The organism is Paenibacillus sp. 4624, assembly GCF_050435065.1.
Classification (GTDB): Bacteria; Bacillota; Bacilli; order Paenibacillales; family Paenibacillaceae; genus Paenibacillus; species Paenibacillus amylolyticus_D.
In genome coordinates this window covers 230,261-580,533 of sequence record NZ_JBNDJR010000003.1, presented here as the reverse complement: position 1 = coordinate 580,533, position 350,273 = coordinate 230,261, and the positions used below count along the sequence as shown (strand labels likewise).

General features: G+C 44.8%; 334 protein-coding genes, 3 pseudogenes, 3 riboswitches and 1 other annotated feature (1 of these 341 cut by a window edge). Of the genes and pseudogenes, 72 read left to right on the top strand and 265 right to left on the bottom strand.

Annotated elements, in window-relative coordinates; translation table 11 throughout:
• Together ABIE27_RS10405 and ABIE27_RS10400 are read left to right on the top strand one after the other, a co-directional pair.
• A pseudogene (locus tag ABIE27_RS10405) lies at window positions 1–234 on the top strand (arabinose transporter permease); the annotation flags it as partial.
• A gap of 28 nt (window positions 235–262) precedes the next feature.
• Entirely contained in the window at window positions 263–1,246 is a 984-nt protein-coding gene (locus ABIE27_RS10400; protein WP_123066409.1) for a glycoside hydrolase family 43 protein, read from the top strand.
• 760 nt (window positions 1,247–2,006) lie between these two features.
• Here the strand turns inward: ABIE27_RS10400 and ABIE27_RS10395 are convergent.
• Window positions 2,007–2,500: pseudogene (locus ABIE27_RS10395) on the bottom strand (arsinothricin resistance N-acetyltransferase ArsN1 family A).
• 167 nt (window positions 2,501–2,667) lie between these two features.
• Here ABIE27_RS10395 and ABIE27_RS10390 point away from each other — a divergent pair.
• The 9 genes from ABIE27_RS10390 (at window position 2,668) to ABIE27_RS10350 (ending at window position 9,712) form a co-directional block, all read left to right on the top strand.
• Window positions 2,668–3,084: a MarR family winged helix-turn-helix transcriptional regulator gene (locus ABIE27_RS10390; RefSeq protein ID WP_260871138.1), complete on the top strand. Its 417-nt coding sequence runs from the start codon at window positions 2,668–2,670 to the stop codon at window positions 3,082–3,084.
• Window positions 3,085–3,148: 64 nt separating this feature from the next.
• A complete protein-coding gene (locus ABIE27_RS10385) occupies window positions 3,149–4,561 on the top strand; it encodes an NAD(P)-binding domain-containing protein (RefSeq protein WP_240037137.1) in 1,413 nt (470 codons plus the stop codon).
• A 75-nt stretch (window positions 4,562–4,636) separates the two neighbouring features.
• On the top strand, window positions 4,637–5,665 hold the full coding sequence (locus ABIE27_RS10380) for a flavin-containing monooxygenase (protein WP_240037148.1): 1,029 nt from the start codon (window positions 4,637–4,639) through the stop codon (window positions 5,663–5,665).
• 59 nt (window positions 5,666–5,724) lie between these two features.
• Window positions 5,725–5,907, top strand: a complete 183-nt coding sequence (locus ABIE27_RS10375) for a hypothetical protein (protein ID WP_123066412.1) — start codon at window positions 5,725–5,727, stop codon at window positions 5,905–5,907.
• Window positions 5,908–6,041: 134 nt separating this feature from the next.
• The gene (locus tag ABIE27_RS10370) at window positions 6,042–6,371 is read left to right on the top strand and encodes an ArsR/SmtB family transcription factor (RefSeq protein ID WP_123066413.1); all 330 of its coding nucleotides are present in this window, start codon (window positions 6,042–6,044) and stop codon (window positions 6,369–6,371) included.
• On the top strand, window positions 6,368–7,804 hold the full coding sequence (locus ABIE27_RS10365; RefSeq protein ID WP_123066414.1) for an arsenic transporter: 1,437 nt from the start codon (window positions 6,368–6,370) through the stop codon (window positions 7,802–7,804). Before ABIE27_RS10370 ends, ABIE27_RS10365 begins: the two co-directional genes overlap by 4 nt.
• A gap of 2 nt (window positions 7,805–7,806) precedes the next feature.
• Complete coding sequence (gene arsC, locus ABIE27_RS10360; RefSeq protein WP_192895148.1) at window positions 7,807–8,232, top strand: arsenate reductase (thioredoxin); 426 nt, start codon at window positions 7,807–7,809, stop codon at window positions 8,230–8,232.
• A gap of 1 nt (window position 8,233) precedes the next feature.
• Entirely contained in the window at window positions 8,234–8,710 is a 477-nt protein-coding gene (locus ABIE27_RS10355; RefSeq protein WP_123066416.1) for a protein-tyrosine phosphatase family protein, read from the top strand.
• A 549-nt stretch (window positions 8,711–9,259) separates the two neighbouring features.
• The gene (locus tag ABIE27_RS10350) at window positions 9,260–9,712 is read left to right on the top strand and encodes a hypothetical protein (RefSeq protein WP_429350496.1); all 453 of its coding nucleotides are present in this window, start codon (window positions 9,260–9,262) and stop codon (window positions 9,710–9,712) included.
• Window positions 9,713–9,765: 53 nt separating this feature from the next.
• Here the strand turns inward: ABIE27_RS10350 and ABIE27_RS10345 are convergent, their stop codons facing one another.
• The 9 genes from ABIE27_RS10345 to ABIE27_RS10305 form a co-directional block, all read right to left on the bottom strand.
• A complete protein-coding gene (locus ABIE27_RS10345) occupies window positions 9,766–10,164 on the bottom strand; it encodes an RDD family protein (RefSeq protein WP_123066449.1) in 399 nt (132 codons plus the stop codon).
• Between the two features lie 274 nt (window positions 10,165–10,438).
• Complete coding sequence (locus tag ABIE27_RS10340; protein ID WP_429350495.1) at window positions 10,439–12,949, bottom strand: WG repeat-containing protein; 2,511 nt, start codon at window positions 12,947–12,949, stop codon at window positions 10,439–10,441.
• Window positions 12,950–13,287: 338 nt separating this feature from the next.
• On the bottom strand, window positions 13,288–13,566 hold the full coding sequence (locus ABIE27_RS10335; RefSeq protein ID WP_123066451.1) for a hypothetical protein: 279 nt from the start codon (window positions 13,564–13,566) through the stop codon (window positions 13,288–13,290).
• Window positions 13,553–15,442, bottom strand: a complete 1,890-nt coding sequence (locus tag ABIE27_RS10330; RefSeq protein ID WP_429350494.1) for a hypothetical protein — start codon at window positions 15,440–15,442, stop codon at window positions 13,553–13,555. The genes ABIE27_RS10335 and ABIE27_RS10330 overlap by 14 nt, the downstream gene beginning before the upstream one ends.
• A gap of 10 nt (window positions 15,443–15,452) precedes the next feature.
• Window positions 15,453–19,013 carry a DUF4132 domain-containing protein gene (locus ABIE27_RS10325; RefSeq protein WP_429350493.1) on the bottom strand — a complete coding sequence of 1,187 codons (3,561 nt, stop codon included), beginning with the start codon at window positions 19,011–19,013 and terminating at the stop codon, window positions 15,453–15,455.
• Window positions 19,014–19,038: 25 nt separating this feature from the next.
• Complete coding sequence (locus tag ABIE27_RS10320) at window positions 19,039–20,199, bottom strand: VWA domain-containing protein (protein WP_429350510.1); 1,161 nt, start codon at window positions 20,197–20,199, stop codon at window positions 19,039–19,041.
• 26 nt (window positions 20,200–20,225) lie between these two features.
• Complete coding sequence (locus ABIE27_RS10315; RefSeq protein WP_429350492.1) at window positions 20,226–22,670, bottom strand: DUF5682 family protein; 2,445 nt, start codon at window positions 22,668–22,670, stop codon at window positions 20,226–20,228.
• The gene (locus ABIE27_RS10310; protein ID WP_429350509.1) at window positions 22,658–23,758 is read right to left on the bottom strand and encodes an ATP-binding protein; all 1,101 of its coding nucleotides are present in this window, start codon (window positions 23,756–23,758) and stop codon (window positions 22,658–22,660) included. Before ABIE27_RS10310 ends, ABIE27_RS10315 begins: the two co-directional genes overlap by 13 nt.
• 494 nt (window positions 23,759–24,252) lie before the next feature.
• Window positions 24,253–25,230, bottom strand: coding sequence for an aldo/keto reductase (locus ABIE27_RS10305; RefSeq protein ID WP_123066456.1), 978 nt, complete (start codon window positions 25,228–25,230; stop codon window positions 24,253–24,255).
• A 183-nt stretch (window positions 25,231–25,413) separates the two neighbouring features.
• Between ABIE27_RS10305 and ABIE27_RS10300 the strand changes: the two genes are divergently transcribed.
• Window positions 25,414–26,631: a cytochrome P450 family protein gene (locus ABIE27_RS10300; RefSeq protein WP_240037139.1), complete on the top strand. Its 1,218-nt coding sequence runs from the start codon at window positions 25,414–25,416 to the stop codon at window positions 26,629–26,631.
• 26 nt (window positions 26,632–26,657) lie between these two features.
• Window positions 26,658–26,993 carry a ribosomal protein L7/L12 gene (locus ABIE27_RS10295; RefSeq protein WP_161557024.1) on the top strand — a complete coding sequence of 112 codons (336 nt, stop codon included), beginning with the start codon at window positions 26,658–26,660 and terminating at the stop codon, window positions 26,991–26,993.
• Window positions 26,994–27,189: 196 nt separating this feature from the next.
• Here the strand turns inward: ABIE27_RS10295 and ABIE27_RS10290 are convergent, their stop codons facing one another.
• The 9 genes from ABIE27_RS10290 to ABIE27_RS10250 form a co-directional block, all read right to left on the bottom strand.
• A complete protein-coding gene (locus ABIE27_RS10290) occupies window positions 27,190–27,945 on the bottom strand; it encodes an SDR family NAD(P)-dependent oxidoreductase (RefSeq protein ID WP_429350491.1) in 756 nt (251 codons plus the stop codon).
• 159 nt (window positions 27,946–28,104) lie between these two features.
• Complete coding sequence (gene poxB, locus ABIE27_RS10285; protein ID WP_429350490.1) at window positions 28,105–29,832, bottom strand: ubiquinone-dependent pyruvate dehydrogenase; 1,728 nt, start codon at window positions 29,830–29,832, stop codon at window positions 28,105–28,107.
• A 232-nt stretch (window positions 29,833–30,064) separates the two neighbouring features.
• Window positions 30,065–30,826 (bottom strand): SDR family NAD(P)-dependent oxidoreductase, encoded by a 762-nt coding sequence (locus ABIE27_RS10280; RefSeq protein WP_123066461.1) that lies wholly within the window; start codon window positions 30,824–30,826, stop codon window positions 30,065–30,067.
• A gap of 152 nt (window positions 30,827–30,978) precedes the next feature.
• A complete protein-coding gene (locus ABIE27_RS10275) occupies window positions 30,979–31,287 on the bottom strand; it encodes a Dabb family protein (protein WP_123066462.1) in 309 nt (102 codons plus the stop codon).
• Between the two features lie 177 nt (window positions 31,288–31,464).
• Entirely contained in the window at window positions 31,465–31,716 is a 252-nt protein-coding gene (locus ABIE27_RS10270; RefSeq protein ID WP_090916418.1) for a type B 50S ribosomal protein L31, read from the bottom strand.
• A 143-nt stretch (window positions 31,717–31,859) separates the two neighbouring features.
• Window positions 31,860–32,126 (bottom strand): HPr family phosphocarrier protein, encoded by a 267-nt coding sequence (locus tag ABIE27_RS10265; RefSeq protein ID WP_240037141.1) that lies wholly within the window; start codon window positions 32,124–32,126, stop codon window positions 31,860–31,862.
• Window positions 32,127–32,330: 204 nt separating this feature from the next.
• Window positions 32,331–33,404, bottom strand: coding sequence for an NAD(P)-dependent alcohol dehydrogenase (locus tag ABIE27_RS10260; protein WP_429350489.1), 1,074 nt, complete (start codon window positions 33,402–33,404; stop codon window positions 32,331–32,333).
• A 71-nt stretch (window positions 33,405–33,475) separates the two neighbouring features.
• The gene (locus ABIE27_RS10255) at window positions 33,476–35,623 is read right to left on the bottom strand and encodes an alpha-glucuronidase family glycosyl hydrolase (protein ID WP_429350488.1); all 2,148 of its coding nucleotides are present in this window, start codon (window positions 35,621–35,623) and stop codon (window positions 33,476–33,478) included.
• The gene (locus ABIE27_RS10250; RefSeq protein WP_123066466.1) at window positions 35,620–37,800 is read right to left on the bottom strand and encodes a glycoside hydrolase family 52 protein; all 2,181 of its coding nucleotides are present in this window, start codon (window positions 37,798–37,800) and stop codon (window positions 35,620–35,622) included. The genes ABIE27_RS10255 and ABIE27_RS10250 overlap by 4 nt, the downstream gene beginning before the upstream one ends.
• Before the next feature lie 221 nt (window positions 37,801–38,021).
• Between ABIE27_RS10250 and ABIE27_RS10245 the strand changes: the two genes are divergently transcribed.
• The gene (locus ABIE27_RS10245; RefSeq protein ID WP_123066467.1) at window positions 38,022–38,933 is read left to right on the top strand and encodes a helix-turn-helix domain-containing protein; all 912 of its coding nucleotides are present in this window, start codon (window positions 38,022–38,024) and stop codon (window positions 38,931–38,933) included.
• A gap of 47 nt (window positions 38,934–38,980) precedes the next feature.
• On the opposite strand, the gene ABIE27_RS10240 is transcribed toward ABIE27_RS10245, so the two are convergent.
• Entirely contained in the window at window positions 38,981–40,381 is a 1,401-nt protein-coding gene (locus tag ABIE27_RS10240; protein WP_123066468.1) for an aldehyde dehydrogenase, read from the bottom strand.
• Window positions 40,382–40,610: 229 nt separating this feature from the next.
• Complete coding sequence (locus ABIE27_RS10235; RefSeq protein WP_123066469.1) at window positions 40,611–40,913, bottom strand: ArsR/SmtB family transcription factor; 303 nt, start codon at window positions 40,911–40,913, stop codon at window positions 40,611–40,613.
• 272 nt (window positions 40,914–41,185) lie between these two features.
• Between ABIE27_RS10235 and ABIE27_RS10230 the strand changes: the two genes are divergently transcribed.
• From ABIE27_RS10230 to ABIE27_RS10205, 6 genes and pseudogenes are all read left to right on the top strand, one after another.
• Window positions 41,186–41,872 carry a GntR family transcriptional regulator gene (locus ABIE27_RS10230; RefSeq protein WP_429350508.1) on the top strand — a complete coding sequence of 229 codons (687 nt, stop codon included), beginning with the start codon at window positions 41,186–41,188 and terminating at the stop codon, window positions 41,870–41,872.
• Between the two features lie 69 nt (window positions 41,873–41,941).
• The gene (gene uxuA, locus ABIE27_RS10225; RefSeq protein ID WP_123066471.1) at window positions 41,942–43,009 is read left to right on the top strand and encodes a mannonate dehydratase; all 1,068 of its coding nucleotides are present in this window, start codon (window positions 41,942–41,944) and stop codon (window positions 43,007–43,009) included.
• Window positions 43,006–43,881 carry an SDR family oxidoreductase gene (locus ABIE27_RS10220; RefSeq protein WP_123066472.1) on the top strand — a complete coding sequence of 292 codons (876 nt, stop codon included), beginning with the start codon at window positions 43,006–43,008 and terminating at the stop codon, window positions 43,879–43,881. The genes uxuA and ABIE27_RS10220 overlap by 4 nt, the downstream gene beginning before the upstream one ends.
• A 169-nt stretch (window positions 43,882–44,050) precedes the next feature.
• Window positions 44,051–44,143 (top strand): annotated as a pseudogene (locus ABIE27_RS10215) (DUF421 domain-containing protein); the annotation flags it as partial.
• A 16-nt stretch (window positions 44,144–44,159) separates the two neighbouring features.
• On the top strand, window positions 44,160–44,780 hold the full coding sequence (locus tag ABIE27_RS10210) for a DUF421 domain-containing protein (RefSeq protein ID WP_429350487.1): 621 nt from the start codon (window positions 44,160–44,162) through the stop codon (window positions 44,778–44,780).
• A gap of 71 nt (window positions 44,781–44,851) precedes the next feature.
• Window positions 44,852–45,223, top strand: a complete 372-nt coding sequence (locus tag ABIE27_RS10205) for a DUF4363 family protein (protein WP_123066473.1) — start codon at window positions 44,852–44,854, stop codon at window positions 45,221–45,223.
• Window positions 45,224–45,357: 134 nt separating this feature from the next.
• Here the strand turns inward: ABIE27_RS10205 and ABIE27_RS10200 are convergent, their stop codons facing one another.
• The 7 genes from ABIE27_RS10200 to ABIE27_RS10170 form a co-directional block, all read right to left on the bottom strand.
• Window positions 45,358–46,065, bottom strand: coding sequence for a M50 family metallopeptidase (locus tag ABIE27_RS10200; protein ID WP_429350486.1), 708 nt, complete (start codon window positions 46,063–46,065; stop codon window positions 45,358–45,360).
• Between the two features lie 41 nt (window positions 46,066–46,106).
• Window positions 46,107–46,598: a hypothetical protein gene (locus ABIE27_RS10195; protein WP_123066475.1), complete on the bottom strand. Its 492-nt coding sequence runs from the start codon at window positions 46,596–46,598 to the stop codon at window positions 46,107–46,109.
• A 163-nt stretch (window positions 46,599–46,761) separates the two neighbouring features.
• Entirely contained in the window at window positions 46,762–47,835 is a 1,074-nt protein-coding gene (locus ABIE27_RS10190) for a metal ABC transporter substrate-binding protein (RefSeq protein ID WP_123066528.1), read from the bottom strand.
• Window positions 47,836–47,858: 23 nt separating this feature from the next.
• Window positions 47,859–48,734 carry a metal ABC transporter permease gene (locus tag ABIE27_RS10185; protein ID WP_123066476.1) on the bottom strand — a complete coding sequence of 292 codons (876 nt, stop codon included), beginning with the start codon at window positions 48,732–48,734 and terminating at the stop codon, window positions 47,859–47,861.
• Complete coding sequence (locus tag ABIE27_RS10180) at window positions 48,680–49,387, bottom strand: metal ABC transporter ATP-binding protein (protein WP_429350485.1); 708 nt, start codon at window positions 49,385–49,387, stop codon at window positions 48,680–48,682. Before ABIE27_RS10180 ends, ABIE27_RS10185 begins: the two co-directional genes overlap by 55 nt.
• A gap of 53 nt (window positions 49,388–49,440) precedes the next feature.
• Window positions 49,441–49,590, bottom strand: coding sequence for a 50S ribosomal protein L33 (rpmG, locus tag ABIE27_RS10175; protein WP_036613813.1), 150 nt, complete (start codon window positions 49,588–49,590; stop codon window positions 49,441–49,443).
• 82 nt (window positions 49,591–49,672) lie between these two features.
• Entirely contained in the window at window positions 49,673–50,884 is a 1,212-nt protein-coding gene (locus tag ABIE27_RS10170; RefSeq protein WP_123066478.1) for a GTP-binding protein, read from the bottom strand.
• Window positions 50,885–51,190: 306 nt separating this feature from the next.
• Here ABIE27_RS10170 and ABIE27_RS10165 point away from each other — a divergent pair, with 306 nt between their 5' ends.
• The gene (locus tag ABIE27_RS10165) at window positions 51,191–52,270 is read left to right on the top strand and encodes a permease (protein ID WP_429350484.1); all 1,080 of its coding nucleotides are present in this window, start codon (window positions 51,191–51,193) and stop codon (window positions 52,268–52,270) included.
• Window positions 52,271–52,417: 147 nt separating this feature from the next.
• Window positions 52,418–53,416 (top strand): TIGR03943 family putative permease subunit, encoded by a 999-nt coding sequence (locus tag ABIE27_RS10160; RefSeq protein WP_429350483.1) that lies wholly within the window; start codon window positions 52,418–52,420, stop codon window positions 53,414–53,416.
• A 686-nt stretch (window positions 53,417–54,102) separates the two neighbouring features.
• Here the strand turns inward: ABIE27_RS10160 and ABIE27_RS10155 are convergent.
• The 6 genes from ABIE27_RS10155 to ABIE27_RS10130 form a co-directional block, all read right to left on the bottom strand.
• The gene (locus tag ABIE27_RS10155) at window positions 54,103–55,404 is read right to left on the bottom strand and encodes a pyrimidine-nucleoside phosphorylase (protein ID WP_123066480.1); all 1,302 of its coding nucleotides are present in this window, start codon (window positions 55,402–55,404) and stop codon (window positions 54,103–54,105) included.
• 212 nt (window positions 55,405–55,616) lie between these two features.
• Window positions 55,617–56,324, bottom strand: coding sequence for a purine-nucleoside phosphorylase (gene deoD / locus ABIE27_RS10150; RefSeq protein WP_056691414.1), 708 nt, complete (start codon window positions 56,322–56,324; stop codon window positions 55,617–55,619).
• A gap of 284 nt (window positions 56,325–56,608) precedes the next feature.
• The gene (gene deoB, locus ABIE27_RS10145) at window positions 56,609–57,787 is read right to left on the bottom strand and encodes a phosphopentomutase (RefSeq protein WP_429350482.1); all 1,179 of its coding nucleotides are present in this window, start codon (window positions 57,785–57,787) and stop codon (window positions 56,609–56,611) included.
• 37 nt (window positions 57,788–57,824) lie between these two features.
• On the bottom strand, window positions 57,825–59,015 hold the full coding sequence (locus tag ABIE27_RS10140; RefSeq protein WP_123066482.1) for a NupC/NupG family nucleoside CNT transporter: 1,191 nt from the start codon (window positions 59,013–59,015) through the stop codon (window positions 57,825–57,827).
• A gap of 209 nt (window positions 59,016–59,224) precedes the next feature.
• Window positions 59,225–59,872, bottom strand: a complete 648-nt coding sequence (deoC, locus tag ABIE27_RS10135; RefSeq protein ID WP_429350507.1) for a deoxyribose-phosphate aldolase — start codon at window positions 59,870–59,872, stop codon at window positions 59,225–59,227.
• 306 nt (window positions 59,873–60,178) lie between these two features.
• On the bottom strand, window positions 60,179–61,117 hold the full coding sequence (locus tag ABIE27_RS10130; protein WP_123066531.1) for a sugar-binding transcriptional regulator: 939 nt from the start codon (window positions 61,115–61,117) through the stop codon (window positions 60,179–60,181).
• Window positions 61,118–61,462: 345 nt separating this feature from the next.
• Between ABIE27_RS10130 and ABIE27_RS10125 the strand changes: the two genes are divergently transcribed.
• A complete protein-coding gene (locus ABIE27_RS10125; protein WP_429350481.1) occupies window positions 61,463–62,089 on the top strand; it encodes an FMN-dependent NADH-azoreductase in 627 nt (208 codons plus the stop codon).
• Window positions 62,090–62,259: 170 nt separating this feature from the next.
• On the opposite strand, the gene ABIE27_RS10120 is transcribed toward ABIE27_RS10125, so the two are convergent.
• The 4 genes from ABIE27_RS10120 to ABIE27_RS10105 all read right to left on the bottom strand — a co-directional run bounded on the left by ABIE27_RS10120 (window position 62,260) and on the right by ABIE27_RS10105 (window position 66,824).
• Window positions 62,260–62,616: a hypothetical protein gene (locus ABIE27_RS10120; protein WP_123066484.1), complete on the bottom strand. Its 357-nt coding sequence runs from the start codon at window positions 62,614–62,616 to the stop codon at window positions 62,260–62,262.
• Window positions 62,617–62,805: 189 nt separating this feature from the next.
• Window positions 62,806–63,468: a class II aldolase/adducin family protein gene (locus ABIE27_RS10115; protein ID WP_429350480.1), complete on the bottom strand. Its 663-nt coding sequence runs from the start codon at window positions 63,466–63,468 to the stop codon at window positions 62,806–62,808.
• A 15-nt stretch (window positions 63,469–63,483) separates the two neighbouring features.
• The gene (locus tag ABIE27_RS10110) at window positions 63,484–65,004 is read right to left on the bottom strand and encodes a rhamnulokinase (RefSeq protein WP_429350479.1); all 1,521 of its coding nucleotides are present in this window, start codon (window positions 65,002–65,004) and stop codon (window positions 63,484–63,486) included.
• Window positions 65,005–65,033: 29 nt separating this feature from the next.
• Window positions 65,034–66,824: an L-fucose isomerase gene (locus ABIE27_RS10105; protein WP_429350478.1), complete on the bottom strand. Its 1,791-nt coding sequence runs from the start codon at window positions 66,822–66,824 to the stop codon at window positions 65,034–65,036.
• A 508-nt stretch (window positions 66,825–67,332) separates the two neighbouring features.
• Here ABIE27_RS10105 and ABIE27_RS10100 point away from each other — a divergent pair.
• Complete coding sequence (locus ABIE27_RS10100; protein ID WP_123066488.1) at window positions 67,333–68,346, top strand: LacI family DNA-binding transcriptional regulator; 1,014 nt, start codon at window positions 67,333–67,335, stop codon at window positions 68,344–68,346.
• Between the two features lie 198 nt (window positions 68,347–68,544).
• On the opposite strand, the gene ABIE27_RS10095 is transcribed toward ABIE27_RS10100, so the two are convergent.
• Genes ABIE27_RS10095 through ABIE27_RS10085 form a run of 3 tightly spaced genes read right to left on the bottom strand, consistent with a single transcriptional unit; the run spans window position 68,545 to window position 71,282 of the window.
• Window positions 68,545–69,438: an NAD-dependent epimerase/dehydratase family protein gene (locus ABIE27_RS10095; protein ID WP_429350477.1), complete on the bottom strand. Its 894-nt coding sequence runs from the start codon at window positions 69,436–69,438 to the stop codon at window positions 68,545–68,547.
• Between the two features lie 26 nt (window positions 69,439–69,464).
• A complete protein-coding gene (locus ABIE27_RS10090; RefSeq protein WP_429350476.1) occupies window positions 69,465–70,268 on the bottom strand; it encodes an SAM-dependent methyltransferase in 804 nt (267 codons plus the stop codon).
• Window positions 70,269–70,301: 33 nt separating this feature from the next.
• A complete protein-coding gene (locus ABIE27_RS10085) occupies window positions 70,302–71,282 on the bottom strand; it encodes a Gfo/Idh/MocA family protein (protein WP_429350475.1) in 981 nt (326 codons plus the stop codon).
• Between the two features lie 249 nt (window positions 71,283–71,531).
• Between ABIE27_RS10085 and ABIE27_RS10080 the strand changes: the two genes are divergently transcribed.
• Both ABIE27_RS10080 and ABIE27_RS10075 read left to right on the top strand, forming a co-directional pair.
• On the top strand, window positions 71,532–72,116 hold the full coding sequence (locus tag ABIE27_RS10080; protein ID WP_123066491.1) for a bifunctional transcriptional activator/DNA repair enzyme AdaA: 585 nt from the start codon (window positions 71,532–71,534) through the stop codon (window positions 72,114–72,116).
• On the top strand, window positions 72,113–72,931 hold the full coding sequence (locus ABIE27_RS10075) for an SPL family radical SAM protein (RefSeq protein ID WP_123066492.1): 819 nt from the start codon (window positions 72,113–72,115) through the stop codon (window positions 72,929–72,931). The genes ABIE27_RS10080 and ABIE27_RS10075 overlap by 4 nt, the downstream gene beginning before the upstream one ends.
• Window positions 72,932–73,067: 136 nt before the next feature.
• Here ABIE27_RS10075 and ABIE27_RS10070 read toward each other — a convergent pair whose 3' ends face one another.
• From ABIE27_RS10070 to ABIE27_RS09970, 21 genes are all read right to left on the bottom strand, one after another.
• The gene (locus ABIE27_RS10070; protein WP_429350474.1) at window positions 73,068–74,174 is read right to left on the bottom strand and encodes a Gfo/Idh/MocA family protein; all 1,107 of its coding nucleotides are present in this window, start codon (window positions 74,172–74,174) and stop codon (window positions 73,068–73,070) included.
• A 104-nt stretch (window positions 74,175–74,278) separates the two neighbouring features.
• The gene (locus tag ABIE27_RS10065; RefSeq protein WP_123066494.1) at window positions 74,279–75,007 is read right to left on the bottom strand and encodes a ThuA domain-containing protein; all 729 of its coding nucleotides are present in this window, start codon (window positions 75,005–75,007) and stop codon (window positions 74,279–74,281) included.
• Window positions 75,008–75,155: 148 nt separating this feature from the next.
• Window positions 75,156–76,328 (bottom strand): Gfo/Idh/MocA family protein, encoded by a 1,173-nt coding sequence (locus ABIE27_RS10060; protein WP_123066495.1) that lies wholly within the window; start codon window positions 76,326–76,328, stop codon window positions 75,156–75,158.
• 88 nt (window positions 76,329–76,416) lie between these two features.
• On the bottom strand, window positions 76,417–77,484 hold the full coding sequence (locus ABIE27_RS10055; RefSeq protein WP_429350473.1) for a LacI family DNA-binding transcriptional regulator: 1,068 nt from the start codon (window positions 77,482–77,484) through the stop codon (window positions 76,417–76,419).
• Between the two features lie 225 nt (window positions 77,485–77,709).
• Complete coding sequence (glpX, locus tag ABIE27_RS10050) at window positions 77,710–78,795, bottom strand: class II fructose-bisphosphatase (RefSeq protein WP_123066497.1); 1,086 nt, start codon at window positions 78,793–78,795, stop codon at window positions 77,710–77,712.
• Window positions 78,796–79,554: 759 nt separating this feature from the next.
• Complete coding sequence (locus tag ABIE27_RS10045) at window positions 79,555–81,879, bottom strand: glycosyl hydrolase (RefSeq protein WP_429350472.1); 2,325 nt, start codon at window positions 81,877–81,879, stop codon at window positions 79,555–79,557.
• Window positions 81,880–82,165: 286 nt separating this feature from the next.
• Entirely contained in the window at window positions 82,166–82,747 is a 582-nt protein-coding gene (locus tag ABIE27_RS10040) for a hypothetical protein (protein ID WP_429350471.1), read from the bottom strand.
• 17 nt (window positions 82,748–82,764) lie between these two features.
• Window positions 82,765–83,274 carry a (2Fe-2S)-binding protein gene (locus tag ABIE27_RS10035; protein WP_123066499.1) on the bottom strand — a complete coding sequence of 170 codons (510 nt, stop codon included), beginning with the start codon at window positions 83,272–83,274 and terminating at the stop codon, window positions 82,765–82,767.
• Window positions 83,271–85,586 (bottom strand): xanthine dehydrogenase subunit D, encoded by a 2,316-nt coding sequence (gene pucD / locus ABIE27_RS10030; protein WP_429350470.1) that lies wholly within the window; start codon window positions 85,584–85,586, stop codon window positions 83,271–83,273. The genes ABIE27_RS10035 and pucD overlap by 4 nt, the downstream gene beginning before the upstream one ends.
• Window positions 85,587–85,717: 131 nt before the next feature.
• Window positions 85,718–86,668, bottom strand: a complete 951-nt coding sequence (locus ABIE27_RS10025; RefSeq protein ID WP_123066501.1) for an FAD binding domain-containing protein — start codon at window positions 86,666–86,668, stop codon at window positions 85,718–85,720.
• A gap of 77 nt (window positions 86,669–86,745) precedes the next feature.
• Window positions 86,746–87,396: an NTP transferase domain-containing protein gene (locus ABIE27_RS10020; RefSeq protein WP_429350469.1), complete on the bottom strand. Its 651-nt coding sequence runs from the start codon at window positions 87,394–87,396 to the stop codon at window positions 86,746–86,748.
• Window positions 87,338–88,456 carry an XdhC family protein gene (locus ABIE27_RS10015; RefSeq protein ID WP_429350468.1) on the bottom strand — a complete coding sequence of 373 codons (1,119 nt, stop codon included), beginning with the start codon at window positions 88,454–88,456 and terminating at the stop codon, window positions 87,338–87,340. Before ABIE27_RS10015 ends, ABIE27_RS10020 begins: the two co-directional genes overlap by 59 nt.
• A gap of 118 nt (window positions 88,457–88,574) precedes the next feature.
• Complete coding sequence (locus tag ABIE27_RS10010; RefSeq protein WP_090924823.1) at window positions 88,575–89,900, bottom strand: 5'-deoxyadenosine deaminase; 1,326 nt, start codon at window positions 89,898–89,900, stop codon at window positions 88,575–88,577.
• Between the two features lie 32 nt (window positions 89,901–89,932).
• Window positions 89,933–90,310, bottom strand: coding sequence for a hydroxyisourate hydrolase (gene uraH / locus ABIE27_RS10005; RefSeq protein ID WP_123066504.1), 378 nt, complete (start codon window positions 90,308–90,310; stop codon window positions 89,933–89,935).
• 42 nt (window positions 90,311–90,352) lie between these two features.
• Window positions 90,353–90,862, bottom strand: a complete 510-nt coding sequence (uraD, locus tag ABIE27_RS10000) for a 2-oxo-4-hydroxy-4-carboxy-5-ureidoimidazoline decarboxylase (protein WP_429350467.1) — start codon at window positions 90,860–90,862, stop codon at window positions 90,353–90,355.
• Between the two features lie 281 nt (window positions 90,863–91,143).
• Window positions 91,144–92,760: a PucR family transcriptional regulator gene (locus ABIE27_RS09995; protein ID WP_123066506.1), complete on the bottom strand. Its 1,617-nt coding sequence runs from the start codon at window positions 92,758–92,760 to the stop codon at window positions 91,144–91,146.
• A 274-nt stretch (window positions 92,761–93,034) separates the two neighbouring features.
• On the bottom strand, window positions 93,035–95,803 hold the full coding sequence (locus ABIE27_RS09990; RefSeq protein ID WP_240037146.1) for a CHASE3 domain-containing protein: 2,769 nt from the start codon (window positions 95,801–95,803) through the stop codon (window positions 93,035–93,037).
• A gap of 196 nt (window positions 95,804–95,999) precedes the next feature.
• On the bottom strand, window positions 96,000–97,388 hold the full coding sequence (gene fumC, locus ABIE27_RS09985) for a class II fumarate hydratase (RefSeq protein ID WP_123066508.1): 1,389 nt from the start codon (window positions 97,386–97,388) through the stop codon (window positions 96,000–96,002).
• 158 nt (window positions 97,389–97,546) lie between these two features.
• The gene (locus tag ABIE27_RS09980; protein ID WP_429350466.1) at window positions 97,547–98,557 is read right to left on the bottom strand and encodes an aldose 1-epimerase; all 1,011 of its coding nucleotides are present in this window, start codon (window positions 98,555–98,557) and stop codon (window positions 97,547–97,549) included.
• Between the two features lie 205 nt (window positions 98,558–98,762).
• Entirely contained in the window at window positions 98,763–99,572 is an 810-nt protein-coding gene (locus ABIE27_RS09975) for an MBL fold metallo-hydrolase (protein ID WP_123066510.1), read from the bottom strand.
• A 189-nt stretch (window positions 99,573–99,761) separates the two neighbouring features.
• Window positions 99,762–100,028 (bottom strand): hypothetical protein, encoded by a 267-nt coding sequence (locus ABIE27_RS09970; RefSeq protein ID WP_192895150.1) that lies wholly within the window; start codon window positions 100,026–100,028, stop codon window positions 99,762–99,764.
• A 266-nt stretch (window positions 100,029–100,294) separates the two neighbouring features.
• Here ABIE27_RS09970 and ABIE27_RS09965 point away from each other — a divergent pair, with 266 nt between their 5' ends.
• The 4 genes from ABIE27_RS09965 to ABIE27_RS09950 all read left to right on the top strand — a co-directional run bounded on the left by ABIE27_RS09965 (window position 100,295) and on the right by ABIE27_RS09950 (window position 104,612).
• Window positions 100,295–101,527, top strand: a complete 1,233-nt coding sequence (locus ABIE27_RS09965) for an aminopeptidase (protein ID WP_123066511.1) — start codon at window positions 100,295–100,297, stop codon at window positions 101,525–101,527.
• A gap of 87 nt (window positions 101,528–101,614) precedes the next feature.
• Window positions 101,615–102,847 (top strand): aminopeptidase, encoded by a 1,233-nt coding sequence (locus tag ABIE27_RS09960; protein ID WP_429350465.1) that lies wholly within the window; start codon window positions 101,615–101,617, stop codon window positions 102,845–102,847.
• 255 nt (window positions 102,848–103,102) lie between these two features.
• On the top strand, window positions 103,103–103,693 hold the full coding sequence (locus tag ABIE27_RS09955; RefSeq protein WP_429350464.1) for an RNA polymerase sigma factor: 591 nt from the start codon (window positions 103,103–103,105) through the stop codon (window positions 103,691–103,693).
• Window positions 103,671–104,612, top strand: a complete 942-nt coding sequence (locus tag ABIE27_RS09950; protein ID WP_429350463.1) for a hypothetical protein — start codon at window positions 103,671–103,673, stop codon at window positions 104,610–104,612. The genes ABIE27_RS09955 and ABIE27_RS09950 overlap by 23 nt, the downstream gene beginning before the upstream one ends.
• 1 nt (window position 104,613) lies before the next feature.
• Here the strand turns inward: ABIE27_RS09950 and ABIE27_RS09945 are convergent, their stop codons facing one another.
• From ABIE27_RS09945 to ABIE27_RS09835, 23 genes are all read right to left on the bottom strand, one after another.
• Entirely contained in the window at window positions 104,614–105,132 is a 519-nt protein-coding gene (locus ABIE27_RS09945) for a hypothetical protein (RefSeq protein ID WP_123066515.1), read from the bottom strand.
• A 225-nt stretch (window positions 105,133–105,357) separates the two neighbouring features.
• Window positions 105,358–106,821, bottom strand: coding sequence for an Msr family ABC-F type ribosomal protection protein (locus ABIE27_RS09940; RefSeq protein ID WP_429350462.1), 1,464 nt, complete (start codon window positions 106,819–106,821; stop codon window positions 105,358–105,360).
• Window positions 106,822–107,362: 541 nt separating this feature from the next.
• A complete protein-coding gene (locus ABIE27_RS09935) occupies window positions 107,363–108,655 on the bottom strand; it encodes a hemolysin family protein (RefSeq protein ID WP_429350461.1) in 1,293 nt (430 codons plus the stop codon).
• Between the two features lie 355 nt (window positions 108,656–109,010).
• A complete protein-coding gene (locus tag ABIE27_RS09930) occupies window positions 109,011–110,558 on the bottom strand; it encodes a sigma-70 family RNA polymerase sigma factor (RefSeq protein ID WP_429350460.1) in 1,548 nt (515 codons plus the stop codon).
• A gap of 217 nt (window positions 110,559–110,775) precedes the next feature.
• On the bottom strand, window positions 110,776–111,192 hold the full coding sequence (gene gerQ / locus ABIE27_RS09925; RefSeq protein ID WP_429350506.1) for a spore coat protein GerQ: 417 nt from the start codon (window positions 111,190–111,192) through the stop codon (window positions 110,776–110,778).
• Between the two features lie 174 nt (window positions 111,193–111,366).
• Complete coding sequence (locus tag ABIE27_RS09920) at window positions 111,367–111,789, bottom strand: cell wall hydrolase (RefSeq protein ID WP_123066520.1); 423 nt, start codon at window positions 111,787–111,789, stop codon at window positions 111,367–111,369.
• A gap of 175 nt (window positions 111,790–111,964) precedes the next feature.
• Window positions 111,965–113,725, bottom strand: a complete 1,761-nt coding sequence (locus ABIE27_RS09915) for a hypothetical protein (protein ID WP_123066521.1) — start codon at window positions 113,723–113,725, stop codon at window positions 111,965–111,967.
• A gap of 146 nt (window positions 113,726–113,871) precedes the next feature.
• Window positions 113,872–114,621, bottom strand: a complete 750-nt coding sequence (locus ABIE27_RS09910) for an SDR family NAD(P)-dependent oxidoreductase (protein ID WP_123066522.1) — start codon at window positions 114,619–114,621, stop codon at window positions 113,872–113,874.
• A 251-nt stretch (window positions 114,622–114,872) separates the two neighbouring features.
• A complete protein-coding gene (locus ABIE27_RS09905; protein ID WP_429350459.1) occupies window positions 114,873–115,871 on the bottom strand; it encodes a collagen-like protein in 999 nt (332 codons plus the stop codon).
• A gap of 444 nt (window positions 115,872–116,315) precedes the next feature.
• A complete protein-coding gene (locus ABIE27_RS09900; protein ID WP_429350458.1) occupies window positions 116,316–116,594 on the bottom strand; it encodes a hypothetical protein in 279 nt (92 codons plus the stop codon).
• A gap of 586 nt (window positions 116,595–117,180) precedes the next feature.
• The gene (locus ABIE27_RS09895) at window positions 117,181–117,579 is read right to left on the bottom strand and encodes a DUF2500 domain-containing protein (protein WP_123065652.1); all 399 of its coding nucleotides are present in this window, start codon (window positions 117,577–117,579) and stop codon (window positions 117,181–117,183) included.
• Between the two features lie 182 nt (window positions 117,580–117,761).
• Window positions 117,762–118,373, bottom strand: a complete 612-nt coding sequence (locus ABIE27_RS09890; RefSeq protein ID WP_123065653.1) for a C39 family peptidase — start codon at window positions 118,371–118,373, stop codon at window positions 117,762–117,764.
• Window positions 118,370–118,924: a GNAT family N-acetyltransferase gene (locus tag ABIE27_RS09885; protein ID WP_123065654.1), complete on the bottom strand. Its 555-nt coding sequence runs from the start codon at window positions 118,922–118,924 to the stop codon at window positions 118,370–118,372. The genes ABIE27_RS09890 and ABIE27_RS09885 overlap by 4 nt, the downstream gene beginning before the upstream one ends.
• 67 nt (window positions 118,925–118,991) lie before the next feature.
• Window positions 118,992–119,477 carry an AAA family ATPase gene (locus tag ABIE27_RS09880; RefSeq protein WP_123065655.1) on the bottom strand — a complete coding sequence of 162 codons (486 nt, stop codon included), beginning with the start codon at window positions 119,475–119,477 and terminating at the stop codon, window positions 118,992–118,994.
• 32 nt (window positions 119,478–119,509) lie between these two features.
• Window positions 119,510–120,076, bottom strand: a complete 567-nt coding sequence (locus ABIE27_RS09875; protein WP_123065656.1) for a GNAT family N-acetyltransferase — start codon at window positions 120,074–120,076, stop codon at window positions 119,510–119,512.
• Between the two features lie 186 nt (window positions 120,077–120,262).
• On the bottom strand, window positions 120,263–120,739 hold the full coding sequence (locus ABIE27_RS09870) for a GNAT family N-acetyltransferase (RefSeq protein ID WP_123065657.1): 477 nt from the start codon (window positions 120,737–120,739) through the stop codon (window positions 120,263–120,265).
• A 31-nt stretch (window positions 120,740–120,770) separates the two neighbouring features.
• Entirely contained in the window at window positions 120,771–121,550 is a 780-nt protein-coding gene (locus tag ABIE27_RS09865) for an HAD family hydrolase (protein ID WP_123065658.1), read from the bottom strand.
• A 32-nt stretch (window positions 121,551–121,582) separates the two neighbouring features.
• On the bottom strand, window positions 121,583–122,362 hold the full coding sequence (locus tag ABIE27_RS09860) for a phosphotransferase (protein ID WP_123065659.1): 780 nt from the start codon (window positions 122,360–122,362) through the stop codon (window positions 121,583–121,585).
• 17 nt (window positions 122,363–122,379) lie between these two features.
• Window positions 122,380–122,952: a histidine phosphatase family protein gene (locus ABIE27_RS09855; RefSeq protein WP_123065660.1), complete on the bottom strand. Its 573-nt coding sequence runs from the start codon at window positions 122,950–122,952 to the stop codon at window positions 122,380–122,382.
• Between the two features lie 313 nt (window positions 122,953–123,265).
• Window positions 123,266–123,610, bottom strand: coding sequence for a hypothetical protein (locus tag ABIE27_RS09850; protein WP_123065661.1), 345 nt, complete (start codon window positions 123,608–123,610; stop codon window positions 123,266–123,268).
• 1,010 nt (window positions 123,611–124,620) lie between these two features.
• Complete coding sequence (locus ABIE27_RS09845) at window positions 124,621–124,956, bottom strand: YolD-like family protein (RefSeq protein ID WP_429350457.1); 336 nt, start codon at window positions 124,954–124,956, stop codon at window positions 124,621–124,623.
• A 15-nt stretch (window positions 124,957–124,971) separates the two neighbouring features.
• The gene (locus tag ABIE27_RS09840; protein ID WP_429350456.1) at window positions 124,972–125,265 is read right to left on the bottom strand and encodes a hypothetical protein; all 294 of its coding nucleotides are present in this window, start codon (window positions 125,263–125,265) and stop codon (window positions 124,972–124,974) included.
• 2 nt (window positions 125,266–125,267) lie between these two features.
• A complete protein-coding gene (locus tag ABIE27_RS09835; RefSeq protein ID WP_429350455.1) occupies window positions 125,268–125,474 on the bottom strand; it encodes a hypothetical protein in 207 nt (68 codons plus the stop codon).
• Between the two features lie 421 nt (window positions 125,475–125,895).
• Between ABIE27_RS09835 and ABIE27_RS09830 the strand changes: the two genes are divergently transcribed.
• The 3 genes from ABIE27_RS09830 (at window position 125,896) to ABIE27_RS09820 (ending at window position 127,697) form a co-directional block, all read left to right on the top strand.
• Entirely contained in the window at window positions 125,896–126,168 is a 273-nt protein-coding gene (locus ABIE27_RS09830) for a competence protein CoiA family protein (RefSeq protein ID WP_429350454.1), read from the top strand.
• A complete protein-coding gene (locus ABIE27_RS09825) occupies window positions 126,135–127,337 on the top strand; it encodes a competence protein CoiA family protein (RefSeq protein ID WP_429350453.1) in 1,203 nt (400 codons plus the stop codon). The genes ABIE27_RS09830 and ABIE27_RS09825 overlap by 34 nt, the downstream gene beginning before the upstream one ends.
• A gap of 153 nt (window positions 127,338–127,490) precedes the next feature.
• Entirely contained in the window at window positions 127,491–127,697 is a 207-nt protein-coding gene (locus ABIE27_RS09820; RefSeq protein ID WP_429350452.1) for a hypothetical protein, read from the top strand.
• Between the two features lie 167 nt (window positions 127,698–127,864).
• On the opposite strand, the gene ABIE27_RS09815 is transcribed toward ABIE27_RS09820, so the two are convergent.
• From ABIE27_RS09815 to ABIE27_RS09805, 3 genes are all read right to left on the bottom strand, one after another.
• Window positions 127,865–128,323 (bottom strand): VanZ family protein, encoded by a 459-nt coding sequence (locus tag ABIE27_RS09815; protein ID WP_429350505.1) that lies wholly within the window; start codon window positions 128,321–128,323, stop codon window positions 127,865–127,867.
• Window positions 128,324–128,448: 125 nt separating this feature from the next.
• Window positions 128,449–128,940 carry a hypothetical protein gene (locus ABIE27_RS09810; RefSeq protein WP_429350451.1) on the bottom strand — a complete coding sequence of 164 codons (492 nt, stop codon included), beginning with the start codon at window positions 128,938–128,940 and terminating at the stop codon, window positions 128,449–128,451.
• Window positions 128,941–129,249: 309 nt separating this feature from the next.
• The gene (locus ABIE27_RS09805; protein ID WP_429350450.1) at window positions 129,250–130,092 is read right to left on the bottom strand and encodes a hypothetical protein; all 843 of its coding nucleotides are present in this window, start codon (window positions 130,090–130,092) and stop codon (window positions 129,250–129,252) included.
• A 185-nt stretch (window positions 130,093–130,277) separates the two neighbouring features.
• On the opposite strand from ABIE27_RS09805, the gene ABIE27_RS09800 reads away from it, so the two are divergent.
• A complete protein-coding gene (locus tag ABIE27_RS09800; protein WP_429350449.1) occupies window positions 130,278–131,441 on the top strand; it encodes an AAA family ATPase in 1,164 nt (387 codons plus the stop codon).
• A gap of 4 nt (window positions 131,442–131,445) precedes the next feature.
• The gene (locus tag ABIE27_RS09795) at window positions 131,446–132,186 is read left to right on the top strand and encodes a hypothetical protein (RefSeq protein ID WP_429350448.1); all 741 of its coding nucleotides are present in this window, start codon (window positions 131,446–131,448) and stop codon (window positions 132,184–132,186) included.
• Window positions 132,187–132,199: 13 nt separating this feature from the next.
• On the opposite strand, the gene ABIE27_RS09790 is transcribed toward ABIE27_RS09795, so the two are convergent.
• The 42 genes from ABIE27_RS09790 to ABIE27_RS09585 form a co-directional block, all read right to left on the bottom strand.
• Window positions 132,200–132,379 (bottom strand): hypothetical protein, encoded by a 180-nt coding sequence (locus ABIE27_RS09790; protein ID WP_429350447.1) that lies wholly within the window; start codon window positions 132,377–132,379, stop codon window positions 132,200–132,202.
• A gap of 139 nt (window positions 132,380–132,518) precedes the next feature.
• Window positions 132,519–133,448 carry a glycoside hydrolase family 25 protein gene (locus ABIE27_RS09785; protein ID WP_429350446.1) on the bottom strand — a complete coding sequence of 310 codons (930 nt, stop codon included), beginning with the start codon at window positions 133,446–133,448 and terminating at the stop codon, window positions 132,519–132,521.
• A complete protein-coding gene (locus ABIE27_RS09780; protein WP_429350504.1) occupies window positions 133,435–133,821 on the bottom strand; it encodes a phage holin family protein in 387 nt (128 codons plus the stop codon). Before ABIE27_RS09780 ends, ABIE27_RS09785 begins: the two co-directional genes overlap by 14 nt.
• 126 nt (window positions 133,822–133,947) lie before the next feature.
• Window positions 133,948–134,133 (bottom strand): hypothetical protein, encoded by a 186-nt coding sequence (locus tag ABIE27_RS09775; RefSeq protein ID WP_429350445.1) that lies wholly within the window; start codon window positions 134,131–134,133, stop codon window positions 133,948–133,950.
• On the bottom strand, window positions 134,130–134,414 hold the full coding sequence (locus tag ABIE27_RS09770; RefSeq protein ID WP_429350444.1) for a hypothetical protein: 285 nt from the start codon (window positions 134,412–134,414) through the stop codon (window positions 134,130–134,132). Before ABIE27_RS09770 ends, ABIE27_RS09775 begins: the two co-directional genes overlap by 4 nt.
• A gap of 12 nt (window positions 134,415–134,426) precedes the next feature.
• Window positions 134,427–135,623 carry a phage tail protein gene (locus ABIE27_RS09765; protein WP_429350443.1) on the bottom strand — a complete coding sequence of 399 codons (1,197 nt, stop codon included), beginning with the start codon at window positions 135,621–135,623 and terminating at the stop codon, window positions 134,427–134,429.
• A gap of 15 nt (window positions 135,624–135,638) precedes the next feature.
• Window positions 135,639–136,028 carry a phage tail protein gene (locus ABIE27_RS09760; protein WP_429350442.1) on the bottom strand — a complete coding sequence of 130 codons (390 nt, stop codon included), beginning with the start codon at window positions 136,026–136,028 and terminating at the stop codon, window positions 135,639–135,641.
• A 9-nt stretch (window positions 136,029–136,037) separates the two neighbouring features.
• Complete coding sequence (locus tag ABIE27_RS09755; protein ID WP_429350441.1) at window positions 136,038–137,102, bottom strand: hypothetical protein; 1,065 nt, start codon at window positions 137,100–137,102, stop codon at window positions 136,038–136,040.
• Entirely contained in the window at window positions 137,099–138,253 is a 1,155-nt protein-coding gene (locus ABIE27_RS09750) for a baseplate J/gp47 family protein (RefSeq protein WP_429350440.1), read from the bottom strand. Before ABIE27_RS09750 ends, ABIE27_RS09755 begins: the two co-directional genes overlap by 4 nt.
• Before the next feature lie 15 nt (window positions 138,254–138,268).
• On the bottom strand, window positions 138,269–139,180 hold the full coding sequence (locus ABIE27_RS09745) for a hypothetical protein (RefSeq protein ID WP_429350439.1): 912 nt from the start codon (window positions 139,178–139,180) through the stop codon (window positions 138,269–138,271).
• Window positions 139,177–139,545, bottom strand: a complete 369-nt coding sequence (locus ABIE27_RS09740; protein ID WP_429350438.1) for a hypothetical protein — start codon at window positions 139,543–139,545, stop codon at window positions 139,177–139,179. The genes ABIE27_RS09745 and ABIE27_RS09740 overlap by 4 nt, the downstream gene beginning before the upstream one ends.
• Window positions 139,546–139,549: 4 nt before the next feature.
• Window positions 139,550–140,167, bottom strand: coding sequence for a hypothetical protein (locus ABIE27_RS09735; RefSeq protein ID WP_429350437.1), 618 nt, complete (start codon window positions 140,165–140,167; stop codon window positions 139,550–139,552).
• A gap of 5 nt (window positions 140,168–140,172) precedes the next feature.
• A complete protein-coding gene (locus ABIE27_RS09730) occupies window positions 140,173–140,712 on the bottom strand; it encodes a hypothetical protein (protein ID WP_429350436.1) in 540 nt (179 codons plus the stop codon).
• A 2-nt stretch (window positions 140,713–140,714) separates the two neighbouring features.
• A complete protein-coding gene (locus tag ABIE27_RS09725) occupies window positions 140,715–142,457 on the bottom strand; it encodes a LysM peptidoglycan-binding domain-containing protein (RefSeq protein ID WP_429350435.1) in 1,743 nt (580 codons plus the stop codon).
• 1 nt (window position 142,458) lies between these two features.
• On the bottom strand, window positions 142,459–145,998 hold the full coding sequence (locus tag ABIE27_RS09720; RefSeq protein WP_429350434.1) for a peptidoglycan DD-metalloendopeptidase family protein: 3,540 nt from the start codon (window positions 145,996–145,998) through the stop codon (window positions 142,459–142,461).
• An 18-nt stretch (window positions 145,999–146,016) separates the two neighbouring features.
• Window positions 146,017–146,316: a hypothetical protein gene (locus ABIE27_RS09715; RefSeq protein ID WP_308722505.1), complete on the bottom strand. Its 300-nt coding sequence runs from the start codon at window positions 146,314–146,316 to the stop codon at window positions 146,017–146,019.
• Complete coding sequence (locus ABIE27_RS09710) at window positions 146,264–146,731, bottom strand: hypothetical protein (RefSeq protein ID WP_429350433.1); 468 nt, start codon at window positions 146,729–146,731, stop codon at window positions 146,264–146,266. The genes ABIE27_RS09715 and ABIE27_RS09710 overlap by 53 nt, the downstream gene beginning before the upstream one ends.
• 59 nt (window positions 146,732–146,790) lie before the next feature.
• The gene (locus tag ABIE27_RS09705) at window positions 146,791–147,225 is read right to left on the bottom strand and encodes a hypothetical protein (RefSeq protein WP_429350432.1); all 435 of its coding nucleotides are present in this window, start codon (window positions 147,223–147,225) and stop codon (window positions 146,791–146,793) included.
• Between the two features lie 21 nt (window positions 147,226–147,246).
• Window positions 147,247–148,347, bottom strand: a complete 1,101-nt coding sequence (locus ABIE27_RS09700; RefSeq protein ID WP_429350431.1) for a hypothetical protein — start codon at window positions 148,345–148,347, stop codon at window positions 147,247–147,249.
• A 10-nt stretch (window positions 148,348–148,357) separates the two neighbouring features.
• Window positions 148,358–148,609, bottom strand: coding sequence for a hypothetical protein (locus ABIE27_RS09695; RefSeq protein WP_429350430.1), 252 nt, complete (start codon window positions 148,607–148,609; stop codon window positions 148,358–148,360).
• On the bottom strand, window positions 148,599–149,138 hold the full coding sequence (locus ABIE27_RS09690; protein ID WP_429350429.1) for a hypothetical protein: 540 nt from the start codon (window positions 149,136–149,138) through the stop codon (window positions 148,599–148,601). Before ABIE27_RS09690 ends, ABIE27_RS09695 begins: the two co-directional genes overlap by 11 nt.
• 4 nt (window positions 149,139–149,142) lie before the next feature.
• Window positions 149,143–149,961, bottom strand: coding sequence for a hypothetical protein (locus tag ABIE27_RS09685; protein ID WP_429350428.1), 819 nt, complete (start codon window positions 149,959–149,961; stop codon window positions 149,143–149,145).
• On the bottom strand, window positions 149,936–150,679 hold the full coding sequence (locus ABIE27_RS09680; RefSeq protein WP_429350427.1) for a hypothetical protein: 744 nt from the start codon (window positions 150,677–150,679) through the stop codon (window positions 149,936–149,938). Before ABIE27_RS09680 ends, ABIE27_RS09685 begins: the two co-directional genes overlap by 26 nt.
• Window positions 150,679–151,557, bottom strand: coding sequence for a hypothetical protein (locus tag ABIE27_RS09675; protein WP_429350426.1), 879 nt, complete (start codon window positions 151,555–151,557; stop codon window positions 150,679–150,681). The genes ABIE27_RS09680 and ABIE27_RS09675 overlap by 1 nt, the downstream gene beginning before the upstream one ends.
• A gap of 6 nt (window positions 151,558–151,563) precedes the next feature.
• The gene (locus ABIE27_RS09670; protein WP_429350425.1) at window positions 151,564–151,854 is read right to left on the bottom strand and encodes a hypothetical protein; all 291 of its coding nucleotides are present in this window, start codon (window positions 151,852–151,854) and stop codon (window positions 151,564–151,566) included.
• A gap of 60 nt (window positions 151,855–151,914) precedes the next feature.
• Window positions 151,915–153,393 carry a hypothetical protein gene (locus tag ABIE27_RS09665; protein WP_429350424.1) on the bottom strand — a complete coding sequence of 493 codons (1,479 nt, stop codon included), beginning with the start codon at window positions 153,391–153,393 and terminating at the stop codon, window positions 151,915–151,917.
• A gap of 17 nt (window positions 153,394–153,410) precedes the next feature.
• Window positions 153,411–154,352, bottom strand: a complete 942-nt coding sequence (locus ABIE27_RS09660; RefSeq protein ID WP_429350423.1) for a hypothetical protein — start codon at window positions 154,350–154,352, stop codon at window positions 153,411–153,413.
• 17 nt (window positions 154,353–154,369) lie between these two features.
• Complete coding sequence (locus ABIE27_RS09655) at window positions 154,370–155,464, bottom strand: hypothetical protein (RefSeq protein ID WP_429350422.1); 1,095 nt, start codon at window positions 155,462–155,464, stop codon at window positions 154,370–154,372.
• A complete protein-coding gene (locus tag ABIE27_RS09650; RefSeq protein ID WP_429350421.1) occupies window positions 155,464–156,948 on the bottom strand; it encodes a phage portal protein in 1,485 nt (494 codons plus the stop codon). Before ABIE27_RS09650 ends, ABIE27_RS09655 begins: the two co-directional genes overlap by 1 nt.
• Before the next feature lie 17 nt (window positions 156,949–156,965).
• On the bottom strand, window positions 156,966–158,243 hold the full coding sequence (locus tag ABIE27_RS09645) for a PBSX family phage terminase large subunit (RefSeq protein WP_429350420.1): 1,278 nt from the start codon (window positions 158,241–158,243) through the stop codon (window positions 156,966–156,968).
• Window positions 158,224–159,111, bottom strand: a complete 888-nt coding sequence (locus tag ABIE27_RS09640) for a phage terminase small subunit-related protein (protein ID WP_429350419.1) — start codon at window positions 159,109–159,111, stop codon at window positions 158,224–158,226. Before ABIE27_RS09640 ends, ABIE27_RS09645 begins: the two co-directional genes overlap by 20 nt.
• 57 nt (window positions 159,112–159,168) lie before the next feature.
• The gene (locus tag ABIE27_RS09635) at window positions 159,169–159,438 is read right to left on the bottom strand and encodes a hypothetical protein (protein ID WP_429350418.1); all 270 of its coding nucleotides are present in this window, start codon (window positions 159,436–159,438) and stop codon (window positions 159,169–159,171) included.
• A 311-nt stretch (window positions 159,439–159,749) separates the two neighbouring features.
• Entirely contained in the window at window positions 159,750–159,959 is a 210-nt protein-coding gene (locus tag ABIE27_RS09630; protein ID WP_429350417.1) for a hypothetical protein, read from the bottom strand.
• 132 nt (window positions 159,960–160,091) lie between these two features.
• Window positions 160,092–161,129 carry a DNA cytosine methyltransferase gene (locus ABIE27_RS09625; RefSeq protein WP_429350416.1) on the bottom strand — a complete coding sequence of 346 codons (1,038 nt, stop codon included), beginning with the start codon at window positions 161,127–161,129 and terminating at the stop codon, window positions 160,092–160,094.
• The gene (locus tag ABIE27_RS09620) at window positions 161,126–161,662 is read right to left on the bottom strand and encodes a ParB N-terminal domain-containing protein (RefSeq protein ID WP_429350415.1); all 537 of its coding nucleotides are present in this window, start codon (window positions 161,660–161,662) and stop codon (window positions 161,126–161,128) included. Before ABIE27_RS09620 ends, ABIE27_RS09625 begins: the two co-directional genes overlap by 4 nt.
• 117 nt (window positions 161,663–161,779) lie before the next feature.
• On the bottom strand, window positions 161,780–162,787 hold the full coding sequence (locus ABIE27_RS09615; RefSeq protein WP_429350414.1) for an HNH endonuclease: 1,008 nt from the start codon (window positions 162,785–162,787) through the stop codon (window positions 161,780–161,782).
• An 11-nt stretch (window positions 162,788–162,798) separates the two neighbouring features.
• Complete coding sequence (locus ABIE27_RS09610) at window positions 162,799–163,128, bottom strand: nucleotide pyrophosphohydrolase (protein ID WP_429350413.1); 330 nt, start codon at window positions 163,126–163,128, stop codon at window positions 162,799–162,801.
• A 79-nt stretch (window positions 163,129–163,207) separates the two neighbouring features.
• Entirely contained in the window at window positions 163,208–164,002 is a 795-nt protein-coding gene (locus ABIE27_RS09605; RefSeq protein ID WP_429350412.1) for a hypothetical protein, read from the bottom strand.
• A gap of 108 nt (window positions 164,003–164,110) precedes the next feature.
• Window positions 164,111–164,557 carry a hypothetical protein gene (locus tag ABIE27_RS09600; RefSeq protein ID WP_429350411.1) on the bottom strand — a complete coding sequence of 149 codons (447 nt, stop codon included), beginning with the start codon at window positions 164,555–164,557 and terminating at the stop codon, window positions 164,111–164,113.
• 166 nt (window positions 164,558–164,723) lie between these two features.
• Window positions 164,724–165,095: a hypothetical protein gene (locus ABIE27_RS09595; protein ID WP_429350410.1), complete on the bottom strand. Its 372-nt coding sequence runs from the start codon at window positions 165,093–165,095 to the stop codon at window positions 164,724–164,726.
• Window positions 165,096–165,378: 283 nt separating this feature from the next.
• Window positions 165,379–165,906 carry a hypothetical protein gene (locus tag ABIE27_RS09590; protein WP_429350409.1) on the bottom strand — a complete coding sequence of 176 codons (528 nt, stop codon included), beginning with the start codon at window positions 165,904–165,906 and terminating at the stop codon, window positions 165,379–165,381.
• Window positions 165,907–166,430: 524 nt separating this feature from the next.
• Window positions 166,431–167,042: a restriction endonuclease gene (locus ABIE27_RS09585; RefSeq protein ID WP_429350408.1), complete on the bottom strand. Its 612-nt coding sequence runs from the start codon at window positions 167,040–167,042 to the stop codon at window positions 166,431–166,433.
• Window positions 167,043–167,371: 329 nt separating this feature from the next.
• On the opposite strand from ABIE27_RS09585, the gene ABIE27_RS09580 reads away from it, so the two are divergent.
• Window positions 167,372–169,090 (top strand): ATP-dependent nuclease, encoded by a 1,719-nt coding sequence (locus ABIE27_RS09580; protein ID WP_429350407.1) that lies wholly within the window; start codon window positions 167,372–167,374, stop codon window positions 169,088–169,090.
• A gap of 43 nt (window positions 169,091–169,133) precedes the next feature.
• Here ABIE27_RS09580 and ABIE27_RS09575 read toward each other — a convergent pair whose 3' ends face one another.
• From ABIE27_RS09575 to ABIE27_RS09450, 26 genes are all read right to left on the bottom strand, one after another.
• On the bottom strand, window positions 169,134–169,625 hold the full coding sequence (locus ABIE27_RS09575) for a hypothetical protein (protein WP_429350406.1): 492 nt from the start codon (window positions 169,623–169,625) through the stop codon (window positions 169,134–169,136).
• A gap of 102 nt (window positions 169,626–169,727) precedes the next feature.
• Complete coding sequence (locus tag ABIE27_RS09570; RefSeq protein WP_429350405.1) at window positions 169,728–169,853, bottom strand: hypothetical protein; 126 nt, start codon at window positions 169,851–169,853, stop codon at window positions 169,728–169,730.
• Window positions 169,854–170,036: a hypothetical protein gene (locus ABIE27_RS09565; protein WP_429350404.1), complete on the bottom strand. Its 183-nt coding sequence runs from the start codon at window positions 170,034–170,036 to the stop codon at window positions 169,854–169,856.
• Window positions 170,036–170,410, bottom strand: a complete 375-nt coding sequence (locus ABIE27_RS09560; RefSeq protein WP_429350403.1) for a hypothetical protein — start codon at window positions 170,408–170,410, stop codon at window positions 170,036–170,038. Before ABIE27_RS09560 ends, ABIE27_RS09565 begins: the two co-directional genes overlap by 1 nt.
• Window positions 170,407–170,871, bottom strand: coding sequence for an ASCH domain-containing protein (locus ABIE27_RS09555; RefSeq protein ID WP_429350402.1), 465 nt, complete (start codon window positions 170,869–170,871; stop codon window positions 170,407–170,409). The genes ABIE27_RS09560 and ABIE27_RS09555 overlap by 4 nt, the downstream gene beginning before the upstream one ends.
• Window positions 170,872–171,414: 543 nt before the next feature.
• Window positions 171,415–172,251 carry a hypothetical protein gene (locus tag ABIE27_RS09550; RefSeq protein WP_429350401.1) on the bottom strand — a complete coding sequence of 279 codons (837 nt, stop codon included), beginning with the start codon at window positions 172,249–172,251 and terminating at the stop codon, window positions 171,415–171,417.
• 2 nt (window positions 172,252–172,253) lie between these two features.
• On the bottom strand, window positions 172,254–172,787 hold the full coding sequence (locus ABIE27_RS09545; protein ID WP_429350400.1) for a crossover junction endodeoxyribonuclease RuvC: 534 nt from the start codon (window positions 172,785–172,787) through the stop codon (window positions 172,254–172,256).
• Window positions 172,784–172,936: a hypothetical protein gene (locus ABIE27_RS09540; protein ID WP_429350399.1), complete on the bottom strand. Its 153-nt coding sequence runs from the start codon at window positions 172,934–172,936 to the stop codon at window positions 172,784–172,786. The genes ABIE27_RS09545 and ABIE27_RS09540 overlap by 4 nt, the downstream gene beginning before the upstream one ends.
• Window positions 172,924–173,058: a hypothetical protein gene (locus tag ABIE27_RS09535; protein WP_429350398.1), complete on the bottom strand. Its 135-nt coding sequence runs from the start codon at window positions 173,056–173,058 to the stop codon at window positions 172,924–172,926. The genes ABIE27_RS09540 and ABIE27_RS09535 overlap by 13 nt, the downstream gene beginning before the upstream one ends.
• 53 nt (window positions 173,059–173,111) lie before the next feature.
• Entirely contained in the window at window positions 173,112–173,306 is a 195-nt protein-coding gene (locus ABIE27_RS09530) for a DUF6906 family protein (protein ID WP_429350397.1), read from the bottom strand.
• A 12-nt stretch (window positions 173,307–173,318) separates the two neighbouring features.
• A complete protein-coding gene (gene dnaB, locus ABIE27_RS09525; RefSeq protein WP_429350396.1) occupies window positions 173,319–174,758 on the bottom strand; it encodes a replicative DNA helicase in 1,440 nt (479 codons plus the stop codon).
• Window positions 174,727–175,062, bottom strand: a complete 336-nt coding sequence (locus ABIE27_RS09520; protein ID WP_429350395.1) for a hypothetical protein — start codon at window positions 175,060–175,062, stop codon at window positions 174,727–174,729. The genes dnaB and ABIE27_RS09520 overlap by 32 nt, the downstream gene beginning before the upstream one ends.
• Entirely contained in the window at window positions 175,049–175,993 is a 945-nt protein-coding gene (locus ABIE27_RS09515) for a DnaD domain protein (RefSeq protein ID WP_429350394.1), read from the bottom strand. The genes ABIE27_RS09520 and ABIE27_RS09515 overlap by 14 nt, the downstream gene beginning before the upstream one ends.
• Window positions 175,994–176,042: 49 nt before the next feature.
• Window positions 176,043–176,324 (bottom strand): hypothetical protein, encoded by a 282-nt coding sequence (locus ABIE27_RS09510; RefSeq protein WP_429350393.1) that lies wholly within the window; start codon window positions 176,322–176,324, stop codon window positions 176,043–176,045.
• Window positions 176,321–176,515 (bottom strand): hypothetical protein, encoded by a 195-nt coding sequence (locus ABIE27_RS09505; protein ID WP_429350392.1) that lies wholly within the window; start codon window positions 176,513–176,515, stop codon window positions 176,321–176,323. Before ABIE27_RS09505 ends, ABIE27_RS09510 begins: the two co-directional genes overlap by 4 nt.
• Before the next feature lie 195 nt (window positions 176,516–176,710).
• Window positions 176,711–177,418 carry an MBL fold metallo-hydrolase gene (locus ABIE27_RS09500; protein WP_429350391.1) on the bottom strand — a complete coding sequence of 236 codons (708 nt, stop codon included), beginning with the start codon at window positions 177,416–177,418 and terminating at the stop codon, window positions 176,711–176,713.
• Window positions 177,418–178,452 carry a recombinational DNA repair protein (RecE pathway) gene (locus tag ABIE27_RS09495; RefSeq protein WP_429350390.1) on the bottom strand — a complete coding sequence of 345 codons (1,035 nt, stop codon included), beginning with the start codon at window positions 178,450–178,452 and terminating at the stop codon, window positions 177,418–177,420. The genes ABIE27_RS09500 and ABIE27_RS09495 overlap by 1 nt, the downstream gene beginning before the upstream one ends.
• Window positions 178,453–180,444, bottom strand: a complete 1,992-nt coding sequence (locus ABIE27_RS09490) for an AAA family ATPase (RefSeq protein WP_429350389.1) — start codon at window positions 180,442–180,444, stop codon at window positions 178,453–178,455. It abuts the gene before it with no gap.
• Complete coding sequence (locus ABIE27_RS09485; RefSeq protein ID WP_429350388.1) at window positions 180,441–180,647, bottom strand: hypothetical protein; 207 nt, start codon at window positions 180,645–180,647, stop codon at window positions 180,441–180,443. The genes ABIE27_RS09490 and ABIE27_RS09485 overlap by 4 nt, the downstream gene beginning before the upstream one ends.
• Before the next feature lie 92 nt (window positions 180,648–180,739).
• Window positions 180,740–180,985 (bottom strand): hypothetical protein, encoded by a 246-nt coding sequence (locus ABIE27_RS09480; protein ID WP_429350387.1) that lies wholly within the window; start codon window positions 180,983–180,985, stop codon window positions 180,740–180,742.
• Between the two features lie 89 nt (window positions 180,986–181,074).
• The gene (locus ABIE27_RS09475) at window positions 181,075–181,305 is read right to left on the bottom strand and encodes a hypothetical protein (RefSeq protein WP_429350386.1); all 231 of its coding nucleotides are present in this window, start codon (window positions 181,303–181,305) and stop codon (window positions 181,075–181,077) included.
• Window positions 181,302–181,574, bottom strand: a complete 273-nt coding sequence (locus ABIE27_RS09470; protein WP_429350385.1) for a hypothetical protein — start codon at window positions 181,572–181,574, stop codon at window positions 181,302–181,304. The genes ABIE27_RS09475 and ABIE27_RS09470 overlap by 4 nt, the downstream gene beginning before the upstream one ends.
• A gap of 4 nt (window positions 181,575–181,578) precedes the next feature.
• Window positions 181,579–181,818 (bottom strand): helix-turn-helix domain-containing protein, encoded by a 240-nt coding sequence (locus ABIE27_RS09465; RefSeq protein ID WP_429350503.1) that lies wholly within the window; start codon window positions 181,816–181,818, stop codon window positions 181,579–181,581.
• Window positions 181,819–181,921: 103 nt separating this feature from the next.
• A complete protein-coding gene (locus ABIE27_RS09460) occupies window positions 181,922–182,167 on the bottom strand; it encodes a hypothetical protein (protein ID WP_429350384.1) in 246 nt (81 codons plus the stop codon).
• The gene (locus ABIE27_RS09455; protein ID WP_429350383.1) at window positions 182,167–182,493 is read right to left on the bottom strand and encodes a DNA-binding protein; all 327 of its coding nucleotides are present in this window, start codon (window positions 182,491–182,493) and stop codon (window positions 182,167–182,169) included. Before ABIE27_RS09455 ends, ABIE27_RS09460 begins: the two co-directional genes overlap by 1 nt.
• A 204-nt stretch (window positions 182,494–182,697) precedes the next feature.
• Entirely contained in the window at window positions 182,698–182,943 is a 246-nt protein-coding gene (locus ABIE27_RS09450) for a helix-turn-helix domain-containing protein (protein ID WP_429350502.1), read from the bottom strand.
• Between the two features lie 128 nt (window positions 182,944–183,071).
• Between ABIE27_RS09450 and ABIE27_RS09445 the strand changes: the two genes are divergently transcribed.
• From ABIE27_RS09445 to ABIE27_RS09435, 3 genes are all read left to right on the top strand, one after another.
• The gene (locus ABIE27_RS09445; protein WP_429350382.1) at window positions 183,072–183,461 is read left to right on the top strand and encodes a helix-turn-helix domain-containing protein; all 390 of its coding nucleotides are present in this window, start codon (window positions 183,072–183,074) and stop codon (window positions 183,459–183,461) included.
• A gap of 205 nt (window positions 183,462–183,666) precedes the next feature.
• Window positions 183,667–183,888, top strand: a complete 222-nt coding sequence (locus ABIE27_RS09440) for a helix-turn-helix domain-containing protein (RefSeq protein WP_308722448.1) — start codon at window positions 183,667–183,669, stop codon at window positions 183,886–183,888.
• Window positions 183,889–184,601: 713 nt separating this feature from the next.
• Window positions 184,602–185,819: a tyrosine-type recombinase/integrase gene (locus ABIE27_RS09435; RefSeq protein ID WP_429350381.1), complete on the top strand. Its 1,218-nt coding sequence runs from the start codon at window positions 184,602–184,604 to the stop codon at window positions 185,817–185,819.
• Between the two features lie 86 nt (window positions 185,820–185,905).
• Here ABIE27_RS09435 and ABIE27_RS09430 read toward each other — a convergent pair whose 3' ends face one another.
• A complete protein-coding gene (locus ABIE27_RS09430; RefSeq protein WP_123065662.1) occupies window positions 185,906–186,115 on the bottom strand; it encodes a hypothetical protein in 210 nt (69 codons plus the stop codon).
• A 215-nt stretch (window positions 186,116–186,330) separates the two neighbouring features.
• Complete coding sequence (locus ABIE27_RS09425) at window positions 186,331–187,608, bottom strand: WD40/YVTN/BNR-like repeat-containing protein (RefSeq protein WP_161556983.1); 1,278 nt, start codon at window positions 187,606–187,608, stop codon at window positions 186,331–186,333.
• 346 nt (window positions 187,609–187,954) lie between these two features.
• Between ABIE27_RS09425 and ABIE27_RS09420 the strand changes: the two genes are divergently transcribed.
• Window positions 187,955–188,884, top strand: coding sequence for an L-lactate dehydrogenase (locus ABIE27_RS09420; RefSeq protein ID WP_123065664.1), 930 nt, complete (start codon window positions 187,955–187,957; stop codon window positions 188,882–188,884).
• A gap of 204 nt (window positions 188,885–189,088) precedes the next feature.
• Here ABIE27_RS09420 and ABIE27_RS09415 read toward each other — a convergent pair whose 3' ends face one another.
• The 9 genes from ABIE27_RS09415 to ABIE27_RS09375 all read right to left on the bottom strand — a co-directional run bounded on the left by ABIE27_RS09415 (window position 189,089) and on the right by ABIE27_RS09375 (window position 201,514).
• Window positions 189,089–190,306 carry a chromate transporter gene (locus ABIE27_RS09415; protein ID WP_123065665.1) on the bottom strand — a complete coding sequence of 406 codons (1,218 nt, stop codon included), beginning with the start codon at window positions 190,304–190,306 and terminating at the stop codon, window positions 189,089–189,091.
• Window positions 190,307–190,329: 23 nt separating this feature from the next.
• Window positions 190,330–191,262 carry a tyrosine-type recombinase/integrase gene (locus ABIE27_RS09410; RefSeq protein ID WP_123065666.1) on the bottom strand — a complete coding sequence of 311 codons (933 nt, stop codon included), beginning with the start codon at window positions 191,260–191,262 and terminating at the stop codon, window positions 190,330–190,332.
• A gap of 98 nt (window positions 191,263–191,360) precedes the next feature.
• A complete protein-coding gene (locus tag ABIE27_RS09405; protein ID WP_123065667.1) occupies window positions 191,361–192,449 on the bottom strand; it encodes a hypothetical protein in 1,089 nt (362 codons plus the stop codon).
• A gap of 276 nt (window positions 192,450–192,725) precedes the next feature.
• On the bottom strand, window positions 192,726–194,117 hold the full coding sequence (locus ABIE27_RS09400; protein ID WP_123065668.1) for an amino acid permease: 1,392 nt from the start codon (window positions 194,115–194,117) through the stop codon (window positions 192,726–192,728).
• Between the two features lie 605 nt (window positions 194,118–194,722).
• Window positions 194,723–196,177, bottom strand: coding sequence for a glycoside hydrolase family 1 protein (locus ABIE27_RS09395; RefSeq protein WP_429350380.1), 1,455 nt, complete (start codon window positions 196,175–196,177; stop codon window positions 194,723–194,725).
• A 24-nt stretch (window positions 196,178–196,201) separates the two neighbouring features.
• Window positions 196,202–198,067, bottom strand: a complete 1,866-nt coding sequence (locus tag ABIE27_RS09390; RefSeq protein WP_123065670.1) for a beta-glucoside-specific PTS transporter subunit IIABC — start codon at window positions 198,065–198,067, stop codon at window positions 196,202–196,204.
• Window positions 198,068–198,214: 147 nt separating this feature from the next.
• A complete protein-coding gene (gene licT, locus ABIE27_RS09385; RefSeq protein ID WP_123065671.1) occupies window positions 198,215–199,054 on the bottom strand; it encodes a BglG family transcription antiterminator LicT in 840 nt (279 codons plus the stop codon).
• Between the two features lie 310 nt (window positions 199,055–199,364).
• Window positions 199,365–200,738: an amidohydrolase family protein gene (locus ABIE27_RS09380; protein WP_123065672.1), complete on the bottom strand. Its 1,374-nt coding sequence runs from the start codon at window positions 200,736–200,738 to the stop codon at window positions 199,365–199,367.
• Between the two features lie 203 nt (window positions 200,739–200,941).
• Entirely contained in the window at window positions 200,942–201,514 is a 573-nt protein-coding gene (locus ABIE27_RS09375) for a CGNR zinc finger domain-containing protein (RefSeq protein ID WP_429350379.1), read from the bottom strand.
• Between the two features lie 163 nt (window positions 201,515–201,677).
• Here ABIE27_RS09375 and ABIE27_RS09370 point away from each other — a divergent pair, with 163 nt between their 5' ends.
• The 4 genes from ABIE27_RS09370 (at window position 201,678) to ABIE27_RS09355 (ending at window position 206,056) form a co-directional block, all read left to right on the top strand.
• Complete coding sequence (locus ABIE27_RS09370; RefSeq protein WP_123065674.1) at window positions 201,678–202,181, top strand: DinB family protein; 504 nt, start codon at window positions 201,678–201,680, stop codon at window positions 202,179–202,181.
• An 83-nt stretch (window positions 202,182–202,264) separates the two neighbouring features.
• Window positions 202,265–202,415: riboswitch (FMN riboswitch) on the top strand.
• Window positions 202,416–202,561: 146 nt separating this feature from the next.
• Window positions 202,562–203,542, top strand: a complete 981-nt coding sequence (locus tag ABIE27_RS09365) for a DMT family transporter (RefSeq protein WP_429350378.1) — start codon at window positions 202,562–202,564, stop codon at window positions 203,540–203,542.
• A 193-nt stretch (window positions 203,543–203,735) separates the two neighbouring features.
• On the top strand, window positions 203,736–205,244 hold the full coding sequence (locus ABIE27_RS09360) for an amidase (RefSeq protein WP_429350501.1): 1,509 nt from the start codon (window positions 203,736–203,738) through the stop codon (window positions 205,242–205,244).
• Window positions 205,245–205,543: 299 nt separating this feature from the next.
• A complete protein-coding gene (locus tag ABIE27_RS09355; RefSeq protein ID WP_123065676.1) occupies window positions 205,544–206,056 on the top strand; it encodes a DUF3231 family protein in 513 nt (170 codons plus the stop codon).
• A 440-nt stretch (window positions 206,057–206,496) separates the two neighbouring features.
• Here the strand turns inward: ABIE27_RS09355 and ABIE27_RS09350 are convergent, their stop codons facing one another.
• Window positions 206,497–207,939, bottom strand: a complete 1,443-nt coding sequence (locus ABIE27_RS09350) for an amino acid permease (protein ID WP_429350377.1) — start codon at window positions 207,937–207,939, stop codon at window positions 206,497–206,499.
• A gap of 137 nt (window positions 207,940–208,076) precedes the next feature.
• Here ABIE27_RS09350 and ABIE27_RS09345 point away from each other — a divergent pair, with 137 nt between their 5' ends.
• The 3 genes from ABIE27_RS09345 to ABIE27_RS09335 all read left to right on the top strand — a co-directional run bounded on the left by ABIE27_RS09345 (window position 208,077) and on the right by ABIE27_RS09335 (window position 210,236).
• The gene (locus ABIE27_RS09345; RefSeq protein ID WP_429350376.1) at window positions 208,077–208,433 is read left to right on the top strand and encodes an AMP-dependent synthetase and ligase; all 357 of its coding nucleotides are present in this window, start codon (window positions 208,077–208,079) and stop codon (window positions 208,431–208,433) included.
• 215 nt (window positions 208,434–208,648) lie between these two features.
• Window positions 208,649–209,401 carry a YqcI/YcgG family protein gene (locus ABIE27_RS09340; protein WP_429350375.1) on the top strand — a complete coding sequence of 251 codons (753 nt, stop codon included), beginning with the start codon at window positions 208,649–208,651 and terminating at the stop codon, window positions 209,399–209,401.
• 184 nt (window positions 209,402–209,585) lie between these two features.
• Window positions 209,586–210,236, top strand: coding sequence for a LysE family transporter (locus ABIE27_RS09335; RefSeq protein ID WP_123065680.1), 651 nt, complete (start codon window positions 209,586–209,588; stop codon window positions 210,234–210,236).
• Between the two features lie 248 nt (window positions 210,237–210,484).
• Here ABIE27_RS09335 and ABIE27_RS09330 read toward each other — a convergent pair whose 3' ends face one another.
• The 5 genes from ABIE27_RS09330 to ABIE27_RS09310 form a co-directional block, all read right to left on the bottom strand.
• Window positions 210,485–210,763, bottom strand: a complete 279-nt coding sequence (locus tag ABIE27_RS09330; protein WP_429350374.1) for a barstar family protein — start codon at window positions 210,761–210,763, stop codon at window positions 210,485–210,487.
• Between the two features lie 27 nt (window positions 210,764–210,790).
• On the bottom strand, window positions 210,791–211,210 hold the full coding sequence (psiE, locus tag ABIE27_RS09325) for a phosphate-starvation-inducible protein PsiE (RefSeq protein ID WP_123065682.1): 420 nt from the start codon (window positions 211,208–211,210) through the stop codon (window positions 210,791–210,793).
• A gap of 17 nt (window positions 211,211–211,227) precedes the next feature.
• Window positions 211,228–211,815 (bottom strand): RNA polymerase sigma factor, encoded by a 588-nt coding sequence (locus ABIE27_RS09320; protein ID WP_429350373.1) that lies wholly within the window; start codon window positions 211,813–211,815, stop codon window positions 211,228–211,230.
• A 64-nt stretch (window positions 211,816–211,879) separates the two neighbouring features.
• Window positions 211,880–213,187, bottom strand: coding sequence for a HAMP domain-containing sensor histidine kinase (locus ABIE27_RS09315; protein WP_429350372.1), 1,308 nt, complete (start codon window positions 213,185–213,187; stop codon window positions 211,880–211,882).
• The gene (locus ABIE27_RS09310; protein WP_123065685.1) at window positions 213,174–213,869 is read right to left on the bottom strand and encodes a response regulator transcription factor; all 696 of its coding nucleotides are present in this window, start codon (window positions 213,867–213,869) and stop codon (window positions 213,174–213,176) included. The genes ABIE27_RS09315 and ABIE27_RS09310 overlap by 14 nt, the downstream gene beginning before the upstream one ends.
• A gap of 269 nt (window positions 213,870–214,138) precedes the next feature.
• Between ABIE27_RS09310 and ABIE27_RS09305 the strand changes: the two genes are divergently transcribed.
• Entirely contained in the window at window positions 214,139–215,371 is a 1,233-nt protein-coding gene (locus ABIE27_RS09305) for a DUF418 domain-containing protein (RefSeq protein ID WP_429350371.1), read from the top strand.
• A gap of 376 nt (window positions 215,372–215,747) precedes the next feature.
• Here the strand turns inward: ABIE27_RS09305 and ABIE27_RS09300 are convergent, their stop codons facing one another.
• From ABIE27_RS09300 to ABIE27_RS09290, 3 genes are all read right to left on the bottom strand, one after another.
• Window positions 215,748–216,638, bottom strand: coding sequence for an aldo/keto reductase (locus ABIE27_RS09300; protein ID WP_123065687.1), 891 nt, complete (start codon window positions 216,636–216,638; stop codon window positions 215,748–215,750).
• Window positions 216,639–216,853: 215 nt separating this feature from the next.
• Window positions 216,854–217,627: an SDR family NAD(P)-dependent oxidoreductase gene (locus ABIE27_RS09295; protein ID WP_429350370.1), complete on the bottom strand. Its 774-nt coding sequence runs from the start codon at window positions 217,625–217,627 to the stop codon at window positions 216,854–216,856.
• A 59-nt stretch (window positions 217,628–217,686) separates the two neighbouring features.
• Window positions 217,687–218,175, bottom strand: coding sequence for a GNAT family N-acetyltransferase (locus tag ABIE27_RS09290; protein ID WP_123065689.1), 489 nt, complete (start codon window positions 218,173–218,175; stop codon window positions 217,687–217,689).
• A 200-nt stretch (window positions 218,176–218,375) separates the two neighbouring features.
• Between ABIE27_RS09290 and xerS the strand changes: the two genes are divergently transcribed.
• Window positions 218,376–219,467 (top strand): tyrosine recombinase XerS, encoded by a 1,092-nt coding sequence (gene xerS / locus ABIE27_RS09285; protein WP_123065690.1) that lies wholly within the window; start codon window positions 218,376–218,378, stop codon window positions 219,465–219,467.
• Between the two features lie 963 nt (window positions 219,468–220,430).
• Here xerS and mobB read toward each other — a convergent pair.
• The gene (mobB, locus tag ABIE27_RS09280) at window positions 220,431–221,027 is read right to left on the bottom strand and encodes a molybdopterin-guanine dinucleotide biosynthesis protein B (RefSeq protein WP_429350369.1); all 597 of its coding nucleotides are present in this window, start codon (window positions 221,025–221,027) and stop codon (window positions 220,431–220,433) included.
• 5 nt (window positions 221,028–221,032) lie between these two features.
• On the bottom strand, window positions 221,033–222,301 hold the full coding sequence (locus tag ABIE27_RS09275) for a molybdopterin molybdotransferase MoeA (protein ID WP_429350500.1): 1,269 nt from the start codon (window positions 222,299–222,301) through the stop codon (window positions 221,033–221,035).
• Between the two features lie 209 nt (window positions 222,302–222,510).
• Here ABIE27_RS09275 and ABIE27_RS09270 point away from each other — a divergent pair, with 209 nt between their 5' ends.
• Window positions 222,511–222,801: an HNH endonuclease gene (locus ABIE27_RS09270; protein ID WP_123065692.1), complete on the top strand. Its 291-nt coding sequence runs from the start codon at window positions 222,511–222,513 to the stop codon at window positions 222,799–222,801.
• Window positions 222,802–222,915: 114 nt separating this feature from the next.
• Here ABIE27_RS09270 and ABIE27_RS09265 read toward each other — a convergent pair whose 3' ends face one another.
• The 5 genes from ABIE27_RS09265 to ABIE27_RS09245 form a co-directional block, all read right to left on the bottom strand.
• Window positions 222,916–223,665, bottom strand: coding sequence for a DUF4247 domain-containing protein (locus tag ABIE27_RS09265; protein WP_123065693.1), 750 nt, complete (start codon window positions 223,663–223,665; stop codon window positions 222,916–222,918).
• An 11-nt stretch (window positions 223,666–223,676) separates the two neighbouring features.
• Window positions 223,677–224,183 (bottom strand): DUF4178 domain-containing protein, encoded by a 507-nt coding sequence (locus tag ABIE27_RS09260; RefSeq protein ID WP_123065694.1) that lies wholly within the window; start codon window positions 224,181–224,183, stop codon window positions 223,677–223,679.
• A gap of 31 nt (window positions 224,184–224,214) precedes the next feature.
• A complete protein-coding gene (locus ABIE27_RS09255; protein ID WP_123065695.1) occupies window positions 224,215–224,616 on the bottom strand; it encodes a DUF350 domain-containing protein in 402 nt (133 codons plus the stop codon).
• Window positions 224,617–224,711: 95 nt separating this feature from the next.
• Window positions 224,712–225,383, bottom strand: a complete 672-nt coding sequence (locus ABIE27_RS09250; protein WP_090916647.1) for a PspA/IM30 family protein — start codon at window positions 225,381–225,383, stop codon at window positions 224,712–224,714.
• 182 nt (window positions 225,384–225,565) lie between these two features.
• Window positions 225,566–225,901, bottom strand: coding sequence for a hypothetical protein (locus tag ABIE27_RS09245; RefSeq protein WP_123065696.1), 336 nt, complete (start codon window positions 225,899–225,901; stop codon window positions 225,566–225,568).
• Between the two features lie 154 nt (window positions 225,902–226,055).
• Between ABIE27_RS09245 and ABIE27_RS09240 the strand changes: the two genes are divergently transcribed.
• Window positions 226,056–226,874 (top strand): polysaccharide deacetylase family protein, encoded by an 819-nt coding sequence (locus ABIE27_RS09240; RefSeq protein ID WP_123065697.1) that lies wholly within the window; start codon window positions 226,056–226,058, stop codon window positions 226,872–226,874.
• Between the two features lie 128 nt (window positions 226,875–227,002).
• On the opposite strand, the gene ABIE27_RS09235 is transcribed toward ABIE27_RS09240, so the two are convergent.
• The 3 genes from ABIE27_RS09235 to ABIE27_RS09225 form a co-directional block, all read right to left on the bottom strand.
• Entirely contained in the window at window positions 227,003–227,674 is a 672-nt protein-coding gene (locus ABIE27_RS09235) for a 3D domain-containing protein (protein WP_123065698.1), read from the bottom strand.
• Window positions 227,675–227,676: 2 nt separating this feature from the next.
• Window positions 227,677–227,873: riboswitch (cyclic di-AMP (ydaO/yuaA leader) on the bottom strand.
• A gap of 184 nt (window positions 227,874–228,057) precedes the next feature.
• The gene (locus tag ABIE27_RS09230) at window positions 228,058–228,780 is read right to left on the bottom strand and encodes an amino acid ABC transporter ATP-binding protein (protein WP_123065699.1); all 723 of its coding nucleotides are present in this window, start codon (window positions 228,778–228,780) and stop codon (window positions 228,058–228,060) included.
• Window positions 228,767–230,233, bottom strand: coding sequence for an ABC transporter substrate-binding protein/permease (locus tag ABIE27_RS09225; protein WP_123065700.1), 1,467 nt, complete (start codon window positions 230,231–230,233; stop codon window positions 228,767–228,769). Before ABIE27_RS09225 ends, ABIE27_RS09230 begins: the two co-directional genes overlap by 14 nt.
• A gap of 198 nt (window positions 230,234–230,431) precedes the next feature.
• Between ABIE27_RS09225 and ABIE27_RS09220 the strand changes: the two genes are divergently transcribed.
• Window positions 230,432–231,607: a M20 family metallopeptidase gene (locus ABIE27_RS09220; protein ID WP_123065701.1), complete on the top strand. Its 1,176-nt coding sequence runs from the start codon at window positions 230,432–230,434 to the stop codon at window positions 231,605–231,607.
• A gap of 198 nt (window positions 231,608–231,805) precedes the next feature.
• Here ABIE27_RS09220 and glgA read toward each other — a convergent pair whose 3' ends face one another.
• The gene (gene glgA / locus ABIE27_RS09215) at window positions 231,806–233,236 is read right to left on the bottom strand and encodes a glycogen synthase GlgA (protein WP_429350368.1); all 1,431 of its coding nucleotides are present in this window, start codon (window positions 233,234–233,236) and stop codon (window positions 231,806–231,808) included.
• Entirely contained in the window at window positions 233,233–235,254 is a 2,022-nt protein-coding gene (glgB, locus tag ABIE27_RS09210; RefSeq protein WP_429350367.1) for a 1,4-alpha-glucan branching protein GlgB, read from the bottom strand. The genes glgA and glgB overlap by 4 nt, the downstream gene beginning before the upstream one ends.
• Window positions 235,255–235,450: 196 nt before the next feature.
• On the opposite strand from glgB, the gene ABIE27_RS09205 reads away from it, so the two are divergent.
• Window positions 235,451–236,677, top strand: a complete 1,227-nt coding sequence (locus ABIE27_RS09205; protein ID WP_123065704.1) for a glucose-1-phosphate adenylyltransferase — start codon at window positions 235,451–235,453, stop codon at window positions 236,675–236,677.
• Window positions 236,678–236,791: 114 nt separating this feature from the next.
• On the opposite strand, the gene ABIE27_RS09200 is transcribed toward ABIE27_RS09205, so the two are convergent.
• From ABIE27_RS09200 to ABIE27_RS09180, 5 genes are all read right to left on the bottom strand, one after another.
• Window positions 236,792–238,345, bottom strand: a complete 1,554-nt coding sequence (locus tag ABIE27_RS09200; protein WP_123065705.1) for a sensor histidine kinase — start codon at window positions 238,343–238,345, stop codon at window positions 236,792–236,794.
• On the bottom strand, window positions 238,342–239,040 hold the full coding sequence (locus tag ABIE27_RS09195) for a response regulator transcription factor (protein ID WP_090916668.1): 699 nt from the start codon (window positions 239,038–239,040) through the stop codon (window positions 238,342–238,344). The genes ABIE27_RS09200 and ABIE27_RS09195 overlap by 4 nt, the downstream gene beginning before the upstream one ends.
• 14 nt (window positions 239,041–239,054) lie before the next feature.
• Window positions 239,055–240,371 (bottom strand): hypothetical protein, encoded by a 1,317-nt coding sequence (locus ABIE27_RS09190; RefSeq protein ID WP_205127939.1) that lies wholly within the window; start codon window positions 240,369–240,371, stop codon window positions 239,055–239,057.
• A gap of 12 nt (window positions 240,372–240,383) precedes the next feature.
• Window positions 240,384–241,109, bottom strand: a complete 726-nt coding sequence (locus ABIE27_RS09185; protein ID WP_123065707.1) for a phosphonate ABC transporter ATP-binding protein — start codon at window positions 241,107–241,109, stop codon at window positions 240,384–240,386.
• An 83-nt stretch (window positions 241,110–241,192) separates the two neighbouring features.
• Window positions 241,193–242,374: an MFS transporter gene (locus ABIE27_RS09180; protein WP_429350499.1), complete on the bottom strand. Its 1,182-nt coding sequence runs from the start codon at window positions 242,372–242,374 to the stop codon at window positions 241,193–241,195.
• A gap of 220 nt (window positions 242,375–242,594) precedes the next feature.
• Between ABIE27_RS09180 and ABIE27_RS09175 the strand changes: the two genes are divergently transcribed.
• Window positions 242,595–243,515, top strand: coding sequence for an ArsR/SmtB family transcription factor (locus tag ABIE27_RS09175; RefSeq protein ID WP_123065708.1), 921 nt, complete (start codon window positions 242,595–242,597; stop codon window positions 243,513–243,515).
• A 62-nt stretch (window positions 243,516–243,577) separates the two neighbouring features.
• Complete coding sequence (locus tag ABIE27_RS09170; protein WP_123065709.1) at window positions 243,578–244,342, top strand: HAD family hydrolase; 765 nt, start codon at window positions 243,578–243,580, stop codon at window positions 244,340–244,342.
• A 46-nt stretch (window positions 244,343–244,388) separates the two neighbouring features.
• Here ABIE27_RS09170 and ABIE27_RS09165 read toward each other — a convergent pair whose 3' ends face one another.
• The 9 genes from ABIE27_RS09165 to pdhA form a co-directional block, all read right to left on the bottom strand.
• Window positions 244,389–246,689, bottom strand: a complete 2,301-nt coding sequence (locus ABIE27_RS09165) for a DNA topoisomerase 3 (RefSeq protein WP_429350366.1) — start codon at window positions 246,687–246,689, stop codon at window positions 244,389–244,391.
• Window positions 246,690–246,812: 123 nt separating this feature from the next.
• Window positions 246,813–247,304 (bottom strand): Fur family transcriptional regulator, encoded by a 492-nt coding sequence (locus ABIE27_RS09160; RefSeq protein ID WP_275670045.1) that lies wholly within the window; start codon window positions 247,302–247,304, stop codon window positions 246,813–246,815.
• Between the two features lie 369 nt (window positions 247,305–247,673).
• Window positions 247,674–249,161, bottom strand: a complete 1,488-nt coding sequence (locus tag ABIE27_RS09155) for a glutamate synthase subunit beta (protein WP_429350365.1) — start codon at window positions 249,159–249,161, stop codon at window positions 247,674–247,676.
• Window positions 249,162–249,757: 596 nt separating this feature from the next.
• Window positions 249,758–250,246 carry a dihydrofolate reductase gene (locus ABIE27_RS09150; protein ID WP_429350364.1) on the bottom strand — a complete coding sequence of 163 codons (489 nt, stop codon included), beginning with the start codon at window positions 250,244–250,246 and terminating at the stop codon, window positions 249,758–249,760.
• Between the two features lie 90 nt (window positions 250,247–250,336).
• On the bottom strand, window positions 250,337–251,131 hold the full coding sequence (gene thyA / locus ABIE27_RS09145) for a thymidylate synthase (RefSeq protein ID WP_123065713.1): 795 nt from the start codon (window positions 251,129–251,131) through the stop codon (window positions 250,337–250,339).
• A 285-nt stretch (window positions 251,132–251,416) separates the two neighbouring features.
• Window positions 251,417–252,832 carry a dihydrolipoyl dehydrogenase gene (gene lpdA, locus ABIE27_RS09140; RefSeq protein ID WP_123065714.1) on the bottom strand — a complete coding sequence of 472 codons (1,416 nt, stop codon included), beginning with the start codon at window positions 252,830–252,832 and terminating at the stop codon, window positions 251,417–251,419.
• A 3-nt stretch (window positions 252,833–252,835) separates the two neighbouring features.
• Window positions 252,836–254,161 (bottom strand): dihydrolipoamide acetyltransferase family protein, encoded by a 1,326-nt coding sequence (locus ABIE27_RS09135; RefSeq protein WP_429350363.1) that lies wholly within the window; start codon window positions 254,159–254,161, stop codon window positions 252,836–252,838.
• 176 nt (window positions 254,162–254,337) lie between these two features.
• Window positions 254,338–255,315, bottom strand: coding sequence for an alpha-ketoacid dehydrogenase subunit beta (locus tag ABIE27_RS09130; RefSeq protein ID WP_111271698.1), 978 nt, complete (start codon window positions 255,313–255,315; stop codon window positions 254,338–254,340).
• Window positions 255,316–255,420: 105 nt separating this feature from the next.
• Window positions 255,421–256,488: a pyruvate dehydrogenase (acetyl-transferring) E1 component subunit alpha gene (pdhA, locus tag ABIE27_RS09125; RefSeq protein ID WP_090916691.1), complete on the bottom strand. Its 1,068-nt coding sequence runs from the start codon at window positions 256,486–256,488 to the stop codon at window positions 255,421–255,423.
• Between the two features lie 254 nt (window positions 256,489–256,742).
• Here pdhA and ABIE27_RS09120 point away from each other — a divergent pair, with 254 nt between their 5' ends.
• Window positions 256,743–257,477 carry an alpha/beta hydrolase gene (locus ABIE27_RS09120; RefSeq protein ID WP_123065716.1) on the top strand — a complete coding sequence of 245 codons (735 nt, stop codon included), beginning with the start codon at window positions 256,743–256,745 and terminating at the stop codon, window positions 257,475–257,477.
• Window positions 257,478–257,521: 44 nt separating this feature from the next.
• On the opposite strand, the gene ABIE27_RS09115 is transcribed toward ABIE27_RS09120, so the two are convergent.
• The 3 genes from ABIE27_RS09115 to ABIE27_RS09105 are packed head-to-tail and all read right to left on the bottom strand — an operon-like array spanning window position 257,522 to window position 258,899.
• Window positions 257,522–257,683 (bottom strand): hypothetical protein, encoded by a 162-nt coding sequence (locus tag ABIE27_RS09115; protein WP_429350362.1) that lies wholly within the window; start codon window positions 257,681–257,683, stop codon window positions 257,522–257,524.
• 42 nt (window positions 257,684–257,725) lie between these two features.
• Window positions 257,726–258,196 (bottom strand): low molecular weight protein-tyrosine-phosphatase, encoded by a 471-nt coding sequence (locus tag ABIE27_RS09110; protein WP_429350361.1) that lies wholly within the window; start codon window positions 258,194–258,196, stop codon window positions 257,726–257,728.
• A 7-nt stretch (window positions 258,197–258,203) separates the two neighbouring features.
• On the bottom strand, window positions 258,204–258,899 hold the full coding sequence (locus tag ABIE27_RS09105; protein ID WP_429350360.1) for a trimeric intracellular cation channel family protein: 696 nt from the start codon (window positions 258,897–258,899) through the stop codon (window positions 258,204–258,206).
• Window positions 258,900–259,089: 190 nt separating this feature from the next.
• Between ABIE27_RS09105 and ABIE27_RS09100 the strand changes: the two genes are divergently transcribed.
• Together ABIE27_RS09100 and ABIE27_RS09095 are read left to right on the top strand one after the other, a co-directional pair.
• Window positions 259,090–259,731 (top strand): thiamine diphosphokinase, encoded by a 642-nt coding sequence (locus ABIE27_RS09100; RefSeq protein WP_123065719.1) that lies wholly within the window; start codon window positions 259,090–259,092, stop codon window positions 259,729–259,731.
• A gap of 339 nt (window positions 259,732–260,070) precedes the next feature.
• On the top strand, window positions 260,071–260,571 hold the full coding sequence (locus tag ABIE27_RS09095; protein WP_123065720.1) for a C40 family peptidase: 501 nt from the start codon (window positions 260,071–260,073) through the stop codon (window positions 260,569–260,571).
• A gap of 123 nt (window positions 260,572–260,694) precedes the next feature.
• Here ABIE27_RS09095 and ABIE27_RS09090 read toward each other — a convergent pair whose 3' ends face one another.
• From ABIE27_RS09090 to metH, 26 genes are all read right to left on the bottom strand, one after another.
• The gene (locus ABIE27_RS09090) at window positions 260,695–261,396 is read right to left on the bottom strand and encodes a response regulator transcription factor (protein ID WP_205127940.1); all 702 of its coding nucleotides are present in this window, start codon (window positions 261,394–261,396) and stop codon (window positions 260,695–260,697) included.
• A 138-nt stretch (window positions 261,397–261,534) separates the two neighbouring features.
• On the bottom strand, window positions 261,535–262,584 hold the full coding sequence (locus tag ABIE27_RS09085; RefSeq protein WP_123065722.1) for a ThiF family adenylyltransferase: 1,050 nt from the start codon (window positions 262,582–262,584) through the stop codon (window positions 261,535–261,537).
• Window positions 262,581–263,348 carry a thiazole synthase gene (locus tag ABIE27_RS09080; protein ID WP_123065723.1) on the bottom strand — a complete coding sequence of 256 codons (768 nt, stop codon included), beginning with the start codon at window positions 263,346–263,348 and terminating at the stop codon, window positions 262,581–262,583. Before ABIE27_RS09080 ends, ABIE27_RS09085 begins: the two co-directional genes overlap by 4 nt.
• 83 nt (window positions 263,349–263,431) lie before the next feature.
• On the bottom strand, window positions 263,432–263,635 hold the full coding sequence (gene thiS / locus ABIE27_RS09075) for a sulfur carrier protein ThiS (protein WP_123065724.1): 204 nt from the start codon (window positions 263,633–263,635) through the stop codon (window positions 263,432–263,434).
• Window positions 263,632–264,900 (bottom strand): glycine oxidase ThiO, encoded by a 1,269-nt coding sequence (gene thiO, locus ABIE27_RS09070; protein WP_429350359.1) that lies wholly within the window; start codon window positions 264,898–264,900, stop codon window positions 263,632–263,634. The genes thiS and thiO overlap by 4 nt, the downstream gene beginning before the upstream one ends.
• A gap of 57 nt (window positions 264,901–264,957) precedes the next feature.
• Window positions 264,958–265,611, bottom strand: coding sequence for a thiamine phosphate synthase (locus ABIE27_RS09065; RefSeq protein ID WP_151458101.1), 654 nt, complete (start codon window positions 265,609–265,611; stop codon window positions 264,958–264,960).
• Between the two features lie 258 nt (window positions 265,612–265,869).
• A riboswitch (TPP riboswitch) is annotated at window positions 265,870–265,979 on the bottom strand.
• A 39-nt stretch (window positions 265,980–266,018) separates the two neighbouring features.
• Window positions 266,019–267,572, bottom strand: a complete 1,554-nt coding sequence (locus ABIE27_RS09060) for an ABC-F family ATP-binding cassette domain-containing protein (RefSeq protein WP_123065727.1) — start codon at window positions 267,570–267,572, stop codon at window positions 266,019–266,021.
• Window positions 267,573–267,626: 54 nt separating this feature from the next.
• Window positions 267,627–268,649 (bottom strand): hypothetical protein, encoded by a 1,023-nt coding sequence (locus ABIE27_RS09055; protein WP_123065728.1) that lies wholly within the window; start codon window positions 268,647–268,649, stop codon window positions 267,627–267,629.
• Window positions 268,636–269,187: a hypothetical protein gene (locus ABIE27_RS09050; protein ID WP_123065729.1), complete on the bottom strand. Its 552-nt coding sequence runs from the start codon at window positions 269,185–269,187 to the stop codon at window positions 268,636–268,638. The genes ABIE27_RS09055 and ABIE27_RS09050 overlap by 14 nt, the downstream gene beginning before the upstream one ends.
• Window positions 269,184–269,582, bottom strand: coding sequence for a hypothetical protein (locus ABIE27_RS09045; RefSeq protein WP_123065730.1), 399 nt, complete (start codon window positions 269,580–269,582; stop codon window positions 269,184–269,186). Before ABIE27_RS09045 ends, ABIE27_RS09050 begins: the two co-directional genes overlap by 4 nt.
• Before the next feature lie 16 nt (window positions 269,583–269,598).
• Window positions 269,599–270,084, bottom strand: a complete 486-nt coding sequence (locus ABIE27_RS09040; protein WP_123065731.1) for an ABC transporter permease — start codon at window positions 270,082–270,084, stop codon at window positions 269,599–269,601.
• 68 nt (window positions 270,085–270,152) lie between these two features.
• Window positions 270,153–272,219 (bottom strand): hypothetical protein, encoded by a 2,067-nt coding sequence (locus ABIE27_RS09035; protein WP_123065732.1) that lies wholly within the window; start codon window positions 272,217–272,219, stop codon window positions 270,153–270,155.
• The gene (locus tag ABIE27_RS09030) at window positions 272,209–274,035 is read right to left on the bottom strand and encodes an ATPase, T2SS/T4P/T4SS family (RefSeq protein WP_429350358.1); all 1,827 of its coding nucleotides are present in this window, start codon (window positions 274,033–274,035) and stop codon (window positions 272,209–272,211) included. The genes ABIE27_RS09035 and ABIE27_RS09030 overlap by 11 nt, the downstream gene beginning before the upstream one ends.
• Window positions 274,036–274,042: 7 nt before the next feature.
• Window positions 274,043–274,873 carry a hypothetical protein gene (locus ABIE27_RS09025; RefSeq protein ID WP_123065733.1) on the bottom strand — a complete coding sequence of 277 codons (831 nt, stop codon included), beginning with the start codon at window positions 274,871–274,873 and terminating at the stop codon, window positions 274,043–274,045.
• Window positions 274,870–275,583 carry a hypothetical protein gene (locus tag ABIE27_RS09020; protein ID WP_123065734.1) on the bottom strand — a complete coding sequence of 238 codons (714 nt, stop codon included), beginning with the start codon at window positions 275,581–275,583 and terminating at the stop codon, window positions 274,870–274,872. The genes ABIE27_RS09025 and ABIE27_RS09020 overlap by 4 nt, the downstream gene beginning before the upstream one ends.
• Window positions 275,584–275,642: 59 nt before the next feature.
• Complete coding sequence (locus tag ABIE27_RS09015) at window positions 275,643–276,665, bottom strand: SAF domain-containing protein (protein WP_123065735.1); 1,023 nt, start codon at window positions 276,663–276,665, stop codon at window positions 275,643–275,645.
• 16 nt (window positions 276,666–276,681) lie between these two features.
• Window positions 276,682–278,169, bottom strand: a complete 1,488-nt coding sequence (locus ABIE27_RS09010) for a serine/threonine protein kinase (RefSeq protein WP_123065736.1) — start codon at window positions 278,167–278,169, stop codon at window positions 276,682–276,684.
• Between the two features lie 186 nt (window positions 278,170–278,355).
• Window positions 278,356–279,405: an SAM-dependent methyltransferase gene (locus tag ABIE27_RS09005; RefSeq protein ID WP_123065737.1), complete on the bottom strand. Its 1,050-nt coding sequence runs from the start codon at window positions 279,403–279,405 to the stop codon at window positions 278,356–278,358.
• A 6-nt stretch (window positions 279,406–279,411) separates the two neighbouring features.
• Window positions 279,412–280,191, bottom strand: a complete 780-nt coding sequence (locus tag ABIE27_RS09000) for an ABC transporter ATP-binding protein (RefSeq protein ID WP_123065738.1) — start codon at window positions 280,189–280,191, stop codon at window positions 279,412–279,414.
• Window positions 280,188–280,505, bottom strand: coding sequence for a thioredoxin family protein (locus ABIE27_RS08995; RefSeq protein WP_429350498.1), 318 nt, complete (start codon window positions 280,503–280,505; stop codon window positions 280,188–280,190). Before ABIE27_RS08995 ends, ABIE27_RS09000 begins: the two co-directional genes overlap by 4 nt.
• Window positions 280,502–280,843: a cyclic-phosphate processing receiver domain-containing protein gene (locus tag ABIE27_RS08990; protein WP_429350357.1), complete on the bottom strand. Its 342-nt coding sequence runs from the start codon at window positions 280,841–280,843 to the stop codon at window positions 280,502–280,504. Before ABIE27_RS08990 ends, ABIE27_RS08995 begins: the two co-directional genes overlap by 4 nt.
• Window positions 280,844–280,861: 18 nt before the next feature.
• Window positions 280,862–281,710, bottom strand: a complete 849-nt coding sequence (locus tag ABIE27_RS08985) for a deoxyribonuclease IV (protein ID WP_123065741.1) — start codon at window positions 281,708–281,710, stop codon at window positions 280,862–280,864.
• Window positions 281,700–282,521, bottom strand: coding sequence for an Fpg/Nei family DNA glycosylase (locus tag ABIE27_RS08980; RefSeq protein WP_429350356.1), 822 nt, complete (start codon window positions 282,519–282,521; stop codon window positions 281,700–281,702). Before ABIE27_RS08980 ends, ABIE27_RS08985 begins: the two co-directional genes overlap by 11 nt.
• Before the next feature lie 7 nt (window positions 282,522–282,528).
• Complete coding sequence (locus ABIE27_RS08975; RefSeq protein WP_429350355.1) at window positions 282,529–283,338, bottom strand: TIGR01457 family HAD-type hydrolase; 810 nt, start codon at window positions 283,336–283,338, stop codon at window positions 282,529–282,531.
• Between the two features lie 359 nt (window positions 283,339–283,697).
• Window positions 283,698–284,642, bottom strand: a complete 945-nt coding sequence (gene rnz / locus ABIE27_RS08970) for a ribonuclease Z (protein WP_123065744.1) — start codon at window positions 284,640–284,642, stop codon at window positions 283,698–283,700.
• A gap of 76 nt (window positions 284,643–284,718) precedes the next feature.
• Window positions 284,719–288,099, bottom strand: a complete 3,381-nt coding sequence (gene metH / locus ABIE27_RS08965; protein ID WP_429350354.1) for a methionine synthase — start codon at window positions 288,097–288,099, stop codon at window positions 284,719–284,721.
• A 238-nt stretch (window positions 288,100–288,337) separates the two neighbouring features.
• Between metH and ABIE27_RS08960 the strand changes: the two genes are divergently transcribed.
• Window positions 288,338–288,883 (top strand): cupin domain-containing protein, encoded by a 546-nt coding sequence (locus ABIE27_RS08960; protein WP_123065746.1) that lies wholly within the window; start codon window positions 288,338–288,340, stop codon window positions 288,881–288,883.
• 504 nt (window positions 288,884–289,387) lie between these two features.
• On the opposite strand, the gene ABIE27_RS08955 is transcribed toward ABIE27_RS08960, so the two are convergent.
• The 5 genes from ABIE27_RS08955 to ABIE27_RS08935 form a co-directional block, all read right to left on the bottom strand.
• On the bottom strand, window positions 289,388–290,395 hold the full coding sequence (locus ABIE27_RS08955; RefSeq protein ID WP_429350353.1) for a hypothetical protein: 1,008 nt from the start codon (window positions 290,393–290,395) through the stop codon (window positions 289,388–289,390).
• 422 nt (window positions 290,396–290,817) lie between these two features.
• Window positions 290,818–291,609, bottom strand: coding sequence for an HAD family hydrolase (locus ABIE27_RS08950; protein ID WP_123065748.1), 792 nt, complete (start codon window positions 291,607–291,609; stop codon window positions 290,818–290,820).
• Between the two features lie 28 nt (window positions 291,610–291,637).
• Window positions 291,638–292,150, bottom strand: coding sequence for a hypothetical protein (locus tag ABIE27_RS08945; protein WP_090916770.1), 513 nt, complete (start codon window positions 292,148–292,150; stop codon window positions 291,638–291,640).
• 132 nt (window positions 292,151–292,282) lie between these two features.
• Complete coding sequence (locus tag ABIE27_RS08940; RefSeq protein WP_123065749.1) at window positions 292,283–292,492, bottom strand: DUF896 domain-containing protein; 210 nt, start codon at window positions 292,490–292,492, stop codon at window positions 292,283–292,285.
• A 95-nt stretch (window positions 292,493–292,587) separates the two neighbouring features.
• Window positions 292,588–292,965, bottom strand: a complete 378-nt coding sequence (locus ABIE27_RS08935; RefSeq protein WP_123065750.1) for a LysM peptidoglycan-binding domain-containing protein — start codon at window positions 292,963–292,965, stop codon at window positions 292,588–292,590.
• A 293-nt stretch (window positions 292,966–293,258) separates the two neighbouring features.
• On the opposite strand from ABIE27_RS08935, the gene lexA reads away from it, so the two are divergent.
• Window positions 293,259–293,885 carry a transcriptional repressor LexA gene (gene lexA, locus ABIE27_RS08930; RefSeq protein ID WP_123065751.1) on the top strand — a complete coding sequence of 209 codons (627 nt, stop codon included), beginning with the start codon at window positions 293,259–293,261 and terminating at the stop codon, window positions 293,883–293,885.
• Between the two features lie 152 nt (window positions 293,886–294,037).
• Here the strand turns inward: lexA and ABIE27_RS08925 are convergent, their stop codons facing one another.
• Window positions 294,038–295,342 carry an aldehyde dehydrogenase gene (locus ABIE27_RS08925; protein ID WP_429350352.1) on the bottom strand — a complete coding sequence of 435 codons (1,305 nt, stop codon included), beginning with the start codon at window positions 295,340–295,342 and terminating at the stop codon, window positions 294,038–294,040.
• 509 nt (window positions 295,343–295,851) lie between these two features.
• Here ABIE27_RS08925 and ABIE27_RS08920 point away from each other — a divergent pair.
• Together ABIE27_RS08920 and ABIE27_RS08915 are read left to right on the top strand one after the other, a co-directional pair.
• Window positions 295,852–296,163 carry a hypothetical protein gene (locus tag ABIE27_RS08920; protein ID WP_123065753.1) on the top strand — a complete coding sequence of 104 codons (312 nt, stop codon included), beginning with the start codon at window positions 295,852–295,854 and terminating at the stop codon, window positions 296,161–296,163.
• A gap of 52 nt (window positions 296,164–296,215) precedes the next feature.
• Complete coding sequence (locus ABIE27_RS08915; protein ID WP_123065754.1) at window positions 296,216–296,557, top strand: hypothetical protein; 342 nt, start codon at window positions 296,216–296,218, stop codon at window positions 296,555–296,557.
• Window positions 296,558–296,822: 265 nt separating this feature from the next.
• On the opposite strand, the gene glnA is transcribed toward ABIE27_RS08915, so the two are convergent.
• The 19 genes from glnA to ABIE27_RS08820 form a co-directional block, all read right to left on the bottom strand.
• Window positions 296,823–298,151 (bottom strand): type I glutamate--ammonia ligase, encoded by a 1,329-nt coding sequence (gene glnA / locus ABIE27_RS08910; protein ID WP_090916813.1) that lies wholly within the window; start codon window positions 298,149–298,151, stop codon window positions 296,823–296,825.
• Window positions 298,152–298,281: 130 nt separating this feature from the next.
• The gene (locus tag ABIE27_RS08905; protein ID WP_056689944.1) at window positions 298,282–298,695 is read right to left on the bottom strand and encodes a MerR family transcriptional regulator; all 414 of its coding nucleotides are present in this window, start codon (window positions 298,693–298,695) and stop codon (window positions 298,282–298,284) included.
• An 82-nt stretch (window positions 298,696–298,777) separates the two neighbouring features.
• A complete protein-coding gene (locus tag ABIE27_RS08900) occupies window positions 298,778–300,031 on the bottom strand; it encodes an aminotransferase class I/II-fold pyridoxal phosphate-dependent enzyme (protein WP_123065755.1) in 1,254 nt (417 codons plus the stop codon).
• A gap of 85 nt (window positions 300,032–300,116) precedes the next feature.
• On the bottom strand, window positions 300,117–301,403 hold the full coding sequence (gene hflX, locus ABIE27_RS08895; protein WP_429350351.1) for a GTPase HflX: 1,287 nt from the start codon (window positions 301,401–301,403) through the stop codon (window positions 300,117–300,119).
• Window positions 301,404–301,514: 111 nt separating this feature from the next.
• Window positions 301,515–302,486, bottom strand: a complete 972-nt coding sequence (locus ABIE27_RS08890) for an AAA family ATPase (protein ID WP_123065757.1) — start codon at window positions 302,484–302,486, stop codon at window positions 301,515–301,517.
• Window positions 302,487–302,599: 113 nt separating this feature from the next.
• On the bottom strand, window positions 302,600–303,163 hold the full coding sequence (locus ABIE27_RS08885; protein ID WP_111273673.1) for a DUF402 domain-containing protein: 564 nt from the start codon (window positions 303,161–303,163) through the stop codon (window positions 302,600–302,602).
• Window positions 303,164–303,467: 304 nt separating this feature from the next.
• Complete coding sequence (locus tag ABIE27_RS08880) at window positions 303,468–306,146, bottom strand: PBP1A family penicillin-binding protein (protein ID WP_429350350.1); 2,679 nt, start codon at window positions 306,144–306,146, stop codon at window positions 303,468–303,470.
• A 168-nt stretch (window positions 306,147–306,314) separates the two neighbouring features.
• On the bottom strand, window positions 306,315–306,557 hold the full coding sequence (hfq, locus tag ABIE27_RS08875; protein ID WP_090916826.1) for an RNA chaperone Hfq: 243 nt from the start codon (window positions 306,555–306,557) through the stop codon (window positions 306,315–306,317).
• Between the two features lie 543 nt (window positions 306,558–307,100).
• Complete coding sequence (gene miaA / locus ABIE27_RS08870; protein ID WP_123065759.1) at window positions 307,101–308,057, bottom strand: tRNA (adenosine(37)-N6)-dimethylallyltransferase MiaA; 957 nt, start codon at window positions 308,055–308,057, stop codon at window positions 307,101–307,103.
• Window positions 308,038–308,823, bottom strand: coding sequence for a class I SAM-dependent methyltransferase (locus tag ABIE27_RS08865; RefSeq protein ID WP_429350349.1), 786 nt, complete (start codon window positions 308,821–308,823; stop codon window positions 308,038–308,040). The genes miaA and ABIE27_RS08865 overlap by 20 nt, the downstream gene beginning before the upstream one ends.
• A gap of 17 nt (window positions 308,824–308,840) precedes the next feature.
• Window positions 308,841–311,222 (bottom strand): DNA mismatch repair endonuclease MutL, encoded by a 2,382-nt coding sequence (gene mutL / locus ABIE27_RS08860; RefSeq protein WP_429350348.1) that lies wholly within the window; start codon window positions 311,220–311,222, stop codon window positions 308,841–308,843.
• Window positions 311,223–311,244: 22 nt separating this feature from the next.
• Window positions 311,245–314,115, bottom strand: coding sequence for a DNA mismatch repair protein MutS (gene mutS / locus ABIE27_RS08855; protein ID WP_429350347.1), 2,871 nt, complete (start codon window positions 314,113–314,115; stop codon window positions 311,245–311,247).
• A 201-nt stretch (window positions 314,116–314,316) separates the two neighbouring features.
• Window positions 314,317–315,567, bottom strand: coding sequence for a putative amidoligase domain-containing protein (locus ABIE27_RS08850; RefSeq protein WP_429350346.1), 1,251 nt, complete (start codon window positions 315,565–315,567; stop codon window positions 314,317–314,319).
• 216 nt (window positions 315,568–315,783) lie between these two features.
• The gene (locus ABIE27_RS08845) at window positions 315,784–316,344 is read right to left on the bottom strand and encodes an outer spore coat protein CotE (RefSeq protein ID WP_123065763.1); all 561 of its coding nucleotides are present in this window, start codon (window positions 316,342–316,344) and stop codon (window positions 315,784–315,786) included.
• Window positions 316,345–316,416: 72 nt separating this feature from the next.
• Window positions 316,417–317,397: an aromatic acid exporter family protein gene (locus tag ABIE27_RS08840; protein WP_429350345.1), complete on the bottom strand. Its 981-nt coding sequence runs from the start codon at window positions 317,395–317,397 to the stop codon at window positions 316,417–316,419.
• Window positions 317,398–317,818: 421 nt separating this feature from the next.
• Window positions 317,819–318,583: an ABC transporter permease gene (locus ABIE27_RS08835; RefSeq protein WP_123065825.1), complete on the bottom strand. Its 765-nt coding sequence runs from the start codon at window positions 318,581–318,583 to the stop codon at window positions 317,819–317,821.
• Window positions 318,584–318,663: 80 nt separating this feature from the next.
• Window positions 318,664–319,458: an ABC transporter ATP-binding protein gene (locus ABIE27_RS08830; RefSeq protein WP_123065765.1), complete on the bottom strand. Its 795-nt coding sequence runs from the start codon at window positions 319,456–319,458 to the stop codon at window positions 318,664–318,666.
• Window positions 319,459–319,465: 7 nt separating this feature from the next.
• The gene (locus tag ABIE27_RS08825; protein WP_123065766.1) at window positions 319,466–320,473 is read right to left on the bottom strand and encodes an ABC transporter substrate-binding protein; all 1,008 of its coding nucleotides are present in this window, start codon (window positions 320,471–320,473) and stop codon (window positions 319,466–319,468) included.
• 131 nt (window positions 320,474–320,604) lie between these two features.
• Window positions 320,605–322,119, bottom strand: coding sequence for a carboxypeptidase M32 (locus tag ABIE27_RS08820; protein ID WP_123065767.1), 1,515 nt, complete (start codon window positions 322,117–322,119; stop codon window positions 320,605–320,607).
• 224 nt (window positions 322,120–322,343) lie between these two features.
• Here ABIE27_RS08820 and ABIE27_RS08815 point away from each other — a divergent pair, with 224 nt between their 5' ends.
• The 4 genes from ABIE27_RS08815 (at window position 322,344) to ABIE27_RS08800 (ending at window position 324,546) form a co-directional block, all read left to right on the top strand.
• Entirely contained in the window at window positions 322,344–322,919 is a 576-nt protein-coding gene (locus ABIE27_RS08815) for a beta-class carbonic anhydrase (protein ID WP_123065768.1), read from the top strand.
• Window positions 322,920–323,092: 173 nt separating this feature from the next.
• Window positions 323,093–323,659 carry a PadR family transcriptional regulator gene (locus ABIE27_RS08810; protein ID WP_123065769.1) on the top strand — a complete coding sequence of 189 codons (567 nt, stop codon included), beginning with the start codon at window positions 323,093–323,095 and terminating at the stop codon, window positions 323,657–323,659.
• 99 nt (window positions 323,660–323,758) lie between these two features.
• Window positions 323,759–324,259, top strand: a complete 501-nt coding sequence (locus tag ABIE27_RS08805; RefSeq protein WP_123065770.1) for a hypothetical protein — start codon at window positions 323,759–323,761, stop codon at window positions 324,257–324,259.
• 5 nt (window positions 324,260–324,264) lie between these two features.
• Window positions 324,265–324,546 (top strand): YxcD family protein, encoded by a 282-nt coding sequence (locus ABIE27_RS08800; protein WP_090916857.1) that lies wholly within the window; start codon window positions 324,265–324,267, stop codon window positions 324,544–324,546.
• A gap of 169 nt (window positions 324,547–324,715) precedes the next feature.
• Here the strand turns inward: ABIE27_RS08800 and tyrS are convergent, their stop codons facing one another.
• The 5 genes from tyrS to ABIE27_RS08775 all read right to left on the bottom strand — a co-directional run bounded on the left by tyrS (window position 324,716) and on the right by ABIE27_RS08775 (window position 329,454).
• Complete coding sequence (gene tyrS, locus ABIE27_RS08795; protein ID WP_429350344.1) at window positions 324,716–325,978, bottom strand: tyrosine--tRNA ligase; 1,263 nt, start codon at window positions 325,976–325,978, stop codon at window positions 324,716–324,718.
• Window positions 325,979–326,093: 115 nt separating this feature from the next.
• Window positions 326,094–326,335: a binding site (T-box leader), on the bottom strand.
• Window positions 326,336–326,474: 139 nt separating this feature from the next.
• Window positions 326,475–326,921: a DMP19 family protein gene (locus tag ABIE27_RS08790; RefSeq protein WP_123065772.1), complete on the bottom strand. Its 447-nt coding sequence runs from the start codon at window positions 326,919–326,921 to the stop codon at window positions 326,475–326,477.
• On the bottom strand, window positions 326,918–327,367 hold the full coding sequence (locus tag ABIE27_RS08785) for an Imm63 family immunity protein (RefSeq protein WP_429350343.1): 450 nt from the start codon (window positions 327,365–327,367) through the stop codon (window positions 326,918–326,920). Before ABIE27_RS08785 ends, ABIE27_RS08790 begins: the two co-directional genes overlap by 4 nt.
• A gap of 149 nt (window positions 327,368–327,516) precedes the next feature.
• Entirely contained in the window at window positions 327,517–328,986 is a 1,470-nt protein-coding gene (locus ABIE27_RS08780) for a protein adenylyltransferase SelO (RefSeq protein WP_429350342.1), read from the bottom strand.
• 159 nt (window positions 328,987–329,145) lie between these two features.
• Window positions 329,146–329,454 (bottom strand): Dabb family protein, encoded by a 309-nt coding sequence (locus tag ABIE27_RS08775; protein ID WP_123065775.1) that lies wholly within the window; start codon window positions 329,452–329,454, stop codon window positions 329,146–329,148.
• Window positions 329,455–329,666: 212 nt separating this feature from the next.
• Here ABIE27_RS08775 and ABIE27_RS08770 point away from each other — a divergent pair, with 212 nt between their 5' ends.
• The gene (locus tag ABIE27_RS08770; protein WP_123065776.1) at window positions 329,667–330,518 is read left to right on the top strand and encodes a helix-turn-helix domain-containing protein; all 852 of its coding nucleotides are present in this window, start codon (window positions 329,667–329,669) and stop codon (window positions 330,516–330,518) included.
• 5 nt (window positions 330,519–330,523) lie between these two features.
• The gene (locus ABIE27_RS08765; RefSeq protein ID WP_429350497.1) at window positions 330,524–331,453 is read left to right on the top strand and encodes a DMT family transporter; all 930 of its coding nucleotides are present in this window, start codon (window positions 330,524–330,526) and stop codon (window positions 331,451–331,453) included.
• 131 nt (window positions 331,454–331,584) lie between these two features.
• Here ABIE27_RS08765 and ABIE27_RS08760 read toward each other — a convergent pair whose 3' ends face one another.
• On the bottom strand, window positions 331,585–332,301 hold the full coding sequence (locus ABIE27_RS08760; RefSeq protein ID WP_123065778.1) for a pseudouridine synthase: 717 nt from the start codon (window positions 332,299–332,301) through the stop codon (window positions 331,585–331,587).
• Between the two features lie 311 nt (window positions 332,302–332,612).
• On the opposite strand from ABIE27_RS08760, the gene ABIE27_RS08755 reads away from it, so the two are divergent.
• The 4 genes from ABIE27_RS08755 (at window position 332,613) to ABIE27_RS08740 (ending at window position 337,123) form a co-directional block, all read left to right on the top strand.
• Window positions 332,613–333,821 carry an MFS transporter gene (locus ABIE27_RS08755; protein ID WP_123065779.1) on the top strand — a complete coding sequence of 403 codons (1,209 nt, stop codon included), beginning with the start codon at window positions 332,613–332,615 and terminating at the stop codon, window positions 333,819–333,821.
• A 108-nt stretch (window positions 333,822–333,929) separates the two neighbouring features.
• Window positions 333,930–335,168 (top strand): aspartate aminotransferase family protein, encoded by a 1,239-nt coding sequence (locus ABIE27_RS08750; RefSeq protein ID WP_123065780.1) that lies wholly within the window; start codon window positions 333,930–333,932, stop codon window positions 335,166–335,168.
• 76 nt (window positions 335,169–335,244) lie between these two features.
• Window positions 335,245–336,282: a zinc-dependent alcohol dehydrogenase gene (locus ABIE27_RS08745; protein ID WP_123065781.1), complete on the top strand. Its 1,038-nt coding sequence runs from the start codon at window positions 335,245–335,247 to the stop codon at window positions 336,280–336,282.
• Between the two features lie 85 nt (window positions 336,283–336,367).
• Window positions 336,368–337,123, top strand: coding sequence for an HAD family hydrolase (locus tag ABIE27_RS08740; RefSeq protein WP_123065782.1), 756 nt, complete (start codon window positions 336,368–336,370; stop codon window positions 337,121–337,123).
• A gap of 169 nt (window positions 337,124–337,292) precedes the next feature.
• On the opposite strand, the gene ABIE27_RS08735 is transcribed toward ABIE27_RS08740, so the two are convergent.
• From ABIE27_RS08735 to ABIE27_RS08725, 3 genes are all read right to left on the bottom strand, one after another.
• Window positions 337,293–337,475, bottom strand: coding sequence for a YjfB family protein (locus ABIE27_RS08735; protein ID WP_123065783.1), 183 nt, complete (start codon window positions 337,473–337,475; stop codon window positions 337,293–337,295).
• A gap of 155 nt (window positions 337,476–337,630) precedes the next feature.
• Window positions 337,631–347,455, bottom strand: coding sequence for an amino acid adenylation domain-containing protein (locus tag ABIE27_RS08730; RefSeq protein ID WP_429350341.1), 9,825 nt, complete (start codon window positions 347,453–347,455; stop codon window positions 337,631–337,633).
• Between the two features lie 36 nt (window positions 347,456–347,491).
• Window positions 347,492–350,273: the end of an amino acid adenylation domain-containing protein gene (locus ABIE27_RS08725; RefSeq protein ID WP_429350340.1), read on the bottom strand. The gene runs 9,182 nt beyond the window's last position; only the last 2,782 of its 11,964 coding nucleotides appear in the window; the start codon falls outside the window, past its right edge; the stop codon is at window positions 347,492–347,494.

Sequence of the window (350,273 nt, the reverse complement as noted above, 5' to 3'; positions counted from 1 at the left end):
ATTTTGAATGGGATGAATAGCTGGAATAATCTGTTGTGGCCATTCATGGTGCTCGGAGATCAGAGTAAATATACACTTCCAATCGGTTTGAAAACGTTGTTAACTCCTTATGGCAATAACTATGACCTATTGATCGTGGGTTCCTTCTTCTCCATCGTTCCAATTTTCATACTGTTTATTGCCTTCCAGAAATATTTCATAGACGGTATGACTGCAGGTGCTGTTAAAGGGTAGTAAAAATTAAGACGAAACGGGTGATAAGATGGAAATCCAACAACGAGCGTTACACGACATTCAACCATTAATTGAACAGAGGGCTGATCCTTTTATTTACCGACATTCGGATGGTTATTATTACTTCGTAGCATCCGTTCCGGAGTATGATCGGATTGAAATCCGTAGAGCTCAGAACCTTGAAGAGCTTGTTACGTCTACTCCTGTAGTGATCTGGAGAAAGCGCGAGACTGGTATCCTTAGTGCCAATATTTGGGCACCCGAACTGCATTTTATTGATAACAAATGGTACGTGTATTTCGCTGCAGCACATACGACAGAAACAAATGAAGGCTTGTTCGACCATCGGATGTACGTGCTAGAGAATGAAAATGTCAATCCGCTCCAAGGCAGTTGGATGGAAAGAGGGCAGGTTCGTACCGAATGGGAAAGCTTCGCCCTCGATGCCACTACCTTTGAGCATAACGGCAGCCGTTATTACGTATGGGCACAAAAGGATCCGAATATTGAAGGTAACTCTAATCTGTATATATCTAAAATGAGCAATCCATGGACGCTGACTGGGCCGCAAACGATGATTTCGCTGCCGGAATATGACTGGGAGATCATTGGTTATAAAGTGAACGAAGGCGCGGCATTTCTTCGCAAGGGTAATCGGGTATTCCTCTCTTACTCGGCTAGCGCCACCGATTACAATTATTGCATGGGTCTACTTGAAGCCGACGCGGATGCTGATTTGCTCGATGCCACCTCATGGCGCAAGTCGCAAACAGCGGTTCTCTCGACAGATGAGAGCATATCAATGTATGGTCCCGGTCATAATTCCTTTACTGTCTCAGAGGACGAAGAAGAGACGCTATTTGTGTTTCACGCAAGAACGTACAAGAACATTATAGGAGATCCGCTGTACGATCCGAATCGCCATACATTTGTGACAGAGCTTTTGTGGACGGCTGACGGCAGACCCGATTTCCGCAGCTCTGTTGAAGCACTTGCACGTTCTTTACAATGAACGAGTGTCCCAACAAGGTTGGTTGATGGATTTGAGTTCGTTTAACCAACTTGCCAAGAGAGACAATAAGAACATCGAAGGCACCCTCTGTGTGCCTTCAATTTCGCTCTAAAGATAATACGCCGAACCGTATCATAAGGGCAGGATAGTTTAACAAATAAGTCGAAGAGTTGAGTGGGACTAACCTTGCTTAAAGAGGAAAGAGATAACGTTAAATTATAAAAATGTTGTTACGAAATGCTTAGGCTATTGCTGTTATTAAATACTTTATACATAAAAGAGCTATATGGAAAGAAGAGGGCGAGGTTCCGCCACACGTTGCATTTGGCAATATACTGAATCCGTATTTAATCAACCTACTTAAATTAACCATGAATTAACCAAAAGTGAGGAAAAAATACTTGTGATAATTTTGAGATTTATCAAACATGGAAGAAGTCGCAATCTTAGGACGATAGCTCTATTGTGCAACTATGTTAGTTACCTACAAATTTGTCGAGGGACAAGAACATGGTCCCATTGAAGTTGCTATTTTAGCGGCTTTTTTATATTATCGGTACAAGTTCTTGTCCCAAGCTAAGGACAAGAACTTGTACCGATTACCGTATTGGACAAGAACATGTTCCTATTGCCGATTAGACGTATATCTAAGCGGCGTCTGGCCCTTCAATACATTAAACTAACGGGCAGGATAGTTTAATGTATTGTGTTCAAGTAATTCGAAAACCTAGTATTGTAAGATCAATACGGCTCGCGATGCTTATAAAATTTTCTCCATTGCCATCACATCTACAAATTTCCCTTCTAAAACGCCTTGGTTTTGAAATACACCTACTTCTCGGTATCCGGCTTTGTGATATAGGCTCTGACCAAGCATAATAATGGAAAGGTGAAAAGAACAAACTTATAGAAGTTATTCTGCTTACCGATTTCCTCTAATCTCTGAAGCAACTGTTTTCCGACCCCTTTGCCACGATGATCACGATGAATATAAATGGAGAGGTCACCGACACCGTCATACGCGCTTCTTGAGCTATACGAATTGATAGAAGCCCATCCGACCACTTGATCATTCTGTTCGGCTATGAGTACCGAGTAACGACCCTGGTGCTTGTTAAACCAATCAGATATGTAAGCTTCATCTTTAATATCTGTTTCTAACGTGGCAATGCGGTCTTCAATACCTTGGTTATAGATAGTTAGAATGTTTCCCAGATCCAATTCAGCAGCTTGACGCAGAATTACCATGTTGATCACTCCTACGATTTGTTTTTGTATAAGTTTATATATCACAATGTTATTTGAAATGGGAACGGGGATAGAAAAATAAAATAAACATTTGCATTTTGCAAGTAATAAAGGTATAACTATAACAAGAGGTGAGGTAATTGGAAAACAACGTAAGAGAGATGTTTCAGATCATGACACGACGTTTTGGATTATTGGATAAAAACTGTTGCACCGCAGGAGGGCTGGATATTTCGCTTGTTCAAAGTCATATCATTTATGAAATTGATCGTAAGCATAATCCATCCATTCAACAAGTGGCAGATGCACTATCCATTGACATCACGACGTTTAGCCGCCAGGTTCAAAGTCTCGTTAAGCTGGGTTTGGTTCAAAAAACGCCCTTACCTGAAGATCGACGGATTTACATATTGTCCTTGACTACACAAGGTAAGTTTGTTGCTACGGTCATTGATGAGCAGATGAATGATTATTTAAAAGAAGTCTTTTCGCATATGTCTGAGTTTGAACGGGATATGGTCATCAACGCCGTCAAACTACTAAACGAAAGTATGGCGAAATCCAGCGTATGCTGTACACCACTGGGATAATACTTATCCCATTTATTTAATATAATACTTGCAAAGTGCAACTAATTATATGGAGGAAACTAAGATGATTAAACATATCCCTGTGCACCAAGTGAGCTGCTGCGAAGCACTAGTACAAGAGAAGGGCAAAATACCTGTTGCAATCATTGGAGCTGGACCGGTTGGTCTTGCGGCAGCAGCACAACTCATTTTAAAAGGTGAGCCTTTTATGTTGTTTGAAGCTGGAGATGAAGTAGGGGCAAACATTCGAAAATGGGAACATGTACGACTGTTCTCGCCATGGCAGTATAACATCGATAAAGCTGCTAAAGAGTTGCTACTAAAGTCGAATTGGGTTGCTCCACAAAACGAAACGATCCCAACGGGTAAGGATATTATTGAGCATTATCTAAAACCTTTGGCTGCTCTACCTGAATTAAGTCAAAATGTGCATTTGAATACGAAAGTTACTGCGATCAGTCGAAAAGGGTTAAGTAAAGTGAAAACAAATGGGCGTGAGAAACTACCGTTTGTACTTCATGTTGAACAAAATGGATCTTCGTTTATTTATGAGGCGCGGGCTGTTATCGATGCTTCTGGGACATGGTCCAATCCTAACCCGCTTCGTTCAGACGGTATATTTTCAGAAGAGGAAAAAGCGCTTAAAAGTCACATTTCATACGGTATCCCTGCTGTATTAGGAAAAGAGAAAAATCGATTTAGCGGCAAGAATGTACTTGTTGTAGGAAGCGGACATTCTGCAATCAACACGTTACTCGAACTTGCCGAGCTACAAAAAGAAGAGTCGAGAACTGAAATCGTTTGGGCTATTCGCAAGGCAAATATTGAGGATGTTTATGGCGGACGCGAATTAGATGGGCTTCAGGCAAGGGGAGAACTGGGTACTCGTATTCAAAAAGTGGTTGAATCCGGTACCGTAAAGGTCCTGACAGCATTTCATATTGAGAAGCTTCAAAAACAAGGTGAACAAATCCAGGTTTCCGGAACTATTAAAGATGAACAAGTGGTTATTAATCACATCGATGAAATTGTAGGTAACACAGGTTCTCGCCCTGACTTATCGATGGTGCGAGAAATACGGGTATTAACGGACCCAAGCTTAGAATGTGTTTATGAACTTGCACCATTAATTGACCCCAATGTACACAGCTGCGGTACAGTTCGACCACATGGCGAAAAAGAACTACGCCAACCTGAAAAGGACTTTTATATCGTAGGTGCCAAAAGCTATGGAAGAGCGCCAACCTTCCTTATGGCAACGGGATATGAGCAAGTCAGATCCATTGTAGCAGCACTAGTGGGAGATATGGATTCAGCGCAAAAAGTAGAATTAGAACTATCGGAGACGGGGGTTTGTAGTCTTGGAGCTAGTGGTACGGACAACTGCTGTGAACCGGTTCAAGTGAAAGAAACATCTTCGGATTGTTGCTCACCTTCAAAAACGGAAAAGGCAGGTTCAAATTCTTGCTGCGGTTAAATCAAGAATCAGAGCTACTGCATCCGAATCGTGATGCAGTAGCTTTTTATAGAAGGAGGGAGAAAATTGAAAAACATGATTTATGATTGCATCGTTATTGGTGGTGGTCAATCTGGTTTGGCAGCAGCCTATTACTTACAGGAAGCTAATCGGAACTTTATCATCCTTGAAAAAAGTGAAGAGCATCTAGGATCATGGGCAAATTACTATGATAGCTTAACGTTGTTCTCGCCTGCACCGTATTCCTCATTGCCAGGACTCCGATTTCCAGGCGATACAAATGTTTATCCACACAGAAATGAGGTTGTTCAATACTTAAAGTCTTATGCAGCTACATACAATTTTCCAATACACTCAGGGCAAGATGTAATCAGAGTGGATAAGGAAAGTAATATCTATACAGTCCACACCTCAAGCGGAGAACAGTTTCGTACACGGTCCATCATTTGTGCAAGCGGGGCATTCGTAAATCCTCATATTCCAGACATTCCTGGCATGCATCAATTTAAGGGGGAAATGCTTCATGCTAAGGACTACCGAAATGAGAAAGAGTTTAAAAACAAACGGATCATTGTTGTGGGAGGTGGCAATTCGGCGGTACAAATAGCGGTTGAACTTGCTCGGACGGCGCATGTAACGATTGCATCCAGAAGCCCGATCAAATTCAAGCCGCAGGTCATTGCAGGGAAAGATATTCACTTTTGGCTAACTATACTTAGGCTTGATCAATCCAATTGGGGCAAACGATTATTGCAAAAAAGCAGTGACGGTGTCCTTGATACCGGTATATATAAAAATGCTATTGATCGAGGTAAGCCGGATGCCAAACTGATGTTTAAAGCTTTTACGGAAAATGGGGTAGTGTGGGTAGATGAGACTCGTGAGAATGTGGATACCGTTATTTTTGCCACAGGGTATATTCCGAATTTCGAATATCTTAGTGGATTGAACATTCTTGACTCATCAGGTGTACCTTTAAAACAAAGCGATGAAAGAATTCATTTTGTAGGTATACCGTGGCAGACCTCATTTGCTTCGGCGACGATTCGAGGCTCAGGGAAAGATGCGAAAAAAGTTGTACAATCGCTTGTGAAAAGAATGTGAGCTGTCGATTCTTAGAAGGATGTTATAATTAGTTTATAACTATTCTTGAGGTGACTATAATGAAGGGCACACTTTTGTATACCGCAGATGCAATCTTAGAGCAATGGCATGTAAAGGTGTATCAGCATAATGAATTATTAGATCAAGGTGGAGTCATTGCGTATCAAACGAAAGATATAGTTAAGATGAAAGCTGGTCATTATTTTATGAAGTCAAAATGTGAATTTTTAGTTCGAGAGTAAAGTCGGTAATCTTTATTGCCGACTTTTTTGGTGCACTAAATCTCCTTATATTCGTTATTTCTTATATAAGTGATTTATTATATACTTATATCATTAAATGAAGCTGACAAGAATAATCACAGGGGGGTGTACGTATGGAGCAAAGCATTCAGGAAATGGCTGAGGCGTATAAGTTATTAGCTGATAAAACTCGTTTGACCATCATTGCGCTACTTCAGGAACAGGAACTTTGTGTATGTGATATCACAGACATTATTGGCATGTCACAACCAAACGCCAGTCAGCATCTTCGAAAACTAAAGGCAGCCGGTCTCCTTAATGAGAAGAAAAAAGGACAGTGGGTGTACTACTCTCTGAATCCAGATGCAGAGGCATATGTTCAGTGTGTGTATCCGTATCTGCCATCCATGAAAGATAAAATAGCAGGATTGAAAAACTGCTGCGGTCCTCAGGAGGAAGCATGACCATTATCGCGATTTTAATCTTTTTGCTGACACTGACTTTTGTGATCTGGCAACCCAAGGGACTTAATATTGGATGGTCAGCGTCAGCTGGAGCTGTCCTTGCTCTTCTTTTTGGAGTTGTGAGTCTATCCGATGTAGGTACGGTCACAGGAATTGTATGGAACGCCACGCTTGCTTTCGTAGCTATTATCTTAATTTCGCTAATCTTAGATGAAATCGGATTTTTTGAATGGGCTGCACTGCACATGGCAAGGCTGGCAAGAGGTAATGGCAAGCTGATGTTCGTTTATGTGGTGCTGCTTGGAGCAGCAGTGGCAGCGTTCTTTGCAAATGACGGTGCCGCACTGATATTAACACCCATTGTGCTTGCCATGGTCCGAGCGCTCAAATTTGATCAAAAGATGATTTTACCTTTTATCATCGCAAGTGGTTTTATTGCAGATACAACTTCACTTCCGCTCGTCGTTAGTAACCTCGTCAATATCGTTTCTGCGGATTACTTCGGTATTGGTTTTGTGGAGTATGCAAGTCGTATGATTGTTCCGAATTTCTTTTCAATATTAGCGAGTCTTCTGGTCTTATTCTTGTTCTTTAGAAAGAGTATTCCAGGCAACTACGAAGTCAGTCAGCTCAAAAAACCAGCTGAAGCGATCAAGGACAAGAAACTGTTCAACGTATCTTGGGTGATTTTAGCCGTGCTACTGGTGGCGTACTTGATGAGCGAGTTCATTCAAGTTCCGGTGTCTGTTATCGCTGGGGTTATAGCCATCTTGTTTATTTTAGCTGCAAGGCGGAGTCACGCTATTCAAACCTGGAAGCTCATTAAAGGGGCTCCATGGGCAGTCGTGATTTTCTCTATTGGTATGTACGTCGTCGTTTATGGACTGCGAAATGTGGGATTGACGGATGAACTTGGTAAGGTAATTCAAGCTATTGCCGACCAGGGACTCTACATCTCCACACTTGGCATGGGCTTTCTAGCTGCCGTATTGTCATCGGTTATGAACAATATGCCGACGGTGATGATTGATGCGCTTGCTATTGACGGAACCAGCACGGAAGGTGTCATTCGGGAATCGCTGATTTACGCCAATATTATCGGCAGTGACTTGGGTCCCAAAATTACACCGATCGGATCGCTCGCCACACTTTTGTGGCTACATGTACTGTCCCGTAAGGATGTAAAAATCACATGGGGAAGTTATTTCAAAATTGGAATTGTGCTCACTATCCCAACGCTCTTTATCACGTTAACAGGACTGTATCTGTGGATATACCTGATCCATTCAACAAATATAAACGTTTGGTTAATAATTGCCGTAATGACAGTAGCATTGGTTGTTATTGCTATGGTCATAAAAACGTTGGCTAATTCAAAAATGAGGGAAGCCAAAATACAAGTAAACCATATCAAGGATAAAGGAGATCAATAATCATGAACAACAAACCACTTGTTTACTTTTTGTGTACAGGAAACTCTTGCAGAAGCCAAATCGCCGATGGATTTTTAAAGGCACTTGGTAGTGACAAATATGAGGTGAGAAGTGCTGGATTAGAGGCGCATGGCTTAAATCCTCGTGCTGTTCAAACGATGAAAGAAGCTGGAATCGATATTTCGAATCATACATCGGATGTGATTGATCCTGAGATTTTAAAACAAGCAGACTACATCATCACGCTTTGTGGTCATGCTAACGATAATTGTCCCGTTGTACGTAATGACAAAGCTGAAAGATGGCACTGGGGCTTCGATGATCCAGCCAAGGCGACAGGTACAGAGGAAGAAATCACAGCTACATTCGCTGAGGTTCGTGATTCAATTAAAGCTCGTATCGAGCAATTCTTGAAAGAAGATAAGTAAAATGGATTACGCCGAAAAGAAATACCATGCACTTATCGCTGAACGAGTTTTTATGGGCGGAGCTGCTGACGTAAAGGCAATGGTTCTTAACGAAGGTATAGAAGTCGTGGTGGATCTTCGAGAAGAAGCAACAGAGTGCGCGTATCCAACAGATCATGTGAAGTGGGTAAAGGTTCCGCTTGATGACGATACGAAAGAACATGAAGCCGAGCTTTTCAAACAAGCCATTCATGAGGTTGTTGGAGCATATAATGCTGGCAAGAAGGTCGCCTTTCATTGTGGTGGAGGCAAGGGTAGAACGGGAACTGTTGCAGCTGGCACTCTGTTAGAGCTAGGGTTAGCCAATACAATAGAGGATGCTGAACTGAAGGCAAAAGGCATTAGAAGTATCATTAATATTAAGCCAATTCAAAAGGAATTATTAAATGAAATATTCTTAAATAAGGCTTTTAATCGTTACGCTAACGGGAAGCAATAGCATAATAAAACTAAGAAAGCAGCTGATCAATGTGATCGGCTGCTTTTCTTCAACTAACGCCAGCGATTGTCAGGATTGAGTAGGCTGGCAACTGCAGGACCAATGTCGTCAGGTACAACCACACGATGACCAATGGTGTAAAGGTGAATAAACAAATATTACTAGTAAGATAGCGTTGTGCAACTGATTATATTATGATCATAGGAGGAAATAAATTACAACTTGGTATGTAGAACAAACACTGGCAATTAAACTAGTCCGTTCTTCAGAAAGGATTGAATATGAAACCATTTATTTACTTGATTACCAAAGAAAACCTTACATTGAGAGAATACGTAGTTATGTGAAAATATATAAAGAACGCTTGGCTACACATAGTTCAATAATATAGAAGAAGAGTCGGAGCAAGAAACTAAAAAATATTGTTCGGAAATAGGTTCCTATTTCAATCCAGATCGAGATGATCCTGCTGATTTTGCGGAGAGGGCTCGCGACTTCGGTTTTGATTACTGGCAAACCTTAAATCTGATGAAGTACAACACCTATATGATGACTTTAGCCACACTATATCAGGTATGGGAGCAGCAAGTTCGAGAATTATCTTTTGAGGAAATTACTCGACATCATCATTTTGTAGATAAAAAAGGTATGAAGCTGGAATTCAAAAATTTTTGTACCACATTTGGAGAAATAAAAAACCTTTTTTTGAACAGCGATTGGCAACCGACTTCTGTAACATCCTGGGATACAATTAACGAGCTCCAATTAGTTCAAAATGTGATTAAACATGGGGATGGGGCCGCGGCTGATCAGTTAAAAAGTATTCAACCTGGTTATTTTAAAGAAGTTAATGGGACGTTGATTATGGATCTATATAATAGCACGCTCAATGAATACGGCAATAGATCGGTACCGAGAAGCTTTAGTCAAGTTTTGGGAGGAAATACCGGAAAGACATATGTACAAAATACGAGTTTTGTGAAACAGTACTTAAGAAGTTAAAGAACCGCTAATGATTTTATAATATCCTCATTACGGTTCTGCTGTTTTTTAACTTAATCCCACACAACTTCTGTTCCTGCTATAAAATCATGTATTGCACGACGATCCTCTCGCATTCCAACCATAAACGCGCTCACAATAATTCCAATACCTAGCGTCAATACGTACACAAGTCCAGCAACTAAAACTCGCATTAACATTGTAGTTATTTTAGGCGATTCTTGAGTGTCATACATTTGAATTCGAATTCCACAAATCCGCTTACCAATCGTTCGTCCATACCAGTAAACAGGTAATAAAATTGAATATAACGCACTCAATATTTTAGCAACTGGCTCATCTGAATCATAATTTCCAGTAAGTGCACCGGCAATAATAACTAATGGAATTCCAATAATAAGTCCATCCAAGAAACTTGCGGCAAGCCTAATCCAAAAACCTGATTTATACAAAAATGATTCCTCCAAACTATTTTGTCATACCTTGATGCGCGATTATTTATATTATACAAGAAATATATACCATTTGGTTCATATTATTCATTTTTATCTCCTAAGTATCTCCCTTTCTACTTTGTGAAATTATTAACAATAATAATGGATGCGATTAATACGTTTAGACTCCACCTTTTCATATAAGCCCTTCCCTTCTACAACTTCCAAAATAAAGAAATAGCCATATTTTAAATATGGCCTAGTAGTATAATTATCCTGCTCTTACAATGGATCAATGAAAAGCTTTCCAGAATGAACCATCTGTATTAATAATAGTCATAATCTGACTAAATGGGATCGTAAATGTCGGGAATCCCGCAGCATATGGTGCAATATCATAAGGGTTGAAATACAGATGCAATGCATCTGCTGTAACAAAAAAAGGCTGGTCCGCACTTATTCCGGTGTACGTATCTGGAAAAACATACGAATACTGCGGATCATTTTTGATCTGATCCCCTACAATTTGGCTTAATACCTTCACATAGTCACTGCCCGGCTTAAACAGATCCTTCAATTCATAGAGCTGGCCGTCGGATAGATTAATAATGGCATACACCATCGTTGGCATCCCGTGTGCGGCTCCTGCTGGATAGTTATAACCCGTCAACTGCAGTTGAAGCAATTGCTTCTGATAGAAAGTTATATCAAAATCACCGGTATAGGTATAGTCCAGTTGCTGATCTGCAGGAACCGGTTTTACTTGGGAAAGTTCTTTCAGCTTAGCATTAAGCTTACCCTGCTCTGTCTGATTGGCTAATCCGTCAACCTGCGGATAATAAACGAGATAATCCCGGTTGGGTTTATACTTCTCCTCACGCACCTGATAAGGCGGATGTAACGGTACGATCGTATTCTGTTGCCAAATCATCTGTCCAGCCCGGTTCACATAGGATAAACGTTGATCCACAAACACTTTAATCAGATCCGGAGCCACAACTTCCATCGACCCTGCCCCTGTTACACGAGGATATCCTGGAGCCGGTCTGCCGCTCAAATCCAGAAGATACGTCTGATTTCCGTCTGATGCGGATGCGAGACCGTGTTTGTAGTTTTCCACATTACGATAGATGAACTCCGTTAGTATTCTGCCATTCAATTCAGCGAGTGCATACACCGAGCCGATATACGGCTGTTCTGGATTAATGGCCTTCCCGAGTGCGTACCTGTGCTCCCCAAGCTCCCGAATATCGTTATAGGCGGGTTGAATCACAAATGATCCCTGCATATTAATGACACCATAGTTCGATTTGTAATCCTCTGCCGTATTAACAATAGCCTGCCCATCGTTAAAAGCAAATGCGGAAGTAAACTTGGGCTGAATACGAATATTGCCCCTTTCATCAATGTATCCGTATTTGCCAGAGGATTCTTTTTGAAAAGCAAGCAAACCATCTCCTAACGGCCCTACATAGGCATAAGGGTACGTTGCAAGACGATTTCCGTGCCGATCAATAAGGGCGTATTCCTGATCTTTAATCTGCACAACGGCTTTGCCCTGCTGAAAATCATTTGCTGAAGTGAATTGCGCTCGGATTACTTCATTTCCCGAAGCATCCAGGTATCCATACAAGCTAGGTGAGCCATTCGTCTGATTTGGGTTTTCATCATAAAACATGGCTCTGCCTTCATGCATATCTGCGATAAACGGATAAGCTCGCTTAGTCAGCACGGTACCTTGCTCATTAATCATTTTAAACCCTTGAGAATCAATGGCCATGGCCCGTTCTTCGGAAAAAGAGTTAATCGAATCATACACTGGCTGAACTACATACTGCCCTTGAAGATTGATGACACCGGCACGACCCTTCTTTACGACAACTGCCAACCCGTTAGGTTGAAACGCCTGAGCCTCTTCCAGCACCGGCTCCAGGAGGATATGTCCCTGTGCATCCATATAACCCCAGCGCGTTCCACTTGTTGTTCGGACAGAGACGGGATATAACCATGTCGTCAGTCTGAGATCTGTACCTGCAGTTGCAGTCATCGCCTGCTTTATTTTTTTCTCCAGTTCAAGCAAGTTCTCTCTTGAAGGATACGCTTCCGGAAAGCTTAGTGCTTTCTGGACTGAAATGAGTGCCGCGGGATATGACCCAGCATGAAACTGAGCATCCGCAAGATAGTACCAATAAAACACATAGTCGGGATAATGTTGCGTTAACTGCTCATAATACTGCACGACTTTTGGAAAGTAGGCTCGGTATGCATCCGTTGCTGGGACCCACTGACTCTGCTGCCATCGAATAATCTCCACTCGATAAGCTTCACCAGTGTCATGAATCCACAATGCTATTTCAACCTTCCCATCTCGGCCATTCACGCCAGGTATATCTACAATCTCGGCATAGCTGTAATACAAATCGTCCGGGGCAATGTCCGTAAGGCCGGATTCGGTCCATTCATACACAGCAAGTTTTGACCAAATGGCTCCGATCTGCCAGCCTACAATCAGATTATTTCTTGCCGTTGAAGTTACAGGCGCTGCTGTCAGCAACTTAACGCCATAACCCAGCCCTTTTGTCAGAGCCATTTTAATCCAATGTCCTTGAATGAACTTTAATATAAGCAGATACAGCTCGCTATTCAATTGGTAAACAGCAGAAATTTCAGGCATGCCATCACCTGTAAGATCAGCCGCATACACTGCCGGATGTTGAATTGGCTTATCAATGGTAATGATCGTTGCCCCCGCTGGAATATGTTGATTTACGATTTGCAGTAATAGCGGTTCACTCATCGACATTTCCGCTTCCTCCCTTATGACCGCATTCGCCTAATGGTATGCAGCATAACTCGGGATATGACATGAAAGTGTATTGTGACACCTCTACTTCATCGTATCACTCTTCTAAATTCACCTTCTGTGCATTGATTAAAAGACTGCTTATCAAATCACTTTTACTCACATGAACAACAAAAAAATTGCAGAGGCTCAGCTGCCCTGCAATTTTTTCAGATTATTTCTATCTAATTAGGACTAAAACCAGCAAAAATTACTTCATACCTTACTTTCGTATAATAATTAATCCTGTTTCATCATTATTAAAATCAGGCATACGTTAAACAAGTTAACTAGAGAGATCAAGTTTGTGATTGTACACTAAGCTGAACATATTGACTCAGTCGACAATATTGATTCAAGAGCTGTTCTTCTTGTCCTTCGCCTAATGCCACTTTGCGCCCTGCTTCTAGAACACCGCTGACCAATTCATGCAGGAAGTGCATCTGCATTCGCTGCGCGTTGGTATCCAATTGCTCAAGCAGTTGCGTATCTCGAATCGAAAATTGAGATAACCCCCGAAGAAGTAATTCCTCACACCAATCAGATAACTGCTGGATCAATCCATTATCTTCTTCCAAAACGTCCCATCCTTCCACTACTGGAATCCAGCTTCAAGCTTAGCAACGTCTGGCCCTTTAGAAAACTGATTGGACTGATACGTTTGGTTTCTATTCGTACAAATGCATAAAAATGTTCAAGTTTTTGAGAACCAAATCCTGATTCCAGTCTGTTAATCATAGACTGCCAATCCGATGAGTAAGGAAGTGTGAGAGGCAATCGTGCCCCCTCTGTATCCTCAACTATAAGGATCAGATCCTGCGTTTGTTTGTTGAAGCTATGCTCTGTAATGCGAGCAACCTCAATTAATGCCAACCGTTCTTTTGGTTCAGTGAATAGATCGATAGAATCAGGCTCGCGTTGAAGTGCAGCAGGTATGTCTATCAGGTACTCTCCAAAATGAACCCCGGTCACGCCGGTTCGTGGTAAAATAGTTAACTTCGCCCCATCACCTGAAGAAATTCGTCGTTCTTCATTCACTTTAACCGACTGAAACTGAACTTCTTCTCCCGTAAATTGACTAAATGTCAAACTTGGCAACCAAGGGGTAAACGCTGCATAATGCTCGGCATACGAGAATTGTTGATCCTCATAATACACCGCACGTACATCACTGTACGTATAGATCTGCCCATCATCAAAGCAATAGAAATAATACGTAATTCCGCGAAATCCTGACCGTGTCTCCCAAGAGTCTGCGCCTAGCCCATAGAGATGCAGTGAAGGCACGGTAAAGTACTTACTTCGGAAGCTGCCAACCAGCTGACTTTGCTGCCTAACAGGAATCTCCCCTTGTTCAAGCACTTCTAGCGCGAGATACAACTTGCTTATACGATCCAGCATCGTCTGCATAGAGAAACGTACATGACGTTTGAAAAAAAGCTGGAGCTCTCCCTGAATGCCGCGTAAACTACGTTCAATCTCTGGAAGGTTACCACTATGTGCAGCAATGGCCAGCGTCTCCAGTTGCGCATTATATGACTGAGGAAGTCTGGCAAGCCCTGTCTTAAGCATACCTCCCAACATGTCGCGACACTCCTGAATCGTTTGAAGCGAGAATTTCGGCTCGTATGCGCGGACACTCAAAGCGTCCGTATCATCCACCCCATGATACAAACGGTATCTCAGCAAAGCTTCAAGCTTGGCCATTTTTCCCGCGGTCTGCTTTAACTTGCATAAAGCTTTGGTCAGCTGAGGTTCTTCTGTGAAGGATACCTCTATATTCTGACTTTTAAAATGTACGGTGAGCAGCGTGTCTTCCATGATTTGAATGTCTTCAGGATAACGTAAACGAAAAACCACCTCTTCAACCATCGTCGAAGTATATGATTTCAGGATGGGAGTAAGATCGGCTTCAAGCATCCAGCGAAAACGGACATTTGTCTCCGGCGAATGAGATTGCAAACCGTAATCTGGCTTGTCTGACTCGTTAACCTGATGAAACTTATCCTGCACCGCGAGCTTATACTCTTTGGCAGTGTCAGGATCTACAAAATCAGCTGAAGACAATTTTACATCCAAAAGTGACGGCGAAGAGGCAGGAACGTCTTCTAAAGGCTTCGCGACTTCCACAATATCTTCACCCGTAACACTGTTTTCAGTTATCTGCTGACGCTGGTCATACAGAATTGCAATCAACACATGCTTGCAGATATTCTCTGATGGACAAGAACACTGCCAATCATCCAGCGTAGCATGGAGGGTACACTCGATACCCTCACTTAGCTGACAGCTCACCGAAGCTGTATTCCAGGTGTACTGTACTTGTACACCTTGATCCAGCTCTTTAAGTGCCCTTTTGTATAGCCCCTTGTTCGCATAACGAATGAGATAATCCTCTGTGCACAATTTGGAAAAGTGCCTGAATTTCTGCTTGAATTCATTGAAATCGTTCATAACCACGAAATCAGCGCCCCGTTGCTCTCAAAATATCATAGAGAGTCTCACTGAATACTCGGCCTGAAATTTGGCCTAAAGGAATGGATTTGTTATCTGCATAATAATAGTGCTGTCTCTTGCCATTTGGTTTGAAGAAATGTAACGATTCCAGCGTCACGTCGTCCATCCCTTCATAATACGTAATACTTGTACCGCTGAACCGAAGTTCAGCAACAATCTCTCCGTACTCTTTGTAAAACTCGTTGAACCAGCCGCCATCTTGCGCAGGACCTTTAATCCATCCGTATTTCTCCAATGCTTTCGGGAGAGCTGTTGGTGAAAATTCCTCTTCTGGAAGACGATCATATTCTGTCTTGGCCCGATCTTCATCCTCAATCAAATGGATTTGACGTTTCAATTGTTCGAACGGTTGTTTGACCTCATAATCCTCAAGCTGAGTAGCCCAACCCTCTAACGTATCCTGGTCGAGTTCAAGCGGATGTACAAGACCCACCTGAGCTCCTGATGGCAAATCCGTTTCATCCTCATCTACTGTATTAAATGTACCGTCCTCCATGTAACGGAATGTACGGACTAACTCGCCCTGCTCATAAACGCCCCAGATTAATCCAACGGCAAATTTCTGCATGATGACATTGTCTACAAATAGGGAAGTCCATTCCTCAGCGGTCCATAAACGCTGTTTGGATAAAAACTCTTCCAAGCGTGCAGTCTGAATCGTAACCATCGTTTTCAGATCTTTCTTCAACTGGGTGAAACGTGCCTTGGATTCTGCGGCGAGCTCAGGGTCATCCTTCTGTGCCGGAGCAGGCAAACTTTTAACGGCTTTACCCGTTTCTTCGTTTACAACAACAACCTGTAGATCGGCATTAACTTTCACCTGGAAGGACCGCTCACCGTAACTAAGCTGTAACGTGCCTTTTTCATCAAAACCGAGGGAAGTGACTAAACGATCTTCAAGCTGCTCTGCAGTCAATCCCATATTCTCTGCTGCAAGCTGCAATGCTTCTTCGGCTGCGCCTTTCACTTGACGGTTCTTAACGCTGCGTTTAACCTTGTCAATCGCCATGAGTGCGGCAGGTTCTTTTAGAAATGCTAGTACTTTCACTGCTTCGGCCGCTATAGCCCCACGGCTATTCTCTGTCCATTCCTTAATCTGTGGGGTCAATATATGAACAATCTGAAGATCACCGAAAAGTGCGGAAACATACATAACCCACTTTTCCTTCGCAGGCGCACCATCCTGAATCCATAGCTGCAACAGTTCCTTTGAAAACCTGATAAGCGAAGCTTCGCTTACATATTCTCGCAGTTCATTTAACCGCTCATTCGGTCCAGACCCATGATCGATAGATTGCAGTAATACATATTGTTTGATCCGGTCATCCAAAGGCAAACCATCTGCTGATCGAATCAGAGCAGGCAGTTCCTTTAGAGGTAACCAGCTGATCCGGGACATCTTTTTCGCATCGGCCAGGTCAGCTAACGCTGCGTGCGAATATTCAGGGCTTAGATCAGCAGTGTCAAGCAGAATTTGAATCAGGTTTTTCCATTCGGTGGCTTTCTCACTTTGCAAGAGTTCAGTATATAATTCCTTACTGTTATCCAGACTGCGGATCGCCGTTAGCGCCATTTCTTTAATGGAAGCCTTTTTCTCCGCACGGTAGATCATCATATACAGTTCTTGATCCGGAACCCGATTGAACTCGGCCAAAGCCATACTGCTTGCCCGTTTAGAAGCATCCTGTAAACCTGCTTGAATAGCTGCTACCAATTGTTGCTTAGGCAGGGTAGATCTCTGCTCAAATGCAACTTCAAGCGTTAAAAGACGTGTATCCGTCGGCAGTTTTTTATACTGCTTTAATGCATACTCCAGGTTTTGCTGTAAAATACGGCGATACTCATCCTGCGGCATCGATTGATACGTATAATCTGTCATCCCATTCAGCGAAATCAGGCTAGTCAGCAGTTGTTCTCGTTTTACCTGAGGATCGTCACCATACGTATTCAAAATTTGCTCACCACTAAAAGCATAAGAATGATACATGTCCGAAACAATGTCCAGCGTCCATTCCGGATGAGTTAGCAAAATCGCAAAGCGGTGCATTGGCTCCGAATCAATGGGCAGGAAACTGATGCTAATGAGATTGTTAATCCGCTTCCGGTCCCGATTGACATGATTAAACAATCCACGGCTGTCCTTGTCTTCCCAATACTCTTCAAGGGTGTACTCACCACTTAAATATCTCGCAATGGCAAGACCTTGTCTCCCACCTTCGAGCGGTTGACGCAACACACGGAACACAGCCTCTTCAATTGTGTTTTCCGGTTGAATTCCATGGATGTCTTGATCCAACATCATTTTATGAAGACATAACTTCAGGAATGGTGCTCTGACAATCTCATATGCTCGTTTGGCGTGCTCAGGTTGGTTGGCAATTGCCGCCTTGATTATAATCCAAGACACGCGGTACGAATTCAATTCGAGTTGCGTCATTTCAATTAATTGATAGGGCTCGTTCAGCGGGATCAGCCCGGACAGCAGATCATCTTCGCTTCTTGAACGAGGATTCATACTAAGTAAATACTTGCGAACCTCCATCGGATAGAGCTCATGCAGGTGATGAATGACTTCGAGAAGAACCTTGCCAACGTCACTAACGTTATCCAGAAAGCGTTGCTTTCCTCCATTGATATTCGTCAGATACAAGACCGCACTGCTCAATAAAACCATCGTCTGATGGAATTCGGCATGCGAAACATGATGTTTCGCGGAGTAAGTGATTTCTGGATAATGCTTGGCAATCAATTCGCTGCGTTTCCGTTTCAGGAATTCCTCTTCCAGCAACTGTGACGAACTGTTTTGCTTGCCTTGAACGTTGCCTGCAACCAAAGGTTCAATCAAGCGGTACAGCTCTTGATGTAGCTTTGCCGCATCCTTAGCCATAACATGCTGGAACAGCTCGGGCAAGACGGAACTCATATCCTTGATCTCTTGCTTATTCGCAAATTCTACATCCGGTTGCACACACAAATGAACAAGCATCATGGCATCAATCACATCTCTGAAATTACCCTGACTGTCTGCTTTTTTGGAATCAAAAAGCCATTGTGCTCGCTTCACGCGCCTCTTAAGCTCGGAGAGGATTTCTTCTTCACCCGCATATTGCTTCATTTTCTTCAAACGAGATAACAAGGTTGCCATCCGATCCGAACTCTTGCTTTTCCCATTTAATCCGTAAGCCTCCGAATCATCACCGAGACATGCTGTGAATGCATTAACCCCCCAAGGGCTTCTACGGAAATAATTCGATTCCAAATGCATGGCAATAGCTCCGGCACGAAAAAAAATATCTCCATCTTCTTTTTTGCCAAGCTTGGACAGTGCTTCTACCGTTCGATAGACATAATGACTCGTTTTACCCATCATCTCAGGGAACTTTTCTGTTGCACCCATGACGTAATCAATAATTTCGGAGCTGCGATCCGTTGTAAGCGAGTAGTCATCTGAACAAATGGAAGCGAACTTTTCTACCAAACTCTCTACTGCACGGTCTGCGGTAAGCATGATTTTATTCCTCCTAAAAGTATGTTTAAGTGATAATTTCGCCGATCCATTCGGCAAGCTCGTTAGGTGTAATTGCTGCTACATGTGCCCCCATATTGGCTAGCGTCTGCGCAGCATGTTTGTTGTACACCGAATCTCCGTTGAAATCGAGAGCGGTGAGCACAAGCAGCTTGCATCCCGCATCGATAATATCCTTACAGGCTTGATACATCTGATTAATCGGATAACCTTCCTCCAGATCACTCACCAAAATGTAGATCGTTTTTCCAGGATTCTCAATCAGCGTTTCCCCATAACGCAGCGCTTTGGCGATATGGGTTCCTCCACCGAGCTGCACATTCATCAATACATCTACGGGGTCCTCAAGTCGGTCGCTTAGATCCACAACTTTGGTATCAAAGATGAACAGCTTTGTGCGTAGCGCATTCAATCGATAGAAAATACTCGCCATGACCGAACTGTAAATCACCGAATCCATCATGCTGCCGCTTTCATCCACACCGATAATGATGTTCCACTTATTGTGCTGCTCTATATTTCCGTCAAAATAAAGACGATCAATCACAAACCTTCGTTTGTGTTTATCATAATTTTTAAGATTACGAGTAATGGTTCGTTTAAAGTTCAGGTTGCGCAGGGATCGCACCGAACTGGATGCGTACCGACTGCGTTTCCCCATAATACTGGCCCGTGTATGAGACTCCAGCTTCCTGCGCAGATCTTCAACCACCGTGCGTACAATATCTTTTGCACTCCGAAGTACGTCACCTTTCATTCGCCCTTTGAACTGCAAGATGTTTTTGAGCAGGTTCATGTTAGGTTCAAGGGACTCCAGCAGTTTTTTATCCGTTAAGAGCTCCGTCAGTCCATAACGATCAAGCGCCTGCTTTTCCAAAATTTCGACCGTTGATTTGGGAAAAAGTTCTCTGACCTTGTGTAACCAATTGGGTACGGTAAGCTCAGATGAACCACGTCCGCCTTCTTTTCGGTAACCTTGCTCCTCACCGTATTCACGGTTATAGAGGTACCCCAGAATTTCGTCCAGTTCAACATACTGAAATTCACCCGTGTTATATTGATCCGATTCACACAGACCTTCCTCTGCAGATTCCCCCAAAATCAGGCGCCAACGGTTCAATGTTTCAACAGCACTTCGTTCTTCCGAGGAAGGCAACTCCGTCAACATTTCGTTCTGGCCGCGACGGGCATCATTCATATTAACTTCCATGCAGCAAACTCCTTTCGAAGCGCCTCATCCTGCGTCCTGTAACGAATGAGCAGCTGCTCATCCAGCGCAGGCATCAACATTTCATCCGACTTCACCTGGTGCAGATTCGCCACACGCTCGGCAATCAGATTCGTTTCCATTGGTGTAAAATAAGTGAAAGCCAGACGTAGTTCTGGAATCATAGCAATAAAATCATCATAGGATAACTGCTCAATTAACCCGTTTAGTTCATGTAACAGTTGGTCCTCATATAGGAAGGCATCTCGCGCTACGGTAAACACACCTTGTAAAAATAAAGCCGTTTGACGCGTCTGTTCCGGCGTTCCACGGATATACCCGCGGGCTCGCTCCACGATCTCTTCTCTAGATCGATCACCAAGTCCCGAAGCAATAGCGATACACACTCCTTCGAGCTGAGCAGGAAGCTTCGAATCCGACAAAAGCTCGTGCAAATGGTTTCGAAAAGCCGTATCCTGGAATTGCTCTTCGGCAGACTCGGCCAGCATCGCAAGTAGCTTTAATCCCTGAATAATACCTTCATGCTCGTCCGCATTCGTTCTCGAAAGCTGTTGCAGCTTGTCCACCGCGTTACGGTAAGCTTCAGACACTAACTCAGGAAGATGTGGGTCATCCGATAGTCCTAACAGCCGGCGATGCTGATGAATCCGATTCAGAATCGTTAAGCTGTTGCATAGTGACAGAAAATGTCCATCTGTCCGCAGAGCAGCACGAACCTGGGTGTACAACTGCATGGCTGTCTCCTGAAGTCCCATTAACAGTGCCTGGAGCATTTTTTGAGCAAGCTCACCGCTGTGATGGTCAGGAATATCTCGCATCTGCTCTTCCATCTTTCGAGTAGCAGCTGTAGCAAGCGTTCCACCGTATAAAGAATTTTCAATAAGCCGCGCTTCAATCCGTGAGGAATACATGTATTCCCACGTTTCACGAACCAGATTCATATCACGTTGTGCGATCCAATCCGGCCCTGCCTGCCGCTTCGCGAACTCGGGAACCAGATAAGAGATGCATTGAAACAACTGACTAATCAAGCGATGTTCCGGTTTAGCATACAGATCAAGCACCTTTTTATGCTGACCCGTTGTTCGAATCTGAAGCTTGAATTCCGTGCAACGCGCTTTAAAATCTTCAACGATAGGAATATGAAAAGCATTAGGTGCAACGCTCCCGATGACGTCTCCGGTCAACAGAAGCTGCAGTTCCTGAAGCGGTTTGTCGGTGGCAAGTGTAAGCTCTCCTTTGACAAATGAAGAGAGGGCCGCATCCATCAGCTCATACACTCCGCCTTCCTGCTTGCCGCGAAGTTCTGCCAGACCTTGAATCATACTATAAGCCTCAATCGCATCACTTGTGGAAACATGTTCCTCCCGGTCTCGCAGCTTGCGCATCAATCTGGATAACACGTTCAGTGTAGTTACACGGTAAGGAGAACGTGAAGTATGGACTAGTTGATCCCAGATTTGATCGTAAAAATAAACATAAGGCATACCGCTGGCATAGCCATTCAATCGATCAGCTTCCGCAAATGTATACACCATCGGATACACCTGTTCATGAACATTACCTGAATCTGATGTATCGTGCTGAGTCGAATTGCCGTTGGGTTCCTTTTTCTGGACAGTGGAAGAATTCACTAAACCAAAAGTATGAAAACCTCCCGTAATTACGAGCACACGCTGATACTGCTCTTCAGCTTCCTTGATTCGTTTCGCCATATGGGCTTCTCTGACCAAATCACCACTTGCGATCAGGCGCTCCGGGGTGTAACACATTCGAGATAATGTACAATACGTGAAAACATCCTGCACAAAGGCAGAGGTCGGTTTCTGTAGCCCCCCGATCTCAAACACCTTTTCCCATAGTTCATCAAAACTGCGGCAGTTTGTTTTCTCACATAAACGGTTAATAAAATCTGAACTGGCAAGCAGTGTTTCGTCCTGAACGGAGATTTCTTTTTGCTCTTTTTTCGAAGGACTCCCCGTGTTTCTGGATACTTGCCGATAATCCAAATCTATAAATTGTGCCGGAATGCCAAGCCGGTGTGCTTCCTTCAGCGCAACATATTCGGGTGAATACCGGAGCATCGGATAATAACAGGCTTCTCTTCCGTACTCATCTTCATAGGTATAATAGAGACTGACCGGAGGCAAGGTCGCTTCATCCGTTAGCACAGGTATCAGAGGATTACCGCTTTCTGGCCCCTCAATCAAAATGATATCGGGTTTGTACTCCCCGATGACATGCAGCAGATGATGAGAACAAGCTGGACTATGATGCCGTATTGGAAAATAAACCGTTCCGTTGTTTAAGTTATATACACTTGTATCGAATAAGGATTGAAGCTGATTCAAATCCGTAACATCCGATAAACCAGCAGCGTCAGTGGGCTCCACTTGGTCTAACCGATCCATTTTCTTTCCTCATAATAATTTTTCCAAATCTCCTCTTCGGCAGAGCGCGCTTTAACAATTTTGGAAAAATAGTTTTTGAGAATGCTTAGGTCCTTGTCGTTTTCCTTTGCAATGGTTCCCAGCATATTTTGTACCAACCGATCCAGCGCAATAGATTTCCCCTCGTAATAGTACGATGTCATTGCGCTCTGTACATATACGGACACGGCTTCTGCAGTACTCATAGACGCTTGAGGTGTATCGAGCTTGTACCCTTCGCGAGACATGCCTGTTCGCAGTTCCATAAATGTAGTTGCCAGCAACTCCACCACGTCGGTTTGAATTTCGGTATCAATTCCACTATGTAATAACAGGTTTCTCGCCTGAGATTCAATGATTTTGGCTTCCATCTTTACATTCTGGATCGGTCTGATCGTTTCAAAATTAAAACGTCGCTTGAGTGCGCCGCTCATCTCATTTACACCTTTATCCCGAATGTTGGCCGTAGCAATGACGTTAAATCCCGGTTTGGCAAAAAGCACACCCTCGTCAAGTTCTGGAATGCTCATCACTTTATCGCTCAAAATACTGATCAAGCTGTCTTGTGCTTCGGCCGGACAACGTGTAATTTCCTCAAAGCGCGTTAAAATACCTTTTTTCATGCCGTTGTATAAAGGGGAAGGCACGAGAGCTGCTTCAGAAGGCCCTTTGTCCAAAAGCATCGCATAATTCCAGGAATATTTGATCATATCCTCCGTTGTTCCAGCCGTACCTTGTATTGTATTCAAACTAGTTCCCGAGATCGCTGCCGTAAGCAACTCACTGAGCATTGTTTTGGCTGTACCGGGCTCACCCACAAGCATCAACCCGCGATTCCCTGCAAGGGTAACAACTGCACGCTCAATCAACACATCATTCCCGTAAAATTTACGTGTAATGGTGATCTTCTCTCCATCCAGCATCGCTGGCTTATCTCGACCAATAATAAAATCCCGCACATTAGCTGGAGATAATAACCAGTTGGGCGGACGATGACCCTGATCCTCCTGTTGTAACGCCCGTAACTCAGCCTCGTATAATGTCTCGGCAGGCGGTTTAAGCATCTCTATCATCAAGATGTCTCCTCTCATATATACAGATCGTATGTTCCTATTCTCATCATTCTATCATAGCCGTAAGCTATGAAGTCTGAAAACGGGCAAAAATGGTTGAAACGTCCTTCTTACCTGCACTTTTGACTAAGTCCAAGGACTTACATCACCGCACAAATGTGAATCCTCTCTCCTGATCTACATCTAGAATAGAGTAATTTCTCATTCTTTCCTTCGGAATATCGCTTAGGCATATAGTTCTACATATCAACACTAACGTCCAGACTTCATAGAGAAGGCACTACAATCTTATAAACAATCCAACATCTCTTCTAATCACTGCTTAAAAAGAAAAGAATAAAAAAACACAGGACTGTGCGTCCTGTGCTTCATCCGTCCGCATAATTGGTGGCAAATTGTCTCTCATTTCATACAATTAGCTGGCTAAAGCCATAAACAAAAAGCCGCTAGATTAGCGACTAATTAAAAGAATATGATCCTGTCTGTAGACGCTACATTCTCCGTCCGCACGAAGACGAGTACAGCTCGTACCATTCATACCGTGTCAGTTCAACCTGAGCCGCATCACGGCAAGCGAGAATCCGCTCCGGACGAATCGAACCGATCACCGGCTGAATTCCGGCTGGATGTTTCATTAACCAAGCCAGTACAATGGCTTCACTCGTGACACCACGCTCTTGAGCAATACGAGCCACCAGTTCGGCTGTAGCTTCAATCTCGGGACGCTGACCTTCGATCGCCCTGCCTGTAAATCTTCCCTGTGCGAGAGGACCCCAAGCTTGCAGCTGGATACGCTCTGCCTGACAGTACTCCATCGTACCGTATGGGAAAACATTTTCTTTCGCTTGCGCACGGTTCACGGTTACGCCAGCTTCTACAAAACCGATTTTATCAAGACTCATCTCCAGTTGATTCACGATGAATGGCATAGGACTGTACATCTGAAGCAAACGAATCTGTTCAGAACCCATATTGGATACCCCGAAGTGCCTTACTTTTCCAGCCTGATGAAGTTTAGCCAGTGCTTCTCCGATCTCCTGCGGGTGGGCAAGCGGGTCGGGACGATGAAGCAACAAAATATCCAGGTACTCTGTGCCGAGCCGGGATAAAATCCCGTCAACACTTTTTATAATATGTGCCCCTGAAGTATCATAACGCTGCGGCCCCTCATCATCCCCTACCAGCCGAATTCCGCATTTGGATTGGATAATGATCTGCTCCCGTAGTCCGTGCCTTTCGGATAAAATCCGCCCAAATACATGCTCCGCTTTCCCACGTGTATAGATGTCCGCCAGGTCAAAATGATTGATTCCAATCTCCAGTGCTGCTTCGACTGCTTGGCGGCCTTCAACCACCAAATCCTCAGTAATGGGGGCTCCATCCCAATCTCCTCCAAAGCGCATACACCCCAGAACAATAGGACTCGCGGAAATCTGATAATCATGTAAAGGCAACTGTCTATATGACATTTCCATGCTCCCTCGTTTTTTTTTTTTTGCAAACGTATTCTTGACTCTCTTGTCTTCTTGAGTCCAACACGATATTCCTGCATCGCTCGCATTTTTATCATGCAAAACAAGGTTTCGAACCTTTACATATGGAATAATTACAAAGTGACATATCTTATTGCTATAGGAGAGGAGATTACACACTTGAATCCGAATGCATCTAATGAGACGAATGAGAGCAACGAGACCTCTAGCCCAGATTTTTTCACAGCATCATTTACTCAAAATCCTTATCCGGTATATGAAAAATTAAGAAAAGATGACCCCGTCTTCAAAGTCATGTTTCCGAGTGGAGAGTTTGGCTGGATCATCTCTCGATATGAGGACGCTGTTCAGATTTTGAAAGATCCCCGCTTCAGCAAAGACATAGTCAAACGATACGGGACAGAGGGCAAGAGTATTTTTTCAAAAAATATGCTGTTCTCCGATCCACCTGATCACCGTCGTTTGCGGGGGTTGGTACAAAAAGCCTTCACTCCCAAACTTGTCGCAGATATGAGAAGTCATATCCAGAGCATTGCGGATGACCTGCTCGGCAAGTTGCCTTCGCAAGAAAAGATGAATCTCATCGATGACTTTGCTTTTCCGCTTCCTATTATTGTGATTAGTGAAATTCTCGGCGTGCCGCTAGAGGATCGTGATCAATTCCGCATGTGGTCCAACACGGTTATTGAGGCTTCCACCGGAAAAAATGAAGAACTATTTCAACAACATGAACGGGAGTTCATCGAATATTTGACCGATTGGTTCGCCAAAGTACGTAAAGACCCCGGTCAGGACCTGATTAGCCAGCTTGTTATTGCCGAAGAATCCGGGGAGCAGTTGACCGAAAAAGAATTGCTTGGTGTGATCTCACTGCTTATTATTGCTGGACATGAAACCACTGTAAATCTTATTGGAAACGGTATTCTGGCTCTGCTTGAGCATCCGGAACAACGAGATTTGTTAATTCGGGAGCCTGAACTGATCCATCAAGCCATCGAAGAGATGCTGAGATATAACGGCCCAGTTGAGTTCAGCACCTCACGCTGGGCTTCGGAGGATATGGAGTTCCGTGGGCAGCAGATTACCAAAGGTGAACTTGTGGTTGTGGCGCTGGATTCAGCGAATCGTGATGAAGAGCAATTCAAAGACCCGGATGTGTTCGATATCACACGTGAGAAAAGTGCGCACCTCGCTTTTGGCAAAGGTATTCATCTCTGTCTCGGTGCACCGCTGGCCCGACTTGAAGGCGAAATTGCCGTGAGTACGCTGATCAATCGCTTTCCTAACATGAAGTTACAAAAAGATGTGGATACACTGGAATGGAGACCGGGCATGGTCGTTCGCGGCATCAAGGAAATTCCGGTTCTACTGAAATGAGCAGTTTCTTATTCGTGGTATTCCTGTTGATTATTCCAATTCTCTGGTCCAAACTCGGCAATCTGCAACGTCAGGTAGATGAGCTGAAATCAGAGGTAGAGCGACTTCAAAACGGTTCGTCTGTCGATTCGAATCGTTTTGCGATGAACGCTTCTTCTGTCCAAAATGCTTCATCCTTCTCTTCATCTACAGACACAAACGCCTTCCCTCAGAGCGGATTCGATACAGATCGGGAGTTGGATCAGGAATTGCTTGCAATGGTACGTCGGGGAAACAAAATTCAGGCTATTAAAAAACTGCGTGAAGCCCGCAGCCTCTCTTTAAAAGAAGCGAAAGATTATGTTGAAGCATTAGATCGATAGGGGCACAATTGACCGAAGCGGTCTTTTAAAAGAGAGTAAGCTTAAACTAACATCGTGAACTAAAAACGCTGAATTGCATCGTCCATAAAACGAAAGAGGAACTGAGCGGATTAACGCTTACAGTTCCTCTTTTTCGTACTCTTTTTCATAAACTAGCGAATACATGAACAACAGAAATAAATGGTGCCCTGACTTCTTACTGTGCAGTTACCGCACCATCGATAGGATAGACAGCTCCGTTGATGTATGGTGCCTCGTCTCCGAGCAGGAAGGAAACCAGATTCGCGATTTCTTCCGGCTTACCGAGACGTCCGGATGGAATGCTATCTACCGTAGCTTGGAACACTTCCGGATTATCTTTACCGAATTGAACAACCATCGGTGTCTCGATCGTCCCTGGAGCAATCGCGTTCACGCGTATGTTCTCCTTGCCATATTCAATCGCTGCTGTACGCGTCAAACCAACAACACCGTGTTTGGTCGCCGCATACGGAGCAACTGCCGGAACACCCACAATTCCAGCGGTGGAAGCTGTATTCACAATGGAACCCCCACCTGTTTTGAGCATTTCGGTAATGACATATTTTAATCCGTAGAATACACTTCTCAGATTAATATCAATAATCTGGTCAAATTGCTCAATGGTATGTTCAATTAATTTGATCCCTGGGCCGGCAATGCCCGCATTGTTGAAGAACATATCAATTCGGCCGAACTCTTCGATCGTCTTTTTTACATAATTCTCTACCTCAGCGGCTTTACTCACATCAGCTTGAACAAAAATCGCTTTGCTTCCCAGCTGTTCTATCTGCTTCACCGTTTCAAGACCTGTCTTTTCCACCAAATCCACGACAACGATGGAAGCACCCTGCTCAGCTAGTTTCAGCGCTGCGGCTTGACCTAATCCACTTCCTGCTCCTGTAATGATGGCTACTTTTCCTGCGTGACTCATGATGATCTCCTCCAAATTATGTGTCATTTGCGATTGTACCTATTCATTCCTCGGCCCTATGGATGAGCTATGTAGGTCAGCAAGGACATGACTCCTTCCTGACTTCACCTATTTTAATCAACAACCGATTTAAAAACAAACTAAATTATATCAACTTGCTTACCGAAGCAAGTTCGTTTTCGCAAGTTCAATTAATTCATCGCCACGGCCATTCAGAACGGCTTTCATCATCCATAGCGTGAATCCTTCAGCTTGTTTAATATTGATTTTCGGTGGCAGAGAGAGCTCCTGGCGATTCACAACAGCGTCGATCAATACCGGGCCATTGTGTTGCAACGCACGTTCTATGGCTCCCTCAAGCTCGGCAGGATCTTCCACGCGTATGCCTTCAATGCCCATTGCTTGTGCCACCATCGCAAAGTTTGGATTCACAAGCTCAGTCCCCGATTCGAGGAAACCGGCAGCTTTCATCTCGAGCTCTACAAAGCTGAGTGCGCCATTGTTAAACACAACCACTTTGACTGGAAGGTTATGCTGCTTCAGCGTGAGCAGATCCCCCATAAGCATCGCTAATCCACCATCTCCAGATAACGAGATGACCTGTCTTCCAGGATCAGCAACCTGAGCACCAATGGCCTGAGGCAGTGCATTAGCCATCGTTCCGTGATTGAATGAACCTAGCAATCTGCGGTTACGGCTCATCTGAATATAACGTGCCGCCCATACCGTTGGTGTACCCACATCACAAGTGAAGATTGCATTTTCCGCAGCAGCATCACTGATCACTTTGGTCAAATATTGCGGATGAATAGGCTTTTTGCCTGGTTTGCCCACCGCAAGCTCGTCCAAATCCTCCCGTACTTTCGTATAATGCTTCACGCTTTTACGCAGATGTTTATCACTATGTTCAGCCGTGAGGTACGGAAGCACCGCTTCAATCGTGGCCTTAATGTCACCACACACCCCATAATCCAGTTTGGTTCGCCGCCCCAAATGCGAGGTTTGGATATCCACTTGTATCACTGTCGCATCTTCCGGGAAAAACTGACGGTACGGGAAATCCGTTCCGAGCATAAGTAGTACGTCACAGTCCATCATGGCATGGTATCCCGAAGAATATCCGATTAAGCCTGTCAGGCCCACTGAATAAGGATTGTCATATTCTAAGTACTCTTTCCCTCGAAGCGCAATAACCATAGGGGATTTCAATCGATCACAGAGCTCTAGCAGCGGTTCACGAGCCCCCGCACATCCTGCCCCGCATAGAAGTGTAATTTTCTTGTCCTGATTCAAGTACTCCGCCAGTTTGGCGAGTTCGGGTTCAGAAGGGTGTACAACCGGATGTGGTGCATGGTATACATGCTCGGGAACAGGCAGATCAGCCGCTTCAAGTCCAGCAACATCACCCGGAAGCACAATGACAGACACCCCGGAACGTGCTACGGCTGTCTGCATCGCCATCGTGACCGAACGAGGCATCTGCTTGGCTGTTGTAATCACTTCACAATAATGACTGCATTCCTGGAACAAATACTCCGGATGAGTCGCCTGAAAATATTCACTGCCAATCTCGTCACTTGGGATATGAGCAGCAATGGCCAGAACCGGTACGCGGTTTCGATGGCAATCATAGAGTCCGTTAATCAGATGCATATTCCCCGGGCCGCTGCTCCCTGCACATACGGCAATGCTCCCACTTACTTGGGCATCTGAACCGGCTGCAAAAGCCGCTACTTCTTCATGTCTTACATGAATCCATTCAATTTTGCCCGACTTGCGGATGGAGTCGAGGACCGCATTCAGCGAGTCTCCAACAATACCGTATATCCGATGAATCCCCGCATTTAATAAGGCTTCAACAAGAACGTCTGCTATCGTTTTTTTCATGATGCTGGGTCACTCCTTTATAACGTTATTTTGATTAGGTTTCCATCCCTTGAATATACCTATTCTTATACCCCAATATTTTGAAAAACGAATCAATAACATATGTCATTCCAAGTATATAAACACAATCTGCGTTAACATCTGGAGAAAACTCAAAAAATCCGTTTACCTGAAAAGGCAAACGGATCACTCTTGTTTTTCACACGATATATGCTCCTGAGAGCACAGTTAATCAAATGGCTGGCATAACATTGCCACCGCTTACAGGGATATACGCTCCAGTGATAAAAGAGGACAAATCGGATGCCAGGAAAGCAACTACGTTCGCAATCTCCTGATCTTCTCCTCTGCGTCTCAATGGTACAGTCCGAGTATAAACCTCATCATGTCCTGGTTCGCTTGTTCGATCGCGTTCACTAATTGTCCAACCCGGAGCTACTTGGTTAACCGTAATCTGATATTCGCCAACTTCCTTCGCTAACACACGATATACACCGTCCATCCCGCGTTTTCCTGCGGTATAGGCCGATTGATGCGCAAAATTTTGCATCGCACATTCGGTATTAATCCCAATGAAGCGACCGGACCTCATTTCCTGCATCTGCGGAATGAAAGCTTTAGCAAGATATACACTCTGCATAACACATGATTCGAACTGGCTCAAGTAATCCTCGGGTGCTTGCTCCAGAACGGAAGTCCATTCGTATTGAATGACTGCATTCGCAACGACAATATCTACATTACCCAGCTTGTTTTGGATCGCATCTCGTATCCGAAATGCGGTATCCTGTTTAGTCATGTCACCTTGTACGATAACGGCCTGACAACCCAGGGCTTCGATCTCGCCCTGCAGTTCTTTGGCCTTCATTTCGTTGTTTATGTAATGCAGCGCCAGATTCGCGCCGCAAGTTGCGAGTGTACGAGCAATCACTCTTCCCAATTGACCCGTTGCACCCGTAACTAATGCCGTTTTCCCCGTTAGATCCAATTTCACGACCCGAGATGACCTCCTTATACATTCTATTTCTAAAACGATTTCGAAAAGTGAATTTTTGAATATTCGTGCCGCCTGAATTTTCGGATACCAAGACTTCCTTTGGGGTTTTTCTTGATTCTCAGTCAATTTCCAACGTTACTTTTGGATCTTTATTCGCCACTGTGTTTCACGAGATCAATTTCCTGAAAACGGCTGACTTCTTTCTCCCAGCGCTCTGCAACATATTGACGGTGTACGGGGTGAACATTATAAGCGTCATAAGCAGCCTGATCTGCAAACTCCATGGAAAAACCGTAATCAAACTCATTCTTAGCACTCACCTGACGTAACACTTGAAAATGTTCAACACCTGGAATTTCCGCAAGCGCTTCCTTACTTTCGTTCAAAAAAACTTCGGACTCCGTTGTATCTTTACCTGCATAAAGTGTAAATGTCACCATATGTGTAATTCTGCTCATCTTTGTTTTCTCCTCCACTATGTTCAGACTCTGTACTCTAGTTTACAACTGAATGTGCTGAAAGCGCAATATTTGGTTGAGTTGAACTGATAAGCACACATACAAGGCATAAACAGACACTAATAGCAAAAACCCCCGGAATAACATTCCAGGGGTTTCTCCTCATCTATAAGAGAACTAGTTTTTGAGGTTGTATTTGCGGTTGAACTTGTCAACACGTCCACCGATATCCACGTTTCTTTGTTTACCAGTGAAGAACGGGTGGGATGCAGAGCTAGTATCTACACGGATAACAGGGTAAGTGTTACCGTCTTCCCATTCCATTGTTTCGTTCGAGAACTTCGTGGAAGAAGCCAGGAATTTGAAGTCAGCACTTGCATCGTAGAAAATAACGAGCTGTGTTTTAGGATGGATGTCAACTTTTGGCATAATCTATTTACACTCCTTTAATATGGGTACTCCCTAGAATCAAACTAAATTTTATTATACTCTTTTTTTGTACGAAGTACCAGCAAGAATTGACGAAAAAACAAAAAAATTATAATCCATGCGATTGGGTATCTGATCTATCATTACGCCGGGCCTTTTTCCAATACATGCAACATGTACTCGAGCGCCTCTAGTTCATCCCTTCCTCTGGTCTGTAATCGAACCATACTGCCGTTTCGAAGCGGAAGTAAAGCCATGCCTAGAAGGCTCTTCACATCTACATGATGTTCATGATCAGCCTCCGTATAAGACAATGATATGTCCGAAGCAAAACGTGACGCTTGAGAGGATACCGACAATAATTCATCCCGATGGAAATCCGCGTGAATCATAAATTCATGTGTTCTCACAACTTCAATTCCTTTCGCCAAAATATGAGTAACCTGCAATCGTGTGTTTTCATTTATATATTAAAATCAACATGAATTATACCATGTGCTGGCAGGTTGTCCATGCCTTTTATGCGGAGAAAACAAAAAAATCACGGTTACTCTGCTTACAATTAGAAAAAGGTCCCGTACACATATGTGTACAGAACCTCATGTCCATTCTTATTACATACCGTTCGGGTAAACCATCACTTTAAGACTACCGCTTTTATTATGCAGTGCCCGCTCCATTGCCTGTTGTGTCTCTTCAAGGGCATATCGATCCGTGATCAAAGACATCACATCATGCTGTCCTGAACTTAAAAAGGCGACGCCCGCAGGATACGTATTCGCATAACGGAATATGCCATAGATATCTACTTCATTATCGGCGATAAACGGTACATTGATTGCAATCTCATCCTGTGCAGGCAATCCAACAATGGCCAGTTTACCACCTCTGCGAAGAGAATAGAGCGCCGATTGTAGTGCTTTGGGATTACCTGCCGTCTCCCAGGCTGTATCCACCCCGATACCCTCGGTAATTTCCCGAATCACAGCAAGCGCATCCTCATGACGCACATTGATCGTGTGCGTTGCTCCCATCCGGCGTGCGGCCTCGAGCCGGACTTCCTCTAAATCCGTGACGATTATGGTCTGAACTCCGAAAGATTTCGCTGCCGCAACAGCCATCAGTCCGACGGGTCCCATGCCCATAATAGCCAGTGTCGTTCCTGGAGCCAGTTTGCTCCGGCGAGCCGCATGAATACCAACGGAAAACGGTTCATTCATGGCTGCTTCCTCAAAGGTTAGGTGATCCGGGATTGGAAATACCATATCTTCTCGCATGACCATGTACTGCACAAATGCTCCATCCACCGGAGGGGTTGCCAGGAATTGAACTTCAGGACACAGATTGTAACGTCCTTCCTTACAAGCTGAACAGCGGCCGCACGTCACTCCAGGTTCAATGGCAACTCGCTCCCCAACCTTCACCCGGGTAACGTCTGCACCAACCGCAACGATAACCCCTGCACATTCATGGCCAAGAATAATCGGTTTTTCCACAACAAATCTGCCAATACGACCATGCTCGAAATAGTGCACATCAGATCCACAAACGCCTACGGCCATTACCTTAATAAGCACTTCATGGGCTATGGGTCTGGGAACAGGCTGATCCTCAATGATAATATGTCCAGGCTTTGTCATGACGGCAGCCCTCATCGTTACGGGCAGTTCGTGTTGACTCATACGCATTCTCCTCCTTTATGCATGTCAGTGCTGTCTCTCGTTTCAAAGAAAACGTTGCGTACTTCGTACATGATCCATTAGTAGATTTTTCGTGCCTGCTCATCCTGAATTCCGCTCTTGCGATAAAAATAAGTGTTAATCATATCGCGCCATTCCTTCGCGTGATCTGCCTGTTCCTCTTGCAGCGCAGCTACCTTGTCAAAGATGACTGGATCCACTTTACCTTCCAGTTCTCTCCATGTTTCGAGTAAAGCTTCAGCCTGCGCAGCACCTTCGAAATGAGTATCGTAGATGTGCTGGATAACCGTTTTACCGGAATGTAACACATGCGTGTACGGTACGTGATGGAAAAAGAGAATTAACTCATCGGGACAAGTCTCCAGTGATTCATATCGAGTTGCATTTTCAGCATGATATTGGGAAGTATAACCTGTACCACTCTTCACCGTCCGATCGACCCCAATTCCATGACAGTCGGCAAAGTGATACGTTCCCCATTTGGAATACTCGTAACCATCCACATTAGGACCGTAATGATGATCTGGATTTACCATCCAGCCTACACCGAGAGGTGCAGTATAATTTTCATAGATGTCGAGTGAAGACAGCAACATGCCCGTAATCCGCTCCACCACTTGCTCATCATGTCCAAACGTTAATCTCACCCATTCATCTGCGATGGCTTCTGCCGAGAGCTCAGGATTCCACCCCAGTCTGCCATATCCGTACAAATTCGCTTGAGCCAGCGGATGTCCTGTCCAACTTGCATCCGCACCGATGTTGGATACAGCCGCAAATCCACTGTACTGGCGCTGATAGAGCGAACCGTCTGCAATGCGCTTGATCTCTGAGCCTTTGCCCTTAGCATACGTGTCAAAATCCAGAATTTCCTTCCACTGTGGCACAAGATAAGCCAGATGACGCTGTTGTCCTGTATATTCTTGCGTAATCTGGAACTCGATCACTTGATTCGTATTCTCCATCGCCCCGAATAAAGGGGATACTGCTTCTCTAACCTGAAAATCCATAGGTCCATTCTTAATCTGCAAAATGACATTGTCCGCAAACCGTCCGTCTAGCGGTTTAAAGTGATCATAAGCCGCGCGAGCCCGATCTGTAGTACGATCCCGCCAGTCCTGCTTGCAGTTGTATACGAAGCACCGCCAGATGACAAGTCCGCCAAACGGACGAAGTGCCTCGGCAAGCATGTTCGCACCGTCTGCATGGTCGCGATTGTATGTGAACGGCCCCGGACGATTTTCAGAATCCGCCTTGATCAGATATCCACCAAAATCCGGAATTGCAGCGTACACCTTCGCCGTTTGAATGTTCCACCACTCACGCACTTGTTGATCTAGTGGATCAGCGGTCTGTAAGCCACCAACTTCGATTGGACTGGCGTAATTGGCACAAAGAAACAAGCGAATACCATACGCTCTGAATTCAGCCGCTACCTTCGCAACATCACCAAGGTATCGCTCTGTCAGAAAAAGACTCTCTTGCTTATGCACATTCACGTTATTAATCGATATCGCATTGATTCCGGTTGAAGCCAGTAATCGGGCGTAGTCTCGAATCCGCCCTAAATCCTGCGTGAACTCACCGTTTTCGTAAAAAATAGAACGCCCGGCATATCCCCGCTCAATACTGCCGTCCACATTATCCCACTGATTAATCATGCGCAGTTGATTCACGGGTTGCTCTGTAATAAATAAAGGCTTCTCCCCGTCAAGAGCCGAACCGGCTTCTTCTGATTTACCTTGCTTTAATGTCAGTTCACGCAACAAATGAAAAACAGCGTATAAAACACCTTGCGGCGTCTCTGAACCAATAACCAGTTCTTGGAGAGAATCATCTTCACGAATGATAAAACCTTCACCCTGTACAGCAGCACGTTCCGTCTCCGTGAACGCACTAGCCACCTGATTGTTCCCTGCCCAGGTGCCCAATCGGATTGAAGGTTTACGTTGTTCGCCTGAGTCCGTGCTTTGAGACTGAGAATGATGAATTACAGGCTGTTCCCCATATAACTTACCAAGCCCTTGCTTGAGCTCGCTAAGAGCGGTGTCGATGACGAGATGCTGTTCCTGTACATCAATTAGCCGACTCCAGAAAGGAGCTGCCGTTCTCGCAGCTCCTTTCGCTCCTGGCAGTTCAGCATGATAACTTAGCCATGCTTCATATTGCGGGCCGGACAGTCCAGATTGAACAGTAGTTTGACTCATTGTACAGCCTCCTTGCTTGCATAGATCTGTGCAAGATGATTATTTTTGCCTTCAAGTAACCACAGAATAGAAGTTACGCCACGTGGGTAATATTTGCTGCCGACGGCAACACCGGATAAGATCTGGTCACTCCAGCACCAGTAGGATTCTTTCGGATGAAGCAACCATTTCACATGAGCTGCATCCGCTGCTTTCCCAGACTCATCCCACTCCACACCCAAAATTTCACGTGTGATAAATTGGGACAGGTAGATTTTGCTCAACCAGGAGTTGTTGCTTGTCGACGACAGCTTCCAGCCGCCATCTTCAAACAGGCATGTTCCGGGAACTAACACCGTTTTTAGATGTGTGTGCAGTGCCTTGATATAAGGTCCGAACCGGCCGTTAACATCCAGTGCCGCTTCACAACCTGTAAAGTACGGGAATACCAAGCCTTCAATAGCCGGAATGATACGCGAATCGTTATTTTCCGCAATAACCGCCGGGATGTAACCTCTATCAGTCAATTGAGCAGCGATGCTTGCCGCGCAGCGATCTGCTTGTTTTCCTGCCTGATGAGACAGCTCTGCCAGCTTCTCGCCTGCAAACAATTTTTCGAGTGCAACGTAGACAGCCCAGCATTTACCCGCAAGATAGATATTGTTCCGTGATTGTCCAAGGGATACGTCCAAACTATCGTACGTGGTAATCTCTGCCCCGCCTTGTGTACGGCTGCTATCCAGCCCCATTAAGCCATTACGTTGAGCTTCTTCAGGATGGTCACGGTTAAGCATGCTTTGGAAGCATTCCTGAATAACCGGCAACATCTCTGTCACAAACTCCCGATCTTGCGTCTGCTCAATATATACCGTTGCGCAACAAAGCCAGTTCACAAGCTCTTCATGGCTCATCTGAGAGAAACAGTCATCGATGCCGACGAGTTCATATGCCGAATGACCCGGACGGGAAAATACATTGGCAATACCAATATCATGTGTAAACGTAATTCCGCCTGGATGCAGTGTCTCTTCTCCAGGGAAGCGCACCTGATCCGTATAGCTATAACGCTTCACAAACCACTCCAGCTCATTACGAACAGTCCATGGATTAAGAGCAAGCTCGAAGTACAGTTGGTCTGCGGTCAGATCCAGCGTATTCATCATCCGATATTCCCCTTCATTCACAATCCAGAGCGGCTCTCCATCCGCATCAAGCAATTGCGTGCTGGCGTAATAGCTGTGGATGGAATGGGCAAGCATATAGGACTGATCTTCGCTCAGCGCTGCCGTTCCAAGACGCTGATCGACTTCAGCACAGGATGCAGTCAATGCATCAAAACGATTCAACGCATACTGACCCGCTTCCAAAATGTCAGCAAAGTAACGTGTGTACCAATATGTGGTGTCCATACCGGTAGTTACAATTCCGCCCCGATAGAAACATACCGCGAATTGGAACGTGCGTTTCTGACCTGCCGGAACTTCCATCAGCAATACAGATGTAGACCCTAAGCCAAATGCCAGATTGTCCCGATGTTTTTCCCCTAATATCTTCTCCAGCGTAAATCCGCGTGCAGGCCACAGACCTTCATTTTTGGATACAATAGCTGTCAGACGACCTTGTCCAACCCCTGTCAATGATCCTCCCTCTGGTCCACCAATCAAACGCATTGCAGAATACGGATCACTGCCTTGATAACCGAAGTAACCTTTACGGGTCTTCTCGCCTTGGCTGTTGTCAATTGTCATCTCGACCAACACTGCTGGTACGAGCGCATCCATTAGCGCTTCACGCTCTGCACTTTTCGGATGCGGAACGGGACGTACAGGCGAATAGATACGAAATTCCAGATCCCCTGCATTCCATGTATCCGTGCCTGAAGTGAACTCCCGAGTAATGTCTTCATCCCGAAACGCCGAGATCAGCGGCTTTGCCTCTGCACTGTCAGCTTGACTTCCGCTTTCCAGCTTCTCCACATCATAACGGCTGCTCTCATCTTCACTTGCTTCATAAAAAGGCAATGCCTGATAGTGCTCTCCATCACGAGCTTGTAATCCAATATATACGTTTTGGTCAGCCGGCTTCCCAAGTTCAAGCCCCAGCCCCCCTTTAGCCCCTTTGTAACCTAGCGTGAAACTGGCAAATGCACCAATTGGTGCGTGATGCGCATTGTAAAAAATGGAATTGGATGTACTCATTCTCTATAACCTCTCTCGGAATAAGATCTGCATACGTTTTCATTAGCCCATCCTATCACGCAGTACCCGTCCAGACCATGAACAAATCAATCGAATATTTACCCAAATCAAGCCGATGTATGATAAAATATAAAGCGGTTACAATTTTAAAATTTTAATGAATTCGTTTTAAATATGTTCATAGCATAGCATAACATGACCCAACATAAGGAGGAATTCAAATGTCTTCCACGTATTTACCTCCCGATCTGGGAGAATGTGTGCATGAAGTGTTTTACCCAGATGTACAAACCACTGTTAACTTGTTCGCCATTCATCTGCGCAATGTCGGACCCGATTGGGACTATCCGGCGCACGAGCATCCTCAATATGAGCTCAATTATGTAACAGAGGGTGTGCAGTATATGACCATAAACGGTACTTTATATGTACAAAACGCTGGCGAGCTGCTGCTGATCCCTCCAGGTAGCATCCATTCCAGTCAGAGCCGAAACGGAGAAGGCTTCACCTATTTCTGTATGCATTTTGATATCGATGATCAGCTGTTTCTCTCCCTTCTGGCTCGAATCAAGCAATTATTATTCAGTGCAGACAGCCCGGTTACCCAGCAGATTGAACCGGTGCTGCACAAACTGATGTCTTCTGCCCACGATCAATCCGCCAGCGCTATGGTACAGCGTATGCAACTGCAATCCGCCGTATTTGAGCTGTTTGGGCATCTCTGGGAGACCGTGTCTCAGGAAGCAGCCCAGACGTTTGCGGGTGGGTACGAGCGGATTGAACTGGCGCATCAGATCCGTACTCGGCTACAAGGACTAATGAGCCAGCAATTTAAACAAGGCGATGAACCCGACAGCCACTATGGCATCGATGATATCGCCGCAGAACTCGGCATCAGTACTTCGCATTGCAATCGTGTGTTCAAACAAGTATTTGGGCAGTCTCCTCGTACCGTTTTATCTCAAATGGTGCTGCATGAGGCCAAAGTTCTATTAGGTAATCCGCAGCTCTCTGTACAAAACATCGCAGTGATGCTTGGGTATAAGGATATCGCCCATTTTAGCCGTCAATTCAAACGGTGGTCGGGGAAGTCCCCTTCACAATATAGACAGGAACAGCCTGCTCTGGAGTAATGTCCAGCAACAGGCTGTTTTCATTGGCTGTATATGTTACAACTCGTTTATTTCAGCAAACGTTTGATCAAATTCAATTTGTTATTGTATGGCGGATACAGCATATGCGGATTGAGCTTGGTGCTCTTTTTCAAAATACTTTTCATGTGCGAAAAGGTCTCGAAGCTGTACCGTCCATGGTACGAGCCAATACCAGAATGACCTACTCCTCCAAACGGCAGACGTGGATTGGCCACATGTGTAATCGTATCGTTAATACATCCCCCGCCAAAAGAAACCTCAGTTAACACTTTATCCTGAACAGCTGGGTTGGATGTGAACAGGTACAAGGCTAACGGCTTTGGTCGTTTAACAATTTCGCTAATAGCTTCATCTAAATGACCATAACTGATAATCGGCAAAATCGGCCCAAAGATCTCGTCCTCCATCGTGGCTGCATTCCACGATTCCGCATCAATTAAGGTCGGTTCAATAAAGCGATCCTCTTCATCGGAAGTCCCTCCAAAGATGACCTGATCCCGATCTCGTTCAATCAGAGCAGTCAAACGTTTAAAGTGTGACTTGTTCACGATGCGCCCGTAGTCCTTATTGTGCTGAATGTCTGTCCCAAAGAAGGTTACAATCGCGGCTTTCATTGCATCAATTAAAGGCTGTTTTACACGCTCATGTACGAGCAGGTAATCCGGGGCGATACAGGTCTGTCCCGTGTTAAGCAATTTGCCCCAAATAATTCGCTCAGCCGCCACTTGAATGTCCGCCTGCTCATCCACGATAACAGGACTTTTTCCGCCTAGTTCGAGCGTGACCGGAACAAGGTTTTTCGCTGCGGCCTCCATCACGATCTTCCCAACAGGTACACTGCCTGTAAAAAAGATATAGTCGAACGAAGAATGGATAAGCGCTGTTGTTGTGTCTTTGGCCCCTTCAACCACTTGCACATATTCTGGCTCAAATACTTCACCAATCAATTTCTTCACAACAGCTGATACAGCCGGTGTGTTCTCGGAGGCTTTAAGCACCGCCGTATTGCCTGCGGCAATCGCGCCAACCAGAGGTTCAATAAGGAGCTGAAAAGGATAATTGAACGGCCCAATGATGAGTACCGCACCATACGGCTCAGGCAAGACATAACTTTTGGAGCCAAGAAGCGCCACTTGAGTTCTAACCTTAACAGGCTTCGCCCACTTTTTGATTTTACGCATCGTGTGTGTGATGCTGTCGAGCATAAATCCAATCTCTGTCGTATAGGATTCAAATTCGCTTTTGCCCAAATCTTGATACAATGCCTGTGTTAGCTCGGTTTCATATTTCTGAATAGCCTGTTTGAGTCGGCTCAGCCGTTCTATTCGCACACCAGCCTGGCGCGTAGCACCTGAACGAAAAAATGTACGTTGCTTCTCCAGGATCACGTGTACATCCTCATGGGTCAATTCCTGAAACGTAGTCATAACAGTCATCCTCCTTCGTTTTGAATGATTTATTGATCAAAGGTTTAAACTGACGAACATATAGGATACATGCCTTGGCATGCTAACTCTTTCCTTACTACTACTCATCATTGCAGCTGTAGATATTTTCAACAGAACCACCTTAAGCCGCTACTTTGCGTCTGCATTTCTTACATGCGCATTCTCATAATAAAGCTTTCTCGCATGGCATTAGCATCAGTCACTTATTTTAAAGGCATTCCTCTTCAAGCGCAGCGACAAGCTGTTTCAGCAGATCGACGGAAGCATGCAGCGAAGCTGAATAATAACGTTGTGTTCCCTTCTGTTCCACGGATATGAGCCCTTTTTCCAGGAGCAACTTCAAATGATGGGATATGGCTGGACGGGACAGGCTGGAATGTTCCGTAATTTCATTCACTGTCATATGGCCTTTCTCGCTCAGCATGAGCAAAATGGATTGACGATGGTTGTCACTCAGAACTTGAAACAGCGGGATACATGTTTGGAAAATGGAGATTGCTTTCTGGCTCATTATTGCACCTCTATTATCATTGGTTATACTCTGTTGTCATTCGACTGGTTTAGGCATTTAATCATTTTTATTATATTCGTTTAAACATTTAAACCTATATAAGGAATTGTACTTCCTTAGATCTCAAATCTCAAGCAAAATAGCTCAGAACATATAATTCTTTATAAATAAAACGCTTCCACTCCACCATGCTTGTATGGTAGTATGGCAATGAAGGAGTTGAAGTTGTGGAACATACCCCCAGATTATCATCCAGAAGCAGTTTGTCGCCCTTGTCAGGCCACCTCTCAGCGTTGAACAAGCAATCCTACTCGACGCGAGATTTGGTTTATGACACGCTGAAACAACAGATTTTGAGTCTGCAATTGCCTCCGGGTACGGCCATTTCGGAGAAAGAAATCGCCTTGGACTTTCAGGTTAGCCGGACACCTGTGCGCGAAAGTTTTGTCCGACTCGCTCAGGAAGGTCTGCTGGAAGTGTATCCCCAGCGTGGAACGTATGTCTCTCTGATTCAACTGAATCTCGTTGAAGAAGCCCGATTTATGCGCGAGCAGCTTGAGCGTGCTGTCATCCGTCTAGCTTGTGCACAATTTCCAGAAGAGCAGATGTTGGCCCTTGAACAAAATCTTACAGAGCAGCAGCAATGTCTGAGCGAACCGGATGATGAACGAATGTTTCAACTGGATGAGGAGTTCCATAGTACTCTTTTTGCTGGCTGTAACAAAAGCAACACCTGGACGGTGATTCAGCAGATGAATGTGCATTTGAATCGAAGCCGGATGCTCCGTCTGTCTTCCGATCATCATTGGGATCACTTAATAGAGCAGCACCGATCCATGGTTCAGGCGATTCAGCAGCACGATGCAGAGAAAGCAGAACGTCTGATGCAGGAACATCTACATTTGCCAGTGACGGATCTGGCTGTTCTGCGGAGTACATATCCTTCCTATTTTCAATAAGTAAAGAATTTCTGCTTTCCCATCGTAATGTATGCTGTTTCTTCCACTAATGAGGATGAGGTGAATGAGATGAAGATGGTTTTTCGCTGGTTTGGTGAAGGCAATGATACGGTATCGCTGGATCAGATCCGGCAAATTCCCGGCGTCGAAGGCATTGTATGGGCACTACATGATGTTCCTGCAGGCGAAGAATGGCCGATGGACAAAATACTCGCTGTCAAGACAGCTGCGGACCAAGCCGGGCTGCATCTGGATGTCGTAGAAAGTGTTAATATTCATGAAGATATCAAGCTTGGACTACCTTCACGGGATAAATATATTAGTAATTATATTAAAACTATGGAGAAACTTGCCCAAGTGGGTGTCAAAGTAATCTGTTATAATTTTATGCCGATCTTCGACTGGTTGCGTACGGATCTGTATAAAGAAATGGAAGACGGATCAACAGCCCTCTTCTATGAAGCTAGCAAAATTGAAAACATTGAACCAATGGAACTGGTTCGCAAAATCAATGAAAACTCCACCCTCACAATGCCGGGCTGGGAACCTGAACGACTGCAGTATTTGACAGGTTTGTTTGAAGCCTATAAAGATGTGACCGAGGAAGATATGTGGGAAAATGCACGTTACTTCCTGCAAGAGATCATTCCTGCCGCTGAGCGGCTTGGCATTCGAATGGCGATTCATCCCGATGATCCACCATGGCCCATCTTTGGTCTGCCTAAAATTATAATCAATCAGGACAATGTTCGCAGATACCTGAACCTATATGACAGTCCGGCGAATAGTGTAACGCTGTGCAGCGGATCTCTCGGTGCCAATCCAGACAATGATATTATTGGGATGATTCATGAGTTCAGTGATCGGATTCCGTTTGCTCACATCCGGAATGTGAAGGTCTATGAGAACGGTGACTTTATCGAAACCTCTCACCGCAGTCAGGACGGAAGCGTAGATATCGCGGGTGTTGTAGAAGCCTATCACGATATTGGTTTTGAAGGATATGCCAGACCGGACCACGGTCGACATCTGTGGGGTGAAAAATGCAGACCAGGCTACGGGCTGTATGATCGCGCACTCGGAATTATGTATCTCTGGGGTGTCTGGGATTCACTGCAAAGGAGGGCAAACGCATGAGCGAACACAATTCGAACCTGAAACTGGATCGAACTTCTCGCCTTGAAGGCAAAACAGCCGTGATTACCGGAGGAGCAGGTGTACTATGCCGCTCCATGGCTGAAGAACTTGCAAGACACGGCGCCAAGATTGCCATCCTCAACCGGACAGTAGCCAAAGGTGAGGAAGTCGCATCGGCAATTGAAAAAGCGGGCGGCCGTGCCATTGCCGTTGCATGTGATGTCACCCAGGCAGAAAGTGTACAGGCGGCAGCGGATATCGTACGAGAACAACTCGGCCCTTGTGACATCCTGATTAATGGTGCTGGTGGTAATAACGCCAGTGCCAATACAACAAATGAAATTTTCAAACCGGAGGATTTGGGCAATCCTGATGTGACCACTTTTTTTGACGTAAGTGTTGCAGGGTTTCGCCAGGTGATGGATCTCAATTTTGTGGGTTCTCTCATCCCTACTCAAATTTTTGCCAAACACATGATTGAGCGCGATGTACCGGCTACAGTCATCAATATATCGTCCATGAGTGCTCCATCTCCCATGACCAAAGTGCCTGCGTACAGTGCTGCCAAGGCGGCTATTAACAATTTTACACAATGGCTTGCTGTGCATCTGGCAGAGTCGGGGATTCGAGTCAATGCGATTGCACCAGGCTTCTTCCTGACCGAGCAGAACCGCAACTTGCTCTTGCAGCCCGACGGCTCACCTACGGAGCGTTCCAGCAAAATTATTGCGCATACCCCAATGCGTCGTTTTGGTAAACCGGAGGATCTGCTCGGTACGTTAATGTGGCTGGCAGATGAACAACAGTCCGGCTTTGTAACGGGTATTGTTGTCCCTGTAGACGGCGGATTCATGGCCTATTCGGGTGTGTAGCCTTCTTTTTGGACACATCGATTGTCTGAAACAGACACAATCAAACCGAACCTCGTGAAGTAATCACGGGCTTCGGTTTTTTTGACGTTTATTTTGCCCCTCAGGTGATAAGGAATAAATTGCATCGTTGTGGGCAAGGATTGTGGGTGTAAAGGGTGGTGATGCATATATGATGGAGGAAACTACGGTCGTTGCTGTGCGAGCGATTATTGCTTTTCTAACCTTAATTGTCTATACGAGGGTACTGGGAAAACAACAAATGGGCAACCTGACCTATTTTGATTATATTAACGGCATTACGATTGGCTCCATTGCCGGTACGTTTGCCACAGATTTTGTCGTCCAAAGCGTGGATTCATTTTGTAGCGTTAACCATCTTCACCTTGATCACCATCATCTTTCAATACATTACACTGAAAAGCCGAGCCTTCTCCCAAATTACGGACTCCGATCCCACGCTGGTCATTCAGAATGGTAAAATTCTGGAGCAAAATCTGAATCAAATGCGCGTGAAGTTCAACGAACTCACGATGATGCTGCGGCAAAAGGATGTATTCGACCTGACCACGGTTGATTATGGCATTTTAGAACCGGATGGTACTTTGTCCATTGCGTTGAAACCGGAGAATCAGCCCGTAACCGCAAAGGATATGCACATGCATCCACCACCTCAGAAACTCATGACCGAGCTTATTATCGACGGTGCATTAATGAAAGAAAAACTGGCGGAACGGAATAAGGACAGCCGCTGGTTAACCGAGCAATTGAAAAAGCAAAATCTGACGATTCAGGACATCGCATTTGCTGCCATTTTACCGAATGACAAGTTATATATCGATTTGTATAAAGATCGGTTATCAGACAAGACCAGCACAGATGAGGAAAAAAAACGTAACTGATTCTGAATGAATCCGAATTGATCTGAACTCGTAAAAACACAATCTGACCAAACTTGTCAGGAGGTTCGGAAATGAAAAAGCATAAATGGCTGCTCTATACCATACCTATTATCATGCTTTTGCTGTTCATCGCGATCATGATTAGCGGCCCTTGGCTCAAAAAACCTTTTGGCACGCAAGATCGCTTACTGGAATCTATCCAACTTCTGGAGAAGCAGGTTCAGCATCAGCAGTGGACACAAGCCAAAGCTCAAGTGGAGTACGCCATGCAAGCTTGGCATCGGATCGTCAACCGCATTCAATTCAGTGTGGAGCGTGAAAGTATCTATGATATTCTGGGCGCACTTGCACGCATCAAGGGTGGTATCGCGGCGAAGGATGATCAAGCGATTATGGAGGAAATTTATTATTTTTATGCGTTATGGGATAACCTCGGAGACTAACTGGAAAGAAGCTAAACGTAGCTCATTAGAGGTACAAATCATTGCAGACTAACAGAAAAAATTAAAAAGCACCTCCTCTACGCAAAAAGGAAGTGCTCTTTGTTGATCGTTCATGCCTTATTTAGGCCGCGTTCTTATGCTCTGTGTAATCCACGGGATTTCGACTTCGAGGGACTAGCCGTACCTTCTTTACGGAAAAAGAGTGCAAGTGCTCCCTTTGCACACCATAGTGCAAACAGTGCAAACAGCGTACCCCAGAATAGCGCTGGCATGAATGTCTGTTGCGCCAGATTGGCCGCATCTCCAGCCTGAGAAGGACGGGTCCAGGATGCCCAACCGATATACATCGCACTAACGACAGACTCTTCGAGCGTAATAAAGGCCAGCAACAGGTAGTAGTACTTGGCGATTTTTACACCAAAAATCATAATAACTACATTCAACGCGATAAAACCGGTTAACCACAACATACCGAATTCACCTCTGACATATAACAACAGCGACACAAGTGCCACAGCCGTCATCAACCCCAGCCCCCACATATGTCTACCTTTCCGGTACAAGTAAAAGAGCAGCCATGCAAAAAGCGATGCACCAATGTATCCTGCCAGCGAAACAAATATCGCTCTCCCCGATGTCAGCATAGACGAATACGTAACACCGCTATGATCCGCGTATAATTCAATGCGCAGCACTTTGCCGGACAAAACCAGTGTCATCAGCGCATGAGCGAATTCATGTATCATTGTATCCAGATTACGGAACAAGGACGAGAACGGGATAAATCGGGTCAGAAATACAGAGGCCATTAGAAAAAGGATCGTTTTGAGCCATTTGTTCAATCTGTTCAGACCTCCTTGCCTTCAACTAGCGAGCCTATTCATTATAGTACGTCAGGCTTCCCTGCTTCGTTTCGTCTTTTGAAATCAAGCGCGCACCGCTCCATCCACCAGCAGAAGCTGCGATTATGTCCAATGAAAAAAGAAGATAGATCATATCGCCCCCGCCCTTTCTCAAAAGTAACCAGAAGTCGATTTCGCATCCGCACAATGGCATCGTTCACAAACTGTTCGGCGGCTTTGCTGTGGATAAGCGTCACATACGCATATAGTGAATGATCGACAGGTTCATCCAGCGGACTAACCCCGGCACACGAAAACTCGGTCTGTACCCCCGCTTCCTGGAGCAGGCTCAATGTTCGAACCAGCTCTGTATCGACCTCTACCCCGTTCCACATCACCGTCCGTTTGGGTAACACGGTTCGTTTGTCCCGTTCGGTCCAGTGCAGCAGTTCCTGTTTCCGTCTTCTCCACAGATGGACAGGCTGTTCACTGAGCAGCACTTCCTGTTCCTCAAATTCTTCATGTACGTTCATCATGTTCCTCCCGGTCTGCATATCCGATCGTCTCAAACGAAAGAGAGCACATCACTGTGCTCTCTGCTTCGCAAAAGGCAAAGGAATAGGTCACGTTCATTCCTCAGCATGTTGTTATATTGTACCTTTTTCGGTGAAAAGCATCAAATGCTCATTAAACTTCCTATTCGTTCAATGCCAGCTTCAGCGCTTCCAGATTCTCTCTCATCACACTAATGTAGTCCTTGCCTGCCTTAACCTCATCCTCGGTTAGACCTTCGATGGGATTTAACACGGCTGTTTTGGCTCCAATTTCTTGTGCAATAGTCTCGGATACTTTGGATGAAACGAGTGTTTCGAAAAAGATCGTTTTTACCTTGTGTTCCTTGGCAAAATCAATGACAGATGCCATCTGAGCTGCGGATGGTTCCTGTTCAGGAGACAACCCGGCAATCGGAACCTGCTGCAAACCATACTCCTCTGCCATATATGCAAAAGCCGCGTGCTGTGTAATAAAGTCCTTACGTTTGCTGTCCTTTACAGCCGCTTTGAAGTCCTCATCCAGTGCTTCCAGCTTGGCAATATATGCATCGGCGTTTTGCTTGAACTGGTCTGCATGCTGAGGGGCCGCTTTGGCAAGTCCAGCTTCAATGTTACGTACTTCCTTTATAGCGAGCGCCGGTGACAACCACACGTGAGGATCAAGTCCACCGTGGTCATGGTCATGCCCTTCGCCTGTTGCAGCGTCATGGTCGTGACCTTCCTTCGCATTAGCATCATCCCCGTGATCATGCTCTTCAGTGGTTGTTGCTTTGTCCGCATGATCGTGGTCATGTGCTTCTTCTTCCACACCCTCGTGGAGCGTAATCCCTTGACTGGCTTCCACCTGTACAAGTTTGCTATTGCTTAGGCTATCTTTGACCTGATCCATCCAAGACTCCATGCCTGCCCCGTTGTAGACGAGAACATCTGCTTTTTCAATGCTCGCGATGTCCTGAGGCGTTGGTTCCCAATCATGGGGCTCCATGGCTGGCGGAATAAGCGTATGTACATCAGCCAGATCGCCCGCTACATTTTTCGTAAAATCATACATCGGATAAAAGCTGACCTCTACATTTAATTTTTGCTCCGAAGCCGCTGGAGTGCTCGCTGCCGCAGCTTGCTCCGGATTAGAGGTTGTTGTTTTTTGACCGCAGCCTGTTGCAACAAGTGCCAAACTGAAGATAAGTCCCAGTGCTGAAGTTTTACCCAATTTCATCGTCTGAATTCCCCATTTCATCTTTATGTGTTGCCTTTTGAATGAATATATAATGTTGCTGTCCGCTGCTTAATATCGCGATGACGTTTACGATTGTATAGTGAAACCAGCTTTTGGGCTGATATTCCAGTCAACAGGAAAAATAACAGGATGAGTGCAATCGTTCCTCCCGGCGGTGTATTCCACTCGTAGGAGGCGGTCAGACCGCTGAAAATACCCGTCAGACCTGTAATGACAGCAATAACAATAGCTGCGGCAAAACTGCGTGCAACCCTCAAAGCTAATGCTGCCGGCAATACGATAAGTGCAGATACAAGCAGTACACCGACAATCGGCATCGCAGCTGCTACGGTCATTCCGGTTAGTACCGCAAAGGCAAATGATAAACCTTTCACCTGTACGCCTCCAATGGAAGCCGTCTCTTCATCAAATGTCAAATTGTACAACGGTCTTCGCAAAACGAAAAAAAAGGTCAATCCAATCAAACATACCGCTGCCATCATCCACAGCTGAATGTTACTCACCGCGACAATGGAACCAAACAGATAAGAACTGAAGGTTTTGGAAAGATTCATTTTCAGACTCATTAATACAACAGCCAAAGCGAGACCAGATGTCATAATGATTGCAACCGGCACCTCACTGTAGGTCCGATAGCTTCGCCGTAGCTGTTCAACCAGCAGAGCACCAATGATTGCAACAGCGAAGCCGCTTAGAACCGGATTCAGGTTCATAACCGAACCCAGGGCAACCCCTGCCAGTGAAACGTGAGAAAGTGTATCAGCCATCAGTACCTGCCGTCTAAGCATCAGATATACACCCAGAATGGGTGCAATGATTCCGATTAGTCCCCCAGCCCAGAAAGCACGTTGCATGAATTCGTACTCAAACACTGCCATTCCTCACTTTCTTGTCGCTCCAAGGTGATCGTTCGATCGAGCCGGTTACCGACTTCTTCGAGACCGTGAGTTACCATGATGATGGTGAGACCATGAACATCTGCGTAGTGACGCGTCAAGTCATAGAACCCTTCTCTGCTTCGCCGATCCATACCGGTGGTGGGTTCATCCAGCACAAGCACTTGCGGCTGTCCAGCCAGAGCTCGTGCGATACAGATTCGCTGCTTCTGGCCGCCCGAAAGTTCTCCTACGCGTGCATGGCGGTATTCCCACATGCCGACCTCACGCAGGCTTCGTTCAACAATTGCTTCTTGGTCCGAAGTGAATCTCCGAAAAAGACCTAACTTGTGGTAACAACCGGATCGCACCAGTTCGAGTACCGTGCTCGGAAAACCACTATTAAATGAGGCGACTTGCTGAGGTACGTAACCGATCTCCAACTTTTTGCCTCGTAGCTGTTGTGTATTCATATGTACCGAACCGCTCCAGGGCTTCAAGAGCCCCAGCAGCAGTTTCAGCATCGTTGTCTTCGCAGAGCCATTTGGCCCCGTGATGCCTACAAATTCGCCCACATGAATATCCAGCGACAGCTGATCAATGACAGGTTCTTTACCATATCCAAATACGACATCACGCATGGAAGATAAGATCATGGGTAACCTCTTTCTATTTTCGTAAATATTACGATTTAAAAAATTCAAATTTTTTAGCGGGTTTCCCGGTGAATCGTCATCTTCTTCAAACGAGGTGAATACTTCTTCATTTCCAGACGTTCTGGATGGTTACGCTTGTTCTTGGTTGTTGTATAGTTGCGATCTCCGCACTCCGTGCAGGCTAAAGTTACAATGACTCTCATGATGTTGCCTCCCTTTATCTATTCGTAATAATTACTATTTAATAACACTAGCCTAAGCCTATTCTTTTGTCAACTTCTTCTCTTAGCTCCACTGTGGAAAAGGGTCTTTCAACTCGCGCCAGTTCATCTGCATCTCTTCATCTGTAAGTAATGTCTCATCCAATGTTCGTTCAATGGCTGCACGATCCATATCGATCCCGATAAACACCAGCTTGGTTACCCGGTCCTCCCACTCTTCATCCCAATCCGGAATAGCTGGAAGTGTGTCGCCAAAATGAAGATGCCGTTCTTCCTCACTCATCGCCCCTACCCATATTCCCGCGGGTGCAAGCTGTTTGGAAGTACCCGCATGGCTAAATGAAATGGCCATATGGTTGCGTGTAGCCATCCACATCAAACCTTTGGAACGAACGATACTGTCCGGCCACTTGGCAATCCAGCGCAGCAGGCGCTCGGGATGGAATGGACGTTTGCGGTGATACACAAACGAATGAATACCGTATTCTTCGGTCTCAGGCGTATGCTCCTCTTTCATTAATTCGCGGATCCAGCCCGCGGACTGGCTTGCTTTTTCAAAATCAAACCGTCCGGTATTTAAAATCTCTCTCGGATCAATCTGTCCATGCGTCGTGCGAACCAACTTGGCCTCAGGCTGCATCGCGTGCAGTGCTTTTTCAAGCTTGGATAGCTCTTCTTCGGATACCAGATCACATTTGTTCAGCACCAGTACGTCGCAAAATTCAACCTGGTCGGTCAGCAAATGTACAATGCCCCGCATGTCATCTTCTCCGGCTTCCTGTCCGCGATCCTTAAGCGTCTCTTTCGAATAGAAGTCACGCCAAAACTGAGCAGCATCCACAACGGTTACCATTGTGTCTAGACGAGTGAATTGGGTCAGATCAATGCCAAGTTCCTCATCAATGTACGTAAATGTCTGAGCCACAGGAACCGGTTCGCCAATGCCCGTGGATTCAATCAATATGTAGTCGAACGACCCATCCAGCGCAAGCCGCTCCACCTCTTTTAACAAATCTTCACGAAGTGTGCAGCAGATGCATCCGTTTGACATCTCCACGAGCTTCTCATCAATCCGCGATAAACCGCCTCCGTCCCGAATCAACCCCGCATCAATATTGACTTCACTCAGATCGTTTACAATGACAGCGACTCGCATACCCTCCCGATTATGAAGCACGTGGTTTAGCAATGTAGTCTTACCAGCTCCAAGATAACCGCTAAGAACCGTAACTGGCACTCGGTTGTGAGTTTGTTGTTGCTTTTCTGATACTGACATTATTGGTTCCTCCACTTCTTATCGTTAATTAAGTGATCCATCGAAGCTTTCGGGATGTTCAGAAGGAAAAAAGGGATAAGGGGTGATGTACTTATGATGGAGTAATTATATGAATTATATATTTAATCGTAATTATTACGATTAAATATATGGAGAACTATACCTTACCACACCTTAGCTTGTCAACTGCATGTCTGTGGACGAACTTTTTAATCGTAAAATAACTTATTAACTGAGTGTATCGATGTATGTTACGGCAAGTACAAGCATATATTCTAGCAAAGTTCTAGTAACGGAGGTCTTTTCATGAGAATCGCAGCTAGTTTGAAACTTCTCACCTTCCTTGTTCCCTGTGCCTTTCTGGTTCCGGTTATTATTGCGTTTGCCCCGGATCTCAATAAGGTCTGGAATAGTGAAGCGTTGCAAAATATAAAAACGGTATTTGTCAGCATTTTTCTGGAAGCCGCCCCTTTCCTGCTGATGGGTGTTTTCCTTTCCTCCCTGATGCAATGGTTCGTATCGGAAGAGATGGTGCGAAGACTCACCCCCAAACATCCCGTTGGTGGCGTGCTTGTGGCGGGTCTGCTCGGTATTATTTTTCCCATCTGCGAATGCGGAATGATTCCGGTTGTACGGCGGCTTATGCATAAAGGCATGCCTGCTTACATTGCGGTGACGTTTATTTTAAGTGGACCTGTCGTCAATCCAATTGTGTTTACAGCAACTCTACTGGCATTTCCTAATCATCCAGAGATCACCATCGCTCGTATGGGCCTGGCGTTTGCTGTAGCGGCTGTTGTTGGCGGGCTTGTATATGTGTTCGTAAAACGTAATCCTCTGCGCACACCCAAAGCAGTCGTAACCGAAGTAAAGACGCACCCTGGGTTCAAAATGGCTTCCTTACCTCATTCTCATACACATACACATTCTGATGATCATGCTCACTCGCACGGAGACTCCTATGATCATCATCACTCTCATAAGAAGGACTGGCGCAGCTTTTTCATCCACGCAGGTGAAGAGTTCGTCGATATGAGCAAATATTTGGTGATTGGTGCGTTGATTACAGCCTGCATTCAGACGTTCGTGACTCGCAGTGATCTGATAGCGCTAGGAAACGGCCCGATTGCGTCGTATGTATTTATGATGGGTTTTGCTTATGTTCTATCCTTATGTTCTACCTCAGATGCTTTTGTTGCGTCAGCCTTCTCACATACCTTTGCTTTGGGTCCGCTGATTTCCTTCCTTGTGCTCGGCCCGATGCTGGATTTCAAAAGCACGCTGATGTTACTCTCCACCTTCCGCACTCGCTTTGTCATTGGCTTAAGCCTGGCGATTATCATACTGGTTTTTGCCGGGTCATGGCTCGTGAACTTCTTTGGATGATTGAGGGGAAACTGGTTTGAGCTGAAAGAATACTTGATCTTTTCATTAACAGCATTAATCATTCATGCTATTAAGTATTTTCCCGGCTGGTACCTCATGATTTTGAAATGATCCAGAAAGGATTCATATAAGAAAGGAGTGCAGGTCATGGCTCAAGCAAATCATGCGATGAACAAGAACTTTTTTTCAAAAAGGATACTTATTCAATGGCATACGCTCATTCGTGCAGGCTGGATTGGCAGTCTGGCTGTGTATGTTATGCACCTCAAATCGAGCAACTCTCTACATTATTATTTGGCTCCTACGATGCAAAAGCTGCTTCTCGGTTGTGCCGTTCCCCTCCTATTTATTGCTGTTATTATGGCATGGCATGCTTTTGGGAGTCGAAATGAATTCGAATGCGATTGTGAGCATGCTCCTCCTTCCGGCGTGATTCGCAGCTCCATGGTCTACGGTTTGATTGCTTTGCCACTATTGCTGGGTTTTCTACTACCAGATCAAGCTTTAGGCAGTTCGATGGCTAGTCAGAAAGGAATGTCTTTGACGTATGCTCCACCTGAAATAAGGCGTAAAGACCCGCTGCCAGACGCGTCTGCAAAGTTGAGCGTGCAAGATTATACCGTTACGCAAGGCACAAAGCAGCAAAATGACAAGTTATCCGAATTACCTGCCAGTGTGCAGTTTGTACCGCCGGATGAATACAGCCGGGAATTCGCGGAGTTGGCAGAAAAGTTATACGTACAACCTGTCATCCAGGTGTATCCAGAGATATTCTCGGAAACCCTCGGCACCATCGATATGTTTCAGCGCCAATTCACAGGCAAAGAGATTATGCTGACCGGCTTTGTTTACAGGGACGATAACATGGAGCATACATCTCATTTTGCATTAGGACGTTTTCTCGTGATGTGTTGCCCGGCAGATGCGGCTCCTTTCGGCGTGATGATTCATATTCCGGATGCCAACAAGTTTGAGAAGGATAGTTGGGTACAGATCCGTGGTACCATTGGCTCGGCGCAAGTCGACGGTAAAGATACGATGGAAATTCAGGCAACGTCCGTAACACCGATTAATCAGCCAGCTTCTCCTTATATTTACACCAATGCCGATTCCGTTAAGGCATATGATAAGATCGTGAGTAAGTGAGTGAGAGAAAGTAGAGCATCATTGAGTTGAAGTGGAGCACTTTACGAAAAGATCGCCAGCACACTTCTATTTCTAACGATCTCAGACGAGCTTATTTAGGTGAAAATAGGCTTTTGAAATTCTAACGATCACCAGAGAGCTTATTTTGCTAAAAACACAAGAAAAAGCCCTTTTTCACATCAAAATTCTAAAATAAGGTTTCCTGTGATCGTTAGAATATTTAAACGCGGGAAATAGCTCAAATAGCGTTCCTTGTGATCGTTAGAAAATTAATCTCATTGGATCGTTTTAGACGCTCCATTTGCACACAAGTTAGTAGCCGAGCTGATGATAATCATGATGATCATGACAATTTAAACTAACGAAGAGCGCCAAAGTAGCACTTTCACGGTTTATAGAGAACCAGAACATTGGACTGAGGATTGTCGTATTATGTACTCAGCCGTGTTTCGAGTTTACGTGCACGTCGTCTCCTAACAAAAAAAGACGGGCAGATTAATACCTGCTCCGTCGTCTTTCATATATTATGTTCGCCTGTATGTTTACAAGTGTGTATCTACAACTGTGTGCCAGTAAGGGATCTCACGACAGTTTTGTGGTAGTCTAGCGGACTGCCATCAGCAGGTAAGTCATGAGTGCATCGTTACCCTGCTTATCTATCCCGCTTATCTACGCAGCATATCCTTTTACTCCGTTACGATATCATGAACCAATACAGGTGCATCGGCATGATCTGCAATGGTGATGTTTTCCTTGATTTTCGCAATCACGGCATCGACATCTTCACGATTCGCATGAATGGTTACCAGAGATTCACCGGCTTTCACTGAATCACCAACTTTTTTGTTCAGCATCAAACCAACCGCCAGATCGATCTCGGACTCTTTCGTTGCACGACCTGCACCAAGCAGCATGGCAGCCGTTCCGATCTCATCCGCAACGATCCCAGCTACATACCCGTCACGATCTGCTGGAACTTCGATTAGATATTGTGCTTGCGGCAAGCGCTCTGGGTGGTCCACCACGGAAGCATCGCCGCCTTGGTTCGCCAAGAAATGTTTAAATTTCTCCAGCGCTTTACCATTCCGGATCACTTCTTTGAGTTTTTCTTCCGCTTGCTCCAGTGAATCAGCTTTACCTGCGAGGAACACCATCTGACGTCCCAGTGCCAGGCACAGTTCTTCCAGATCTTTCGGACCTTTACCTTGCAGTGTAAGAATCGCTTCTTTGACTTCCAGAGCGTTACCGATGGCAAGACCCAATGGTTGGGACATGTCGGAGATAACCGCCATCGTTTTACGTCCTACATTGTTACCAATGCTAACCATAGCGTGTGCCAACTCTTTAGCATCTTCTGTTGTTTTCATAAATGCGCCCGCGCCTGTTTTTACGTCCAGGACGATCGCATCAGCACCTGCTGCGATTTTTTTGCTCATGATGGAGCTGGCGATCAATGGGATCGAGTTGACCGTTGCCGTTACGTCACGAAGTGCGTACAGCTTTTTGTCCGCAGGTGTCAGGTTGCCACTTTGACCGATAACCGCTACTTTGTGTTCGTTTACGAGACGAATAAACTCTTCTTTTTCCAGCTCAACGTGGAACCCAGCAACGGATTCCAGCTTGTCCGTAGTACCGCCTGTGTGTCCCAGACCACGACCAGACATCTTCGCAACAGGTACATCCAGTGCGGCAACAAGTGGCGCAAGTACCAGTGTCGTCGTGTCTCCCACTCCTCCAGTGGAGTGTTTGTCGACTTTAACACCTTCAATGGCAGAAAGATCGATCGTTTCGCCAGAGTTTACCATCGACATTGTCAGATCAGCACGTTCCTTATCCGTCATATCCTTGAAAAATACAGCCATCGCCCATGCGCTGACCTGATAATCCGGGATTTCTCCTTGTGTATATCCTTGAACGACGAAATCGATCTCTTCTGTAGTCAGTTCTTTTCCGTCACGTTTTTTAGCAATAATGTCTACCATTCTCATGATAATCTCTCCTTTTGTAAAATTGATTGTATAGAACACGTGTTGAGCGGGGCCGTTCCGGACCCGGATCGTTCTTTCGATCGCTGTTGTCTTCACATTTTTTTGAATCACCTTTACTAAGGTTAAAATGTGAAAACAAAGGCGAGCGCTTCGCTTCTCCAGAATCGATTCCGGTTCCTCCACTCCATGCTTCAACACCAGTTTCGATAGGCTTACAGTGTAATTGCTGTATCCAACGCCACAACCATCATGTCGTTAAATGTTTTTTGTCGCTCTTCAGCTGAAGTTTCTTCGCCCGTCAGCAAGTGATCACTTACGGTCAGGATTGTCAAAGCGTTCACGCCAAATTTCGCAGCAATGGTGTACAGTGCTGTTGTTTCCATCTCCACGCCAAGCACGCCGTGTTTCATCAATTTCTCAGTCACGGAACGGTCATCGCGATAGAAGGAATCGGAGCTAAATACGTTACCTACGTGGATTTTCATGCCTTTCGCAGTGGCACGGTCATAGGCTTCTTTCAACAACGAGAAAGTCGCAATGGGTGAAAAATCGTACCCACCGAAGACATGTTTGTTCATGCTGGAATCAGTACAAGCTGCTTGAGCAAGGATCACATCACGTACACGTACATGCTCCTGCATTCCTCCGCAAGTACCTACACGAATCAGGTTTTTTACACCATATTCGCTAATAAGCTCGTTCGCATAGATTGCGAAGGATGGAATCCCCATACCCGAACCTTGCACCGAAATCCGGTGACCTTGATATGTACCTGTGAAACCGAGCATGCCACGAACTTCGTTGTAACAAACAACGTCTTCCAGATACGTGTCAGCAATGTATTTCGCGCGCAGCGGATCTCCTGGCAAAAGGATCGTTTCTGCGATATCTCCTGGTTTTGCTCCGATATGTGTACTCATGTGTAATCTCCTCCGATATAGATGATCTGTAGTATGATATAGATGTCCTTGAATTCTGAAATTCGATTCTTTTTGATATCAAGTTTTGTTGATGTCAGTAATATTAGGGTAGCTTATGCCACTCAAGTGTCCCAGAAATCACTTCGAGTTCGGCATCATGACACAGTGCGTCGCATCCAGACAGAGCAGGCACGTACAGGATCAACCCAACCATCCTGAAATGCCTTCTCTGTCCAAGACACTATTTAAAATGCATGTTCATTAAATTCACACCTGAACGCAGTTTACTTCAACTCATTCAAGAAGCTTTTGCCGTACTCCGGTAATTTTACACCAAAGTTATCAGCCACGGTTGCACCAAGATCGGCAAACGTGCTACGCAGTTCAAGCTTTTTGCCCTCGCTGAAACGCGGGGAGTAAGCCAGCAGTGGTACATATTCACGCGTATGATCTGTGCCGCGATAGGTTGGATCATTACCATGGTCAGCTGTAATCAGCAGCAGATCATCGTTTGTCATTTTCGCAAAAATCTCAGGTAAACGTGCATCATAATCTTCAAGAGCTTGCGCATAACCTTGTGGATCACGGCGGTGACCGTATAATGCATCGAAATCAACCAGGTTCAGGAAACTGAGTCCAGTGAACTCTTCGTCCAGCGTCTCAGACAACTTGTCCATCCCATCCATATTGGACACCGTACGAACAGCTTTTGTTACGCCTTCACCGTCATAAATGTCAGAGATTTTACCCAGAGCAATCACATCCAGACCGCTATCTTTCAATTCGTTCATCACCGTGCGTCCAAATGGCTTGAGCGCATAATCATGACGGTTCGCTGTACGCTTCCAGTTCCCCGCTTCACCAACGAACGGACGGGCAATAATGCGACCAAGCATGTACGGATCTTCAAGCGTGATTTCACGACAGAATTCACAGATCTCATACAGTTCTTTCAAAGGTACGACGTCTTCATGCGCTGCAATTTGCAGGACAGAGTCAGCTGACGTGTAAACGATTAGCGCGCCTGTTTCCACATGTTCCGCACCCAGTTCATCCAAAATCTCCGTGCCGCTGGCTGGTTTGTTACCAATGACCTTACGACCCGTTTTCTCTTCGATGCGCTGAATTAACTCATCCGGAAAGCCATTCTCGAACACACGGAAAGGTGTATCAATGTATAACCCCATGATCTCCCAATGACCTGTCATCGTGTCTTTGCCTCGGGAAGCTTCCTGCATTTTGGTGTAATACGCTTTAGGTTTATCCGCCACAGGGATACCTTGGATTTCTTCAATGTTGGAGAGTCCGAGACTTCCCATATTCGGCATGTTCAGACCACCACGCTCACGTGCAATATGACCCAACGTATCGACGTCAAAGTCATCAAATTCTGCTGCATCCGGCGCTTCTCCGATTCCTACAGAATCCATTACAATCAGATGTACTCTTTTGAATGTTGACATAAATTAAGCACTCCTTCCAGCTTCCATATTATCCGACTTACAAAAACAGTCCAGTGATGATCGCAGACAGCACGCTAACCAGCGATGCACCGTAAAGCAGCTTCAGACCGAAGCGGGCCACCACATTGCCCTGTTTCTCATGAAGTCCCTTCACTGCACCGGCAATAATACCGATGGAGGAGAAGTTGGCGAAGGATACGAGGAAGACGGATACGATTCCTGTTGTTCTGGCAGACAATCCCGTTTGCTCGCTCAAATTCAGCATCGCCACAAATTCGTTGGACACCATTTTGGTAGCCATAATACTGCCTGCCTGAATCGCTTCTTTCCAAGGGACACCCATAACAAAGGCAAAAGGTGCAAACACATACCCAAGCAGTTCCTGGAACGAAATACCGATTACAGCGCTAAATATTCCGTTAATCAAGGCAATCAGGGCGACAAAACCGATCAGCATCGCCGCTACGACAATTGCTACTTTGAATCCGTCAAGAATGTATTCTCCCAGCATTTCGAAGAACGATTGTTTCTCTTCTTCCCGCACTTCCAATATATCTTCTTCCTCCGTAACCCGATACGGATTGACGATGGAAGCAATGATAAAACCGCCGAAAAGGTTAAGCACAAGCGCTGTCACTACATATTTCGGTTCAATCATTGTCATATAGGCGCCGACAATGGACATCGATACCGTGGACATTGCTGATGCACAGAGGGTATACAGCCGATGTTTCGGCAGTAGCCCGATTTGTTTTTTCACGGAGATGAACACTTCAGATTGCCCCAGAATGGCCGAAGCAACCGCATTATATGATTCCAGCTTGCCCATTCCGTTGATTTTGCTTAGTACCAGACCAATATATTTTATAACAAAAGGTAAGATTCGGATATACTGCAGGATACCAATTAAGGCAGAGATGACCACAATCGGCATTAGCACAGTCAGGAAAAACGGACCACTCCCGCCTTCTGCTCCAATGTTTATAAGACCGCCGAAAACAAAGGTGATCCCTTCGGCTGCATAATCAAGCAAGTTCTTGAATACGGTGGAAAATCCGCCAATCAGCCATGTTCCCACTCCCGTATTCAGCAAAGCATAGGCCAGTACGATCTGTAAAACAATCATTACCGCAAGCGGTCGGTATCGAATCTGTTTCTTACCGTTACTGGCGATATAAGCCAGTCCAAAAACAACGAGTAAGCCAAGGATGGCAATAAGGTATTTCATGTGATCTCTCCTTTGAAGGTCGTTAATCCCGTTGTATAAACTGCTCAAAGGGTTACTGAATCTTATTTTGTGTCATTTCATAACATATGATTTCAGAAATTTTATTAAGCGCTTACAAACAACAGGATATATTACGTTTCATTATCAAGTAAAAAATGGCCCTGAACCCTGCCATGCATCTCAGGCAGAGTTCAGGAGATTCACTCATTTTAGTAAGAAGAAGTGGACTGACCACCTTGCATGATTTTCACGCCTGAGCTTGCTCCGATTCGAGTAGCCCCTGCTTCGATCATTTTCTGCATATCTTCGAGACTGCGTACGCCGCCGGATGCTTTAACACCTACGTCCGGACCAACGGTACGACGCATCAGTGCGATATCTTCCGGAGTTGCCCCGCCTGTGGAGAAACCTGTTGATGTTTTCACAAAATCTGCCCCGGCTCTAACAGCCGCTTGACAAGCACGTACTTTTTCATCATCTGTCAACAGACAAGTTTCAATAATTACTTTCACCAAAGTACCTGCCGCAGCTTCAACAACAGCACGAATGTCCTGCTCTACCACATCATCTTTGCCATCTTTCAGCGCACCGATATTAATGACCATGTCTACTTCTGTTGCACCTTTAGCGATAGCATCTTTCGTTTCAAATGCCTTCGTTTCGGAAGTAGATGCCCCCAGAGGGAAGCCAATGACTGTGCAGATATCTACGCCAGTGCCTTTTAGCTGCTCTGCAGCGTAAGATACCCAGCCCGGATTCACACATACAGATGCAAATTGGTACTGCTTCGCTTCTTCCGTCAGCTTGGTAAGCTCGTTGCGAGTTGCGTCTGCACGAAGCAACGTGTGGTCGATCATTTTAGCTAATTGTGGTGTAGTCAATTGAAATCTCTCCCTTATCTGAACTGGTGAACTTTATATCCTTACACTACCATGAACATATGTAAAAATCAACTTGAACATTCGTTCATTCTTCATTTGTGGATCGAAAGGTGAACTTTGTGTTACACCAGAGGAAAATTCCTTCTTCCGTTTATTTTCTGCCTTACAAAGTAAAACATCCGCCCGGATATCATGGCAGATGTTGTCATTGTTAAACCAAATATGAAGTTAGGCCGGTAAGAAGAGTATTCAGCCACATGTGTACTCATCCTCTATGCTTTTCTATAAACGAAGCAATGCCTGCGCTGTGTATTGATCCGTAACCAAAATGTTGGCATACTGGCCTTTCAGAGCCGCGTGAATCGCTTCAATTTTGCGTCCGCCGCCAGCAACGAGAATGGATTTCTCCTTATTTCTTAATTCAGCCAAATCAATCCCGACCGTCCTGCTGTTAATCTCCTCACTGATCAGATGCCCTTCCGCATCAAAAAAACGTGAACAAATGTCACCCGCACCGGACTTCATCAAAAGCTCCTGCTCTTGTTCGTTAAAATATCCCAGCTTGAACAGAAGTGCATCCTCTTTCACCGTTCCTACCGTAAATATGGCGATGTTCGCCTGTCTTCCCAGCTCAACAATGCGTCCAATGTGACGGTCGGCCTCGACCATTTTTTTCACTTCAATATTATCGAAGATCACCGGAAGCGGCAGATACCTGGGAACCGTATGAAAAGCCTCCGCAAACAGATGTACAATATCTGCAGCATAGGTGTTTACATGGGAGTGGCTTACGCCGCCTTTGAGCTGTACCACTTCTACGCCTTTGACCTGCTTGGGTCTGAGTTGACGTGCGACCGCATGCATTGTTGTTCCCCATGTCACACCGATAATATCCGCATCCTGCACAGTGTCCTGTAAATAGTCCGCAGCTCTCTTGCTTATATGCTTCTGAATTTCCTCATCACTCTTCAACGGTGCGAAACATACCAGTGCCGTCTCCAGATTGTATTTGGCTTTCAGTTCGCCGCCGATAATATCAATATCCTCCAGCGGGTCCATAATTTCAATGCGCACGTACCCTCGGTCTTTGGCATATTGAAGAAGCCTCGATACGGTAGGACGTGATACCCCCAGTCTTGAGGCAATATCCTGCTGGCTGTAATCGGACTGATAATACAATTTTGCCGCTTCAATGCTTAATCGCTGTTTCTCCAAGTCCATTCCCATGTGCATTCATCTCACTCATCTTATTATCGTTGGAAAATAAAGAAAACGTATAGCCTCAATTTCTGGTATATAGCTGGCTGAACTTGTACGCACAAAGCTCATTCCGCTACAATACTTGTCCTTATATATTATACATATATTAAAGTTTCCATCACTATATTTTGCCAATAGTCAGAATACATGCCACTTTTATCGGCTCAATGATTCACTGTGCTGCCATCTTACCCGAAAAAACGAATAAAAAATAACACCGCACCCCATACTACTCCAGTCACTGGAGCTGTTTCGAGAAATATGAACTCAAAAACCAAACCAAATTCGAAAGTGAGGACACAAGTTATGTCTACTTTATTGTATATTACTGCCCATCCGCATGATCATCAAACCTCGTTCAGTATGGCTGCCGGCAAAGCGTTTATTGATGCTTACAAAGAAAGTCATGCCTCAGACGAAATCATTCATCTCGATCTGTACCGTTCCAATATTCCACACATCGATGCAGATGTATTCAGTGGATGGGGCAAACTGCAAGCTGGAGGCGACCTGAGCTCTGAGGAACAGTCCAAAGTGCAACGGCTAAACGAACTATCTGACCAGTTTGCGAATGCAGACAAATATGTATTCGTTTCACCACTGTGGAACTTCTCCTTCCCTCCTGTACTTAAAGCATATATTGATTCTATCTGTGTGGCAGGCAAAACGTTTCGTTATACGGAGCAAGGTCCGGTAGGACTTCTGACGGATAAAAAAGCATTGCATATTCAAGCCCGTGGCGGTATCTACTCCGAAGGACCTGCGGCTCAGATGGAATCGGGACATCGTTATTTGGGCATCATCATGTCGTTTTTGGGTGTACCGAAGCTGGATGGCATCTTTGTTGAAGGACACAACCAGTTCAAGGATCGTGCAGAGGAGATCAAACAGAAAGGAATTGAAGAAGCACAGCGTTTTGCCAAGCAGTTCTAAATAAGATAAACCGGGCCAAACGGCCCGTAACCAGAACCCAACTATCATCCGCCATGATAAGTAATAAAAAAAACCGCATCACAGCCCTTAGAGTACAATTTCAAGGGTTGGTGCGGTTTTTTTGTGTAGATCTGTACTATATAACAGCGTTGTAAAACTTATATTTATGCTCAGCCGTTGTGCGTCCCGGCACTGGCACGGCTCATCGTTTCAAGCTTACGAGTAATCGCATGGCGGTCTATTTTTAGTCCCCAGATCAACTCAATAATCTGTTCTTTCTCTTCTGGCTGGTCGGCTTGTTTCAATTGCAGCAACAGTTCATGCATCTGCTCGTTAATGTCTTCAAACTGATTCCAGAGATCTTGCCGCACTTCGGTTGAATCCACGTGATGGTTGGCATCGACTTCTTCCTTCAATGCTTGCAGGATAGCGTCTTTCCACTCCTCATCACCAAGTTGTTTTGCAATGTTTAGGAGATCCAGATAATCGTCAACAAGAAGAGAGTTCAATTCAGCATATGTTTTCATCGTTTATTGCATCCCCTTTTCGTTCTATTTACCCAGTATTATACTCGGTATTTCTGGTAATGCAATAGTTGTCGAGAAAAAGGGAATCATTTGCTTATCCTCATGTCATATTTTGACGAATCTCACATCCTTGAAATCCTTCCCTTACAACTGTAGAGACTATCTCTATTTTATACCATCAAACCCAGATCAAGATTTAAGCTGCTGCAGTAGCTGAACACGATAAGCTTCGCTCTCAAGGGATTGAATCTCTTTATATTCTGCATCAGTCAAAATTTTAGGTTCGCCTGTAGCCTTGGCAATCATATATACCTTGGCACTTTCCTCTACCACTTGTGTTCGGTAATAGGCTTCACGCAGGTTTTTACCTGTCGTAACCAGACCGTGATTGACGAGAATTAGGGCAGAATGTTCGGTCACCTTAGCAGCAACGGCATCGGCGAGAAGCTTGGTCGTTGGCAGTACATAAGGCACAAATCCGATATCTCCAACCAGGGCGGATTGATCGGGGAACAGGTGCGGAAGATGGTCAAAAATTAGACTGAGGGCTATCGTGTACGCCGGGTGCGTATGCACAATAGCCTGAATATCCGGGTTTGCGCGATAGCAAAACAGATGCATAAGCACTTCAGATGAAGGACGGCTGGCTCCTGCTTGCGTCTCACCTGTCTCTATATCAATTGCGATCCACTCATTGGGCTCTAGTTCCTCTAGCGCGAACCCGCTTGGAGATAAAAGCATCGTATTACCTGAGCGTGCACTAATGTTACCTCCAGGCCCGACAACAAGTCCTTGGGTTACCGCCTTACGGGCATATTTGGTTAGTTCTTCTCTAATCTGCTGTTCAGACAAGTTTCTCCCACTCCTTTATTGCTGGTGTTGTTCCAGTCGGTTGAATTTTCGGTACTTTCCATATGCTTCTTGCCAGCACTCCGCATCTTGAGGTGTATATATCTCCGTATCGAAGGAGGCCGATACAATGTCACGAATCTCCGACAAACCGCCTACTTCACCAAGAGCCACATATTGAAGCAGGCAATTGCCAGCCGAGGATGCCTCAACAGGTCCAGCAATTAACGGAACACCCGTAGCATTTGCAGTAAACTGACAGAGCATGCGATTGCGCACACCACCGCCAACCATATGAATCACAGGAGGTCTTATGCCTGTAATCTGTTCAAGCTCATCCAACGTCTGCCTGAACTCCAGTGCCAAACTTTCCAATATACAGCGAACGATGGCTCCTGCGGTTTCGGGAACCGTTTGGAACGTGCGCTCGCAATACTGTCTGATTCGTTTAGGCATGTCTCCTGGGACCATGAAAACATCATCTCCCGGCGATACCACAGATTGATGTGCCTCTGCTGATGCAGCAAGCTGGATTAGCTCTTCATGAGAGTGTACTCGATTTTCCCGTTCCCACTGGCGTTTACACTCCTGAAGCAACCACAGACCTGAACGATTTTTCAGCGTTCTCACCTTACCGTTCACGGTTCCTTCATTCGTAAATCCAAGCTCAAGAGCCTGCTCACTTAATACAGGTGAATCACGCTCAACCCCCATAAGGGACCATGTTCCACAGCTAATAAATGCATAGTTCGATTCAGTAGCCGGGATTGCCGCCAGTGCTGAAGCCGTATCATGTGATCCCACTGAAACAACTTTCATAGGGGCGATGTGCAGTTCTCTAACCAGATCGTCTGATAAATGACCAAGTACGGTTCCTGAGTGAACCAATCGTGGAAATAACGATGCAGGTAAGCCGAGTCGGCTCATTAATGGTTCATTCCATTTCACTTCCCCGCTATGCAACAAACCACTGGTGCTTGCTATCGTATACTCGCACGCTTGCTCGCCAGACAGATAATAGTTAAACAGATCCGGCAGGAATAATGCACGTGTATCAGCATCGGGGTCCATTGTACTGTCTTGTGCTTTGATCTTACTATCCTGAAGGTCACCGAATAATTGAAATATCGTATTGATCTGCTGAGGTAACACCCCCGACATCGCATAAAGTTCTTGTTCACTAACTATCTCAAGTACATCGTTCATGGATTTCGCATGACGTGCATCACGATAATGACGGGGATTGCCACGTAATCTTCCCGCATGATCAATCAGTCCGTAATCCACACCCCATGTATCCACCGCAATGGATTTTATTCGTCCTGACATTCCTTCAGTGCCTTTGCGTATCCCTTGCTTCAACTCGTAGAATAAACGAAGGAAATCCCAGTACAGTTCATTCCGAAGCTGAACCGGCTCATTAGGAAAGCGATGAACCTCATGCAGCGTCAGTCTGCGCCCATCTAAAGAGCCCCGTACAACTCGACCACTGCCAGCACCAAAATCTGCAGCAAGCACAGATGCAGCCTGATTGCTCATATGAAAGCCTCCTTAGCTCGCTCAGCAACTCAACGATACAACGGTCCAAATACATGACAAGCGCGATAATCTGCACTCTCCGGCTCACTTGTACCAAACAGTCCCCATGCACGCGGACGGAAAACTTCTGTCTCAGGTACATTGTGCATATTTACGGGTATACGCAGCATCGATGCTAAGGTAATCAGATCAGCACCAATGTGTCCATAAGAGATGGAACCATGATTCGCTCCCCATTGATTCATCACCTCATACACCGAAGTAAACGCTCCGGAGCCCGTAAGAATTGGAGCAAACCAGGTCGATGGCCAAGTTGGATCAGTGCGCTGATCCAGCGTGTCATGAACATGCTCTGGCAAGTCCACCGTGTAACCTTGGGCAATCTGAAGCACGGGTCCCAATCCCTTAACGAGATTCAGACGGGTCATGGTCACAGGCATACCGCCTTTGGTCAAAAAGTCAGCCGAGTATCCTCCACCGCGGAAATACTCAACCGAAGCCGGTCTCCATGAAGTCGCTTTCAGGCAACTCTGGACTTCTTCGTCCGTAATTTCCCAGTAAGGCTTGAGCACAGGCTTGCCATCTCTCGTTTGCTCCCCAGTCCCATCAAGGGCAGCAGAGCCGGAGTTAATCAGATGTAGAATTCCCGCTGCCCCGTGCCCTTCCAGTTGATGTCCAGTCACACGCTTGACCGAATCAGGGCTCCAATACGTGCGCACATCAGCAAAAATCTGAGCCGTGTGTGTCAGTAGTGAACCAAACAACATGGATACACCGTTTAAACTGTCATTCTCCGTTGCCACAAGATAGGGTGCGCGTTTACCATTCCAATCGAACGTGGAATTCAGTATGGATTCTAGGAAATCTCCATTAGGCGCATGATCCGTCCATTGCCTCTGGCCTTGGAAACCAGAAACAATGGCATGATGACCCATAGCTTCCTCATCATATCCAAGTGAAGCAAGCTTTGGATTGCCTGCCATCAGATCTCGTACAATTTGCGTCATTTTAACAACCGTTTCCCACTCGTCGTCTTTACGTTTTCGATCGGACTGAAGATGCTCCGGATTGTTATCCGGTCCTTCACCGCAATAATCCTTCACCCAGGCAAGTGCCCGCTCGTATTCCTCAGGATCATAGATTTCTTCTTCGATCCTCCGTGTCAATTCGCTCATATCCACATATTCGTTTCGCATGCCCAGATATTCCTGGAAAAAAGAATCATTCACGATGGAACCTGCAATCCCCATCGACACGGAGCCAATGGACAAATACGCCTGCCCCTTCATTGTGGCCGCCGCAAGTCCAGCACGGCTAAACCGAAGTAACTTGTCGCGCACATCATCTGGAATGGTAGTATCACCGCCGTCCTGAACATCTTCACCGTATATGCCGAACGCAGGAATCCCTTTCTGTGCATGTGCAGACAGCACAGCAGCCAAATATACGGCTCCTGGCCGCTCTGTGCCGTTAAAGCCCCAGATAGCCGTTGGTATCGACGGTGACATATCCATCGTTTCCGTACCATAACACCAGCAAGGCGTGACCGTAATCGTTACACCCACATTCGAACGGCTGAACAACGCCGCTGCGGACGCTGCTTCGGCGACACCGCCGATACAGGTCTCCGCGACCACGCATTCGACTGGAGAACCATCGGCATAACGAAGCTCGGATGAGATCAGCTCAGCTACTGACGTTGCCATGCGCATCGTTTGTTCTTCCAATGACTCACGCACACCCTTGCGTCTGCCATCTATTGTGGGACGAATACCAATCTTGGGAAAAGGCTGATGATAACGATAATCTGAATGAGTCATGCGAGAACGTCCTCCTTTTAGTGCATTTCAATAAATGCATGTGGAATTGAGAATATTCTGACTGAACGATGAGCGACAAAAGAAAAAGAAATCAGATCATACTACCGGGTGAACATTTGCCGATAACCACACACGTTGAATATTTGAATGCGTTTACATAACTCTCTAAAAAAATAAACCACTCTCATTAATCATCATCCAATGTCATTCACTGTACCTTGGTGGACAATGAAACCATCATGAAAAATAACGAGAACGGTCGCTGTGTTGAGTAAATAAATGAATTTATAGAGATCATTTTGCAGAAATAACCTATAGAACGATTTATCTTAACTATACTTAAATCAGACTAAAACAGAGCTTAATCCAGCAATTTAAAGACCAGTTAAGATCATAAAATGTCTCTGAGGGTTATCGGTAACCCAAACATACCACGCACCTATGTTGCTGTCAATTACCATTATCCATTAAAATGAAAGGACTATGCTGTGGAAAGGTTCGATTCCATTTGATTACAATCTATGATATTGCCAAAAAAGCAAATGTCTCTGCGATGACTGTCTCCAAAGTCATTAATCGCACAGGTCGCATCAGCACGGCTACACGTGAACGTGTGCAGCAGGTCATCGATGAACTGGGCTATATCCCAAACTCCAATGCACGAAGTCTGGTGCTGCAGCGAACTCATATGCTGTCTCTGCTAATTACGGACATTACCAACCCTTTCTATACAACGCTGGCCCGTGGAGCCGAGGATGCTGCGCATCTTCGGGGTTATCGTGTTTTATTTGGCAACAGTGACGAGGATTATCGAAAAGAAAAAGAGTATGTGGAGGCAATCCTGTCGACGCGGGTAGATGGCGTGCTCTTTGCACCCGCGGGAGATCGCTCTCTCCCCCATCTGCAACAGTTGCAGGCTCGAAACATTCCATTTGTGTTTTTGGATCGAACCGTGCCCGGAATCACTTCAGATGTGATTGCTGGAGACAGCCGTGAAGGCGCAATAGAGCTCATACGTTACCTTATTGAACTTGGACACGAGCACATTGCACTGGTCAACGGGTCTTCTGAAGTTTCGACTGCCAGACTGCGTGAAGATGGTTATATCGAAGGACTGAAGGAAGCAGGGATAACACCTGATCCTTCACTTATACTTCGTACAAGCTATCGTGATTTTAGTGATGATGAAGGGTTGGAACGTTTGCTTTCCAGATCACAGCAACCTACAGCTATTTTTGCGGCAAACAACATGCTGGCGATTGGAGTGATCCGTCTGCTTCGCAAACGAGGACTTAGAGTACCCGAGGATATCTCTGTCGTTTGTTTCGATGACCTTGATCTGGCTTCTGCCTTTGATCCTTTTCTGACCGTCATTGCACAACCTGCTTATGAATTCGGATACCAAGGGATGCAGATGCTGATTGACCGGATTGAAGGAAAACTGTCACCTGCCGCTGAAACGATGATTTTACCTTCCAAGCTGCGAATACGTACATCGGCTTCTGTTCCGCCTACTAATTGATGATATACAAGTTGAACTAGAGATTTTGCACAGTCCACTCCGATGACAGAGTTCAAGTAAGAATACAAAAAACAGGACGTACCCGAGATCGTATCTCTGGTCATCCTGTTTTTTATGATCAATTTAAGCTTTTAGTTGAGTACAAGCGTATCTCTATAGCTCACTTATAATAACGGACAGGTCCATCTCTTGGCATGATTATCGTTCTGACTGCAATGCAAGAGCGATCTCACGCACAAGACCCGGAAACCAATCCATAAGCGCTTCAAACGCATACCCTGCGTGTTCTGCTTTGGATGTGTCCATCGTCCATGATTGCTGCACTCCGAAAGGCGACATATCTTCGTCCACGGTTTGCTTCAGAATCTGAGCCTGCATGCCCGTCACCGTTTCAATTAACTGCATCACCGCCGAGAGGTTAATCGCCCCCTTGGACGCGGCATTCACAGGTCCAGTTAACGACACATTCCCAAGCCAGGCAAGGAATCTCGCAGCTTCCGTTGAATTAATAAATGCAATCTCGGCATCGGGATTCGGCATACCTATCGGTTTTCCCTGTTGTACATGTTTGATATGAAAATGAAGCCTTCTCGTATAATCATCCATACCAAGTACGATAGGAATGCGCATTGCCGCTACCGGGAAGGTCGCCGTTTGGAAAAAAACAGCTTCGGCAAGGCGTTTGCCTTCACCATAGGCAAAGTCCTCCTTGTTACCATACTGCAGCGGATACGTATATGGATCAAAATCCGTTTCCACAAATCCTTCTCTTGGTTCTCCATACACCGAAAGTGTAGAGGTTAACACATATCTTTTAGTATGTCCGGCAAATGCTTCACATGCAGCCTTGGCTTCATTCGGAGAGTAACAGATATTATCGTAAACGATATCCCACTCATCCGACTGTGCAACCTCTGCTACAGACTGCGGGTCTTCCCGATCCATCCGGATTCGCTTCACTTCCGCTCCGAAATCGACCTCTGTCTGTCCACGAGTCGCAACCGTGATCTCGGACTTCCCCTCCCAGATCAAATGATCCACAAGTCGTTTACCGAAGAAACGTGTACCTCCAAGAATAAGAACCTTTTTCATCTCGTTTCCCTCCAATCTTAATCTGTCTAAAGTGAAGGCTTTCTTATCCGAAGCATCGTATGAGCATTACGCTGAAATTCATATGACGTTCTAACTTCAGATAGGAGATAGCCCTTATTTTCCAAAAACATCTTCAGCTCATCCATATATTCATAACGCTTGCCTGACAGATCTACTGTGGGAAAAATACGTACTTCATGCTTTGTCACACGCAGCATCTCCAGCAACGTTCCAACATGAAAATCAAAATTCAACCGATTTGCATAGGTAAATAAGAAATGTGCGGATAAGGTCAAATCAAACTGCTCATCATTGAAAGGCAAATCAGGCAATACCGTTGCCACGTAACATTCAGGATAATGCCTCATATCTTCCATACAATCCGTAATCGCGCGCAATCGTTCTTCCCTCAACCCTTCAATCGTTCCGAATTGATCCCAGACATACTTCCCTTGAACAGCATGGATCTGTTTCATCGTATGTTCAATATCCTGAAAACCCTTCGTTCCAAGTTCATTCATGTCATACTGGTAAGCGATATCTGCCGCTACAGAATGAGCACCATGTTTCCGAGCCCGACTACTGAACGAACATGCGCCTCCAGGGCAATCCAGGATGTACTGGCCTGCAAGCTCATCCGTAGTCAGATCAAACATACTCATGTATTCCTCAAACGTTCTTCCTATAAAAACAATCTGGGACAGCTCCAGACCGCTCTCTTCATGCTGATGCATCTGTTTGCCGTGCTTCCTGTCTGTGCTGTCTTCTGAATGTTCCCGTTCTTCTCTGCTCTTCTGATCGTTCACGATCCTCTGCTCTTCTCGGCTCATCTCGTTCGCTTCCTCTCTTATACACTCTCTCGTTTAATCATTGGGGAAAACAAGACCAATCTGTTGCCTGATCTGATCCATCACCTTCATCGTTTGATGGGAGCGTTCGTACGTGTTCATAGTGGATTCTAATTTTCCTTGTTGCACCAGATTCACGAACTCCTCCACTTCATAATACATCGCGGGATGTTGCTGTTCCACCGTCAATACCTCAATCGTGCCATCATTATAACGAATTTCTGCATGTTCAGGCGATCCAATCTTGTCGATGATGATACTTCCGCGCTCGCCCATAATTTCGCTAGGTACATGCGAATTGGAGATTTTGGAGTAGGTCACGACGGCATCCATTCCGTCATAATTCAGCAACACACTTCCTTGCCCATCTACGCCGGATTCCAGCATCATGGCTTGAGATTGAACCTGGTTTGGTGCTCCAAATAACGTGATGAGTGGATATAAACAATACACACCCAGATCCATTAACGCCCCGTTAGCGAGCTCAGGCTTGAAGGCGTTTAACACGATACCTTCCTTATACTTGTCATAACGCGAAGAATACTGCGAATAACCCGCTATGTACTTGCGAACAGGGCCGATTTTGGGCAAATGCTTCTCTACACTTTTAAACACGGGAACGAGCGTTGACTTCATCGCTTCCATCAGCAGCACATCATGCTTGCGAGCTGTCTCGATCATACTGTGTACTTCTGACGCATTAGCCGCAAGAGGTTTCTCACACAGTACATGCTTGCCGTGTCTCAGAAAAAGCTCCGCCTGTTGTGCATGCAGTGTATTCGGCGTCGCAATATATACTGCGTCCAGCGTATCACTGGCTGCCATCTCTTCCAAATCCGTAAAACGATAAGCTGCATCATATCGGTCTGCAAATGCATTAGCCTTATCCTCTGTTCGCGAATATACCGCAGTAAGCTCAAACCCTTGCACTTGAACTGCAGATTCCAGCAACCTTTCCGTAATCCAGTTGGTACCTACTACACCGAATCGAACCATGTCTATCTACCTCTTTCTTCTATGACTGATGTTTGTTATTTGTTGTTATTTGTTCAATGGTTAGATAATAAGATGATCTCTGCTTCATAACCTATCCTATACATTGTAGCGTATATTTCAGCAGGAATGAAGAAAGAGCCCGTCTCATTCCTACATAAGGGTTCAAGAATATCGATATCTTGCGATTTCAATTCAAAACTTCGTCATTTCCCGATCATGCAGGGTATAATTAAAGCAGAGGTGAACCTTATGAAACCTACACAGCAAAATGATGAACTGCCCACATCGATTCCCCATGATTACTGGGAAGCGATAATCCAGAATGATCACACGTACGATGGTACGTTTTTCTATGCAGTACAAACAACCGGTATTTTCTGCCGCCCCTCGTGCAAATCAAGAGCGCCGAAATCAGGCAATGTCCTGATTTTTCGTCATGCAGAACAAGCGCTGGCTCACAAATTCAGACCTTGCAAACGCTGTAAACCTACAGGAGAACGCGTGCCAGACCAGGAGTGGATTCACGGGGTTACCGAATATATTGATAAACACTATGCCGAACCGTTAGCGCTCGATGTACTTGCTGCTGTAAGCCATGGGAGTCCGTACCACCTGCATCGGGTGTTTAAACGCATTACGGGTCAAACCCCGGTTCAATATATCCAAGCCAAACGGATCAGCGTAGCACAAACCCTTCTTATACGTACACATCTAACCGTCAACGAAATCGCACGTCAAGTAGGGATATCTAATCCGGCTTATTTTATTTCCGTTTTTCGTAAACATACCGGATATACTCCTGCATATTACAGGGAAAGACATGACCGCTTATGAAGACTCAATTCGCTTACAAGGTGCCCAAGACGTTATTAAACAAAGGCACTGGCTTCCTGAATGGTTACACCCACACCTTGAATCCTTATACGGGTTGCACTTTCGGATGTTCCTACTGTTACGTTAGACAGATGCCTGTCAACTTATTTCGTAAGGAAGACTGGGGTAGCTGGGTAGATGTGAAAAAAGAAGCCTCCGGTATTCTCGCCAAAGAATTGCAACGAGCCCGTAAGAAAGGAAAAGTAACGATTTTCATGTCGTCCAGCACCGACCCGTATCAATCCGTCGAAGCTCAGGAACAAATCACACGTTCATTGCTGGAAACGATGCTGATCGAACCGCCGGATTTTGTTTTGGTGCAGACCCGAAGTCCGCTGGTTACTCGTGATATTGATGTCCTGCAGAAGCTTGGTGAACGTGTGCGAGTGAGCATGACCGTGGAGACGGATCAAGACGATATTAGGAAGCACTTTACCCCCTCTGCGCCACCTATTGCAGGTCGCTTACGTGCGCTTAAACAACTACGAGATGCTGGTATCCCGACTCAAGCTGCTATTGCGCCTGTATTGCCGAGCAGTGAACAGTTTGCCTCTATGCTTAGACCGCTCGTTCAACGTGTGTGCATTGATGATTATTTTATGGGTGACGGCAGTGAGGGCAAGCGGACACGGAGACTTGGGATGGAGGCTCTTTATCAGGAGGTCGGAATGCAGCATTGGTATCAGCCGCAGGCTTACCAAACGGTTGTGGAACGAATGAAGATGCATTTTGCAGAACAGGAGATCTATATTAGTCAGGCCGGATTTGAGCCTTGATTTTAAATACATTTTGTTAAATGTCAGATCAAACAACGGTAATCTCTGCAGTGTACTCTTGGTACACAAAACAGCCTCTTTCCCAGTTTCTTGGAAAGAGGCTGTTTGTTTATCTCGGGAAGAAGTTATGCATTCCTTACTGATCCAGCGTATATAGTGGCAGGTTCACTGGTAACGCTGCTGGGCGCTGACATGTGCTCTGCATCTTGTAAAAGGTCTGCTCATCCGATGAGTCATGGAAAGCCCACATGGCTTCAAGCACATGGTAGGCCAGCTCGCCGCTCGCCCGGTGTGCTCGACCACGTTGAACAGCATACGCCATATCCGCGACGCCAATGCCACGCGTATTTTGCTGGTATCCTGGAAGAAGCGGGGCTTCTGTCCATTCATGCTCACCCATCAAACGATAACGCACTGGACCGCCGAAGGTATTCGGGTCAGGGACTTGTAACGTGCCATGCGTTCCGTAAATCTCAATCGGAGGCAATGCACTTCCGCCAAATACATCAAAGCTTGTAATCAGCGTACCGATGGCTCCCTGCTCAAATTGAAGCAGACCGGTGACATGGGTTGGAATGTCAACGGGGATGATCTGGCCTCTCTTTTTCTCACTCGTAATCGTTCGTTCTGTCATCGCTTTACCCGTCATTCCCGCAATGGACTTAATGGGTCCCAACAATTGAACAAGCGCCGTCAGATAATAAGGCCCCATATCGAACATCGGGCCCCCGCCGCTGGCATAATAGAATTCCGGATCGGGATGCCAGAACTCATGTCCACGGCTCATCATGAAGGCTGTTGCTGCTACCGGTTTACCGATGATACCATCCTCTACGAGCTGCAGTGCTGTCTGAATGCCTGAACCGAAGAAGGTTTCAGGTGCGCAGCCTACGAGGAGGCCTTTACGTTTGGCTGTTTCAAGTACAGCGTGCCCTTCTTCACGGGTAACCGCGAGCGGTTTTTCGACATAAACGTGTTTGCCCGATTCCAGCGCACGTATGCATACTTCGGCATGAACGGCAGGAATCGTCAGATTGATGATCAGCTCGATCTCGGGACTCGCGAACATTTCATCCACGGAAAATACATTTGGAACGTTATAAGCCGCGGCCTGCTCCTCTGCACGCTGCCGATCCAGGTCAGCGACCGCAACCAGCTCAAGCACCTCAAAACGGTGACAGTTCTCCATATAAATGCCGCTGATTTTACCACAGCCGATAATACCTACTTTCATTGTTTTCATGCTTTTACTCCCCTCGCCGTGGATCTGTTATGTGGTTATACGCTCTCTTATGCATTTCTTGTGAGTACGAACTCACAAAGTTACTAGGCTGCTGAACAAAAACATTAGGTTTGGTTGTCTGCCATGCCTGTGTATACCTCAGTCGTCGCATCGGTTTTGCAGCTCTTCGCCAGTTCCTTGCCTGCGGCTGTCCAGAGGAAACCACTGCGCATCATCTCGGTTACGGGTTTCATATCTACGATGTCTGCATGGTGTCCCAGTGAATTGTAAAATACACGGCCTGCACCCCAGCGCTTCGTCCACGCTACAGGCATATCGACAGGCCCATTGGCGGCGTGAGGCCCGGATACAATCGGGAAACGGGTGGTTGCCAGCACTTCTACAGCCGGGTCAACGTGCAAGTAATACTGCTCACTTTTCACCTGAAAATCTTCAATATGTTCGAAAAGCGGGCTGGAGCCTCGCTTCATATTCACCATATATTCCACTCCATCGTTACCTGGATGGGCTACCCACTGTCCACCCGTCATAAACTGCCAGTCTACGTTGTTACGGAATGCGTCACACATCCCGCCATGCAGACCTGCAAGGCCCACACCGCTCTGTACAGCCGCTGAAACGTTATTCACCAGTTCTTGCTCAATCTGCCCCATTGTCCATAGAGGCACAATCAGATCCAGACCGAGCAACTTCTCTGCGTCCGCATACGACTCCAAGGTGCCAGAGACTTCGACTTCGAACTGCTCTTCCTTTAAGATGCGCTCAAAAATGGCTGCTACTTGTTCCGGCTCATGTCCATCCCAGCCGCCCCATACAATCAGTGCTTTTTTCATCGCTAGATCCTCGCTTTCGATTCATTCAATTTGGGTCGTTCCTTGGATCTGAATATCTGATTCGGACTGCATCTCTACCAGTCTCTTCTGAATTTATTTTCTGTTTTTGTCTTCAAACCTTATCTCTTCGTATCTCGTTATTACATCGTTACATCTCTTCAAGAGTTACCCAGCGACGCTCCGTTACCGAACGTTCTACGGCTTCAAGTACCGCTTGACACGCAACCCCATCATGGAAGTTTGGCGACGGCTGGCGGCCCTCCGAAATAGCGGTTACAAGTTCCAACATTTCATGTGTAAACGTGTGTTCAAAACCAATCGTATGTCCCGCAGGCCACCAAGCCTCGGCATATTTATGCGCAGGATCGGTAGCGAGTACGCGGCGGAAGCCCTGTACATCCTCGTCATCCTTCGTAAAATAAACTTCCAGTTCGTTCATACGTTCAAAGTCAAACCGCACACTGCCCAAGCTGCCGTTAATCTCAAAAGAGTTCGTGCTACGATGGCCGGCAGCGAATCGAGTCGCTTCAAAACTGCCAAGCGCCCCGCCTGCGAATCTAGCCAGGAACAACGTGGCGTCATCCACTGTTACCTCACCTTTAGGTGCATCTGCACTTGAACTTCCCTTAGCACTAAGACCTGTCATCTCGGAAGCGAGCGGACGTTCTTTGATAAACGTTTCACTCATGCCAATAACCTCCTGGAACTCACCAACGAGGAAACGAGCGAGATCAATCAAATGAGCACCGAGATCACCATGTGAACCGGAACCTGCGACGTCTTTTTGCAGACGCCATACGAGCGGGAAGTTCGGGTCCAGAATCCAGTCCTGAAGGAAAAACGCACGGAAATGATAGATTTTGCCCAAACGTCCGCTTTCGATCAGATCCTTTGCCAGCTGAACGGCTGGGGAGAAACGATAGTTGAAGCCAACCATATGGGTTATACCAGCCTCTTCTGCTGCTTGAAGCATCTCACGTGAGTCAGCCAGCGAGAGTGCGAGTGGTTTCTCACAGAACAAATGCTTGCCTTGACGAGCTGCTTCCAGTGCAATTTCCTTATGAGCATCACTTGGAGCATTAATATCAATGAGATCGATGTCATCCCGCTTGACCAGTTCACGCCAATCCGTGACACTTTCAGCCCAGCCAAATTGGTTTGCCGCCGCCTGAACTCCCTGCTCATTTCGACCGCAAATGACAGACATTTCAGGCTGTAGCGGTGCAGATGGGAAAAACATGGGCAGACTGCGATATGCATTGCTATGAGCCTTTCCCATAAATTTGTATCCAACCATTCCTACACGAACACGTTTTGACATAATCATTTCCTCCCTTAATAGAATGCAAAAACATTGGTATAGAATGAAAATAACATTTAATAGAAGTAAATAACGGATCTGCTCGGCTCTACTCTTCAATACGACGGTTGGATGACGCACGAATAATCAATTCTGTGGGTAAAAGAGTTCGTAACGAGTCGAAAGTTACTGTGGAATGATACCCTTTCTGACCTCTTGCATCAGCTATCCCATTCGTACCTTGCATCAGTTTGGATACAGCAAGCTCCCCCATCTCGAAAAAGGGAACCCTGACGCTGCTCAGCGCCGGAACTGCCATCTCGCCGGCATCGGAGTCGTCATAGCCAACAAATGCCGGGAAATCCTGGGTACGTACTCCTCGTTCCCGCAAGCCATGCATCACACCAATGGCCATCCTGTCATTTGCTGCGAACACAGCATCTATCTCATACAAACGATTAGCTATAGAGGCTGCTGCCTCAATGCCGCTCCGCCTGCTGTAGTTGCCTTCAAGTAGCAGACTAGGATCCAGTTCCATGCCCGCCTCATGCAGTCCTAATCGCACGCCTTCCAACCGATCCTGACTGTTCGAATAGCTGTCTGGTCCATTCAAAAAAGCAATTTTGCGGTATCCCTGATCGGTAAGATGACGTATAGCAAGCTTGCTTCCCTCCACATGATCGGCATCCACTTCCATGAATGACTCACTGGCAAAATGCTGATTCATGACGCAGAACGGATGTCCTTCCCGATCTAACTGTTGCATGGCCGCAAGCTCATCCTGATCATGTCTCGCACCAAGAATGATACAGGCATCAATTTTCTGTCTGCGAAACAAATCGGTATAATTCATAACCTCACCTGCGGTTTGAAACATGACCAGCAGATCAAGGCCGTTGTCTCTCGCTTTGCTTCCGATACCACTTAACATTTCCGAGAAAAAATAGGCTGAAAACAGATGTGCCTTCGGAACATATGGCAACACAACGCCCAGATTGCCGCTCTTACTTCTGGCAAAACTGCGAGCAAGTGCACTGGGCACATAGCCTAGCCGCTCGGATGCTTCAAGTACTCTGCGGCGAGTCTCTTCCCTGATGGGTCCAACGCCATTTAAAACTCTGGACACCGTCGCTTCGGAAACCCCTGCAAGCTCAGCGACTTCTCTGCGAGAAGCCATGTCTTTCACCTCCTTCAGATGACATCTGCACGTTAAAATAAAAATCATCCAGAATAAATATTTATGTACGCGCGTACATTTTCTCATGCTATGTAACCGTTGTCAATGCTAAAACAACAAAAAGAATGAGGAATTCAGGATTCACCTTTTTCCTCATTCTTATTTTTCAATAATGTGGCGCACAGGTAAGTTCTATGAATTTAATATATAGATGAAGAAAAGAATTTAACCATTTGTAATTACGCTTGCTTCCTTGGCAGACTGACTGAATTCAGCCTGTTCCATCTCTTTAGTCAACTTCCGGATCATGCGATCTGTTGGCTCGGAGGAAGCCTGAAGCTTACGAACCTTATGCAATACCTCTTTGTTCGGCAGGAAATGCAGAGAACGAATAAAACGAATGGTTTTCGTTTTGGCACGCATGACAATCGAATCTGTCTCCGCCCGGTCATCTGCAAGATAACGCACGCCGCCAAGAATCTCACCAGGCGTTACTCCCGTTGCGGCAAAAATAACATCCTCTGTACCGATCATATCTTCCATCGTCAACACTTTGTAAGGATTATCAATTCCCATCTGCAAGCAGCGCTGGAATTCATCTGCATTGGCAGGCATCAAACGGCCTTGAATCTCACCTCCGAGGCAGGACAAGGCTGCTGCAGCCAGCACACCTTCAGGGGCACCACCTGATCCAACATACAGGTCAATACCCGCTTCAGGGAAAGCTGGAGCCATCGCTCCTGCAACGTCGCCGTCACTAAGGAATTTGATCCGCACGCCAACTTTGCGAAGTGTTTTGATCGTGCTCTCATGCCGTACACGATCAAGGATCATGACCGTGAGATCAGAGATATTTTTATTTAGCGCAACAGCCGCTTTTTCCAGAGTCACCTCAATCGGATCTTCGATGCTGACTTTGCCTACCAGTGCAGGACCAACGGCTAGCTTCTCCATATACATGTCCGGCGCGTGGAGCAGATTTCCTTTTCCCGCCACCGCAATGACGGATAGTGCATTGTTCAGACCTTTAGCAACAATCTCTGTACCTTCCAAAGGATCAACAGCGACGTCAACCTCCGGTCCCTCGGCATTCCCGACTTCTTCACCGATGTACAACATTGGGGCTTCATCCATTTCCCCTTCCCCAATTACGACCGTGCCTCGAATAGACACGGAATCGAACATGGCACGCATGGCTAAAGTAGCCGCTTCATCTGCACTATTCTTGTCGCCTCTTCCCATCCAAGGAGCTGAAGCTAAAGCCGCCAATTCTGTTACTCGGACAATTTCCAACGCCAGTTCGCGTTCCATGGTTGCCACTTCCCTTCTGGTTTTCCACAGCATAACGTGAAGGGCATCTGAAAATCTATCGCAAATCCATATCAAATTAATCTATAAATAGCGTAGCATCAGATTTTTTCTGGAATTTCCCTTATTTTTCTATTTATTAATCTGAACAATTTAACTTGTTTTAGGGGGAGGTTTACAGCCTGCACGACTTCCTTTCTTTGTATTAAAACATTAATAATTTTTCCAATTTTCATTATCGTTTTCTTCTCTCCAGTATCATCAGGAGATTCGTGTTACCAATCTACACTTGTGAAGTGCTGTAACCCTAGCGCTGACTGCGATTTGAACCAAAATTCAGATGGTTTACCTGCCCATTTCTCAGTAGAATCGAAAACGATTTTCGGGAAGCAATCTAGCGTATAAAAATTTTTAATAAAATGGAATTTGCACACTGCAATGAGGGTGTTTCTTCTCTGTCGGAATGAAGTTCACAAGAGAGTGTAGTTTAGTATTAATCAGGACTTTAGCATTCTCTAATACCATAGATGTCATCTATAAAGGATATCGAAAAATATAAGTTTACATAATATTTGTTATGATTACAATATTCACTTTTACACCTTAATTTATTACATATATTACCATTTGTCTAGCTTTCTAATAAAATGCGCCTCTGTTCGGCTTTAAATTTTCATCCATACGCACACTTCTCTAAACATAACAAAGCCAGACCGGATCAGTTAAATGAGATACTGACCCGGCCTGGCTTGTACTTATCGCTTAAGGTTCCACGCCCCATACCAACTGATCACTTACGTATCCAGTTATTTTGCTGTGATTAGCATATTGATTGCCCGTTGCCATGAAGGAATAATCATCGGACTGATTGTAATCAGACCAGTTATTTTTAGAAAAACGAGCTTGTACCTCTGCGCTTTCGCCCGGATTTAGTACTCCAGCGCTGCTAGTGAACCCCAGTTGAACGTAATAGTCAGCACCAGTTACGGGTGTGTCCAGCTTGACGAAGGTACTGGTAACGTTGGCACTTCCTACACTTGCCCAATCTGACCAGAAGGTCTGTGCTTGCTCACCATCAATCGTATAATAATACCGTACCTTCACATCACTGAGATGAATAGCCGTATTCCCGGAATTAATCAGCTTGAATTTGGGCGCGATTCCGTTCGTCGAAGCACTTGTATTGCCGTTATATGCCTGAATCGTTAGCTTGCTGTCAGGTGGGACAACAACAACGGAACTGTCGACTACGTTCAACTTAAGAACAGCATCTTTACCATTGTTGAAATGAAAAGTTAGACTCGTTTGTCCAAGAGGCAGTGTTGCTAGATAGGCTTGCTTCAGCACCGCTGTTGATTCAGACGCCGTATAATGCTGGCCGGAAACCAGATTCACCCCTCCCTTGGAAATGCCCGTAAGCTGATGTCCGTTCAAGGTGAGCGAAATCGTAATATCCTGCGCATGACTTGTTTCCTTATCAAAGGTTGCACTTCCGGGTGAGATGACCGCACTTGGATTGGGCTGGTTCGCTTTTAGATCCGGCAACTCATCCAGAGTAATGACATAATCGCTTTGATAGAGTGTCTTTAATGTGGAGGCATAGTTAAACGCTTCGCTCATCAGATGTTCGCCGTACCATGGAAGGAAATAAAGCCAGCCCGCTTTTTCCTCTGTCAGATTTTTCACGCTTGGAACGGTATCGTTCTCTGTCATTGCCACCATTTTTTTGCCATTGGTCAAGTTCACCAGCTGATAAAATGTGGACGTAATGGCATCCTCGTTAGGTACACCAGATAATCCATCATAACGATTGTAGATCGTATTGTATTTATCAAAGCCCACAAGATCTACCTGATCATCCCCTGGATACCAAGCCGGTGAAGTACTGTAGACATAGCTGTTGTAGGTCCAGATTAGGTTATGCAGGTCATACGTTTCGGTCAGCTCAGTATAGATCATGTCCCACAGCTTCTTATACACATCCGCTCCAGCAGAAGCCCACCAGAACCAGGCTCCCTCTCCATTCAATCCTCCGTTTCCTTCTGCTTCATGGTAAGGACGGAAAATGACCGGCACATCGTTATCCTGTAATATCTGGAGCTGCTCCGCCAGATCTTCAATGGTCATCATCACATACTGATATTCCTTCGTACCAGGAATGACGGCTTTTGCGGTATCAAAATTCGTTTCAGTTGGTTTGTAGGTCGCCTCTTTCCAATCGACAAAATCGCCAAGTTGATACGTAGTGAAGTTACGCGGCACATTGATATGCCAAGATGCGGTTGCTATACCTCCGCGGTTGTTCACCCAGTCGATCACACGATCAGTTGTACCATCTTCCCAGCCATAAAGCGGGTTGTAGTTCATAAAATCAAAACCTCTAATTGCCGGATATTTACCCGTCAGATCATGAATCCATTCAAACTCCAGCTCGGAATTTCCGTCATTCCCTCCTCCATAAATCTCCTGTTGCCCCGATATGATGTTGTGCCCGTATACCTCCGTTAGATAATTCATTAAAAGCTGTGTTTCCGGCGTAGCCTGAGAATCCGTGAGCACAGGCTGCACGTTTAGCGGATCAAGATCGGCATAATCCACTGTGAACGTATCAAAATATGCATAACCCCAGCCAGCCTTCAGTTGAATTGTGTTGCTTCCCTTGTTTAATTTGTGGAAACCAAAATCATAATCCGACCATGTTGTCGTATATGGAAGCATGTAAGAGCCCTTCGTTACCCCATTCACTGCCAAGTATTGAAGTCTGCCATCCATACTAAGCTCCTGCATAAAACGGGTGGAAATACTGTACATCCCCGTTTCGGGAACGGTCACATCTAATGTGATCGTTCCCGATCCCTGCATCCATACAAATCCGCTTCCCGAGTAACCTGGCTTCGGCTGTCCATAAATCTGGGTAACCACTTGCAAGTCCGAGGTTAATTGTGCATCTTCACCTTCAATTGTGAGCAACGGGGCATCCGCTCGCGCAGGTGCAGGCAATGCCAGCATTCCCAACAACAAGGTACTGACCAGCATGATTGCCAATGCTTTTTGAACCCTCTCCCTCCATCCATTCTTCGTTCCCATCTTCATTCCGAACTTCATTTCCATCTCCCTTTCCATCTGAAATGTGAGAGCGAAATGTGCATAACCCCAATCATGATGGCGCTTTCATATTTAAACATATCATGAGTGGATAAAATTGTAAATATATGGTTATATAGATCAGGTATCACTATGTTTATCAAGAGAAAATAATTATTCTATCCCAAGGAAACTTCACAAACTTACATTCCGAAAACGATTAAATTTATGTTTACAAACACTGTGTTTTTTCACAATCTAGTCATGCTTATGTAACTAACCTCTTCATTCATCTGGCACTTGAAGAAACATACCTTATTCTTTTTTTATCCCCTGATATCCAAGTAATCAGGAATTCGGGTGATTTGCCTTTACTTTTGTCCAAGGTGAACCCTTCCACGTTTTTCGTTATATTCAAAAGGTAGTGACCATCAGGTGACGACACATCATGATATTCGATCGTATCGTTAGGGTATACAACCATAACTTTTACGTTGCTTGCTTTTTTCGCTGGAAACATATCAAACGTTACGGTAGCTTTGTACATTCCGCGATCTCCCCCATAACTTTCGACCACCTGGCTCGTATTTACGGCGGCCTCATTATTTTCAATGTAATTTACCAACAACATGATCACAAGCAGACTTAACACGGTACCGAGAAACAAATGCTTTTTCTTCATAGTAATCACCTCCCACACAAAAAAATAAGAATTTTCTACGGGCAGCACTTGATCTCCACTCGCAGGAAATTCTCTATTATTCTTAATATTACCATAATTTTGTGTAGAACTTAAGCTTTCTCCCCGCTTCGGGTCATCAAATTTCAGTACCATCTGTTTGCACAAAGTTAACTGCTGATCTGCCTTCATCTTTTTTCACCGCTATTTCAACCGTCAACTGTTCCTTTGACTGCACAACGCTCACTTGCCTTGTTTACCGCGCGTATAATTCCGCCATAACCTGTACAGCGACAGAGATTACCACATAAACCTGTTTCAATCTGCTCCTGAGAAGGGTTTGGGTATGCGTCCAGCAAAGCTTTGGTTGAAATAATCATCCCTGGAGTACAGTATCCACACTGAAACCCGCCTTCTTCCACGAAAGCTTGTTGAATGGGGTGCAGCTCTCCCTTTTTCTCACCATGAAGTCCTTCAATTGTCGTAATGTCGCTTCCCTCACTTTGATACGCCATCACGAGACAGGCATTAATCGGCTCTCCATTCATGAGAATCATACATGCGCCGCATCGTCCAACCTCGCAGGAAACCTTTGTTCCCGTCAGCTCTAAGTGATTCCGAAGGATATCGACAAGTCGTGTTTCAGGAGAAACGGACAGTTCTCTTAGCCGTCCATTCACCCTAGCATTCCATGTCTGTTCAAGAGGCTGATTCTTCATGATGGCTTCACCCCTTCTGGTAAAAGAACATTTAGCGCCTGGCTGAGTTGCTCTCGCGGCACGGGGAGCTGAGTAACCCATACGCCTGTCGCCTGATGAATAGCCGCAGTAATCGCAGGGGCAAGTGCAACGGAACCAATCTCACCGATGCCTCTAGGTCCGAATGCATCTCCTTCAGGTAAATCTTCAATTGCCTCTACTTCTAAATTCGAGTGAATATCCTTGATTGTCGGAATTAAATACGTGTCTAGATTCGACGTAACGTAGCGGCTCTGCTCCATGACGGCATCCTCGGTTAACGTAAATCCAAGAGCCATCACACTGCCACCTTCAATCTGCCCTATATAGCCCATCGGATTGATTACCGGCCCTGCAGCCACAATATGCCGTGTATCCAAAAGTTTGGTTTCACCCGTCAGTGTATTGACCTCCACCTCTGCAGCTACGGCGGCATACGTGTAGAGGTAATGACCACCCATTACATTGTCAGGCGTCGTGGGGTAATGAAAAGTGGTGTCAAAAATCCATTCCTGCGCTTTACCCTGCTTTACAAGATCCGTATAAGAAATGACTAGACGGGTGGTTGAGTTTGTTGAGGAATCGTGTGATTTCATCCATACTCCCCCAGGTCCTGTCATTAGTTGCTCTGCCGGAATTCCGGAAAACTGTGATGCCACGTTAAGCATCTTTGCGCGGAATCCATGCTGCAAGCGCTGCAAAGCCATCCAGGCCATCGTGGTTGAACGGGATGCCGTACTGGAGCCACTATGGGGCACACGGTCTGTATCTCCAATGACAATACTCAGGTCCGATGGGGAGCACTGGAACAGATCACAGAGCATGATCTCCAGTGTGGCCACAAGACCTTGCCCGAATTCCTCGTAGCTGAAAGCCACCTCAATCTTGCCCTCCGCATTCAGAGACAAGCGTCCACCAGCCGGATCTGGAATGCCGTAACCAAGCCCGGCGCCATGCATCGCGATGGCCGCACCTACTCCTCGTTTGATCCATGGAGGAAGTGACAAATCCACCTGAGGATGAAGATGCTTCTGCCATAGCTCTGAACGGTCCAATGCCTCCCATACTTGATATAGTCCATCCGTGGGCAGAATGCGCTGGTTCAAGGGACCCGGATCATGTTTCTGGCGCAGATTGCGCCGCCTAAACTCCCAGGGGTCCATATCCATGATCTGTGCCAAACGATCCATCTGACCTTCCATTGCAAAGATTGCCTGATTGCCTCCGAATCCACGAAACTCTCCGGATAATCCATTGTTTGTATACACAGATACCCCTTCTACATCCACATGCGGAATCATATACGGCCCCATACAATGCTCGGTACAGAAGTTTAATACGGGTGCTCCAAGCGTTGCATATGCACCGGTATCTGCCGTAATACGAACCCGATGTGCCTGTAAAATCCCTTCACGGCTTATACCCGTTTGCATCTCAATCTTCATTGGATGACGCTTCAAACCAGCCCGAACGGATTCTTTACGCGAGTTGTGCATTTTAACAGGGCGGCCGCATTTTAACGCGAGCAGTGCGCCATAAGGTTGGACGTTCAATTCATCTTTTCCGCCAAACGAACCTCCAATAGGTGAAGATACCACTCGAATGTGTTCTTCCGGGCAGCCAATAATACGTGCGAGTTGCATGCGATCCTTATACCCATGCTGTGTTGCCGCATAGACATGAAGACGCCCCATCTCGTCAGGTACAAACAGGCCTCCCTCTGTCTCCATATAAGCATGCATTTGTCTTGGCGTATAGTAAGTCTCCGTTACAATATGAGCACACGAATCAAAAGCTTGCTGGGCATTTCCTCGCTTGATCTCTGTACGATGTAACACATTGCCTGGACCATGTGGATGCAGTTCGGGCGCCCCAGGAGCCATTGCGGCAGCCGTGCTGTCCAGCGGCTCAATCTCCTCATACTGCACACGAATAGCTTCTAAGGCAAGCAAGGCTCGTTCAGGTGAGTCAGCCGCAACCGCGGCAATGGCATCACCTACATAACGCACAACATCTTCACAAAAGACGGGCTGATCCGGGGTTGCAATACCAAAACGGTTAAGTCCAGGCACATCCTTGGCCGTTAACACCGCATATACACCCTCCATGGCTTCCGCTTCCGATGTATCAATGGACAGCAACCGTGCATATGGAAAAGCACTTCGCAGTACTTTCCCATAGACCATGTTAGGCAAGGACATATCCGTTAGATACTGCAACTGTCCCGTGACCTTTGGAGGTCCATCGGGCCGAAGGTGCCAGCGATTTCCACTCTGTTCCCGGTTAAGCAACATGGTGTCTCTCCCCTTCCGTAGCTCCTTTTTAAGTCCAGTCCTAAATTGTAGATACCTTAGTTGCCTTAAGTCCTTAATACTCTGGTTGGCGCAGATACCTTACATACTCTATGTGCTGTAGATCCTGCAGCCTATGAATGAAAAGCCTGCCAAAGCCCAGCCCCAAGCATATTTCCTGCCGACTGTTTCCTGTAGATTTCGGTGGCAAAAGCATCCGTATAGGATACAAATTCAGCAGTAACCTGGGCTGCAAGCCCGGCCGCTTGAGAAGCATCTGCTTTTTCGGATTGAAGCCAGTGCTCCGTCTCGGTTAGCCTCGCGGCTATACCAGAGCCACCGCCAGCAGCTATCGCAATCTGTGTCCATCGTCCGTCATCCGGGTTAATCTCCCCGTGAAAAGCTACAGTGACAAGCGAGGCAGTAAATGCCTCCCTTCGGCCTAATTTACGATAGAAGGAAATTTGATGAACTCTTTCAGGTATGGATTGCTTGGACTCACACGTGTATCGCTCTGGAACAGAGGATGTTAGATTTACTGCAAAGTTCCTGGACGGAATATGAATGGAGATTAATACGTCATCTGCATTCAGCTTACTATTACGCCCATTTTCAAGCCATAATGCCACATGTTGCGTCTCCATACCACGACAGGTCAGCCAGTGAAGCTCAGCATCATACACAAGTAGCGCCGGTAATGTATCCCCTATCCCTGATGCAATATTCCCCCCAATTGTCGCCAGGTTTCGAACAGAAGGGGCTGCTATAGCCAAAATAGCCTGATGCAAAATAGGAAACCGGCTTAGCAAAGGGTCTGTTGCACATTCCCTCAATCGGGTCATAGCTCCAATCACAATCTCATCCCCTTGAATCGAGATTCCACTCATCTCGGGAATGCAAGCCAGACTAACTAAATGTTCAGGTGAGCCCTTTAATGCAGCCTCCCATTGCGTCCGCAATAACGTGCCTCCAGCAACATAACACCGTGTTCCTTCAATCTGTTCCCTAATGTTTAGTAATTCTTGTAACGTACCTGGCTGCCATACAGAGGGCTGCGCACCTGAGCCGTATCCCGGCATGACCATGGCTCTCCCTCCTTTATTTCTCCGTTTCTTCAACCTTCTCGTTCATCTAGCAGTTTTCACACGGAGCCGCGTGAATTTTAAGCTTCTCTCCACATCCGCTCTTCTGCATATTTCAGAATTTGTTGCACTTGCAACTCTGTATCAGCGTCCCAGAAACTCTCTCGCCTTAAAGACACCTGTACCCCTTGGTATTTAGGGTTACGAAGCATTTTGCGTGCCCCTTCATCTCCGTGCAGGGACAGCAGCGGGCCGAACATATGCGAGCGAAAAGCAACCGGGGGTTTACTACCCTCATTGTCCGTACCCGCAACATAATCACACAGCGGATTAGAATCCAGTACCGCGGTGACATGATTAATATTCTCTGTCTTTATAAGGGGCTGGTCTGCCATCAGCATCAGAACCCCCCTCGGCCTGTATTCCATCGCCGTCAATATACCGCAATGAATGGAGTTCGCCATGCCACCAGCAAAATCGTTGCATAATACAATACGCAATCTGGTTTCGGGATTATATGTGTAAGAGCATACCCCGCGCCATTTGGAAGGTAACCATTCAAGAGTGTCTTCTGGTTTGACCACACAGATGATTTGATCCAACCGGGAATTTAGAGCGGCCTCCAGTGTCCATGCTGCCAGTGCTCTTCCATCCGGCATCATAACCGATAGTTTATCTCGCCCAAGTCTGCTGCTCTTGCCAGCCGCTAGAACGATACCTGTCGTTTGCATAAGCACCGCTCCTTTTTTCGATCCCTAACGCCGATTTTCCAGCCACTGTCTTACGCCTGATTGCAATCAACTCTGCAACAATACTGATCGCGATCTCTTCTGGCCCATCTGCACCAATAGACAAACCAATTGGACTATGCACGTGATCTAATGGTGGCAACCCGTCGAACAAACGAGCTGTTCGGGTACGTGAACCCATAATGCCGAGATATGCATAGTTGCTGTTCGCTAACAACGCTAACCATTCTCGTTCACGGGGGAATTGATGACTCATTAGCATGAGATAGTCATGCTCATTGATGTTCAGCTGCGGGAATACTTCCTGAGGAAAACCGTGTACCCGTTCCACATCTGGAAATCGTTCTGGCGTACACAAGGATGCTCGCCAATCTGTGATCACGACACGGAATCCAGCGGATTGAGACAGTCCGGCAACCGGTACAACATCGTTTCCAGCGCCAACGATAATCAAACGTGGTTTGGGCGTATACAGCGAAGTGAAGTGTTGAGGAAGATTCCAAGGATTAATCCCAACCTTCAGGTTAAGAGGATGTGATGACAAAACTTTTTTTGAACATTCAGCTTGCTCATTTGCAGTTAAATATTGCTCTTGCCCTGACGCGACTGACTCGATCTTCAAGTAACCATACGTAACTTTAGTGTAATCCTCGTCAAATGACCGCAGAAGAGAAACCGTTAAAGCCGCATCCAAACATCGCTGTATCTGCTTCATCATGTAACGTAACTCACCACTGATCGGCTCAAGCAGAACAACGACAAGGCCTCCGCAACCAATCGTTTCTCCCCAGGATAAGTCATCTTCAGGCCGCATATCGTAGCTAGCCAGTTCAAGTTGTTGCATCTCCAGCACGCGGCTCACCCTGGCTTGCAGGTCACTCTCCAGACAGCCCGGACTGATACTGCCGTACATCCTGCCGTCCTCCGTTATTAGCATGGAAACCCCTTGTTTGCGATAGGCATGCCCCTCCACTTTAATTGCAGTAGCAAGTACACTCCGGGTTTCCCGAAGGGCAATGGCACACAGATCATGCATCTCCATAAGGGCCGCCCCCTTTCTACTTTCTGCCTTTCAACGATTCCGGGATCGGTACATCCAATGTGGTAGTAGAGCTGGTACACCTGTGCTGTTTCGATTACAACTGTTTCTACGGTTCTGATTACAACCGTTTCATTAGCCGTGCGATGCATTTGTCCGACTCTCTTAAGACGATGCTGCGGTCAATCGTTTGTATTTTACGATTGTTCAGCACGATGCTGCCATCAATGATGACCGTTTCCACACAGCTACGGGTAGCCGAATAAACGATACGGGAGTAAATGTCGGTCTCATAGGACGGGTACGTGTGAAAATCATCAAGATCCAGCAGGATCATATCTGCTTTTTTGCCGACTTCAAGACTGCCAATCTCTCTGGATAGCCCCAACACTTCCGCCCCGCCCATCGTTGCCATGTGTAACACGGTTCTGGCATCCATCACCGTCGGCCCGTGCGGCACCTTCTGGATCAAAGCTGTCATACGCATCTCCTGGAACATATCCAGATTGTTATTGCATGGCGCACCGTCTGCACCGATCCCCACTGCGATCTGCCGGTTCAACAGGTCGGGGATGTCCGCAATTCCCGAAGAAAGTTTCATATTGGATCCGGGACAATGGGTTACTTTGACACCACGTTTACGAATAATCTCCTTCTCTTCTTCACTCAGCCACACACAATGTGCAAGAACCAATCTGGGGGTAGCTAGGCCGATGTGATCAAGATAGACGATGTTCCGCATACCTCTCTCGTGTTCGACCAGTTCTATCTCTCCACGATTTTCGGAAGCATGTGTGTGCACTTTGACGTGATATTTATTCGAGAGGTCGCGTACTTCCGTAAGCAGTTGTTCAGTGCAGGATACAACAAACCTTGGACAAAACGCATATTGAATGCGGCCTCCGCCGAATCCGTTCCATTTTTCTAACAAATCAACACTCTGCTGCAACGAATCCGCCGTATTCTCACGCAGAGGCTCAGGAACCTCATCCCCATGATCCATCATCACCTTGCCTGAGATGACCCGGATTCCACTCTGGGCCATCGCTTGAAAAGCCGATTCAGTATGATTCACGGTCTCCATATCCAGAATGGTCGTTGTGCCGCTAGAGATCAATTCGCCCAGTCCGAGCATTGCAGAGTAATACACCGATTCTTCGTCATGTGCCGCTTCTAACGGCCAGATGCGCTTGCGAAGCCAATCCATCAGTTCCATATCGTCTGCACGTCCACGAAACAACGTCTGGCATAGATGGATATGGGTCTGGATAAAACCCGGCAGTAACACCTTCCCTCGTGCATCAATGACTTGATCTGCCAAGTTCTCATCGATATGCACTGCCATGTCTTTGATTTTGTTATCTTCGATGAGAAGATCTCCCGTAAATACTTCCTCTTCTGTATTCATCGTGACCAATTGCGCGCCTTTGAGCAGAATCGTTCCCATCTCCATCTCCCCTATCCCGTCCTGTCTTCTCTTCAGCTTCCCCGGTATGTGCTGTATCCCCCTGGCGCTATCAACAAAGGGATATGATAATGGCTCCCGGTATCTCTTACGGCAAAACGAATAGGGACTTCGGTCCACAACACATGTGTCATATCCGTTTGAGTATCTTGTGCAAAATAGGGTTTCACATCAAAACGCAGTTCATATTCGCCTACTTCCAGCTTTCCTTCGTGAAGCAAAGGTGCATTCAAACGTCCATCGGAATTGGTCGACGATTCTGCCACCTTCAGGGCATTCCACTCGTTTCCCGACCATTTTATAAAATAGAGTTCAACTCTCACTCCCGCAGCAGGAGCACCTTTAGATGTGTCCAGTACATGTGTAGTAATCCGGCCAGCATTCGGCTGCATCAGGCATTCACCTTCGATCTATGTTTATCCTTTTTCTTCAGATTACTTCGCACGCTCGGTCATCCAGTGTTGCAACCGAATTGTAGCAATTTTAAACACTTCATTTAACGCCGTTACGAATTCTTCCTGCTCGCTCCTCTCTAGCCGTTGTCTTATGGAATCAAAAATTGATCCCTTCGTATGGCCCTTCACCGCTAAAATGAACGGAAAGCCAAATTGCTCTGTATACCTCTCATTCAACTGCTTAAGCTCGTTATATTGTTCTGGTGTTAATGAATCCAGGCCAGCGCCAGCCTGCTCCTGAACCGAGCTGGTACTCATGCTGATGCGAGCACCCAAATCTGGATGCTTACGGAGCAGTTCCAGCTTCTCTACATACTCCGAGTCAAGAACTTGTTTTGTCATGACCTGCATCATCTCTTCCCATGAACCGAAAGGCCGAAGACCGGCAGAACGCTCTGCAATCCATGCAGATTCTTCAAATAAAGGGCCAAATTCTTTCATAAACTGTTGATCAGACCAGCCGTTAACGAGATGTATAAGATCATCCATGTGATAACCCCCGGTCTCTATTTAATTATTGTTCCTCATTCTATTCACTGCTTCAGAATACAGCAACATTGTTTACTCATCTTTGTAATATAACATAACATCTAACAAGCAAATTGTTATCTGCGCACGGAATACCTCTTGTTACAATTGCTATCTACGTCAATAAACCGCACTTGCCAATGAAGGAAGTGCGGTTTATTAGATCTTAATGTAACTTATGGCAACTCTTTAAGCATAGCTCATATCACGAGCATCATGTGCATCCATACAAGCATTAGTGATTACGTACGAATTCTTACAGGTGCTTTATCTCGCACGAATTTACGGAAGGTAAACACCAACTTTAACTTGAGCAGATCATTCGTCTTTTTGAAATCCATTTGCAGCAGACTGCCGATCTTCTCCATCCGATAAGTTACCGTATTGCGATGCACGTACAGCTGTTTGGCAGCTTCATTAATTAATCCGTCATTTTCAATAAAAGACTCCAGGGTGTTCATCAGCACCTGATTGGGATCACCGTCTCTGGCAAGTAACGGTTCGAGCACTTTATGACAATAGTTCTCCATAATTTGTTCAGGCACATGCTGAAATACATACGCGAATTCCAACATCTCAAATTGCAGTGCCCGATCCTTCATACCAAGCCTTTGGGCTAACTGACGTGTATCCAGACACTCCTGGTATGCTTCACGTAGTGAAGTCGGCTCATGTTTCATTTTGCTTATCCAGAAACGAGGCCCTGGCGCACCCTTGGCTTCTTGAGCTGTGAGCACATCGCCAAATCGATTTAAGAGAAATGCGGACAACTCCTCACCATAATCACGCCCGGTCGGACAACTGTAGATGGATAGTATTCCTTCATTCATCTGAAAATGCTGGGAAGCTGTGAATTGCATTAGGGGATTGTACTGCAACTCACGATGAATCTGTTTGAGCAGTTTCCCCTCAGCAAAGACATTGGGTTCGAGCGTAGTTAACACACACTGATACGTCTCTTGAAAAAGGTGTACTCCTTTATTTTCGCTCAAAGTCATGAGCTCCTGCATCGTCAATTTCTGATCCATATATTGGGTCAGCAACGTCCGCATTTCATCCTGAACGGTTGGGTTAATATGCTCACGGTAGGTCATATCCATGTAAAAGGCGAGCACATCCGCAGCTTGCTGAAACAGTTCCTCCTCCGCTCGTAGAGACAAGGCAGAATCTGTGTACACCAGTAGGAAACCAAATTCTTCGTCTTTTTGTTGAATCGGGACACGGTGACAGCTTCCCTGATTCCATTTTACCCGGTGCATGACTGATTTCCAGGGCCAGCCTTGCGTGACTGCATTGTCCGACATGACGTCATCGTTCGCATAGAGCACATGTCCGCGCGAGCCGATGACGGCAATCGAATAGTTGAGAATCGTGGACATTTCGGCAAACACATTGCGATGTTGCTGCTGCTGTAAGGCAAACTGCATTAATTTCTTTTGTTTCTGCACGACTTCATGCAGTAGCCGATGACTGCGTTCATGTTCCGCTTTAAACAAGGCGTTCATCTGGTCAGAGAAAGTGAATTGGAACGGAAGCTCCAAAAGCGGTAACCGAAGTCGATTCGCTTCCTCTACGATACCTTGGGGAATCGACTCCCAGAATCGTCCAAGCTTGATGCCGATTCCCGCACATCCACGTTCATTCAGACGTTGCATTAATCGAAGCGTATCTGTTTCACTATCTTTGATCATAAAAGCAGTTGTAAACAACATTTCTCCAGATTTGATCCAATCTGCAATATCAGGAGCGTCCATGACGTTGACTGACTTCATCATCCGTGAAGTCCCTTCCCGGCCCGCAATCAATTTGGCTTCAGACAGCGGGTATACCTGCAAAGCTTCTTTAACGGTAAGTTGCATGGACATGACCTCCCATATATTTAACACAATTGTGTAAACAAATAGTTTACAAATCCCTTTTAGCTTCATTACTCCACCGATTTTGAAATAATAGATAGAGATTATCTAATTACTTGTTAAGTATTATAACATCAATTTCCGTAAAGAAACTTACATGAGAAAAAAATAAACCCATGTCCTCAAGGCAGCATGATCATGCTGGCATGGACATAGGTTTGAAACGTTTTGAATAAACATTTTCTACTTAACATTAAATCCAACAATGTGGATGTGTTCAAATCTCCATCTTTTCGTGATTCATCCATAATTTCATGCGAGATAATACATCCTTGACATTCAACGGTTTACTGAGGTAGTCCGTGGCTCCGGCAGCGATACATTTTTCCCGGTCTTCTTTCATTGCTTTTGCTGTGAGCACAATAATTGGAATTTCGGTCAGACCGAGATGCTCTCGAATCCTGCGGGTGGTTTCATACCCATCCAGTTCTGGCATCATGATGTCCATGAGAATAACATCCGGTTTAAGACCTCCCTGCTCTAACAGCTCCAGACATTCCGTTCCATTCTGAGCAGAGGTCACTTGCATACCGTATTGCTCCAGTGCATTTGCAAGCGCATATACATTACGGATATCATCATCTACAACAAGAATCTGCCGCCCGCTGAATAACGATTCCTCTAGAGGTGTTAGCAAAATCTCCATATTCTTCAGTTCCAGTTCCATCCGAGTTGCTGAAGGGATGATACGTTCTTCTGCTACAGTACCAGCTGTCTCATAAACAAACAGTCTAGAACTTTGCTCCTCCTGCGGAACCTCGTGACCTTTTTGATTCAATGGAAGAAACAGCGTGAATACACTGCCTTGGCCCAATCGGCTCGTTGCCGAAATTGAACCGCCAAGCAATGAAGCCAGGGATTGAGAAATGGACAGCCCTAGCCCTGTGCCGCCATATTTGCGCGCCGTTGCCCCATCAGCCTGTTTGAATGCCTCAAAGATCTGGAGCAGCTTATCCTCCGCAATCCCTATTCCCGTATCACTAACGGAAAAAGCAATGACTTCGGTTTCTTGATCGGCGTGTCCCGGGTCAGTCAGACGCATCTGAGAAATCGTCAGCGCCACTTCCCCTTCGCTCGTGAACTTAAACGCATTCGAGAGCAGATTTCTAAGAATCTGATGCATCCGCATCTCATCGGTTTTAATCGTAGCCGGAAGCGGACTTTGCAGCTGAATGCGGAAATCAATTTTTTTCTGTTCAGCCGTTTTCAAGAAATACTGATTCATCACTTCAGGCAACGTGTCGAGATACACATCATCAAATTCCACTTCCATCTGTCCGGCCTCAACCTTCGACAGATCGAGAATATCGTTAATCAGGTTAAGCAAGTCTTTACCCGATCTGTGAATGACAGCTGCATAGTTCTGCTCCTCACCGCTCAAATGATGATGTTTGTTTTCCGCCAATATCTCGGACAGAATCAACATGCTATTTAGAGGTGTGCGCAACTCATGCGACATATTGGCGAGAAATTCGGATTTGTATCCCGAACTGATTCGCAGCTGATGAGCAGTTGCTGCAAGTTCTTGGGCTGCATTCTCCGCCGTGCCCTTCTGGCTCTCCAAGCGTTCATTCAACATATATAACTCTTCCGTCTGCATCTGCAATTCTTCTGTCTGAGATTGCATCTCCTCGGTTTGAAGTTGCAACTTCTCGGATTGTGCCTGTAATTCTTCGTTTAGAACTTGTGATTCATCGTAAAGGTGCTGCAGTTCCATCCGCGTGACGGTAGAATGAAGCGAAACAGCGAAAATGACCGTTAATTCCTTGATCAATTCTATAGCCTTCTCGGTTAATGGCTTCATGGATGCGAGTTCTACGACAGCAACGGTCTTTCCTTCAAACAGAATGGGTACAACGGTAAGCGAGCTCGCTGAGGCATGGCCCAGACCGGATGAAATTCGAATGTAATTCTGCGGTAAATCATTCATCCGCAGCACCCGCTGCTCAATCGCACTTTGACCGACTAACCCTTCACCAGGGGCAAGTGATATTTTCCCGAGTGAGCGTTCCTTCTCCCCATCTCCTGCATAGGCAGCCACGCGAAACAACCGATTGTCTTTCCAGTGATACAACACGCTATATGGAATCTCTAGCATCGTTGCAAGCTCACTCAGGAACAAACGTGACAAACCTTCTAATGTGGTAGGGTTTTGCAAAAGAGTAGCAACGCCTGTAAGTTGATCCTTCACCCGGTTTTGCTCCTGTATTTCATCCAGTAGTTGATTGGCTTCATGAGCGAGATCAGCGACTTCATCTCTTGTTCGTACACGTATACGTTGCTTCAAGTTGCCGCCTTTGGAAATATCGCTGATCGTTTGCTTCACCTCTTGAAGTGTTCTCACGATGTTGCCAGAAACAATGAAAGCCGCGGCGATGGATAGTACTGCAATCAGACCCCACAGGGTATACATAATTGTCAGCAAAGTTGAGCTACGATTCGCCAAGTCCGTCACCCTTGCTTCTGTCAGCAAGATTTCGGTGTTACGGAAGGCAGCAAGCTGGGAGCGAAGCAGATCAATTTCTGTTTTCCCCGGATCGGACTGAAAAAAAGCGAGAACCTTATCCTGATCCCCTTCTTTTTTGAGCTGTACGGATTTTTCACCAGCAATTTCGATCCAACGGTTGATATGGGACTTAATATTTTGCAAACTTTGTTGCTGTGCCGGGTTATCGCTGATCAAGGAATATAACTGATCGTAATTGGAGTTCCACTCGGAAAGACCTTGATCATAAGGCTGAAGATAACTCTCTTTTCCGGTAAGCATGAAACCTCGCTGTCCCGTCTCCATATCCAGTACATTTTTCTCAATCGCGTTGGTCAGATTATGTACGTCCAGATCATGATGGCTGATAAAATCATTTTCCTTCTGCAACACATCGATTTGGGCCGAAAGGATTAGCAGTACTACACCAAATAAAAGCACAACCACAAGATAGCCCAATACAATTTTGGAGCGTATCGTAAATCTTCTCGTTTTAGACAACGTGAAACCCTCCAAATATAGACGAATGCTGAATCATTGCATGAAATCTGTTGCATTAGTATTTTATATGTATAGATATCAGCTGACAAGCAAAATATGCGATGACATAAGAAAAACGACCTGCTTTGCAGGCCGCTTTTCCGGGACTTTATTCATAAATATTTATAATTGTCACACGTAGGGGTTGAAAATCGGTTTAGGCCTTTGGCGCAATCATCTTAGCCGGGTCTACATATTGATCGAATTGTTCCTCTGTAAGAAGTCCGGTTTGTAACGCAGCTTCCTTCAGGGACAAACCTTCTTTATGTGCAAGCTTTGCAATTTTAGCCGCATTCTCATATCCAATATGAGGATTGAGTGCAGTGACCAGCATAAGCGAGTTATCCAGATTGTGTTTGATCTGATCCAGATTCGGCTCAATACCTACAGCACATTTGTCATTAAATGCAACGATGGAGTCAGCAAGCAACTGTACAGACTGCAGGAAGTTATAAATGATGACAGGCTTAAATACATTCAGTTCAAAATTACCTTGGCTCGCCGCGAATCCAATCGCCGCATCGTTACCCATCACTTGTGTCACAACCATCGTGATCGCTTCGCTCTGTGTCGGGTTCACTTTACCTGGCATTATCGAGCTGCCCGGCTCGTTCTCAGGGATACGAATCTCACCGAGACCGCTGCGTGGACCGCTTGCGAGCCAGCGTACGTCATTGGCAATTTTCATCATATCTGCTGCAAGCGCTTTTACTGCACCGTGGGCATATACGACTTCGTCATGGCTGGTCAGAGCATGGAATTTGTTCGGCGCAGATACGAAATCTTTGCCTGTATGTTTACCGATCTCTTTGGCTGTGAGGTCACCAAAGTCAGGGTGTGCGTTAATTCCGGTTCCTACAGCCGTACCACCAATTGCAAGCTCCTTCATGTACTCTACGCTCTCGCGGATCATGCGTTCACTCTTACCGAGCATGGCTTCCCAGCCGCTAATCTCTTGCCCGAGCGTAATTGGTGTTGCATCCTGAAGGTGAGTACGTCCAATTTTGATGATATCCTTAAACGCTTCCACTTTTTCCGCAAAAGTTGCTTTCAACACCGCAATCGCTGGCAACAACTGATCTTCCACCGCAAGAACGCCCGCTACATGCAGCGCTGTTGGGAAGGTGTCGTTAGAGCTTTGCGACATATTAACATCATCATTCGGATGCAGGCGCTCTTCTTTGCCTTTTTGCTCCAGCAACTGGTTACCCAGGTTGGCAATGACTTCATTCACGTTCATGTTGGATTGAGTACCACTACCCGTCTGCCATACCACGAGTGGGAAGTGATCATCAATACGTCCTGCAATAATTTCGTCGGCCGCATAAGCAATCGCATCTGCTTTCGCCGCTGATAATTTGCCTAATTTATGATTAGTAGCCGCAGCACTTTTCTTCAAAATGGCGAGAGCACGCACCAATTCCATCGGCATATGCTCGCGTCCAATCGGGAAATTCTCCTTACTGCGCTGCGTCTGAGCGCCCCAAAGCCTGTCGGCTGGTACTTTCATTTCGCCTAACGTATCTCTCTCAATGCGGTATTCCACTTGCTTGTCCTCCTCCAAAATGTTGGTCTGGGTCTCTACAAAGCTTGTGTATCTCGTCATATTATACATGATTTACGAGCAGGTTTTCACCTTTTCGACAAAATTGTAAGCGTAGCGCAAAACGAACGGGTAGGAAGTGAGTTCAATCTATCACCGTTTTATTTTTGAGCAGCAATCGGATACAAACGGCTGGTCTGTTCATACAGTTCACCTGGTTGTAATCCAACGAGACCACTCTCTTCTGCGGAAATACCTTCCACGTTCGGGGCATTAACCAGATTCATCTGTGGTTCCGGACAGAAAAATTCATTGCAGGCATTGTTGTTCCAGATCATCCAATGTTTATAGGACGTGCCTACATCGTACACCAGTTTGTCTCCTGTGCGATGATCCGTAAGTTCCATGTAATTGCGCCCATTTTGCGGCTCAGCGGTATAGTGGTTATCCATCGCTGCAAAAAACGGACTAACTCCGCCCTGTTTAAGTTGCTCTTCCTCGGGTGTAAGCGGTTGAAATTGTCCAGTCGGCAACAAACGCTCGTTTAATTCACGGCGCTGACCAATCGTCACTTTGGCTGTATAATCCGAAGACTGGCTGTCCGGTGCAAAAGGAACTTTGATCGCTGTATGGAAAGCAAACAGGTTCGGCATATATTCTGTGCCCGTATTGTTCACAATTAACTGTTGTTGCAGACCATGGCTGCTCAATGAATAACGAAGCGTTACACTGAAGCTGAACGGCAGATATTTGTAAAAAGCATGGCCTTCTCCGATGCTTTGGCTGAGCGTGACATAACTCTCCAGATTATTAGAGCCATATCCCTCTACCGTCCACGCCACATCATGCAAAAATCCGTGCAAATGGTTGCCTGTCGCAGGTTCATTAATCGGCAGTTGATAGACTTTGCCATTCCAAGGGAAACGACCGTCTTCATATCGATTAGGAGGAGACAAAATCGGAATGCCATAGACGGCAGGAGCCGCCATAAATTCATCCATCTGATCCTGATCCGGCTCGCGCAGGTAGCTGTATCCTTTTTCCGTATCCCGAAAAGCCACCAGGTTCGCGCCAACGCTTGGAATCACCGCTGCTTCAAATGAACCAAAGCGCAGCCATACCGCAGGAATGCCGCCAAATTGTTCTTCAAACGCTGTATTCTGTTGTGTCATCGTTATATGTACCTCCTGCATACTAAGGTTATATTATACGGCTCGACTATATCATGATTGCCCCCAAAAGAACAATCTGAGATCGAGAACAAATTAAACATGCGAGCGCAAAACAAAAAGACAGCTGCTCGATCAGCTGCCTTGATCACTCTTTGTCGGTCTTCATCGCTCTTCAACTCACTCACGAGTAACGGTCTATGTTGTCTCATTCTACATACTTACCCTGCTTGGGTACCGTATCTTCTTCAAAATGCATGTCGAGATGCCGGAGGGATTCATGTAACATCTCTCCGCTTAACACGTGTCCATGCCCTGTCACAACCATCCTCGGCTCCAGTTGTCTGATGCTCTGAACCGATTCATGTGCTGCCTCCCAGTCCGTTGTAAAGTACGCAGGAGGGCCGTGTAACTGTTTGTCCTGAAGCAGAACACTCCAGAGCGACTCCTGTTTGACCGAGACAATCGCATCACCTGCAATCAGTAATCGATCTGCCTCGCGGAACAAGGATATATGCCCCGGTGTATGACCTGGCGTATGAATCCAGTTCCAATCCTTTGCACCGGGCACCGTATGATTTTGGGGTAGACTAAATACCCGATCATCCAGATTAATCGCTTCGTTCGGATACGTAAATGACAACTGGGCCATCAGGCCTCCACCCACGGAAGGGTCTGCCGGAGGATAATTTTTCAAACCTGTGAGATAGGGTATTTCAAGTGGATGTGCGTACACCGGCACTCCCCAGAATTGCTCCAGTTCAATTACCGTTCCCACATGATCAAAATGACCATGCGTTAAAATAATGGCAGACGGCGGACCTTGAAAACGCTCGGTTGCCACATCAACAATGTGATTCGTGAATTTTGACATTCCTGTGTCCACAAGGACCCAGCTCCTGCTTCCCGGATTTCCAATGAACACGACATTCACAAAAAGGGTACGCAAGCTCAAAATATCAGGAGCAATTTCCTCAACGCTGGTCATTCCTGATGTAATCAGATTGTCAAATGCCATTCACGATTACCTCCCATCAGGCGAATTGTCTCTCTGGTTTAGTTCATCTCGTAGACTTCCCTTTTCTGGAACATCTATTCGGAATCTCAAAAATAAAAATAGACGGCGCACGCCCTCCTCAGGGCACACACCGTCTAGTATAGTCGGGTAACTTGGACAATAGAACAAGAACATTTACTTTACATTACATTAAGCGGGGTAAGCATCCAAGGCTGCATCCAGCAATTGATTGTATAAATCATCGTCATTTTCAAGCAACTCGTCCATTTTCAGCAGCTCTTCTTCGTCACCTGATTGTTCCGTGAAGTGCAGGCTGTAGTCCCAATCCTTGCCGTTCTTGCTCATAAACGTAATTTCATATACGGATTTATCACTATCTGTCTTAAACACCGTGCTTCCTACAAAACTTTTTTCATCCTCACGACGCATTGCTGCGCGAATAATTTCAATATTCACCTGTATACTCTCCTTTTAATCTTTCGTTTAAAGCCTCACTTCAATAAATCTTCGATTAAAACGTCCAAAAATCTCTCTTTTGGCGCTTTTCTCCAACTTTCTGGCAAAGCTGTTTGGTAATTATTATTGGTTAATTGTACAATATATATCGTAGCAACGTATACATTATTCAATGAAGGCCCTATGCTAAATCCTCATATAATTCAAAGAGGACTATAATAGACCGCCAGCTACGATATTCATATCACATTGGAGGAAAAAATAGCATGAACAATTTTGAATCAAATCTGCAACAATATGCTGAACTGGCTGTCAAAGTAGGTGTCAATGTCCACCCTGGCCAGACGTTAGTCGTAAATGCGCCAATCACGGCAGCTCATTTTGTACGATTGATCGTTAAGGCTGCGTACAACGCGGGTGCAAAACTGGTCAAAGTCAACTGGAGTGACGAGACGGTAACCCGCCTTCACTATGATCTAGCGCCGGATGAGGCATTCTCGATCGAACCCAAATGGTTTGCAGCTGAGATGACCGAACTTGTTGAAGAAGGTGCGGCTATCCTGCATGTCATCGCGGAAAATCCGGATCTGCTGAACGGAGTTGCACAGGAGCGCATCGTAACCAGCCAGAAAGTTCGCGGTAAAGCGCTGGAGAAATATCGTGCCTATCAAATGGCTGATAAGTTCAGCTGGTCCATCGTAGCTGTCCCTTCCCCTGAATGGGCTGCTAAAGTATTCCCGGATCTGCCTGAAGCGCAGCAAGTAGACCGTCTGTGGGATGTTATTTTCAAAACGGTACGAATTGGTGAAAAGGATGCTGTCGCTGAATGGAAAACTCACCTGCAAAATCTTGACTCCCGCGCAGATCTGCTGAACAGCAAAAAATATAAAAAACTTCACTACACCGCGCCAGGCACGGACTTGACGATCGAACTTCCCGAAGGTCACATCTGGGTATCCGGGGGCAGTGTAAACGAGCAAGGACATGTGTTTATTGCCAATATGCCTACAGAGGAAGTATTTACTGCACCGCTGAAAACCGGTGTGAACGGTACTGTTCGCAGCACAAAACCGCTTAGTTACGGTGGCAATCTGATTGACGGCTTCTCCCTCACATTTGAGAATGGACGCATTGTTGATTACACAGCTGAACAAGGGCTTGATGCACTAAAAAACCTTGTCGAAATGGATGAAGGCGCACATTATCTGGGTGAGGTTGCCCTTGTTCCACATCAATCTCCTATTTCGGACACAAACATATTGTTCTACAATACATTATTTGATGAGAATGCATCCAATCACTTGGCGATCGGAAATGCGTACGCTTTCTGTCTGGAAGGCGGCAAAACGATGTCCAAGGAAGAGTTGATCGAACATGGCATGAACTCCAGTCTGACGCATGTTGATTTCATGATCGGTTCCGGTGAGATGAACATCAACGGTGTAACTTCGGAAGGTGCGGAAGAACCGATCTTCGTAAATGGAAACTGGGCATTCTAATTAGCTCCATGCATAGAGAGGAGATTTCTCCTCTCTTTTCCTGTGTCTGAATTGTACTCACATTTAAGGGTTATGGAGGGACATTCGATGTTAAGTTTTGAACAAAAGCTGGATCGGTACGCTGAACTCGCTGTCAAAGTGGGGGCAAATGTGCAAACGGGGCAGATTTTTGTTATCAATGCCATGATTGACGCAGCACCACTTGTGCAACTACTGGTACGCAAAGGATATGAAGCCGGAGCCAAACAAGTTATCGTTAAATACTCCGATGAAACGGTCAACCGTCTTCGCTTTGAAATGGCTCCTGAGGAGTCCTTCGATGAACTTCCAAAGTGGCATGCGGCAGAGATGGAGGAACTCGCGGAGAATAATGCTGTTATTCTGACGATTCTATCTTCCAGCCCTGATCTGATGAAAGGCATTGATCCGTCTAGAATCTCGGCGAATCAGCGTTCCTTTGGTCAGGCGATGGCTAAATATCGTCAGTATCTGCAAGCTGATAAGATGAGCTGGACTGGCATTGCTTGCCCTTCAGCAGATTGGGCGGCCAAGGTATTCCCTGATCTCCCTCAAGCAGAACAGATGAATCAGCTCTGGGATGCGATATTTGCCGCGGTTCGCGCGGATGTTGAAGATCCGATTGCTGCGTGGGAACAACATATCGAACGACTGGAATCACGAGCCGTAGCGCTCAACAACAAAAAGTACCATGCACTGCATTACACCTCCCCGGGCACAGATCTCACGATAGAGCTTCCTGAAGGGCATATTTGGGCTCAGGCTGGCAGCGTAAACGAGCGAGGCACCCCTTTTGTAGCCAATATTCCTACGGAAGAAGTGTACACCGCTCCAGCAAAATACGGTGTGAACGGCACAGTGACGAGTACCAAACCGCTAAGTTACGGCGGTAGCATCATTGACCGGTTTACTCTCACATTTGAGAAGGGACGGATTGTGGACTTTCATGCAGAGGAAGGTCACGAAACGTTGGAACGTCTCATCTCCATGGATGAAGGTTCTCATTACCTTGGCGAAGTTGCGCTTGTACCGTTCCACTCTCCAATCTCGGAAAGCGGCATTCTGTATTATACAACGCTATATGATGAGAACGCTTCCTGTCATCTGGCAATCGGCAGCTCCTATGCTTCCAATATCGAAGGAGGCAAAACGATGTCTCCCGAGGAGCTTGCGGAACGCGGTATGAACTCCAGTATCACTCATGTTGATTTCATGATGGGTTCTCCCGAGACAGACATCTATGGCATTACAGCGAGTGGTGATCGTGAACCGATTTTCCTGAAAGGAAATTGGGCGTTTTAAAAAACTTGTGTGTAACGGCGATTTCAAAGTTTTAAATCAGCGTTACTTTAAATTAAACAGGCGATTTTGCTGTCATGGATTCCATGGTTTGCAAGATCGTCTGTTTTTTCTTTTTCAGCAAACGTCAAACAGGGTCAGAACTCCTTCTTTTCAGTACTTTAATCAGGTCTATCGGACATTGTAACGTTTCCATAATCTGTTGTAAAATGTAATGATACCAATGTTTGTGGACTGTTGACCAGAAAGGAGAACACCATGGCCAATCGGCTCCAGCTTTTACTCGCTTCAGATTTTCATCAATTAGGACCTGTACTTCAGGAAGAAGTCTATTATGAATACTATAATATGGTGTATGGATTAATCGTATATATCATCAAGGAACGTGCAGCGGCAGAAGATATTATTCAGGAAGCCTTTATTAAAATCATTAAAAATAAGCCCCTCTTCGAAGATGAGGTTAAACTTAAAGCCTGGCTCAAAGTAGTCACCCGGAATACCGCAATAAATTATTTGAGAAAAAATAAAAATAACCGTAACCAACTGGACTCGGACAATGTCTTTATAGATATAGAGACCATGAACCAGACGGCAGTCTCGGTGGAAAGCATGGTGGAGACACAGATGATGCAGGAGTCTATCGAGCATTATCTCTCCCAGTTGAAACCAGAATATCGCGTACTCGTTGAGTTACGGTGGAAAGAAGGCTTTTCTTATCGGGAAATCGCTGAGTTGTTGAACACGACTGAAGACATTGTTAAACAGCGTTTATTCCGGGCACGTGGCAGTATCAAGAAGAAATTACATAAGGAATGGGGTGGAAGCATTGAGCAAAGGCAAGCTAAATAAGCTTGAACAGCCATTGGATTCAGGTCTGGAAGACGAATATTTTGATGCGGCGTTTGAGCAGGCGTTTGATGAAGCTTTCCGGCATGCTGCCTCCGCCCCTTCTGCCTCCCGTACGGAATCCATGCATCATTCTTGGCAAAAGGTTCAAAAGGAGATCGAAAGAATTGGCGCACGTAAACGTAAAATGCGCACGTTTAAACTTTCAGGCATCGTAGCAGCGTCCGTAACCATTGGAGCGGTCCTATTCAGTCTGCCCTCGGGAACACAAGCCGTATCTCCTATTGTTCAATCGATCAAGAATTGGAGTAATGGCATGAAATCGATCATAGTTGAGGATAAGTCTGTCAATCTGAGTCCTGATCCCTCTACCGCCAAAACACCTCCTCCACCGGACCGTGAATCCAGCTTCGTTTCTCCGCATGAGGCTGCAAGCGCTCCTGCCTTCGAGCTCAGTAGTCACGTTTTCCGTTCAGTAGCTGTAACAGAAGAGATTGCTCGGGATGGATTTGTGGGAGAATTTATATTATCCAAGGCAATCCCTGCCCGGTTTAATAAGGTGAAATATGAACTCATGCTGGATACCGATAATCCGGTCAATCCTGATGACTATTACGAGTCCGAGGTGCTGAGGGTGAGATACTCCATCCAGGGCAAAAGTGATACGGACGAACTTATACAGTTTGATTATGAGTATATTAAGCCTGGACAGTCGATTGAGAGAACCCCGCTACAGAAAAGTGAAGCTGTGAAGCTCATCGATGGCAGCGAGGCGCTGGTATATGTAGGCCCACCATTTAATTCCATTCAGTGGATGACAGGTTCACTCAGCATGAGTCTGTTCGGATCAGTGACTGAAGAGGAAATGATCGCCATCGCCAATGATTTTCTGGAGCAGAACTCTCCTGCAAAATCAAATTAAATTAAAATAATACACTAGGTGAAGTGTATGTAGACTGATCGGATGTCGTTCCATCATTAGCTGTGTGAACACTAACGAGACGATAATAATAACCGGTAGTGATCTCCCAATCCGAATTGGATCGAAGTACATTTGTTTTGGTATCCGTTGAGGAGTTACCTGCAAAAGTTACCCAGGCCGTTCCAGTCCAGCGCTCCAAACGATAATTAACAGACAATGTCTTCATCTCTTTGTATGTCAATGTTACTGTCTTTGCGAGTGCATGAAGACCATCTCCACGTGTTAACGAATTTGTGGCCTCATAGATATGTACGGGTTTGGAAGCTCGTGATTGAACCGTGTATGCCTGATATTCGAGTGGCGGCGGAGCCGTTCGCGCTCCCGACGTCACGTTGATGATCGGACTTGCAACTGCGGACGATTCTGTAGGCAGAACAAGAATAACTGGCGCACTCAAAGCCAGAATCAGACTTACTTTCAAGATTGGCGTACAGCATATTTCTCTACATCGTTTAAGCATCTTCATTCCTCCCCAGCCTTGTTTTAATTTTTGGTGTAATCTATTAAACGGACGGAATGGATAACTGGTTTCAAAAAAATAAGGACGCCCGATTGTTCAATCGGCAGCGTCCTTTAATCATTTTCCAGATTAATAAAAACGGTGAAACCTAAATTAATCCATCTCGTATGATGAAGAATAGGCTTTTTCGGCGGAATCCATGCTCATTAAAACATCATCGTCTGATTACCTGATTCGAACGATTTGTTTATTCTCTATAGTATATACCTGATCAGCGACGTTCTCGACTAAACGGGTATCATGCGAGATGAAAACAATCGTGCCTGCATAACTTTTCATCAAATGCTCCAACGCTTCCATTGCAGGAAGATCAAGAAAATTACTCGGTTCGTCCATAAGCAAAATATTGTATCGGCCAAGAAGCACTTTCGCCAGCTGCAACTTCATGATCTCGCCGCCGCTTAATACCGCCAACGGCTTGCGCACATCATGCTGAGAAAATCCGAGAGATGCTAATACAGCTCGAATCTCCGACACCTGATAGTCACAGTTCTCCTGCATGAATTCCATGACGACCTGATGGCGGTCAAGTGTGTATGCATGTTGTGCAAGATAACCGATCTCTGCCCTAGGCGATATGATGATGCCCTGTTCACGGTTTAAGATCATGTTAAGCAACGTAGTTTTCCCTGCACCGTTCGCACCTGTCAGCGCGATCTTACCCCCAAGAGGAAATTGAAAAGATACGTCTTCCAAAATGACTGCATCACCAAATGTTTTATTCATCTCTTTTCCTATAATCGGAAATGGATTGTGAAGTCCTAACGCTTGACTCTGACGAAGGTGAATCGTACGATTCACCTCCGGTGCTTGGACATCACCCAACGCTTCAATGCGCTGTTCCATATTTTTGGCGGCTTGATGAAGTTTCTTCTGTTTACTCCCCACAGATTTCTGATGAGCAAGTCGCCCACCGTGATCAGAGTTATTTTTCCTTGCAGCCCCTTTCTCTTTCTGATCAATTTTCCGAGCCTGATTCCTTTTTTCAGACATCGCTTTTTCCAGTCGTTCTCGTTCATTCACATATTGCTGATACTGGATTTCCTGCTTTTTCTGAGTTTCATTCTTCTGCGCCAAGTAATCGGAATATCCACCCCAATACTCGGTAATCTTCCCATCCTTCAGTTCCCAAATTTTATCAACCACCTGATCAAGAAAATACCGATCATGACTGATAACCAGCAACGCTCCCGTATAAAAAGAGAGCTGATGAATCAAGAAATGGATTCCTTCTGAATCGAGATGGCTCGTGGGTTCATCTGCAAAAATACCGTGCACTGAACTGGACAAAGCCTTAGCAATTTTCAGTCTTGTTTCCTGTCCGCCGCTCATCTGATCAGCATCTATGCGGTTTATTCCTAGCTTACCCGCTAATGCATAATCCACTTCCCCCTGATCTCCGCCCTGCTCCATCTGCGGGATATAAGCAAAACTGCCGTTTCTCACCACTTTCCCATACGATTCGGGCATTTCACCTAGCAATACTCTTAACAACGTACTTTTACCTGCTCCATTGGCTCCAACCAGGCCAATTCGGTCGTATTCGTAAAGCTCCAAATGTTCAATATCTAATACTTCACGGCCTGAATATTCCACTACAATCTCTTTTGCTTTAATTAACAAACTCATTATAGGTTCCTCCTTCAAAAATCGCAGTTTTCACGCTCGCAGGATGACCTGCGATTTAAGAAGGGGATTATATAAAGAAATACCAATGCATATATCTCATGAGCCTTCTCTCCTTTTTTTGTTACGCATTTGGGATGTAATAAAAAATGCAGATCCAAGCCCACCGTGGACTTAAATCTGCATTACTCACGTGTAGAAGACACTTCGAATCAGCATAGCACAAATAAGCTACCTCATTCGAAACCTATGTCTCACCATACGTAAAATAAGCAAATCAAAAAAGCCCACGATTGTGGAAAAATCCGCTTTTTTGACCTGCTTATCGAAGACGCATGGAATGAGTCATAGGAACGAGCCTCCTCTTCTTTAATTGAATTGAATATTACCATGAGGTTCTTCATGCGTCAACCTGGAACAAAAACTTGTTCGAAAGCGATCAAAAAAGCCGCTAAATAGTAGCGGCTTACAAGTAAAGAACCTTTTGAACACTTTAAAGATACGTCGATATACTCAAAACATGGACTTCATGCTCACCGAGAAGCTACGCGCCCTCTTCTTCAACCAGCATTTCAAGCTTCATCACATGAACACGTGAGATTCGCTTGTGTTCTGTCTCCTCAATAATAAACAAATATCCATCATGTTCAACGGATTGCCCCACTTCAGGCGGAATCGCATCCACTCTGGAATATAACCAGCCGCCAATCGTATCATAATCCGTTCGATCCATCTCGATGCCGAATCGTTCACCAACTTCTTCAATCAGCATTAATCCGTCAATCGAGTATTCCATGTCATTCACTTGTTCAATGGTCGGACGCTCCTGATCGAATTCATCCTGAATCTCACCAACAATCTCTTCCATGATATCTTCAAGCGTGACCATACCGGAGGTTCCTCCGTATTCATCGATCAGAACAGCAATTTGTGTTTTGCTCCGCTGCATACGCTTGAGTAGATCACTAATTAACGTTGTGTCAGGCACAGCCAGAATCGGACGAATGACAGATATGGTGTCTGTTAACTGTGATCGCATCAGATCCTTAATGTGAATAAAGCCGATAATATGGTCCTTGTCTCCGTTATATACCGGATACCGGGTACGCATGCTTTCACTCGCAATCTCCATATTTTCCAGCATGGACTGATTGGCGTTGAGACAGATCATTTCCGTCCGCGGAATCATGATTTCACGGGCGGTTGTATCCGTAAAATCAAATATATTATCAACAAGTGCTAATTCAGTGTTATCAATTAAACCGCTCTTATTGCTTTCTTTCATGAGAATTCGTATTTCATCTTCACTATGCGCTTCGTCCAGTTCTGACGCAGGTGCCATCCGAAACAGTCTGAGCAAGGCATTCGCCATGCCGTTCAGCACCCAGATGAACGGATACATCAATTTGTAAAAGAACGTCAGCAGTGCCGCAGACCACAGTGTAATGGCCTCTGACTTGCGAATGGCCATCGTTTTGGGAGCCAGTTCACCCAGGACAATATGCAAAATCGTAATAATGACAAAGGCAATGACAATCGAAATGCCATGCACATATACCGGACCCAGTCCAAATGCCGTGAATACAGGCTCCAACAGTCGTGCAATGACGGGCTCTCCCAGCCATCCGAGTCCAAGTGAAGCCAAAGTAATGCCGAGCTGGCAAGCCGACAGATAAGCGTCCATATTACGTATAATGTTTGACGCGTATTTGGCATTTCGATTACCCGCTTCGACCAAAGCCTCAATTCGGCTGCTCCGCACCTTCACCATCGCAAATTCTGCCGAGACAAAGAAACCATTCATTAATACCAGTAAACCAATTAAAATCAAACTCATAATACTCGGTAAGGGGTCACTCAAATGTTCTTCCTATTTGCCGTGATTGTTCGGCAAATAGGTCCACCTCCTTCGAAAATGTAGGATATTAGCCATTCTGCCGTTCATATGCAATTTCAACTTCCCAATGCTTCCACCTCCTGCTGTTTGCGCCATAATAACATGGATATACTTCTTTTATTATATAATTCTACACTACACAGTCAATCCGTGTCCTATGACACCTAAAAGGCCAAATCGACACAATTCGTTTACAAAAGTAGCGATTTCACTGTTTTATTTACATTTACTAAACAAAAGAAAAAGGAAAACAGACTCTCATCGTCCAGTTCTCCCTCAACATGTTTGATATGACCTATCTCTTTGATTTCATACTTTCGATTTCACCTTGCCTCACATGCAACCCGCCCACCCAATATTCATCCTCTCTCAAACTACTCCAGTCGATTTCACCATTCAACGTCTGTACGCCCAGTTCCGTCAACGACATCACAGCATCATGAAATGCCTGATCATGCTGATTGAACATCGGAAAACTTGTCGCTCCTGTCATTCGAATGAGTGCATAGGGCCCTTCCGACATCCTTTTCAGATGAGCCCAGTATTCCAGATCACCCATACCGAGCACATGCAACTTGTCTCCTACCTTACGAAACAGGTCATGCGGACGATGAATACCCGATCTGATGGTTTCCAATGTTGTCTGTTCAATACTCCCCAAGCCATTGGTTACGGAAGGCAACCTGGACAGATGCGCCTCGAATGCAACTTTTGCAAATGGGAGTTCATTCATTCCGGACTTCAAGTATTCTTGATGCAACCGAATGTCAGATGAGCTGTACGCTTCCCAGAACTGTTTACCTGCCTGGAGTTCCTGTTTTTCAATGACATGCCAGTTGCCTGACAAACTTCCGATCTGCTTGGGAGTAAGCTGTCCCAGTCCTCTGAAATGCTCTACCTCGGGATACGAATCGATGCAAAGGAGATTCAGACGTATATTCTGTAGATCTTGTCCGCTAAAATAATGCAGCAAATAGGATAACATGGTTTGATCATAAAGGTCATACTCGAACCATAACACAATCTCTTGAAACTGCTGCAACGAACGAAGCTTCTCTTCTAATGCCTCAATATGCAGATACACCTTCTGAGGTATGCCCAGTTCTTCTTCCAATACAACAGCACGATGCTGACGTGCGCTTCTGTCTGCCATAGCTGTAGTTACAGGGCCATACGTGTACAATTCCCTCCAAACCAGAATCTCTCCTTGTATACCGCTCTCGCGCAAGCGATTGGCCGCATGATCCCCATTCATGATATGCAACATGCTTTTTCCTCCTTCATGAAGTTCATTGAACACGGATGCCAGATTTCGTATGGGCAGTGAACGCTTGAGTTTCGTTCGGGCATCAAACAGCCTTTTCTTTAATGCAGATACATTCACATCAAGAAAGTCCGATATTTCTTTGAGCGTGTAGCCTTGAAAGTAAAACAGATCAACTACAACTTGCATCGATGATGGCAGTTGGGCAATTGAACTGCGCAGCGTCTCCTGCAGCTCCTTCTGCATCGCCTGAGCTTCTGGATCACAGGTCTGATCTTCTTCACGGAATACAGTCTCTACTTCTTGTATGGGAACCACCGAATGCCGCTTGCGTCTGAGCCAGCGATAACATTGCCTTTCTACAATGATTTTGAACCATCCCGGAAAAGCTTCCGGCTTCTCCAATTTGGACAGATTGGCAAATGCTTCGGTAAACGCCTCCTGTACAACATCTTCTGCGCCATACGCATCCTGTAAGTGCTGATAGGCCACGGCAAGTGCCATTCCGCGAAAATGATTCACCAGTTGCTTATAAGCTTCCGGCTCTCCCTTTACTGCTCCTTCAATCCATGATTTCAATACCGCGGACTCCCTTCATCTGTCGTTCATTGCTGCCTGAATTTGTATATCTATTGCTTCACTTTTGTGTTCTCATATGTAAGTGCCTTGAACTATTGATTAGGTTACTTTATTTTCGACTACAAATGCAAAAGCTGCCCTGTCTGCAGATGTGCACTGCATTCAGGACAGCCCAAACTACCTTATGTGTTGTATAAAATGTTATATTGATGAAGGATTAACGTCTGCTTGGTGCTTGCGGATAGTTGCCAACAACGCCCGGATATTGATACAGCAGCGGCTCATCAAACGTTGCATAGTCGAAGTTAACCATCAGCAACATGATTCTTCTACCGGTTTTAGGATCACTGATAATGATGTGGTCACGTCCAGCTGCTTCGATAATCCCTTGGAAAATACGAGCATTCCATTCTTTGTTTCCTTCGTATGTCATATAGAATGTACCGAATTTACCCAGGTTCAAACGCAAAATATTTTCAATGTACGATTGCTCAAACTGCGGAGCTGTAGTCGAAACGACCGTTCCTGACGGTGTCATTGGGCTTCCGCTGGATACGAGTGGCGGTACGCTGGTGGAGCTAGGAGATACCATGCCAGGTGATACCATGCCAGGTGTTGGTGCCATCGACGGCATGCCATTACCGACTTTGTAAGATGTTCCCTGAACTTGAGAATTCGCTTGTGCCCCTAATACCGAATTTGCTTGTGCTCCCAATACGGAATTGGCTTGCTGACCCATAGTTTGAGTTGGTTGATAAGGTGTGTTAATCACGATAATTCCTCCCTGAATATGAAAATTGGTAATGGATTAATAGACGTCCGGACAGTCTTCACCTGTTGGACTAAAGAAACAATGCGCCTTGAAACGTCCCGTGTTGGGCTGGTTATACCACGTCGCCGGGCAATCTCCAACCGGCCTGAAAAACCATAATGAGTTACTTGCTGGCCAGAAACGTTCCCCGTTAATGACCCGTTGTGCCAGCCGAATCTCGGATTGTCTAGCACGCTGGTAGAAGTATCCCTTCTGCGTGGATTCAAAGCCCCCCGGATTCTGAAAGACCATGCGGTTCATATCACGAATGTCGCCAAAATCCAGACAGTCTGCCAGCACACGATTCACGCCAACATTGCCTACCAGCAACATGCCTTGATCCCCATCACCCTCGGCCTCTGCCCTCATCAGTCTCGCCAAGAGCTTGACGTCTTCCGAGTTGGTCTTAATTACTGCCATCGCCTGTTCCCTCCCTTGTAGCAGCTGTTCATCACCGTACATCGTATTGTGCAGGAGCCTATTCGGTGACACTATTCCAGATTTTTTCCATAAAAAAAGACCGGAACCTCACGCAAGGTGAAGTCCCAAAGCCTTTTTCTAACACAAATTAATTTTGCTATGCTTCTGAATACCGTTAAGGTTTGGCTTCAATCCAGTAATCATAGGCATGGACCAGATTGCCTTTGTAGGCCTTGTATTTAGAGAGCAGGTCTGGCAGTTTGCTCAGCTGACTCTCCATATCCTCGGCTCCTTTTTCGTGAAATGAAATATGTGTACCTTCAAAATTTTCTTTCATTTCGACGGAAATGAGCAGTGATTTACCGAGACGGTCTGCTATTTCCATTTCCTGACTCACAACTGCAGCGATCCCGTTGGAGCCTTCTGCGGTGTTACGGAATGCCATTAGAGACACATGATCAAGCGTATCAATCATGAACTCGGTCACAGAGATATCCTTGCCTGGCAGCGGGTAGGTATCCAGCCACACCGCAAGATCCGCACTGGTTTCAAGGTTACTGTCCTTCTTCGTTTCTTCTTGGAAATAGGCGATATTCGATGCCCACTCGGTCAGCAGTGTATTTCGGTTCGCCTCCCATTCGGGCAGCGTATACGGCTCGATATCCAGATGGATGCCCTCGAACCGCTCGTCCGGTTCCACTTCAGCATTATAGTTTTTCACATAATCGATCAGCCGTTTGATCCGAGGACGATTCTCCTTTTTGCCCCAGATCGGATGTCCACCCATCGCATGAACTTCGATTCCCTGGGCTTTCGCTCTTTTCACAAAACTGCGGTAACTGGAGTAGGGCTGATCCAGATCAAGCCGCACGTATAACCAGTTGATCTTTTGCTGCTTGGAAAAAGCCAGAATGTGATCGCCGCCATCGTCCGTCACTTGTGAAGCCTCCCAGATATAGGTGCCGCGAATTTCAGGTGCACTTGCAGGCGGGTTTACTGGTTTTTCTGGTAGTGGCGGTTCTTCTGGCTCCAGTTTCCCCCAATACGTCAAATCATGTACAGCTGAACCGGCATAGGACTTATGTTCCCGGAATGCAGTTGCAACCTCTTGGAGTGCGTTCTCCAGCTGTGCGGAGCCTTTGCCAGCAAAACTGGTAAACTCTTCACCAGGCATCGGCTTGGTGTTTACTCCCACGGTAACGCTAGTCCCGCTCTTGTCTGCCCACTGCATCTCCTGTTCAATTAAACGAATAATGCCGTTACTTCCTTGTGCATTATCCCGGTAAGCAAGCAGGGTCACATGGTCTACATTTTGAATAAACCAGTGTGACAATGCTTCGTTATCTGCATCATCAATTATACGATCGCCTTTGACCGTGTATGAATCGAGCCAGAAAGGCAGATCGACATGCACCGCTGTTCCGCCATCCTGTTTGGCCTGATTTAGAACCATTTTCATATTACTGATCCAGGATTGCACTAAGGGTTTGGCGTCTTCCTTCCATGCAGGCAGCACGTATGGTTTAACATCCAGATGGATTGCATCAAAGCGTTCGCCAGTTTCCACAGCCTGATTGTAATCCTGTACCCATGAAGTGAATCGAACCATAGGGCCCTCGCGTCCTTGAACACCCCAGGAGGGATCGCCGCCCAATGCCTCAATAGCAATACCTTCACGACCCGCTTTGGCAATAAATGCTCGATACACCTCTTTGGATATGGTCATGTCCACGTTTACATACAGTCGGTTAATCTTATGTTTAGCTGCATTCTCCAGCAGCTCATCTCCTGCACTCTTAACAGACTGTGCCTGCCATACCCAGGCTGCTCGTATATCCACATCTTCTGCTGTAGCAGGTGACTTGATCCCGATCATTATCATTCCTCCGATCAGTAATAACAGCCAAAACACTTTCCGGGACGTTTTCCCGAACATACACTCCCTCCATTCCTGTTCTGTTGTAAAATCACATTCATTATAGCAACCGACTTATCAAAAACAAATAAGCCCAAGTGCTTAACTTGGGCTTATTTCAGCTTCCACTAGCTTCGAAAGACCGGCTTCGGGTCGACGTCCCGGTTCTAGTCCTCATATATCATTTTTCGAGTCATGCCACCGTCAACTACGAGATTAGTCCCTGTGACAAAGGTATTAGCAGGGTCGGACAAATACAGACAGGCCCTTGAAATATCCGATGGCACGCCAACCCGGCCGGATGGATGTTGCTCATGGTCTTCTGCTTTAAGTTTGGACACGTCTCCAGTCTCAATCCAGCCGGGACTGATACAATTGACCCGAATTTGGTCTTTACCGAGTGAGACTGCCATCGCATGTGTCAGCGCTGTAATTGCACCTTTCGATGCGGCATATGCCTCGCTATTCGGCTCAGACATTCGTGCACGAGTCGAAGCCATATTTACGATGGCGCCGCCATGTTCATTTTTTTTCATATGCCGGGCCGCTTCCCGACTTGCCAGAAAACAGCTCCTCACATTTGTATTGAGCACATCGTCCCATTCGTCCACTGTTAGCTCATAGGGCGATTTCCACCTAGACACTCCAGCGTTATTCACCAGTACGTCAACCTGCTTGAACTCTTTCACTGTGGTATCGAATAACTGCTGAATATCTTGCTCCTTCCGCACATCACACTGCACAAAGATAGCTTCGCCGCCCTCATTGCGTATCGAAGCCGCCGCCGCCGCTCCCTCGGCTTCCTGAACATCGGCAAGCACGACTTTAGCCCCGGCAACCGCATAAGCTTCTGCCACACTTCGTCCAATTCCCTGAGCAGCTCCCGTGACAACAACAACCTGATCTGTAAGTGACATGACCATATTCCTCCTCTGATAAGACCTCTGTGTTTAATATAGTTGTTTGTTCAGTCTGGTTATGGCTATAGTTTATTACATTACTTATCGATTTCCATTAGCCCCATACCTATATACAAACACGATCTTCCTTTAAGAAACGCTTGTCCAGCAAACGATGGAAAAAAGCTCGCGTCATCAGGCGCAAGCGGTTCAATGTGAAGCACAGAGATTTGGAAACCTCGCTGGATTGGCAGCATCTATTCGTTTAATTATGCCAATTGGGTGATGACCAGATGCGCCGATACAGGTCTGGTTCCGCCTGCCAACGGAGTAATTGTCAATGCAGTAGCGTTACCTGCCGGATTTCGCACGGTGAGGATCGAATTAATGACGGTGGTCTGTACCAGAGCGATACCGACAATCTGAGAGGTTCCCGTTGCTCTCCCGACGACAGTAGCAGCCAAGTCTGCTCCATTGAGCGTTAGAATAAGCTGACCCGCTTCATCAATACTTACTTGGAATAAAATCTGGTACGTACCAATCGCTGCCAAATTGAATGAGCTGACACCTGTGCGTGCAATTGTAGTTCCACTTGTAGGGCCATCCTGTGGAAAGCTGACATCCGTACCCGGGGCAACTGTGGTCGCATTGTCAGGTGGCATCAGTGCAAAAAAGTCTGCGAAGCCCAGCACACCCCCGGTTGCTCCAGTGGCACCTGTCGCCCCAGTTGGACCTGCTGCTCCGGCGGCACCTGCCACACCTGTCGCCCCAGTTGGACCTGCTGCTCCGGCGGCCCCTGCCGCACCTGTCGCCCCAGTTGGACCTGCTGCTCCGGCTGCTCCCGCGGCACCTGTCGCTCCAGTTGGACCTGCTGCTCCGGCTGCTCCCGCGGCACCTGTCGCTCCAGTTGGACCTGCCGCTCCGGCGGCACCTGTCGCCCCAGTTGGACCTGGGACACCTTGGGGTCCGATTGCACCAGCGGGTCCTGGATTCCCTTGCGGGCCTTGAGGCCCCACACTGCCAGCTTCTCCTGGAATTCCTTGTGCCCCTGCGGGACCAGCAGGCCCTACAGGACCTTGGGCACCAACCGCGCCGGGAGGACCAGGCTGTCCTTGCGGACCTTGTGGTCCAGGTGGGCCACCCGCTGGTCCCGTTGGGCCGGTAGCTCCCTGAGTACCACGATTTCCCTGAATACCTTGAATTCCCGGTATACCCTGAAGGCCTTGCGCCCCTGTTGGCCCAATAACTGTAGGCGTCGAGATATTCACTTCAGGCGGAGGGCATTTTACCTGCACTATTTTTCTGATAATCTTCTTTCTGCGCCCATTTTTTTTGACTTTACATTTGACTTTACAAGGGTAGACAACTCCCTTTTTTTTCTTCCAACGTTTCTTCATTTCTGGATGACTCACCGTCTGGACACCTCCCTATAGACATAGTTTAACCTACGTATAAAGATGAACAGATGCGTGGACGATCAACCATTTCAATTAAAAATCTAGCGGATTTTTAGAAATGAAACAGACCATTGTACAGAGGAAGCCCATATGTTGGATATGATCTGGTCGTGACCAATAATGAAGGCGAGCCTGAGATATTCGATTATTTGCTAGAGTAAAAGGCTGGGCAAAACCCGGCCTCTCCTCATCAAACCGTACGTGAGGTTTTCCCTCATACGGCTTTCCGATGTTTGTCATTCATGGGCATGCAGATTACAATAGCGTTTTTAATTCATATTGACTGGCGATGTACTTCACCTCGGCTATTGAACCTATCCATTTTTTGCGTTGTCTCTTCTTCGCGTACCACCGGGTTAACCGTTGCAACATATACCAGTCCAGCTTCGCTAATCTCTTTTGGCTGTAGGAGCGGTAGACTTTGCCGTACAGAGCATGAAATTTACGCTTCTTGTTCTCCTTGGCCACATGACCTAGCTTTTCTTGGAGTTGTTGAACTTTTTCCTTTGGTGTTGTTAGCCGGTTGGCATTCACTCACTCGTACCTCCTCCAAAAGCATAAACAAAGCAGGGCTCCTTCCCTCCCCAAGGTTATGTTGTCCTTGGGTTCTTCGGTACTATGAGCCCCTCGGACTCCCTTCCCACAGACGTTTCACTTCGTCTTTTGGACTTATAGAGCGTCTCTTTACGGGGGTTAAAAAAAAATCCCGTGTGGGGGAGGGTCTCCCCAGTTCACTGCATCCTCTTTCAGACCATGCCGCTCCCTTTACGCCGGAGGATTCTTCGCTGTCGCTCCAAGTTCCAAACAGTTTCCTTGGCCTTCGTCGATATGAGCGCGACTCGGCTTCCTCTTGTCCCTCTTGCGAGGCCTTTTTGACGACGCGGCAGAATTCACTTGATGTTACAGCCTGGCATGTCGCTCGCCCTGTCTCTGACAGGTACTTTTGTCGATATGCTTTTACGCACAGATTTCGCCATACGCAAATATCCTAGCTACGCAGGGGCTTGGCCCCTCCTGCGACCGGACTTTCACCGGCTAGAAGATGCGTGCTTTGCTGGGCACGCCTCACAAAAAAAGCTCACGCCACTTGGGCGCAAGCTGCTCCATATTTCAACCTAATTTAACCTCGCAGACGTTCAGTGTACAGCCGATTCGTGCGTTCAAATCCAATATACCGGGTTCCCTTGAAGGAGAGCCGTCCTTCATCCCCCTCCGCACACATACCATATTCTTCGCCATTCACTTTGAATTCCAAGCGGTCACCGCTCTCTACTTCAAAAGTGACGTAATAGAACGTTCGTGCGGCAGTCGTGGTGCCGGATTCGGAAGGCGGCTGGCTCATCTTTACCCGTCTGCTGGTGATGCGAGAGTGTACAGTCAGCAGAGGCTCCGCATTGTTGCGCCCCCACCTCCATACTTCTTTGCCCATCGATAACAGCACGATACTCAGAATCAGGACAAATGCCAACGGAAAGACGGTTCCAAACAAATCAAACATCCAGGATGATTCAATGCCCATGTCTCTCCCCTCCGTTCATACTTCGGACAGCCAGAGTCTTGACCCGTCTTCTGTAATGTATATGCGGACGAACACAGAACTTGTTAACCTGATGAAATATTTAGATCGTATATCTTAGGCAGAAAACCGATTTTATTTTGAAAATACTTAGCAATCCTTTAACCTTTCTATAGGGTAATATATTACGCAGTTTTAGTTAGAGAATCAGGCTGCGGCTCAATCACAATATAGGAGTTACGGCTGAAAGGAAGCCATGTGTTCCATAACGACTCCAGTTCAGTTACACTCATCTTTCGATTGTACTGTGCTTCATCACAATTCCGCTTGAAATCCAGTGACTCTGCCAGATAAAAATGAGTTTCATCATACCCGACAACAGGCACAAAGTGCAAAAATCGCCGGTCCGAATGAACCCTGATGAACAAAATAACAGGTACGCCACGGCTAATCTGCCTCTTTAACGTAGTGACATTACCACGCAAATACGTTGCGGGGTACCCGAGTTTTTTGAAAAAAACAATTATCGCTTTTGGATAAAAGGTGCCATCCAGTAATTTGCGCGGATACCTCCGATACAGCTCATTTCCTTCTGACTCCATGCCGAAATGCCTTAACACATATGCACTGGAAAATGCCGCGCATTCGACGTTCTTCTGTACCTCTGTCTTATTCGGAGTCCGGATAAAGTATGTGGAGGGCACTTTGACACTGTATATATCATCCTTCTTCGGTAGGCTGTAATAGCGATAAATTAACCAGAAGACTATTAGCCATAAAAAAATATTGGATATCATGTCGAAACTTCCTCCTGCCAATCTCTGGAAAGTAAGCTGTAGGTCACAATGTTCTCATAATGATCATATAACCACTGAGCCTGTCTGGATGTGCCTTCGTTTATAAATCCGATCTTCTCAGGGATGGCTCTGCTTTTAAGGTTATTCTCTGCGCATTGAATCATAATTCGGTTTAACTTCAATTCATTAAATAAATATGTACTCAATTTTTGAATGGAGGTTGTAATGATGCCCTTCCCTTGAGACGATTCCGATAGGAAATATCCTATGCTCGTCGCTTTGTTTTTCCAATCGATATAGTGCAAACCCAGCATGCCCACCAACTCTTGGTTTAACCATATTCCTGCATCGAAACCATTTCTTTCTTCGTAGTTACGTGTCCACATTTCAATGACCGTATCCAAATCCTCAGGAGATTGTCGTTTATCAACCCACAACAGCCACTCTCTTAGAATCACCCGGTTCTCATCAATTAAGGAGTATAGTTCATCTCGATCTTGGTATTGTATCAGCTTTAACTGAATAGAATCATTGACTTGAAAAGGAAGCATGCAATCCCTCCAATCATCCATATATGTTACGTCCTGAATATTTTCGTAGTCCAGACATCCGAATTTTCTACCAGTTCGCTCTGACCCACTGCTCAATCTGTTTCGCAGCTTCCTCGGAAGACAGATCCGTAGTATCCACCGTCGGCATCGCCGGGTCAAAGGCCTTATCCGCATGCTGCAACAGCCAGTTCGCAAAATTACGATGATCTTCAATCGCATTTTCGTCCCAGCCCCGTGCTTGCAACCGTGTCTCACGCGTTGCATCATCACAGTGCAGGTTTATGTAAAGAATACGGTCAAATCGTTCGATATAGTTCGAGGATGCAATATTTTCGGGTACCATCGTGCCACATAAAATGGTGCCTCTTCCGCTTAACGAGATGCTATAAGCAACACGCAGCCAGTTCTCTTTGGCAATCTGCCAATCAACGTTGTCAATGATATCCATATCAAAGACATCAAATTCAGGCAATAGCTTGCGAACATGCGATGATACCGTTGTTTTTCCCGTACCGCTCGCACCTGTGATAACAAATAAAGGTAGTTTACTCATTAGAATAATCCTCCTGTTGTGTTTTATAAACTCTAATCTTGCTGAATATCTCTAGACTTCCATTCCGCCGCCCTTAATCCGTACATCACTCGGTGTAGAAATCTCCCATTCAAAAACTCATAATCTCGCAGCTCGCCTTCACGTTGAAAACCTAGCTTCTCAGGTATAGCACGACTTCTCCGATTTTCAGTTGCTGCACCAATCTCCACTTTATTCAAGCCAAGCTGCTCAAATGCATGCTCAATAAGTACGTTAACTGCTTTCGTGATAAGTCCATTTCCCTCGTATTCCTGGCCCAGCCAATAACCAATCTCAGCCTTCCTGTTTCCAAGGTCAATGTCACAATATCCAATCGAACCAGCCAGATCACCTTGAAACCAAATCCCTAACCAGTATCCTTCCTCCTGCGCATAGCGTAGACGGGTGCGTTTGATAAAACCTGCTGAATCTTCTTCAGTCAAAGTCATGTCTGGAATTCTGAGCCAGGCTCCGAGATGTTCCCGGTTTCGATCAATTAATCGAAATAACGCTGCTGCGTCATTGGATGTAAAAAGCGAAAGGTACGCTGTATCTGTTCTATCTAAGGCATGTTTAAACATAATCAATCCTCCCGGAGGTTTATTCTAAAGCCTCCTTAATCTGCTGCCAGCCAGCTTCAAATCTTAGATCGGTCTATATTCCCCTTGAAAATGGAATTGGTAGTCATTGCAGCCCTTCAACAATCTTGTGCGTCATTCGACTCGCAAAAGCAAAGTAACAACCACATGGAGCGAAGCAAACTAACCCTACAGAAGTTGCTTTTTTAAATCCATCCGTATGTACGTTTTGTCGTAACTTGAACCATCTTCATTATGGTAAACAGCATGCTTGGAGTAAGGTTCAGAGATGGCATGATAGCCGTGCTCCGAGATCAGCTTGATCATTTTGGGATTTTCAATAGGATCAACACTCACAAACATTTTGCTATAACCCAATTCTTTCGCACGTTCTTCTCTATACCGGATCAATGCTGACCCAGCACCTTGACCGCGATATATTTCCTTAACGTACAGATCACTTAATTTAGGAACCAGCTTTCCTTGTAATTTAAGAACAGCAAACCCCAGAATGGCGCGATCCTCATCATCGGTTTCAGCAACCGCTACGATGACTTCTTTTTTTTCCTGCTGTTCCATGTAGGACATGAATAACGGCTCGTTGTTACGAACAGAACAGAGTCCTGCGATGTCCCTAGCGACAGCTGTTCTTACAATATATTTCATGGCTTTGTACCTCCACATTCCGTTCACGACATTACTGACAAAGTCTCTCCAAAATAACAGCCACCCCGTCATTTTCATTCGTTTCTGTCATCTCTTTAGCTCTGCATTTCAAATCCTCAATGGCATTCCCCATCGCGACAGGCCAACCACATCGATCAAATAGACCGATATCATTTACATCGTCTCCAAACACCATCACCTCTTGCATTGCAACACCCTTGGCATCGCAGATCATAGAGACGGCATGTTCCTTGGAAGCATTTAGCGCCGAGACTTGCGTTAGTTCACCTTGATCGGTGACCAATATGTTCAACTTCCCTTCAAAGCGTTCTTGAAAAGCCAAACGGTCTAGATTTCCTGTGAAAAGGATCTTGGAAGCTTCTTGTTGTTTAAGTTCCATCAATGATCTGACAATCGGCTGTCCTTTTACTTTCATAATGGTCTCTGCATCATAGGGCTTCAAACTCATCCATACATCTCTCACTTCTAAACTAATGTCCAGATCCGGGTTACATGCCAAACAATAGTCTAGAACCTCAGCTGTTAACGCAGGTGTAATTCCAATATGATTGTGACTTCCAGTATGTCTGCAATTTGTATACGCGCCGTTGTAATACACAAATGAACCGATCTCCAGCAATTCTGCGGGCAAAAAAGCTTTCACTGCCCTCGGTGGACGCGCCGTCGCAAATATGAATTTCATCCCACGATGGGCACAATCCAGAATCGCCTTTACGTTTCGCTCGGAAACTTCTTTGTTTGCCTTCAATAGGGTTCCATCCAAATCTACAACGATAACTGGAAATTTCATAGGTTCTCCCCTGTCCCACTTCTGTACACTTTTCAAAAAAAGTTATATATTCCATCTTCGAAATATCGATATTCTTCTTCCGTTAATCTCCGTTTGCCATACGCATCATAAAAGATATGTTTGTCCCGCTCATCCTCGAATGCATTCGTTTTCGGTCGAATGGCTAAGGCCACGTCATAACGGGGATCACCATAAGCCGCTCCCGCCCAGTCGATCATTCCCACGACCTCACCATCACGGACGAGCACATTATCGATGGTAAAATCACCGTGAATTAAGGTAGGTTGCACCGTGCTTGGTCGGTTCTTTTTCAAATGTGTGAGCAAATGTTCATTCCCGTCTATTGAATAATGAGCCAGATTATACTCCGCCTTGGATAACATCGTATCGAGCCAAGCAGACTCTTTACGTTGCCATTCCATTGGACAAGGGCATTCATGCAATTTTCTCAGACAGCGTCCGAAGCTGGTAATTGCCCTTTCCTTATCCTCTTGAGACGGATGGCTGGCAAGAAATTGCCTCAACGATATTCCTTCTATATAATCCATCAACAGCCATCTTGATTGATGCTCTGCACAAAATGAATGCGTTTTCGGGATAGGTAACCCCTTTCCTTGAAGAAGCTGCATGGCGATATGTTCGTCAGATAACCATTCGTTGTAGAGTTCATGTTCTGTCTTTTTGATAACATATCTCTGATCTGCTGTCTCCAGAACGGCAACGGTAGACGTGTGACCTTGCCTTGGAAATGTAATTCGCTGTACGGTTCCAATCTGTCCCAATATCTCCGATGGAATATCTGCAAGTTGCACGGGATGTCCTCCTCCACCTAAGTGAGATGTTTAGTACAGTTATAGAGCGAGCAATCCCACCGAGGAGTTCCGCTATGCAAGTGTGTTACCGATGTGTTTGATAGATTTTCACGAATATCTATATGAGAAAGAAGTCTTTTCATGGTAAGGCTAAGAAATGCTCCGTGGCTTACAACTAATATATTCTCACCTGCGTGTCGGTTAGCTAAGTCGGCAAGGCACTGCCTTCCCCTTTTTACAATAGATTCATGAGATTCAATCCCCAAATCCAGCTTGGACCAGCCATAACCCCACCGATTTACACGTTCCTGCTCCGTCGTACCTTCAATCTGTCCGCAGTCCATCTCGCGTAACCGCTCATCCACACGTATTTCAATCGAACTCGCTTCGCCAAGGATCGAAGCCGTTTCCAATGCTCTGGACAAATCACTTGAATAGATATATTGCCATTGTTCCGATCGAATTCGGTCAGCAAGCAAATGTGCCTGTCTTCTCCCCTCTGCATTAAGCGGGATATCGGTGTGCCCTTGTGTCCGATATTGATCGTTCCAGTCCGTCACGCCGTGCCGAATAATTCCTAATGTAGCCATATGTATTCCTCTTTTCTAGTACCGTTCATCCATTCCTGCATCTTCCATGTAAAACGAAGCTAACACATACATCGACGGTTCGTCAATGATTGGTAGCGTGCACTTATTAATTCGCACAACATAGAGTCCTCGTATATGTATTTTCTCTATCAATCTCAACTTCAATTTGTTTAGTCACAACTGATGCATTATCATCAGCAAGATATTTCTGTAATTTGTCACTCATTTCGTTATTTCTTATATTTCATTTCTTCATAAAAAAATAGCCTGAAGAACTGCTCTCTGGAGCAGTCTTCAGGCTATTTCAGTCTATCTATTTTACGGTGATGAAATACATAATGGTATCTCCACCAGGAAGATCTGCCACAACTGCAACACTACCTGGCTTCAAGCCTATGACTAATCCTTGTCTATTTAGATAAATAGCGTCGTATGGTGGAGCACTGGAAATAAAAAATCCAGAACCTGTGAGATTAATCGACTCACCAACTTTAATAGTAATCTCAGCGTAATAATTGTCTTTGGCCGTTACATCTTGGTTAACCACGGTCATAGCTGGATTTTCATTAACTGCTGTACTACTGTTAGCAAAAGAAGTTGACCCTAAGGAGAAACAAGCAGTTAGTGATAACAAACCTAATAATAATTTCTTTTTCAAAATTATCACTCCTTATTATGGAATATATATCCATTATATAGTAATATAAGAATAAATAAATATATTCTAAATTTATATAATTATTTGAAATTTATATTATAATCAGCACCTCTATGCCATGCAATCAGGGAATTGCTCTATAATTCAGAGTCCGTAGCCGTTCCCTTCAACATCAATCCCTCTATTACTATCAATCTTAGTAACCAAGATATCCATGTTACCGTCTAGTTCCTCCAGTGACTTGAATTACTGACCAGTTACAAAGTGATTTCTTGGGATAAAGAAGAAAATTTTTCTCTATAAATAATGTGTTGTAGGATATTTGAGTTTTACAAAAAGAAAAACCCCCTTTCGGGGGTAAATCGTTGATACAGCGCTATTTTCAGCTCCATTTTCTTTCACTAGGCGTACATCATATCCATCTTACTGCTCTTTTCGCTAATGTACGTTTGTAATTGTTTAAGCTGATTTTTTGCTTTCCAACTGAGTTTTATCAAAGGAAAGTATCATATATTTCTGTCCTTATTCGCAGAGAATGTGATTTTTTATGTGATTTTTTTAATTTATATATCTGGAATTGTGAGGGGGAAAACTACAACTATTTTAAATATTAAAGCCTTTCTGAACAAAGTTTAATTTGGCAATCACGTTGCCTGTATAATTTGGTTGTGATAACATTATAATAGAAATAAGGAGAGGCGCTACCCTCTCCCTGAACAACAAAGTGCCTCACGGCGTGCATCTGTACATGTACAGCAAACCCACCGCAGGCGGTCAACCTTTAGCGGTGGGTTTTGCGTTTGTTACGTCTTTTCCTTATCCATCGGTATAGCTTACGCGAGCTAAACCAAAGGCTTAGAAGCATAGCAACTACTTTCAGAATCCAGTAAAACGCAGCAAAGGCAGTCATGGCGACACCCCCTTTCAGGCAGCTACGCCGTGACTCCCACCTGTTATTCATTAAAAATTATACCAAAGAGCGCCTCGGTCATAAAGGCCAAGGCGCTTTTTTACATGCTCGCATTTATAATCTCTTCGATTTGAATCCAGCTGTAGTCCTCATCACCACGTACAAGCTTGACTCTTCTGCTCTGCCTGTCGATCGTTGCGACCACTCCTTTTATCTCTTCATCGTCAAAGGGATTAAACACAGTAAGCGCAACGGAGTGGCGTTCCTGGAATGATTCGAAGATAGCTTCTTCAATGAGCTGCATTTCCTGTTCATCCAGGACCGGCTTGCCCCTTCTTTCCTGTACACTCATTTCCTGAAGATATGCCTCGCGATGTTCTGGGAGTATTATGCGAGAACCCTCGAACACTCCGTTCCCGGTCAATTTGCTTGCCACAGTTCATTCCCCCCTTCAATATTGTGTCCAGTAATCCGTGTTAGAAGGCTTAACCGTCAGTGGCGCCTTTGGGAGATGAGGCTTTTCCTCTTCTCGCTCCCATCCTTCCAGAATCACGATGTTGGCCGTGGCTGACTTGTCATCCCATTGTATGTAACTCTCAGAAACAAGGGCGTCCAATGCAGCCATGACATCGGCCTTATATTTACCTGTCTTGACCGTCAGCTCATGAATCGTTGGAAAGCGCCTACGACCGCTTTTGTAATTATACAAAATCCGAAGCACTTTGCGCTGGTAATCAGTCAGCATGTTTATGCCCCTTCCCCTGTTTTTATTGGAAGCCATGCCAGTAAACCCGACTTTTTAAATGTGCATGGCTGGCCAGACAACAAATCATCTGCTTTGATCATTCGGGACCGGATGATCTTGATCTGAATGCGGCGCTTCGTGATCTTTCCCGACTGATCCTGATAAATGATCTCAACTAACCAACCCAAATATTTCACTGGCATGTTCATCCCTCTATGAATAGAACATTTGTTTGCTTTTCGTTATTATATACGAATGTATGTTCGTTATCCAACAGAAAAAATAACCAGTCAAATGACTAGGTTTCCCCATGAATGTTTATATAGTTATGTTTAACCACCATTAAATAAACCCTTCCTAGAGATCCATCCAAACTTATATAAGGACTCTAATAGAACTGTTGTAAACGTCTGATCTGTGTGAAAAAGTAGTCGCCTTTTATGGAATAAGCAATCAAAGATTTGATCTTGACGCAAAAAAGTAAAGTGAGGGGAAGAAAACAAACTAGGGTAGAATAGAGAATAAATGTGCTAGAATTATTCTATTATAATATGTGCATACAAAACTTAAATAAGGCTTCGTTGATTGTAAGTATAAAATTATGCCTATTGAAATTGGGGGTGTGAACTCGTGCTAAGGTGCATAACTGATGATAATAAGACGCTAATAGCTACATCATGTGAAACAGAAACAACTAGAGCTCTATCTAGAGCACATAAACTGTTTTGTCCGAATTGTAAAAATTTAGTGCAGTACAATAAAGGTAGGGTAAAAAGTTCTTATTTCTCCCATATTAATTTAGAGTGCCAGTATATTGGTTCTGAACCGGAAACGCAGTCTCATATAAAGGGGAAAGAACTTTTATTTAATTGGTTGAAGAAAAATATTCTACTGCTAGCGTAGAATACGAAGTGCACATACCACAAACTGGACAAATTGTTGACGTTTATGTGAAACACAATGATGGGGAACTGTCTGATCAAATCTGGGCTTTTGAGTTTCAACACAGTGTTATCTCATCAACTTTATGGAAAGAGCGCCATGAGTTATATGTGTCTGCCGGTATTCAGGACTTTTGGTTTCTTGACAAGGCAAAGTTTATGAAGTTCTCGTCCGCCAAAGGTGTAACTGATGCTCGGTTAAGAAAAGATTTGGATAAGACAATATTTGATGAGATTGGTTTATGTTATTTCTTAGACTTAGAGACTTCTGAGTTAATAATTGACTTCGATTTCAAGACTGAAGTCTCCTATTTGGACATAGGTAGAAGTAAGAGAGTCAAGCAATCCCATGTTTATCATGACCCTAGAAAACATTCTGCTCCCTTAGACGATATGAGGGTACGTATGAATAAAGAAACTCGTTATTGTGTTTTGGTTTGCGATGACTTGGAGAAGTCAATGGAGACAAGGCTTGTACTTATTCTTCAAAAATTGAAAAAGGCAAAAGAAACCAGAATCAGACGTGAATTGAATAATCGGGCTCGGAATTTGATTGAGTTTGCCCAAGAGAATTATGGATATGATTTTGCCTATAGATTTGAGGAGATTATAAGAGAGAGTAAGTCGGAACTTCAAGAAGATATTCTGGCCTTTGATAATAATGACTTTTACATTAAATATAAGCCCATTATCGAAACTTACATTGCAAACATTAAAGAATATAATTCTCTAAAAGAGAATCCTGAACTTATCCCGAGATTTCTATGTACACTTACAAGCATGAGTGATTTAAGAAGGGTTAGATATTTACAGGAGCAAGAATCCTTATCTTTAGAGAATTATTTGAAAAGTAAATATAGAGAAAAGTTAGCATTAGTACAGTATGTTTATGACAAATACAAGACCACTCTCGATCATCTTACGACAAAAAGAAAAGACTGGATTAACGAGATGCTAGGTCTTATAGATTGGAAGTTACAAACTTATGCTAAGGAACCGGATGTGATAGATTACGCTATTGCTTACGGTGCTTTAGAATCGTCTGAGGTAGTTGATAATTATATCCAGCAGGTTAAGGATAGGATCGTCAATAAACCTATTCTCAATCTTGAAGATCTCAAATTCGACTGAAAAAGAAGTAGGCGATCGCCAATTGGTATTTTCGGAGTCCATAACAGTAAAAGAGCAGCAAGGTTACCCCTACTGCTCTTTTCAACTTCTTCTCTTAACCAAAATACAGCCAAATGCTATACTGTAAATAATTAAATATAATGGAGGTAAAGTATGATTAAGGATTTGCTTTTAGCTGAGAACAAGCAATACGAAGTTTGTTTAGTTTTTGAAGATAATTCTAAGTACATAGGAACGATCGAGATGTCATCAGACAAAAAAAGAGTGAAAATTAAGCATCAAAATGGAGTTGAGTGGATACCATTAGAGGAAATTCGAAATTGTTCTTTGTCTGTGCCATTTTTAAATGTAGAAAAATAGGATTATAAGTACTACCAAGCATGTAAGGATCGTTAAACGATTACTGAACCGTAAGGTTGGCAGTGATCTGTGAGCAAACAAGAACCTAACACGATGCGTGATTTAACTATATGTACCACATAAAAAGCTCCATCAGTTTAATCACTGTTGGAGCTTTTTATGTGGCTTTAATTATTATCAATTTTTTCTTTTATCGAAAAAAGTTTTTCCACTGTAAGAAAACACAAGTATCCTAAGAAACTGCCAAACATATTAAGAATCACATCATCTATATCTGCAATACCCAAATTTGTAACGAACTGAGTAAATTCAATAATAATGATGATAAATAAAGAAGTTAACATTATCTTAAAAAATGAATTTCTATTGAACAGTAGAGCTAACAAAAAACCTAATGGGACAAATATCAATATGTTACCGACGAAAAATTGAGTGACGATCCCAAAGCTTGGATCATTAATAAAAGTATTAATTGAAGCAGATATTGACTTAAATGGTATTATCGAAAAATTTGAAATCCCAAAATACTCTTTCTGCCGAAGAATTCCTTCGATTCTATTTTCAACTAATTGAATATTACCAAAAAATTTTATAATCACAAAGTTTATCAACCCGATAAGATATATAACAAACGCTATGATAACGGTTTTCTTAATAAGAACATCCTCTTTCCTATTTATTTGCTGTAGACTCTAGCATTTAAAACGAGAGTCGCGGATTGGACTCTCGTTTTAAATTATATAATTTATGATTATTGTGAAATAGTACCGTTAAAAGAAAACAGTCTACCACTCGTTGGAACAGTAAACTCAACATAATATTTTTTACTAGAATCTAAACCTGAAAATGAAACAGAACCTATTCTAGTTGGCTTACTAATATTTTTTATTGATACCAACTGATTCTTGTATACTGCCACGTTTACTCCACTCAATGCCCCTGGAGTTGACCCTACATTTTCGACATTCTCAACTGTCACTTTCATTGTAGAAGATCCCGTCAACCATTTTTCAGTGTATAATTTCGCTCCGATTCTAGTAACTTGGTAGTTATAACTACTTGTCGACAAATTGTGAGTGGAAGCATTGATGCCTGGCTCGTTAGCCCCGAATGGTACGATTACATTCGAGCTTGTAGGTGGCACCGTCGAAAGAGTATGTACGCTTGAATCAGCCGATGCTACCCCTGCTGTTAGTGAAAGTAACAAAGCCCCTGCTATTAAACCACTTGCTAGTTTTTTCATTTTATTTCCTCTTATTCACATTTTAGATACACAATATACCATTTAATTATTTTTATGTATATACTCACCCATATAATATGAGATATTTATAAAATAATACAAAAAAAGACACTGCCAGCGTAATTCCAGCAGTGCCTTTTTACCGATACAGATATGTAATATAAAGCTGTCTGGATCGACAAAAAGCTATGGGGAAGCATAGCTACCACTAAGTTTCCGACCAATAAGAGTCGATCTTATTGCTTGATAAGTAAATAAAAACATACTACTAACGTATTGCCAGTAGTGTCTTTTCTCCTCCAAACCTGATCATTCAATTAAATCTATTAAGTTATCCTCTAAAGTTTTAATTTGCGCGAAGAGTTTTTCTAGTCCTTCCTTTTTTTCATTGAAAAATTGCTCTATGTATTCTTCTTTAACAACATGAACTACGTAATTATTTTTTCTTTGATAATTAGGGGATATATAATTAAAAGATACTTGTACATATTTTGTTTCTTTAATTAACACTTCAGAGTCATTCTCCTTATCTACCTGAGCCTCAAACAGTTCTCCTCGGAAAATAATAACTGGCTCGAATAGTTCTAAATAGTGAGAAAAAAAGAATAGCTCTTCTGCCTCATCTCCCTTTTTCCTATAATGCATAAAACTGTCGTCATAAAGATGTTCAAGTGCTTTCACAACGCCTGTAAGAGCCTTAAATATGTCATCTCTACCACCATTAAATGCTTCATAAAAAGATCTGGCTAGCCGACCTTGATACTCGGTTACTTCTTGTATTAAATCAAAACGTCGGTGATGTTGACTATTGAACCCGCTCTCCAATTTTATAATAGGATACTCAAGTAACTTTTCAAAGCTGCTTTGCTCTGTCGTAAAAAAGACCCATGGATGTTTAGTACCTTGTTTTAATTCTACTGGCATTATCAAACTAAATTCCATGTAATCTTTATTATCTTCTGACCAAGGAGTGATTACATCATATCGAGCTATTAAGTCAATCTCTCGACCTTTATTTTCATCTTTATCAATGTAGAAATTATTATGAGAAACATTCCAATTACATGCCTTAATTATTTCTGCGGCTTTTAACTCAAATGGAAATCCTGTTTTTTTTATATCCTTAACTATTTTATATTTTATTTCCTCCAAAAATAACCCTCACCTTCGAAAAAATTAAAAAAACACCATGATTAGCAGAGCCCTTACTGATGCTATCGGATTCGATTTCATTATAGACTTTTTTGACATTAATGTAAATTATCCCAATAAAACATAGAAACATTCCCTTAGGTCTGATAGACTACTACTTAATTATAAATTAGGAGGTTAATCTATTGAAGCTCTCGACTTTACATATCGAAGGAATTGGTGGGTTAGAGAAACTGAATCTATCTTTCAACCCACATGTAAATATTATTTGCGGACCAAATGGAATAGGTAAATCTACTATTTTGGAATGCATTTCACAATTCTTCACAGCACGCCCAAATGAATTCCTGAAAAAAAAAGCTGATCATGATTCTGGATTCGCAGAATTAACCACAGATACATCCGAAGTCTTCAGACTGAAAAGAACAAATTTTCACCCTAATGAAACAGCAGGAATGCAATTGGGCTCCGGAGGTACTGAATACGCCCAATATGTTATTTATATAAAAACAAGCCGATCATTTGATTATATTCCGCTAAAAGCTGTTGGTAGTGATTCTATAACAGATCCTCGCAATGCTATTCTTTCTGGAATGTCTGCCACAGATGCCAAAAACTGGTTTGTCAATCGTTATCTTTGGTCGGCTCACCCAGATTCTATAACTGAAGCGCAAAGACATAACTTAGAGATCGCGAAAAATGTTTTTAGCGCAACAGATTCTAATATTACTTTTTCACGAGTAAAGGCCGGAACCTATGATATATTGTTAAATCAAAATGATGGCACGGAAATATACTATGAATACCTGTCTTCAGGATATAAATCTTTAATTTATATATTTCTAGGACTTATTAAAGAAATTGAACACCGATTTTCCAACGATAATTTAATCATTGAAGATTTTGATGGAGTCATACTTATTGATGAACTTGACCTACATTTACATCCCCAATGGCAGTCATCTGTATTGACTGTGCTAAGTGCATTGTTCCCCAAAGCCCAATTTATCACAACTACGCATAGTGCTCATGTGATTCAATCAGCAGAATCAAATCAAATAATTACTCTTGGACGGAAAAAAACTGGCGAAGTATACACAAGAGAGTTACCTACTAACTTATTTGGTTATAAGGGATGGACAGTGGAAGAAATCTTAACAGATGTGATGGGTCTAGAAGAAACAAGATCTCCTCTATTTGTAGAAGCAATGGAACGATTCGAATTAGCTTTAGACAAAGAAAACTTTAAGGATGCACAAAATGCATACAACACACTTAATGAGATGTTGCATCCAGGTAACACATTAAAAAAACTATTAAAAATTCAGCTGGCATCTTTGGGGGAATAATTCAATGATAAAAATCAATAAACTCCCCCGTCCAACTGAATTAACCGATCAATTAGTTATGGAGTTGACTAACGAATATAAAAAAACCGGCAAATCAGTTTGGAAAAAAACTTTCATTGAAAATGCTTTGTTAACAAGCTCACATTCAAAATGTGCTTATTGTGAGTGCAAGTTAAACGTTGAATCTAAGTATATGGAAGTTGAACATTATCAGGATAAAAATTCTTTTCCAGATCTAGTTGTAGAATGGAAGAACTTGTTGCCAAGTTGTAAAAGGTGTAATGGAAGAAAACACGGGCATAATACTATTGAAGATCCTATAATTAATCCAGCTACAATGGAGCCAAGGGAACATTTAACAATGAAATACTATAGACTACATGGAAAGACATCAGTTGGTAAGGAAACAATTGATGTGCTGGTACTTAATGATACAAGAAAAGTCGTTCAACCACGATTTGATATTTCTCAACTCGTTCACGAGAAAATTGAAGTGCTATGTGATAAATGTAAATCCTATGTATCTGGAGAAAGAACCACGAGACTCAGAAATAGAATTGTTCAAACAACAAAAAACATCTTAGAGGAAGCTTCACCCCAAGCTGAATATGCAGCATCAGTAGCAACTGATATTATGTGTGATAGTAATTTTACAGAGATTATTGATATTCTTAAATTAGAGGGACTTTGGGATCAGGAATTAGATGATTTATTCAGAGTTGCTAGTACTCTTTCACTCCTTTAACAGGAAAAGACCACTACTTGAGTGGTCTTTTGCTATATTCTACTCCTCCAATAGAAATATAATGATCCTCAAACTCCTTTTTTAAAATAACCTTATCTGTTTCTGGTTCAGCACTTGAACGTAACATAACATACTTATTATTCGGTGAAATCGATACTAACGTATATTTTATATCCTCTTCTTTTTCGTCCACTGTGACACCTCCAATTAATTATATTTATTACCAAAATCACTTGGTATAGAACTTATAGATCACTATACCGAATATAAACACATACGAAGGCGATCTTTCGGATGTAAAACGTCTGATTTTAGTCGAGTATACGACTGGATTAAAGCTGCTCAGATTCTATTTTACGGAGACGCTCATTTAACTCTTTCACATTACCATTAACCCCTGCAACCAGCTTCAGGATATTTTTCCTGAGCCGATTTATGACGATTGCAGATTCTTCGCGTGTGATTAGCGCCCCAGGACGTGTGCCATCGTAATATCCGTTCTTCGTCAATTCCCCCCACGTTTCTTTAGCCCAGCCACTAGGAACGTTGATATCACGTACCTTTGTCTCTGGCTTGTCTTCCTTCACAGCCCCGCTCTTATACTTTGCTTTAAGTTCCGCAACCGTCCCATAAAATTCGTTCAGATCCACCGGACCACTTATCCCATCAACCTTCCTGTTCCCCCGTGGCAGATTTCCGCCAGCCGCTCCATCGCTATACTGCCAAAAGTCCCAACGTGTCCACCCTGATGCATCCGCAGGTGTTTGTGTGCTGTAACGTGCAATCCATAGTGGATAAGAGGACAGACCACTGAAATTACTGATAAACGCCGGGTATGTATACACCAGCGGTTTAACACCTGTGAGTCTCTGGATCTCTTCTAGAAACGTCTTAGCCACGGCTGTAATCGTTGCTTTGCTGTACCCGTTTTTATTAGACTCATAATCCATCACTGGGGGCAAGTCAAATACGCCGATCCCGCCAGCATCCTGAATAGCTCGGTAAAAGTTCTGTGCCTCAGCCTTAGCCGCTTCCACGTTACCGGCAGAGTCATCCACGTAATGGTAAGCACCGATCAGCAGGCCAGCCGCCTTCGCATCCCTGACAAACTGCAGAAACTTATTTGATCGGAAGGACTTACCCTGTGTAGCCTTGATAAATACGAAAGAAATGCCGTCCGCTGCCACCTTTTTGAAATCGATATTGCCGTTATGATGTGATACGTCAATCCCTTGTGCGTTCCCTTGTTTACGCGCTTGCATCTGTACCAGCTCCTTTATCGTTATCGTTGCCACCCTTGCCCTTCAGGACTTCAATGGCTTGTTTGATCACGGCCGGGATAGGTGCCCCCAACTTGCCTCCGTTCTCCGTGATGGACAACAACTCATTCGCGATATAAAAAAAGGCGACAGTATCCCTGAACAAATGGCCATCACCAAGAATGCCATCCACCAAGTGCCCCACCGCCACCATGGCAAAAATAAAGACCTTACGGGCAATCCCGATAAGGCCAATTTTGCTTTTCAATCCCCCGGTAGATCCGGCAGCCACCACTCCAGTTAAATAATCCAAAATCACAAATACAAGCAATACTCCCAGCACTCCGGACCAACCTCCAAACAAATAGGACAGCATCCAGCTGCCCACGGCCAAAGCCCATTTCCCCACGTTCTCCACGTCATATCCCCCTGTTATCAATATAAAAAGCCCCCTGACCACTCCAGAGGGCATAAAAATAGCGCTCCGATTTCGGAACGCATGTTACTGCTCGATCATGAATTCAACACCGCTTTCAATCAGGATTTCGTTGACTTGCCCCCGTAATGATTCAGGAACAGCTTTATACTCTGTCTTGCCCAGAATGATACGTTGTGCAAAAAACATAGCTACCATGGTCTCACCTCCTTCCAGTCTTAGTAACAGCCAGAACAGAATGCGCCGAATCATTTGTAAATCTCCAGAGCCATCTCTGCGATGACTTCATCAGTGAACTCTGCTCGATCAGATAGGGCTTTACTCTGAGCTTTCAAAAGGGTGCTTTCTTGTTTCAATAGTTCAAAATCTTCTTCTGGTACGGTAATATACGTCTTTATAACAGGACGTTCCGTACCGAAAATCAAGAAGTTACCTTCTGTTATATTTTGTTCTTCAATCAGCAAGAGGCCACTATTTCCCTCTATAATCTGGCTCCGTTCCTCATCTGTCACATACTGAAATTTACGTATCAAACTAATCCCTCCTTATCTAAAGGTAGATGTCAAATCGCTTATAAAAATTCCCATGTTGCTGTAGTACAAAGCTCTGCGATTCACATTATCCGTCCAAATATATAATTGTAGTACCTCGCCAGCATTGATAGTAAGGTCTTCGGTGTAGTACACAACGTCACCAAGGGAGGTTTGCCTTTGAATCCCTCTAGGAACACCATCAGCGTATAGTTGACCGAAGGCGTAGTTTGTTCCTTGCGCTTCTGAGCGAATACCGTAGCTTACTCGGTAGGTTCCGCCGACATTCATCGTTACCTCCCTAACTTTGACTGGAGTTAGGCTATATGTTGAAGGGATAGCCGAGTTGGGGTCATACGCTATTCGCGTCGATCCGGGAGAAACGCCCGCAGCCAGAGTCCCAGCAACACCTAAGATACTCTTTCCTGCTCTAATATTAGCTGGAAGTAAGTCAGGAGTAAGAGCGTACACCCATGATTGACCATCAAAATAGCCATCAGGTGCTCGTAAAAAAGTACGATCTCCCTGCCATACTTCCGTACTAAGCGCTTGATTGTGAGCCCCACCGCCGCGGTTTGGCATCGTTCCCGTCTTGCCATTACCACTTCCATTACTAAACGTTGCTCCTGTCAGCACTTGCGCTGCTGTAGCATTACCCGTGGCGCGGATCACTCCGGCCATTTTGTTAATCAATTGTGTCCATGACTCACTCGTGGATGCCGAAATGCCTATGGAGTTGAGAGCGGCAACCACATTGTTTTTTTGCTCAACTCCAAGCTGCTTTGCCGCTGTCGCCTCATCATAGGCCTGCTTCACGGCATTTGCTGTAGCAGCTTCGTCTGTTGCTACGCTACTAACGGAGTTATTCAGCTTGGTAATCCCACGCGTTTGTGTTGTAGCACTGGGCAAGTCAGATGTGAGATGCGTATGTGCTTTGGGAGCAGCATAATTACGTGTATACAGCTCGGCATTCTCCTGAGCCTTATTCCAGACTGCTTGCTTTGCGGCCGTGACGTGCAGCTCCGTACTGGCAACATGAGTATCCAGCGCTTCCTTAGATGCTACCCCGTTAGCCCCTGGATCGCTCTTAATACTTTCAACTTGCGTAGCCAGTTCCTGGTCATTCTCATAAAGCGTCATGATTGGAGCATTGATTACATCCGCATGCCCCTTATCAGTCGGGACGAGTTTACGCGGCTCTTTGATGGCCATGAATGATATCCCCCCTTAATAGATGTCATCAATTTCAAAAATGAATTCCATATCTGCATCCTTGATCTTATTCGTCATCGTGCGGATCGCTGTAAATTTCCCTGTCGAATCGACAAGAGCCAACTCGTTTATCGTTGCGCCCGCCAGCTCCGTCTCCCCCAGTGAACAAGTGTAACGGATGGTCGCAGGAGCAATAAACTCATAACTAGAGATATCTTTAATGAGCAACTGCTGCTTCAAGGTTTGCTCCGTACCATCCAGCGGGATTGGCTTTCCTTCTGCGTCAGTCCCGCCACTACCAAAGGCCATCTTCAAAACTTGGGTCAATGAGCTCCCTTGTGCTCGAGCACGAGCCATCTGTTCCCGCGCATAAGTTGTGGTGACGGTTAAAGCTTGATCTGCCATGATTACCTCCTACACATGATTAATTTTTTCTTGAGAACTCAGCAACCGGTTACCATCGAGCTGTACGCTACCATCCAGCAACCAATAATTTTGCCGGATCTTAACAACGCCTTCCTGCTGTTGCTCAACTCGGTGCGGGGTACGGATCGTTAACTGATGTCTATTTCGCTGCCTCTCCTCAACCCATCCGGACAAACTAGGAATACCGTCGAGTTGGTACAAACCATCGAAATACCATGCGTGGCCGCCAAAAAAACGAACGCGAGAACGAAGGTGCATCCGATAATGTTGGAGATTATAATTCGTCAAAGTAGCAGGTACGCGAACTGAAGCAATAAACGAAATCCCCCCGCCTTTGTTCTCCGTCAAAATACTACGGACTGCAGCCAAGGTTTCGACGCTTCCAGTGTATTTGGCATCCAGCCGAACGCCTATGACTGCAGGGGCTTTGTCGTACACCTCCACCCCACCCGACTCACCCAACTGATATGCAAGTAATTCCTGCAAAGCTACGTTGTTCGTTTTGGGATTGAGCACCCACATGGTGAATCGCCGGCGGAAAGATTCGGCCAATTCGCCAGGGCGGCGTTGCATACCAAAGAAGCTGCCCCAGTAATCGAGCCAACGTCCAGTTGCCATATTACGGTCTAGTTGCAACAATGCAAGATCCGTGTCCGTCTCAGCCTGGCGTAATATACGGTATATCGGATACATACGCCGCCAGATGTTGCTTGTGAAAGCATTTAAGGTCGTGTCCACTTTAACGTTTGCTACTTCCATTATTGCTAAAGGGATGGCGTCTGCTCTAAGTATTTCTGGGGCCAATTCAGCGTTGTATCCCATACTCTTTATTGCAGTCAGAAGTCCCTGAGCGGTCATTCTTTGCAACTCAATGGATTGCTTGTTTGGCAAATGAGAGCGATAGGGATCGCTGTGGAAAATGAGCATGCCTTCGTCTACCGTCACCATGCTGTGTATGCCAGACCCGCGTTCAATCACGACATAAGGAACCTCTTTCGGCTGGATATTCCAGCCTTCCCCCAAGTTGTCCAACAATTTTTTTAATATTCTCATGGACCCGCCTCCCGATAAATTATCGGAAAATGCGTTACAAGCTTCTCTGTTTTGCCTGCAGTTTGATTGGCATCAGACCATGTTGTGCCGCCATCTACGGATAAATCCAATTTCACATCATATATGCCCGTCAGCATCTTTATGCGAGATTCCATTTCTGTTTGTACAATTTCCTGCCCCTGTTTAATTTCATTGAAATAGTCCCTAATCTCTCGCTCAATTTCACCCTGAACCGCTTCAAGAGCAACACCCTGATCAAACGTAATTGTCAAACGAATGCTGATAGGTTTGGTGGTAACGGAAAATAAATTAACTTGGATACCCGCGGACTTATAACCATAGATAGGCTTTCCGTTCTCATAATACCCGGTCAACGTCCGTTGAATAGCTGCAAACAACTCTGCCGATGCAGTACCAACCCCATTCCAAACATATAGATCGACTTCACCTTTTCGCGTAGGCAAATCCTCAAACGCTTGGGCATCTACCACACGCTCAGTTGCCAACCCTGTTGCATCTGTGAGCTGAACGGTAGTCGCGCCATATTCAATGCTCTGCAAAGTTCCCCGCGACAAAGAAGCTATGAATTTCCTGAAACGATTTTTTTGCTCATCCTGTGTCTCTTCCTCCTTCCCGTTGGAAAACGCAGCAGTATTAAATACCATGTCAATTCCCACCGGTTTGGATACAAAATCGGTAATAGTGTGATCTTCGGTGTTACCGTCCAAACCAGGTGTCAGACAAATTACAGGCACATCAATTCTTGTCGCTCCAACTGCTATTACCGCATCGGAGGTGGTGCGGTATGTGATCGGCGCTTTGGAAGCAGTGGACTGCGTTTTAAGTAAGGTCCCAACTGGAATAAGATAATTGGTATCAGCTGGAGTGATGCGGCTAAACGTAACTGTCCCAGTCGCATAAAGGGCTGGGAGCTTCGAGAATCCAAAGGCTGAATATACCCCTTGTCCTATCGCATAACGCATCGCACGCCATGTCTTATCATAGTATTCTTCCAATTCCTTTCCCACAGCTTCTAACATCGTTCTGGCACGGGAACCGACCGTAAAATCAGTTATTTTTTGCGATACTCCACGGGACCACTCGACCATATCCTGTATAATGCTCTCCATGGTTTTACGTTCAAAAGCCAAAATACTCCCTCCTTTCTAAAGGGTAATGGCTACGCCAGATTGATCCACTTGTACCCCTATATTTTCCTGCCTGCCCGCAACGCCTATCGTCAGCGAAATATACATGAGTGTCCGTTGCACAATCACACTATCTACTGTTACACCATCTATGCGGTCTTCATCGCCAAGTGTCTCATGTATATCCAGTTCAACCAGCTGGCGTATATACGGAGCCTCGGCCAGTCCAATCAATTCATGCAGGCGACTTCCATAGGCCGGGTGCTGTGTCAGGCTACCACGTCGGGTTACCAACCTATGGCTTACTGCTTGCTTTATATTGTCTATTCCCGTTAAAGCTCCCCAGTCCCCAGTTCCGTCATCCGACAAATCACCATCTGAAGTCATTTTAAGATCGGTACCCCCAAATGCTTCTAAGTTGGGCGCAGTCGCCAGTTCGGTACCGATGTTTATATAGACAATCTGTCCAGTGAGACGTACCTTCGCATCCTTCCCATTCGTAAATGGTTTAAGGTTCGTAATCGATAAGGAACCCGGCTCAGCACTGGAGCGAACAACACCGGACAAAACAATGCTACCTGCTATGGTATTTCCGAAGCTTCCCGGTAACTGACTGCGGACATACAAATAGCCCTCTGCTACACCAGCAGCAAGGGTTACGTCTTCCACCAACTCATAGATTTTTTGAATGCCCTGTGAATCTATATCTGTCATGAATAAGGAACCAGCATATAGCGTAAGTGGCTGTGCCGCAGACTGTCGCCTTATTAGCAAATACCCATCCGCATACAGCGTGTAATATGCCTCACGACTGGTCATCGTGTATGGATACTCAAGGTCGTTATAATCTGCAATTTGCTGCCATGGTACGTTGTAAAGGACGGACAGACCCTGTATCGTATCCGCATCATTAAGTACATGCTCGATCATAGACTATCGTCCTCTGTGTCTATTGCTGTCGATTCTCCAATTACATTTGCGCCACTATCAGCGGCCAAGATACGTAACTTGTACAGCATTGTCAGGATCGACCGTAGCTCCAACAACAAGTCAAAGGGGACACTTGTAGCAGAAGCTAATCGACCACATGTATTCTCACATAGCGAAATATATTGTTCCAATTCAGCTGTATTAACGTCCACACGATCATACACAGCTTCGTTATAATCAGATAGCGCCCCATATACCCTTAAAGCGTACTCAGAGATATTTCGAACGATCTGCTGTTCTTCTCGAAGCACCGGGTAATTAACATAACTAATCTCTTCTTCCGGCAAATAAATAGATTCCAGCATAAAATCAGCCCCCTTTCGTCAGATTATGCAGAAGTTCTCCGATATTGGATACACTGGACGACAAACGCTCGGCCATCTTCTTTGTGGAGGGGTTTCGTTTCAAATAGTCCGTAGCCGCTTCCCTTCTTGTCTTGATTAGCCTTCGAAGACACGTGAACCTTAATTCGTAACGATACAGCAACGGCTCCGACTTGTTACGCTGGAGCCGAAAGTTTTGGGGGTGAATCTCGTAATACTCGTTATCTTCCCAGTTGTACCAGTACAAGGCATGCTGGGGATCGTTAGCCTGTAAAAACTTACGATAAATGTCTGCACGAAACTTTATGAACTCTTCGTATCCGTCTAGCTCTTTATTTTCTGCCGATCGACGAAGACTGTACCCCGTTGTACCAGATAAGGTAACCGTCGGCAAGCCAGCTCCGAAGTCTGCGACATAGGCACCGCCTAATGTCTGAACAACATTCCCTCTTCCCGGTTCGTCCTGTGTGAAATCAGATGGATTAACCAAGAGCGTGTGCAGTTTAATTGCACCAGAATTCCCACTTGGTAGCGTCTTGCGTATTTCAAAAGTCATGCGATAAAACTTCTTGATATCCTTCGTTCTTTTGCTGACCAAAGACACAGAACTCACTCCTTTTCAACGGAAATATCTCCGTTGGGTAGCCTAAAGACAGCGCCTCCGGTTGGGTGAAATAATTCGAATCCTACTTTAGTGACTTTTATAGTTGCCGCTGTCCCTTCAACTGGAAAACTGATCATCGCATGATTAGGCGTCAGTTCAGCATATACCCGTTGGGACTGTTTACGATCATCAAGCAAATGTTCCTCGCTGTCATCATCGGACACAGGGAGCTGAATTTTGATCATCTCCCGTTTAATTGAGATGAAATTGCTACCGTATCCAGCGTTACGCAAGAAACCTGCAAGATAAGGGGCATCTTTGCGGTTGTCTAAATAACCAACGATAACCTGATCGCCCTCAATAGGTTCCCTGTCAATCTCGCCAGTAACCCAAACGGGAATAGGCTGACTATAATCCAAGAATACGACCTCAATTCTCCCAAATCGTTCATAATCTTTGGTGCTCACAACTTTTGCTAAACGAGTAGCATTGAACTCTGGCATTCGATTAGTCATCCTGCCTCCAAGTGCACTTTGGTCCTTCATCGTCAGCCTCCTGGTATTTTAAGAATCTGTCCCACATAAACATATTTGCCTTTTTGAGAAGCATTACGAGCATCACGATTAACAAGCATATCCTTGTTGGCCTCCCAAATTTTTGTCCAATCACTACCATTGCCGTAATGTTTGAAAGCAATGCTCCATAGGCTATCCCCACGTTGAACAGTGTAATATTTGCCTTTTACCTCAGCTGTTGTTTTGGTTGTCATTGGTTTTTTATCAGTATATTTGCTCCCTTTTGGCATGGAAGCAGCTTTGACTGCAGGTTTGTAATCACGGCCGCGGGTGAGCTGTAATGTTGTGGTCCACCCCTCAAAAACGTTGAATGTTTGAGTGACAGACTCAATGTAAAACTCTTTCATGATACCGCTGGCCTGCAAACGTTGACCGATCTTGTAACCGCCCTTGCCGCGAACCGTCATGGAGCCGTTCAGAAATTTATGATTGTTCTCGAACCATTCTTTCAGCTTGAGTGTATATGCCTTACTCATGAGCTCCAGCTTGATCGTGTCCTCTGGTTTGCTTGGGTCCATAGCCAGTCCTTCAATTTCTACTTCCAGAGGGGATAGGCCATAGCGCTCAATGGCACTCTTATTCATAACCGGAGGGGCAACACGTTTCAAGTCAATTCCGAATGGATTGATCGTGGTTCCAGCCCAAAACAGGTTGTAATGCTCATCGTCGCTATAGGATAAATCCTCGTCGATCACATCTTCAGCAGTAACCACATGTGTCTGTAGCTTGTTCCAAGCATCCTTTGAAAAAGGTGTATTCCGTAAGAAGACCGAAACCACGCTGTTATCCTTACCAAAAGGGAAACGAGGAAAAGGATAGTACCCCTCGCCCTTTGGAAACTTAGCTTTGCTTTGATCACTGGATTGCTCAATGGTCTCATTCACCACTCGTGGCTTATTGCCTGGATTCCACGCTTCCAAAGGCTCGCGAACATCAATAAATAGCTCCGTGAATGGTCTGCTGGATGTACGCTCCATCAAGTTCCAAAGCGAACCCTCATAGCGGTCCAGAGAAAAAAACTGCGGCAAAAAGATCGGTACCGCAGCGAAATTATATCGAACGATGTTGGTGACATCGACTTGCTTAGCAACTGGCTCCGTCTTCAGTTCGTCCCATACTGTCCATTTCACTCCATTAAGTTGCGGTAATATGAATCGCATTATGATATCCAGAATGACAGCTGGACTTCCCTTCGTGACACTGTCTGATTGGAAATACTTCGCGATAGCCAACCATCCATTTTCGGTTAAAAAAAACTTGTTTGTCCCTCCAGATATTTCAGGATAAAACTTGATGTTTGATTTGATGAAAATCTTTCCAAAATCACGAACCTGAACGGAAGTGGTCATTCCACCATCGACGCTACGGGTCCGACGTACCCGATCTATCAACCCGACCATGACCGTAGATAGTTCCTCGCCCTTCACGGTCTTATAACCCATCTGCACAACAACAAGATCATTGGTCTGGATGAGTTGGGATCGGAACCACTTGTCACCGGCGAGGACAATATTCATCGTTCCTGCTGGCGCATCAAGAGTCTTCTGAGTCGTAACCGACAGCACTTGGTCGGTCGGGTCTTGAGCCTTATCTTCTTGTAGACTACCCTTGAGCTGGTAACAAGCTTTCTCGCTATGGAAGCTGACTCGAACAATCGGGACATACCGCTTCCCCACGACGCCCCCAACCGGAGCCCAACTGTAACGTTCAATCATGTCAATACCCCGCCTTTACTGGAGACATACGCAACCGTTGTCGTTCCTGTTCTCCCACAATTCGTTTTACAAGCTTTTCAAGCTGCGATTGCGTAGAAGCATTTAGTGCTTTCGCTCCTTCACCTGATACATTCAGATTAACGGTGATCTCTGATTTATAGCGGGTTTCCTTTGGTTTGGCTGAAGGCATATTTCCCATGTCACTATCACCTGATCCAAGTGATTTCAATAAGTCCTCCGGATTCATCAGTTTTCCTGAGTTATCCATGTAGCCCAGATGTAAATGACTGCCTGTAGTGCTGTATCCACTGCCTGCAACTTCTGGTGCCCCACCTACATTTCCGATGTAAGACCCTGTTTCGACTTGTTGCCCTACACGGAGCGAAGGATTAACAGCTGAAAGGTGGCTGTAAAAATAGGTATTTCCATCAGACATACGGACACCAACTTCAGTACCACCTGCCCGTGTATTTTTCTTACCATCCTCATCGAGTTTCCCGCCGTCGTCCATTTTTATAAAAGCAATGGTCCCTCCAGTTAGCGCATGTAACTGGTCTCCCTGTTTCCCTTTTATGTCTAAACCACTGTGGGGTTTTTTCCTGAAAGATTCCTGTTGTCCGAACTTACTCGTGATGCGGCTACTCCAATCAGTGAAAAATCCGTCCCCTGAACTAGTGGACATACCGCCCGTCAAGTCATTCATGATCTTAACAACGCCTTTAGACCAATAGTTATTTAAATTGTCCGGATCGTTCCGCGCACCAATCGGAGCGTATTTCCTTTGGACATCGGTTATTGTATCTATTCCTTGATCGACATAATTTACTTTTAGGTTTCGCGCCATTGCCGTTATGCCATCATCAATAGAGGGGAAATCTAGCAGACCGCTTCCGCTTGGATTCATCATGCCGCCTACATTATTTTTCTGCTTAACTGCATTACTAGTGCCGTTCCCTGTTTCATGCATTGCGATTGCTGCCAATGCAGCCGGATCAATGCCGAACTGCAAGCCAGCTTGTACAAACTGCGCACCTTTGCCCGTCAGTGCACCGCCCAGGTTTTTGTTGAGTTGTTCGGCGCTGATCCCGCTCATTGACGTAATTTTTGATGATGTGCTGTATTCCCCCAAAAAACTCGGAGCACCTGGCGAACTTGCCGTCATATTTTGCTGCCAATTTTTAAACTCAGTCAATACATCCGCAGCCCAATTTTGTACCGTGTACAGCAAAGTACGGAAAATCCAGACAGATTTGTCTACCAAATCTTTGCTGTTGCGCGCCATTAAAGCATACTTTGTTCCGGCATTACTCGTCATTTCGTCAGTATTACGATCCATCTGTTTGAAATTGTATTTGCCTAGAACAGACATGTCTTCAATGTTGCGGTTCACTTGCTCTGGCATACGGCCTATATCACTATCACCGGAACCGTCAGAAAATTGACTTGTGAATATCTGTGCAGCTTGTTGAAAAAAACCACCTATCGCTTCCGCAACGATATCAACCTCAGGTTTTTCGACCACACCAATTTCTTTGGCATTTTTGAAATACCGGCTGTTGTATTCAATAACCTTCTGCAGTTCATCATCCGTTAATTTCCCACCATCAATGGCTTTTTGGCGTAGCCTAGCTCCCTCTAATTCTTTACTGCTATTCTCTTCTTTCTGATCTCTCTCTAATTCCCTCATGTACTGTGTTTTTTGCTGAGGGGTTCCTGGGAGATCATCTATCACGGACTTGTTGGTGGTAGTGTCCATTCCGAATAAATTCAAAAATTTATCCACCAGCCCACCATCGTTATTACTAAATAGACGAGTCAGTGCTGTTCCTAAATTCCCAATGGATAAAGTTGTGGCAAGTCCCTTGAGGTTATCGTTCATGAACTTTAAGATTGTGTCTAATGTTGTATTTCCGGTACTGCTTCCTTCCTGAATAGCTTCAATAACGGATGTTGCTCCCTCTTTCAGCCCCATAACAGCTTCCACTAACTTACCACCCGCTCGTTCCAAGGCGTGTTCAAATCGCGCATCGGTATCCATATATCCTTGACCCTGAGCACCTTGACGTTCAGCATCATACTTCGCACCAGAATTAATAGAACCATCTTGCAATGCTTGCATCTGATCAGCACTAAATGCAGACAATCCTTGCGTAGCATCGTAAAACTCTGATGCCTCACGTTTGGTTGCAGCGTATCCACCATCCGTAAGCCAGCGTTGCATGATACGTTTTGTTAACTGTTCATTACCACCTGTTTGGGATCTAACGTACTTAGCCATAGCCGGCACGTTATCGGCGTTCAGCAAACCATCCTCAAATGATTGTTCAAGCCCGAAGAGATCCATGCCTCCATATTTTTGAGGACTATATTCTCGCAATGCCTGAACACCCATCCACTTCCAGTCATCGTTCCCAGGTTGAAATATTCCTCCCAATCCTGATATAAGGTTACCGCCCTGTGCGCCAGTTAATTGCATCATGCCTTGCTCAGTCCCAATCCGGTCCAACGTTGTCTGGTAGGCCAAGAGTTGATTGGAACTACCGTCCTTCAGCGTCGTATTCATCGTCTGGAGCAATGCATTATTGGTCTCCATCACTTCGACGACACGGGCTGTCATTCCAGATCTCGCCACACTACTGGCAATGGCATCGGCGAAACCTTTCGGAGTCTGCATGCCACCTGCAGCGCGGTTATTCCCGACGGTGCTTGCGACCTCGGATGCATCCAATCCATATCCACGTCCGAATTTCAGCATCCCCTTCAGCTCGCCGTCACTGATACTGCCAGCAATGCGGCTGTATTGATCCAAGAACCCCCAGGTATCCGCGGCACTATATCCCATCCGATCAGCACGGCCAGCAGCAGAAGCACGATCCCACATATCCACAGCTTGGCCACTCCATCCAGCTTGACCGCGCATCCGCTGAGCGAGATCAAGCGAACTCGTTTGTCGAGCATAGGCCGAACTATACATTTGTGTTGCCAATCCCACAATGCTTCCAAGCCCCACGAGACCCAACGCGAATTTCCCTGCCCCAAGAACACCAGATAACGCTCCGCCTGTAAGCCTGCTGGAACCGCCATCACCAGAACTATCATCATCCTTACTTCTTCTGCTACCAGCAACGCGAACGGCGGCTGGACGATAACTACTAGCTTCGCGGGAACGAATATTATACATTCGTTCGGCTGCGACCAATTCTTTGCGAATGACATCCAACTGACGTTCCCGCTGCTGAATATTGCGCTTGATCTCTTCGCGTTCTCCCCGCTGGGCCGTTTGCAATTTACCATACAAGGACTCTATGACATCGTTTTGCTTGCGAAACTCTGCATCCAGTTCCCGCATGGTTCCTAAGAAACGTGAGCGGAATACATATAATGCCCTGAGTTGTTTTTCGTCAAAGAAGCCACCGTCTCGTGCCCCTCTGTTCACGACAGATGAAACACCCTTCAAATCTTCCTGTAATTGCTTTAAACCCCGCTGAAGTTGTCCAAATTCCCCTTTTGCTGAGACGCGAATCGTCTGTTCTTTTGCCAAGTTATTACCTCCTTTCTACTAGGCGTCTTCCCAATCATCATCTTCAATCGGTGATTTCCGGGTAGCGGAATAGTCATATGAAAGTTTCCCATCTTCTTCTTCCGTTTCATTTAACCAATCATCGAATTCCGGATCGTCGTATTCTTCCGACTTTCCTTCTTTGGCCTTACGATCAATCTCCATATGCTCAAATTCGAGATCAATCTGCTCAGGCGTCATCGCCAAGATGCGCGGATCAGTCGGAGGTAGCCCGCCATAAACGTATTTACGGAGTATCCACAGCTTGCGCTCCTGTGGCAGCTTCGCTATGGTTTTCATTTGCGTTTCGAAAGTCTTTGCGAAACTTAGCCTCCCACATCTGGTGCAAGCCAAACACATGGAACAACAGATCAGGCTCCGTGATCTCCTTAAGCTTCAGCAAACATTCTGGCCGTTTGTGCAACGCAACGTCAAGGACGGAAATGACATGTGCCATAAATAAGATGTCCGTATCAACAAGACGCACATCCTGCACTCCTGCCTCCCGAAGAATTTCCGATTTGATAGCACCGGACTTCATCAGATCTGCCATCGTCAATTTTTTGAACACCAACACACCTGTATAATGGTTACCCTCAGTAGATGTAAAATCCAAGAGTTCGCCTTCTTTCAGTTCTCCGCCAGCTCTCACCTTTTGTGCGGTTTCAATAGCAGCTTGAGCAGCCGCTTGTTGTTCAGCAGTAAATTCAGACATAATCAATTCTCCTTTGGAATAAAAATAGCCCTCTCCGAAAAAAGGGCGTAGTTAATCGCTTATTCAGTTTCTGGCGTACCGTAGTCAGCGGACAAGTATTTCCAAGTCGCATTTTCGCCTGACATAGAGTTGGCACTGAAATCTTCGGACGATTCGGACAGGGTGCAACTACGGTACACAATGACAATGTCGCCCGTGTATTTATCTGTTACCTCAATATCAATTACGTTCATGTTCAAAATACCAGCTCCATAACTGGACAAACCAAGTTCAGCTAAGGACTTCTTACGGATTCTGTACTTCTCCAAGGTGATACTTCCATCTACTTTCAGAGGCACGGACTCCTGCGGCATGATCGACCCAATTTCATACTGGTTCTCCGTGCCAAAGGAGCGATTACCGCTCAGCCGTTGCCCCCGCCCGACTTCGATACCACCAATTTTTAGACGTATCGTGTGTCCGGCGTGAGCTGGTTGATCTTTTACAATACTCACTGAATGTTCCCCCTTTCGTTATTACAAACTGAAGTGGTTTGTGATCAGGAAATTATTGATCGGCAAGGTCGGTTTACCTTCCCACTCCAGCCAGAACGCCGTACCATTGCGGGTGACTTTGGTAGACTCTGGCACGAACGTCCTAATCCATCCGTTCTTTTGGAACTCCATAAGCAGAGACACCAGATCGTTATAGATCGTGACTTCAATCCCTGCGACACCTGCCTTGCCGGTGTAATTATTCTCGAAGTACGTTTCGATGTTTTCACTCATATCGTCTGCAAGAGTTGAGACAGAAAGCTCGACCTTGGTCAGATCTTCGCTGGTTGACAGTGTCACTCCCTGGACAATGCGAAAGCCCACATTTTTAACCTGTTCAACAGGGCAAATGTGGGCTTCTAAAATTTCTTCAATTTCCAAACCGATGTATATCTTCTCTAACCCATCAAATTTAACAGACTTATAAGTGACAGGCTCTTGGGACGCTTGTCCAGCCCAAAGGCCTGCAATAGCAGCTGCCATATAATACCCCGGCTTAACGACCTTATTTCCGTCGCCATCGGCTACGAGAGGACAAGGAGTTACTAGCACCCCACGTTCAGTTGGCATGGCCGTTGCCATTTCCTTGATCTCTTCGATCGTTGCACCTGGCTTGTGTCCGTAAAATGCGCGACGACGCTTCCGGTTCTTGACACTCGACATGAATTCGATATGTGTGTCTACCTTGGCCCAGATGGCTGCCTGTGTCGTGAGTGGGATAATTCCAGCCGTATCTTCTGGCTGCAGTAGATCAATAGCATCTTGCCATTGTGTATCCGTTGGCGCTGTTGCTGGGGCCGTGACCTTAACAGGCACAACGCCGATCAAATCTGCTCCGTGCCTCCAAGATACCTTCATGACCTCCAGCAGTTCACCTTCACCTACAGCTGCAGTCGCCAGCTTCGGATCATTGAAATATGAAACTTTCCCTTCCGGCAAGGTACTCCCCACCGGGAGAACACCGATCACGGCCAACACTTTATTGGAGCCCAACGTTACAGGGGTCATTTCACTTGAATCCACCATTGAATAAGCCCCCGGACGCTTGATGCTAGCCCCGCCAAAAGAAATATTAATGCTCATGGTTTACCTCCTATTCATATTGTGCCTGAGACTGTTGTTCCAGCGCAGCTGCCCACTGCTCTTCAGTCTTGACCCTAAGCAATTCTGGATTGGCGCGAGCTTCATAGCGGAAGCTTGCCACCAATCCCATATGCACCTTAATGCGGGACAGGTAGTCTTCCAGCGATACCTCAGCTGTAGCGGCTTGCCTTTTCCGATGATCAGGTTTAGGATTCACTTTCTGAGCAGCATCGGCTTGATCCTTTTTGGATTCATCCGTCAATTCGCACACCTCCTCTCACTGTGAACCCACTGATCGCTTCTACACGCTCCGTTACTTGTACGTCAAGCGGATTAAGGTACGAAATGACAATACTGGCCCAGTAGACTGGAAAAGGTGCTACTTGCCCAGTGAAGTCACTCTCATCCTTCCCCGCTTCCATGCTGAAGCTCAGAAGGCCGTTACTTACTGCCACTGGACGGAACAGCATAAGTAATGCTTTCATTACCCTGTATGCCCGTTCTCGCTCATCAGCGTTGGTATGCCAAATACGCACTTCCATGGATTCCTGAAAGTGCGTACTGTGGATCTCGCTATATTGAAGAACATCACGGTCGAAATCGTCACCACCGAAGTTACCCAATATGTGAGCCGCTTCGCTGTCTGATACCCGATTGATGCCCACACAAGGCAACTCCGTTTCTGTCTGTGGATCAGACTTGAAGACGTTCATCCGAACAGCGTTTTCCTTGAAGCCTTTTTTTAGAAACTGGAGCAGTTCCTCTTTTACATCCACACTATTGAACTCCACTGAGTCAATCACCCCCTAAGCCCATAGCGGCCAAGTCTTGCTGGAACCCTTGTACGATCATCTCTTGCACTTGTTCACGTGTATTTTCAAGAACAGCATCACGGATCGGCTTCGGCTTGATCGTTGGACGCATCCAGCTTTTAGGGCTTGAATCTTCGGAAAGTCGACGGAAAGTAAGATATTGCTCTTGTCCAGGACGCCCCATCTTAACCAAGCCTTGATACTTCCCCGTCTTCCATGTGTATCCTGCTCCCGGATGCGCCCCCATATGGCTCCGTTTGCCTGTATCATCCTTCTGTATTCTCCCGCCCCACGAATAGGTGCGGGTCGGCAACGCAGTTGTGACACGACTGACTTGTAGTTTCTTCGCTTGCGCATGTACCGACTTGGGCATAGCGGCCATTGTACTAGTCCGGGGTGCTCCGTGGCGAAAAGGAACCGTGATGTACTTCTTCCCTTTCGCTCCAGTCTTTGCTTTTGAAGAACCCAGCAGTCCAGGCTTCATGTCCTTTGCCGCTTGGCCATCCTCAATAGCCGCGCCATGAGGTGAGGTTGTGAATACTTCCCCTGTCAGATCGTCAGGGAACCGCAATCCGGCCTGGATGCTGCGGACATAGTCACCCGTTTGAACACCGACACGGAAACTGCCGCCGCTAAAGCTTACCTGTGCACCTGATGCGTACTGAATCCATGTCTCCTGAATCAAATCCATCGTGGCTGCTTGAACAGCGGCTCGCGTATACGGTAAACGGCGGCCCTTTGAAAGATTAGCAAGGATATGATCAAGAGCTGGCAACTCAGCCTGTATCGACACCATGCTCATGTAGCACACCTCCAGGGTAGTAACGAAGTACCACCGTCCGCGGTAAATCCTGATTATTCTGGTGACGAGGTCGAGGCAAGACCGCGTAAACGGTGTAGACCGGACGATGCATGTACATCACGCTATATTGCGCTCCTTCCGGCGGCTGATTGCCTGCCCAGATAATTGTAGCCCCTGCCACTTCGTAGTCTTCCCCCGCCATGTACAGAGTCGTTGTGACGGTCTCGGGGTCGTGCATACGGATGGACAACACCTGCGTAACCTTGGGATTAAGCAGTGTATCTGCTGGACGTCCATGCAATTCTGTGCCCCTTATAAGCACTTCGGACGTTTTTACTGCATCGTCGATCAATGTCACTACATCGCCAGCCCCAATGTTAAACATCGGTACCGGCTCCCTGCCAGAACGATCAAAACCACCCTCTGGCGTTCGTCGGAACATATTAGACGGTACGCTCATTAAGGCGTCTCCGACCTCAAACATTCCCGCATAGGCCAAATAGTCCTTAGTCGTGGTTACACTTTGGACAAGCGCACGACAAGTTAAGGCAGGCTCATAGACAAAACCAGTGCCGCCGCAAAACAGACAACCATATTTCGGCTGTCCGCTGTCGAGGTTAATGCAGGAGCAACGGACTGATTCTTGCCAAAGCATGTCGCGACCATGACGAGCGATCAAATCCTCAAATTTTGGTCCGTTGATTTGAACATTGCTCATCAAATCCCTCCCATCGTGAAACCGCGTATCTTGGTCCTAGCTCCGCCATGCTTGGGGTCGAAGAAAGAATCAACCTCCTGTTGGAGCTGTTTGATATGCGCTGAATATGTGGTGCTTGTCGCTGATGCAGTTGTTTGGACTGACTCAACCACCCCATCCAATGATAAGGAATAGTTTGAGACACCCGCTAGTACAGCCGTACCTGCCACTCCAAGCGTTGTGATCGCCGCCTGCTTGCCCACCACGGTTCGAATATCTTCCGTGAGTTGCTCCTTGGTCAAACCAGCGGTGTAGTCTACATGAAATACTTGTGGCGTTCTTGACAACAATGGAGCTGCAAATGGAGCTGTGTTATATCCTGACGGGTAACCACCCAGCATAGGCACGCCTCCACTCTTACTAACCACATGCAATTGTCCCGATTTCTTGTATAGCTTGGTCCAATCTGGGTATTGCATAAAGTCAACGCTGACCTGTCCACCGTAAGCAACCAGCTTAAATGCCTCCATCTTGATTACATATCGTTGTCTCAATTGCAAAAATCCGAAGTTCTGCCAGCGCTGTGCGTCGTAGTCATAAGGCGACTCTTCCACCTCATAGTCCTCACCCTGATCCAATCCTCGTCCTTCTGCATTGCAGCGAATGACGGTGGGCTTGAGAAAGATACCAAGTTGTCGTTCAGTATCCTTAACGGCAGACATCAGGTATCCGAGTATGTCCTGGTCGTCCATCGGCTGGCCGTATTGATCTGTGAGGTGGAGTCCAAAGCACCACCGCCGTCTGATTTCGGCTGGCGTAGGAAGCCCCACGGGAGAACTATAGGTGATCTCCCCTGTGTTTGGATCTTCGGCCGATTCATAGTACGGGATAATAGTCATAGCCGACTATTCCGTAGCTGTAGGGGTATCAGCTGGAGTAGCTGTTTGTTTACCCTTGGCCGTATCCTTCTTCTCTTTATCAGGATCTGGGGTATTCTTATCCTTTCCTGGTTGCTGAGAGTTTGATGGATTAGTCTTCTCCTCATATATCTCATATCCTGGAATGCTCAGTAATACTTCCCCGGTGATTTCGTCCACCTCTGCAACACCGCGCTTGTCGAAATGTACTGTTTCATCCATCACGACAACGTCAAGAGGATATTCCCCCTGTGTCTTGCGAATCATCGTATCACTCAATGGTTTCAGCTCCTTTTTTCGGAAAAATGGAAAAACAAGAGAGGGGTAATCCCTCTCCTACTAATTTGCGTGTACTGGACGAATGGTACCGTAACTCTTGGCCCCATAACTTGGATCGTACAGTTCTCGGTTACTGTTCACGCCCAGTTTGCCCACGTTCTTAAATATCACAATCCGGCGCGGATTGTAGACCTGCAGCATGCCAAATAACAGGATCATAAACTTGCTGGTAGTATCGACTAATCCCAGCGGCACACGCATCAAATCGGCCAGTTTCTTGAAGGCCAGTACGTCGTCTGGATCGTTATCGATCAAGAAGCAATACTCTGTGCCTGGAATATCCTCTCCATTATCAACCAATATCTGATTCGTACCAGTTCCTGCGTCAGTGAATTCAGTCATGAATTCTGCCCGTTGCGGATCGGAGTAGTAGCCACGGTACACTTTATAACTTTTAGCTTCCAGTTTTGGATCGCCATGAAGGACACGCGGAATTGTGATCTCCACTTTCTGACCAGCAGCGACAGCGATGGCCCCCGTTGTGACCGTAGCCGATTCGCCAGCTACGCCCTTAGCACTAACGAAGTAGAAATAAGTTCCTGAATCAAGCTTGGATGCGGCGTCTTCTGTTGCTACCGCCACAGCTGTTGCAGGAACCGCCGGGGAATCCTTTTGGCTAACTTGTTTTGGCGCTCCCTCTGATTTAAGAAAGCGATCCGCTACGAAGTCGATATTAGCAGAATTTGCAGCGTAACCGCGTACAGGTTGACCCATTCGAACGTTACTGCCAATATCGACGATCCGTTGTCGCCCAGCCGGGCCAACAAACAGCTTGGAGAAATCTTTGTGAACCTGATTGGTCAGATACAGCTGCAACAAAGCACTACCGTAGTTATCACTGATGATGGTAGCGGCATCTTCCAAAATTTCCTCGCTGAGCGGCTTACCACGCATGTCGATAATGTGCTGAGACGCATATGGCTTTCCGTTTACAAATTTTTTGACTTGGGCAAGAACGCCGTCAATAGCAAGAGGATTCTTGCTACTGTCACCAAAATAAAGGTTTTTGTTAAGTTGCTGAAGCAGCCACATCGTACCATTGCGTGTCTCTGCGGCGACCGCATCGCCCACACCGACTGTATTAACTAATTGAGCTGGAAGAGTCGTACCGCGAGTCACGCCCATAAATTTGACCAAGCCAGCTTGACGAATGTAGTTGCTGTCGCGTTCGATTGGCCGACCGCCCTCAACGATGAATGGATCTCCGTCACTTCCGTAAGAATCAAGTACGTTGAATTCTTCGGTTGTGCCGCTCGCTCCCTTCTTACCGATGTTCTTCCAGAGACTAAGGTGTTCTTCCTTCGCTGTTACAACGCGAAGAGTCGTTTCGAGTGATTGTGGTTGAATGGCAGACATGTCTCCGAATGTTCCTGGGGCATACGCAGGGCCGGGTCCCCCAGTACCCATGGCTTTAACTAAAGCTTCCAAGTCTTGTTGTGTCATCTGGCCGAAGCCATCAGGCAAATTTGTGAAATCCATATGTTATATCCCCTCTCTTAAAGCCCCAATTGTGTCTTGACGGTTGCTGGCAGTGCAAGACGTTCCAGCGGTGTACCTGTTTCAAAGCGAATGACCTCACTGCCAGCCAACTCCCCTGCCTCAAAGGATTTTTCCAGCACGCCCAACACTTCTTGCTTGGTCATTTCCTTGCCGCCTTCTGGACGAGCGATCGTGTTCAGATCACGCTGACCCAGTACGCTCTGGCGTTGTTGTGGCTGATTCAGAGATTTGCGAAGTTCCACATTCTCTGCACTAAGAGAATCCAACTTCGTCTCCAGGGATTTAATGAGTACAGAATCTTCGCCCTGCTTCTTGATGAGTAGTGTAAGCGACTTCTCAAGTCCTCCCAATTGAGCACTGATGTCTTGCGTGTTTTGTACTTGTTGTTGATTGTCTGCCATAAGTAATCCATCTCCTTTAGTAAATGATTTGACCAGCTCAGCATAAGTCATGGTGTTTACTGGATTCATCGTTAGAACGACGTTTCGCAAAACTGATTTAATGATTTTCCCTGTCTGGCGATCCCGTTCGACAACGCCGCCCTCAATGCTCCAGCCTACCGTTCGACTGCTTTGTGATTTCTGTAAATCTTCAATCGCGACTACTGCTTGCATTGCCAGATCACGATTAGCAAAAAGACGTCCTTTTACAAAGACGCCATTGACCGATTTATTTAAGGTAGGGTGATTGTACTGTCCAATCTTAACTTCCACCGGTTCCCCGATAAATTGACTCGGGGCGTTGCCATGCTCCCACTTGATCCATCCTTTGGACAGAAAATAGGAAGTGTCCATCCCTTCAGGGGAAATACTGTCCTGTTGCTCGTCTGTATCGTCGCTTGAGATGACGCCCTGAACGATATAATCACCAGCGGCATCCATCTCAACGGCTTTCGAAAGCGGAACGAACAGGCGAAAAGTATCTTGAATTTCCTCCAAGATTATTCACTCCTTCCCTATTCAATTGTTTCTTTTTGCTCCACTCGCCTAGTGCGTACCCACCTATGACGACAGTGTGGATGTAACGGGCAACACGGCCACCAATCGGCCACCTTCCGACCAATATTGGACTTACCCGGCCAAATGTATTTGTATCCATCTGGCATAGGGCCATCAGATACAATGAAGGTTTTACCCTCAAGTAGCTTTTGACAGTGAGGGCAAGCGCCCGGAACTGTAGCCACCTGTATCTCATCACCTGGTTCCAACGCTACCAAATAAGCGTCATTTGCGGCCATAGCAAGCTCAGTAATGGCAACCCGACGCCAGTCCCTGTTTTGATCCCCGTAAGCGTCAAAAAGAGCCTGAGTCAGCTTATTCGCTCCCCAATGCTCTTTTTGTGCTTGAATGATTATTTCCTTTACCCCGGCACGGTGGTTATCCGCGATCTGGCTGACTTTTTCCGCCGCATGGACTACGGAATGTTCAATGCTCTGATATTCCAGTGGCGATATAGAGACAATTTCTGCTTGATCTTCTCCAGTCCACAAGCGTAGAGGAAAGGCTTCCTTTTTGGCAGCCTCCAAAGTCTCGGGCAGTTGATTCAACATAGCCGCTGTAAGTGTAAGTTTCACTTTATCCTCTTGACTCTGGTACACACCCAGAAGACCGACTCGGACAATGAATTTTTCGGCCAACTCGTCGATTTTACGAAACTGGTCACGGATATTCTGATCCACCCTTCGGATTAAAGCCTGTGTGGCGTCCCTTCCATATTTCAGACTTTTTGTCCCTTTGGCCCGCAGTTCTTTCACCAAGTCACTAATTCGTCGCTTGTCTCCCGGGCCTTTTTGCAGATCATCGACAGGCAACCCTAGCAAAGCAATGACTGATGCCAACATACGTTGTCCATTGTGGTCAAGATCATTGTAGAACCCATCCTCAAGGGTTGCGATTAATGGATCATCCGATGCATCCCACATGCTGCGCCCACCCTGCGGACGCTCTGGCTTTATATCCAAGGCCTTGCTTATCGTCTCGATGATCTGGCGGCGATTGGCCAACGGGAACGACTTAACCTCAGGTGGCAATCTGATTTGTATTTTTGACATCAGTATCCCTCCCAAGAAATATCAATCTCTAGCGATTTTTTTAAGGGTTCCTCCGATTCGTCCGAAGGATTTCCTTCGTCTTCCTTCTGATCATTGGGCTTAGGTTCTTCCCGTGCCTGCGGCTGTTGTTCGGCCATGTAAGCCTGAATTAGCACGGCATTGGCTGGCGCATTCATCCATGTTGCTTCTGGTGGCACTTCCTGCCCTCGTTGCTTACGTACCTCGGCAACTGTAGTCAGCCCCATCTCCATGTCATCCTTCAAACGCTGTGCCTTCCGTTCCTCTTCCTCTTCATCCAGCCCAGACCAGTAAAGAGCGAACTCCGGAGCGATGATGTCAAGAATGTTTGAGTTAAACCCATCTGACAAGAAATGCATCAATGGCACAAACCCCTTGTCCTTACTACCGTCCATCTTCTCGGCAGTGTTATCAGATTGGCTCATTCCATTGCCGCTAGTCCAACTCTTGAATCCGACTTCGTTCGGATCGATCTGATACACAGCACATGCTAGGTTAAAAAGAAACTCCAGAAATTCATTGAACTGCATATCCTGGTTGGATGATTTAAAAGGGGTGAACTTAAACCCGTTCCCTTCCTCCATAGCCATGAGGGGGACTGTCCATTTCCCTTGAGCCCCTTCGGTCAGAGTCTTCCAGTGCCGGCTGAATGCCTCGATATCCTCATCCTCATACCTACCGATTACCTCCAACACGCCTTGCGGCAACGAGTTAAACGAGAAATACGATGTGTTGTACTTCACACCGTTGACGATGCCCGTCACGATCTCGACAAGCGTCTCCAGTTCGCTGAATCCAAAATCGGCATATGCAATGTCTGTCCGTGGATTTCGGATCAGATACGCCAGTTCCTGTCGGGAATACTCCGCTGTAATTCGTCCATCCACACGCTGTATGTAGGCGATTTGCGCGGCAGCCCCGGTGGTGACAGACTGGTATGGCGTTGGCTGGTAAATCTCCGAAATTGGAGAGGTAGGCAGCAACTCGATAGTAGCCGCATCAACCGCAAACATATCTGTAATCTGCCCGCCGCGAGTAATTACATTTTCCCAAGCGATTGCATCCAGGGTCAGGCTGTCCCGCGTAATTTTCCGCAGGAACTGATTGAAATTGTCCTTTCGCTCCGGGTTTCCCCAGCTTCCAGTCTTAAGGAAGAACTCCTCCAACTCGAAAGCCCGCGCTTGTGCTGCTCGGCTCATGTATTGCTTCGGATTCTTGAATCCAATTCGAAAACCGAGGTCACCCTCGTAACGAGGTCGCCGCGCAAAGCGTGCAACTTGGTTAAGACGTGTATTGATGATTGCTGCAATAGCTGGTACACGCGCCATCTGTCGCAGCACAGAAAACGGTAGCAACGAAGGTTTGGTCCGTGTGCCACCATTGCCCGAATATTGATATGGCAGAATGACTGCCGATTTCGCTTTTGCCTGCGACTGCTGCGTTCCGACCATTTCTGTATTTGCCAAAATGTTCACCTCCCCGCTTACGTAATGAGCATGGAGCGGCGTGGTTTTCCAAAGATGGCATATACCACATAACGCAGCGCATCCATTGCATGGTCATGTTTCTTCACTGGCTTATCTTCGCCGCGCTGGGCGGCTTTGTCGTCCCATATATAGCTCTGGAACTCTTTTAACGTTTCCCTGCATTTTTGAGACACAAAAAGCCGCAGCTCTTTTAAAGCTACGGACACAGATTCAATACCAGGCAACACGCTATTATCAGCTTCTTCGATGCGACGCACACCCAACTTCTTCAGCTCGGTTATGAATCCTTTTGCCGATGGATCGATATAAATTTTCTTTACATCCACATCAGCAATAAAATCGACAAAATCCCGAGCGTAGTCGGACGGCGCACGGGGTTGCTCTGGATCGGAGTGATAGTATTCCTTTACGATGTACAGGTGGCCATCCTTTTCCCCCAGTAGCAGGAACACAGTCGCATTGGTGTGACCGTAATCGACGCCCACATAAAATTTGTTGAATTCTGTGGGCATGTCTGCCGTCTTCAATTCGTGCTTACTCCGGTCAAATAGATTGTAAATGACTCCTTCAGCCATGACCCACAGGCCCAGGATGTAACGTTGATAGAATATCCCGGAGTATCTACGACGATATCGGTCCCGGACACGTTCAGACAACGAAAGGTTATCCTCCATCGTGAAGTGAATGTGCACAGCACGTTTGGTATCCAGATCATCCAACCACTCCAGCTTGAACCAATGATATGGACCCGCTGGGTTGCAATTAAACCACGTCTTTGCATCTTCAACGGAACAACGGGCAGTTGCTTGGTCTACAAATGACTTGGGCATCAGGGCTACTTCATCGAAGAACATGCCTGCAAGAGTAATACCTTGGATTAGGTCTTGAGAGCGTTCGTCCTTACCACCAAATAAGAAAAACTGATTGCTTACGAGTCCGCGGGATATCGTCAGGACATTGTCCGTCTTGTTGTCATGTACCTGGTAACCACGACTAGCCAGCATCCGTTTAAGCGGCCCGACAACGTTACGGCGCAACGCACCGATCGTTTTCCCAGCCATGCCAAACTGCTCACTGCGGAACGTCTCTGTCGCCCAAACAATGAAGCTGAATGACATGGCCACCGTTTTGCCGGCACGAACCGATCCGTCACAAATGATGGCTTCCATATCATGATGAGGGCTTTCGGACATCCACCACGTAAGAACCTGCACCTGTTTATCAGAAAACGGCTGCCACTTGAACGGTGATGGTTTAAGCTTCAGTGTTGCCATCTTTAGCCCACACCTCCGCAGCTCTCCCTCTTAGAGCGGCAATAAAGCCATCGTCTTCAACCTCGTCAGGTTCAGCGCCACCGCGCTTGATCATCAGTTCATGTTTCAACATCTCGATCCGGACACGCTTCTCTTCATCCTGTAAACGCGCCTTTAGCTCAATGGCTTTCAGCTTCTTGTCCTGGACTCGGGTCAATGCTTCCTCAAGGGAAATGATGTCATCGATCTGGCGGAAAGTCTTTTCCTCGATTTCGGACTCGACCAGTTCAGTGCGGGTGATGGGGACGGTCTTTGTCTTTCCCGTCCTCTCATCATGAACCGTCATGGCTTCTTTGATTGATTTGAGCTCATAAAGAACTCGACGTTCCCGCTCTGTCAGGCCATCCGTCAATCTCTTGATTCGAAGCAACATCCTACGTTCACGGATTTCAAACTTCATAATAGCTTCGTCTGCCTGTTGAATCGGGTCCGTGTCAATGAGATCCACGAGATTCCGTTCATCATCTTCGAGGGCGTCAAGCCAAATGCTTTCATACTCACCTGTCGTGACAGCCTTCTTGTTTCCGAACGGACCACCTTTGCCGCCTTTATTACCCACAGCACGTTTATTCCCTGGCGTTGCTCCCCCGCGATTCCCGACAGCATTTTTGTTCCCTTTGGGCGCTCCGCGTTTGGTAACGTTACTAATGGTTTCAATGGTAACGTTACTATTCAATTCAGCCGCCCAACCGTCCTGAGACTTCCATTTTCGAATCTGCGTTTCCCCAATAGAAAGAGCGGCGGCGATGTCTTTTAACTTCATCGCCCCGCCGCTCTCCAGCCACATCAGTTTTGCCTTGTCCCGTTCAGGACTTCTCTCTCTGGCCATCTACATTCATCACCACCCCCAACAAAGAAGAGCCGCGACAGTCAACCGTCACAGCTACTATTCAACCAAAGTGTACTCAGCTTCAAATTCAGACTGCTTCATATGTTTCAATGTCCCGGATGCGTCCTTAACAATGTAATCCCCGACTAGCACTACTAAAGGTTTCAACGGGTCTACGATCACGCGAAGCTCTACAACACTCCCGGCCAGACTGATCGAAATGGGAAACTGAACAAAAGTAAAGATCTCGTCTGTATGCGTGGAACTGTTTCCTTCGAATTGAATTGCTTGGACCCGAATAATCTTCTGATAGCTTTTAACAGACACTTCCCTCACCTCCAAACAATAAATACAATTATTTGCGTTGACAACTCTTGGTATTAACTATATAAAACAGATATAGTTGTTCGTTTTACTCGATTCCCGATAACGGTTCTAAGAACCGACCTATGGTTAGGCTCCAAGCAACAATAAATAAAATTGGGGGAATCGGTATGAATATAATTAAAGCAATTAAGTTCAAAGGTTTTGATGTCAGAATCCCTTTCTTTTCTTTTAAGTTTGAAATCCAAAATCCTGTTGCTTGGAAGTCGGGTAAAGCGAATAACTAACCATCTTTAACGATACAGAACCTTTTTTTACAACTCGTCCTGTTGAAGCTTGATATCCAACTCAATCAACCGTTCCAGATCCTGAACAGTCTGCATCTTTATATGTCCAGCCTGCAAGTCACGAACCCACTGGGCAATGGCAGCCTTAACGATTTTGCGGTACTGTTCTTTGGATTCGAGGATGCCTTCCGCAACTTCGAGTTCATGCTGCATCAAAATTTCATCTGGTGTTCTCATGCGTATCCCTCGGCTTTCCGTTATGATGGAATGCGAGATAGCGGCGGTGTCGATAAATGCCGCGCGCGGCGGGCCGCTATCTCAGCCGGGGGATACCCTGGGTTGATGGGGGGACGTTACTGCGTCCTCCTTTTAATTTTGACTAAACCACTGCAGATGAATTTGCTCAGCGATCCGGTGCATCATGATCGGCGGGACACTCATGCCACATACATATTGGACATTAGCATCCATAAAATCATAATCTCTAGGGAATGTTTGCATCCTGATCGCATCCATATCACTTATGTGCTGCGGCACATCATCCCGCAAGAAAACGGATGAGCTGGCGAGAGTGTTGGCAACCTTCTGATTCTTCAATAGAATCGTGTTGAAGTTACTCATCTTCCCTTCTTCACGCTCCGTCACATCCCCCATATTCAAATCAGGAGGACGTTTCTTGTGCCACCGCTGGAATGTCTTACTGTCTGGATTAATTGGCGATCCTTCACCACTTCGGATATCTCCGTACAGTATTGGTGGTTCGCTGAAAACCAAGCGTAACGGCGGAAACGGCATGTCCTCACGAACAGCTATGAAGAATACCCGTTCACGCTTCTGTGGGACACCCATCGTGGCAGAGTTAAGAAGAAACAGTTGCACCCTGTACCCAATCTCACGGAAACCTGAAATAACCATGCTAACGAAACCACGGGCTTTGCCGACAAGCATTCCCCGAACATTCTCAGCTACAGCTACACGAGGTTGAAGCTTGTTCACAACATACAGATATTCAAAAAACAGGTCATCCAGTTGCTGGACAGCTTGCCCTTCTCGAAAAGCAAATTCCCCACCCCACTTATCTTCACGATCACCAGCAATTGAATACACGCTACATGGCGGCGACCCGTCCAAGATGTCCAGGGCAAACAACTCTGGCGGGAGATCTGCATCAGGAATATTTTTGAAATCCTGAATAGACATGAGGAATGGATGAGGCGGATTATGATTCTGCCGATATATCCTCATCATCTGCGGATCGATCTCTACATTACCCAGCATCGTATACCCTGCCAACTTATACCCCATCGTTGAACCGCCGCCGCAAGAGAAGCAAGAAAACACGGTATGGCCGTGTTGCGGTACATACTTCAGATCAGCAAGCTTCCAGTCCCATGATGGCCGTTTCATGATGTACCTCCCTGGTCGAAAAGAAATCCGCACCGCGGGCATTTGCAATCAAAGTTCGATTCGTCGAAGTCGGAAACGTCCAGCTCTTTATTTGTGAAATCACCCAACTGATCCTCAGACGGTTCTTTAAAATCAGCGAGCAGACTGTCAATCTCCGTATCATCAAACCCGGATAGTGTCAGCTCAGCCCCTGTCGCCTGCAGTTCATCCAGCAAGGCGGCCAAAGCTTCTTCATCCCAACGACCTGATATCTTATTCAAAGCGATATTCAACAACCGCTCCTGCTGATCGTCGAGATCCACCACGGATACCTTCAGCTCAGTGTGACCCAACTCGTTGACCATGATCTTATACCGTTGATGACCACCGACCATGTTCCCAGTGCGCTCATTCCAGACAATCGGCTCCACATACCCAAACTGTTCAATGCTCCGGCGAAGCTTCTCGTATTCCGGATCGCCTGGCTGAAGGTCAATCCGGGGGTTATATGCTGCTGCATTAATCTGATCGATTGGCACGATTTTGATGTTCATTTCTATTCCCTCCATCAATGTTATTACAACAAAAAAAGTCATCTCCTATTAAAGAGATGACTTACGTTTTTTTATTATCTTGCTCCTCATAATATATAAAACAGGCCACCAAAGTCACTATTGAATAGCATAAAATGAGTAAAGATTATCTAATGATATTTCAATTCCAACATTGTCTCTTAACAAGTCGCTTCTTCTATCATATAGCAACTTTAGTAATTCCTTTTTCTCTTTTTTACGAGCAAGATGAATTTTCCTATGACACAATGGACACAGTGCCACAATATTACTTTCTGTATCAATAGATGTTGTAAAATCATTTTGGAATTTCATTGGAATTAAGTGATGAGACTCAACATAAAACTCCTTGCTTGCATCAGAAACAAAGGTGATATGGGACTGATCTATCTCGCACTTAAAATGAGCTTTCTTTAAAGCGATTTTAGATATCTTTGGGTCCCTAGGCCAAGCTTTAAAACCATTCATCACTCTAGGTTGCTTCCTTGGCTTCTTAATTTCTGGCGAATCATCTGGAATTTTACTGAAGTCCGCTTCTAAAGAAGTTTGAAAATTATTCTCTTCAAGATCTTCTTCAGAAAGAATGAATTCATTATTTAACTCCTCAATCATTTGATCTGTGTTTGCATAACGTTTCATTCTAATATTTAGTTTCTCTTTGTCAATATTACTGAATCCCTGTGGTGTGAAATTTAATTTATACCCAAAAAATGAAGAGAAAACTTCTTTCGGGATACTAACCTCTTTTAGATCCTTTAAAAAGTAAATGTACTCCCATGTCTTACCCTCGTTATTCTTACCCCAGATATGTTCAGCCACTTTGCTGTTATGTGTCTTGCACAGAATTTTAGCGTAGTATGTAAATCCTTCTGTTGTGTAGACAAGCACAGCATCATTTTCCCTTAGTCTGCCCCACCTTTTTACATTTTGGCTTCCAGATACTGCTCCCCACATATGAACATACTCATTGAGGTTGTTAGCGATTAATGTTTCTTTGACTTCGGAATCCAAATTATCGAATAATTCTGAAATCTTATATGGACTAGCTACAGTTTCATCATAGTGCCTGCGTGCATTTTTGTCACAGGCAGTAAAGTAATAAAGCATCTTATTTCCCCCTATAGATCTGTGTATTTCTTATTTGAGCCATATGACTTCTCTACAGGGTACTTATCGGCGTTTTTCTTTAGCTTTTTAAGCAGCGCTTCCTTAGGATCTATATCAAGATCATTGCACATCAACAGCACGTAATAGAGTACATCTGCTAGTTCGTCCTGAAGCTTGTCTTTATTTTGCTCGATTGCTTCTTCACTGCTCTTCCACTGAAAGAGCTCCAGTAACTCACTCGCCTCCAGATTTAAAGAGATTGCAAGATCCTTTGGATTATGAAATTGTCCCCAGTTTCGTTCATCTCTAAATGCTGTAATTTTTCTAATTAGTTCATTCAAATTAACCACCTCAAGTTATTGATTCGACAAGCATTGTCATAAGCCTAAATATCTGAGCTGACTTAGTTTTATTGTATTTTCATATATTATACTTTGCAAAATCTTTAATAAATGCTCTTAGTTGTTGGTTACTGGTTGATATTGCGATACGTTCTAGTACATTGACTTCCTCCACTGATGTATTAGCCATTACGATTCTTTTGAGATCATTAACTTGTACATCACTAAAATTTGCTTTGGAAATAAACTCAATCAACAGTGTATAGGTTGAGAAATATCGTCTCAATACTATAAGTTGAGTATCAAAAGATCTATTAGGGTGATCCTCCATGAGTCCTGATAATGTTTCAATTGCTTCAAATCCCGTAGCATCACTGTTACCAAATGCAACCTTAAGTTTATCTAAGATGCTGTTTTTTAGTTTAATTAGATCATTAACTGTTGTAAGTGTAAGTTGATAATCCATTACTTGCTTCTGACGTTCAAGCTGATCTGCTGAACGGGCAGTCTCTTCTGTCTGCATTTCAATAGCTTTTCTTTGAAGAGCAAGTTCTTCTGTCTGCATCTGTATCGCTTCTCTCTGTAAAGCAAGTTCTTCCGTCTGCATTTTGCTAGCGTTGACTTGGAGCTTCATCTCATTGGTTTGCATATCAATAGATTTTCTTTGCTCCTGCAGTTCTTGCCTCTGAACAGCAATGGTATAAATAAGGCCAGCAAATGCAAAACCTGAGAATAACGCATTGATTGCTCCAAACATGTCTCCAAACGTTCCACCTCCATCTGGTTTTCCGAACCACAGCGAAATAAAGAATCCTGAGAGAGCCCATATCGTTAAAACTCCTGCTGAAATCCACAAAATGTGTTTCTTTTTCATACGTTCACTCCTATTTGTTCTGATGTAACATCTTCCAGTATCAGACAACAAGTGAGGTTGGTCAAGATCTAACCATGTTGGCATAAAAATAAAGCACCCTTGGGTGCTTTATCTGCCGTATTTTTCGATCAATTCTTTTAAATTGATTGGGGTAAACTCGCTAATTCCATTCGAACCATCCAAATATCCATCTGCCTTGGCTTTTGACAAATAGCTCCTAGCTTCTTCGTAATAATCTACATGAAGCCTGCGAACTACCTCAGTCCATTCCTTAACATCTTCAATTTTCCCTTCATCGAGCATCGACAACAATTCAACAAACCCTTCTGTACCCAAGTAAGCTTGAATATGCATATCACGAGTTGATTTCTCGTCTCTATAGAGTTTCATGGAATCATACTGACATTCTTCTTGATTGTGAACTATTCTAAAACCCTTTTCTTTACCTGTTTTGCGATCTTCATACCATTCAAACCAGCCATCATCGACCTCAAGAATGCCCCCGCATGAATCACATATCCATTGCTTTAATGGGGTAAGCTGTGGTTTTCCCATACATATTTCCCCCTCTATGATAATATAAATCCTTTTCCAGTATCAGACAGAAACGGACATGGGTCAAGTACTATAGTTTAAACTCTTTCAACTATATATAGTAATAACAAAAAAAGGACGAGTGCCTAAGACCTCGTACCTTTTCAGTAAATAATTCAATTCTTTTTTAATTGTGCCACCCATGGAGCCCATCAGCACAAATGTTAAAGCCACTTTGGTAGTTGTACTCATTATTACCATCAATCTCTTCAAGGGCATTATGCACCTTACGGAGTGTTTCTGATCCACACGCAATACCAATTATATCAATTTGTGATCGTACCACATCTGTCCAGTACTCCTGTGCATTGAGGTTGAGATCATATTGGCTATAAATCCCACCATGTCCGTCCAGATCTTCAATTAGTTCATCAAGTCCCTCAAGTAAATTGACTTCTTGTAATTCTCCATATTTTGGATCCCTTTTTTGTGCCAATTTAAGTTGCTTGAGTCCAACGGATAATTTCTTAGCCAGCTCTCTAATCAACTGTTCTTCCATACTTATCACCTCTTTTCTGATTTTAGGATACTACATCACCCTATATTGTCTAGTATTTCACTTCCAGTAATTGTGTTGAGTTGGTTTCAACGTTCGGGTGACCTGTGTATTCGTGCGTACGCTCACTCAGCGCCTGTTCTCCGCTCTCCAAAAGACTGATCCCTGCAAACGGACGTTCTCATGCTAATAAGCTCAAAACGGCTAATATTCCGTTATATGAGAGCAAAACAAAAAAAGCCGTACAACAAATCTACGGCTCTTTTGTTCACGTATGTTATTTCTATTAGTTTACTTCAGATTTAACATCTGTTGTATATCCACTGAATGTTACATCGACTGGTTTTTTTCCATTGCCATTTGGTCCACCTGTAAAGCTAATTGTATAACCACCCGCTCTTACGCCTTGGGGGTTCTTATCGGGACTTAGCCAAGCATCTGACCCATTGCCATCGATTACCTTATTATAATATTCTTTTTTAGTATCAGTATGGTATATCAATATCTTTACTGGCGAACTAGAATTGTTTACAAAGTCTACTTTAACATATCCATATCCACCGGCAACATTAAAATTAGTAGTAACATAACCTGAACCAAGCTTACTTTGTACCCTACTTCCAAATTCATCCTTGCGCTGTAGAGGTGTAATAATCAAATCATCAAAATTACCTGACCGAGCAATTTCAGCAAAATCACGTACTGAACTAGAAGTTGGAACCGCCTCTGTATGTAGCGAAGTTGATGGAGCGGCAGATGCTGATGTTGCTAGTGCTAGAAATAGTCCTGACAATAACAATGCTTTTGCTTTCATCGAAAATTCCTTCTTTCTAATTGTATTATTATTACAATATAACCATAACAGCATCTGTAAATATTTGCAACTTATGCCTAATATTTAGTCTATTTAAAAAATGTTAGTCTATTATTTATGTTTTTAGTACAAATAGGCCTGCTGCAAAACTGTTTAACACCATCCCATCTACCCCATACACATCCTTTGCATTTCTCTGGTTGCTTGTTGGGGCGAATGCGTATCTTCTTCCGTCTTCTGCTGATCACTTCAATTCCTCCAATAAAAAAAGCCGATCCAGTTAAGGAACGACTTTAATGTGTTATGTATGATGTTGGTATTACGTCCTAAAAGCATGCTCCCTAAACGGTCGCCGCAAAAACGCTGCGCTCTTTGCTTTAAAAGCATACGTGCTTAGTAACTATAGAGGAAGAACAAGACTATTTTACTGAAGCGCTAAAAATAGAGTCAACGTTTCTAGTAGCCCGTTTCTCTCAATATCTATTAGAAACAATTGCTTTGCTCTCAATTCCTCGCTAATTCACTTATGGGCTCGTCTTTACATTTCCCGTTTTCTTTGAAGCAGACAACTTCTCTTTCATTGTAAGCAACATCTCAACCAGTTCATCCCGAGCAATCAGCCTTACCCCATTTGATTTAGCGAGCTGATATGCCTGCTCAGTATAATTGCTGTTTGTGACAACCCATGCCCCATTTGCTCTATAATGCGCCTTAGCTCCTTGAACCTCTTGAACAGCTTTTAATCCAACATTTTTTTTATAGCGTTTAGCTTGAACAACGATTCTTTTTCCATCTTTGGATATAACCAGATCGGCGCCATAATCACCTGCAGCTTTTGTCACTTCCGCCTTAAACCCTTGTGAACGAAATAGATGTCCAAGATAGTGCTCAAACTGCACTCCATCCATTTTGTCGATCTCGGCAATTCCTGATCTCTTCAGCCGTTCAGCACGCTTTTGTTGAATGATTATCATTAAAACTATAATCCCAACAACACCAAGAAATCCAACGACAAGTGAAGCTTGCCAAGATTTTGTTATAGAATATGTTCCCAAAACACCTCCCAACATTGCCATGCCGGCTAATCCTTGGAATAATTCTTCTTCCTGTTTCGCCTTACTTTTCCTTTTCGCCATAACTCTTCCCCCAAGTGTGTAAATTGTACTAAAACACTTTTCGACACTTAGGACTAATTTCCTGCTATGAGTAAAAAAAGGCGAGAAGAGGAACGCCCCAGTCATATGCCGCATGTGCAGCTGTGCGTTTCATTCTCGCCTTTTTCTATGCTCCTAATGTATCACGGAAAAATGGTCATATGGGGTTCAACATAGTCTCAAGATGGGGTCATGTTTTGGTCATACAGGTGCCAAATTTTAAGAGGAAGTTTTAGCTTCTTTTAATAAAACATTTCTATAGTATAATATCCTTAAATTAGATATTAAATAAAATGGAAAAGGAGTCTTACATGAAACTACTAAATGTAAAAATTAAAGATTATAAAAGCATCAAAGATTCTGGAGAGATCAACTTACACAATGTATTTAATGCTTTAGCGGGGAAAAACAACACAGGTAAGTCAGCTTTTATTGAAGCAATATATAAAGTAGTTTCGGAGGGGCATATCGAATCCTCTGCTGTATTTAATGTTCGGAAGTCAACAGAGATTGTAATCGAAGTTAGCTTACTACTCGAAGAATTAAATAGCATAAATGCAGATGTGGATCCGAGATATACGGTAAATGATTCAGAAAAATTTAGAGTTAGCTTCAGATACTTCAGCAAGGAAAATGTAACAATTATCGACAAATTTGAGGCCTATTACGGAGATTCATTTAATACTGTATATGAAAATATAAATCACTTAAGAAATTTTGTGACGAGCCATTCATTCAGAGATTTAAAAGGTGGGAGTGTCTCTTTTGGAGGCATGCCAACTTTCTTACACAATCTAATGGTTTTTTTAAGAAGTAAAATTGTCTACATAGCTGGTTCTAGACATGTACCATCGACTGAACCCTCAAATTTAAACCAATCCTTAAACATCAATGGCACTAACCTCAATGGTTTTCTGTATACTTTACATAATAATGAGGAAAAAATCTTTGATATTATTGTTAAAACTTTCACTTTAATTTTCAATGATGTTACCTCTATCAACACTCCAATTGAGGGAGCTAACCAAACATATGTCAGTATTCTTTTCGAAGGCATGGATACCCCAATCCCATTGTCACAGTGTGGCAGCGGTTATACCCATGTTCTAATACTATTGTGTGTTCTATACACAAAAATAAATAGTGTAGTTCTATTTGATGAGCCACAAGTATTCTTACATCCCTCTGCTGAGAAGGCTATATATGATTTAGTAAATGAGAGCAGAGAACACCAGTATATATTCACTACACATTCACCTATTTTGATTAATTACCCTTCCGAAAAATACCTAGTCCATGTTAACAAGTCAATTGGCGTCAGTACTTTCACACAATTAGAACATATTCAAGAAGTATTGTCCGATATCGGCATAAGCAATAGCGACTATGCTCTATCTGATAAGGTGATATTTGTAGAAGGTGCAACTGAAGAATGTGTGCTTCCCATACTCCTCTCCCATTTCGGATTAAAACAGATAGGATACAACTACAGAATCTTGAATATGAAGGGAACGGGTAATTATTTTACTAAGAAAACTGCTATGCGTGAACAGAAAAGCAAACTTGACCTAGTTTTAAGTGGCGTATCACGGAGTCCAATCCCCTATAAGATAATTATTGATGCTGATAATAAACCTGATGAAAAACTTCTCGAATTAAGGGAAAGTTATGGAGAAAATATAATTATTTTAGAGCTTCGTGAATATGAAAATTACTTTTTAGATTGCTACGAAGAGTTGTCTGAGGTTATAAATCAGGAAATTTCAGAAGCTACAGATCCAGAACAAATTAAAGCAAAAATTGAACTTTTGCTAGCCGATATTACAGATATAAAGCTATTTCCTAGAGGAGCTTCAAACATAACAAAAGATGTTGTTGGAAGTGAGATTTTAGAACGCTTATTTAAAAAATATTCTCTTAATTACAATAAAATTGTTCATGGAATGGAACTGACTAAATTAGTATTAAACAACACTCCAGAAAAACTGGAATTCTTCAAAAACGAACTGCAAGATTTCATTAAAGGATAACAATGCAAAAAAAGAGAAGCTGACGATTACTCGTCAGCTTTTTTTAGAATTCGGTATCATCCTGCTCAAAAAAGCCGATAAGCTTCAAAGTATTACTGACACTCTCGATACCCTCATCGATTTTGCGCTTGATAGTGCTATCACTGAGGGTACGCCGGAAGAAGAGTATCGTTTCCTTGCGTGAATATCCTTGAATGTATCTGTAATCAACGGCTTTACGGGCTTCTTCGTCTTTGATTAATCGTTGAGCCCTTTCCAATTGGTGTGTATAGAAGTCATATCTTTTGTACACCCAGCGTTGTTTCTCTATAAGAATCGTGGCGTTAGCAGTCTTGTCCGCATGCAGATCTGTTTGATCGATGCGGCGGGCTGTTTCACCGTCAATTCCTACTTGTTGCAAATCCTGCTCGAATTGCTCAAAGTCTCTCATTAAAGAAACCATATCTGTATATTTGTCGAGCAGGAACTTTGTTCGCTGGATTTCTTGTTTACTTGCTTTTGCAAAGAGTTCCCCTTGTCCCCATGTCATCGCCATTCCCCTCATTCCCCTTCATCCTGTGATATACTAATAAGAGGAATGAGATAATATTTACTACCCTTTCCCCCACCTGGCCGCCAAGCTTGCGGGGGATATTTGTTATACTGGAATCACTTCGTTGCAAAACTCGTCCCACTCCGCTTCACACTCTTCTGCGGACCAGCCGTTTACTAGATCCTGCGGATATCCATACTCCAAAAGCAATGCCCTAAAATCTCGTTCCAATTACCACTCACCTCCACGCTTATAGTATTTGCGGTTGCTGCCATAACGTTGTTGTGGAGCCGTAACTGCCTTCTGCAACTTATCTGGCCGTTTAGGTGGATGCTCAGCCCCGATTGCTTTCAGGTGGCTTGCTATCTGCTCCGATGTCCATAACGTTTTATCAACCTTGCGATAATCTACCATCAGCAGATCCTCCCCGTTTGAATGCCCTCCTGCAGATCAGTGAGCAATACGTAGATCGTTGCATCCTTGGCATGTTGGTTACTCTGCTGCTCGATCCAGTTCATTACTCCCGCCTGACTCACCATTGCAATCTTCTTGCTCGATTTATCTGTCAAAGAAAGAGTGCGCACACCACCTGCTTTATGATTGAGATATCCCTTATTAATCAATGTCTCAACGTGCTTGAATGCAGTTGAAGTGACGAACATAAATGCATCAGCAATCTCCCTTATACTCGGCCCATAACCGTGTGAGTCAATAAAATCTGCTATGAAATCGTAAACCTCTTGCTGCCGGGGGCTGAGTGGCTTGTCCGCTATGGATTTCTTTGTCACGATTCTTCCTCCCAATTCCATAAGCTGAGCTGGCCTTTAGCTGGTACCGGCTCCTGCAGCTGAACCACATCGTCAAGTTGCCAAGCAAAGCGTCCGTCACTGTAGTCTCCAAAGTGGTACTCATCAGGCATGTAACCACCCCAACAAATCGTCCTGCGGGAATCTATACTTAATCTTTCCACTATTTGTTTGTCTCCAAATGGACGACTAATGCTCCACACGTCAGTAAGTACCGACTTTGCAATCACTGCTCCTGTCACCAGGTCACGCAAGTCATTAATGCCGTGTTTCAGCAACGCTTCGCGTATTTGAGAAACCAGACAAGCTTCTTTATCCACCTTTTGGCCAGCATGGATTGCCAAGTCTCCCCGATGTTTCGTCGCCCAGCTCCGTGTCTCCAATTTCTTGACGCCCAAAGCTACCAGTGTTGCCCAGGGTTGTATTATCGTTACGGCTTTCATCGTTCATCCTCCACTCATATAGCTTTCAAAGTTATTAAGTTCACGACTCCATCTATCAGCAGTGACATCCTTTAGTTGATTGACTAAGTTACCTCTAATAAATGGGCATATGCCTATAGCAGCTAGGCATATGCCTGAATAGACTAAATTATCCAATAAAGAAGGGAAATGATTAAAATGTATAGACAATTACAATTCGATTGGCCAACATGGTGCTCCTATATCTGTGGTTATGACGAGGCAGGGCGACCACATTACTGTTATGGACCTTGTTTGGTTCCTTCTGCATCGATTATGGCTCAACCCCCTTATGCCCCTCCGCAATTCACTGGTCAAATGAATACAAACGGACACTTAGCACCATTGAATCCTGGATTAGGGAATGTTAAGCCCCATAAATAAGGATATATTACTAACTCCATAAAATGAGCCACTTGAGTTCGTTGTTAACCTAGTTCCTTTGTGGCAAGAACTCCAAAGTTTCATAGATTCAACTGATCACCCCGGCCAACTTTCGACCGGGGATGCTACTATATGAATGTTTTAGACCGCTACGCCATCCTGCATCATTTTAGTGACACGCTTTTTATAAGCGCCGTATTTGGAACTAATTTGTGCACTTGGGATGTTGATCTCTTTCGAGATTTCCAGCCAAGTCTTGCCGTTAACTTTCCGTTGTTCCAACAGACTTGGGAAGTCAGCAGGAACGTCAGCGAATTTGATATCATCGAAAATGGGACGTTTGTTAAGGATGAACAGTTCGAGTGTTTCTTTATCAATCTCAGTAGCCACAACCTCTTTGTCATCTGCAGGTGGATTCTCGTCTGCAGGCGGCTGCTGATCACCTTCTGAATCATCAGAGTTAAATTCCATTACCTTCGATCCAGACTCATCCCCGCCTCCCTCATTCAACCAATCAGGTGTGTCATCGGTTGGCGGTTCTCCTGTGCCTTTTTCGCTGATGCGCTCCCCCTCGCCCTCTTGCGACACTTCGGAACCATTTTCAGCTTGCTCGGCACCTTCTCCGTCCCCCTGCTGATCAGGAGAACTTCCTTCACCTTTGAACAACTCCGCCTGGTTCTCGTCCTTCTCTTCATCCTGGCCTTCAATCTTGGTCACAACCCCGGACGAATCTGTTGTCACACGGCGCCCACCGTTCCAAGGGTTATACATTGGGTCGCGTTCCTCTTCATCGAAGTCAAAAGCCCCCTGCGGATCTCCGAGGTAAACCATGATTTCTTTCTCTTGCATCTTCGCTAAAGCAGACAATTTTGATTCAACTGCAGCCAGCGGGATGAGCAACTTGATTGTTACGTCCTTTGTACCAACACTGATTCCCTTAGCTACCTCTGCCGAAAATTTCACCATTCCGTTTGTCATGTTTATGCAACTCCTCTGATATGTTTTTGATCATATGCCCAGCACAGGGCTAAAGCATCTGATGGATCGTACAAGCGTTCTTTAAAGTCACCAGCTTTGTATTTCCCTTTACGGTCGTCTCGTTTGTAGTAAACAGGTATAGCTATTTCATCTAAATCAAGGTCAAACAGCATCTGCATTTCAACTGCAACCGTTTCTTTATCCGCGTTGCCTTTGCCTGTGAACATCTTTAGTTCCGAGGGACGTATCTCTGCAATTGTTACCCGATTATGGAGTGCAGCGAGTGTAACCATAGAATAAGCACCAACCAAAGCGATAACGCTATTGGCATTCTTGAAATGTACGGGGCGTTCCAGAACAACCACATCCGGCCTGTGATTCTGAATCATGTCGTAGTTGTCCTGGTAGATGGCGTTCAAAACTTTCGGCATTTTGATATCTGAATAATCCCTTAGCCCGAAAGCAATCGGCTTCCCCTTCGTCATAGTTGCCCATCCTGCATAATTGGTACCGTGATCGATGCCCATAATTTTCATCGTCTTACACGCTTCCTTTCCTTCCTCCGCTGGCGCGCCGGAAGCATGTCCCTCCGAATGACAAAAATCTCAGCCAGTTTCTGACCATCATCACCGCGAACAACGTAACTCAAATGTGTTTGGTGGTGCGGATCAATCAGCTTTCGCATGCCGCACCTCCGGTACCGACAATTGCATCAAACTCAGCGATCCCTTCACGGAGCTCAGTTTGATCAATTCCCGTAAATTCCGTCTGTAGTTCGTCCAGATCTGGAACCTGTCCTGTATTCATGAAACGATGCCGCATGTACTCTGACACCGACCATCTGGTGTAAGGACTGCCCATCAAGTGCGCACCTTGTATGGCCGCAACATGCCATCGACCTTATCCAATAACCAAAGCTTGCCTGAATGCTTGTTCAGCAGCACGACACCTTCAGCTGTCTCCCTTTCCGTCAACCAGTTTTCCAATGTTACGCCTGGTCTGGCCTTGCGCAGCTCAATCTTCTGTTTCTTGGTGAGTCGTTTCCCCTGTTTCATGTTCGTTCCTCCTTATGCCCACTGGCGTTTATTCAAGTTCTTTGGTTGTTGTGACTGTTGCGGTGGCGTTGGCCCGTATGAATCGTTATGAGTCCGCTCGTAATTCACAAATTTATTGAATTGCTTCAGGAACACCAGCTCCACTGTTCCAACTGGACCATTACGTTGCTTCCCGATGATGATCTCTATAAGGTTTTTCTTCTCCGACTCCTGGTTGTAGTAGTCGTCCCGGTACAGGAAGGCTACGATGTCGGCATCTTGCTCAATGGATCCGGATTCCCTTAGGTCGGACATCATCGGACGCTTGTCCTGCCGTTGTTCAACCGCTCGGCTGAGCTGGGATAACGCAATGACTGGAACGTCCAATTCGCGGGCCAAGTGTTTCAACGTCCGGCTAATCATAGACACTTCCTGTTGGCGATTCTCGCTAGCTTTACCACGTCCTCCAGCGACTTCGATAAGCTGTAGGTAATCGATTACGATCATAGCCAAGCCCTTTTCTTTCTTGAGCCTCCGACACTTGGAACATATGTCTTGAATGGTGATCCCTGCCGAATCATCTACGTAAATGTTCGTTTCAGCCAAGGCCCCGATAGCTGTGGTCATCTTGATCCAGTCTTCATCTTGTATGTCACCCATCCGGATCGAGCTGGCATCGACGTTCCCTTCTGAACTGACAAGTCGTTGGGCAAACTGCCCATCGGACATTTCCAAACTGAAAAGTGCCACTGCATCGTTCGTATTCTTAGCGACATTTTGCGTGATGTTCAGTGCAAAAGCCGTCTTACCTACGGATGGCCGCGCAGCCACAATGATAAGGTCACTTCGTTGTAATCCACCTGTGATGCTGTCCAAGTCCTTAAATCCAGTGTGTAGCCCGTTGACGATTCCGTTCTTGACGTTGTATACACGCGTCTCTACGTCATCCACGAACCGCATGAGCACATCTTTGATAGGCTTGAAATCCTGTTTTGGTACAGCTCGGTCGGCAATCTTGGTGTGTGCTTGTTGAGCGCTAGCCAGCAACTGCGGAACCTCCGTTCCTGCCATCGCCTGTTCAATTTGCAGCCTGCTCATCCGAATAAAATCACGTCGTATAGCTGCGTCTTGCAACTGACGAATATACATGTCGTAATGAGTAACGTTGGATTGCTTTGGGACAGAACCTGCAAGTTCAGAGAGATATACTACTCCACCAACATCCTCCAACTCGCCTTTATCTTTCAATCGCCCCATAAGCGTAACTACATCAACAGGGTCATGATTCTCTACCAGCTCAGCAATGGACTGGAATATCAGACGGTGTTTTGCACTAAAGAAAGTATCGAAATCGAGTCTTGTTACGATTTCTTCGGCCATTTCAACATCAATCAAGGCCGCCCCTAGTACTGTCTGTTCATGTTCAAGGCTATAAGGTAATTCAGGTGTTCCGAAGCTTTGCAAGTAAATCATCCTTCCATCCGGGCGGCGGCAGTGTAGCCTTTGTCCGGCTTACTTCTCGTTGATCAAGATATGCCCTGGTTTCTGCCAGCTCACGTTCTCGGGCAAACTGATCAGCGGCAAACCCTCGTATCTCAGAAATCTTGGGGTAAAAACTGTTTGTCTCGATGTGCCGTTGAACGTTTTGCACAGCCGTTTCGAAAGGGAAATCCTTCAACGCCTTGAGATGGCGGTCTACGTTCTCGTCACTGTCATCAAAATTGGGATATTCATCGGTGATGACCATGAACAAACGAATAACATCAGCCCTTTCCACGCGCTTCCTCCTCCCTTAGCCGTTGCTGTAAGCTGTCTCTCTTTTGTTGTTGCCTGGTTGGTTGTTGCCTGCGCCCATACTGCTGTGATGGACTGATCTTCGCTGGAACAACCTTATTTGCCTCAAAAGCAGCGTCTAAAGCTTTTGCCGCTTCAAGCGTATGAGCACCCGACCTCAGGTAATCATTCAAAATCTTTGTTATAAGGGTGAACCTGTACCCTGTTGATGCCAATGCTGCTCGCTCCATTGCTCGTATGACCACTGCCTCATCAATCTTGTCTTCGTCGATGTAAGAAATGAGTTGTTGTCCTTGGAATGGATTGCATTCAAATCCAAACACTCGCTTGTGAGCTGAGTAAAATGATTCGTACTCCGGATCAGGTGGACGATCAATTTGATTCTCGTTTGCAGTAGCAGATGATGAAGCAGAAGAAGAAAGAAGAAGATCTTTTAATACAGGGTCTAAAATTTGTTCCACTTTCTGTTCTACTTGCGGAAAGTGGTTTAATTTTTGTCCCACTTTCTCACCTACCCCGTCAAAGTGGTCTAAATTTTGTTCTACTTCCTGACCTACTTCTTCTGAGTAGCTATCAGAGTGGTTCAAATTTTGTTCCACTCCGACACCCAGCAGATCAAATTCAACGCTGTAATCTCCTTTGGATTGTCCTCTTGGCGGTTGAATGTACGCAATCAATCCGGCATCAACGAGCTTCTTTCGATGAGCATTTAGCGTACCTTTGTTCGTAATTCCCGTTTGAACCATGAGATCCGTATTGGTCATTTTCCATGCCTTACGCCAACCAAGCTTTGCACTGCGTCGCCACAAGGCAACCATTATGGCTATACCTTCAGGACCAAACTCTTCCGGCCCGCCAATGGCTTCAAATTGTTCCAGAAGCCCGGAAAGGGTCGGTCTGGCTGTCTCGGTCACTTGCGTCTCCCCCTCCCGTAGCAGCCGTGAATTTATTCATTTGCACAAATTAATATCTCTTTACTGCGTGAATCTCGGCATCGAGTTTGCATTTAATTCCATGCGTGGTGAGCATTCCGACTTCTACCCCACTACTCAACTCAGAGACGACAATGTTAATAAAATCCGGCATCTTATCACGTTCTCCTACTACGGCCATTTGAGCACCCAGCGCATATGCCACAGCTCTAAAATATTCAACTGTTGCACCTGGTCCTACAGTTGTTGCTTCATCAAGTAACTTTTCCATGCTTTCGAAGACATTCAAACTTAACTGTTGTTGACTGCTCACTTTGGTTGCCCCTTCCCTAAACCGATTCGGACTTGCTCTTGTACCCTTGCCCAAGCATCTTCATAAGCGGCGGTCGGATCGTCACCGTCATGCAGCTCCATAACAATGTTCGCTTCCACCTTCACACTTTGGAAATTGCCGAGATTCTTTGTGAAGGAAGCCCCGACAGAGATTTGCTTTACCTTAGGCATTTTCAGTGCCCCTTTCTATGTTGCAAGAATACGTGCGGATACTTGGCCCGCTTGACCTCCCAATCCGGGTACCCGCGTTCAAAGTAAGCCCGTGTTTCCCGTTGAAATGCCGCCTTATCAGTGTCGAACAGCTGCCAGATCCGCTTACCCATCATGCTCTTGAGTAGCGGTTTGCCTGTCAGATCGTCCATACCATCACCTACCCGCTACATATACCAATTTGCCTGTGAGGGCCGCTATTTCGCGATTGAACAGTTCTTCATCGCTGTTGTTGTCTGACAGGTGAAGCAAGTGAATTTCTTGTACCTTCCGCATGTCATTCGCCCGGATGAAGTCCTTCACGTTCTCCAGGCTAAAGTGAGAACGAAGCAATCTATGTTTCATCACCGCCGGCACACGGCCAGCGGCAATATTTTGATTAAGAATCTGAATGGAATAATTGCATTCCACCATGATGTGAGTAAGTCCAGAAAACCGATGCTTGATGTAATAGGTATCAGTTGCGAATAAAAGCTTGTCCCCTGCTGTATTTGCGAGAAGGAAGCCCAAAGGCTCCGCAGCGTCATGTTGCACATCAAACGGTAGAATCGACCAAGTACCAATCGTGTAAGGCTCAAGGGCAGATACACGATGTACACGGTGGCTATCCAACTTCAAAGCATCTGCGGTACCGGCACTGGTGTAAATGTTCACGCCTGCTTTGATCAAGTCTTTAACGGCTGCCGAATGGTCCCCATGTTCGTGACTTATGAGGCATCCGGCCAATGATGAAACCCGAAATGCAAGACCGCGCTGAATGTCCTTATAGCGTAGCCCTGCATCCAGCAGGAGCGGGGTTTTCCCGTCCGTAATCCGGTAGGCGTTACCCGCGCTGCTGGAGCCAAGCGATGTGATTTCAATCATCAGAAAGGCGCCTTGTCCGATTTCCCGTCATCCGGATCACCGAACTCCATCTCTGGCTGCCCATCTCCTGAAGGTTCATCGTTTGGAACATCGTTCAGGTGTGGCGGGGTAACATCGATGATGTTTTGATTCGCGTTAGCTCTGATTTCCTCTGAAACCTCAGCTTCTGCCTGGTCATTCTCAATTTGTTTAAGACGCAAGTAATCATCGTCGATCTTTTGCGAGTCAATCGTGATGTCGTTGTGCGCCGCACGATAAACGGTTTTCCAGACCATTTTGTCGTACCATCCTTCCACCGTTTCCGTACCTACCTTTTTACCTTTCTCCCATTTGTCTTTCTCGCCTCCCCAGAACTCCGCACTAGCTTTTTCTGGTTTTCTTTTCTCAATCTCTTTAATCGTCATCATGACCAACTTGTTTTTCTCAGGGGTTTTGATAAAAGAGTGAAAATAAAATCCACCAAGGATGGTTCCGCGGTCAAAAGGGTTTTTTATCTCAAATTCATAACTCTCATGTGGGTGGTTTGCATCTTTCTTAATAGGTGCAAAGTAATCATTTGAGTAAACCAGCTCAACAGTTACGTGGTCCGGAACTTCCAATCCGTATTTTACTGATTTGAGTTCAATGCCCCGGTACCCTTCGATAAAGCCGATATCGTACTTACCTGAATTGTTGTTTTTAAAAGGGATCAGATTGATGTGATTTGCCTGAGCTGGGTCAAATCCGATCCGTGCATAAGCAACTACATCGCGTGACAACTTATCCATGTTCACGTTCGCCCAGGTCATAGGAACAGGATCACGATACTGATCAGATTTCTTCAGACGCTTTTCTTCTGCAGTCTTTAGGACTCCATCCAAAGCAATAAAGTAATTCTGTGCAAGACGTTTCTGGAAGTTGGTAAGGGCAACTTCACCAACACTTGAACCAAATTCAGATATGACTTTCGCCATGAAACGTTCGGATTGTGTTGGCTCTGTTTTTGCAATAGCTTGCTCCCCTGTTTGGGGAGCCTGTTGGTTTTGTGTAGACAATTAAATCGCCTCCTGGATGTCGTTATATTCTAATCGAAGCTTTTTATCGTCCTCAGATACCACCAAACGAATCACTTGGGCATCTGTAGGAATCAGTTGTGTAACAGCTTCAGCATTGTCCACGAAGATCGGAGCACTGAATCCGTAATGCTGTCCCAACGTGTTGATGATGTCTAAGCCGACATTGATTCGAGCAGCGTTATTTAAACCACCCTCGTAAGGAACACCGTTATAGAGTGTCTTGCAAACGTCCTTAAGGCCGCCGTTGATTTGTTCCTCAAAGAGTCTGAACCGGGCATATTTGAATTTGCTGTTGATCTTGGATTCCAACATGCTGACCTTTGTACGAGTGAATTCCTCAGTCAAGAACAACTCATGTTCAAGGCGTTCGTATTCAGTAGCCAACTTCCGTTCAAACTCAGCCAGCTCAGTGATTCGCTTTTCAGTGGCAGCTACAGTCGCCAGCTTTGCTTTATCGGATTCCAAGTCGTCCACTTGTGAGCGGATCAACCTGATCTCCGATTGCACTTTACCAATTGCATCAGCAGCAGACGAACGAAGTTGCTCAATCTCTGCACGTACTGTCTCAGCTTCACGTCGTTTGGATTGATACTTGGTATTGTCAGCAGGATCAGCAATGTTGGTTTGTAAGCTTTGCAGGGTTGCTTCGGCAGCCATAATTTCCGCTGCTTTAGATGCGATTTCCTCCTGCAGCTTGCCCATCTCACTTTCAAGTTCTTTCAACGAATTTTCTAGTTCATTCTTCTCTGCTGCGGCCAGCTTACCGTCAGCACTAATCGCTTCAAGTCGTTTTGACTTGTCCAGATTAAATGCTTCAAGCGCTTTGTCCTTAGCAGACTGCACTTGATCGGCCGGAAGGGTTTGTCCGCACGTTGGGCAGTTGGTATCATGCTGATGCTCATGCACCGGATATTGAAGGCTATCAAGTGACGTCCATTCAGCCCTTAACCTGTTAACTTGGCTATCAGCACGAGTGATTAGCCCTTTATAGCGCTCCGCTCCCCGCTGTACCGTATTCAGCCTAGATTGCAATTCGGACGCTTCACCTTTCAGTTGCCCGATCCAACCGCGCTGACCAGCAACCGCCTGCAAGCCGTCTGCCTGAATCACTTGCTTAATTTCGACCAGCTCCGCATTGATCTCACGCAAGCAGATTTCCTTGGATGACAATTCACCGCCTGAGTGAATCCGTTGGAGTTCAGCAGTCTTTGCATCCACTCTGCCACGCATCGTATCGATGTCTTCCTGCAGGAGTTCAGCATCCAGGTCGGACACATCTGGCATACTTCGACGGGCTTCATCAATGCGAACCGGAATCTTATCCAGTTCCTTATTGATCTCAGCACGGCGGGCCACAATTACCTTGCGGTGATCCTCAAGGCTACGGTCGCCCAGGATGTCTGTCAGCGGCGCAAGTTGCTTATTGCCTGCAATAATCTCTTCATCTGTCATATCCCCACACACATCAAGCAACACCTTACGCCGTGCATCTGGTTTAAGAATCTCGTTAAAGTAAGCAGGATTGGTCAGCAACTTGAAGATATCTTCACTGATCAGTGCATCAATCTCAGATTTGTATTGACCTTGTTTGACTGGAACACCATCCACGTAATAATCCGTTGTATGCCCCCCAAATTCAGCCGCTGCTTGTCCCCGTTTACGTGTCCACTTCTCAGCGAACACCTTCTTGAAAGAACGGCGGCGACGATCAACCATCAGGATAGCTTCGACTTCATGTTGCAAGCCGTGTTCAACAACTTTCCCGTTCTCATCCAGGCCTTTAATTTCGAAATCCGTTCGGTTCTGACTGTCTTTTCCGAACAGCGTCCAGACGAATCCATCAAACAAAGTTGTCTTGCATGTGGCGTTATCTCCGTAAATGGAAATATTCTTACCTTCAGCATCTAGTACAAAATCCCGTAACCCTTTAAAATTACGGAGAATTAGGGATATCAAAGTGATTTGTTTCATGCACTCACAACCCCTTTTGATTGAAAGTGTAGGTTGATGGCTTGTGCCATTGCCGCAAGTTGATCATCACCGGCCATCAATTCAACCGATCCAAATGAACCGGAAACAGAAAGGATAGCAGGTGTGTAATGCATCGCTGGCTTAACAGCAGCGTCAATGGTTTGAGCGGATAAGTCGAGAGTGATAGCAGTCGTTTTACTCATAACGTCCTCCTTGTTTGACACGGCCACCCATGGTAAGATGGCCATGTATACTATTCAATTTTCAATGTTCTGAAATAGCCCGCTGCAACGGGCTATTTTTCATTTAATTCCTCTTGCACTTCAGCAAGCGCCTCTTGTACTTTTTCGTGTGCCTCTTCCAACTCTTCTGCCTGATCTCGGATCGTCTCCAGTTGGGTAATCACATCGTTGAGCTCGCCTTCAGTAAATTCCGCTAATCTGCGAAGAATGTAAGGTGTGTTATTTATGGCATCGTTTGTGTCATCTGCAAGACTGCTGAGCAGGTTCAGAACCTTACTCACTGATTCATGAATTTTCATCCGCTCGGTTCCTCCCTTCATATGTATTTGCGGTTACCCGCGACCATCGCCCCAAAGGGCTAGGTTTCGTCAGCTCCGCAGCGGACTCATCAGGCGGTAATTTGTTCTATTGCTATCACTGCACGGACCATATACTCCGTCGGCAACTCTCTCAGACTAGTAGCTGCATTCTGCCAGCTTGTGAACACATTCATTCGCTCACTACGGTATGCATCAATACCGGAAGCGGCTTCTCTTGCTGGAACTGAACTACTCGCCCTCAAAGCCAAGGTAGAAGCAACATAGTTGTCGATGATCATCTGTGCCAGTTGTTCGTTCATATTGATTCCCCCTTGCGCTTTTGCTCGGGAGACGATAAAATGAGCAACACAAGAGACTTTAACCGAGTTCTCAAACCAAGCGTTCGGCCCGCCAGCCGGACGTTTTTCATTTCTGCTTCCGCAAACCGGATCATCCGGTTAAGATATTCCTCTGCGTTCTCCATTCTTCCAGGCAACATTCTTTCAGGTTCCTTCCGTATCAACTTCAAATTATGTAAAGAATGTTTCCCAGCCTGTAGCGCTTCAGTTGCCAATTGTTCACGCGACATTCGTTTATCCCCCCATCAGTCTTTGAATCATTCCGATCCCGTCCATGCCGTACAAAAATGTGACTATGACTTCCCTGGCTCCTGTAACCTCAGCCCAGTTCAACATTGTGTTCATATCTGGTACCTTGTGGTCCTTTTCAAATTTTGAAACGCAAGCCTGCGTACGATTCAGCTTGTCCGCTAATTGTTCTTGGGTAAGACCAGCCTTTTCTCTGCAAGCCCGCATGATTGCCCCAAACTTCATTTCCAACCACGTTCACCTCCCCTCGAATTATTCCAAATCGGAATGGTAATGCTATTAACAACGGATTATGATTATTTCAAGAGCTACCCCGCTCATGATCCCTTCATCTCCCGCCAGCCGGTACAGCTCGGCGGGTTTCTTGTATCTTACGGATCTGATTCTCAGCTTCACGTTTTAAAGACTTCAACTCTCTTTGAGAGATAAGATGCGGATTCTTGCACTGGCGTTCAAGTGATAACGTATGATCGATTGCTTGATCCATTGTCATTTTGCCAACATGAACTCTGGTGACAACACCAGCGATAAAGCATGCTCGGGATGTTGGCTTGATCCAGTGGAACTTCAACATTAAGCTATCCCTTCTTTCTGTCGGTGGTAGGCGACTGCGTTATCCTTGATCCACTCGGTATGTTCATCAATCCAGATCATTAATGAATGAAGTGGTATCCTGGGATGTCCGAATTCACGTATTACAGGGAAATCAGCACGATTGAGAAGTTCGGAAGCCTTTGTAGGACCAACCCTAAGGAATTCCATTAATTCTTTTTTATCCATGAGTGCTGGATATTTTTTTAAGTCGTCCTTTATTGAAAGGTCAATCTTACTGAGAGCATCTTCGACTGCCTTTGAAATGTACTGTTGAAGTTCCGTAGGATCTAGTTCGATTTTGAACAATTCAATAACCTCCTCACTTTGTCGGGTATTTACTATTATAAAAATTTGAAATTTCCCAAATATTAAATGTGATTCATCTCAAACGGACGTAAGCGAACGTCTGCGAATGATAAATTTGAATATTTTTGAGCAAACGAACGTGTACAAATGTAAGTGAATGTGGTAATTGGAAAATTTGGAGCAGGTTCTTGTCAAGTGTTTTTTCTAACCCGTTCCTCTTTCCAAAGTACACGTTTCGTGTAGTTCATAATCAAAAAAAATTTCCTGTACAGTTTTCTTGAAATGATTAGCAATTCTTATTTTAATTTCATCCTTCGGAACACGTTGAGCATTCTCATACATTTGCAATGCGCTAACACTTATTCCAATAGCTTGAGCTGTTTCTTCTCTGCTATCGTCTCCTCGCAGTTCCAATAATCGTTTAGCTATTAAAGTTTTCAAAATGTGCACCGCCTTTCTAAACACGTTTCGTGTTGCTTTTATTATAAACAGCACGAAACGTGTACGTCAACACATTTTGTGTTGTTTAATTATTTTTAACACGTACTGTGTTATTATTGTGAATGGGTGATAAATCAATGGCCACTTTTGGGCAAAAGTTACGTGCAATCCGCACGGAAAACAATTTAACGCAAAAAGACCTCGCGAAAATATTCAAGGTCAGTGAAAGTGCGATTAGCATGTATGAAAGAGATGAAAGAGAGCCTTCCTTTAAATTTACAAACGAAGTAGCGAGTCGATTTAATGTAAGTACAGATTACTTGCTTGGAAGAACTGAGGTAGAAAATAACGGAGAAACAGCTAAAATTTCCAAAGGAGTAACAGAATTTCTCAATGCTGTAGAGCTATCTGATGATGAAGCTTTGTTGAAATTAAAAGGAATGTTACTTCACAAAGGGAAAGAACTTTCAGATGATGCTATAAGAGAAATTATTTCTTATGCTCGCTACAGAGCAACTCAGAAATAACATCTGGTATTTCATACCCTAATGCTTCAAATATCTCTATAACTTCGTATTTATCAGTTTTCTCTAAATCCATGATGTCACTTCCGTTCTAAAATTCTCTAAAATGCGAACAAGTGTTTCTGTTAAGTATAATACTAACATGTATTCGCATGTTTGGTAAATCTATTACATTATTTTCTCAGCATATTTTAAAAGGAGTAGCGCGATGCGGTATGAACCGGATCGTTGCCGTCTAAAAGAATTATATCGTACTACTGGGATAAACCAACGAATGGTCCACATCATCACTGGTATTGCTGAAAGCCAACTCAGTCAATATGCAAATAATAATCAGACAATGACTTTAGGGATCGCTTATACAATTTCTAAAGCCATGAAATTACCTGGACCTCATGTCCTATACACTTGGCGCGAAATCTCAGAATAATTCTTTAACGGCTTGGAGGGTGAATACCCTCCCGATTCGGCAAAAACTTTATTAGGTAGTAAAGTTTTTATTCTACTTCTCTGCTAACCTTTGATATAAATCACTCTTATCCGTAACAACTCAACCATTGTCTTGTTTGAAAACAGCTTCAGCTTCATCAAAGCCAACAATTATAAGTAAGCGTGGAAATTCCATCCCCTCGTATTCCAATAATGTACGAAGTGATGTTATACATACCCAGGTTATTAGCATATAAGAGGGTAATTTCGGACGAAGTCTCTGTGTAATCTGTTTATAGAAAAGGAGAGAAACGGATGTATGAATATCTAACTATTTTCATTCGGACTATGGCTCATTTAGGAGTATTACTATTCGGATTTAAAAGTATAGTGGCGCTTATAAAAAGAAACGGAGATATTAAACTCTATTCAACATTGACATTAATTTGTTTACTTGTCTCACTCCGAACAAACGGACATCTTCCATTGGGAATTAGTTTTCCGCTTTCTATTGCTGGGATCGCAGGGATTGTTTTTTTTGGAACAATGGGGGTTTATTTCTTTTATAAGAGAAACATTTTTTATAAAAAATGTCTTCTCTATGTCATAATCTCGATTTTCCTCATAGGTCTGTATTACAAATGATGTGCCCCTCAGGGGCTTTTCTTTAACAAATTTACCCGAACACATGTACTGGAAAGGGAGCTGACAACCATGGCATCTTACACGAAAATTAAAGCGAATAATAAGCAAGGCTATAAGTGGATTTGTACATTGGAGGGGCCTCCTGATCCTCTTACGGGCAAAAGAAAGCAAATACCTCGACGAGGAGACACTCAGAAAGAAGCGCTCGCTCGCGCTCAAGCAGTGTTTAATCAATTAGCAAAGGGGATTAATGCAAAAAAGAATAAGAGTTTAGTCTTTGCAGATGTGGCTGCAGAATGGTTTAGGGCATATTCTAAAGGAAAGGTTAAAAAACGAAGTATTGTAACCAGAGGAGTTGAAATCAAGACCTTAAATAAACATTTTGCTAAAAGAAAAATCTCCATCATTACTCATAGAGATTTCCAAGAGTTCTTGTATCAATTATTTGATCAAGGATATTCTTTTAATACTATGAGCGGTTTCAGAACCACTGCAAATATGATTTTTAAATACGCCATTAAAAACAAGTATATTCTTGATAATCCGACTACAGATTCCTTGATTCCTGTTAAAATGTTAACTGTGTCTGAAATAGAAAATAAAGATAAACTTATTGAAGAAAAATATTTAGATCGTGATGAATTAATAAATTTTTTCAATGTCATAAATACTTATGGAATCTACCTAGATAAAGAAATTTTTTATCTACTCGCATTCTCTGGATTTCGATCCGGTGAACTTTGTGCGCTTAAATGGCCTGACATTGATTTTGATGCAAATCAAATTAGAATAACCAAAACCTTACATGCCAAAAGTTTCATTGAGTACGAACTTACACCACCTAAAACAACTTCTTCTATAAGAGTTGTGCCTATAGACGAATCTATAATCAATATGTTAAAAGAATTTAAGAAAGATTGCAAAGGTACATATCTTCGCAATAAAACTTTATACAAGGATTATCATGATGAGAATTTCGTATTCTGTAAGCCGAATGGATATCCAGTTCACCAAAAATATATTCTAACAAGAATGAAGCAACTAATGAAAAAAACACTCATAAAGAAGCACGCTACTCCCCACATTTTCAGACATACTTACATTAGCATGCTTGCTGAAGCAGGTGTCGACCTAAAGACCATTATGCAAAGAGTAGGTCACCGAGATGAGAAAATAACACTTGGAATATACACACATGTTACTCAAAAGATGCAGAAGAATGCTGACCAAAAATTAAAAACACACTTTGCTGAAGTATTGAATATGAGTGTGTTGCAGGATATGTGATTTTTTCTGTGATTTTTTCAAAAAGAATACCCCCTTTCGGGGGTAAATCGTTGATACAACGCCATGTTCATCTCCACTTTCTTTCACTAGGCGTACATCATATCCATGAATCCACGGGTTACATCTACGCCTTCTGCTGGTTCCGGCTGGTCTTTCTCTGCATGTGCAGCCATGCAAGCTTTCACTGCTTCTTCAGTGGTACAACGGTTAGCATCGTCACATGTGTAGCATAAGTGAAGCATGTATCTTGTTAATTCATCCGCCTGCGTGAATTGAGTTTGACCGTTGGTTCTCATCTTCATCACTCCTTTTCTTCTTGAGTTAAATATAACATCATTTTCACGATTTATTTGTGATTTATTTCACAATGTATCAAAAAATTAAACTAAAAATAAAGGGAAAACCTCATCCGAGATTTCCCCCTACTCTTTCCACTTCTATGCTACTTCCATACCCGAGATTTAATTCTGATTAATGCTCGATCTCATTCGTTAAACGGAGTAGCGGCACATTAAAGAACTTTCCAATGTTCTCCGCCATCTACGGTTTGCAGTAGTAGCGATCGTTTGGCATCGGTGTTCTCCACTAAGATCCAGCCGAGCTTCGGCGATACCATCTGCATTTTCACAATTTCAGGATAGTCTTTGAAAATCTTTTCTAAAACACTGCTCGCAGGATAGGCTGTCCATGTTTTTCCTGTATCTTTCGTGTAATACATGATGCCCTTCTGCATTGCCCAGCCTTCGGACGGACTCAGAAACACAGGCGGCAGATTGCGGTTGATCCCTGTTTGTTTGTTCAAGTTAAACGAGTACTGCTTCCAGCTTACTCCACCATCTGCTGTGAAGAAACCGCTGAATGAGTTGCTCTCTCCACTGGCACAGGACAAGGACATCCAGGCCGACTTGGCTTCACGTCCAAAAAATTGAGGTGCACTAATCGTGAAATTACCACAAGCTTTGAATTTATCCCGGTCAAAAAAGGAAGAACCCGTTCTCCACTGTTCACCACCATCTGATGTCACATACAGCTTCGGTGTACCGAACTCTATGGCAGTCAGGAATCCATGCTTGGAGTCTGAAAATGTCATACCCGTGGTGTAGCCACGTTTTGAAATTTCACCCGTTTTGGATTTATCCTTGTCATCACTGGAAGTCATTCGCTCCCAAGTTGTACCTCCATCCTGAGTACGATACAGGTTCTTGTCCTGTTTACCAATTCCCGTATCTAGCGTCGTCAGAACCCAGCCTTTCTCGGGAGAGACAAAGGATATTGCTGTTACCTTATCCGTCTTCGACAAGGAAGACAAACTCCAGCTCACGCCTCCATTATTGGTACGCAGCACAATCGTATCTGTGCCTCCCATCCCCTCTCGCACAATCCAGCCATGCATACGATCTACAAAATAAATACTTTCTCCATATTTCGGATTAGCCGGGAATTGCACATTCTCTGAAGGTGAAATGTTGATCCACGTTTTTCCCTGATCCTGAGTGTAATAGAGCCGGAGCGCATTACGTGTAACTCCCCAGGCCAAGCCGCCGTTATCGTTAATGAGTTGAAAATCGGTCAAACGTGTCTGAATTTGATATTTGGCCATCTCCGCTGCTTCGGTGTTATTGTTTGTCGGGGGTACAACGGTAAGGGTCTGACCAACGTTACCGCCGTCATCCTGTTCCTGAGGTTCTGCAACTGGCGGCTGTTCCGTTTTGGTACATGCAGCCAGCAACATCATGATGCCTATAGACAGCAGGGCTGTCTGCGCGATTTTTTTCCATTGCAAACGCAAGTGGGTTCCACCTCTCTCATTCATCAGACAGACGCGCATGTCCTGTGACGAAGTTATATTTACGATTCATCAGAATCCACTGCTCCTATTCTACCACAAACTTCGACCTAAAGGCTCATACCGATGGGTAACTTGACGAATGTTGAATATGTTTGCCGATTTTTGTCCTCTAATAAAAAATGTTGGTTATTTTTTGATCGTGTGAAGTCCATTTAACTACGTTTTTAGCGGATTTTTTCTGGTAACTGGGATATGTTGTGAAAAAAGTTATAGACAAAACTCGCTTTATCTCCTCATATCCCTTAATATGGATGGTAGTATACCCAAAAAGGAGAGGATAAAGATTATGACAACAAGTTCAGCATTGAAGCCCAGTCGTGTCGTTATTATTGGCATGGGTGCGGTAGGAACAACAACGGGGTACACGCTTATGCTCAGACAGCGTTCGTCCGAGTTGGTATTTGTGGATGTGAATCATGACAAGGCAACCGGCGAAATGCTGGATATGAACCACGGTTTACCATTTACCGGTGGCGTTAAAGTGTGGGCAGGTGACTATTCCGACTGCAAAGATGCTGATATTATTATCATTACTGCGGGTGCTTCCCAAAAACCAGGCGAGACTCGTATTGATTTGCTGAAGAAAAATGCAAGCATTTTCAAAGACATCATTGATCGAATTACCGAAGTCAACTCGCACGGTATTTTGTTGATTGCTACGAACCCTGTCGATATCTTATCCTATACTTCCTGGAAACAAAGCGGCTGGCCGGCATCCCGGGTCATCGGCTCAGGTACATTGCTGGACAGCGCACGATTCCGTTATCTGATCGGTAAAAATAAAGGCATCGACCCCCGCAGCATTCACGCTCACATCATCGGTGAACATGGGGATTCAGAGGTGCCTGTCTGGAGTCTGGCAAACGTTGCGGGAACAGACCTTGAACTGGACGAAGAAACCCAACAAGAGATTTTCAACAGCACCAAAAATGCAGCTTACGAGATCATTAATGCCAAAGGAGCCACTTCCTATGCCATCGCCTTGGCGCTTGATCGTATTGTAGCTGCAATTCTTGGTAACGAAGGCTCCGTGCTAAACGTTTCCACACTGCTTGAAGATTATAACGGCGTTTCAGACGTATATCTGGGTGTTCCTTGTGTCGTCGATCGCCATGGCGTGCGTGAAATTCTGCCTCTTCCGTTGAATGAAACCGAGAAATTGGCTTTTCAGGCATCTGCGAACAAATTAAAAGAACAGATTGCCGGACTGGAATAACCTATACTTTTATACATTAGAATAAGACCATCCAACAACTCTGCATAGAGTTTGGGATGGTCTTTTGATATTATGTGACAGGACACTCCACTTCCTCACAAGATTATCGTTTAATTTCAGCCGTTCATGATTATCATTAATGATTTCAATCTTTGCCTTTTCTTTATTTTTAGTTTACATAATAATAATGACGGAAACTAAAATTCAGTTCACAATCATACCTCCAGCGAGACCTACTAAAACGATGATCCATGGTGGACACTTCCAGAAGGTCAGTAGTACAAAGAGGATACATACCAGCGCAAAATCAGCAGGCGACAACACAGCTGTTGTCCACAATGGTTGATAGAGTGCGGCTAGCAGAAGACCTACAACGCCTGCATTGATTCCAGCTAACGCACCTTGCATATGCGGATTACCGCGAAGCACATTCCAGAAGGGCAACGCACCGATAATGAGCAAAAATGCAGGTAAAAATATAGCCATTGTAGCAATAAACGCTCCTGCTCCGCCCATCGAAACGGCCCCAAGATACGCGGCAAAAGTAAACAAGGGGCCAGGAACCGCTTGTGTTGCCCCATATCCAGCTAGAAAGTCATCTCTGCTCACTAAACCGTGAGATACGAGCTCTTGTTCCAGCAAGGGTAACACGACATGCCCTCCACCAAATACCATGGAGCCTGCTCGGTACATCGAATCGAAAAGAGCGATCCACTCCATGTTTATGGCCTGCCGCAGGATTGGCAACAGGACAAGCAGACCTGCAAAAGCGATTAAACAAAGCACAGCCAAGCTGTGACGTATGGGAACATTCATTTTGACAGCAGGAGCGGCCGGTACATTGCGGTACACCCACCAACCAATGAAACCTGAGAATAGGATCAATACGACCTGACTATAAGGAACCGTCCATAGTAGAGCAGTCGCGGCCACGGACACAGCGATGGTAATCCTCACTTTATCCGGGGTAAGCTTCTGAGCCATGCCAAGTATAGCATGAGCAACAATCACCACAGCTACAATTTTTAAACCGCTAATCCAGCCCGCATGGCTCACATCGTAACCTTTTAAAATAAAAGCAAATGCCACTAATATGAGCACGGATGGAAGGGTAAATCCAATCCAAGCCATTAATCCACCAAGCAGACCTGCACGCATGACACCGATCCCAATCCCAACCTGACTACTGGCTGGTCCAGGGAGAAATTGACACAAGGCCACAAGATCAGCATAACTCTGCTCATCCATCCATTTTCGTTTGCGTATATACTCATTATGAAAATAGCCCAAATGCGCTGTCGGGCCTCCAAAAGAGGATAAACCCAGCTTGGCAGCAACCATAAGCACTTCCCATAGCGTCCGCCATCGGTTTCGTGTAACAGCTTGATCCTGGTCATTCGAAGCTGGATTGCCCGTCTTCATGCTCGCCCATCTCTCCTAGCAGGTCATGTGTTGTTGTGAACTGGAAGTTTGACATCCAGCAAAGCCATCGCCTCTTCTTTTTCCCTGCTGGTGACATGGGTGTATACCGTTGTCGTTTGAATGGAGGCATGTCCAAGCAGTTCCTGTACCGTGCGCAGATCTGCTCCACGCCGCAACATCATGGTCGCGAACGAGTGACGCAGCTTATGGCTGGAATAGCTTTGGCGCTGATGAACAGGAGCTTCCTGCTGGAAGCGTTCGAAGGTTTCAGTTGAGATGAGTTGAATGCTGCGAATGGACAGACGCTTTCCCTTTTGCGATACAAACAGGGCTTCTTCCTTCTCCCCTCTCCACGGATTCAGCCGCTCTTCAAGAGCCTGAGATAACACTTCTGCAACCGTCTCAGGAACTGGGATCGATCTCCATTTTCGTCCCTTCCCGAACACATCGAGTGTGCGTCGCTCGGGGTTGTAGTCTTTACAATTGAGGGCATGGACTTCTCCCACCCGAAGTCCCATATAACCCATTAGCAGGAACAACGCCAGGTTGCGGATGCGATATTTCCCTTCGACGGATGCCAAAAATCGCGTCAAACCGCCTTCATCTAGAAAGACCGGAGCACGATTTTTCTCGGTTTTGGACTTTTTGATGCCAGAAGCCGGATTGCTCGCCAGCACTTCGAGTTCAATGAGAGACTTGTAAAAGCAGTTGACTGCCGCGTGTTTACGGTTCCGGGTAGCATCACTCACGCCACGCTCCCGTGCACGAGACAGAAAAGCAAGCACATTCAACTTTTTCACCTGCTCCAGCGACTTTCCTTGGATAGAGGTAAGGAATTCTGTTACGTCCCCCGTGTAGGATTTGACCGTATATCCGGTGTATCCGGCATCCTTCATCCAGATATGAAAGGCTTGCAACTCATCCCCATACTGCTCCTGAACCTCTTCATTGATCATCTGCTCTTGTCACCTCCACTGACTTCAATTGTACTGACTGACGTGAATGCAATGTATTTCTACTTCAAAATCTGTTTACTATTGCAGAACGCAGATGCTTAACTTAGTGGAAAATCAAGCTCTTCGACGATCACGACATCAGCCATCAGCAAAATCATCTCCGGTTTCCCCTCACGACGTGTGAGCACAAACGACGGGATCGGATTTTCATGAAGCTCATTGACTGATTCCGCCACTTGAACATACAGATCCAGATGAAGTGTCTCGCCTTCACCTGAAATATCAATGACAGGCCAATCTTTTCGTATACAATCAGCCCACAAAGCCAGCTCATTCGCTGGAATGATACTTAACTGCTGCACATTTGTATCAATCGGATATATCGCTTGCCGCTCTGGTTCATCCCCAAGCTTGTCCCATGGTAATGCATAAGCAGCTTGATCGCTTGGTGGGGAATACAGGGAGTAACACCACGGGGTGATGCCCCATACAACCATCATCAGCCCTTCTTCGAGCAATACATCCAGGCGACCTTCCGTGAAATGTTCAATTAAATTATGATTACCTGGCCCAAAAAGTTCCTCGACTCGCTTCGCGAGACGATCCAGATCCGCCAGAATGAATCCTCTTCGGCCATAGGAGTCGAACACATGATGATTCCGAGTCCATGCTGCAGATGGTGAATCGAGTATTGAGGCAACTGCCGGGAACAACGTGATATGTACAGTATTCACTTGTGCGTATTTCACCATCGCTAGCTGTTCCGGTTCTAACGGACCTTCTGCGATTCGGGGTGTTTTTCGGTGCAAAGCAACGCGAACCTCATATTCCCCCTCTTTATAAGGTGCGAGATCAAGTTCAATCGGATAACTTATGCCTTGAATCGAAGCGATTGAAATCTTGCTGTTCTCAGTTAGACGAACCGCATATTGTACATATGATATTTCGGCTCCATACAGAACATTAGCATCCTCACGGTGCACAGGTGTCTGCAATAGCTGGGCGATGACGGATACTTTGCGACCATCCTCCAGATGTCGCTGCGGATCGATGTCCAACTGCAGATCTTCTGTTTCATTCACTTGTGATATGATCAGCTTCGCCTCGGCGAGAACGTTTGAATCCGCAAGTGCAAACCCAAAATTCGACGAGTGTTCATTAAAATGGTTATGTAATGGTTCTTTCATAAGTTAACCCCTCTCTTCGGTTCTGATTGCAGATCACACCCCCAAATATATTTCATATTTGGTTCAGCCGCAACCCCGACCTGCTGTTACATCCAACATGTTTCCTTTAACCTTTACCCATGTGAGTGACAAATTTAACTCTGCAAACTTCTTTTAATCTTTAGTTTTAAACATCTCATTTTAACCAGCTACCCCCATATTGCGGCACAGAAAAATCCCTGTTCCTTCGCTTGGCGAATGGGGAACAGGGAAAGATTCAAAGCTTATTTTTTTGATTCACTTCCGCCGAAGCGGATTCAGATGACTATGATGACGACCATAGGCAAAATAAATAATTAATCCGATAATTAGCCAGCCAAAAAAAGTAATCCATGTTAGCGCTGCGAGACGAGTCATTAAATAGAAACAGCCGAGAGCACTCAGAATCGGGATCAGCGGCACCAGCGGAACACGGAAACCTCGTTTGAGATCAGGGTTATTTTTACGCAATACGATAATCCCGATACTCACTACAGCAAATGCAAACAACGTACCGATGTTCGTAAGTTCGGCCAGATGGCCAAGAGAAATGAAGCCGGAGAACAGTGCAACAATGATACCTGCGAGCCAGCTACCCACGGCCGGAGTCTGACTTTTGCCACTTACCTTGGAGAAAACGGGAGATAATAGTCCATCACGCGACATGGAATAGAGCAGACGGGTCTGACCATACATCATGACGAGCAATACCGTTGTAATTCCCGTAATGGCTCCGAGGGATACAATCCATGACAAGCCGTTTAATTGAACAAATTCAAAAGCAAACGCAACCGGATCACTAACATTTAACATGTTGAATGGCACAATGCCCGTGAGAATCAGAGATACTACAATATATAGAACAGTACAAACGGCGAGGGATGCAATAATACCAATCGGCAGATCCCGCTGGGGGCGTTTTACCTCTTCCGCTGCAGTTGACACGGCATCAAATCCAATATAAGCAAAAAACACTGTAGCTGCACCCGCCGTTACACCCGAGAAGCCAAACGGTAAGAAAGGATGCCAGTTCGCTGGCTGCACGTAAAACACACCCACACCGATGAAAATAAGTACCACGATAATTTTAATCGCTACCATGATTCCATTCGCTCTGGCCGCTTCCTTCACTCCTCGGGTAAGCAGGAACGTAATGATTAATGTAATCAGAGCCGCTGTAATGTCAAAATACGTGCCTTTTTCCGGATTCAATGCACTCGTTAACGCATGAGGCAACTCTAATCCGAACCCGGATAATAAGGTCTGGAAGTACCCCGACCAACCGCTGGCTACAGCCGCACTCGCAAAGCCATATTCCAGAATGAGATCCCAACCCAGAATCCACGCGATCACTTCACCAAATGCGGTGTAGCTGTACGTATAAGCACTTCCCGATGCCGGGATGGTGGAAGCAAATTCAGAGTAACAAAGGGCAGCAAACGCACAGATGATGCCTGCCAGTAAAAAGGATAATACCAGACCCGGGCCTGCATACTTGGCAGCTGCGACACCTGTCAGTACAAATATGCCTGTACCAATGATCGCTCCTACGCCAAGCGTTGTTAAGTCGAAGGCACTGAGTGCTCTCTTTAACGCACCGCTTTCATTCGTTTGGCTGGCAATCGGTTTTTTGCGAAATAACACACTCATTCTTTCATTTCTGCTCATACGCATGTTCCTTTCATGGTGAATCTCGAATGTGTTGCCGCGTAACTACGAAGAAATAACATTTCTCATCTGTTCTACGAAAAACTCATTTGTTCTATCTTATCCATCACCTATAAAAACCTATCGAATTCTACACGTTATCGCGTTGAATGATTAAATTTATTTTTGAAGATGGCTTATTTTGACCTTTATGCACGAAAAATATCACGCTATGCTGCCTATGCTCCAATATGAAAATGGATTTAAATAAAAACTGCGTATAATTTATATTATACGCAGTTTTTTGAAGACTTTTTATAGATCTAAATCTAACTTTTATCGTTGTTAAATGAATTTATGTGAATGAACTTCTTTTTCGTCTTTTTTCGCTGTCATTTCTTCCCCTAATTCGTCTGATGATCTGCCTTCTGTCTTCCTTCCTACTGCTTCCTGCTCTTACTATCTAATTCGGATTGTGCCCGTATTGTTCGAAATGAAAGTAGCCGCTAAGAGTTTAGCGGCTACTTTCATTTCGAACAATACGGGATATATTCAATTCTCTAACCAATGATCATACTAACGGGTATTTCACTACGAAACTTTTAATCCTAACCCAGATCTTCCCCGTTGGATTCAATTACTTTTTTATACCAGTAGAAACTGTTCTTTTTACTTCTTTTCAGTGTTCCTTTGCCCTCGTTATCCTTATCTACGTAAATGAAACCATAGCGCTTGGCCATTTCACCCGTGGAAGCACTCACAATATCAATGCAACCCCAGGCTGTATAACCGATCAGGTTAACGCCGTCACGGACAGCTTCTCTCATTTGTTCAATGTGAGCACGCAAAAACTCAATTCGGTACGTATCGTTAATAGTGCCATCCTCTTCAACGACATCAACTGCACCCAAACCATTCTCTACAACCATCATCGGGATGCGATACCGATCATAGACGTGGTTCAAAACATACCGGAGTCCAACCGGATCAATCTGCCAGCCCCAGTCCGTCGCTTTCAGATATGGATTTTTGTATCCACCAAAGACATTACCTTGGGTTTCATCACCCTCTGGACGCGTACCGACCACGTGAGATTTATAGTAGCTAAAGCTATAGAAATCAACACAACCTTGTTTTAGCACTTCTTCATCGTCATCTGCCATTTGAATGTGAATATGTTTCTCTGTAAAATATCTCTTGGCAAAGTCAGGATATTCTCCTCTAACTTGTACATCACTGCTCATCATATTGTTGATTTGATCCATTCTTAGCGCTTGTAACATATCTTCCGGTTTACATGTACTTCCGTAGCCATGACTGTAATTGATCATACAACCGAGTTTGAAGTCTGGATTGATCTCATGCGCAAGTTTGACAGCTTTGGCACTCGCCACGAATTGATGGTGCAATGCTTGAAATCTCATCTGCGTGCTGTCTACTGATGTGTTGTTAAATACACCGCCATTTTTATCAACCAGAAGTCCTCCTGCCAAGTAGGCACCTGCTGGAACAATCAGGCTATTAATCTCGTTAAAGGTGATCCAATACTTTACCACATCTTTGTAACGATTAAAGATTGCGTCGCAATACCTCACGTAACAATCGATCATTTCCCTGGAAGCCCAAGCGTTGAATCTCTTAGTTAAAGCAAACGGTGCTTCATAATGGGAAATTGTAACGATCGGTTCAATGTTATACTTTTTCAATTCATTGAACACCTTGTCGTAAAATTGAAGCCCTGCTTCATTTGGGGTCACATCGTCTCCGTTAGGGAAAATTCTGGACCATGCAATGGACATTCTGTAACAACGGAAACCCATCTCTGCAAACAAACGGATATCTTCCTTGTAATGATGGTAAAAATCTATCGCTTCATGTGAAGGGTAATGAACCCCCTCTTCAGTCGTTATCGTAATGCGACGGGGAACCGTGTGGGTTCCGCCTGTCATCATATCGGCTGTGCTTGCCTTTTTACCATCAAGGTTCCAGGCACCTTCATATTGATTCGCCGCTGTCGCACCACCCCACATAAAAGATTCAGGGAAACCATTGTTGTTATTCATGAACCATTCCTCCTTAAATTACCTTTAAATAATTTTGATCAGTTTTTCTCCAATCGTAATCGATGTCTTGTCCGTGTTGATCACATCTACAAAATCATGGGAGTTCGTAACGATAATTGGGGTAGTCAGGTCAAAGCCTTTCGACGCAATCGCATCTGTATCAAACTCAATGAGCAAATCTCCAGCTTTTACAGTATCGCCTTCTTTGACGTGAACCTTGAAATGCTCACCTTTCAGCTTTACGGTATTCATTCCGATATGAATAAGAAGCTCCGCACCATCATTCGAACTAATACCGATGGCATGGGACGTAGGGAAAACCGCAGATACCACACCGCTCGCTGGCGCAACGAGTTTTCCAACCGTAGGTTCAATAGCGATCCCTTTTCCCATAGCACCAGTTGCAAAAGCTTCGTCCTTAATCATGGATAACTCTAGAACTTTACCAGTCAACGGAGCAGTGAGGACATGTTCAGAAACACCAGCAACAGCTGTACGATCGTTCGTAGACGTTTTTTCTTGTGTTACTTGATTCTTTCCATCCTCAGGTACATCTTCAAATCCCAAGATCAGAGTCATGATGAATGTAACTACAAATGCAATCACACAACCAATTGCGGCATGAACCAAATTCCATGGATGATCCGTGATAAACGCCGGCAGGGTAGCTATACCTGCAATACCTAGAGCCGATCGAGCTACACCGAACAATCCGACATATATACCCGCTACAGCGCCACCAACGATTACTGCGATCAGTGGTTTTTTCAAACGTAGATTTACACCAAACAAGGCAGGCTCGGTAATTCCGAGCAAGGCAGTGATGCTCGTAGAATATGCAACTTGTTTAAATGCTTTATTTTTAGTTCTGAGAGCAACTGCAAGTGCAGCGGCACCTTGAGAAATATTGTGTACAAGCATACCCGGACCAACAATGCTATCCGTTTTCGTCTGTGCATAAGCCGTAAGCACAACAGGCCCCAAACTATAATGCATACCCGTCATAATCAAGAACGGGAATGCCCCGCCGATAATACCCGATACTAACCATCCTGCATGCGTATTAACAAAAGAAACGGCTGACGCAAGGTAGTTACCCGCGATGGCACCGATTGGACCCAGTACAATCAGTGTTAGTGGAGCCATAATAAGAATAACAATCAACGGTTTAAGAATGGATTTAATAACCGATGGAGAATACTTCTCCGCAAAGCGTTCAACATACGATAAGATCCATACAGCTAAAATTATCGGAATAACCGACGAAGTGTACGTCGCCGGAGTGACAGGCAGTCCTAAAAACTTAACAGGCTTACCTGCAGACATCAACGCCCCTAATGCAGGATGCAACAGAACACCAGCAATGGTTAATGCAAAGCCCACGTTAGCTTTAAGCTTAACAGCCGCACTCCAGGCAAGCAGCATCGGCAAGAAGTAATACGCCGCATCACCGATAAAGGTCATAATTGTATTGAATTGTCCATCCAGATCAACGAGATCAAATGTTTTCAAAATAAGAAGAACGGCTTTGATCATCGCACAACCAATCATGGCTGGCAGGATTGGTGTAAAGATTCCGGAGATCGTGTCCAGAAGCGTAGTCAGTTTTCCTTTTTTCACAGTAGGAGCATCATTGTTCGTTGCAAAGTTCCCCAGCTTCGTCAAAGCTTTATACACATTGTTTACCTCGTTACCAATAATGACCTGATACTGCCCGCCACTGCTGGCAACACCCACAACACCTTGTACATTTTTTAATGCTTCATTGTTCGCAACCTTTTCATCTTTCAGATTGAATCTCAATCTTGTAGCACAGTGTGTTACACTATCTACGTTTTTTTCTCCACCGACCAGTTTTAAAATCTCGGCGGCTGTGCTTTCATGTTTCATGTACTGCTCCCCCTCAAACTTTTTTAGGTATAAAAAAAGACCTAGAATTCTATCGAATATAGATATGCTCTATACACGATGGAACTCTAGGTCTTGCCTGCCTCACCAGTAACAATCCTAGTATATTCATTATAGTGGACTGATGGATCAATCCTTCTCTTCATCAATGACCCTTTTGATATGAACCGTTAAATATACCAATTCATCTTCTGTTAATTCTTTTCCATAATCGACCCGAATCAGCTGTGCAATTCGGATACTGCATTGATATTCATTTGTATACTTTTCTTTAATGATATGGAGAAAATCACTATCACCGCTTTTCAAAACCGTATTATTAAACAAGCGATAGGCGAAAAATTTCAAATGAGTAACAAGTCTGGAATAATGGAGTGAGCTTTCATTAAAATGAATATTAAACTGATATCGAATAATATTCAAGACTTTATGAATGAACTGTGTAATCTTCATGGTTTCTTCCATTTCAGATCCCAGTTCTGCATTGACAATATGAAGCGCAATGAACCCCGCCTCATCTTCAGGCAGTGTAATGTTAAATTCCTCATTAATCATATCCCGGGCTTTCATAGCCACGCGAAATTCATTGGAATAAAACGCTTTAATCTCTGACAATAAAGCATTATTGAAATTCATACCTTGCTTATAACGTGCCACTGCAAAATTAATATGGTCCGTTAACGTTAGATATATATTTTCATTAAGTTCCTTGTTTAAGGACTGCTTGGCGTACTGAATGATACTATCGGATACACGAATATACTCCATCGGGATTTGTGCCAGCAGGGCATATAATTTACCTGTAACATTTTTGGATTTCAGAAAAAATTCTTTTTCAATCTTGACTGTGTCCACATCGTCTCCCTTTTTCTTCTGAAAACCAATGCCACTGCCTAAAAGCATCATCTCCTGGCGCCGTTCATTGACTGCACAGACGACATTATTGTTAATAATTCGTGTGATCTTCATCGGAATCTCCTTTTAAAATGAAACGTTAACAGAATTTAGCAACAAAAAAAGACCATTAATTATGCAGACATGAAAAAATACAATTCTTCATGTTTGCATTATCAATCGGTCTTGCCTGCTGATCAGTAACAATCCTGATTAAATTCATTATTAACTTATATGGCTATCTTAGTAGAAAGCGTTCTATTTGTCAACATAGCTTACTTCAACCCCAATATAATGTGAAAACAACCTACGAAAAACGGATTAGAAAAGAGCCGTATTGTGGATGAACGGCCCTTTTGCTTTATTTATTTTATAGACAGCTCTATTATGAGAAAACAACCCGATTCGCATCGGACATCCGATATTGCATCAGCAAATATTCCTTACTCTGCGTGGCTTTGCGCCGAATTTCATCCAGATCGACATGCAACAGCTTACCCTCTCGCTTCACAGGTTTTCCCGCAACAAAGACCGTATCGACATTAGACGGATTCGCAAACTGCACAACAGCACCAATCGGATCATGCACAGGGAAAAGGTTCAAGTCCGTCGTGCGAATCATGATCACATCCGCTTCTTTTCCCGGTGTAAGCGAACCTGTTTTATGCTCCAGTCCTAAAGCCCTTGCACCCGCGGAGGTTGCGAATCGCAGCACCTGGCTTGCCTGCAAACTGAGTTCACCCGGCATCTCACCCTGTTGCAAAAGGTACTCATTCGTTCTGGAACGCTCAGCTTGCAACGCAAATTTCATCTGTGAAAACATATCTCCACCCGTCGAAGTCACGACATCTACGCCAAGTGTTGGCGTACCCCCATGCTCCAAAAAGTATCCTGTAGCCGGGTAACCATGTCCCATCATCATCTCGACTTCAGGTGTGACCGACAACGAGGCTCCGCTGTCCGCGAGCATTTTGAATTCATCCATGCCCATCGTATTGCCATGAACAACATTAATGCGCGGGCTGAGTAGTCCTGCTTCATACATTCGACTGATTGAACGATCTACTGATCCCCAGCTGCCGAACCCGACATGCATCGAACAAATCGCGTCCAATTCTTCTGCAAGCTGGATGTCCTGCACCGTTGCATCCCAATGGCTAAACTCTGGTCCTCGAATAGCAAGTCCATAAGTGAGTAATTGATCATTCGAAGAGAAATATCGCTCTTTAACACCTCTAACATTTTCGGGATACGATAACTTGCTGTCTCGATTCCAATACGCCGTTTCCCCTGGTACACCATGGGCAAAAACAGCACGAATTCCTGCATCCCCGAGTCCTCGAATCAACTCATCCGTATGTTCAGCCGAATATGGCATACTCCAATCCAGTACCGTGGTGACGCCTGCATTAAGCGCTTCCAGAGATCCCAGCAGATTGGCGATATAGCTGTCCTGGGGACGAAGCTTGCTTCCCATAGCTCCATAGTACAAATTTTGCAGATAGACGGGGAGCGACCAGTTTGTTCCGGCTGTTTTGACAAGCGATTCCCACATATGCCGATGTGTGTCCACCAGCCCAGGCATAATAATCATACCTGAAGCATCGATGACCTCAATATCTGCATCGGATACCTCGATATTGGGCTGAATAGCTGCGATCAAAGAATCCTGAATAAGTACGTCTGCCCGGTTATACTGACCAATACGAGCATCCATCGATAATACACAACCGTTCTTCAAAAGATAACCTGTCCTCATGAGACACCTCTCCAATCGTAATGGTTTGTAAAATGATCTGATCCGCATTGCTTGTTCTTACATAAGATTTATGACTATATTTTTGCTAGTATATATACATTATATATCAATTGTCGATATTTATCAAATTCTGGAAGTGCTTCCTTCGACCATATGAAGATTCACGGATTATAAAGGTTGGACTTCGTTGGTGAACTTGATTATTATGTTTCACTCTTTTCCCCATTAGAGTTCAGTTTACGTTTAGCTCGAAAACGCCTAACCTTCATTAGATTGCCACACATCTTATCATCGCAATATTTCTGTGTTCTGCTCCGGGTATCATCATAGAAGATCCAGCGGCAGTCCGGATTGTCACAGGATCGAATTCTCTTTCCTTCGCCCTCTACGAGTGTCATGGCAAAATCAGCGGCAACCTCCGCCATCACCTGAACCCAATGTGCATGGATGGGAACCAGTGCAACTTCCAATCCTTGTTCCTGTAATACTAATCGTCTGATGACTTCCCCCGCCCGCATAAAATCGTTCAACCAAGCTTGATCCTTCTCAGTGAAGGGCGTTCCGATAGACAATCGAATAGCCAGAGACTGTAAATCATCTCTAAAACTTCTCATTGTGAATTCCTCTTCAATCGAAGCCGGTACTGGCGCTTCTAATTGCCACCGATTTAAAAAGTCTTGCTGCCAGCTTGCGTTTCCCAGCCTGTCTTCTGATCGATCCCCACCACGCCAATCATGATAATCACTGTTTACAAAATCAGTCCATAATCTATCCATAAGAACCCCCGTTTAATGTAACAATCTAAATTAGATAAAGATGGTTACATTCATTAAAATTGTGTTATATTAATTGTAACCATTTCAACCCATATTAGCTAGTTACCATCATGATGAAGCAAGAACGAGATGAGTCTGACAAGAGAGGAATGAAATTCAAAAAATGAAAACAGTCACCACAGCACTAGATGTATTGGTTATTCAGAATGAAGATACCTGGGATCAATGTAACTGGATCGTCCCATTGTCAAAAGCTCTTGAGGGACTGAACGCCGAACAGGCTGCCTGGGTTCCGACTTCAGGTGGACTGAGCATATGGCAACTGGCCAATCATATGTTTTATTACAACCAACGGATTTTGGAACGTCTTCAGGGAAAAGCACCGTCTGTACCCGCTGCTGATTCAAACGTAGCTACATTTGGTATTTCCGGTGATCCTTTGAATGAAGCTGGCTGGAGCAAGCTTATGGAACAAACCACTAAACTGGCTGAGCAGTTGCGCGATACCCTTGCTACATTACAGGAAGCGAAACTTGAGGAAGCTTATATGGATTCCGAACAAAACTGGGCTCAGACGCTTGCCCGCTGGGTTCTGCACGATGCTTATCATGCAGGTCAGATTGTGCAGTTGCGGAGGCAACAGGGATGCTGGAGTATTGTTTTCTAAAAAAACACTTGAACTGATAGCGTTTACAGGAATAAGATGAAATTCATAAGGTTACAACTTGTTCAATACACTAATTAATTGAATAGGATCTTCGGGGTAGGGTGCAATTCCCAACCGGCGGTGATGTTCTTATAGAACCAGCCCGCGACTCGCTGTCAATGATGACTACCTGGCAGCGACTGACTTGGTGAAATTCCAAGGCCGACGGTACAGTCCGGATGAGAGAAGATCAACACAACGGCAAGCCGTATTTGGGAAGTCTTTTTCCCTGACGTCTTGTCTTTGAATGATCCCCCGTTTATTTGGCGTACGCCAAGGACGGGGGATTTTGTCGATTTTGCCAACTGAAGATTCCGTGTTCTGACGAAGGAGTCCTGAATATGGAAAACACATCAACTGCATCAACAATGTATCGCAAGGAACGAAGCAACACCGGATTTTGGCTGGTTGTGCTAGGCGCAGCCCTCTGGGGCGTAGACCCCTTATTCCGCATCCTTTTGCTAAAAACGATGACTTCTACACAGATTGTTCTAATCGAACACATCATCGTCAGCCTTTTTGCCATACCCGTATTATGGAAATTTCGTGATGATCTGAAACAATTGCGTGCACGTCATTGGCTTGCTGTCATCTTTATCTCATGGGGCGGATCTGCGCTGGCAACGGTATTATTCACTTTGGCCCTTACCCATAACGATCCCAACACGGTATTGTTGTTGCAAAAAATGCAGCCACTTTTCGCGATTGTACTTGCGAAATTGTTATTAAAAGAAACACTCCCGCGTCACTTCGGCGGATTGTTCATCATTGCACTCGCTGGAACGTACCTGCTTACGTTTGGCTTCTCACTGCCGCTCGGCAGCTGGAATAACTGGATTCATGCAGGCAGCCTCCTGTCTCTTGGTGCCGCAGCTTTGTGGGGCGGTTCAACAGTCATGGGTCGGCTGATGCTGGGGCAGGCTCGATATGAAACGGTGACCTCCCTTCGTTTTGTCGTTGCCCTTCCACTCCTGATCTTCATGACCTGGAATGAAGGTGCACCTTGGACACTACCGGCTGGAACAGGGGCACAGGCTGCTGTTATTTTGAATATTCTTGGTCAGGCGCTTTTACCAGGTTTGCTGAGTTTACTCTTGTATTACAAAGGGTTGTCTTCCACCAAAGCTTCTGTTGCAACCCTCGCCGAACTCAGTTTCCCGATGGCCGGCGTGCTTGTAAACTGGATTGCATTCCGTACGCTGATAACCTGGGAGCAATTGCTCGGCTTTATCCTGATCTGGGTCGCCCTGTTTGCAATCTCCAAACAACAGGAACGTTCTATACCGATTGCTGAAGCTGCACCTAAACTTCGCACGGAGTAACTCATCTTCATGTGTGCAAGCAAATAAAGCACTGTTTCACCTTTCGAGGTGAGCAGTGCTTTTTCTTCTGTTGTTTTTCTTCTATCATGATGGCTTGTCGTTTTGTCTTTTGTCTGCCTAGGTGGTACGATGGCTTATGGAACTTGGAACAAGATATCAAGCAGGAACTATTTTCAGAGAGGAACGATTACTAATGTCTTCATTCTCATATACCTCCTATGACGCTATAGGACTCGCGGAACTGATTCGCTCCCGGGAAGTATCCCCGGTTGAATTGCTCGAAGCTGCTTTTGCACGTCTGGAAGAAGTGAACCCACAACTTAATGCCGTTATTCGTACATATGAAACTCGTGCCAGGCAGGAAGCCACCAATGTTCGTCCTGGAGAACAGCCATTTGCAGGTGTGCCGTTGCTGCTCAAAGATATTTCTCAATCCTTGGAAGGTGAATTTCTTACCTCTGGCTCACGACTATTTAGCGAGCATCGTGCTCTTCGCAACTCCAATTTCGTAACTCGTCTGCTCGAAGCAGGCTTTATTGTGATTGGACATACGAATACACCAGAATTCGGGCTAAAAAATATAACCGAGCCACGTCTACACGGGCCAACGCGCAATCCGTGGAATGTGAATCATTCACCAGGCGGCTCAAGCGGCGGTGCCGCTGCCGCTGTAGCATCAGGCATCGTACCGCTTGCCGGTGCAAGCGATGGCGGTGGTTCCATTCGAATTCCCGCTTCCTTCAGCGGTTTGTTCGGACTGAAACCAACACGCGGACGCACTCCCGTTGGTCCAGGTGTGGGAAGACAATGGCAAGGAGCCTCGATCGATTTTGCAGTATCTCGCTCCGTCAGAGACAGTGCTGCACTGCTGGATACTCTCCAGATTATCCAGCCGGAGGCCGCATTCCATACACCTTTATTCCCCGGAAGTTACTTGGCTGATATGAACTATCCTCACCAACGCAAGTGGCGTATCGCCTATACGACGGATTCACCTGTGGGCACACCTGTCAGTGAAGAGGCCGAAGAGGCGGTGATGAAACTAGTCCGCTTTCTGGAAGCTCAGGGTCATCATGTCGAGGAAAAGTTAAGTCCAGTCAATGGCGTACGCCTGATGGAAAACTATTATATGATGAACAGCGGCGAGATGGCTGCCATGATTTCATCCATGGAACACGGCTTGGGTCGTTCACTCACCGCAGATGATATGGAGATTGAGTCATGGGTACTGACTGAAGCCGGCAAAAAAGTATCCGCTGCTGAATTTGTGCACAGTTTGGCCGAATGGGACGTGGCGGCTGCGCAGATGTCTAGGTTGTTTGAAAGGTATGATTTTTACATCACACCTGTCAATGCTTTTCCCGCACCACGGGTCGGAGAGCTGACGCCACATGCGGAGCAGATTCAACATCTGATGACTATCAGTGATTTGGATAAAACAGCGCAACAAGAGCTGATTTATGAGATGTTCAAGCCGAGCCTAACGTACACCCCGTTCACACAACTTGCGAATCTGACAGGTCAGCCGGCCATTAGTCTTCCTCTGCATTTGACAGCAGACGGTTTACCAATGGGCGTCCAGGTTATGGCAACCAAAGGCCGTGAAGATTGGTTATTACATCTGGCCGGTCAGCTCGAATCAACGGAGTTGTGGGTTGGCATGGAAGCCAATCCCATGTTTCCAACCTCGACAAAAGCTTAAACATTTATAATTAGGGAAAGAAGCCAGCAGAACATAACTGTCTGGCTTTTTTTAATGGTGCAGAAATGACATCAAGAGTGTGAATTTGGATAAATTTGAATGATTCTCTAATAAGTTCATAACATCATTTTGGATGATAATTACAGTTGTCTATGTAACCATCTTTCCGACAACAATTTATTAGTTTACATAATAAAAGTGATGTAAATTTTAACTTAGCACTATTTTTCAACCGGATAAAATATTTCCTTCATGTGAACCCTAACGTAGTAAAAAAACTATTTTTGGAGGGATCATGGATGGGCATTTTAAGCGGTAATCCCAAAAACGAGCCGATGCATTATGGTGAAATTTATAGTGTATGGGAGTGCTCCATGGTAGCCAAAGGAGCTGTCTCTTGTTATCAGGCTTATATGAATCACGCAGGAGACAAGGATTTGAGGAAAATTCTAGAAGACTTGCTGGATCAGGCCAAACTGGAGATCAAAGAATGTGACGCCTTACTAACAGAGAACGGTATCTCGCCCGCTCCGACTCTTCCTGAGAGACCCATTGTGACATTAGAGGATATTCCTCCTGGTGCAAGGTTTACTGATCCAGAGATAGGTGCCAAAATTGCAGCTGATACTGCTCTTGGATTAATCGCCGCGAGTCAGACTATCGGTCAATCCATCCGTGAGGATATTGGTGCATTGTTTGCGAAATACCACGTTACCAAAACGGCACTTGGTGTACGAATTCTTCGTTTGAGCAAAGAAAAAGGATGGCTTATTCCCCCACCGCTGCAAGTGAAAAGACCGGATGGCGAATAAATTCTGACGTTTTAAACGAAGACATTTAAAGACAATCAAACACACAACTAAACACACAACACCAAAGAGGCCGAAATGAAGAATAACTTCTTCTTTTCGGCCTCTTTTTATTCGTACGACGTTATAAGGAACTCGGTACGCCCGTTGCGAAGGAATGTTCGAGATTTTAAAGAAATCATTTTTCTCGAAAGGCACACATGCATACAGACACCTTTGTTCTTCATTGTTTCCCTCCATAACTTTTCTGGGATGAAGTTGACCTGTCTTTCTGAAGATCCGAGACATTATTCTACGAATCTCGTAATGATTATACTACTTGAAATATAATAATAAGACAGCAAAACACGACCCCAATTCTCAGAGATCATGTTTTATGATGAAACCATAGACAACTTAGATTCAGAAGTAACCACCTGTTTAGCTTTAGAATTTCCTGTTCTTCACTTGATTCTGTTCCTTTGCTTACGAATACCTGTAATATGGAAGACGGCTCCCTTCAACGGATTGTTCTCGTCAGCCTGCTCCTTCTGCTCGCCTTGCTCCGTATTTGCAGCGGATGATGTTTTCTTGCGCTTACGCTGCACGATGATATCACTTAAAGCAATCAGAGAAATCAGCAACAAACTAATAAAGAAACCGGGCCGGCTTAGGCCATGAAAAAGAGTTCCTGTTATCGCCATGCTGATCAGCACCAATCCAGTCCAGCGTTTTATGACATCTATGGTGCGGGATTTCAGCAACCGACCCGAAGAGAGCAAGATAAACAACCAGTTATACATCAGCATTAACCCAGCGGCGGTGGTTACATATTCGTAGACTTTGCCGGGAAGCAGCAACGACATAATAATGGTACCCATCAAACCACATCCAATCAGGCACAAGGCTAACAGGGGATATTTCTTCTTCCATTTCTTTGAGAACAACTTTGGCGCATCCCCCTCCTGTGCCAGCGTAATCATCATGGACGTCACCGCATAGAGCGATGCGGTCATCGTAGAGAAACCGGCTACAATCAGGACACCGTTAAATAAATGCGGTACAAAAGCGAGGTGATCACTACTCAGCGCAAGTACAAACGGACTTTCCTTCGGATTAAAAGCAGACAGCGGCACCATCGTTAACGCCAGTCCAATGGACACAACATAGACCAAAGACAGCGATATAAGCATGACTTTACCTGCCTTCGGTGCATCCTCCGGTTTTTCCAATCGATACGACATAATGCCGAGCACTTCAATACCTCCATACGCATAGAACGCAAACAGAAATGCAGACCATAATCCCACTGCCCCTTTCGGGAAAATGGAAGCCATGTCCATCGGTACCTTATGTGTATATTTGGTGCCCCCAATCCAGCCGGCAAGCAAAGCGATCGCCAGAACAAGAAACATGATTATAGCAGCTATTTTAATGACTGCGAGTACATTTTCAACCCGGTCGAATCCCTTGTTTCCAAAAAACACAATACATAAACCGACGATTCCATACCCCGCGGCAAAGATCCAGAGTGGCACGCTGGGAAACCAGAAACGCGAAAAGATAGAAAGTGCGGTCAACTGGCTCCCCATAATGAGAAGCTCCGAAAACCAATAGACCCATCCACTCGCAAAACCTGCCCATGTGCCAAACGCCTTCTTCGCATAAGAACGAAATGATCCTTGTTCCGGATGGTCCGAAGTCATGCGTGCCAAAGCATCGAAAACAACGTATGTACCTAACGCAGCAAGTGCGTACGCTATTACTACAGCGGGTCCCCCGATTGTAATGGCTAGACTTGAGCCGAGAAAGTAACCCGTTCCGATCGTGCCGGCAACACCCAACAAACTGAGTTGCCACCATTTCAATTTCTTTTCATCCAATGATTTGCCTGAAGCCTGACTCATTTCGTCAATCCTTTCCCCTCTTAATAATCGTCGCAACAGGTAGCCTTCCCCAATTAGAGCAAAACATCTCCCTGAATATTTCTTCTAACCCCTCAGCATAATACACAGGTAAATTCAAACACTTAGGAGGCACCATCATGAACCAATTTTCACAATCACAACAGATTACGCAACTCGCTCAACAACTGACGCAACAAACACAACAAGCATCCATGCAATATCAACAATTACTTAGACAAGAACAAAACAATGCTCAACAACTGGAGCAATTGGCCGCGCGCGAGCAGCAAGCTGCGCATATTATTCAAACGGCATTGCAAGGACATCAGACAGCAATTCAACAATTGCAACAGATTTCGAACCTTGCTCAACAACTTGCGAACACCTCTTCACAGCATGTATCCTACATCGATCAACCCTACAATATGCCTAACACGACAATCCAAGGTCAGGGTCAGTCATTTGGCAATTTCTCCAACCAGCACCGCCAATAGGTTAAGATTTGGCAGGAAATTGCAAACAAGGAGCTCAATTATGAGCTCCTTGTTTTCGTTTCATCTAGTTGCTTTCCCTTTGGAGTTACTGCTTGGTACAAAACTGCATCATGATACGCATTTCACTGAACAGTCTACCCAATGTTTACTTTCATAAATGGACAGTCACCATTTTGCTTGCAGACGATATCCTATAAGTAAAAGGAGGCTTACTGATGTCGCTACTGTTTTCTTCTACTGATATGGAAAATGGTGAGCTCCCACTGGCTCTTTGGCAAAGGGATGCTTATCGTTTGTTCTCCGCCAAGATGAGTGACCGGGAGGCCAGGTTTCCCTGCATTCCTGCGACCCAGGCATACGCACTGGGCCATCTCCGATATGGATTTGTCTTCCAGTCCACACGTCTTTCTCTTGCGGAGCAATTATCAAAAATTGTAACGGAATATGGAGCTTCTTCACGTTCCTTCGGAGATTATTCATCACTGGTCATTTTTTTTGAAAAAGAAAAGGAATCCAAAGATGTGCTCACTTACGAACAATCCTTCTGGAACCTGTTAAGTGAGATGCGAGCTCTCGATACCGAATCATGGCCAGCAGATATCCCGGAAGACCCCGAGAATCCATTATGGGAGTACTGTTATAACGAGGAACGGTATTTCGTTTATTGCGGTACACCAGCTCACATCTCAAGACAAAGTCGCCATTTTCCTTATTTCATGCTGGCTATGACGCCTCGCTGGGTACTTGATTTATGGAATGAGCAGCCACAGCGGGCCGCAGCCATCGGGCCGAGAATTCGAGCCAGGCTTGCTGCCTATGACACGATTCCCGCACATCCTGAATTGAAGCAATACGGAGCAGAAGGAAACCTGGAGTATAAACAGTATTTTCTACGAGATGATGACACTGCCCCATCCAAATGCCCTTTTCTGCACTCTTTGTTGCAACAACCACAAGCAAAAGAATAACATCAATCGCATTCTAAACAAGCTCTCCTTCGAATAAGCTGTATACGAGCCGAGGTCCTGAGGAGAGCGTTTCTTTTTTTATTCCCATTCCATATGAAGAGATACATAGACTGCTAGAGCAAGCATCTTTTTTAAGTGGACAAGCTTTTTTCCAGCAGCCCATCTTCTCAGAAAGGAAATGATTATGGAGATTTATGTGAAGTTTATCCTGATTGGACTTGCTATTGCCATGCCCGTAGGCGCAATCACGGTAGAGATGACCAAGCAGGGACTGCGAAATGGATTCCTTCATGGCTGGGCGGTTGGTCTAGGTGGCATGACACTCGATATGGCTTTAATCATTTCTATGTATTTTGGATTTGCTACGCTGTTATCTGTTCCATTCGTTCAGATTCCGCTATGGTTGGCAGGTGCAGGATTTTTAGCTTATTTGGGATACGAATCCATCCGTAATTCAGATGTCAACCTCATGACTACAGATGGAAAGGTGTCTCCAACTAAACCCTCCTTTTGGCGGACTTATCGTAATGGTTTGCTGGTTGCGATCTCCCCGGGGAATCTGATGTTTTGGGTTTCTGTCTTTGGTGTTGTCTTATCAGACTCCTATCAATCGGCAGGCAAACTCAGTTTTATTATTGCGGCTATTGGAATATTATGCGGCATTATGCTACATGATCTTGGTCTGCTCACCATTGTATCCATCACACGCAAAATGATGAGTGCCAAGATGGTGCAGCTCGTTTCGAGCCTTGCTGGAGTTCTTCTGATTGGCTTTGCGTTCTACTTTTTATATAAGTTTGTCAGCGCACTGTGGCAAGTTATTTTTGAAGTATAAGCTCCTGTAAATTGTGTTGCCTACCATCCGCTCATCCGAATCGCTGCACACCTTGCGTACAGCATGATTGAAAAAGCTGCCCTTTGATTGAGAAAGGAGCAGCTTTTTCTATTGACATTCGCCTCAGAATGTGAAGGTCCGTTTATACATTGCTAGTAGTTGACTGGATTGCGATTGTTTGATAAATAGCGATGTAGCAGTAGAGCACATTGGGTCTCTCTATTGTGAATTTTTCATATATTGAAATTTTATAATTTAACTGTAAATCTAAACAATTCCTCCAGTTGCTCATCAACCTCGTACAGTAAATTCATCATTTGATCAGCGTAAGGCCCAATTGCAGCTCTGCTCTCACTAAAATGAATCCATTCCAATTCAACCGGTACAGGAACATGCCATACTAAGCCTTCCCAGAGGGTATCCATATTTTCGAAATGAGCTGGTTGCAGCGAAAATTCGGTCTGAAGTATAGCGTGCAGATCCTCTACACTTCTTATCGCTTTCCCATCAATTATTACTTTTTTCATCATCGTGATCTCCTGCATCCAATTTGTTTAGTGATCTTGATCGACTTTGCGTCGATTTGCGATAAACAGAGCAGCAACCATAACCAAGATGGCCATAGACCACCAGAACGTCGACATCGCTTGATCATGGTCAATGATAATTAATCGGATTACCGCTGTAATTCCGATATAAATAAAGTAACGAAGAGGGAAATGAAAATTAGACTTGAAGTACTTCACAATTAAAGCGATAAATTCAAAGTACAAGAAGAAAACGAGCAGCTCTGCTAACATTTCATAATAGCTATCCTGACGAGTTACAAAAGACTGATACACAATTTGTACGATATACCATGTCTCACTGATGAGAAGTGCGCTTAAAGCTAAGGCCAGAAAGAACAGGCAGATATTCAAAAGCGCTTGTAAAATGTGTGGTGTTTTTTTGAATTTAGTAATTAAATCTTTCATTTGTCATATCTCCTATTTCAATACGTGATGTCAACTAACTGTTGCTTCATATGTTTTCTTCCTCGAAAGAGATACGTTTTGGCCGTATTTTCAGGTATATCATTCAATACACTGATATCTTTGACGGTCATCTCCAAGTAGTACCGCTGATAAAAGTAATGCCTCCATTTGCCTGGAATCTGATAAAATGCATCATTGATCCGACGTTTGCGCTCGGAAGAAGTCTCGTTCTGAATCAGCCTTTCTTCAGGACCAGGTTCATGGGACATTAGCTCAGATGTGGCATCCGGAGATTTATTTGAATCCTCTACATATAAAGAAGTTGTGGCAAGACGCTGTCTCTTTTTCTTGCGCAGAACGTCCAAGCATACATTTCTCCCAATGGTATAAATCCAATTTACGACATTCTTTTGGCTGTTCATTTGTTCGATATGCGTGTATACCCGCAGGAATGTCTCTTGCACGACATCATCTCGATCCTGTGGGTCGCGGAAATAGCGCGAAGCCAATCTCCATACCATCGATTGATAAGCGGCCATAAGTGAGGTGAAAGTAGATTGGGTTGCCAATAAGGCACCTTTCATAGGTTTCTCTATCGGGTTCATTCTGATTCCTCCACAGATGTAGTTAAACCCCTTGTGTTTTATTAAATTCATTTTAATACTACGGTTAGATCTTGGATTTCCTAAACCTCGATACAACACTATAATGTGTCCCATCCTGGTTCCTGAGAAATTGCCCTTGCATGCGGCTCATCATCCGGCTTATGATTCTCTCTCCCAGCCCTGTACTTTCTGGAGAAACCTCGGCAATTTTGATCGTATTGGCCAGTTGAATCTCAAACTTCTCCAGGCTAGAGTTGAATCTAATGCAGATTTCATCTTTGGGTTCTGCATACTTCAACAGATTAGACAAAATATTATCAAAGACCCGCCCGAGTTCCTCCAAATTTACCGTGATATAGACTTGCGGCAGTTCACCAATAATGCGGACTTTGAATTGCTCCTGCCGCAGAATGGCAACCTGATCAGATATCAGATCATAAATAGCCTCCTGCACAGCTATGCTCTCAAGGTCAGCCTCTTGCTCTTTATCCAAAAGGAAATAATCAAACAAATTATCGGACAACTTTTTAAGTTGAATGGCTTTTCCGTAGGCATTCGTGATGTAATGGCTATGTTCCGTCGCTTGGTCTCCGCGTTCTTTCTTGGCAAACTCCAAATACATGATTAAGGAGGTCAGCGGGGTCCGCATATCGTGCGACATTTCAGTGACAAGACTGCGGCTCTCCGCTTGTAACGCTTCAATCGCATCCAATTTATCCAGAAAGGCTTTACGAAGTTCCTCGATACTCTCAGCGATCATCGCTATTTCATCGTGGCCCCGAATCGTCATCTCATACTCCAGTTCTCCACCTTCAAGAATGTGAATCTCTTCATGAATCTTTCTCAGATAAGCGAGGCTTCGACGAATGCCCAGCAGTACAATCAACAGAAAAATCATCGTGGCGCTGAGTAGTTCCAAGGTAAAGGCGATATCGTAATATCGGGATGAGAAAAACCCGTCTACCGTTACTCTTCCCTCTCCATCTCTGAACATGACCGAAAATGAGTGTTTCTGAGCATACAGCGTTTCCTGCTCTATCCCATATCCAGACTCATCTTCCGCGGAGTAATTCGAATCATATTGCAGTAACTGGTCTTTGTAGATGGTGAGCATGATATAATTCTCTTTTTTCACCCATTCCCCAAATGCCTTGCGATCCATTGAAGATAGATTATTCGCCTCAACATATTTGCTAAACTTTGCAATGGATTTGGACGATTCACTTTCATAGTACGCATCAGAGTTAAGATACCTGTCAATCAGCCCACTACTTACCTTCTGCATCGTCAAAAAAATCAGACCACTTACCGTAGCAGCCACCAAGATGATTAAGGCTAATTTTTTGGTCAGTGTAAATTTACGGTGTGCCAAAACGGTATCCTCTCCCCCATTCGGTAAGGATATAAACCGGGTGAGCCGGATCATCCTCGATCTTTGCTCGCAATTTGCGAATGTGTACCATCACCGTGTTGTTTGAACAATAAAAATACGGCTGTTCCCATACGCTTTCGTATATATTTTGTGCAGAAAATATTTTACTGCGTTTGCTCATCAAGAGCTTCAGAATCCGATACTCCAAATCAGACAGCTTCAGTTGCTGACCTTCTTTGGAGACATCATTAAAATGCTCATTGACTTTTAGTTTACCTCCAACAAGAAACGTATCTTCGCTCTCTTTTTTCTCCTTGTAAATCTTATATCTTCGCAGCTGAGCAATGACCCGGGCGTGCAGCTCCTCTTCTGAAAATGGCTTTGTCATGTAATCATCCCCGCCTGCAAGAAGACCTTCCGTTTTGTCCAGAGTGCTCGATTTAGCCGTTAGAAACAGAATGGGAACGTTGGAATACGTTCTGATCTGCTTACATGTTTCAATCCCCGAAATCCCCGGCATCATGATATCCAAAATGATCAAATCCAGCCCGTCATCCACAAGTTGTAACGCACGTTGCCCGTCTCTCGCTATTAATACTTCATAGTTTGCCCGATGAAGGGACTCTTCTAATAGATCACCAATATCCTGATCGTCCTCTACAACTAATATCCGATGGGTCATACCCTTCTCACCTCATGATTCCTGATGTTATTTACGGTGCCTCAATATATATCGTCCACAAGAAACACTTACGTAATAAGATAAATCACAAATCTTAACCATTTATGAAAGCAATCATGCGTCACAAAATCGTCACAACTCCCATGAAATATAGCTCCCTTTCAGAAACTGTTAAGAATCCATCTTTATCGTTATTCAAGGTAAGAGTAACGTTTGCACACACCATGATTCACTTGATGTTAAACATAACGATGAAAAGGAGCAATGTTATGAATGAAAAAAAAGAGAACCTTGCGCAACCACTTCGTCCGAAGGAACGTGTTCATTTTCTGGACATCGTCCGTGGATTCGCCATGCTTGGTATTATTATTGTGAATTACTTTCTGATTGTAGACTCGGTGAAGGGATTTGATATGGATTCAAGCGATCTAGTCCACAACCTCGTTTCCACATTCGCCGAAGGAAAATTCATCACGTTATTTTCTTTTCTCTTTGGTGTGGGCTTTATGATTTTTATGGATAGAGCCGTGCAACGCGTAGAACATCCTCGAAAGCTTTTTGCCCGCAGGTTATTGATTCTATTCTGTGTTGGCTTATTGCACATTACTTTTGTATGGGTTGGCGACATTTTGACTTTTTACGCCTTAGCCGGATTTTTACTACTCGCGTTTTATGCTCGCACGCCTAAAACGATATTGCGCTGGATTATCGCGCTTATATTGATCCAATTTCTAGCTCCCGTATTTATGATGCTCTATAATGCGGTGATGAAAACTGCATCTTCAGACATGCCCACTTATTTTGATTTCACATTATCCAGTCATACCAGCTTTACCTATTTGGAGTCTTTTGTAGCTCGCTGGGCAGACATGGGTGTGATGGCAGCTAGTTCATTTTCTACAGTTTATTCCATGTTCCTAATGTTCCTGATCGGTATGTATTTTGTAAAGATGGACTTCTTCACGACCATGGAAGCAAAGCAATCGATCTGGAAGCGAATCTGGTTCATCAGCTTGGCTGCATTCATCCTCACTCAGTTCAGCTCCATGATGAATACGCTTATTCCAGCTGAAAATACATTTTGGATGGAGCTTTTCATGGTTCTGGGTCAACAGGGAAACTTAACTGGAAGCATGTTTTATATGAGTAGCCTCGCGATGCTGTTATTGTATGTTCCTGCACTCCGAAAAGCATTAATGGTATTTACCAAAGTTGGACGTATGTCGCTGACTTGTTACCTCCTTCATTCCATCATTGGAACCGTGCTTCTGCTTCCATATGGATTTGATTTGGCTAGTTCTATAAAACCTATTGATACACTTATGCTCAGTATTGCTGTGTATGTTGTGCTCGTCATTATTGCCTCGTTGTGGCTAAAACGCTTCAACATCGGGCCAATGGAATCGTTCTGGCGTAAGCTTACGTATGGTAAGACTAACCGCGCTTCCGAAACAACTCCAGTCACGCTCGTTCAGCCATTGAACAGTGATTTGCGTCAATAAACGCTGTTGAATTTAAGAATTTCGGATAAATCTGCCCAATACCAAAAGCTCCTTCGGGGGCTTTTTTCTATCTTTTTCGTAAAAGCATTTTCTATGAATGTAAACGTCCATCACTATCATCTTCACTTGTCACTCGTTACTATCATTGTCACTTTTAGTACGTGATATATGCTTTTCATGATTTGCTATTGTGAATTTTTCATATGTTGAAAATATAAAATAATTGTATGAAATGGACAGGTCATTTTTTCTGCTCCTTCTCCATCCACTCTCCTTAAACACAAAAAAACTGCCCGAAAAGGCAGTTTTTCAGTAATTTAAATCGTTTACAACCTAGGATTACACAATTAAAGTGATCTGTTAATATTAACTCAGATTATATACGGCCTGTCCAGTCGGGTCTTGCTACTTCCTTCCAGCGTGCACGAATAGCATCATATAGCTCCTGCTCAAGCGCCCCCTTCGCTACCAAATCGGCGTTTTGCTGCCAGCGATCAGGTTTGGCGGTACCTACAATGGCGGTATGCACGCCTTCGGTGCTCAGCGTAAATCGCAATGCGATGTCCACCACTCGTTGTGCTTCCTCGGTTAAAAAATCATATTTCAGCTCATTTAACCGTTTCCAATAGTGATAAGCATAATCCTCTTCTGTCACCGTATCATACATCCATGCTACGTTGGCAATGGGCCTTTTGGCGATGATTCCCATATTTCTTTTTCGCGCCTCAGGCAAAGTCAGTTCAATCGCTTCCTGATCGGCAATGTTCAATGATGTCTCCAGACTGTCGAATACATCTGTCCGAATGGCGTATAGTGCATCGGTCGAATCACCGCTATATCCGATAAAGCGAGTTTTACCAGCCTCTTTCGCACGCTGCAATACCTCGATTACATCCCCCTGCCGAAGTACTTCTTCCGAACAGCTGTGCAGATGCACGACATCCACATAGTCTGTTTTCAAGCGCTTGAGACTACGGTCAATGGTCTGTGCCAGCACTTTGGCATCCCAGTCGGGTCCATCCACACCCGCTGCATGTCCACATTTGGTGAACAAAAAATACTCCTGCCGGCGGTGTCCCAGCACATCACCGATTTTCTCCTCACTGTCTCCATAGCATTCCGCCGTATCAATCATATTCAAGCCAGCATCCAAAGCACGATTCAGTAACACTTCTACGTCTGCTTTGGACGCATCCCGTATCTCAGAGCCGCCAAAACCAAGTGTACTGACTTTCATTCCGGTATTTCCGTAATTACGAAGTTCCATCATGATCCTCCTCCAAATCAGGTTTGTCGCTTAGACAAGGCAAAAAATAAGATAAAATAGGTTTTGGTACTGTTCTTACTAACGTATATACATGTCTACCTGTTTTCGCGTCAATACTTTTTCATATCGTACCTTATGTTATTACCCGTTTAGTCACATGGCGGCACAGTTTCTTAAACTTCTATCTAGAATCATAAATGAGGCCACGGCAACTTTTAGAAACCGTAGATAGACATGCCACCATCAACCAATAAAGTCTGACCTGTTATGTATCCGGCTGCCTCCGAAGCAAGAAAAACAACAGGCCCAACAACTTCTTGTAATTCTCCTACACGTCCAAGCGGTGTGCGGCTAATAATTTCTTGCAAATACTGCGGATCATCAAGTAACTTCTCGGTCAGTGGAGTGCGGAAATACCACGGTCCAACCGAGTTTACGCGAATGCCGTATTTACCCCACTCCAGTGCCAGCACCTTCGTCATATGGATTAAGGCTGCTTTGGTAGAACCATATACAACACCTGTTCGCAATGCGGTATGTCCGCCTACCGAGGAGATGTTAATTATTTTACCCTCCCCATACTGCTTCATATGCTGCCCTGCCAATTGTGAAGCGAAAAAAGCCGATTTAAGGTTTGTTTGCATGATCGTTTCCCACTGATCCTCCGTTACTTCCAGCGCTGGCGTCCGAATGTTCATACCTGCATTGTTTACGAGAACATGAATACGTCCCATCGCCGAAATCGCCTTCTGGAACGTCTCTGCCAGCTGTTCCTTAGAAGTGACGTCTGCGCAGAGCGCCAAAGCTTTACGTCCTGTCTGTTCATCAATAGTTGCGGCTGTTTCTTCAATCTCCTTCATGGTGCGCGATACAAGCACGACATTGCTTCCTGATTCCGCTAGACCGATAGCAAGCGCTTTTCCAATACCTCTGCCTGCCCCTGTGACTAGTGCTGTTTGTCCTTCGAGATGAAATGCTGGTGCGATCATGTTGTTAGACCTCCTTTGTTGTACTATAGGGTTCCAATTTACAGACTGTTTTTACGACTTCAGGTAACAAAATACTGACTGGGATTGCCCAGTTCAGGATGAAATTTTTCTCGAAAACGCCCTCCGGTATAATCCCCAATAATTTTACGCCAAAATGCCTGTGCGATCACATTGTTCCGAACCTGTGTCACTTTCCACCGCCCAGGGAAACGTCTAAATAATTCGTAAGCGGCATTGGTTCCAACCCCACTGCGTCGGTATTTTTGCATAACAAAAAATTCAGTTAGATAGTAGTCATTATCCTTGCTCCCGGGATCTAACTTCTCCACAAGTGCAAACCCCGCTGGTGCCCCATCACTCGTGATCAAAAAAGGAAACTTGCGGCCTTTCTCCGTCCAGAACGCATCCAGTCCCGGATATTCTGGGAAAATACCATTCTGATCTACATCAATATTCAGATATTTCGTAAAATCATAGAGATAAAATTGCATGAGATGCCGAATCACCTGACTGCGTTCGCGGGGAACCAGCTCAATCTGCATATTCATTTGGTTCGCCTCCTCTAGTCTGTATGTATACATACTGTAAACCTTTATAACATGAAGGGCAACAACGCGACAAATCGTAACCTGTGTAGCCCAATGCCTGACTCTTCCTCTCAACATAATCAAACAAGAAGATTGCATGTAAATTATGGTACACTTACTATACTTGTAGAAAAATAACCGTTCACATGGAGGTGCCGAACTTGACCAACGTGCAAAAAGAGATTGACCGACGCAAATTAGATGAAAAACTTCCATCCATGCCCTGGTTTGTTCAGCAATTCATTGACTATAAACTGCCTGATCTGTCTCCGTCCACACTGCTGGAGTATTTGAGAGATTATGATACATTTTTCAGCTGGCTGCGTGCAGAAGGGTTATCCCAAGCTGGTTCTAACCAAGGGGTAACATTGACCGAACTTGAAGTGCTGCGTATGGATTCGGTTACTGCGTACCGACTATTTCTGACTACAAAGCGTGAGGGAACCAATTCAAGAATTACGGTTTCACGCAAGCTTTCTTCCCTGCGGTCGCTATTTCATTATTTAAGCCAAATTGCTGAAGATGAAGACTTTTATCCCCTGCTTAAACGTAATATCATGGCCAAGATTGAGATCAAGCGCACTCATAAACCCAAAGACACTGCCGCGAAACTCAAAGGCAAGATATTGGAAGAGAATGAATTACTCGAATTTATCGGTTACATTCTTGAAGGCTATGCTACAGATATGCAAAAGAACAAACAAGCTCTTTACTCACATGAGCTGAACAAAGAACGGGATGCCTGCATAGCTAGCCTCATCCTCAACTCCGGTCTACGGGTATCGGAAGTGGTTAACCTGAATGTGGATGACCTCGATCTGGGTAACAAACTGCTCTATGTTTACCGCAAAGGTAACAACGATGAAACGTACAAAACGCCGGTATACTTCAGGGAACAGGCCAAAGATGAACTGGCAACCTATATGAATCTCCGGCAATCACGTTACCGCACACCCAAACGAGAAAAAGCGCTCTTTATTGCACTGCGTAACGGGGAATCCGAAGGCAGTCGAATGACTAAACGTGCGATTCAGGCGATGATCATGAAATACGCTAAATGTTTTGGCAAACCGTATCTTACCGTGCACAAATTACGCCATTCTTTTGCCACCGACTATTATTTGCAAAATGATATCTACAAAACGAAAGAGCAACTGGGTCATGCTTCTACTGAAACAACCGAAATTTATGCGCATCTGACCGACAAAACGATGTCCGAGGCCATCGAACGCCGCGTGGATGACAACGTCTAAAGCTAGCTAGACTCATCTTATAGCTCGAACTATACTACGGCTCAATAAATGTGTTATTACAAGAGTCTCGCGGACAATTGCGCATGTGGATGGCCACTCTTGTCATGAAACAGTGCGCCGCGTGTTATACGCGATGAGAAATAAGCTCCAAAATGAAGTAACAGGCCATTCGAAGAAACAAGGTTAATCCAGAAAGCCATTAGAAAGCTATTCAAAATTTGATGGTCATTAACCATTCGATCGATGGCCTGTTGTCTCATCTGTGCGTAATGTTTTTTAGAAGCATTGATCAAAAATCAGTTAAATTGGGCATTATAACAGTTATATATTAAAATTGTTTATATTCAATCGAAGTTTCGTTTTATTTTAGATAGTCAAAACCCGCTAATCTTGTAGATGTACATCTATAAATGAATTAACAGTTTACATAATAATAGTTACGTTTAATAACGAGAGCCCTTACAGACCTTGATCACTCTAACGATCTCAGATGAGCTTATTTGGCCCGTATAAGTCCCTCCGGAATTCTAACGATCACCACAGACCTTATTTGGCTAAATACGTAAGTAAAACGACCATTTTCATATAAAATTCTTGAAATAAGCTCTCCTGTGATCGTTAGAAAATACAGCGAACCCTACTTCCGCATTTGATTCCCAAGTATCTACTTTTATAGTCATTCTTTCACTCACTTTACTTCCACAGTACTTGCCTTTACACGACTTGCTTTCTTTTGTTTGTTTTTCTTTCTTTACACGATTCCACTTAACATTTATTGTTTGGAAACACATCACTTACTCACACTACTTACTTACTTACACGACTTACTATACATAGATAACATCCATTCTACTTTTCCATTCATTTTACTCTTCCTGTACCTTCCGCCTTATTTCCTTCCATTTTTCTGACTTTGACCGTGCTTTACTCTCTCCGCCCTCTCAAATTTTTGTGTTTCTTAATTCAATCAACGCACTCATTGTCAGATTTGGTATAGGTCGATTTTAGCTGAAGCAGCGCCTCTAAAACGGCTTCCCGTTCATGGAACAGGAAACTGGCCATAGCTCCTTTGCTTATCCCCTGTTTCTTATCAATCTGAGCACTTAATTTTTCCGTTCCTGCTGCCTTCATCAACTCCGATGTCCAAAAAACAATGCCAACTACCTGTTTAAGCTTGCCAACCAGGGTCAGGTCATCGGCTTCGCGCACCATCACCAATTTGGGATACGGAGCATCTTTGAAACCTTCAATCACAATCCAGTCATAGTCTGAGAACTGATTCAACATATCGTTAAGCCGGGTGTTATGCTGCTTAATGATCGCCGTTCTTTTCTGAGACATCACCGCAACAGCTGCTGCACCTGCCTTGCCAAACTGATACGAGTCCGTACCTTCCTGGTCCATCTCAAAATGGTCATGTCCATCATGTTTAATCGCAGCGACCTTCAATCCTTTTGAAGCAAGTCCGGCGATTAATGCAGCTGTCATTGTTGTTTTACCTGTATTTTTATATCCAACAACTTGAATGATCTTTGGCTCTGAATCAGTCTTTTTATCCATTCTCGTTACCTTGCCTGCCCGGTTGGAAGTTTAAGGATTTTGACCTGCTCCCCTGCAGCTATGCCCTTTTTCTCAGGCGGAATTACAATGAGGCAGTCACTGTCTTTAATGGTGATCATGACACTTGACTCATCCACACGCGATGCAGCTGGAGCCGCAAATACTCTTCCATCTCGAATGATCGTACGTCCACGTACAAAACGCGTGAAATTGTTCACCTTTGCATAGCCGTCCTCCAAAATTACATTCCATTCTTCCAAATAAGGATGGGCATCTGCTTGCATTGCACGAAGTGTGGGACGAACAAACAGATTAAATCCAACAAAACACGCGCCCGGATTGCCTGACAATGCAAATAAAAGCTTCTCCTTATATATGGCAGCCGTAGTTACACTGCCTGGACGCATCGTGACTTTGTTAAAGAGAAGTTGCATCTGTTCTTCCAGCACAAGTTCGCCCATAATATCGTAGTCCCCAACGGACACGCCACCTGTCGTCACAACGATATCATTGTCACGAATCGCTTCCTCCAGTTTTGCCCTGGCTGTATTCACATCATCTGCAATGGCTCCGTACATGACCGGCTCTCCCCCCGCTTCAACAACCAGAGATCGCAACATATAGCTGTTGCTGTTGCGGATTCGACCCGGTTGCAGCGGCTCATGAACTTCAAGCAACTCCGTTCCTGTAGCAAAAATAGCCACCTTAGGTCGTTCAAAGACCGGCACTTCTGCCACACCAAACGTTGCCAGCACAGATTGTTCGCCTGCTCCGATTACAGTACCGGCCTCAATCAGTTGTTGTCCCACCTGCACTTCAAGCCCAATGGGAGTAATATTAGCCCCAGTCTGGATCTGACGTTTTAGAGCAATCCAGTGCTCACCTTGTTCTTGCTTGCTTTCCGTCATCTCCATCATAACGACAGCATCCGCGCCATCGGGTACTTGAGCACCGGTCATGATTCTTGCGGCCGTTCCAGGTGTAATAGTGTGTTCTGGTGTATATCCGCACGGGATTTCATCAATAACGCGAAACCACACTTGATGATCACTTGTAGCTGCAGCCGTATCTGCACTTTGAATCGCGAAACCATCCATACCTGATCTGCGGAAAAAAGGATACGCGTGCGGGGCTTCAATCGACACTGCAAGTGTGCGGCCGTGTGAATCAGCAAGGGGCACATGTTCAATCCGACCTGCGGATACCTGAGCAGCGATTCTGCTCTGTGCTTCCGACACTTGTACAGCCGTACGATGGAATTTGGCGGTAGTCATATCATATGAATGGGAACTTTGTTTCACAGTAACATTCCTCCTGAAGTCTTTTCTCATTTAAGAAAGTGTAGCCCGAATATATGCCGATGACAAGTCGATTGCTCACTGAATCAGAACAAAAAGAATGTTTAGGATACTCAAGGCCAACAGGTAACATGAAATACGCTGCCTTTGCACATAATAGCATTCGATAACGGGAGGTGATCGCGATGAATCATCATTGTGAATTATGCGGGAGAGAACCCGTTGAGACTACAGTTCATCATTTAACGCCAAAGGAAATGGGCGGTAGCTTCTTGCCCACAGCCAATCTATGTATTCCTTGCCACAAACAAATTCACTCGTTATATACAAATCGAGACCTCGTCACGCTGGGACTGACGGATCTGCAATCTCTGCGGACAGATGAACGAATTATTCCTTACCTGCGCTGGATACGCAAACAACCTGCTTCTACGATCCCTCGCGTTCGCAAATCCCATCACGTCCGTAAATCATAAAAAATAACAGTAACAAGGTGCTGCTGACATATTCGCCAGTCTCACCATGCTACTGTTATTTCGTCTTACATCATAATTATCCTATAAATCATAAGTATGAGGCTCTTCGAAATGTTATCTTCGCCTCATAATCCTGCCGCCACCGACCCTGGTCTTTGGCTTTTTGTAAGATTTTTTCGGTGAATCAAACAAGCCACCCAAACCTCCGCTACTTTTGTTGCGATCGATGCTTCCTCTACTTTGATCCTTTTTGCGGTCAAACAAACCGCCGCCAGAACCAACACTTGTGTCCTTATCACTGCCGCGCCGTGTAATGGAGCCTTTTCGCTCAACGGTAATAGGCGGAGCCAACTTTTTATCATTGCTCGTTGGCGCCCGATAGGATCCCGCACTCGGTTTGTACGTATCCCGTTCCGTGTATCCCCGATAGTTGCCTGACCCGCGTCCACTAAAAGTATCAAACAAATTCCCAATCAGGGTTGCCGTCAGATATCCTTGTAAAAAGGAAGAGCTATAGTTCTGACGAACATATTCCTTGGAATCGACTTCGACGAGCGTATCTTCTGGTTTCTTAGGATCTTGTTGCAAATGATAATATTGGTCTTGATACACCAGGAACATACGCTCTGTATTTTCTGCCGAAATCTGGTCGGGTTTTCGTTGATCGGACAGCTCCTTTGCCACTTCAGGAACCGTGCGATCTACAGCCCGATACACATAAGACGTGGATTGACCGCTGCCACTTACCGATTCAAGAGGATATGTATCTTGTACGGAAGGAGCTGCGCCACACGCAGACAGCAGAGACATCACAAGGCTGAGGACCAGCATTAACTTTAATCCATGTGCCAAGCGTTTTTTCATTGGAACCTCTCCTAGTTCGAACGAATCACTTTGATATCCGCAGGAAGAATGGACTCACCCTCGTAGAGGTTAAACCTTCTGTCTTGCCATTCCACACGAAGAAGTTTGTTATCATCCGATTGATACTGCCACACAAGCTGCTCACCAGCCTGACCATAAGGTGTTCTCCCCACGGTCTGAACCATACCTCCATACTCTTCCTCCAAATGATACACATGATCATCCAGTTCAAGAATCGTTGGCACCTCGTCAGGGGCATCAAGTCTCCCATCAATAGGCGTATACAGGGCATAACGTGTTATTTCACGTTCTTCTACATGCAAATATCGAAATGCACTTCCGTCCTGCAACGTTAATACAACTGCATTACGAGCCCGATTTTGTACCCTGCCAACCACTTCATAGGTAACTAAAGACACTTCGCAGATATCCCCAGGAGCAAGCTGGAGCATCGTTTTTTCCACTTTGGGCGGCTCGGGCTTTGTTAGTATTCCTTTAATACGTTTCCATACACTCATGCCAATTACTCCTGTTCCTTATCTTATCGGCTTACAAGCACGCTGCAATAATCAATGCGCCTACGATATGCAAAGCGCCGGAGAACAATCCATACCCTGTCTTACCTTGTTGTATTCCCGTATCCAGATCCAATGTGGCCCATTTGCGAATCATAAAGTGAACGACACTTTCCAGAATCAATAAAATGATGAAAGATACGACTGAAACAAGCAACGCTTCTCCAAGATGTCCTGCTGTTGAGATGGATGTTGCAAGCACGTATCCTTGCGCAAATAACTTCATCACCATCCGGGTCGTGACTGCCATATTGCCAGCTTTAACTTCTGCAAAATCCTTGTATTTCGTAAAGAGTGAATCCACATACATCAGTACAAACAGCAAAACCGAACCTGAAAACGTCCAGACCAGCATCGCCAAAATGTTCAAATCCATTTACACAGCCTCCACTTATCAACATGATCCGCATTTAAAAGCGAAGGAGAAACGCTGTTCCCCTCCGCTGGTTAACCCTGCTGAACGCCAAGGTGTTAGTTTTTATTTTCGTACTGTTTCATGAGTGCAGCAAGTTCATCCTCAACAGCCGCATCTTTACCAAGTTTCTCAAATTCCTCGTCAAGTGATTTGCCTTTGGAAGACATTTCGTTGCTTGCTTCAGCCTGAGCTTCCATCTGCATCATTTTCTCTTCCATACGTTTCAGGCCAGCACTTGCCGTGTCTGAGCTAAATCCATTCAGTGCTTTGTTGATTTCGGTTTGTGCTTTGGCTGCGTTATAACGAGCGACCAGCGTTTCGCGTTTATTTTTCATCTGCGTTAATTGTTTGCGCATCTCATCGAGTTTACCACGAAGATTGTCTGCGGACGCTTTGTTTTGATCGTAGCTGGCTTTGTATTCCACCATTTTCTCTTCCGCTGCTTTTTTCTCTTCCAGAGCGCGGCGAGCAAGGTCCATGTTCTGTGCACGCGCTGCCGTGTGAGCCTGCTCTTCACGTTTTTTCACGAGTGCTTCCTGTTCCTCGAACAATTGCTTGAACTTCTTCTCGATCGCGATTTGTGCGGCTACTGCTTTCTCTGCATCTTCCAGATCTTCTTGCATGTCACGGATATATTGATCCGTCATCTTGATTGGATCTTCAGCTTTGTCGATAATCGCATTGATGTTAGACATTGTCAGGTCACGTAATCTTTTAAAAATGGACATTAGGTTATTCCTCCCAGTGGATTGTGCATTGTATATAAAGATACATACGTTACAATCTGCAACTCGTTTCAATTTTACAAAAAAAAATTAAAACTTGATGACCACATCTAATATTAGGAGGATTACCACTTCAGATTTCACTTATCCAGACATTTAACTTTTGACTTGTTACCCGGAGAGTTCTACACTATTTTTTTATTCAAATGTTCATCCATTAGTCTCTCAGCAGTCAGCACGATCTCATCGATCTGCACTCGTGTAATGCTGTCAAAATGAATGCCCATAATAACAGTTACCGTAACTTTCAGTTGCAGAGCCGCTTTGCGAGCAAGACGCTCACATAGTTCTTGTTCCTTATGTCCCGGAATATGTACCGTCGTTCCACTAACCCGATCATGGTCAACATAGAATGTAGCTACAGCCCCAATATGAGCTTTACCACCCGTAACCAGAAATACCTTGTCCTGCCCTGCCTCGAAAACCTCTAAACGAATCGACTTCAAATCATATGTACTCATCGTCTCTCCACCTATCCTTCTCTATATGTTATATATGGTGGAATTATGGCTTTCATGACCTGATGATGCAATGAAACTTCTCACACACGCATAAAAGAAGCATGCAGCGGGCATACCATAGAGAACGCAATTTTGAAAAAAGGAGGCCGTTAACATGCGAATACGCCTCGTCTTGCTCGCACTCGTTACCATTATATGTTCTGGGGTTTATACAGCTCCTTTAGCCCCTGCTCCTGTGTCTGCTGCTTCATCGGAGGAACCTTCTGCAAACCCCAGTGATACACCGGCTTCTGACTCAGGTGTTAGAGAAGAACAGTTGACTCTAGGCCAACTCCGGCAGAAGTACGCAGATACGTTCAAAACCAATGGCCCTTCCACCAAACAAGTTGCGCTGACTTTTGATGATGTGCCGGATCCGAGATTTACGCCGCAGGTACTTGATGTATTAAAAAAATATAAGGTTCGTGCCACCTTTTTTGTTGTCGGCAGTCGTGCAGAGAAACACCCGGACTTGGTGAAACGTATGGTGAAAGAAGGACATATCGTCGGTAATCACAGCTACAATCATCCTGAATTCAGCAAGTTATCGATGACTGCCTTTCGCAAACAAATAGTACATACCGGCGATATTATTCACCGCCTGACGGGATATACGCCCAAAATGATTCGTCCTCCATATGGGGACATTAACGAAGAACAGTTGCGATGGGCTGCAAAACAGCACTACAGCATCGTGAATTGGAATGTGGATTCTCTCGATTGGAAAGGACTAGACAAGGAAAAGGTAAAACATAATATTCTGACCGCGGTGAAACCTGGTTCCATCGTATTACAACATGCTGGTGGCGGTACAGGTTCGAACTTGAAAGGTACAGTAGAGGCTTTGCCCGAGGTTATTGAGGAATTGCGAAACCGTGGGTATGAATTAGTTACATTGGACGAGATGCTTAAACTTCCAAAAGAAAAACAATAAGTAATAAAACAGGGTGTCTCTCTACGTAATCATGAATCGTGCCTATCATGATTACGCAAGAACACCCTGTTTATGTTAATTCTCTATTCAACTCATCCCCCATATACAGACAGGGGAGGGTTTAAGCCTTATTTTAAAATGTACAACTCAATATCCTGAAAACCAAACGAACTAACAAACTGTTTGCTCCCAGGGATAAAGATGTCAATGCGATTTCCCTTTATTGCGCTACCTGCATCCAAAGCCGTTGCTACGAAAGCCTGTTTCGGCAATCCAGGGTGCGTATGACCTGTCACCAACACCTTGGTTCCAAAAGGAATAATCTTTGGATCCACTGCGATCGTGCCGAGTTCGAGCGGGTTGCCAAAATAATCAACGGGGCCCCATCCACCGTTCTCGGATGCATCCGCGGAATACGCTGTTGCTTTAACATTCAGCGTTTTGCTGTAGTCAAACGTTTTTCCCCAAGCCTGTACAACTTTATTATCTGTATTCACATCCAGGCTTGCAGCAGTAACCGTTTTTTCCTGCGACTTCGCTTGAACCGGTGCCGCTTCTACTTTGTTTTCGTTACCTGGGATTGTAATTTTCAAACCACCATAGATGTTATAAGGTGAGATGTCTTTATTCGTTTTAATCAATGTGTTCATGTCAACGCCGTATTGCTTAGATAAGGTGAAGAAGGTATCCCCTTCTTTGGCCACATGAACGGAATCCGCGTGAGCCGGGACGGCTTGAATGAATAGAATGGATGTCAGTAGTGCGATGGCAGTTTTGGCTAAACGTTTCTTGTTATACATGGTCTTCCTCCCTCATGATGCCTGCGAAGTTAGTTGTCGGATTCGGATGGAGGAGCCCACCCTATAGGCTGTACGTGACACGCTGAAGCATTATGTATTCCTAATTCACCCCAAGCAGCATATTTCTGATATGCCTTCATATGTCTGCATTGTTACATCCCCCGCACTTCCGCTTCGGAAGTTTCGGCAGTCTTGAATATATCACAATTTTGTAACCTAAAGATGTAGTAAATGTTTCCATTTGGCGTTTTAATTCAATATACAGGTAACAGAAAAGTTACTTTTTCGGCTCTACCTTTTCTGCAAACAACAAAAAAGCGTTACCGGATCTTTCAATCCGATAACGCTTTTATTCTTTGATTCTATATAAAGAATGGGATGAATTAAAGTACTTTTGCAAGAAAGTCTCGAGTACGCGGATGTTTTGGTGCTCCAAACACTTCATCCGGGGTACCTTCCTCAACGATGACACCGCCGTCCATAAATAGAATGCGGTCACCCACCTCACGCGCAAAACCCATCTCATGCGTTACAATGACCATCGTCATTCCGCCTTCAGCAAGACGTTTCATGACTTCCAATACCTCTCCAACCATCTCCGGATCAAGGGCCGATGTAGGCTCATCAAACAGCATCACATGCGGCTGCATCGCGAGCGCTCTTGCAATGGCAATCCGTTGCTTTTGTCCACCGGACAGCTGGTTCGGATATACATCTTTTTTGTCCGCCAAACCGACTGTCTTTAGTAGATCCTCGGCAATTTTGTTAGCCTCATCCGTGGATTGTTTTTTCACCTTGATCGGAGCAATCGTGATATTTTGCTGAACCGTTTTATGAGGGAACAGATTAAAGTGCTGGAACACCATGCCCATCTTCTCACGTGTAGCATTAATATTATGCTTGGGATCAGTAATCGATACACCTTCGAAATCAATCTGTCCCGATGATGGTTGCTCCAGCAGGTTCAGACAGCGCAAAAATGTACTTTTTCCCGAACCCGAAGGACCAATAACTACAACGACCTCACCTTTGCCAATCGTCACGTCAATGCCTTTCAGGACATCGTTTTTACCGTATGATTTGTGTAATTGTCTAACGTCTATCACTTGCACCCAACTTCCTTTCCAATCGTCCGAGCAGCTTGGACAGAATAAATGTCATGACAAAGTAAATCGCTGCCGCAATAATGAACGGGTTCAGACCCTGGAACGTAAGATTTTTGACTACACTTGCCTGATACATAATATCCACCATGCCAATGACGGAAATAATCGATGATTCTTTAATGATCGTTACGAACTCGTTACCAATGGCTGGCAAAACGGCCTTAAAAGCCTGCGGCAGAATAATATAACGCATCGCTGCGCCTCTGCCCATCCCCAGTGAACGAGCTGCTTCCAGTTGACCACGATCTACACCTTGAATACCGGCACGGAAAATCTCGGCGAGATACGCACCGCTGTTAATAGAAAGCGTCATAATCCCTGCTTGAAGTGCTGAGAAGTTAATACCGAAGGTTAAGGACACCCCGTAATAGATAATCATGAGTTGTACCAGCATTGGCGTCCCGCGGATTACCTCTACATAGGTTGTACCAATCCAGCGGAGAATCGCCATATTATGAAGACGGAACAGGCAGATAATCAGACCGATAATAACTCCGAATAATACGCCCAGAGCCGACAACAGAAGTGTGTAACCGATACCTGTCGCATATAAGCCTTTATATTCCCAAAACAGTTGAAAAATGTTTTGAGATTTGTTGACTTTATCAGCCATCAAGAGACTTGCTTCCTTAACCATCTCGTTGATTTTATCTTCGCTTTTTAATCGCTCTAAAGTTTGGTTAACAGCGGTTAACAGCTCTGTGTTGCCTTTACGAATCCCGACAGCAGCCTCAGCCTGTTCTTCGTCAGGAACTGCTGCAGCAAGACCGATAATGTCATCCAGGTAGCCAGCGGCTACGGTATCTTCTACAATAGCTGCGTCAACACGTTTCGTTTGCAATTGAAGCACGATGTCGGAGATTTTATCCAGTGAAGTCAGCTTTGCACCAGGGATCTTTTGTCCGATGGTTTCTTGAATGGATCCCTTTTGCACACCAATTTTAACATTTTCCAGTGATTTCATGTCCGGATATTTATCCTTGTCGACATTACGAACCATAATCACTTGTTTCGATTTGTAATACGTATCTGAGAAATCGATGCTTTTCTTACGTTCATCCGTCGGTGTCATGCCCGAGACGACTAAATCTACACGACCACTTTGAAGCGCGGGCAAAAGTCCGTCGAAGCCCATATCCTCGATAACGAGTTCAGCGCCAAGATCCGCCGCAATTTCTTTGGCAATGGCAATATCAAATCCGACGATTTCGTCTTTGCCATTGATGACTTTGTGGAATTCATATGGTGCAAAATCGGCACTTGTCCCGAGCACCAGTTTTTTACCGCCTGAGCTGTTGTCTGTTGTTCCGCTCGCCAGCGCTGCAGGTGCAGCAGCCGTCAGAAAAAGAAGGAACGTTAACAGCATTACGGTATAACGACTTATTAATTTCAACCTTGTTCTCCCCTTACAATGCTATAATTACGATTACTTACTGATTCGTCAGTCATGTTGATGACTGAGTCATTATAAAGTACAATGCATGATTATGCAATGCATTTTCAAGATCAAATCTTGACTTGTTTTTAAAAAAATACTGCAAACATGTTATACTCATGGAGTTATTTTCATTTTTGCCTAAGGAGTTAAGCCATGACAACAAATAAAACCCAAATTTTTAACGTTATTGATCAATATGCTTCCCGTTTCAAAGACATTTCATCATATATTGGAGCCCATCCTGAACTTGGAAATGAGGAATATCTAGCCTCCGCCCGTTTGAAGGAAGAATTGTCCTATCATGGATTTGAAGTACAAGCTCCAATTCTCGGACTGGAAACAGCTTTCATCGGTACTTATGCTTCGAGCAAGTCCGGCCCGACCATTGCCCTACTATGTGAATATGATGCTTTGCCTGAAATTGGTCATGCTTGCGGACACCACCTGATCTGTATGATGAGCCTTGGGGCAGCCGTTGGCCTGAAAGCCATTGTGGATGAAGTCGGTGGGACGATCAAGGTGTTTGGTACACCTGCAGAGGAGACACGCGGGGCTAAAGTTCCGATGGCGGAAGCAGGGCTATTTGATGATTGTGATGTTGCGCTTATGGCACATCCTTATTATGCCTACGAAAAATCAGGCAGTTCCCTTGCCATTGATGCTGTGCAATTTGAGTTTCATGGCAAATCTTCACACGCGGCAGCAAGCCCGCATGAAGGGATCAATGCTCTCGATGCGGTCATTCAAACGTTCACTGGAATTAACGCCTTCCGGCAACAAGTGAAAAGCAGTGTTCGTATTCATGGAATCATTAACAGCGGCGGACAGGCTGCAAACATTATTCCGGACTATGCTTCTGCTCAGTTTTACGTGCGTGCAGCCACACGTAAAGAACTGAATGTGCTGACCGAACGGGTCGTTCGGATTGCACAAGGCGCTGCACTTCAGACCGGATGTAAACTCGTGACATCCAACTACGAAACATCCTATGATGAGATGGTTACGAATGAGACCTTCTCTGACGCGTTCAGTCACAATTTAATTGAACTTGGTATTCCGCAGGAAGAGATTGTCACTGGAAACGACCATGGCTCGATGGATATCGGTAATGTTTCCCTGAGATGCCCAGCGATCCATCCTTATATCCGTGTTGTTGATGAAGTTCATACACTGCACTCCATTGAATTCCGTGATTTGGCGTTGCAAGAACGCGCTCTGGACGGCATGATTTTGGGAGCCAAAGCGCTCGCGGCTACAGCTTATGATGTTCTGAGCAAGCCTGAACTACTGCAAGCCATCCGTGAGGAATTTGAGCAAATCGCTCGCTAAAACTGCTTGTATTCGATTACAGATACACCGAGCTATCTTTAAAAAAGAAGGACCGCATGTGATTCTGGGGTATGTTTGGACCGCATTGAATGATTTAATTCAAGTCTGGCATCCAAACTTACTCCATTTTTTGTAATAGCAAAAGCCGCAGTTTTTAAACTGCGGCACTCCATACGTAAATATAACCTTATTTCTAAATCACATCTGAATTCGACGATAAATATCCATATATTCCTCCGCCGATACATCCCAGCTGTATTCCCCGCTCATTGCGTTTTTCACAATTTTCTTCCACTCATCCGGCTTCCGATAGAACTCTTCTGCACGCCGAATGGTATTCATCATGTCATGTGCATTAAAACTAGTAAATGAGAAGCCGTTACCTTCTCCTGTGAACTCATTGTAAGCTTGGACCGTATCGTTTAATCCCCCAGTTTCCCTTACCAGTGGTACACTTCCATAACGCAATGCCAGCAACTGGCTGATTCCACACGGCTCAAATTTGGATGGCATCAGGAAGATGTCACTACCCGCATAGAAACGACGAGATAACCCGTCATTGAATGTGATCTGTGCTGACATTTTTAGTGGATACCGATTAGCAGCCTCTTTGAACCAATGTTCATAAGCTGAATCTCCAGTCCCCAGCACGGCGAATTGAATGTCATCGTAGTAGAGCAGTTCATCCAGAACACGGCATACCAGATCCAATCCTTTGGAGTCAACGAGCCTGGTCACCATGACCATCAGTGGTGCATCTGGACGAACCGGAAGTCCCAGTTCTTTTTGCAATTCGATTTTATTCTCGATTTTTTTCGACAAGCTTGATCTATATTTGACTGCAATTTTATTGTCTGTTGCCGGGTTATAACTTTTGGTATCAATGCCGTTCACAATGCCGCTGAAGCGATCCCCGAGCGAACTCAGTAATCCATCCAGTCCATACCCATAATACGAAGTCTGCACTTCTCTGGCATAGGTTGGGCTTACCGTTGTCACATGATCAGAATACACAATACCTGCTTTTAAGAAATTGACATTCCCATAATATTCGGCGCCTTCCATCGTAAAATACCGATCATCAAGCTCCAAAATTTCGCTGAACAATTGGTGCGGAAATACACCTTGATACAACAAATTATGTATGGTGAAAACCGTTCGGATTTCACTATAAAACGCATCATGTGCATAGTGAGCCTTTAACAACAACGGAATCATACCCGCATGCCAATCATGTGTATGCAGAACGTCCGGCTTAAAATCAATCTGTGGGAGCACCTCAAGCACCGCACGGTTAAAAAATGCAAATCGCTCGCCGTCATCCATGTACCCATAAACGCCATCCCGTGCAAAATAGTACTCATTGTCAATAAAATAAACTGGAATTCCTTCATACTCCAGCATTTCAATGCCACAGTAGGCTCTGCGCCAACCAAGTGGAACATCTGTCACGAGCACAGGTTCCATCGCTTCTTTGTACTCTTCAGGTATCCCCTTATATTTCGGCAAAATGACACGTACATCTGCTCCGTTATTTTTCAACGCCTGCGGCAGAGCACCGATTACATCAGCCAGCCCCCCCGTTTTGATAAACGGATGGGCCTCTGCTGCTGCAAATAATATATTCATGCCTTAGTCCCCCTCTTTGGTTTAGACTTGCTATTTTCTTTTTTTTCAGTAATTTTTTCCGTCTTTTTTTTCGATTTCACGGAAGCGCTACCTTCAGCGATGGGCTCCGTTTTCCGGCGTGTATTCTTTTTTAAAATAACGATACTTAGCGGCGGTAAATCCACTTCCAGGCTGTTTGCATGCCCGTGAAATGGAATCTTTTCCGTAGGGATCAGCATATCATTAACTATCCCTGAACCACCGTAATCCGAATGATCACTATTCAATATTTCGGTATACATACCGGGACGCATGACGCCAATCCGGTAACGCTCCCTTTTGACAGGCTGAAAGTTAATGAGCACAAGGAGTGTATCCGCAGGTTTTTTTCCTTTGCGTACATATGAAATGACACTTTGGCCCTGGTCATCCGGAGTGATCCACTCATAACCGTCAAAGGAATGATCAAGCTCCCATAAAGCTTTTTCACGGACGTACAGCTCAGAAAGCTCGCGCTCGAACTTGTGCAGGCTGCGGTGACTATCATAGTCCAGCAAAAACCAGTCCAACTGATCTTCATCTTTCCATTCGATGAACTGGCCAAACTCTCCACCCATGAACAACAGCTTTTTGCCCGGAAATGTCATGAAATAACCGAGGAACGCACGCATACCCGCAAATTTCTGCTCATAACTTCCTGGCATTTTGTTCAAAAGGGACTTTTTACCATGCACCACCTCGTCATGAGAAAGTGGAAGCACATAATTTTCAGAAAAGGAGTATACAACCGGAAATGTTAGCAAATGATGTTTGGAAGCACGTTCATGAAAATCAGATTCCATGTAATCTAACGTATCATTCATCCAGCCCATGTTCCATTTATAGTTAAACCCCAGACCACCCTTGTCTACTGGCATGGTGACCATTGGCCATGCACTGGATTCTTCAGCCATCATTAAAGCATAAGGATAATATTCGAATACAGTGGTGTTCAACTGTTGTAAAAATGCGACAGCTTCTTTATTCTCCAGGCCACCTTCATCGTTTGTACGATATTGACCTGGTTCCTTTTCAAAATCAAGACGAAGCATACTCGTCACCGCATCAACACGGAGTCCATCAAAATGATACATCTCCATCCAGTACAGTGCATTCGAAATAAGGAATGAGCGAACCTCAGGTTTGGAATAATCAAAACTAAGCGTTCCCCAGCCCGGCTTCTCGGCTAACATTGGATCTGCGTGCTCGAAGAGAGGTGTACCATCAAACAGACGTAAACCATGCTCATCTTTGGCAAAGTGAGCCGGTACCCAATCCAGCAATACACCAATGCCCGCCTGATGTAGTGTATCCACCAAATACATCAGATCTTTGGGTTGCCCGTAGCGGCTTGTAGGTGCGTAAAAACCGGTATTCTGGTATCCCCATGACAGGTCATATGGGTGTTCACTAAGGGGCATCATTTCAACGTGGGTATAATTCATTTCAAGTAAATAAGGAACAAGCAAATCCGCCATCTCACGATAGCTATACAGGCTTCCATCGTCCTTACGCTTCCATGTACCCAAATGCATTTCATAAATATGTAGAGGTTTGTTATACATGGAGCGTTGTTTACGTCTCCATGCACCGTCATTCCACTTGTAACCTTCAAGGGAACTTGTGATTGACGCCGTTTGAGGACGAACTTCCGCTTCAAATGCATAAGGGTCTGCTTTGAGAATTTCAGTTCCGTTTTCCGTTAAAATACGAAATTTGTATAAAGTACCTTCTTCAATTCCCGGAAAAAAACGACTCCAAAATCCAGATTCGGGTATCTTATATAAAGGTTCCTTTTCCCCTTGCCATCCATTACGGTCCAGAGCCAGTCCCACTTCTACGGCATTGGGTGCCCATACGGTAAAACGGAATCCTTGACGGTGATCGCGAGTCTCAGGATGCGCGCCCAACATTCGATAACTGTGATGAAGATTACCTTCATGAAATAAATAAATATGATCAGATAACATATCCGGTTGTGCCAACGGTTCAATAGCCATGGGATCACCTTCTTTTCTCCAGAAAATAGATATAACGTTAACCATTACCCCATTCTAGCCAAGTTGAAAAGAAAAATGCGTTGTTTTAAAAAATGATGTATTTTTTCAGAATTTTTACAATAGCTATCGTTTCAGAAGCTTCGCTTTCGTTTACTAATGTACTACACTGCACAAATATTTTGGGAGGGAAACAATCATGTTTAATAAAGATTGCATCGCTATGCTGTTGGCGGGAGGAGAAGGAAAGCGATTAGCTCCTTTAACCTCGAGAATTGCAAAACCCGCTGTACCGTTTGGCGGGCACTATCGGATCATTGATTTTCCTCTCAGTAACTGCGTTAACTCAGGGATCGACACTGTAGGTGTTCTGACGCAGTACCAAGCGGAATCATTGCACGAACACATTGGTCAAGGAGAGCCATGGGCACATGGTGATTCAAATGAGACCGGAATCTCCTTGCTTCCATCTTATCATACAGGAAATGACGAATACTTGGGAACTGCGGATGCCATATATAAAAATATGGACTATATTGACCAGCAAAACCCAGAAAATGTTCTAATTTTGTCGGGCGACCACATATATCATATGAATTACCGCGAAATGCTTGAAACACACAAGGCTAATAATGCAGCAGCAACTATTTCCGTAATGGAAGTGCCTTGGGACGAAGCTCACCGCTTCGGAATTATGGCTGCAGATGAAAACATGCGTGTGACCGAATTTGCTGAAAAACCAGCTGAACCAAAAAGCAACTTGGCCTCCATGGGGATTTACATGTTTAATTGGCAATATCTGAAACGTCACTTGCTTAAGGATGCTGCGAATCCAAATTCCAGTCATGACTTCGGAAAAGACGTTATTCCACAGATGTTAAATGAAACCAATTCACTTTACGTATATAACTTCAATGGCTACTGGAAAGATGTTGGTACGGTGAAAAGCCTTTGGGATGCGCATATGGATCTGTTATCTAACGAAGAGAACTGGAGTCTGCAGCGAGAAGATTGGCCTATGTTCACCCGCGAATGGCGCTCCAAACCAAGCGCGATCAAAGCCAGACAAACTCAAATGGAACATCTGGCTTCCATGATTCACGACTCTTGCGCTATTGAAGGCCGTGCTGAACGCTCCGTCATCTTCTGCGGTGCTGAAGTTGGCAAAGGCTCTGAAGTGCTTGACAGTGTTATTATGCCTAATGCACGCGTAGGCCGTGGTGTTCATATCGAACGTGCTATTATCGGCGAAGGAGCCATTATCAAAGATGGTGCCATTGTTAAAGGTACAGCAGATGAAATTGTTGTAGTAGGTCCGAATGAGATCGTCGCACCTAAACCAGCCGTACGTACGCAACCTGTACGTATTCTCAAAGAAGTGTATGAAAAAAGTGGTCGTCTCCGTGCTGGTGAATTATCCTCATAATTTCCTTATGATGTTCCTTAGATGTAAAAAGGCGAGCCATTATGGCTCGCCTTTCTGGTCTCACTGTATATGATGTTTATTGTCTGCTACAACCGTATCTGTGACAATGACGAATTAGCGCTTCTCGCCCTCCGTTGATGGGTCATGAGCCTGTATTTGGTCATTCTGGTCTGACTCCGAAGTTACGTTTGCCGCTTTCCCAGGTTTATCAGCTTCAATCAGCGCTCCCCCACTTGTCATATCGTGTTCCACTGGCGCTATCTCTTGCTTAAGCATCGGTAAGGATACAGTCACCGTCGTCCCCGATCCAAGCTCACTTTGCATCGTAATGGTGCCCTCATGCAGTTCCACAAGCTCCTGGGTAATGGCAAGACCAAGTCCCGTACCCCCATTTTGGTGATTTACCTGGAAGAAACGATCCCTTACTTTAATCAAATGTTCTTCGCTGATTCCGATACCTGTATCCTGCACAACGGCCACGATCTGATCATTTTCTTCTTTCACCGTGAGGAATATCCATGAGTTCTCATGTGAGAATTTGATCGCATTGTCCACGATGTTTAAAAACACCTGCTTCAAACGATTGCCATCACCATATACATTGTAAGCACGTGTCTCGTCCGTCTCCAACTTTAGATGTACCTGCTTTTGTTCAGCTTTAGCCCATACGTTCAGCATGGTCTCTTGCACAACTTCACGGATATTAACCGTGCCTTTAACCAGCTTCATCTGATTTTGCTGCAGTTTGGAGAAATCGAGCATCTCTTCCACGAGCCCAATCAATCGCTCCGTTTCCTTCGCGATGATCCCCATACCAATACGTGTTTCTTCCGGATCGTATCCACCTGAATCAAGCGTTTCACTCCAGCCTTTGATACTGGTCAGTGGTGTGCGCAGTTCATGGGAAATGGACGAAATAAAATCGTCTTTAATCTGATTACTACGCACAATTTCATGAGCCATGAAGTTAAGCGTTGATGCGAGTTCGCCCAGTTCATGTTTATAATTCCCTTTGACCCTGACATCAAGCCGTCCTTTCGCCATCTGAGCAGATACCGCTGTAATGCTATTAATTGGACGGACGATGGAGTTGGCCATTCCAATACTGATAATTAACACGATGGCCAGTACACCTACGCCTACGGCAATAGCCAGTAACCCCATGACAAGTAACTTGGAGTTTACAGATTCGAGCGAAGTCAGATAACGTACAATGTACGTATTTTCACCGCCCAGATCGAATTTATTGGCAACCGCCATCACTGATTCGCCGGTGTTGGGTTGTCTGCCAATCCATCGTCCCATATCCCCGTTTAAGGCTTGCATAATATCGCTCGTTTGTAATACCGCTCGATCTGATTCAAATGCTGTCGAACTCGCCAGCACACGACCATTCAGATCCAAAATTTCTAGTTCGGTATTATCTAACGCCAGACGCACCAGAAGCCGGGACAAGTTGTTATTGCCGTCTTCCCCATTACTAGCTCTGGCAATGGGCTCAAGGAAGTCCCTGTTATTGGTAATATGCGTGCTGATGGTATTGTAAATGCTCTCATAATAATACCGCTGCACAGCTAGCATAAACACAAACTCAACAAGTACCAGAGCGAGGAAAACGACAATAAAGTAGTGTAATACGATCTGCCGCGTGATCCCCTTTTTGATCATTGATCCCGGCCCTTCCATTTGTACCCGTGACCCCATACAGTTTGCAGGTATTCAGGCTCGGAAGGATTGTTCTCAATTTTTTGACGTAGACGACGGATGTTCACATCAACAATTTTAGGATCACCCATATATTCTTTGCCCCACACATGGTCCAGTAGCAAGTCGCGGCTCAGCGGCGTATTTTCTTTTTCCAGGAAGAACTGAATCAAAGAAAATTCCGTGGGTGTTAATTCAATAGCTTCATTATTCTTTTTAAACTGTTTGGAGATGAGATCCAGTGAAAACGGCCCCGATTGGAACGTTACTTTAGCCGCAGTTTCACGGTGTACGTTAACACGACGAAGCAACGATTGAATTCGCGCAATCAGTTCAGTCGGGCTGAACGGTTTGCTTACATGATCGTCTGCCCCTACGGAAAGGGCATATACTTTATCCTGCTCCTGAACCTTGGCTGTCAAGAAAATAATACCGAGCCGTTCGTTCGTTTCACGAATCCGCCTGCATACTTCAAACCCGTCAATGCCGGGAACCATAACGTCCAGCAGTGCAAGATCAATATCGGGTACAGATTGCAAAATGCGTAAGGCCTCATGACCATCGCCAGCTTCCAGCACTTCGAATCCATTTCTTTTTAAATTAATGACGATAAAACTGCGGATGGATTCTTCATCCTCAAGAATAAGTACTTTACTCATCAAGTTCTTCCTTTCTATTCAGCTGAGAAGTTTTTGCTTAATGCGTCCTTGCCCGCCTCAGATTGTGCAACACGCGATGCAATCACTCGATCTTTCGTTCGAGTAATTTCCTTCCAGCTCTTTCCCTTTTCAAGATCCCACTGAGAAAACGTAAAATATTTGATCTCGGCTACGGTTTCATCCGTTTTGATCATTTTGAACCGAATATATTTTTCCTTCTCCGATTTGGTATCAATCGTGATCTTGCCATACCATTCTGGTTTTAGGTTCAGATGGAACAAATCCGCATCATCCCGGAACTGGAACGACACAAATTTCTTCCCCTCTTTACCATCCCACTGGTAGAAAGTATAAAACCACATTCGTGAATCAAATACGTAGTGCTCCCAGCCTTTGGGTGTTTCTTTTAATCCAAACTCAATAATACCATCATTATTCACATCACCGCTTAAAATTTTGTCATCTCTGTACGTTTGATCCGGTGATTTAAAAGCACTAACGAGTTTATTGTCTTTTACATACATGATCTGTGTAAACGAACTTCGATCATCGAGATCTGCATCCAGTACAATCCCCATTTTTCCATCCGCAATCTCACCGCCAAGGGCGTTGTACACTTCTTTAACCGTATAGTCCGTAACAACACGATCCATTTCCTTAAAACTATCATCCTGATACTGATATAATGCAATGCTGGCAAAACCACTGGCGTTCAGCGAAACCACAACAAAGTCACTCTTACCATCTCCGCTTAAATCCAGCGCGTTACCCTGCATATCATCAATAATCACCTGATTATACGGTACACCGCCCAGCACTTGTTCCAAAACCCCGCCCTTGTAGGAGTATGCGGTCAAAGCTTTTTGATCCTGCAGGCTCACACCAAGAACGATATCCGGATTACCGTCATTTGTAATATCCATAACCTTGAATGATTCCAGTTCATTGCCTGGCACATCAAACGTCAGTTTTTTGACCCAGGCTCCTCCCTGCTCTTCCAAAATCATACCGTGGATACGCACATTCTCATTAGGGGTCTCGTAGAAAACACTCGCCTCGCGAATACCGTCACCGTTCAGGTCTTCCACACGAATCATGCTGGTATTGCTCATATCTTTAGGCCGAATCAATTTACTTTCAGGCGGTGTTTCCTTTTGCACAATGTTATACAGTTTCTCTTTGTCCGTCGACATCATCGGCGGCTTCATTAGAAGCTTGGGGTCACTGATCACTGTACAGCCACTTAGCACGGTTCCGAGCAGAACAGCCATTGAACCCGCTGCCATGCAGCGTCCCCATCGCGAATTAAGCAATTTCATCACTCTTTTCATTAAGCACTCATTTTAAATCTGATTTTTCTCCTGTTGTGTCAATCTCCGTCCTCGTATATCAAAAACGATCCTGCCTTCTGCGATTCCCCAGATTCGCGAAGCATGTTTCTCTGCCAGTTCAATGGGCAACACGGCAATGACCGTAGCTCGTTCCTCTTCACACAATTTGCGCAGCGTTTCCAGTACAGCATCAGCCGTATGTGGATCGAGTCCAATGACAGGTTCATCTGCCAGAACAACCTTGGCACCATGAGCAAGTGCTCTTGCAATCGCTACTCGCTGCTTTTCGCCGCCGCTCATTTTTTCAGCAAGCTGATGCGCTTTATCCAGTAACCCCAGGCCTTCGAGGTGGTCCATCGCTCCCATGTAGTCATCTGATCGTACCATGCCTGTTGCCATTCTCCATAATGGTGTCTGACCAAAACGCCCGATAAGTACGTTCTTTAGAGCCGTTTTTCTAGGATATAACTGCGGGTTCTGTTCCAAGTATGCCCATTCCCGCCGGATTTTTTGTTTACCGCTCCAGCCCTCTTTCAAAATATCCATGCCGTCAACAGTAAAACGTCCTGAATCCCACGTCTCCTTCATCGCCAAACATTTCAGCAACATGCTTTTGCCGCTCCCGCTGGAGCCGACCACCGCAATCATTTCCCCTTGTTGCATATCAAAACGAATATCACGTAGAATCGGAATACGATCCGCTCCAACGGATTTGCTCAAGTTCTCCACTCTGATCATCGCGATGTCTCCTCTTGTCCATGTTTTTCCCTACTACTAGTGTACTCGGAAATGGACATCAATTTCCATGCGAACACCAGCTTCTATTTTAACACAAATTCCGCTTCGCGTTTACGTCGAAATGATAGTCCTGTGATACCAAAAATAAAGTACATACATCCAAGCATGACAAACATACTGCCAGGTGAAACCCAGTTGATCAACTGACCTCCCAGATTCGGTCCAACGATGCTTCCTATCGTGAAGTGAAAGGACGCTACCACATTGGCTGCGGGCAGCAACACTTTAGGTAAAATATCTGCGGCATAAGCGAGTCCCAGCGAGAAAAATGAACCGACGAGCCCTCCGGCAATAAGCAATAGCACAAGTGTCAGCCAGAAATGGGTACCCGCCAAAGGAACCAGCGTAAATGCTAGACCGCCGCCCATTCCGGCTATCATAAGAATTATTTTTCGACCATATCGGTCACTTAATATTCCGAGCGGAAGCTGCAGGAATAGTCCACCAATCCCTATAAAAGGAAGCAAAGAGGCAATCTGATCGGTATCATATCCCACACGAAGTCCGTATACGGGAAAATTGCTGTTCATGCCTGCTTCCATATAACCGTATAAAAGAGCTGGCAACAGTGCATACCATGCCCAAGCGAAACTGCGGCGAAAGCGTCTTTCTGGAAGATGAGCATGTTCTGCTTTTTCCGGCTTCGTATCCGGAAGCTTCATAAGTACTAGAATGAGCACAGCCGCCATGCCAAGAAACAGCACTAAAAATGGAACAGCATCACCAAACCCGAGCAACTTGATTCCTAATGGCCCGATACTGAAACCCAGTCCATAAGACATACCATAAAGAGAAATATAACGTCCTCTTTTCTCTGGAGTAGTGACTAACAGCACCCACAGCTGTGCTGCATAATGTAAAGCACTGTCGCCGATACCAACAATCAGACGCAGTACAAACCATATTTTAATATCAGGAAAATACGGGAACAAGACCAAGGGAATCATAACCAGAATAAGACCACCAACAATTAGCTTTTTAAATCCCAATGCTCCTAGTAAACGTTCGGCTGCCAGTGTCATGGCGAATGAACCAATGTAGAGCGCAGCAGCATTTAACCCGTTTAACCCGGGAGACACCCCTTGCTGTTCCAGAAAAATGGATAAGACAGGCAGCAACAATCCCTGACTGATCCCCGCCGCAACAATCACGGTAATCAAAATCAAATAATTAAAAGTTGAGGGTGATATTTTAGATTTGAACATCAAAGCCACGATATTTCATTCCTCCTGCAAGCGCAAACAAAGAAAAATCGCCATCGCTGACGATCTCCAGGCTGTTATTCATATGGATGTATACTTTCTTATAAATCAGGACTAAGCCCTGAACTTGAACATTATAGTGGACAACGCCCGGTAAAACAAGCCATAATAGTACATAAGTCGCTGTGAATACCTAGATGTGACGGGAGGATTCTGCATCATTATGGCTTATCACGTTAAAATTGATGTTTCACCGATATATGAGATGCTCAACAGCTTTTTAGTTTATGTCACGAAAAAGTGGATTCAGCATCTGGACATTGGTCCTGAATGGATTCTGGACGTTGAGCGCAAGCTAAGTTCCAACGTGCGAGCTGCGCTTGCACCCGCTGCTACGTGGCCTTTTGACGATTTTGATGTCCTGTTCGCCTGGGCAGCATATAAGAATACAACTTTAGAAAATCAAGACTTTCTGGACATGCTCACAGAGCTTTCGGCTGACGAATTATTTGCGCGCGTATCGCCATTAATGCCGGAACTTACGATAGAAGAATCGACGCGTATTCGGAACAGCTACGTCCCATTATTGCGACTATGGGATCAGCACTATTGCCGGAACATTAGCGAAGATCATCGGGTTTGGCTCGAAGAGGATGCTGAAGAAAAACGCATTTTGCTCGAAAAAATGGGCCCTGAACTGTTAATTGAATATGCTACCGCAGGTGTTATAGTGGAGCCAATCGCTGGTTTAAACGAAGTGATTCTATTCCCAACGGTGCATAACCGCCCTATTAATATGTACTGCTTTTATGAAGGCATGATGATTATTCAGTATCCCGTAGATATACCTGAAGAAAGTGAAGATGAGCCGCCAACGTGCTTGCTAAGGTTCACACATGCATTGGCCGACCCCGAAAGACTTCGTCTGTTAAGATACGTTTCCGACGAACCGAAGTCACTCTCGGAGATGTGTGAGGAGCTTGGTAAAGAACAAGATCCTGTCAAAGATCAGGTTACAGCTCTTCGCATTGCAGGTTTACTGCGCACACATTTACTAGGAAGTAATCGTAAAGAAAAATATAGCATCAGACCTGACGGAGTATCTGAATTGAATATGTTTTTAGAGTCCTACATTCGCATCTAACGAATTATTTTATAAGATAGTGAATGATCCGCAGGCAAGCGTAGGCAAGGAGTGAACTAGCGTTGACCTTATTTAAACAACATATCTTGTTTGACCTTGATGATACACTCGTGTATTGCAACAAATATTTTAATCTTGTTCTGGGTGAGTTCTTTGAGAACATGCAACAATGGTTTGACGGACATGCCCTGACCACACAGCAGATTCGGGAGAAGCAACTCGAAATCGATGTGACTGGCGTGAACAAAGTCGGATTTGCAAGTCACCATTTTCCACAGTCCCTGATTGATACGTATCGATATTTTTCTCGAAAATACGAGCGTGCGACATCAACCAAAGAAGAAACGTATTTGAGCAAACTGGGCATGAGTGTCTACACTCAGGACGTTGAGCCTTATCCGCATATGGTAGAAACGTTGGAGGAACTGAAGTCTGCCGGGCACTCCCTATACTTGTACACTGGCGGTGAGACCGTCATCCAGCAGAGAAAGATTGATCAGATGAAGCTCTCTATTTATTTCGATGATCGAATCTACATTCGTCAGCACAAAAATATTGAAGCATTGGAAGGCATTCTGTCCAAAGGTCCGTTTGACCGGCGAGCAACCTGGATGATTGGCAATTCGCTTCGTACAGATATTATGCCTGCCGTGAATGCCGGAATTCACAGCATCTATATTAAACAGCCTAACGAATGGCAATATAATATTGTTGAACTGCAGCCGAATCCGGAAACTTCGATGTATACCATCACAGCACTGGAGGAAGTCCCCAAAGTCATTCATGAGGATATCAAGCAGAAACAACAAAAAAGAACCCTTGGTTAAAGGGTTCTTTTTTGTTTACTTTCAATTATGCCTGTGATGCCTATGATTATGCTTCCTGTTTTTCACCGGATAATTGACCCGTGACTACATCTTTTAAAATAATACGAGCCTTCACCGTGCTTCCATCCTTACGTTTGAACGAAAGAACTTGCGTACTCCCCTTCTCTATCAAAGACTTCAGCATCGTACTTGTTATTTTTTTGCCAGCATATTCTTTCCAGACAACAAATGTACATCCTTCTTTGAAACGGGAACAGCCATAACCCTTCTTGCCCTCAATAATATGCCCGGTACAGCCAGGTGAAGGGCATGAAGCAAGTACTTCACGTGCGCCAGAACTTGCAGTGCCCGATTGCGCAGTTGCACCTTTGCTTGAAACCGAGTGTGCTGTTGATGTCTTGGTCGTTTTGCCAACACTCATAGCCTTATTGCCTGCTTTGTTGCCAGTTCCTCTCCCTTTCCCCTTACCTTTGCCTCTCGCATCTTCACCAAAGGCATCAGCAGCAGCCGGAGCCTGTACACGCACTTTTTCAATGATAGATAACGTAAACTTCTTGACGTTTTCCATGAACTTGTCCTGTTCAGCTTCACCTTTAGAAATTTGATGTAACCGGCGCTCCCATTGTCCCGTCATCTCAGGCGAGGTCAACAAATCTACACCGGCACGGCGGATCAATTCAATCGCTGTTCGTCCCTTCAGCGTCAGTTGCATCTTTTTCCCTTGCATCGTAATGTAACCTACGTTTTTGAGACGTTCAATCGTAGCCGCTCGTGTAGCTGGAGTTCCCAGACCGCTATCCTTCATCGCATCACGAAGTTCTTCGTTCTCGATCTGTTTACCTGCACTCTCCATTGCTTTGAGCAGTGTGCCCTCGGTGTAACTTTTGGGCGGTTGAGTGGCTTTCTCCTTGAACTCACTCTTCGTACATTGAACAGGCAAGTCAGGCTGAACAGCGAAAGCTTTGTCTGTCCATTCCTCTGCTTCCTCTTCTTCATTGCTATTTTTCTTCGCTTTTTTCTTGCCAGAAGCACCTTGTTCTTGATCGCCAGAACCAAGCACTACTTTCCAACCGATGGATAATAGTTCTTTTACAGACGTTTTGAACTGATGTTTCTCGACCTCCGTAAGAACCGTATGCTGTTTATACTCGGCTGCCGGATAGAAATGAGAAAGGAAACGTCTCACAATTAAATCATAAATATTTTGCTCATCCTTGGACAGCGTACCTGGTCGTTTCAACGTTGGCAAAATCGCATGGTGATCTTCCACCCGACTCGGATTGCAGACCCCTTTATTATTTTTATGCACCAATTCCGGCTTTGCACCCAAAGCCAGCTCACTGTACGTTCCGTTTTTAAGCAAATTCAGCGTTTTGTGCATACCTTCAATGTTCTGCTCTGTTACATAGTTGGAATTTGTACGCGGGTACGAGATCACTTTATGTTTTTCGTACAGGGCTTGAGCAATATCCAGCGTTTTTTTCGCCCCGTAACCATATTTTGCATTCGCTTCACGCTGTAAAAGAGTCAGGTCATACAGCCGGTATGGATATTCCTTGGTTTGTTTGGCTTCATATTTAATGATCTGACCTGTTTTGCCCTTTACACTGGTTGCAATAGCTTCTGCCGTTTCTGCATCCGTAAGTTTATCTCCTTGACGTACACCGCGGTATTCAACACCTTCCTGCCGAAACCAGGCTGCTACTTCATAGAACGTCTGTGACTGAAATGCTTCAATCTCCATCTCACGATCATAGATTAGCGCTAGCACAGGTGTCTGCACACGTCCAACAGACAATAGTGCATTATGCCTGGTTGTAAACGCCCTTGAGGCATTCATGCCAATCAGCCAGTCCGCTTCACTGCGTGCACGGGCAGCATAAGTCAGATTTTCGAATTCTGCGGCATCTTTCAGTCCATCAAATCCACGCCGAATACTTTCAGCTGTCAAATCGGATATCCACAGACGCTTTACAGGCTGGCGCAGCTTCAATTGTTGCTGAATCAGAGCAAAAATATATTGCCCTTCCCTCCCTGCATCACAAGCGTTAACGATCGCTGAAGCACGTTTTGCGAGTTCGCCGATGATTTTGAGCTGATCCTTTGTCCGGGGATTCGGTACAATTTTGAATTGATCCGGAATGATCGGCAAGTCCGCAATGTTCCAGCGTTTGTACTTAGAATCATAGGCATCCGGTTCAGCCAGTCCAAGCAAATGCCCAATCGCCCAGGTGATAATGTACTGTTCACCTTCCAGATACGTGCGATTATTTTTGGCTTTTGGTTCTATGACGGCGGCAATGGTTCTCCCCATATCGGGTTTCTCCGCAATAACCAGTGTCTTCATCCGTCCATCTCTCCTCCTAACCGCCAGTATGACGGCAAAAAGGGGCCTTCCGCCGACGGAAGCCCCTGCTTCTGAAACTTATTATATCAGATTTTGGATTCAAGAGCACCTATCCGGGATGAATTAACCGGCTGCTGGCTCATCAAGCTCATGTTTTTGTCTGCATTCTTTACACACACCTTGAAAATCAAGTCGATGATCGGTCACAGCAAAACCATACTGACGCAAAACCTGTTGCTCCAATCGAAGCAATCCATCTTCCATAATTTCTTCCACACTGCCGCATTCCGTACAGATCAAGTGATGATGATGGTGTGAGCCGTCTGTGCTACGCAAATCAAAGCGTGCAGCTCCATCGCCAAAGTTAATTTTCTCTACAACCTGCAGGTCACTGAGTAGCTCCAAAGTGCGATAAACGGTTGCGAGTCCAATCTCCGGAAACTTTTCTTTTACCAGAAGAAACACTTCTTCCGCACTAAAATGATCTTTTTCATGTTCCAACAATACACGTACCGTCACTTCGCGTTGCTGAGTTAGCTTATATCCTTTATCAACCAATTGGCTTTTGATTTGATGAATTTGCTCTGAAATGGACTTGTCCCGATTACTTGCCATACGGGTGCACCTCCGTTATATGTTATGTTACCTGTTCTTACTTAAACGTATCTGCAATAATGTACTCAATTCATTGTCATTTTTATAAGACAGCATCGTCATAGTTAGCATTCAATTTCACACACCGAATCAATTGGTCTTCGATCTTATTTATAATAATTATAATATAATAATAAGTCTTTATCTTAGAAAATGCAATGCTCTTATTCACATTGTCATCAGAAATGGAAAAATTCACGGAAGATTTATAGATAAAAATGTATAGCAAATACCCCTCGCATATGCGAGGGGTATTCATGGCTTTATTCATAATGTAAACAATTTATGAAATAAATTAAAAAGGCAGGAAGATTGAACGATGGTACTGGTTTATACCAGCACTGTTGCGCCCATCAAATATTTATCCACTTCACGAGCGGCTTCACGGCCTTCATTGATAGCCCATACCACTAGACTTTGACCCCGACGCATGTCACCCGCTGCAAATACTTTATCTACGTTGGTGTTGTATTTGCCATAACGTGCTTTCAAGTTCGTACGGCGATCCGTTTCAAGTCCCAACTGCTCAACCAGTGTTTGCTCCGGTCCGTCAAAACCGATGGCAATCATCGCCATCTGCGCAGGGAATACACGCTCTGTGCCTGGAATTGGCTGATAAATTTTGCGGCCTGTCTCATCAACAATACGTTCGATTTGAATAGTGTGCAGTTCTTTGAGATTGCCCTCTTCATCACCCACAAATTTGGTGGTCATGATAGAGAATTCACGTGGATCTTGGCCAAACAATGCTTTGGCTTCTTCTTGTGCATAATCCAGTGTATAAACGTTTGGAAATTGCGGCCAAGGGTTGTTGATTGGATCACGCTCAAGCGGAGCCTGAGTATGTGTACCAAATTGCGTGATCGTACGGCAACCATGACGCAACGATGTAGCAACACAGTCAGAACCTGTATCCCCGCCACCAATTACAATGACATCTTTATCCTTTGCAGAGATATAGTTACCGTCCTCCAGGTTGGAGTCTAGGAAGCTTTTGATGCTTCCATTCAGGAAGTCCATCGCATAGTGCACACCTTTCAGGTCAGCACCTTCAATGTTAAATTCGCGTGGCTTGGTTGCACCGCCACACAGAACAACAGCATCATAATCATTAACAAGTTGCTCAGCCGGAATATCTTTTCCGATCTCTGTATTCGTAATAAACTGGATTCCTTCTGCTGCAAGCAGGTCTACACGGCGTTGTACCACTTTTTTATCCAGCTTCATCGTTGGAATTCCATACATTAATAATCCGCCGACACGGTCTGAACGTTCATATACTGTTACCGTATGTCCAGCCTTGTTCAATTGAGCCGCTGTTGCAAGTCCCGCCGGACCTGAACCGACTACAGCTACACGCTTGCCTGTACGTTTCTCCGGTGGCTGTGGAACAACCCAACCTTCTTCGAAACCTTTCTCAATAATAGCTTCTTCAATGGTTTTGATCGTTACAGGCTGACCAATCAGGCCCACTGTACATGATCCTTCACAAGGAGCTGGGCAGATACGGCCTGTAAACTCCGGGAAATTGTTTGTTTTGTGAAGGCGCTCCAGCGCTTCCTTCCACAAACCGCGATAAACGAGATTATTCCATTCTGGAATCAGGTTATGAACCGGGCAGCCTGACGTACCCCCAGTCATATCTATACCTGTATGACAATAAGGGGTACCACAATCCATACACCTTGCACCTTGTGTTCTGAGTTCTTCTTCAGCCATATGTTTATGAAACTCTTCCCAATCCTTGATACGCTCCGTTGGCTCTCGATCCGCAGGGAGCTGCCGTTTGTATTCCATAAATCCAGTAGGTGTAGACATCTTACGTTTCCCCCATCCGTTCTTGTCTTAATCCCTTCATGCGTATGGCTCTATATGAAATGGATTACTCTTTTAACCTGAGTTTTTGTCTATTGTATCACAAAATCTACTCAAAGATATTTCAATTATAGTAGCATTTACGACATTGAATATTAAATGGATTATCCGCATAATTATTTGTATTTTATACATCATATCGTTCAAATGAACGTATGGTCAATAGCTTAAATTTGGTCTTAAAACAGAGTATAATGCTTTTTTGCAAGCGAAAGTTGAGAACTGAAAAAGTAATAACGTCATATAAATGTAAGATAAATTATCATTAAATTCAAGCTTTTTAGAAAAATTTATGCTCATTCACGAAAATAAAGTTTGATTTAAAGCTTTACAACGTTGAAATCCTACAGTTCTTATACTATTCAACCATAAACGCAAGTTGATCCAATGTATATTATGCAAAATTCACCAGTCTATATGTCATATTGATGTAATAAAGTAATATTTCAAATGACTGTTCACAATCATTTCAAAAAACATAGAATAAAAAAAGACACTGTTCACGGAAAATTAGCGTGTTCAGTGTCTTTAACTTTTTTCTAACGTTTGCGCTCGTAAAACTCGAATGTAAAAGGATATACGTTTTTCTCATCCTGCTCGCCTTCGATCTGCTTCTTTAACTCCCACTCGCTCCAATCTACTTCCGGAAAAAACGTATCTCCCTCAAATTGTTCATGAATTTTGGTGACGACAAGCCGATCCGCAAACGGTAATAACTCCCGATATACCTGAGAACCTCCAATCACGCAAAGCTCTTCACCTTGAGCAGCCTTCAGACCTTCTTCAATCGTATGTACGATCTCTGCTTGATCTGCTCTATAATTCAAGTCCCGGGTTACAACAATATTACGACGGTGAGGGAGTGGCCTGCCGCCGAATGATTCCCACGTATTACGTCCCATAATAATCGTTTTGTTTATCGTTTGCTGCTTGAAAAAAGCCATATCTTTTGGCAATCGCCAAGGAAGAGAGTTATTACGTCCAATCACACCATTCTCTCCCATTGCCCATACCAATTCAATACTCAAAAGCCGCACACTCCTTTCTATTTGAAACCGTCCATTTATAAAGGCTTCATCCTCACCGTTTCACAGATAATCGCTTATCGCTCATTTAGATTAGACTGCAATTGGAGCTTTGATGCCCGGATGATGCTCATAATTTTCAAATTCAAAATCTTCAAATTTGTAATCAAAAATCGAATCAGGCTTACGTTTGATCACCAGCTTAGGCAGAGCAAAAGGCTCCCGCTCTAACTGCGTTTTCACCTGCTCCACATGATTGGAATAGATGTGCACATCTCCACCCGACCAAATGAAGTCGCCCACTTCCAGGTCACATTGCTGTGCAATCATATGTGTCAAAAGCGCATAGCTGGCAATATTAAATGGCAGACCAAGGAACGTATCCACGGAGCGCATCGTCAGCATACAAGATAGTTTACCCTCAGCCACATAAAATTGAAACGCGAAATGACAAGGCGGTAATTTCATATTGTTAATCTCGGCCACATTCCACGCACTCACCAGATGACGGCGGGAATCCGGATTATTTTTAATGGAATCTACAACAGCAGCGATCTGATCTATTTTTTCCCCGTTTGGCGCTTCCCATGTCCGCCATTGAGAGCCATAGACAGGTCCAAGATCGCCATTTTCGTCTGCCCAATCATCCCAGATCTTCACACCATTTTCTTTCAAATAAGCAATATTCGTATCCCCACTCAAAAACCACAGCAACTCATGAATAACTGACTTCAGGTGAATTCGTTTGGTCGTTACAAGCGGAAAACCTTTGGATAAGTCATAACGGAGCTGTCTACCGAAGACAGATTGTGTCCCTGTTCCAGTACGATCCCCTTTGTGAACGCCGTTATCCAATATATCTTGTAATAAATCGAGATAGTTTTTCATGTTGGTATCTCCTCGCATCTCTATATATGTTACGCACTCATACCCAACTGGGCCACAGACTTCGAGAGGTCTGATCATTTAATTAGTTTACCATACTGGTCACGTTGGCAAAAGGCTCGAAACTTAATCAAAGCCTTAGTACTTAAATACGAATAGTTTAAAACCCATATAACGCTTCAAAAGCATCATTTAACACAAATCAAAAAGAGGCGAACAACGCACTAGCGTTATTCGCCTCTTTTGAATTAACATATAATGCCGGACGAATCCGATGCTTCGATGATCTTAACGGGAGATGATGTGGATCGGGTGACCCATTACCAATTCCGCTGCTTCCATCACGATTTCGCCCAAAGTTGGGTGAGCGTGAATAGTAAGCGCCAGATCTTCCAAAGTTGCGCCCATCTCGATTGCAAGACCAAGCTCAGCAATCAGATTGGAAGCTTCCAGACCAACGATTTGGCAACCCAATACAAGGCCACTTTCTTCGTCAGCAACGATTTTCACGAAGCCTTCAGCATGGTTCAAAGATACTGCACGGCCATTACCCGCGTAAGGGAATTTACCTGCTTTTACTTTGTAACCTTTTTCTTTTGCTTCTTTCTCCGTGTAACCTACGCTGGAGCACTCAGGATCTGTGAATACAACAGCTGGCATACATTTGTAGTCTACTACAGATGGTTGTCCAGCGATTGCTTCCGCAGCCACTTTACCTTCATAAGAAGCTTTGTGTGCCAAAGCAAGACCAGATACGATATCACCAATTGCGAAGATGTGCGGGATGCTAGTGCGACCTTGGTGGTCAACTTTAACGAATCCGCGCTCATCAACGTCAACACCGATCATATCAAGACCGAGTTCTCCGTCTGTATTAGGACGACGTCCTACAGTAACGAGCAGGTAATCTGCAGTTACTTCTTTGGACTCACCATTTACAGAATATTTAACAGTTACATCTTTATCCGTTTGCTCAGCGCTTTCCGCTTTTGCACCCGTTACGATTTCGATGCCTGTTTTCTTCATGTTTTTAGCCACAAGGCTAGTCATGTCTTTATCGAAACCTGGCAGTACAGTATCCAAACCTTCGATGATTGTTACTTTAGCACCGAATTTGGAGTACATTTGACCAAGCTCAGCGCCGATATAACCGCCGCCGATAACGATCATGCTTTTTGGTACTTCAGGCAAGTTCAATGCTTCTGTCGAAGACAGGATGCGTCCGCCAAACGGGAAAGGTTTAAGTTCGATTGGACGGGAACCTGTTGCAATGATTGCATTTTTGAATTTGTAACGTGGTGACTCGTGATCGTTGAATACACGAGCTTCGTTTTCGTTGATGAACATGCACTCACCGTTGAAAACTTCAACTTTGTTGCCTTTGAGCAAACCAGCTACGCCGCCAGTCATTTTCTTAACAACGCCGTTTTTGAATTCTTGAGTTTTAGCAAAATCTACTTTTACGTTCTCGGCGGAGATACCGAAAGCTTCGCCGTGAAGAGCAGACTCATATTGATGCGCAGCAGAGATCAGAGCTTTGGATGGGATACATCCGCGGTTCAAACATACCCCGCCCAGCTCGGATTTGTCTACGATCAATACGCTTTGGCCCAGTTGTGCAGCACGGATGGCAGCTACATAGCCGCCAGGTCCTGCACCAATTACTAATGTGTCGATATTGAGAGAAGCGTCGCCTACTACCATATCTTACACCTCCATAACAAGCAACTCAGGGTTAGCGAGCAGCTGTTTAATGTAATTCATAAAGTTTTGTGCTGTTGCGCCATCGATGATACGGTGGTCGAAGCTTAAGGACAATGCCATTACAGGTGCTGCAACAACTTCGCCGTTTTTGATAACCGCTTTTTCGCTGATGCGTCCTGTACCCAAGATAGCAACTTCTGGGAAGTTGATGATTGGAGTGAAGAACATACCGCCAGCAGAACCGATGTTACTGATGGAGATTGTGCTTCCTCTCATTTCGTTCGCGCTCAGTTTGCCGTCGCGTCCACGAGCTGCCAGATCACGAATGGAATCAGCGATCATCCAGATGGATTTGCGATCAGCATCTTTGATTACAGGAACGATCAGGCCGTTGTCTGTATCTGTAGCGATACCGATGTTGTAGTATTTTTTGTATACAATTTCATTTGCTTCTTCATCAATCATTGCGTTCAACGCTGGGAATTGACGGGAAGCTGCAACCAATGCTTTAACGATGAATGGCAAGTAAGTAACTTTTGTGCCTTTTTTCTCTGCAATTGGTTTCATGCGAGTACGGAATGCAACCAGTTCAGTTACGTCCACTTCGTCCATGATTGTAACGTGCGGTGCAGTGTAAGCCGATTTAACCATTGCATTGGAGATCGCTTTACGGATACCTTTGAAAGGTACGCGCTCTTCTTCAAGGCGTTGATCAGCCGCTGCAGCTGCAGGTGCTGCGGATTTTTTCTCTTCTTGAGCCGGAGCTTCGGAAGAAGTTGCCGCTGCGGAAGATCCGCCGCCATTTTTGAAGGATTCCACATCTTCTTTGGTTACTTTACCGTTGTTGCCAGTACCGTTAACCTCAGCGATGTTTACACCTTGCTCACGAGCAAATTTGCGAACGCTTGGCGTAGCCAAAACGTCTTTTGCAGGAACTGCAGGAACGCTGTTGTTGCCGCCTTCTTGAGCTGCATTGGAGCTTGAAGCTGCTGCAGAAGAACCGCTAGTGTCTGCTCCGCCTTGTGCTGCGTCTTTCTCTTGCGCACCTTGGTCTTCAGCAGGAGCGTCGTCTTGCTCAGGCAGTTCGCCTTCTGCATCGATAACCGCTACAACTTCACCAACGTGGCAGATTTGACCGTCTTTAGCGAAAACTTCAGTTACTGTTCCGTTTACCGGACAAGGAACTTCAACAACCGCTTTGTCGTTCTGTACTTCCATGATGATATCGTCGTCAGTTACTTTGTCCCCGACTTTGATGTGCATCTTGATGATTTCGCCTTCGTGAAGGCCTTCGCCCAGTTCAGGGAATTTATATTCAAATTTAGCCAACTGAAAAACCTCCTTGATTATTTGCTCAATCCTGAAAACAACCCTTAGCTCCAAAAACCAACTGTTACTGCGAGCGCAAATAACTGTCAATCAAGGGACTAATGGCTGTTTACAGTGCAGCTTACGCTACGATGTGAATCACCATACTGCGCCTTGCGGCATGTCAGATGATTGAATTAGAAGTTCATGACTTTGTTAACCGCAGCAACGATACGCGCCGGGTTAGGCAACCATGTATCTTCGATTTGTGCAAAAGGATATACCGTATCCGGGCCAGCTACACGCAGAACCGGTGCTTCCAAGTGCAGGATTGCTTTTTCATTGATTTGCGCAATGACTTCAGCCGCAACACCTGCGCTCTTTTGAGCTTCTTGTACAACAATTGCACGGTTTGTTTTCTTCACGGAAGCAACAACTGTATCGATATCGATCGGGCTGATCGTACGAAGGTCGATAACTTCAACTTTGATACCTTGTTTTTCAAGTTCTTCTGCAGCTTTTACAGAAGTATGAACCATCATACCGTAAGTAATGATGGTAACATCGGAACCTTCACGAACAACGTTCGCTTTACCCAATTCAACAACATAGTCTTCTTCAGGTACTTCTGCACGGAAAGCGTGGTACAGGTTCAAGTGCTCCATGAAGAATACTGGATCGTTGTCACGGATGGAAGCGATCATCAGACCTTTCGCATCGTAAGGGTTAGAAGGAACTACCACTTTAATACCCGGAGTTTGCGTGAGCAAACCTTCCAGAGAGTCAGTGTGCAATTCTGCCGCTTTTACGCCGCCACCAAATGGTGTACGGAATACGATCGGAGAATTGTATTTACCGCCAGAGCGGAAACGCATACGAGCAGCTTGAACTACCATTTGGTCAAGGGCTTCGAAGATAAAACCTACGAATTGAATCTCAGCTACCGGACGGAAGCCTTGAATACCCAAACCTACAGCCAAACCGCCGATTGCGGATTCAGCCAGCGGTGTATCAAATACACGCTCTTCGCCAAACTCTTTTTGCAAGCCTTCCGTTACACGGAAAACGCCGCCTACATTACCTACGTCTTCACCGAAAAGCAGAACGTTAGGATCACGTTTCAGCTCTACGCGAAGCGCATCACGAATTGCTTCTTTCATGTTCAATTGTGCCATTTGCTTCATTTCCTCCTTAAACATTGACAGTTCACATTTGAATTCATACATGTATACCGAGACACCAGTGCCGGCGCCGGATGTTTATGCTTTATCGGAAAAAACTTATTGGAAATCAGCTTTTTGCTCTTCCAAGTGCTTAGGCGTTTGTTCGAACATGCTGTCGATCAAGCCTGAAATCGTCATTTTCTCGGTTTTTTCCGCTTTTTTGATCTCTTCGTTCACTTTTGCTTTTGCTTCTTCTTTCACACGTGCTGTATCTTCTTCAGTCCACAGACCTTTTTTCTCCAGATATTTAGCGAAACGTGCGATTGGATCTTTTTCGCTCCACTCAGCCTCTTCTTCTTTCGTACGATACTTGGAAGCATCATCAGAAAGGGAGTGTGGACGGAAACGATAAGTTACCGCTTCGATCAAAGTAGCGCCTTCTCCGTTACGTCCGCGTTCAGCAGCTTCCTGAACCGCTTTGATAACAGCGAAGATGTCCATACCGTCAACTTTAACACCTTTGATCCCTGCTGCTACCGCTTTATGAGCGATGGACAGAGCTGCTGTTTGTTTAGCAAAAGGAGTTGTGATGGCATAACCATTGTTTTGTACAAAGAAGATAACTGGCAGTTTGTAAACACCAGCGTAGTTCAGACCTTCATAGAAGTCACCTTCGGAAGATCCGCCATCACCTGTGTACGTGATAACCACTTGTTTTTGTTTCTTCAATTTGTAACCCATAGCAATACCCATTGCGTGCAGAATTTGAGCACCAATGATGATTTGCGGCATCAATACGTTAACGCCGTCCGGAATTTGTCCACCATGCTGGTGTCCACGGGAGTACAAGAATGCTTGATAAAGAGGAAGTCCATGCCATACGAGTTGCGGAATGTCACGATAGCCAGGACATACAAAGTCTTCTTTTTCAATTGCAAATTCACTACCAACCATTGTAGCTTCTTGACCAGATACTGGAGCATAGAAACCAAGACGGCCTTGACGGCCAAGGTTTACTGCACGGTCATCCCAAGTACGGGTAAATACCATGCGATACATAATTTCTTTTAATTGATCGTCGGAAAGCTTAGGCATCATGTCTTTGTTAACAATTTCGCCGTCAGGAGACAGCACGGACAGAGCTTCTACATCCTCCGTGTATACTTCATAAGGAACCTTGCTCATTTTTTTCTTCACCTCAACAAAAAATTTGAATATCAAGTTCCGCTGTTATATTATTATTATACACCTGTTTCACTGCATACGTCAAAGAAATCCGTAATATTTTTATGTTTCCTTTTGGATTGTATGTATAACAGGGGTTTAATATTGGTATAACAGCATAATACATGATTGCGTGTTTGACCCATCCCCGCACCAGGTTAATCTTACCGTATTGCGCGGTCGAATGCAAAAATAACCCGGAAAGGTGACGTTTTATGACGGATTCCCGCTATTTGAAACGGACAATTGTTAAGGAAGAGATTGAAAGTCGTTACCTCGGTGAGAAACGGACCCTTCGCATCTATCTTCCTCCAGGCTACAACGAACTGCTTAGCTACCCTGTGGTGTACTGCCAGGATGGCGAAGAGTTTTTCAACTTTGGCCGCATCGCTACCACAGCTAACCGCATCATTCTCGATGAAGGTGCTGAACCTTTCATTATTGTAGGAGTTCAGGTAGACGTCTCTGTAAGGACTCAAGAGTACGCTCCGTTCGGCAGCCGGTTCGAAGCTTATACGAAGTGCTTTGCAGAAGAGATTATTCCCTATGTAGAAGAGAAATATCCTGTAAGACGCTCTCCGCAGGAACGTGTTCTTGCTGGTGATTCATTGGGAGGCAGTGTTTCATTGCACCTTGCACTAAAATATCCTGAGCTGTTCACCCGTGTCATCAGCATGTCTGGTGCATTCTACTCCGCTTCTCAGGAAATCTACGCTGCAGCCGAAGACTTGTCCTGGTTGTCGATCTGGATGATTGTTGGTTTGCAGGAGACGGCTTTCGAAGCCGATACCGGAACGTATGATTTTGTACAGCTCAACCGGGATACGCATGATCTGCTGGAGAAACGTGGTGCTCTTGTCTCCTATCAGGAGAAAGACGGGAATCACCAATGGGGCTTCTGGCAAAAGGAACTGCCTGATGCCTTGCTTTACTTTTTACAAGAAGGTTAATAGAAGACTGTTTCAAAAAGATCATGCAGAATGAAACTAGAGGTTCAAGCAACAATCAAATATTTCGTTGAACAGGCGGCTGCATAGCCGCTTTTCTTTGTAAGATTTTTCGCCGATTCGTTGTTACCGCTTACATTCATGCCCTGAAAAAGAAGCAGGAGCTTATCGTCGTTACGTTCCTGCTTCTTTGCCATTTCACCAATCATAACGGGCCACTCAAACTCGGCTTGTATTTCATCTATTCAAAATCAGGTTAAAGGATGCTCTTCTTCGATTCTGTTCAACAGCACATCACAACCTGCATTCACCAGCTCGTACACTTCTTCAAAGTTCCCTGTGTAATACGGATCAGGCACTTCTCTCAGCTTTTCGTTCGGCAGCAAATCCATGAACTTGATAATCTGTGCCTCATCTCCGCCTGGCAGGCTGCGTACATTCTCTGCATTGGAATTATCCATACATATAATGTAGTCAAATTCAGTGAAATCTTCACTGACAAATTGTCTTGCTGTCATGTTGGCATAAGAGATTTGATAGCCATCAAGCAACTTACGGGTACCCTCATGAGGAGGCTTGCCCACATGCCAGTTGCCTGTACCAGCCGAATCAATCCGAATCTGTTCGCCAAGCCCCTTTTCAATCACTTTGTGGCGCATCACTGCTTCCGCCATAGGAGATCTGCAAATGTTACCGAGACATACAAATACAACGTTAATCATGATAAAGTTACTCCCCCTTGCTCAAAGTTCCTTGGATTACGGATGGTGCATGTTGCGGAATAAGTTTCTCCGGCTTCAAACCGACGGTTTCGCTAGGCGTCAACGAGCGGCGCGGCAACTTCCATTTGTAGTGCACAGAACACATCCGGAAAAAGACTACTGTTGCAAAGCAGATCAGCAAACCAATATTTGTTGTAAACCAACCCATTCCGATGGCAAATCCCGCTGCCATTGCCCATACCGCATAGATCTCATCACGAAGAACAAGTGGTTTACGTCCGGCAAGAAGGTCCCGAATGATGCCTCCGCCAATTCCCGTCAGTACAGCTGCAACGATTACAGCACTGATGGGATGACCCATATTAGCCGCATACAATCCGCCTTGAATTGCAAAGGCAGCCAGTCCAATTGCATCAAACAAAGCTTCAGTTCGTTTCCAGTGACTGATCCACTTCAAAGGCAATACAAAAGCAACAGCTACAGAAACCAATGCAAGCATGATTAAAGAGCCCTGACTCCATAATGTTGTTACAGGCACACCAATAAGCACATTTCGGATGACTCCGCCTCCGAATGCTGTTACAAGCCCAAGCACCAGTACACCCAAAATGTCATATTCCTCTTCCATAGCTACAAATGCACCGGACATCGCAAATGCGATCGTACCGATAATGCTGAATACTTCAAAAATGTGTAAGTCCAACCTGTTCAAACCTCACTTTTCAAGTCATCTCCATGTCGCTCTCCCCATTGTATCCGCGAGTACGGAAATTGTGCAACCACATTTTGTCGATTATACTGGTTTGGTGTATAGTTTTATACCTTAGCGTAGTATTTAGCTTATGATAAAAATCAAATGTTTTCCCTCTATAAATAAGGAAGGATGAAATAGAATGGACTATAAACGTATTGTCATCTTCACAGGTGGCCAACTCACGCAGGAATTTCTCCAGGAGATTCAGCCCGATGACGTTATTATTGCGGCAGACCGTGGTGCCTTGTATTTAATACAGCATGGCATCAAGCCACATATCGCAGTAGGCGACTTCGATTCGATAACAGAAGAAGAACGAGAGATTGTAAACAGTAACAGTGTAGAATTCATCGCTTGTGATCCAATCCATAAAGATCTGACAGATACCGAAATGGCATTTGAAACCGCTTTGGATCATGAGCCTACTCATATTCTCATCTTTGGTGCAACGGGCACACGAATGGATCATACCCTAGCGAATGTTCATATTATGGTTCGTGCTATGCAGCATCACATCTCCTGTGCGTTGCAGGATGAGCACAATTATATGACGTTAACCACCTCCAGTGCTATCGTCGAGCAACGTGGTTATACCTACGTCTCTTTGCTTCCATTAACGCATGAGGTCACTGGGATCTGCCTGGAAGGATTCATGTATCCTTTGGATCAAGCCACTATTCGCATGGGACAATCATTAGGAATTAGTAACAAGCTACTGGACAAGTCAGGAACAGTTACGATTGACAGCGGCCTGCTGCTCATTATTCAAAGCAAGGACTGAACATTAAAATGCTAAAATAGTAAGGTGTTTTAGAAGTTTATATGAGTCAAAAGCTAAAGCTCGACGTTCGTTTATTACGTTTTTGTAACCTTTATTTTGTATTCTATATTAACTCAAATTAAGAAATCCCCTTGATTATCAAGGGGATTTTTGTTTTTCATCCTTTTCTAGATTCGTCAATGATTAATTTTTTGACATTTTTAATCGTATTTTAATAATTACACCTAAACTACTGTCCTATCAGCCTTTTTGCTTATGTATCCAATTTCTAGGGTGTTACAAACCTGTTATACTCGCTCTAGCAACTTAACGAAAACGAATTTTGGAGGTACTAACTACATGAAAACAAACTTCTTCATCCAAAAGGCCGTAACCGTCGGGTTGTGCGCTACACTAGGTTTTGGAGCTGTATTAATGACAAATGCACCTGTTGCACAAGCCGCAACGGCATCCGTATCAACAGGACAGCAAATTGTAAACTATGGTAAAAAATTTACTGGAACTCCATATAAATTTGGTGCTTCAACAACAACAACCAGATACTTTGACTGCTCTTCTTTCATGAAGTACATTTTCAAAAAGTATGGTGTAGATCTTCCGCGCACTTCCGTACAACAATCTAAAGAAGGTAAATTCGTCTCTAAAGCCAATCTTCGTGTTGGTGATATGGTGTTCTTCTCGAGCGGTAGCCGCTCTACGGGCTCTAACATTACTCACGTTGGCGTGTATGCTGGAAACGGCAAAATTCTGCACACGTACGGCTCTCCAGGTGTAACCATATCTGATCTGAACTCCGGTACGTGGAAAAGAACGTACATTACAGCTCGCCGCGTCCTGTAGTCCATCTCTCTAATAAACTAACTGACGACCGGATCAATTGATCCGGTTTTTTCATATCATCCTATCTTTTCTTACACGGATTAACCCTTGATCCAAACTGGAGAATGGTGGAATATTTAATAATCAGCTATCGACTAGCATATAACCTATCCCTCGAACCGTCTGGATCAACTTCACCTCTCTGCCTTTATCCACTTTCACCCGCAGATGTTTAATGTAGACATCAACTACGTTCGTATCCATGGCGAACTCATACCCCCACACCTCGCGTAAAATATCTCCCCGTGTGCAGGCCTCATTCAGATGTGAGGCTAAAAACTCCAATAATTCATATTCTTTCGGAGTCAGGTTCAAATATTGCCCTCCACGGCTAACTCTTCGCGAACGCAGATTAAGTCTGAGGTCTTGAACCATAATTATTTCCTCCCCTTCATGGGAAGAACTTGCGAATAACCGAAGCAGGCTGCGAATTCTCGCAAGCATAACCTTCCAATGAACAGGTTCCTCCATTACATCATTCGCTCCAAAATCAAGCCAATCAATCACCCGTTGCGGCGAAGCTTCAGGAATAATAACCATTAAAGGTGTAGATGAAATTGAATTCATCCATTTCTTCAATGCTATTCTATCCTGTTCACTCTGATTCACATCCTCAAACTCTCGCTCCACCAAAATAATGAGATGCGGACGAGCAGTCTTAACGTCCACCATGTCGTTCAATTCAAACCATTCTATATGCTTCACCTCATAGCCTGCGTCTTGCATGATACGCTCTATACGGCGCACTAAATCCCCAGTACCCACTAATATGATCGCTGTTTTCATCATTTCTCACCCGGCCCGTCTGGTTTCCGTTGCTACTTGGCATGCATTGTACCGTTAGGATGCCTTAAAATGAAAAAGTCCATCCCCGCGGAGAACAGACTTTGTCAATGAATGAGTTTTGATATTTTTAATGAGGGCTTAGCCGAAATACCGATGAACCAGCGTACGTGCTTCCGACGTATCTTTTGTACCATGAACAAGAACACGACCATCTTGAAAAATGACCAACCGATGTTGACCTGTTGTGAATGACACCAGAAAAGGATTCATTTCCACCTTTCCTTCACCAAGCCGTTCCAATCGATCTGCTGTCTGCGGAAGGTCCAGTTGCATGCGGCGCGCAGGACGAATCTGAACGGTATCCCTGCCACATAACACATCGGTTTTCTCAAGATTGGATGCAGAAAGAAACGGGTACGTAGCTGCCGGGCTGCATGATGCACATTCTTGCTTTTTTGCCCCGTCTACATTAATGGATATGTACTCATTCCTCCACACATCAAATGACAACAATTTACGGCGCAGAGCAGCTGTGTTACCGCTTAGCAGCTTCATCGCTTCCGCTGTCTGATTGGCCGTCACCATCTGCACCGCTTGAGGAATGATGCCAGACGTATCACAAGTATCCCCACCAAGCGGCACTTCTCCCAAGAGGCAGTTTAAACAAGGTGTGTCACCAGGAAGAAATGTAAACGTAATACCATAGCTGCCCACACATCCTCCGTAGATCCAGGGAATGTTGTGCTTCTGTGCCATATCATTAATTAGTAATCTTGTATCAAAATTATCCGTTGCATCCATGATTAAATCGGTATGCCCAACTAGTTCTTCGAGTTCATCCACTCGCACATCCATCACTTTGGCCTCGATGCGAACGGTTGAATTAATTGCTGTTAAACGTTTGACAGCCGCCATCGCTTTTGGCATGCGTTCAATCGCATCCTGTTCAACATAAAGTTGTTGCCGCTGGAGGTTACTCCATTCCACATAGTCCCGGTCTACAATGGTAATTTGCCCAACACCGGAACGCACTAACGTTTCTGCAATACCTGTTCCAAGTGCCCCAGCTCCAATAATTAAAACTTTGCTGTCTTTTAGCCTCGCTTGACCTTCTTTGCCGAGCGGAGCATATCGTTCCTGTCTGGAGTAACGACTACTCTGCTCCGCATGATGTAACTGATCTGTCATGTATGAACCATTCCTTCCACCGGACTGCTTGCTGCCGCATAACGTTTCACTGGAATTAAGCCTGCCGTATACGCCAGCCTGCCTGCTTCAACCCCGAGGCGCATCGCTTTTGCCATGACAACCGGATCAGCTGATCCAGATACAGCTGTGTTAAGCAATACACCGTCAGCCCCAAGTTCCATGGCATAAGCGGCATCTTTGGGGGAGCGTAAACCTGCATCTACAATAACAGGCACTGCCGCTTGCTCTATGATGATTTCAAGATTATAAGGGTTTATGATTCCTCTACCCGCTCCAATTGGCGAAGCTCCAGGCATGACTGCATGTACACCAAGCAATTGAAGCCGTTTAGCTAAAATAACGTCGTCCGAAATATAGGGCAACACGGTAAATCCTTTTTCGAGCAAAATGCTGCAAGCCTTGTACGTTTCAAGTGGGTCAGGCAGTAACGTTACTCCGTCTCCGATGACTTCGACTTTTATCATATCACAAAGCCCCGAAGCTCGCGCAAGCTCAGCGATTCTCACCGCTTCTTCCGCAGTCGAAGCTCCTGCCGTATTAGGCAGCAGCGTGTATTTGCTCAGATCCAGCGTATCCAGAAAGTGCTGCGCGCCTGTATCCTCCAGATTCAGACGGCGTACAGCAAAGGTAAGCACTTCCGTACCTGAAGCTTCCACGGCCTGACTCTGTACTTCCATATCGCTGAACTTTCCTGTTCCAAGCAACAACCTTGATTCAAAAGAGTATTTACCAATTGTCAACATCTTCTAACCTCCTAGGTTTTAACAACTTCCCAATACCAACTACCAAATCAACAAGATTCAGCCACGTCTACGAATTACTTTGCTCAGCCCCCTCCGACAAAATGAACAATCTCTATCCGATCTCCTTCTCTTAGCGTTGTTGTTTCATGGTGATCTTTGGTCAAAATATTACGATTCAACTCAACTACCACCGTTTTCACTTGCAAGTTGAATGAATGCAGTAATTTGTCAACACGATTTAACCCGTCGTCAACCTCCATCTTTTGGCCGTTCACGATAATGTTCACAACATCACTCCCTTTCTGTTCGATCGTTCGGGCGACAATGCTTCAATCCCGATCTCTTCCGCACGTTTCCCCTCTAATAGGTCTGCAATCCAGCGACCTGTGATTGCACTAAGCAATATTCCATTACGAAAATGACCATACGCTGTGTACAAGCCAGGTATTTGCTCGTATTTCCCTATATACGGTAGCCCATCAGGGGTGGAAGGTCTTATACCTGCCCATGCCCGCACAAAGTCTGCTTCTTTGATTCCCGGAATCCAATAACTTGCCGCTCCAAGTAATCGTTGCACACTATTAGCCGATACGCTGTGATCTTTTCTTCCTGGCAAACTGGTTGCGCCGATCCACACCTCTCCGTTGGCTTTCGGAACAATATAGACATCTTCTGCATATACCGTGCGATCGGGTCTGCCTCCAGCCTGATCTATAGGAAACCGAACGGCCATAATTTCACCTTTCACCGGACTTGAAGGCAAAGCGACCCCCACTTGATGCATGAGTTGCTCCCCTTGTAGGCCAGCAGCTATGATGATATGTTTGCAACACACCTCTCCCTTAGCAGTTTTAATCCCTCGAACACCATGGTTATCTACGACCAGACGAACATTTTGAACGCCTTCCAAAATGCGGGCACCCATCATTTCAGCCGACCTCGCATAAGCTCTCGTCAATGACACGGGCAACACTTCGCTCTCGAGCGATCGGTAATAAGCGCCGTACGTATCCCGATTCAACCATAGCGCTTCTCGTTGCACCGTGCTTCGATCCCACCAAAGTTGTTGCACTCCCGAAGTAGTATTTCGTCTATCCTTGTACTTACTTAGATCACTGTATGATCGAAAGGGTGTGATAAATCCGCTACGCCTTAAGCCAATATCCATACCAGTTATAGCGGATATTTGCTCTTTGTGCTTATGCAACAATTCCCTGCTTTCATGCGCGGCTTTTGCCATGAATGGATGTGCAAAATCTTCGCTTTCTGCTGCCAGCATGCCGGCAGCTGCACATGAAGCTCCGCTGGCAATCTCCGACTGCTCAACAAGAAGTACCTCCTGACCTCTGGATGCCAGTTCAAAAGCAATCGCACAGCCTATGACTCCACCGCCCACAATGATGGTTTCTGCATGACAGATTTCTGGGGTCTTCGTTGAATTTTCAGATGGGGTCAGCAGCTTAAACTTAGCATGATTATATGATGAACCTATGACTTTCTCAGGTTGACTCAGTCCGCTCTGTACCATTTTGTCATCTCCTTGTTTGAACAACGTTCACATCTTCTCGGCTTGGCATTATTTCCAGCTCTTGATCGGAAAGAAATCACATCACGCTTCCACAGCCTGTTTAAGGAGCGCAGCAGCATAACCAGGGTTTGCATGTTTCAACACACTTGAGATCACAGCAGCACCCCCGGCTCCCGCAGACCTGACAGCCCGAATGTTACACGGCTGAATCCCGCCGATTGCAATAACAGGAACCTTTACACTGGAGCATACTTCCGCCAATGCATCTAACCCTCTCGCTGCTACATCAGGTTTGCTTGCACTTGCATACACATGCCCAAAAAAAAGGTAATCTGCACCATACTCTTCGGCAATTTTCGCTTCGTGCAACGAATGCACCGATATCCCCAATCGAAGCCGCAGATCATGCTTGTTTTCCGGCTTTACTGTTAGTTTTGCTCTTTCCAGCATGTCTTGGCTCCAATGTATCCCTTGAAAAATATCACCAGGTGCAGCCCGTTTCGCGCCATTAATTACAATGCGGGAAGATGGAATACCAGACTCTGCCATCAACTTTGCCCAGTTGTATCGTTCATACAGTGAAAGATGCTTTTCCCGGATATGAATGTAATGCACGTAAGGCCAGATTTGCTTGGCTGCCTTCAACATAACTTCTTTTTCCCCTCTATTCGTGGATATTACATGTAGTTCAAATAAGGGGCAATCTTGTTCACGCTCTTGATCTTGCTCTGACATCCTGGCATTCAACCTTGTTCTCGCTCCTTTCAGCTACAAGCTTGGAGAAGTTGTAATGACAAATTTGTAATCAAAAAAGCCACTCCCGTAGGGGAGTGGCTGCGTATAAAAAGGTTCAGTTCAATAACAAACGTGTGACAAACCTGGTAAACAGTTCAATTAGTCAAACCGATAACTGTTTATTCGATATTCAAACGCTTGTCATTACGATGTAATAAGATCCCATTTTTACGTTAGGAATCAATTTACTACCGTTTTCGCTGAAACGCGCCACTTCCCTACGCTGGTATGATCCAGATCAGGTGCAAAGGGTCCAGAATCGCATTCTTCCATCTCAGCCGCATCGTGCGGCCCCCCTAGTGTTCATATGAAGTTGTAGCCTATATTACCACAATCGGATTTTTTTGTCATCGTGCTTTTTCGGACCACTCTTCTACATTCCATGTTTTGGTGACCCAGCCTTCATAAAAATCAGGTTCGTGCGATACAAGTAAAACGGTTCCCTTATATTCTTTCAACGCACGCTGCAGTTCAGCTTTTGCTGTGACATCCAGATGGTTCGTCGGCTCATCAAACAAAACCCAGTTGCTTTCACGCATCAACAGTTTGCACAATCGGACTTTGGCTTGCTCCCCACCGCTAAGCATGTTAAGTGGACGCGTAATATGCTCATTTTTGAGCCCACAACGCGCAAGATGTCCTCGCACCTCGTTCTGTGTCAAATGTGAAAACTCGTTCCACACATCATCGATCGGTGTAATATTTCCAGCTCGTACTTCCTGTTCAAAGTAAGCTGTCTCCAAATAATCTCCGAGAAACGTTTTTCCGCTTATTGGCGCTATTTTGCCCAGGATCGTTTTGAGCAGTGTAGATTTACCTACACCGTTGCATCCCACAATCGCGATCTTTTCGCCACGTTCAATCGTCATGGTCATCTTGGGGAGTAATGGATACGTATAACCGATCTCAAAATCAATGCCTTCAAAAACGGTTTTGCTGCTTGCGCGGGCATCCTTGAACTTAAATGTTGGTTTTGCTGCTTCGTCTGGCCGATCAATTCGCTCGACCTTTCCAAGTTGTTTTTCCCGGCTTTTCGCTCGACCAGAGGTCGAAGCTCGAGCCTTGTTGCGTTGAATGAAATCTTCCTGCTTTTTGATGTATTCCTGCTGCTTCTCGTAGGCATCAATATGCTGTGCTTTCTGCATATCTGCCATTTCAAGAAATTTTTCATAGTTGGCCGCATAACGCGTCAGTTTTGCAAATTCCAAATGATAGATGACATTAACCACTTCATTCATGAACTCTGTATCATGGGAAATCAATAGAAAAGCATATGGGTAGTCTTTCAAATATCTTGTTAGCCACTCAATATGCTCTACATCCAGATAGTTTGTCGGCTCATCCAATAATAGGGCAGTGGGTTTCTCCAATAACAATTTCGCAAGCAGGACTTTCGTACGTTGTCCACCACTAAGAGCAGCAACATCCCGATCAAGGCCAATTGCATTTAATCCCAAACCGTTTGCCATTTCTTCTACTTTTACATCGATCAGATAAAAATCGCCCTGTTCGAGTTGCTCTTGAATATCGCCCATTTCTTCAAGTAACTGCTCAAGTTTGTCTGGATCAGCATCAGCCATCTGATCCGTAATTGCCATCATTTGCTTCTCCAGTTCCAGTAGCGGCAGAAAAGCATCTTTAAGCACATCACGAATGGTCTTGCCTGGTGTTAACTTGGTGTGTTGATCCAGATAGCCATATCGAACTTTAGGCGTCCATTCCACTTTACCGCTATCTTTAAGCAATTTTCCGGTGAGGATATTCATTAGAGTTGATTTTCCTGCACCATTAGCTCCAACTAGACCCACTCGTTCTCCAGCAAGCAGACGAAACGAAACATTTTTAAATAACGTACGGTCTCCGAAATTGTGACTGACGTTCTCTACTGACAATAAACTCATAAGATGAGACTGCTCCTATCTATTTACATTACTTTTAGTTCACGTTCCAAAACCCTATTCTAGCACAGGTTCAGTCTTTTCTGAAAGTAATGACACATGGGCGGAGCAATCATATTCGAAATAACCTCTAGCGGCTGCCTGCTTTGCAGTTGTAAACACCTCTTCAGCACGAAAACCGGGGTTACAGGTGGCAGGATGATAATATTTAATTCCTGTTGAGGGGTCAATCCCGCCAACAACAGCCGTTTTTTTGACCAAACGGCCTCCACCAATGGCATAATTGTTAATCTTCTGATCCCCTACAGCGATACCCTGTATAAAAGCCATAATGCCCGTATCATTGATCGAATTGTACCAATCTTCCTGTGAGACCAAAGGCATCGTGAATACATAAGAGACACCATTTCTCCTAGCAAATTCATTATGTCGATTGATTACGTCCGCAAGCTCGTCCTGTATTCGGGTCACGATTCGGCTGCGCCGCACCTGTTCAAAAGTTGTAGAGTCCTGAAGCAGTGTAATCGTGGAATTCGAGGCCAGCTCCTCCTGAAATCCTTCGATCCATTTCCTTGCACCAGCATCATATGCATACACATAACCGTCAAGTGTAAAATTAATGCTATTTCCGTCTGAATCTGAATATGTATAAGGCTTTTTGGGACTCCACACATGCTTATGAGACTTTTCCATCTCCCCAGTCATCTCGGTTTCCTTGGCATAAATGTAATAACCATCGTAATCCATAACTACAATCGCTGGAATATAATCAAACATATGTTGAATCGCTGCCTTGTCATCCTGTATGCCCATGTTTAATGCCATCGTTTGGGTAAAGGTGGTCAGCGCCAGTTCCTTATCCGCTTTAACAAACTTGGCAGAATCATAACCTGCTTCAGCATGTTGTTTTTCATTCTGGTGCATGACTGCGCCAGCATCCATCACTGCAGTTTGTAACGCTGTTTTGTAGCGATAAGCCAGTTCATTGGCCTCTTGCGCATCATGCGTATGAAACGTGAGGATGTAAAAGAACGGGAAGAAAATGAGTACAAATACGATAGAAAGCTCAGTAATCTTCATTCAATACCATACCTCCATAAGAAGTAAAAACCGCAGAAGCCTGGACTGTACCTTGTAACCATTCTCGTATCATCATAGAAGGTGTGCGATTGGTACTTTTAAGTCTCACCGTGAAGAAGTCGCCCATATGGAGCGTATATCTGCGCCCAGGATCATCGATGGACAATGTGCTAGACAACGGATATAACCGGTCCTGAATCTGTGACAAGTAAAATGCATCATGAACAACTTCATATGTACCCGTGAAGCTACTCTGAATCATCGGATCTGAATAATGGGGGACATATTTTTTGTGTAAATGTTCCATCGAAATGTCATAGTTATTACCCGTTTGGGCTAACTGTTCTTGAAACTCCGCGAGCATTCGAGGTGAGATATATCCCTTAGTGCGGACAGCATCCACAAATCGTGTGACACTTTGAGTCGCTGCCAAGCGCGCAATATCATCCTGACGTTCAGCGGTCTCGGCCGCAGGATACACATAGAGCAGTAAAACAGCAAGCAATACCGCAAACAGTTTGGATACTGCATTGATCACTGACTCTCTACCTCCTTCCAAAAAGAAAGCTTTAACAATTCACCGGATTCACTTCGGTTATATTCAGATCGATATTTCCCATCTAGCTCAACTGGAATCACAACTGATCGATGTTCAAGTGGATCAATCACATACTCATGACCGTCTACCTCAACCCGAACCCTTGTACCTGTCATTTGCCGAACCGTATGCAGAACCTCAGCTCCGGTGTATCCGACCAAGCCACTTGTGTGAAGTGTCGTATGGACTCTGCCTTCCATAGCCGCATTTGTTTTCACCCTGTCGTTCAAGGCATCGTTTAAAATACGGATGTTCCTCTGCCCGTACAGGCAGGCTGTCACAAAAAGGACAACCGCCGTACAGAACAGCATCAGATGCTGTGTGTTCCGGGACATATTCAACCAGCTCCAGTCAGGATTGCTGGAAAATCAGACCTCTAACCACATTCGATCGGTCTTTTACGATAATTGCCTTAAATTTACCACTAGGATTAACATATTGATTGTCCTTTTCACTCATCGTCTGATTAATACTGCCTACCTTGTCATCAGGTGCAATGACAGAACCATAGTCCGCGTTATTAACATCCTGAGAGATGTTAAGCTGATTACCGTACCACTGTCCGCTTTTGTTTTTACCCGTAATAACCCGGATACCAAACTGGTCCTTGTCCGCATATTTCCGTAAAGCATTGGTCACTTGTGATCCACTGATGGTTGTTCCGTCATACACTGTAAATGCTGCCTGAGAAAGCTCGGTTTGAATATCTGCAAAATTATTTTGCGCCGTTTTGGTTGCCTCCTGCGCCGAAATAAATAACAAAACTACAATCGTAATCAGGGCAATCGTCAAAAATATCCCCGCTGCCACCTTTAAAGCACTAGATGCATTATTCATATTAAATACCCTCCTAAAGTGTTATGAATGATTATTTTTCAGTTCTTGTTCTTCGTAAAAGTCAAACACTACAGTTTCTGGATTTGCTCATAGTACATGTTCATCTGTACAAAACTCATGCCGACCAGCGGAATAACGAGGTACATGAAGATCAGAGCATACATGGGCGTAAAACCGATCGTCCTTCCCCATCCAGCCTTGATATCAATAATTTTGCTGTACTCCTGTTTGCGCTGTTCAAAATAAAAGGCCATCATGCTTTCTAGATCATCAAAAGCTTCACGAATGGATATTTTACCTAAAGCCAGTTGCAGTTTATCAATCAAACGTTGAAATTCAGGCAAACCTACCTCCTCTTTTAATTGTTCTAGCGCTTGTTCAGGGCCATGTTCGAAGTGCAACAAACACTTTTGTAGTGGCCTTTTGAATATGACAGCGAATCGATTAAGCCATTCTACAATCTCCTCGACAGACATCCGATCCATCTCTCGCAAAATCGATATCACCGTCTGAAATTGATAGATTTCATGCCTCATATCCAACCTTCGCATTTTACGCTGGAACAACATGAGCCAGATGGGCAGATTATAGCCCCCTATCCCTATGAGCAGCGCCAAAATAATCTCCCACCATCGCATATATTGGTTGTTATATGCCTCAATCTTGTCTATAATCCGCTGAATTGTCGCCGTCTGAGCATCGTGATCAAGCTGGACTGGTGCAAGCTGCAGCAGTGCATTGGAAATATCTTCGTATGTGGCTGCCCGCTTCATCTCAACATACGCCATAACCGCTCCATCCAGCGCCGTCTTCTCTCGGGCCACTTTCAAATCCGCCTCAGACATTGCACCAAACATGCGGTCATCCCTGATTGGATCGTGCAATATATGATTACGCTCAACTTGATGTAGTAAAAGAATCAATCCTACAGTCAGAATCAGACAACTTGCGAATAGCAATAATCTGCGTATAGCTACCCATTCATATTTCAGATCGGTACTGCTCTCTCTCATTAATCTGATCGTCTGATTGTATGGGGTCGTTCCCGGTTTGGCAGCAAAAAGCATAGCCAACCTCCGTAAAACAACATGTTTATACAAAAAGCGATCCAGTCTGGATTGTTTCTTCCCGGAACGGTAGCGGATTTCATCATATTGCTGAAGACGCTGTAACAGCAAGTAAGCAACAATGATGATAATGTAGATGGATATTTTAGTGATAAAACCAAGTTTGCCGCGATAAAAATCATCCATTGTCGGGAAACTGACCCGAGCCCAATGCTCAATTGGCCCTGTAAACAGTACAGGTGCAAGAGCAATTACGTTTAACCCTTGAAGCAGATAATCAAGCTTGTCACGCCTTAAAATCTCCAGGTGTATCTCCTGAGTCAGATTACCTAAACCTTGCAGATAAATGGAGCCCTGCTCCTTGTCCTTATCTCCGAACTCCATCACCATATAAGACACACCGGCAAAACCTTTGAGAAAACGATTTGGTGCCACTTCATAATATCGTTCAAGTGCTTCATTGGGGTCGGGAGAAGTCAAAGCTTCATAGATCAGCCTCACTTGCTCGGCGGCTTCTCCTGTACCTGCTTCGGACGCTTCGTACAATGCTTCCTCAACCATGCCATGCTGATGATACCGGTGTCTTACATCTGCGAACAAATCTAGCATTTGCACCAGCAGTTTTTTCTCGATACGACTCAAACACATATCTAACACAAGACTGTTCAGCACGATAGCGCACAGCATAGCCAGAAGAATAAAAGTTATCCCTGGCTGTAACCAAAACAACACGGTACTAACACTTCCGTACCCGCCCATAATAATCAGAACAACGTTCATCGTGACTCTCCGAAGCGCTGGTTCATCCCTGGCATAACGATATGAGATTCTTTTTTGCACTTGCAAAATATACATTGAAAGCAAGGGTATTTTCATACCGACATGATACGCCTGCAAGAGGAAACTTCCCCAATCTCTGTACTTCTTACCTTGAATATTCACGATTTTCCCCGTAGCGTACGTCGAAGCTGACTCTCTCCGCCTTAGCATATGAAGAATGATTAACGTGATGGCTAAACCAACTACACAAAAACTGACTACAACCAACAATATCCATTTAATGCTCATAGGTTCCACCCCAGTGTTGTCCAATAAACCGACCAAACTTCTCGGCATCTGGAAGTGTCATCTGCTCCTGCATATCCACGATGCTAGAAGCCGAGATCGGAGCAGTAGCCACATATTTTCCTTGATGATACTCTACGACATTTCTAAAAGTGAACCCTGCTCTTTCTTCCATGCTTTCCGCTTCGCGGGAATGGGGAATACATTCGGTAATCCGCTCAATATATCTGCGGCCCTCTGCATCTTTTTTCATATGAACATCAAAGTTAATGACACTGACAACCTGTTCTTCAGCAATATGTTCATGATGGAACATGCCTGTCTTGAGTAACGAATTCCGGAGTGAAAACACCAGATCACGGAAAGTTTTGGCGTGATGCGTAAACAGGGTAAACAAACTCGCCACCTGTGACATCTGAATCATCCAGGCAGCAACCTCATCACTCGCAACCTCACCGAGAATGTTCACTGTCCCATCTGTTTTTTTCTGTAGATCCAGTCCTTGCTGACCCGATATATGTTCCGTTTCCCGAAAACTCAGAATGTTACGGCGACTGTATATCCGTCTTAATTGCAGCTCAAATGCCATCTCCTGTACTCGCAAAGTATAGGAAGCATAGATATGTTTCACCATGGCCATCAGCAATGTAGTTTTACCAGAGCCCTGTGCACCCGTTACTGCCGTGATCCGACTACCTTTCATCAAATATTGCAGCAGTTCTATTGGCAATTGTGCGTTGTTACCTGTAATCAACTGTTCAAGGGAGGCGTTGGGAATATCAAACTTCCGAACAAAGAATGCCCAGGATTCCGCAAAAGGAGGACGCACAACGACCACACGTGAGCCGTCTTTCATCTCATTCACTTTATAACCGCTTGCTTCCGACAATTGACCAGGATAATTGTATTTATATATGTTCTGACACACTCGTTTCAACTCCCGGATGCTGCCAAAACTTAAGAAAGACAAATGAATGGACTTCCCTTTATAAAAGATCCACACACTCTCCATCCCGCTTAGCGGTTCCTCATTAATCTCATCCTCAAAAGCATGCTCCAGAAGATCATTCCAAGAAGCGGGTACATGATTTCCCGTATGTGGCAGTATCTCCAGAGCCCCGCTCACCCCTCCACTAACACCATCGATCCGTTGATCCCTGATTTCATCCACAACAGAGAATCCTTTGTATTGTTGGTAGATACGTTGCACGATAATTTCTACCTTTTCTCTAAATCCCAATTCCCGATATTCACATTCAAAGACATGCTGGATATCTTGCTCGGAAATATAATAACTGCCGCCATCTTCTGAGCCTTCTTCCAGCCTTAGTTTACCTAAGTCATAGGTATCAATCATTCTGGAGAGAGCATCTACTCCAAATCGCTCGCGGTATAAATAAAAGATAATATCGAAGCGATCTTGTACGCTTAACCGCTCTGGTTCAGCAAACATCATCACTTCATCGACATTAGACTTATTCAGACCAATACTTCGTGTCAGCAAGTCACCAATCAGATTTTTGACATACGTCTTGTCACTGATGCTTCCTGATACACAGCTTTTGAGCGCTTTTCTCATCTCAGCACGTTGATTGATTCTGCGGCGATACTCTTCTTCATGTAAACCCGCATCGGCAAGCTGGCTATGGCTTATTTCATGCAATGAATTTTTCACTTGTTCAATCAATGTCTCAAACGTAAAGGACTCCTGCTCAGGTATACGTTCATTTCTTTCCCGCATAAAGGCCCGATACTTAAACCATACATAACATATACCTGTAATTATAATAATTGTGATGAACGTCGCATTCCAGACCACTAGAGATTCAGGCTCCCCTTTCCAGCCTCTTCAGCACAGTACGCATCCCCGCACCGTCCATAATCAGGCAAGCGAGTTCAGCCATACTTGAGGCAAAACTCCCTTTTTGAACTTGTTTTTTCTCAGTCAGACTCTCAAGTTGCAAGTATCTGGGGACATCTCTGCGGTTGATCGCATCCAGATACCCGGTCGTATACGGAACTGCGGAAAGACTCCCCTTGTATCTAAAACCACGCTTAATATTGGCGAGTGTAGCACGAGAATTCGAATCATATTTATTGATAAGAACATGTAGTTTTCGTTCCGTTATTTGTTCAGGCAGAATTTTTTCGAAAAAGTGTTCCAGATTCCTCATATTCTGATTCAGAACAACGACAACAACATCAGCCTGCTGCAATATAAGTTGTGAATTCACATTAGATTGATCAGCATCCAGAAGTACAAGATCATAACATTGATTAGCAATCTCCAGCAGTTTTTTTATCAACTCCCCTTTTTCAATCGCAGAGCGCTCATTTCCATATACGCTTCCAGTCAGCAGATCGAGCCGCTCTTTCAACAACGGTTTGGTGTAATCCTTTAGGTTGTGTTTGTTAAGACTACCGCTAATAAATAGCCGTTCAACAGCATCCCAACCATTTTCTTCAAAAGAATACGATTTTTCGGTTGAGCTCTTCTCATCCTGAATTATGCCTGATTCTACCCCACAATTCGCGGGGCCTGTATTCACGAGCAATACTCTGGCTTTATACTGGAATGCTGTCGCATAGGCACTCATCAATGCACTTGAGGAACATCCCATTTCAGCAAAAGGACTCCAAAAAGCGATCGTACTCATGCCCTCATCCTCCCTGCTTCTTTGATCGCACGACAGCTGCGAACGCTCTCCCATCCAGTCAATTGTTCCACAACGCGGCATAAGGATTTTTTGTAATTTCTGGACAGTGGGCCGATATGCACACGGTTATAATGTTCATTTTCTAGCTTAACCGCAGCGCTCAGCTCATCCCACGGAAGAATCAGAGACTCCCCAGTCCACCGAAAAGGACCACCCTCAAAATAGGCCCAAAGATAATGGGCTTCAAGTCTACAATCCACGCCATTAATCAACATTCGTTGGAAAGTCAGCTCTTCAGGAAGCCCATGTTCGTTGAACAACTGTTCCAACCACCCTTTCCCTCGTTCCAGATTGTATCGTTCATAATCGCTCACCCAGACACGAACTTCTGCGGTAAGCCATAAATGACGTGAAGCAAAGTGTGATGTCTCGATGTCGTATAACACATAATCATAACTGTCCAGACTCTCACCGCTAATCTGCAAATGATGCTCTACCGTCATTGAAGTAACAAAATGACATGCGATATCAAATCCCTCGAATTCCACAACTTGCAATGATTGCTGACGATCTCCAACACCGTATCCATATTTTTGTTGCAACGTACCATCCACTAAGAGAACCCGCTTACCTGTTGAAGCAAGTATTTTACTCAGATATAACATCAGGTCATTTTTCTCACATAAACCTGCAAAAATCCAAATGTGCACTGATCAGCGCCCCTTAATCTCAATTTAATGTTGTTATAAGAATATCTGATCTAATTCAATTACTCATTTCCCGTCAGCAATTGCTGTTGCTCGTTCAAAGTTGAAGATTCGATAGGGTCTGATGCCTCTCCCGTATGATCTGTTCCCCTATTGCCTGATCCGTCGTTCCAGATCGTTCCATTAGCTTCAGGTGAATCTTGAACTGTTGGCCTTTTATTATACGTAACAGAAGATTGTGCCACATCTCGTTCGACACCATTAGATGGAGCTGACATGGAGGCAGCGAGCGAACTTTCGAGTGAACTTCGAACTTGTCTCGACAATTCCTGCTCGGCATGACGCACAATATTTGGATCACTCTCCAGCAGCTTTAACACTTCGGAATTGGCTGGATATGTCGGAATAGCTGCTGTCTGGAATTGTGGTTCTACATAGGTTAGAGCGTAGATTGAAGCTTTATGTAAATAGGCATCCACGATTGCACTGGACAATGACAAAATCTCCTCTTCTGTCATCGTAATCCATAGTGTTGCTGCGTTTAATCGTTCCACCTTTTTCTTGGACAAGAGGATATAGTCTTGACCTGTGGGAAACTGAATACGTACGTCGATCATGTCTCCTTTGGCAAGCGAAGAAGGCAGCAGCACCACTTGCAACTCGCGATTTCTTAAATCAGGCGATGCCGGTGTTCCCTCATACACCATTTCCGTTGTGATCGCTGTTCCTTTTTTTAGCTCAATTTTAGCTGACTGCCCTTCCAGCTTCTGCGAACTGGACCACAGATTGCGTGGAGCCTGAGCATCCGGTATCGCAATCAGTTTCAGATCCTCTGGTGAGATAAGTTCTCCCGCTTCGATATCCCTGATCGTTACCCACCCTCGGGCACCAGAATTCCATTGCTGTAACAATTCCGCTTCTTTCTCCTCATATGCTGACAGATAACGGTCCTCCATAGCGGACCTGACATCCTCTTTTGTGCTCAGCTGATAGAACACGTAACCTCCAAAAATCATACCGACAGCTCCTGCTCCAATCAGTCCTGCATAAATCAGTTGACGACTTTGTTTTCTTAATTTGGACAAAAGAGGCTCTCCTTTCCTAATCTTTTCTACTCATATACTTTTTAAGAGAAAAAAATGAACGTTTTGGGGTCTGCCTTACCATCAAATGCCCTAGAATCTGTGAAAATACCTTATCCATATGAGCATCCTTGTCAAATGGGTCCAGCTGCAGTGGCAATCCGTATACGCGGGATGTATCCAGTGTTATTCGTAAACGTTCCACCGCATCCGCTGCAGCGAGCGGAAGGCAGTAAATCCATTTCTCCCGGGGAAAGCGATAATGTGTTCGTACAAAAGCCCCAATCTCTGCTAGTTTCCATTCGGCACCAGAACCGATAATGATAGGCAGATCCGCACGCAAAAACTCCTCTAATCGATTCTGATCCTGTCCGCTACCTAGATCCATCACAATAAATTGATAACTACCGCCCAGCAGGGATAAAATGTCGGCTCGGCCAGACTGCTTCCAATAATGCACGCCATCCACCGCAAACTGCCTGCTTGATGCCACGGGTTTACCACCTAGAGCAATGTGCTGGATACGTGTAAATGATTGAGACCGAGGTGACATTTCGATCACCGCGACCTTAAAGTTCTGCCTCTCCAAATAGTGACTGATCGCTATCGCTGTATGAGTAACACCGGCCCCAGCAGAAACCCCTGTAAGTGCAATCACTCTTGTGCCCCCGCCAACCGTTAGTTGCTGATTTGAAGGGAAAGACATCATTCCCGGTACTCGAAGCAGTTCCTTCCTCACCTCATCCGCCGTTTGAAACCGTTCATTCACATCATATCGTAGCAACCGTCTAACAACAGGGATGTATGTTCGCGGGATATCGCTCCGTATAGAACTTTCCACGCCTTGAATCCATTCTGTGTAAGCTCCACTCGTCATCAGGTACAACATCAGGGCTCCTAGACCATATAGATCTGAACGGGCATCCGTTTGCCCGGAGCCATATTGTTCTGGTGCCGCAAATCCCGCAGTCCCGAGTTTTACCGTGTCTTCAGCATGATGCGTCTTATAACTGCGGGCAATACCGAAATCAATCAAGCGCACTTCATGCTCTGGTGTAATCATAATGTTGGACGGCTTCAGGTCCCGGTAAATGACAGGAGGATCCAATTTATGCAAATAACTCAGAACATCCAGTAATTGAAGCACAAATTCCATCAACTGTTCCACCGGAATTTTGCCCCGGCACTGTTTAAAGTAGTCACTCAGCGTCAAACCTTCAATATATTCCATGACCAGGTACGTATAACCCTCTTCATCAGGAGCAAAAAAATCAACAATCTGCGGAAGTCTCGGATGGCGCAATGATGTCAACAGAGCCGCTTCTCTCTCCATACTGCCTTCATAGGGCATCTTCGTGACACTTTCCTTCACAGCCCAGATTTTCCCTGGCAGCTTCAGATCCTCTGCCTCATACACATGGCTCATTCCTCCTGAACCAAGAATCGATAGGATACGATATCTTCCTCCCAGCAGGCTCCCGCGTTCTAGCCTCGCCGGATGTCTCATAGGTCTCCCTCCTTCCAAACAACATAAAAAGGGAAAGCTTCACCGAAAATGAGCATACTGGAATTCCAGTGATGTTCACTTCGGGATGCTTTCCCTCAAATTTATTGTCGTTATGGTTAATATTGGTATCATTATAGTACACATAATCAACCGTTGTAAAGCAGAATATTTTATAAGTTAAATGACTTAATATTTAATCATATAAAGTGTAATCTCTTCACGATTATGAAACAGTTGCTTCGAACGCTGAATCTGCATACGTGAACGCTCAAACGTATCGATCACTTCTTTTATAAGCGCAAGTGGTTTCTTGTGCAACAATTTTACCGTAACGATGGCTGTTCCTCCGGATTGAAGACTATACAGAAGGTCAGATACCAGTCTGCTCATCAACTTCGGACTCCAGCTCATATCACTTACAAGCAGATCGAACTCACCTTCGCGGAAGCGCACATCCCCTGCATTTTTTTTCAAAAACGTCAATTTAGGTGAAGCCAGTAAGGTTGCATCCATCTTCGCCGGGTCTACCGCGGTTACCTCAAGCCCGCGCTCAAGCAGGAATGATGTCCATCCCCCAGGTGCTGCGCCAATATCAAGTGCCTTGTGAAACGAAGTAAAATCAATACCAAACGTTTGCTCCGCTTCAAGCAACTTAAACTTGGCTCGTGAGATTTGTCCTTCTTCTTTCTGAAAACGGATCGCTCCACCACTCCAGTCGGACAGATTCTGTTCGGGTCTGGATACACCTGCATATAACATATCATTCGCAGCAAATACCGAAATGACATATTCCGCATCCCGAATAACCCATTCACAGCCCAGATCACCCAGTTTTTCTGTTAACATTTGTTTCAATGAAGCAGCGTTTTCGCGCCAAAAAGAACCCTCTGTTTTGCGAGTTTGCATGACGACCTTAGCCCCAGACAATTCCTTATGGTTCAGAATATACGCAATCAGTCTCTCCAGAGACTGCTCTGGATCTTCCGTATTCTCTTGAAATTGAACAGGCTGAATGTGACGCAAAAACGTCGGAGACTCTTGTAGAAGTCTAATCGAGACTTCTTCCTCTGCAACTGGCAAACCGGCTAGTAGGATCTCACCTGGAACCAGAACCGTGCTCTTCACTGCCCCAAAAGTGCGGCGCAACTCCTCCTGCGCATAAGGCGCAAAGCCATGATTGGCCGTGCATATAAAACGGGAAAAGTCTGTTTCTCCCGAAAACGATTGTGTACTCAACTTGTGTTACCCTCCAGAACGTACGCGTATCCATGGACGATCCTCATGCCACTGAACTTCCACCGGAATATCATACGTATGCTTAATTGTATCTTCTGTTAATATCTCATGTTTTGGCCCCGCCGCGGCAATACGTCCATCACGGATCAATGCGACATGGGTAAACAACGGCACGATCTCTTCCACATGATGGGTGACGTACACCACCGTCATATTCCGCTGGCGCAGACGATCAATCTCAATAAGCATCTTCTCACGTTCGTACAGATCAAGACCGGCGCACGGCTCGTCCATAATAAGCAGCTTTGGTTCCGACATTAACGAACGTGCCAACATGACTTTTTTGCGTTCTCCCTGGGATAACGTTCCCAGCGGCTGATCTGCCAGTTTTGCGAAGCCCATCTCATCCAACAGATTCATCGCCTTTGTTTTCACTTCATCTGGTATCGTCTGATAAAAACGCAAAAAGGCATAGGCTCCTGTAGCGACAACCTCCCACACCGGATCACGTAAGGTCAGTTTTTCAATCAGGGTTTGGCTGATATACCCAATCTCCTTGCGAACCTCCCGGACATCGCATTGCCCGTACACATTACCGAGCACTTCAATGCGTCCCGAACTCGGAAACATATATCCATTCATCATTTCCAGTAATGTAGTCTTACCTGATCCATTACGCCCCAGGATAACCCAATGTTCCCCTGGTTCAATGCGTAAATGAACGTCATCAAGAATTTGATTTTCTTCGCGACGCAGCGAAATGTTCTCCATCACTACAACACTCATTTTAACACCGCCTTCCGAATCTCATTGAGCAGATGCTCGACCGAGTTCATCCGATAAACCATTCTGGGTACATCTTGCTCCCCATCAAACAACATTAAAGCCGGTACACTCGAAATCTGAAACTGCTGCACAAGCTCAGGAATATCATGAATATTCATCTCATATAAAACACCTTCTGGCAACATATGCTCAGCGACCTCCAGCATACGACGTGCCGCGGCACACGTTCCGCATAACGGAGTATAGATAAATACAGCTTGGGGCAACCCTTCCCATACACCGCGCATTAACATTTTAGACGTAATCGGCTTCAACATTTTTCAGCCTCCGCAGCCACTCGCAACATGACTTCACCTGTCATCGGACCGTTATGAATTATAACTGATTCAGGTTTGTTGCTATACAACATCTCGTACATTTGGCGTTTTCCATACATACTTGACGTATGTAAATAGATCTCACGCGGATAGAGCCCTTCCCGTACAATCGCCGCAGCTACTTCACCGCCATTCATCGAATCCGGCCCAAGTTCATAGTCCAGTGATAAAATGTCTACTTCGCCCTCTCGCAATAACAAAAGGCATTCCTCAGCATTGTTAGCCAAAACAAACCCTTTTGGACAAGAACGATAGTCATCCAGAAAAACATGCATCGTCTCGCACCTCCCTACTTATAACCAGGAACGCATGAGCTGTATATCTTCACGATGCGTTCCGTCTCCTCCTGTTTCCGTCTCCAGTACAACAACCGCTTGCTTAATATGGGGTGATTGCAGTAGTCTCTGCATCGATTTATAACCAATATGTCCATGACCAATTCTCGCATGTCTGTCTTTATTCAGGCCGGATGCATATTTGGAATCATTAAAATGAACTGCCGCCAGGTCATTCCAATATCCCAACTGCCTGCCTTTCTCTAACAAAACGGCCTCATCTCCGGCCTTCCACACCCCTGAAGCAAAAGCATGACAGGTGTCGAAACAAAATGCAATATGTTCTGGGAATCGACTCAGCTTGCGAATCTGGATCATTTCCTCCATCGTTGTTCCCATGGGTCCATGATCCCCTGCCTGATTTTCAAGTAAAATCTTGGATTCGCCTTGCCAACCTTCCAGCGCAGTGTCCAGACAGTGAATCAAATTACGATACCCCTCTAGCGGATCTTTCGTTTGAATATGGCCAAAATGAACAACTGTTCCAACAGAACCGCATGCATTAGAAATCTCAAGATCATTGCGAATCGATGAAACAATAGCATGAAACCCCGCCTCTCCACGGGTCATACCTAGTGCCGGATTCGTAGGATAAGGTGAGTGAGCAATGGATGCTAAACCATGTTCTCCACACCAGTCCCTGCACAGTGCAGCATCTTTCCGATCAAGACTTTTGAGACTAAGACTGCGCGGATTTTTCGGAAAATACTGAAAAGCCGTTGCTCCCATCTCATATGCTCTCTTGGCCGCCTGTAAAAATCCACCTTTAGTGCTTACATGTGCGCCGATGCCGGTTTTAGGCCTCATGCTGACATTGCGGACAGAAAAATGCCTTTTTGCCCGTAATCTCAACTCGTTCAATCGTTCCCCCGCAGCGAGGACAAGTTTCACCCTCCCGGTCATAGACCCGGCACTGCTCGTCAAACTTTCCTGTTTTGTTGTCTCCGTGCATTAGCGGCATTTCCATATAACCACCCTCGTGCGCAGCCTCACGCAACACCGATTGCATAGCGTGATACAGCCGCTCTGTCAGTTCAGTTGAATTCGCAATGTTCTGTGTTTTTGAGCTTGGTCTAAGTCCCGCAGCGAAGGCGATTTCATCCGAATAACAATTGCCGATGCCAGCGATAATATGTTGATTTACCAAGGTTGTTTTGAGTGTTCCCCTGCGACCTTTAAGCAGTGCAGCAAAACGTTCTTCATTCATCCTCCGATCCAGAGGCTCCGGACCTAAATCAGACATGGCTTCTTCCGTTTCCTTGGAAGACATCAGATGCAGATAACCAAGACGCAAACCGATGAAGAAAAGAATGTGATCTCCGAATTGAATTTCTACCTGTGTGGTGCGGTCAGGACGCTCGTCCTCTGTCCCCCAGAACAACATGCCACCCAGCATAAGATGCAACACAAGACGTTTGCCGTTTGCAAGGTGAAAAATCAGATGTTTAGCGCGCCGTTCCACAAATATAATCCGATTGCCTGTTAACTCATGTATGAACACATCAGCAGTCGTGTTGATCGTCTTTTCACGGTTCACAACTACCCCTGTTATCGGCAAATCAAGTATATGCTCGGACAATAATATCCTGTAATTTTCCATTTCCGGTAACTCTGGCATTCTTTATCTACTCCTTCTTGGAAGCCTGGCCTACCTTTTGGGCTAACCATGCAGTCAATGTATGCAAATCTTCAAAAACATGATCTGGACGTGCCTTCACGGCCTGAATATGTCCATCCAGATTTTCATGTGTAGTAATGCCTGTCAGAACAAGTATCGTTTCACAGCCTGCTGCCGCGCCTGCAGCAATATCCGTGCGCATATTATCTCCGATAACAGCCACTTCTTCTGCCTTCAAGTTCAACCGGCGGATGGCTGATCTCATAATAATGCTTGACGGTTTACCGATCACCGTTGGCTGCACGCCGGTCGCCGCCTCAATCGCAGCCCCAATCGTGCCCGCGCCGGGCGTTAATCCATCATCAGCTGGAAGCTGAAGATCAGGGTTAGTCATAATAAACTTAGCTCCCCCATTAATCCAGCGGAGTGCCTTCTTTAATTTTTGATAGGTAAATTCACGGTCGATGCCTTGGATCACAACATCTGGCTCAGCCTCCGTCAGAATTAAACCCGCTTCTTCAATGGCCTGTAACAGCCCACGTTCTCCAATGCATGCCACCTTAGCGCCGGGAGAATCTGCAGCAACGTATTCAGCCGCGGCTACAGCAGAGGTACATACCTCGGAAGCATCCGCTTCTATCCCCATGCCATTCAAATGATCGGCTACACCTTGGGGTGTACGGGAAGAATTATTGGTCACGAACAAATAAGGTACTCCCTGCTTTCGCAACGTGCGAATGAGCTCATCGGCTCCATCAATACGATGCCTGCCATGATACAATGTACCATCCAGATCGATCAGATAGGCCTTAATCATACATTGCACTTCCTTTCTTCACTCAGTTAACATTTCATCCCCTTAACAAAATCAGGCGATTCAAACAAACCTTTATACTATGTATTCAAGCATGTAGGATGGTTCAGCCTCATAGAAAGAGACACACAACAAGTCGAACCGGATCGAACACAGACGGTTTAACTCGCGCGCCTTCTGTACAAGCTTGTCATTTCCTGCGCTTTCCCGGAAAATAATTCAGAGAATTTCCCTGCTCATATTGCCCATCCTACACGCTTTCTGAACAGATTGCAAAAGGGACCTCGGGAACATTTCTCCCTCAGTCCCGTCTCATTCGCCGGTTGTTGATATAGCCTGCGTCATGAATCAAGGCTTCCGCTTTATTGCGGAGAATTGTGTTTCCCATGAACCACAGGAATCAGTTGGTGCTCGCTCGCAAGCCTTGTGTTCGGAAAGATGCTCTTTGCTTCTACAAGTAATGGCTGAAGCTGTTCCTCATCCTTATAACGAGAGCTGAAGTGAGTCATAATGAGCTGACCCACATCCGCCGCTAGGGCCGCTTCTGCCGCTTGTCTGGACGTACTATGATAGTACTCATGAGCAGTGTCGGCCAGATCATGCATAAACGTCGCTTCATGAACAAGAACGTCTGCGTCCTGAGCCAGAGGTTTCACGTTTTCGCAAGGACGCGTATCACCCAGAATTGTAATCACCATTCCGCGTTTTGGGGATCCTAAAACATCCTCAGGACGTACCGTATCACCACTGTCTAATGTAATTGTCTCTCCCCGCTTTAACCGTCCGAACAACGGGCCTGGTTTCAGACCGTAAGCCGCTAATTTAGCAGAATCAAGACTACCAGGACGATCTTTCTCGGTAATCCGATAGCCGTAACTGTCGATACGATGTTCAAGTAAGGCAGACTCTACAATAAAGCTGTCATCTTCAAACAGCACACCGCCAGTATGCTCAACAATGTTCAAGTCATAATTTAAGCGGGACTGACTAAGTTCCATCGTTGTTGCAATCATGCGTTCCGTCCCCGGCGGTCCATACACCGTGAGCGGAGTCGTTCCGCCCTGATATGCCCTGCTGGACAGCAAACCAGGCAATCCGAATACATGGTCACCATGCAGATGGGTAATAAAAATTTTCTCCAATTTGCTTAGTTTAAGCGGAGAACTTAAAATCTGATGCTGTGTCCCTTCCCCGCAGTCAAACAACCACAGCGCTCTGCGCTCATCCAACATGCGTAGTCCAATGGACGTTACATTCCGTTGCAGCGTAGGTACACCAGCATTAGTTCCCAGGAAATATAGTTCCATTCTGGATCGCACCTCTTTCTGTTGCCAGCAAAAAACCTCCGACCATGCGGAGGGCTTGCCTGAACAACTTATCAATTTATGCTTTTTCGACGTTAAAATATTTGGCCTGCGGATGGCTAAATACCATCGCAGATACCGATGCTTCAGGTTCCATCATGAAACCTTCCGTCAACTCTACTCCGATATCCTCAGGCTGCATCAGCTTAAATAACGGACCCTGATCTTCCAGATCAGGACAAGCCGGATATCCAAAGGATACTCGAATCCCCTGATAACGTGCGCCATGACGTTGTTTCATCGTCATGTCAGCTGGATCTGGGAAACCCCAGATATCCCTCATCATGTGATGCACCCGTTCTGCGAGTCCTTCCGCCACTTCAAGCGCTACAGACTGCAACGCGTGCGAACGTAGATAATCCCCCTGATCCTTCCATGCCGTCGAAAGCTCGCGCACACCATGTCCCGCAGTGACAACGAGGAAGCCTACATAATCCATTTCGCCGGATTCAACTGGCTTCAGGAAGTCGGAAAGACATAGGAAAGGCTCTACCTTTTGACGTGGGAACGTAAAGGTATGCAGGATGTTGCTGGTATCTTGCGGATCATAAATGATGACGCTATTGCCGCTCGACTGTGCCGGGAAGAAGCGATACATCGCATGAGCCTGAATGATTCCGTCACGAACAGCTTCCTGCATAATGCCATCTACGACCGCTTTCAAATCGGTTGCTTTAGGGTCACCCGCAGCGAGCAATTGCTCTACTGAACCACGAAGTCCCAAATGATGCCCGAGTAACATCTGCATGTTCACATAAGGCAGGATATGTGATAACGGGTAATTCCGCAATGTATGACGTTCTAAATCAGGTGGTACAAGCACTGGATGATCAGCTGAAATGGCCGAGCGCTCAACGCGTGTAAGCTCAGGAAGTGCTTGAACCTCTCCCGCATTTGACGCATCAGCTTCTTTTTCCGCATCCATCTCCGCTTGCATCGATTCCCGTGTCACTGGATTCATCAGCTTGTTTGCTAGATCCAGACCATCCATTGCATCCTTCGCATAGACTACCATCCCGTTATATTCAGGACGAATCCGGTTTTTGGTAAACTTACGAGTCAATGCCGCTCCACCTACCATGATTGGCACATCAATGCCGGCTGTGCGCAGATCCTGAGCGGTAAGAATCATCTGCTGAGCAGATTTAACGAGCAAACCTGAGAGGCCAATAGCATCCACTTTTTCTTCCCTATACGCCTCAATAATACGCTCTGGTGGTACTTTTATACCCAAATTAATGATCCGGTAACCGTTATTGGACAAGATGATCTCTACCAAGTTTTTACCTATATCATGTACGTCCCCTTTAACGGTGGCGAGAATAATCTTGCCTTTAACAGAAGTTTCGTTCTTCTCCATAAACTGCTCCAGATATGCGACAGAAGCCTTCATCACTTCTGCGCTTTGAAGCACCTCAGCTACAATTAATTCATTGTTGTTAAAGAGACGTCCGACTTCTTCCATACCCCTCATTAATGGACCGTTGATGACTTCAAGCGCTGAATATTTGGCGAGAGCCTGCTCCAGATCGGGCAATAAACCCTCTTTGCTTCCTTCAACGACATAAGATGCGAGACGTTCTTCTAATGAAAGGTTAGAGATTTTTTCTTTCTTCTCTACCTTTTTGTTACGGAATGCAGCTACGAAGGCAGCCAGCGTATCATCGTTTGTATTATACAGAAGCTCTTCCGAGAGTCTGCGTTCTTCTTCAGGGATGGATGCGTAACGCTCCAGCTTCTCGGTATTCACGATGGCATAATCCAGCCCTGCTTTGGTACATTCGTACAGGAAAACAGAGTTTAACACCTCACGACCTGCTTCAGGCAGACCAAAGGAGATGTTACTAATACCCAGAATCGTATGACACTCTGGGAGCGCTTCTTTAATGATACGTATACCTTCAATCGTTTCTTTCGCAGATCCGATGTACTGCTCATCACCCGTACCTACCGGAAAGACCAGAGTATCAAAAATAAGGTCTTCTGGCTTCAACCCGTATTTGTTCACCAGCAAATCATACGAACGTTTAGCTACGTCAAGCTTGTCCTCGCGGCTGATCGCCTGACCACGTTCGTCAATCGTTCCCACAACTACGGCTCCGCCATATTTATGCAGCAAAGGAGTTACCAACTCAAATTTCTCTTCGCCATCCTCAAGGTTAATGGAGTTAATAATGGCCTTCCCTTGAGAATATTGAAGCGCTGTATCAATGACCGCAGCATCTGTGGTGTCAATCATCAGCGGAACCTTGACCTTTTTGACAACAAGTTCAAGGAACTTGATCATATCTTCCGTTTCCTCACGGTCAGGGTCCTGTACGCAGACGTCAACGATGTGTGCTCCGTTCTTCACTTGAGCCCGGGCAATTTCGGAAGCTTCTTCGTACTTGCCCTCGACAATGAGTCGTTTGAATTTACGTGAACCAAGTACGTTGGTGCGTTCACCAACCATATAAGGACGATTGTCCTGTTCGACATATACCGGTTCAATCCCTGACAATGCAGGCGGGTGTGTTCCGTTCAATTCTCTTGGGGGGTACTTGGCGAGCGTGTCACGCATGGCCCGGATATGTGCTGGCGTTGTTCCGCAACATCCTCCTGCAATGTTCAACCATCCCTGTTCTGCAAAAGCACCGATCTTCTGCGCAAGTGAATCTGGTGATTCATGATAGTTACCATTCTCGTCAGGAAGACCTGCATTTGGATAACAACTCACAGCAACAGATGCCATGCCAGACAGAGATCGAATATGGTCACGCATGAACTCCGGACCTGTCGCACAGTTTAGTCCCACTGAAATTGGGTTAAGGTGTTCTAGGGATATATAAAAAGATTCAATGTTCTGACCGGCCAGGGTCGTGCCCATAGGTTCAATGGTTCCTGAGATCATGAGAGGCAGCTTGATACCGCTTTGTTCAAACGCTTGCTGAATGCCAATGCTACCTGCTTTGACATTAAGAGTATCCTGTGAGGTTTCAAGCAGTAGCGCATCAACGCCTCCCTCTATTAAAGCGAGGGCCTGCTCAAAATAGCTGTCCACCAGCTCTTGGAATGTCACTCCACCAGTCACAGACAGCGTTTTGGTTGTTGGTCCCATCGCTCCGACCACATATCGTGGTGACTCCGGTGTGGAAAAACGATCTACTGCAGCTTTCGCAATTCTGGCCGCTTCGAGATTAATTTCACGTGCACGATCTTGAATATCGTATTCAGCAAGAACTACTGAAGTTGCACCAAATGTATTGGTCTCAATTAAATCGGCACCAGCTTCCAGATAATCTTCATGAATACGTTGGATCAAGTCTGGACGGGTTAGCACCAACATTTCATTACATCCATCCAGATCTTCGCCGCCAAAATCTTCGCTGGTCAGATCCACTTGTTGAATCATCGTCCCCATTGCGCCGTCGAGGATTAATATTCGTTGTTTTATTGCATCGTGTAGACTAAGCTTATCCAATATCTTCACCCCCGCAAAACGTTAAATCTTAGTTTAACAGAAACTTACTTAATGTGAAAGATCGGTTTTGCTCCCGAAAGGTCGCGAATTTGCAGGAATGAAGCAGAAATGTGAATCGACAAATTTTGAGCAATCCGATATAATATCAATTAATCCAAGTGGAAAAGAGGGAAAGCGTATGGCTGAAATTGTTATCCGAAATACGAACGAACGAATCATCGGAGACGAGAACGTTCGAAATTTCTTGAACAAATATGATGTATTATATGAGAAGTGGGACGCTTCCAAATTAAACACAGAACTGCAAAACAACTTCGGCTTAACCGATGATCAGAAGCAGGAAGTTTTAGAAACCTTCGATTACGAGATCAAAGACTTGGCGGCACGCCGCGGTTATCAAATCTGGGATGTAATCACCCTTTCAGAGCAAACACCAGACATCGAAGAAAAATTGGCCAAGTTTGAAGAGATCCATACGCATGCAGAAGACGAAATTCGCGCTATTGTTGCGGGTAAAGGTATCTTTGTTATTAAAGCAACCGATGATACGGGTTACTTTAATGTAGAATTGTCTCCGGGTGACGTTATTTCCGTTCCTGAAAACACACCGCACTTCTTCACTTTAATGGAGAACAAACAAATTATTGCGGTTCGCTTGTTCATCGAAAAAGATGGCTGGATCGCCGATCCGTATCCTGATCCAACGTTTATCAAAAACGCTTAATATGATTATATATTGTCAAAACGGAACGAACAGGGCTGCACCTTGTTTCGTTCCGTTTGTTTTCTATATTTCACGATACATTCTCTTTTCTTCCCATTGTCTTTCTGAAGCTTTAAATTAACTCCTCTTCTACTATGTTTTAACACTAAACCATTATGTAATGATATATTTTATCGATCTTAATTGTAAAGCTCTCCCCACATCTCTAACACACTATTCTACGTATAAATAGCCTATGTAACACATTACTTGTTCCAATCACCTTTCCCTTGGCAAAACAGCCTTACGTCCCAAAATGAGTTAATCCATTTACTGGCATAAAATGCCTCTAAAATGTTCATAGGATAAACCGGAGGTTTATCCCAATCCGTTTTTTACAGAGTGCACTTCAGAAGTGTATCACTGCACTTTGCTTGGCCTTTATACTCAGCTTAAAAATTTCAAGGTGATAGTTTTTAGTAATAATAACTTATTATAACTCAGTCAATAGCCTCTGTTAACCAATTAAATATGCGCTCTGTGAGCTCCAGTTCTTTTTTTGTGTAGGCCCTTAATTATTCGGACACACTTGCTAACGCTTTCATAATGAAGGGTTTGAGAAAAGATTGCTTTGGTAGTAATCGCTCTTAGGTACGTCCAGTCCGTAATAATTTCATCTACAAGTGGATTAATGAATTCGTTAGTTTTGTCCAAAAGGGTGGGATTAAGGTCATAAAGAGCCGACAATCTGTATTTTTCTGAACATTTTCTATAAATGGTGCTGCTTAGTGTTTCAATAATGTCCTCATTCTTTATAATGTCTTCATAATAATCAGCTAACGAAGAGATACTTTGGATTCCTTGCATAATTTCGTCCTGGTAATTCAGCATGTGATCTTTATAGTTTTTAAAACTTTCCTTATATATATCTAAGCTATTTTGGGTATCGAGATCAACAGAGTCAGATACAAATTCCAAAAAAAGAGGTCCCTTAATATCTTCACTCAAACAAGCTTGTTTTATATCCTCAAATGGTACACTGTACTTTTTATACTCCGTTATATCATCAACGATATAGACCTCGTTGCTCGTAGAATTATATCCATAAACCAATACCGGGTGCGGCCCATGTTGCTTAAGGTAGTAAAATTCCCGTCCTCTTTGATAATACAGATCAATATAAATAGCAACTGGATTTCCTTTGTAAAGTGATGTTATGATTTGGGATTTTAAAGTGCTTGCATCAGGTGAGAAATGATTTATTGTAATACCAATCTCACCCAATACTTGATCTAAACGTTTGACACTTACCACCTCGAGTTTAAAATATCCTCGATCTTTTATTTTATTTTCGTCAAATCTGTATATGGTTACGAAATTATTGATAATTGAGAACGTATCTTTATGATAATTAGCAGCTATCGTTAATAGGGAGTTGTGGATACAATCCAAAAAGGGATGGTTGCTTTGGGGGAACATCTTTTTCATACCTTTAAAATATTCGAAATCAGGAAGAGAGACAACATTATCCATGTAAAATAGCCTCCAATCAAAGAATAAGTACAAAGTTACGAGATCATGTGTGTGGAAGTGATATTGTGTAAGGCTGGTTTATACAGTGTCATTAAAAACTAAATTGCACGTAAATCTTTCTCGTAGTCATCATATAGGCAGTTATAAATCCTTTGAGGTATTTTAATTTATTAATTTGACTTTGTAGTATGAATGAATTTTCTCATTCAATATACCAATAATTGTAATACCTAAACTCACGATTGGCAATATTATGTTAATCTTTCCCAATTTTTTTCATTAAAATTTTCCAATATCAGATTATATATAATTCGATGAAATATTTTTTGTGTTATAAAACAAAAACAATCTTTACTAGGTAACGTAGATTAAAGTTACCTAGTAAAGATTGTTAAAAAAACATTCAATATAAGAAAAGAGATTTAAAAATTAGCGATTAAGTCTTCTAATTCAGACAAATGTTTAATCTCGTGGTTCGGTGAGTAACTTTCATTATTTGTTTTGTTCTCCCGGTTAATCCATACGGCGCGAATACCTGAAGACAACGCACCACGAATATCTGTTGTTAACTTATCGCCTACCATCATACTTTCTTCTGGTTGAACACCCAGTCTACTTAGAGCATGCTCAAAAATGGATGGATCTGGCTTACCTTTACCAAAGCTACCTGAGATAATAATCTCATCAAAAAAAGGAGATAACTCCGGAACGCCATCAAGTTTCTCTTGCTGTAAAGCAGGACAGCCATTAGTCAAAAGCAACAATTTATACTTTCCTTGCAAATGACGCAGCGTATCCATCGTTTCTTCATAAACATGAGGTCTCGATCTACGTTCTGCACCAAACTGCGAGGCCAGGCGCTCTGCAAGCTCTTCTTGATCGACACCCAGCTTTAGTAAACCGCGGCGCCAAGACTCCTTACGATAAATTGGAGCCAATTGTTCAAGCTGACGAAATTCCGGTTGTTCTCCTCCCGTAAAGTTCGCCCAAAGTCCTTCAAAAGGGTTAATTCCAATCATTTTGGTAAAAGGGAACGTTTCGTAAGATTCATATAGTTCACGCGCTTCGTTACGAACAGCCTCTTCGAGTGCCTCAGCATTAACACCTGTTTCTGTTGCCGCAATTAGACAAGTTTCATGAAAAGCTTCTCGAACACTTCGTTCGTCCCATAATAAAGTATCATCCAGGTCAAACATAATCGCTTTCAACGCCATTCCGATCATCTGCCCCTTTACACGTTAATTACTTATCAATCGTTTCTACGGTAATCTGGTGTGCTTTTGCAAATTTCAGCAACCGCTCGGTAATTGCTTCTGTATCGTAACGATTTAACAACTTGGTGAAAACCCATCTCTTTCCACGGCTGTTGTGTTCAATAACAACAGTACCCGGCTCAAATCGGAATTTGATAATATCGTCAACCCCGATGGATCGTTCACGATTCCCCTTCGTTGTGATGATCCGATTACTGCTAATTTTAACGTAAGGACGGCGGAGCATAAAAATGACAGCCAAAAATACATAGAGCAACATTGTGACCCAATCCCAGGTTGTCATCGGTGCTTTCACTAAAAAAGTACTCATGAACAGATACAAAAACGCCAAACCAATTAAAAAGATAGGGAACAAAAGGCTTCTTCCTTTGTAAATATCCTCACCTGGATTTCCTGTGATTGGTTGACCGCTTTTTTTACGTTGCTGATTCAATTGCTTCGAATTTTTCCGAACCGTTCTTTCGAACGAACGCCGCGACATGTGAATCCCCCTTATGTGTCTTGTATCGGCTTACATCATTACTATGTAAACCGATGTTCCCCCTTATAGTAAGCATCCCCAGCTAACATGAAGAAACCTAAATATCATAACGATATGTTTAGGTTTCGTAAATTAATGTTTGAGTTTGCCTTGGTGGCCTTGGCCCTTGTCGTCGTCAACAATCTCAATTGAATCGAGTTGCTGTCTAAAGTTGCTACGAATGTTACCCAAGTAAATTTCTCTCAATTTGGCACGTTCAGCAAGTTCTTCCTCTGATAGTCCAGTGGATTTCTGCTTGCGAGCCAATTCGTTAATACGTGCTACCAGACTATCTATATCCAAGCTTGTCCCCTCCAAAAATACAAAGTCATATTAACTTTGACATGAGAAAGGCGGCTTGTCAAGTTAGTACGCGCCAACCTATATAGATGCGCACTCTATTTAACAAACTGAGGTAATATTAGAACTTGTCCTGTCTGGATTGTTGCTGATTCAAGTTGATTCACTTTTTTGATTGCTTCTATATATACACGTGTATCCATCGACGTTGGTTTATGTTCCAAAGAAATACTCCACAATGTTTCTCCTTGTGATACAGCAATCTTACCGCCAGGTAGTAGATCATTCTCGTTACCAGCAAAGACAGTTAGAACCGTACTACATCCAATAAAGATAATTAATGAAGCAATTACCAGTTTAATTAATCCCGTAGAAAACTTAATACGTGTCACGAAGGTTCTGAATTGCCCTATATTAGACTTTACAGCTTCTGAATTTACTGGTTTATAAATGCTCTGATACGTAGAATATCTCATTTGTCCCCGCCTCCAAACGTTTGTTCCTATCTCTTGGAATCAATATAACACGAACATTTGTTTTGTTCAAGACTTTTTTAGAACAATTGTTCGCTCTTTTTTCGACATTAAAACATCTTTTTTCGTATTAAAAATTCTCGTAAAGAGCAATTAAACTCTCTTTTCAACAAACGAATGAGGCTGAATCGAAAAAAATATAGAAATAATAAGATTTCTTTAGAACTTATGTTTGTACGAACGGAGGTTCTATGTTATAATTTTCCCAAACGTTACTAAAATGGGGTTGATACGGTATGTCGAAGATATCCAGCAGGCAACAGGCTATCCTGGAGTTTATACGAAATGAAGTCCGTTTGAAGGGGTATCCTCCTTCCGTACGAGAAATTGGCGAAGCCGTTGGACTGGCTTCCAGTTCCACAGTGCATGGACATTTGGATCGTTTGGAGAAGAAAGGGTTAATTAGACGTGACCCAACCAAACCAAGAGCGATTGAATTGTTAAGCCAGGAAGAGTCTGAACATTCTCATCAGTTCGCCCACAGTGTTGCACGAATTCCTGTCGTGGGTAAAGTAACAGCTGGTGTGCCGATTACGGCAACAGAAAATATTGAAGACTACTTCCCACTCCCTACACATTATGTAGGGGAACAGAAGGTGTTTATGCTCTCCGTTGTCGGGGACAGTATGATTGAAGCCGGTATTGTTAATGGAGATTATGTAATCGTTCGTCAGCAACAAACTGCCGATAATGGTGACATTGTCGTTGCGATGACTGAGGACGATGAAGCAACAGTAAAGACATTTTATAAGGAAAAGGATCATATTCGCCTTCAACCAGAGAATTCAACATTTGAACCGTTGCGGTTGAAACACGTTAGTATTCTAGGCAAAGTCATTGGTCTTTTCCGAGATATTCATTAATTTATTTTGTTTTATTAAAATGCTAATACTTCATACCTGCTAGAATACGAAAGAGGTTGCCCTGATCAACAGGACAACCTCTTTCTTTGCTTTCATAGTTGGATTCATATCATTTCTAACAAAGCACTCTAATAAATGCGTTGAACAAAAGATTATTTGGTGCGTTTAAGAATGCTTTTGTGATGCGAGAATACTTCAAAGCTTTGTTGTCCATGGTAAGAACCCATACCGCTCTCTCCCACACCGCCAAATGGCAAATAATGCGAAGTCATATGGGATAGAGTCTCATTAATACAACCTCCACCAAAAGAAACCTGATTCAATACTTGATCCTGTAAAGCTTCATTCTCAGTAAACAAATACAAAGCGAGTGGTTTAGGACGACGAATGATTTCATCAAGCATTGGATTCAAATCACGATACGTAAATACGGGCAGAATAGGTCCAAAGATCTCTTCCTGCATTACTGGGGAATCCCAATCGACATTGCCAAGAACTGTAGGTTCAATCGTAAGCTGATCACGATTTGAACGCCCTCCCATTAAAGTCTTGCCATTCGTGAGGAAAGCGCTCAAACGATCAAAGTTACGTGTGTTAACGATATGGGGAAAATCTTTATTTTGCATCACGTCGTCCCCAAATTTATCACGAACCTCGGCTTTGATTTCCTCGATGAGTTGATCATATACCTGTTCATCTACTAATAAATAGTCTGGCGCAACACAGGTTTGACCTGCATTCAGAAATTTACCACGCACAAGACGTTGTGCTGCCAGTTTCAGATCAGCATCCTGATGCACAATGGCCGGACTTTTACCGCCTAACTCTAGCGTCACTGGAGTTAAGTGCTCTGCTGCAGCTTTCATTACAATACGACCCACTCCAGTACTACCTGTGAAGAAAATGTAATCGAATTTCTCCTTAAGCAGTGCTGTGCTCGTTTCAACCTCCCCTTCCATAACAGCAATGTACTCCTCCGGATATATTTCCTGAATGAGATCGCTGATTAAACGAGAAGTCGCTGGTGTAAGCTCAGAAGGTTTGATCACCGCACAGTTCCCCGCCGCAATCGCACCGATCAGCGGCCCAAACGCCAGTTGGAACGGATAATTCCAAGGCGCAATAATTAGAGCAACTCCATAAGGCTCAGGGTAAATCGTGCTAACGGCATCTGGCATTGCCGAGCTTGTTGGAACGCTACGCGGTGCAACCCACTCACGCAGATGTTCTAACGTATAATCCAATTCACCCAATACAATGCGAATCTCCGAGCCATATCCTTCTGCCTCTGATTTATTTAAATCAGCGCGAAGCGCGTCCAAAATACGCTCCTGGTATTTCTCGATCCCTTCTCTCAAGTTATGCAAAGCCTGAATCCGATACTCCACTGGTTTAGTCTGTCCTGTATTAAAAAACGTACGTTGTGTAGTCACAAGTTGTTTCGCTTGTTGTTCCAAAAATATCATCTCCAATTAATTTCTAAAAATTATATTGCTTAAAATTAAATTAATTATATCTTTTATATATGAAACTATCAACATACATTTGAAACAGGGCAGAGGTCAAAAGACAAAATAAGTGGATCGCATGAAGCATATTTCTTTATTTTTTCAACGATTGCTTGTATGTTCTTATCTCTTTTATGAATTTTTCATATGTTGAATTTATTATATTTCTAACTCTTCATGTTCTTATTTGAGTTTAGTTTTCATTTTCCTATAGAGTTTAAAAACGATATGACCATTTATTTTCGCACAAAAATAAATCATATCTGCTAACTTATGTAATGTAGAAGCTAAGTACATTGATTTTTGACTTTCTTATTTTATCTTCATATATGAGGGACGTGATCTGAAGATAAATCTAGTAAACCATGTGACAAATGTTATTATTTTACATTGAATAATATGGTATTTTTAGAGAGTAAAGTTTCATTAATTCATTACAAATCTTAGGAGGTATTTGTATGAAAAAGAAAATGTGTTCACTCGGAGCTTTAACTGTTATTGTGGCAAGTATCGCTGTTCCAACATCATTAGCTACCGCTTCACCCTCTTCTCAAGATTCGGTAACTTCACAAAGTATTACGATTCAGGCAACCCAGAAATTTGTGAGATACTCAGACGTTAACAATAAATATGGAAATGCAAGTTATGTTCCACAGAGCTACACTTATGCTGATGGTGTTTGGTATGGAAGACTAACATTAACATCTACTACCTATTCAAACGGATTATATTACGGAAACTATGAGGGTTACGTAACTAAGATGGAATAATTTATTCTTTCAGAATAAATTCATGAGCATAACAAAAAGGAGCGAAAATTGTATGATAAAGAAATTACTTGCTGGCTTATTAGCTGTATCTGCATGTTTTTCAATTGGTTCTACGTCCTTCGCTGCGGATACGGGTATTTCAACACCTGCTTTATCGCTATCGGAAAGTTTTCAAGTGACAGCACCTCAAGCATTTTTTGAGCGAGACATTTACCTAAAAGTAGGCCAACCTGGTCAATGGTATAGCGGCTACACTTATGATGTAATCTATAGTGATGGCGCTTGTGATATTGGCCCTGATTTTTTGGTTACTCCTATTCAACCCGGGCTTACAGTTGTAAGTGCAAACCACGGTAGTTATATCATCCTTTTTAAGTTTCATGTAAGCTATTAGTTATTAAAGAACAAAACAAACATGGTGGGTTTATTTTTAATGCCCCTGTGTCGAGTTTACTAAAATAGCGCAGGAACCGTTAGAAACCCTCTGTAATGTAATTAAGCGCAAAAACAGCGCTCCGATAAGAGAGCGCTGTTTTTCGTGTTTCCTGTAACATATTTGTTAGGGCATTTTGTGGGCACTCACATTTTATTTTGCCTAGAAATGATTTATCCATAAAAAGAAAAACCCCTCACGCCAGGTGGCGCAAGGGATTCGGGTATTAGTACAACGTGATATATTGATCGCGTTCCCATTGGTGGACTTGTGTGCGGTACATATCCCACTCAATTTCTTTCAGCTCGTAGAAGTGAGCCAGGGCGTGGTCGCCGAGAGCGTCACAGATGACTTCGCTGCGGATCAATTCGTTCAATGCTTCTTTCAGGTCAGCTGGCAAGCTAGGAATGCCTTCTTCCACACGCTCTTCTTCTGACATGATGTAGATGTTACGGTCAATCGGAGCCGGTAAGGAAAGCTCACGTTTGATTCCGTCCAGGCCTGCTTTCAATAAAACAGCCAAAGCGAGGTAAGGGTTAGCAGCCGGATCCGGGTTACGAACCTCAACACGAGTACTCAGACCACGTGAAGCTGGAATACGGATCATTGGGCTACGGTTACTTGCAGACCATGCTACGTAACATGGTGCTTCGTAACCTGGCACAAGACGTTTGTAGGAGTTCACAGTCGGGTTAGTGATTGCAGCAAACGCACGTGCATGCTTCAGCGTTCCAGCCATGAAGTGACGCGCAGTTTTGCTCAGGCCCAGCTCGTCCGACTCGTCAACAAATGCGTTCTCATTGCCACGGAACAAGGATTGGTTACAGTGCATACCGGAACCGTTCATACCGAACAATGGTTTTGGCATAAACGTAGCATGTAATCCATGCTGACGTGCAATCGTTTTAACAACGAGTTTGAACGTTTGGATCTGGTCTGCTGCTTTCAGAGCATCTGCATATTTGAAGTCGATCTCATGCTGACCAGGAGCTACCTCGTGGTGAGAAGCTTCGATTTCAAAGCCCATTTCTTCAAGTGTAATAACGATATCACGACGACAGTTTTCGCCAAGATCTGTTGGTGCAAGGTCGAAATACCCACCTTGGTCATTCAGTTCGTTTGTTGGGTTTCCTTTTTCATCCGTTTTGAACAAGAAAAATTCTGGTTCAGGACCAACGTTAAAGGAAGTGAATCCCATTTCTTCGGCTTCCTTCAGGTTTCGTTTCAAGATGCCACGTGGATCACCCGGGAATGGGTTGCCATCTGGCAGATATACGTCACAGATCAAACGCGCGACACGATTATCGGATACCCATGGGAAAATAAGCCAAGAGTCAAGATCCGGATAGAGGTACATGTCGGATTCTTCGATACGAACATAACCTTCAATGGAGGAACCATCAAACATCATTTTGTTATCCAAAGCCTTCGTTAACTGGCTTACAGGAATCTCAACGTTTTTAATCGCTCCCAGCAAGTCGGTGAATTGCAATCGAACGAATCGTACATTTTCTTCTTTGGAGATGCGGAGAATGTCTTCTTTTGTATAACTCATGATTCCTCTCCCTTTCTTATCTGCGTATTTGGCTTGCATGTTATATTTGTACATTAGAATGTGCCACGGGTCAAGGAGTCTGACATCAGAAGTTTGAAATTCACCTTACCCGCCTCGTTAGGTGAATCGATTATTTTTTATTAAAAAACCGAGAAAGTTCACCTTGGATGAGAGATACCTGACCTGGTCTTTTACCTGACACCAGCTGTTGCTTCAGCAAACGGTGCAGCTGTGTATCGGACAGTTCTCTACGTTTAACTTCCGTATCCGGCGTAATCACCGTTGCTTCTTCAGACTCTTTTGAAACAGGATTCATCACTTGCTTAATGCCTGCAATGTTAACTCCTTTTTCAATCAGAGCCTTGATCTCTAGTAATCTCTCAACATCGTTAAAGGAAAACAAGCGCTGATTCCCTGACGTTCTTGCAGGAACAATCAGGCTGTGCTGCTCATAGTAACGAATCTGTCTCGCGGACAGATCGGTAAGCTTCATTACGATACCTATAGGGAATAAGGCCATATTTCTGCGGATTTCGTCGCCCATGTTCATCAACCTTCCAGTCATCTATTCTTGACCCTATTGTACATTTAGTTGTTACAAAGTGTCAATGACGTGTTAGATAAACTCACAATAATTTACGATCTTTCATTGCTTGTAATGCCATCAAAACGCCATATTTAACATGAGAGTAAGTTAACCCCCCCTGCATATAACCGATAAAAGGCTCTCGAATCGGCGCATCGGCGGATAATTCCAAGCTTCCTCCTTGAATAAACGTACCTGCCGCCATAATGACAGGATGCTCATATCCAGGCATATCCCAAGGCTCAGGAACAACATGGCTATCCACAGCAGCTGCCTGCTGAATGCCTTGTACAAAAGCAATTAAATGCTCAGCAGAGCTGAATTGCACCGCCTGGATCAGGTCAGTACGCGGCTCATCCCACGCAGGCTTGGTCACAAATCCGGATGCAGCAAACATCGCCGCTGCAAAAATACTTCCTTTGATCGCTTGACCCACGATGGTTGGAGCCATGTAAAGTCCTTGGTAGATGCCTCGCGTTGTCCCCAGCATAGCCCCTACCTCACCCCCAATACCAGGTGCAGTCAAACGATACGCTGCCAGTTGTACATACTTCTCTTTGCCACATATGTATCCTCCGGTTTCTGCTAACCCACCACCAGGATTTTTAATCAACGAACCTGCCATCAAGTCCACACCTACTTCTGTAGGTTCACGTTCTTCCGTAAATTCGCCGTAACAATTATCCACAAACACGATAACGTCTGGTTTCAACGTTTTAACACGCGCCACCATATCTGCAATTTCGGCAATTGTAAACGAAGAACGCCAGTCGTAGCCACGAGAACGCTGAATGCCTATAACCTTCGTTGCTGGCGTAATAGACTTTTCCACCGCTTCCCAATCCACTTGCCCTGCGTCTGTCAGTCCGGTTTCAGCATACCCGATCCCAAAATCACGGAGAGACCCTGTTCCGTCACCAGGCTTGCCAATCACTTTATGTAATGTGTCATAAGGCTTACCTGTGATGTACAACAGTTCGTCTCCTGGACGCAATACGCCAAACAGAGCGGTACTTATCGTGTGTGTTCCTGAGGCAAAATGAGGACGCACGAGTGCAGTATCTGCACCAAACACATCCGCATATACCTCGTCGAGCACCTCACGTCCGCGATCATTATAAGCATACCCCGTGGAGCCTGCAAAATGAAAATCACTTACTTTTCTACGCTGAAACGCATCAATTACCTTCCATTGATTGTGATCTACAATACGATCCACCTGATGAAGTTGTCCTTCAATCTGTCGTTCCACCTGATGTTGAAGTTCCACAATATTTGAATCAAACCTTGCCATCTTGCTTCATTCCCCTTTTATAGCACGAAACTGACGCATTCAATCAATTCTCGTGTCAACTTATCACATTAATATGTCATGAATGTTACAGTTCGATGAAATCTTCGAGTAAGTAGCTATACTTCTCATATTCACCTTTTTGCAGTTCAACTTGGTAAATGACATCATTCTCATCGTATTCGGTCCCGACAACGTCACCGATTTTATAGAGTACAGATGTCAGATCCCCACGTTCTGCCGGGATACGGAAACGCTTCGTATCGCCTGTCAGTTCAGCCTGAATCAATTCACGAACTTTGATCAAGTCTGATTCATCAAGTGCACTTATTTTAATATGTTTTTTATCCAAAGGAAGCATCTGTAGTTGTTCCGGCGTGCAGGCATCTTTTTTGTTATACAGCACAAGCTGAGGTTTGTCCCCTGCACCAAGTTGTTGCAAAATGGCATTAACTGTGCTCATCTGATCGTCACGCATTTCGGATGAAGCGTCTACAACATGCAAAATCAAATCAGCCTCATTCACTTCTTCCAGTGTTGCGCGGAAAGCCGCAACCAGATCGTGAGGTAGATTCTGAATAAAACCTACCGTGTCCGTCAGTACAATTTCTTTCCCACTCGGTAGCTCCATCGTACGTGATGTTGGATCGAGTGTAGCAAAAAGCTGATCCTGAATATATACATCTGCAGCGGTTAACTGCTTCAACAATGTTGATTTACCTGCGTTCGTGTAACCTACTAAAGCGACTTGAATAATCCCTGTTTTTTTACGACGTTCTCTGTGCAGTTTACGATGACGTGTGACTTCTTCGAGATGACGCTTTAGATCATCAATCCGTCCCCGGATATGACGACGATCTGTCTCCAGCTTGCTCTCACCTGGGCCTCTCGTCCCGATCCCGCCACCAAGCCGTGACAGGTTTTTACCATGCCCCGACAAACGCGGTAGCAAGTAGCTGTGCTGCGCAAGCTCTACCTGAATAATGCCTTCTCGTGTACTCGCACGCTGCGCAAAGATATCCAGAATCAGCTGTGTACGGTCAATGATTTTCAGATCCAAAGTCTCTTCCAGATTTCGAACCTGAGCACCAGACAATTCCTGATCAAAAATAGCCGTTGTTGCTCCCAGCTCGTCCGCAACCAAACGAAGTTCCTCCACTTTACCTTTGCCAATAAACCATTTCGTATCCCTTGTTTCCCGGTTCTGGGTTAATACACTGAGAACTTCAACGCCTGCGGTTTCAGCCAGCTTCACAAGTTCCTGTAACGAATACTCATGATTAATGCCTGAACGCTTTACCTCATCGGTAACCAGACTGACCAATATTGCTCGGTCTTTTTTGGTTGTATCTGTATCGTGCGTACCAATTGTCATATATATACCACTCCCCTACTCCGTATAAATACATTAAACCACGAAATCCCCGTGGCATGGTTAAAGCCGAACCGGTTAGCCCGGCCGGCTCTGTTAAAAGGTTATTATCGCTTACTTTCGTTCAAACTTCAAATCCTCTGTACGAATAGTCATCAGCTCCAGCTTACCCGGACTTCCCTCCGAGTACTGCTCCAATAAACGAACAGCCTGATGCCGGATCGATCTCTCAATCGCGTTCCTTACATACCTGGCGTTACTGAATGCGTGCAAGGAATCATTTTTTTCTTGTAAAAGATGCTGCTTTAACTTGAGTATGGTCTGCGGCATCAAAATATAATCACGCTCTTTGGCCATAATCTCAGAGATTTGAATCAACTGATCGATCGTATAGTCTGGAAATTCAACCTGAATCGGAAAGCGCGAAGGTAACCCCGGATTCGTTTGTAGAAAAAAATCAATTTCTTCCGAGTACCCGGCCAAGATCAGAATAAACTGGTTTTTATGATCCTCCATGGATTTTACAAGTGTATCGATGGCTTCCTTGCCAAAATCCTTCTCCCCGCCGCGAGCTAGACTGTACGCCTCATCGATAAACAAAATGCCACCTAGGGCCTTCTTAACTAATTCTCTGGTCTTCTGTGCCGTATGACCAATGTATTCGCCAACAAGGTCAGCGCGTTCTACTTCGATGAGATGCCCCTTATTGAGCACGCCCATCTTCTGAAACATTTTGGCTACGATTCTGGCTACCGTTGTTTTGCCCGTTCCGGGGTTGCCTTTAAAGATCATATGATACACGTGTGCACCACTTAGCAGACCCGCCTCGGAGCGCATCTGCGCAATCTGAAGAAATGCATAAATTTCAAACACCAAATCTTTGATATTTTCGAGTCCCACCAGTTGCTCCAGTTCACCCTGAATCTCCTGAAAATGCGCATGCTTTGTTATACTTTTGGCCGCTTGTACCGAGAGTGCTTCATCTTTAGCGAGTATTTGAGGTTCCTGGTTACGTAATACCACATTAATTTGTCTGGATGGTCTGCCTCCCGGTTGCCCTCCTGCAGCCATGACCCGTCCGTTCATTCGCCATCACCTCTATTTTATCGGGCTGATCTCTCCTGATTATTAATGTATTCTATCAGGTGCCCAGATATTAGAAGGATGTACAAGAAAAGTTCTGGCCAGAAAAATTCGTTTTAGACCTGGATGTTTTTGCGAAACTCACCATTCTCAAACAACGTCTGTCTATGTTTCAGTGATAACTGAAAGTATGGGAACACATGAGCATCAATGGCATGGAGCAGTTCCTTCGCCGTTTTGTTCGCAAGATCATAATCTCCGGTTGTAATATGTTTGCGAGACAAGGCATCCTCAAGCTCATCCTCATCCAGCAAAAAGATCTCTCCGTCCTTAAGCACAACTACGTCCAAGTAGAGATCATCAAACCACGGAACGCCCTGATCGGTAATTCCCTGACTACGGCAAGTGTCGATGTACCATTCTATAATCCGCTGCTGATCATCAAACATCGCTGTAACCACAAAGTGTTCTCCTTTCGGATAATACTGAAGCCAGGAATATCCCTTATCAGCGATACAAAAGGTTGTACCTCCATACGTCTTCCACAAGGGTTCTTTCAAATCCTGTATGGTATACAACGTAATGTAACCTGTAAAAATTTTGGACTGAACGAACCGGCATGTAAATTGTCGGTTCGTAATCCGGCGCCAGTTTGCGCGATCCCCGAATTTCCGTTTCATACGAACCCCTCTTTGCCGACTGCAGATCTACGATCCGCATTTTAGATTGGTGAACATTTATACGTCTGCTAGATAACAAGTACTAAAAATCTGCTCTATACAACGTATTACGAATAGCTACAGCTTACCATATTTAAAGGTTACACTCAAAACTAAGCTTGTTATGTCACTACCAACGGATCACATGATCTTGGATATTGAAGTACACTCTTTCTTTTATATATACAAAATAATAAAAACTGCTTCACCGGCGAACCGGGAAGCAGTTTTGAGCAAACATATATCTTATCATGAAACCCGATTCTTATCCTCCAGAACCGGATTGAGGCGTAGAAGGAACTTCTGTCCCTCCACCGTCTCCACTGGTTCCACTATCTGGTGTAACGACTTGACCCGGTGTACTTACTCCACCATCACTTGAGCCATCACTTCCAGGATCGGTGGTTCCTTGACCTGGCGGAGTCCCGCCACCGTCCGGTTGACCATTGCCAGGACCTGATCCACCATTGTTACCATTGTTGCCATTTCCATTTCCGTTGTTTCCGTTATTTCCGTTATTCCCATTACCATTATTGCCATTCTCGCTTCCATTACCATTGTTACCATTCGGGTTGCCATTATCGACCCCGCCATTGTCCGGATTATCCGTGTCTGGTATTTCAGGATCAGTACCTGTACCAGGATCTGTACCCGGATCTGGTTGCTGCGGATCAATCTCTTGAGCTTCGATCATAAGCGAAATGGTATTGGATGGGCTGGTTTCCTGTGCGGAAGCCGTATCATAAGCCGTTACATAATACTCATAGGTTAGTCCAGGTAGCGCACTTAAATCCTGCGCACTTGTTGAGCCAACAGCGTCGATCAGATGAGTAAATTGCGCTTCCGAAGTCTCCTTCCGATAAACACGATACTGCGTATTCGCGTCGCCCGTTCCAGTCCAGCTAAGGGAAACAGTCTGCGTGGATGGATCATAGGAACCATTTAATCCGCTTACTGATAATGTCGGTTGCTGTGGTTCCTCCACTGGAGGAGGTGCCTGACCGCCGGCTGGCGTTTTGAATTCCTTCACAGGTACACCTTTTAATGCATCTCCCATGACTTTGGCAAAAAACGCTGCAGACAGCTTACTGCTGTTCTTTAGCATATGTTTTGCATCCGGATTGTCATACCCCATCCAGACAGCACCAGTCCACTCAGGGGTGTAGCCAACAAACCATACGTCACGGTTCGAACTGTTGCCAGCGATACCACTTTGCACCGTTCCCGTTTTACCGGCTACTGGCCGATCCAGACGAGCGGAGCGTCCAGTACCGTCATTTACTACGTTTTGCAGCATCTGTGTAAGCTGGTATGCGTTCTGTTCACTCATCACACGTTTGGTATCTGATTTATCATGTTTATAGGTTGTTTTGCCTGAACTATCCTTAATTTCTTTAATGGAGTAAGCTTGTTGATACTCCCCAAGGTTAGCAAACGAGCTGTAAGCTTGAGCCATCTCCAGTGTATTCGTACCTTTACTAAGACCACCCAGAGCAATCGCCAGGTTTTTATCCTGATCGGTCAACTGAATGCCAACACTTTTTGCAAAATTAACTCCGGTATTTACCCCGATCTTATCCAGCAACCAAACAGCAGGGATATTTTCCGACTTCGTAATCGCATCCGTCATACTGATCGTGGAAGAATATCCATGAAGGTTTCCGGGACAATAGTTTCCGAAACACTGCTTCTGATTACTGAGCTGTGAGTTCGCACTGTACTGTCCTGTCTCTAGCGCCGGAGCATAGGATACAATCGGTTTAAAGGCTGAGCCTGGCTGTCTTCGGCTTTGCGTTACACGACTGTAACCTTTCGTTTGGTAATCACGTCCGCCTAATAAGGCAACAAGGCCGCCATTTTCGTGATTCATAATGACCATTGAACCTTGAACCTGTTGATCATCCTTGCTGGCTTCAAACAAACTGTCATCCGAGAAGGCATTCTCCATTGCGGTTTGAGCCTGTGCATCCATCGTTGTATAGATTTTGAAACCGCCGATATTGAGATCATCTTCCGTCATACCCGTTACTTGTTCAGCTTCACGTAAAACGTAGTCAATAAAGGCTTGATATTTTCTGTCTTTCTCTGGACGTTTATAGTTGTAGTTAATTTCTTTCGCTTCATCCATCTCTGCTTTCGTGATATAGCCCTGCTCATACATGAGTTGAAGAACAACACCACGGCGTGCCTTGGAATCATTCGGATTGCTGACTGGATTGTAAGCCGACGGTCCTTTTGGCATAGCTGCCAAAGTCGCAATCTGCCATAATTTTAAATCATTTAAATTAGTGACCCCAAAATAAAACTCCGATGCTGCCTTGATTCCGTAACGCTGATGACCAAAGAAAATCCGGTTCAGGTACATCGTCAAAATTTCGTCTTTGGAAAACTTACGTTCCAGCGCCATCGCAATCGACACTTCGGTTGCTTTACGGAAGAACGTTTTGTCACGCGACAGGAACATATTTTTGGCCAGCTGCTGGGTCAGCGTACTGCCGCCCTCTACCATGGAGCGTGCCATGACATCTTTTACCGCCGCACGGCCAATGGACCAGATATCTACACCTTGATGATCATAAAAGCGTTTATCCTCTGTGGCCACAAAGGCTTCCTTGACCAGTTTAGGAATTTCATCAGATTCCACAGGTTCCAGCTTTTTGATTGACAGCTCGCCCATAATATTATTGTTGCGATCATATACTTTTGACGTTTCATTGATTGTTGTTTTATCCATGTTGGCTGTAAGCAGACGTTCACCACTAATTAAAATAAACAAATATCCGCCTAGCGCACAGAATATGGCGACTGCCATGGTGAAAAACAAAGTCCATCCAACGCGTTTCCCCGTAATTTTTTTCTTTTTAGAGGTCTTAGGTTTCGCTTTTGAGTTTGACTTATTATTGGTGTTGCGATTATTAGACCTCGATAACGGATCGTTTGGCATGTTACCTTCTGACTCCCTTTCAGTTGCATGTTTTCTATTTCTCTGGCGAGCACAAACTTAGATTAAACCTATTTTGCCCGGAATGAAAAGAACAACCCTTATTAGGTTGTTCTGTTTCAATACCTATACTTGTAGACGAAATAGTGTGTGAAAAGGTTTCGGATTTTTTTAAGCTTCGCCGCCGTTATCTTGCTGCATCAGCGATACGCTGCGTTGCGGCGTGAACGTGGAGATGGCATGCTTGTAGACCATTTGCTGGCGTCCGTCGCTGTCAATGACGATCGTAAAATTGTCAAATGCCTTGATCGTCCCGCGGATTTGGAAGCCATTGGTCAGATAGACCGTAGCCGGAATATTTTCTTTCCGCAGTTGGTTCAAGAACGTATCTTGGATGTTGATGGACTTGTTCATTAGCCGTACCCCCATTGGTTCATTTGAATTCGTAATGTAAGTATGATTCAATATCGCTGAGTAGCTTTCGTGCTATTATATCATGAACAGTTTCATATAATCCACAAAAACCCCTTGTCCCCTTTTTCGCATCCCCATGAGTAGAGAATTTAGAATTAGCAGACTTATCCATTATACACTGCCTTACAGATTTGCAAAAGAGGAACAAATTTCACGTAATAACCGTATAACAAGGCTCCACTTAACATTTTTTTCGCTTTATACCATGTCAATTAACATTACATAACTAGTAAATGGTTCCAGCGAGGAACGACCATTTACTCTATGAGAACGTTATGCTACAGCCTGAATAACAGACCAACTCCTCTTAATTTCGTTCGAAAAAACTCAAATTCCCGAAGAATGATCACTTAAATTTTATCCTGAAATCAGCGATTTGAATCATATTGAGAGAACCCTTTTTTTCATATCGGGTAGCAAACTTAATCAAAAATAAAAAACCTCCAGCTTTTCATTGAAAAGTAGAGGTTTCGTCTATCAAAATTAATTCAATGTACGTGTAATCAATTCACTTACTTGCTTATAATGGCCTTCAAAATTTTCGGTGTCCGTCATGTCCACCCACTGAATATCTTTCATATGACGGAACCAGGACAACTGACGTTTAGCAAAGCGACGTGTATCCCTCTTAAGCCACTCCACTGCAGCTTCCCAGCTAACTTCGCCTTGCAGATACGCGGCAATTTCCTTGTAACCCAAGCCCTGCATGGAAATATGACCTCGCGCAACTCCGCGTTCCAGCAAGGCTTTTACCTCGTCAACCAATCCTTGTTTGATCATCAGGTCGATTCGCTCTTCGACTCTTGCATATAACTTCTGGCGATCCATCGTCAAACCGATAATGAGCAGATCGTACGGAGACTCTTTTTTCTGAACAGCGAGCTGCTCCGACCATTTCTCTCCTGTAAGATGGAAGATTTCAAGCGCGCGTACAATTCTCCGTTGGTCATTCGGATGAAGACGATCCGCACTGGCTGGATCAACCTCCCTGAGCCGGTCATGAAGAGCCTGTGCCCCATGTTGCTGAGCATAACTGAACTGCTCTTCCCTGAATGCTTCATCTGAACCACTGTCTGAAAATTGAAAGCCATAACAGACCGATTCCACGTACAAACCCGTGCCGCCAACAATAAAAGGTAGTTTACCCCGTTCATGGATTTCAGGAATCAATCGTGTGCAACTTTCCTGAAACTCAGCTACGGAATAAGGATATTCCGGCTCATGAATGTCAATCAGATGGTGAGGAATGCCCTTCATTTCTTCCGTCGTTATTTTCGCCGTTCCGATATCCATCTCGCGATAAACCTGCATGGAATCTCCCGAAATGACTTCACAGTTAAAAGCCTGTGCCAGTTCAATGCTCAATCTTGTTTTGCCTACAGCTGTGGGCCCAACCAACACCAGCAGCTTCGGTTTTGTTTTAACTTCCGCTCTCAACATTAATCACTCCGTACAAGGTTTTTGCATTCGCCCGATCCAGCACCTGGAATCCAAGTCGGTCAAACTCTGTGCTACCGCGTTTTTCTTTCATGACCACTCGCTTGCGGGCGACTCTCTTCGCCTCTATAATGCTCTCTTCCGCTAATGCATGAGCATTCGCATAGTTCCGTAAAGGCTTGATTGCACTCGAATCCATCATCGGTTCACGAAACATCGGATCAAAATAAACCGTATCACAGCTATGGTCAGGCAATGAACGAAGCAATTCCAGATGATCGTGATTTCGGAGTTCAATGCGCCGAAACGCCTCGTCTATGGAAGGCTCATTGCTTTCATAATGAGACATGCCATCAAGTAAAAGTGTATAGAGCGGTTCAGAACTTTCACAGGCAATCACGCTCCCTTGAACACCTGTCGCCACCGCAAAAACGAGTGAATCCGAGCCGAGCCCCGCGGTACAATCCACAACCGTATCTCCTTTGCGTACAGCACCTGCTTCCAGCATCGGATCAGGTTCTCCCCGTAACACACGTTTGGCACGTACGAATCCCATACTAGGGTGAAATTCAAGCTCGGATGCATCTTTCCGGAACAAGCGTGCCCTCCCTTTCAGCACCACCAGAATCTCCTGAACCCCGTATTGCTCAAGTAATTTGGGCAGAGATGTTCTGTTGCGTGCTACATAGGTGCCTCCAGTCGTAGCGGCCAATTGGCGCGCACGCTCTACCAGAGAAGGCGCCTCCTTGTCACCCGTCGTTATATACATAATATCCCCCTATAAAACTACATCACTCGTTTAAATAATTTTTCCAGATCATATGTTGAAAAAGAAATCACAATCGGCCGCCCGTGCGGACACGTGTATGGTTGCCGGCATGAGCCCAGACGCTGAATCAACACTTCCGCTTCCCGTTCGGTAAGCTTTTGATTCGCTTTGATGGAAGCTTTGCAGGAACACATAATCGAAGCGGCTTCACGCATCTTAGCCACATCAATGCTTCGCTCACTGAGAACCCATTCCGACATTTCCTCGATAATGTCTTTTTCGTCCCCTTTGGGGAACCAGTAGGGATGAGAACGTACACGAAAAGTTTGTCCACCAAAATGCTCCAGATATACCCCCGCTTGTTCAAACCAGGCGAGCCTTGCTTTTAGCTTTTCGGTCTCCGAAGGTGTGAATTCAAGGGTAATTGGCAACAACAATTCCTGTGAGGCCTGAGCCGGATTGCCAAACTTCTCGTAATAGTACTCGTAATTGACCCGTTCATGCGCCGCATGCTGGTCGATCAGATATAACCCTTCATCGTTTTGTGCAATCAAGTACGTTCCGTGATGCTGACCAATCAGACTAAGTTCAGGGAACGCAGGCATAGAAGGATCTGCGTGCATTGCAGCCGACAGTTTGGCTGGATCAGGTATCGATGTTTTTTTCCAGCTGCGTTCTCCTTTTTGACCTGCCGAAATGTACGGCGTACGGCTTTCCCTTACTGGAGCGCTGTAGGATGGTGCATGATACGCTTCGGTTTGACTCTCGTTAGCCGCTCGGGTTCCAGTTGTGCTCGTGGCAGCTACTTCGCCAGCACTTTCACCCGCATTGTTCCGAGAATGTTGGCCTGGATTCTCACGTTGATTTTCAGTTTTACAGGTATCCGAAGGTACGGGAGAGCCCACACCTCGATCCTCACCCATGATCTCCTGCAAATGATCATTCTTTTGATCAAAATGAGCTCCATTCAACAGATCAAGCGATCCATACGCTGGAGTAGATTCTGGTGGTGCATCAGGCAAAGGAGCCGTTTGCGATAAAGCGGAAGAATTCTGCTGTAATGCTTCTGACCCATTACCTGCGCCTGCTTCTGTACGTACTCCTGTTCCTGTTTCAATCTCCGCTGGTGCATCCAGATCGGAATGATCCTCTTCTACAATCGTAGATGGCGAGAGAGATGATCGCACAGAAGATGAAGGCAGCGTTTTGGAAGAATGCGTTTCTTGGGTGTCCTTCACATCTTTACCGTCTCTACTATCTTTCAGTTCTTTACCAAGCGGGCCGTGTTGACCATATCCTTCACTTACATCCTGCTCTTTCACAGGTCCACGAGGGAACAGAAATTGTTCCTGTATAAATGAACTGTCATCTCCACGTCTAATCTGCTGTTTCCGTACTTGTGGAATCAATACCTCTTGCCTTAAAATCCCACGCAGCGTGGTTTCCACAAACTCGTAAAGCTCCGCCTCTTTGCTAAAACGAACCTCGAGCTTCGCCGGGTGAACGTTCACATCTACGAGTGAAGGGTGCATTTCCAACTGCAACACCACGAGCGGAAAACGATTAATAGGCAACAACGTATGATAGGCTTTCAGAATTGCCTGATTTAACCCATAATTGCGAATATATCGTCCATTCACAATCGTTGACATCCCCGCACGGTTGGCACGTGTCCATTCCGGTAAACTAATCAGACCACTGATTTTGTAATCCAGATTTTCGCCCTGAATGGGAAGCATCGCTTTGGCCGCACTTGTACCATAGATTGCCGCAACGACTTGTAACAGATCACCATTACCCAGCGTTTGTAGCAACGTGTTTTCATTGTGACGAAGAGTGAACGAAATATGGGGATGCGACATCGCCATCCGATATAACACATCTGAGATGTGTCCCAGCTCCGTTTGAATCGTTTTCATATACTTTAATCGTGCAGGCGTATTGTAAAACAACTCCTTCACCACAAACTCTGTCCCCTGTGGTGATGTAGCGTCCTCGTGCGCACAGAGCCTACCGCCTTCAATCACGATTCGTCGTCCTCGCCCGTCGTCTCCACTAGCGGTCAGCACCTCCACTTTGGAGACGGCTGCAATACTTGGCAACGCCTCCCCACGGAACCCGAGACTTGTGATCTGAAACAGATCACGTCCGTGGGTTATTTTACTAGTCGCATGGCGGTAGAAAGCCGTCTCCAAATCATCCGGCTCTATGCCTGAGCCGTTATCCTTTACCCGGATGCGAAGCAGACCACCTTCCTCCACCGCCACTTCAATCTTTGAGGCCCCCGCATCCACTGCATTCTCCAGCAGTTCCTTTACGACTGATGCAGGCCGTTCAACCACCTCACCCGCCGCAATCTGGTTGGCAATATGTTCATCAAGCACATGAATTTTCGCCACAGGTTCTCCTCCTCCCGGTTAATCAGGATAATTGCTGTGCCTTTAATTTAAGTTCATTCAAAATTTGCATCGCCTGCAAAGGTGTCATATTCATCACATCAATATCTCTCATATGACGAATCAGTGCACGTGCAGGTTTATCTTCCACCATAACTGTTTTTGTAGGTTGCACAGTTGCTGGCTCCTCGTCGTCGAAGATGGACAGTTGCATAACCTCCTGCTGTCCCTGACTGGACCGATTCCCCTTACTGGGCTTGGCACTGCTACCATTAACGAACTCTGTCGTCTTCCCTTGAGATGACACATGTTCTACTCCTGTCGCCGTTTCTGTTACTGCAACAAATTCGCTTGTGTTTCGCTCAAGAATAAGAGGGTTTTCCCTAGTAACAGATGATTCCAAACGACTTGCCGCCTGAGGCTCCGACTGATGCTGATCCTCTGACTGCTGTCTCGTTGGTGGTTTGTTCTCACTCGTAAACTCACTGCCAACCGCCACCTGTGATGCCGCTTGTTCGAAGCCATGCAGCAGTCCATTGGCACGCTCAATGATGCTGTCAGGCAGACCCGCAAGCCGTGCACAATAGATGCCATAACTGCTGCTTGCCGCCCCCGCAATCAACTTGCGAAGGAAGTTCACTTTGTCTCCGCTCTCCTGAACAGCCATCGAGTAGTTTGCTAGCTTGTCCAGGCTTTCCTCCAGATGAGCTAACTCATGGAAATGTGTGGATACCAGCGCTTTACAGCCGATCACGTCATGCACGTATTCAATGACCGATTGTGCAATGGCCATACCTTCACTGGTAGAAGTCCCTCGGCCCAACTCATCGATAATGATTAGACTGCGCGGCGTTGCTTTTTCAGTCATCACCTGAATATCGGCCATCTCCACCATAAACGTACTCTGACCGCCGATCAGATCATCAGCAGCACCGATTCGTGTGAAGATACGATCCATGATCGGAACTTCCGCTTGACCCGCAGGTACAAAACAACCAATCTGCGCCAGAATCGAGATGAGTGCCACTTGTCTCATGTACGTACTTTTACCAGCCATATTTGGTCCGGTAATCAGAAGAATACGCGCCTCTTCCTCAGTCATCGCAGTATGGTTGGCAATAAAAGCCCCATCACGCATGACGGCCTCCACGACTGGATGCCGTCCTTGCTCGACGACCAGATTATATCCATCCGTCAGCACAGGACGCACAAAATTACGTTCTGCACTAATAACTGCAAACGATTGATATACATCAATCTCAGCAACCTGCTCAGCAAGCTTCTGCAACCGAGCAATCTCCTGGTTCAAACGATCACGTAGCTCTGCAAATAGGCTGTACTCAATATCGACCATTTTATCCTGGGCTTCAAGGATAAGTGTCTCCTTCTCTTTCAGTTCAGGTGTAATATATCGTTCAGCGTTCGCAAGGGTTTGTTTGCGCTCATACCGTCCTTCGGGAAGTGAAGCCAGATTCGATTTGGTAATTTCAATATAATAACCGAACACTTTGTTGTACCCGATTTTTAGCGAGCGAATGCCCGTAGCTTCACGTTCTCTGGCCTCCAGCTCGGCAATCCACTGTTTACCATTTACCGAAGCTTCCCGAAGCTCATCCAGCCTTGCATGATATCCTTCGCGGATCAAGCCCCCATCTTTAACCGACACGGGTGGTTCGTCCACGATAGCCTGTCCAATCGCGTCACGCAAATCAGCGCAATCATCCATCATTTCAGCGATATGCTGGAGTGTTGCAGACGAAGATGCCGCGCAGTGGTGGCGCAGACTCGGAATTTTGTCCAGTGACGATTTGAGTGCATTCAGGTCACGACCATTCGCATTCCCAAAAGCAATTCGTCCCACCAGACGTTCCAGGTCATAGATGTCTTTCAGCTCAGCTCGCAGATCCTCACGCAGAATAAACTGGTTATACAAGGTATCTACTGCTTCCAGTCGTTCATTGATCTTTCCTTTTTGTAAAAGAGGTTTGTCCACCCATCGCCGCATCATGCGGGCGCCCATGGACGTCTCCGTGCGATCCAGCAACCACAGCAGAGAGCCTTTCTTGGAACGTTCTCGCACCGTTTCTACAAGCTCCAGATTACGGCGTGTAAACGGGTCAAGAATCATATAATGATCCGGCTCATACGTAGTGATTTGTGTCAATTGCCCAAGCGAGCGCTTCTGCGTTTCACTTAAATAAGAAAATAGACGTGCTACACATGCTTGACGCTCCGGCTCCAGCCTTGCCCACACCGACTCGCCGAACTGCTGACGTACGAGATCTTCCTTGCTTTTAGTCCATGCGGTATAAACCACCGGACGTCCAATCGGAGATGACTCGGATTCTACGAGCTCCAGCAAAGCTCCATCTCCCACAAGCTCAGACGGCTCATAGATGCCAATTTCGTCTTTAAGCCACTCCTTGGAATAAGGAACTGATGTAACGTACAGTTCACCTGTAGACAGGTCACAGGCAGCAAGAGCGAGCGTGTTTTGGTTACCGGTTAGACATACCATATAGTTGTTGGACTTGTCTCCCAGCGTCTTGCCTTCCATCACCGTTCCGGGTGTGACTACACGAACAATCTCGCGGCGTACCATGCCTTTGGTTACGGTCGGATCCTCCATCTGCTCGCAGATAGCTACTTTATACCCTTTCTCAATCAGACGCTGTATGTAATTTTCAGCCGAATGATAGGGCACGCCGCACATCGGAATTTTGTCATCTGTTCCCCCGTTGCGTGCTGTTAACGTGATCTCCAGTTCCCTTGCAGCATTAATTGCATCATCAAAGAACATTTCATAGAAATCACCTAGTCTGAAAAAAAGAAATGCATCTTGTGCTTCGGCTTTCACTTGCAAATATTGTTGAATCATTGGCGTGTACTGTGCCATGATATCGATCCACCATCCGTTCCTATGATGTCAGGAAGAAATGTCCCTGGAAGGCAATAAGGCGGTCAGGCACCAAGATCGCACCTCCGCCTTATGTTCGGGCTATCCGCCTGTTCCTTCAAGGGCATACTGCTTCATATCTTCCGTATCCTAACGTATTAAAAGTCCTATATTTCATTATAGCAAAAAAATGCCGCTTCTTCATGAGCCTGCCCGAATATTCCAAAGTTTACGGATATCCCGGCTCTCGTCCCAGGTATGCCCTCGTTTGAATTGCCTCATGAGGGGCGCCGCATATCGTTCATATCGAGTGTATCCAGGCAACTGTCTCAGATCGTCCATCAGTGAAGGGATGTATGCCATCATGGCATCTCGCTTTCCTTCATAAAATGCGGAATGGACCGCCGTCTCTGCTAGAGGACGCTGTTTTAACTGATCGTAGTCGAATGCAATCAGACCTGCAAGAGCAACAACCCCTTTAGCAACAACCGGAGAAACAAGAAAACTCGGCAGTGTCCGATATTCAAATCCACCATAGGATTTCAGGCGAAAATCACCTAACGTTCCGTACCTTGGTCTTCTTCCTGATCCGCGTGGATCTTGCAACACTGCCAGTGGCAGCGCCAAATAATTATCTAGTGCACGCAGTAATCCCCCGGTTAGTTGCACGCCACTAAAATGAATATGACCGCCCAGCGGCAATCCTCGTTGCGGCATTCCACCTGCCTGCCAGATCAAAGAGGAGTCACTGATACTGCGTGAGGCAGCCGCGAACGCTCGCAACAGATGCGACAACAACTCACGAGGCTCTGTACTCGGAGCTGGACGAAGCTCGGCAACAGGGTACACCCGTCTGCCACCGATCGTTACTGAATCACAGCCTGCGATACCTGTACGTTCGAGAAAACGAGAGGCAGGTACGATTTTGGACTCGGGCATTTGTACCAGTAGAAATTCCGGGTCCATTCCGAGCACAGGAACCCGGTTCTCCTGCCGTTCCTGGTTCAATAATGTCTGATGTTGCTGCCAGCTATGCCTATAAAGCAGGGCAAGATCTGTTACACCTTTCCACGGGTCGGGATTAACAGAAATGACTGCACACCCGCCATTACCCGAAGCTTCCAAACGGACAGTCCCATGATCTAATCCCAATGTATACAAGGTCTTGATCGCAAGCCGTTCTACCCGTTTATAAACAGATGATGCCGCTTCACGATCCAGTTCGCTTTCCTGTCTCGCTCCCATTCCGCTAGTGTCTCTGCGTATGATCCGAATGGCCTGAAGACAGCTGATATGCACAACATACCGTACACGCAGCCCCGCTTCCCGCTTACGTTGCTCACTCGTGGACAGCACTTCGATCCCTGCTTGCTTTAACCGAGTTATGCGTTCGCCAGCGCTCAGACGTGTATATGCTCGAACGCCCTTTTCGGCTTCTTCCATGACGTCCATTCCGTCCCTCCTTCCGCCACGTTCTTGCTTATCAAAAAAAAGACTCCGCAGCCGCGGAGCCTTCCCGTTAAACACTTCAGGCACATGATCAGGCTCGTCACAACCCATTTTTTGTACTTTATGAAAGAAAGAGGGCTTACGCCCTCTTCACCGCACCTTATCGTGCATATGATACCTTAGGTTATGAACATCACTTTCGCTTTACGGATGAGCGGTTTACAACTCGTCATCCAGCAGGTCTGGATCGAGATCATCATAGTCTCCATCCGCGCTGCCATAGTCATAATCCTTGTCTTCGTAATCACCGCAGCCATCTGTGCACACCTTGACACAAACTTTAGTTTCAGCCACAAGCTCTACAGCGAATTCCCGCTCAACCCGGATAATTACGCTGCCGCCGCCCGCGGACACTGTGGCTTCCACACAGCTAGGCTCCTGCGTTGCATCCGCAGATACCTCTACTGTGGAAGTCCGGTGTTTCGGGTCCAAATAGGATAAAGGCACGTGTTCTACATACGATACCGTTTCTTTAGCTACATCTGTCTGCGAATTTTTGTCGTAGGAATACCAAATGTTGATATCGTAAGTACCAATAACTTCAATCCCGTCCCCCGCTGATACGGCTTCATACTGGTGGTTGATAATCCAAGCCCCCAAAATACTGGTCGGACCATTTGGCGGAGTCACGGTATGTGTTACGGTAGAGAACTTACGACCTTTGCCGCAGATCGCCTTCGTGATAATCTCTCTACATTGATGTTTATGACTCAATGACATCTTTAAACCTCCTCCATACAATCATTCACTACAAGTGTATGCAGGACATCCGTCTAGGGTGACAACTATTTTCTATGATTCGTTTACAGATTGCGAGCGTTCTGAGATTGGAGAAGGCGCTTTGTCCTTTTTGGCGATTTTCAAATACATGGAGAGCTCCCGACACAGCTGGAGAATAGCGGAACGCATCTCGAATTCTTCTCTTGTATCCGGCAGCTCCATTTGTCTGAATTCTTCCTGCACATCAGCAAGCAACTTCTCCGTTCGTCCCGTGTACGATTCGGTCAACACGTCTTGACTAAGCTGGTCAAACAGCTCCGCTACCATCTCGGCATGAGGCATTTTCTGATAGACCTGGGATACAAGATGCATCATATGCTGTATGGAATCCAGTTGGGTTTTACGCATATAAAAGTATACGCTCCAGCCTTCATTGGGATGAATGACCTGGTTCTCCAGTGATCGTTTGGCTGCCTCAATTCCGCCGAGAACGGCTTTATCCGCTTCAATTAGTTCTTTGCCTGACCATACTTCATTGGGGTTACGCAAGGTTGTGGCGAACTCCCGGAAGATTTTCGAAAACAATTCATCAATGCGTTTGCGTATCCGGAACATCTGTGGATCAGCCGCCGGCATATACGCCAGATTCACGACCATCGCTGAACCAAGGCCGATCAAGAGCAGCGCAATCTGTACAAGAATAACATGCACATCCATCTCTCCACCGCTAAATACCCGAAACACCACAACTGAGCCTGTCACAATGCCTTCCTTAAAGCCTACCCGAACAATCACCGGAAAAGCCGTTAGTATGTATACTGCCAGCACCCAATAATGGAAGCCGAGAAAGTGAAAAAGTACACTTGCAAACAAAAGACCAACCACGGATGCAAAAAAACGTGCCGATATCGTTCGAATACTCCTTTTTCGTGTAACATCCACACCCAGAATCGCGAGTAAGCCTGCTGACGTTGGTCCTGGCAAACGGCACCAGTCCGCAATCAGTACAGCCATCAGCGCTGCGATTGCCGTTTTAATGACTCTAAACCCCATTTAATATTCCATCTCCTCTAAGCTGTACAAAAGTTTGCGGCCCGTATGTCGCCTGTTTTCATCATTTTCATGTGCTCGTCCGGCGTATATCCCTCTGCCTAGACAGTTATAACACTCCAGCCTTAGTATGACTCCGCCGGTTACAAACTAGACGACATCAACCGGCATGCAAAAACATGCCGGTCACAGAAACATGCCACGAAGAAGAAACACTGCCCTTTCAATTGCGGTAACAGAAAGAGTCTAAACCTGCAACTGACCTATGCTCATCGCGTGTTTTTCTGCCCGGCATGAAGGTTTTCCTTCCATCAAATATCCTACTTGATTTTACAATTGGGGGCAACGTGACACCTCTTGTGAAATTGTATACATATGATGAACACTTGTAAAACGGCTCTGTCAGTCACTTTTCATTTTCGAGCTATGATCTGCGACCAGACGATAGTAACTTGCGTTCTGCATATACAACCAGTTGATACATCGCTGTAGCTACGGCCGCAATGATAAGCAGGCTTGATAACACAAGAGTGAAGTTGAACACTTGGAATCCGTAGATAATTAAATATCCCAGACCCTGTTTGGCGACTAGAAATTCACCGACGATGACCCCAACCCAGGCCATACCCACATTGACTTTTAACGTAGATACAATTGTAGGAAAAGAAGCAGGAAACACAACCTTGGCAAAAATATCAGATCGTTCACCACCAAACGTGCGAATAACCTTCACATAATTGGGATCAACTTCATTAAAGCTGTTGTACACAACAAGTGTTGTTATGATTACCGTAATGGAAAGGGTTGTCATCACAATGGCTGTAAATCCCGCCCCGAACATGACGATAAAAATCGGACCGAGCGCGACCTTCGGCATGCTGTTGAACACAACCATGTAAGGATCGAGCACTTTGGACAAAAAAGGAGACCACCAGATCAGAACAGCAAGCAACGTTCCGACAAGTGTCCCCAATAAAAACCCGACAACCGTTTCACCTACGGTTACCCCGACATGTGCCCATATTTCGCCGCTGACGACATCCTTGCCAATCTGAGCAAAGATTTTGCTAGGATAACTGAAGAGCAACACATCAATCCACCGCAGTCTGCCCGCCAGCTCCCAGAATAAAAACATACCAACTAACATGGACAACTGAACCGCAAAAATATGCTGCCGCCATCTGACCATCTTACGATTATGGTCACGTTGGAGTTCTTCCAGCCAAACTTCACGTACTTCCTGCTTTCCTTGATCTGGAATTTTCTGACTCACGTATTTTTCTCACCTCCTCCAGACTGAACAAGTTCATCCCAAAGTGACTGGAACAACTCATTGAAGCCTGCCTGCTCCCTTGCATGGAAAGGCTGTGCCAGCCGAATCTGTTCAGGAATATCGAATTCACGTCGAATGCGTCCGGGGTTGCGATCAAGTACGATGACCCGGTCGCTGACTGCAATGGCTTCAGACAAATCGTGTGTGACCAGCACCGAAGTTTTGCCATACTGTTTTAACGTATCTGATACAAGATCTTCGAGTTGTAGTTTGGTTTGATAATCCAAAGCCGAAAACGGCTCATCAAGCAGCAGTATTGCTGGATCTGTAGCCAATGTTCGTACGAGGGCTACCCGCTGCCTCATGCCTCCCGACAATTCCGATGGGTACTGCTCTTCTGTCCCCCCAAGTCCCATACTGACGAGCAGTTCACGGGTACGCTCTCTGCTCTGCACGTCCAGATTCCCTGTCAACTCAAGCCCGATCAGTGCATTATCCAGAATGGTGCGCCAGGGGAACAGATAGTCTTGCTGCAACATGTAACCCATATTGGCAGAGGGACCCTGAACAAGCTTGCCTTCGACTTCAACCTTTCCTCGGGTGGGCTTCAGCAGTCCAGCGATGATTGACAGTAATGTTGTTTTGCCGCATCCGCTTGGTCCCACCAGACTCACGAACTCCCCTTGATTGATCTCCAGATTTAAATCCTCGATAACAAGTGATGCTTCTCGTTCACTAACATACACTTGAGAGATATTCTCCAGTCGGATCACGTTTCCGGAATCAGGCATTGCCTGCTCACTTCCTTCCCTGGAGCGCCTGTTCTGCATATGACGGATCGACAATGGTGTTCTGTTCAACCCGCTCTTTTAATTCTCCCGCAGCGCTCATCACACTTAGCAAATTGTTCCACTCATCACCATCAATGATCGGATCTGTTGCATATGTGCCTTGTTCCTTGTACCTGCTTACGCTGCTGGTTAGAATCGCTGGATCAATGTCTTTGAAAAACGGGGTAATCACTTGTGCAATCTCCTCCGCTGTATGGGAATCTACCCAAAGTTGAGCTTTGTGCAGGGCATTCGTGAATTTTTGTACGAGTTCTTTGTTTTCGTTCAGATAACTTTGTTTGGCCATAAAAACCGTATAAGGCAGAATCCCGCTTTCCGTTCCGAACGATGCCACCACTTTCCCTCGGCCTTCCTGTTCAAAGATCGATGCCTGTGGTTCAAAGAGTTGAACATAGTCCCCTGTACCTGAAGCGAAGGCAGATGCAATATTCGCAAAGTCCACATTTTGAATCAGTTCCAGATCACTGGACGGGTTAATGCCATGTTTGTTTAAAACAAACTCACCGGCCATTTGCGGCATTCCGCCCTTGCGCTGTCCGAGAAATACACTTTGCCTTAATTGTTCCCAATCAAAGTTGTCCTGGGCATTTCGAGCGAACAAAAACGTTCCGTCCGTCTGGGTGAGCTGAGCAAAGTTAATGACCGGGTCTTCTGCCCCCTGTTGGTAGACATAGATGGACGTTTCTGCACCCACTAGTGCAATATCCACCGAACCCGCAAGCAATGCCGCCATCGTTTTATCTCCACCAGCCGTTGTTTGAATATCCACCTCAAGCCCTTCTTCTGCAAAAAAACCTTGAGCCGCGGCTACATATTCCGGTGCGTAAAATACAGAACGGGTCACTTCACCAATCGTAATCTTGGCTTCGTTCTCTTCCCTGTTGCAGCTCGTCAGCGCCACAATAAGAATCAACAGAATTACAATGCCCCGGACAAACCATGGCGTATATTTCATTTGATTTCCCTCCTTTTCTGAGTTCAACAGTTTCTCTTTACTATGAATATGCCGAGGCCCAGTAAAAGGTTAAGAACTTGCACGCAAAAAAAGCCAACCAGAAATTTCTGGCTGACTTTCATGCGGACGCGTTATAATTTATAGATTTCAGCGTACTTGGCTTCCAAATAATCTGCCAAATAATCCGGATTCAGCTCTTCACCTGTCACTGCAACAATTAACTCAGATGGTGTACGGCTCTTGCCGTAGCGATAAATCTTGTCTGTAAGCCACTCTTTAATTGGAATCAGATTCCCTTCAGCAATCAGACGATCGAACTCCGGCATCTCCTGACGTAACGTATGCATAATCTGTGCAGCATACATGTTGCCTAAAGAATACGATGCAAAATAACCGAAATCTCCGCCGGACCAATGCACATCCTGAAGCACACCTTCACCATCGTTCGTTGGCAGAATTCCGAGGTATTCTTTGTATTTGTTGTTCCATGTTTCTGGCAGATCCTTCACTTCCAGCCCTTCATTAAACAACATTTTCTCAATCTCATATCGAATAATGATATGCAGATTGTAAGTCAGCTCGTCCGCTTCAATTCGGATTAGAGAGCTCTCTACCCGGTTTATTGCACGGTAGAAATCTTCCAGCTTCACTTCGCTCAGTTGCGGGAAATGTTGCTGTAGATCTTTATAATAACGTGTCCAGAAAGGTAAACTGCGTCCAATCATATTTTCCCAAAGACGGGACTGGGACTCGTGAATCCCCATCGAGGTGCCTTCGGCAAGAAGCGTACCAGCGAGACTTTCATCGATATTTTGCTCATATAGGGCGTGTCCGCCTTCGTGCAGAGAACTAAAGATCGCACTGGTTACATCGTCTTGCAGGTAGTTGGTTGTTATTCGAACGTCACCTGGATTCAGGCCTGTAGCAAATGGATGGACACTTTCGTCCAGACGGCCTGCTTCAAAGTCATATCCCATCTGTTCCAGAATAAACAGACTGAATTTCTCCTGTTGCTCGGTGTCAAAAATCTGCTTTAAAAAATCTGTATTGGGCTTATTCTCCGCCGCATTGATTTTCTCTTGAAGTGGGACGAGACGCGCTTTGAGGCGGGCGAATACAGCATCTACCTTTTCCACCGTCAATCCGGGTTCGTACATGTCCAGCAATGTATCATACCTTGTATCCTTGACGCCCCAATAGTCGATAAACTCCTGCTTGAGCTTCACGATATCGGTGAGATATGGTGAGAATCCGGCATAGTCACTGTTATGTTTGGCATCTTCCCAAGCCGTCTCCGATTTGGCAGTAAGTACGGTATATGCCTGAACTTTTTCAGGTGGAACCGACTGACTGCGATCATACTCCTTCTTGCACTCTTCCACTAGGCGGCGGTCCGTGTCTTCGAGTTGCTCCAGCACATCAGGTTGGGTCAATGTATCTAGATAAGCTCTCATCTCAGCGGAGGTTTGCAGTTTGAATGCCTCGGTAGAGAGCAACCCCAGCGTCTCCGAGCGAGTGGGAACGCCTTTTTTCGGTGCTCCTGTGCGTAAATCCCAGTGAAGCAAACCAATGGCTTCGTGATAACTTTTAATTTTGCGGGCCAGAATAAGGAAAGATTGCAAATGTTGCTGTGTTTGTTTGTCCATTGTTACCGCTCACCTCTTCAAAAAAAATTTGTACACCCTATTGATGATACTTTTTGCATTGCGTATAATCAACTTTTGACAGAAGTATAATGCGTTATGCTTCTAAAATAGGGATAACGCGGTCTACTGACTGCGGTGCTCTAACTAATCAAAGGCGTGTAGGACAAGCTGCATCTCATGCAAATGACCGTGCTCGTCGTATTGGATAACAGGAGGCAATGGACATGAACAACATTCAAGAGATTTTGGCTTACAACAAATCATTTGTCGAGACTAAAGAATACGAGAAGTATACGGCTAGCAAGTTTCCAACCAAAAAGATGGTCATCATCACTTGTATGGATACCCGTCTTGTAGAGATGTTGCCGAAAGCGATGAACCTGAAAAATGGCGATGTGAAAATCATCAAAAATGCAGGTGCAATTATCTCCCAACCTTTTGGTAGTGTTATGCGTTCTGTATTGGTTGCTATCTATGAATTGGGCGCTGATGAGGTGCTGGTGGTAGGTCATACAGAATGTGGTATGGCTTCCCTGCATGCTGAAACGATGATTGGTCACATGACAGAACGTGGGATTTCCGAAGAGGTGATGTCTACGCTTGAAAATTCCGGCATTCGTCTGCAAAAATGGCTGCGCGGGTTTGACAGTGTTGAAGAAGGGGTAAGAGGAACTGTGGACGTGATTAAGAAGCATCCATTACTTCCTCCCAATGTACCTGTTCACGGCATGGTGATTGACTCTGCTACAGGCGAGCTTGATCTTGTTGCTGACGGGTATGAACAACAGGCATCTCTCTAAATGGTTTGGAGTGCGGACCTTCATGGTTCGCACTTTTTTTGTCTAAATTAAGGCAGTTATCCTCTCAGGTTGTCAAACCATACAGTTTCAGTGTACACTTTTATGAAAGCGGTCAACGAAACGCAGGAAGGGTTGTTTCGTTGGCCCAGCCCTAATATTAAGGAGACATGTGCATGAACATACTTTCCTATGGATTGCTCGGGCTGCTTACCCGCGAGGAGTCTTCGGGTTATGATCTAATGCTGAAGATTCAGCCGCATTGGCAGGCCAAACACAGCCAGATCTACCCGCTCCTGTCCAAGATGGAAAACGAAGAGTTACTCGCCTCCCGCTGGGTACAACAGTCTGACAAACCGGACAAAAAAATGTATGCAGTTACGGAAAAAGGCATTCAGAAGTTACTGGAGTGGATGATTACTCCGGTTACAGCGCCCGTAACGCGCGATGAATTCAATCTTCGTATTCTTTGTGTAGGTATTGCCGAAGATGGAAGCATGAGACGTATCCTGAATGAGCGGAAAAGCTGGTTCATGGAACGTATACGGTATTTCGAAGAATTGAAATCACGGATACCGCAAGATAATCTTCGGGTAGGCAACCGGGATTTTGGAAGTTACATTTTGGTGCAAAAAGGTTTAATGCATGCCCAGACGGGGCTGGAATGGTGTCATTGGGTCACCCAGCTTCTCGATGGTCAAGCGGCAATTCAAGACCCGAGTCCAAGTATTTCAGAATTTTAAATTAATTTTGAAACGTTACAGAAGGTTGGCCCGTAATACTACAGTAAGGCCCATTTTAGGGAGTTAAACAAATTTAATCAGGGGGTTACGATCTATACAATGAAGAAAAAATTCGGAATTAAACATCTAATGATGGTTTTCATGGCGTTTACACTACTGTTCGCAACGGTTGGTGTTACGAATCCAGACAGTGCTGATGCAAGACGAGGCGGCGGTGGATTCAAATCCGGTACGAAGAGTTACACGAATACCCCTAAGAAATCAGACAATAACGTAAGTCAGTCCAATTCCCGTAACAATTCCAATTCTGGCGCAGCAGCGAATAACCGTGGCGGATTCTTTGGCGGTGGCGGCGGCTTCATGAAAGGTATGATGCTGGGTGGTCTGGCAGGTATGTTGTTCGGCGGACTGTTTGGCGGTATGGGAGCACTGGGTAACATTCTTGGATTGCTCGTGAACGTAGCCGCAATTATGTTGATCGTTATGTTGGCTATGGCGTTGTTCAGAGCCATTACCAATCGTCGCAAACCTGCTGCGGATGGTCGTTATGACCGCCGTGACGATCGTGATGATGATCGTAATAGAAACGGACGGTACTAAGCTCTATGGTTCTAAGTATGGACGAGATTGTGAATGCAATTTGCATTCATATGGCAGAGCGTAAAGGTGTACGTCCTACAGACGTAAATGTGGAGCTAAGCTGGGAAGAAGATACAGGTTATTCCGCAGAAGTCTGGATTCAAGGTCGCAGTCAGTTTCTCGTAGAATCCAACATGATTGAAGCGATTCTTCGCTACTTGCACAGCGAGTACAACATTCGTGCGTATCGTGAAGACGTTACTCTCGATCTGGATGAAGAAATTACTGCGATTGTCAATCAACATTAAAATTTCGTGTGAAGCATCGACTTAGTATACAAAAGACCGCCTCCCCTCTGTCGTCTGACAGCATGGGAGGCGGTCTTTTTGGTTGCTTGATATGCAATTCTATTAAGGTTAGTGCTCGTACCTGTATTATGATTCGATTACAAACCAGTCATGCTTGCATGCTCAGTAACTATGATTGAAGCTTCACCAGGCTGTAGTTCTTTTTACCTTTACGGATAATGATGAATTTGCCACCGATCGCGTGCTCTGCAGATACCGTGAATTCAAGCTCGGTGATTTTTTCACCGTTCATGGAGATCGCTCCCTTGGTCACATCCTCACGAGCTTGGCGTTTCGATGGCTCCAAACCAAGATCCACAAGCCAGTCTACAATATTTTTAGCTTCACCAGCTGTTTCGTATGTTGGCATTTCCTTGAAGCCCTGCTCGATCTCATCTGCTGTCAGGGAACGAATATCACCGCTGAACAAAGCTGCTGTGATACGTTTTGCCTGCTCCAGCATCTCTTCGCCGTGAACGAACTTGGTCATTTCCTCAGCCAAGGCTTTTTGCGCTTCACGTTTATGCGGCTCTGTTTCCACTTTCTCTGCCAAGGCTTCGATTTCTTCTTTGCCAAGGAATGTGAAGTATTTCAGGTATTTAACCACATCGCGGTCATCTGTATTCGCCCAGAACTGGTAGAATTCAAACGGTGTCGTTTTATTCGGATCAAGCCAGATCGCACCACCAGCTGTTTTACCAAACTTCGTACCGTCTGACTTCAGCATCAGTGGGATTGTCAGGCCGTAAGCTTTCGCTTCAGAGCCTTCTTTTTTACGAATCAGATCCAGACCGCTCGTAATGTTACCCCATTGGTCAGATCCACCAATCTGTAGTTGTACATCCTCCGTTTGGAACAGGTGAAGGTAATCTAGAGATTGCAAGATTTGGTAGGAGAATTCCGTGAATGAAATTCCGCCTTCAAGACGGCTTGCTACTACATCTTTTGCCAGCATGGTGTTCAGGTTAAAGTTTTTTCCATAGTCACGCAGGAACTCGATGACGTTAATCTTATGTGTCCAGTCGTAGTTGTTAACCATGCGAACCTGATTGTCGCCGTCGGTAACAAATAACTTTTTCATCTGCGCTGTTAACGCATCTACATTCTCTTGCACTTGCTCCAGTGTCTGCAAAGAACGTTCGGACTGACGGCCACTTGGGTCACCAATCGTACCTGTTGCGCCGCCAATCAGGATTACCGGACGGTGACCGGCCAGCTGGAAACGTTTCAGCATCATAAACGGAATCAAGTGTCCGATATGCATACTATCACCTGTCGGGTCTACACCACAGTACAGGGAGATCGCTTTGGTCTCCGTCAGTTCACGTAGCCCTTCCGCATCCGTTTGTTGATTAATGGCGTCGCGCCACTGTAGTTCGTCAATAATGTTCATTGTAATAACCCCTTTTCTATCATCAAAATTCAGTCATGACTTACGTTTTGCTACGAATTCACACAGCTGCGGGCATTTTTTGAACACAAAAAAATCGCCGCCTTGTCATCACAGACACAGGGACGATTAGAATAACCGTGGTACCACCCAAATTGCATGGACAACCTCTCCGAACGTTCATACGCTCGAAAACAGCGATCCATACCACTTTCAGCAAGTTATCGTTTGCCCATCCGCTTGGCATTACCCAAGTACTCCAGAGTGTAATTCGCAGCCCTTGTATGTATCAGGTTCCATCAACCCCTGACTTTCTGTAACAGGGACAAAGCCGCTACTGCGCTCTATCAACGTAATTCATGTATTTAATTATAGCCAGTATAGCGAAACGTTCTGCACATTGCAAGCGCAAGTACTCCGATATTCAACTGACCCATATCAAAGAGTAGTTCCGAACAGAAAAAAATGCATGCTGGAAGACAATTTCCTGCGAAAATAACTATAACCTGATCCGAAGCTGGTCATGGTAATAAGCATACGCCTTCTCCGCAACCTGATCTTCGTTATTCCAGAGCTGCTGATCCAATTCGTCCAGAAGCTCTTCTTGCTCCGTCTCCAGATATTTCGGGATGTCCCATAACCCAGTTAGTCTAGGATCGTTTTCCAAATGCTCAAAACAAGCATACTGTTGCTTTACATTGCTCAAGACCTGATTTGCGCCAATTGTTTCGAGTGCCCTGCAAGCGATCTTATAAGCCTCTTCTCCCCAGTTGCAGAAGAATTGTATAAAACCACCATTATAGACATCTGCCTCAAACAGCCACAACGCTGCAATCTCTTGCTCTGTCGGAGAAAGCGCAGCCCATCCTTGCGCAGACTGGTTCTTTTTTTCTACAAAAGTCAATGCATAATCATACCAAACATCCTGAATGTCCTGTTCGCTCATATCGAAGATTTCCCCTTCCTGGGTTGAACTGTTTCCAGTTCCTGGCGTTTACCCTCTTGATGCCAAATTAAGTATGGATCACCGATCGCTTGAAAAGCGGCCCGTACGTTGTCTTCGATCTCTTGCCACACTTCACTTGTATAATCGAGATGGGTGTTAACGTTATCAACACCGTACTTCTTAAGCAGGCTCACATGGGCAGCTGTAAAAATCATATCTTCCAGCAGCCAATAGAGGACCTCCTCCACGTGCTTCAGCTTTTTAATCAGGGACGGTACACCGCGTTCATAGATTGTAACGATATAATGTCCATCGCCTATTTCGACATATGGTGCACCTTCCCATTTGAACGACTCCCCCAATCGGTTCACATAACTTTCCATCTGTTCCATCGGATAAGAAGTGCGTGATAATAATTCACGCAGTTGCCCGACTAGCTCCTGCATGTTTAACAGATTGGACAAAAATTCACCTTCCTTCTCTAGCATCTAGAGTGAGAGATCAACCGCATATAATAGATTATAATGGCTCCCAATGAAAAAGCTGCCTCTCGGCAGCCTCACCTTTTCCTCTCAGGTTCACAGAGATGTTAATGTTAAGTCCCACAAAACGTCTTATACGAAGGATCACAGGACACGGGTATCGCACCAAATGCTTCTTGCTCCGGAGTGTAAGCATAAGGAGATTGAAGAATATCCAGTAAAGGCTGGATCAAGCTGTAGTCTCCGTCCTGCTCGGCTCGCTCCAGCACTTCCTCTACCTTCTCGTTCCGCGGAATCACTACTGGATTGTTTCGCTTCATCTGTTGCATTACTTCATCGTTGGACTCCAGTTGTCTACCTAATCTGTCTTGCCAGCGTGAATGCCACTCTTGAAAATCGGACTTGTCCTTAAGTGTGAAGGTTTCCAGTTTGTTCAGCGTTAGCGCCACGAACGTATTCGTGTAATCTGCAGTGTGCTTTTCCATCAGATCGAGCAAGTCCTTAATCAAGGTCTCATCTTCGGCTTCTTCCTTAAAAAGACCGAGCTTAGCACGCATCCCCGATAACCAGTGGTGGTGATACAATTCAGAGAACTGTGCTATGGCATCCTGAGCGATTTGCACAGCCTGTTCTTCATCTTCATGCAGCAACGGCAGTAATGTCTCAGCAAAACGAGCCAGATTCCAGCCCGCAATGTATGGTTGATTGCCATAAGCATATCGGCCTTGTCTGTCAATTGAACTGAACACCATAGCTGGGCTATACGTATCCATAAAAGCACAGGGGCCATAGTCAATCGTTTCCCCGCTAATTGCCATATTGTCTGTATTCATTACCCCGTGAATGAAGCCTACGTGTTGCCATTTTGCAACAAGCTGCGCCTGAAGTTTGATCACTTCCTGCAGCAAGCTTAGATAACGCTGTTCGTTACCCTCAACCTGCGGGAAGTGACGCCGTATAGTGTAATCTGCAAGCGCACGTAAATCCTCTACCGAACCAAATTGGGCTGCATACTGAAAAGTGGCTACTCGAATGTGACTGGCCGCGACTCGAGTGAGAATAGCCCCTGGACGTTCTGTTTCACGATAAATGTTCTCCCCTGTAGAGACAACAGCCAAGCTTCTTGTCGTAGGAATTCCCAGACCAACCATCGCTTCACTGATAATGTACTCCCGAAGCATTGGGCCAACGGCAGCACGTCCATCCCCTCCGCGGGAATACGGCGTCCGTCCTGAACCTTTTAACTGAATATCGACTCGATCCCCTTGTGGAGTAATCTGTTCACCCAGCAACAAAGCACGTCCATCCCCAAGCATATTAAAGTTACCAAATTGATGGCCTGCATATGCTTGTGCAAGAGGAACGGCTCCGTCTGGTATGTTATTACCCGCAAAAATAGCTGTGCCTTCGGGGGTTTGCAACATATCCGCATTCAGCCCCAAGCTGACCGCCAGTGTTTGATTAAAAATGATCCAGTCTGGAGACTGGACAGGTACGGCTTGTTGTCTTGTATAAAATGTTTGAGGCAGTTCTGCATAACTGTGTTCCAGATTCCAGCCTGCGTTTAGATCGCTTTTTTCCATGGGTCACACTCCTTCTCCTAACAAAGGACAATTTCCTTTTATATTCATGTAGCATTTGTGAACCCATGCTCATTTATGTCGTCGCATGAAAATTCCAAAGTAAAAGCAGTTCTTGTCTGACGTGATCATCCGGCATGAAACCAAATGGTTATTGGTATTTTACTTCGCAGGGATCGGATAATCTGTTACAATCACGTTCTCAATCCAGCCATCCAGAGAAGCTACAAATGCCCGATGTGCAGGATGCGGACCGTAGGCTCGCAAGGCTTCCTGATCTTCAAATGTCACTCTTAATCCAAGGGTGAACCCTTGAATGCGATCGGTTTCCTCCGTTACATTCACGCCCGCCGTAAGATCAACAATCCCAGGAATTTGATCCTGTAACGCAAGCAACTGAGCTACAAACTCATGTTGCTTCGCAGGTGTGATTTTGTCGTTAAATTTAAAAATAACCAAATGTTCAAACATACCATCCCATCTCCTTATCCATTGGAGGAAAATCTTACATTTAAGTGGCTGAAAATCTTTCATCTCTACCATTCTTATTTTAAATTAAACATAAACTGAACTCAAATAGATGTTCTCGATTCACCGCTCCGGTATAATAAGCAATATTGTTCAAGAATTCAGCCTCAGGTGCACGTTATAATCACCTAAACATGCCAGAAAGAAGGTGCATCATGAGTCGCGAAGTGCGAACCGTCGTTTATGATCCAGATTTGCATCTGGAAGCTTATCAATTTGAAGGCATCATGCAGAAATTCCCCAATCATTTTCATGACTATTATGTGATTGGATTTATTGAAGAAGGGAAACGGCATCTGATCTGCAACAACCAGGAATACCTATTAAACAGCGGTGACATCATTATTTTTAACCCCCAAGATCCTCATGCCTGTGAGCAGGTAGATGGAAGAAAATTGGATTACCGTTGCATCAATATTCAGCCAGAAGTTATGCTGGATTACGTGCGTGAAATTACTGGACAAGCCTATCTGCCAAGGTTCTCCACCCATGTTCTATATCAAAGTGAACTGGTTTCCTCGCTCCATGAGCTACATCAGTTCATACTTGAGGAACAGCATGATTTCTGCAAAGAAGAGATGCTTTTCTTGCTGCTAGATCAACTTCTGAAAGATTACACTGATACAGAGACGGCTGAAGCTGAACAGAATATAACGTTGGAGATTCGGCAACTGTGTGATTATATGGAAGTCCATTACACGGAAAACATCAGCTTGAATGAATTATCCGAGCTTTCGGGGTTAAGCAAATACCATTTACTGCGACAGTTTACTCGTCAAAAAGGCATATCTCCCTACCGATATCTTGAAACGATACGGATCAATCAAGCCAAACGTCTTTTGGAACAGGGACTACCGCCTATAGATGTTGCTGCTCAGACGGGCTTTAGTGATCAAAGCCATTTCACCAATTTTTTCAAAAAACTGATTGGTCTAACGCCCAAACAATATCGTCGTATTTTTAATCACGGTGCCGAGACTAAACGATTGCAGGAAAACAAACGATGACTTTAATACGTAATCATAACCCTGTTGCTGGACACCTGCTTGCCCTATTTACCATTCTCATCTGGGGAACTACCTTTGTTTCAACAAAAGTATTGCTGAAAGACTTCACACCTGTTGAAATTTTACTGTTCCGTTTTCTGATTGGTTATCTCGTCCTTTGGATGATCTATCCATGTACTCAGAAAGTCGTTTCTTGGCGGGAAGAAGCCTTATTTATGGGTGCAGGTTTATGCGGAGTGACCTTATATTTTCTCATTGAAAATATGGCTTTGGTATATACGACAGCTTCCAACGCAGGCATCATTGTATCCGTTGCTCCTTTCTTCACCGCTGTACTTGCCCACTTTTTTCTGGATGGGGAACGGTTAACAGGCCGCTTTCTAAGTGGATTTGGCATTGCGATGAGTGGCATTATCCTGATTACCCTCAATGGAAGCTATATGTTGCAACTTAATCCCTTGGGTGATCTACTCGCCTTGATCGCTCCTGCGGTGTGGGCCGTGTACTCGGTTATGATGCGTAAAATCGGGTTACGAAACTATAATATTATAGGCGCAACACGTAAAGTGTTTTTCTATGGCCTGCTATTCATGTTACCAGCGTTGGGTTTAGTTGAATTTGACCTGAATGTCGCAAGATTCACACAATTCACCAATTTAACGAATCTTCTCTTTCTCGGTGTGGGCGCTTCAGCCCTCTGTTTTGTGACTTGGAATCAAGCCGTAAAAATATTAGGAGCTATCCATACAAGTGTGTATATCTATCTCGTACCCGTGATTACAGTGGGTTCATCTGCCTACTTTCTTCATGAACGAATCACATGGGTGAGCATATTAGGCGTATCCCTTACGTTGTATGGATCTTACATTTCGGAGAGCAAGACGAGAGGGAAAAAGCACAACCTATTTTCGGCAAAATTACGCCGCAACACATAACTAACTTCTCGTTAGAAGTTACGTAAAAACGTGCACAATGTAAAAACACGATCCCTAGCAAACGGGGTCGTGTCTTCTGCGTCCTTTTCTATAAAATTAACTTATACCACAGAGCTCGGGCAAGCCCATCACTACTCATCCCCTGCTTCGTCATGATCTAACTGAGACATGAGCAATTCCAACTCCTGTTTCTCCAAATGTCTCCATTCCCCTCTTTTCAGTCGTTCATCTAAACTAATATTCATAATCCGAATGCGCTCCAACTTTAAAACCCTGTACCCAAGTGCTTTGCACATTCGGCGTATTTGCAGATTAAGCCCCTGTGTCAAAATAATTCGAAAGACGTTCTCGTCTTGCCTGTACACCTCGCATGGTTTGGTAACGACATTCAGAATCTCCACACCTTGTGACATCGATTGAAGAAATGCATCAGTAACCCGTTTGTCCACGGTGACGACATACTCCTTTTCATGGTGATGCTCCGAACGCATCATTTTGTTCACGATATCTCCGTTATTCGTAAGCATAATTAACCCCTCTGACGCTTTATCCAGCCGGCCGACTGCAAAAATGCGTGAAGGATAATTCACAAACTGAATGATATTGCCCTCAACATGTTCAGCTGCCGTGCAGGTAATGCCAACAGGTTTGTTCAGAACGATATACACGGCCTCCGGATTCCGCTCTGGAATCTTCTCTCCATCCATCAGCACAATGTCTCCCGGTGCAACCGTATCTCCTTTTACACATACCCTGCCGTTGATTGTGATTCTTCCAGCTGCAATGCGCCGAGCCGTTTCCCTGCGGGAGAAATGTCCCGTCTCACTTATGTATTTGTTAATTAACATAATTCACCGCTTCTCATCATCGTAATCTGTATATTCATACGTTCTTTCATGCCTTAGATCAATCATTTCGTTTACCTTATAAAAAGCTGAACCTCATCTTCTCATGAAACGATTAGTGACGCAATAGAGTTACTTTCGACACCAATCTTAGGATAGGACAGGATGAATCAAAAAAAGAAAGCCCTCGCCAAACTTTAACATAATTTTACAATAAAAAGCTTGTACAATTTCAAAATTATGGTATAAGTTATATATAAAATAAACATTTATTTCAATTTATAAAAATGTTATCCACTTAGGAGGTAGACAGTTTGAGGAGAATATTTGTTTTAAGCTGCGGTTTCTATCTGTTGATCGGTATAACCAGCGTTGTACTCGGCGCGCTTCTGCCTGTTTTACTGCCTCATTATGAACGCGGCTACAGTGACGGAGGCTTTTTATTATTTTTGCAGTTTCTCGGATTCCTTGTCGGTGTCATTGTTTCTCCCTCCTTGACAGCCAAAATCGGTCGAAAATGGATGCTTACCCTCGCGTTGCTCTGTATTATTGCCGCTTATTTGGTGCTCGGATGGTTGCCTTCGTGGAACGTCCTGCTTCTGTTGACCATTATTGTGGGTTTTGGCTCGGGTATCATTGAACCTTCCGTTGGTGCCTTCACGATTGAATTTACAGAAAATCAGAAAGCAGTCGCCATGTCCAAACTGGATGTATTTTTCGCCCTGGGCGCACTTCTCATCCCCGCGGCAGCTGCTCTGTTCATCTGGCTGGGCCAGTGGCATTTGACGTTCTTCACGGTTGCTGCATGCGCGCTCATCCTCATGGTCCCTTGGGTCACCATGCCTCGTACTGCTGCACAATACCTCGAACAGGCTGGCGAAAACACGATACAACAGGGAACAAGCAAAACCAGTTATTCCAAAAAACATCTAGGGTTGCTCTCCCTCTTCGTTGTCTTTTTCTTTGTTTATATGGGACTGGAGCTTGGATTGATGAATTTCCTGCCCTCCATTCTGGTAGAACGTCTAGAACTGAAAGAATCTATCGCTTCCCTAAGTGTATCTATTCTGTGGATTGCCATGATTGTAGGTCGCCTTTTCTCTGGCAAAATCGCTGAAGCCGTCAATTATATGCCCTTCTTGATCTGGAGCACGATAGGCACCCTTCTGTTTACGGTTTCCATGGTATTCGTGTCCGGCCAATGGGTAACGTATGGGCTAATCTTTGGAACAGGATTATTTATGTCGGGTTTATTCTGTATCGCACTCGTTTATGCAAATGTGCTGATTCCCGGCATGACGGAGAGGACAACGAGTATATTGATTGCCTCCGGCGGTATTGGCGGTGCAACATTACAGTACCTCACCGGTTGGAGTATGAGCGCATGGCCGATCGTCGGCACTATCATGATTTTAGCCGGATTTTGTTTGCTTTTATTGCTGACATTGATCCTCTCCCACCTGTGGAACACTCGAAATGAATCGTTGAACTCTACATTCCCACAACAAACCAAAGAAATATAACTTGTAAGGCTCACTCACTTCAACACTTGAAAGGAGGGATGCCCAACCTATCCGGTATGAATCATATTGTTCACCTAGCTAGTACACTAAACTATTGGAGGAATCCGAATGCAAACTTTAACCAATAACCGCTTTACAGTCGGAAAAGGGATTAAGTTGATTGACGATTCAGGTGTGGAATATCTAGATGGCGTCTCGGGTACGTTTAATCTGTCTTTGGGATACAATCATCCACATGTTGTCAATAAAATTCAGGAACAAGTCGGCAATCTTACACATATGTCCTCCTCCTTCACCGAACCTTACGTCAATGAAGTACTGGAACACTTGATTGAGTATGCTCCGAACAATATCGATGCCGGATGGATGCGGGATATTACCGGGTCTACAGCCAATGAGTGTGCGACTAAAATTGCCCAGAAATATACAGGATCAACGGATATTATCAGCCTGTACCTTTCTCACCATGGACAGACCCAATTTGCAACGGGCATCTCAGGTAATGCCTTTAGACGCAAGCGTTTCCCTAACTCGTCAGCCCCCAATGCGGTTCATGTACCCGCACCATATTGTTATCGTTGTCCGTTCAAAAGCGAAAGTAGCGAGTGCGGATATCAATGTGTTGAAGCGATATCTGATGCTATTGAGTATGCCAGCTCAGGCTCGGTTGCTTGTATGATCATTGAGCCCATTCTCGGAAATGGCGGTAACATCGTTCCACCACTAGGATATTTTAAGCGCCTTCGCCAACTATGTGATGAGAACAATATGCTTCTCATTGCCGATGAAGTCCAAACGGGTGTTGGACGAACGGGTACGATGTTTGCTAGCGAATTATTTGATATCAAGCCCGATATGATCACACTTGCCAAAGGCCTTGGCGGTATCGGCGTACCTGTAGCTGCAGTTCTGATGCAATCTCGATTGAATGTACTGGAAAAACATGAGCATTCTTTCACCTCAGGCAGTAATCTCATCTCGATCACCGCTGCCAAGTCCACACTGGAAGTGGTCTCAGAACCGGGATTTCTGGATGCGGTCAAGCGAAAAGGAATTTTGCTTGGGGGACTGCTACAGGAACTCGCTTTGAAATATCCTAGCATCGGTGAAGCCCGCGGAGTGGGACTCATGTGGGGACTCGAAATCGTAGGTGATCAAAATGAGCCAGATACTCCAAAAACTAACGCAATCATCGACCGCGCTTTTGATGATCAACATTTGATTCTGCGCAGTTCGCGGTACGGCTTCGGGAACGTCGTTAAAGTACGCCCTTCTCTGACAACGACCGAAGACGAACTGGTTGAGATTGTTGACCGATTGGATTCTGTGCTTGCCAGCGTTCATTAATTATCGGAAGTGTTATGGAGAAAATGACATATGGACTGAATTTATGTAGTTTCTAAAAATTTAAGGAGGTTCTATCATGCTTGCATTAGTATATAAATCCGCATGGGATGTCGCTCTTGAGGAACGACCTGTTCCCGAAATTACCAGAGATAATCAGGTGCTTGTACGTATACGGGCAACCGGGGTCTGCGGAACAGATTTAGGCATTGTTAGCGGAAAATATCATGCGATTCCTTCCGTCATTCTTGGACATGAATCCGCAGGTGAAGTGATTGCTGTCGGCTCCGCCGTCACGACACTGCAACCAGGAGATCGTGTCGTAATCGATCCTACGTATTACTGCGGTCAATGCGAGATGTGCAGAACAGGCAGACAGAACCACTGTACTCACAAATCCGTGACGGAAACGGGAGTAAGTGCAGACGGTACGTTCACAGATTATTACGTCACAGAAGATCGCTTTTTATACAAATTAAAAGATCATGTAAGCTATGAAGAAGCAACATTAACCGAGCCACTAAGCTGCATGCTGACAGGCATTAACCAGATTCATTTGTTGCCGAATTTCAGAACGATTATTCTTGGTGCCGGACCCATTGGCATCCTGTACAGCTACGCACTCGCTTCCAAAGGCGTAACAGGAAGTCTTGTCGACATCTCGGAAGAACGTTTAGCGATCGCAGGCTCCATTGCACCAGACCGCTGGCAAGTTCATGCTTCCTTTGAGCAAGCGATCGCAGACATTGCCCCTGCAACCGGACAAGTCGATATGATTGTGGATACCACTGGTGTTGTAGGCACTCAAGTACTGTCACAGCTCGCCAGTGGCGGCTATTTGATGCTGGTTGGCTTACGGGATGGGAATACGTCCTTTAACCCGAAGGAAGTTGTGGATCGCAGCCTGAAAATTATCGGCTCTATTGACTCCCTTGGAACGTTTGCCACCGCACATTATATGATCGAACAACAGATAATTCCTGCCAAAAAAATTATAACCCATTCCTTTCCGCTGGAAGATTATGAAGAAGCGTTCCGCACACTTGGATGTGATATACAGGGACGCACCCTACAGGCCTCATCTCACGCCATCAAGGTTGTGCTGCAATCCAATTAATTCGTTTTTCGCAGCTTGCTGGAATGCTGAACAAAAAGCGGTTACACTAAAACATATGGGACTTCATTCAGAGGAGGAATGCAGCATGACAGCAGATCAGGTGGCTGGACATCCGGACAGGAATCAAATAGAGGATGAACATCGTCACGTTTCAATTCAAGGGGTCATCTTTGATATGGATGGCGTTCTCATTGATAGTGAGCCGATTTATTTTGAGATAGAACGGAGTTCATTTGATCATTTTGGGGCAGCTGTGACGGTGGAAGAACATCATTCTTTTGTCGGTGTCACGCTAGAATCCATGTGGCAACAAGTCATCGACAAATATCAGGTTAAGGCGCCGCTGGAAGAGATTCTTGCGTATCATCAGCAGCATGTCATGGAACAGATGTTAGCTCATGCCGAACTAGTTGCTTTGCCTGGGGTAGAACGGTGGATTCAATGGTTGCATGAACAGCAAATCCCTATTGCCGTTGCCTCTTCATCCCCCCGGGCACTTATTGATCTAATTATGGAGAAAACGGGATTAGGGTCATACTTTGAAGTTCGCATGACTGGAGAAGAGGTTGAACATGGTAAGCCTGCACCGGATATTTTCCTCGCAGCTGCTGAACGGATCGGTATTTCACCCGTAAACTGCCTCGTTATTGAGGATTCACGCAACGGAGTTCAAGCTGCCAAAAGTGCAGGCATGCGTTGCGTCGGCTATCATAATCCGGGATCGGGCAATCAGAATCTGTCCAGAGCAGATGTGCAAATTTCCAGTTATGATGAGCTATGGACATTGAAGGATACGCTACCTTTTGAGAGCGTTGCACCGGACTTACCAAGATCAATCTAATATCATAATATCTATACTGAAAACTTGCATATTAACAAACACGAAATAAAATTGAATAGCGCAAAACAAACACGAAGCAGCTCAATTCCAATGAATTGAAGCTGCTTCGCGTTTTGCTTGCTGCATGTTTTGTAAAGCATAATAAACTTAAAATGCCGTCGGAACTAGCTTAACCCGAAATATCCAGACTTCTGCCCAGATTGGGGTGGGGAGCCGGCGTTGACTTTAACAACTCGTTCATCTGCTGACCCTGCTGCTCTGCCATATCTTTGGTCATCGACATGACTTTTAGACTTGCCGCCTGTGCCATCGAAGCTTGACTCATTGCCATTGACATTGCTGCGATATCCATGTGATCTCTCCTTCCTTATCTTCGCATGTAATCGTACTCATTATATATCGGTCAGAAGGGAAGCCATTGTTAAAAACCCGGTAAACATATCAACAGAAAGAACAGCCCAAACAGCTGTTAATCACTGAAAACAGTTGTTTGGGTTGTTACATAAATTAATAACTTTCCGATGTAATCAAGTCAAGATCGTCGATATGAACCTCAGGGTTCGTCACCACTTGTTGAATGATAGAAACAAAGTGTTTTTGAATTTGTTCAACCGTAGCGATGTCATATAGCTTAGCATTGTACATTAATATGATTTTCATTTGCTCATGGGGTTTAATAATTAAAGTAAAATCGAAACTATTGTGTTCCGTTCCCCCAACATTCGAGATTTCAAGCGGCATTTCACCTATTTTGCCCAAATCCTCCAGTCGATCCTGTACCGGAAAATTTTGATACACGACCACATGGCTAATCAAGGCTTGTTTTTGCTTAGTCAAATTTTGAATATCATATAACGAGTACGTATCATACGCATGTGAATCCACAGCTTGTACTTGGGTCCTTTTCATCAGTGTGATAAAGGATTCTTCGCCCTCAGCCCGAATACGAACAGGAATGGCATTAATAAATAGTCCAATCATGCTTTCAATCCCAGGAATAACTGGTGGTCTGCCCGATACAACACTGCCAAATACGACATCTTTACTTTCATTATATTGCTGCAGTAATACGCCCCACGCGGTTTGCATAAATGTATGCACCGTCACCTGTTGTTGCTCCGCGATTTGTTTCATTCTCTGAACCAGTGCCTCATCCAAATGACAGTTTAGCGTTCTGGAATCCTGTCTTTCATGCTGCGGTTTAGTTTTCCCTCCAGGTAATCTGGTTTGTCCCTCATAACCTTCTAGGTACCGACTCCAGTAGGTTATCGCTCCTTCATTGTCCTGCTGCTCCAACCATTCGATGAATTCACTATAGGGTGTTAACAGGCTCATTTCAGGTTTTCGATTTTCCCGAATCGCAAAATAATTTTCGAAAATCTCTTTGCTGATCAGAGACATACACCAGCCATCCATCAAAATATGATGAAAACTCCAAATGACATGATAATTTTCTGGGGCTGTTCGTATAACAGACATCCGTATTAACGAATCTTTTTGCAAGTCGAATCCTCTAGCCTGATCCTGCTTGATGTGTTGCTCGATATACGTTTTACGCTGCGATTCGCTTATGCCTGTTATATCCTCAACTTTAAATTCAAATTTCTTCTCTTGATAAACAATTTGAAGGGGAATGTCCAGCATTCCAGTGTAAAAATTAGTTCTTAATATCGCATGTTTTTGCATGATTTGATCCAGGCTTTGTGCAAAAGAGGCAATATCCAAATCTCCGGCCATATCAAACAAGATTTGTACAAAGTACGCACCCGAAACGGGATTCCGCTCACTTTCGTACAGCATTTCCTTTTGCAAAGGGGTAAGTGGATACACATTCTCAATTTGACCGATACTTCGGGTATACTCAACCATTTGATTCCATTGCTCTATCGTCAATCCCTTAAGTGAAAGATCACTTGGGGTAAGCTCCCTTTGTTCTTTAGTGATGCAATGCTCGATTACTTTACGAAGGTTTTCCTTATAAGAATAGGCCAGCTGCTCCATCGTTTCTCGTTGATATTGTTTCTGACTATAATTGATGGACAGTGACAACTCCCCTTCTACAACGATACTGTTGATATTAAGCACAAACGGTCTCTTGTTATTTTCACTAACGGAAGGTCCACTGGAATAGGTCGAAAATTGAATACCAGCCTGGTCCGAATCCTGGTTTATTTGACCCATATAATTAAAACTGATTTCGGGATTTTGCTCTAATTGGTCTTCTTCAATCCATGCTGACAAGTACCTTAAGATCCCGTAACCGATCCCTTTACTCGGGACCTGGCGCAGTCTTTCCTTGACAGACTTGATTCTTTTGGATATGTCAGCTCCCGTTTCCATCGTAATCATGACTGGATACATGCTCGTAAACCATCCCACGGTACGTGTAATATCCAGCTCTGGAACAATATCCTCCCTGCCGTGCCCTTCCAGGTTCACGACCACTTTATCCATGCCTGTCCAATCATGAACCGCCATTCCCAAAGCCGTTAGCAAAATGTCATTAATCTCCGTATTGTACGCACGATGGGTCTGTTTTAATAACTGCTCCGTTTCCTCTGCCGTCCAATGCAAGGTAATCGTTTCGCTGTCTTTTCCAATGCTTTCTTTACAATCCATATCTTTAGGCAACGGAGTTCGCTCGACTTGATCCACAGAACACCAGTAAGCATATTCCTGCTTCATCACAGGCTGAACAGCAAAGGCGGATAACTCTTCTGCCCATTGTTTAAACGACGTCGTTTTTGGAGGCAGGCAGATTTCTTCCCCTCTGAGGAACTGATCATACCCCGTTTGAATATCTTCATACAAAATACGCCATGATACCCCATCAATCACCAGATGATGAATGGCAAAGAGCAAATGATCCCCTTCAGCGCATTGAAACAAGCCGAGTTTTATCAATGGACCGTGAGACAGATCCAAGCTGCTCTGGATTTCTTTTGCTTTCATTTCAATCAAGGGTGCCGGATCAGTTTCATTCTTCAGATCGAAGATATGCAAACTGTATAATCCCTCTTCTTCAGTTCCACGGTTCCACGCTTGATATCCGCCCTCTGGTACTTGACGATAAACGATGCGAAGGGCATCATGCTGCTTGACGATTTTGTTCATGATGCTGTGAATGAAGCCGATATCGAACCCATCTTTGCGGAAGAACATCATTTCCTGGTTGTAATGATGTGCGTCCACCATGTTTTGATCAAAGAACCAGCGCTGAACGGGTGTCAGTCTGACTTCCCCTGTCACTTCCCCTTGATCATAAGAAGTGTTCACAGAGGTGACGTGTTCACTTAATTGGGATACGACCGGATAGGTGAAAAAATGCTTCATTTCCACTTTATAGCCTGACTGAAGCAATCGTGACGCCACTTGAATACATTTGATTGAATCTCCCCCGAGCTCAAAGAAATGATCTGATCTGCTGATTCTCTGAACACCAAGCACGGCTTCCCAGGCGGAGATAATTGCTTGTTCTACTGGGCTCTGCGGTGCCTCATATTCGGCTATCTGATCTACATGTTTTTGGGGTAAAGGTAATGCCTTCCGGTCAACCTTACCATTGGAAGTTAACGGAATATGATCTACATGAACAAAATAAGACGGGATCATGTAATCCGGGATTTCATGAGCTAATGCTGATCTAATCTCCTTGGCTGACAATGCACTGCTACCTTTCCAATAAGCACATAATTGCTTGGATCCGTCCTCCTGTTCATGGGCGATTACAACCGCTTCTTGGATCGTTTCTATTTTTAAAATAGCGGTCTCCACTTCTCCCAGTTCAATTCGATAACCCCGAATTTTCACCTGCTGATCGATCCGTCCCAAATATTCAATATTTCCATCTTCCAGCCATCTGGCTGCATCTCCAGTTCGGTACATCTTTCCTTCAGTGATCGAGGCATGTTCTACGAATTTCTCTGCTGTCAACTCAGGGCGATTCAGATATCCCCTGGCCAGTCCCTCTCCTGCGACATATAACTCTCCCGGAGCACCAATCGGCTGCAGCTGTTGATGCGTGTTCAATATATAGGTCTGCAGTGTCGGGATCGGTTTACCAATGTTGCTTTTTCCAGCCTGTATCTCAATTTCAGTAATTTCCTTATAGGTCACATGAACGGTGGTTTCCGTTATGCCATACATATTGATTAACTGAATAGATGGATATTTCTCTCTCCAGTTTTTTAATAAAGCCGGATTGAGAGCTTCCCCTCCAAAAATCACTTTTCTTACATTCAGCCTTTCTTCTTGACTTGTTAACTCCTCCTGAAGGAGATGGTAGAAATACGTTGGCGTTTGATTCAAAATGGTTACTTGCTCATCTCTTAACAATTGTAAAAATTGCTGCGGACTTCTAGCTGTCATTTGGGGGACGATAACCAGTTTGCCTCCATAGAGCAAGGCACCGTACATTTCCCATACGGAGAAATCAAAGCAAAAAGAGTGGAACAGCGTCCATGTATCTGATGATTTAAAATCAAATCTATTTTGACTGTTAAATAACAATCGAACCACATTTTTATGTTCAATGCATGTGCCTTTGGGTCTCCCTGTTGTTCCCGAAGTATAGATTACGTAGGCCAGCCCTGTTCGGTACACGTTTACTCCCAAGTTGGAATCATCTTCATGGTAAACATCTAAATCGTCGAGGCAGATGCTTTCTCCTGTAAAAGAGATACGTTCCTGTACATGCCGCTGCAGCAACAATACATGTACATCCGAATCTTCAAGCATGTAATTCACACGTTCCTCTGGATATTCCGGATCAATCGGTACATACGCACCGCCAGCTTTCAAAATCGCAAGCATTCCCACGACCATGTCTAACGATCGTTCAGCGATAATTCCAATTAACTGATCTTGTTGAATCCCTTTAGCATGCAGTGCTCTTGCCAATTGATTGGCTTTTCTGTTCAGTTCATGATAGGTAAGCTGTTGACCTTCGAACACAACCGCGACGTGTTCAGGAGTTCGTTCTACCTGTTCTTCAAACAGTCCATGAATCGTTTTGTCCATAGGGTATGTGGCCTTCGTGTCATTAAAAGATTCCAATATCTGCACTTTCTCCTGTGCTGTCATCAGGTCTATATCATCGATGGGGACATATGGATTCAGGGCGACCTGCTCTAACAGTTGAATCAAGTGCCCTTGGATCCGTTCTATGCTTGCGCGATCATAGACATTGGCATTGTAGTAGAACATACATTTCATTTCTTTGCCCGGTTTGATAATCAGGTTAAAATCATAATTGGTTTGTTCATCTGCTTCTACATTCGTAATGCGAAGAACTGTCTGCTCTTGATCCCCAAACTGTTCAGTAATGCCTTGTACCGGATAATTCTCAAACACGAGAATGTGATCAATCAAATTTTGCTTTTGCTTGGTTTCCGCTTGAATCTCGTATAATGGATACGTTTCATGCGGATGCGAAGCGACAGCTTGCTCCTGAATCCGTTTCATCATTGCCGCGAATGTTTCGTTTCCTTGCGTTTGAATTCGCACAGGGATCGTATTAATGAATAGGCCGATCATACGTTCAACACCAGCAATCCCTGCGGGTCTGCCTGATACCACACTCCCAAATACGACATCCGCACTGTTGTTGTATTTCTGCAGCAACATTCCCCAAGCCGTCTGCATCAGCGTGTTCAGCGTTACCTGATTCTGACTTGCAACCTGTGTGATGCGTTCAGTTAATTCCTGACTTAGTGGGCAAATTAGATTTTCGGATTGATATTCGCTGCTTTTTCGAAGGTTATGCTCTTTTGGCAAAGCGGTCTGCTCCTCATAGCCTTCCAAGTAGTCACTCCAGTATTTCAGTGATGCTTTACGATCCTGTTTATCTAGCCATTCAATATAGTGTTTGTAAGGCGCAGCTGTTTGTTGTTCACTTTGCCGTCGTTCCAGGATTGCAAAATAACCATCGAACAGCTCCTGGATCACAAGAGAAAGACACCAGCCATCCATTAAAATATGATGATAATTCCAAATGAAACGATAGGTTTGATCATCCGTCTGCAAAATCGATATCCGCATCAACACATCCTTGGACAAATCAAAACCTTTATTTTTATCTTTTCGAATATAAGCTGCCACGTATGCGTCACGATCTTCTTCCTTCATTTCTCGCAAATCTTCATATAGAATCCCATTTGGTTTATGACGGTAAACCACTTGTAGGGGACCGTGTTTCCATCGGCTATGAAAATTCGTTCTGAGAATCGAATTCCGCTCGATCAGTTGATCCAAACTTTTCGCAAATGCTTTCACGTCTAACAACCCATGAAGATCCAGCGTCGTTTGAAGCACATAAGCTTCCGAATTCGAATGAAGTAAATCATGAAATAACATTCCATTTTGCATCGGAGACAGCGCATATATGTCTTCAACTTCACCCATGAGTTCAGCTTCGCGAACCAGACCTTCCAACTCTTCAATGGTCATGCCTTTCAAAGATAGATCACTTGGTGTCAATTCCGGCTTCTCTTTGCTCAAGCAGTGTTTTATTAATTGTTGCATATGATTTTTGAAATAGGCCGCCACTCGTTCCATCGTTTCTTTGTGATACTGTGTGCGGCTGTACTTCAAGGACAATGACAACTTTCCTTCCATAATCAAAGCATTTACATCAATAAGAACATTTCTTCTATGATTCTCGCTTGCTGTAGCTCCGTCTGAATAAGGTGACATTTGCATCCCGCTATGTTGAAGGTCCTGATCGAATTGTCCCAAATAGTTGAAGCTAATTTCAGGATTCAAGGTAAATGGAGTCTCTTTCCGGTGTATACTTAAATATCTTAAAATCCCGTATCCAATCCCTTTTTTAGGGATATTGCGAAGGACCTCTTTGTTTGTTCTAATAAGCAGAGATATATTGGAATGTTCTTTCATGTTAAGCACAACGGGGTATTGGCTTGTAAACCATCCGACCGTTCTTGTAATATCAAGATCCGGAATAATAGATTCTCTGCCATGTCCCTCTAGATTCACAAGAACTTGATCACTGCCCGTCCATTGATAAATCGACATACCTAATGCAGTAAGCAAGAGATCGGCAATCTCCGTATTATACGCACGATTTGCATGTTTCAATAGCTGTACTGTTTCCGCTGCCGTCCATTCCAGCGTTAGTTCTTCGCTGTCTTTTTCCAGGGCATCGTTCGTTCTGAAATCGGTCGGTAATGGCGTAAAGGAGGCTTGTTCCATTTCTCTCCAGTAGTCCAATTCCTGTTTCATAACTTCGCTGTCCGCATACAACTGCAGCTGCTCCGCCCATAATTGAAACGATGCCGTTTTCTGTGGTAGCTGCATCGGTTTTTCAAGCATGAATTGTTCATAGCTCTTTGATATGTCTTCAATCAGAATTCGCCATGAAACCCCATCGATCACCAAATGATGGATCACAATCAATAGATGATCGCCGTCTGCGCATCGAAATAAACACAACCTCATCAAAGGGCCGCGCTCCAAGCTGAACAACCGTTGCAGTTCATTGGCTTTCTTCGCGATTTGATGAGATGGATCTGCTAACGACGTGAAATCCATCATTTCAAACGTATAGAATGATTTTTGTGAGTCCAGCCCTTGATTCCACGGCTCATAACCTTGTTCTTTGTAATGATACTCCATGCGTAGTGCATCATGATGCTCAATCATTTTATCGAACACGTGGCGAAGGGGGGTCTCGTGAAAACCTTCTTGCCGATATAGCATAATGGACTGATTATAGTGATGGGGATCCACCTTGTACTGCTCAAAAAACCAATGTTGGATAGGCGTCAGTGACACTTTGCCCGTAACGGTTCCCTGCTCTGATGTTGTGCTCACGGGCTGAACATGCGGAATCAGGCTTGCAATGGTTGGGTTCTTAAACAGATGTTCCATCTGTACCTGATAACCGGCCTGATATAACCTCGACGAAACTTGAATGGATTTAATCGAATCGCCGCCCAGCTCGAAAAAATTATCCCGGAGTCCAATGTTTTGTACCCCCAGCACACTTTCCCAGATAGATACCAGCTGTTGTTCCATGATGGTACGCGGCGCTTCGTATTGCATTCCCTTCAGCATATGTTCTTTGGGAGAAGGCAGTGCTTTGCGATCCACCTTTCCATTGGACGTAAGCGGCATCTGATCCAGCTGTACAAAATAGGATGGAATCATGTAGCTTGGCAAATGCCAAGCTAACTCTTCCCGTAGCTCCGCAATGGTCATTACTTCTGCTCCTACGAAATAGCCACATAATTGCTTTGTTCCCGCTTCATCTTCAATAGCGATCACGATAGCCTCTTGAATCCGGGTTATATTTAAAAGGGCACCCTCCACTTCACCAAGTTCAATCCGGTATCCACGAATTTTCTCTTGATGGTCCATTCTTCCGATATATTCAATATTTCCATCGGGCAGCCATCTTGCAAAGTCACCCGTCTTGTACATCTTCGCTCCAGCTACAAACGGATCATCGACAAACTTCTCTGCCGTCAGGTCAGGGCGATTCAAGTAACCTCTGGCGATCCCCGCTCCCGCTACACATAATTCTCCCTGCACTCCAACAGGCTGCAATTCACGGTGTTCACTTAAAATGTAGACTCTATTGTTCGCAATTGGCTTTCCAATCGAGATATATTGCTCCGTCGAGTTAATCGGAAGAACAGTAGATACCACACTATTTTCAGTCGGGCCATACTCGTTACATACTTCGATCCGTGGATTGATATGTTTCAATCGATGTATTAAAGAAGGCACAATTTTCTCTCCCGCTGCGACTACATTTTTCATCGAAGCCCAATCCGCAGCTTGCGTTTGTTCCAAAAGAGTCATCAAGAAACTCGGCGGGCTTTGAATATGCGTAATTGCCTGTGTTTTGATCATCGAATTGATGGCCACCGCATCTTTACACTGCTGCCCGTTCAATACGTACACGGTTGATCCAGAGATAATCGGGCCAAAAAAGTGAGTAATGAACGAATCAAACACAAAGGGATTCAGCATTAACACCCTGTCGTTTCCGCTAAAATGATAAAAGTCCGATTTCCATTGCAAGGAATTCACAATGCTGGCGTGTTCAATCATGACACCTTTGGGGTTGCCCGTTGTCCCTGACGTGTAGATCATATATGCTAGGTCACTATCACTGGCCGAATACTCCAGATTTAAATGACTGTTACTGCAGTGGGCATCATCTTCGAGAAAGACAGTCGTACCCTCATATGATTCAGGTATTTGGATGTGACTGTGATGCAGCAACCAAGCCGCATTTGAGTCCTCAAGGATAAACTGGATACGATCTGCCGGATATTCTGGATCAATGGGAACGTATGCCCCCCCAGCTTTCAGAACACCCAATAATCCCACAATCATTTCCAGCGATCGTTCTGCCATGATTCCAACGAATTGCCCTGTCTGCAATCCCTTTGCTTGAAGTGTGCGAGCCAATTGATTGGACTGTTGATTTAAATCTTTGTAGGTTAATACACTGCCCTCAAATACGACTGCAGGGTGATCCGGCGTCCGCTCCACCTGTTCTTCAAATAATTGATGCATTAACTTATGCTGTGGATAAGCCACTTTTGTATCGTTATAATCGAACAACAGTTTGTTCCTTTCGGAAACTGACAACAGTTCGACGCGACTTAACTCCAGATCGGGTTGGTTCAATAGAATAGCGAACAATTGATCGAGATGCTCTGCAGCTTGAACCATATAATCTCGATCATAACGCTCTGCGTCATAGGTTAATTTTAATTGAATAGTCTCGTTCTCCAGATCAAACTGAAATATCGTGGCTGCTCTTACGTTATTGTCATCAGAAACCGTTTGAGCTTTCCCTAATGAAACCAATGTATGGATCATAGGTACGTGATTCGAATCGTACTCAATGCTTAAACGTTCAACCATTTTTCTGAAAGAGATTCGTTGATGTTGAACAGCCTCACTGAAACTGACCTTCATTTGATTAAATATAGACTTGAAAGACATCGTATGATCGATATTATTTTTTAAGAGGAGAACCTTATTTGAGAGCGTCAGGTCACTGTTCTTCTCTTCCATCGCTCTCATGCCCATAATTATTTGGGTTTCATTGGTGTATTTATATAAAAGACACTGAACTCCGGATAATAATATCGTGTACATGGCCATTGGGATGTTTCTTGAAATAGATTTGATTTTAGTAGATACTCCGTCTGATAATGGTTTATTAATGTAATTTTGTTGGTTTATATCGTATGTGTGTTTGGAATTGATCTTGCAATAAGGCAAATGAACAAGAACATCATCTTCTTTGAATCGGCTCTCCCAATACAATTCTTGTTTCTTAAATATAGACATACGACACCCCAATCAGAATTTATATTTTATATTCACTTAGAAAAAATCCATCTCGATCAGATCGGACAGTGTACCTTCATTCATGTCCTCTTCAGGGAATTTAATCTGATTGATTTCAATATGAGGTTCACAGCCTATCGTTGTCAGAATTAGAAGCAAGTGTTGTGACATGGCTGCAATCGTGGTTTTTTCAAATAGAATTGTGCTATATTCAAAAGCGGCATCAATCTGCTGATCCGACTCGGTAACATACAGTGTTAAATCAAACTTGGATACGCGATTATTTGGAGCAACTGGCATACAGGTGAGACCATCCATATGCATCTCTGACGGACCTGAATTTTGCAATACAAACATCGTGTCAAACAGCGGGTTCCGCCGTGCATCCTTGGTCAGATTAACTTTTTTGATTAATTCCTCAAACGGATAATCCTGATTCTCATAAGCGTTCAGCATATGTTCTTTAACTTCCAGCAGATATGCTGCAAATGTTTTATCCGCTGCAGGCTGATTTCGAACAGCAAGTGTATTCACGAACATGCCCATCACCGGCTCCAGCTCCGCATGTGTTCTTCCCGCAATCGGCATACCCACGATGATATCCTCTTGTCCACTATATTTAGACAACAAAATGGTATAAGCCGCGAGCAGGATCATGTATAACGTTGCTCCCGTCTGAGTTTCCAATTTTCTCAGGCTTATGGCCAGGTCTTCGTTCACAGCAATTTCCAATAAATCCCCCTCATAACGCAGCGATTCGGGTCTTTCATAATCTGTTGGCAATTCCAATAGAGGAATTTGCTCACTGAAGACCCCGAGCCAATACTGCTCCTGCTTTTTCATCCAATCACTGTGAAGTTGGAATTGCTGCCACTCCGCATAATCCTTGTATTGAATTCGAAGAGGAGATAGCTCTTCTCCACGATATAACTGACCGAGTTCGGACATTAGAATCTGCACAGATAGTCCATCTGCAATGATATGGTGCAGATCCACTAACAGTACATGGCAATCCTGTCGAAGTTTAATCAGCCCTGCTCTCATAAGCGGTGCTTGTCCCAGATCGAAGGCACGAATAAACTTCTCTACCTGGTCTTCCACCTCTTCTTCCACTGCCTGAATGGATTCAATGACAAACTTCACTTCAGGATATATGATTTGTCTGGGTTCTCCTTGGATGATTTTGAAAGCAGTCCGGAGCGATTCATGACGATCTACTAACTGCTGAAAAGCTGCCTCCAATCGTGTCCGATCCAGCGCTCCTTCCAGCATAAACAGGCCTGACATGTTGTAGATGAGCTCCTCACCGGCTTTCATGCTCATAATGTACATTCTCATTTGTGCAGAAGAAATAGGATAATATTCTTTTTCCGTCGCTTGTGCAATAGGCTGGTTAACCTGCTGCTCCATCTGATTAATGTACTGGGCCATTTGTTCTATCGTCTGCCATTCAAATACGTTTCTGACTGAGATACGAACACTCAGGTTTTGATTGATTTTGTACACCAGCTTTGTCGCGCGTAAAGAGTTGCCTCCTACATCAAAGAAACTGTCTCTTATACTGATTTTATCTATACCAAGTACGTCCTCCCAAATGGGTAGTAACGTTTTTTCCAAGGATGTCCGGGGTTCGATATATTCACTTCCCGTTTGTATGTTTTCTAGTGGAGGCGGGAGTAAACGTCGATTAATTTTCCCATTGGAGGTCAGAGGCATATTATCGAGCTGTATAAAGTAAGCTGGAACCATATAATTGGGCAGCAGGGCAGCAAGATTTTGTTTCAACTCTCCAACGGTCTTTTCGGAATCCGCCGTAAAGTAGGCACATAGAGATTTGTCTCCGTTCTCATCCTCATGTGCGATCACGATGACTTCTTTCACACCTGGTACAAGTAATAATGCTGCTTCAACTTCACCCACTTCAATTCGGTAGCCTCGAATCTTGATTTGATGATCGATTCGCCCCAAATACTCGACATTGCCGTCCGGTAGCCATCTCACCAGATCTCCCGTCTTATACATCGTCGCTCCTTGGACGAACGGATCACGCACGAATTTTGCTGCTGTCAGTTCAGGCAAGTTCAAATATCCTCTACCTACTCCGTCACCTGAAATGCACAATTCCCCAACTACACCCACAGGCTGAACTTTTTCATGATTGTTTAATACATACAGACGGTTATTGCCTAATGTTCGGCCAATCGGCAGATGATTTTTTCTGTTTTCTGTATCCAACTCCTTCGGAACAACACGATATGTCGCAGCATCGACACAGCATTCAGTCGGACCGTAAACGTTAATTATGGTTGGCGGCGAATGGTGGAGTGAAAATAAAGCAGTGAATTCAGCCACACTTTGCTGAGAAAGAGCCTCTCCGCCAATGAGCATATATTTTAATGAACTTCCGTGAACGTCTCTTGCCCTGGCAAGCAATTTCAGGTGAGCAGGTGTACCGTCGGTTACCTCAATTTCATACCGCTTGTAATAATTCATTAGCTCTTGTCCATCCCCAACCGTTTCCTTGTCTACAACAAACAAGGCATGTCCTGACAGCAGCGTGCCAAAAATCTGTTTGACCGATGCATCGAAATAGTAAGGAGCTAGTACTGCAACATGCATACCGTTATGTGATTCATTCATAACCTGGCTGAACAGCGAGGTAACTAAATGTTGAACCTGACGATGTTCGATCATGACGCCTTTTGGCATCCCCGTTGTACCGGAAGTATAGATTACATATGCCAGCTGGCTGGAATCCCCTACCCGTTCTAAGTTGGAGAGATTAGATGCGTAGCTTTTTTCATCGTTTAAATCCATA

Coding starts and splice junctions, on each gene's coding strand:
- ABIE27_RS10400 (WP_123066409.1), top strand. CDS start 263: ATGGAAATCCAACAACGAGCGTTACACGACATTCAACCATTAATTGAA.
- ABIE27_RS10390 (WP_260871138.1), top strand. CDS start 2,668: ATGACACGACGTTTTGGATTATTGGATAAAAACTGTTGCACCGCAGGA.
- ABIE27_RS10385 (WP_240037137.1), top strand. CDS start 3,149: ATGATTAAACATATCCCTGTGCACCAAGTGAGCTGCTGCGAAGCACTA.
- ABIE27_RS10380 (WP_240037148.1), top strand. CDS start 4,637: ATGATTTATGATTGCATCGTTATTGGTGGTGGTCAATCTGGTTTGGCA.
- ABIE27_RS10375 (WP_123066412.1), top strand. CDS start 5,725: ATGAAGGGCACACTTTTGTATACCGCAGATGCAATCTTAGAGCAATGG.
- ABIE27_RS10370 (WP_123066413.1), top strand. CDS start 6,042: ATGGAGCAAAGCATTCAGGAAATGGCTGAGGCGTATAAGTTATTAGCT.
- ABIE27_RS10365 (WP_123066414.1), top strand. CDS start 6,368: ATGACCATTATCGCGATTTTAATCTTTTTGCTGACACTGACTTTTGTG.
- arsC (WP_192895148.1), top strand. CDS start 7,807: ATGAACAACAAACCACTTGTTTACTTTTTGTGTACAGGAAACTCTTGC.
- ABIE27_RS10355 (WP_123066416.1), top strand. CDS start 8,234: ATGGATTACGCCGAAAAGAAATACCATGCACTTATCGCTGAACGAGTT.
- ABIE27_RS10350 (WP_429350496.1), top strand. CDS start 9,260: ATGACTTTAGCCACACTATATCAGGTATGGGAGCAGCAAGTTCGAGAA.
- ABIE27_RS10340 (WP_429350495.1), bottom strand. CDS start 12,949: ATGTCGATGAGTGAACCGCTATTACTGCAAATCGTAAATCAACATATT.
- ABIE27_RS10330 (WP_429350494.1), bottom strand. CDS start 15,442: ATGAACGATTTCAATGAATTCAAGCAGAAATTCAGGCACTTTTCCAAA.
- ABIE27_RS10325 (WP_429350493.1), bottom strand. CDS start 19,013: ATGCTTACCGCAGACCGTGCAGTAGAGAGTTTGGTAGAAAAGTTCGCT.
- ABIE27_RS10320 (WP_429350510.1), bottom strand. CDS start 20,199: ATGTTGACGGAGTTGCCTTCCTCGGAAGAACGAAGTGCTGTTGAAACA.
- ABIE27_RS10315 (WP_429350492.1), bottom strand. CDS start 22,670: ATGGATCGGTTAGACCAAGTGGAGCCCACTGACGCTGCTGGTTTATCG.
- ABIE27_RS10305 (WP_123066456.1), bottom strand. CDS start 25,230: ATGTCATATAGACAGTTGCCTTTACATGATTATCAGATTTCCGCGAGT.
- ABIE27_RS10290 (WP_429350491.1), bottom strand. CDS start 27,945: ATGAGTCACGCAGGAAAAGTAGCCATCATTACAGGAGCAGGAAGTGGA.
- poxB (WP_429350490.1), bottom strand. CDS start 29,832: ATGAAAAAAACGATAGCAGACGTTCTTGTTGAAGCCTTATTAAATGCG.
- ABIE27_RS10275 (WP_123066462.1), bottom strand. CDS start 31,287: ATGAGCAGAATTACACATATGGTGACATTTACACTTTATGCAGGTAAA.
- ABIE27_RS10270 (WP_090916418.1), bottom strand. CDS start 31,716: ATGCCAAAAGTTGACATCCATCCTAAAACACAGCTCGTTATTTTCTAC.
- ABIE27_RS10260 (WP_429350489.1), bottom strand. CDS start 33,404: ATGCGTATGAGTCAACACGAACTGCCCGTAACGATGAGGGCTGCCGTC.
- ABIE27_RS10255 (WP_429350488.1), bottom strand. CDS start 35,623: ATGAGTCAAACTACTGTTCAATCTGGACTGTCCGGCCCGCAATATGAA.
- ABIE27_RS10250 (WP_123066466.1), bottom strand. CDS start 37,800: ATGAGTACATCCAATTCCATTTTTTACAATGCGCATCACGCACCAATT.
- ABIE27_RS10245 (WP_123066467.1), top strand. CDS start 38,022: ATGTCTTCCACGTATTTACCTCCCGATCTGGGAGAATGTGTGCATGAA.
- ABIE27_RS10240 (WP_123066468.1), bottom strand. CDS start 40,381: ATGACTACGTTTCAGGAATTGACCCATGAGGATGTACACGTGATCCTG.
- ABIE27_RS10235 (WP_123066469.1), bottom strand. CDS start 40,913: ATGAGCCAGAAAGCAATCTCCATTTTCCAAACATGTATCCCGCTGTTT.
- uxuA (WP_123066471.1), top strand. CDS start 41,942: ATGAAGATGGTTTTTCGCTGGTTTGGTGAAGGCAATGATACGGTATCG.
- ABIE27_RS10220 (WP_123066472.1), top strand. CDS start 43,006: ATGAGCGAACACAATTCGAACCTGAAACTGGATCGAACTTCTCGCCTT.
- ABIE27_RS10205 (WP_123066473.1), top strand. CDS start 44,852: ATGAAAAAGCATAAATGGCTGCTCTATACCATACCTATTATCATGCTT.
- ABIE27_RS10195 (WP_123066475.1), bottom strand. CDS start 46,598: ATGAACGTACATGAAGAATTTGAGGAACAGGAAGTGCTGCTCAGTGAA.
- ABIE27_RS10190 (WP_123066528.1), bottom strand. CDS start 47,835: ATGAAATTGGGTAAAACTTCAGCACTGGGACTTATCTTCAGTTTGGCA.
- ABIE27_RS10185 (WP_123066476.1), bottom strand. CDS start 48,734: ATGGCAGTGTTTGAGTACGAATTCATGCAACGTGCTTTCTGGGCTGGG.
- ABIE27_RS10180 (WP_429350485.1), bottom strand. CDS start 49,387: ATGATCTTATCTTCCATGCGTGATGTCGTATTTGGATATGGTAAAGAA.
- rpmG (WP_036613813.1), bottom strand. CDS start 49,590: ATGAGAGTCATTGTAACTTTAGCCTGCACGGAGTGCGGAGATCGCAAC.
- ABIE27_RS10170 (WP_123066478.1), bottom strand. CDS start 50,884: ATGTCAGTATCAGAAAAGCAACAACAAACTCACAACCGAGTGCCAGTT.
- ABIE27_RS10165 (WP_429350484.1), top strand. CDS start 51,191: ATGAGAATCGCAGCTAGTTTGAAACTTCTCACCTTCCTTGTTCCCTGT.
- ABIE27_RS10160 (WP_429350483.1), top strand. CDS start 52,418: ATGGCTCAAGCAAATCATGCGATGAACAAGAACTTTTTTTCAAAAAGG.
- ABIE27_RS10155 (WP_123066480.1), bottom strand. CDS start 55,404: ATGAGAATGGTAGACATTATTGCTAAAAAACGTGACGGAAAAGAACTG.
- deoD (WP_056691414.1), bottom strand. CDS start 56,324: ATGAGTACACATATCGGAGCAAAACCAGGAGATATCGCAGAAACGATC.
- deoB (WP_429350482.1), bottom strand. CDS start 57,787: ATGTCAACATTCAAAAGAGTACATCTGATTGTAATGGATTCTGTAGGA.
- ABIE27_RS10140 (WP_123066482.1), bottom strand. CDS start 59,015: ATGAAATACCTTATTGCCATCCTTGGCTTACTCGTTGTTTTTGGACTG.
- deoC (WP_429350507.1), bottom strand. CDS start 59,872: ATGATCGACCACACGTTGCTTCGTGCAGACGCAACTCGCAACGAGCTT.
- ABIE27_RS10130 (WP_123066531.1), bottom strand. CDS start 61,117: ATGGACTTGGAGAAACAGCGATTAAGCATTGAAGCGGCAAAATTGTAT.
- ABIE27_RS10125 (WP_429350481.1), top strand. CDS start 61,463: ATGTCTACTTTATTGTATATTACTGCCCATCCGCATGATCATCAAACC.
- ABIE27_RS10120 (WP_123066484.1), bottom strand. CDS start 62,616: ATGAAAACATATGCTGAATTGAACTCTCTTCTTGTTGACGATTATCTG.
- ABIE27_RS10110 (WP_429350479.1), bottom strand. CDS start 65,004: ATGAGCAATCAGGCTGCATCTGTGCTTGCTGCAGATTTTGGTGCTGGC.
- ABIE27_RS10105 (WP_429350478.1), bottom strand. CDS start 66,824: ATGACTCATTCAGATTATCGTTATCATCAGCCTTTTCCCAAGATTGGT.
- ABIE27_RS10095 (WP_429350477.1), bottom strand. CDS start 69,438: ATGAAAAAGGTTCTTATTCTTGGAGGTACACGTTTCTTCGGTAAACGA.
- ABIE27_RS10090 (WP_429350476.1), bottom strand. CDS start 70,268: ATGAGCCGAGAAGAGCAGAGGATCGTGAACGATCAGAAGAGCAGAGAA.
- ABIE27_RS10085 (WP_429350475.1), bottom strand. CDS start 71,282: ATGGTTCGATTCGGTGTAGTAGGTACCAACTGGATTACGGAAAGGTTG.
- ABIE27_RS10080 (WP_123066491.1), top strand. CDS start 71,532: ATGAAACCTACACAGCAAAATGATGAACTGCCCACATCGATTCCCCAT.
- ABIE27_RS10075 (WP_123066492.1), top strand. CDS start 72,113: ATGAAGACTCAATTCGCTTACAAGGTGCCCAAGACGTTATTAAACAAA.
- ABIE27_RS10070 (WP_429350474.1), bottom strand. CDS start 74,174: ATGAAAACAATGAAAGTAGGTATTATCGGCTGTGGTAAAATCAGCGGC.
- ABIE27_RS10065 (WP_123066494.1), bottom strand. CDS start 75,007: ATGAAAAAAGCACTGATTGTATGGGGCGGCTGGGATGGACATGAGCCG.
- ABIE27_RS10060 (WP_123066495.1), bottom strand. CDS start 76,328: ATGTCAAAACGTGTTCGTGTAGGAATGGTTGGATACAAATTTATGGGA.
- ABIE27_RS10055 (WP_429350473.1), bottom strand. CDS start 77,484: ATGGCTTCTCGCAGAGAAGTCGCTGAGCTTGCAGGGGTTTCCGAAGCG.
- glpX (WP_123066497.1), bottom strand. CDS start 78,795: ATGGAACGCGAACTGGCGTTGGAAATTGTCCGAGTAACAGAATTGGCG.
- ABIE27_RS10045 (WP_429350472.1), bottom strand. CDS start 81,879: ATGGGAACGAAGAATGGATGGAGGGAGAGGGTTCAAAAAGCATTGGCA.
- ABIE27_RS10040 (WP_429350471.1), bottom strand. CDS start 82,747: ATGAAGGCAGATCAGCAGTTAACTTTGTGCAAACAGATGGTACTGAAA.
- ABIE27_RS10035 (WP_123066499.1), bottom strand. CDS start 83,274: ATGAAGAATCAGCCTCTTGAACAGACATGGAATGCTAGGGTGAATGGA.
- pucD (WP_429350470.1), bottom strand. CDS start 85,586: ATGTTGCTTAACCGGGAACAGAGTGGAAATCGCTGGCACCTTCGGCCC.
- ABIE27_RS10025 (WP_123066501.1), bottom strand. CDS start 86,668: ATGGTCATGCCGGGATACGGCTCAGGTGCGCAGCCCTCTGTATGGCAG.
- ABIE27_RS10020 (WP_429350469.1), bottom strand. CDS start 87,396: ATGCAAACGACAGGTATCGTTCTAGCGGCTGGCAAGAGCAGCAGACTT.
- ABIE27_RS10015 (WP_429350468.1), bottom strand. CDS start 88,456: ATGGAGATGCATGATCTGTGTGCCATTGCCCTTCGGGAAACCCGGAGT.
- ABIE27_RS10010 (WP_090924823.1), bottom strand. CDS start 89,900: ATGGGAACGATTCTGCTCAAAGGCGCGCAATTGGTCACGATGAATACA.
- uraH (WP_123066504.1), bottom strand. CDS start 90,310: ATGCAGCCGAATGCTGGCCGGATTACTACACATGTACTGGACACATCT.
- uraD (WP_429350467.1), bottom strand. CDS start 90,862: ATGGATGATCTTATACATCTCGTTAACGGCTGGTCTGATCAACAGTTT.
- ABIE27_RS09995 (WP_123066506.1), bottom strand. CDS start 92,760: ATGCAACTTACCGTTAAAGAAGCTTTGCAGGTATACCCGCTGTCTGAA.
- ABIE27_RS09980 (WP_429350466.1), bottom strand. CDS start 98,557: ATGACACAACAGAATACAGCGTTTGAAGAACAATTTGGCGGCATTCCT.
- ABIE27_RS09975 (WP_123066510.1), bottom strand. CDS start 99,572: ATGGCATTTGACAATCTGATTACATCAGGAATGACCAGCGTTGAGGAA.
- ABIE27_RS09965 (WP_123066511.1), top strand. CDS start 100,295: ATGAACAATTTTGAATCAAATCTGCAACAATATGCTGAACTGGCTGTC.
- ABIE27_RS09960 (WP_429350465.1), top strand. CDS start 101,615: ATGTTAAGTTTTGAACAAAAGCTGGATCGGTACGCTGAACTCGCTGTC.
- ABIE27_RS09955 (WP_429350464.1), top strand. CDS start 103,103: ATGGCCAATCGGCTCCAGCTTTTACTCGCTTCAGATTTTCATCAATTA.
- ABIE27_RS09945 (WP_123066515.1), bottom strand. CDS start 105,132: ATGCTTAAACGATGTAGAGAAATATGCTGTACGCCAATCTTGAAAGTA.
- ABIE27_RS09940 (WP_429350462.1), bottom strand. CDS start 106,821: ATGAGTTTGTTAATTAAAGCAAAAGAGATTGTAGTGGAATATTCAGGC.
- ABIE27_RS09935 (WP_429350461.1), bottom strand. CDS start 108,655: ATGAGTTTGATTTTAATTGGTTTACTGGTATTAATGAATGGTTTCTTT.
- gerQ (WP_429350506.1), bottom strand. CDS start 111,192: ATGCCGTCGATGGCACCAACACCTGGCATGGTATCACCTGGCATGGTA.
- ABIE27_RS09920 (WP_123066520.1), bottom strand. CDS start 111,789: ATGGCAGTAATTAAGACCAACTCGGAAGACGTCAAGCTCTTGGCGAGA.
- ABIE27_RS09915 (WP_123066521.1), bottom strand. CDS start 113,725: ATGTTCGGGAAAACGTCCCGGAAAGTGTTTTGGCTGTTATTACTGATC.
- ABIE27_RS09910 (WP_123066522.1), bottom strand. CDS start 114,621: ATGTCACTTACAGATCAGGTTGTTGTTGTCACGGGAGCTGCTCAGGGA.
- ABIE27_RS09895 (WP_123065652.1), bottom strand. CDS start 117,579: ATGGGCATTGAATCATCCTGGATGTTTGATTTGTTTGGAACCGTCTTT.
- ABIE27_RS09890 (WP_123065653.1), bottom strand. CDS start 118,373: ATGATATCCAATATTTTTTTATGGCTAATAGTCTTCTGGTTAATTTAT.
- ABIE27_RS09885 (WP_123065654.1), bottom strand. CDS start 118,924: ATGCTTCCTTTTCAAGTCAATGATTCTATTCAGTTAAAGCTGATACAA.
- ABIE27_RS09880 (WP_123065655.1), bottom strand. CDS start 119,477: ATGAGTAAACTACCTTTATTTGTTATCACAGGTGCGAGCGGTACGGGA.
- ABIE27_RS09875 (WP_123065656.1), bottom strand. CDS start 120,076: ATGTTTAAACATGCCTTAGATAGAACAGATACAGCGTACCTTTCGCTT.
- ABIE27_RS09870 (WP_123065657.1), bottom strand. CDS start 120,739: ATGAAATATATTGTAAGAACAGCTGTCGCTAGGGACATCGCAGGACTC.
- ABIE27_RS09865 (WP_123065658.1), bottom strand. CDS start 121,550: ATGAAATTTCCAGTTATCGTTGTAGATTTGGATGGAACCCTATTGAAG.
- ABIE27_RS09855 (WP_123065660.1), bottom strand. CDS start 122,952: ATGGCTACATTAGGAATTATTCGGCACGGCGTGACGGACTGGAACGAT.
- ABIE27_RS09840 (WP_429350456.1), bottom strand. CDS start 125,265: ATGCTGACTGATTACCAGCGCAAAGTGCTTCGGATTTTGTATAATTAC.
- ABIE27_RS09835 (WP_429350455.1), bottom strand. CDS start 125,474: ATGAACATGCCAGTGAAATATTTGGGTTGGTTAGTTGAGATCATTTAT.
- ABIE27_RS09820 (WP_429350452.1), top strand. CDS start 127,491: ATGATTAAGGATTTGCTTTTAGCTGAGAACAAGCAATACGAAGTTTGT.
- ABIE27_RS09810 (WP_429350451.1), bottom strand. CDS start 128,940: ATGAAAAAACTAGCAAGTGGTTTAATAGCAGGGGCTTTGTTACTTTCA.
- ABIE27_RS09795 (WP_429350448.1), top strand. CDS start 131,446: ATGATAAAAATCAATAAACTCCCCCGTCCAACTGAATTAACCGATCAA.
- ABIE27_RS09785 (WP_429350446.1), bottom strand. CDS start 133,448: ATGCAAGCGCGTAAACAAGGGAACGCACAAGGGATTGACGTATCACAT.
- ABIE27_RS09780 (WP_429350504.1), bottom strand. CDS start 133,821: ATGCTGTCCTATTTGTTTGGAGGTTGGTCCGGAGTGCTGGGAGTATTG.
- ABIE27_RS09775 (WP_429350445.1), bottom strand. CDS start 134,133: ATGATTCGGCGCATTCTGTTCTGGCTGTTACTAAGACTGGAAGGAGGT.
- ABIE27_RS09765 (WP_429350443.1), bottom strand. CDS start 135,623: ATGGCCATCAAAGAGCCGCGTAAACTCGTCCCGACTGATAAGGGGCAT.
- ABIE27_RS09760 (WP_429350442.1), bottom strand. CDS start 136,028: ATGGCAGATCAAGCTTTAACCGTCACCACAACTTATGCGCGGGAACAG.
- ABIE27_RS09755 (WP_429350441.1), bottom strand. CDS start 137,102: ATGAGAATATTAAAAAAATTGTTGGACAACTTGGGGGAAGGCTGGAAT.
- ABIE27_RS09745 (WP_429350439.1), bottom strand. CDS start 139,180: ATGATCGAGCATGTACTTAATGATGCGGATACGATACAGGGTCTGTCC.
- ABIE27_RS09740 (WP_429350438.1), bottom strand. CDS start 139,545: ATGCTGGAATCTATTTATTTGCCGGAAGAAGAGATTAGTTATGTTAAT.
- ABIE27_RS09730 (WP_429350436.1), bottom strand. CDS start 140,712: ATGAAGGACCAAAGTGCACTTGGAGGCAGGATGACTAATCGAATGCCA.
- ABIE27_RS09725 (WP_429350435.1), bottom strand. CDS start 142,457: ATGATTGAACGTTACAGTTGGGCTCCGGTTGGGGGCGTCGTGGGGAAG.
- ABIE27_RS09715 (WP_308722505.1), bottom strand. CDS start 146,316: ATGAAAACCATAGCGAAGCTGCCACAGGAGCGCAAGCTGTGGATACTC.
- ABIE27_RS09710 (WP_429350433.1), bottom strand. CDS start 146,731: ATGTCTGAATTTACTGCTGAACAACAAGCGGCTGCTCAAGCTGCTATT.
- ABIE27_RS09700 (WP_429350431.1), bottom strand. CDS start 148,347: ATGAGCATTAATATTTCTTTTGGCGGGGCTAGCATCAAGCGTCCGGGG.
- ABIE27_RS09685 (WP_429350428.1), bottom strand. CDS start 149,961: ATGAGCATGGTGTCGATACAGGCTGAGTTGCCAGCTCTTGATCATATC.
- ABIE27_RS09680 (WP_429350427.1), bottom strand. CDS start 150,679: ATGAGCAATGTTCAAATCAACGGACCAAAATTTGAGGATTTGATCGCT.
- ABIE27_RS09675 (WP_429350426.1), bottom strand. CDS start 151,557: ATGACTATTATCCCGTACTATGAATCGGCCGAAGATCCAAACACAGGG.
- ABIE27_RS09665 (WP_429350424.1), bottom strand. CDS start 153,393: ATGGATTTCACAAATTTGCCTGATGGCTTCGGCCAGATGACACAACAA.
- ABIE27_RS09655 (WP_429350422.1), bottom strand. CDS start 155,464: ATGTCAAAAATACAAATCAGATTGCCACCTGAGGTTAAGTCGTTCCCG.
- ABIE27_RS09645 (WP_429350420.1), bottom strand. CDS start 158,243: ATGGCAACACTGAAGCTTAAACCATCACCGTTCAAGTGGCAGCCGTTT.
- ABIE27_RS09640 (WP_429350419.1), bottom strand. CDS start 159,111: ATGGCCAGAGAGAGAAGTCCTGAACGGGACAAGGCAAAACTGATGTGG.
- ABIE27_RS09630 (WP_429350417.1), bottom strand. CDS start 159,959: ATGAGAACACCAGATGAAATTTTGATGCAGCATGAACTCGAAGTTGCG.
- ABIE27_RS09625 (WP_429350416.1), bottom strand. CDS start 161,129: ATGAAACGGCCATCATGGGACTGGAAGCTTGCTGATCTGAAGTATGTA.
- ABIE27_RS09620 (WP_429350415.1), bottom strand. CDS start 161,662: ATGAACATCAAAATCGTGCCAATCGATCAGATTAATGCAGCAGCATAT.
- ABIE27_RS09615 (WP_429350414.1), bottom strand. CDS start 162,787: ATGCTTTATTACTTTACTGCCTGTGACAAAAATGCACGCAGGCACTAT.
- ABIE27_RS09605 (WP_429350412.1), bottom strand. CDS start 164,002: ATGAAAAAGAAACACATTTTGTGGATTTCAGCAGGAGTTTTAACGATA.
- ABIE27_RS09600 (WP_429350411.1), bottom strand. CDS start 164,557: ATGGGAAAACCACAGCTTACCCCATTAAAGCAATGGATATGTGATTCA.
- ABIE27_RS09595 (WP_429350410.1), bottom strand. CDS start 165,095: ATGGAAGAACAGTTGATTAGAGAGCTGGCTAAGAAATTATCCGTTGGA.
- ABIE27_RS09590 (WP_429350409.1), bottom strand. CDS start 165,906: ATGAAAGCAAAAGCATTGTTATTGTCAGGACTATTTCTAGCACTAGCA.
- ABIE27_RS09585 (WP_429350408.1), bottom strand. CDS start 167,042: ATGGCGAAAAGGAAAAGTAAGGCGAAACAGGAAGAAGAATTATTCCAA.
- ABIE27_RS09580 (WP_429350407.1), top strand. CDS start 167,372: ATGAAACTACTAAATGTAAAAATTAAAGATTATAAAAGCATCAAAGAT.
- ABIE27_RS09575 (WP_429350406.1), bottom strand. CDS start 169,625: ATGGCGATGACATGGGGACAAGGGGAACTCTTTGCAAAAGCAAGTAAA.
- ABIE27_RS09565 (WP_429350404.1), bottom strand. CDS start 170,036: ATGGTAGATTATCGCAAGGTTGATAAAACGTTATGGACATCGGAGCAG.
- ABIE27_RS09555 (WP_429350402.1), bottom strand. CDS start 170,871: ATGAAAGCCGTAACGATAATACAACCCTGGGCAACACTGGTAGCTTTG.
- ABIE27_RS09550 (WP_429350401.1), bottom strand. CDS start 172,251: ATGACAAACGGAATGGTGAAATTTTCGGCAGAGGTAGCTAAGGGAATC.
- ABIE27_RS09545 (WP_429350400.1), bottom strand. CDS start 172,787: ATGAAAATTATGGGCATCGATCACGGTACCAATTATGCAGGATGGGCA.
- ABIE27_RS09540 (WP_429350399.1), bottom strand. CDS start 172,936: ATGCGAAAGCTGATTGATCCGCACCACCAAACACATTTGAGTTACGTT.
- ABIE27_RS09535 (WP_429350398.1), bottom strand. CDS start 173,058: ATGAATACAGGACAGGTTCCAGATCTGGACGAACTACAGACGGAATTT.
- ABIE27_RS09530 (WP_429350397.1), bottom strand. CDS start 173,306: ATGAAACAGGGGAAACGACTCACCAAGAAACAGAAGATTGAGCTGCGC.
- dnaB (WP_429350396.1), bottom strand. CDS start 174,758: ATGATTTACTTGCAAAGCTTCGGAACACCTGAATTACCTTATAGCCTT.
- ABIE27_RS09505 (WP_429350392.1), bottom strand. CDS start 176,515: ATGCCTAAGGTAAAGCAAATCTCTGTCGGGGCTTCCTTCACAAAGAAT.
- ABIE27_RS09500 (WP_429350391.1), bottom strand. CDS start 177,418: ATGATTGAAATCACATCGCTTGGCTCCAGCAGCGCGGGTAACGCCTAC.
- ABIE27_RS09490 (WP_429350389.1), bottom strand. CDS start 180,444: ATGAAACAAATCACTTTGATATCCCTAATTCTCCGTAATTTTAAAGGG.
- ABIE27_RS09485 (WP_429350388.1), bottom strand. CDS start 180,647: ATGAGTAAAACGACTGCTATCACTCTCGACTTATCCGCTCAAACCATT.
- ABIE27_RS09480 (WP_429350387.1), bottom strand. CDS start 180,985: ATGAAAATTCATGAATCAGTGAGTAAGGTTCTGAACCTGCTCAGCAGT.
- ABIE27_RS09475 (WP_429350386.1), bottom strand. CDS start 181,305: ATGAACGAACAACTGGCACAGATGATCATCGACAACTATGTTGCTTCT.
- ABIE27_RS09470 (WP_429350385.1), bottom strand. CDS start 181,574: ATGTCGCGTGAACAATTGGCAACTGAAGCGCTACAGGCTGGGAAACAT.
- ABIE27_RS09465 (WP_429350503.1), bottom strand. CDS start 181,818: ATGAAGTTTGGGGCAATCATGCGGGCTTGCAGAGAAAAGGCTGGTCTT.
- ABIE27_RS09460 (WP_429350384.1), bottom strand. CDS start 182,167: ATGTTGAAGTTCCACTGGATCAAGCCAACATCCCGAGCATGCTTTATC.
- ABIE27_RS09445 (WP_429350382.1), top strand. CDS start 183,072: ATGGCCACTTTTGGGCAAAAGTTACGTGCAATCCGCACGGAAAACAAT.
- ABIE27_RS09440 (WP_308722448.1), top strand. CDS start 183,667: ATGCGGTATGAACCGGATCGTTGCCGTCTAAAAGAATTATATCGTACT.
- ABIE27_RS09435 (WP_429350381.1), top strand. CDS start 184,602: ATGGCATCTTACACGAAAATTAAAGCGAATAATAAGCAAGGCTATAAG.
- ABIE27_RS09430 (WP_123065662.1), bottom strand. CDS start 186,115: ATGAGAACCAACGGTCAAACTCAATTCACGCAGGCGGATGAATTAACA.
- ABIE27_RS09420 (WP_123065664.1), top strand. CDS start 187,955: ATGACAACAAGTTCAGCATTGAAGCCCAGTCGTGTCGTTATTATTGGC.
- ABIE27_RS09415 (WP_123065665.1), bottom strand. CDS start 190,306: ATGAAGACGGGCAATCCAGCTTCGAATGACCAGGATCAAGCTGTTACA.
- ABIE27_RS09410 (WP_123065666.1), bottom strand. CDS start 191,262: ATGATCAATGAAGAGGTTCAGGAGCAGTATGGGGATGAGTTGCAAGCC.
- ABIE27_RS09405 (WP_123065667.1), bottom strand. CDS start 192,449: ATGAAAGAACCATTACATAACCATTTTAATGAACACTCGTCGAATTTT.
- ABIE27_RS09400 (WP_123065668.1), bottom strand. CDS start 194,117: ATGAGTGTGTTATTTCGCAAAAAACCGATTGCCAGCCAAACGAATGAA.
- ABIE27_RS09395 (WP_429350380.1), bottom strand. CDS start 196,177: ATGAATAACAACAATGGTTTCCCTGAATCTTTTATGTGGGGTGGTGCG.
- ABIE27_RS09390 (WP_123065670.1), bottom strand. CDS start 198,067: ATGAAACATGAAAGCACAGCCGCCGAGATTTTAAAACTGGTCGGTGGA.
- licT (WP_123065671.1), bottom strand. CDS start 199,054: ATGAAGATCACACGAATTATTAACAATAATGTCGTCTGTGCAGTCAAT.
- ABIE27_RS09380 (WP_123065672.1), bottom strand. CDS start 200,738: ATGAGGACAGGTTATCTTTTGAAGAACGGTTGTGTATTATCGATGGAT.
- ABIE27_RS09375 (WP_429350379.1), bottom strand. CDS start 201,514: ATGGATAGATTATGGACTGATTTTGTAAACAGTGATTATCATGATTGG.
- ABIE27_RS09370 (WP_123065674.1), top strand. CDS start 201,678: ATGAAAACAGTCACCACAGCACTAGATGTATTGGTTATTCAGAATGAA.
- ABIE27_RS09365 (WP_429350378.1), top strand. CDS start 202,562: ATGGAAAACACATCAACTGCATCAACAATGTATCGCAAGGAACGAAGC.
- ABIE27_RS09360 (WP_429350501.1), top strand. CDS start 203,736: ATGTCTTCATTCTCATATACCTCCTATGACGCTATAGGACTCGCGGAA.
- ABIE27_RS09355 (WP_123065676.1), top strand. CDS start 205,544: ATGGGCATTTTAAGCGGTAATCCCAAAAACGAGCCGATGCATTATGGT.
- ABIE27_RS09350 (WP_429350377.1), bottom strand. CDS start 207,939: ATGAGTCAGGCTTCAGGCAAATCATTGGATGAAAAGAAATTGAAATGG.
- ABIE27_RS09345 (WP_429350376.1), top strand. CDS start 208,077: ATGAACCAATTTTCACAATCACAACAGATTACGCAACTCGCTCAACAA.
- ABIE27_RS09340 (WP_429350375.1), top strand. CDS start 208,649: ATGTCGCTACTGTTTTCTTCTACTGATATGGAAAATGGTGAGCTCCCA.
- ABIE27_RS09335 (WP_123065680.1), top strand. CDS start 209,586: ATGGAGATTTATGTGAAGTTTATCCTGATTGGACTTGCTATTGCCATG.
- ABIE27_RS09330 (WP_429350374.1), bottom strand. CDS start 210,763: ATGAAAAAAGTAATAATTGATGGGAAAGCGATAAGAAGTGTAGAGGAT.
- psiE (WP_123065682.1), bottom strand. CDS start 211,210: ATGAAAGATTTAATTACTAAATTCAAAAAAACACCACACATTTTACAA.
- ABIE27_RS09320 (WP_429350373.1), bottom strand. CDS start 211,815: ATGAACCCGATAGAGAAACCTATGAAAGGTGCCTTATTGGCAACCCAA.
- ABIE27_RS09310 (WP_123065685.1), bottom strand. CDS start 213,869: ATGACCCATCGGATATTAGTTGTAGAGGACGATCAGGATATTGGTGAT.
- ABIE27_RS09305 (WP_429350371.1), top strand. CDS start 214,139: ATGAATGAAAAAAAAGAGAACCTTGCGCAACCACTTCGTCCGAAGGAA.
- ABIE27_RS09300 (WP_123065687.1), bottom strand. CDS start 216,638: ATGGAACTTCGTAATTACGGAAATACCGGAATGAAAGTCAGTACACTT.
- ABIE27_RS09295 (WP_429350370.1), bottom strand. CDS start 217,627: ATGATCGCACCAGCATTTCATCTCGAAGGACAAACAGCACTAGTCACA.
- ABIE27_RS09290 (WP_123065689.1), bottom strand. CDS start 218,175: ATGAATATGCAGATTGAGCTGGTTCCCCGCGAACGCAGTCAGGTGATT.
- mobB (WP_429350369.1), bottom strand. CDS start 221,027: ATGGATAAAAAGACTGATTCAGAGCCAAAGATCATTCAAGTTGTTGGA.
- ABIE27_RS09275 (WP_429350500.1), bottom strand. CDS start 222,301: ATGACTACCGCCAAATTCCATCGTACGGCTGTACAAGTGTCGGAAGCA.
- ABIE27_RS09270 (WP_123065692.1), top strand. CDS start 222,511: ATGAATCATCATTGTGAATTATGCGGGAGAGAACCCGTTGAGACTACA.
- ABIE27_RS09265 (WP_123065693.1), bottom strand. CDS start 223,665: ATGAAAAAACGCTTGGCACATGGATTAAAGTTAATGCTGGTCCTCAGC.
- ABIE27_RS09260 (WP_123065694.1), bottom strand. CDS start 224,183: ATGAGTGTATGGAAACGTATTAAAGGAATACTAACAAAGCCCGAGCCG.
- ABIE27_RS09255 (WP_123065695.1), bottom strand. CDS start 224,616: ATGGATTTGAACATTTTGGCGATGCTGGTCTGGACGTTTTCAGGTTCG.
- ABIE27_RS09250 (WP_090916647.1), bottom strand. CDS start 225,383: ATGTCCATTTTTAAAAGATTACGTGACCTGACAATGTCTAACATCAAT.
- ABIE27_RS09245 (WP_123065696.1), bottom strand. CDS start 225,901: ATGAGTACATATGATTTGAAGTCGATTCGTTTAGAGGTTTTCGAGGCA.
- ABIE27_RS09240 (WP_123065697.1), top strand. CDS start 226,056: ATGCGAATACGCCTCGTCTTGCTCGCACTCGTTACCATTATATGTTCT.
- ABIE27_RS09235 (WP_123065698.1), bottom strand. CDS start 227,674: ATGTATAACAAGAAACGTTTAGCCAAAACTGCCATCGCACTACTGACA.
- ABIE27_RS09220 (WP_123065701.1), top strand. CDS start 230,432: ATGACAACAAATAAAACCCAAATTTTTAACGTTATTGATCAATATGCT.
- glgA (WP_429350368.1), bottom strand. CDS start 233,236: ATGAATATATTATTTGCAGCAGCAGAGGCCCATCCGTTTATCAAAACG.
- glgB (WP_429350367.1), bottom strand. CDS start 235,254: ATGGCTATTGAACCGTTGGCACAACCGGATATGTTATCTGATCATATT.
- ABIE27_RS09205 (WP_123065704.1), top strand. CDS start 235,451: ATGTTTAATAAAGATTGCATCGCTATGCTGTTGGCGGGAGGAGAAGGA.
- ABIE27_RS09200 (WP_123065705.1), bottom strand. CDS start 238,345: ATGATCAAAAAGGGGATCACGCGGCAGATCGTATTACACTACTTTATT.
- ABIE27_RS09195 (WP_090916668.1), bottom strand. CDS start 239,040: ATGAGTAAAGTACTTATTCTTGAGGATGAAGAATCCATCCGCAGTTTT.
- ABIE27_RS09190 (WP_205127939.1), bottom strand. CDS start 240,371: ATGAAAAGAGTGATGAAATTGCTTAATTCGCGATGGGGACGCTGCATG.
- ABIE27_RS09185 (WP_123065707.1), bottom strand. CDS start 241,109: ATGATCAGAGTGGAGAACTTGAGCAAATCCGTTGGAGCGGATCGTATT.
- ABIE27_RS09180 (WP_429350499.1), bottom strand. CDS start 242,374: ATGTTCAAATCTAAAATATCACCCTCAACTTTTAATTATTTGATTTTG.
- ABIE27_RS09175 (WP_123065708.1), top strand. CDS start 242,595: ATGGCTTATCACGTTAAAATTGATGTTTCACCGATATATGAGATGCTC.
- ABIE27_RS09165 (WP_429350366.1), bottom strand. CDS start 246,689: ATGAAGACACTGGTTATTGCGGAGAAACCCGATATGGGGAGAACCATT.
- ABIE27_RS09160 (WP_275670045.1), bottom strand. CDS start 247,304: ATGGCAAGTAATCGGGACAAGTCCATTTCAGAGCAAATTCATCAAATC.
- ABIE27_RS09155 (WP_429350365.1), bottom strand. CDS start 249,161: ATGTCTACACCTACTGGATTTATGGAATACAAACGGCAGCTCCCTGCG.
- thyA (WP_123065713.1), bottom strand. CDS start 251,131: ATGAAAAACTATCTCGATTTATTACAAGATATATTGGATAACGGCGTT.
- lpdA (WP_123065714.1), bottom strand. CDS start 252,832: ATGGTAGTAGGCGACGCTTCTCTCAATATCGACACATTAGTAATTGGT.
- ABIE27_RS09130 (WP_111271698.1), bottom strand. CDS start 255,315: ATGGCACAATTGAACATGAAAGAAGCAATTCGTGATGCGCTTCGCGTA.
- pdhA (WP_090916691.1), bottom strand. CDS start 256,488: ATGAGCAAGGTTCCTTATGAAGTATACACGGAGGATGTAGAAGCTCTG.
- ABIE27_RS09120 (WP_123065716.1), top strand. CDS start 256,743: ATGACGGATTCCCGCTATTTGAAACGGACAATTGTTAAGGAAGAGATT.
- ABIE27_RS09115 (WP_429350362.1), bottom strand. CDS start 257,683: ATGATTGGTGAAATGGCAAAGAAGCAGGAACGTAACGACGATAAGCTC.
- ABIE27_RS09110 (WP_429350361.1), bottom strand. CDS start 258,196: ATGATTAACGTTGTATTTGTATGTCTCGGTAACATTTGCAGATCTCCT.
- ABIE27_RS09100 (WP_123065719.1), top strand. CDS start 259,090: ATGGACTATAAACGTATTGTCATCTTCACAGGTGGCCAACTCACGCAG.
- ABIE27_RS09095 (WP_123065720.1), top strand. CDS start 260,071: ATGAAAACAAACTTCTTCATCCAAAAGGCCGTAACCGTCGGGTTGTGC.
- ABIE27_RS09090 (WP_205127940.1), bottom strand. CDS start 261,396: ATGAAAACAGCGATCATATTAGTGGGTACTGGGGATTTAGTGCGCCGT.
- ABIE27_RS09085 (WP_123065722.1), bottom strand. CDS start 262,584: ATGACAGATCAGTTACATCATGCGGAGCAGAGTAGTCGTTACTCCAGA.
- ABIE27_RS09080 (WP_123065723.1), bottom strand. CDS start 263,348: ATGTTGACAATTGGTAAATACTCTTTTGAATCAAGGTTGTTGCTTGGA.
- ABIE27_RS09065 (WP_151458101.1), bottom strand. CDS start 265,611: ATGTCAGAGCAAGATCAAGAGCGTGAACAAGATTGCCCCTTATTTGAA.
- ABIE27_RS09060 (WP_123065727.1), bottom strand. CDS start 267,572: ATGAGTTTATTGTCAGTAGAGAACGTCAGTCACAATTTCGGAGACCGT.
- ABIE27_RS09055 (WP_123065728.1), bottom strand. CDS start 268,649: ATGAAGATTACTGAGCTTTCTATCGTATTTGTACTCATTTTCTTCCCG.
- ABIE27_RS09045 (WP_123065730.1), bottom strand. CDS start 269,582: ATGTCCCGGAACACACAGCATCTGATGCTGTTCTGTACGGCGGTTGTC.
- ABIE27_RS09040 (WP_123065731.1), bottom strand. CDS start 270,084: ATGAATAATGCATCTAGTGCTTTAAAGGTGGCAGCGGGGATATTTTTG.
- ABIE27_RS09035 (WP_123065732.1), bottom strand. CDS start 272,219: ATGAGCATTAAATGGATATTGTTGGTTGTAGTCAGTTTTTGTGTAGTT.
- ABIE27_RS09025 (WP_123065733.1), bottom strand. CDS start 274,873: ATGAGTACGATCGCTTTTTGGAGTCCTTTTGCTGAAATGGGATGTTCC.
- ABIE27_RS09010 (WP_123065736.1), bottom strand. CDS start 278,169: ATGAGACATCCGGCGAGGCTAGAACGCGGGAGCCTGCTGGGAGGAAGA.
- ABIE27_RS09000 (WP_123065738.1), bottom strand. CDS start 280,191: ATGAGTGTTGTAGTGATGGAGAACATTTCGCTGCGTCGCGAAGAAAAT.
- ABIE27_RS08990 (WP_429350357.1), bottom strand. CDS start 280,843: ATGCATGTTTTTCTGGATGACTATCGTTCTTGTCCAAAAGGGTTTGTT.
- ABIE27_RS08985 (WP_123065741.1), bottom strand. CDS start 281,710: ATGAGGCCTAAAACCGGCATCGGCGCACATGTAAGCACTAAAGGTGGA.
- ABIE27_RS08980 (WP_429350356.1), bottom strand. CDS start 282,521: ATGCCAGAGTTACCGGAAATGGAAAATTACAGGATATTATTGTCCGAG.
- ABIE27_RS08975 (WP_429350355.1), bottom strand. CDS start 283,338: ATGATTAAGGCCTATCTGATCGATCTGGATGGTACATTGTATCATGGC.
- rnz (WP_123065744.1), bottom strand. CDS start 284,642: ATGGAACTATATTTCCTGGGAACTAATGCTGGTGTACCTACGCTGCAA.
- metH (WP_429350354.1), bottom strand. CDS start 288,099: ATGGGGACGATGATTCAACAAGTGGATCTGACCAGCGAAGATTTTGGC.
- ABIE27_RS08960 (WP_123065746.1), top strand. CDS start 288,338: ATGGCTGAAATTGTTATCCGAAATACGAACGAACGAATCATCGGAGAC.
- ABIE27_RS08955 (WP_429350353.1), bottom strand. CDS start 290,395: ATGGATAATGTTGTCTCTCTTCCTGATTTCGAATATTTTAAAGGTATG.
- ABIE27_RS08950 (WP_123065748.1), bottom strand. CDS start 291,609: ATGGCGTTGAAAGCGATTATGTTTGACCTGGATGATACTTTATTATGG.
- ABIE27_RS08945 (WP_090916770.1), bottom strand. CDS start 292,150: ATGTCGCGGCGTTCGTTCGAAAGAACGGTTCGGAAAAATTCGAAGCAA.
- ABIE27_RS08935 (WP_123065750.1), bottom strand. CDS start 292,965: ATGAGATATTCTACGTATCAGAGCATTTATAAACCAGTAAATTCAGAA.
- lexA (WP_123065751.1), top strand. CDS start 293,259: ATGTCGAAGATATCCAGCAGGCAACAGGCTATCCTGGAGTTTATACGA.
- ABIE27_RS08920 (WP_123065753.1), top strand. CDS start 295,852: ATGAAAAAGAAAATGTGTTCACTCGGAGCTTTAACTGTTATTGTGGCA.
- ABIE27_RS08915 (WP_123065754.1), top strand. CDS start 296,216: ATGATAAAGAAATTACTTGCTGGCTTATTAGCTGTATCTGCATGTTTT.
- glnA (WP_090916813.1), bottom strand. CDS start 298,151: ATGAGTTATACAAAAGAAGACATTCTCCGCATCTCCAAAGAAGAAAAT.
- ABIE27_RS08905 (WP_056689944.1), bottom strand. CDS start 298,695: ATGGGCGACGAAATCCGCAGAAATATGGCCTTATTCCCTATAGGTATC.
- ABIE27_RS08900 (WP_123065755.1), bottom strand. CDS start 300,031: ATGGCAAGGTTTGATTCAAATATTGTGGAACTTCAACATCAGGTGGAA.
- hflX (WP_429350351.1), bottom strand. CDS start 301,403: ATGACAATTGGTACGCACGATACAGATACAACCAAAAAAGACCGAGCA.
- ABIE27_RS08890 (WP_123065757.1), bottom strand. CDS start 302,486: ATGAACGGACGGGTCATGGCTGCAGGAGGGCAACCGGGAGGCAGACCA.
- ABIE27_RS08885 (WP_111273673.1), bottom strand. CDS start 303,163: ATGAAACGGAAATTCGGGGATCGCGCAAACTGGCGCCGGATTACGAAC.
- ABIE27_RS08880 (WP_429350350.1), bottom strand. CDS start 306,146: ATGCCAAACGATCCGTTATCGAGGTCTAATAATCGCAACACCAATAAT.
- hfq (WP_090916826.1), bottom strand. CDS start 306,557: ATGAACAAGTCCATCAACATCCAAGATACGTTCTTGAACCAACTGCGG.
- miaA (WP_123065759.1), bottom strand. CDS start 308,057: ATGTTGAGAGCGGAAGTTAAAACAAAACCGAAGCTGCTGGTGTTGGTT.
- ABIE27_RS08865 (WP_429350349.1), bottom strand. CDS start 308,823: ATGTATATAACGACGGGTGACAAGGAGGCGCCTTCTCTGGTAGAGCGT.
- mutS (WP_429350347.1), bottom strand. CDS start 314,115: ATGGCACAGTACACGCCAATGATTCAACAATATTTGCAAGTGAAAGCC.
- ABIE27_RS08850 (WP_429350346.1), bottom strand. CDS start 315,567: ATGGACGTCATGGAAGAAGCCGAAAAGGGCGTTCGAGCATATACACGT.
- ABIE27_RS08845 (WP_123065763.1), bottom strand. CDS start 316,344: ATGTCATTGAGTCATAAACATCAATGTAGAGAGATTATCACGAAGGCG.
- ABIE27_RS08840 (WP_429350345.1), bottom strand. CDS start 317,397: ATGGGGTTTAGAGTCATTAAAACGGCAATCGCAGCGCTGATGGCTGTA.
- ABIE27_RS08835 (WP_123065825.1), bottom strand. CDS start 318,583: ATGGTCAGATGGCGGCAGCATATTTTTGCGGTTCAGTTGTCCATGTTA.
- ABIE27_RS08830 (WP_123065765.1), bottom strand. CDS start 319,458: ATGCCTGATTCCGGAAACGTGATCCGACTGGAGAATATCTCTCAAGTG.
- ABIE27_RS08825 (WP_123065766.1), bottom strand. CDS start 320,473: ATGAAATATACGCCATGGTTTGTCCGGGGCATTGTAATTCTGTTGATT.
- ABIE27_RS08820 (WP_123065767.1), bottom strand. CDS start 322,119: ATGGACAAACAAACACAGCAACATTTGCAATCTTTCCTTATTCTGGCC.
- ABIE27_RS08815 (WP_123065768.1), top strand. CDS start 322,344: ATGAACAACATTCAAGAGATTTTGGCTTACAACAAATCATTTGTCGAG.
- ABIE27_RS08810 (WP_123065769.1), top strand. CDS start 323,093: ATGAACATACTTTCCTATGGATTGCTCGGGCTGCTTACCCGCGAGGAG.
- ABIE27_RS08805 (WP_123065770.1), top strand. CDS start 323,759: ATGAAGAAAAAATTCGGAATTAAACATCTAATGATGGTTTTCATGGCG.
- ABIE27_RS08800 (WP_090916857.1), top strand. CDS start 324,265: ATGGTTCTAAGTATGGACGAGATTGTGAATGCAATTTGCATTCATATG.
- tyrS (WP_429350344.1), bottom strand. CDS start 325,978: ATGAACATTATTGACGAACTACAGTGGCGCGACGCCATTAATCAACAA.
- ABIE27_RS08790 (WP_123065772.1), bottom strand. CDS start 326,921: ATGAGCGAACAGGACATTCAGGATGTTTGGTATGATTATGCATTGACT.
- ABIE27_RS08785 (WP_429350343.1), bottom strand. CDS start 327,367: ATGCAGGAGCTAGTCGGGCAACTGCGTGAATTATTATCACGCACTTCT.
- ABIE27_RS08780 (WP_429350342.1), bottom strand. CDS start 328,986: ATGGAAAAAAGCGATCTAAACGCAGGCTGGAATCTGGAACACAGTTAT.
- ABIE27_RS08775 (WP_123065775.1), bottom strand. CDS start 329,454: ATGTTTGAACATTTGGTTATTTTTAAATTTAACGACAAAATCACACCT.
- ABIE27_RS08770 (WP_123065776.1), top strand. CDS start 329,667: ATGAGTCGCGAAGTGCGAACCGTCGTTTATGATCCAGATTTGCATCTG.
- ABIE27_RS08760 (WP_123065778.1), bottom strand. CDS start 332,301: ATGTTAATTAACAAATACATAAGTGAGACGGGACATTTCTCCCGCAGG.
- ABIE27_RS08750 (WP_123065780.1), top strand. CDS start 333,930: ATGCAAACTTTAACCAATAACCGCTTTACAGTCGGAAAAGGGATTAAG.
- ABIE27_RS08745 (WP_123065781.1), top strand. CDS start 335,245: ATGCTTGCATTAGTATATAAATCCGCATGGGATGTCGCTCTTGAGGAA.
- ABIE27_RS08740 (WP_123065782.1), top strand. CDS start 336,368: ATGACAGCAGATCAGGTGGCTGGACATCCGGACAGGAATCAAATAGAG.
- ABIE27_RS08735 (WP_123065783.1), bottom strand. CDS start 337,475: ATGGATATCGCAGCAATGTCAATGGCAATGAGTCAAGCTTCGATGGCA.
- ABIE27_RS08730 (WP_429350341.1), bottom strand. CDS start 347,455: ATGTCTATATTTAAGAAACAAGAATTGTATTGGGAGAGCCGATTCAAA.